The organism is Williamsia muralis NBRC 105860 (genome assembly GCF_001598915.1).
Lineage (GTDB): Bacteria > Actinomycetota > Actinomycetes > Mycobacteriales > Mycobacteriaceae > Williamsia > Williamsia muralis.
On record NZ_BDAP01000004.1, the window covers coordinates 227,752 to 558,413 of the forward strand.

The following is a 330,662-nucleotide window of genomic DNA, read 5'->3' on the forward strand; positions in this document are numbered from 1 at the left end:
CACAGCTACGGTGCCTCGGTGTCGCCGGGAGGAAAGGCGCTCGCCTACATCCTGGACGACGGCACCGGGTACCCGCGGGCAGTGCAGCGATCTCTCAGCAGGGCGGGGGCCGGACAGCTGCGGATGGTCGATCTGCCGTGCACCGGGCCGGTACGCAAACTGATCCACTCCGCGGACGGGCACTGGCTGGCGTGCGAGGTCGCGCCCGGAGGCGGCGAACACCATCAGGTGTGGGTGGTGACCACCGATCCCCACGACACCGCCGCCCACCGGGTGGCTGCCGCCGACGACTACGCGACGGTCGAGCTGATCGGTTGGGACGTGAACCGGGTGCAACTCACCGCAACCGAGGCCGACGGAACCGCCCACGCTCTCATCGCCGATCCCCTGTCGCAGTACGTCATCGACCTCGACGCCCGGGTGGGTGGGCACTTGGTCGATTCGTGGAAGGACGCCGCCCTGCTGCGGGTGGGACCACGTGGTTATCGCGACATGTTGCTGCTGCGCCGAGACAATCGGCGTTCGGCGCAGTCCGATCCGCACGCCACGACCATCACCCCGCTGCTCCCCAACGACACCGGGGCGACGACCGACCAGGGTGTGATCCTCGACCAGGGCTACCAGCACTCGTCCCTGCTCTTCCCCGGCCTCGGCCTGCCGAAACTTCACAAGGACCTCGACAGTGTGCAGGCCCTGGTGCGCAGCGACTTCGACGCCAAGTTCCCCCGACTGCTCGGTATCGAGTCCGCGCGGGAGGGTATCCGGTTCGCGGTCATCGCCGAGCGGCCGGACTGCGGGTTGGACGAGTTCGCACTCAGCTACGACCAGAGCACCCTGGCAATCCTGTGGAACAACAAGGGGCGCAGCGAGTTACAGGTGATGACATTGCCCGACCGCACGCTGCACCCACCGATCGAGTTGCCCGGTGCGGTCGTCAGTGAATTGTCGATCAGTACAACGGGTTCCCTGATCGCGATGACCGTGCAGGGTCCCGACCTCCCTCCCGAGGTGGGTCTGGTGAACTGGCGTGAGGCGCATTGGACTCCCCTTGACCACCCCGATGCCATCAACCACAGCACCACGGATCGCGGCACAAACCAGCCCGACCACGTCGAGTTCTTCGCCCGCGACGGGATGCCGTTGTCGGGCTGGCTCTATCACCCGGACGAGTCGGCGTCCCGGGCCGCTCGTGCGCGGCGGGCGGGCCAGGGTGGGGGCTCCGGCGCCCAACCGGCGCTCATCTACTTCCACGGCGGACCCGAAGCCCAGGCCCGGCCCGACTACAGCTTCCTGTTCCCCGCCCTGCTCGAGGCAGGCATCACCGTCCTCGCGGCGAACGTGCGCGGCTCGGGAGGATCCGGCCGGCTGTTCGCCCACGCCGACGACCGGTACGGCAGATACGCCGGGATCAACGATGCCGCGGACTGCGCGGCTTTCCTCGTCCGCGAAGGTTATGCCGATCCCGGCCGGATCGCTTGTGCGGGAAGGTCGTACGGCGGATACCTGACGCTGGCATGTCTGACCTTCCACGCCGAGACGTTCGCGGCCGGCGTGGCGATCTGCGGGATGAGCGACCTTCAGTCGTTCTACGAGAACACCGAACCATGGATCGCGGTGGCCGCCTACACGAAGTACGGACATCCCGACGCCGACCGGGAACTGTTGCGCGACCTGTCGCCCATCCATCGCATCTCCGAGCTACGTGCGCCGCTGCTGGTGATCCACGGCCGACACGACACCAACGTCCCGGTCAGTGAATCCGAGCAGGTCGTCGAGTCCGCTCGCGCACACGGGCAGAAGGCCGATCTGATCCTCTTCCCCGACGAAGGGCACGAAATCGTGAAACGGGACAATCAGCGTGTGCTCACCGAGGCCCTGCGAGACTGGGTGCTCGACGCATTCGCCACACCCGGCTTACCCGGCACCGGTAGCCGGTAGCCGGTAGCCACCCGTCAAAGAGGAAACCGTGTCCACACACCAGTCGCAGCCACCGTTGGTCTCGTACCTGAGCGGCGAGCGCTCGGGGTCCGCGCAGGCGAGTGTGCTGGGCGATCTGCGGCGGGTGATCCTCGACGGCAGCGCGGCGCCAGGTACCGCCATCCCGGTCGGTGAGGTGGCAGATCTCTTCGGTATCAGCGCGATCCCGGTGCGTGAGGCGCTCAAGACCTTGATCGGCGAAGGCCTGGTGGGCCATCAGACCGGCGGGGGTTACTTCGTCGCGCAGCTCACCCTCACCGAGTTGAAAGAGATTTACTTCGTCCGGGGTGTCCTCGAGCAGGCCGCCTTGAGCCGAGCATGCGAGCTGGCCACCGACGACGACCTGGACCGCGCGCGCAGAGAGCACGAGGCACTGCAGGAAGCGACCATCGCCGGCGACAGGCGCGCGTACCACGTGCATTCGCGTCTGTTCCATCGCGCACTCGCGGCGCCGTGCGGCATGCTTCGCCTGCTCAACATGTTCGACTCCACATGGGACATCACCGAACCGTTCCAGGTGATGCAGCGGGCGACCGGGCCCACCCAGCTGCAACTGCACAGCGACCACGAGAAGATGATCGACGCCATGGCCAGGCGTGACGCCGGCGACTTGATCTCGATCGCACAGGCCCACCATCGCCGGCTCGAATCGGTGATCATCGAGACCGCCGCCGAGCTGAACGTGGCTCGTGAGGATCAGCCACCGGTTCGCTGATTCGCCGCAATTCGCGCTCTACCAGAGCGTTTCTGGTCGGTGCTCGCAGAATATATCGCATTCCCTGGCGTTGTCCCGGCCGATTTGTCACGTACGTAATCAGGGTGCAACACAACGAACTTAGGTTTTTCTCAGCCGCAAAGGAACTCCGAAACGGTTCGAAACGACTCGAGGATGCCGCCCATGACAAACGTCAAGACTCCAGGTTCTGAACCCGAGATACCGACCAATCACAACAATGCAGCGGGCGAGAGCGTCATCAAGCTCGGTTACGACCAGCGCCTCACCAATGAGGATCTCGCGCCACTGCGCCACCAGACGTGGACCTGGTACAACATCTTCGCGTTCTGGATGTCCGATGTGCACAGCGTCGGCGGATATGTCTTCGCGGGCAGCCTCTTTGCGCTGGGCATCGCCGCCTGGCAGGTCTTGGTCGCCCTGGTGATCGGCATCGTGATCGTCAATCTGCTCTGCAATCTCGTCGCCAAACCATCCCAGCAGGCGGGTGTGCCCTACCCGGTGACGACCCGCGTCGCCTTCGGTGTCCGCGGCGCCAACATCCCGGCCATCATCCGCGGTCTGATCGCAGTGGCCTGGTACGGGATCCAGACCTATCTCGCCTCGGTGGCGTTCGGTCTCCTCGCTCTCAAGTTCTGGCCGTCACTCGAGAAGTACAGCGAGAGCGGCGACATGGCCTTCCTCGGTCTGTCACCGCTCGGCTGGGCCGGCTTCATGCTCATGTGGGTCCTGCAGGCGATCGTCTTCTGGAACGGCATGGAGACCATCCGTAAGTTCATCGACTTCTGCGGGCCCGCGGTCTACGTGGTCATGGTCATCCTCGCCGGCTACCTCATCTGGAAGGCCGGCTGGGACAACGTCAGTTTCGATCTGTCGGTCGGCCCCAGCAAAACCGGGTGGGCATCCATCACCGCTCTGATCAGTGCCATCGCCCTTGTGGTGTCGTACTTCTCGGGCCCGATGCTCAACTTCGGCGACTTCTCCCGCTACGGCAAGTCCTACAGCGAGGTCAAGAAGGGCAACTTCTGGGGACTGCCGGTCAACTTCTTGTTCTTCTCGATCCTGGTGGTGTGCACGGTGTCCGCGGGCGCCACGGTGATCGGTACGGACGAGGCGGGCAACATCATCACCGATCCGGTGCACATCGTCGACAAGATCGACAACACCACTGCTGCCGTCCTGGGTGTCCTGACATTCGCCATCGCGACCATCGGGATCAACATCGTCGCCAACTTCGTCTCCCCCGCATTCGACTTCTCGAATGTGGCACCGACCAAGATCACCTGGCGAGCAGGCGGAATGATCGCAGCGGTCGGTTCCATCCTCATCACCCCGTGGAACCTGTACAACAATCCCGACGCCATCCACTACACACTCGACACGCTGGGTGCGGTCATCGGGCCACTGTTCGGGATCCTGATCGCCGATTTCTACCTCATCAAGAAACAGAAGATCGAGGTCGACGACCTGTTCACGATGAACGAGAACTCCATGTACTACTTCCGCGGCGGCGTGAACCCGGTTGCGGTGGTGGCGACCATCGTCGCGGCGCTGGTCCCCATCGGCGTGGTCATCTGGGGCACCAGCTACCAGGCCAGCTTCACCTGGTTCATCGGTGCGGCAATCGGATTCGTCATCTACATGCTGGGTATGAAGTTGCTTCCCACCGAGCTGATCTATGGCACCCGGACCCGGACCGCCGAGCCGTCCGAGGCGCCGGTCATCTGACCGGATCAACCCGATCCATATCTTCGATCGCGGGTGGCCGGCTGCGTCTGCAGCCGGTCACCCGGGCGGTTCTCGTGCAGGGACAGGAATACTGGTTGTCGTGCGTATCTGCGTCATGAATCCCAATACGACCGTGTCGATGACCGAGCAGATCACGGCCGCGGCGCGGTCGGTGGCCGCGCCGGGAACCGAGATCGTCGGCGTCACCTCCTCGATGGGGCCCGCCTCGATCGAGTCGCACTACGACGAGGCCTTGTCCGTTCCCGGCGTGATCGAAGCAATTGCCCGCAGTGAGCGCAGCGAGCATCCCGCCGACGCCTACGTGCTGGCCTGCTTCGGCGACCCCGGGCTCGATGCAGCCCGCGAAGTGGCCTCGGTTCCCGTGGTCGGTATCGCCGAAGCCGCGATGCACGCCGCGTCCTTGCTCGGTCGCACCTTCTCGGTGGTCACAACGCTGGGCAGAACGATCGGTCGCGCGGAAGAGCTCGCCGAACGGTATGGACTGGCGGGCCGCTGCCGCGGCATCCACGCGTGCGAGATCCCGGTGCTCGAACTGGAGACCAATCCCGACACCGCAGGCATCCTGGTGGACGCGTGCCGTTCAGCCGCCGAGGCGGACGGTAGCGACGCGATCGTCCTGGGTTGTGCCGGCATGGCCGATCTCGCACAGGTCATCAGCGCCAAGATCGGCATTCCTGTGGTCGACGGAGTCGCCGCGGGCACCTTGCTGGTCCAGTCGTTGGTCACCATGGGTCTGCGACCCCGGAACACAGGCGAACTCGCACCGCCGGTCCCGAAGGTCTACCGCGGCCTGCTCGAGCCTTTCGGGCGAGGTGCGATCAGTTGACCGACGGCATGAGGTCCGTGTCGACGATGCGCGAGAGCAATGCGGTGACCACGCCCGCCATCTCATAGGGATCGTCGATCACGCCGAGGTCGGGAAGTGTGTGCATCACGGCCGCGTACAACGCTGCGTTGTCGTCGAGACCGAGCTCAGCGGTCAGTACGCGATAGTGCTCGATGGCCATCTGGAGGCGCCCGTAGGTGACACGGCTTGTACCGTATTGCGCGGCCACTCGATCCGGCACACTTGCCGCGGTCCTCGTGATGACGGAGAGTGCGGGAACACCCGCTTCCGCCGGACGTTCGGACGCCGAAATCGTATCGCTCACGAGGATCTCCGCTTTCGCTCTTCTCTCGCCGGTGGCGAGGTGGATTAAGGGTGCCACACGTACAGAAATGTCGGATGGGCTCTTGATTGGGAAGGCACCCTGTCTATTTATGACGTTGATCACTGCAGGTGACAGAGTTGCCGCTGAAATTCGCGACGATTGAAATAAGTGAGCGTCACGGTCAAATTCACGCTTTGCTTTTTGTTTGCATTCGCGAATGAACGGGCGCCGCTGCCTGTTTGACATGTAATACTCCTGATTCATGACCTCCCCCACCTTGTCGCTGGTCATTCCTGCGTACAACGAAGCCGATTCGATCGGTTGGTTGCTCGAGTCCCTGATGACCGAACTGGACCAGCTCGACGAGATCATCGTCGTCGACAACAACTCCACAGATGAGACGCCGCAGATCGTCGCCGGGTTCACCGATCGCATGGCCCAATTGCGTGTCATCACCGAGAAGCGACCAGGCGTCATCGCCGCGCGTAACGCAGGTTTCGACAGCGCGACCGGCGACATCATCGGGAGGATCGACGCCGACGCCAGAGCGAAACCCGGTTGGGCCCGCGCGGTCCGCGAGTTCTTCGCAACTGCAGACGAGACAATCGGTGCGGGCACCGGATTCTTCGACCAATACGACATGCCTCTGCAATGGGTGCACAGGAAGTTGCTGACGGTCGCGCTGAAATCGGCCGACAAGAAGGGCGGCGACCTTCCGTCGCTGTTCGGCGCGAACATGGCCATCCGCCGGACGACCTGGGAGCAGATCCGCCCGATCCTGCTTGACCAGAACGGCATCTTCGACGACCTCGACATCACGTTGTGTGTGACCGAGGTCGGCCAGCGAAGCGTGTTCATCCCAGGCATGGACATCAGCGCTTCGGGACGCCGCATGCTCTCGAGCGTGGAGGTATACCGCAAGTTCACCGACTACATGCCCGCCACCTATGAGGCGCGCGGCATGCACGAGCAAGCTCGCAGGTCTGTGGCCAACGTCCGGACGATGCGGGTGCTGCATCGCATCTTCTGGCTGCCGTCACGTGCGTGGGACCCGGTCAAGGGCCGGTACTCGCTGAAACAGCTGTTCTCCAAACACAAGACGCGGGTGCTTCCGTACGCCTCGTCCTGACCACGTCCCGGCGATTGGTGACACCCCGGCATCATCCCGTAAACTCTCAACGAGAGGTTTACAGTTTGTGAACGGATGAGGGGCAAGGTTTGCTGCGAACGCTGGATCGACGATGGCTCACGGGACGAACCGCCCTGGTATGCATGGCGGTGATGTGCCTGGGACTGACCGCACTCGCCGCGCCTGCGACGGCGGCACCTGCACCGACGACATCCGGTGGCGAATCACCCGAGGGTGCCAATGACTGGTCCTGCATCCCCAGCCCGGCACATCCCCGCCCGGTTGTCCTGGTCCACGGGACGTGGGCCGATATGGCCACGACGTGGAAGACGCTCTCACCGACGCTCAAGGCCGAGGGGTATTGCGTCTTCGCTCTCAACTACGGGACGAGGGCGCCCGGCACACGCCAGAACCTCCTCGATCTCGTCGGCGGCGACACCATCGAGCGGTCGGCCCGCAGTCTCGGCGACTTCGTGTCGCGCGTCCGCACCGCGACCGGGGCACGGCAGGTCGATGTGGTCGGGCACTCCCAAGGAGCGCTTGTCGCGCGGTCGTACCTGAAGTCGGGCGGTGGCTCGGATGCCGTTCGTCCTGAGCGCAACATCGTCCGCACCCTGGTCAGCCTTGCCGGCACCAATCAGGGGACAAGCTTCAACATCAACCAGCAGCTCGGTGCGATCGCCGAGATGCTCGGAATCCCGGTGGTCACGCTTGCCGCCGCAACGGTGGGGCCCTCGTACATCGAGCAGATGGCGGGCTCGCCGTTCCTTCGCGAACTGGCCGTCGGCGGGGACACCCGTCCCGGGGTCGACTACGTGGCGGTCGGTACCAAGCAGGACACCATGGTGACGCCGCCGGAGCACTCGTTCCTCAAGCCGGTTCCGGGCGCGACCGTGAAGAACGTGTGGGTGCAGGACGGCTGCGAGAGCGCTGAGGCCAACCACATGGAGGTCACCAGCAGCCCACGTTCGGTGTGGATCACCCAAGCTGCCCTCGACCCGGGATATGCGCGGACACATCCGGCACCGTGCCCCTGACGCAGACTTTTGACTCGGGCCGGGGAGACGTCAGAGCAGGGTTTTGACGATTCGCGCGGCCTCGTCGAAGTCCCCGGCGATATGGGTGCCGGGAGCAGATCCGAGATAGTCCCGGTAGATGGCCGAGATCTTCTTGTTGGCGTTGTCCACCATCACCACCGGCTTGTCGAGCAGAACCGAGAAGACCGCTGCGTGGAGCCGGTCGGTGACCACCACCTTGCCCTCGGACAGGATGTCCACCGCGTTGCGGATGATCAGGTCGCACTGGTAATCGAACGCCCACCGGGCGTACGGGTACGCCCGCACCCGGACCCGCGGCACCTTGTGAATCGCCGAGTTCGCCAGGCTGACCGGCCACCACTTGAAATTGTCCGCCACCGATGCATGCCACTCGGTCCGCGGGACGCCCGGGAACGCCCGGCCGACATCGTCTTTCTCGTGCATCGATTCTTGATCCCGGCGTTTGAGCATCACCACGTCGCGGCTCGGTTCCCTTACCGGTGGCAGTGGCCGGGCTCCGAATGCCAGGTCCGGGCAGTAGACCACCCGATTGTCGGGAAACAATTCGCGGGTCATTTCGCAGCCCGCCCTGTCGCGGATCATCAGAGTCAGATCCGGATGCCGGGAGTAAACGGCCTGCGCACGCTCGAGCGCAGTCTTGTCGAGAAAGTCGATCGTCTGCGGCATCTGGATGATTTTCCGGTCCGGATTCTCCTCGATCACCCGTTCACGAAATAGCTGGAATCGGTCATATCGATCGCCGAAATTCCCACCACCCTGCAGCAACAGCGGGCCCGTCGGCAGTCGACGCGAAAGGGCGGCGCGGTCATATGTATGGGTCGCACAGACATATGCGGGCTCGATCCCCAACCGATCGAGGTACGCCAGCTGTCCGCGATAGATGAGGAGGTCACCGGAATTGAAATGGTTGGGGTAGTCCAGAACGGCCACCCGATCACCCCGGATCTCCGCCCGCAGGATGTCTGCGGTCTCCTGTTCGATCTGGTCTACAGCTGTCGTCACGCGTACATCCTTCTGTCAGGGGCCTGCCCCATCGGGCGGCGCCCGAGTGGACGGTTCGGTATCAGGCGATCGGCCGGTCTTCTCGATCGGCGAACAGTCGCCTGATGCTGTGCTTTCGCGTCATCGGGTCGTACGTACGGGTGGGTACCCAGAACGCGAGATACATCGTCCGCGCGATCCACACATTGATCCACGACGCCCGGGCTCGTGACCGGTCCCCGTGCAGCTCCCATGTGCGGGGAACGCCCCGGGTGAACTGCCAGTACAACGTTCGGCTCGTCAGCATCCGTCGACCGGACACCTGCACCCGCATGCCCTCGATCACGGCGATCTTCCGACCGACAGCGCGCAACGCGATCGAGATGTCCAGATCCTCCCAGATCCCCGGCTCGTCATGGGTCAGCGACTCGATCTGCTCCCACACTTCGCGCCGAATCGCCATGTTGGCCCCGTAGACGCCAGGAGATTGCTTGACCTCGTCACTCTCGCCTTTTCGCGACGTGGTCGCGATCCGCATCAGAGCACGGTGCACCCCTTGAAGAGGCATGTCGTACTGGGTGAACGGGCCCACGGCCGCGCCGAACTCGGGGCCCGCGGACGAGAAGAATGTCTCGATCGCGGCGGCCCACCCCGGCGCGACGATGGTGTCCGCGTCGATCCGTGCGATGACGTCGCTCGTGGCCGACGCCAGACCGCGGTTCCGAGCGGGCACGATTCCCTGGCGGCTCTCGTCGAGCAGTCGTATCTTCTTGACCGTCGCTTGGTGGGCGGCGACTATGTCGGCCGTTTTATCGGACGAATTGTTATTGACCACAACTATCTCTGCGATGTCGTCGATTTGTTCGACGAGATTGTCGAGACACCGACCGATCGAAACTTCTTCGTTGAATGCTGGTATGACCACTGAAATGGACACAGCTCCCCCTCGCCTCGACGACCTCAATAGACAATTGGCTGCTCAATGCTCCACATGTCATGCTTCTCATGAAAAGCGGCGCGCCAAACAAATGCGCGTTGGGACTCACTTTACGAGATTAGTGGACGCAGGTGTAATTGCCCCGCATTTCGCCTGGCGCTCGTATGAACACGCGAATATCGACTCGGTCGCTGTAGATTGAGCGCGCGAGTTTCGCGGGCGGGGCGCGGGCTTCGCTCGCCGTCTCGGCACCCGCTCAGCCTGCAGATAGAGCGCGCACGAGTTTCGCGAGCGGGCCGTAAGCTTCGCTCGCCATACCGGCTAACGCTCGGTCTACGGAAAGAGCGGGAGCGAGTTCCGCGAGCGGCCATACGCTTCGCTCGCCATACCGGCCAACGCTCGGTCTACGGGTAGAGCAAGAGCGAGTTTCACGAGCGGGCCACCGGGAGCGCTCGCGGTACCGGCACAAGCGCGGCCGGCAGACCGAGCGCACACGAGTTTCGCGAGCGGCCTAAACGGTTCGCTCGCCATACCGGCCAACGCTCGGTCTACGGGTAGAGCAAGAGCGAGTTTCGCGAGCGGCGCAGGCTTCGCTCGCCGTATCGGCACCCGCTCAGCCTGCAGATAGAGCGAGAGCGAGTTTCACGAACGGGCCACCGGGAGCGCTCGCGGTACCGGCACAAGCGCGGCCGGCAGACCGAGCGCACACGAGTTTCGCGAGCGGGGCTCGAGCTTCGCTCGCCATACCGGCCCACGCTCGGACTGCAGACCGAGCGAAACCGAGCTTCACGAGCGGGCCTCGAGCTTCGCTCGCAGTACCCGCGCAAGCTCGGCCTACAGACCGAGCCAGAGCAAGTTTCGCGAGCGGGCCCCGAAGCGCCGCCGCCTGGCTCAGCGCCCGGCCAGGCTCCGCAGAGCCAACAGCCAATGCTGCATCAACTCGTCGAGGTCCTCGGGGTCGACGGCATCTGCGATATAGGTGACGAAGGCGCGCACGACCGGCCCATCCGGTGTGTCGGTAGCCATCGACTGGATGTCGATCTCGGCCTGGGCCGGCATCCTGTTCCCTCGTGCCATCACATCGCTGTCGGTGCTGCCCAACTGCGGCCCACGCACGTCCGGGAACCACGGCGCTGCCGCGATCTCGTCGGCGATGTCGCCGCCCGGGACGGTCCCGATGTAGTTGAACACGATCTGCGGCTCGGGCAGCGCGGCCAGAGTGGCAGCCGATTCCCGGTCGAGATAGCGCAGCATGCCGTAACCGATGCCCCGGTCCGGGTTCGCCGCCATCGCCTCGCTGGTCCGGTTCAACACCTCGCGGGCGATGTCGGGCCGTTCGAACAGCGCGGCCATGTCGATGCCGGACAGGTCGATCCTCGCGGGGAACATCGACGTGAACCAGCCGACCGTCCGGGACAGGTCCGCACCGGGGACCACGTCTTCCTGACGTCCGTGACCCTCGAGGGTCAGCAGCGCACTGGGCACCTCGATGCCGCGGTCCCGCCGCCAACCGACCACCGCAGCAGACAGGCCGGCAACCAGCTGGTCGGCCATTGTCGTCCCGTCGCCGGTGGCGCTCATCAGTGGCTCGACGATCTCGGCCGGGATCTCGACGGAAGTCCTGGTGAGCAGGTCGGTCCGATCGCGATCGAGGTCGAGTCGGCGACTGCCCAGATCCGGGTCGTCGCCGTCAAGGATCGACGTCCAGTACTCGAGCTCGCCTCGCCGGTCCGCGACCCGCTCATGCTGGCCGGCAGTCCAGTCCCGCCATGGGGTTCCCGCGTCGGGAAGCTCGACGGGAGCGCCTGCGGAGATCTGCGAGCCCGCGGTGGCGATGTCCGCCACCAGGATTCGCCACGACACCGCATCCACCACGAGGTGGTGCGCGACGATCAGCAGCCTGCCGGCGGCATCCGGTCCCGCATCCAGCCAGGCGAGCCGCAGCATGACGCCGTCCTCGGGAGCGAGCCTGTCCATCTCTTCGAACAGCACCTCGCGCAGGGCGTCCTGGTATTCCTGCGCACCCGGGCGGCTGTCGTCCGCCAGAGTCACGCGGCGCAGCAACGAATGCACGTCCACAGATCCGGGAGCACCGATGAGCAATGCCCCGGCGTCGCGATCGAGACGGGACCGCAGGATGTCGTGGGTGTCGATGACCGCGCCCATGGTGGCCGCGATCTGGTCTGCCGTCACGTCGGCAGGAAGGTTGACCACCATCGGCATCACGAACCTGCGGGTGTCTCCGCCGCGTTCGATCATGCGCGCTGCGGCGGGACTGAGCGGGGCCAGAGTCGGGTCACCGGGCGCGGCAACGGGTTCTGCACTCGCCGTCTCATCCGTATCAGAGGCGGCGGCTGCGCGATCCACCGCAGCAGCGAGCGCGACGATGGTGCGGTGCTCCAGCACATCCCGGGCGGTGAAGTGCACTCCGGCCGACCTAGCCCGGCTGACGAGCTGCATCGCAAGGATGCTGTCGCCCCCGAGTTCGAAGAACGAGTCGTCGGCACCCACAGACTCGGCACCCACCAGCTCGCCGACGATCCGGCAGAGCACTTCCTCGGTCGGGGTCGACGGTGCCCGGCCCACAGCCAGAGTGGCCTCGGGTAGTGGCAGTTCACGTCGTGCGATCTTGCCCGACCGGCTTCGCGGGAACTCCTCCAGCGAAACGATCACCTCGGGCACCATGTACGGCGCGAGTGTGCGTGCGGCGTGCGCACGGACCGCCTGCGGATCCGCGTCGTGTCCGGTGACGTACCCGATCAGACGCTGCCGCCCGCCGTCCTCGTGCATCACCACAGCGGCCTGGGCCACCGAGTCATGCTGTGCCAGAGCAGATTCGATCTCTTCGAGCTCGATACGCAGACCGCGGACCTTCACCTGGAAGTCGACCCGGCCGAGGTACTGGAGTGTGCCGTCCGCGAGGCGCCGTACCCGGTCTCCGGTGCGGTACATCAGCGACCCGGCAGGTCCGAACACACTGGGGACAAAACGCTCGGCAGTGAGGTCGGGACGCCCGAGGTACCCGCGTGCCAGCTGGTCACCGGCCAGGTACAGCTCACCCACCGCACCCACCGCGCAGGGCCGAAGCCACCGGTCGAGGACAAAGCTGCGGGTGTTCCAGACAGGCCGGCCGATCGGCGCCGCATCGGCACGGGTTGCGTGCCCGTTCAGTTCCGTCCCCGGTACGGCGACGACCTGCGAGGTGGCATCGACGGTGACCTCGGTGGGCCCGTAGAGGTTCACCACCTGCGCGTCGGCGATGTCGGCCACACGTTGGGCAAGCGACACCGGGAGGGCCTCGCCACCACTGAACACCGTGCGCAGCGACTTCAGCGATCCGGGTTCTGCCGACTCCGCGAACACGGCCAGCACCGACGGCACGAACTGCACCACGGTCACGTCGTGCTGCTGTACCAGCGACACCAGTTCATCGGCTTCGCGATGTGCCTGCGGACCCGCGATCACGGTGGTGGCACCGACGATGGTGGGCGCGAACATCTCCCAGACCGAGGCGTCGAAGGTGAACGGCGTCTTGAGCAGGACCACGTCCTGCGCCCCGAATCCGTGTTCGGAAGCCATCCATTGGAGCTGGTTGACCAATGCCCGCTGAGAGATCTGGACACCCTTGGGCCGGCCGGTGGATCCGGAGGTGAACAAGACGTACGCCAGCGAACGTGGACGCACCCTGCCCCTGCGTTCGCCGGGACGTATCGGGCTGTCGTCGATGGACTGCAGATCCGGCACGGTCGGGTCCAGGCAGTTGACGCCGGGCAGCGCCGAACGCAGACGTCCGAGCAGTGCCGAATCGGCCACCACGCAGGTGACGTCGGCATCCGAGACGATCGTGCGCAACCGTTCGTCGGGCGCCTCCACGTCGAGCGGCAGGTAGGCGCCGCCCGCCTTGAGGATCCCGTAGACGGTCGCGACCTGCTCCAGGCTGCGCGACATGGCCACGGCCACAACGGCATCGGGCCCGACACCGCGGGCGATCAGAGCGCGCGCCCGTTTGTTGCCGAGAGCGTCGAACTGCGCGTACGTCAGCGTCCGCTCGCCGTCGATGAACGCAACGGCGTCGGGAGTTGCCGCCACCTGCTCGGCGAACAGTTCCATGGCGGTGCGGTCGGTGATCTCTTTGCCGGTGGCGTTCCAGGTGTCCAGTTGCGCGTGCAGTTCGTCGGCGTCGAGCAGGTCGAGTTCGCGAACCGGCGTCAGACTTGCCTGCGCGAACGTGTCCAGGACCCTGACCAGTCGATCGGCCAGCACCTGCGCGCGGTCGTCCGGCACCAGGGACGGCAAGTACTTCAACTTCAGCGACAGATCTGGATCCGCTTGTGCCAGAAGCGTTGCCGGGTAGTGCGACGCGTCGTTGATCTGTGCGCCCGCGATCGACATGCCGTCGATGTCCGACTGCGCGTCGAGCTTGCCGCGGTCCACCGGGTACGACTCGAAGACGGTGAGCGTGTCGAACAGGATCGGTAGTCCCGCAGAACGCTGGATCGTGGGCAGCCCGACATGGTGGGCGTCGAGGAGGCCTGCCTGTTCGGACTGGATCCGTTCGAGGAGTCCGAGGACGGTTTCCCGCTCGTCGAGCCTGATCCGCACCGGGATGGTGTTGATGAACAGTCCGAGTATCGACTCCACTCCGGGGATCTCGGGCGGTCGGCCCGAGACCGTGGCACCGAACACCACGTCGTCACTGCCCAGGGTGCGTGCCAGCACCAGACCCCATGCGGCCTGCACCAAGGTGTTCATCGTGATGCCGCGGTCCCGCGAGAGATCCGCGAGCCCTTCAGCGGTCCGACGACCGAGGTCCAGCCCCAACTCGATGGGGATCTGATCTCCGGCGCTTTCCACGGCCGGCTCATCGACCAGCAGAGTCGCCGAGTCGAGGCCGTCGAGGGCGTGCTGCCACGATCCGACGGCCGTGGCCATGTCGCGCCGGTCCAGCCAGGCCAAGAAGTCGCGGTACGAGCGGGTGCGGGGCAGGTAGGAGTCGTCGCCGCCGGTGGCGTACAGCGTGAACAGCTGTTCCATCAGAAGCGGTCCGGACCACCCGTCCAGCAGGATGTGGTGGTTGGTGAGCGACATCCGGTAGCGAGGGGTTCCGTCGGCATCCGGGGCGATGCGCAGGAGCAGCGCCCGCATCAGCGGCGGAGCGGCCATGTCGAACCGGTCACTGCGGTGAGCCCTGAGCAGCCGGTCGACCTCGTGGTCGGCGGCAGCGCTGTCGGTCCGGTAAATGTCGGTGAGATCGACGACGCCCCAAGCGATGTCGACACCACCGGCGATCACCTGGACAACCGATCCGTCGCCGATGTGCCGGAATCCTGCGCGCAGGTTGGGGTTTCGTCGCACGAGAGTAGCCATCGCTGCACGCAGGCGCTGTTCGTCGACGGTCCCACGCAGTTCGAGGACAACCTGGGCGGTGTAGACGTCCGTGACGTACTGACCGGCCACCTCGGCGTGGAAGAGCATACCGATCTGCAGCGGCGAGAGCGGCCAGATGTCGTGCACAACAGGGTAATCGCGCTCGAGTTCCTCGATCTCGCGCTGGCTGATCTGAACCAGCGGAACATCGGACGGGGTCAGTCCGCCGGCCCGGCCACTGCGCTCGTGGGTGGCGAGCGCGGTCGCCGCAGACACCCAGAGATCGGCGAGTTCCTGCACATCGTCGTGGCCGAGGATTTCCCCCGCGTAGCCGAAGGAGGCCGACAGCCGGGCACCGTCGGCGTGGTCGGTGGTGACCGCGTTGATGCTCAGGACCGCGGGCACCACCATGCCGGGATCCTGTGCGCCCGCAACCGATCCCCCACCGTCGGTGGCTCGCTGCCACCCGTTGGCGTCTGCGACCGAGTCCGTGTCGTCGTGCCCGGCGCTGACGCGGCCGAGGTAGTTGAACCCGATCTGGGCACCCTCGTAGCCCGCGAGCGCGGGAACCGACCGCGCGCCACCGTGAGCGAGGACGCCGAATCCGATACCGTTGCCGGGCACCGCGAGCAGTTGCTCCTTGACGGCCTTGAAGGCCGAGCCCGCAGCAGGGCCACCGGCGAACGCGTCACCTTGGTCGATGCCGGCGAGGTCGATGGCCAGCGGGTACATACTGGTGAACCAGCCGACCGTGCGAGACAGATCGGCTCCACCGACGGCTTCTTCTTCGCGCCCATGGCCTTCCAGATCGATGAGCAGCGTGTCCGACTGGACCCCCCGACGCGCGCGCCATTGCCGCACGGCCAGAGCGAGTGCCGTCAGCAGCGCATCGTTGACACCGCCCCGGTAGGCGGAGGTGATGCCGGTCAGCATCGACTCGGTCACGTCGTTCGGGAACTCGACGTCCAGGCGTTCGACCGTGGACGCCGTGTCGCGGTCGGGGTCGATCCGGCGATCACCCAGCGCTGGATCGTCGGTGGCGACAACGGCAGCCCAGTGGTCGAGCTCGTCATCGCGGTGTGTGGCGGTCTCGGTGAGCGCAGTTGCCCACGCACGCAACGAGGTTCCCGCAGCAGGCAGGTCGGGGGTGCCACCGCTCTCGCTCTGCCCCCAGGCGATGGCGAGGTCGGGCAGCAGGATCCGCCACGACACGCCGTCCACCACCAGGTGGTGGACGAGCACGTACAGCCGTCCGGTGGCGGTGCGGTCGACGGGATCGAACCAGACCACCTGCATCATGACGCCTGCGGCCGGGTCGAGGCGGTCGACCGCCGCCGCGGTGGTGGCTGCGACCATCGCCTTGAACTCCGGCGTCCCGGGGGTCTCGGAGAACTCCACGCGGGTCAGCACCGTGGCCGGATCGATGGTGCCGGCCGGCGGAACGACCAGGCTGGACGATTCCGGGTTCGTGTCGTCGACGTCCAGTCGTGCGCGCAGGGCATCGTGGCGGTCCAGGACGGCACCGACAGCCGAGAGCAGTCGCTCATGCCCTGGATCGGCAGGCAGGGTCAGGAAGCTCGCCTGAGAGAACTGCTTGTAGTGGCGGCGGGTGTCGACGAGCCACCGCATGATCGGGGTCAGCGGTACGGGACCGACTGCGCCACCGGGCAGTTCGGCCAGCATGCGGACCTCGGCGTCGGCGGCGAGCTTGGCCACCTCGGCCAGCTCCGCCACGGTGCGCCGATCGAACACATCGCGCGGTGTCAGCACGATGCCCGCAGCGCGGGCCCTGGACACGAGCTGGATGGAGACGATGCTGTCACCGCCCAGGGCGAAGAAGGAGTCGTCGACACCGATCCGCTCCACACCGAGTACCTCGGTGAAGAGCTCGGCCAGCCGCTGCTCCATCGGAGTGCTCGGGGCCCGGTAGGCGCCGGAGTTGCCGTCGAACACCGGCTCTGGCAGTGCGCGTCGATCGAGCTTGCCGGCGGGGGTCAGCGGCACCGAGTCGAGCACGGTGATCGATGACGGGACCATGTGCGAGGGCAACCGCTCACCCAGCCGGGCACTGATCTCGGTCGCCTGGACACTCCGGCCGGGCCGTGGGTACACGTACGCGACCAGCACGGTCTGGCCGGTGTGGGGATGCGTGTGCCCGATGGTGATGGCGAAGTCGATGTCGGGATGCTCGCCGAGGGCGGAGTCGATCTCGCCCAATTCGATGCGGAAGCCGCGGACCTTCACCTGGTAGTCGGTCCGGCCGAGGAACTCCAGTTCCAGGCGCCCGTCAGCGGTCCGCTTCCACCGGACGACATCGCCGGTGCGGTACATCCGCGAACCGGGTTCGCCGAACGGGTCGGCCACAAAGCGTTGAGCTGTCAGATCGAACCTGCCGAGGTATCCCCGCGCGACGGCGGACCCGGACACGTAGAGCTCACCGGCGACACCCGGCGGTACGGGCTGCAGGCGTGAATCCGCCACCAGCGCACGGACACCGGTGATCGGGCCACCGATCGTGACCGGCCGGGACGGGTCCATGGCGTCCGTGGACGTCGACCAGATGGTCGCCTCCGACGGGCCGTAGAGGTTGAACATCGCACGGTCCGGAGCCCAGCGCCGCACCAGTTCAGGCGGGCACACATCGCCGGCGACAGCGATCATCTCGACACCGCCGAGACCGTCCGGGGGCACGGTGGCCAGCGCGGCGGGTGTCACGAAGGCGTGAGAAACCCGCTGCTCGGCGAGCAACCTTGCCAGGTCCTCGCCACCGAAGATCGATGCCGGCGCGATCACCTGTGTGGATGCGGCGTTGATCGCCATCATGATCTCGAAGATGGATGCGTCGAAGCTCGGGGACGCGAAGTGCAGGACCCGTGACGACGAGGTCAACGAGAACCGGGGACCCATCTCGGCCAACAGGTTGGCCAGACCCCGATGGGTGACACCGACGCCCTTGGGCCGGCCCGTCGACCCGGAGGTGAAGATCACGTACGCGAGGTCGTCGAGGACGGGCGCGTGCGCCGGGAACGAGGCAGGTGCCTCCCCGCCGGTCTCGACTGTGCGACGGCCGTATCGGTCCATCGTCTCGTCGGACACCGGTAGCCATTTGGCCAACTGAGGCAGGCGGTCGACGATCTCGTCGATGGTCAGACCGATGGTCACGTCGGCGTCGGCGACCATGTGCTCGATGCGGTCTGCCGGGTAGTTCGGATCGATCGGCAACACCGCGCCGCCCGACTTGACGATGGCCCAGAACGCGACCATCGAGTTCACCGATCGGCTGATCGCCAGCGCAACGGGCATCCCGGGACGCACACCTCGGTCGACGAGCAGCTCGGCGTACACACCCGACCGGAAGTCGAGTTCACGGTAGGTCAGCGATTCGGAGCCGCACACCAGCGCCACACCGTCGGGGTTGCTCTGCACCGCGGCGTCGAAGATCTCGATCATGGTGCGCGACGGGGCATCCGGCGGGCCGGCAACGGGCGACAACTCGGACCGCTCGGCGGGCGTCAGCAGATCGATGTCACCGATCCGTACGTCCGCGTCGGCCACGATGGCGGTCGCGATCGCGGTGAAGCGCTCGGCCAGCGCGGCGATGGTCGACTGGTCGAACAGCGCGGTCGCGTAGGTGAACAGCGCCGTCAGGCCCGTGTCGCCGTTGTCCTCGACCTCGTCGGCCAGGGTCAGCTGGAGATCGAACTTGGTTGTCGTGATCGGTGATTCGAGTCCGGACACGTGCATGCCCGGCAGCTCGAGCTCGGCCCGCTCGTTGTTCTGGAACGCCAGAGCCACCTGGAACAGCGGCGCGTAGGAGGTCTCACGCTCGGGCGCGAGGTGCTCGACCAGACGCTCGAACGGCACCTCCGTGTGTGTGAAGGCGGCGATGTCGGTGGCGCGGGTCCGGGCGAGCAATTCGCTGAACGGCTCACCGGGCCTGACCTCGGTACGCAGCACCAGTGTGTTGACGAACATGCCCACGAGGTCGTCGAGTTCGGCCTCGCCGCGCCCGGCGATCGCGGTTCCGACGGCGATGTCGTCCGTGGTGCCAGATCGTGCGAGCAGCACGGCCAGCGCCGCGTGACAGACCATGAACATCGTGGCGTGGTGGCCGGATGCCACACGCGCGAGCCCCTTGCGCAATTCGGGATCGAGCGAGAACTCGTACGACGCACCAGCGGTCGACTGCACCGGCGGCCGCGGACGGTCGATCGGCAGATCGATGACATCCGGGATGCCGTCGAGTTGACGGGTCCAGAAGTCGATCTGACGCGCGGCCAGACTCTCGGGGTCGTTCTCGTCGCCGAGTACCTCGTGCTGCCAGAGGGCGTAGTCGGCGTACTGCACCGCCAGCGGCGACCAGCCGGGCTCACTGCCCCCGGTACGCGCGGTGTAGGCCACCATGACGTCACGCGCCAACGGTGCGATCGATGCGCCGTCGCCGCTGATGTGGTGGATCACCACCACCAGGACGTGATCGGACGGCGACCGTCGTAGCAGTGCTATGCGGACCGGCACGGCGGCGGTCACGTCGAACCCCTCGCCGATCAAGGCACCGAGCTGCGCATGCAACTCGTCGTCGCCCGACACCTCACGCACATCCAGCGAGAGCCCCGCGGACGGCAATTCGTCCACGTCGAGGATCAGCTGGCGCGGTCCGTCGCCGTCATCCGGGTAGCGGGTACGCAGCACCTCGTGCCGGCTGATCACATCGGTCACGGCCTCGCGAAGTGCGTCGACGTCGAGGTCGCCGGACATCGCGATCACGGCCGGGATGTTGTAAGCCGGTGAGGTGGTGTCGAACTGGTTGATGAACCACATGCGGCTCTGTGCGGGCGACAGGGGCAGGAAGGCCGGACGCGCGGTCGCCAGCAGCGCTGGCCGCGCCCGGTCCCCGTCGGCGCGTTCGGCCAGCAGCGCCAGTCCGGCGACGGTCGGCTCGGTGAACAGGTCGCGCACGGCCAGGTTCGAGCCCACTGCAGCGTTGATCTGCGCGACCACACGGGTGGCCGACAGCGAGTTGCCGCCGAGCGAGAAGAAGCTGTCACCGGCGCCGACCATCGTGGCCCCGACCACGTCGGCGAAGATGCCGGCAACGATCTCCTCCACCGGACTGCTCGGCGGCTGGTAGTTGTCCGACGATCCGAACTCGGGCTGCGGCAACGCTTTACGGTCGAGCTTGCCGTTCACACTGAGCGGGAGCCGCTCGATCGGCACCACGAGCGCGGGCACCATGTACGCCGGTAGTTCCTCGGCAGCGGTCGCCAGCACCGAACGGGTGTCGAGGGCCGCGCCTGCGGACGGCACCAGATACGCGACCAGCTGCTCGCCGACGTGGGGGTCGCTGTGGACGGTGACCACCGCGGCATCCACCTGTGGCGACATGGTGAGGACGCGTTCGATCTCGCCGAGTTCGATACGGAAGCCGCGCACCTTCACCTGGAAGTCGCTGCGTCCCATGTACGTCAGGGTCGGCCGGGTGTCACCGGCGACAGTGATCCAGCGCGCGAGGTCGCCGGTGCGGTACATCCGGCTGCCCGGCGTGCCGAACGGGTTCGCGACGAACCGCTCGGCCGAGAGGTCGCTGCGCTGGTGGTAGCCCCGCGCCAATTGCGCACCGGCGAGGTACAGCTCACCGGTCACCCCGTCGGGTACCGGATGCAGCCGGTTGTCGAGCACGAAGACCTGGCTGTTCCATTCCGGCCGGCCGATCGGTACCGCCGAACCCAGTTCGGACGGCACCTCCTGGTGGGTGATGCTGACCGCGGCCTCGGTGGGCCCGTACAGGTTGTGGATCTCCACGCCCGAAGACCCCTGTGCGGTCAGGTCGCGGAACCGCGAGACGACGTCCGGGGTCAGTGCCTCGCCGATACACAGGACGTACCGCAGAGTGCTGAGCTGATCGGCCCGCGCCTCCTGCAGGAAGACGTTCAGCAGCGAAGGCACGAAGGTCACCGTGGTGATCGCGGTTCGCCGGATCAGTTCGGCCAGGTACGCCGGGTCACGATGTCCCTGCGGCGAGGCGATCACCAGACGGGCGCCTGCGGTCACAGCCCACCAGAACTCCCACACCGAGAGGTCGAAAGTGGCCTGCGTGCGCAGGAGCACGGCATCATCGGCGTCCAGTCGATACTGCGCGGCGATCCAGTCGAGTTGGTTGACGATCGCGGCGTGAGGCACCGCAACGCCTTTGGGTCGGCCCGTGGACCCGGACGTGTAGATGATGTAGGCCGTGTTGTGCGGCCGCAGCGGAGCCAGGCGGTCGCCCTCCTCCACCGGCGCCGAGGAGACTCCCGCCAGATCGAGGCCACAGACATCGAGCGTCTGGGTCGTCTCCGGCAGTCCCGACGGTCGCTCGCCTGCCACCAGGGTGAGCACGGGCCGGGCGTTGTCGACTATGTAGGAGATGCGGTCCAGCGGATGGTCCGGGTCGATGGGCAGGTAGGCGCCGCCGGCAACGGTGACCGCGTACATCGCCACCACCAGGTCGATCGACCGCGGCATCGCAAGTCCGACAGTGGTTTCCGGGCCGACCCCACGGTCGATCAGGATCCGGGCCAACGCGTTCACCCGGACAGCCAGGTCGCCGTACGTCAGCGCGGTGCCGTCATCGGCCTCGAGCGCGACGTCTTCTGCGTTGTCGCGCATCGACTCCGACAGTCGGGTCGCGAGCGTGCCCGGCGACAGCACCACAGCGGTGTTGTTGCGACCACGGACCAGTTCGCGCTGCTGTCGACCGGTGAGCATCGGCAGGTCACCGACGGCAACGAGCGGCTCGTCGATGATCTCGTCGATCAACGTGACGAAGCGGTCGGCGATCGCGCTCACCGTCTCCGGGTCGAACAGGTCGTCGGCGTAGGTGAACACCGCGTCGAGTCCGGCCGGCTGTCCCTCGTCGTCGTAGTTGTCCGACAGGATCAGATGCAGGTCGAATTGTGCGACGCCCTCGGGCATCTCGACGGGTTCGATGCGGAGGCCGGCGAGGTCGAGGCTGGCGCGCTCGATGTTCTGGAACGACAGCCCGACCTGGAAGATCGGATGGTGGGCGGTCGAACGCACCGGATTGAGTACCTCGACGAGGCGTTCGAACGGCACATCGGCGTGGGAGAACGCTTCGGCGTCACGATCGCGGACGGTGTCCAGGAGCGCACCGAAACCACGGCCGAGATCGATCTCGGTCCGCATGGCGAGGGTGTTGACGAACATGCCGATGACACCTTCGACCTCGCTCTCGACCCTTCCGCTCACCGGCGTACCGACGGTGATGTCGGGGTTGCCGCTCAGACGCGCGAGCAGCAGCGCGAAGGCGCCGTGGAAGGCCATGAACGCACTGGCGCCCCTCGCGCGTGCCAGGTCGGCCAGGCCCCGATGGGCCTCGGCAGAGATCGAGAACGACAACTGACGTCCGCGCAGCGACTGCACCGGAGGACGCGGCCGGTCGGTGGGCAGTTCCAGCTGGTCGGGGATGTCCGCGAGGTTCTTCTTCCAGAACTCGACCTGGGTGGCCAGCACGCTGGTCGGATCCGACTCGTCACCGAGCAACTCACGCTGCCAGATGGAGTAGTCGGCGTACTGCACCGGCAGCGGCGCCCACTCCGGAGCCCGCCCGGCCGAACGCGCGTCGTAGGCAACCGCGAGATCACCGACGAACGGCACCATCGACTGACCGTCGGCCGCCACGTGGTGCACCACCATCGACAGCACATGGCGGTGTTCATCCAGTCGCATCAACGCAATCCGCACGGGCACGGTGGTGGTGACGTCGAAGCCCCGTGCCACGAACCGGGTCAGCTCATCGAAGAGCGTGTCCTCGGTGGCGTCGACCATCTCCATCTCCGGGGCGGCCTGCTCCGCCGTCAGGATCACCTGATGCGGTCCGGTCGGCGAGTCCGGGTAGATGGTCCGGAGCGATTCGTGTCGCGCGACCACGTCGTTGATCGCGCGCCGCAGGGCCGCGACGTCGAGATCGCCGACCAGCGTCACCGCGGCAGGGATGTTGTAGGCAACCGATTCCGGGTCGAAGCGGTTGAGGAACCACATCCGGGTCTGGGCCAGCGACAACGGGATCCGGACCGGGCGTGGTCGTGCCACCAGCGGCGGGCGGTGGGCACGTACACCGGTCCCGGAGGCCAGGCGCTCGGCGAGTTCGGCGACGGTCGGCGCGGCGAACAGCTCACGCACCCCGATCTTCCCGCCGAGGGCGGCCCCTGCCCGGCCGACGACCTTGGTGGCACTCAGTGAGTTGCCACCGAGGTCGAAGAAGCTCTCGTCGATGCTCACCTCGGGGAGATCGAGCACCTCTGCGAACACCTCGGCGAGGGTGGTCTCCACCGGATTGCGCGGAGCGCGGAACACGCGGTCGCCCACGGTGAAGACGGGTTCGGGCAGCGCACGCCGGTCGAGTTTGCCGATCGGGGTGAGCGGGATGGCGTCGAGGACGGTCACCGCCGACGGCACCATGTGCTGTGGAAGATGTTCGCCGACATTACGTTTGAGCGCTTCCGGATCCACCTCGTGTCCGGGCTTGGGCAGGACGTACGACGCCAGCACGGTGTCGCCACCGGGTCCGGCGGTACCGACCGTGACCGCGAAATCGACGTCGGGGTGGGAATCGAGCAACTTGTCGATCTCGCCCAGCTCCACACGGAACCCGCGCACCTTCACCTGGAAGTCACTACGCCCCACGTATTCGAGCGAGTGCCCGTTCCTGCCGGGGTCCATGCTGTAGCGCACGAGGTCGCCGGTGCGGTAGAGCCTCGAGCCCGGCTCACCGTAGGGATCCGGCACAAAGCGTTGTGCGGTGATCTGCGGACGATCGTGGTAGCCGCGGGCGACCCCTGGGCCGGCCAGATACAGCTCACCGACGACACCACGGGGAACCACACGCAACCGCGAATCGAGGATGCGGGTGGTGACGCCACGCAGCGGCGACCCGATGGTGACCTTGGAGCCCGCGGACAACGGCGCGGTGATCGTGACGATGACCGTGGCCTCGGTGGGGCCGTATGCATTTCGCAGCGCACCGGACCAGCGTTCGGTGAGCTCTGGCGGACAGATGTCTCCGCCGACCACCACCGAATGCACCGTGTCGAGTCCGGCCGGGTCGACGGTCATCAGAGCAGTCGGGGTCATCACCACATTGGTGATGCGTTCGGTATGGATCAGCTCTGCCAGCTCGCTACCGCCGAACACGTCCTGCGGCGACACGATCAGTGTTGCGCCGGCGGTGAATGCTGCCAGCAATTCGCCGACCGATGTGTCGAAGCTCGGTGAGGCCACGTGCAGGAAGCGCGACGAGGTGGTGACGTCGTAGTGCTCGCGCACGTCGGTGGCGAGATTGGCGAGCCCGTGGTGGGTCACCACCACAGCCTTCGGCTTCCCTGTCGAACCCGACGTGTAGATGAGGTACGCGGGGTGGTCGATGCGAAGCGGCGACAGCCGATCGGAGTCGGTGACAACGGCTTTGGAGCGGTCGCCGGTCTGCGCGTCGAGTTCGTCGAGGTCATACCAGTCGACGGAGGCTGGCAGCGCCTCGTCGTCCCCGAGCACGGTCAGACCGAACGCCGTACCCGAGTCCTGGATCATCTCCACGATCCGCTCGAGCGGGTAGTCGAGGTTGATCGGCAGATACGCCGCGCCGGTCTTCGCGATCGCCCACGTGCCGACGATCGAGCTCATCGATCGGCGGACACCGAGTGCGACCACGGTTTCCGGACCGGCACCGAGTTCGATGAGTCGCCGGGCGAGGCGGTTGGTGAGCTGGTCGAGCGCCTGGTAGGTGAGCGTCTGCCCACGGTAGGACACCGCGACGCCTGACGGGTTGGCCTCGACCCCTCGAGCGAGGAGGTCGGGCAGGGTCTGGGGTGCAACACCTTCAGGGCCGCGGACGGACGTCAGATCGGCGAGTTCGGTGTCGCTCAACACGTCGACGTCACTGACGACCACGTCGGGGTCGACGGCGACGGCTTCGAGGATTCGCACGAACCGCTCGGCGAACGTGTTGATCGACGACTCGTCGAAAAGGTCCGTCGCATAGGTGAAGACGGCATTGATCGGCGCACCGGGCTCGTCGTTGTCACCGATCGACAACTGCAGGTCGAACTTGGCGACGTCGAAGTCGGCGCGGACCGGCGACACCTTCAGACCCGGCAGCGTGAGTTCTGGTGCCTCGTTGTTGTCGAACGACAGCGCGATCTGGAACAGCGGATGGTGCGCGGTGGAGCGGTGGACGTCGAGCACCTCGACGAGGCGCTCGAACGGGATGTCCCCGTGGGCCATCGCGTCGATGTCGGCGGCTCGGACCTGCGCCAGCAGATCGACAAAGCGGACCTCTGGATCAACCTCGGCCCGTAGCACGACGGTGTTGACGAACATGCCGACCAGTGGGTCGAGGGCTTCTTCGCCTCGACCGGCGATCGGGGTACCGATGGCGATGTCGGCCTCACCGGTCAACCGCTCGATGAGCACCGCCAGCGCGGCGTGCATCAGCATGAACATGCTGACGTCGTGAGACCGCGCGACGCGCTGCAGCGACTCCCTGACCGACGGCGCGACGGTGAACGGCAGTGCGGCGCCGCGGAGCGACTGCATGGCCGGGCGCTGCCTGTCGGTGGGGAGTTCCACCGATTCCGGCAAGCCCGACAGGGTCTTTCGCCAGTAGCCGATCTGTTCCGCGGCGACCGAGCCGGCGTCCTTCTCGTCTCCGAGGACTTCGCGCTGCCAGATCGAGAAGTCCGCGTACTGGACGGCCAACGGGGTGTAGTCCGGGGCCTCCCCTGCCCGCCGCGCCTCGTAGGCGAGCACCAGATCGCCGAAGAGCGGAGCCATCGACGCACCGTCTGCGGCGATGTGATGGGCGACGAGCATCAGGATGTGTTCGGTTTCGCTGATGTGCAGCAACACGATTCGCATCGGGATTTCGGTTGTCACATCGAACCCGGCGATCGCGTGGCGCCTCAGTTCATCGGCGATCGCCTCGGGATCCGACCGTACCTCCACCTCGTGGAAGATCCCGTTGACCGCCTCGTCCACAGGATGGATGAGCTGGTACGGACCGTCGGCGGTGTCGGGGAACGTGGTGCGCAGTGACTCGTGACGTTCGGCGACATCGACGATCGCGGCGCGCAGCGCATCGACATCGAGTTCGCCGGACAACCGCAGCGGGAGCGGCAGATTGTATGCGGGCGAGCTGGTGTCGAACTGGTTGATGAACCACATCCGCGACTGCGCGAGCGACAGCGGGATCCGTTCGGGCCGCGGCCTCGGGGCCAGTTCGGGCCGTGCCTGTGCTCCACCGGAACGCGAGGTGGTCAGCTCGGCCAGCTCGGCGACAGTCGGGTGGTCGAAGATGTCTCGCACGCTGATCTCGATGCCGAGTGCCGCCTGCACCCGGGCGGCCACGCGGGTGGCGCCCAGCGAGGTTCCGCCGATGTCGAAGAACGAGTCGGTGGCACTGACCTGTGGCCGCTTGGCGATGTCGCCGAAGACCTTGGCAACGGCTTCCTCGGCCGCCGTGCGCGGAGCGATGTATTCCGCTGCACTGTCCATGAATTCGGGCTCGGGCAGAGCCTTGCGGTCGAGCTTGCCGTTCGCGGTGAGCGGGAACGCATCCAATTCCATGATGGCGCTGGGCACCATGTAGGCGGGCAGCCGGTCACGCAGTAGCCGCAGCAGGTCGGTGTTGTCGACGGATTGTCCGGGTTCGGCCACCACGTAGGCGACGAGGTGTTTGTCGTCGGCCACGTCCACCACCACCACAACGGCGTCGGCGATCGACTCGTGGTCGGTCAGTGCGGCTTCGATCTCCGGCAGCTCGATTCGCAGGCCGCGCAGCTTCACCTGGAAGTCGGTACGGCCGATGTACTCGAGTTCACCGTCGGTGCGCCTACGGACGAGGTCGCCCGTCCGGTACATCCGCTCGCCGCGGGCCATCGGGTCCGCCACAAAACGGTCTGCGCTCAGATCCGGCCGCCCCACATAACCCCTGGCCAGCTGGACACCGGTGAGGTACAGCTCGCCGGAGACGTTCGGTGGCACCGGCCGCAGACGGGCGTCGAGAACGTGTACGCCCGTGTTCGCCACCGGACGCCCGATGGGGACCACGTTCACGTCGTCAGCGGTGTACTGGTGATAAGTGACGTCGACTGCTGCCTCGGTCGGTCCGTAGAGGTTGTGCAGCCCGGCGTCGGTGAGCTTGGCGAACCGCGCCGCGGTGGCCGGCGGCAGAGCTTCACCGCTGGCGAAGACCCGCGTGAGGCCCGCCAGCGAGGCGCTGTCGGCCTCGGCGAGGAACACCGAGAGCATCGACGGCACGAAATGCAGGGTGCTGACGCCACATTCGGCGATCAACCGCCGCAGGTAGTCCGGGTCGCGGTGACCATCGGGGATGGCGATGACAAGTGTGGCGCCGACCTGCAAGGGCCAGAAGAACTCCCACACCGACACGTCGAACGTCGCAGGCGTCTTCTGCATCACCACGTCGTCGGCCGTCAGGGAGTACTCGGCCTGCATCCACAGCAGCCGGTTGACGATCGAGCGATGGCTGACCGCCACGCCCTTGGGACGTCCGGTGGATCCCGAGGTGTAGATGACGTAGGCGGTGTTGTCGCCTCGCAGCGGTGCGGTCCGTTCCTCATCGGTGATGGGTCCGGTGGCGTAGTCATCGAGCTCGAGGGAATCGATCACCAGGATGTCGGGATCGGCCGCTGTCCCCTCCGGGATCTCGAACCCGGCGCCGGAGGTGGTGAGCACCATCTTCGGGTTGCTGCTGTCGAGCACGTAGGCGATCCGGTCGACGGGGTTCGCCAGGTCGATCGGCACGTACGACGCGCCGGCCTCGATGACGGCGTACATCCCGATCAAGAGCTCGAACGAACGCGGCATCGCCAGGGCGACATGCACTTCCGGTCCCACCCCGGCCGAAATCAGATGGCGCGCAAGGGCACTGACCCGTCCGGAGAATTCCGCGTAGCTCAGCGTCGCGTCCTCGAACACCAGCGCTCGAGCGTCGGGGGTGCGCTCCACCTGCGCTTCGAACAACCGCGCCAGCGTGGGCTCGCCCTGATCGGCGGCAGAGCCCGACTCGGCGATCACCGAGGCGAGCATCCCCGCGAACTGCTCGGCGAAACCTTCTGCTGCCGCGCCTTCGAGCAGCCCCGGAAGCAGTGTGGACAAAGCGACCGTGACGGCAGCTTCGGGCCCCACGCCCACGGCCGCCAGCGTTGCGACCAGTTCGGTCGACTTCGCATGCAAGGCGCCGTAGGTCACATCGGTTCCGTTGTGCGACAACGCGATGCCATCGGGGTTGATCCGCGCGGCGGTGGCGAGCAGCTCGGCGAGTGACTTGCCCTTCAGGTCGGACAGTGCCGAACCGAACCCTGCCGCCTCGTCTGCCGACGCCGATCCACCCATCGCCGAACGCTCGGCTTCGGTCAGGATCTCGATGTCGCCGACGGGGACCTCGGGGTCATCGGTGATGGCGGTCAGCACGGCGAGGAAGCGCTCGGCCATCGTCTGCACGGTCGACTCGTCGAAGATGTCGACGGCGTAGTCGAGGATCGCGTCGATCCCGCGGCCTCTGCCGTCGGCGCCGAAGTTCTCCGACACCGTCAGGCCCAGATCGGATTTGACGTACCGGATCGGTGAGTCGAGCCCACTCACCTCGAGACCCGGCAGGGTCACCGTCGGCACCTCGATGTTCTGCATGGTGAGCATCGCCTGGACCAGCGGCGCGTACTTCCGCGAACGGGTGGGGGCCACGGCCTCGACAACCTGCTCGAACGGCAGGTCGGCGTTGTTGAACGCGGCGAGGTCGGCCGACTTCGCCGCGGCGAGGGTGGACACGAAAGACGAAGACATGTCGACGTTGCTGCGCAACACCAGCGTGTTGACGAACATGCCGACCAGTCCGTCGACCGCCGAGGCGTTCCGGCCGGCCGTCGGCGTGCCGACGGCGACGTCGTCCGAGCCGCTCAACCGGGCGAGCAGGATCGAGTACGCGGCGTGCACCACCATGAACATGGTGGTGTCGTTCTCGCGAGCCAGAGCCTGCAGCTGCGCCTGGAGCTCGGCGGGGATGGTGAACGTGACCTCGCCACCGGCAACCGACCGTTTGTCGGTGCGCGGCCGGTCGGTCGGCAGGTCGAGCAGCTCGGGCATTCCCGCGAGGTGCTCACGCCAGAACGAGATCTGCCGTGACGCAAGCGAATCCGGGTCGTCCTCAGACCCCATCACACCGCGTTGCCAGATCGCGTAGTCGGCGTACTGCACACTCAGCGGCCGGAAGGCAGGAGCCGCACCGGCAACCCGCGCCGTGTACGCGGTCATCAGGTCGGTGGCCAGCGGGACCAGAGACGACCCGTCTGCTGCGATGTGGTGGATGACCAGCAGCACCACATGGTCGTCGGGGGCGATCTCGAGCAACATCGCCCGCAGCGGCGGCGCCGCGGTGACGTCGAATCCCTCGGTGGCGAGTTGGACGCACATCTCGAGTAGTTCGTCCTCGGACCCCACCGTGCGGGTGATCAGCTGCGGCACAGCCTCCGAGACGGGAAGGATCTTCTGATACGGGCCCTGCACCGAGTCGGGGTAGACCGTACGCAGGATCTCCTGGCGCTCGATCACGTCCATCAGGGCGGCGGTCAGAGAGCTCTCGTCGAGAGAGCCCCGCAGCCGCAGACCGAGCGGGATGTTGTAGTCGGCCGCATCGGGGTTGAGCCGGTTGACGAACCACATCCGTTGCTGCGCAAGCGACAGCGGGATCCGGTCCGGCCGTTTCTGCGGGGTGAGCGGTCGGATCGGCATGCCGTCGAGATCGGGCGAGGCACCGATCGCTTCGGCGAGATCCGCCACCACCGGCGAATCGAACAGGATCCTTACGCCCAGACGCACACCCAGGATCTCGTTGATCCTGGCGATGGCGCGGGTGGCGGCCAGCGAATTGCCGCCGAGTTCGAAGAAGGAGTCGTCGGCGCCGACGGTGTCTACTCCGAGGACGTCTGCGAACGCAGCCGCCACAGCGTGCTCCATCGGAGTCGAGGGTTCACGGTGTTCGCCCGTGGCGCCGCGGAACTCAGGTGCGGGAAGTGCACGTTTGTCCAGTTTCCCGACCGGCGTCAGCGGGACCTCGTCGAGGATCACGATCGACGACGGCACCATGAACTTCGGCAGGAATCCCCCGGCGTAGTCGGCCAGGTCGCGGGCATCGATGGTGCTGCCCGAGGTGGGTTTGACGTATGCCGCCAGAGCCGTGTCGCCACTCGGTCCGTCCACACCGATCGTCACCGCGAAGTCCACGGCCGGGTGTCCGGCCAGTACCGCGTCGATCTCGCCCAGTTCGATCCGGAAGCCGCGGACCTTGACCTGCTGATCGGATCGACCCATGTAGGCGATCTCGAAGACGGCCCGGCCGTCGGGCTTGGTCACTTCCACCCACCGCACCACGTCACCGGTGCGGTACATGCGGACGCCTTCGCCGGCATAGGGATTGGCCACGAATCGATGCGAGGTGAGGTCGGGTCGACCACGGTAGGCACGCGAGACACCCGGTCCACTGATGTACAGCTCCCCCGGCACGCCGGCGGGGACAGGACGTAGTCGACCGTCGAGAACAAGCGCTTCGACACCGGCGACGGGGCCGCCGATGGTGACCGGTTCACCCGGCACCATCGGATCGCTGATGTTCGTCATGATCGTGGTCTCGGTCGGACCGTAACCGTTGTAGAGGCGACGGCCGGGAGCCCAACGGTCCACCAGGTCACTCGGGACGGCTTCGCCGCCTGCGACCACGTCGGAGAAGTGCGGCAATTCGGCCGGGTCCACCGACGCCAGCGCGGACGGAGTGATGAAGGCGTGTGTCACGCGGTTGTCGGACAGCAGCTCTCGCAGTTCCTCGCCGCCGTAGACACCGGCAGGCACGATCACCATCGTGGCGCCCGCACCGGCCGCGAGCAGCAACTCGAGGATCGATGCGTCGAAGCTCGGCGAGGCGAAATGCAGTGTGCGCGAGTTGCTGTCGGTGTTGTAACGACGATGCTGCTCAGCGTTGAACGCAGCCAGGCCGCCGTGGGTCACCTCGACGCCCTTGGGCTTTCCGGTGGTACCCGAGGTGTAGATGATGTACGCGCAATTGGCCGTGAGGACCGGCGCGCGGCGCTCGTCGGCGCCGATGCGGCCGGCCGGATGGCGGTGCAGGACCGGGTCGTCGATGTCGAGCCAGGCGATGGTCTGCGGCAACCTGACGGCATCGACCCGCCTGGTGAGGCCGATCGTCGCGCCCGAATCGGTCAGCATGTGCTCGACGCGATCGGCCGGGTAATTCGGGTCGACGGGAACGAAGGTGGCACCCGAACGAGCCACCGCCCAGACCGCGAGCACCGATTCGATGCTGCGGGTGATGCCGAGCGCAACCACGTCTTCGGGGCCGAGACCACGCGAGATCAACTCGCGGGCAAGCCGATTGGAGCGATCGTCGAGGTCGCGGTAGGTCATGCTCTGCCCGCCGCACACGAGCGCGACACCGTCGGGGTTCATGTCCACCGCGGCATCGAGCAGCTCGCCGAGCGTCGCCGGCGGCACCGGATCGACACCTCGGACCGGTACCAGATCGGCCATCGCCTTGTCGTCGAGCAAACCGATCTCGCCCAGTACCGCACCGGGATCGGCGACCATTCCCTCCAGCACCCGGACGAGACGTTCGGTCAGCGACGCGGCCGTGGAGCCGTCGAAGATGTCGGTGGCGTAGCCGAGGAAGCCCGCCATGCCTGCAGGTTTCCCGTCGTCGTCCCACTGCTCGGTGAACTCGAAGGCGAGGTCGAACTTGCTGAACTCGGTGTCCACCGCACCGGGGGTCACCGTGAGGCCTTCCACGTCGAGGATCGGCCGAGCATTGTTGTTCAGCCCGAAGATGACCTGGATGAGCGGGGTGTGGGCCGTCGACCGGTGCGGTGTGAGCGCGTCGACGATCTGCTCGAAGGGCACATCGCTGTGGACGAAGGCGTCGAGATCCCGCGTGCGCACCTCGGTCAGGAAGTCGGCGACGGTCCGGTCGAGCGGTACCTGCGTCCGCAACACGAGTGTGTTGACGAACATGCCGACCAGCGCGTCGAGCTCAGGGGCTCCGCGTCCGCCGATCGGAGTACCCAGGGCGACATCGTTGTCCGCTCCGGAACGGGCGAGCATCACCGCCAGGGCGGCGTGGATGACCATGAAGTTCGAGAGGCCGTGGGCACCGGCGAGCGCCACGACGCGCTTGTGGAGGCCCGGCGGCACGAAGAACAAGTGGCTGGCCCCGACACCGCTGCGCGTGTTGGCACGCGGGCGGTCGGTGGGCAGCCCGATGACCTCGGGCAGTCCGGCGAGGTTCTCCCGCCAGAAGTCGAGCTGGGTCGTCGCCAGGCTGCCCGGCGCGGCACCGCTGCCGAAGTTCTGTTGCTGCCAGATCGCGAAGTCGGCGTACTGCACCTCCAACGGGGCCCAACCGGGCGCGCGACCTTCACGGCGAGCCTGGTAGGCGGTCAGCAGGTCGGTGGCCAGAGGACGCATCGACAGACCGTCCGAGGCGATGTGGTGCACCACGATCACCAGCAGGTGCTCTTCGGCTGCGCCCGGCTTCGGCGACTCCGGTTCGATCCGCCAGAGAGCCGCCCGGAACGGCACGGCCTTGGTGACGTCGAAACCGATACGGGCGAACGCCTGTAGTCGCTCCCACACCTCGCCCTGCGGAATCGAATCGAGACGCAACGGCGGCAGCGCGTCCATGATCGGGATGATGCGCTGTTCCGGTCCCTCGGGGCTCTCGGGGTAGATCGTCCGGATGACCTGCTGCCGTTCGACGAGGTCGACGAGGGCAGCGCCCATCGCCTCCACATCGAGATCTCCGGTGAGCAGCAAGGTCATCGGGATGTTGTAGGCGCCCGACTCCTGGTCGTAGCGGTTGATGAACCAGAGCCGCTGCTGCGCCAAGGACAACGGGATGCGTTCGGGCGTGGGGCCTTCGGGCTTCACGAATCGTGCCGGGGCTCGGCCGGTCGCGACCACACCGTCGGTGCGGCGCTGTTCGATCAACTCTGCGAGCTCGGCGGGACTCTGGTTCTCGAAGACGTCGCGCAGACCGACGGCCGTGCCGAGGGCATCGGACAGTCGGGTGGCGAGCCGGGCTGCGCTCAGCGAGTTGCCGCCCTGCTCGAAGAAGGACGCCGTTGCGCTGATCCGTTCGGCGCCGACCGCGTCGGCGAACACCCCGGCGATGATCTCCTCCAGCGGCGTGCGCGGCGCGACGAACGACTCTTCGGGGGTTTGTCCGAACTCGGGTTCGGGCAAAGCCTTTCGGTCCACCTTGCCGTTCGGGTTCAGTGGCAGGGCATCGAGGATCACGATGGCCTCGGGGACCATGTAGTCGGGCAGCACCTTGCCGAGCGCGGCCCTGATCTCGCCGGCATCGAGGTCGGCGGAGCCTGCGACGTGGGCCGCCAGCCGGCGGTCGGATGACTCGCCGTGCGCCGAGACCACGGCCTGCCGGATTCCGGGGATCGCTGTCAGTGCGGACTCGATCTCCCCCAGTTCGATACGCAGTCCGCGCACCTTCACCTGGAAGTCGCTGCGGCCGATGAACTGCGCGTCACCGTTCGGTAGCCGGCGGACCAGGTCACCGGTGCGGTACATCCGTGCGCCGGGTTTGCCGTAGGGGTCGGCGACGAAACGCGCTGCGGTGGTGTCGAACATGCCGCCGTATCCGCGGGCGGGAGCGATCCCGCCGATGTACAACTCGCCGACCACTCCGACCGGGACCGGCCGCAGCCGTCCGTCGAGAACCTTGTGGGTCACGTTCGGGATGGACCGTCCCAGCGTGATCGGGCCGATGTCGCGGGCCTCGTCGCCGACATTCGGTGCGTGGTCGGCCATCTCGACGGCCGTCGCCGAGCTGGTGGCTGCCGTCTCGGTCGGCCCGTACGTGGACAGCAGGTGCGTGTCGGTGCCCAGCAAGGTCCGGTAGGCCCGCGGCGGCAGGACCTCACCGCCGGCGGTGACGTTGGCAATGCTGGTGACGACCCGGTGCTCGTCGAGCTCCACCAGGAGCTCGAGCGCACTGGGGGCGACGTTGAACAGGTCGATCTTCTCGGACGCGATGATGCCGAGGATCTCCTCGGGATCGAATCCCTCTGTCGCCAGGCGGATGACACCACCGACCCGCAGTGCGAGCCAGATGTTCTTCTGCGTCATGTCGAATCGCGGCGATGACGCGATCAGGACGGTGTCACCGTCCCCGAACGTGACCTGGCCGCGATACCAGTTCCACATGTTGAGCAGTCCGGCCGCGGGTACGAGAGTCGGCTTGGGCCTGCCGGTCGAACCAGACGTGGTGATGACGTAACCCAGTCGACTGCCGGCACCGGGTTCGGTCCAGCGGTCCGGTAGTGCTGTGCCATCCAGCCGCCGCAGCCGCTCCTCGGTCGCGCTGTCGCCCAGTTCGATCAGGAGCGCACCGGTCGCCGCGATCCTGCTGCGGAGATCGTCCGTGATGGCGTTCTGACTGGCGACCACCACCGTGGCGCCGGTGTCCTCGATGACCGAGCCGGCCCGTTCGGCAGGCGCACCCGGGTCCAGAGGCAGGTACGCCGCGCCCGCCTTCCAGGCGGCGAGCATTCCCAACACCCAGTTCGCCGACCGTGGGGTGAGCAGGCCCACCACGTCGTCGGGACCGACGCCTCGTGACATCAGTTCGCGGGCAAGACGATTGGCACCCTGGTCGAGTTCGAGACGGGTGTATGACGCCTCGGGGCTGCGCACGGCAAGTGCACCCGGATGTTCGCGAACACGCTCGTCCCACTCGGTCAGCGGCGTGGCGACCAGACCCTGCTCCGGCCCGGCTGAGCTGTCTGCCGCGGGCGCCGTTGTCGTGCGGTAACGCTCGAGCGAGCGGCCGCCCACCAACCGCGCGGCGTCGTCGATGACGGTGTCCAAGACGGTGGCAAAACCCTCGGGCGCCAGCATGATCGTCGGAACCAGTCCACTGAGCACCACCGAGGCGATGGCATCGGAATCCATACCCCGCTCGGTCAGCGGACCAGACAGCTGCGAGAAGCGTTCGTTGAAGTCGCGGTAGGTGATCCGAGTGCCGTCGTGATCCACGGCGACCGCATCGGGGTCGATGTCTACAGCCGCGGCGAGGAGCGCTGCGAGGTCTCGGGCCGTGTACTTTGTCGGCTCGGGCTGCGGCTCGAAAGCGGGTTCGGAGTCCAGCCGCTCGGCGTCGGTGAGGATGTCCACATCGCCGATCACGGCCGCGGAGTCCTCTGCGACCGCGCGAGCGAGGATAACCAGGCGCTCGGCGATGGTCGCAACGGTATCGCGATCGAAAACGTCGCTCGCATAGGTGATCCGGCCCGTCAGGGTGCGTTCACCGGTTCCGCCCACGGTCTTGTCGTCGAGGGTGAAGGTGAGGTCGAACTTCGCACCGGTGGCCATGTCCGAGACGACACCGACGCTCAATCCGGGCAGATCCACCCGCGCTGTCTCGTTGTTCTCGAACGAGAGCAGCACCTGGAACAACGGCGAATGCGAGCTCTGCCGCTTGGGCACGAGGGCACCGACAACGTTCTCGAACGGGATGTCGTCGTTGGCGAACGCATCCAGATCGGCGGTGCGAACGCGCGACAAGAGGTCGTCGAAGCGGTCGCCGGCGTCAACCCGGGTGCGCAGGACAACAGTGTTGACAAACATTCCCACAAGCGGTTCGAGGTCGGCGTGGTCGCGGCCGCCGACAGGGGTACCGACCGTGATGTCGTCTGAATTGGACAGCCGGGCAAGCAGTGTGGCGACGAGCGAGTGCACCACCATGAACAGCGACGCCTGATTGCGTTGGGCCAGTTCGTTGAGGGATCCCACGAGGTCCGCCGGGATCTCCAGTGGCACAGCGCCACCCTGCATCTCCCGGCGCATCGGGCGCGGACGGTCCAGCGGCAGTTCGATGACCTCTGGAACACCGGCCAGCGTCGACCGCCAGAACTCGAGCTGCTTGCCTGCCGTTGTCGCCGGATCGTCAGGCGAACCGAGCACACCGCGTTGCCACGCGGCGAAGTCGGTGTACTGCAACGGCAGTGCCTCGAAGTGAGGTTCGGATCCCGAGCTGCGGGCTGCGTAGGCGATGACCAGGTCACGGGCCAGTGGCGCCATCGACGCGCCGTCGGCGACGATGTGGTGGACGATCACGATGAGCAGGTGGTCGTCGCCGGACCGCAGCAATCGGGCGCGCACAGGCGGCTCGGCGGTGACGTCGAAGCCGTTGCCCGCGAATTGGGTTGCGGCAGCGAACATCGCATCGGTGTCGGCCACGTCGACGGGCTCGAGATCGACTGTTGCTTCTGACAGTGGCAGCACTCGCTGGTACGGACCGTCCGGCGTATCCGGGAAGATCGTCCGCAGCGACTGCTGGCGTTCGAGTACATCGCCCATCGCGGCACGCAGCGCGCCGATGTCCAACGCACCCTTCAGCGTGAGGGGCAGCACGATGTTGTACGCGGGCGAGCCTGCATCCATACGGTTGAGCAACCACATGGCCTGCTGCGACAGCGACAGTGGCGGCCGTTCGCCGGCGATCCCCGGCACCAGCGCCGGCGTGGCGTCCTGGCCCACAGTGCCCGGGTCGGTCTGGTCGAGTCGTGCGGCCAGCGACTCGACGGTCGGGTTCTCGAAGATCTCGCGCACCGCAACACGCCGACCGACGAGGCTGCTGATGCGGGCGACCGCCTTGGTGGCGACGAGTGAGTTGCCACCGAGATCGAAGAAGGAGTCACCGACACCGATCGAGGGCAAACCCAGGACCTCGGCGAAGATTTCAACGAGAGCGCGCTGGGTGTCCGTGGACGGCTCGGCCCCGCCACCGATCAACGCCTCGAGGTCGGCTTCGGGCAGGGCGGCACGATCGAGCTTTCCCGAACGAGTCAACGGGATCTCGTCGAGGAACACGATTGCGCTCGGCACCATGTGCGACGGCAGACGCTGCCCGACGAACTCGCGAACCTCCCTGGCGTCCAGCGGTTGTGAGGCAAGCACATGTGAGACCAGCGCCGTCACACCGGAGGGCAGTTCGGCGCCCGAGGTCGCCGCGAAGTCGATCCCCGGATGCGCAGCCAGTGCCGCATCTATCTCACCCAGCTCGATGCGGAAGCCACGAACCTTCACCTGGAAGTCGCTGCGGCCGATGTACTCGACCTCGAGTCGGTCATCACGCCGGACCCACCGGACGACGTCGCCGGTGCGGTACATCCGCGCACCCGGCTCGCCGTGGGGGTTGGCGATGAACCGGTCAGCGGTCAGCGACGGCCTGCGGTGATACCCACGCGCCATCGCCGGCCCACTGAGGTAGAGCTCGCCGTCGACTCCGACGGGTACCGGTTGCAAGCGGTTGTCGAGGATCAGCGACGTCAGGCCGCGGACCGGCGAACCGATGGTGATGCGTTCACCCGGCTGCATGGGTCCGGCTATGTCGGCGAAACATGTTGTCTCGGTGGGGCCGTAGCCGTTGAACATGCGGCGGCCTGGTGCCCATCGATCGACCAGCTCAGGCGGGCACGCCTCGCCGCCGACGACAACCGATTCGAATGCGTCGAGTCCGGCCGGATCCACCGAGGCCAGTGCTGCCGGGGTGATGAAGCCGTGGGTGACCCCGTACTGGGCCAGGAAGTCGTGCAGTTCGTCGCCGCCGTATACCTCTGTCGGCGCGATCACCATGGTCGAGCCGTTGGCGAGCGCGAGCAGCACCTCCAGCACGGAGGCGTCGAAGCTCGGCGACGCGAAGTGCAGTGTGCGCGAGTGCTCGGTCAGGACAAAACGATCCGCTTGTTCGTGCAGCAGGTTCGAGAGACCACCATGGGTGACGGTCACACCCTTGGGCACTCCCGTGGTTCCCGAGGTGTAGATCATGTACGCCGTGTTGGCCACGCGGATCGGTGCGATGCGTTCGCCGTCGCTCAACACGGCAGTCGACTGTTCTGCGACCACCGCGATGGCCTCGTCCGAATCGAGCTCAAGCCACTCGACGGTGTCGGGACGTTCTGCACGCCACGCCGAGGTGGACAGGCCGTACACCGCCGCGGAGTCACGCAGCATGTGCTCGATGCGTTCGGCCGGGTAGCGCATGTCCACCGGCAGGTAGCCCGCCCCGGTCTTGGCGACCGCCCACAGCCCCACCATGAAGTCGATGGACCGGCCCATGCCCAGAGCGACAATCTGTTCCGGCCCGATCCCCCGCGAGATCAGAAGACGCGCAAGGGCATTCGATCGCTCGTCCAGCTCGCGGTAGGTGATCGACCCGGCCGGAGAGACCGCGGCATCGCGTTCACCCGCCGCTGCCACCGCTGCGTCGAGGAGCGCCGGCAACGTCGCGAGGCCGGTGGTTCCGACACCGCTCTGACCCAGTAGTTCGGCACGCTGGTCGGCATCGAGGATGTCGACATCGCCGACACGCACACCGGTGTCGGCAGCAACCTGTCCGAGCACCCGGACCATCATGTCCAGGATCGCTTCGGCCTGCTCGCGCTCCACGATGCCCGGGAGGTACTTCGCCGACAGTCGCAGGCCCGGATCGGACATGGCGATCAGGGTCAGCGGGTAGTGCGTGGCGTCGAGGACATCTGCGTGGTCGACCCGCATCCCGTCGATGTCCGCAGCCGCGGTCAGCGCAGTCCGGTCGAGTGGGTAGGACTCGTAGACCATCATGGTGTCGAACAACGAATCGACGTCTGTCTCGCCCAGGATCTCGGCGAGGCCGACCGTGTGATGGTCGAGCAACTCAGCCTGTTCCTGCGCAACACGTTTGATCAGCCTGCCGAGGTCGGCGGCCGCTTCGAGCTGGATCCGCACTGGCAAGGTGTTGATGAACAGGCCCAGCATCGATTCGATGCCGGCCACCTGCGGAGGCCGTCCGGACACCGTGGTCCCGAAGACGATGTCGTCGCGGCCGGTCAGGCGGGCGAGCACCAGCGCCCACGCGGTCTGGAGAACGTTGTTGACGGTCACCCCGGATTCACGGACGAACTCGGTCAACCTCGTCGACAACGCCTCGTCGAGCACGACATCCACCTGACGCGGCACCTGGCCTGCGCCGTGGGTGTCGGCGCCCGGGAAGAGCAGGGTCGGTTCGTCGATACCGTCGAGAGCGCGCGACCACGCGGCCAGCGACTCCTGAGGCGACTGCGATTGCAGCCACGCCAGGTAATTTCGGTACGGGCGCGGCGAGATCAGGGTCTGCGCACTGCCGCCGGCCTGATAGATGGCCAACAGATCGGTCATGAAGATCGGCATCGACCAGCCGTCGAGCAGGATGTGATGCAGCGTCACGACGAACCGGTGGACCGAATCGCTCTGCCGGATGAGCGTGAAGCGGATCAGCGGCGGCCGGTCCATCGCAAAAGGCATGATGCGCTCGGCGTGGGTGAGCTCGGTCAGCCGGGCTTCGCGGTCGGCCGGGTCCAGTCCGGTCAGATCGTGGTCGGTCCAGGGCGTCGGCGCTTGCGACGGGATGACCGCCACCGCGGCACCCTCGGAGTCCGTCATGAATGCACTGCGCAGGTTCGGGTGTCGCGCGATCAGCGACTCGGCACTGCGCCGCATGCGTTCGGGATCCACCCCGGTCAGATCCAGGACCATCTGTGCCGCATAGACATCCACATCACCTGCGGCCAATTCGGCGTGGAACAGCAGCCCGTTCTGCAACGGGGTGAGTGGCCAGATGTCGGCGATGTCGTCGAATCGCCGCTCTATCTCGTCGATCTGACCCTGCCGCACGTCCACCAGCTCGAGGTCCGACGGCGTCAGACCACCCGCTCCCGGCGAGACCGAGTGCAGCGCAATGGATTCCAGAGCACGGTGCCACAACTCGATGAGGCGGTCCACCGACTCGTCGTCGAGAACCGAAGCGGGATAGTCGATGGTTGCCGACAGCTGCGGTCCGGACGCCGACTCGGTCACCATGGCGTTGACGTCGAGAGCCGTGCGCACCGGCACGGCCGCACCACGGGTGCCGCGAATGGCCTTCTCGCCGTCGGGGACCCAAGGACCAGATCCGTCGGTTCCAGCCAGGCGCCCGAGATAGTTGAAGGTGATCGCAGGGTCGGGAGCGTCCGAAAGAGCTTCTGCGCCTTGGTCATTGAGATAGCGCAGCAGACCGTAGCCGACGCCGCGCCGCGGGACGGTGGCGAGCTGCTCCTTCACCGCCTTGACCAGACTTCCCGCGGATTGCCCACCCGCAAGCGCGTCGTCGACGTCGATTCCGTCGGTGGTCAGAAGCACCGGGTACAGGGTGGTGAACCAGCCGACCGTGCGCGACAAGTCGGCGCCGGGCAGCAGCTCTTCCTCGCGGCCGTGGCCCTCCAATGCGACAACGAGAGAGGTCGCCGACTCGCCGCGTCCCCGCAGCCAGTGGGTCGCGGCCAACGCGAATGCGGCCAGCAGTCCGTCGTTCACGCCACCGTGGAATGCCTGGGGCACCCGGGTCAGCAACGTGTCGGTCAACTTGGGCGAGAGCACGAGCTCCCGGTGCTTGAGGGTTCGGACCAGATCCCGATCGGGCTGAACCGTCAGACTGGGGTTGTCGATTGCCGACGCCACGGACCGCCAGTGATCGAGTTCGTGGAGAAGTGCAGGATCGCCCGCCAGCTCCTTCAGACCATGAGCCCACCGGCGCATCGATGTGCCCACCGGATCGAGCCGAACCGGCTCCCCCGAGGAGACCTGAGCCCATGCCATCGCGAGATCGGGCAGCAGGATGCGCCACGAGACGCCGTCGACCGCGAGGTGATGCAGAACGATCAGCAGTCGCCGCTCGGAGTCCGCGCCAGAGGGTGCCTCGACAACCGTGACGGACATGACGCGGCCGGATTCGGGATCGAGAGCATCGGTCGCTGCGGTTGCCGCCGTCTCCATCGCATCGTCGAACGCCGACGAACCCCGGGACGCGGCAACGGTGATCTCGTCGACAGGCACCTCAGACGAGTCTTCCGCCGGTGCGATCACATGGCGTAGTCCGTTGTCACCGAACGTCAGTCGCGACCTCAGCACATCATGGTGCCGCCGGACGCCGGCAAGGGCCTGACGGAGGACATCGACGTCGAAAGGCTCGGGCGCGGAGACCACAACGGACTGGGAGTACGGACCGACGGCCGCCGGTTCCTGCGCCATCCAGCTCATGATCGGGGTCAGGGCGACCTCGCCCACTCCGCCGCCGTCGAGTTCCTCGGCGACCACGGTCGAGCTCTCTTCCCGGGCGACCTCGGCCAGTTCACCGATCGTCTTGTGCTCGAACACCTCTCGCGACGAGAAGTGCAGGCCGATCGCCCGCGCACGCGACACCAGCTGGATCGACATGATGCTGTCGCCGCCGAGACCGAAGAACGAGTCGTCGAGTCCGACACGGGGCTGACCGAGCAGGTCGGCGACCAGGTCGGTGATCGCGCGTTCCTTGTCGGTGGTCGGCGGACGGAACGTCACGGTCTGAGCGCTGAAATCAGGTTCCGGCAGTGCTTTTCGGTCGATCTTTCCGCTGGCACCGAGCGGCATCTGCGGAAGTTCGACGATCGCGTCGGGAACCATGTACTCGGGCACCCGGGCCCGCACGGTGTTCATCAACTGCGCGGTGTCGACACCGTTGCCCACCACGTACGCAACCAGACGCTGACCATGGGTGCTGTGGTGCACCACGACCACGGTCTCGCGAACCGAATCATCAGCCAGCACAGCGGATTCGATCTCACCGAGCTCGATCCTGAGGCCACGGACCTTGACCTGGAAGTCGCTGCGGCCCACGTACTCCAGCGACCCGTCGGCCGACCAGCGCACGAGATCCCCGGTCCGGTACATGACCGAACCGTCCGGGCCGAACACGCAGGGAACAAATCGTTCGGCGGTCAGGTCCGGACGACCGAGGTACCCGCGGGCGACCTGCGCACCGGAGAGGTACAGCTCACCGACCGCACCGATCACACAGGGCCGCAACCTGCGGTCTAGGACCCATGCCCGGCAATTCCACACCGCGCGTCCGATCGGCACAGTGTGCACCGACTCGGCGTCGACCGCCGAATACGTCGCGTGCACAGTGAATTCGGTTGGGCCGTACAAATTTTCGATCTGCACACCGGGCAGGGCCTGGTGTGACTGAGCCGCGAGCTTGGCCGGGAACGCTTCGCCTGCGACCAAGAGCAACCGCAGTGAGCCAGGCTCGATCCGGCCGATCTCACCGAGGAAGAGCTGGAGCATCGAAGGAACGAAGGAGGTGGCCGTGACCCCCTCGGACGCGATCACACCGGCCAGGTACTCGGGATCGAGGTGGCCGTCCGGCTCGGCGATGACAAGTCTGGCGCCGACCGTCGGGGCGAACAGCTCCCACACCGACACATCGAAGGTGGTCGGCGTCTTCTGCAAGATGACGTCGTTCGACCCGATCTCGTAATGCCCTGCGAGCCAATCCAACTGGTTGGCAACGCTGTGATGGGGTACGGCCACGCCCTTGGGCTTGCCGGTGGACCCCGAGGTGAACAGTACGTACGCCAACGAGGAAGGGCGCAGCGGCGCGATGCGCTCGGCGTCGTCGACCCGGCCGTCGGGCAGCGAATCAAGATGCAAGTCATGCAGATTCAGCGTGGCGGTCGCGCCGAGATCGACGACGGCACGATCGGAGTCCGCGATGAAGACGCAGAGTGGTTCGGCCGTCTGCAGGACATCGGAGATACGCGAGCTGGGATGGTCGGGGTCGATCGGCACGTAGGCACCGCCGGCCTTGAGGACGGCGTAGAGCGCGGCCAACATCTCGGCGGAGCGCCGGAGCGCAACACCCACGCGGACCTCCGGGCCGACGCCGACGCCGATCAGATGACGAGCGAGCTTGTTCGTCCACGCATCGAACTCGGCGAACGTGAAGCGGCGGTCGCCGTCGACCACCGCGATCGCGTCAGGCCGTGCAGCGAGTTGCCGATTCCACATCTCGATGATGTCGTGCGACGCCACCGGATGTTCCGTGGAGTTCCACTGCACCATCGTGGCGGCGATCTCGGCCGGTGAACCGAGATTGAGCGCACCGACGGGTGTCTCAGGGGCGGCCCGCAACATCTGGGCGAGGAAGTCGGTGAACCGGCGGTGGTGCCGCTGCAGGTCCTCGTCGGCGTACGTCTGCGGGTTGGCTTCGAAATCGACCCGCAGATTCGATCCCTGGACACCGGGATAGAGGTTCATGGACAGGTCTTCGACGGGCCCGGTGGTCAGGACGTGCAGATGACCGACGACGTCGCCGAGCTGCAACACCGGGTGGAACATCATGAGATTCACCGACGGCCCGAACAGGCCGCGTTGCCCGGTGCCCTGGCCGATGTCGCGACGCATGTCTTCGTGCCGGTACAACTGCCGCCGGAGAGCACCGGTCAGCTCGGTCTGGACGGTGCGGACCAGATCGGCGATGGTGGTCGACGGGGTGACGGTCAGACGCATCGGAACGATGTTGGACACCATTCCCCCGGCCCGGCGGAGCTTGGCGGTGTTGCGAGCGGAGACCGGCAGACTCAGGACCACGTCTTCGCTGTCGGTCATCCGCGCGAGGTACGCCGCAAACGCCGCGATGACGGCGGGAGCCGAACTGCCCGACGCGTCGCGGGCCGCCTCGTCGAGAAGCGCAGCGGTGTCGTCGGGAAGCGTGGACGAGGCGAGTCGCGAGAACTCACCCGGGACCGCGCGTTGCTGCGACAACGAGAGCGCGGCAGGCAGATCCGCCGTTCGCTCCGCCCAGTATTCGCGGTCCTTGACGAATCGGTCCGATTCCCGGTAGCGCCGTTCATCGGCGATGATCTCGGGCAAGGCCGCACCCTTGGCGGGCGGGATCTCGGCACCTGATGCGAGGGCGGTGTACACCTCGGCGATGCGCGTCACCATCGCCATCGCGCCGAAGCCGTCGAGCGCGATGTGATGGGTGCGGATGTACCAGTAGTAGTGGTCGGTGCTGATGCGCAGCAGGGCGCTGACGGTCAGCCGGTCCCGGAGAAGATCGATCGGGCGGCGGTACTCGTCGCGCATCCACGTCTGCGCCGCAGTCTCGGCGTCGGGGGAATCGACCAGGTCGACGAACTCGATGGTGTCATCGATGCCGCCGTCCACACGCTGCAAGGGCAGGCCGTCGGTTTCGACAAGACCGAGGTATCCCGATCCCATCTCGCGGCCGACGAACCGCGATGCCCGGGTGAGGGTATCGAGATCTACCGGGCCGACCAGCTCCACGTACTGGGCGATGTTGATCGCGACCTCGCCCAGACTCTGCTGGGCGAACCAGATCCCACGCTGCGCCGCCGACAGCTCAAAAGGGTCGCCGGGCGCATCTGCTGGTACGTCTGAACGGCCAGCACTCAAAGTTTGCCGCTCCAATCTCGAACGCTTGCTCGCCTCGGCCTCAGTGACGATGAATACTTCTATCTGCGAATGTAATGGCGGTGTCTTCGTTGTTCACATTCAACCCGCAAGTGGTCGTTTAGACAGTAACCAAGCAGGCGAGTCGCAGATATCTGCCACTCGAATGGCATGCCTTTCTGTGACCTATCGACCAGATTGTCATAGCCGTTACACCGTCGCTTCAGCGGCCCGGATCAGCTCGACATCGCGGTTCTGGCGAGTCCATCGGGCGTCTCCGGCAGCGCAGTCAAGTATAGACCAGGCCTTGCGCACCATCGCTGACGTTCGATCGGTGGCTGTCACCAGGACCGACGAGTCCGGCCCCCTCGTACGCGGTGTGCGTGCGAGGGGGCCGGTGTCGAATATCTGGGGGCCGCTGGGGCCGGTGGTGGTGAACTACCCGCCTGCGAGCCTGCTGGCGATCACACGGAGGTCGATCTCACTCGTTCGCCCGGCGGTGACACGCTGCTGGGGCGGTGCCGTCGCGGTGTGCAGCTCGTCGAAGTCGCCGCGGATCTGAGCAAGTGCATCGTCGACGATCGCAGCGACAACCGAGCCGTCGGTTTCTGCACCGAGAGCCGGGATGCCCGCGAAGATGGCGGCAACGACAGCGGATCGGTCGTCCATGTACTGGTTCCGGGTCACCGGCATCATCAGATTGATCGCACCGGTGAGGTCGCGGTACGTCAGCGCACGCGATCTGTACCGGACGACCACCCGGTCAGGGGTCACTCGAGTGATCTCGCCCACCGCGGCAGGCAGGTCCACCCTCTGAGATGAAGGCGCCATAGCCCGCTGTTGCGGCCGAATCGTTGAAATAGCCATCTGCTCACCAACCCTGTGCATCTGCCTCGACCCTCAATGGGTCGGCGTAGCTAATATTCACAGTACCCGGGCAGTAAGGGAAGGGAAGTATTCCAGCTGTTACAAGATCCGGGTGTGATCTACGACACACCTGGAGCGTACGGCCTCTGACCTGGGCAGATGGGCGCGCAGCACGCATCGAAAATGAAACATTCGATGCGAATTCGTGTCATTGTCACCGCGTGTTTCGGACAGACACCATGACCTTTACGGTGTTGTGGCCCGCAGGCCCGCGGTCGCGCAGCTACTGCTGAGAATCGGCTTCCATGGCCTCGATCAGGCTCTTCGGGCGCAGGTCGGTCCAGTGCTCGTTCACGTAGTCGAGGCACTCGGCGCGCGATGCCTCACCGAAGACCTTGTTCCAGCCGGCCGGGATGTCGGCGAATGTCGGCCACAGCGAATGCTGGTTCTCGTCGTTGACCAGCACAAAGAATCGGCCGTCTTCGTCGTCGAATGGATTGCTCATGAGCGGACCCTTCTCCTGTTTCGGTTACGCGTGCACCACGGTCGACACACACCACCGCCGGCGGCCCGTACCCCGCATCGGGTGCACAGACTGCCGGCGGACAGCAGATCAGACCAGTTCGGCTTCCGCGAGAACCATCATTGCCTGTATGCGTATCCCGGCAAGCGTATCGGCGAGGCCGCGCGGGCCCGACACCGCCAGCCCGGGCACGGAAGTCATGAGCGCGACGGTGAGGGCGGAATCATCCACCGCGTCGCTCGCCATCGCGATTGCGGCACCCTGTGCCCGTCCCTTGAGTTCGCCGAAATTCACCGCGTAACCCTGACCCACCACTGCCGGCCGATCACGGCCGATATCAGCAGCAGCCATCACGAGCTGCGTGAGTGTGCGATCCTCTCGGTTACGAGAGCCGCGTGCGTCGGATCGGGCCGACGACCCCTTGCCATAGCGGCGGAGCTGCAGTACCACAACGCCCTCCCTCTCAAAACGTGCGCCGAATGCGTTCTTCTCGTGCAATTCGTCGGATGCCTGCAAATAGCCCCGTCCAGGTCACCGAAGCATAGCCATTGTCAGGCCATTGAATACCAATTGCCCAACATTCCATTCATACGGACGATATCGCTGCGTCGAGCCGTAGCGTTACGGCCGGTTGGGTGCGATAGGTTCGTAACGAATCATCAGGTGTGATCGCGTCGCCATGGCGACCATGACGATGACGGGACGGACATGCAGGCGAGGCGGGGCCGAGTTACGCAGAACAGCGACGACCAGGACGGCGTACGAGCCTCCTCGGGCGCCCCGTCCGCCTACCAGCAGTCGGTCGGCGGCGGCCGGATACAGCCCGTCGGCGGCGGCCGGATTCAGCACAGTGTGGTGGCAAACAACCTGGTCAAGACATTCGGTGATTTCACCGCCGTCGACGGCATCAGTTTCGAGGTGCCGACCGGGACGGTGCTCGGACTCCTGGGCCCGAACGGTGCCGGGAAGACCACAACCGTCAACATGCTGGCGACCCTGCTGACCCCCGACGGCGGCAGCGCCTCGATCGCCGGTTTCGACGTGGTCAAAGATCGCGCGTCGGTCCGCAAGTCGATCATGCTGACCGGGCAGTTCGCTGCCCTTGACGAATCTCTCACCGGACGCGAGAACCTCATCTTGTTCGGCAGGTTGATGGGTTTGCGCAAACGCGAGGCGAACGGCCGCGCCGATGAACTCCTCGAGGCGTTCAATCTTGTGGAGGCTGCGTCGAGGCGAGTGGGGAAGTTCTCCGGCGGAATGCGGCGGCGTATCGACATCGCCTGCGGTCTGGTGGTCCGGCCGGAGGTGGTCTTCCTCGACGAACCGACCACTGGCCTGGACCCGCGAAGCCGCCAGGATGTCTGGAACATCGTGACGTCGCTGCGCGATCAGGGCATCACCACGCTGCTGACCACCCAGTATCTGGAAGAGGCCGACCTCCTCAGCGACCGGATCGTTGTCATCGACAAGGGGCGCGTGATCGCCGAGGGCACGGCTTCTGCGCTGAAGGAAGAGGTCGGTGGCACCTTCTGCGAGGTGATCCCCAGCTATCCCGACGACCTCAAGAAGCTCAAGCAACTCTTGGCCGACATGGTTCCACCGGACCAGATCCGCATCGACATGTCGCGAACCTCGTTGACGATGCCCGCGATCAACGCGACGCAGACGCTCGTGGAGATCGTTCGCCGCACAGACGCCGCCCGCATCGAACTCACCGACGTCGGCCTCCGTCGTCCGTCGCTGGACGACGTGTTCCTGAAGCTGACCGAGTCGCCGACCGGCGGCTCCCCCACGGCGACGTCTCCGGCCACCAGTTCCACGGCAGCCCGGGACCGCCGATGACGACGCTGACCCCGGATCGGGTCGTGTCCTCCGGGAGCGATCGTTCGGTGCATGCCGGCCAGCAGTGGCTGGCCCTCACCAACCGGTCGCTCCGAGGGATGGCCCGCGAAGGACAGTTCCTTCTGTGCATCGTCTCCCCGGTGCTGCTGACCGTCTGCTTCTATGTCCCGCTGCGGACGATCATGGATCTGTACCCCGGGATGGACTATGCCCAGTTCCTGATGCCGGTGATCTGCTTGCAGTCCGTGGGGTTCGTGGCCACCTCCGCTGCCATGCGGGCCGCCACCGACGGCAGCCTGGGATTGAGCAACCGGCTGCGGAGCATGCCGGTGAACATCCTGGTACCGCTCATGGCCAGGCTCGCCGCGAACGTCGTACTGCTCATCATCTCGTTGTGCTGGGCCATCATCTCGGGGCTGGTGATCGGGTGGAGACCGGAGTCGGGTCTGCTCAATTTCGCGGGGTTCCTCGGCGTCGCCCTTGTTGTCGGCATAATCCTGGCGTTCGGCGCCGACACGATCGGCGCCCTGTCGCGAAACCCGCAGGCCACCAGCCAGGCCCTCGCCCTACCGCAGTTGATCCTCGGAATGCTCTCCACCGGATTTGTCCCGGAAGAACGATTCCCCGAGTGGATCAGACCATTCGCACGCAATCAGCCGATCTCTCAATTCACCGAATTGATGCGGGGATTCGACGGCGGTGAGGTGACCCTGCGGCTCGCGTTGCCCTCGATCTTGTGGGCCACGGGGGTTGTTGTCGCCGCCATCATCGGCGGGGCCTGGGTGATGATTCGGAGCAGCCGACGTTGAGCGAAGACAAACGTCCGCCGCAGGAGCCGCCGGTACCGGTGGTGCCCCGTCGCCCCCGACACCGGGGCGACGGCGATGCCGCCGGGCTCCAGCACTGGTGGCGCACCGAACAGCCCCCGTCCGGACGACGCCGAAGCCGTCCCGACGACCTCCCGACCACACGATTCGAGCGACTCGACCGCAGCGAGGCGGACCAGAGCGATTACGAAGCCCCGGTCACTGCCACCAATCGGACTTTTGTCGGCCCGTGGACACTTCTGTCCCCTGGTGCCGCAGCCGCGGACTGGACTGCCGAACAAGCAGTCCTTCGCCCGTCGGGCCGTGCGGGAGCCACCGCATACCGAGGTGAGCAGCTCACCCAGTTCACCGATCCGGGCGCTCTGGACACCAGCCACGTATCGGCCGAACTCCAGCAGGCCCAGACCGTTCGTCTGGACGTGCGGAAGATCGCCGCTGCTGCTGCGGCCGTCGACGCGGCCGAGCAGGAGTCGGCGGGCGATCACCGCAAGGACCTCGCGACAGCATTTGCCGATCACCCCGACGCCAGTGAGCGCGGAGTCAAGGCGTTCCTGCGGCACGCCCGCATCCTCACCGGTCGGCAGTTGCTCGTCGTCACGCGGGACCGACTCACCCTCATGCAGAGCATGCTGTTCCCGCTGCTGAGCATGGTCATGTTCAAGGTTGTCCTCGGGGACGCCGTCGGACAGGCCACGGGTCAGAACAGTGCCTACGGCACTGTGCCCCTGGTTGTCCTGGTCGGGGCGATGTTCGGCTCGCTCGCCGTGGGCACCCGGCTGATCAGCGAGCGGCGAACAGGACTGCTGACCCGCCTCTACGTACTACCGGTACATCGGGCTGCGGATCTGACGTCGCGTGTCAATGTCGAGCTGATCCGGATCCTGGTCAGTACAGCGATCCTGACAACCGCGGGCCTGGCCATCGGATGGCGCTTCAACCAAGGTGTCCTGCCGGCAATCGGCATCTTCGGGGTCGCCCTCCTTTACGGTGCGGCCTACTCGACGATCGTTCTGACACTGGCGGTTTCGGCATCGAACCTCCCCCTGGTGCCCATCATGTCGCTCATCACGAGCCTTTTGATGTTCTTCAATTCGGGGTTCTCTCCGATCGAGGCCTATCCGGAGATCCTGCAGCCCCTGGTCCGCAACCAGCCCATGACGTGTGCCATCGAGACCATGCGTGCGCTGGCCATCGGCGGACCGGTGGCCGACAGCTTGATCAAGACGGTCGCCTGGGCTGTGGGGGCGATCGTGATCTTCGCCTACCCGGCATTGCGCGGGTACCGACGAGCCGCGGCCTCGCGAACCTGACCGTCCCCTTGGCCGGTCTGGCCTGTTCGAAAACCGCCGAGTTGGGGTGTTGTTGCCTACGATCAACACCTATGCCACCGAAACCGACGCGATGAAGCAGATCGCGGGACGTGACGCCGCCTACTTGTATCTCGGCGACGTGAACTCGTCGACCATCGTGTCGTCGTACCTGATGCCCAATCCCGACGGGCTACCGCTGACGATCGACCACACCGCCGCCGTGGATTGGTTACGCGGACGCCTCGATGTGTCGGATCTGTTCACCAGCAAACTGATGCGTCTCCCCGGCGACGTCGGCTTGCCCTACTGGGTGCCGGATCCGGCATTCGACCCCGCCGCACATGTCCGGTTCCATGGCGTGACGGATTGGTCCGCCGCCCGAGACCTGGTGGCAGACATCGCGGCCACACCACTCGACCCGTCCCGTCCGCTGTGGCTCATGCATGTCATCACCGACATCCCCGACGCACCGGATCAAACCGGGTTGTCGACACTCGTGGCGCTCCACTACCACCACGCCGCGTTCGATGGGATGTTGTTCAGCACCCTGACGGCCACCATGTTCAGCGACCTGGAGATCACCGACGAAGTCCGTGCCGCAGGCCGGATCGTCGGGGATGCCGAAAGAACCCGGGCGGCGGTGGCGCGGAGAGAGCTCGTCCGCCTGCCCGGTCATTTCTGGCGGTTCGCCCGTGTCTGCGGAACGACAATCCGCCGGACCCGGGAAAAGGCGAAGACATCCGAGCCCGGGATAGGTCGCAGCTGGCCGGTCATCCGGTTCAACGCGCCGTTCCGGGGACCGCGAATAGCTGACGGCGTGATGCTCGATCTCCAAGAAGTGCTCGAGTTGCGGTCGCGCGTCCCCGGCGCAACCCTCAACGACCTGATGCTGTCCGTCATCGGAGAGGCGACCAACCGTTACCTGACCCAGGTGGGAGAGCGCCCCGAGTCCTCGATGTCCGCGCTGGTGCCGATGTCGACGCGGGCGATGCGTGAGTCCGCTTCGGCGAACCAGTTCGTCCCGATGGTTGTCGACCTGCAGACGGCCGAATCCGATCTCACCACGCGAGTCCGATTGATCTCGGCGGAGACGAGCCGGGAGAAGAAGCGCATCGCCGAGGAGGCGACTCGGGCAGACCTCGCGGTGGTGGACGCAATGCCCGCACCACTGCTGCGTCTCCTCGGAGTTCTCTCGCGTCGGCAGTCGAAGTCGGCCTCCACCGCCCCGGCGTTCAACGTCGTGGTGACCAACGTCAACGGTGTCCAGATGCGACGGAAGATCTTCGGACTGGAAGTGGTGGGCGGCTTCGGGGTCCAGACCGTGGCCAGTGGATCGACCCTGGCTCACGTGATGACAAACCGGGCCGACAAGCTCGCGGTGTCCATCACGGCCGATCGTGCGTCGCTCCCCGACATCACCGAGTACTGCCGGATCATCGAGCAATCGTTCAAGACCCACCAGGCCGAGGTCGGCTGAGACTGCCGGCCGACCACCCCACCGTTCGTCCCCGCCCGTCCAGATCGCGGTCCCGTAGCGCCACAGCGGATCGCGTGGGACGGCCCTGCACATCACCGGAGATCGCCGAATGAAACAGGTCACCGCGCGTGACGCCGCATACCTCTACCTCGGGGACGGGGTCGCGACGGCCACGGTGGTCAGCTGCCAGGTTGTCGTGAACCCCGCCGGCCGACCGCTCGAGCTCACCGAGGATCGCCTCCTGGAGTGGATCAGCGAACGGATCTGGATCTCAGACCTGTTCACCAGCAAGCTGATCCGGCTGCCCTCAGACATCGGTTACCCCTATTGGGTTCCTGATCCGGATTTCTCCGCAGCCGCCCACCTGCAGGTGCACCGCAACGTCGGCACGTGGGCTTCGGCGATCGAGCTCGTCGAGCGATTCGGAGACTCGCCGATGGATCTGGCCCACGCACCCTGGCTCATGCACGTCATCCCCGACGTCACCGGCGTGCCAGGCCACGCCGGCCTGTGCAGTCTCGTGGTGTTCCGGTTCCATCACATCGCCTTCGATGGCGTCACCTCGGCGACCTTGGGCGAGAAGGTGTTCGACGACGGTGTCGTGAGCGAGGCAACACGCGCGGAGGGCCGGGTCGTCGGGAAGGGCACTGCATCTCGCGCGGCGCTGACCCGTCGGGAACTCCGGCGTGGACCCGCGCTCTGGAGCCGGTTCGCACAAGAGGGTATCGGGATCGTGCGGGCATCGAGACAGCAGAGGCGAGCACAGGCGGGCGGTGGTCGGCCCCACCGGGTCTGGCCGGTCACCCGCTTCAATCACGACTTCCGCGGCCCCCGCACTGTAGGCCACATCCTCTTCGACCGCGGCGATGTGCTCGAGATGAAGTCCTCGTTGGGTGGCGCCACGGTCAACGACCTCATGTTGTCCATTGTCGGACAGGCTGTTCACGACTATCTCGGTCGCAGGAACGAGACCCCGCCATCGTCGCTGTCTGCTCTGGTACCGGTGTCCACGAGGGGAATGCGTGAAGCGGATGCGGCAAACCAGTTCGTTCCGGTGGTCGTGGATCTGGTGACCACCGAAACGGATCCCCGGGTGCGGATATCGCTGATCGCCGCGGAGACCGCACGTAAGAAGAACAGGGTCAAACAGAAGTTGGCGGAACAGACGACGGGGTTCATCGACATCGTGCCCGCCCCGGTCCTCCGGCTGCTCGGTGCCGGGCGGCCGCGCCGCAAGAAGTCAGTCGCGCCGCCCCGTTTCAACGTGGTGATCACCAACCTGCCCGGGATCGCGAGACACGGTAGTTTCTGCGGGATGAACATCGTGGACAGCTTCACCATGCAACCGGTCGGCTCGGGTGCAACTCTGGCTCACGCGATCTCCGACCGTGGCGACCACATCGCCATGTCGATCACGGTCGACTCGGCAGTGATGCCCGACATCGGCGAATACTGTCAGATCGTCCGCGAGTCATTCGAGACGCACCGAGCCACCATCATCTGAGGTCGTCGACCAATGCCCCCTCCACGATCACAGCGCCGGGGACCGTCTCGTGTCTCGGTGATCATCCCGGTCAGAAATGGCATGCCTTACCTGATCGAGCAGATGAAAGCTCTTGCCGCTCAGGACTATCAAGGCGACTGGGAGGTGGTGATCAGCGACAACGGTTCGACCGACGGATTACGCGAGTTCATCGACGGCCCAGCGATCCCCGACGGTCTCCACGTCGTCTACGTCGACAGTTCTGCGCTGCCGGGGGCGTCGCATGCGCGTAATGCGGGCGCCGAGGCCGCCCGAGGCAATTTTCTCGCGTTCGTCGACAGTGATGACCGGGTACGTCCACACTGGCTCAGCAGCATGACGGCCGCCGCAGAAGCCGCCGACCTCGTGTCGGGATCCCTCGACACCGAGGCGCTCAACACCCCTGAGGTTCGGACCTGGCGGCCGATCCCTTTGCCCGAAGACGGTTGGCCGGTACCGGGCTGGTATCCGACCGCCATCGGCGCGAACATGGGCGTGTGGCGCGATGTCCACGACCGTATCGGCGGATTCGACGAGGCCTTTGTCCACACGGCCGAGGACAACGACTACGTATGGCGCGCACAACTGGCGGGGTACGTGCTCGTACACAGCTCTGAAGCCCTGCTCGACTACCGACTGCGCAACACCTACCGGTCGCTGTGGAAACAGATCTACGTCTATGGGCGGGGGGCGGCGCAGATACATGCCCGCTACCGGGAGATGGGGTTCACCCAATACAATCGGCCGCTGCTGTTCCCGCTGGTGGTGACGTCGCTCGCTCTTCGCAATCCTCTTCTGCCGCAAGCAGTCACCCGTATGAGCACCGGTCGCTGGATTTATCACGTAGCCCACGAGGCGGGCAAGATCCACGGCGGGATCACCCACCGCATGCTGTGCTTGTGAAGCCTTCGGGCCTCGAGAGTCGACGGCCGGTCAGCGGTGGGCGCGGGGCGTGAGCCGAGTCTGCGGCGGCCGGATCAGGTTCCGAATGGTGAATCGCTGCGAGACGGGATCATATGCCCGAAAGGGCACCCAGTTGATGAGATAGAAGGGCATGGCGACAACAAGCATCTGCACCACCGCCTTCGCTCGCTCTTTGGGCAGCCCATGCACTTTGAAGGTTCGCTGATCTCGCAGGCAGTACCTGAAGTATGCCGGGGGCGGGGTGAGGTATCGCCGGCCGGAGATTGTTGCGTCGGCGCCGGGGATCAGGCCGATCCGGACACCGTTCCGCTTGAGGCACAGGGTCAGATCAAGATCCTCGAACACGTCCGAGCGCATGCAGCTGCACGAGCGCGCCTGCTCCCACGCCGTTTTTGTCATTGCCATGTTCGACCCGAACAACCGCTGAAGATCTGGCCCCTCGGACCCCGGCCGCTCTGACATCGCGGCCAGTTCGGCCCGCGCATCGTCGGTGATACCGATGTGCGATCGGCGAAAGCGATCCTGGAACGGCAGATCATATGAAGTGCACAAGCCGGTGCCCGCTTCGTAAACGTCACCGTACTGGTCGAAGAACTCGTTGATCGACTGCGCCCACCCGGGACCGACGCGCGAGTCGGCATCGATGCGAGCGATCACATCACCCCGGGCATTGTCGAAACCGACTGTGCGGGCGTGGATCACGCCCTGTTCGGTGGCCACCACCGACCGGAACTTGCCGTACTTCGAAGCGAATTCCTCAACAAGCGAAGCCGTTTCATCAGTCGAGTTGTTGTCCACCACCACGATCTCGTACAGGTGGGTCAGTTGCGGTACCAAGCTGTCGAGGCAACCCCTGAGAGTCTCGGCCTCGTTGTAGGCCGGGATCACGACGGTCAACCGAGATTCGTCCATGGCCCTACCGTAGCCACCGGCGTTGACGGAGGACAATTGGACATTCAGTTTGGTAAATCAGTAGATCAGATCCACGATGCGAGCCGCGACCATCATCACCGTCGCGTGCGGCCCGGACGAGCCGGCCGTCGGCAAGATGGAGGCATCGATCACCCTCAGACCATCGACCCCGTTCACCGCTCCGGCCCAGTCCGTGGCCACCCCCATCGGCAGCGTGCCCCAGGCGTGCTGTGAGGTCCTGAGCACCGGATCGATCTGAGCACTCCCCTTCTCCACGTACGCGGCAAAGTGATCACCTTCGAGCATCGCCCGCAGTCGCTCGGCCCACACCCCCAGGGTGAGCGTGTCAGCGTCGTCGAGCTCACCGAGGTCGACCTGCAGCCCGTGCGTCGCATCCCACGAAAGGGATCCGGCGCGGTGCGGACGCATCAGAGCGGCCCCGAAAGCCGGTCCCGTCACCGGCAGACCGTCGATGAAGTCGGCGAAGTCCCCTCCGTAACACCGTAACTCGACACCGTCGGACGTGTGCACCACAGACTGCAGCAACGCCGGGGGCTTCGCGACGGGCAGCGACGCGGGGCCGAACCGCACGAGCACTTCGCGATGCTCCCACACATCCAGGCTCTGAATCTGCACGCCTGGTGACCGAATCAACAGCTCTGCAGTCCCCAGGGTTCCGGCGCAGACAATTACTTCGTCAGCGGCGAACACATCGTCACCGACGGCGACTCCCGTGACGCGCCCTCCCCGCACCACGAGCTCGGTGGCCGCCGCACCGGTGAGCAGACGCAGGCTGGGCCGGCCGCCATCGTCAGCCATCCAGTGCGCGGCCGACCGACGTAGGGGGCCGTCCCGATTCGAACGCACCCGGTTGATCCCCAGATCGGTCCACGGCGCCTCGACACGCGCAAGACCCATTGATTCCCAATGACTCTCGAACGCCTCGGCATACGCACCGATCTCATCATCGGCAAATGCTGAGACATGCATCGAGCCGCCGCCCTGCGCGCCACCATCAAGACTGTCGTAGGTGTCGGCGATGACCGGCATCGGCCAGATCTCCTCGGACCAGCCGGTGAAATCCGAACGATGCCAACGCAGGAAATATCCGCCGTTGACCACCGACGAGCCGCCCACACCGCGCCCTCGGGGTAGGTCGAACCCCTGCCTGCTGCGATACCGCGCCACCCGGTCCGAACCCGGTCCGATCGGAAGTCGGTCCAGGCGGAGCGCGGATGGCCCCGGCGAACCGGGCCCGGCCTCGAGCCACAGGACCCGCCGATCCGGATCTCGGGAAAGGCGCTCGGCGACAACACTCCCGCTGCTGCCCGCGCCGACAACGATGACGTCCGCGCCGACATCGGCAGCTCCGCTCATCAGGTCATCGAGGGGCGACGCGGGGGCGCGCTTCGGTCGACACCGTATTACTGATCCGCGGATAGAGTGCGTCGATGCTGCGGCCCGCGAGCGCCCCCTGCCACAGACCTGCGCCATAGGCCAGATCGTCGAGCCGTTTGAGCACCATGAACCGCCACCAGCCGACGCGAGCACCGGGCTCGGGGTTCACCAGCTCCAACCGGACCCACTCGTAAGCTGCCTCCCCGACCGCAACGGTGAGCAGCAGCAGCCGAAAACGCTTGGACACCAAGGCGAGGAGAATCGACAGCGGCCAATAGTGGCGACACATCGCAGACGCCGACTGCAACACCCCGAATCCCACCGACTGCGCTGTGAGTTTGGCGGCCGTGCGGGCGGCATCGGGCATGGACGACACCCGGCGGTGCAGCCGCCCGCCGATCATTCCGAAGACAGCGAGGGCGGCCATGACCCCCCAGACCGTCCCCGTGACCAGAGCCGCCATCGCTGCCGCCATGGGAACGGTGAGGGCCAAGGGAGCACCCATGCCCGGATGACGGCCCGACAGCAGCGCCGCGCCGGTACCGTAATACCGTTTGCGGTCGAGGCTCTTGGAGAGACGATGCCGGTGGTCGTGGGCGACGGTGGCGATGGGGTCGTATCGCAGCGACCACCCATCAGCATGAAGCCGCCAGCACAGGTCCACGTCCTCGGCGACCTCCATCGACTCGTCGAAACCGCTGAAGCAGTTGCGGCGCACGATCATTGCGGCGCTGGGGACGTAAGGAATTCGCGACCGGGGCGCCACCGGACCTTCTCGGCGGCCCATGTCGAGGGAAGAACACAGGGCTTCGTACCGGGAGGTGGCGCCGCCGCCCGGCTCGAGCGCGACGATTCGTGGCGCCGCCAGGGCGACCTTCGGGTCCGAGAAGTGGCCGAGCAACTTGGTGAGCCAATCATGCTCTGGCACGACGTCGGAGTCGAGGAATGCGAGCAACTCGGTGTCCGCGTGGGCGGCTCCCCTGTTACGCGCCGCTGCGGGTCCACGACTGCGCTCGAGGCGGATCACCTGGGCGCCTGGCGCCTGGATCGGTACGGTCGACCCGTCGTCGACGACGATGACCTTGTGTCCGCCCAGACCCGGTAGCAGTCGGTCGATTCCGGACTGGTTGTCGCGCACCGGGACCACCACGGTGACGTCGGTGTCGGTCGGGCCGAACATCGGCCGTGGGTGACCGACGCCGGCATCGAGCAACTTCCTGGCCAGTTGCGAGGTGGTGCGGTCGTGCACCGTGAGCCGGCCGTCGGCGTCGAGTAGGCCGCCGGCCAACTCGGACAGGTTCAGGAGCCGGGTCGGCGACCCCCCGATGATGTGGCGACGATCGTCGGAGATCATGCAGCGTGGATCGAGCTGCACCTGGAATCCGGGCGGCGGGACCGCGACGTCGGGATCGACCGGGACGTCGACCTGCGATCCGTCCGGATCCCCACCTTCGTCTTCGCGCTCGTCCTGACGACTTCCGGCGATCACGTGAGCATCCCGTTCGAGTCAGGCTCCCACCGACCGACAGCGTCGGCCAGCCGCACGGCCATGTCGCTGAGCATTCGCCTCCCTTCGGCGGCCGAAGCCGCCATCGGATCGCCGAGTATCCCGTTGTCACTCACAGCTGCCACTCCCCCTGCACGCATCGATGCCATCAATTCGGACACCGGAGTCACGTTGCCGCTGACCATCTCTTCGACGCGCACGGCCATCGGCGAGATGTGCAGCAACAGCGACGTTTCCGTGTAACCGGCATGTGCGTCGGCGCCCGGTGAGGCGCATCCGAACCATGCCACTTCCCGACCCTCGGTGCGCAGTTGCGACACCGCCGACAGCAACGTTCTCCCGTTGCCACCGTGAGCGTTCACGAACACCAACCGGGCCGCCCATCGGCAGGCGCTGCGCCCGTACTCGACCAGCACCGAGTGCAGCACCTCGTGCCCGATGGAGATGGTCCCGGGGAATCCCTCGTGCTCCCCGGCCGCGCCGTAATTGAGCGGTGGCGCAACCATCAGGTCGACCCCCTGAGCCCTTGGCTCCAGGCCCGACCTGGTTGCGGCATCGGCAACGGCAGTCGCTATCCGCACATCGGTGTCGAGTGGCAGGTGTGGCCCATGTTGTTCGATGGAACCCAACGGGACGAGGACCGTGGCCGACCGATCATCCAACTCGGTCCAGCTTCGGAAGCCGAGCCCGCCCGAAGGTGTCATTCGGACAATGGTAGACCGTTGCCGCTTCGCCCCGAAGGGCTTTGCCGCCCGAGCATTCGCTCGGCACCTGGTTTACTTGGCACCCGACAGTATTTGGATGTGACGCGCTGCGCCCGCCGGGTGGCGTGCGTGGTGGACCACTCGACGATGAGGTGCGATACATGGCAAAGAACGGACCGCTGAGCGGAATACGCGTGATCGAGTTCGCAGGCATCGGCCCCGGGCCGCACGCAGCGATGATGCTGGGAGATCTGGGCGCAGACGTCGTGCGGATCGAGCGTCCCGGCAAGCTTCCCAAAGAGGGACAGGTCGCCGACCAGCTCTTGCGCAACCGCACGGTGGTCGAGGCGAACTTGAAAGATCCTACGGACAAAGAGGCGATCATGAATTTGATCGCAAAGGCCGATGTCGTCATCGAAGGCTTCCGTCCCGGCGTCACCGAACGCCTCGGTTTCGGTCCCGATGATGTCGCGGCCGTCAATCCCCGTGTGGTCTACGGGCGGATGACAGGGTGGGGCCAGGACGGCCCGCTGTCGCAGGTGGCCGGCCACGACATCAACTACATCTCGCTGACCGGCCTGCTGCATGCCGTCGGCCGGGCCGACGAGGTGCCCACCCCACCGCTCAACCTGTTCGGCGACTTCGGCGGCGGATCCATGTTCCTCGTGCAGGGAATCCTGGCGGCGCTCGTGGAGCGCGATAAGTCGGGCAAGGGCCAAACCATCGACGCCGCAATGGTTGACGGTGCCTCGGTGCTCGGCCAGATGATGTGGGCCTTCCGCGGGACGGGCCTGTGGGGCAATGAGCGCGGCGCCAACCTGCTCGACACCGGCGCCCCGTTCTACGACGTCTACGAGACCTCCGATGGAAAGTACTTCGCCGTGGGCGCCATCGAGCCGCAGTTCTATGCCCTCCTGCTCGACGGGATGGGACTCGCCGGTGACGAGACACTCCCCGACCAGCTCGACATGCCTCAGTGGCCGGCCATGAAGATCCGTTTCGCCGAGGTGTTCAAGTCCAAGACCCGCGACGAGTGGACCGCGATCTTCGACGGAACGGACGCGTGCGCCACGCCGGTACTCGACTGGGAAGAAGCACCGCAGAACAAGCACCTGGCCAGTCGTGGATCCCTGGTGGAGATCGACGGCGTCATGCAAGCCTCTGTGGCACCGCGCTTTTCGCGGACAGTGCCCGACACACCCGCCGCACCGGCCCGCACCGCAGCCGACCCCGCCACGCTCTGGCAGGACTGACCGACCGCACACACGAAACGACGGCCCATCCCGCGTGCGGGGTGGGCCGTTGTCGTATCCGCCGGCTGTGTGGCCGCCTAGACCTTGGTGGCGCCCATGTCCACCTCGATGGAGGAGGCGGTGATGAACTTGGCGCGTGTGGAGCACAGGTACATCACCGCGTCGGTGATGTCGCCGGACTTGGCCATACCGGGCAGGATCGGCTCGAAGTGCGCCTTGTATTCGGGCATCTCGAACACCTTGAAGGCATCGGCGTCCTCGATGCACATCGGGGTCTCGACGCCGTAGGGGTGAACGGTGTTGACCCTGATCTTGCTGCGGCCCAGCTCTTTTGCGGTTGTGTGCGCCAGCCCGACCAGGGCATGTTTGGACGCCGAGTAGGACGCCTGCATCGGCATCGACTTGATCCCGGCGACGGAGCTGATGATCACGATCGAGCCCCCGTTGCCCGCTTCGAGCATCGCCGGGATGGTCGCCTTGAGCGTCTTCCAGGATCCGTTCACGTTGACATCGATGACGTCCATGAACTGGCTCTCGGTCATCTCGTGGACGCTGCCCCAGGTGAGCACACCGGCATTGACGATGACGTAGTCGAGTCGGCCGAATTGGGCGACGCCGTCGGCAACGAGCTGCTGCTGGCCCGCCAGGTCACGGGTATCGAGTTGGCGGGCAAGAATATTGCCCCCCGCGGCCTTGACCTGGCGCACGGTCTCTTCCATGTCTTCGGCGGTGGCCACCGGATAACCGATCTTGGTGACCTCACCACATACGTCGAGCCCGATGACCGATGCGCCTTCCTCGGCGAATCGGATCGCGTGACTGCGGCCCTGCCCGCGGGCGATGCCCGTGATGTAGACGACCTTGCCGTCGAAATCTCCCATATCGGCCACTGCCTCCGTCGATCTGAACGTGGTTGAGTACCACGCCACGTTACAACAAACTGTAACGTGTTCTAGTCGAATCAACCTGCGGGAGGCGCCCCGGGATCTACGAGGTGGTTTCGCCGAATCGCTTCTCGAAGCCTTCGGGGATGATGATGTCGTCGCGGGTGAGGTCGTGAATGCTGCGGCGGCCCAGTCCCATCAGCGCCGAGTCGATTCCGCCGCGCATGATGTCGAGGACGTTCTCGACACCGGTCTGGCCATTGGCGGCCAGGCCCCAGAGGTAGGCGCGGCCGATCATCACCGCATCGGCACCGAGGGCTAGGGCCTTGACGACGTCGCTGCCGCGCCGCACCCCGCCGTCGAGGAGTACTTCGATGTCCTTGCCGACGGCGTCGGCAATCGGTCCGAGCATCCGGATGGTCGCCGGCGTGCCGTCGAGGTTGTTGCCACCGTGATTGGAGACGGAGATGGCGGTGGCCCCGATGTCCACGGCGCGTTTGGCGTCGTCGATGCGGGTGATGCCCTTGACCATGAACGGCCCGCCCCACTCCTCGCGCAGCCACTGCAGGTCTTCCCACCGCGGCGGCGCCGTCTGCATCCACTGCCCGTATGCGCCGAAGAAGGTCGGTGCCTGCTGCGCCTTGTCCACCACGTTCGGCGCGGTGAGGTCCGGGATGATGGGCTTGCCCTTGTTGAACCAGTCCCAGGCATAACGCGGTCGCATCGCGATCTCGGGAGCCAGTTTCAGCAGGGCCTTGAGGTCGACCTTCTCCGGGATCTCGGGGCTTCCCCAGTCACGTCCCATCGAGAACGACCAGTCCGTGGTGACGATGAGACCTTTTGCGCCGGCCTCGCGGGCCCGCTCGGCGCGCTTGAGGATGTCCTCGCGAGAGTTGAGCCAGTAGGCCTGGAAGAAGATCTTGTCGTTGACTGCGGTGACCTCCTCGATCGGCTTGGAGGCGAAACTCGACAGACCCATGGCGGTACCGCGGGCGGCGGCCGCCCGAGCGACGGCGACCTCGCCTTCTTTGTCGACGGCCTGGACACCGGTCGGCGAGATCATCACCGGCATCGAGATGTCTTGACCCATCACGGTTGTCGACAGTTCCCGCTCGGCGTGCGCGCCGACGACGTGGGGCGCGAACCCGAGTTCGGCAAACGCATCCACGTTGTCGTTGACCGTGATGCCCTTCTCGCTGCCGGCGATCAGTGACGAATACACCGACTTGGGAAGTCGCTTCTTCGCTCGCCGCTGGGCTTCGGCGACACTCTCGAACCAGGGATTGACCATGGGGTGTTGATTCCTTTGCTCACCGGCGACTTTGCCGGGTTGTGGTGTGGGAGTTCGCCTTCGGTATCAAAGGCGACTCCGGGTGAAGCCGCGTCGTTCAGTGGCAGGCCGAGGCGGCCGCCGGCGTGAATCCCGCCAGCGGGTTCTCGTCGCAGTCACGCGAGGGCGGACGGGTCATCAGGGTCAGCGGCACACCACGCGAGTGGTCCTTGTTGGCCGAGGGCACGCTGCGGTCGCCGGCCAGCAATTCTTCGCCATAACCCTGAACACATTCGGGGTCGGGTCCGGCCAGGGGCAGACCGGTGAAGAACTTGGCGGCCATGCATCCTCCGCGGCACGCGTCGAAGTGCTGGCACTTGGTGCAGGCGCCGGCGTTCTGGGGTTCGCGGAGTTCGAGGAACAGGTCGGACTGCTGCCAGATCGTCTTGAACCCGCCGTCGGACAAGATGTTTCCGGCGAGAAAGTTCTCGTGGATGGCGAATGGGCAGGCGTACACATCACCGACGGGGTCGATCAGGCACACCACGCGGCCGGCGCCACAGAGGTTCAGACCGGGCAGCGCACCCTGGCCGGACTCGGCGAACGCCGACAGGTGAAAGAACGAGTCGCCGGTGAGTACCCCTTCGCCGTGTGCGACGAGCCAGTTGTACAGATCGCGCTGCTGTTCGGGAAGCGGGTGCAGGTCGTCCCAGACGTCGGCACCTCGACCGGACGGCCGCATCCTGGTGATACGCAGGGTTGCGCCGTAACGGTCCGCGAGCGCCTTGAACTCATCGAGCTGGGTGACGTTCTGCCGGGTCACCACCACGCTGATCTTGGCGTCGGCGAACCCCGCCTCGTGCAGGTTCTCGAGCGCCTTGATCGCCATCGCATACGACCCCGGGCCGCGAACTGCGTCGTTCACCTCGGCGGTCGCGCCATCGAGTGAGATCTGCACGTCGACGTAGTCGCTGGCCGCGAGACGCTGGGCGACCTTCTTGTCGATCTTGAGGCCGTTGGTGGAGAACTTCACTCCCACTTGGTGATCGGTGGCGTAGTCGACCAATTCCCAGAAGTCGGGCCGCACCGTCGGCTCGCCGCCACCGATGTTGACGTAGAACACCTGCATGCGCTGCAGCTCGTCGATGATGGCCTTGCACTGCGCGGTGTCGAGCTCACGTGGGTCGCGCTTGCCCGAGGAGGACAGGCAGTGCACACACGACAGGTTGCACGCGTAGGTCAGCTCCCACGTCAGGCAGATCGGTGCATCGAGACCTTTTTCGAACTGGTCGACCAGGCGGCCGACGGGCTGAGACGACGCCGAGGGGCGATCGAGAACAGAAGTCATGGGGGTTCCTCACAGAACACGTACCGGCGGCAGGGATTTGCCGGACCGCACGCGCCGGGCTGCGACGCGTGCGGCCGTGCCGGACTTAGGAGTTGGGGACGATCATTCCCGAAACAGCCAGCGCGGAGAGCGCGCTGACATACAGGTGACGGTCGGCATCGCCGATGCCGGCAGCGGCGAGCGCGTCGTCAGCACTGGCGTGATCACCGAGCGACTGCACGACCTCGACCACCGTCAGGTTCTTGAGGAACGACAGCTTACGAGTGCCGAAGTGGTACAACAGCGCTCCGAAAGGCTCGGGGCGCAGTGCGACCGACGAGTTCAGCACCCACGCGCGCTCGGTGTCGAAGGCGGTTGCTCGACCCGACGGAGACGAAGGCGAAGCCGGAGCTCGACCCGTGACGGTGCCAGAGTCGGTGACAGTCACGTCAGTACACGCCGCACATGCCGTCGATCGACACCTCTTCGACCAGGGATTCGGTGACCAGTTCGGTCTCGGTGGTGGCGTCCGACTGCGAAGGATTCTGAACTGTCATGGGGATTACCTCCTGTTGTGGGTGTGACGACCACCATAATGGCACTCAGTGCACAAACGCCAGGGGTTGAGTCGAATCAACACGAGAATTCCGCGAAAACCGTCCGAAAGGACAGGTACTACAGCCCCATGTCGCGGCCGATGATGTCCTTCATGATCTCGGTGGTGCCACCGAAGATGGTCTGTATCCGCGAGTCGACATAAGCCTTGGCCACGGGATATTCGTTCATGTAGCCGTATCCGCCGTGCAGCTGGACACAGTGGTCGATTACTCGCTTGGCGAGTTCTGTGGTCCACCACTTGGCCTTCGCCGCGTCCACCGCCGTCAGCTCTCCCGCGACCACGGCAGCCAGGCACCGATCGATGTACTGCTCTGCGATGTCGAGCTCGGTGCTCATCTCCGCAAGGACGAACCGGTTGTGCTGGAACGTTCCGATCGGTTGCCCGAAGGCCTTGCGGTCCTTGGTGTATTGCAGCGTGTCGGTGAAGACCTGGCGCGCACCGGCGATGGCACCGATGGCTATCGACAGCCGCTCGGACGGCAGGTTGTGCATCAGGTGGTAGAAACCCTTGTTCACCTCACCCAGAACGTTCTCGACCGGCACGCGGACGTCGGTGAAGTGCAGTTCGGCGGTGTCCTGCGCGTGCTGGCCCATCTTGTCCAACTTGCGGCCGCGTTCGAATCCCGGCATTCCGCGTTCGACGACCAGCAGGGTGAACCCCTTGTGCCCACCGTTCGGATCAGTCCTGGTGACAACGATGACCAGGTCGGAGTTGATGCCTGCCGAGATGAAGGTCTTGGAGCCGTTGAGCACCCAGTGGTCGCCGTCGAGCACTGCGGACGTCTTGATGCCGGCGAGGTCGCTGCCTGCGCCGGGCTCGCTCATCGCGATTGCGCCGATCAACTCGCCGGAGGCAAAGCCCCGAAGCCAGCGTTGCTTTTGTTCGTCGTTGGTCAGTTTTGCCATATAGGGCCCGACCACATCGTTCTGCAGACTCAACGCAGGCGTTGCGGATCCGAACTTCGCCAGCTCTTCGACGATGACGGCGTTGAACCGGAAATCCTCGATCCCGCCGCCCCCGAACTCCTCCGGCAGATTGAACCCGATCAGCCCGTACTTGCCGGCGGCGAGATACGCCGACCGGTCGACCTGGCCTTCCCGTTCCCACTGCTCCGCATGAGGTGCGATCTCCCGTTCAATGAACTGGCGGGTGGTCTCCCTCAGCTGATCGTGTTCGGTCTCGAATACAGTTCTACGCATCGTGTTCCCTCTCAACGTCATTCATGCCTGATCACCGTCTGTCCGGAGCGGCATCGATGTGCCCCGACCACGCCGTCGAGGTGAGGGAACGCTCGTTCACTTCATGCCCCGGCAAGTGGGGCAATCGTAGTTGATCGGCACCAGGTGGCAGATCGTTTTCAGGCATTGGGGCCAGCCTTTTGAGGCAACAGGAACAGGCCGCTGTTCGACATCTACCATGGGCGATGTCGCACGTCGGCGACCGCGAGACGCACCGGAGGTGAAGCCGTGCCCAGTGGACGGCGATCGGCGTGACCGCTCAGATCGGGCGGCGGCCGAGCACCACCAAGGCGAAGATCACCGACGCCGCGATCGACCTGTTCACCGAGGTCGGGTTCGACGAGACCAGTGTCGACGACGTCGCCGCCGCCGCCGGGATCGCCCGGCGAACTCTGTTTCGCTACTACCCCTCCAAGAACGCGATCGCGTGGGGTGACTTCGACGAGCACCTGCAGGACATGCGCAGGTTGCTTGCCGACCTTCCCGCCGACATGCCCGTCGCCGACGCGCTGCGCACCGCACTGCTCGCCTTCAACGAGGTGCCGGACGAGCACCTCGAACATCACCGCCGGCGAATGCACCTGCTGCTGAGCGTTCCGGCCCTGCAGGCGCATTCGATGCTGATGTACACCGGATGGCGTGATGTGGTCGCCGAGTTCGTCGCGATGCGCACCGGCACAGATGCCTCCGATCACGGCCCCCAGACGGTCGCCTGGATGCTTCTCGCGGTGGCGCTCGCCGCGTACCAGCAGTGGCTGGACCGGCCCGACTCCGATCTGGGCGACCTGCTCACGCGCGGTAGCCATATCCTGAGCGTGGGCCTCACAAGCGAGTTGGGGCCGCTCGGACGCACTGGTAATCTCGACTAGAACGTGTTCCAGTTTTGTCCGTGGCGTCCGCTATGCCATCAGGCGAGGAGGTAGGCCGGTGACCGTGTCCCCGCACAGCACCCGCAGCATTGTGCTGACCGTGGCCGAGGTGATCGACGAGACCGGCGACGCCAAGTCCCTGGTCTTCGACGTACCGGAAGAGTCGGCCGAACGATTCCACTACAAGCCGGGTCAGTTCCTCACGTTGCGCATACCGAGCGATCAGACGGGATCGGTGGCTCGCTGCTACTCGCTCGCCTCGAGCCCGTTCGCCTCGGAGAAGCCCAAGGTGACCGTCAAGCGCACCGCAGATGGCTACGGATCGAACTGGGTCTGCGACAACGTGTCCGCCGGAGATCAGATCGAGGTGCTGCCGCCCTCAGGTGTCTTCACCCCGGCCGATCTCGGCGCGCCGATCCTGCTCCTCGCCGCGGGTAGCGGGATCACGCCCGTGATGTCGATCCTCAAGTCCGCCCTGCTCAAGGGCACCGGGCGCGTCTACCTCTGTTACGCCAACCGCAGCGAGAACGACGTGATCTTCGCCGCGGAACTTCGTGCGCTGCAGGAACAGTTCCCCGAACGGCTCACCGTGGTGCATTGGCTGGAGACGGTCCAGGGCCTCCCGACGATGCAGAAGCTGGCAACACTCTTGCGTCCACTGAAGGCCTACAACGCATACATGTGCGGCCCGGGTCCGTTCATGGACGTGGTGCACAAGGCCCTTGCCGAGGTCGGTATGTCGCACCACCAGGTGCATGCCGAGGTGTTCTCGTCACTCTCCGGTGACCCGTTCGAGGACTCCGAGCCCGAAGAACTCACCGAGGAACAGATCGCCGACGCCGCATCGGTGGAGGTCGAACTCGACGGCGAGGTGCACGAGTTGTCGTGGCCCCGTAGCCGGACCCTGGTGGACATCATGTTGTCGGCCGGGCTGGACGTTCCGTACTCCTGCCGTGAAGGCGAATGCGGGTCGTGCGCGTGTACGGTCACCGAGGGCACCGTGGCGATGGAGAACGTCGGGGCTCTCGACGAAGAGGACATCGAAGACGGATACATCCTCGGATGTCAGGCCCGGCCCACGTCCGACACCCTCAAGATCGAGTTCTGACCCGCGTCTTCGAAACCCGTCACCGCAGTGATCGGTATTGTGCACGCTCCTTCGCGGTGAGGTGTTCGATGGCGTAACTCAGTGCGGTGCGGCCCATCTCGGCGGCATGCTGGTCGAGGAAGTCGATCAGCAGACGGCGGTCGACGCGTTTTCCCGTCTCTCGCAACATCCAACCGACCGCTTTCTGGATCAGGTCGCGACGGTCATCGAGCAGCGTGGGGGCCAACGCGAGAAGCGTTGTGCCGTCACCGGCTCTGATGAATGCGAAGGTGGCCAGCACGGCCACCCGCCTACGCCAGAGGTCTGTGTCGGCGGCGAGCCCGAGGAGTAGCGTGTGGTCCTGCTCGCCCCTCTCCCGGTCGCAGCGCAGAAGCCATTGTCCCAGAATGTATTCCGCAGACGAGTCGACAAGATCCCAGTTGTTCACCCGGCCCCGGTCCACCGCGGACAGATAGAGGTCCACCCAGGCACGGCGGTCCTGGTCGCTCCGTGCTTTCTCGAAACCGGAGCGCAGGAGGAACAATCCGGTGAGCCGGTGTTCGTGAATGTCGCTGTCCAGCAGGACGTTCACCTGACTGCGGTCGAGGCCACGAAACCTCTTGGCGATCTTCCGTTGCTGCGGGACGGGAACGCCAGCAAAGCGGTCGCCCTCGCCGTAGTCACCCGGCCCCGTCCGGAAGAACTTCGCCGAACTCGCGGCCCGATCCGGATCCCCCCCCTCATCGATGGCAGCCATCACCGCTGCGGCCGACAGGGTTTCGGCGGTGCCGGCGGCATCCATCAGCTCAGAGTCCACTCACTCCAGGACGTCGGAGATCGGCGCGTGGGCGAGCAGCTTGTTACGCATCTTCATCACCGCTCCGGCCTTGCCAGCCCCGACCACGGCGGTGAGCAGCCCGTCCCGGCTGTAATAGACCACGAACTTGGTTCCGTCGTCGGAGATCACGTGCACGTCGTCGCCCGGCGAGGGATGGCCCAGTGCCTGGACCTTGATGTCGAACTGGTCGCTCCAGAAGTAGGGCACAAACGGCCGTGGGTTATCGGCCTCGGTGCCGAGGATCGTGTACGCCACCTTTGCCGCCTGCTCGATGACGTTGTTCCAGTGCTCGACCCGCGACGGTTTGCCCTGTGCGTCACGCCAATTGGCAACATCACCGATGGCGTACACGTCGGGAGCACTGGTTCGCCCGGTCTCGTCACACGCGATACCACCGCCGTCGCCGCCGTCGGCGAACGCGATACCCGACCCTTCGAGGTAGTCGATCACCGGCGTCGACCCGATGCCGAGAACGACGATGTCGGCGGGTAGTTCGGTGCCGTCGGCGAGGGTGACGGCGCTGACCTTCTCATCGCCGATGATGTCGGAGACGCCGATCCCGGTCTTGATCGTCACACCGCGTTCGGCGTGGATCCTGCCGACCATCGCGCCCACCTGCTCACCCAGCGCAACCGCGAGGGGCGCGAGGGCCGGTTCCACCACGGTGACGTCGAGACCTCGGGTGTGCAGACTGGCGGCGACCTCGCAGCCGATGAAGCCGGCACCGACCACCACTGCGGTGCGCGCGCCGTCGATCTCCGAACGCAGTGCCAGCGCGTCGTCGACCGTGCGCAGCACGTGCACGCCCGCCTTCCCGCGGGCGAACGGCAGAGTGCGCGGGTTCAGACCGGTCGCCAGCACGAGCGTGCCGTACGAAAGGGTCTCCGGCGCGCCGCCGCCGACCGGTTCGGTGGTGACCGTGTGCGACGCGGGATCGACTGCGATGACCCGGGTTCCGGTGCGCAGATCCACCTTCTTGTCGTCGTAGAACTCGGCCGGCTTGAGGTCGACCCGGTCCTGATCGCCGATGAGTACCGATTTCGACAGCGGCGGACGATCGTAGGGCGGGTGCTCTTCCTGGCCGATCAGTACGAGGTCCCCGTCGTATCCCTCATTACGGAGATCTTCGACCAGTCGGGCTCCCCCGAGCCCGGCTCCGACAATCACGATCGCGGCGCTCATCGCCACCTCACATCCTGGATACGGCCTGCACATTGATTTGACATCTTCAGCCCGGTCCCACCGGTTGCAGCCCGGCGAGCAGCCAATTGCCGTCGACCTTACGCATGTCGGCCCACCGCGAGACAGCCACCACCTGCTGAGCGGGGTCGGCGGTCGGCACGGTGATGTCCTGGTTGACGAACACCAGTACCCGGGCGCTGTCGGAGTCCATCCGGTTCACCGCCGTCGCCATCACCTGGGCAGACATCTGGGCACCGAGGTCCACGGCCGCCGGCAGTACCACCGCAGGCCCTCTACTACGGAAATCGAGGAGCAGCCTGCCGGTGAGCCGCGGTCCGACCATTTGTTGCTGATCGGCGAGCGTTTGCGGAGTGAACGTCATCAACGCACTGACCGCGTCCGACGTGGCGGCTTGAACCTCGCGTCGCTGCCCCTCGCGTTCGTCACCTCGCGTCTGCGGGCCGATGAACCCCACCACGGCGATGGTGACGAGCACGAGGAGGGCGATGCCCAGAATCGCCACGACCGTTTTCCGTCGCCGCCCCCGATGCTCGCGGCGAGACGCCGGCGGGGTGTGGCGGGGCCCGGTCATGTCGCGCTCAGGCGGGTCGTGCTCTGTCATTGCAGCTGTGTCCGATCAATCTTCCAGCGACCGTCGTCGGCCTTCATGGTGACCACCAGAGCCACCCGACTCTGTCCCGCACCGGCACCGAGCAGCGCCGGGTTCGTGCCCTCGGCAACCACATACACACGGGCGGTGTCGTCGTCGACGTCACCGGTGATGCCTGCGGCGAGCACCTGGCCGGTACTGGGTGCCTCGAGTTGACCGACGAGTTCGAGTACCTGGGGCCGTGCGTCCACGAGCCGCTGATGTTGTTCACCGGATGTCACGGCGAGCGCCTCATCGAGGAATCGTTGAGGTTCGGCGGGATCGATGGTCAGCAGGGTCGCGATCGCCGATCGGGTGTCGTCGAGGACTGCGGAGTCGCGGGCACGGTCCTGCTCGGCGGCACGGTGCTGCACGGCGAGAACGATTGCTGCGATCAGCAATACGACAGCGACGGCGGCCGCGCACCCGCCTGCGAGAGCGAGCCGGCCACGGCGTCGTCGGTCTCGCGCGGCGTATGCGGGCGCCGCTGCAGACCGAGCGCTGCGGGCGGTCGCCCGCGCGTCCGCGACACGCTCGCGCGCCAAACGCAGCCTATTGGAGCCCCCGCCAGTCTCCTCCCCACTGCCGGCTGTGGTCCGCGCGCTCACAGCACCTCGTCCGCCCTGGCGAGTTTCCAGTCGCCGCCGACCTTCTCCAGCCGAACGTCGAGTGCCTTGACGTACCTTGCCGGTTCCGTGCCCGTGCGTGTCTGGGCCACCTCGGCCGACACCACGAGCTCGGCATGATCGGTACCGACGTCGGAGATCCCGGTCTCGATCGGTGTCCAGCTCACCGAGTAGTCGGGCACCGCCGCCGGATCGAGTGACGTCGCATATTGCTCGGCGAACTCATCGGTCACCAGTGAGCGCGCCCGTTCACGGTCCTGCGCATAGGTGTCGGTTGCGAACGAGAACACCTGAGCCACCAGCGGTCCGGCCTGTTGCTGCGCCTGGCTGCGATTGGCGGCGAGCAGGTCGTCGTCGCCGTCGACCTGCCAGGCCCAGGTGAGAGCACCGGCGCACAGGACCATCACGAGCACCGCGGCCACCAGCCCGCCCCAGACAAGGGTGGGCGAACCGCGCTTCGCACCAACGCTCACGGGAAGAACTCCAGGTCCGAGATCTTCAGGGACCCGTCCTCGGGAACCACGTCCACCTGGATGCGGAACCGCCGATCGTCCGGTCCGCCGCCCGGCTCGGTGTTGGCGGGATCGTCGGTGACCTCGGTACGGGTGGCGATCGCAGCCGTGACCAGCAGAGTCGCCCGCTCGCCCGATCGCGACGAGATACCCACGCCGTCAACGGTTCCCGCCGCCTGGGCGCCGATCTGCTGAACAAACCTCGTATACGCATCGGCGGATTGGGCGAACTCGTCCCGGAACGTCCCCGTGGACCCGGCGAGAATCTTCCGGCTGCGTCCGGCGGCATCGTCGGCAGCCGGAGTCAGCAGCAGCTCGACGCGTTCACGCGCGGCCCGTTGGTAGTCGGCATCACTGAACCCGCTGTCGGCGGTGACGTATCCGTACCCGCCGGCGACAGCTGCCACGGCCGCCAACGCGACCGCAGCGACGAGAATCCGGAACCACACCGGCGATCGAATCGGGTCACGCTCGCCGAGTTCCACCTCCAACGCGGCCAAGGCCGACTCCGCCGCGCGTAGATCTGCCCGTGCAGCACGGTCCTTCGCGATGAGGGCACGCTCTTCCGCCGGAGTGGCGGACAGCAGTGCGCGGGCGTTGAGCACCGGTTCATCCTAGAGACCCGGCCGCCGTGCGGGTCCTGCTTCTGGCGGCAGGTCGCGTGTCGGTCGGCAAGAACGGCCCGCCCGACATTCCGACAGGGTGCGCCGGGGTCGGTTACATTCCTTGCGGGGGTGAACGTGGAGATCATCGGAAGAGGCGGACGTATGAACCCAGCACGGCCCCTGCAGTGACCGTTGTCGTCGGATATCAGCCCGGGCGCGGAGGCGATGAGGCGATCGAGCTCGGGTCCGGCCTGGCCGATGCGCTCGGCACCGGCCTGGTATTGGTGATCGCCACCCCCAAGCCGTGGAGGACGCCATCGATGGCCCGGGTCGATGCCGAGTTCGCCGAGTACGCACAGCGTTACGGCGACGACGCCGAGGCCGCCGCCCGAACTCACCTGCGGACCCGCGCACCGGGCACCGGCGTGAGCTTTCGCCGCGTCAGTGAAGGCTCGGTGTCCAAGTCACTGCATGTGGCGCTCGACGAGCTGGACGCGGACGTCCTCGTGCTCGGAACCACCCACGGCGACGACGGCGGCCGAATGTCGCTCGGTGCCACCACCAGTCGCCTCATGCACTCCAGCTCCGTACCGCTTGCGCTCGCTCCGAGGGGTTACCGTTGCACCGCGATCACCGGTGTCACCTGCGCGTACTCCGGCGACTCACGCGGCGAAGACGTGGTCGTCTCGGCACGTGATCTCGCCGGGCGACTGTCCGTCCCGCTACGCGTGGCGACGTTCGGGGTTCGGCCGGCGGACATGTTCCCGCCCGAGGTCGGATTCGATGCCGAACGCGGCGTCATGCAGGCATGGCGCGAGCAGATGGCGGCCTCAATGCAAGAGTTGGTGCACCGCAACGTGATCGACAACAGCGTCCAGACGTTGGTGAGCACCGGCGACAACTGGGACGCGGCTTTCGACGGCATCGAATGGCCGCAAGGTGAGATCCTCACCATCGGTACGACCCCTCGCGACTCCGTCAAACGCGTATTCCTCGGGTCGACGGCGGCGAAGATCATCGCTGCCGCGACCGTTCCCACCATCATCTTCCCCGGCTGAGGTACCCACCATGGATGTCAACAAGAACCCGGCCTCCGCCGGCGAAGCACCACTGACCATCTCCACCCTGTTCCGCCGAAAACCCGTTCCCACCGGTTACCTCGTGGAAGCGGACACCGGCCTCAAACGCACCATCACCACCACACAGCTGGCGTGCTTCGGTATCGGATCCACCGTCGGTACCGGCATCTTCTTCGTGATGAGCGAAGCGGTGCCCGATGCCGGGCCGTCCGTGGTGATCTCATTCCTCATCGCCGGCATCGCCGCCGGTCTCGCGGTGATCTGCTACGCCGAGATGGCGTCGGCGGTGCCGGTGTCGGGGTCGACGTATTCCTACGCGTACGCCACGCTCGGCGAGGTCGTCGCGATGGCTGTCGCGGGTTGTCTGCTGCTCGAGTACGGGGTGGCGACCGCCGCGGTCGCCGTCGGTTGGAGTCAGTACCTCAACGCACTCCTCGGGTACATCCACCTACCAGCGATCCCACATGCGCTCAGCGCGGCACCGTGGGACGAGAACCCCGGTGTGGTCAATCTGCCCGCGATCATCCTGGTGGCCCTCTGCGCGGTTCTGCTCATCCGGGGAGCCAGCGAGTCCGCCCGCGCCAACGCGATCATGGTGGCCATCAAGCTGTCGGTGCTGGCCCTGTTCGCAGCGGTCGCATTCTCCGCCTTCAACACCGACAACATGAGCCCGTTTTTCCTCAACGGCGCCAACGGCGTGACCGCCGCAGCAGGCGTCATCTTCTTCTCGTTCATCGGACTCGACGCCGTGTCCACGGCAGGCGAAGAGGTGAAGGACCCGCAGCGCACCATGCCCCGGGCACTGATGGCCGCATTGATCACCGTCATCGTTGTGTACGTGTTGGTCGCGCTCGCCGCAGTCGGCGCCCAGCAGGCAGACAAGTTCAAGGGGCAGGAAGCCGGCCTGGCCCAGATCCTCGAGGACGTGACCGGGTCGACCTGGCCGTCCATCGTGTTGTCGGCGGGTGCCGTCATCTCCATCTTCTCGGTCACCCTGGTCACCTTGTACGGACAGACCCGCATCCTGTTCGCGATGGGCCGCGACGGCATGCTGCCGAAGTTTTTCACGCGGGTGAACGCCACAACGTTGACGCCGGTGAACAACACGGTTGTGGTGGCCGTCGTCGTGGCCCTGATGGCCGGCTTCATCCCCTTGGATTACCTGATCGACATGGTGTCGATCGGCACCCTCACCGCATTCACCGTCGTCAGTCTCGGCGTGATCATCCTGCGCCGCCGCGAGCCGAATCTGGAAAGGCCGTTCAAGGTCCCGTTCTATCCCGTCACCCCTGTCCTGGCCATCGCGGCGTGCATGTACATCCTGTGGGGACTGCACTGGTACACCTTCGTCTTCTTCGGACTATGGGTGTCGGTGGTGATCTGCTACTACCTCGCCTACGGGCGTAAGCACTCCAGGCTGAACGTGACCTCTGATCCGCTGGGTGGGTGACGACTGCTGAGGCAGTCTAGGCGTGGGAGCGGGTTTGGGGCGCTCGGGAGACTCGCGAACGCTCGGTCTGCGGAGCGAGCAACGACGAGAATCGCACACAGAGCCGCGGGTCGGCTCGGGAAACTCGCAAACGCTCGGACTACAGACCGAGCAACGGCTAGGACACAGAGCGGGGCCGCTAGCCGGCTCACCAAACCCGTGAACGCTCGGTCTGCAGGACGAGCAACGACCAGGACACCGAGCGAAGTAGTTCGCCGGCTCGGGAAACCTGCGAACGCTCGGACTACAGACCGAGCAACGGCGAGAACACCGAGCGGGGCCTAACGACCTACGCCGTGTTGTGCTCCTGTGCCAGCGCGTCGAGTGTGGTTTTTGTGACCTTGCCTTGTGCGCCACGCGGCAGGTCGGGAACCACGATGACGTCGCGAGGAACTCGCGACCGCGACAGCTCGGTACCGATGTAGGTCTTCACGTCGGCGGCTGCCACGTCGGCACCGTCTCGGGGCACCACAAATGCCCGGAGTCGTTGGCCGAAGTCCTGATCGGGGACGGCAACAACAGCGGCGTCGACGATGTCGGGATGCTTGCCGAGCGCCAGTTCCACCTCTTCGGGGAAGACGTTCTCGCCGCCGGAGATGATCATCCCGTCACTGCGGCCCTCGACGAACAGCCTGCCCGCGGCATCGAGACGTCCGGTGTCCCCGGTGTTCAACATCCCGTGCAGTGTCTCTTTGCTCGTGCCGTTGGTGTACTTGCTGATCTGGCTGCCCGACCGCACGAAGATCTGTCCGGACTCCCCCGTCGGTACCCGAGCACCGTCTCGGATGATGGCCACCTCGACACCCAGCGGTGGGCGCCCGGCGGTGGTGGGTTCGGCCGCGAGATCGTCAGGGGTCGCAATGGTGACGTACGAAGCCTCGGTCGCGCCGTAGAGATTGTGCAGCACCGGTCCGAACCGCTCGGCGACGGCAAGCACCAGGGATGAATCGAGTTTGGCGCCGCCGGAAGCGATCATCCTGAGCCGGCCGTGGTCGATGCGACGGAGCTGTTCCTCGTCGAGATCCATGAACCGGCGCAGCATGGTGGGGACCACCATCATTGCGGTGCAACGGTGTTCGACCAGGAGACTCAGCGACTCCGGTGCCCGGAACCGCCGGTCCATCACCACGGTGGCGCCGGTCAGCAGGCACACCATCGTGGCAAGCAGGCCCCAGCCGTGGAAGGCCGGCGCCGACATCAGCACGGTGTCGGAGCCGCGGATCTGGATTTTGGAGACGAACCCGGCCGGCAACGACATCGACACGGCGCCGTCGCGCGGCGCGCCCTTCGGTGCTCCGGTGCTGCCGCTCGTGAGGATCACGAGCGACGACTGGTGCTGCGGCGCCCGCGGCAGTTCGGTCGAGCTCGACGAGATCAGGTGGTCGAGTGTTTCGGGTCCAGGCTCACCCTCAGCCTGGTCGGTCCAGGCGACGTACCGGCGGACACCTTGGTCGACCAATTCGAGGACGCCGGCGAACTCCGCGTCGTGCAGGATCACGTCGGCCTTCTCGCGAGCGGTCACCTCCGCCATCTGTTTGGCGCCGAGATCGGTGTTCAGCAGCACCACACGTGCACCGAGTCCGATGCCGGAGAGCAAACCGATCACCGCGAAGCGACTGTTGCGGCACATCACTCCCACGGTGGGACGGTCCTGACCTGGCAGGACCTCACCTAGGCCGTTCATCACCGCGTTGCACATCGCGGCCAGTTCGCTGTACGTCACCGGTCCCTGCGGGTCGATCAGCGCAACCCGACTGCCGTGGATGGCCGCATAGATCGCGGGTCCCGCGGCTTCCCCTGCCGCACGACGCAGCCTGGCGACCTGCGGCAGTTGACGAACACCCGGCATCGCGCCGGCGCGCCTCAGTTCCCGTACCGCTGCCAACTCGGTACGCACATGGTTCAGCTTCGACACGCGACGCCTCACCACACCATCGTCGCGAGATAGCGCTGCGCGTAGTCGCGGACCGCTTCCGGCTCCGATCTGCTCTCATCCATCGCCGGGGTATCGAGGTACGAGATCACCAGCCGGACAAGGATCTCGGTGACCGCGTGCAGATCCTCATCGGGCATCTTCGCGCCCGCCGCCCGCAACGTCTTCATGATCCGTCCGGTCACGATCTCGATGAACAGACCGGTCACCGAGTTGGTGATGCCCTTGAGTGCGTCGCGTTCGTCGACCATCATGCGGCGGATCAACGGGTCGTTGTTCACCAGCTGCGCACCGGCCAAGAACGCCTCGACGACCGCTTCCTGCGGTCCGTGGCCGACAGTGGCCTGCTCGAGCAACATCATTCCGTCGAGGTAGATGCGTTCGGCCACGCCGAGCAGCAGCGCCTCCTTGTTCGGGAACCGCCGATAGAGGGTGCTGCGGCTGACCCCCGCGCGCTTGGCGACATCGTCGACGCCGGTACGGCGAATGCCGTTGTCCTCGAACTCGCCTCGCGCCGCCTCGAGGATTGCGTCTTCTTGCTCGCGCGGCGATGCGGTGTTGCGCACCTTGCGCGACGATGATGCCCGTTCTTCGGTGGGACTCGACGACCGCGCCATCACACGCGCCGCATGGTGACTGGCAGCTTGTCCTTGGGCACCGGGAGCGAGCTGAAATCCATCGGCATCGTGTACTCCTGCGGCACCGACCATTCGAAACCGCGTAACAACTGGTGCATGATCGTCCGGACTTCCATCTGCCCAAAATACAACCCGATGCACTTGTGCACGCCACCGCCGAAGGGCATCCAGGCCATCCGGTGCTTCTTGTCCTCGGCGCGCTCCTTGGTGAACCGCTCGGGATCGAAGACGAACGGGTTGGACCAGTACTCCGCGTCGTAGTGGTTGGTCAGCGCTGGAACCGACACGATCGAACCCTTGGGCACATAGTGCCCGAGTACCTCGGTGTCCTTGATCGCCATCCGCGGCTGCCCGGGAACCGGAGCGCACATGCGCAGCGACTCCTTCATGATCAGGTCGAGATCGGTCAGCTTGGCCAGGTCGTCGTAGCCGAGCTCGGCGCCGAGTTCCATGGACTGCGCACGGGCACGGTCCTGCCACTCGGGCGACTTGGCCATGCGGTAAGCCATCTGACTCATCGTCATGGTGGAGGTGTCGTGGGCGGCCATCATCACGAAAATCATGTGGTTGACCACGTCTTCGTCGGTGAACCGATGGCCCTCCTCGCTCTCGGCGTGGCACAGCACCGAGAACAGGTCGGGCGACTCCCCCGCCCGCTTGGCGGCGATGTGGCTCATGAAGAACTCTTCGAGGACTTTGCGTGACCGCAGCCCCTTCCACCAGCGACCACCAGGGACCGGCCGACGAACCAGCGCGACACCTGCGCGGACCGTGTCGATGAACGCCTTGTTGACGCGGTCGGCTTCCTCTTTGGGCAGTTCCAGACCCATGAAGACCTCGAGTGCCACGTCCAGGGTGAGGGCCTTGAACTCGCTGAACAGTTTGACGTCGCCGACGGGGAACTGCTTGATGCGCTCGACGATCATCGGCTGCATCTCTTGCATGTATCCCTTAAGCACGGGCTGGGTGAAAGCCTGCTGGAGGATCAGCCGATGGTGGCGGTGCTCTTCGAAGTCGAGCAGCATCACACCGCGATTGAAGAACGGGCCGATGAAAAAGCTCCAGGCCGGACCGTTTGCGAACGCCTTGTCCTTGTTCATCAGGATCTGATCGGCCGCTTCGGGTCCACGGCAGGTGACCAGCTTCTGCCCGAAGGCGTTCATGAAGGAGACACGACCGAATGCCGCCTGCTGAGCGTCGCTGAAGGCGAACGGGTCCCGGCGCATCTTCAGGATCTGGATCGCCCCGTTGGTGTCCGAACCCTCGATCGACTTCAGACCGCTGCCCGATGGGGCCTCCGCCAGGATGACCGACATTGCTGAACCTCCGCTGTTGGAACGATTTCGCAAAATTGTATCTTCTGGCGACGTCCAGGCACAGCCGGTTGCGGTTTTCAGTTGTCGGCGAGTATCGCCAGGCAGCGGCGCAGACGCTCCAGCCACCAGTCCCGTCTGTCCTCACCGGCCAGGGGCAGCGCAGTGGGATCGATGTCGACCAGACGGGGACTGAGCGAACCCATCTCCGGCACAAAGGGCTCGGCGACGTCGGTGACGAACAGTCCACCGGTGCCGAGGCCGCAGGCAGGGGGTTCGGCAGGCAACGCGACCGCGGTGGCCACACCGGCGGAGATGCCGACTGCGGAATCGAGGGCGCTGGAGATGACCACCGGTACCGGAATCCGGCCGGCGAGATCGAGCACCCGCCGCATGCCGCCGAGCGGCGCCACCTTCAGGACGGCGATGTCGGCGGCCTCGGCGGCGATGACCTTGAGAGGGTCACTGGCGCGCCGAATGCTCTCATCGGCCGCGATCGGGGTGTCGACGGCGGCCCGGACGGCAGCGAGTTCGTCGATGGTGGCGCAGGGCTGCTCCGCGTACTGCAGCTCACCGAGCGCGCGGATCGCTGTGATCGCTTGCTGCACAGTCCATTTACCGTTCGCGTCCACCCGGACATAGTCGATGCGGGACCGGACGGCCTCCACGCGTGCGACGTCGTCGTCGAGCGTCTGACCCTCCTGCGCCACCTTGACCTTGGCCGTGTGCGCCCCTGGATATCGGGCCAACACTTCGTCCACCTGGTCGGCCGGGATCGCCGGAACGGTGGCGTTGACCGCAACCGAGTCCCTCACCGCGGATGGCGGTCCGAGGTAGGCGGCTTCGATACCCGCAGCAAGCCAGGCGGCCGATTCGGCGTCGTCGTATTCGACGAAGGCACCGAACTCACCCCATCCGGCCGGGCCCCGGAACAGCATCACCTCACGAGTGGTGATGTCGCGGAACCGCATGCGCATGGGCAGGGCAACCACCACGGCCGACTCCGCGATCTCCTCGTAAGGCGGGACCGGAGACGCGGAGGGGATCGTCATGAACGATTCACCGATCTGCCGCACCGGCCAGCCAGCCGAGTACCAGTTCGAGCCTCTGCTGCTCCAATTCTGGCTGCGGATTGACCGCCGCCGCAACGGCTTCCCCGTCGAAGAGATGGACGATGGTCAGCGCCACGAGTTCGACCTGCCCGTCGGGCAATCCCTGCACGGCGGGTACCGTCCGCGCGAACTGAGCTATCTGATCGTGGTACTCGGCAAGCATGGGGGCGAGCCGATCCCGGAGCCCCGCGTCGGTCCGCGCGGCGATCAGTAGTTCGTACCAGGCACCGTTGATGGGCGCCCGGCACGCTTGCCGGACGAGCACGAGGCAGTCCGCCAAGGTACCGGTTCCCAGCAGCGCCAGACTCTGCGAAAAAGCCTCGAACTGTCTGGCACGCACGGAATCGGCGGCCGCGATCACCAGGTCCAGCCGGGTCGGGAAATGGCGGAACAGCCCACCCTGGGACACTCCGCTACGCGTACAGATCTCACTGATGGTGCTGCGTTGGTATCCCAGCTCGCACAGCGACTCCACACACGCATCCACCAGCCGCGCCATCGTGGCTGTCCGGCGCTGCTCCTGGGTGCGGCGTGCCTCTCCCATCTACGCGGTCGACCTCTCGCGTACCGTCCCACGCGCGGCTCCTGCGCGCAGGAACTGGCCGGCCTGCACCGTTGTGCCGAAACCCGGTGCGAAGTTGCCGCGACCGTAGAGATACTGGCCGCCGACCACGGTCGCAGACACCGCGTCGTCATTGCGATTGACCATGCGCTTGATCCCCCCGAATTCGGTCATGGTTGCTTCAGCGTATTCCTTGGTCTGGTCGGTCAGTCCCGCCGGGTCGACGACCACGAAATCGGCGCGGTCCCCCTCACGCAGGAATCCGGCGTCGAGACCGTAGAATTCCCCGAGTTCACCGGTGAGTTTGTGCACCGCTTCTTCGATGGTGAGAAATGGTGTGCGCGAGCCGTGTTCGGCTTCTTTCACACGTTGCAGCAAACGGATCCCGTAGTTGTAGAACGCCATGTTGCGCAGATGCGCACCGGCGTCAGAGAAGCCGATGGTCACGCCGTTCTGCTTGATCAACCAGTCGGCGATCTCCGGACGGTCATTGGTGATCACGGTGCGCCAGCGGAACTTCGTGCCGTAGTCCACCACGAGGTCGAGGAACATGTCGGTGCTGTGGACCCCGCGTTCGCGGGCCACCTCTTCCACCGTCTTACCGATCATGGATTCGTCGGGGCACTCGGTGATCTCGGCATCGTCGAAGTCGCGGTGCCAGATCCGTGAGCTGAACTTCGTCTCGAAGTCCTTGCGGAACCATCGCCGATACTCGGGATCGGCCAGCAGGTCGTTACGGCCCATCTCCTCGCGCAGGTGCAGTGCCGCACGGCCCGAACCGAACTCCTCGAACACCACGAGATCGATGCCGTCGCTGTACACCTGGAAGGGCACCGGCAGGTGCTGCCAGCGCAGGGCGCCCCGACCCCAGTTGTTGGCCACTGTCGCGATCGGTCCGAAGATGCGCCGCACCCACCGGTCCGACTTCGCGTCGGCGGCCGCGAGGACCGAGGTCTTGAGGGGCTTGCGGCCGAGCCCGGTGCTCCCGGCGAGGAAGAAGAGGATGTCGTATTTGGTGTTCAGGTTGGGGATGGTCTGCAAGACCCGATCACGTTGCCGCAGCACCTTGTTGATCTTGCGGCGCTCGCTCCAGTGGGCATAGGTCGAGGGCAGTGACCGCGACCGGTAGCGGTCGCCGTCCAGCTTGTCCCAGGGGTTGGTCATCCCCGACACCCCGAGGAATCCCGCGTCGAGCGCGTCGTTGACCGCCTCGAGCATGGCGTCCATCTCGGCGCGACTCGGTGTGTGCGACCGATCGGTGGAGCGACCGAGCCCCATCACGGCGGTCCGGATGTCGGAATGACCGAGGAAGGCCGCGATGTTCGGGCCCAGCGGCAAATCGTCGATCGCCTCGACGTAGGACGCAGGATCGGTCCACGTCTTCCCGCCTTCGAGCGCCTTGATGACGTGATCGCGCGGCAGAGCCTCGACCCGACTGAACAGGTCCGCGGCGTCGACCGGGGTCGTGTACACGGTGGACAGCGAACAGTTGCCGATGATCGCGGTGGTGATGCCGTGGCGCACCGACTCACCCAGACCCGGTGCCACCAGCACCTCGGCGTCGTAATGGGTGTGCACGTCGATGAATCCTGGCATCACCCACTGACCGGCAGCGTCGATCAGCTGGGTGTCGGGCCCGGCAGGCAGAGGTGTGGCGGAGACGGAGACGACCCTGCCGTTCCGGATTCCGAGGTCGCGGCGCAGACCTGGCTGACCGGTGCCGTCGAACCAGGTGCCCCCGCGGACAACCATGTCGTACGGGGCATCGCCGCCTCCCGTATGTCCGTTGCCGTCGACCGGTGCCGTGGTGTCCGCCTGCAGACTCATGTGTGACCTCCATCACTCGCTACAGCAACGATAACATAGAGAGTGCCCACTCGCGAACTAATTCGCGGTTCTCCCTTCCCACACGGCGCCTTGCCTGCGACCGGGCCGAGACAGACCGCTCCTTCTGCTCTGAGCAGATTCGCGGTGCACCGGTCCGCCCGTCGATCTACGTTCGGTAGATGGGCCGCAGTCTCACCATCACCGACACCACGTCCGCCGATCTCCGAGCCCGTTCACGGCCTCGCGAACAACCGCAGGAACCCGAGCCGCTCTGGCGCGACGTCCTCGGGACGTACCTGCGTGATGTCCGCGGGGAGCAGGGCCGGATTCTCACCGGGGTTGCCGCCGAAGCCGGTGTCTCACCCCAATATCTGTCCGAGATCGAGCGCGGACGCAAAGAGCCGTCGTCGGAGATCCTCTCCGCTGTCGCCGGCGCCCTCGGCCTCACACTGCTCGACATCACCAAAGGCGTCGCCGCGATCATCGAGCGGGCCGCACACGATGCAGCCGGCCAGGTCATCGCGGTAGGCGGACTCCCCCGCAACTCGTCCTCGGTATCGCGACCGGCCTCATCCTCGGGCCGCGCTCACCTGCGTCTGGCATCCTGACCTGGCCGTCGGCCATCCGTAGAGGTCACCGCATCGGCCGGTACTCCAGGACCTGGTCGGCCAACCCGTATTCGACGGCGGCCGCCGCGGGCAGGATGAGCTCACGGTCGGTGTCGTGACGGAGGGCGTCGAGGTTCTTACCCGTGTGCCGCGCCAGCAGTTCCTCGAGTTCGGCACGTACGCGAACCACCTCGTCGGCGTGGATGATCAGGTCGGGAATCGACCCTTGACCCTGAATCGACGGCTGGTGCAACACCACTCGGCCGTGCCGGAGGATGGATCGTTGTCCGGCCGCACCTCCGGCGAGCAGGACCGCCGCGGGACCACCGGCCTGACCGACGCAGGTCGTCGCGACGTCGGGCCGGATGAACTGCATCGTGTCGTACACGGCGAGCATCGCGGCCGGCGATCCGCCGGGTGAGTTGATATAAAGGTTGATCGGCATCTCCGAGCTGTCGGACTCCAGATGCAGCAACTGCGCGATCAGTACGTTGGCCACCCCGTCGTCGATCTCGGTGCCCAGGTAGACGATCCGCTCGGAGAGAAGTCGGCTGTAGACGTCCATCGAACGCTCCCCCGCTGCGGTCTTCTCCACGACGTACGGCACCGTGTACGTGCTCATCGGACGCCTCCCAGTGCAACCGGGCGGGCCGACGCCGGATAGATGTCCGCGACACCGTCGGCGATGCGATCCACGAATCCGTACTCGACTGCCTGTTCCGCCGTGTACCACCGGTCCCGTAACGAGTCGTTCCAGATCTTCTCGGCGGGCTGTCCGGTGTGCTCGGCGATCAGCGCAAGCACCGTGTCGCGGGTGTGCCGCAAATCGTCGGCCTGCAACTCGACGTCGACCGCGGTTCCGCCGATGCCGGACGAACCCTGGTGCATCAAGATCCGGGAATGCGTCAGCGCATGACGTTTGCCCGGCGTCCCCGCCGACAACAGGAATTGGCCGGCGCTGGCCGCGATTCCGAGGGCAAGGGTGCTGACGTCGTTCGGAATGGCCCGCATGACGTCCATGATCGCGAGCATCGCCGGCACCGAGCCCCCAGGCGAGTTGATCCAGAAGCTGATGTCTTTGCGTGAATCTTCGGCCGACAGCAAGAGCAACTGGCTGCACAGCCTGTTGCCGAGCTTCTGGTCGAGCTGATCGCCGAGCACGATCACCCGTTGGTGGAAGAGCCGCGTCTGCAATTCGTCGTCGATGATGGCCGGAGGTGTGTAGTTGTCACTCATGACCCCACTGTGAACCCAGCCCGAGGCATGCGAAAGATGTTGCTGCCCAGGGCAGATCAGCCCTGAGCGGTTCTGCCGACGGCAGCAACGCAAACGTCAGAAGTCGTTGAGAATCCTGGTACGTACCGCGCGGTACTCCTCGAGGCTGATGGTGCCCGCCGCACGCATCGACTCGAGTTCGGCCAGCCGCTGGCCAGGTGTGCGTGGTGGACCGGGCGGCGCGGTCGGTGGGTGTGTGAACGAAGCCGCGGCCGGCTTGCTCATGTCCGGACGCTCCGATGTCGGCCGGTCCGGCGGCCCCTGCTGGGCGAACCCATCCGGACGCCCGTGACGTCGCGCGATGTCCATCACCTGCTCACGCACAACCGGATTCGACCGCAGGTCCACCCTGCCTCCGAACGGGATGTTGTTCTCGGCGAAGACCCTCATGATCTCGATCAGGGCATCACTCTTGCCGGACAGATCGAACTCCTCGCCGGTTTCGGTGTCGGTGAACCGCGCGGGCGACGTCCCGGCCAGCAGTGCTGTGCGCTGCCAGTCGATGTCGAACTCACCCGAGTAGGTGTCGACGAGCACCGCAACCCTCTGCGACCGCAACGCCGGCAAGAACATGAACGGCACCACCACGCGTTTGGTCGCCTCGAACGGGGCGATGCCGTCGCCGGAGATGGCCAGCGAGATCTTCATCATCGGCTGTCCGTTGATGCGCACGTTGGTCTGGTCCACCGAGCGCACCTCGCCGATGCCGAACCTGCCGTTCTGTTCCAGGTTGTACCGTTTGCGTCGGCGACGGTAGAGCGACTGTGCGACAAAGTATCCGATGACCACGTCTGCGACCGTGATCCCCAGACCTGCGTAGAACATCCAGCCGGTGAGCGGGTCGTCGATCAGGAAATACGCAACCAGGAAGATCGGACCGACGATTCCGCAGAGCAACGTGAACAGCAGGATCGGCACGAACGTCCGTAGGAAACTCGGTTCGCGGTTGCTATCACCCTGTCCGAAAAAGCTCATGCTGTGGCACCCTCACCCCGCCGGCCCGGGCGCGGTTCTCGGCCCAACTGTCACCGGCTGTCGAGGTGAATAGATATCACAACCGACGCAGCGTGACCGGGAAACTGTCCTTGGGGATCGGCAACGACGCATAGTTCATCGGGATCTCATAGTTGTCGGGCACCGACCACTCGAAGTTGCGCAACAGCTGATGCATGATCGTCTTGACCTCCATCTGGCCGAAGTACAACCCGATGCACTTGTGCACGCCGCCGCCGAACGGGCTCCACGCCATGCGATGGACCTTGTCCTCGGCCCGCTCCTTGCTGAAGCGTTCGGGGTCGAAGGTCCACGGGTCTTTCCAGTATTCGGGGTCGAGGTGGTTGATCATGCTGGGCACCGTCACCATGGTCCCCTTGGGAAGGTAATAGCCCTGGATCTCGGTGTCCTGCACGGTCATCCGGGGATGCGCCGGGACCGGGGTGCACATCCGCAGCGACTCCTTCATGATGAGGTCGAGGTCGGTCAGCGCGGCGAGGTCGTCGTAGCTCAGTTCCGAACCCAGCTCGCGCGACTGCTCGCGGGCGCGCACCTGCCACTGCGGCGACTTGGCCATGCGGTAGCACATCTGGGTCATCGTGATGGTGGAGGTGTCATGGGCGGCCATCAGCACGAAGATCATGTGATTGACGACGTCCTCGTCGGTGAAGCTGTGTCCCTCATCGCTTTCGGCGTGACAGAGCACGGAGAAGAGGTCGGGCGTCTCGGTCGCCCGCTTGGCGGGGATGTGCTTGTAGAAGAACTCCTCGAGGATCTTGCGTGAGCGGAGACCTTTCCACCACCGGGTACCGGGGACCGGTTTACGGATCACCGCGACGCCTGCCTGCACGGTCTCCAGGAAGGCTTTGTTCAGTCGGTCCGCCTCGGCTTTCGGCAGTTCCATCCCGAGGAACACCTCGAGGGCGACGTCGAGGGTCAATGCCTTGAACTCGTGGAACAACAGCACCTTTCCCGTGGGGAATTGGGCGACCCGGTCACGGATGATCGGCTGCATCGCGTCCATGTATCCGCGCAACACCTTGGCGTTGAACGCCTGCTGCAGGATGAGCCGATGGTGACGGTGCTCGTCGAAGTCGAGCAGCATGACGCCCCGGTTGAAGAACGGCCCGATGAGGTAGGTCCACGCCGGCCCGTTCGCGAAGGCCTTCTTCTTGTTCATCAGGATCTCGTCGCAGGCGTCGGGGCCCGAAGCGATGACGATCTTCTGCCCGAATGCGTTGATACCCGAGACCCGCCCGTACTTGGCGTGGCGTTCGTCCGACTGCTTGAACGGGTCGTGGCGCATGGCCAGGACCTCCATGACGCCGTTACGCGTCGAGAAAGGGACCTCTTTGAGGCCACTCCCGGAAGGGATCTGCGAGAACTTGGTGGGCATACGTCGACCTCCGAAGAAACGAATTTCTATAACCGTATCTTTGGCGGAGTTACTTGTAAACCACGTCACACGTATCCATCGGCCCCGGCACACAAAAACGCCCGACCCCAGATGGGGTCGGGCGCTTTTGCGTTTGTTCTGTTACTGCTTACTTGTTGATCTTCGTGACGCGACCGGCACCGACGGTGCGGCCACCTTCACGGATCGCGAAGCGCAGGCCCTCGTCCATGGCGACCGGCTGGATCAGCTTGACGGACATCTCGGTGTTGTCACCGGGCATGACCATCTCGGTGCCCTCGGGCAGGGTCACAACGCCCGTCACGTCAGTTGTACGGAAGTAGAACTGGGGACGGTAGTTGTTGAAGAACGGGGTGTGCCGTCCGCCTTCGTCCTTGGACAGGATGTAGGCCTGTCCTTCGAACTCGGTGTGCGGGGTGGTGGTGCCCGGCTTGATGACAACCTGTCCACGCTCGACGTCTTCGCGCTTCAGACCACGCAGCAGCAGACCGGCGTTGTCGCCCGCCTGTGCCGAGTCGAGGAGCTTGTGGAACATCTCGATACCGGTGACGGTGGTCTTGGTGCTCTTCTCGCGGATGCCGACGATGTCGACTTCCTCGTTCACCTTGACCTCGCCACGCTCCACACGACCGGTGACGACGGTGCCACGACCGGTGATCGTGAACACGTCCTCCACAGGCATGAGGAAGGGCTTCTCGGTCTCACGAACCGGCTCCGGGATGCTCTCGTCGACAGCGTCCATGAGCTCTTCGACGGTCTTGACCCACTCGGGGTCGCCTTCGAGTGCCTTCAGGGCCGAAACCTTGATGACCGGAGCGTCTTCGTCGAAGTCCTGTGCAGCGAGGAGCTCGCGCACCTCCATCTCGACCAGCTCGATGATCTCGTCGTCATCAACCATGTCGGCCTTGTTCAGCGCGACCAGGATGTAAGGCACGCCGACCTGACGCGCGAGCAGCACGTGCTCGCGGGTCTGCGGCATCGGGCCGTCGGTGGCGGCGACCACGAGGATGGCGCCGTCCATCTGGGCTGCACCGGTGATCATGTTCTTGATGTAGTCCGCGTGACCAGGAGCATCGACGTGGGCGTAGTGACGCTTCTCCGTCTGGTACTCAACATGCGAGATGTTGATCGTGATACCACGAGCCTTCTCTTCCGGAGCCTTGTCGATCTGATCGAACGCAAAGCTCGCGTTGAGATCCGGGAACTTGTCGTGCAACACCTTGGTGATGGCCGCCGTCAGCGTGGTCTTGCCGTGGTCGACGTGACCGATGGTGCCGATGTTCACGTGCGGCTTGGTCCGCTCGAACTTCGCCTTCGCCACTTGATTGTCCTCCTGGACTTGTTGTCGTGAACCGGAATCTTCCGGGTTTCACTGGGTGTTTAGTTCTTGCGCGGCAAGGGACTCACGTCCCCCGCCGGCAAGCGATTCTTATCTGCTGTGCGCCGGTGGCGCTATCGCCGAGGCGACGGGAGAGTAATCACTCACCCGTTGCTTTGGCAATGATCTCCTTCGACACGTTCGCCGGTACTTCAGCGTACGAGTCGAACACCATGGAGTAGTTTGCCCGGCCCTGGGTCTTCGACCGGAGGTCTCCGATGTAGCCGAACATCTCCGACAGCGGAACCAGTGCCTTGACGACACGGGCGCCACTGCGCTCTTCCATGGCCTGGATTTGACCACGGCGTGAGTTGAGGTCGCCGATCACGTCACCCATGTAGTCCTCGGGCGTCGTGACCTCTACGGCCATCAACGGTTCCAGGATCACCGGGCCCGCCATCCTGGCTGCTTCTTTCATCGCAGCCGATCCGGCGATCTTGAACGCCATCTCCGACGAGTCGACGTCATGGTAGGCGCCGTCGAGCAGAGTGAACTTCAAGTTGACCAGCGGGTAGCCCGCGAGCACGCCGTACTGCATCGCGTCCTGGGCGCCGGCATCCACAGAGGGGATGTACTCACGCGGGACGCGACCACCGGTCACGGCATTGACGAACTCGTAGGTGGCGCCGTCTTCGGCATCCACCAACGGCTCCAGCTTGACGATGACCTTTGCGAACTGGCCACTGCCACCGGTCTGCTTCTTGTGGGTGTAGTCGTGCTTCTCGACCGTCTTGCGGATGGTCTCTCGGTAGGCCACCTGGGGCTTACCGACGTTGGCCTCGACCTTGAACTCGCGCTTCATGCGGTCGACCAGGATGTCGAGGTGGAGCTCGCCCATGCCGCCGATGACGGTCTGGCCGGTCTCGTCGTCCAGCTTGACCGAGAACGTGGGGTCCTCTTCGGCCAGTTTCTGGATGGCGACACCCAGCTTTTCCTGGTCGGATTTGGTCTTCGGCTCGATCGAGACGTTGATGACCGGGTCCGGGAAGCTCATCGATTCCAGGACGATCGGTGCATTCGAGTCGCACAAGGTGTCACCGGTGGTGGTGTCCTTGAGGCCGATCATCGCGTAGATGTGGCCTGCCGTGGCATCCTCGACCGGCATTTCCTTGTTGGCGTGCATCTGGAACAGCTTGCCGATGCGCTCTTTCTTGCCCTTGGTGGCATTGAGCACGCCGGTGCCTGCCGTGATGTGCCCGGAGTACACACGCACGAACGTCAGCTTGCCGAAGAACGGGTGCGAGGCGATCTTGAATGCCAGCGCCGCGAACGGCTCGTCGGACGACGGCTTGCGCGACAGGATCTCTTCTTCGTTGCCGACCGCGTGACCTTCCACAGAGGGAACGTCGAGCGGGCTGGGCAGGTAGTCGATGACCGCGTCGAGCATGGGCTGCACGCCCTTGTTCTTGAACGCCGAGCCGCACAGCACCGGGTACAGCTCACGGGTGACGGTGAGCTTGCGGATGGCCGCCTTGACCTCGGCGATGCTGAGCTCTTCGCCACCGAAGTACTTCTCGAGCAGCGCTTCGTCGGTCTCGGCGACCGTCTCCATCAGCTTCTCGCGGTACTCCTTGGCCTTCTCCAGCAGATCGGCCGGGATCTCCTCGATGGTCGGCTCGGCACCGGTCGGCACTACGCCGCGCCAGGTGATCGCCTTCATCTCGATGAGGTCCACGACGCCGTCGAAGTCGTCCTCGGCACCGATCGGCAGCTGGAGAACCAGCGGCTTGGCACCGAGACGCTCTTCGATGGTGCGCACCGTGAAGTAGAAGTCGGCGCCCAGCTTGTCCATCTTGTTGACGAAGCAGATACGGGGGACTTCGTACTTCTCGGCCTGCCGCCAGACCTGCTCGGACTGCGGCTCCACGCCTTCTTTACCGTCGAACACCGCTACCGCACCGTCGAGCACACGCAGGCTTCGCTCCACCTCGACGGTGAAGTCGACGTGCCCGGGGGTGTCGATGATGTTGATCTGGTTCTTGTTCCAGAAACAGGTCACCGCAGCGGAGGTGATGGTGATACCCCGCTCCTTCTCCTGCTCCATCCAGTCGGTCGTCGAGGCGCCGTCGTGCGTCTCGCCGATCTTGTAGTTGACGCCGGTGTAGAAGAGGATTCGCTCGGTGGTGGTGGTCTTGCCGGCATCGATGTGAGCCATGATGCCGATGTTGCGAACCTTGTTGAGGTCGCTGAGCACTTCCTGTGCCACTTAATTCCTCACTCTGTATTGCCTGAAAGTTGTTGTAGCCGCCGGCCTGGAGGGCAGGCGGCCCGTTGTCACCAGCGGTAGTGCGCGAACGCCCGGTTGGCCTCGGCCATCTTGTGGGTGTCCTCGCGGCGCTTGACTGCTGCGCCGAGACCGTTGCTGGCGTCGAGCAGCTCGTTGGCGAGACGCTCGACCATCGTCTTCTCGCGACGCTGGCGACTGAAGGTCACCAACCAACGCAGCGCGAGCGTGTTGGCGCGGCCCGGCTTGACCTCGATGGGCACCTGGTAGGTGGCGCCACCGACGCGACGGCTCTTGACCTCGAGGGCCGGACGGACGTTGTCCAGCGCGCGCTTGAGGGTGACGACCGGATCGGTACCGGTCTTCTCACGAGCCTGTTCCAGGGCCTGGTAGACGATCCGCTCGGCGGTCGACTTCTTGCCGTCCAGCAGGATCTTGTTGACCAGCTGGGTCACGACGGGGCTGCCGTAGACCGGGTCGTTGATCAGGGGGCGCTTGGGTGCGGGTCCTTTACGTGGCATCAGCCCTTCTCCTTCTTCGCGCCGTACTTGCTGCGACCCTGCTTGCGAGCCTTGACACCCTGGGTGTCGAGCGAGCCGCGGATGACCTTGTAACGCACACCCGGGAGGTCCTTCACACGACCACCGCGGACGAGCACCATCGAGTGCTCCTGCAGGTTGTGGCCTTCACCGGGGATGTATGCGGTCACCTCGACCGAGCTGGTGAGACGAACACGAGCCACCTTCCGGAGCGCCGAGTTCGGCTTCTTCGGGGTGGTTGTGTAGACGCGAGTGCACACGCCGCGTCGCTGCGGGCTGCCCTTCAGCGCTGCCGTCTTCTGCTTGGCAGGCTTGTCATGGCGGCCCTTACGGACCAGCTGGTTGATAGTTGGCACTGAGAGTTCTTCCTTTGTTTGGCGTTCTTCGTCTCTGCTGCGGTTTCTGCTCCGGGCAAGTCCGATGTGATCGGTTCTTCCGCAGTACGCCCCACCGAGGCAAACGCCCTGGTCAGGTGTGGCCTTCCCTACCCCTTGGTCGGGCGTGTCGAAATTGCCCGACGCGACAGTTGAAGGCACGCAGATGGACCCGGCCGATCTAGAATATGGCGGAGGCCGGGCACCAGCGGTCAACTCTACCGACCGTGCGACCGCAGGTCAAAATCGTCCAGGACCGCTGCCGACCTGAGCGATCCTGCAGGTTGTCGCCTGTTCGTGCGCAGCCACTCAACGGCCCTCGCGGCCCCTGAACGCGTCCACCGCCGCCTCGATCGTGGGATGGAAACGGTCGGGGCCGAATCTGTCTCCCAGGCCGAATCGGATGAGCCTGTCTTTCATGGGCCCCTTCATCTCCGCGAAGACCAGACGGATGCCCTTGCTCGCCAGATAGGTGTCGAGATCGACGAGTTCGTCGACCGCGGTGGTGTCGATGCCGGTCACCGGTTCGGCCGCCACGATCACCCAGTCGACCCGCTCGTGGGCCGCCGCGACCACCGACCGGACGTAGTCGTCGAAGATGCCGCCGTTCGCGAAGAACAGCGGTGCATCAAAGCGGACGAGGACAAGACCCGGGATGCGGCGACCGCCCGGGTGGCGCGCGATGTCGTGGAAGCCAGGGCGGTCGGCGACCTGAACGAGCTCGGTGCGGTAGGGCTGCCAGGCCCGCGCGACCACGGCGACAAAGGACAGGCCGATCGCGACCAGGACCCCCTCGAGCACCCCGACCAGCGCGACGCCCACGAAGGCCGCGACCGCGAGAGCGAACTCGATCCTGCTCATCCGGAACATCCGGACCATGCCGCTCACGTCGACCAGAGCGGTGGCGGCCACGATCACCACGGCGGCGAGTGTGGCGTCGGGGAGGTAGGCGGTGACGCCCGGAGCTGCGAGCACGAAGACCAGGACGGCGAGGGCCCCGACGACTCCCGCGAGTTGGGTCTTGGCCCCGGCCTGCTCGGCCACGGGGGTGCGTGATCCACTCGCCGAGATCGGGAAGCCGCTGAAGAGGCCGCCGGCGATGTTGGCCACGCCGATTGCCTTCATCTCCGTGCTCCCGTTCACCTCTTCGCCGTGGCGGGCCGCGAACGTGCGGGACAGAACGCCTGTGTCGGCGAAAGCGATCAGCGCGATGCCGGCCGCGGGCCCGACGAGCTTGACCACGTCCGACCAGTCGACTCCCCCGAACGACGGCAGCGGCATGCCGTCGGGCAACGCGCCGACCATCCCGACGTCATCGGTGAGACCCAGGGCCGCGGACACGATGATCGCCGCCACGACGGCCACGAGAACCCCTGGCACGCGGGGTAACCAGAGCCGGAAGGCGACGATGATCGCCAGTGAGCCGAAACCGATTGTGGCGGTGACAAGGTCGACGCCGCCGCTGAATACAGCGTGGGCGGTCTCCCAACCCTGCTCGATCAGGTTGTCCGCATCGACGGAGAAGCCGAGCAGTTTCGGCAACTGGCCGACGACCACGATGAGCGCGATCGCGTTCAGATATCCGAGCCGGATCGGTTTCGACAGCAGGTCGGTGACGAACCCCAGCCGAAGGAACCCGGCGACGAGCAAGATGAGACCGACGAGGACTGCGAGGATTCCGGCGAGGGCGAGCGCGGTCTCCGGGTCTCCGGTCACCGCCAGCGGCACCACCGCCGCGGCGATCAGGGGCGCGAGCGACGAATCCGGTCCGAGGACAAGGATTTTCGACGGGCCCACCACCGCATACGCCAGGAGCGGGACGATGGTGGCATACAGGCCGGCATACGCGGGCAACCCTGCCGCCTCTGCGTAACCCATCCCGGCCGGGATCAGCAGCGCGGTCAACACCAGGCCCGCGGTGATGTCGGGACGCAGCCACTCCCGGCGATACTGCCGCGCGGTCGCGACCCCGGGCAAGCGGGCGAATACATCCGTCAAAGCGGTTCCCACGACTCCATCTCAGTCCGGTGCTGCAGACCAGTTCTCGGTTCCGGCGAGTCTATTCGCCTGTGCCGGCCCCTGATCGGACAATGCTGTTCGTCGCCCGCCTGCCGACGCCCGGCCCTACTGTTAGCAAATGTCACCATTTGAGCGGACGCTGTCGCCGATGACGCGCACCGCACGACGCTGCTGCGGCCCGTTCCTCGTTGCTCTCACCGTCGGTGCGGGCTTGGTCGTCGCCCCATCCGGCCCGGCGGCAGCGGCGCCCACACCGATCGTCTGCCCGGCTTCCGGTCCGTGGGTGGGGGCCTGGAGCGCGCCTGCAAGCGACGGGGCACTGTCCCCGGATGGACCTCCGAGTCCCTACTTCCCGCCCGTCGACCCCAGCCTCGTGCCCAATCCCGAGGTCGACAACTCGACGGTCCGGTCTGTCATCGTCCCGACCCGCGCCGGTGAGGTTCTCCGCGTGGACCTGTCCAACGAGTACGGCGAGGGGCCGGTGACCTTCACATCGGTGAGTGTGGGAAAACAGGCCACCGGCGCGGGCGTGTCGAATCCCGTTCCGCTCTTGTTCGGTGGACAGCCGACGGTGACGGTGCCTGCCGGCGGCGAGGTGGTCAGTGACCCCATGCCGTACGCCTTCCAGGCTTTCGAAGCACTGTCGATCAGTACCTTCACCCCTGACGACGTGGCGTCGGCAACCCGGCACTGGGTGGCGCGTCAGCGCTCGTACCTCACGGCCACCGGGGCCGGCGACAAGACACTCGACACCAGTGGCGCCGCGTTCGGCACCACCACGACGTCGCGGCTCTTCGTGACCGGGATGGACACCCTGGCCCCCGGAACGGGAGCGGTTGTCACACTTGGGGATTCTCTGACCGATGGCTATCAGACGGGCACACCAAACCCGACCGGACCGTCTCCCGAACTGCCCGCCGGCCTCGACGAGAACGTCCGATGGCCCGACCGCCTGGCCCGCCGGATCAACGAGCAGGGACTGCCGCTGACGGTTGTCAACGCCGGGATCTCGGGCAACAGGGTCGGTTTCGATGCGGCCGAGGGGCAGTCAGGGCTCATCAACACCTCTCGTGGGGATTCGGCATTGACTCGACTGGACCGAGACGTTCTGTCGGTTCCCAACGTGCGCACCGTTGTCCTGTTCGAAGGCATCAACGATCTGGGCCAGGCTCCCGGCGTCACCGTCGATCAGCTGACGCAGAACTATCAGACGATCATCGACACGCTGCACCGGCGCGGAATCCGCGTCCTGCAGGGCACCATCACCCCTGCCGGGGGCCATACCGGGCAGGGCAGTTACGGCACGACTGCGACCAACGATCTGCGCAACCAGGTCAACGAGTGGATCCGCACCAGCAGTCCCGCCGACGGTGTCGTGGACTTCGACAAGGCTGTCGCCGACCCGGCGAATCCTTCTGCTCTCCTTCCTGCCTACGACGACGGCGATCACCTCCACCTCAGCATCGCCGGCTACCAGAAGTTGGCCGACACCGTCGCTTTGGGTCAGCTGGCCGACAACTGTGGATCAGGATCGTCTGGTTCCTCCGATTCGGCCTGGGGTTCGGCGGCGTAGTCCTGCGCCACCGGCGCTCGTCCGGCGATCGACGCCCCAGGGACATCCGCCCTCGGGGCGCCCGGTTCCGCAGTGCTCCCGCCTACCGCGGGGGTAGCGTCGCGGGTGCAGATGAACAGCCGATCGCACACCCAGCCGAATCGCCCCGACATCGCCCAGTCGTGGCAGCGATCGCTGCTGGGTGGGCTGAAGCCAGGTGACTCGCCGGACGTGCGGCCTGTGGACATCTCATCGACCGAACACCCGTTGCTGCGGGCCGCCGGCCCGGTCATCGACGCCGTGGCACATCAATTGGCCGAGTCCAACACGGCCCTGCTGCTGGTGGATTCCGATGCCCGGCTCGTGTCCCGCACGTTCGGCGGGGTCCAGGTCGAGCAGGCACTGGAATCGGTGGGCGCGGTGTGCGGCGCCGAGTTCAGCGAGGACACGATGGGGACCACCGCGCTCGGTACCCCGCTCGAGATCCGGGACGGCATCGTCATCAATGCCGCCGAACACTTCCTCGAACAGTTCCGCAGCATCAGTTGTTATGGGCGGCCCATCCTCCATCCCGTCTCTCGTCGGCTGGAGGGGATCGTCTGCATGAGCAACCTCGAACCGACCGTCAATCCGCTGTTCGCGCCGTTTGTCGACCGGATCGCAGACGATATCGAGCAGCGGCTCCTCGAGGGGTCGAGGGCGCGGCAGACGGCGGTGGTGGAGGCGTTTCAGCGTGTCGCGCCCCGTCGCGATGTCGCCGTCGTCGCAGTCGGTGACGATCTGTTGCTGACCAATGCCCTTGCCGCCGACTTCCTCGCCTCCGCGGATTTCGGAACCCTCCGCGCACTGGCCGCCGATCTGGGTGCAGACGAGCGCCGAACGCAACTCGCACTGGTGTCGGGCAACATCGTGGAGATCGTCGGCCGGCGGGTGTCCGGCAGTGCCGGCGGCGCGCTCTTCCGCGTACGACCTCTGGATCTGCCCCACGTGCCGATTGCCCGTAAATCGCGCTCGCACACCGGCGTGGGCTTGCGGACAGACCGACTTCGCAGCGTGTGGGAGAACACTGCCATCACCGGCGAACCGGGTAGTGGACGGACCAGCACCGCGGCCGAACTGCTCGGCGATCGACCGGTACGCGCCGTGGACGCCGCGGCCCTGGTGACCGGATCGGGCGGTGGCGGACTGATCGGCCATCTCACCGGCACCGACGAGACCACCCTGCTCATCGAGAACGTGCATCTGCTTGATCCGCTGAGCCTGTCCGCGCTCAGGACGGCGGTTCTCGAGGGGACCCCACCCGTTGTGCTGACCGCTCCCCCGCTGCCCGAGTCACCTGGTCCGGTCGCCGCCCTCATCGCTCTGTGTCCGCGCCGGATAGATCTGGCGCCGCTGCGCCATCGCACGATCGACCTACCGGCCCTGGCGGGAAACGTGTTGTCGCGCATCGCGCCTCGTGCCGTGCTCGGTGCGGCAGCCGGTGAGGCCCTGCTCTCGTCCGACTGGCCGGGCAACCTGACCGAACTCACGATGGTTCTGCGAACCGCGGCCGACAACGCCGCCCGCCGCGCGGACCGGGTGATCACGGTTGCCGACCTGCCCGCGCACCATCAGACCACCACGCGCGCGCACCGGCTGTCCGGGCGCGACCGGGCCGAACGTCAGGCGATCGTCGAGGCCATGCAGGCCAGCGAGGGCAACAAGGTCCACGCCGCGAAAATGCTCGGCATCAGCCGCAGCACGCTGTACACCCGACTTCGCGCACTCGACATCGATCACTGAGGCTCGTTCGATCGACAGGACGAGTAGACGCTCGAGTCCTTCCGCAGCGTCCGGCGGGGTGTACAGATTCCGGACAGTTGGGCACCACCTTTCGTTGGCACTATGACCGCAGTCACATAAACGACTGTGCATGCTGACGCTAGGAGAATGTATGACCGCCATTGCCGAGCCCCAATTGACTTCGCAGGTAAGGGATTTCATTTCCACCGACCGTTCGATGCTGATCGGGGGCGAGTGGACCGGTGCCGCATCGGGCAAGACTTTCACCACCTTCGACCCGGCCACCACGGCTCCGATCACCGACGTCGCCCACGGCGACGCCACCGACGTCGACCGAGCGGTCCGGGCCGCCCGGCGAGCATTCGACGACGGGCCATGGGCCCGGATGAAGCCGAACGAGCGCGAACGTCTGCTCTGGCGGGTCGGGGATCTGCTCACCGAACGCGCGGAGGAGTTCGGCCAGCTCGAAGCCCTGGACAACGGCAAGTCAGCGGGTATCGCCGCCGCCGTCGACACGGCGTGGTCGGCCGACATCTTCCGATACAACGCGGGGCTGTGCACCAAGATCTTCGGATCCACGGTCAACGTGTCGATGCCCTTTGTCCCGGGCGGCGAGTTCCACGCCTACACCCTGCGCGACCCCGTCGGGGTATGCGGCCTCATCGTTCCTTGGAACTTCCCACTCCTGATGGCGTCGTTCAAGTTGGCCCCCGCACTGGCGGCCGGCAACACCGTGGTGCTCAAACCTGCCGAGCAAACCCCCTTGACTGCATTGCTTTTGGGCGAGATCTTCGAGGAAGCAGGATTTCCTCCCGGGGTCGTCAACATCGTCACCGGCTTCGGTGATGCCGGCGCCGCCCTGACGGCACATCCGGACGTGGACAAGATCGCGTTCACCGGGTCCACCGAGGTCGGCAAGAAAATCGTCGCGGCCGCCCAGGGCAACCTCAAGAAGGTCTCCCTCGAATTGGGTGGCAAGAGCCCGAACATCGTGTTCGCCGACGCCGACTTCGAGCAGGCCGTGGCCGGTTCGGTCGCCGCATGGATGTTCAACCACGGCCAATGCTGCGTCGCGGGCACGCGACTCTTCGTCGAGCGCCCGATCTTCGACGACTTCACCGCTGCCGTCGCAGAGGCTGCATCGAAGGCCAAGATCGGGCCTGGCCTCGATCCCACCACCGAACTCGGCCCGCTCATCTCACAGGAGCAGTTCGACAAGGTCAGTGGCTATCTCGCTCAGGGCCTTGCCGCCGGAGCACGGGCGCTGACCGGCGGAAAACGCTGGGGCACCGAAGGATACTTCATCGAACCCACCGTGTTCGTGGACGTCGAGCCGAGTTTCTCGATCGTCGAGGAAGAGATCTTCGGCCCCGTGGTGGCCGCGATGCCCTTCGACGGCGATGACGTGGTGGCTGCAGCGAACAACTCGATCTACGGACTCGCCGCGGGCATCTGGACCCGAGACCTGTCCAAGGCACACAAGACAGCCAGGCGCATCAAGGCCGGTTCGGTCTGGGTCAACCAGTACAACGGATTCGACACCGCAATGCCGTTCGGTGGCTACAAGCAGTCCGGCTGGGGCCGCGAACTCGGCAACTCGGCGATCGATCTCTACACCGAGACCAAATCGGTGAACATCGCTCTCTGACAAGACTTCTCGACATCCTCCTTCACACCACCGAAAGGACCATCATGAAAACCAAAGCCGCAGTGCTACTCGAGGCCGGCAAACCGTTCGAGATCATGGAGCTCGAACTCGACGGGCCGGGCCCCGGCGAGGTGCTCATCAAGTACACCGCTGCCGGACTCTGTCACTCCGACCTCCACCTGACCGACGGCGATCTACCGCCCCGCTATCCGATCGTCGGCGGACACGAAGGGTCAGGCATCATCGAGGAGGTGGGACCCGGCGTCACCAAGGTGAAGCCCGGCGACCACGTGGTGTGCAGCTTCATCCCCAACTGCGGTACCTGTCGCTACTGCTCGACCGGTCGGCAGAACCTCTGCGACATGGGCGCCACCATCCTGGAGGGCTCGATGCCCGACGGTTCCTTCCGATTCCACGGGGACGGAAAAGATTTCGGCGCCATGTGCATGCTCGGTACGTTCGCCGAACGCGCCACCATCTCACAGCACTCGGTTGTGAAGGTCGACGATTGGCTTCCGCTGGAGACCGCCGTCCTGGTCGGCTGCGGTGTGCCGTCCGGCTGGGGAACGGCGGTCAATGCCGGCAACCTCCGCAACGGCGACACGGCGGTGATCTACGGCATCGGCGGGCTGGGCATCAACGCCGTACAGGGTGCGGTGGGTGCCGGCTGCAAGTACGTGGTGGTGGTCGACCCCGTACCGCTCAAGCGCGAGACCGCGCTGAAGTTCGGCGCCACACACGCATTCGCCGATGCGGCCAGCGCCGCTGAAAAGGTCAATGAACTCACCTGGGGCCAAGGCGCCGACGCGGCCCTGATCCTGGTCGGCACCGTCGACCAGGACGTGGTGTCGGCCGCGACCGCGGTGATCGGCAAGGGCGGCACAGTGGTGATCACCGGCCTGGCGGACCCGACGAAGTTGACGGTGCAGGTGTCGGGCACCGATCTGACCCTGAACCAGAAGACGATCAAGGGGTCGCTCTTCGGATCGATGAATCCGCAGTACGACATCGTCAAACTCCTGCGGCTGTACGACGCCGGCCAGTTGAAACTGGATGAGCTGATCACACAGACCTACTCACTCGAACAGGTCAATCAGGGCTACCAGGATCTTCGCGACGGCAAGAACATCCGCGGGGTCATCCACCACGCGGCGTAACGAGTCCCGACGAAGGCCCGTACCCATCGCGCCAGGGGTGCGGGCTTTCGGCGTACATCGTGCGTCAGCGCCGGCGGCGTGCCATGTCCTCGGTGCGCCTACGGACGACCTCGATCTGCTCGGGTGAGCCGATCAGCTTCCGGATGGCGACCTGCTCGGCGTCGAATCCCGCGGCGAGGTCCACTCGCCCGGCCAGTTCGAGCAGAGCCTTGGCCTCGACCAGTGCGCCCCGTGAGTTGCCTGCGATCTCGGGGGCCAGCGCCGTGGCCGCCGACAGCGGTTCGTCGTCGGTGCGGGTCACCAGACCCATTGCGGCTGCGTCGCTTCCACTGAATCTGCGACCGGTGAACACCAGCTCCTTGGCGACGTCGCGGCCGACGAGCTCGGGCAGTATCTGCGTGCCGGTCATGTCCGGGATCAGTCCCCAGACGATCTCCATCACCGACAGTGTGGTGTCGGGCGCGGCGATCCGGATGTCCGCGCCGAGCGCCACCTGCAATCCCCCACCGAACGCGACGCCGTGGAGGGCGGCGATGACGGGTACGGGCACCAGCGACCACACGTGCACGGCTTGTTGGCCCAGAGCTGTTGCCGCGCCCAGACGTTCGCGGTCGGCCACGACGTCGGCAGCGCCACCTTGCATCAGTTCGAACTGTCCCATGTCGAGACCGGCACAGAACGCCCGGCCTTCACCGGCGATCACCACGGCGGAGACGTCGGTGCGGTCGATGAGCGCTGACCCGACGTCGACGAGCGCCTCGAACATCGCCGGATCGAGGGCGTTCATCTTGTCCGGCCTATTGAGCCGCACCTGCGCGACCCCATCGGCGACCTCACAGGTCACCCGCTGCCGGCCTGCTGCGTCCCCGCTCGTGTCAGTCATCACCGATTCATATCAGGTGGCCTGCCGGCAGCGGAAGAAGTTGGACCTAGGTGTTCGGATCGGCCTCGGCACGCGTCTTGATGTCGGCAAGACGACGATCCCAGCCGGCCGCGATGCCATCGAGTTCGCGGCCGATCCGGCTGAGCCGGGCGCCCACCGCGGTGAACCTCACCTCGCGGCCAGACTTCGACGACGAGACCAGACCCGTCTCCTCCAAGACCGCCAGATGCTTGGCAATGGCCTGTCGCGAGACCGGGAACTCCGCCGCGAGCGCCGACGCGGATGCCGGGGACCTGCCCAGCCTGACGAGCAGCCCCCAGCGGGTGTCGTCGGCGAGCGCGGCGAAGACTGCCGGCAGTTCGGTGTCAGCTCCGGACATCGACCTGAGCAAGTTCAAGGTGCCGCTTGGCGATACCCAGTTCCTGGGTCCATCCCTCGGTGTTGTCGTCGAACTTCTTTCGCCGTTCGGTGGCGTCCCCGGGCAGAGACGCGAACCCGCTCTCGGCAACCCTGAGAACCACTGACCCCGAGGACATCTCGTCGATCCAGAACTCGACCAACGTCGAGGCGCCCGCGGTGTCGTCCACATCGGCGATCCAGCGGAAGGCGGCGTACCTCGGCGGGTCCAGCGTGACGGTGCGAAGGGCAAAAGCACCGTGCACCGGATCATGCACGATGTCGACATCGCCGGACCGCTCGATCCGGTGGGGGGTGATCTCGGAATCGTTGATGTACCAACCGGGCTCACTGATCAGCGACCACACCCGATCCGCCGGTGCGTCGATGTCGATCTGCCGCTCGATGCGGTCGAAGTCTTCAATCATGGTGTCCTCCGTGTCTGATTGATGTGCAACCCAAGGATTGCACATTTCGGCAGGGATATGCAACCTCCTGGTTGCACACATCAGCGCAGAGACGCCTGCAGTTGCTCCGCCCACGCCCCGACGACCTGCCTGCGGCGCGCGGAGTCGTCGGACAACGTATCGGCCAATCCGAGCCCACGCGCAAAGTCCAGGGTCGCCTGCACCAGCCGATGGACCTTGGGGTCCGAATCGTCGACCCCCAGCATGTGCACCGTCATCGAATGGGCCGCGGCTCCGAACCGGCCCTCGAGCGGCAGGATCAACCGGCGCAGCGATTCGTCGGATGCTGCTGCGCACCACACCTGTAACGCCGCCTTGAACTCTTGACCGGTGTAGAACTCGACGGCCGTGGCGACGGCGACCTCGATCCGTCCGGCTCCAGGTGGGAGTCGCTCGGCCTCGTCGGTGGCACGCATCGTCAGGTTCTCGAAGACATGCTCGAGAGCAGCGGTGATGAGGTCCTCGCGGGTCGGGAAATGGTGTTGCGCCGCACCGCGGGACACGCCCGCGCGGCCGGCAACCACACCCACGCTGCACGCCGCCCAGCCATCGACGGCAAGCACGTCGATGGTCGCGTCGAGCAGGCGTTGCCGCGTCGCCCGACTGCGGTCCTGCTGGGGAGTTCGTACCGGGCCGCGCGTCATGGGTGCTCGGCCACCCACGGAGGCGGTTGCTTGTTCAGGAATGCGAGCATTCCCGCCCTGGCCTCATCCGAACCGAACAGGGCTGCCGATTCGCTCGCCAATCGTGCTGCGTCGCGGTCGAATTCACGCAGAATCGCCGTTGTGGTCAGCCGCTTGCTCGCGGCGAGACCCTGCGGGGAACCCTTGCGCAGATCGGCGCACCAGTTCGCCACGATGCCGGCCAGCGCTTCGGAGTCCGCCGCCGCGGTGGTGATCAGCCCGATCTCCTCGGCCACCTGAGCGTCGAACTTCTCACCGGTGAGGAAGTATCGGCCGGCCGCCCGCGACGTGAGTCTGGGGAGCACCGTGAGCGAGATCATCGATGGCGCAACGCCGATTCTCGCTTCGGTCAGCGCGAAGGTGCTCGCCGGGCCCGCCGCCACCAGATCGCAGGCCCCGACGAACCCGAACCCGCCTGCTCGTACGTGGCCATCGATCCGACCGATCACCGGCTTGGGCAACTCGATGATCGACCGCATGAGATCGATCATCACCTCTGGCCCGGTTCGGCCCGCCTCACTGAGATCGGCTCCTGCACAAAATGTCCCGCCGGTGTGAGTCAACACCACCGCTCGCACCGCCTGGTCGTCGCGGGCAGCGTCCAGTCGTGCGGTCAGCTGCTCGACCAGCGCGCCTGAGATCGCATTGCGGTTTCCTTGCGAATCCAGTGTGATGGTCGCGATTCCCGCCTCGGCGGCATATCCGACGATGTTGTCCATATCGGTTCTCGGGTTCCGCTCTCAGTACGACTTGGGTAGGCCGAGACTGTTCTGCGCCACGAAGTTCAGGATCATCTCGCGGCTGACGGGCGCCACGCGGGCGATCCGGCACAGGTTGAGCAGCGGCGCGAGCCCGTACTCGGTGGACAGACCGTTGCCGCCGAGCGACTGTACGGCGGAGTCGACGATCTTGACGCATGCCTCGGCCGCCGCATACTTGGCCATGTTCGCCGGTTCGGCCGCACCCCAGTCGTCCCCGGCGTCGTACAGCGTTGCGGCCTTCTGCATCATCAGTTTGGCCAGCTCCATCTCGATCTTGCCGACCGCCAGCGGATGTGCGATGGCCTGGTGTGCGCCGATGGGCGTCTTCCACACGGTCCGCTCGTTGACGTATTCCACCGCTCGGCCGAGAGCGAAGCGTCCCATCCCGACAGCTGACGCCGCTGCCATGATGCGCTCGGGGTTGAGACCGGCGAACAGTTGGCTCAGCGCCGCATCCTCGGAACCGACCAGTGCGGTCGACGGCAGGCGCACGTCGTCGAGGAACAGCAGGAACTGCTTCTCGGGATTGATCAGGTCCATCTCGATCTGATTGAACTCGAAACCCGGTGCGTCGGTGGGCAGGATGAACAGCGCGGGCTTGAGCCGGCCGGTCTTTGCGTCCTCGGTGCGGGCCACGATCAGCACGGCCTGGGCCTGGTCCACGCCGGACACGTAGATCTTGCGTCCCGAGAGCAGCCAGTCGCCACCGTCGCGCCGCGCAGTGGTGGTGATGTTGTGCGAGTTGGACCCCGCATCAGGTTCGGTGATACCGAAAGCCATGGTGATCGACCCGTCGGCGAGTCCGGGCAGCCACTGCTTCTTCTGGTCTTCGGTGCCGAAGCGCGCGATGACGTTTCCGCAGATCGCCGGGGAGACCACCATCATCAGCAGTCCGCTACCGATGGCCGCCAGTTCTTCCATCACGATCGACAGCTCGTACATTCCCGCGCCGCCGCCGCCGTACTCCTCGGGCAGGTTGACACCGATGAAGCCCAGCTTTCCTGCCTCAGACCATAATTCGTCCGTCTTGCGGCCACTGCGGGCGCAATCGAGGAAGTACTCGTGGCCGAAACGGCCGCCGAGACCGGCCACCGAACTGCGTAACGCCTTCTGCTCATCTGTTTCCACAAAGCTCATGCTGACTCTCCCTCGATCTCGTTCGGCCGATGTTCTGAGATGACGGCGAGCACTTCGCCCACGGCCACCTGTTGTCCTGCCCCGATGGGCAGTTTCTCCACGATTCCGTCTGCGGAGGCCGAGATGGTGTGCTCCATCTTCATCGCCTCGAGCCACAGCAGCGGCTCGCCCTTCGTGACGGTCTGACCTTCCACGACAGCGATCCTGATGATCGACCCCGGCATCGGGGCGAGCAGCGATCCGGGGGCACTCATCTCGGCGGGATCAACGAATCGCGGTGCCCTGCTCAGCGTCACCGACCCACCTGAGAAATCGACCCAGCGCGCGTCGTCGCGTCGACGTACCCGGAAGGTGCGGTCCACGCCGGCGACGGTGAGGGTCACTGCGTTGCTGTGCATCGTCTTCACAGTCACCGCTGGGTCGTCCGGCAGCACCACACCGTCACGTGTCACCCGGTATCGCACCGTCGTCTCGTCGGTGTTCTCACCGAACGTGTAGTTCTTCGTCTGGCTGGCCGACGGCAGGTTGCGCCAGCCCGACGGCAGTCCCCCATCCACGCCCGCACGGCTACGGTTGTCGGCGGCGTCGGCGAGTGCGGCGGCGATGATGGCCTCGCGTCGTCGCTCCTCACCGGCCAGAGGGGCCGACAGGACGTCGAGACCGATCTCGTCGATGAACTTGGTGGTGGTGTCGCCATCACGGAACTCGTTGCGGCGCAGCATCGCCACCAGCATGTCGCGGTTGGTGCGTGGACCGTGGAGTTCCGCCGACTCGAGCGCCCCTGCCAGGATGTTGATCGCGGTGCGTCGGTCCGGTGCCCAGCTGATCACCTTCGCGAGCATCGGGTCGTAGAAGACCGAGATCTCGCTTCCGTCCTCGATGCCCGAGTCCACTCGCACACCGGGTGCTCCCAGCCGGCGGAAGGCCGCATCGCCCGCGATGTGGACGTGATCGACCCTGCCGGACTGGGGTTGCCAGTCGGCGCCGGGATCCTCGGCATACAGGCGAACCTCGATCGAGTGACCCTGCGGCTTCGGAGCTTCGGGTGGCAGATGTGCGCCCTCGGCGATGTGCAGTTGCCACGCGACCAGGTCGAGCCCACTGGTCTCCTCTGTGACGGGGTGTTCGACCTGCAGCCGGGTGTTCATCTCCAAGAAGAAGAACCGTCCGTTGTCGTCGGCGAGGAACTCGACGGTCCCGGCTCCGGTGTAACCGATGGCCGATGCAGCGGCCACCGCGGCATCGAAGAGTTCGCGGCGCAATGCGGCGCCGATTCGCTCCACGAGCGGTGACGGCGCCTCCTCGATGATCTTCTGATGGCGCCGCTGTATCGAGCACTCCCGCTCGCCCACCGCCCACACGTTTCCTGCTGCGTCGCCCAGCACCTGCACCTCGATGTGGTGGCCGCGCTCGATGTACGGTTCGCAGAACACCGTCGCGTCACCGAACGCCGATTGCGCTTCACGAGCTGCAGCTGCCACCTCTGCGGCCAGGTCGGCGAGGTCGCGAACGATGCGCATACCCCGGCCACCACCGCCGGCCGATGCCTTGATCAGGACCGGGAGATCTTCGGCGGCAATGGCATCCGGATCCAGGTTGCTCAACACCGGCACACCGGCGTCGGCCATGATCGCCTTGGCGTTCACCTTCGAACCCATGGCATCGATCGCCGATGGATCGGGGCCGATCCAGGTGAGCCCGGCCTCGATCACCGCTCGGGCGAAGGCGGCGTTCTCGGACAGGAAGCCGTAGCCCGGGTGCACCGCATCGGCACCGGCGGCACGCGCGGCAGCGATCACCGCATCGATCTTGAGATAAGTATCGGCAGAGGTGTTGCCCGGCAATCGGACTGCCACATCTGCCTCACGGACGTGAGGAGCAGTGGCGTCGGGGTCCGAGTACACCGCGACGGTGCCGAATCCGAGACGGCGGCATGTGGCGAAGACCCGGCGCGCGATCTCGCCGCGGTTGGCCACCAGTACTGTTTGCATGTTTCCCATCACATCCGGAAGACGCCGAAGTTGCTGGTGCCTTGCACCGGCCCGTTGTCGATCGCCGAGAGGCAGAGCCCGAGAACCGTACGGCTGTCCCGAGGGTCGATGATGCCGTCGTCGTACAGCATTCCCGAGAGGAACGCCGGCATCGACTCCTTCTCGATCTGGGCTTCGATCATCGCGCGCATCCCGGCGTCGGCCTCTTCGTCGACCGTTCCGCCCCTGGCCTCGGTCGCGGCGCGCGACACCATCGAGATCACTCCGGCCAGTTGGGCTGCCCCCATCACCGCCGACTTCGCGCTGGGCCAGCTGAACAGGAAGCGGGGGTTGTACGCCCGTCCGCACATGCCGTAGTGGCCTGCTCCGTAGCTCGCGCCGATCAGCAGCGAGATGTGCGGGACGGTGGAGTTCGATACCGCATTGATCATCATCGAGCCGTGTTTGATGATGCCGCCCCGCTCGTATTCTTGACCCACCATGTATCCGGTGGTGTTGTGCAAGAACAGCAAAGGGGTGTCCGAGCGGTTCGCGAGTTGGATGAACTGGGTGGCCTTCTGCGCCTCGGCGCTGAACAGCACCCCCTGGGCGTTCGCCAGGATCCCGATCGGATAGCCGTGGATGCGCGCCCATCCCGTGCACAGCGACGATCCGTACTCGGGTTTGAACTCGTCGAACACGCTGTCGTCGACGATGCGGGTGATGACGTCGCGAGGATCGAACGGAATCCTCAGGTCTCCCGGCACGATCCCGAGCAGATCCGATTCGGGATGGCGCGGTTCGATACTCGCTGCGACCGGGCCGGGGCCGCGCTTACGCCAGTTGAGCCGGGCCACGATCCGGCGGCCGATCCGGATGGCGTCGCGTTCGTCGGTGGCGTAATAGTCGGCGAGCCCGGACGTACGCGCGTGCATCTGGGCACCACCGAGGGACTCGTCGTCGCTGACCTCACCGGTGGCCATCTTCACCAGCGGCGGCCCGCCGAGGAACACCTTGGACTGGCCTTCGATCATCACGGTGTGGTCGGACATGCCCGGCAGGTAGGCGCCACCGGCGGTGGAGTTGCCGAAAACCAGTGACAGCGTAGGTATCCCGGCCGCAGACAGCCTGGTGAGGTCCCGGAACATCGCGCCTCCGGGGATGAACACCTCCTTCTGCGTGGGCAGGTCCGCTCCCCCGGATTCCACGAGATTGATCAGTGGAAGACGGTTCTCCAGAGCGATCTGATTGGCGCGCAGGCCCTTACGGAGTGTCCAGGGATTGGAGGTACCGCCACGCACGGTCGGGTCGTTGGCCACGAGTACACATTCGACCCCTTCGATCACACCGATGCCGGTGACGATCGAGGCCCCCACAGGGAAGTCGGATCCGTACGCGGCGATGGGCGACAGTTCCAGGAACGGACTGTCCTCATCCACCAGCAACTCGATGCGTTCGCGGGCCAGCAGCTTGCCGCGTTCGCGGTGGCGGGCCACCTTCTTCTCGCCGCCACCGGCCGCAGCCTGAGCGAACAGTTCCTCGATCTCGGCGATCTTGCCGAGCATCGAAGTGGTGGCGTCGTCGATCTCGGGCGCGCTCACGGGTGGTACCCCAATCGTTTTCCGGCCAGGCCGGTGAGGATTTCGGTTGTTCCGCCGCCGATGCCGATGATTCGCATGTCGCGATACTGGCGTTCGACCTCGGTGCCGGTCATGTACCCCGCCCCACCGAACAGCTGAACTGCCTTGTCGGCCACCCACTCCCCGGCCTCGACCGCGCTGTTCTTCGCGAAACAGACCTCGGCGATCAGATCGGTCTCGCCGGCGGCCGCGGCGTCCACGATGGCGTGGGTGTAGGTGCGGACCACGTCGATCTTGCGGGCCATCTCGGTGACCGTTGCCTGCACCGACTGCCGGGCGATCAGCGGCTTGCCGAAGGTGTGCCGCTCGCGGATCCACTCCAGGGTGAGGTCGAGACACCGTTGGGCGCTCGCGTAGGCCTGCACGGCCAGGCCGACCCGTTCGGTGACAAAGGCTTGCGCGATCTGCACGAACCCGGAGTTCTCCGCACCGACGAGGTTGGTGACGGGTACGCGGACGTCCACGTACGACAGCTCAGCGGTATCCGATGCGCGCCAACCCATCTTGTCGAGCTTGCGGGTGACCGTGAAGCCCGGGGTGCCGCGCTCGACCACCAGCAGGGAGACGCCACCTGCACCCGGCCCGCCGGTGCGTACCGCGGTGACGACGAAGTCCGCACGTACACCTGAGGTGATGTAGGTCTTGGCGCCGTTGACAATGTAGTGATCACCGTCGCGAACCGCAGCGGTGGTCAGGTGGCCGACATCGCTGCCACCGCCGGGTTCGGTGATCGCGAGACTGCCGATCTTCTCTCCGGCCAACGTGGGCCGGACCCACTTCTCGATCTGCTCGGCATCTCGTGCCGCGATCAGATGCGGTAGCGCGATCCCGCAGGTGAGCAGCGACGAGAACACCCCACCGGACACCCCCGCATAGTGCAGTTCCTCGCCCAAAATCGTGGCGTCGATCAGGTCTCCACCCGAGCCGCCGACTTCTTCGGGAAAGCCCAATCCGAGGAGCCCCACCTCCGCGGCCTGCTTGTGCAGGTCCAGCGGCAGCTCGCCGAGGCGCTCCCACTCGTCCTGGTGCGGCAAGATGTGTCGCTGCGCGAAAGCCCTGACGGTACTGCGCAATTGCGCCCGCTCGTCAGTTCTCCACGCTGGGGTCTCGAGTGTTCTCACGTCAGCTCTCCGAATTCGATGGGGATGTCGATGTGTCGTGATCTCAGCCATTCCCCCAGGCCTTTGGCCTGAGGGTCGAACCGGACGTTGTCCGCGACACCGCGACCGAGGATGCCCTCGATCACGAAGTTGATCGCCAGCAGGTTCGGAAAGACGTGGCGATGGACCGTCAGTCCGGCGGCTTCGGGGATCAGGGCTGTGAACCGATCGGTCGTGAGGGTTGCCACCAGCCACTCGAAATGGTCCGGGTTGCGCACCCACACACCGACATTGGCGCTTCCGCCCTTGTCCCCACTGCGCGCGCCGGCGATGTCGCCGAGCGGAGCCCGTCGGGTGAGGCCCCAGCGGGCGGGATCGGCCGGCTCGTCCGGCGACAATGTGTCGGCAGCCGGAGCCGACGTCGCCACCGGGCTGGCATCGATGTCGAGCGTCGTTCCGTCCGCGAGATGCACACGGTGAGGAACGCTGTGTGCCGGTACATATCCGGGCTCGAACACCGCAAAGGGCGAGCCTGCCCCCGGCGGGGCGGTCATCGTGAAGCCCGGATAGCTGGCCAGCGCCAATTCGACCGCAGCCGAGGAGAACTGGCGCCCGACGACCTTCGGGTCAGTGTCCTTGGCGACGCACTGGAGCACTGCACTCGCCTGTTGTTGCGTCGGTGCGTCGGTTTGATCGAGGCGGGTGAGGGTCCAGGTGAGGTCGGCCGGTGCGCGATGCAAATCGGACTCGAACTGCGCCCGCACCAGTTCGGCCTTCGCCTCGATGTCCAGACCCGTGAGGATCATGGTGATCTCGTTACGGAATCCGGCCAGATGGTTCAGCGACACCTTCAGCGTGTCCGGTGGTGCCTCACCTCGCACACCGGTCACCCGCACGCGGTCGTCGCCGAGATCCTCGAGCTCGATCGTGTCGAGACGAGTGGTTGCATCAGGCCCGAGGTAGCGCGGCCCGCCTACCTCGTACAGCAACTGAGCTGTGACGGTTCCGACCGTGACCGCCCCGCCCGTTCCGGCATGTTTGGTGATCACCGACGACCCGTCGGCCTCGACCTCGGCGATCGGGAATCCCGGGTGACGCAGGTCTGCGATCTCGGTGAAGAACGCATAGTTGCCGCCGGTTGCCTGGGTGCCGCATTCGATGATGTGGCCGGCGACCATGGCACCGGCAATCTGATCGAGATGGTCGGGCTCCCAACCGAAGTGGGCGATGGCGGGACCCACGGCCAGTGACGCGTCGGTGACGCGACCGGTCACCACGATGTCGGCGCCGGCCTGCAGCGCGGCGGCGATGCCGAAGCCACCGAGGTACGCGTTTGCTGTCAGTGGCGTTCCCAGCCCGAGATCGGCGGCACTCGCGGTGAGGTCGTCGCCGTCGATGTAGGCGATGGACGGTGAGAGGCCGAGTTCGCCGGCCAGCCGGGTCAACGCCTCGGCCAGGCCCGCCGGGTTCACCCCGCCCGCGTTGCTGACGATCTTGACACCGCGATCCATCGCCGTGCCGAGATTTGTCTCCATCTGTCGCAGAAAGGTTTTCGCGTATCCGAGCGTGGAGTCCTTGAGTCGGTCACGTCCGAGGATGAGCATGGTCAGCTCGGCAAGGTAGTCGCCGGTCAGGTAGTCGAGATCACCGCCCGTCAGCATCTCCTGCATCGCGGCGAAGCGGTCGCCGTAGAAACCTGACGCGTTGCCGATGCGTACCGCGCTCATCGGCCGCCTCCAGGAGGACCCGCGAAGCACTGCGCGATGGTCACCCACTGGGCCGCATCGTCACCCTCGGTGCGGATGTCGACATCCGCCGGGTTCCGGCGTTGGGTCACCAAGAGGCAGAAGTCGAGTGCCGAACCGGACACCTTCTGCGCAGCGCCCTCTGGCCCCCACGTCCACACCGAACCGTCGGGAGCCGCGAGTTCATACCGGAATTCCTCGGCGGGAGGAATGATCTGGTTCACCTGGTACGCAAAATCACGGGTTCTGACCCCCAGATGTGCAATCGACTTCAGTCGAGCGGTCGGCTCGTTGGAGATTCCCAGCGCATCGGCGATGTCGAGGCCGTGAGCCCACACCTCCATGAGCCGGGCCGTGGCCATCGATGCCGCCGACATGGGCGGCCCGAACCACGGCAGCTTCTCGCCGGGAGGGTGGGACAAGAGCGCGTCCATCAGAGCACGTCGGCGCGTACGCCACTCGGCAAGGAGTTGTGCGGGCGGCTTCGCCGCCTCTTCACGAGCCCCGTCATCGACGAACGTGGCGGGTTTCTCCCATGCCGTCTTGAGGATGTCGTCGAACGCTGCGGCGTCGGTGGCCGCGACGCGCGCCTGCTCGTCGGTCCACGACAGGTGTGCCACCTGGTCGATGACCCTCCACCCGACAGCGGGAGTTCTTGCGAACCAACCGGATTCGGGTAGATCTGCAACCATGCTGTCGACGACGTCGATCTCGGCGGACAGGTCTGCCACCAACTCGGCCACGATGCTCACCGGGCCAGCATCACACGACCCGGGAGCTAAAGCAAGCACTGCTGCTTGTTTTAGCCCGGTGATACCACTGCGGCATCGGCCGTGGCCTCGGCGAGGACAGTTCCGTCGGCGCCCACCATGGTGGCCAGCAGCGAGACGATCCGGCGGCCTGCCTTGATCAGCTGGACCGAGATGACCAGCTCACCCCCTTCTATCGCGGGCGATCGGAAGTAGCTGAGCGTGATGTCGACGATCCGGAAACGGACTCGCGCGGCGGCCGGCAACTCGGCGCCGAGCGAGCACGCCTCCGTCATCGCGGCCACCACCACGCCGCCGTGCATGGTGCCCATCCGATTGGCCATCCCGGGGGTCGGCGTGACGGCGACGGTGATGTTCTTGTCGCCCACCGCGGCCACCCGGATGCCGAACATCCGCTGCACGGGTCCGTGCCCGATGCTTCCCTCTGCCAGACCACGAAGTATGTCGACACCGGTGAGCGCGTCGTCGAGAGGTGGGGGTGCGGGCGCCTCATGAAGACGGCGGGCAGACCCCGCGGCGTGGCCGGCCTCTCCCTCGGGTACCTCGCCGGTCGGTCTGCTGACGACGATCCCTCGCCCGATCGCCAAACAGACCACGTGGCCACCGTCGTCGACCAGTTCGGCCGACGTCACCCCGTGTCCACCCGTCATCCCGACCACTCGACCGAACCCCTGCACGGAGGTGCCGACGGTCACGGGTACCGGCATCGACAGCGCGAGCCTCGCCTGTACTGTTGCCGATCCCGGGGGCTGCGAATGATAGAACTCGGAACCGCCCACGATCTCGGCGAGTGTGGCGACCGAGGTCAGTCCGGCATCACCCCGGTGATCCAGCAATCCGGTCCCCACGTACTGGCTAAAAGAACGAACACCCGCGTCGGTTTTCGAGTACTCGATGGCGAGCGAGGTCAGCGGCCCAGACGATTCGGTCATGTCCACTGCCTATCACGACCGTTGCCCACGCAGATCAGTCGGGAACGAGTCGATGTAACTCCGGCAGTGTGTAGGGCGGTTCGTCCTGGTGTCCGCGATACGCCACGAAAGCGGGCTCGAACGCCGGGTATCGGCCGATGAATCCTCCTGCTGCACTGAATATCTGGCCGGTCACCTCGGACGCCAGATCACTCACCAGGTAGGCGTACAGCGGGGCCACGTAATCCGGCGGTGCCGGATCGAGCGCGGCGTCACGGGTGAACTCGTCGAGCAGTCCGCGCTCGAAGAGACCCTTGATGTGCGCTTCGTAGCCGGCGCCGGTCGACAATCGGGTTCTCCCACCGGGACAGATGACGTTGACCCGGACGCCGTGCGGCTTCAGGTCCGCGGCCAGCGCCAGCGCCAGACCATTGACGCCGCCTTTGGCCGCCGGATATCCGGTGCCACCGAAGTTGCCGGCCGCAGCCGCCGAGCCCGTGGCCACGATCGACCCGTGACCCTGCCGGGACAGGACCGGCGCGGCGACCCGAGCCAACTCGAAGGTGCTCAGCAGGTGGGCGTCGAGCTGCGCGCGGAAGTCGGCAGTCGACATGGTGAGGATCGACGACTGTTCGGGTTCGGCGATCCCGGCGCAGTTGATCACCGCATCCAAACGGCCGAACCCGTCGATCGATGCCGCGATCAGCGCTTCGGCGACGCCGTCGTCGGCCGCTGAACCCGCAACCGCCACAGCGACACCGCCGCGGTCCCTCATATCGGCGGCCGCGCGGGACGCCACGTCACCGTCGCGTCCGTTTATCACCACCGATGCACCCTCGGCGACGAGACGTTCGGCCACGGCGCGACCGATTCCCCGGCTCGAACCGGCGATCACCACGCACTTGCCGGAGAGATGCTGTTCGGCCACGGAGGTCAGGCGCCCGTGTTGACCGGCGTGATCGACAGCGGGATACCTCGATCGGCGAACTCGAAGGTCGATCCGCCGCTGAATCGCGCGATCGCGACCTCGCCGAGTTCCTTGATGGCTTCGGCATGTGCGATCTCGACCACAACGTCGCCACCGTCGCGGTAACCGGTCACCGCTGACCAGGTGAGATCGACACCGGTGGCCATCGCCAGGACCGGCTCGAGATGGTCTGGATCGATGTGTGCCAGCCAGCCGCCGTCGGCGACCGCACTGGAATCGGCGGGGATACGCAGCCGGACGATGGCGGACTGCCCCGTGCCGTGCACAGACACCTCGGTGCCCGCGTACTGATCAGGACCGAGGATCGGATGTACCCGCAGTACCGCGGCCAGATCCTCGGCGCCCTGTCCGAGGCCAAGGCATTTACGCAACCGATCGGCCGTCAGACCGGATATTCCCGTCAACTGCTTGCGGAAGATCTCGGCTGCCTTGTCTTCGTCGGTCTTGCCCCGCACCGACATCAGGAAGCCCAACGCCAGCAGATGGTGTTGCAGTGCAACCTCTTCGGCGATACGTACCAGGGCCGAGTGGGACCAGTCCTCGAAACGCAGGTCTTCCCAGACCGGCCCGATGTAGTCGCCGTGGCCTTCGCTTTCCGGGTCGATCGGCGACAGTTCGATCTTCGCAGCCTGTGTTTTCGACATCTCGATGGATTCGGGAGGCAGCGGCAGCTCTTCGCGGTCCGGCTCGATGGTGACCGTCCACGCGCAGTGCGGGTGCTGATCCGCCGGGCGGCGAGGTGGCCGGTGGATCGGGCGAATCCGTGCCCGCCGGTTGGTGGCGATCGCGGTAGCGTCGAAGGTGGGGTCTTCGATGTCGTGGCACATCGAGGTCACGTAGTCGTCGCCCATCGGCTCCACGTCCATCAACGCGCCGCAGTGGTTGAGGACGAACTCGCCGTGATACTTGTCGAAGATCGTGTAGCGGAAGTCCATGAACTGCGGTGGTGCGCCGATGTCGAGCTGCAGGCATTTGAACATGTCTGCCACGCCGTCACCGTCGATCTGCAGAGCAGTTCGCATCCGTCCGGTGTAGACCGGGCTCGCGGCCATCCATTCCTCGATCGCGATCTGCGCCATGGTCTCGCGGCCGAAAGCGGCTATGCAGTGCGCCATTCCGGACCGGTCGATCAATTGGCCGGACAGCAGTAGTTCTGGCACCAGCTTGGCCAGCTGGGCGCGACTCAGGTCCGCGTATGACATCTGCCGGTCACCACATCGGTACTGGAGTCTTGCCGAGGGGGTACCACCCTGGCAGCAACTCCTTGGCGTTGATGACCCGGTCGATGCGGCCCTGCATTCCCTTGCTCATCACGCCGTCGGTCATCATCTCCATGAACAGCGCGGTGACGTTGCCGTAGTCGAAGAAGTCCCGCTGCCAGCCCCACTTGAAATCGCCGGCGTACTTGAACCAGCTGCCCTGAATCCCTTCCAGCCCATAGTGCGAACCATCCGGGCGGGTGGCCTCGAAGATCTGCTTCCACAGTCCGAGCATGTCGCCGGTCTTCTCATCGATCACCCACGTCTGGTAGGGGTAGGTCCACCCGTCGAGACCGTCCATCTCGTAGCCGATCGCGTAGTCACGGATCTCATCTCGACCGACCGCCATGAAGTCATGCTTGGCGCCATAATTCCAGCCGTATGTGGCGTCTTCGGTGTAGAACTCCGCAAGGGGACGCCAGTCGCCGGCTTTCTCGCAGTCGACGTTCCCCTGCAGCCACCGCTCGACCATCTCGTCGAGCTCAGCGCGATCAAATGCCATGGAAATAACCAACTTTCATTCTTCAATGATCTTGAGGGCCTGAGTGGGACAGTAACGCACAGCGCGCTTGACGTCCTCCAAATGGCTATCATCCGGTTGCGGGTCAAGGAGATTCACCGATTCGCGTTCAGCTTCGAAGATCTCCGGCGCTTCCATCTCGCACATTGCGTGTCCCTGGCACAGATCCAGGTCGACTTCGATTCTCATCGGCTGCTCCCGTCTTCAGCGAGCGCGCTTGCGGTACTTCACCTTGCACGGCTGGGCCAGCTGCACAACCATTTTCGAGTGATCGTTCTTGTACGACTCGGACGGCTGGCTCATCTCGAACTCATAGTTCTGCAGCAGCACGGAGAAGATCGCCTTGAGCTGCATGATGGCGAACTGCGCGCCGACGCAACGGTGCCTGCCCGCACCGAAGGGAATCCACGTCCACCGGTTGGCGAGATCTTCTTGACGGGGTTCGAGGTAGCGGTCCGGGTCGAAGCTGTCCGGGTTCGGGAAGTCTTCCGGCAACCGGTTCGAGATGGCAGGCGACGCGGCGATGGTCTGGCCGGCGGTGATCTCGAAGTCCTCGACGATGAACTCGTTCTGGACCACGCGCATCAACACGATCAGCGGAGGGTGCAACCGCAGGGCTTCTTTGAGCGCCGACTCCAGCTTGGGGATCTGACGCATCGCACCGAAGCTGTATTCGGCACCACCGGAGTAGATCTCGTCGAGCTCGTCGGTGACCTGCTTCATGTAGTCGGGGTGGCGCAGCAGTTCGATCAGCGTCCAGGCGGCGGTGCCGGATGTGGTGTGGTGTCCGGCGAACATCATCGAGATGAAGATCCCGGTGATGGTGTCCGCGGTGAAACGGAGGTTACCCTCCTCGTCGCGGATGGAGACCAGGACGTCGAGCAGGTCCTTGTCGTCGCTCTCGTCCGGCTCGGCGATGCGGGTGTCCATGATCTCTTGGACCAGCGCGACCAGTCCCTCGCGGGCGGCGTCACGCTTGCGGAAACTCTCGATGTCGGCATGGGCGTCCACGTACGCGATCGGGTCGGTGCCCTTTTCCAGATCGTGGTAGAGATGCGCGAACCTGCCGTCGAGCTGTTCGCGGAACTTCTTGCCCACCAAGCAGGTCGACGACGTGTAGATGGTCAACTCCGCGAAGAACTCAAGCAGATCGATCTCACCCGAATCACCCCAATCGGCGATCATGCGCTCGACCTCGAGTGGGATGGTCACGGCGTGGTTCTTCATGTGAGCGCCCTTGAGCGCCTGGTTGTGGAGCATCTCCGAACGCCGCTCGGGGCTGGCGTCGAACACCACACCCTCACCGAAGATCGGAGTCATGAAGGGGTAGGCCGCCGCCTGGTCCAGGTCCTCTTCCGATGCACGGAAGAAGGCCTCGTTGGCCGCGGCGCCCGAGACCAGCGCGACCTCGCGGTCGGCGAGCTGGAAGATCCCGACGTCGCCGCATTCTTTACGGACCCTCTTGAACAGGCCGATGGGATCGGTGGACAACTCGTCGAGATGGCCGTGCTCACCGTCGCCACCGGATACGCGCTTGGGCTTGGTCAGTGTCATTTGCTGTCTCCTTCAGTACGAGCGACCGGGGCTTCGGCCTCGACCTCGACCAGGCGCATGTGTGCACCCCGAGGCATTGAAACGATGGTTGTGACCGCGGTGGCCAGATGGACGGGCTTGAGGAAGTTGCCGTGCCGGGCCAGGCCCCACGGAATCCAGTCGTTGAGCACCGATTCGGCGACCTCGGGCGAGAAGTTCATCCCCATGCCGGTCATCACCTGGCCAGGACGGACGAGGCTGGCGCGCACACCGGTGCCCTCGAGCTCCATCCTGGCGACCTCGGCGAGTCCTTCGACACCGCACTTCGCGGCCACGTAGGCGCCCATCTGCGGACGCGGCGACACCACCACATCGGAGCTGATGAACACAAAATCACCACGCTGGCGACCGATCATCTCGGGGATCAGCCTGCGATACAGACGTTGTGCGCCGAACAGGTGGATGTTCACCTGCGCGGCGAAGTCGTCGGTGGACACCTCGAACGAGCGTCCCGGTTCCAGGTCGCCGGCACCGGACACTGCCACCTCGATGGGACCGAGCTGGGCTTCGGCCTTGGTGACGAACTCGTCGATCGAGTCGGCATCGGTGATGTCGAGCGGCAGGGCGATCGCCTCGCCACCCGCTTCGTTGATCTGGTCGGCGAACTCCTGTGACTTCTGCACCCGCCGGGCGCCCAGTGCCACCGGATAGCCGGCCGCACCGAGCATGACGGCCGTCGCTGCGCCGATGCCGGACGAGGCACCGGCGACGACCACCGGCCTGCGTTCTGGGTGTCCGGGGAACCGTGGCATCAGCGCACCTTCACTTTCATGGGCAGGGCTGCGAACCCGCGGACGTTGACCGAGTGCACCCGGGCGGCGTTCTCGATGTCGATGTCGATCTGGTCGATCGACTTGACGATCTGTCCCAGTGCGACATTGGCTTCCAGCCGCGCGAGGTGTGCGCCGAGGCAGAAGTGCGTGCCGAGGCCGAAGCTGGTCAGAGCCTGCGAGCTGTCCCTGGTGATGTCGTAGTTGTCGGGGTTCTCGAACACGTCCTCGTCGCGGTTCGCCGAGCCCAGGAGCAAGAGCACACGCTGACCGGCGGGGATCGTGTAGCCGCCGTACTCGACGTCCTCCATGACCCGGCGGACGACGATCTGGGTGGAGTTGTCGTACCGCAGGGTCTCTTCGGTCCACTGGGGCACGGCCTCGGGATCGGCCATCGGTATCGCGAGCTGATCGGGGAACCGCCATCCCCAATACACCGCATTGGCAAGCAATTTGGTGGTCGTCTCGTTGCCTGCGACGATCATCAGGATCATGAACCCGATGATCTCGTCCTCGGTGAGCCTGGTCTTCTCACCCGTCTCGTCGTCGAGGACCTCGGCGTCGAGGAGTGCGGACACCAGGTCGGTACCCGGCTTCTTGCGGCGCTCGACGAGCAGCTCGGTGTAGTAGCGGGTCAGCTCGAAGTAGGCGAGCACCGCGGCCTCGGGAACATCGAAGACGCCCTCTTCGCGGTGGATCAGCAGGTCGGACTGGGTACGCAGATGGGCGCGGTCGGCCACCGGCACGTCGAGCAACTCCGACACCACATCCATGGGCAGCAGACCGGCGAACTCGGTGACGTAGTCGAACTCCCCCATCTCCAGGCAGCGACTCCAGTGTTGTTGGGTCAGTTCGGCGATCCGGTCACCCAGCTCCGCGACCCGCTTGGGCGTGAAGCCCTTGGAGACCAGTTTGCGGATGCGCATGTGCTTCGGGTCGTCCAGGGCAAGGAACGACATCGACTTGTGTGCATCGGGGCCGTAGGCGGCCGGGTCCATCGACACACCCCAGCTGTTGGACAACCGGACTGCGTCGCGGAATCCGTTGCGTACGTCCTCGTGCTTGGCGAACGCCCAGAAGTCCATGTCCGCATTGTGGTAGACCGGCGCCTCGGCGCGCAGGCGGGCATACGTGGGATAGGGGTCTTCGTGGAAGTTGTAGTCGTAGGGGTCGAACGGGACCCGGGTCTGCATACCTGTGGTCATCGGTTCTCCAGCAGTAGTCGTGCCGCCGCGTCGAGCCGGTCGGCGATGGCGGAATAGGTTTCGTATCCCATGCCGGCACGCACGAGCGCGCCGGAGTACAGCATTTCGAGCGCCTCGAGCAGCGCCTCGTTCTCAGGGGCCTCGGGGTCGCCGCCGAGGGCGGTGGCCAGTCGTTGCCGGATCAGTACACCGATGCGCAACCGGAGGTGCTCGACATCCGGATCCGAACCCAGAAGCGATGCGGTCACCGCACGGGCCAGATGGGTGTCGTCCTCGACAGCCAATGCCACCGAACGCAATTGGGTGACAACCCGTTCGGTTCTGGGCAACGAGGGGTCGGGGTCGGCGATTCCCTCGGCCAGCCGGCGCCAGAAGAGCTCGGCCACCACATGCCCCTTGGAACTGAAGTACGTGTAGGCCGTGGCCGGTGCGACGCCTGCGCGCTTGGCCACAGATCGCACGGTCAAGGCGTCGTATCCGACTTCCCGCAACACCTCCACCGCCGCGGCGGTCAGCCGGTTGACGGTCTCCGCCTGAGCGGTCGTCAGCCGCCGGCGAGTGGATTCGAAAGAAACCGGACTGGACATGGACGCTGACATTACACTAGGTTCATACTCGAGTCCAGACACGTGTCCAGAAGGAGGCGACCAGCAATGGCGCTGAAGCCAGAAACCAGCTCTGAGCTGCTCATCGACGGGAAGCTCGTACCCGGTTCCGGTGGCACTTTCGACATCATCAACCCGGCCACCGAGGAGGTGATCGGGCAGGCCGCCGACGGCACCGTTGCCGACATGGAGGCCGCCATCGCCGCCGCGCGCACGGCATTCGACACCACCACCTGGCGCCACGACCACGCCTTCCGGGCCAAGTGCCTGCGCCAACTCCGCGACGCCTTGCAGGGCCACATAGAAGAGCTCCGCGAGATCACCATCGCCGAGGTGGGTGCCCCCCACTTTCTGACCTCAGGCCCCCAACTCGAGGGCCCGATCAACGATCTGGGCTGGTTGGCCGACCTCGCCGAGAGCTACGAATGGGAAAGCGACCTCGGTCGGGCCAAACCGATGGGTATCAAGACCCAGCGGCGGGTGCAGCGTGAGGCCGCCGGTGTGGTCGGCGCCATCACGCCGTGGAACTTCCCGCACCAGATCAACTTCGCGAAGATCGGCCCCGCGCTGGCCGCCGGTTGCACGGTGGTCCTCAAGCCCGCCCCCGACACCCCTTGGTGCGCGGCGCTGGTCGGCAAGGTCATCGCCGAGGAAACCGACATCCCGGCCGGTGTGATCAACATTGTCACCTCGAGCGATCACTCTGTGGGAGCGGTACTTTCGAGCGATCCCCGCGTCGACATCGTCTCGTTCACCGGCTCCACGGCGACCGGCAAGAAGGTGATGGCGGCAGCTGCCGACAGCCTCAAGCGCGTCTTCCTCGAACTCGGCGGCAAGTCGGCGTTCATCGTGCTCGACGACGCCGACCTCGCATCGGCCTGCTCCATGGCCGGCTTCTCCGTGGTCACCCATGCGGGCCAGGGTTGCGCGTTGACCACGCGACTGCTGGTTCCCCGCGACAAGTACGACGAAGCCATTGCGCTGACCCGTGATTCGATGGCGGGACTACCTGCGGGAGATCCCACCGATGCCGGAACCATCTGTGGTCCGGTCATCTCCGCGACGCAGCGAGACCGCGTCGAGGGCTATTTGAAGCTGGCGCGCGAGGAGGGCGGCACCATCGAGATCGGTGGCGGCAGGCCCGCGGACAAAGAGAAGGGCTACTACATCGAGCCCACCCTGATCTCGGGGGTGGAGAACTCCGCACGTGTTGCGCAAGAAGAGATCTTCGGCCCCGTGCTCGTGATCATCCCCCACGACGGCGACGACGACGCGATCAACATCGCCAACGATTCCCCCTACGGCCTGTCCGGTGCTGTGTGGGGCACCGACCCCGAACGCATCCAGCACGTTGTCGACGCTGTCCGCACCGGGACGATGAGCATCAACGGTGGTATCTGGTACGGCGCCGACGTGCCGTTCGGCGGCTACAAGCAATCCGGCATCGGGCGCGAGATGGGCGTTGCCGGATTCGAAGAATATTTGGAACTCAAAGCCATCGCGGCACCAGCATAAGGAGCATGTATGAGCAACAACCGATTTGAAGGCAAAACCGCCATCGTCACCGGCGCCGCCGGTGGTATCGGCGAAATCTATGCACGCCGTCTGGCCGCCGAGGGCGCCAACGTTGTGGTCGCCGACCTCAACGACGAGGCCGGCAAGCAGGTCGCCACCGACCTCGGTGGGCTCTACGTCAACACCGACGTCTCCGATCCCGAGTCGGCGCAGGCCCTGGCCACCGCCACCCTCGACGCCTACGGACAGATCGACTATCTCGTGAACAACGCCGCGATCTACGGCGGGATGAAGCTCGACTTCCTCATCACCGTCCCCTGGGATTACTACAAGAAGTTCATGAGCGTGAACCTCGACGGCGCCCTCAATGTGACCCGTGCCGTCTACGGTCACATGAAGCCCGGTAGCGCGATCGTCAACCAGTCTTCCACCGCGGCATGGCTGTACAGCGGCTTCTACGGCTTGGCCAAGGTGGGAGTGAACGGCCTGACCCAGCAGCTCGCCACCGAACTCGGCGGTTCCGGCATCCGCGTCAACGCGATCGCACCGGGGCCCATCGACACCGAGGCGACCAAGTCGACGACGCCGGGCAGCATGGTCAAGGACATGGTCAGCAAGCTGCCGCTGTCTCGCATGGGCACACCCGACGATCTGGTCGGCATGCTCCTGTTCCTGCTGTCGGACGAAGCCGGCTGGATCACCGGTCAGATCTTCAATGTCGATGGCGGACAGATCATCCGGTCATGACAGATCAGAAAGCAGTCGGCTTCATCGGCCTGGGCAACATGGGTGCCCCCATGGCCGAGCGCCTACTCGCCTGGCCCGGCGGCCTGGTTGTCTGCGACACCCGGCCCGAGGCGGCCGAGAAGCTGGTCGAAGCCGGAGCCACGCTGGCTGATTCGCCTGCCGAGGTCGCCAAGACCGCAGGGGTCATCGGCATCACCGTCCTCAACGACGAGCAGGTCAAGTCGGTGGTCTCCGGCCCCGACGGCATCCTGCAGACCGCGGCGCCCGGCACGGTCATCGCGATCCACTCCACGATCGGTCCGCAGACCGCGATCGATCTCGCCGCGGTGTGCGCGAAGTCGCGCGTGGAGCTGGTGGATGCACCGGTCTCCGGGGGCGCCCCCGGAGCGCAACAAGGCAAGCTCGCCATCATGGTCGGCGGTGAGCGGTCGGCGTATCTACAGCTGAAAGAGCCGTACGCCTCGGTCTCGGACATGATGGTGCACGCCGGACCGGTGGGTGCCGGTACCCGGATGAAGTTGGCCCGCAATCTGCTTCACTTCATCGCTTTCACCGCGACCACCGAGGCGGCGCGGCTGGCGGAGGCGGCGGGCATCGACATCGCCAAGCTAGGCAAGGTGGTCCGGCACACCGATGCGATAACGGGTGGGCCGGGTGCGATCATGCTGCGGGACACCACGGCGCCCATCGATCCCGACGACTTCTGGTACGGAATCTTCACGCACGTGCGGGATCTCGGCGAGAAGGACCTCGCACTCGCCTTGCAGCTCGGCGCCGAACTCGGAGTCGATCTGCCGCTCGGGCATATCTCTTTGGATCGTTTCGCTGACGGCTTGGGTGTGGGAAAGGCAAAACAATGACTACTGAGGGCACGTCAGAGCGACGTCAACGGGGCCTGGACATGATGTCCAAGGTGTACGGATGGGACATGCAGGACGGCCCTGGCGACTTCTTCGCGCACACCGCCGATCAGCTGTTCGCCGAGGTGTGGACCCGTGAGGGGCTCACCGTGCGGGATCGGAGACTGCTGCTGCTGGGCGCGCTGGCCGCAACCGGGCAGACCGATGTCGCCGAGATCCAGGCCGGCGCCGCACTCGGGAACGGCGAACTCGATGGCGATCAGCTACTCGAAATCGCTTTGTTCCTCTGCTATTACATCGGCTGGCCGCAAGGTACCCGGCTCAACATGATGTTCGGCGAGGTCATCAAGAAGCACAAGAAGGCGACGCGGGCAGCGGACTGAGCTGTCCGGTGACATTCTTCGCGACTCGATTCGACTTCCGCGCTCCCGGCGCCACCCCCGCCGCCCGCGGCGAACTGTTCGCGCGGTCGGTGGAGCAGGCGGAGTACCTCGACACCCACGGCCAGGACGCCCTGATGTTGTCGGAGCACCACGGTTCGCCCGACGGCTACCTCCCGAGTCCGATGCTGGTGGCGTCGGCGTTCGCCGCGCGAACGTCTCGAATCGCGATCACAGTGTCCGCGCTTGTCGCGAATCTGTACGACCCGCTGCGGTTGGCCGAGGAGATCGCGGTCCTAGACCACCTCAGCGGAGGTCGGGTGTCGTACACGCTCGGTCTCGGGTACCTGCCCCACGAGTACGCCCAACTCGGTCGGCCGTGGGGCAGTCGGGGCGCCGATATCGAACGACTGATCGGCGTTCTCCGGGCCGCGTGGAGTGGAGAACCGTTCGAGTTCGAAGGACGGACAGTGCAGGTGACTCCGGCCCCGTTGTCCAAGCCCCACCCGATGCTGTTCTACGGCGGCGGCTCCAGGGCTGCTGCTCTGCGCGCCGCCCGACTCGACCTCGGCTTCCAACCCCAAGTCGCCGACACCGCGTTGCGCGACCTGTACGAGTCGGAATGCCGTGCGCACGGCCGCGAACCGGGTTTTGTGATGATGCCGCCGCCAGGGCCGTCGACGGTGTTCTGCACCGAAGACCCGGACCGGTTCTGGCACCACTACGGCTCGTACCTTCTCGCCGACGCCCAGGCGTACGAGGCATGGCACGGCGATCACGCCTCGCATGTTCGAGACAGCTCCACCACCGTGGACGAACTTCGTAGCGGCACGGGCTATCTGGTCTGCACCCCGGACGACCTGGTCGAGAAATGCCGTAGTCGCGAAGTACGCCTGGTGACAAGTCACCCCCTGTGCGGCGGGATGCCTGAGCAACCCTCCTGGGACAGCGTGCACCTCATCGGCGAGAACGTACTCCCCGCACTGAGGAACTGACGCCCCAGAGACTGGGACTGAGTCGGCCTCACACTGTGTAGTTGTCAAGGAGCTGGTCGATCGGTTACATGGTCTGCAGTTCGAGATCTCGAGTTCTAGGCGGCGGCGGGCAGGACGATCCGCGACCGTCGGTGGGCCGGTATCGGTTTCTGTCGTCGATCGACACTCTTCGGTGGCGTGAACCACGGATGCCCATCGCCTCCTATCGCGACTGCCCACCCCTGGTGGTGGATCATTCGGTGGTGGTGCCGACACAACAGGACGGTGTTGCTCAGGCTGGTCTTGCCGCCTTTGGACCAGTGCTCGAAGTGATGGGCATCGGTCCATCCCGCAGGGCGACCACATCCTGGGAACGCGCATCCACAATCGCGCGCCAACAACGCTTTCCGTATCGCCGGGGTGACCGTGCGATGTTCTCGACCGACGTCGAGAGGTACACGTTCACCGTTGAGGATCATCGACGTCAACGTGGCATCGCAGGCCAGAAACCGTGCGGCTTCACCGCTGATCGGACCCATCCACTGCAGGTGGAACGCGCTCGTATAACCCCGGTCATCAAGGAACTGCGCGTACTCATCCGTCGACGCCCCTGACCCCGGCAGTGCCGCCCCTTCCTCGGCCAGCTCACGCGCATCAACGGTCATCGTCAGATGCGGGCGCACCCCACCCACCGTCGGCCGGTCTTCGGCCTGCAAGTAGGCGTCGATCAAGCGCTCGAGGCCTTCGGCCATTCGTTGTTCGGTCGAGCGTGGGTCAGGCGTGCCATCGTCGGCCGGCATCGGCCTGGTCAGTGGATCCAGCCCGGTCAACAATTTCTCCCCGAGAATTGCGTCGACGTCGAACTTTCCGCGCACCCGCCCGTCACCACCGGGAGTGACCGTGAAGCCGTTCAGCGCAGCGTTTTCCGACACCGGCACCGCACCTGTTGTTGGCGCGAGCGCGCACGCATCACCGCGAGCCCGTTCACCGATCTCAGTGGGTGTGGCACCCGACCACGCCTGCCCCAGCAGGCGGTTCACACAGGCGTCGCGGGCTGCGTCCGGCAATTCGGGCACAGCTCGCTCGACATGCGCTATGCCCCGCACGATCGCGTCGACCTGCTCGCCGGAGAAGTCACCGTCGCGAGCATGATCCTCGACCCGCGGTAACAACGCCAAGGCACGGCCTACCCGCACCGTGCGGTGGGAACACCCCGGCGCAAGTCCCCCGCTCATCAACAGAGCAGCAGTGGACGCCGATCCGAGCCGCTTGGCCACACCACGCCGATCGAGCGCCCCCGCCCACAGCGACAACACGTGATCAACAAGATGACGAACCTTTATCAACGCCACCACCTGCTCAGCCAAGACGGCATCAGCTTCAGGTGGTGACCCCTGCGCAACCACAGCCAACGCTGTGCGGATTCCCCCGATATCCATGCCTCAACATTAGAACAAGATCACCGTTCGCACAAGTGTTCGAATCAACTTATTTCGCTGCGCCACAACCTATTTCGAGGCGGCGAACACTGGCGAACCACCCAGTCTAACCGCGGGGTCTGACAGTTTCTTCGACGAGAAAGAGCCCAACTCAGCCCGCAACGCTCTCCGAGTCATCTTTGCGCGCACCCATGTACGCCCGCTCGACCAACGATGGATCGTCCGACAGCACCGACGAGGGCTGGTCGAGGACCACTTCACCATGCACCATGATCACGGCTCGGTCCGCGATCCCGAGGGCGAGGTGGACGTGCTGTTCCACCAGTACGACCGCTGTGTCGCCCCGGTCCGCGACCGCGCGGATGATCGGCAGGATCGACTCCACCACAACGGGTGCGAGCCCCATGCTCAGCTCGTCGATGAGCAGTACCTTCGGCCGCTGGATGAGTGCGCGGCCGATGGCCAGCATCTGCTGCTCACCCCCAGACAGCTGGCCGGCGTCGACTTTGAGGCGAGCACCGAGTGCCGGGAAGTACTCGAGCACCTCGTTCAGGGCCTGCTTGCCGCGGTCACGTCCGCGGGTCGCGAGCTGGAGATTCTTGCGCACGCTCAGTCCGCGGAAGAGCGCGCGGTCGTCGGGCACCAGCACGAGGCCCGATCCCACTGCCGCGCGCGGACTTCCGCGACGAAGGGTCTGCCCACCCACCAAGACGTCCCCGCCGAAACTCGGCAACAACCCGGCCAAGGTGAGCAACAAGGTGGTCTTGCCTGCACCATTCGGCCCCAGCAGCGACACCACCTCGCCCGCGCCGATGTTCAGGTCGACGTTGCGCACACACGGGCTGCGCTTGAAGTACCCGGCCTCCAGGCCCTTGCATTCCAGCACGCTCATGAGATCACCTTCTGTTCCGTGAGCCCGGTCGCCGATGTGGCCTCGGCGGTGTCCCGACCACCCGCAGGCACACCCAGATAGGCACGGATGACATGCTCATCGGCCCGGATGGCGTCGGGTGTCCCACTGGCGATGACCTTGCCGAGATCGAGAACGATGATTCGATCACACACGGACAGAACGAGTTCCATGTCGTGGTCGACGAGGAGCATCGTCATGCCGTTGTTGCGGACGGCGCGTAGCCGTTCACCGAGCCACCGACTCTCGTTGCTGTCGAGGCCGGCGGCGGGCTCGTCGAGCAGTGCCACCGAAGGATTGCCGGCGAGCACCCGCGCCATCGACACCAATTGCCGTTGTCCTTGTGACAGTGAGGCAACGGTGACATCGGCGACCGAATGCAGATCGAGCAAGCCGAGAACATCATCGACGCTCTCGTCGCTCGTGGAAGCCTTACCGCCACGCGCGCCGACGGTGACGTTCTCCCGCACGGACAGGTCGTCGTACAGCTCGACATCCTGGAACGTGCGACCCAATCCACGTCGGCTGCGTCGGTGCGGAGCCAGATCGGTCACGTCGGTTCCGTCGAGAGTGATGTGTCCCGACGCCGCCGCGAACCCACTGATGGCGTCGATCAGAGTGGTCTTTCCGGCACCGTTCGGCCCGATCAGCCCGACAATCTCGCCGTCGAACACCTCGAACGACACCTCACTCACAGCGGTGACTGCGCCGTACTGCACCGACACGGAGTCGACCTTCAGCAGCGTCCGGTCACGATCGATCACCGGTGTACCGGCGTCGAGCCGACTGGATGTCGGCGCCGTCGAGGCATCAGGCTCCCCGGCCGGGGCTCGGGGTGTCTCAGGGCGCGAGAACCGTTGCACCAGAGGGGTGATGCGTCCGGCGATGCCGTCCGGGTTGACCATCACCGTCAGGATGAGGAGCACCCCACTGGCCAGCGCGTAGTAGTCACCGAAGTCGAAGGCCCGGTCGAGCACGATGTACAGCAACGCACCGGGAGCGAGGACACCTGCGAGCAGGGCGCCCGACACGGACGTGATCCCGGCGGTGTAGATGATGGCGAAGATCGCGATGCCGGCGAACACACTGAACGGATCAGCGGTTGCGAGAGTTTGTTGGTATGCGAGCAATGTGCCGCTGAGCCCGGCGAGGAACGAGCCGATTGCGAACGCGGCCAACTTGGTTCGCGACACGTTGATACCCGCGGCGGCCGCGGACCTCTCGTTGGCGCGGACGGCGAGCATGGCCGAGCCCAGCCGACTGCGCCGCAGCAGGCCGACGCCGACCGCAGCGATCACCACGATGATCAGGCACAGGATCCCGAACGAGACCCTCGGGTAGTTCTCCCCGGCGCCGATACCCAGATCGATCCCGAAGATGCTCGGTGCGTCGAAGTTCGAGCCCTTGAGTCCGCCGTTGAACGACGGGTTGCGGAACCAGAAGGTCTCCAGGAACACCGCGAGCGCAAGCGTGACGACCATGAACGGGAGCCCCCGGATCCGGAGGGCGGGCAACCCGACCACCACCCCGATGACCGTGGCCATCAGTGCAGCCAGGATCGGCGCGAACGGGAACGGTATCCCCAGTTCGGTGTTCACCACACTCAACCCGAAGGCACCGACACCCGCGAGGGTCAGCTGAGCGAGCGAGACCTGTCCGGCGAACCCGGTCACCACCACCTGCGAGAGTCCGAGGATGGCGAAGATGAACGTGGCGATGATCGCCCCGCGGTAGCTGCCCGACGTCGCCGACAGGGCGATGACGGCAATCACGGTGGCGGCAATCGCCGGCGTCCAGATCCGTCTCGGACGGGGAGCCCGGCCGAGGTTCTGGTGCACGATACCGCCGCGACTGGGCAACGGCCGACCTTTGACCACCAGGAACACCAGAATCAAGAGCAGCGGGATCGCCTCGGATACACCAGATTTCGGAATCCAGCTGTAGAGACTCTGCAGGTGCGTTCCCTCTGCCTGCAGTATTCCGATGCCCAGCCCCGCCGCGACGGCCAAAGCCATGGACGAGAAGTTGCCCACAAGCGCCGCAGCCAGTGCGGGCACGATGAACATCGTGTACGCGATCGGGCTCAGGGGCACGATCGGGGCGATGAGGATACCGCCGAGTCCGGCGATCACCGACGACAGAGCCCAGTTGCTCACTGCGATGCGATCGGGCGAAAGCCCGGTGACAAACGCACCTTTCTCCGATTCCGCGGCGGCTTCGGTGGCAACGCCGAACCGCGTGAAGTGATACACCAGCGCGACCACCGTCGCCAGGGCCACGATCACCACGGCGAGCCAGATGCGGTCCGTGGGCACCTGACTCTCACCGATGGAGAGGACTCCCGGTTCGAAGATCGGTGCCACCGGAACCGCTGTGGTGCCGACCCGAAGCGCGAGGAGCGCCTGGATGGCCAGCATGAGACCGATTGACGCAACGGCTTTGGCGACCACCGGCGCCGACCGCATCGGCCGGAAGACCACCAGGTACAGCAGCGCTCCCAGCGCCGCCGCGATCACCAGCGAGATCGCGACGGCGGGAACGAGATCGAGTTCGCCACCCAATTCGATCGTCGACGGGAAGCCGGGTACCGGGATGAGGAGTTCTCCCTCACGCAGTAACCCATACGTGTACGTGGTGTACAGCGCGACAGCTCCCGTCGCGAAGTTCACCACCCCCGAACTCTTGAAGGTCATCACCAACGCGAGTCCGAGGGCGGCGTAGACCGCTCCGTTGCCCAGGCCGAGAAAGAGATAGGCAAAGTGCTCGGTCATCTACTGTTCCAACTTCTTTCGATGATTCAGGTGGGTCTTCTCGCGCTGGATCTAGCCGACGCTCGTCAGGTTCGAGGGCTTGCCCTCGCTGTCGACCGGACCGACGAGCAACGTCTTGCTGCAGATCGACGGCAGCTGCGGGATCGCGGTGCCGTTGCAGGTGAACTTCAGTCCGGCCCCGATGGGGAGCGGGATGTCCTTGGCTGCTTTGAGCGCTCCGGTCACCGTTGCGGGCGAGATGTCGCCGGTCAGGTTCTCGATCACCCGGTACAGGCCGAGAACGCCCTGGTATCCGGTGTAGCCGTAGCCGCCGATGTCGGTCTCCGGTGCGTACTGCGCCATCACGGAGCGGTAGAGGACCGAGTCGGGATCGTCTGAGTATATGTCGACGGTGGTGAAGTCCTTGATGCCTTCCATGACCGATCCGCCAACGGCTTTCACCACGTCAGGGGCGACGCACGTGGGCACGACCAGTCGGTCTTTGCCTGGGGCGACGGTCTGCATGGTCTTCAGCACCGAGATGCACATGTTGGCGTCGCCGACGATGGCGACGGCATCGGGGTTGTCGGACAGCCCTGCGGTGAGCTGCGGCGTGGGGTCGGGCACCGCGGTCGGAATGGGTACGACCTTGAGTTCGATACCTGCCGCCTGGAAGATCGGGTTACCGATCGCGGAGATCGCCGCGGGGGTGCCTCCACCGTCACCCGACATGAGGGCCAGCTTCTTGATGCCGTTCTGCGCCGAGTACTGAGCCATACCGGCGAGCACGCCGGGCAGTCCGGCGGTGAACATGAAGGAGTCCGGCGAGGTCAGCTCGACGGGGGTGACGCCGACCGGGCCGACGTACGGGATACCTGCGCCGGAGAGGATCGGCAACATCGCCGGCCCTTGGGCTCCACCGGGAACCACCACTGCGACAACACCTTGCTCGACCATCTGGTTGGCGCAGTTCGTCGCCGAAGCCGGTTCTTCCTGCTGCTTGCAGATGACGAGTTCGATGGGCCGTCCATCGACCCCGCCCGCGTTGGCGTTGATGTATTCGGCTGCGGCCTGAGCGGTTTCGCGGTTGGCCGGGAAAGAAGCGAACGAGCCGCCTTCGCTGTTGATGAAGCCCACCTTGATCGGGGCGCCAGTGGCCGCGTCCGCCGGCAGGGATGTTGTGGGCAGCGACGAATCCGGGGAGTCACTGTCGGAACCGTCGCTGCACGCGCTGACGCCGAGAACTGTCAACAACACCGAGGCACCGACGCCGAAGATGACTTGGCCGCGGCTGCGACTTGTCCTGCGTGACTTCATATTTCATACCCTTCACGATCCATGGATGGGGCGATCGAGCGCCAGACGCCATCGCCCGGCCATCCACGACGGAGGACTGGTTTCTCAGTGGGCTCGCGAGGAGCGGGAGATGGGGCGGCTGGTGATGCAGATCACTTTGTTCGAAGCCAGTCAGACATTACGCACAGACATTCGTATCGTCAACCGTATAGACGGGTGTCCAGTTGTGTGATTGAGTGGAGTTCTCGACAGCGGTCACAGGCGCCGGACCCAGCGCGCATTCAGCGCCGGGAACTGGCGAAAGCTATTAGACGACTTGACTATTGAAGGCGCGAGCGTTCAGGCCAGAATCTGGCGCGCGGCAGCCTCGAGCTGGTCCGCGACCTCGCCGTAGGACAGGTGACCCATCCCCGCGCGAACCATCGCGCCGGTGTAGACCAACTCCAGCAGTCCCACATCTCTGGAGCTTCCCTCCGACCCGACGGCTGCCACCAGGAGCCGATGGATCTCGCGGCTGATCTGGAAGCGGAGCTGTTCGACGTCGGAGTCATTGCTGAGCAATGCCTGCGTCACCGCCGCGGCGAACTCGGGCTCGTCGGCGACATTGAGGGCCAGGTACCGCAGCACACTCACGACTCGCTCGATCATCTCCGGAGAGTCGTTGGCCGGAGGTGTGGCCGTGGTCAGCCGACGCCAGTACACCTCAGCGACGAGGTGTTCCTTCGAGGAGAAATAGATGTACGCGGTCGCGCGGGCCAGGCCCGCCTTGGCCGCGACGAGAGGCACCGTCAGCTCCGAGTAGCCCACTTCGCCGAGTACCTCGACGGTGGCCGCACCCAGTTTCAACACCGTGTCGGCACGTTTGCCCGTCAATCGTCGACGAGTGGCTTCAACCGGGGACTGATCAGGCACAGCTGGCAACGGTACCCCGACCGCCACGTGGGTCACCAACCTGCTCCGGCCGACCACTCGGCACAGGGCGCCTCAGGCGCGGGCCGTTCTAGGTCTGCGCCGAGGCGAAATCGGTGATCGCCGCACGCACGGCCGACGACATCACCCCGCCGATGTGTCCACCCGGGTACCAGTGCACCGGCCCCGACCAATGGGCGTGCAGACGTTCCGCGGCGGCAACCGAGGTCACCCTGTCGTTCAGGGCGGCCACCACCAGACGGCGGTCCGCCTGCGCATGAGGTACCACCCTGAGGGGATCCACCACGCTCGTCACGTCCTGGACCGGATCCGACCGCAACAGCTCTGCGATCGCACGACCCCGGTCACCGCCGCGGAGCAGATGATGGGCCATGGTTGCGTGCAGGTCCAGCATCGGAACCACTGCGATCACCGATTGCACCTGCGGTTCGAGGCCGGCCACGATTGCGGCGACCGGACCACCCAGCGAGATGCCACCGACGGTGATGGGGGTCGGATCCTGCGCATGCATCCACCGGACCAGGGCACGGACCTCCGCGATCCCACGGGCGGTGAGCGCGACGTTGGCCATCGGATCGAAGCCGGGGAAGGTCACGCCTTTGCTGCGTCGTAACCCGTGCCCGGGCAAGACCGGGAACACGACGTTGTAGCCGAGTTCCTCGTGCAGGAACGCTGCGCGCAACGACATCAGGTCGTCGATCCGGCCCTGACCGGCGCCATGGATCCAGAGCAGCCACGGGTGCCCCCGCTCGCGGTGTTCGAGGATCCGCACGGTTGCCGCCGTCTTGGTCTTGTCGCCCGAGAGCAACAAAGGGTGGGGGTCCGGACTCGCGTAGTCCAGCCGCTCGTACGCCACCGGGCCCAATTTCCGGCGGATAGACCGCTGGATTCGGAGCTCGGGGGGATCCGGGTTCGCCTCGGCCATCGGCAGCGCCCTGAGCCTGCTGCCCACCAACGCACACCTGTCCACGTTCGCTCGGATGTCGTCTTCATCGGGCACGGCGCGCAGCAGCGAAAAGCCGGCGATGAAGAACTCGTCGAGCGCTGTCTCACCCACCTGGCGGACGCCGAACGCCGACGGTGGGATGCCCGTGGCCGCGGCGCGATGGCTGGCGCTGCGCGAGCTCAGCACCGCGCGGGGCAGGACTTCGGCCAGCAGCGACATCCGTGTGAGCGACGAGTCGAATCTGTTCTGCCAGCGGCCACGATCCGGCCCGGGTGTGGCCGTCATCGGTCCAGCATCTCAGCCGTGCGCAGTGCCGAGGTCAACTCGTCCAGAGACGACTGGACCCGGCCAAGGAATGCCGCCGGGTCAGCCATGGACTCGGGTGTGGTGATCAGGCCCATCGACAGTTGCCCCGCGTAGCTGTACGCGGTCAGGTTGACATCTGCCGGGGCTATCGCCAGTGCAAAAGACGTCCATTGCTCCACTTTCACGTCGCCGATCCATCGATGTTCTTTCGGTCCTGGCATGTTCGCCGTGGTGATGTGGTTCATCACCAGCGGCGCGATGGGCGCTGCGATCGGACGCGCCCAGGGTCCCAGGCGACCGGTGTAGGTCGCGAGATGCTCGGTGAGGTCGAAACCCAGCTGCCGACGAAGGGACACGGCCGCAGCGCAACTCGATGCGGTGGCGCGCACCCGCTCGACAGGGTCGACGATCTCGGTGTGGAGGTAGACCGTCGCCGTCGCCAGCTCGTTGCCCTGGCGGCGGGGCGAAGAGAGGTCGCGGCACACCCCGAACATCCCGACGGCGGGGCGATCGGTGCGCTCTCGGCGGGCCAGACGCTCCGCGCGGATCGCGCCTGCCACGATCCCGTGAAACGCGCCGTTGACGGTGGTGCCCGTGGCAACCGCCACCCGCCGCACGTCAGCGAGCGGAATCGACGCACTGGCGCAGCGCCGCCGATGTGAACTCGGGGTGTTGAAGCTCGTGCGGTCGGCGCCCATGAAGTGGGGTACGGCTCGGCGCTGTTCGAAACGTCGGGCCGCCACCCCGGTGCGATACACATCTGCCGCCACATGCGGTAGGTCGCGCATCAGGCGAACCGATTCTCGCCGGGCCATCGCACGCATCTCGGCGCGTTCAGGAGGTGTGGCGTCTTCGACCGACCAGGGATTCGGTTCAGCCGCAGTCGCTCCCGGGCTGTCGCTGGTCACCGCGCGGAAACAGTTCAGCGCCGCCAGACCGTCCACCACCGCGTGATGCACCCGGATGACCACCGCCTGACGATCGCCGCTCAGCCCGTGTACCAGGGTCATGGCCCAGAGCGGCCGATCGCGTGAGAGCCGTTTCGTGGCGAGCGCGGCCAGCAGTTCATCGAGCTGCGATTGATCGCCAGGGGCCGGAAGGGTGTGCTCATCGATGTGGTGGGCGATCCGAAAGCTCATGTCGGGCACCCAGAAAGGACGCCCGCGATGACCACGCAGCGCTTCGATCCGCTGGGTCGCCCGGGGGAAGTGGCCGAGATAGCGGGGTACCAGCGCGCGCAGTTCGGCGAGGGTCACCGGTGTGCCACGGTTCGACGAGTCCAGAATCGCGACCTTCAGGGTGTGCATCGGGGTCGTCGATGTCTCCATGTTGAGCATCAACGCGTCCGGTCCGGTCATGCGCTCCATCGGACTACTTCACCCCGCTCTTTGTCCGCCGGCCCGTCGTGGACCGTGGCCGTTGCGTCTCATCGCCCGATCCGCCCGACTGCTCGTCGGCAGCAAACGGATCATCAACGGCAGTAGGACCTTCGAGACCGCTGGCCGCCAGCAACTCGGCAAGCGCCTCATCGAGCGCATCGATGATCTCCCACGGATCGGGAACCAGGTTCGGGTCCACGTGTAGACCGAAATCCATCCGCTCCATGTTCGACAGCACCGTGAAGTTCAGGCCCATCCCCTCCAGGATCACCGAACTTGGGTAGATACCGGTGACCTTGGCGCCGCCCATGTACAGCTGGAGCGGCGGACCGGGGACATTCGAGATGAGGGTGTTGATCCGCAGCGGCATCCGTGAGATCAGCTCGGTCGAATAGATCGCCCGGATCGCGGTACCGAGGATCAGCGGGGCGGCTACTTCACCCAGCGACTGGATCTGCCTGGCGCTCATCGCCTTCGACATCTCCTTGGCGCCCGCTGCTGTTTCACTGACCGTCTTGAGTCGTTGAATCGGGTCATCGAGATGCGTGGCCAACTCCACGAACACGGTCGTGATCTGGTTGTCCTGCGTGTCGTCGCCTTCGGCGCGGGTCGACACCGGTACGCCTGTCACCAGTGAGCGATCCGGCAGGGCGTCGTGCGCGAGCAGGTAGGTACGCAGCGCGGTGCCGCACAACGCCAGCACCACGTCGTTGACCTTGACCCCGTGCGCCTCCTTGATGCGACGGATGTCGTCGAACGCGATGCCTGCGAACGCCAGCTGCCTGCGGACTCCGATCGACGCGTTGAACGGAGTGCTCGGGCCTCTCGGGATGGCCGAGGCCAACGATCCACCGCTGCGTGCCCCATCCAGTACGGCGGCGGCCTTGGAGAGAACGTCGAATCCATAACGCGCATAGGTCGCGGGGCCTTTGACCCATCTGTTCGCCAGACCGCCGACGACGTCGAGCACACCCTGATCGCCGGCGGAGGATTCCTCACGCGACGGCTTGGCCACCATCGGCGCTGCCGCGTCTGGTTCGACATCGAGCATTGCGGTGGCGAGACCGGCGCCGGCGACACCGTCGAGCAGACAGTGGTGGTACTTCATGAGCAATGCCACCCGTCCACCGGCGAGGCCTTCGATCAGCCAGACCTCCCAGAGCGGGCGGTTGCGGTCGAGTTGGGCACTGAGAAGTAGACCGGCCACTTCGCCGACCTCTCGAGCGCCGCCGGGTGAGGGAACACCGATGCGGTGCACGTGATGTCGGACGTCGAAATCCGGATCATCCACCCACACCGGGCGATCGAGCCCGAACGGGGCCTGCTTGAGCTTCCAGCGGAACTTGGGGGCGTATTCCATCCGCTCGCGCGTGAGCCGAACGACGTCGTCGTATCCGAGTCCGGACTCCCCCGGTTCCAAGATCGTGAGACCACCGACGTGTTGATGCCACGACGGCGTCTCTGCCGCCAGGAACAGCGAGTCGGTTCCACTCAAGCGCCGCATGATGTCCTCGTCGGAGTCGATTGCGAAAACGAAAGGTATTCGTTTCTGTCGAATGCCATTCGTACAACCGCGACACTACGTTGTCAATCGAATCGACGCTGGTCTTCGGGGATATCGGGGCGTGAGCAGGCACGGACCACGGCAGCCAGATTTGTCACATCACCGCGGGCCGGCCCTCGTCAGCCGTCGGTGGCCTGCGGCAGGTTCAGCTGCCCAGGACCGCAGCGGTGACTGCGCCCTGAAGGATCTGTTCGAACACGTCGTCGGCGTTGCCCACGACATCGAAGAACCCGGACAGCTGCAGTGAGACGAACCCGTTGATCGCGGCGAACAGCGCGAGCTGGGTCTGCAGCACCCGGTCTTCGGGCACGCCGGCGGTCCGAATCATCACCGCGAGGGCCTCCCCCGCCTCCGCGCTGGCGGCACGAAATGCAGGCAGGTCGATGGGAACTCGCAACAGCGATCGGCATCGATGGGGCCAGCGCTCGCCGTAGTCGACGAACACCCTGGCCAGGACCCGCAGACCGTCCACCCCGGTACGCCCCATGGCGGCCCTGCGCGCGAGATCGCCGAGTTCACGCATCGCGTGGAGTTGTAGTTCGCTGCGCAGTTCTTCGAGGCTGTGGACGTGGTTGTAGAGCGAGGACACCCGCACCTGCAATCGGGAGGCCAGCGCCGTCATCGTCAAGGCCTCGGTACCCAGCTCGTCGACGAGCGCCTGCGCCTCGGAGATCACGCTCTCGCGTGTCATCCGACTGCGGCGCGCGGCCCGCACCTCGGACGCCGCGGCACGCGTGGACGAAGGGTGGTCAATGGACACTGAGGACTCCTAGCGACTAAAGAGATTCGTTTACAGACGCTACTCCTTCGTACTGAGACGAGGGAAGTCGCCAACCGCCAGGAGCCCGCGAGTGTTGACACCTCAGATGACCCTGTGACTGAATGAAACCGGAAAATGTGACGTACGTCTCACTTGTTTGCACTATGACACCACCACTCCTGGCCACCATCGACAGCCCATCCACGCGTCCACCACGAGAGGTGGCCGAACTGCAGGACGGAAGAGCACTCATGTCCGGACCCCCGATCACGTCAGACACGGTGTCGACGCATCCAGACCGCACGAAAGGTCCACTGCGACCGTCGAAGACGGCGCTGATCCTCGCCGCCGTCGGACTGTTCTTCGTCGCGATCCAGGTCTACGGCTACATCGCCTGGCTTCTCGCCGATCCGGCGAAACAGCCAGAAGGCAACGATCCGGTGCCGGCCTCGGTGATGGCGAATGTCGATCGCGCGGAAGCGATCCTGATCATCCTGACTGTTGTCTGGATTGCGGTTTTGGTCTTTTCCTGCTGGCGCGCAAAGGGACTCACGTGGCCGCTGCTGCTGACCTTCGCGTGGTCGGCGGTCTACTGGCAGGAACCCCTCGTCAACGCGCTGGACCACAACTTCACCTACAACGCCCATCTTCGCGATCGGGGCGACTGGGTGAGTCACCTGCCGTTTTCCCCCGTCGACGGGCCCACCCTCTCGCAGCCACTGTTCGAGGCCCTGGTGTTCTTCGCCCTGCTGCCCATCTTCGGTCTGCTCAGCTACGCCATCCTGCGAGGACTTCACCGCGTCGGTCTCCACTCACCACTTCTGCTGGTGCTGTCGGTGTGGCTCATCTTCGTCGTCCTGGACGCCGCTTTCGAGATGGCCGGGATCGCACAGGGCCTGCTCGTGTGGAACCGGGTGGCCGACAACCTCGCGATCAGCGCGGGTACGGCAGATCAGTGGCCGGTGTACGAGGGCATCATGCTCGGCTTCCTGTGGGCGCTACCGGGCATGCTCATGTTCTTTCGCGGGGGCCACCGCTTCAGTGTTCTCGATCCCGGAATCGACGTGTTGCCGGGCGCCCTGCCCGTCGTCGTGCGACTGCTCGCCCTCGCGGGTCTTCTCAACGTGGCGTTCCTCGCGTACAACATCGCTCTGATGGTGTTGTCAGGGTCGACGGTCGCACCCGCGCCGAGCTGGTTGTCGCCGTGACCGCGCCCGTGGACAAGACAACGTTCTGCCGCATCTGCGAACCGATGTGCGGCATGATCGCCACCGTTTCGGACGGCCGCCTGCTCCGCTTGAGACCTGATCCAGCACATCCGCTGAGTGAGGGATACGCCTGTCCAAAAGGCATCGCGTTCAGCGACATCGTCAACGACGACGATCGGGTTCTGCATCCGTTGCGCCGCCGGCCCGACGGTGGATTCGATCGGGTGTCGTGGGACTCGGCGATGTCGGAGATCATCGCCCGACTGCGCAAGGTGTACACCGAGCACGGTGGCGAGTCGATCGGCGGCTACCTCGGCAATCCATCGGTCTTCAACACCGGACTGATGATCTGGAGCGGACTGTTCTTCCAGATGCTCGGCAGCCCACACATCTACAGCTCCAATTCCCAGGACGCCAACAACCGTTACGCTGCAAGCCATTTCCTCTACGGCAACGCCCTCGCCGTACCCATCCCCGACATCGAGAGGGTGGAACTGCTCGTTGTGGTCGGGGCAAATCCGGTCGTGTCCCACGGCAGTTTGATGAGCACTCCTCGGGTTCGGGACAAGTTGGTCGGCATCCGCCGACGAGGCGGACGGGTGGTGGTGATCGACCCGAGGCGCACCGAGACGGCCCGTGAGTTCGACTGGATGCCCATCCGCCCGGACACCGATGCCCTGCTGATGCTCTCGCTCATCAACGTCATGTTCGCCGAGGGGCTCGTCGACCTCCGAGCAGTCGCCGCGAAGGCGACGGGCGTTGCCGCCATCGAGAAGCTCAGTGCCCCTTATCCACCCGAGGCGACCGAGGAGCGAACGGGGGTACCGGCAGCGACAGCGCGCAAGCTCGCGCGCGATCTGGCCGGCACGTCTCGCGCAGCCGTCTACGGACGCGTCGGCACGTGTCTGGGCCGCAACGGTACGTTGACCACCGCCTTGCTCGACATCGTCAATCTGCTTGCGGGCAATCTCGACTCGGTCGGCGGCTCGATGTTCGGCACGATGGGCTTTCCAGCAGAGCGCGCGATCGCGCGTGCGATGCAGCGGTCGGGCGGATTCGGCTGGGGCGCACGTACCAGCCGCATCGGCGGCTTCCCTCAGGTGGCCGGGCAGGCACCGGCGTCGTTGATGGCCAAGGAGATCACCACACCCGGGCCCGGACAGCTGCGGGCGCTCTTCCTCTGCGCGGGCAATCCCGTGCTGTCGGTTCCCAATGGCGCCGAACTCGCCAAAGCGCTCGGGCAGACGGATCTCTGCGTGTCCTTCGACCTCTACCGCAACGAGACCAATGCCAACGCCGACTTCATCCTCCCGGCTCCGAGTATGTACGAACGTCCCGATCACGTGCTGATGTTCCAGTCGCTCTACACCACACCCTTCAAACAGGCCACGGATCCGGTCATCGCGCCGATGGGTGAGAGCCGCGCCGAGTGGCAGGTGTTCAACGAACTCGCCGGCGGCCTTGCGGACCTGTCGCCCAAGATGCGTGCAATGGCGTTCGTGGACAGAGTCTCTCGGAGGCTGGGGCGGCCGGTAGATCCGCAGAGGGTGATCGACGGCCTCATCAGGATGGGTCAGGGCGGCGATCGTTTCGGCATTCGTCGGCGGGGCCTGAATCTGGCGCGGCTGCGAGCTGAGCCGAGCGGTGTCGTGGTCGCCGAGCACCTCCGTCCGGGCCGGCTGCGCACCGTGGTCACCCACCGTGGTCGCAAGGTGAAACTGGATGCACCGGAACTCGTCGAGGAGTGTGGGCGCCTCGACCTCGACGAGCCCGCGGGCCTGCCACTGCTTCTGATCGGGATGCGTGAGGTCCGCTCGGAGAACACGTGGCAGCACAATTCACCGATGCTCCTGCGCGGTGGGCGAAGCCACACCGCGCGTATGCATCCTGACGACGCCGATGCCCGCGGGGTCACGGACGGTGACATCGTGTCGGTGCGGTCGGCGCACGGCGAGATAGTCCTGCCGATCACCGTCACGGCGGACATCTCACCCGGCGTCGTCGCCATCCCGCATGGCTGGGGTCACAACGGTTCCGGCGGCTGGACACGCGCAAATGACGCCGCCCGTGCCGATTCGGGCAGCGGGGGCGCCAACGTCAATCAGCTGATCTCCAGCGACCCGGCCGATCTCGAGCGGCTCGCGGGGATGGCACGGATGAACGGGGTTCCCATCGAGGTGATCGCCCATGCCCGACCGAGCTGAGCCGAGCAACCCGAACCTCATGCTGGGTCCGGCCGATCATTCGGTGACCTGCCCACTGTGCGAGGCGATGTGCGGTCTTCGTGTCCACACCGAGGGCAACACCGTCACATCGATCCGCGGCGACCGCGACGACGTGTGGTCGCGCGGGCACCTGTGTCCCAAGGGCACCGTCCTCGGACACCTGCACGACGACCCGGACCGTCTTCGCGAGCCCATGGTCAAACGCGCGAACGGCGAGCACGTCCCGGTGTCCTGGGACGACGCGTACGAGGAGGCCGAGCGGGTGTTACGACCGGTCCTCGAGCGTCACGGAGCGCGGGCCCTGACCGTCTACGTGGGAAACCCGGTGGCGCACAATGTATCGCTGAGCTCCTACATCGGCGGTCTGATCGGGATGGGTCAGGCGGCGGGGATGCAGACCTACTACTCCCCTGGCACGGTTGATCAGTGGCCACTCAACGTGGTCGGTGCGCTGCTGTTCGGTGGTATGTGGAACGCACCGATCCCAGACCTGGACCGCACGGATCATCTGGTGGTGCTGGGCGCCAATCCCGCTGCGTCACAGGGTTCGATGCTCTCAACACCGGATGTGATGGGCAAGATCCGCGACATCTCGCGCCGGGGCGGTCGGGTCGTGGTCATCGATCCCAGACGCACCCGCACCGCGCAGGGTGCCGACGAATGGGTACCCATCCGTCCCGGCACCGACGCCCTGCTGTTGTTCGCGATCTTGCACACCCTCGCCTCGAACGGCTGGGTGAGGCGGCCGCAACACCTTCAGGGCCGGGTCACCGGACTCGACGACGCGATAGCCATGGCAGCGCCGTTCACACCCGAACGCGTGGCACCGGTATGCGGCGTCACCGCCGTCTCGATCCGTCGACTCACCGCCGGGCTCGCTCATGCCGGAAACCCTGTCCTGTACAGCCGGATCGGTTCGTGCACGCAGGAATTCGGGTCGTTGGCCACGTGGCTGGTCTTTGTTCTGAACACCGCTCTCGGCGCCATCGACCGTCTCGGGGGCGCACTCTTTCCGAAACCCGCGGTCTGGTCACCGATGTTCATGAAGCCGCCCGATCAGGATGCACCCGGATGGCAGTTCGGCCGGTATCACAGCCGCGTCCAAGGCATCCCCGAAGTGTTCGGCCAGTTCCCGATCAGTGTCCTTGCCGAGGAGATCGACACACCGGGTGACGGGCAGATCCGCGCCTTCATCAGTGTGGCAGGCAATCCGGTGATCTCGGCGCCGGGGTCGGCTCGGCTCGACGCCGCTCTCGGCACCATCGACGCCATGGTCTCGGTGGACAACTGGCTGAACGAGACCACCCGTCACGCCCATGTCATCTTGCCCGGACTGTCTCCGCTTGAACGTTTCCACGCCGACGACCTGTACTGGAACTACGCAACTGCGTCGTGTGTGAAGTGGTCCGAACCGGTGTTCGCCCCGGACTCGGGCCGGCCCGCCGAGTGGGAGATCCTGCTACGGCTGAGCGGCGCCGTGCTGGGCACCCCGGTCCCCGACGTGGACGTGGCCGCCATGGACGACCTCTATGTCGGTGGCCTGGTGGCAACCCTGTGCACCAGTCCCGACACGCCTTTGGCCGGCCGCGATGCCACCGCATCGTTTGAAGCCCTCCGGGGTGTGGGACCCGAACGACTCGTCGATCTGGGAATCAGGCTGGGGCCGTGGGGAGATGATCTCGGTCGGAGACCCGGCGGCCTCACACTCGACGATGTACGGGACCACCCGAACGGACTCAGGCTCGGCGAACTCGAGGGCGACCGTCTCGACGAGGTTCTGAGCACACCCTCGGGCACCATCGAACTGGTGCATCCGCACCTGACCGCCGACATCGACCGACTCGAACGGCGGATCGACCGAGAAGCCGACGAGTTGGTGCTCATCAGCCGGCGGCATCTGCGATCCAACAACTCGTGGCTGCACAACGTCCCCGCGCTCATGCGCGGCCGCGTCCGCTGCACCGTGTTGGTGCACCCAGCCGATGCTGCACGGCTGGACCTCATCGACGGTGCGCCCGCCGAGATCACCACGTCCGCTGGTTCACTCACAGCACCGGTGGAGGTGAGCGACGAGATGATGCCGGGGGTGGTGTGCCTTCCGCACGGTTGGGGGCACGGCGTGGCCGGCACAAGGCTCGCCACCGCCAACACCCACCCGGGCTCCAACTCGAACCTGCTCAATCCGCCAGAGCTGTTCGACGTTCCGAGCAACACGCAGGTGGTCAACGGTGTACCGTGCCGGGTCACATCCGCTGTCTCACAGGACCTTCGGTCATCAGGACGGTGAGTCGGGCGATGGGTTGCCCCACCTGGAGGCGATCGCTCCCCACGGATCGGCGAACCGGCCCGGCGTGTGGCGATACGGCGACTGAGCGCGCAGGTATCTGCGCATCGCCGGGGCGATCACCCGCAGCGGGTAACGCCTGACACCCACCCGATCGCGGGTCTCGGCGATGAGGTCTGCAAGCGTGTGCCGCTGGAATCCCAGGGCCGCCTGCGCGGAGCTGGTGTCCATCCAATCCGTGGCGAACCAGTCGCGGTCGCTGTCCGGATTTCCTGGCCTGCCGATGGGGAGTCCGCCGGTGAGACCCATCGCCTCCGAAACGGCCGGAGCGAGGAAACCCTGTGTGATGCGGTGCGACTCGTCACCGCCGATCAGGTAGATCTCCCTGCTCATCTGGCCGGTGGCGGCTGCGGCGAACGCATGGGCGACATCGCGCACGTCCACTGTCTGGATGCGGCCGTCCGTGGGCAGCAACCCTTCGAAGTACACCAGATCCTTGTCGATGTCCCAGCGCGGTTCAGCTGTCATCACCCCGCCCAACCGTAGGATCACCCATTCGAGATGCGAAGCGGTGACGATCTTTTCGGCTTCCGCCTTGTGCGCGCCGTACAGGTCCGACGGTGCCGGCGCCATGTCCGGGGTGAGGACATCGTCCACGCGGTGTGGGTTCCGCGGCCCGTACACGGCCACGCTCGATGCCTGGATGAACCGCGGCGGGGATGGTTGGGCAACAGCGGCATCGACCAGGGACTGCGTGGCCGTCACGTTGACCTTGCGGGCGAGGTCAGGGCGCGCGTAGCAAGCGGGCGGGATGACTGCGGCCAAGTGCACGATGACCGTCGGACGAACCGCGGACACAAGCGCATTCAGCTCGGCGGGATCGGTCAGGTCGGCCCATCTGACGTCGAGCCCGTTCCTGCCGGCGAGCCCGTTGCTGCCTTTGAGCCGAGCGGCCTTCTTGTGATTGGGCTCGATGTCGAGGTCGGTGGCCACCACATCGTGGCCACCGGCCAGCAGGGCGCGGACCAACTCGGCACCCACCAGGCCGAAAGCTCCTGTGACGAGTATGCGATCAGTTGACATCGACACACCTTTATCGCGGACTCGCGGGGCAGTTCCCCGCCGGACTCCGACCATTAGAACATACAGGTGTCTGGACATGAGTCCATCGAGCCGATGTCGACCACGGCCGCGCGGTCGGTAGCGTGGGCGAGGTGTGCGAGCCTTCTCCCTCGTCACCGGCCGAGGTGCACGCCGTTCGCAGGATCTGGAGCGACCTGGACCTCCCCGGAATGATCGACGTCCACACCCATTTCATGCCGAAGTCGGTGATGGACAAGGTCTGGGCCTATTTCGACGCCGCCGGCCCGCTCGTCGGAAGGCAGTGGCCGATCACCTACCGCACCGACGAACAACAGCGAGTACAGACACTGCGCGATTTCGGGGTCACGACGTTCACGTCGATGATCTACCCGCACAAACCCGACATGGCCGCCTGGCTCAACAGCTGGGCCGCGGAGTTCGCGTCACACACCCCCGACTGTCTGCGAACTGCCACGTTCTACCCGGAGCCCTCTGCGCCGGCATACGTCGCCGCAGCGATCGAATCGGGCACATCGGTGTTCAAATCGCATATCCAGGTCGGCGACTACAGTCCGCTCGACCCACTGCTCGATCGGGTGTGGGGTGCCATCGCCGATGCGGGGACACCGGTTGTCATCCATTGCGGATCAGGCCCGGCGCCGGGAACCTTCACCGGCCCGGAGCCCATCGCCGAACTGTTGCAGCGGTTTCCGACGCTGACGTTGATCATCGCGCACATGGGCATGCCGGAGTACGCGGACTTCCTCGATATCGCGAGCCGCCACGAACGGATTCATCTCGACACGACGATGGCATTCACCGACTTCGCCGAAAAGATGGCACCGTTTCCCGACGACCGCAGGGCACAGCTGGCCGATCTGGGCCACCGCGTCCTGTGGGGCAGCGACTTCCCCAACATCCCCTACGGCTACGCAACGGCACTTCGTGCGGTCACCCGACTCGACATGGGCGACGAGTGGTTACGCCGGGTGCTGCACCACAACGCGTCGGAGTTGTTCGGACTCGACTAGGCTCCGCGCGCCGCTCGCGCCGCGATCCGCGCCTGCACCTCGGGACGACGCAGGGGCGGAACGGTTTTGGGGGGCTGCCGTCGGGGCGGCAATGACTGGAGCAACTCCTGCGTCGCAGCGGTCACCCGCAGGACCGCGAGTTCGAACGCCTGCTGGTTCGCCTCCGACGGCTTCTGCACGCCGCTGACCTTGCGGACGTACTGGCGGGCCGCGGCCTCGATCTCAACGTCGGTGGCCGGAGGTTCGAGTCCACGAAGCTCAGTTATGTTGCGACACATTGTTTTCCACTCCCACTATTCCGATATCTTGACTACCGCCTTGCCGAGGACCTTGCCTGCCGCCAGGTCGTCGAGAGCTTGGGGCAGATCGGCCAGTTCATAGGTCACGTTCACCGGTGGCCGCATGCCGTCGGCGATCATGGTGGTCAGCTCCTGGTGGATCTGCGCCGGAAGTCCGGGGTGGGTGCGGACGTACTCGCCCCAGGCAGCGCCGACCACCGAGATGTTCCGGAACAGCACCCGGTTCAACTTGACCGTAGGGATACCGCCTGCCGCGAACCCGATGACCACGAACCGGCCGTCAGGGGCCACCTGACGCAGCGCCTCGTCGAACACCTCGCCCCCCACCGGGTCGATCAGGACGTCGACACCGTTGCCGGTGAGTTCCTTGATCCGCGAGCCCCAGCCTTCCTCGAGCTGAACCACCTCGTCGGCGCCCATCTCCCGCAGCATCTCTTCGGCACCGGTGCGATGCACGATGGCGATCACCCTGGCGCCCATCGCCTTTGCCACGCGAATGGTTGCCACGCCCACGCCCCCGGCGCTACCGAGAACGCCGACGGTCTCACCCGGTTCGAGATGGGCACGTGTCTTCAGCGCGAACAGCGCGGTCTGGAAGTTGATGCCCATGGCGGCACCCTCGTCGAATGTGAGGCCGTCCGGGATGGGCAGCAATTGCTCGGGCGCCGCAGCCACCTTCTCGGCAAAACCGCCGACCACCGACATGACAAGAACCCGGTCGCCCACCGACAGGTCGGATCCCTCGGGCACCCACGACACGACACCCGCCACCTCGGTGCCCGGCGTGAACGGAGTCGGCACCTTGAGCTGGTACTTGCCCTGGCTCATCAGGAGGTCGGGGAAGCAGACGCCGCAGGACTTGATGTCGACCAGCACCTGGGTGCCGGTGGGCTCCGGGTCCGGGACCTCGTTCAGGGACAATCCGCTCGGGCCGGTTTCTTCGGTGAGTATCTGCGCCTTCATAACGCACAACCCTACGCGGAGGCGCCGATAGGATCACCGGTATGACATCTGTATCCGAAACCCGAAACGACCAGCCGAGCGAACGGCACCTGCACGCCGCGGCCGAGGCTCCCGGCTTCATGCCGATCGACGAGGCCGTCGCGCTGTATCGGGTTGCGCAGCAATACCTGTCGGCTCCCGACGCGGTGGGCATCGGGGTGGAGATCGGAACCTACTGCGGCAAGTCGACCGTCTTCCTCGGAGCCGCCGCAGAACCGACCGGCGCCACCATCGTCACCATCGACCACCATCGCGGCTCCGAAGAACATCAGCCCGGCTGGGAATACCACGACACCTCGCTGGTGGACCCGCACACGGGAACACTGGACACCTCGGCCCGGTTCCGGCGCACCATGTGGGACGCCGGTCTCGAAGAGACGGTGATCGGACTGCTCGCCACCTCGACGGCGGCGGCAAAGGTCTGGGGCCGGGCCGCGGACTTCGTGTTCATCGACGGTGGCCACAGCAGCGAAGCAGCCCAGAACGATCTTGCGGGGTGGGCACCGTGGGTGCGGGTGGGCGGCGCCCTGCTCATCCACGACGTCTTCCCGAACCCCGAGGACGGTGGCCGGCCACCGTTCGAGATCTACGAGAAGGCCCTGCAGACAGGGCAGTTCACCGAGGTCGGCGCGCAGGGGTCGCTCCGGGTGCTGCGTCGCGACAGCGGAACACCGGGTCAGCCGCTACCGGCCTGACTCCTGATCGCTGACGTCCGGCCACGGGCCTGGCGTCAGCGGTTCACCTCTCGATCCGGTGCAGAACGACATCGCCGAGGTCGCCATCGACCACGCGAGCAGTCATGTACGTGCAATACGGCTGCCTGCGCCGGTCGGTGGGCGAGCCGGGATTGAGTAGACGCAGACCCGTACCCGTCGTGGTGTCCCACGGGATGTGGCTGTGACCGAACACCAGGACATCGGTGTCGGGGTACGCGACCGACATCCGTTTCTCCCGACCCACTGATGCGCCGGTCTCATGCGTGACCGTGAAACGCAGCCCGCCGAGGGTCACATCGGCGCGCTCGGGCATGCGTGACCGCAGATCAGGGCCGTCGTTGTTCCCCCAGCACGCGATCAGTCGTTTCGCCCGACGCTCGAGTGCTTCGAAGCTTGCCAGGTCGACCCAGTCACCGGCGTGGATCACCACATCGGCCCGGTCGACTTCATCCCACACGACCGCGGGAAGGTCTTTGGCGCGCTTGGGGATGTGGGTGTCGGCCAGCAGCAACAGTTTCACGACCACAGTTCTACCGCCCGCGGCCGCGGTCTCACCCGGCGATCAGTCGATCTGAACGTTCGTTCTACGCCTTCATCGGCCTGCCGACCACCCGGCAGTGGCGCGGTGGGCATCACCGAGGATCTCCGCGCGATCCTCGGCGAGGACAAAACCGCGCGCGATCGCCTCGTCGGCGGCAGCCGTGTACTGCTCGAGATAGGCCTCGGGTGTGCCGTACATCGTGGTGAGTTCAGACGGGGACAACGGGACGGTGGACCCGAACAGCTGGCAGATCCGAGACGCCGTGGCCGTGCTGAATCCGCTGAGGACCGACGTCGGGACCTCCACGCTCGGAGTGCGCACTCCCCCGACGACGTTGCCCACCGCATCGGTGACGAACCGCGGAGTGGGTCCGGTGTCGTCCACCGCCATCTGCTCGGCGGCAGGCGGCTCGCGCCCGTCGCTCACCCAGGCGTCGAGATGACGCAGGGCGGCCCGGACGACAAAACGTTGCTGGCCGTCGTTGACCGCGGTGGGACATCCGAGGAACGTCTCGAAATCACCGATCTGGAATCGGTCGGCGTGCGCACTGCCTGCGACTTCCCACAGTCGCAGTCGGGCCGAATCGTCTTGTCGGGCAGGGTGGTACCAGAGATGCCCCAAGATGTCGGTCTCGGTTTGCACGAGGATCACCGGGACGTCGAGATCGTCGCGGATTCGCACGGCTGGTGCGCCCAGAGCGGCGACGAGATCGATGGCCCGACCAGGTTCCCCCAGCGGCATGGTGGCACCTGCCCGGCTGTGGACGACAAACCCGTCGACGAGACGGTCATGCGGCTGGACACCGTTCGCATACGTGGTCATGGCGAGCGCGGACTGGGACTCACCGACCGCCAGCACCCGCTGGATGTCGAGGTGGGCCAGCGGGGTCGCAGAGCCGTTTCGCAAGGTGTCGATGATCCTGGAGAAGATCGAATAGCTGTACCCGTCGCCGGGGTGATGCAGGCCGCCGTACCGCTCCGGGTCGGCACCGACCAGGCCCTTCGGCGCGCCATCACCGACGGCCACCGTCGCCGAACCACCCTGAACGCCGGAGAACTGCGCCGACACCCCTACCCAGGCGTATCCGCCCCGGACGATCTCCTCGCTCAGATAGGTGTAGTCGGGGGCCGCGTCCTGCCCGCTGCTGACGTTCAGCCACTCCACCACCAGCGTGCCGTTGAAGCGCTCGGCGTCGGCGGGCGCTCGCGTGACCACGCGGGTGATGAACTCGGCGTCGTCGACCGGCTCGATGTCGAAACGGCCATCGGCCGGCAGGCCGGCGGCTGAGTACCTCGTCGCCACCCCCGACACCGCGTATTCACCCTCGTCATACCCGGCGCCGGCCAGGTCGGGGCCGGGCACCGCCGACATCAGCGACAGGCCGGCACCTCCGCTGAGCACCGCGAACTCGGCGCCCATCAGGCGACCTTCCTGTAGCGACCGGGAATCATCCTCATCGGTGGTGTCATGTCCGCGCATCCCCTCGTGCCGTGGTGGCCGGCGACCGGCCGATGCGCGAGAGTATCGCGTCGGCGATGGCCTCCGGATGCTCGTCGGGCAGCCAGTGCGAGGCATCTGGGATCTCGATGAAGCGATAGTCGCCGCGCACGAACTCACCGCAACGCTCGGCTCCGGCCCTCGCGATCGCGATGTCGCCCGAACTCCACACGAACGTGGTCGGTACGTCGACGACGGGAACGTCTTCGCTCGCCGGGGTCTGAGCGCGGTACCAGTTCAGAGCGGCGGTCATCGCCCCCGGCGCGCTGAGGACCCGCACATGTTGGTCGGCCACATCACCGGGAACCGCATCCCCGAAACCCATCCGCAGCGCAGCGGCATCGTCGGCCAGCAGATTGAACTCGGGCTCGTCCGGTATCTGGAAGTACTCCATGTACCCCGAACGCTCTCGCTGCTCGGGGTCTTCGCTCTTGGCCCACGCGAAAGCTGCGGGGTGCGGCACGGATACCGCGGTCAGCGACGAGATCCGTTCGGGATGCCGCGCGGCCACGGTCCATGCGACGGCAGCTCCCCAGTCGTGTCCCACGAGATGCACGGTGTCCAGCCCGAGTGCGTCACAGATCGCGATGACGTCCGCGACGAGTTCGTCGAGCTGGTAGTCGTCGACCCCCACAGGGCGGGCGCCGGCCGAGTAGCCGCGCTGATCAGGTGCGATCGTCGCGTAACCGGCGTCCCGCAGCAGGTCGGCAACAGCTCGCCAGGATGCTCGCGATTCGGGGAACCCGTGCAGCATCAGCACAGTCCCGGCCGGCGGTGACTCCGGCCGCGACACCAAGATGTCGAATGTCAGATCACCGACGGTCACCTGCTCCGGCGTGGTCCCGCCGCCGTTTGCCCCATTGGTCACCTGCGGCAGTCTACTGAGCACGCTTCGACCCACCAACGATTTGCACAGTGCAAACACTTTTCGAAAGCGGTTGCGCCACTTGACACTCAGACGCGGGGTTCTCGTTGACAGTACCGCGCTGCTGTGAATTAATGACGGAACAAATGTGACGTGGGTCGCATCGATGGACGGTGCGCGCACCGTCCGTGATCGGGGAGCGAACATGCGGGCAGCTGTGGTCGACACCGGGACGTTCTCGGTGTGCGAGGTCGACGATCCCACACCCGGCCCCGACGATCTGATCCTCGAGGTGAGCGCGTGCGGCATCTGTGGATCAGACATCAAGACCGCCCCCTTTCTGCCCGCCGGCACGGTCATGGGACACGAGTTCTCCGGCACCGTTGTCGCTGCCGGGCGCGATGTCGCCGCTCAGTGGCAAATCGGCACGCCGGCGACCGCGATGCCCGTGAGCGGTTGCGGCACATGCCTTTCCTGCGTGTGCGGGGACGTGGCCCGATGCACGCGGGTCGAGGCGTTCGGCCTGGGTGGACGCGCAGGCGGATTCGCGGAGTACATCCGGGTCAGCGCCCGCGAGACGGTTCGATTCGACGGCGCACCCACCGCGGTCGGCGCGGTCACCGAGCCTCTTGCCGTGGGGTTGCACGCCGTTGCCCGCGGGGCCATCAAGCCCGGCCATCGTGTGCTGATCGTCGGCGCGGGGCCGGTCGGTATCGCCATCCTGTTCTGGGCAGTCCGCCAAGGCGTCGACGAGATCGTGGTGTCCGATCCGGTCGCCTCCCGGCGTACCTCAGCGCTTGTCTATGGCGCGTCCTCGGTTGTCGATCCCGCCGCCGATCACCCAGGTGAGGGTTTCGACGTCGTCTTCGAATGTGTGGGGTCGCGCGGGATGATCGCCGCCTGCCTCGAATCCGTCGCACCTCGCGGCCGGATCGTGGTGGCCGGAGTGTGCCTCGAAGAGGACGGCTTCATGCCCGTCGCCGGCGTGGTGAAGGACATCGACATGAGCTTCGTCTCGTACTACACCAGGCAGGAGTTCACACTCGCCGCAAAACTGTTGCAGCAAAGCAGGATCGACGTCTCCGACTTCATCACCGGGCGCGGCGGGCTCGACGACCTCGGTCGGCTGATCGCCGAACTGGGGTCGCCGTCGAATCAGCAGAAAGTACTCATCGAACCGCAGCAGGTGCTGGTCGGCTGACCGGCACCAGCGAGAACACAGGAGCCATCATCAGCACCCATAGCAAGGTCTCGCTTGTCATCGGCGGCGCCTCCGGAATCGGACTCGCGACCTCTCGACTGCTGGCCGAAGGCGGCGACACCGTTGTCCTGGCCGACATCAACGCCGAGCAGGCCGCACAGCGGGCAACCGAGATCGGCCCATCGGTCACGTCCAAGCGGCTCGACGTGACGGACGAGGAATCCGTCGACCGCGCCTTCACCGAGATCGTGGGCGAACACGGGCAGCTCCACAGCGTCGTCAACTGCGCCGGACTCACGATCCCCGGCGCCATAACCGACCTGGCCCTGGCTGATTGGCAGACCACCATCGATGTCTGCCTCACCGGGGCGTTCCTGGTGACCAAACACTCGGCCAGACACCTCGCGGACGGCGGGAGCCTGATCACCATCGCATCGCTGAACGGCCGGCAGCCGGGAACGGGCATGGCAGCGTACTGCGCCGCGAAAGCCGGCGTGCTGATGCTGACCGAGGTCGCGGCCCTCGAGCTGGGCGAGCGGAAGATCCGGGTCAACGCGATCTCCCCCGGCCTGGTCGACACCCCACTCGTTGCGGGCCTGGCCCTGGTTCCTGGTCTCACCGAGGACTACATCGAGAACACACCCCTCGGCCGCAGTGGACAACCGGAGGAAGTGGCGGAGATGGTCGCATTCCTTGCCTCAGACCGTGCGTCGTGGGTGAGCGGAGCCGCCTTCGACCTCAACGGCGGCGCGCACACCCGCAGATATCCCGACATCCTCAAACACGTGGCAGCAATGGGTGTTTGATGGTCAGACGTTCACCCCAGACCGAGCGATTGGTCGAGATCGTCGAGTACCTGGCCGACCGCCCCACCGACGGACGCAGCCTGGCCGACATCTCGCGAACCCTGGGGGCCGACAAGGCGACACTGTTCCCGATGCTGACCGAGCTGACCCGGGTCGGCTGGGTGGTCAAACACCCGACCAAGAAGACCTACCGGCTCGGACCCCGGCTCGCCCCCGTCGGTGACTCGGCGCGGATCGCCGTCAACGCGATCGCGCCGGCCCGTAAACCCATGTCGCGGTTGGCCATCGAGTCGGGCAACGTGTGCTGCCTGATCGTGCCGTCCGGTGGCGACCTCGTGGTCGCCGAGGTCGCTCATCCCGAACCGGACGACCGCCCGCTCCTCGGTGTGCGAGCCGGGGACAAGATCACCCATCGGCCGCCGCTGGGTTCGGTCTTGGTGGCGTGGGCCGACGACTTCGCCATCACCGCGTGGCTGGACCGCAATCCCGTTGTCGCCGAGGACTCGAGCCGGTATCGGGCGGTGCTCGACCTCATCCGGAACCGGCGCTTCGCGGTGGAGCAGTATCCGCCCGAGCCCGCGGCCTTCCGCGACGTGGCGGTCTCGGCGACATCCATCGCCTACGGTTCCGAGCGCGCATCCCGGTTCACCCGAGGCCAGGAGGAACGACTCAACGTCGAGATGCTCGTCGGTGAGATAGACGACGCCCAGCTCTACCGGCCGCTCTCGGTCAATTCACCTGTGTTCGACCGCGAAGGAACGGTTGTCGGATCGCTGTGCCTGCTCGACGTGCCGGAAGCGATCACTGGTGGCGAACTCCGCGACATCGGACACCGGCTCCGGGACACCGCAGACGACATCACCGCCGAGCTGGGTGGAGTGGTACCGGGGTGAGCACTGCTCGCCATCCGCAGGCGCATAAATCGGTCGGGACTGCCGTCATCGGAGCCGGATTCTCCGGCATCGCAGTGGCTCTGAAACTGCAGGCTGCCGGTGAGGGCGGCTTCGTGGTCTACGACAAGGCTGACGCCGTCGGGGGTACATGGCAGGCCAACACGTACCCGGGTGCCGCCTGCGACGCACCGTCCCATGTCTACAGCTTTTCCTTTGCCCAGCAGGTCGATTGGTCTCGGCGCTTCGCGCCCGGTCCGGAGATCCGTGACTACCTCCAGCGCTGCGTCGACGAGGCCGGAATCACCGAACGGTTCCGTCTGGGTGTGGGCGTCACGTCGGCGACGTGGCGCGACAACCGGTGGGAACTCGAGCTGACCGACGGATCCCGGGTGGACGCGCAGGTTGTGGTCTGTGCGACGGGCCAACTCGACATCCCGGTCGTTCCCGACATCGACGGCCTGGAGATGTTCTCCGGCCCGGCCTTTCACACCGCGCGATGGCGGCACGATGTCGATCTCACCGGGAAACGTGTCGCCGTCATCGGCACGGGGGCCAGCGCCGTCCAGGTGATCCCGGCCATCGCAGAGGAGGTCGAACACCTCACCGTCTTCCAGCGCTCCGCGCCGTTCGTGTTCCCGAAACCGGACGGTTCGTACGGTCCCGGCATCAGCGCGGTGTACCGGCGCTATCCGCTGCTCAGGAGCGCCGCCCGACAACTGATGTGGCTCTACCTCGAGTTCTTCGGCATGTTCTTCTGGCGCTGGCCCCGAATGCTCACCTCTCTGGCACTGATCCACCGGATCATGTTGCGGCACACAGTGCGTGATCCAGACTTGCGTACAGCACTCACTCCGGACCACCGGATCGGATGCAAACGGATCCTCATCGCGGACGGCTACCACGAGAGCCTGCAGCGTCCGAATGTCACCGTGTCCACCGACAGGATCGTCGGTGTCCGGCCCGGTCGGGTCGAGACCGATGCCGGACCATGTCCGATCGACGTTCTGGTCTTCGCCACGGGCTTTGCCACGTCCGGTTTTGCCGGCAGCGTGTCGATCACCGGGCGTGACGGAATGACACTGCACGACAAGTGGGCCGGCGCCCCCGAGGCCTACCTGGGGCTGTCGGTGCCCGACTTCCCCAACCTGTTCTTCATGTACGGTCCCAACACCAACCTCGGCTCGGGGTCGGTGATCTACCTGATGGAGGCCCAAGCCGACCACGTCGTCGCTGCGGTCAAGCGTCTCCGAAGTGGCGCCCTGGACGTCCTCGAAGTGCGCCGAAAAGTGTTCGCCGACTTCATGACCGCCCTGCGCACGAGGCAACCGGGGACGGTGTGGGCGTCGGGATGCGACAGCTGGTACAAGCAAGCGGACGGGCTCGACACCCACAATTGGCCCTGGTCCATGTCGCGATACCGGCGGATGACCCGCAGGGTGGGCTCGGACGTGTACGGGGCCTGACTTTCTGGCCCGGCTGTTCTGGGCCCGCCGATCCCTTCTGCCCTCTAGTGCACCGCCGTGCTGGCGATGTCGTAAGAGGTGCCGCGCGCCTCCCGGATCCACAGTTCGCCGGTACCCGGGGTCGGCCCTTCGGCAACCAGGGTGCGCTTGAGCACCTTGTTCGTCGCGGTGGACGGCAGATCTTCTGCCACTCGCACGTACCGCGGCCACGCCTTGGGCGACAGGTCGGGCTGGGCAGCCAAGAACTCCTCGAACCGCTCCGGGGTGAGCGTGGCGTCGTCCTGCAACACGATCGCGGCCATCACCTGGTCGCCGACCGCGACGTCGGGAACCGCGTACACGGCAACCCGATTGAGTTCTGGTAATCGCAGCAAGATCCGCTCGATGGGTGCGGCAGCCATGTTCTCTCCGTCGACCCGCATCCAGTCAGCGGTACGGCCGGCGAGGTAGATCCACCCATCGGCATCGCGGTAGGCCAGGTCTCCCGACCAGAACATCCCGTGACGCATCCGGTCCTCCGTGGCGCCGGGGTCGTTGTAGTAGCCCGAGAAGAACCCTGCCCCTTCGAGATTGACCAGTTCACCGACCGCCTCATCGGCATTGGCCAGCGCACCCGATTCGTCGAACTGCGCCACGGCACATTCTTCGATGGTGGTGGAGTTGTAGATCGCGACCCCCGGGAATCCCTTACCGATCGACCCCAGGGGGGTGCCCTCTTCGCGGGTGATGATGACAGCACTTTCGGTGGAGCCGAAACCGTCCCAGACGGTGCAGCCGAAACGCCGGCCGAACTCGATGATGTCGCGGTCGGTGGCCTCGTTGCCAAAGGCCACCCGGAGCTGGTTGTCTGCATCGTCGGGCCGCTCTTCGGTGGCCAGCACGTACGCCAGTGGCTTGCCGACGTAGTTCATGTACGTTGCGCCGTATCGCCGGATGTCGTCGACAAACCGCGACGCCGAGAACGTGGCCGGAGCCATGGCGGCCCCGGCGTTGACGGCCACACTCCAGCCGGCGAGCACCGCGTTGGAATGGAACAGCGGCATGGAGAGGTAACACGTGTCGGCCGGACCCAGTTCGTACTTCTCCGTCAGCATCTGACCGGCGAACAGCACCATCATGTGAGCCACCTGAACCGCTTTGGGATCGCCGCTGGTTCCCGAGGTGAAGATCATCATGAAGGTGTCGGTGACCTGCGCCTCGTGGTGCGGGACAAGAGGTCCCGCGTCGCGCTTGAGCTGGGTCCACTCCGCCGAGTCCGTGGTGAAGATCCGCACACCCGGCAGTGACAGACCGTCCAGGAGTGGCAGGTGTTCGGCGTCGGTGATCAGGATCTGGCAGTCCGCACGCACGATGTCGGCAACCAGCCCCGGACCCCGCCGGGTGTTGTTGATACCGCACAGGACGTAGCCGCCCAGACCTGCAGCCGCCATGGCGCTGAGCATGTCCGGGGTGTTGGCCAGCAGCACACCCACGTGCAGGGGGCGCTCCTTGTCGGCGACGCCGATCAGCGCCGATGCCTGCGCTTCGGCGTCGGCGATGTGTTCGCTCCAGGTCCACGTCTGGTCGCCGTGCTTCACCGCAACATTCGTGTCGTCAGCGCGTTGGCGGAGAAGTTGCTGAATCGTGTCGGCCATCGTTACCTCGATCTGGTCGGAACTGGACGTTTATCGGACTCGGCTGCGGCGTCAGCCGGCGGCCACGGGTTCGGCGGCAGCGGACGACTTTTGCCGGGGTTCGTCGTTCGCCGGTGTCGCAAGGTGTCGGCGGAGAAACGAGATCTGATGGGCCACGGCCGATTCGAAGCAGTCCTGACCGGGCCACACACCGAAGTGGTCGCACGGATAGTGGCGCACCTCGGCCCGCGCCGTGAACGCCGCCTTGCCCGCGGCGTACGGGGGTGCACTGCGGTCGAAGTCCGCCACCTGCACCAGCACCGGGCACCGCACATCCTTGGCCGACTTATCGGCCCGGAGGCGACCCAGCTCAAGCCCGATGCTCGCGTCGATCTCGTTGCGCCAACTGGGCCCCGCGATGGCCATGTAGTCCGCGTAAGAACCGTCCAGTGTCAGAGCTGCGACCTCGCCCGGGCTGCCCACGATCGGCATCATGACCCCGTCGCCGCCTCGTAACCCTGACAGCCGGCTGCGCACGCCTGCCGCAGTGGATTTCGCGATGGCCGACACGGGGTGGTGCGCGAAGGCGAGCCGGCCGGCGGCAGCGCCGTTCACCAGCGGTGTGAGCGAGACGACCGCACAGACGTCGTCGCGGCCCGCGGCCGCGGTCAACACGTGTCCCCCGGACAGCGAGACCCCCCACAGCACAATCCGGTTCGGATCCACACCCGGTAGGGCGGCCGCGGTTGTCATCGCGGCGCGGTAGTCGTCGATCTGGCCGCTGATCGACACCGTCTGCCTCGGTGAGCCGTCGGAGTCGCCGAAGCCGCGGTAGTCGAACGCCAGCACGTCCATGCCTGCCGCGGCGATCTTCGCGGCGAAAGGCGCCAGCCCGGAATCCTTCGTGCCGCCCAGCCCGTGCGCCATCACCACCACCGGCCGGCCGGCCGGGCCATCGAGCGCATCAGTGGTTGCGGTGAAGTGCCACGCAGCGCAACGGGTTCCACTCGAATCGAAGCTGACGTCGCTGAAGGTGTTCTCGGCTGAACTCATCTCAGGACACCCCCGCCCATGCCGGTGCACCCAATTCTTTGGCGCGGCGCAGCCCCGTCGGCAATTCCTTCACCCTCATGTCGTGCTCGTAGATGAAGAAATCGACCTGCTGCGTGTGCCGCGGACGATCGAGCATGTGCCCGGTGTACTTCTGCTGGTCGCTGATGATGACCTCTTCCATTTCGGCCACCGGCGGCAGCCGGTAGCGACCAGCTGCGTACGCCGCGACGAGGCGGGACTGGCACTCGACAAACGGGAACAGCGTGGGTGTCGACTGGGCGAATCCGACAAACGCCAGATCGTCGATGCCGGGCTTGAACATCCGCTTGTACAGCGGGATGTGGTTGTCGGGAGCGCTCACGAAGTCCTCGTCGAAGAACGGGAAGGTGATGTTGTACCCCGTGGCGTAGATGATGATGTCGAAGTCGGACTGTGTGTTGTCGTCGAAATGCACTGTGGCCCCGTCGAGGCGACTGACATTGGGCTTGGGGATGACATCGCCCGACCCGAGCCGCAGCGGCAGTTCCACCGACTGCGTCGGATGCGCCTCGAAGAACTTGTGATTGGGAGTGGGCAGCCCGAAGTTCTCCGGTCGCCCCGCACTCAGCGGCTGGCCGAGCTGCACCAGCTTTCGCTGCCATGACAGCGGGATGTGGGGACTGGTCTTGAAGTACTTGTCCGCAGGTCGGCCCGCGATGTACTTGGGGACGATCCAGGCACCGGACCGGGTGGAGAGTGTCACATGGTTGCTCAATGCCTTTGACGACAGTTCCACCGCGATGTCGGCCGCGCTGTTGCCGATACCCACCACCAGGATCCGCTTGCCGGTGAACGAGAGCGGGGTCTGCGGATCGACGTAGTGGTGGGCGTGGATCGACTCACCGGTGAACTCGCCGGGGAAATCCGCCATGCGCGGGTCCCAGTGGTGCCCATTGGCAACCACCAGGAAGTCGAACAGCCGCGTCTGCCCGTCCTGCGTCTGCAGTTCCCAGCCCCCGGAATCCAGACGCCGGGCATGCTTGACGCCGTTCTCGAACTCGATGTTGTCCTTGAGGTCGAACGCCTCGGCGTAGTCCTCGAGATACGACTTGATCTGCGTGTGGTGCGGAAAGTCCGGGTAGTGCTCCGGCATCGGGAAGTCACGGAAAGACAGCCGGTGTTTCGAAGTGTCGATGTGCAGCGAGCGGTAAGCGCTACTGTGCCCGTTGGGGTTTCCGAACGCCCAATTGCCGCCGACCCGGTCGGACATCTCGAAGCACGTGTACGGCACGCCGTAGTCGGCCAGCATCTTGCCGGCGGTCAGACCGCTGATTCCGGCGCCGATGATGGCGGTGGTGGGTCCTGGCATAGCGGCTCCTAGCGAGCGAAGTAGACAGAAACTAGAACCTGTTCACACGGAGAGTACACAGAATCGAGAATCTGTCTACGCGTTTTGGTACGTTTGCCCCTGCCCGGCCGACAACAGCGAGGACCCATCGCCCGTGACCGACACCGCCGATACCCGCAGTGTGCACGACCGGCTTCTCGATGCCGCCGAACAGTGCCTGGCTGCCAAAGGCATTCGCGCGACCACCGTGCTCGAGGTCGCCGAGGTGGCCGGCGTGTCGCGGGCATGGCTCTATCGCCACTTCCCGGACAAATCGGCGTTGCTGGGCGGCGCAATCGTCCGATTGAACGAGACCTTCTGGGCGGATTCGCACTCCACACTGGCCGAGGTGGAGGGTTTCGACCAGCGGGTGGCCGCCGGCGTGCGCATCGGCCGCAGCGCATACGACGCTCCCGGAGCCTTGTTGATGAAGCTGCGGGTCAATGAGCCCGAGGAGTTCGCGGCCTGTGCGGGCGCGGGCGTGCAGGGCCTGGTTCCCGACCTCGCCGCGTTCTGGCGGCCCTACCTCGAGATCGCCCAGGAGAACAACGAACTCCATCCCGACATCGACATCGTCGAGGCCTCGGAATGGGTGGCGCGTTCGCTCATCAGCATCGCGACCGTTCCCGGCGACACACTCGACCCCGACGACGACGCGGCCGTGCTGAGGTACATCCGCCGATACGTGCTGCCCGGCTTGCAGTCCGGCCCGACCTGAGACAATCCCGGCGCCTCCGCGGCGACCGGGCAAAACGAGGAGTTCTTCATGTCGAAATCTGTCCTGGTTGTCATCGGTGTGGGCGGCATGGGTGAAGCGATAGCGAGGCGCTTGGGCACCGGCCGTCCGGTTGTCCTGGCCGACTTCGACGTCGACAGACTCGGGTCACTCGCAGAATCGCTGCGACACAGTGGGTACGACGTTCACACGCAACAGGTCGATGTCAGCGACCGCGAGTCACTGAGCCGCCTGGCCGACTTCTCCCTCGGCCTCGGCTCGATCACCGCGCTCGTGCACACCGCCGGCCTTTCCCCCGCCCAGGCCCCCGCCGCGCGGATCATCGAGGTGGATCTCGTCGGAACGGCGCTGTCGCTGGATGTCTTCGGCAGTGTGATCGAACAGGGTGGCGCCGGCGTCTACATCGCCAGCGTCGCCGGCCATATCCTCGGTGCCGCGGTCGACGAAGAGGCAGCAAAGATACTTGCGACAGCGCCCGTCGACGAATTGTCCGCAGCCCAAATCCTCGACATCACGGGTCTGCCGGACGATCTGACCCGGGCCCTGACCTACGGCTACTGCAAACGCGGCAATCAACTACGGGTCCAGTACGCCGCGCCAGCATGGGCTCGTCGCGGCGCCAGGGTGAACTGCATCAGCCCCGGCGTCATCGCCACCGCCATGGGCTGGGCCGAGTTCAACGCCTCGTTTGCGCATCAGGCGTACGAGGCGATGGTGAACCAATCTGCGGCCGGCCGTTTCGGCACCGCCGAAGACGTGGCTGCCGCTGCCGAGTTCCTGCTCGACCCTGTGAAGGCCGGCTTCATCACCGGTACCGACCTCCTCGTCGACGGAGGCGTTGTAGCCGGGGTCAAGAGCGGCGAGTTGTTGTTGGGGTAGGCACTCCGGCCGCCGATGCTGAACTGACAAACGTTGCGAGGCAACCTCGTTCGCCCGAAAAGATGTCAGACTCCGTCTCTATACTGGGGTCATGATGCTGGTCGAGGGGGGAACTCGGATCACACAGTTGGCCGAGGATTTGCTACTGGTTCCACGCGAGGAGAACCGGCGGTTCGCACGAAAGACTGCAGACGTTGTCGAACTCGCAGACCTGCGGGTGCAGGAAGAACTCGCCATCTCGGGGAACCTGGACAAAGCGGCCCGTATTCCGGTGGCCGAGGTGTCGATGCTGCTCGACATCTCGCGCACGATGGCCGGGATCTACATCGACAACGGACTGCAACTACGCGACCGTTTCCACAACACGAGGGCGGCGTTCGAGGCAGGAGACATCGGCTTCACTCATGTCCGCGAGATCGTCACCGCGCTACAAGGCCTGGACAACAACCTGCTGTCCGAACTCGAATCCGAGGCGATTGTCATTGCCCGACAACGACTTCCTCGAACCACCTTGCGCGACGAACTCGACCGGCTGGTCATCGCCGCCGACCCCCACGGTGCTGCTGAGCGACGCAGATCAGTAGAGCCGCATCGCGACTATCGGTCGTCTCGAGATCTGAACGGGCTGGCACACGTCTCGGCTACGATCGGCGCCGCCGAAGCTGCCGAACTCGACAGCCGGATAAGGGCAGTGATGGACTCCGTCTGTGCCCGCGACCGACGTGAACCTCACCAGCGACGAGCTGACGCATTCGTTGCAGTCATGCGGGGCCGGGGCCACCTCGATTGCGTCTGCGAGCGCGATGACTGCCCCGAAAAAGACCGCCACCCGGCGCCCGCATCACCCAGACCGTTGATCAAGATCCACACCGACGCCCAAACGTTGGCCGGACTGGTCGGACGAGTTCCGATTCTCGAGGGTTACGGTGTCATCGATCCCGCTCTGGCCCAACAACTCGCCGCCGACGCCACCTGGCAAGGGCTGTTCCAAGAAGCGAACAACTTCGCTCAGGGTCGCCATCGTAAGCCCGGCGCGATGTCGCCACCACCCGGGCTGCTCCCAGCCGACGGCCACGGCGGACTTACCGAACCACCACCTGGAGCTCTCACTTACCAGCCCTCACAGGCATTGCGAGAGTTCATCGTCGCGCGCGACGGCACCTGTCGCGCACCCGAATGCACGACACCAGCCGCCGATTGCGAAATCGACCACATCATCCCGTTCAACCACGCTGATCCCGAATCAGGCGGATGGACGATCGAGGAAAACCTCGAAGCTGCCTGCCGCCCGGACCACAAACGCAAAACACTCGGCTACTGGGCATCGCGTATGCACACCGACCGATCGATTACCTGGACAACCCAGTACGGACAAACGTTTACAACACGTCCGCACGGGTTCACGGCCCGAACGCGAACCACAGCTCAGCTCGCTCTGGCCACCGCGTGACGGTTCCGGATCAGGGGCAGATCCGCGATGGTGACAAAACCCGGTGGTGCGGCGACCACTGCAGCCACCGAGTTGACGGCCTGGCTGGCCGTGGCGACGCTGGCCGCGTTCACGTGTTCTGCCAGAGAGACATCACGAACGAAACTGGCCAGTGTGACGATCTGGGCCTGAGCCGATGGGGTGCCCTCGAGTGTGATCGTCCAACCATGCTGAGGCGCCGGCCAATTCGAAGGCGGGCGCTCCCCCACCGTCCACACGGCCTCCACCTCGACGCGGATGTGCCCCGCTGAGCGACCGATCCACCGCAACCACTGACCTGCCACCGTGCCGGCCTTGAGCGTGCGACCGAAGACCTCGTGGTCGACGGACGCCGGGATCACCTGCAGGTCGGTCACCACCTCGTCCAGGTCGAGGCCCAGTGCGTCCCCCACGAGCCACACCTGTTCCCGGAACAGATCACTGGTGAACTTCAGGCTCTTGCACTCCGGTGTCACCTCGCCGACCGGACTTCCGAACTTCATCTGGTCGAACGTTATGTCCAGACTTTCGTACACCGACCAATCCGCCCGCTCCTGAACTTTCACGTCCGTGATGTCGCGCGTCAGCCCGGACAATGCCAAAGGCAACACCACTCCGAGGTTGCCGGGGTTGAGGCCCGTGCCGTGCAATGACGTTCCGCCCGCCTCACAGGCCTCGCGTAGACGATCCTTGTCAGGACCGTCAGCACGCGCGGTGTGAAAGCCGAATGATGTTGTCACGACGTTCTTCCCGGACGCCAAAAGGGCGCACACGTCATCGATCGACGGGCTGCGGGGTGTGTACAGGACACAATCGGCGTCCGACTGCAACACTTCGTCGATGCTGGTGGTAGCGGTGACGCCCACGGCCGATCGACCGGCCAACACACCGGCATCGACACCATGCTTGTCGCTCGAGTACACCCTGACACCGGCCAGTTCGAGATCGGGATGGTCGAGGATGCCGCGCAAGGCCTCGATACCCACTGCCCCGGTGGCCCATTGGATCACGCGCGTCTTTCCCTCAGCAGCGCCTGGCATCAGCCGACCTTCAGCTCGACGGTGATCCGGCTGCCAACGCGATGGTGCCGAGATCGCGGATAGCCGCGCACGATCGAGCCACCATCGCCGCGAACATCCGGTCGCCTCGATCGGTGCGACTTCCGTATGCGCACCCGAACACCGACACCAGAGGGCCCTGGACCATCGCGAACCGATAGTCGTCCCAGCACGCATCGAGGTCGTAGTCGGCGACCCCGTATGACACAAGTGCTTGGTGGTAGTCCGCGACCAGAGCCGATTCGTGGGCGCGCCGCTGCTGCGGTGAGAGGCTGGTGCCCAAAAAGTATGCGAGATCGCGTGCCGGCAGCGCCAAACTCAGTGTCTGCCAATCGATGGCCGACACTCCCGGCCCGCCGTCCGGAGGAAAGAGCAGATTGTCGAGCCGATAGTCGCCGTGTACCAGACCGAAGCGTTCGGCTCGTCCCAGCGTCCAGGCCTCGCAGACGTCCACGCATTCCCACAACGTCCGGCGATCCTCCTCGGCGATCAGGTCACCGAGCGCCTCGACGAAGATCTCCGTCGCCGGACCGTAGAGTTCGGCCATCATCTTGGCATCATCTGGGCCGTTGATGGACATCCCGTCAATGTCGAGCAGAGTCGGGTCGCACCACCGGGGGCCGTGGAGGCCGGCGAGATTGATCACGGCGTCGCGGGCCTGATCCACAGTGCAGCCTGCCAGCTGGTCGCCCTGTTCGGCGGGACTCATGTCTTCGAGCAGCAGCGTGAAGTCCGCACCGGTCTCCGATGACGCCGAGTAGAAGCAACGCGGTACCCGGATCGCGACGGTGTCGGCGATCAGAGTGTAGAACCGGACCTCAGAACGGTAGACGCCCGCGAGCATCTCTCGGGTCGCCGGGTCTGACGCAGGCAACTTCGCGAGAAGCCTTTCCGGCACATCATTTCCGGTGAGGTTCAACCGGAAACACGTACCGATCTGGCCCGTCCCGACCGCAGCGGCGTCCACCGACTCGACCTCCCGGTCCAGTGCTGCCGACACCCAGCCTGCGGTCAGATCTTCGGCGGAGGTCACGATCTCGGTGATCACGGCAAGGCCCTTCCGGGGTTGGCGGGCAGGCGGTCGAATCGATCACCCGGGCGGATGGAGCGCCAGGCATCGAGTACCGGCGCGAGCTCGGTCGGGGTGGCCCCGTGCAGGATCACACTGTCGGCGCCGGCGTTGAACTGGTCAGCGATTCGGTTGGCGCACTGGGCCGCATCGCCGGTGGCCGAGGCCGCAAGCCAATGATCGGGAAGCAGGGCGCTGATCCTGGTCAAGTCGTCGACTGTGCCCACGGCGTCGAAAGCGCCCGAAAAGCCCTGCACAAAAGGATCATTCCTGAATCGCTCGAGGTCGGCCAGATCCCAGCCGTTCGACCGGACCAGCACCTCCCCGTAGCCCTGCAGATAGGTCGCCAGCCGACCGACGAGTTTGCGAAGACGCAACTCCTCGGGGATCGATTCCTCGACGGTCGCAAGCACGGACCAGATTCGGATCGTCGCCGGATCCCGGCCGCTCTCGGCCGCCGACTCGCGGATGATCGCGACCGAACGTTCGAGTGTCTCGTCGCTGAAGAAAGTATGCAGCACAACGCCGTCCGCGATCCGACCCGCCAGCTTGAGGGTCTGATCACCGATCGCCATCAACATCAACGGGATGTCTTCGTCGAACGACGCATCCTGCATCAGGAACGGATACTTCCCCGCCGGGCCATCGTGTCCGACAACCGCCTCGCCCTTCCACAGGGTGCGGTAGATGCCGGCCGCGTCTTCCATCTGTGCGGAGGTCACCCGGGGAACACCCATCACATCGAACAGGAGATTGAAACCCCGCCCGAGTCCGAGCGCATAGCGGCCGCCGGTGAGCCTGTGCATCGACGTTGCCATCGTCGCCGTCACCAGCGGATGCCTGGTGTTGTGATTTGTTGCCGCGGTGGCGATCCCGATGTGTCGGCTCACCGCGCCCGCGGCGCCGGCCAGCACCGCAGCATCTTTGACGTTGAACCGTTCGGACAAGAAGACCGAGCCGAGACCCAGCTTCTCCGCCTGCTGAACCTCGTCGACGAGATCGTGCGGGCTCGCAGAATGTCCGGCCAGCCCGTAACAACCGAGTTCGGGAAACTCCGAGGCCTCGACGACCCGCTCGGTGGTCATACCGTCGCCGGGCTCAGTCCCAGTTTCCCGGCCAGTTTGGTCAGGTAGGCGCCGGCACGTTCTTCGCTGTCGTCGGGCACTCCGTACAGAACAGTCGTGACGCCCAGTTCGCGCCACTTGTCAAGCTTCTCGGCCACCGGCTTGAAGTCGAGCACCACGATCTGCGGATCACCCTCGCGACCGGCGTCGGCCCAGATCTGCTTGAGCAACACCACCGACGCCTCGATGTCCTGCTCGCCCGGCGTGGTGATCCAGCCACCCGCGCTCTTGGCGATCCACTTGAAGTTCTTCTCGTTGCCCGCGGCTCCGACGAGGACGGGCGGCGACGGCTGCTGGACGGTTTTCGGCCATGCCCAGCTGGGACCGAAGTTCACGAACTCCCCGGCGAACTCGGCTTCGTCCTGCGACCACAACGCGGTCATGGCTTCGATGTACTCGCGCAGCATCGTGCGACGGCGCTTCGGCGGCACGTGGTGGTCCGAGAGTTCGTCGAGGTTCCATCCGAACCCGACGCCGAGGGTGACCCGGCCACCCGACAGATGGTCCAGCGTCGCGATGATCTTGGCCAGGGTGATCGGGTCGGACTGCACGGGCAGCGCCACCGCGGTACCGAGCCGGATCCGGCTGGTCACCGCCGCCGCCCCACTGAGCGACACCCACGGGTCGAGGGTGCGCATGTAGCGGTCGTCGGGCAGCGACGAGTCGCCGGTCTGTGGGTGGGCGGCATCCCGCTTGGTGGGGATGTGACTGTGCTCCGGTACGAAGTACGCGTCGAAACCGGCGTTTTCCACCAAAGGTGCCAACGTGGCCGGAGCCAAGCCCCGGTCGCTGGTGAACTGGACGATCCCGAAGTCCATCGTGCCTCCTGCTGCAGCTCCAAACCGGTCATGGACCGGTGCCTGGACACCAGTCTAGGCAGACAGACAGTAACACGTTCTATATTTGGCCAACTTGTGCAGACCTGGGCCGTCCGCAAGCGGATCGGCGTCGCGGAAGATGCCGTTGGCAGGCGTCGTACGGCTCAGCGCGTCCACCGCCAGCACCACCGCCGCCGAGGTCCAGCAGCTTTTCTCCACCGGCCACCGCTTGCCGTCGGCGAACACCAGACCGGTCCAGTACGAGCCGTCCGGATCTCGCAGATGCTGCATGTCCGAGAGCAAAGCGGTCGCGTCCGCGACGTCACCGAGTGCATCTAGAGCCAAGACCAGCTCACAGGTCTCGGCGCCGGTCACCCACGGGCGATGATCGACACAACGGATGCCCAGGTCGGTGACAACGAAGTCGTCCCACCGCTGTGCGATCAGTTCCTGCCCGGCACGGCCGCGGACGGCACCGCCGAGCACCGGGTAGTACCAGTCCATCGAGTACTCGGACTTCGGGGCGAACAGTTCGGGGTGGCTCTGCAGCGCGTGTCCGAGCCTGGTCTGCGCGGCCTCCCACGCCTCGGCCGGCTGGCCCAGCTCCTCGGCGATCGATACCGCGCATCCGAGTGCCTGGTGGATGCTCGAGTTCCCCGTGATGAGAGCCTCGTGATAGATCCCCGGGTAGGTACCGGACGACTGATCGGGCAGTGGATATGTTGCGCCCCAGTAGATCTGGCCATCGGGCGCCTGGAACTTGATCACCAGGTCGATGGCGGAGCACACCATCGGCCACATCTTCTGCAGGAACCGGTCATCACCGGTGATCAGGTAGTGATGCCACACCCCGACCGCCACGTAGGCGCAAAAGTTGCTGTCGGTGTTGTGGTCGGTCACCGTGCCCAGCACGGTGCGGATCGCCCACGACCCGTCCGCGCGCTGGGTACGCCGCGACCATTCGTACGCCGCCTCTGCCTCGGCGATCAAGCCGGTGGCGCTGAGCGCCATCGCCGACTCGATGTGGTCCCAGGGGTCGGTCTGACCGCCCGGGAACCAGGGCATCGCGCCGGTGCTTTCCTGCATCGCCGCGATCGCCCGCCCGGTGGCCAGGCATTCTTCGGCGCTGATCAGGTCCGCGAGTTCAGGGATCGGCGTCATGCTCAGTCGGAGACGGAGCCGGAGCCGGACGCGGAGGTCGGAAGATCAGCCGGTTTGCGCAGGTAGATGATCACACTCTTGCCGAAGACCGGGTTGAGCACCTGCTCGCCGACGCGGGTGAGCTTGGGCGCCGACATCATGTCCCACACCAGGAGCTTGTGGTAGGCCTTGACCAGTGGATTGTCGTTGTTCTCCACTCCGACAGCACATTTGAGCCACCAGTAAGGCGCGTGCAGCGCGTGGGCGTGACCGGTGCCGGTCACCTCCAGACCCGCGGCACTGAGCTTTCCGGCCAGTTCCGACGCCTTGTAGATGCGCACGTGCCCACCCTCGTTGGCGTGGTACTCGTCAGAAAACGTCCAGCACACTTTTTCCGGCCAGTACCGCGGCACGGTCACGGCGGCCAGACCGCCGGGCGCCAGGATCCGGGCCATCTCGGAGATGGCGTCGGTGTCGTCGGGGATGTGTTCGAGGATCTCCGACATGAGCACCACGTCGAACTCCCCGTCACCGAAGGGGAGCCGCAGCGCGTCACCGACCTCGGCGCGGGCCTTGGCCGAAGCCGGTACCTGCCCCTCGGCGATCATCGCGTCGAACATCTCGGCCACTTCGGACATGTCGCTCTCGGACTGATCGAATGCGATCACATCGGCACCGCGCCGGAACATCTCGAACGAGTGCCGCCCCTGCCCCGCACCGATATCGATGGCCTTGGTGTTCGGTCCTACGCCCAGTCGATCAAAATCAACGGTTAGCAACGCTGCCTCCTCGAGCAAACTGATCGATCGCTTTTTGATAGTTCTCAGCCGTTTTCGCGGCGACCGCCGCCCAGCTGTAACGCTCTTCCACCCTTGCCCGGCCACCTTCGCCGAGGCGGGTGCGCAGCTCGGAGTCGTCGAGCAGTCTGCCCAGCGCCTCGGCCAGGGCACCTGAATCCATCGGCGGTACCAGCAGCGCCGCTTCTTCCTGCTCGCCCACCACTTCCGGGATCGCCCCGGCGCGCGTGGCGACCAGCGGCGTACCGCAGCTCATCGCCTCCACCGCCGGCAACGAGAAGCCTTCGTAAAGCGAAGGCACACAAGCCACTTCGGCCGATGCCAGGAGTTCGGCGAGCTCGTCGTCGTCCAGGCCGGACACCACCTGCACGCTGTCGCGGATGGACAGCTGATCGATCCGGGTGTCCGACGGACCGCCCTCGACCAACTTGGACACCAGGACCAGTTCGACCTGCCGTTCCGCCCGCACCTTCGCGACCGCCTCGAGAAGGTACGAGACCCCCTTGAGCGGGGCATCAGCACTGGCAACACAGACGATGCGCCCGGCGACCCGCTCCGGCGACGGCCGGAACTGTTCGGTGTTCACGCCCAGCGGGATGGTGGTGAGCCGGCCCTCCGGAATGGCGAAGGCCTTGCGGATGTCGACCTCGCTGCTGCGAGATACCGTGAGCAGCCGGGGAATTCGCCGGGCGACGCGGCCCTGCATCCGCAGGAATGCGTGCCAGCGGCGGGCCGTCAGCTTGCGCCACCCCTTGGCGGCTTTCACGGCGAGTTCTCGATCACGGGTGATCGGGTGGTGGATGGTCGCGACCACGGGCAGACCACTGCGTTCGATCTGCAGCAGGCCGTACCCCAGGCACTGGTTGTCGTGCACCACGTCGAAATCGTCGGTGCGGCGGCGCAGGAGACGAGCCGCACGAAGACTGAACGTCAGCGGCTCAGGGAATCCTGCCGTCCACATCGTGAGCACCTCGAGCGCATCGATCCAGCTCTTGATCTCCCACGGCCATGGCGTCCGGAACGGATTCACGTCGTTGTAGAGGTCGAGGCTCGGCACCTTGGTCAGGGTGACGCCGGCAGCGACCGCCTCATCGTCGAGATCGGGGTAGGGCTGCCCGGAGAAGACCTCGACCTGATGGCCCAGCAACGCGAGTTCCCGCGAAAGGTGGCGCACGTAGACGCCCTGTCCTCCGCAGTGTGGCTTACTCCGGTAAGACAGCAGTGCTATGCGCATTGGGACCTTTCATACCGGGCCATTCTTGGCCGTAACGTTAGCTGCCCGGTACCTGCCTCGCTCATCGGCGAAAAAGGGGGCACACCGATGACGTCGGTCCTCGGACCGCGCCGCATGACCGCGACCACTAGGCCCTTGCCGCCGATTCCATCGCCTCGATGGTGACGAACTTGATCCGGCGCCTTCCTGCTTCCTTGCCCGCGGTCCGTTCGGCGAGGTCGATCTTCTTCCACCCCGACCCGTCCACCCGGCCCGCGCCACGTTCGGCGATGAGATCCGGGATCTGCTCGCGCGACTTGGCAGGTTCGGAAAGTCTGCCCTCGGTGAAGTCGGCTATCACGGCCAACGCCGTCTCCTGACCGCAGATCCGGTTCATGCCGATGCCACCGGTGGCGCCTCGCTTGATCCAGCCCGCTACGTACACACCTTCCACGGGACTGCCGCCACGGGCGTCGAGCACGCGGCCCGACTCGTTGGGGACAACACCCTGGGCTCCGTCGAACGGCAGGCCGTCCAGCGGCAGACCGGTGTAGCCGATGGCGCGCAACACCATGCCGGCCTTCAGGTCGAACTCTTCACCGGTCGGCGTGATCGCGACACGTCCCGATGCAGGCCTGGGCGATTGGCCGGCGTGATCGGCACTTTCGTCTGGCGAGTTCACGAACTCATTGCGCACGCAGCGGACGGTTTCGACGCCGTCCGACCCTTCGATGGCCACCGGTGAGACGAGGTATCGGAACACCACGCGCTTGTTGCCGTCGGTCGGGGTGCGCTGTGCGAACTCCTCGGCAATGCGCACCTTTGTTGCGATGGTCGAGTCGAGGGTGCCGGCGTCGCGGGCTTCCTGGCTCGCGGCATCCAGCACGAGCTCATCGGGGTCGATGATGACGTCCACCCCGGGCATGTCCCCCATCGCGAGGAACTCGGAGTTCGTGTACGCGCCCTGTGCGATACCGCGCCTGCCCAACAGCACGACCTCTCGGACGTTGCTGGAGCGCAGCTTGTCCAGCGCGTGATCTGCGATGTCGGTCTTGGCAAGCCGGTCGGGGTCGTCGAGGAGGATCCGGGCGACGTCGAGCGCCACGTTGCCGTTGCCGACGATCACCGCGCGCTCGGCCGACAGGTCGAAGTCGCGGTCCGCGTGATCGGGGTGACCGTTGTACCAGGCCACGAAGTCGGTGGCGGCGATGGAGCCGGGCAGGTCTTCACCGTCGATACCGAGGTGCTTGTCCGTGGAGGCGCCGTGGGCGTAGATGACCGCACCGTAGTGGTCCAGCAACTCATCGTGATCGAGGTGCTTGCCCACCTCCACGTTGAGGTAGTACTCAAACGTGCGCTTGGCGGCAGTGGCCGCGAACGTCTTCTCCACGCCCTTGGTAGACGGATGGTCCGGCGCCACACCCGCGCGCACGAGCCCGTACGGCGTCGGCAGACGATCGAACATGTCCACCTTGATGGCGGAGTGCTTCACGAGTTCTTCGGCGGCGTAGAACGCAGCGGGCCCAGCACCCACGATCGCGACGTGGAGTTCCTTGCCTGCCGGCAGTGGGGGCTTCTTGCGGGGTGCGACCAGACCACCCGACACGTCGTGGTCGGTGTAATAGTCGGCATTGATCTGCAGGTAACGCTCTTGGCCCTCGTCGAGCGAGTCGTCGGGGAAGATCGCCTCCACCGGGCACTCATCGATGCAGGCACCGCAGTCGATGCAGGTGTCGGGATCGATGTACAACATTTCCGCGCTGGCGAACTCGGGTTCATCCGGTGTCGGATGAATACAGTTCACCGGGCAGACACTGATGCAACTGGCATCGTTGCAGCAAGGCTGCGTGATCACGTGCGCCATACGCCTTCAACCTCAGTACTCTCGGCGTTCCCCGAAAATGGAACGTGTTCCAATTTTTACTTGAATTTACCTCAGCCGCCAATACCCGCCGAAGGCAAGCGTAGTTCTCTGCTCACAGGCGGCAACAATTCAGACCGCCGACTGAGACACTTTAGGACGTCAGTCCCATTGGCGGTAGTGCCAACCCCGCTTCAGATGAAGCAACCTATGCTGCCCATTTGGGATCGAGTCCTGCCCGAGGCTCATCCCGCAGCGGACATCGTCCCAACCGAAGGGAACCCGGTGAGCCCAGACAAATCGACCATCGATCCGACCGACGTCGCGATGAATCCGGCAGATCTACCGGAACTCAAGGAAGGCGCGAGCTACTTCGAGTCGAACTACCGGGTGCGAACCGGTGATGTCGACCAGGAGATGCGTCTGCGCCTCGACGGCCTGAGCCGCTACCTGCAGGACATCGCGAACGACAACATCGAGGCCACGGCCTTTCACACCAGCGACCCCTACTGGATCGTGCGGCGCACCGTCATCGACGTGATCCGCCCGGTGTCGTGGCCGGGCAACGTGACCCTGCAGCGGTGGTGCGGCGCCCTGTCGACCCGGTGGACGAACATGCGCGTGCGGGTGACATCGGTCCACGAGACCAACCGCTTCAACCCCGAGCCCCGCGAGGACGGTCTGATCGAGACCGAGGCGTTCTGGATCAACGTCAACGACCAGGGCATGCCGACACGGCTGACCGACGAGGCCTTCGAGATGCTCAGTCAGTCCACCGACGAGCACCGCCTGCGGTGGAAGTCGATGAACACTGCGCCGGTGCCCGAGGCATCGGACAGCGACCGTGTTCATGTCTTGCGCGCCACCGACTTCGACCCGTTCAAGCACCTGAACAACGCCGCCTACTGGGCTGCGGTCGAAGACGAGCTCCTCGACCACCCTGATCTGGTGGACGCCCCGCACCGGGCCGTCATCGAATATCTACGGGCGATCACCCCGGCGGCCACGGTCACCATCCGGCGAGAGCGTGTCGGCGATCAGCTGCGCATGTGGCTGATCGTCGAGGATCAGGTGGCCGCGACGGTCACCGTCACCAAACGACCCTGACGTGCGTTCAGGGCCTACTGTCCGCCGCCGAGAAGCAGCTCCATGAGCTTGGTCGGGGCGGCGCAGGGGTCGCCGCTCGGCGTGGAACTGCGGGGCTCGACCCACCATGTGTAGACGCCGCGGTCGGGTGAACGGGCGGTGACGCCACACGCAGCCGGACGGGCCGGATTGCGCTGCGTGAATGCCGTGACGCTGGCGACCTTGATGTTCTCGGTGGTGTAACCGAGCTCTTTTGCGGTCGACTTCTCGACTTCGATGTCGCCCCACTCGAACCAGTTGAAGGTGACGTCGGTGATGACCGGACCGGCCACCACCCAACGGCAGATCGCGCCGAAGAATCCGGGTTCGGCGATCGACCCGCCGACGGCCTTGCCGATCGCCTCCGGCGTCAGCATCTCGCACTCGTACATCAGTCCGTCGAACCGGTCGGTGTCGACGTTGCCGTCGGACGTACCGTCGCCGCCACCGATCGAGGTGGCGTCGCCGTCGACCGCGCGGGTGCACCCGGCCGACAACGCGACCACTGCGAGCAGAGCCAGGATCAGGGGGACAACCCTGCGCCGGGTCATGACGCGTTCTCGATCGACTGGGCGGACAGCGTCTTCGCGGCGGCGCAGATGTCGTCGTCGGCCGGGTTGCTCTGACCGTCCGCGGGCAGGCCGTAGGAGATCGACCATTCGAAGAAGTCGGCCCCGAAGGCGATGCCGATCTCGCAGATGCCGCTACTCGATCCCATGAAGCCACTGTGACCGTCGATGGTGATGTCCTCGACCGAATCGCGGGACAACTGGATGGTGGCGCGTTCGCGCCCGATGGGGCTGCCGCGGTACCAGTTGAAGGAGAACTGGGGTCCGAGTTGGTCTTGCGAGGTGACCCACTCGCACACCGACGGGTTGTTCACCGTGTTGGTGAGGCCGGCGACCTTGGTCACCCGCGCGACGTCCTCGGTGGTGACTCCCCCGCATTCACCGAAGAACGGCCCCTCGCCGGCCTTGCCGGGTGCGCTCTCGGTCTTCGTGGTGGGGCTGTCGTCGTTCGAACCGCCGTCGGAGCAACCGGTCAGCACGAGCATCGCGGCCGCGAGCAGGATCACCACGTAGCGCAGCGGAGCTCGTCCTCGTCTCAGACCGGTTCCGGTCGGCTTGCCACCCCTTGAGTCCACAGGTTGCAGTGTAGAGATGCCGCCACCGATGTCGGCGTGTGTCTGCATGCCCCTTGTACCCATGCGACGTCAACGTCCGCGCAGTCGGTCGGTCTCTCGCCGTTCCCGCTTGGTCGGTCTGCCGGCTCCGCGGTCACGTAACGGCAGCGCCGACAACAATTCCTTGGGCGGTGGCGGGGGGCTGCGGTCGATCAGGCACTCGGCGGCCACCGACGGTCCGACACGTTTGGACACCACCCTGGTGACCTCGACGATGCGCTCACGCCCCGCTGCCCGAACCCGGACCTCGTCCCCGACGGCGACGTGTTGCGCGGGTTTGGCGGTGGTTCCGTTCACCCGGACATGCCCCGCCCGGCATGCGGATGCTGCCGCCGATCGTGTCTTGGTCAGCCGGACCGACCAGATCCAGCTGTCGACGCGGGTACTGGGCTCAGCCATGACGCCGGCCCTACTTGCGCAGCAGCGTCCAGGCCGCGCCGCCTCCCACGACAAGCCCCACGATGAGTGCGAGCCAGAAGTTCGTCAGCAACCACAGGACGCCGAACACCACGATCGCCGGACTGAGTGCGAACACCACCAGTCCGGGATGGGCGGCGACCGTCTGCCTCACGGCGTTGCGTCTGGCTGGGTCAATCTCTCTGCCCATGGTTCCTCCTCGACCTCACACCCCGGCTTGACGCCCGTGCGTCCGAGTCTACGAGCCCACGCGGTGTTGCTCCGGCGCAGAGCGCAGGACCTCGACGTCGTCGAGTGCGTAGGGAGGCTGCCCGACACCGACGATGCGCACAGAGCCCCAAGGCGTGATCTCCGTGAGACGGGCCGGGACCCCGTCCCGTGTGTCGACGGCGACGAGGACGTCGCGGGCGCGGGCGTCTTTGAGCTCTCGGACTGATTCGCCGAATGCGATTCCGGCCCAGTGGTAATGGCCGTCGAGGGGGTCGAAATAGCCGCCTACCCGGATGCGACAGGCGACCGACTCGAGGTCGTGCTCGATGACGGCAGCGCCGTCGTAGATGTCCTCGTCGTCGTGCGCCGACCGGTAGTCGTAGTCCGCGGGGTCGAAGCGCTTCAGCTTTCGGATCAGCTTGCGTCCGCCGCCGTTATTGGCCGCGGCGTATCCGGCCCACGACCGGGCGATGGGTGCCCGAACTCGCATCTCGACGGCCCCCGCAACGAACATCTCCTCGATCGCCGAGACGATGTAACCGGCCACCAGCCGCGCGGGTGCGCTTGCGTCGCCCGTGTAGAACACGTTGGGCCGCCGGGGATCTGCCACCCCCAGGAAGGTGCCTGCCGGGGCCGGCGTCGACGTCACCACCACGTCGGCAGGGTGATCACCGCCGGAGTCCGCGGCCACCTCGATCTCCAACGGCGACGCCCGCAGCAGATCACCGACGGCGACGAGTATGGGTCCGGCGCCCTCGAACCCCACCGTCAGCGCACTCATTCGAGAAATCCGGCCCGGCGCCACAGCCTGCGCGAGAACCTCGTCATGAGCCCGTTCTCCTCGAGGAACGCGGCCAGGCTCGAGAACCCGACGATCTGCATCTGCTGGAAGTTCGGATTGCTTCGGGCCGCGGCCGTCGCCTCCTGCCGGTCGAGGCCGGCTCGCGCGTACATCGCCGAGTTGGTGAACAGATATTTGAAACGCAGTGCGGCGAGACCATGCAGGTTGGCCGCCACGAATGTCTCCCAGCGGCTTCGTACGGCGCGACGACGGACCACCGCGTCACGGGCGAATCCGATGTGTCGGGATTCCTCGGTGACATGGATGCGCATCAGGCGCGACACCAGTGGCTGCAACTCGGGATCGTCGAGCATCTCGCGCTGCAAGGCGTCGAAGATCTCCTCTCCCACCAACGCCGCGACCCACAACAGCGACCCCCGCATCGCGAAGGGCAGCATCGTCATGATCAACCGCTCCCACCACAGCAATCCGTAGGGCCGGGCGCCGCTTCGTTCGATGGCGCGCCCGAACATCACCATGTGCCGGCATTCATCACCCATCTCGGTCAGCGCGTAGTGGGTTTGCGCCGATGCGGGATCTTCGGACAGGAGACGTTGCAGCAGAGCCCGATTCAGAAGATTCTCGAACCAGATCCCGACCGAGAGGATGTTGGCCATCTCCTGCCGCGAGACCTCGATCCGCTGCTCCTCGGTGAGTCCGTTCCACTGTTCGGTGCCGTAGAGACTGCACACCCGCGGTGGGAGGAAGTACTTCGCCGGGTCGAGTGGGGCATCCCAATCCAGGTCGACGACCGGCGAATACGAGCGTTTGACCGAACCCGCCAGCAATCTGTTCGCGATGGCTTCTCGTGCTGGTGCTGACATCGAGCCTCCTAGCTCTCAGGTGTTTCCGACGCTAGGCCCCTGTCCCAAATGTGTCAATGATCACTGTGCCATGCACGGGCGGCAACGGCGCCACGGATGCGGAGACGCGAAAACGCCCGCTCGACTGCTGTTGAATGGGGGCATGTCCAGCGACGTCAGACCCGACCCGATCGCCGAGGCCCGAAAGAACTGGGAGAACGCCGGCTGGGGTGATGTGGCCGGCGGTATGCAGGCGGTGACCTCGGTGATGCGGGTGCACCAGATCTTGCTGGCGAGGGTGGAATCGGTACTCAAGCCCTGGGAATTGAGCTTCTCGCGGTTCGAGCTCCTCCGGCTGCTGGCCTTCAGCCGGCGCGGTGCACTGCCCATCACCAAGGCGAGCGACCGGCTCCAGGTACACGTCACCTCGGTGACCCACGCGATCCGTCGCCTCGAGGAATCCGGTCTCGTCAGGCGGGTTCCGCACCCCACCGACGGCCGCACCACTCTGGTCGAGATCACCGAATCAGGCCGCACGACAGTCGAAGAGGCGACCCTTGCCCTCAACCGAGAGGTCTTCGGCGACGTGGGGATGACCGAGGCGCAATCGGCGGCATTGGTCAAATCGATCAATGCCGTCCGAAAGCACTCGGGCGACATCTGAGCGCTAGATCATCGAGCGCATCATGCCCTGGGGCTCACCGCCGAGCTGAGTGAGCGCCGACGCGTGGAAGATCGAACCCGGCACGTGGATGGCATGTGCGAGTCCGGCGTGCGCATCACGAAAGAACCTCTGCATGGGGAACTTCCGGTGCAGAGCGCCGCCGCCCGACCGCGCGAAGATCTCGTCGACCGCCCGCACCGCCCGCCAGGCAGCAGCGGTCTGGGTGCGCCGTCCGATGGCCCGCTCGTCGAACGAGATCTCTTTGCCCGCCTCGGTTTTGTCGTAGAAACGATCCACCGTCTCGAGCAGAGCCGCCCGCGACGCCGCGATCTCGGCGGCCGACTCGCCGATGGCATAGAGGACGTACGGATCCTCTTTGATCTTCTGGCCCGTGATGGCCACCCGATCCCGTTGCGCCGCAATGTGACACGCCAGCGCACCCTCGGCGATACCGATCACCGCCGACGTGATGCCAAGGGGGAACATACAACTGAACGGCATCAGGTAGGTCGACTCGGTGCGACCGGCCGCCCGCGGCGCACTGCCGTCCATCACGTCTGCCGAGTCGAGGGTCCGGTAGGTGGGGATGAAGGCGCCGTCGACCACCACGTCCTTCGAGCCGGTACCACGCAGGCCCACCACATCCCACGAGTCGTCGATGATGGTGTAGTCGGCGCGGGGCAGGAAGACGTGCAGGATGGTCGGCGGCATCACCGGCTTGCCGTCTGCGTCGCCCACGATCGCCCCGAGGACGATCCAATCGCAGTGGTCGGTGCCGGACGAGAACGACCAACGGCCTTTGAGTACATACCCGCCGTCGACCGGCTTGGCCACACCCATCGGCGCATAGGGCGAGGCCACCCAGGTGTCGGGATCGTCGCCCCAGATCTCCTCCTGCACCTTGGGGTCGGCGAACGCCAACTCCCACGGGTGCACTCCGACGATTCCGGACACCCAGCCCGCGGCCCCGTCCATGGCCGCGACGCCCATGACCGTCTCGGCGAACTCGCGGGGGTGGACAGCGAGCCCGCCGTGCTCGACCGGTTGCAGGAGCCGGATCACTCCCGACTCCCGCAACCGCTGCGCGGAGGAATCCGGCAGGCGCATCAACTCGTCGCCTTCGACACCCGCAGCGCGGATCTCCTCGGCATGTTCTTCGATCCGGTCGAGCACCTGACCCATGACCACTCCATTCGCAAGAAAACTAGAACACGTTCTACTCTAGCGAACTCGAGTGGCCGGACGAGGCGAAACGCTTTCCCGGGCTAGGCGTTGTCTCCGAAGATCGACTTGACCTCCAAGAACTCCTCCATACCGAACTTGCCGAACTCGCGGCCGTTGCCCGACTGCTTGTAACCACCGAACGGTGAATCCATGGCCAACGGGGCACCGTTGATGTGCACGGTTCCGGTACGCATCTTGCGGGCGACCTTGCGCGCGCGATCGGTGTCCGCAGACGAGACCATGCCGCCGAGCCCGTAGCTCGAGTCATTGGCGATGCGGACTGCGTCGTCTTCGTCCTGATACCCGATGAGGACCATCACCGGACCGAAGATCTCTTCGCGGGCGATGGTCATGTCGTTGGTGACGTTCGCGAACACCGTCGGTTTCACGAAGTAGCCGACGTCGACGCCGTCCGGGCGGCCCGGACCACCGACGACCACGTCGGCTCCCTCGTCGACACCGGTTTCGATGAGCCGCTGGATCTTGTCGAACTGAGCTTGCGAGACCACCGGTCCGATCTGCGTGTTCTCGTCCGCGGGCGATCCGACAACGATCTTGGCCGCCGTCTCCTTGGCGATCCCAGCTGCCTCGTCCATCCGGCCGGCCGGAACGAGGATGCGTGATCCCGCGTTGCACGACTGGCCCGAGTTGACCACCATCGCCGCGACATCACGCGCCACGGAGTCGGCGAGCGCATCGTCGTCGAGGATGATGTTGGCGGACTTGCCACCGAGTTCCTGCGCCACACGCTTGACCGTGGGAGCCGCATTCCTGGCCACCTCGATGCCCGCGCGAGTGGACCCGGTGAACGAGACCATGTCGACCTCCGGATGCGAGGACAACGCCACACCCACGGTCGGGCCATCACCGTTCACCAGGTTGAACACGCCCGGCGGCACGCCCGCCTCATCGAGGATCTCGGCGAACACCAGTCCGCTGAGCGGGGCGATCTCGGACGGCTTGAGCACCACGGTGCAACCGGCGGCCAGAGCCGGGGCCACCTTGGCTCCGATCTGGTTCAGCGGCCAGTTCCAGGGGGTGATCAGTGCGCAGACGCCGACCGGTTCGCGGACCACCGTGGTGGAGTTGACCTTCTCCTCGAACTCGAAGTTCTTCAGTGCTTCCAGGCCGAACATGAGATGCCCCAGGCCCGCCGGCGCCTGCGCTCCCTGCGCGAGACTCACCGGAGCACCCATCTCGATGCTCACCGCTTCGGCGAGGTCGCCGAGGCGCCGCGAGTACACCTCGATGATCTTCTCCAACAACGAGATACGCTCTTCGCGGGTGGTCTCGGAGAACGTCTCGAACGCCTTGCGCGCCGCCGCGACAGCGTGTTCGACATCCTTCTCGTCACCGAGGGCGATCGTGGCGACGACCTCTTCGGTTGCCGGGTTGATGACGTCGAGGGTCGAGGTGGACACCGGGTCCACCCACTGTCCGTCGATGTAGAACTTCTGCGTGTGGGTTGGTGCCATGGGGGTGCTCCTCGGGATCGTCGGCGGGCGTCCCTCCCATCATTCACGCATCGACCGATTCCGCGGGCAAAACGGCCGTACTAGCGTTCGGTCGGTCGACTTTCCGCACCCGAAGGCAGCGTTTCAGCGCAACGCCCTACGTCTCAGCGCAGCGTCTCAGCGCAGCGTCTCGATGATCGCGCTGAAGTCCTTACCCGCGTTGTCCTGCGCGAAGTCCGCGTACAGGGTGGCCGCATGCTCTCCGAGCGGGGCGGTCGCGCCGGTGGACTCCACCGCCGCCATCGCCAACCCCAGGTCTTTGTTCATCAGTGCGGTGGCGAATCCCGGCTTGAAGTCGTTGTTGGCCGGCGAGGTCGGCACCGGACCCGGAACCGGGCAGTTGGTGTGCACGGCCCAGCAGTTACCGGTGGCGCCGGTGATCACGTCGTACAACGCCTGCGCCTGCAGCCCGAGCTTCTCAGCGAGCACAAAAGCCTCACCGATCGCGATCTGCTGCACGGCGAGCACCATGTTGTTGCAGACCTTTGCAGCCTGGCCGCTGCCGGGGTCACCGCAGTGGATGACCTTTCCGGCCATCGGCTCCAAAATGGTCTGTGCGGCGACGAACGCCTCTTCGGTGCCTCCGACCATGAAGGCGAGCGTCCCGGCGTCGGCACCCTTCACACCACCGGAGACCGGGGCGTCGATCTGCGCGAACCCGTGGTCGTCCGCGTGCTGGTGGATCTTGCGGGCGTCGTCGACCGAGATGGTGGAGCTGTCGATCAACAGCGCACCGGTCTTGGCGCCGGGCAGGATCTGCTCGTAGCACTCGATGACGGCCTTGCCGTGCGGGAGCATGGTGATCACCACGTCGGCATCGGCAACCGCCTCGATGCCCCCCGCGAACACCTCCACACCATTTTCCTTGGCAGCCACTGCAGCCTCGGGCGACGGATCGTATCCGTGCACGGTGTGCCCGGCCTTGACCAGGTTCTTTGCCATGGGTCCGCCCATGTGGCCCAGACCGAGGAACGCGATGGTGCTCATAGGTATTGCCCCTTTGTCGACTTGTCCGCCTCTGCGCGGCCGATCACAACCCGCATGATCTCGTTGGTGCCCTCCAGTATTCGGTTCACCCGGAGGTCTCGGACGATTTTCTCCAGACCGTACTCACGCAGGTATCCGTATCCACCGTGCAACTGCAGCGCCTGATCGGCGACGTCGAAGCAGGTGTCGGTCACATACCGCTTGGCCATCGCGCACAACTCGACCTTGTCGGGATGACCGGCGTCGAGCGCATCGGCGGCCCGCCACAGGATGAGGCGCGAGGTCTCCAACGACGTGGCCATGTCGGCAAGTGTGAACCGAATCGTCGGTTCGTCGATCAGCTTGCCGCCGAACGCTTCTCGGTCGGACACGTAGGTGATGGCCTTGTTGTACGCCGCCTGGGCACCACCCAGCGAACATGCGGCGATGTTGATGCGGCCACCGTTGAGTCCGTTCATCGCGATGCCGAAGCCCGTACCCTCCACGCCACCGAGGAGATTGGCCGCCGGTACCCGCGCGTCCTCCATGATGACCTGAGCGGTGGGCTGTGCGTTCCAGCCCATCTTCTGCTCGTTGGCGCCGAACGAGAGTCCAGGCGTGTCGGCCGGCACGATGAACGTCGAGATCCCCTTGGGACCGTCGGCACCCGTACGGGCCATCACGATGTACACGTCAGAGACGCCGCCGCCGGAGATGAACTGCTTGACCCCGTTCAGCAGGTAGTCATCGCCGTCGCGAACTGCCTTGGTACGCAACGCCGCAGCGTCGCTTCCGGCCGCGGGTTCGGTCAGGCAGTAGCTGGCGATGGCCTCCATCGAGGCCATCTTGACCGCCCATGTGGTGCGCTGATCGTCCGTGCCGTACGAGTCGACCATCCACGTACACATGTTGTGGATCGACAGAAAGGCCGCCGTGGTGGGATCGGCCTTCGCCAATTCCTCGAAGATCCGTACGCCGTCGATCCGCCGCAGACCGCTTCCGCCCACGTCTTCGCTCGTGTAGATGCCCGCCATACCGAGTTCGGCGGCCTCGCGAAGCTCCTCGACCGGGAAGTGCTTGCGCTCATCCCAGTCGAGGGCGTGTGGCTCGAGCCTCTTGCGCGCGAACGCCGAGGCAGTGTCGACGATGACCTTGTCATCGTCATCCATGTCGAAAGACACCGGCCGGTCTCTCAGTCCATGGTCGGGATGACGAACTCGGCGCCATCCTTGATGCCGGACGGCCACCGAGTCGTGATGGTCTTGACCTTGGTGTAGAACTGGATCGCCGCCGGCCCGTGCTGGTTCAGATCGCCGAATCCGGAGCGCTTCCAGCCACCGAAGGTGTGGTAGGCCACCGGCACGGGGATGGGCACGTTCACGCCCACCATGCCGCACTGGACGCGGGCGGTGAAGTCGCGGGCGGCGTCGCCGTCCTGGGTGAAGATCGCGACACCGTTGCCGTACTCGTGCTCGGACGGAAGGGCCAGGGCCTCTTCGTAATCCGCGGCGCGGACGATGCAGACCACCGGTCCGAAGATCTCGTCGGTGTAGATCGTCTGGTCTTTCTTGACGTGGTCGAAGAGGGTCGGCCCGATGAAGTAACCCTCTTCCAGGCTCTGACCGTCGTAGGTCAGGTCGTCGGTGGCGCGCTCGCGACCGTCGATGACGAGTTCGGCACCGGCGTCCACACCCTGCTGGATGTAGTCCTTGACGCGCTCGAGAGCAGCCTTGCTGACGAGGGGGCCGTAGTCGGCCTTGATGTCGAGGCTGTGACCGACGCGCAGCGCGTTGACCTTGTCGACCAGTTTCTCGCGCAGGCGGTTGGCGGTCGCCTCGCCCACGGGCACGGCCACCGAGATCGCCATGCAGCGCTCGCCGGCGCTGCCGTAACCGGCACCGATGAGGGCGTCGGCGACCTGGTCGAGGTCGGCGTCCGGAAGGATGATCATGTGGTTCTTGGCGCCACCGAAGCACTGTGCGCGCTTGCCGTTCGCGGCCGCGCTGGAGTAGATGTACTGCGCGATGTCGGAGCTGCCGACAAAGCCGTACGCCTGGACGTCGTCGTTGTTGAGCAGAGCGTCGACGGCTTCCTTGTCACCGTGGATGACCTGGAACACACCTGCGGGAAGTCCGGCCTCGAGGAACAGTTCGGCCAGGCGCACGGGCACCGACGGGTCGCGCTCGGACGGCTTGAGGATGAACGCGTTTCCGGTCGCCAGCGCGGGGCCGGCCTTCCACAGCGGGATCATCGCCGGGAAGTTGAAGGGGGTGATGCCTGCGACCACACCGAGCGGCTGGCGTACCGAGTGCACGTCGATGCCGGTTCCGGCGCCTTCGGTGAACTCACCCTTGAGCAGATGCGGGATACCGATCGAGAACTCGATGACCTCGACGCCGCGCTGGATGTCGCCCTTGGCGTCGGGAACGGTCTTGCCGTGCTCCTTGGAGAGCAACTCGGCGAGTTCGTCCATGTGCTCGCCGACGAGTGCGACGAACTTCATCATCACGCGAGCGCGGCGCTGCGGGTTCCATGCAGCCCAGATCTTCTGCGCTTCGACGGCGCCGGCGACAGCGGCGTCGACCTCGGCTGTACTGGCCAGCGGAACGGTCGCCTGCACCTTGCCGGTGCTGGGATCCATCACATCTGCGGTGCGCCCGCTGGTACCGGCGAGCGGTGCGCCGTCCACGAAATGGTCGATTTGCCTGGTCATGGGGTCCTCACAAGTCATCTACTGCCGTGTTGTCCCCGTCACTATATACTAGGACTTCCTAGTAATGCGAGCCCCGGCAGCAGATGACCTGTTCGGAACTACCCGGTTTTGCGCCGGAACTGATGCGGGCCACCTTCAGGCCCGTGCTGGCCGGACGCCTTGGATGCCGAATCCTTGTGATCACCGGTGGGCAGATCGCGATTCTTCTTGCGCTCCAATGCTTCTCGGAACTTACGTTTGGTCTCTGAATCTTCGGCCATCGACTGCTCCTTTGCTTGAACATCGTCCCCCGGAGCGTATCGAGCCGAGTCGGCGATGTCAGGTGATTATCCCTGCGCAGACGCGGTCCCCGCGCCGTACCGACACGTAGGCCACCAGACGGCTCGATCCCCAGGCGGCACGGACTGTGAAGTTGACCCGTGGATCGCTAAAATCGCTGATCGGGCACCCGGCACCTGCCGCAACATAGGGTACCCTCAGTTGCCGACGAGACCGGATGGAGAGAGAAAAAGATGTCTGTTGTGATCCTGTACGGCAGCGAGACCGGAACCGCTGAAGTGGTGTCTGATTCCATCTCCGACGTGCTGGCCGAGAACCATGACGTGTCGATGTACGACATGTCCGAGTTCGCCGTCGAAGACCTTTCCGCCGAGGACTTCTACGTGGTGGTCTGCTCGACCTATGGAGAGGGCGAACTGCCCACCGGAGCCGAGCCGTTCGCCGAGGCCCTCGACGACGAGAAGCCCGCCCTCGACGGTCTCCGCTTTGCCATGTTCGGCCTCGGCGACAGCGTCTACGACGACACCTACAACCGCGGCGGCGAGATCATGGCCGAAAAGCTCACCGAACTCGGCGCCACCCAGGTGGGCGAGCACGGGCGCCACGATGCGTCGTCGAAGGTGAGCGCCAAGGTGCAGGCGGCCGAATGGGCGCAGCAGATTTCCCCGCTCATCTCTCCGGCGCTGCGCTGACGCGGCCCGGGCGCCGGCACTGATCGGCGACTTCGCGGCACCTCCCGACAGCGACGATTACGCTGCGAAACATGTCGACGAAGACGGTGTTGGACGACCTGGTAACGGCCCTGCCCGCGGGGACGGTGATCACCGATCCGGACATCGTCGCGGGCTACCGACAGGACCGGGCGTTCGATCCCGACGCGGGTACCGCGATGGCGGTGGTCCGCGCGACGAGCACCGAGGACGTCGTCGCGACCGTGAGGTGGTGCGCCGCCAACTCCGTACCGGTGATCCCCCGCGGAGCCGGCACCGGTCTGTCCGGCGGAGCCACGGCCATCGACGGCGGCATCGTCCTGACCACCGAGAAGATGCGCGACATCACCGTCGATCCGGTGACCCGTACGGCGATCTGCCAGCCCGGACTGCTCAACGCCGAGGTCAAGGCCGCGGTCAAGGAACACGGACTCTGGTATCCGCCGGATCCGTCGTCGTTCGAGATCTGCTCAATCGGCGGGAACGCTGCAACCAACGCGGGCGGCCTGTGTTGTGTGAAGTACGGCGTCACGAGCGACTACGTCCTCGGCCTCGAAGTGGTGCTCGCCGATGGGCGCGCAGTGCGCCTCGGCGGACCGCGGCTCAAGGACAGCGCCGGACTGTCGCTGACCAAACTGTTCGTCGGCAGCGAGGGCACTCTGGGCATCATCACCGAGGTGACCTTGCGATTGTTGCCGCCACAGCCGCCGGCGTCGACCGTGGTGGGTACGTTCTCGTCGGTGCATGCCGCCTCCGAGGCCGTCCTCGCGATCACGTCGACCATCCGGCCCGCGATGCTCGAGTTCATGGACAAGGTCGCGATCAACGCCGTCGAGGACCAGCTGAAGATGGGCCTCGACCGCACCGCCGGTGCCCTGCTCGTCGCCCAGTCCGATGCGCCAGGCGCTGCCGGAGCCGCCGAGGTCGAGGTCATCGAGCAGGCATTCACCACCTGCGGCGCCACCGAGGTGTTCGCCACTACCGATTCCGACGAGGGCGAGGCGTTCACCGCTGCGCGGCGGTACGCCATCCCCGCCGTCGAGAAGATCGGTCCCCTGCTACTCGAGGATGTCGGGGTTCCGCTGCACAAGTTGCCGGATCTGATCGATGGCATCGAGGCCATCGCCGCCGACCGGCGGGTGCTGATCTCCGTCATCGCGCACGCCGGCGACGGCAACACGCACCCGCTGATCGTGCACGACCCCAACGATCCCGATGAGACCGAACGAGCCAATCTCGCGTTCGGGGAAATCATGGACCTGGCGATCAGACTCGGCGGCACGATCACCGGCGAGCACGGTGTCGGACGGTTGAAGAAGGGGTGGCTGCCCGATCAGCTGGGCCCCGACGTCATCGAGCTGACGCAGCGGATCAAGAACGCGCTCGATCCCCAGGACATCCTCAATCCCGGGACGATGCTGTAAACCTTGGCCCAGAGAATCTGCAGGCAAACTTGCAGGCTTTGTGTCTGTCTGCATGCGTTGCAGTGCCGGTATCTGGACGAAAAGCCTGCGCCTGCCTCACATTCCGCGCGCGGGGCCCGGCCTACGACTCAGGCAAGGACTCCAGCAGGCGTAGCCACACTTCGCTGACCGTCGGGTACGACGGCACCGCGTGCCACAACGTGTCGACCGGAACCCGGCCCACGATGGCGATCGTCGCCGCATGGACGAGTTCGTCCACTTCGGGACCGACAAAGGTGGCGCCGACGATGACACCGGCGGCTTTGTCGATCACCAGCCTCGCCTTGCCGTGGGCGTCGTCGCGGAGCAGCCCGAATCCGGCCACCGACTCGAAGGCGATCTCGGCAACCGTCACGTCGATCCCGCTGTCGGTCGCTTCACGCTCGGTGAGACCCACGCTCGCGACCTGCGGGTCGGTGAAGATGACCTGCGGCACCGGAACCCCCTCGGGCACAACCGGGTCGGGGCGCCCCTCGGCACGGGCGGCGATCAGCCGACCCACGTTGCGGGCCTGATACTTGCCCCAGTGGGTGAGCGCCGGGCCCTTGGACGCGTCGCCCACGAAGAAGAGCCACGACGCCTCGGCATCGACGTCGTCCAGCCCGATGCCGCTGCGGGCAGGGCGGCGCCCGGTCGCCACCAGGACTTCATCGGCGGTGATCTCGTCACCACCGGCGACCACCGTCGCCGGGTCACCGTGGATGCGGCCGATGCCGGTGTCCGCGGAGACCGGTCGGCGCACCTCGGTGATGTCGACGTGCTGACGCACATCGATGCCCGCGGCGGTCAGCGCCTCGGCCACCATCTCACCGGCGAAGGGTTCGGTCTTACCCAGTAGCGATCCGCGCGAGAGCAAGGTGACCTTGCTGCCCAGCGCCGCCATCCATGTAGCGGCCTCGCAGGCCACCACACCGCCGCCGACCACGATCAACGAGCCCGGGATCTCCCTGACCCCGGTGGCATCGCGGGACGTCCACGGCTGTGCGTCGGCGAAGAGTTCGGGGATCACGGCGGTGCTGCCGGTGGCCACGATCACCGCCAGGCGCGCACGCACGGTCTGACATTGGCCCCCGTTGTCGACGGTCACGGTGCGCTCACCGGAGATGACCCCGTGGCCCCGGAGGACGGCGATGTCGAGGCCGGTCGCCCACTTCTCCTGTCCCCCGTCCTCGTACTGGCTCACCCAGGTGTCGCGGCGACGCAGCAGTTCCTCGGGGTTGAGTTTCTCGCCGACCTTGATTCCTTCGAGGTTGGATGCCGCGGCATGTACTTCGATCGGACGAAGCAGTGCCTTGCTCGGCATGCAGGCCCAGTAGGAGCACTCCCCGCCGAGCAGTTCGTGTTCGACGATGGCGGCGGTTCGGTCAGAACCGGCGGTCGCGTACTGCGCGGCGACCTCTCCTGCGGGGCCGCCTCCGATGACGATGACGTCGTACTCGGTGATCGAACTGTCTGTCTCCGCGGTCGATTCAGTCATCACCCCACCCTGCCATCGCCGGCGGGCCGGTTCCAGTCCTCAGGTGCCCCGGATGGCGGAGTGCCGGGCCAGTTCGACCACCGCGACCACCATCACCACAAGCGCCAGCCCCACCACGCCGGCCTCCCACACGCTGACCGAGATCCGCTCGGATAGAAGCGCCATGCCCAGCGCCATGGCCACCGCCGGTTCCATCACCGTCATCGCCGGGAACGACGTCTGGAGATCGCCCGAGCCGAAGCCTCGCTGCTGGGCGTAGATGCCGGCGGCTATGACGATGAGCAGCAGGTAGATCTCGAGATGAAATCCGACCCGGGGCAGATCGTCGGTGGCCTGTCCGATGACGGCTTTGATGAGCAGCGCCGAGATCCCGAAGAGAGCTCCGGCGGTGAGCCCATAGAACAGCGACCGCATGTGGTTGTTGCAACTCTCGGCCGCGATCACCAAACCGGCGAGGCATGCGAGCACGGCCACCACCGTGAGTACAAAGAACATGGGGTCGGGGCGGCTGTCGGAGGATCTCGGTGAGGCCAGGCAGAGGAACACGGCCACACAGCAGGTCAGCGCGCCGCCCCACGCCCATTCGGTGCGTGTGGGCGTTCGATGGTCGAACCACGCTTCGAGCGGCAGTGCGAACAACACGGCCAGGACGAGCAGGGGTTGGACCAGCAGGATGGAGCCGAGACCCAGGGCTGCTGCCTGCAGGGAGAATCCGCACACCGCCAGACCCGCACCGAGCCACCAACCCGGTGTGATGGCGCCACTGGCCGCCGATGCACGTTGCCGGAAGACCGTCCCGGTGGCGATGAGGCAGGCGGCAGCGACCGCCAGTACCGCCGACATGATGTTCTCCACAGGCGACTAGTGGTCGGTCGGGCCCATTGCCGACCCTCCGGGAGCAGGGGCGGGCGCTTTGGGGAACGCCACTTCGAACTCGGTCTCACGCTCGGCCGCATGTCTGGCGAGCACGAACACCGCACGCAGCATGATGACCAGCGACAGCCCGGCGATGATGCCGTCGAAGATGTTCACGTCGACGCTTTCACCGAGCAGCACCACGCCGAGTGCCATGGCCACGGCGGGCTCCATCACCGTCATCGCCGGGAACGACGTCTGCAGATCATGGGCCGCGAAGGCGAGCTGCTGGGTGATCACCGAGGCGGTGGCGACGAGCAGGATCAGGTAGATCTCCGGGTGGGTCAGGACCTCCACGACGCTTTCCCCGAGCTGGGTCACCACCGCTTTGAGGAGAAACGCCTGCACTCCGGTGAGCAGCCCCGACGCCGATCCGAACAGCAGCGCGCGGTGATGCGGTGACACGAGTCGGGCAGCGACCACCAGACCGATGAGCACCGCGACCACCACGACGATGGTTCCCGCGAGGGTTCCGGCCGACACGTTGTGTCCCCCGGCCTCAGGTCTGGCGATCACCACGAACGCGGCGATGCAGACGGTGAGGATGATGCCCCACTTCCACTCGTGGAAGTTCAGGCGGCGGTGGTCGAGATAGGCCTCCATCGGCAGTGCGAACAGAACCGACAGCACGATCAACGGCTGCACCAGAAGCAACGACCCGAGGCCGAGCGCCACCGCCTGCAACGCGAACCCGGCGGCCGCGATCAGTACTCCGAGCCACCACCGTTTGGTGATCCCACCCGACGCCGTCGAGGAGCGCTGACGCACGAGTGTCCCTGTTGCGACGAGGAGCGCCGACAGAGTCGCCAGCAGCGCCGGGAGGAACAAGTGCACTGTGCCGACAATACTTGCCGGACCTGGGGGCGAGCGTGCTCTCGCGGTGGGAGTGTGAGCGAGTCGATCTGGTTGGACAACAAATCCTTGGTGACGGCGGCGCGAACTCTCGACATTTGGGTACTCGAGCCGTGGCGGGCCACCCGAGCCCACCCGATAATCAAGTTGCCCTGTCCGCAAACACCCAGAAGGTGCGCATATGACGTTGGCCGGATACACCGATTCCGAACTCGAACTCGATCTGCGGTGGTGGTCCGCGACCAACTACCTGACGGTTGCGCAGATCTATCTGCAGGACAACGTCTTGCTGCGCGAGCCGCTCGGCGTCGAGCACATCAAACCTCGCCTGCTCGGGCACTGGGGTACGAGTCCTGGGCTCTCGATGATCTACACCCTCCTCAACCGGCGTATCCGCGAGACCGACTCGAAGTGGCTCTACATCACCGGGCCCGGGCACGGCGGCCCGGCGCTGGTGGCAGCGACCTATCTCGAGGGCACCTACAGCGAGATCTATCCGCACGTGTCCCCGGATGCGGATGGGCTCCGAGCGCTGTGCAGGCAGTTCTCCACGCCGGGTGGCATCCCGAGTCACGTGAGCGTGCAGACACCGGGTTCGATCCACGAGGGCGGCGAACTCGGGTACGCACTCATCCATGCCGCGGGCGCCGCCTTCGACAGCCCCGATCTGGTGGTCGCGTGTGTGGTCGGCGACGGTGAGGCCGAGACCGGTCCCCTGGCCGGCTCATGGAAGATCCCGGCGTTCCTCAATCCGGCTCGCGATGGTGCGGTGCTGCCGATCCTGCACCTCAACGGCGCCAAGATCGCCGGCCCCACGGTCTTCGGCCGGAGCAGTGACGACGACATCGCGGCGTTCCTGTCGGGTCAGGGCTGGGAGCCCGTCTTCGTCGGCGGCGACGACCCGCACGAGGTGTTCCCGGCCATGGCTCAGGCGATTGCGAACGCGCACGACAAGATCGTCGAGATCCAGACCCGGGCCCGGGAAGGCAACCCGACCGGCGACAAGTGGCCGGCCATCGTGATGCGCACCCCCAAGGGCTGGACGGGACCCCACGAGGTGGACGGCAAACTGATCGAGGGCACCCACTGGAGTCATCAGGTCCCGTTGTCGGGGGTCCGCGAGAACCCCGAGCACCTCGCGCTCCTCGAGGAGTGGCTGCGCTCGTACAAGCCGGACGACCTGTTCGACAAGTCGGGTGCACTCATCGACGACCTCGCGGACCTGGCACCCAGGGGTGAACTGCGGATGGGTGCGACGCCGTATGCCAACGGCGGCCGAGCACTGGTTCCCCTCAAGATCCCGCCGCTCGAGTCGTACGCCCTCGACATCGAGGCGCCCGGCGCGCTCGCCTACGAGACCACCAAGGTGCTCGGTGAGCTGATGCGCGACATCTACCGCGACAACTCGGACGAGAACCACGGCGGATCGTTCCGGCTGTTCAGCCCGGATGAGACCTCCTCGAACCGGCTCCAGGCGGTGTTCGAGCAGACCGACCGCTGCTGGCAGTTGCCGACCAACGAGAACGACGACAACCTGTCGCCCGAGGGTCGCGTCATGGAGGTTCTCAGTGAGCACCTGTGCCAGGGCTGGCTCGAGGGCTATCTACTGACCGGCCGCCACGGTCTTTTCGCCACCTACGAGGCGTTCGCGATGGTGAGCGTCTCCATGCTGGTGCAGCACACCAAGTGGTTGCAGCACGCCGCCGAATTGCCATGGCGCGAACCGGTGGCATCGCTCAACGTGTTGCTCACCAGCACCTGCTGGCGTAACGACCACAACGGTTTCAGCCATCAGGGACCCGGCCTGATCGATGCCGTCATCCCATTGGCCCCCGGCGTGGTGCGCGTCTGGCTGCCACCGGATTCCAACACCCTGCTCTCGGTGGCCGACCACTGCTTCCGCAGCCGCGACCACGTCAACGTCCTGGTGGTCGACAAGCAGAAGCACCCTCAGTACCTGACCCTCGAACAGGCACACAAACATGCCGAGGCCGGGGCATCGATCTGGGAGTGGGCCGGTACCGAGGGCGAGACCAACGACGCGGACCCCGAACAACCCGACATCGTGCTGGCCGCCGCGGGCGACGTGCCGACCGAAGAGATCCTGGCCGCTGCACATCTGCTGCGCGAGTGGGTTCCCTGGTTGCGCGTCCGCGTGGTCAATGTCGTCGACCTGATGGTGCTGCTGCCCCAGGACGAACATCCCCACGGGCTGCCCGAATCGAAGTTCATCGATCTGTTCACCGCTGAAACCGATGTGGTGTTCGCTTTCCACGGCTACCCGAGGGCCATCCACCAGCAGCTGCACGGCCGCACTCGCGCCGACCGGTTCCACGTTCGCGGCTTCATCGAACAGGGCACCACCACAACTGCTTTCGACATGGTGGTGCAGAACAAGATGAGCCGGTACCACCTGGTTCTGGAAGCCCTGCGCAGAACCCGTCGGGTACCAGAACGCAGCCAGGAGCTCGCCGAGTTCTGCCGATCGCAGCTGCAGCGCCACACCGAGTACGTCACCACCCACTTCGAGGACATGCCGGAGATCCGCGAGTGGAAGTGGTCCTAGATGATCGGCGCCGCTGTCGGCGCGTCAACTAGTACTCGCAGGGCAGGTGGGGCACCCTGGGACAGGTGAGTGGTCTATCCCTATCGGCGCAGGCGGCCCTGCGTGATGACCTGGAGCGTCTGATGACGCTGCAGCGTGATCAGATCGACTGGGCCTGCTCAAACATCGACTCGATCAAAGAGCTCGTAGCCTTCGGGCTCGACGAGGTCGTCGAGCTGCGTGAACTGGCCGAGCTGGAGTGGGACCGGGGAAACGAAGAGATCGCCCAGCACCTCGAGCAGGAAGCGTCCGCCTGGAACCACACGGTGCGACTGCTGCGTTCCGCTCTGGCCCGGTGCGGGGCGGATGAGTCGACCGGTCGGCATCGCAAGGTCTCCTGACAGGCGAACGCGGTGACGCTACCGTCGACCTCGTGGCACGAACACTGATCTTGATGCGGCACGGCAAGTCGGCCTATCCCAGCGGTACACCCGACCAGGAACGTCCGCTCGCCGAGCGCGGTCAGCGCGAAGCAGCGCTGGCGGGCCGGTGGATGGCCGACGACGGACTCACGGTCGACGCCGTATTGTGCTCGACCGCAGTCCGTACGCGTCAGACGTTGCAGCACACCGGTATCGACGCACCGGCCACATTTGTCGAAGACATCTACGGCGGAGACGCCGACGACGTGTGCGAGGCGATCAGGCTCCACGCGCCCGCGGACGCCGCCACGATATTGGTGATCGGGCACGAGCCCGGGATGCCGGACACGGCGATGACGCTGGACCCGGCGGCACACATTCCGCGTTTCCCCACGTCCGCGTACGCGGTCGTGGAAACCGAGACCGCGTGGGACCAGCTGGGTCTGACGCCGGACTCGACGGCGCACATGACCCGGCTGGCCATCCCGCGGGAATGAGTCTGCCGGCTTCTATTTGACCAGTGCCCGTTCGAGCACGGGCGCGAGATCGAGACCGGTGGGCAACGTGCCGTATGCGCCGGCCCAGTCGCCTGCGAGTCGGGTGGCCGCGAAGGCTTCCGCCACGGCCGGATGTCCGTGCCGCAGCATCAGCGAGCCCTGTAAGGCGATGCAGATCGACTCGGCGATCCTGCGTGCGGTCGGTTGGCCTGCCTCTCCCAGCTGGCTCTTCAAGGTGTCCAGGTAGTTGTCGTACCGGGTGTCCATGCCGGTCGCCGACTCCAGTTCGTCGAACAGCGCATCCACCGACTTGGGTGCCGTGGCCATCGCACGCAGTGTGTCGAGGGCGCTGACGTTCCCGCTGCCCTCCCAGATCCCGTAGAGCGGGGCTTCGCGGTAGAGCCGCGGCATCCCGGAGTCCTCGACATAACCGTTGCCGCCCAGGCACTCCATCGACTCGGCGACGTGCGCGGTGGCCCGCTTGCACAACCAGTATTTGGTTGCGGGCAGCCCGATACGTCGCAGCAGGGCCTCGGTGTCGTCGCCGCGTTCGGCTGCGTCGGTGGCCCCCGCCATCCGCATCGACACCATGGTGGCGGCTTCCGCTTCGATCGCGAGATCCGCGAGGACGTTCCGCATCAACGGTTGATCGATCAGGTAGTCGCCGAACACCTTCCGGTGCTGGCTGTGGTGCATGGCCTGGGTGAGCCCGACACGCATGTTGCCCGCACTGGCCAGCGCGCAGTCGAGCCGGGTGAGGTTGACCATCTCGATGATGGTGCGGACACCGCGTCCCTCCTCGCCCACCAACCATGCCGTCGCACCGTCGTATTCGACTTCCGACGACGCGTTGGCGTGGTTGCCGAGCTTGTTCTTCAGTCGTTGCAAGCGCATCCGGTTGCGGGTGCCGTCGGGCAGCACCCGGGGTAGGAAGAAGCACGAGAGTCCACCGGGAGCTTGGGCGAGCACAAGGAAGAGGTCGGACATCGGGGCGGACGTGAACCACTTGTGTCCGGTGAGCGTGTAGGAGCCGTCCGAATTGGGTTGAGCTGCCGTCTGGTTCGCGCGGACATCGGAGCCGCCCTGCTTCTCGGTCATCGACATCCCGGCAATCAGACCGGACTTGCCCGCCGGGACCGACAGGTTCGGGTCGTAGGTTCGGGAGGTCAGCAACGGCTCGTAGGTGGCGGCCAGGTCGGGATTGTGGCGCAGGGCCGGCACCACGGCGTAGGTCATCGAGATCGGGCAGACGTGACCCGCCTCGACCGTCCAGACCCCGAGTTTGGCGGCCCGCACCACGTGCGCGCCGGCTCGACCGTCGGCCCAGGGTGCTCCGTGCAGACCGTGTGTCACAGCGACATCCATCAACCGGTGATAGGCCGGGTCGTATTCGACCTCGTCGACACGGTGACCGTACCGATCGTGCGTGCGCAATATCGGCTGGTTCCGGTCGGCGAGTTCACCCCACCGTTGAGCTTCCTCACCGGCAGCGATGGCACCCAGTTCGAAGATCTCATCGGCGCCCCAGCCACCACCTTCGCGGGCCAGCGACTCCGACAGCGCCGGGTTGGTCGCCGGGTTGTATCCACTCAGGAGCGGAACTTGATTGGTCACCTCATGCGTATCGGCCATGGATCAATGATGCGCCTCGGAGAACCCGATGGCCGCAGGAATCCCCACCTGCGCCGATACGCGCACCGCCGGCCCAGAGCGCCGCCGGAGCCGGGCCTCGGATGAGCGGCGGTCCCGTGTTCTGGCCATACTGAACAAAACCCCGCCACTGTCGGACATGCCGGCGTGTACCAGGAGTATCCAGTGCAATTTTCAGCACAAGACGTCGCTGTCGCGCCATCGACGGTCTGTATCGCCTCGACCCAGCTCCGCGACCGGTTGTGATGGCCGGGCCAGACCTCGTCGAGCCAGGTCCCGGGGCGTCTCGGAACCGCGCTCTGTTCCTGGTGCATGATCACGACCGGGACCGCGGCGTCGCCGACACGGGCACCCTGCGCGACCACGTCATCGACCGGGGCTACGACGTCGACATCGTGCACCCTTCCGGAGATCTACCGGAGGTGGCAGGGTTCGATTTTGTTGTCGTGATGGGTTCTTCGGAAGCGGCATACAACGACTCGGTCCCATGGCTGGCGGCCGAGATCAGCTATCTGCGGGCTGCGCTCGCCGCAAACGTACCGATTCTCGGGGTGTGCTTCGGTGGCCAGCTGCTCAGCCGGGTTCTCGGCGGCAAGGTCAAGCGGTCGGACCAGCCCGAACACGGTTACGTCACCGTCGACACCGTCGCGCGCGAACTGGTCGCACGCGGACCGTGGATGCAGATGCACTACGACCGATTCACCCTCCCGCCCGGTGCTCGCGAGATCGCCCGCAACGGAGCAGCGTTGCAGGCCTTCACCTTTGGCCGGAATCTGGGCGTTCAGTTCCATCCGGAGATCTCACCCGCGGTGTGGGCCACCTGGCAGGCGAGCTGGGCCGCCAACCGTCAGGGTCAACTGGTCGTCGAACGCGGTATCGACCTGGACAAGATCACGGCCGAGATCACCGCTCGCGCGGCTGAATCGAGAGAGAACTGCGCGACCTTGCTCGACGCCTTCCTGAAACTGGCTCACGCACCGGTGTAGGGCGGCACGGCCAGGCAGGGAACGGTTCGGGGATGCGCGGGATCGAGGGCGTTGAGCACAAACGCCGAACTGCGCTGGTTGGACACGATCGACAGATGATCTGAGCGGTCCTGTGAGCACGTGTCCTGCACAACGATGTTGGTGACCTCGATGCCGGGCGGCCCGGCCAGGATGCCGCTGGTGTACGGGGTCACGAGCTGGTCGTAGCGGGTGACGATGTTCGTGTAGTCGATGCCCGCGACGTAGGGGCCATCGGGGGCATCGATGGCCGCCGCGAAGTCACCGTCGCCGGGTGCGGCGGTGCAGTCCGGGCATTCGGTCTCGGGTACCGCAGCGGGCGGCAATCCTAATCGGTCGGCAAACATCTTCACCAACTCCGACCGGCCCTCGCCGTCGCCGTCCGACCCCTGCCAGTACGGCGCGAGGGACACATACTTGTCGATCTTTCCCGCGCCCCCGTAGTACTTCGCCCAATAGGTCGGGATCTGTGTGCCCTGCGAATGACCCACGATGTCGACCTGTGCGGCGCCCGTCTTCGCCAGCACGTCGTCGACGAACACCTTGAGCTCCCAGGCGCTGACGTCCTTGGCGCCCAGCCCGCCGATCCGCGACAACGGCCACTGCTGCGACAACTCGCCATAGGTGAGCGCGAACACGCAGTAACCCTCGTTCTTGAGCACCGGCACCAGCGAGATCCAGTTGGTCTGCTGACTGCCCGCGGTGCCGTGGACCAGTACCACCGGATCGGGGTGCTGAGCAGACGGCTTGCATGCGTAATCGTTGGACCCGGGCAGCGAGCCATCCGGGTTGGCGAGTTCGGCGGGTATGCCGGCCAGGAAGTTGTACTGCACCGGCAGCGGAGCCGCCTGCGCGCTCGGCGCCGGCCCGACGGTTGCCAGACCGACCAGGACCGCTGTCACCAACGCCTGCTTGAACCACCGCATGTGATGCCCTCCCGCTCGCCGATCTCTGCCCGGAAGTTAGCACCGAAGCGGTGCGGCCACCTACGGGTCGGGCGGAATGTCTTCCGTGGGCATCACCAGATCAAGACGCACCCCCAACAACCGGATCGGGCGGTCGAGCTCGAACTTGTGCAGCACCTCGAGCATCGCCACCTCGATCACGGTGGCGTCGGTGGTCGGGGCGGGCAGCTTCTTCGACTTCGTCCGGGTGTAGAACGTCATGGTCCGTACGGTCACGGCCACCCGGAAAGCCACCCGCCCCTCAGACATGACCTGCGCCAACAGTTCCCGGGTCAGCTTCCGAATCGCCTCGTCGATGTCGGCGCGGGCGGTGAGGTCGGTCGGGAAGGTCTCGACCTTGCTGTGCGACCGCGGAATGTACGGCTCGGCGCTCACCTCGATGTCACCGCCACCACGCGAGAGCAGGTACAGCCAATTGCCGAGGTGGGGTCCGAACTCGGCCACCAGCCGCCCGACATCCTCTGCCGCAAGCTGGGCAACGGTATCGATCCCCAGCTTCTCCAGTTTTGCTGTCGTCTTGGGTCCGACGCTCCAGAGGTCGCCGACACCGCGCTCCCCCATGATGGGCATCCAGTTCTGGTTGTCCAGGGTGAAGACGTGCTCGGGTGAGCGTTTGGCGAATCCGGTCGCCATCTTGGCGCGCTGTTTGTTGTCGCTGATGCCGACCGCCGACGACAGCCCGCGCTCATCGAGAATCCGCTGTCGCACGGACTGGGCCAGCTCGGTGATGTCGAGACCGGTCTCCGACGCCGGAACGCCCAGGAACGCCTCATCCCACCCGATCACCTCGACGGGATATCCGAAGTCTCGAAGCGTCTGCATCACCTCCGCCGATGCCTCGTCGTACGACGTGTGGTCCAGGGGCAGATAGATCGCCTCGGGCATCTTGCGATATGCCGACCGCAACGGCATACCGGCGCGTACCCCCTGATCACGGGCCTCGTACGACGCGCACGTGACGACCTTGCGCGGTTCGGTCGGGTCACCGGTCCCGCCGACGATGACCGGTGTGCCGATCAGGTCCGGGTTCCGGCGACGCTCCACCGACACCTGGAACTGGTCCAGGTCGACGTGCAGGATCGCGCGGAAGCGCCGGATCGGTGGTGTGGTCATCGTGCCCGACGATATGCGACGACGCCGTCCGCCGTGGCGGGATGTCGCGGTTTTGACATCTTGCCCGACGCCACCGATGGAGGCTGCTGACGCCTTTAATCCGTCCCGATTTAATCGGGCCACTATTTCCGCATTGTGAAATAGGTTGTTGATGTCCAGGGGGAACCGCACCGACCAACGGGCCAAATCCGATTGGTTCTGCTGTGCAGCAATGTATTTCGTCGCACATACGAAATGGTGCCGGTCTTCGGCCCGAAACGGCGGCCCTTTTCCCGGGCCCGAGTCGATCGCGCCTCGACACCGAACAGATGAAAGGAAAAGCAGTGAGTCACAAACACCCATGGCGGGTCCGCATCGCGGCAGCGCTGGCACTTCTCGTGGGGGTGACGACTGCCGCCTGCGGCTCCGCCGACGAGGCCACCGTCACCGCCGACGGCAAGACCGAGCTGCGGTACCTCAGCTTCCCCGCCACTGTTCAATTCCCGGAATTGGCAGCCGATCTCGGGTACTTCACCAAGGTCAGCATCAAGGCGGTCGGCGAGACCACCAGCGGCCCGCAGTCGATCCAGGCCGCCGCGACTGGCGACACCGATTTCGGGCACGCGTTCAACGGAGCCATCGTCAAGCTGGCGTCAGCGGGTTCACCGATCACCGCCGTCGTCGATTCCTACGGCGCCGATGAGAAGACATTCAACGGGTTCTATGTCCTGGAGGACTCCCCGATCCGCACCGCGCGGGACCTGATCGGCAAGAAGATCGGGATCAACACGCTGGGGGCGCACTCGGAGTTCGTCATTCGCGAATGGCTTGCCCGTGAGGGACTTTCGAAGGACGAAATCGCGTCGGTCCAGCTGCTGGTGGTGCCGCCGATCAACAACGAGTCCTCGCTGCGTCAAGGTCAGATCGATGTCGGCGCGTTCAACAGCATCTTCCAGCAGCGCGCGCTGGAGAACGGCGGGATCCGGGAGCTGTTCACCGACAGGATCTTCGGCGACTTCAGCTATGGCAGCTACGTGTTCCGTGACGACTTCAAGAAGAAGAACCCGGAGGCCGTGAAGGACTTCGTCCAGGGCACCGCCCGGGCGATCCGATGGACGCAGGTGACTCCACAGGCAGAGGTTGTCGCACGTTTCAAGGACATCATCACCAAGCGTGGTCGAGGCGAGGATCCCGCTCTGGCCGAGTACTGGAAGAGCTCGTCCATCCCCACGCCGGGCGGGGTTATCAAGCCCGAGGAGTTCCAGCTGTGGATCGATTGGCTCGTGCGCAACAACGAGCTCGACAAGGGCAAGCTGACACCGCAGGACATCTTCACCAACGACGACAACCCGTACGCCGACGGCACCTACCAGCCGGACTCGGGGCCTGACGGCGCACCGGTGGTGGCAGCGAAATGACGACTCCCAAACTGGAATTGCGCGGGGTGCGCAAGTCGTTCACCGCGCCGGGCAAGCCCGAGTTCGTGGCCATCGACGACATCAGCATCTCTGCGGCCGAAGGCGAGTTCCTTGTCCTCGTCGGCCCCAGCGGCAGCGGGAAGTCCACCCTGCTCGACCTGGTCGGTGGCCTCACCAAGCCCACTGCGGGTGAGATCCTGCTGGACGGAAAGCCCATCACCGGACCAGGACTGGACCGGGGCGTGGTGTTCCAGCAGTACGCGCTGCTGCCATGGCGCACGGCCCGCGCGAACGTGGAGTTCGGCCTCGAGGCCAAGGGCATCTCGCGTCGCCGGCGCAAGGCCATCGCCGATGAATACCTCGGACTCGTCGGTCTCGGCAACTTCGGCGACCACTACCCCCACGAGTTGTCGGGTGGCATGAAACAGCGTGTGGCGATTGCGCGCAGCCTCTCGTACGACCCCGAAGTGCTGCTGATGGACGAACCATTTGCCGCACTCGACGCCCAGACCCGCGAGGGGTTGCAGGGCGAGCTCCTGCGGATCTGGAAGGCCACGGGCAAGACCATCCTGTTCATCACCCACGGCATCGACGAGGCCATCTATCTCGGCAACCGGGTTGCCATCCTCACCGAACGCCCCGGTCGGATCAAGGAGATCCTGCCGATTGACATCGACCGGGATGCTGTCGACGACATCCGTTCATCTGAGCAGTTCCGCGACTACCGGCACCGGATCTGGCTCTCGTTGCGTCCCGAGGTGGCCGGTGCCGCCGCCGAAACGATCGGAGTGGGTAGCCATGTCTAGTGTCACGTTGGAAAAGGTCTCGAGCCCGGCGCCGGTCAAGGACATCGCATCCCCGGCTCCGGCACCCGTCGCCTCACCCACCCGTCGGGTCGGAGGGAGACTGCGCAAGTCCGGCTCCTGGGTCTTCCGGAGTTCGATCGCCCTGGTGCTCCTGGTCGCATTCTGGGAGGTCGCGCCGCGGATCGGTCTGGTCGACCGAACATTCCTCCCTGAGTTCTCGGTGGTCGCGAAGGCTCTGGTGGACCTGGCCGAGAGTGGCCAACTCTGGGAGCACATCTCCGCGAGTCTGGGTCGAGCTCTGCGCGGCTTCGCCATCGCAGTGGTGTTCGCCGTGCCGCTGGGCATCCTGATCGGCTGGTACCGGCCTCTTGCGCAGTACCTCAGCCCGGTTCTCGAATTGTTCCGCAACACAGCTGCACTGGCCTTGCTCCCCGTCTTCGTGCTCATCCTCGGCATCGGCGAGACCTCCAAGGTCGCGCTCGTGACCTATGCCTGCATCTTCCCCATCCTGCTCAACACGATCTCGGGTGTGCGGACAGTTGACCCCTTGTTGATCAAATCTGCTCGCTCACTGGGTCTTCCCGCGTACCGGCTGTTCCAGAAGGTGATCCTGCCCGCGGCCCTGCCGACGATCTTCACCGGCATCCGACTCTCGGCCGCATCGTCGATCCTGGTTCTCATCGCGGCCGAAATGGTCGGTGCGCGTTCGGGACTCGGCTACCTGATCATGGCGAGCCAGCTCAACTTCCAGATCCCGCAGATGTATGCCGGCATCCTCACCATCGCGCTCGTCGGTCTCGTCTTCAACTACGTACTCGTTCTGCTCGAACGTCGATTCTCTCGCTGGCGAACACCTGCCGCCAACTGAATCACCCGACATCACACTAGGACTGATCACATGACACGCACCCTGCACCTGAACGCCTTCTTGATGGGCGTCGGCCATCACGAGGCCGCCTGGCGTCATCCACGCACCTCCGAACACGAAGTGCTCGACGTCGCCCACTTCGTGCGGCTGGGCCAGATCGCCGAACGCGGGAAACTCGACTCGGTGTTCTTCGCCGACGGCCTGGCCGTGGGACCCAACATCCGCCGCAACACCCAGGCCATCTTCGAGCCGATCACACTGCTGTCCGCCATCGCGGGCGGGACCAGCAAGGTCGGCCTGATCGCCACTGCCTCAACGGGTTACAACCACCCGTACACGTTGGCGCGTGCCTTCGCCTCGCTCGAACACATCAGCGGGGGCCGTGCCGGATGGAACATCGTCACGTCCGGTCAGGAACAAGAGGCTCTCAACTTCGGTTATGACTCCATTCCCGACCACGCCGGCCGGTACCGCCGCGCCCAGGAGTTCGTCGACGTCGTGAACCGGCTGTGGGGCAGCTGGGAGGACGACGCCGTGGTGCTCGACGTCGACAACGCGATCTTCGCCGACCCCGAGCGGGTTCATCCCATCAACCATGTCGGAGAGGCGTTCAGGGTCCGTGGCCCGCTCAACTCGCCACGATCACCGCAAGGTCGGCCGGTTCTGGTGCAAGCCGGATCATCCGAGGACGGCAAAGACCTCGCAGCCCGCTACGCGGAGGTGGTCTTCACCGCCCAGCGCACCATAGCGGAGGGCCAGGACTTCTATCGCGACCTCAAGCGCCGTCTCCCGCGTTACGGTCGCGGCGCCGAAGAGCTCCAGATCCTCCCGGGCATCGTGCCGTTCATCGGCAGCACCGAGCAGGAAGCGCGTGACCTCGAACGTGAGTTCACCGATCTGATCTCACCCGACTATGCGCTGGGCCAGCTGTCGAACTTCTTCAACGTCGACCTCACCGGCCTCCCACTCGATTCCCGGCTGCCACCCCTACCTCCGGAATCGGAGATCCAGGGCCACAAGAGTCGATCGACGCTGGTACGTCAACTCGCCGCCTCCGAAGATCTCACGATCCGTGAGTTGATCGGCCGCCTCGGGGGCGGTCGCGGCCATCGCACCATCACCGGGACACCGGAGCAGATCGCCGACGACCTCATCGCCTGGGTGGACGCGGGTGCGGCCGACGGCTTCAACGTCATGCCTCCCTACCTGCCCGGCGGCCTCGAGGACTTCGTCGACCACGTCGTCCCGATCCTGCAGGCCCGCGGCCGCTTCCGCGACGACTACACCGCCTCCACCCTCCGCGGCCACTACGGCATCGAACTGCCGGCCGGATCCGTCGAGAAGGAGCCGGCGGCAGCCAGCGCATGACATCGATCGACGATCCGGCGACAGCGGCCGGACGCGTCGAACGACCTCTGAGATCGCTCGCCGGCACCGTCTACCTGCCGGCGACGGCCTACGGGATCGGGCAGGGGGCGGCCGCGCCGGTGATGGTGCTGTCCGCCCTCGAGCTCGGCGCATCCGCAGCTCTGGCCGGCCTCACCGTGGCGATCATCGGACTCGGCCAGGTCGTCGGTGACACGTGTTCCGGGCAGATCGTCGCCAAGATCGGTGAGCGGCGCTCGATCATCGTGGCCAGTCTGCTTGCGGCGTCGGGTGCGCTGGCGTGCCTTCTCGCACCAGCGGTATGGACGTTGTGCCTGGGCATCTTTGCGGTCGGACTGGCCAATGCGGTGTGGGGCCTCGCGCGGCAGAACTACCTGTCACTGGCCGTTCCGTTCGCCTGGCGGGCGCGGGCGATGTCGCTGTTCGGCGGCGCGATGCGGCTCGGCTTCTTTGTCGGACCGCTCCTCGGTGCCGGCGCCATCGTCGTGTTCGGTACCCGCGGCGGATTCCTGGTGCAGCTGACAGCGATTGTGGTCGCCGGGTCGATGATGGCCCGGCTCCCCGACCCGCCGGGCGCCGGGCCGATGGTGAAGTCGCACAACATCTCCCAGGTCTTCGCGGAGCACGGTCGGCTGTTGGCGACCCTCGGCGCGGGGTCGCTGTTGCTCGGCGTGGCACGCAGTGCTCGTGACGCGATCTTGCCGTTGTGGGCCAGCCACATCGGGTTGTCGCCGGCTGTGGCCAGCCTCCTCTTCGGTGTGGGAGCCGCTGCCGACGTACTGTTCGCCTACCCCGCAGGCCATCTGATGGACCGTTTCGGGCGCACGTTGGTGGCGGTGCCGTCGATTGTGGTGCTGTCGGTGTCGTACCTGCTGTTGCCCTTCACCACAACACTTTTCACGTTCACTGCGGTCGCGGTGGTGATGGGTGTCGGGAACGGCCTCGGCAACGGGGTCATCATGACCATCGGTGCAGACGTCGCACCGAGCACCGGCCGGGCCGAGTTCCTCGCCGCATGGCGTCTGACCCACGACAGCGGCTTTCTCGTCGGCCCGTTGTCGATCGCGTTGTCCGCGGCCGTGTTCCCATTGTCGGCGGCAGTTTTCGCCGTGGCCGCGCTGTCGGCCGGGGGCGCAGTGCTGTTGAGCAAGTATGTTCCCGAGTACACGAGCATGAGTTCACCGACCACGAGGAGTACATAGATGGATCTGGGTCTGACCGGAAAACGGGCACTGGTGACGGGCGGCAGCAAGGGCATCGGCCTGGCGATCGCTCATGCCCTGGCCGCAGAGGGTGCCGACGTCGTGATCGCCGCCCGCGGGGTCGAGGCGCTGGAGACCGCCGCCGCCGACATCGCCCAGCAGTCCGGCCGGCGAGCCATCGCGATATCCGTCGATACCGGTGACGACGCGTCGGTGCAGAACCTCGTGGCCCGTACGGTCGCGGAGCTGGGCGGCATCGACATCCTGGTCAACTCGGCGGCCACACCGTGGAGCGCCGGCAAGCCGACCGACTTCGCGGCAACCACCGATGACGTCGTCCGGCGAGAGGTCGAGATCAAGGTGCTCGGGTACCTGCGCACCGCTCGAGCGGTGGCGCCGTATCTGATCGAGCAGGGCTGGGGCCGGATCATCAACATCAGCGGTCTCGGTGCGAGACAGGCGAACTCCATCGCCCAGACCATCCGCAACGTGAGCGTCGCGGCGTTGACCAAGAACCTCGCCGACGAGCTGGGTCCGCACGGCATCAATGTCATGGTTGTCCACCCGGGCCGTACCCGGACACAGCGACTCACCGATCAACTCGCGGAGCGGTCGGCGGAGTCCGGCGTGGCCGTCGCGGACCTGGAGAACGAACTGGCCACCAACTCGATCCGGCGGATCGTCGACGCATCCGAGGTGGCCGACGTGGTCGCATTCTTGGCCTCACCGCGCAGTGTCGCGATCACCGGGGACGCCATCGCAGCAGGTGGCGGCGTTCCCGGACCGGTGTACTACTGAGACGTCAGAGCTCTGGGCCACACTATCGAGGTGATCATCACGTTCGACGCCGAGATCTGGACTGCTCCGGAGATGGGAGCGTGGCACTTCGTCTCGCTGCCCGCGGACTCCGCCGACGAGATTCGGGCAACCGTGGAACCGGGTCCCGGGTTCGGATCGATCCGGGTCTCCGTCTCGATCGATGAGACCGAGTGGCAGACATCGATCTTTCCGGACTCCAAGCGTGGCACCTATGTGCTGCCGGTGAAGAAGGCGGTCCGGCGAGCGGTCGGAGCCACCGAAGGTGACGTGGTCATGGTGAAGGTGGAGATCATTCGCTGAAAGTTCACAATTAGGACCGGATGTGTCCGCGATTGCTGAGAACCTTGTTTCAGCAGCAACCGACAGCCACAACCGGAGGAGCACACCATGGACTGGACACTCGAACTCGTCATCCTGCCCGTCACCGACGTCGACCGCACCCGCGACTTCTACGAGAAGATCGGATTCAACGTTGACCACGATCACGTCGTGTCGGACGACGTCCGGTTCGTGCAGATGACGCCTCCCGGTTCAGCGTGCTCCATCGCCTTCGGCAAAGGCCTCACCGAGGCCGAACCAGGTTCTGTCAAAGGCCTGCAGGTCTGTGTTTCCGACATCAACGAGGCCCAGACCCACCTCCGGTCCGTCGGCATCGAACCCGGTGAGGTCGACGTCCAGGCCTGGGGCCACTTCCTTTCGTTCGACGATCCCGACGGCAATCACTGGGCCGTCCAGTACCTCCCGTACCGCTACGCCTGACCGGCTCCCCGCCGCTGGCTCCGCTCGCCCCAACCGACAAAAATCGCGCCGCTTGCCTGCGCGTGCGCCGCTTGCAACAGGCGCACATGCCGGTAGGCGGCGCGAATTCACGGTCAGGCGGACGGCATCAGCCCGTGTGCGGTCAGCGCATCCACCAGGATGCGATGCAGACGCTCCGGGTTCTGAAGATCGCTCCAGTTCCAGCGCACCACAACGACTCCGATGCGATGCAGCCTCTGCTCGCGCCATTTCTCACGCTCGTAGGCCTGCTCGGTGGTTTCGCCTGGCCGAAGGTAGCGGATGTACTTGGCGTAGCCATCGAACTCTCCCGCGACCAGCCCGCCCCAGTCGAAGTCGGTGCGGGCCACAAAGGTTCCGTCGCCGGTCAGGAAGGTGTGCTGCAAACGAGGCAGCGGGATGTCGCCGAAACTCAGTATCAGAGCGCGCGACAGTGACTCCCCGATGCTCTCGGACTTCCCGTCTGCCACTGCGAGCGCCGCGCGAGCGACAGAGATGCCGGTACGGCCGACGCTTCGCCGCAACACCGATTCGAGTTCACCACGGGGCACGCCGGCGTGCAGCGCTCCGTCGAGCACACAGACGGCTTGGAAGAATGTCCCGGACCGCGCGACGTCCACTGCCGTTCTGGCCCGCGAGGTCACGAGGAACTCGCCGATCGTCGCGACCTCGTCGGTCTCCCATGTCGAGCCGTGCACAACGCATGCCCGACCTCTACGGCGGCCTCCCCCGATTCGGTTCGCGGTGAAATGCACACGGGAAGAGTCACCATCGAGAACCGGCAATCCGTGCAGGACCGCCGCCGACCAGTGACTGATGGCTTTGTTCGGTTCACCGTTGTCTGCGGCCGCAAGCACTGTGCGCCGATAGACCTCCGTGTCGCGGACATGGCGATCGAGTTGGTCGAGGTCAGACGTGAACGTATAGAACCCCCGATACAGCCGACGTAGCTCCCCCGTTTTGACCCGAGCGGCCAGATGCCGGTCGAGTTCGCCGATCTGCAGTGCATCCCGGCGTCGGACGAGATTAGGGTCTTCGATCTTCGATTCGCTCATGCACCGAGATTCGAGTTCGCCACCGACGGCGACCGGACCCGTCCGACCGGTAAACCGGCGCCCTGTGGATACCAATCGCCCTGTGTACAAAACGAATTCGCTCCACCTGCCGTCGAACGCGCCGAGTGCACCTGGAGCAGACGCAAGCAGATGGAGCGAATTCGGGGGCGGGGCGGGGTGACAACACAAAGCGGGCGCCCTCCGAAGAGGACGCCCGCCTTTGTTGCGTTTACCTACCGGTAGTCGCTGCTGAAGCCGTAATCGTCCAGCGGGACAGCCGCACCCGACGGGGCACCGAAGGTGCCGTCCGGGCTGTAGTAGGTGTCGTCGTACGACGGCACCGCGTACGCGGCCGCACGTGCTTCTTCGGTCGGCTGCACCTGGATGTTCCGGTACCGGTTGATACCGGTTCCGGCCGGGATGAGCTTACCGATGATCACGTTCTCCTTGAGACCGATGAGCTTGTCGCTACGGCTGTTGATGGCCGCGTCGGTGAGCACACGAGTGGTCTCCTGGAACGACGCCGCCGACAACCACGACTCGGTCGCGAGCGATGCCTTGGTGATACCCATCAGCACCGGACGTCCGGCAGCGGGCTCGCCGCCTTCGGCCACGACACGACGGTTGGCCGCCTCGAACTCGGCGCGCTCGGTGAGCGAACCGGGCAGGAACTCGGTGGCACCGGAGTCGATGATCGTCACACGACGCAGCATCTGACGAACGATCGTCTCGATGTGCTTGTCGTGGATCGACACACCCTGGCTCCGGTAGACCTCCTGGACCTCGTTGACGAGGTGCACCTGCACCTGACGCGGACCCATCACACGCAGCACCTCGTGCGGATCGGCAGCACCTTCCATGAGCTGCTGTCCCACCTCCACGTGGTCGCCGTCGGCGAGCAGACGCTCGCTGCCGTCGTCGTGCTTGAAGACGCGCAGACGCTGACGCTTCGAGATCTTGTCGTAGACAACCTCTTCGGAGCCGTCGTCGGGCGTGATCGTCATCTTGTAGAAGCGATCATCGTCCTCGAGCCGGATACGTCCGGAGACCTCGGCGATCGGGGCCTTGCCCTTGGGGACACGGGCCTCGAACAGCTCCTGCACACGCGGCAGACCACCGGTGATGTCGTCGCCGACGCCACCCTGGTGGAAGGTACGCATGGTCAGCTGGGTACCGGGCTCACCGATCGACTGGGCCGCGACGATACCGACGGCCTCGCCGATGTCGACGAGCTTGCCGGTGGCCATCGACCGTCCGTAGCAGGTGGCGCAGACGCCGGTGCCGGTGCTGCAGGTGAGGACCGAACGGACCTTCACCTGCGAGATGCCGGCCTCGAGCAGGGCTTCGATCGCGGGATCACCGAGATCGTGGCCGCGCTCGATGATCACGTTGCCGTTCTCATCGACAGCGTCGGTGGCCAACGTACGAGCGAACGTCGACGTCTCGACATGGGCGTCACGGATGAGCGAACCGTCGGACTGCTTCTCGGCGATGATCGTGTTGATGCCGCGCTCGGTGCCACAGTCGGTTTCGCGCACGATGACGTCCTGCGACACGTCCACCAGACGACGGGTCAGGTAACCCGAGTCGGCGGTACGAAGCGCGGTGTCGGCCAGACCCTTACGAGCACCGTGGGTGTTGATGAAGTACTCGGCCACGGTCAGGCCCTCGCGGAACGAGGACTTGATCGGGCGCGGGATGAACTCACCCTTCGGGTTGGTCACAAGACCCTTCATGCCCGCGAGCGAGCGAATCTGGGTCATGTTGCCCGCGGCACCGGACTTCACGATCATCGGGATCGGGTTGTCGTCGGGGTAGTGCGCCTCCATGGCGGCACCGACCTCTTCGGTCGCCTGCTTCCAGATCTCCACCAGAGCGTCACGACGCTCTGCGCCGGTGAGCGCACCACGCTGGAACTTGCGCTCCAGGCCGTCGGCCCGCTCCTCGTACTTGTCGAGGATCTGCTTCTTGTCCGGCGAGACCAGCACGTCGGACATGGCGATGGTGACACCCGAGCGGGTCGCCCAGTAGAAACCGGCGTCCTTGAGCTTGTCGACGGTCTGCGCGACAACGATCATCGGGTAGCGCTCGGCCATGTCGTTGATGATCGTGGCCTGACGCTTCTTCGGCATCTGCTCGTTGACGAACGGATAGTCGTTGGGCAGCAGCTCGTTGAACAGCACCCGGCCCAGCGTGGTGTGGATCTCCCACGGGGTGCCGAACTTCCAGCCCTCGGGGAAACGCTCACGCTCGATGGTGGCCGGCGGACGCTGATGCGTGAGCCGGACCTTGATCGGTGCCTGCACACTGAGCAGCCCACGATCGACAGCCATCTGAGCCTCGGCCGGTGTGGAGTACACGCCACGCTCGATGTCGCCATCGGTCGATGCGGTGTACGCGCCGACCGCTTCTTCCTTGAGCGTGGTCAGGTGGAACAGACCGGTCACCATGTCCAGACGCGGCATGGCCAGCGGACGACCCGACGCGGGCGACAGGATGTTGTTCGAGGACAGCATCAGGATGCGGGCCTCGGCCTGTGCCTCGGCGCTCAGCGGCAGGTGCACTGCCATCTGGTCACCGTCGAAGTCGGCGTTGAACGCCTCACACACCAGCGGGTGCAGCTGGATGGCCTTGCCCTCCACGAGCTGCGGCTCGAACGCCTGGATGCCCAGACGGTGCAGGGTGGGTGCACGGTTGAGCAGCACCGGGTGTTCGGCGATGACCTCTTCGAGCACGTCCCACACGGCGGGGCGCTGACGCTCCACCATCCGCTTGGCGGACTTGATGTTCTGTGCCTGATTCAGGTCGACGAGACGCTTCATCACGAACGGCTTGAACAGCTCGAGTGCCATCAGCTTGGGCAGACCACACTGATGCAGCTTGAGCTGCGGGCCGACGACGATGACCGAACGGCCCGAGTAGTCGACGCGCTTGCCGAGCAGGTTCTGACGGAAACGACCCTGCTTGCCCTTGAGCAGATCGCTCAACGACTTCAGCGGGCGGTTACCCGGTCCGGTGACCGGACGGCCACGACGACCGTTGTCGAACAGTGCGTCGACGGACTCCTGCAGCATCCGCTTCTCGTTGTTGACGATGATCTCGGGGGCACCGAGGTCGATCAGTCGCTTGAGGCGGTTGTTGCGGTTGATCACGCGGCGGTACAGGTCGTTCAGGTCGGACGTCGCGAAACGGCCACCGTCGAGCTGGACCATCGGACGGAGCTCCGGCGGGATCACCGGCACGGCGTCGAGAACCATGCCCAGCGGGGAGTTGCCCGACTGGTGGAACGCCGCGACCACCTTGAGCCGCTTGAGTGCACGGAGCTTCTTCTGCCCCTTGCCATTACGGATCGTGTCGCGCAGGATCTCGGCCTCGGCCGCGATGTCGAAGTCCTCGAGCAGACGCTTGATGGCCTCGGCACCCATGGCTCCGGTGAAGTACTCGCCGTAGCGATCCTGGAGCTCGCGGTAGAGCTTCTCGTCGATGATCATCTGCTTGGGAGCGAGCTTGACGAACTTGTCCCAGATCTCTTCGAGATCGTCGAGAGCGCGCTGCGCGGTGTCGCGGATACGGCGCATCTCGCGCTCGCCGGCATCCTTCACCTTGCGGCGGGCATCGGCCTTGGCGCCTTCGCGCTCCAGCTCTGCCAGGTCCTCTTCGAGCTTCTTGGCGCGCTCTTCGAGATCGGCGTCGCGCTGATCGGCAACGCCTTTCTTCTCGACCTCCATCTCGGCCTCGAGAGTGGACTTCTCGTTGTGACGCAGTTCGTCGTCCACCGCGGTGATGACGTAGGCGGCGAAGTAGATGATCTTCTCGAGATCCTTCGGCGCCAGGTCGAGCAGGTAACCCAACCGGCTCGGCACACCCTTGAAGTACCAGATGTGGGTGACCGGCGCGGCCAGCTCGATGTGACCCATCCGCTCACGACGCACCTTGGCGCGAGTGACCTCTACGCCGCAGCGCTCACAGATGATGCCCTTGAAGCGGACGCGCTTGTACTTACCGCAGTAGCACTCCCAGTCCCGGGTGGGACCGAAGATCTTCTCGCAGAACAGGCCGTCCTTCTCTGGCTTGAGCGTGCGGTAGTTGATGGTCTCCGGCTTCTTCACCTCACCGAAGGACCAGTTGTGGATGTCGTCGGCGGTGGCCAGACCGATCTTGAGTTCATCGAAAAAGTTGACGTCGAGCACTATTTACCTTTCAGTTGCTCAGTCAGTAAATCTGGACGATCAGTTGGCGAGCCGCCTGACCGCTTGCGGGTCAGGTCAGTTCGCCAAGTCGTCGACAGTGGCGGACTCGTTGCGCGAGAGGTTGATCCCCAGGTTGGCCGCAGCCCGCTCGAGGTCCTCGTCGTCACCGTCACGCATCTCGATGGCAGCACCGTCGGAGCTGAGCACCTCGACGTTCAGGCACAGCGACTGAAGTTCCTTCAGCAGCACCTTGAACGATTCGGGGATACCCGGTTCCGGGATGTTCTCGCCCTTGACGATCGCCTCGTACACCTTCACGCGGCCGACGACGTCGTCCGACTTGATGGTGAGAAGCTCCTGCAGCGTGTATGCCGCACCGTAGGCCTGCATGGCCCAGCACTCCATCTCGCCGAAACGCTGACCACCGAACTGCGCCTTACCACCCAGCGGCTGCTGCGTGATCATCGAGTACGGACCGGTCGAACGCGCGTGGATCTTGTCGTCGACCAAGTGGTGCAGCTTGATGATGTACATGTAACCGACCGAGACCGGGTACGGGAACGGCTCACCACTACGACCGTCGAACAAGGTCGCCTTGCCGTCCGCGTTCACCATGACCTCGCCATCGCGGTTCGGCAGCGTCGAGGCCAGCAGACCTGTCAGCTCCTCTTCGCGAGCGCCGTCGAACACCGGGGTCGCGGTGTTGGTGTCGGGCTCCACCGAGAGCATGTCCTCGGGCAGCTTCGACGCCCACTCCGGCACGCCCTGGGCAACGTCGATGTTCCAGCCGGTCTTGGCGATCCACCCGAGGTGGGTCTCCAAGATCTGGCCGATGTTCATACGACGCGGCACACCGTGGGTGTTCAGGATGATGTCGACCGGGGTGCCGTCGGGCAGGAACGGCATGTCCTCTTGCGGGAGGATCTTGCCGATGACGCCCTTGTTGCCGTGGCGGCCGGCGAGCTTGTCGCCATCCTGGATCTTGCGCTTCTGGGCCACGTACACCCGGACCAGCTCGTTGACACCGGGAGGCAGATCGTCGTCGTCATCACGCGAGAAGACGCGGATGCCGATGACCTTGCCGGTCTCACCGTGCGGAACCTTCAGCGAGGTGTCGCGCACCTCGCGCGCCTTCTCACCGAAGATGGCGCGCAGCAGACGCTCTTCCGGGGTGAGCTCGGTCTCGCCCTTGGGCGTGACCTTGCCGACCAGGATGTCGCCGTCGCGGACCTCGGCACCGATGCGGATGATGCCGCGCTCGTCGAGATCGGCGAGCACCTCATCGGAGACGTTCGGGATGTCCCGGGTGATCTCCTCGGCACCGAGCTTGGTGTCGCGGGCGTCGATTTCGTGCTCTTCGATGTGAATCGAGGTGAGCACGTCCTCTTCGACCAGACGCTGGCTCAGGATGATCGCGTCCTCGTAGTTGTGGCCTTCCCACGGCATGATCGCCACGAGCAGGTTCTTCCCGAGGGCCATCTCACCCTGATCGGTGCAAGGACCGTCGGCCAGTACCTGGCCGACCTCGACACGCTGTCCTTCGTCCACGATCGGACGCTGGTTGGCGCAGGTGCCCTGGTTGGAGCGGGCGAACTTGCGCATCCGGAAGGTGTCGCGAGTGCCGTCGTCGGCCATCACGGTGATGTAGTCGGCCGAAACCTCTTCCACCACACCGGCCTTCGACGAGATGATCACGTCACCGGCGTCGATGGCGGCACGCAGTTCCATGCCGGTACCGACCAGCGGCGACTCGCTGCGAACCAGCGGCACCGCCTGACGCTGCATGTTCGCGCCCATCAGGGCACGGTTGGCGTCGTCGTGCTCGAGGAACGGGATCATGGCCGTGGCGACCGACACCATCTGGCGCGGGCTGACGTCCATGTACTCGACCTGGCTGGTCGGGACGAACTCGACCTCCGAGCCCTTCTTGCGGACCAGCACGCGGTCGTCGGAGAGCCGGTTGTCGGTGTCGATGCCCGAGTTCGCCTGGGCGATCAGGTAGCGATCCTCTTCGTCAGCGGTGAGGTAGTGCACCTCGTCGGTGACGTATCCGTCGACGACCTTGCGGTACGGCGTCTCGATGAATCCGAACGGGTTGACCCGCGCGTACACCGACAGCGAACCGATCAGGCCGATGTTCGGGCCCTCAGGGGTCTCGATCGGGCACATACGGCCGTAGTGCGACGGGTGGACGTCACGGACCTCGAGGCCGGCACGTTCACGGGACAGACCACCGGGGCCCAGCGCCGACAGGCGGCGCTTGTGGGTCAGGCCCGACAGCGGGTTGTTCTGGTCCATGAACTGCGACAGCTGCGAGGTTCCGAAGAACTCCTTGATCGCCGCGACGACCGGGCGGATGTTGATCAGGGTCTGCGGCGTGATCGCCTCGACGTCCTGAGTGGTCATCCGCTCACGGACCACGCGCTCCATGCGGGACAGGCCCACGCGGATCTGGTTCTGGATGAGCTCGCCGACGGTACGCAGGCGACGGTTGCCGAAGTGGTCGATGTCGTCGACCTCGACGGGCACCTCGACGCCACCGGGCACGGTCATCGTGCTGGTGACGTTGGGGTCGGCCTCGTGCAGACGCACCAGGTACTCGACGGTGGCGACGATGTCCTCTTCGGTCAGCACGGGTGCGCCGGCCATCGGGTTCTCGACCAGACCGAGCTTCTTGTTGACCTTGTAACGACCGACCTTGGCGAGGTCGTAGCGCTTCTCCTTGAAGAACAGGTTCTCCAGCAGGGTCTGCGCGGACTCCTTGGTGGGGGGCTCGCCCGGACGCAGCTTGCGATACACCTCGAGCAGGGCCTCGTCGGTGCCTGCGGTGTTGTCCTTCTCCAGCGTCGACATCATGATCTCGGAGAAACCGAAGCGCTCTTCGATCTGCTCCTTGGTCCAGCCGAGTGCCTTGAGCAGAACGGTGACCGACTGGCGACGCTTGCGGTCGATGCGGACGCCGACGGTGTCGCGCTTGTCGATGTCGAACTCGAGCCATGCGCCGCGGCCCGGGATGACCTTGACACTGTGCAGGGTCTTCTCGGTGGCCTTGTCGATGGTCGCGTCGAAGTACACACCGGGGCTACGCACCAGCTGGCTCACCACGACACGCTCGGTGCCGTTGATGATGAAGCTGCCCTTGTCGGTCATGATCGGGAAGTCGCCCATGAAGACGGTCTGCGACTTGATCTCGCCGGTGTTGTTGTTGATGAACTCCGCGGTGACGAACAGCGGGGCCGCGTACGTCATGTCCTTGTCTTTGCACTCCTCAACCGAGGCCTTGACCTCATCGAAGCGTGGGTCGGAGAAAGACAGCGACATGGAGCCGGAGAAGTCCTCGATCGGGGACAGTTCGGCGAGGATGTCCTCCAGGCCGCCGGTAGGGTTTCCGTCGCCGCGGGAAGCAGCGCGCTCACGCCATTCCGCTGAACCGACCAGCCACTCGAACGACTCGAGCTGCACATCAAGCAGTCCGGGTACTTCGAGGGGCTCGCTGATCTTTGCGAAAGAGGCGCGCCGAGGCGCACCTGGAATGGTTGAGGTGGACTGGCGGGAGACTGCCAAGATATGTCCTTCCAACACGAATTACTCGTAGTGCCTTAGTGGTGTTCGCTGCGCCTGCGACCTGGTCAACGGCGAATCACCTGAGACGACACACGGTCGTGGCGAGAAGGTGAAATCGAGAGATGGACAGGAGGCAGCCAGCGCAACGTCCTACTGTACCAGAAAATGGGCGCACGTAAACAACCCCTTTTGGTTACTGCGGACAGACTGCTACCAACGGGGCCCTGCGTCAAGAGGAACGCGCGGAAAGACGCTTAAAAGTCAGATATGCGGTTGATGCGCCACTGTCCGTCAACCTTTTGCATACCGAGTTCGGTACGCGCCTGGCCTGGACCGCTCAGGACTGCCACACCCTGCTGGGTGGTACTGATCAGCACCGTTGCGATCACGGTGGCACTCGAGCCGTCCATGTTGCTGACCGCGACCAGGTCCACCTTGCACTCGGCTCCCTGGCCGCTCTGGGCCGCCAGGTCCCTGCTGGTGCTCTGGTACTCGTTGAACTCGGTGAGGGCTTCGCCGGTCAGACCTGTCTTCGCCTTGTCGGCCCAGTCATCGAACTTGGTGGGGTCGATCGAGAGCACGGCGCAGATGCGGTCGCCGGCCTGCGCCTTGAGGGCACTGGTCTCCGACGAGTTGATGAACGCCATGTTCGACTGCGTCGAAGCGCCCGGTTTGAATGCCGCGACCACGGCGAACACCGCGAACACGACGGCCAGGAGCGCGACGATCGCAACCTTGCGCCAGGTCAGGAAGCCCGATGCGGCTTTCGCCGTCTTCGGTTCGGCGGCCTTGGCCGACTTGTCGTCGGACGAACGCTCGGTTGCGGGCTTCTTGAGCGAGGCGCCCTTGACCTTCGGCTTGCTCTTCGCGGCCGGCTTGCCGAGTGTCACCGTTTTGTCGGTGGTCGCAGTCTCGGCTGTGGAGGCGGTCTCGCCTGTCGAGGCGTTCTCGGCCGTTGCCGTGGCTTCGCCGGTCGACGCCTCGTCGCTGGTTTCCGCGGTGACGTCGGGTGTGGACTCCCCCGCCTCGACGGTGCCGGACTCGGTGGTGCCGGACTCAGCGGACTCGACCGCTTCAGGTGCCGACGGCTCCGGTGCTGCTGTCTCGGGCGTCACATTGTCCGTGGTCGCCGATTCGTCGGCGTTCTCGGCGGGGTTGACCTTGCGGGCCGACGGGCTGCTGCCTGCGACGCGGATCTTGCCGCGTGGCCCGGCCGGGCGGATCGGCTTACGTGGTGCGCCTGCCATCAGTTGCCCCCTGTGGTGGGAGCGGGTTCAACCGGCGCCGGGGTGGCAGCCGGATCCCCTGCCGGTGCCTGGGTGCTGCCTGCCGGGTCCTGGAGTCCGATCGCATCGATCGACTGGATGTCCGACGCCTTCCAGCCCCCGTCGATATCGACGACGTCGACGGAGAACCCCATGTTCGACGTGGTCGGCGGCGTGCCCTGGACCGTACTTGTGACATCGACATACACGAGCACCTTTGCGGTCTTGTCTTCCTTGTTGAATTCGACGACGCCGCTGCGCTTGACCACCGACGACAACGTCGCGGTCTTGTCGCCGTTGGCGTCCACCTGCTTGGTGAGGTTCTCGAAGTCCTCCGCGGTGATCTGCGTCTTGGCGTTACCGGTGAGCGATGCGTCCACCTGCTCGCGGAATGCCGTCAGATTCTTCGGGTCGATGTTGGTGACGTTGAGGATCACCTGTTCGGCACCGTCTTGCGCACTGTCGCGAGTCTGCTGGGCGTTGTGCTCGGCGTAGGCGTCCTTCCACCCGATCGCGAAGAACGCTGCGCACACCACTGCGGCCACGAGGCCGGCCACTGCCAGGGCAGCACCGATCCGCAACCACAGCGTCTGCGATCCGTGCTGCCGCTTACCGCCGGGCTTTGAAGTCTCAGTCATCGCCCGCCAAAGGTACACGTCGCCCATGAGTCGAGCTCCGGCTCCGGCGTCATCCCGGCCAACCGGTCGGACCACATCCTCGACATCACTTGTCCCGCACTCCCAGAAGCGCCGCGATCTGTTCCGCGATCGGGTTCAGATTCAACGTGTCAGGCATCTTCTTGGGGTTGTCATCCCACGGCTGCGGGATGTTCGGATTGGCGAACACCGACCGGGCAGCACCACGAACGTCGGTCGGATTACCTTGCGCGACCGTACATCTCGCCTCCGTGTTGAACGGGAAGTCGTCGTAGTTGATGTCGAAGTCCGGGTTGCGGGCTTCTTCGGCGGCGATGATGTCCTGAGTGCTCTCGTATCCGAGCGTGCACGCAGGTGGGTTGTTGACCTCCAGGACGATGCCGAAGTGGATCGTGCCGTCGCCGGGCGCCGGGCTGTAGCTGCCGCTCGAGAGCGCCGACAGAAGCGCCAGCGACGGGCCCGCCGCGAAGAAGGTCGGCGAGACGGTACGGACGTCCTCGGCGAGGTTGCGGACAACGGTGGTGATGTCGCCGCCACTGTCCTGCAGCAGCCTGGAAATCTGTGTGGCGCTGGTGGTTCCGGTGGTCAGCAACCGCCGGATGGCCGGATCGGATGCCTGCAGGGTCTGCGTCACCAGTTCCAGATTGCGCGACCAGCTCAGGATTTCATCGGACTGCTCGGCCTGGGTGCTCAGAACGGTGTCGCTGTTCTGGATGAGCGAGATCGTCTGGGGCAGGTTGTCGAGACCGGCCTGGGACAGGTTGGTCAGCGAATCCACGAGTGACCGCAGATTTTCCGCATTGCCGTTGAAGGCCTTGCCCAACTCTGTGACAACCGTGCGTAGATCGTCCACCGGGATCGACCCGGTGAAGTCGACGGCCGACTTCAGCACGTCCTGCAACGGCGGCGGAGTCTTGGTGTCGGTGATGACCGAGCCGTTCTTGAGGTACGGACCGTCGTTGTTCTTCGGTCGCAGGTCCACGTACTGCTCGCCGATCGCCGATCGGTTGGCGACGACGGCCACAGCCGAATCCGGGATGTCGGCGCCATCGGAGTCGAGGACCAACTCGACCTGGACGCCCTCGGGCTGCAAGGTCAGCGCGCCGACCCGGCCGACGGGAACACCCTGGTACGTCACCTCGGCATTGGTGAAAATACCCCCGGAATCTGGGAATTCGGCCTTCACGGAGTACGACCCGACCCCGACCAACCGGTCGAGCTTGGCGTAGGTGGCACCCACGTAGACGATGGCAACCACACCGATCACCACGAAGATGATCAGCTGCCATCGGACGATCTTGGTCATCATGATCCAGCTCCGACATTAGCGTTGGCCAGCATGTTCATCGGGCCCTGCAGGAAGCTCTGCTGCCCGCGTTCTTCCGGCATCAGCGCATACTGCCCACCCGACGGCGGCGTGTTCGGCCCCGGCCGGGCGTTCGGCAGCGGGAGCAACGTGATCGTCGGCCAGCCGAGCCGCGGGCCGTTGCCGTTGTAGTACGGGTTCGCAGGATCGATGATCGGCTGCGGTCCGGTCCGTGGCGGGCTGTACACCGGCTCACCCTGTCCCACCCCGAGAGCCTCGAGCTGGTTGAGCAGCCGCAGGTCCAGGTTGGCGAACAGGTTGGTCGAGTCACCCTTCACACCCGGGAGCAGTGCGTCCGGGAACGGGTAGGTGAACAGCAGCGGTGACGCGGTGATCAGGTCCGGAGCCGCACCGGCCAGTGCCTGCAGCGTCGGCCGCAGCGCCTTGAGGTCGGTGATGATCTCCTCGCGAGCGGTGCCGAGCACCTGCACCCCGACAACACCCAGGCGGTCGACCTGTTCGAGCATCGCCACCAGCTGAGGCCGCTGCTCTTCGAGTACCGCTATGCCCTTGGGCAGTTCATCGAGAACCCGGTTGATCTGATCGGTCTGTGCCCGAGCCCGATTCGACAGTTTGTCCAGGCCGTCGAGCGCGGTCACGATGTTGTTCTTCTGCTCTTCGAGTCCGCTGATCAGGGTGGCGGTCTCGTTGAGGAGGCTCTTCACCTGGGTTTCGCGGCCGTCGAGTGCTGTGTTCAATTCGTCGACGATCGGCTTGATCTGCGAGATACCACCACCGTTGAGGAGCAAGGACAACGCACCGAGAACCTGCTCGATGTCCGTCGCCGTGCGCGTCCGGCAATCCGGTGCACCCACCGCGGGGCAACCGATGGTCTCGGCCGGGTTCTGCCGGGGCAGGCCCGCGTTCTCCTGCGGATCTTCGAGCGCCACGTACTTCTCACCCAGCAGGTTCGTCTGCTGGATCTCCGCGGTGGACGCGTCGGACAGATCGACGTTGTTCTGCACCTCGATCTTCACCTCCGCAGTCCACTGGTCGGGAGAGACCTGGATCGAATCCACGCGGCCGACCTCGATGCCGTTGAACTTGACCGTCGACTGCGGGACCAGGTCGAGCACATCGAGGAACTGCAACTTGTACGTACGCGGCGACTCGCCGAGGTTGGCGCCACCGGGCAGCGGAACCGACTGCAGCCCTTGCGTGCCACAGCCACTCACCGCGATCAGCGCGGCACCGGCCAGTGCCGCAGCACCCACCTGCACCAGTCGCTGACGACCGACAACGTTCTTACGAAGGGGTGACCTCATCAGTTCCCACCCTCCAGTGCCGGATCCGGGTTGCCCGGAACCGTGCCCGGCACGGGTCCGCGATTCTGCAGGTTGTCGTTGCTCAGGATGCCGAACGGCAGGTTGAGCGTCGGCGTCTTGATACCTGCGGTGATCTGGTCGGCAACATTTGTACATTGATCGATCAGCGGTTTGAGTGTCTTGCTGAACTGTTCAAACGCCGGGTCACCTGGCTTGAGCCTGCCCAGATCGAGCAGCCCACACTGAGCGCCGAGCAGGTCTTGCAGCTCGGGGATGGTCAGGTGCAGATCGAGAGTTCCCGACTCCGCGTTGTAGGCGTTGACCAGGTTGGACAGCGCCAGCGGCAGAGCCGTCAGGATCTCTTTCTGGTAGCTCTTGGTGTCCACGAGCATCTGTGTGGTGGGGATCAACTCCGAGACCCGGTCGCCCAGTGCCTCGCGGTTGTCTTCGACGAATCCGGCCACGTCACCGAGCGCCACCGACAGCTTGTCGAGTGCGGTTCCGAGCTGTTCGCGCTCGCCGGCGAGGAAGTTGTTGAAGTCGGCCATCTGGGTGTTGAACTGTCGCACCTGTTGGTCATTGGCCGCGAGCATCCCGATGAAGCTGTCGAGGTTCTTGACCGTGTCGACGATGTTGCCCCGCGACTCGTTGAGGGTGTTGGCCGCTTTGGAAAGCTGCGTGATCGTCGACTGCAGGGCCTCACCGTTGCCCGCGAGGTTCTGCGCACCGGTGGTGACCAGTTCGGACACCGCGCCGTTCTTGTTCGCGCCGTCGGGACCGAGCGCGGTCGAGAGCTTCTGCACCGATGAGTACAGCTCGTCGACCTCGACGGGCACCATCGTCTTGGAGACCGGCAGGTTGATGTCCTTCGGCGCCTTCGGGCCACCGGTGTAGACGGGCGTCAACTGCACGTAGCGGTCGGCCACCACGGAAGGGGTGATCTGCACGGCGCCAACATCTTTCGGAAGATCGACGTTGCCGTCGACGCGCATCTTCACGCGCACCTGATCGCCTTCGGGCTTGACGTTCTCCACCGTGCCCACCGCGACGCCGAGCACACGCACGTCACTGCCGTCGTAGATACCGACGCTGCTCTTGAAGTACGCGGTGACCTGAGTGCTGTTGACACGCTTGAACACCCACCACAACGACCCCGCCACCAACAGCGCCAGGATCAGCGCGATGACGATGAAGACGATGTGCTTCGGGGTGAACCAGCGGCCGGGACCGCGAGTGTCCTGGGTGTTGCTCGCCGAGGTCATCATTGTCCGGCCACCGTTCCGCCGCCATTGTTGAGCTGCTTCTGCTGCACCGGGAGCCTTGTCGTGTTCTGCTGCGGCAGCGCCGGCGGCAGGATGTTGGTGACCACCGAGTCGAACCAGCGACCACTACCGAGCACGTTGGCGTAGAGCCGGTAGAACGGCGCCATGTACGTGAGTGATTGACGCAGGTTCTCGTTCTGGTCGTTGAGGATCTCGATCACCTGACGCAGCGTCTCCAGCGTCGGTCCGATCTGCTCCTGGTTGTCCTTGACGATTCCGCTGAGGGCATCGGAGAGCGTGATCGTGCTCGAGAGCAGCCGTGAGATCGACTGCTGACGATTGTTCAGTTCCTCGAGCAACTGTCCCGCACCGTTGATCAACCGCTCGAACTCCTGGTTGCGGTCGGCGAGGATCTTGGAGGTGTCCTTGGTCGCCTCCAACAGTTCCTGGACCTTCTGGTCGCGGCTCGCGATGGTCTCCGACAGCCGGGTGAGCCCGTCGAGCGAGGCACGCAGGTCGGCCGGGGTGCCCGAGAAGGCATCCGACAACGTGCGCATGCTGGTCGCCAGCTGGTTGGTGTCGACTTCCTCGATCTGATCGGCGGCGTCGGAGAACGCCTCGATCACGTCATACGGCGAGGTGGTGCGACTCAGCGGGATGACGTCCTTGGGATCGGCGAGTTCACTGCCCTGCGGATCGAGCGCAATGTACTTCTGGCCCAGGACGGTCTTGATCTGGATCGACGCCGTGGTCTGGTTTCCGATCCAGGCCTTGCTGACCTGCATGTCGACCCGGACCTTCTCGCCGTCGAGTTCGACGGCGCGCACGTTGCCGACCTTGACCCCGGCCACTCGCACCTCGGCGTCCGGTTTGAGACCGGCTGCTTCGGAGAAGTCGGCGGAGTAGATGACACCGGCACCGATCATCGGCAGCGAGTTGAGGAAGAACGCAGAGGTCGACAGCATCAGCAGCACGAGGATGCCGATGAAACCCACGGTGACCGGACTACGTCCGGAACTGGAACGGTCGCTCACTTGCTCACCTCCCCTTCTCGCCTTGCATGGTGGGTCATCTCGTTCACGGTGGATCCTCGTTTGCCCAGCAGCGGGTAGCTGCGCTGGTGTACAGGACGTGGTTGATGTCGGGTAGCGGGATCAGCGGCTGCGTCAGCAAGCTGCTGGTGCCGTTCCCCGCGGTGACATCCAGTCCACAGAGGTAGAACTGGAACCACGAACCGAATGTGGCTGCCCGCCCGATCTTCTGGAGCTTCACCGGCAGGGTGGTCAGTGTTTGCTTGATCTCGTCCTGGCGCTGCACCACGGTCTGTCCGAGATCGTTGAGCGCAGCGATCGAGCCCTGGATGGACGGGCGCGTCGGCTGCAGGATCGATGCCGTCACCGCCGTCAGGTTCGACAGCGACGTGATCGCAGATCCGACCGAACCACGCTGTGCCGCAAGGCCGGTGACGAACTTCTCGGTGTTCGTCAGCAACGCGGTGAACTGGTCATCGTGGTCGTTCAGGTTCTTGAGCACCACGGTCAGGTTGTCGATCAGCGTGCCGATCACCTGGTCGCGGTCGGCGATCGTGTTGGTGAGGCTCGCGGTGTCGCGGACCAGCTCTGAGATCGTGCCGCTCTCACCCTGGAACACCTGGATGATCTCTGCCGACAGCTTGTTGACATCGTCGGCGGTGAGCTGCTGGAACAACGGCCGGAAACCGTTGAACAGCTCGGTGAGGTTGATGGCCTCGGTGGTGTTCGGCAGACCGATGGTGCTGCCGCCGCCGATGGTGTCGTCGGGGTCGCCCGGCCCCTTCTCGAGGGACAGGTACCGCTGGCCGGTGAGGTTGCGGAGCTTGATCGCGACCCGCACGCCGGCAGGCAGCCGGCCACGGTCGACGGAGAAGCTGACCTGGGCCTCGTCGCGGTTGACGATCTCCACTCCGCTGACCTGTCCCACCCGGACGCCGGCGATGCGGACGTCGTCGCCCTTGGCGACCTGGGTGGCGTCGGTGAAGATCGCCTTGAAATCGGTGCCGCCACCGCCACCACCGTTGGCCACCGCAAAGGCGAGGACCGAGGTGGCGAGAACCGTGATGACAGAGAAGACGATCAGCTTGACGAGGGGTCCGACAAGACTCTTCATCGAATGCTCACCTGCTGTCCCTGCATCGTCGGTGCCGCGACCATCGTGATCCATCCCGGTATCTCGGCCGGGTCCTTCCCGGATGACGCCGCAACGATGGCGCGCACCTGGAGTTTGTTCCGCGGATCGCTGTAGTTGGTCGGCGGGTCCTGCTGCTGCTCGGCCTCACCGATCGTCCCCGAGGGGATACCGGAGAACTGCGGCTCGGGCAGGACGGGCAGGTCTCGAGGACCGGCATTCCGCGACGGAACCTGGTACGAACCGTCATTGACCGATCCGTAGGGGTACTGCGGGAACGGTCGGCCGTTGCGGGCCTGCGGGTAGCAGATCGGTCCGCGCTGGTCGAACAGTCGTGGTTCGTCCTGGTTCGGAAGGTAGCGACCACGCGGGTTGACGAACTGGAGGTTCACGCGCACACCGGGATTCTCGGTGTCCTTACCCGTGATGATGTTCGCCTCGGGGACCAATCCCGCGAAGTTCTTGAACGTGCAGCCGAAGGTCGGCGAATACCTCGCCAGCGCCGTCAGCAGCGGCTCAGACTGAATTGCCAAGTCCACGAGGTCTTTCCGGTTTGTGGTCAGGAAGTTCGTGCCGTCCACCGCAACCTGGGTCACCGAGGCGATCAGTGTGCGGAGGTCGCCCTGGCGCTCATAGAGCGTGTTGGTGGTCGTGCGCAGATTGTCCAGCGAGTCCACCAGATCGGGCAGTGCCTCGGAATAGGTCTCCGAGAAGCTGGCCAGGCCACGCAACGTGCCCTGGAGTTCAGGCATGTTCGCGTTGATGTCCTTGAAGATCGTGTTGAGCTGCTCGAAGCTCGTACCCAGGCGTTCGCCGTTGCCCGACAACGCCTTCGACAGCGCCGACAGGGTGATGTTCAGGTCGGCCGGCGGGATCGCGTCGAGGACCGGCAGCAACTGGTCGAACAGCTGTTGCAGTTCCACCGCGTTACCCGACACGTCCTCGTCGATGGTGTCGCCGTTGGTCAGGTGATCGCTCGGCGATCCCTCTTGACCGTCGGGCACCTGCAGCGCGACATAGCGTTCACCGAAGAGGGTCTTCGGCAAGATCCTGGCCGTGGTGTCGGTGGGCAGCATCTTGACCTTGTCCGGCTGCAGCCCGAGGGTCACCACAACCGAGCCGTCCTTGATGTCCGGTTCGACACTGCGTACCTGCCCGACGATCAGGCCACGAGCCTTGACGTCGGCGTTGGCCGGCAACGCATTTCCGGCCGAACTGGTCGCCAACTTGATGTCGACGAACTTCGTGAACGACTTGTTGTACTGCATGATCGTCAACGTCAGGAACAAGATGACAACGATGAAGAACACCAGGCCCAGAGCCCGGCGGCGAAGAGCTTTCATCGGTTTATCCCCCTACTCGCACGGAGGTGGTGGTCCCCCAGATTGCGAGGCCCAGGAAGAAGTCGAGCACCGCGATGATCACCAGAGCCGCACGCACCGCGTGACCCACCGCCACGCCGACGCCGGCCGGACCACCGGTGGCGTAGTAGCCGTAGTAGCAGTGCACCAGGATGATCACGAACGCGAAGATCATGACCTTGCCGAACGACCAGAGGACGTCCGCAGGTGGCAAGAACAGATTGAAGTAGTGGTCGTACGAGCCCGACGACTGCCCGGTGAACTGCGTGGCTATCAGCCGGGAGGCGAAGTAGGCCGACAGCAGGCCCAGCACGTACAGCGGGATGACGGCGATGAAGCCGGCCAGCACGCGTGTGGTGACAAGGAACGGAATGGACGGCACGGCCATGGTCTCCAGTGCGTCGATCTCCTCGGAGATGCGCATGGCGCCGAGCTGAGCGGTGAAACCACAACCGACAGTTGCGGAGAGGGCCAGTCCGGCGACGAGCGGGGCGACCTCACGGGTGTTGGCGTAGGCCGCCAGGAACCCGGTGAGGGCCTGGGACCCGAGCTGATCGAGCGCGTTGGCGCCCTGCAGACCGACGACGACACCGGTGAATCCCGACATCAGCACCATCACACCGATGGTGCCGCCGATGACCGCGAGTCCACCGGACCCGAACGCCACCTCGGCGAGAAGCCGGAGCAGTTCTTTGGGGTAACGGCGAATGGTGCGCGGCGACCAGCCGATCGCGCGGCCATAGAACGACATCTGGTCGCCCGCGCCGTCGAGGACGCGCAAAGGAACACGCGCGACTTTGGCCGCCCGATATCCCAGGTCTCCCCGACCTTTGGCGATGGTCACTTCCGAAGTCCTCCTATGAACCCTTGGCGGGAACGATCTGCAAGTAGACCGCGGTGATGATCAAGTTCGCGAAGAACAACAACAAAAATGTGATGACAACACTCTGATTGACCGCATCACCAACGCCTTTGGGGCCACCCTTGGGGTGCAAGCCCTTGTAGGCAGCGACCACGCCGGCGATCACACCGAAGACGGCAGCCTTCACCTCGGCGACGTAGATGTCGGGCAACTGCGCCAGCGCACTGAACGAGGCCAGATACGCACCGGGCGTTCCGTCTTGGATGATCACGTTGAAGAAGTAACCGCCGCCGATACCGACCACCGAGACCAGCCCGCACAGCAGCACGGCCACCAGGACCATGGCGAGCACTCGCGGAACCACAAGTCGCTGGACCGGATTGATGCCGAGCACTTCCATCGCGTCGATCTCTTCGCGAATGGTGCGGGCACCGAGGTCGGCAGCCACCGCTGATCCCGCCGCGCCCGCGACCAACAGCGATGTCACGAGTGGCGCACCCTGCTGGATCACCACCAGGACGCTGGCCGCACCGGTGAAGGATTCGGCACCGAGCTGGCGGATCAGCGACCCGGTTTGCAGCGAGACGATCGCACCGAACGGGATGGCGACGAGCGCCGTCGGCAGAATCGTGACGCTGGCGATGAACCAGGCCTGCTGGATGAACTCACGCCACTGAAAAGGGCGCACAAAAGTCTGGCGTGCGACGTCGATGAACAACTGGACGATGTTGCCGGTCTGAGAAAGTGCCCCAGAGCCGGCTTTCGCCACCCTGTCGACGCCACGTGTAGTGGCACTGGTCATCTAGAGAGCCTTGTCACCGGCGCGGTATGCGGGGAACTGCTCTGTCTGAGCGTCCGAACCCTGGTAACTGGAGTCGTCGTAGGAAGAGTATGTGGAGGCGGTGCCGGAACCGGCGCCCACCTTCTGTGTCTTACGCGCAGCTTCGCGCCCGTTCTCCTGAGCTCGCTCTTCTTCGAGGAAGCTTTCCTCGATCGCGCGCTGGGCGGGCTCGGGCAGCGTGTGCAGGATCTCGCGGACACGGGCCTGGCGGCGTCCGACCGCCTTGCGCTCGGGCAGTCCGGGTGTGGCCTGCAGCTGCGGGACGATACCGCGGACGTCTTCGGCGGTGCCACCGTCGGAGTGGCCGGCATCGACCATCTCCTGCTCGCGGCGCTGCTGAGCGTCGTCCTTCTCCTCGGACATACCGATGGGTCCGATACGGCGACCGTTGAGGAACTGATCCACCACCGGCTCGTCCGAGGTCAGCAGCACCTCACGCGGACCGAACATGACAAGTTCCTTGCGGAACAGCATGCCGATGTTGTCCGGGACGGTACGGGCGACCTGGATGTTGTGGGTCACGATCAGGATCGTGGCATCGATCTGCGCGTTGATGTCGATCAACAGCTGCGACAGATACGCGGTACGGACCGGGTCCAGACCGGAGTCCGGCTCGTCGCACAGGATGATCTGCGGGTCCAGGACCAGGGCACGGGCCAGGCCGGCACGCTTGCGCATACCACCGGAGATCTCGCCGGGAAGCTTGTTCTCCGCGCCAGTCAGACCCACGAGCTCGATCTTGTCCATGACGATCTGGCGGATCTCGTCTTCCTTCTTCTTGGTGTGCTCACGCAAGGGGAAGGCGATGTTGTCGAACAGGCTCATCGAACCGAAGAGGGCGCCGTCCTGGAACAGGACACCGAACAGCTTGCGGATCTCGTACAGCTCACGGCTGGAGCATTTGGTGATGTCGGTGCCGTCGATGATGACCGAGCCCTGCTCCGGATGGAGCAGACCGATCAACGACTTCAGGAACACCGACTTGCCCGTACCCGACGGGCCGAGCAGCACGCTGACCTCACCCTGGGGCAGGGTCAGCGACACATCACGCCAAATATTCTGCGAGCCGAACGACTTCGTCAGATTCTCGACACTGACCTCAACGCCCACTGATTTAGTCCCTCCAAAACGAAGTCCGCCCCCGCGCGGAGCCTGTGGTTCGGCTCACTCTAACGCACACAGCGTGACGAATATACGAGCTGTCGATCTTTCTCAGTTTCGTCGCACCCTCGCCGACCCACCTGCCCGACGGCTTCTTCCCGATCGCCGCAGGTAGATCAAACGAACAGTTACTCGCGAGTAACTTGGATCACCGTAAAAAGTTTTTCCGCGCGACGCAAATCCAGGTCGGAGCGGGTTCTACTCGTCAGTAGCCAGGGCCGCCGACACCCGATCTGTGGCACCACACCCCCACCCGAGACGCAACGATGGCCCGTAGCTGTCGCTACGGGCCATCGTTGTGGAGCGATCGACCCCTACACGGGGATCAACAATCGCTTTTGACGTGCTTGTCTTACTTGACCGAGACCTTGGCGCCGGCTTCTTCGAGCTTGGTCTTGGCAGCCTCGGCAGCGTCCTTGTCGATCTTCTCGAGGATGGCCTTGGGAGCCGACTCGACGAGATCCTTGGCTTCCTTCAGACCCAGTCCGGAGACGACCTCGCGGACGACCTTGATGACCTGGATCTTCTTGTCGCCGGCCGATTCGAGGACGACGTCGAACTCGTCCTGCTCGACAGCGGCTTCGGCGGCAGCGGGTGCACCGGCGGCGGCAACGGCGACCGGAGCAGCAGCGGTGACCTCGAAGACCTCTTCGAACTTCTTCACGAAGTCGCTGAGTTCCAGCAGGGTGAGTTCTTTGAACTGATCGATGAGCTCGTCAGCGGAGAGCTTTGCCATGGTGGCAATCCTTTCTGTCTTTCCTGCGGGCGCGCGATGATGCGGCCACAGGAGGGTTTTGGGGGTTTATTCGGCCGCTTCTGCGGGTGCGCCCGCGGCTTGCTTTTCCTGCAGTGCGGCCGCAAGACGTGCGACCTGCGAAGCGGGCTGACTGAACAGACCCGCGGCCTTTGCCAAGTTGCCCTTCATGGCACCGGCGAGCTTTGCAAGGAGAATCTCGCGTGTTTCAAGGTCGGCGATCTGATTGACCTCGTCCACGGACAGCGCACGGCCGTCCATGTACCCGCCCTTGATGATGAGAGCCTTGTTGTCCTTGGCGAAATTCTTGATCGCCTTGGCAGCCACCACGGGTTCGCCCTCGATGAAGGCAATTGCGGTGGGACCAGTGAACAGCTCGTCCAGACCGGCCACGCCCGCATCAGCAGCAGCGCGCTTGACCAGGGTGTTCTTGGCGACGGAGTAAACAGCGCCTTCGCCCAGTGAACGACGCAGCTCGGAGATCTGCTTGACGGTCAGGCCACGGTATTCCGTGACGACTGCCGCAGTGGCTCCCTTGAACTGCTCGGTGATCTCCGCAACCGCGGTGACCTTTTCACTATTTGCCATACTTCGCCTCCTCTCATGACGTGTCGGTTGGCACCTCGTCCGACTCGTACGATCGGCCGCGGGCCCCACCAACGACAAACGCCCCGGCACAGGGCACGGGGCGCACACGAGCAAAGCGACTTTGACGCCGCTTCGAAAGCGAATCCTCGTTCTCCCTGCGTGGGCCGCCGACGTGTGTCGGGCCTTCGGCCGGTCGCGCGATGCGTACCGGTGACCAACGGTCTCTGGTTGAACTGACGCTCGCAGGCCGATGACCTGCGAACACCAAGGTCCAACAGTACCGGCACGACGGACCGGATCACAAATCAGGCACATCGGGGTCAAGGACCGGCAGCTGTTCTGGCCCAGGGTCGCGACCGAGCACCCGCTCGGCTACATTGACATCAAACCATCCGGTGTGAGGTCGGTCACGAATACCTCCTGACCCACCCGGTACCGCAGCACGACGGAGTGTTGCCACAGTTTTCGGGATATGCCCTGCTCAGACGGGACATTACCGGAAGGCGTGGCCCGCTCGACGCAGAGAGGGGAACGCCGTGGTCTACCAGATCAACCCGTTCGAGAACACCGAGCCGCGGATGAGCGCGGTTCCACACTCTGCACCGACCCTTCCGTTCGGCGACCCGACCGGCGGCGCCAACGCCCGTTGGTGGCGCGAACAGGTCGACGGCCGTCCCGCGTTTCCCAAGGTGACGATCGACCGTTCTCTCCAGCTGACCATGTCCGACGGCGTCCGCCTGCGGGCCACCCTCGTACGGCCGGTGAAGATGTCAGGGGAACCCGTGCAGACTCCGCTGCCGACGGTGGTGACCATCAACCCGTACAACCGCGCCCTGCTCGACGCGATCGACCAGGCCACCCATCGCCTTCCCCTCCCCCCTCTGTCCGGTGGCGCCCTCGACGTATTCGGCATCAACCGCAAGCTCGTGCAGAGCGGATACACCCAGCTCGTGGTCGATGTCCGCGGCACCGGTGCCTCGCACGGACGCTGGCAGATCCTGGGTGAACGCGAACAACGCGACTCGATCGAGGTCATCGACTGGGCCGCCGCCCAGAGCTGGAGCAACGGCAACATCGGGATGGCCGGCTGGTCGTACTCGGCGATCAACTCTTTGCAAGCCGCCGGCAACGGCTCACCGCACCTCAAGGCAGTGTTCGCCATCGAGGGATGTGAGGACATCGTCCGCGACATCTACATCACCGGCGGCGCGCCGTCGGCGTTCATCCCGATCTGGCTCTCCGCGGTGAATCTGCTCAAGTGGCTGCCCAACCCGTCCACAGCGGTGGGTGATGCCCTCAGCACCAACGGCGTCCGATGGCTGAAGGACCGGGTCGGCTCCCCCGCCACCGAGATCGGCTCGCTGGCCTGGGGCTTCCTCACCGGGCGCGATCCACGGATCTACGACGATCCCTATTTCGACGAGCGCGACCCCAAGATCGACGAGATCACCGCCCCGACATTCGTCTTCGGTGGGTGGCACGACCTCTTCGGCCGCAGCGCGACCCGCATCTACAACCAGCTCAATCTGCCGCCCGGGCAGAAGCAGCTGATCATGGCCGACGGCTACCACCTCGATGCCGGGCTCGGCTTCGGCGGCCGGGTCAGCCCGCCGCGCGTCGACGTGCTCGAACGCGCGTGGTTCGACAAGTGGCTCAAGGGCCTCGACAACGGCGTGGACGAATACGGCCCGGTGACCCTGCAGCAACAGGGCGGTATGTGGACCTCGGGCCAGAGCTTCCCCCGCCCCGAGGCGCGGGTTCGGCGGCTGTACCTGTCGCCCGACGGCTCGGACACCGCTGGGCACTGTGTGCACGACGGCAGTCTGGGGGCGGAGGCGAACACCTCGCGCGCCGAACTGAAGGTGAAGCCGGGCGTGCGCGGCTTCATCTCCCGGGACATGACCCAGGTGACCGCCGGCGCCACCATGGTTCTCGGCAAGGCCTTCACCACCGATGCCCGGTTCCAGGAACGGGGCGCCCTCTCGTTCACGACGGCACCGGTCACCGAACAGGTACAGATCTCCGGCGCGCTCAATCTGCACCTGCACGCAACCTGCGCCGGTAGCGACGCCCTGTGGGCGGTGACCCTCAATGATGTTGCGCCGGACGGAACCTCGACCGTGCTCACCAACGGCTCACTGACCGCGTCCAACCGATCTCTGGACCCAGAACTCAGCGATTACGCCGAGGACGGCTCGCTGCTCGTCGCCCACCACCCGCTCAGCCGCAAACGCAAACTGAAGGTGATCCCGAACGTACCCATCGACCTCGACATCGACCTGGTGTCCACAGATGCGCTACTGGACGTCGGGCATCGGCTGCGGGTAGACGTCTACGCGGCGAGCATGCCCCGTTTCCTTGCCGTGGTCCCCGATCTGGTGAAGTCCGGATTCCGTTCGCAGAGAATCGTTCTCGACCCGTTCCACCAGAGCCACCTCACGTTCCTGGCGGTGGGCGAGCCAGGCTGGTAGCCGGGCACCGGACTCTCAACCGACCGCGATACCGCTGTCGCCGAAGGTCACCCGGTAGATCAGTGCGGCTTCAGGTCCGAGCACCAGCCCCACCAGGTCGATGAGGGTGCCCGCGAATCGTGGGCCGTGCTTGTCCTGCGCCGACCCCGGACTCAGGTGGTGGGCTATCTCGTGGAGCACCACCAGCTCGCGCATCGCCCAGCGCCCTTCGGCTGCATCGGGTACCGCGATCACGCCGTCGTCGTCGGCTGACCGGTACTCGTAGTGGGCTTCGCGCTGCCCCCGGCGGGAGCGAACCCTCACAGGAACCGCGGCCCGCGGGAACCTGTTGATCACGCTGTCCAGCGACAGCACCCGGTCCACGTAGTCGCGGACCGAGTCCACCGAGCCGAACCGAGCCTCCGGAGGCAGTGTCACCGAGGTGCCGGCGATCTCCAGAGTGGAGCCACCGCGGGCGGCACGCTCGAAAACGTTGTGCACCAGCGCTTCTGCGGAGTACAAGGCCGAGCGCTGGCTGTCACGCTGCGTCAACGCGCCCACTCACGGTTCAGCACGCCCACTCTCACGCCTCCAGCGCCCCACGTGCAGCACCCAACTGGTTGTCCTCGCCGATACGTGCCCGGCGTCCGGCCCGGTCCCCTGCCCGCCGCGCGCCCTCCGAATAGCCGGCCGACGCGCTCTGGGACCGCCAGGTGCCCCGCGCGGTGGACGTCTCCTTGTGGAAGTCCCGGACCTCTACTTCTTTGTTCCGCAGGACCAGCGCCGTTCCCGAGTCGGAACGGCCCCCGTCGGCGGCGACCGCAGCCGCACGCGCTTCATTGCGGGCTTGCGTCAAGCGCTTGCCGATCCGTTCGGCGAACGCCGACTGGAAGTTCAGCCGGGCCGTGATCGGTGACAGCGGCTTCTCCTCGACCACCCTGCGCTGTACCCAACCGCGGCGTTCGGTGACCACACGAGCAAAGGTCTCGCCTTTGTACGCACCCGACTTCAGGTAATTGTCGCTGGCTGCGACCATCTGGACCACGAGCGAGCTGTACAACGCCTCACAGGTGTCGATGTCGCCAGGGAAACCGTAGGCGTACACAAACGTCGAGTTGCTCGCAACGTCACAGGTGATGTCGTTGGCGTGGGCGATGGCCACGAACAGCTGGACATATGTGCGCAGCCCTCGCTTGCCGGCCGTTCCGATCGCGATGTTGCGTTGCACCGGGGACGTGCGCTGTTCGGGCTTCCCATGGGCCCGCGCCACGGCCAGATCGATGGACGCTGCGGTGGCCAGCCGTTGCGCCGCCTGCATGAAGGCTTGCGCCTCGTGCTCGTTGTCGGTGCCTTCTGCCTGCCTGAGCAAACCGGAGATGCGGGTCAGGAGTTTGTCGTCTTGCACGCTCACAACCCTAAGGCGTCGGTGTGACTGCTCCCCCGCCTGCGGCAACGTCATCTGCACAACGCGGCTTCTGTGGACAGACCACTCGTTGGCAGAATTAGGAAATGATGATTTACTAACTGCGTGGCGCGTCCTCGAGTGAACTCCGATGATCACCTGCTCGATGCAGCCGATGCCGTCCTGTCGCAGACCGGCTCGGCCCGGTTCACCCTCGAGATGGCAGCCCGGGAGGCCGGCGTCTCGGCGGCGACCTTCGTCAAGCGTTTCGGTTCCAAACGCGGGTTGCTCATCGCGTCGTCGCAGCGTTGGGTCGACGCGATCGATCTCGACGACGTCGGACGCCCGGGCGAACCGATCCTGGCGGCGCTTCGCCGGTTGTCGGTCGAGTCCTACACCGACAGCGACGACCCCGACCAGGCCGGAAACCACGTGTCCTCACTGGCGATGGATCTCGGCGATCCGGAACTGACTTCGCTGCTCGCTGCCGGCTGGGACAAGAAGCGCCGACAACTGCAAGCCGTCATAGCCCGGGCGGTCGATAGCGGTGAACTACCCGGCGCGCCACTTCCGCCGGCCGCAGCCCGAACATTGTTCGCACTTCTGGAGGGCACGTTCCTCGGCTGGACCGTGCAACCGCACGGCTCCCTCATCGATGCCCTCGGAGACGAGTTCGACCGACTCATCACCACCTGGATATGAAAGGACAACAATGACCACATCCCCTTCCCCCGCACCGAGCCCTGTCACCGGGGCGGTGTTCATCGCCACCAGCGTCGACGGTTACATCGCCCGCACCGACGGCGGCATCGATTGGCTGTTGAGTCGCGACGAGAACCTCGGCGAAACCGGTTACGACGCCTTCATCGCGACCACGGACGCGATTGTCATGGGCCGCAACACATATGAGGTCGGATGCAGTTTCGACACGTGGCCGTACGAGGGAATGCGCGTGTTCGTGGTCAGTACCACCCTCGAGCCCGGAGCCGACGACCGGATCTCGGTGCACCGCGGTCTCGACGAACTCTTCGAGGCTGCCCACGACGAGGGTGTGCGCCATGTCTATGCCGACGGCGGCCGTCTGATCACCAGCTTTCTCCAGCGCGGCCTGATCACCGAGATCACGATCACCACTGCACCGGTGATCATCGGATCCGGTCTGCCGTTGTTCGGTGCCATCGATCACGACATCCCGCTCGATCACGTGCGCACCACAACTCTCGGCAACGGGATGACCCAGAGCGTCTACCGGGTGTCGGCCGGATGAGCCGCGTCTGAGCGCAGGACACCAGCCACACGACGCCGTCGTGCGGCTGGTGGAATGCTGGACGGGTGAATCGAGATCTCGACGAAACCCTGGCCGGTCGAACGCTGTTCGACCACTCCAACACCTCCACGCGTGACTTCTACAAGCTGATCACCGCCGCGATCGTCCCGCGGCCGATCGCCTGGGTGTCCTCGCGCAGCGCCGAAGGCGTGGACAACCTCGCACCCTTCAGCTTCTTCTCCGTCAGCTCCACCGATCCGATGGTTGTGCAATTCACGGCGGTCGGCGGCAAACACAGCGCGGACAACGCGGCGGCCACTGGTCAGTTTGTTGTCAACATCGCCACGGAGTCGATGATGGACCAGGTCAATGCCACATCGGCCGGTTTCGCCGAGGACGTCAACGAGTTCACGGCTGTGGGCGTCGCCTCGGCACCGGCCACGGTCGTCGACTGCCTGAGGGTCCGCGACAGCCCGGTGGCCATCGAATGCGAACTCCACCAGATCATCGAGGTCGGCAACTCGCAGGTGGTGATGGGGCGGGTGGTCGCGGTGACGGTCGACCCCGCTGTCGCGGCCGCCGATGGCCATCCGGACTTCACGAGGCTCGCACCGGTCAGTCGCCTGGGCCGGACCGAATGGGGTCTGCCGGGCCGGGTGGTCGAACGCGAACGACCCTGACGCTGCTCTGGCTGCGCAGCCGGAAGGGTTTTGATCGGTTTCGGGAAGGTAGTGGCGCGCTCAGGCGTTGTTGCACACGTACAACTATTTCGCGTGATGACTACTTTCCAGCAGTGAAGAAGGCCCGTCTATGTCCTTGAACCTGTCGATTCTCGATCTTGCTCCGATTGCGCCCGGCGAGTCCGCCGGCGCGAGCTTCGAGGCGAGCGTTGCGCTGGCCCAGGCCGCGGAACGCAACGGCTACAAGCGAGTCTGGTACGCCGAGCACCACAACATGGAGTCGATCGCGTCATCGGCCACCAGTGTGCTGATCGCTCACATCGCCGCGCACACCGAGACCATCCGTCTGGGCGCCGGCGGCATCATGCTCCCCAACCATGCTCCGCTGACGATCGCCGAGCAGTTCGGAACCCTGGAGACGCTGCACCCCGGTCGGATCGATCTGGGTCTGGGTCGCGCACCCGGTAGCGACCAGGCGACGATGCGCGCGCTGCGCCGAGACCACAGCTCGGCCGAGAGCTTCCCGCAGGATGTCCTCGAACTGCAGGCCTACCTGCGCGGACAGTCCCGGATCCCCGGCGTTCAAGCCGTTCCCGGCGCGGGCACGGACGTTCCGCTGTACATCCTTGGTTCGTCACTGTTCGGCGCTCAACTGGCCGCTGCGCTCGGGCTCCCCTACGCCTTCGCGTCGCACTTCTCGCCTGATGCCCTGGAGCAGGCGGTGACGCTCTATCGCCGCGAGTTCAAGCCCTCGGCTCAGCTGTCGGAGCCCTACGTGATCGCGGGCGCGAACGTTGTCGCGGCCGAGGATGCCGACGAGGCGGCGCGGGACTTCGAGGCGTTGCGGCGGATCCGGGTGCGGATGTTCATCTCCCGCGGGCCGTCGACCCCCGAATACAGCGATGAGGAGATCGATGCGTTCCTCACCACCCGCGAGGGCCGCGGTATCGCCCACATGATGAAGTACACCGGCGTCGGCACGGGTGCGGACGTCCGCGGCTTCTTGGAGGACTTCGCCGAGTTGGCCCAGGCCGATGAGGTCATCGTGGCCCACCAGTCGGTGACCAGTGCGGGACGTATCCGTTCTCTCGAACTCACCGCCGAAGCGATGAAGGCCGCGAAAGTCTGATCGCCGCCGGCCACCATCCTCCACAGAACACAAAACCGGGACCCCCATAGGGAGTCCCGGTTTTTTGTGCCTGGCCTAGAGGAAGACTTCAGTCCTCTTCGAGGTAGTTGCGGTTCACCGCAGGATCCACCGGGATGCCCGGTCCGGTGGTGGTCGAAACGGTGACCTTCTTCAGGTACCGGCCTTTTGCTGCTGACGGCTTCACACGCAGGATCTCGTCGACGGCTGCTCCGTAGTTCTCGACCAGCTTCTTCTGGTCGAAGGAAGCCTTGCCGATGACGAAGTGCAGGTTGGCTGCCTTGTCGACGCGGAAGTTGATCTTTCCGCCCTTGATCTCGTTGACGGCCTTGGTCACGTCGGTGGTGACCGTGCCCGTCTTCGGGTTCGGCATCAGGCCACGCGGTCCGAGGACACGCGCGATCCGGCCGACCTTGGCCATCTGGTCAGGGGTGGCGATCGCGGCGTCGAAGTCGAGCCAGCCGCCCTGGATCCGCTCGATCAGATCCTCGGCGCCCACTTCGTCGGCTCCGGCGGCGACGGCCTCGTTGGCCTTGTCGCCGGCGGCGAACACGATGACGCGGGCGGTCTTGCCGGTGCCGTGGGGCAGGTTGACGGTGCCGCGCACCATCTGGTCTGCCTTACGGGGATCGACGCCGAGACGGACGGCGACCTCGACGGTTGCGTCGGTCTTGGTGGAAGCGGTCTCCTTGGCAAGCTTGGCAGCCTCCAGCGGGCTGTAGAGCTTGGACTTGTCGACCTTTTCCGCAGCGGCTTTGTAGGCCTTACTGGTTTTACTCATGTTTGCTCTGTCTTTCTCCGCAACTCATGCGGGTTGGTGGTGCGGACCGAGCCGGCCCTCCCACGTGATGTCTGTTCGAGGAAGAGACTCAGGCCTCGACCGTGATGCCCATGGAGCGGGCGGTTCCGGCGATGATCTTGGCGGCCTGTTCAACGTCGTTGGCGTTGAGGTCTTCCTGCTTGGTCTTGGCGATCTCGCGGACCTGGTCCATCGTGACCTTGCCGACCTTGGTCTTGTGCGGCTCTCCCGAACCCTTCTGCAGACCGGCGGCCTTCAGCAGCAGTTTGGCGGCCGGCGGGGTCTTCAACTTGAAGTCGAAGGAGCGATCTTCGTAAACGTAGATCTCCACGGGCACGACATTGCCGCGCTGGCTTTCTGTCGCGGCGTTGTACGCCTTGCAGAACTCCATGATGTTCACGCCATGCTGGCCGAGTGCCGGACCCACGGGGGGTGCGGGGTTGGCTGCGCCGGCCTGGATCTGAAGCTTGATGATCCCGGACAGCTTCTTTTTCTTCTTGGGGGGCATCCTTTTCCCTGTTTCTGATTGATTGCGTTTGGGCTGACAACACTCCGTCAGCCCGGTTTCGCGCCCGCTGGAGACGCGAAAGTCTTAGATCTTCTCGACCTGGTTGAAGGCGAGTTCGACCGGGGTCTCGCGACCGAAGATCGAGACGAGCACCTTCACCTTGCGCTGCTCGGCGTTGACCTCGCTGATCGATGCGGGCAACGTCGCGAACGGGCCGTCCATGACGGTGACCGACTCGCCGACCGCGAAGTCGACCTCGACCACCGGTGCGGAGGCGGCGGCCAGATCGGAACCGGCGTCGCTGCCGGACTTCGCCGACGACTTCTTCGGCTCGGCACGGGGCAGCAGGAACTTGAGCACGTCATCCATGGACAACGGCGAAGGACGCGAAGTCAATCCCACGAAGCCCGTGACGCCCGGGGTGTTACGCACCGCGCCCCACGATTCGTCGTTGAGGTCCATGCGCACCAGGATGTAACCCGGCAGCACCTTGCGGTTGACCTTCTTGGGCTGGCCGTTCTTGATCTCGGTGACTTCTTCGGTGGGTACCTCGACCTGGAAGATGTAGTCGCCCACATCCAGGTTCTGCACGCGGGTCTCGAGGTTGGCCTTCACCTTGTTCTCGTAGCCGGCGTAGGAGTGGATCACGTACCAGTCGCCTGCCGCGCGCTTGAGAGACTTCTTGAGGGCCTCGACCGGGTCCTCTTCTTCCTCGGGTTCGACGACCTCGGGGGCCGCGTCCTCATCGGAGGCGTCCTGGTCGGTCTCGTCGGAGGCGTCCTGGTCGCTGCTGTCGGAATCAGCCGGCGCTTCGGGGTCGGAGATGCCACTGTCAACAGCCTCCGAATCACCGACCGTCTGATCGGTGACGTCGGTTTCGGTCTCGCTGATCTCAGCGTCGTTCTCGGGGGTGCTCACTGCAGCCCACGCTCCCTTTCCTCGAAGCGGCCGTGCGGGTGATTACCCGAACAGCCACAAAACGGCCTTTGCAAAGCCCAGATCCAGCCCGGAGATGAACGCGACCATGATGATCACGAAGATCAGCACGACGATCGTGTACTGAATCAGCTGCTTGCGAGTAGGCCAGATGACCTTCTTGAGCTCGCTGACAACCTGCTTGAGGAAGATCCACAACCGGATGAAGGGATTGTGGCTGTCCTCGGGCCGGACTCGCTTGCGTTTGCCGTCTTTCTTTTTGTCTTTGGTCTTTTCCTTGGTGGCGACGGCCGATCCCGCTGAATCGTCGTCGTCGCTCTTCGTCAGGTTCGTCCGTTTGCCACGCGGCGAACGCTTACCCGTCGGGCGAGCCGCCGTCTGAGTGTCCCCGTCGGAGACGTTCTCAGCATCGGACTCGTCCACCGAACCGGCTTCGCCGTCGACTGAGGTGTCGACCTCGACCTCGTCGTTCGACTCGGCCGCGCTCTTGGCGCGTTCGGCACGGTCGCGCTTGCTCAACTTGATCCTCTCGTGGCTGAAGTCGGATGTTCGGCGGCAGGCGATGTGCCTGGGCACCGAACAGCTGACATCGGGTGCCCTGAGGTGCCGACGTGCACACCGTCAAGGGCAGGGGCGACAGGACTTGAACCTGCAACCTGCGGTTTTGGAGACCGCTGCTCTGCCAGTTGAGCTACGCCCCTTTGGGACGGCGAGTTACTCGGTGACCACCTTGCGATGGTCTCGAGGCCACGTCGACCCGGTGTCTGCACTACACAAAACCAACGCGCCACCCTCAGGGCAGCGCGCAAGTGTGAGTAGAACTCAGACTATTGAAGTGTACGTCACCGGGCGGGTTGAACTCCAACTCGGTGTTGACCCGCGGAAACCGCAGGTCATCCGTACCGACGATCAATTGAACTGCACGCTGACGAGTGCTCGTCCGAAAATCTTGCGGTCGCCCTGCTTCGCGACGATCGAGATCTGGCCGCGGCGGGTGTCGGGATCAAGCGACTTCACCTTGCCGGTGAAGTCGACGGCCGCGAAATCATCAGCCGGTACGTATACCGGGCTGGTGAACCGCACGTTGTATTCGTAGATGGCCGCCGGGTCGCCGATGAACTCGCCGATGAAACTGGCTCCGAGACCCATGGTCTGCATGCCGTGGGCCACCACGTCTTGCAGGCCGGCCACCTTGGCGACCTCGTCGCTGTAGTGGATCGGGTTCGGATCGCCTGCCACACCCGCGTAGTTGATCAGGTTTCCGCGGGTCAGCTTGAATGTCCGCGCGGGGAGTTCTTGTCCGACCGTCAGCGTGTCGAAATCGATTGCGGCATAAGGCTTTGGATCAACAGCCGGGTCCGGGTCGGTGTAGCGGGCGAACGGGCCGTTGACGGTCTTGCCCGGGTCGATGCCGGGGGGCTCGCTCATCATCACGTGTTCGATCTTGTCGACCAGCGCGGGGTCGACCTCGATGGCTGCCCTCGCGGCAAGGCTCGTCCACGTGGTCATCACGGGCTCGTTGTGCTGATTCCAGACGACGTTCTTGGTGACCATCAGGTCTGTGCCCGACATCTGTCGGAACGAGTCGAGGGACACGTCGCAGATCAGGTGGTCACCGACCTTGATGGGCCGGTGGAACACCAGCCGCTGATCGCTCTGCATGATCTGCCAGAGGTCGTAGCCGGTGATGACGTCTTCGAAGAGGCGCCGCTGGGCGATGATCCCGAGGACGGATACGAACGTCGGCGCGGCGACGAGGGTGTCGTGGCCCATCTCACGGGCCTTGGCCTCGTTCCAGTGGACGGGGTTGGTGTCCTGGACGGCGCGGGCATGCTCACGCACCTTTTCGCGGCCGACCTCGTAGTAGTCGTCGACGGTGTACTTGTACCCCACCAGCGCCTGCGTGTGTTCGGCGATTTCTTCGGGGGTCAGCTTGACGCCGTCCCGGATCGCCTGGATGCGCTCGGCAGCTTGGGCTTCGCTCACATTCGTCACTAAACCGACCTCTGACTTTCGACTTTTCGTCGACTCCGGCGGCTTGTCGATGTGGGCCGCGCCGCGGGTGCCGTGGCTACTCCCGGACAAATCGTCGGCTGGGAAGGGCCGACTTCGCTGGGGCGCCGCAGTGGCCCCCGCTGCGCAGGCGGCCTCGAACGGCCGCCCGGCGTGGGAGTTAGCGCGATTCCTTGTGGTTCTGGTGCTTGCCGCAGTTCGGGCAGAACTTCTTGATCTCGAGGCGATCGGGATCGTTGCGACGGTTCTTCTTGGTGATGTAGTTGCGGTGTTTGCAAACCTCGCAGGCCAAGGTGATCTTGGGGCGCACGTCTGTTGAGGAGGCCACGGGATTGCCTTTCAGGTGGATCGTGTGGTGTACCACCGTGAGGCGGTACTTGTGGCGCATCGTCGCAAGACGACACTTCGTAGCGGCGTCGTCGGGGACGACACTTCGTAGCGCGTCGTCGGAGACGACACTTCATAGCGCGTCGTCGGAGACGACACTTCGTAGCGATGGCCGGACTCGAACCGGCGACCTAACGATTATGAGTCGTTCGCTCTAACCAACTGAGCTACACCGCCATGGCCCCGATTCCAGGTCCGACAGCGCGTCTGGCATCAGCTGCGCCGCTGCCCAGGATCTGAGTCCAGCGAGCCCCCTGACGGAATCGAACCGTCGACCTTTTCCTTACCATGGAAACGCTCTACCGACTGAGCTAAGGGGGCGTTCGCTTTCCATGTGCTGCCTACCTGGCAACGCACGAAGAGCCTTAACGAGATTACACAGCGGCGCTGGTGCACGCCAAATCGCCTGTGTAGTTGTCTCGCCGCACCAAACGACCTCGGGCCGGTTCACCCAGCTCGAGGCCGTTTTATGGTGCTGTGGCAGGTATAGGATTCGAACCTATGTAGCTTGCGCGACGGATTTACAGTCCGCTCCCTTTGGCCGCTCGGGCAACCTGCCGGGCTACTTTCCGTAGTCTTTTGGACCGGCGGAAAGCAACGCCGCAAAGAATACAACGGGCATGGCCCCTGAGCACAAATGCCCTGCGTATGGGCGCCTGTTTCGGCCCCGGAGACCATCGGGCCCATCACTGCCGAGGGCGGCGACTAGGCTTGTCGGTTATGGCAGATTCATCGTTCGACGTGGTCAGCAAGCTCGATCGGCAGGAAGTCGACAATGCCCTCAATCAGGCGGCGAAAGAGTTGTCGCAGCGGTACGACTTCCGGGGCACCAACACCAAAATCGAGTGGTCGGGTGAGGAGAACATCGTGATCACCTCCGACGCCGAGGAGCGCGCCCAGGCGGGCCTGGAGGTCTTCAAGGAGAAGCTCATCCGGCGCGACATCTCTTTGAAGGCTTTCGACGCCGGCGAGGTCGTCGCTTCGGGCAAGACCTACAAGATCACCGGGACCCTGGTGCAGGGCATCGACTCGGAGAAGGCCAAGAAGATCACCAAGGCGATCCGCGACGAGGGACCCAAGGGTGTCAAGGCGCAGATCCAGGGTGAGGAGCTGCGCGTCTCCAGCAAGAAGCGCGACGACCTGCAGGCCGTGATCACGCTCCTGAAGAACAAGGATTTCGAGATCGCCCTGCAGTTCGTGAATTACCGCTAGTCCCACGCACCGACATCGTCCCGCTTGCAGGGCGCAGAGGGTACATACCCCTTGCGTTCCCACTGGCGGGACGATTGTGGTGGCTTTTGACGTCGTCAGCGGTGTGGGCCGGCCATCTCTTCCAGACGCCTGATGCGGTCTTGCATCGGAGGGTGCGTGGAGAACAGCTTGCCCACCCGCTCGCCGGCCCGGAACGGGTTGGCGATCATCAGGTGGGACTGCGCGGCGAGGTCGGGATTCGGCGGGAGCGGGGCGACCTGCACCCCACCGGAGATCTTGCGCAGCGCCGACGCAAGTGCCAGCGGGTCTCCGGTGAGCTCTGCACCCGAGGCATCGGCCTGGTATTCGCGTGAGCGCGACACCGCGAGTTTGATCACCGTCGCTGCGATCGGGCCCAGAAATGTGATGAGCAACAACATGATCGGGTTGGCGCCGCCCTCACGGTTGCTACCGAAGAAGAACGCGAAGTTGGCGATGCCGCTGATCACCGCAGCCATCGCACCTGCCACCGACGAGATGAGGATGTCCCGGTTGTAGACGTGCGACAGTTCGTGGCCGAGGACGGCACGGAGCTCGCGCTCGTCGAGGATCTGCAGGATTCCTGCGGTGCAGCAGACTGCGGCGTTCTTCGGATTACGTCCGGTGGCAAAGGCGTTCGGCGCCTCGGTGGGACTCACGTACAACGCGGGCATGGGCTGACGCGCCACCGTCGCCAGCTCGCGGACGATCCGGTACAGCGCCGGCGCCTGCACCTCGGTGACGGGCTGTGCGTGCATGGCTTTGAGCGCCATCTTGGCGCTGTTGAAGTAGATGTAGGCGTTGAATCCGACCGCAGCCACCACGGCGACGAACAGGATGGCGGGACTGCGAAACGCTGCCCCGATCCCGACGATGATCGCCGACATGAAACCGAGCAGCAGGACGGTCTTCAGGCCGTTGGCATGACCACCACTCATCCATCACTCCCGTCTGTACACACGGCAGCACAACGATCGGGCCCGACCTCACGGTTCCCGACCCCGGGCCGGTTAGAGCCGGACCACAGAGCAGATCAGCCGATTCGGTCGATGGTGTAGCGAACCAGCGAGCTCATCGCATCGTGTGCGGGCCCCTCGGGGAGTTGGGCCAGTTCGGCATCGGCCGCGTCGGCATACCCCTGGAGAGTGGCTCGGGCCTTGGCCAGGCCCGCCGATTTGTTCAGGAGTTCGAGTGCTTCGGCGACCTCGGCGTCGTCGGTGAGCGGCCGGGGCGTGCCGTCGGCGGCGAGGACCAACTCGCGCAACCGGGTTTCGTCGGGGTCTGCGATGGCGTAGAGCACCGGCAGGGTATGCACGCCTTCGCGCAGATCGGTTCCCGGGTTCTTACCGGAGTCGCCGGCCACCGAACTGATGTCGATGATGTCGTCGCTGACCTGGAAAGCGGTCCCGATCGAGTCTCCGAGCCGGGACAGGCGTTCGATCTGCTCTTCGTCCGCACCCGAGGACATCGCCCCGAACCGGCCACTGGCCGCGATCAGCGAACCGGTCTTCTCCCAGACCACTTTCAGGTAGTGGTCGACGGGGTCGAGCTTGCCCTGCGAGCCCACGGTTTCACGCATCTGTCCGGTGACCAGCTCGGCGAAGGTGTCGGCAATGATGCGGACGGCGTGCGGCCCGAGGGTGGAGACGAGGCGCGAAGCCCGCGCGAACAAGAAGTCCCCGGACAGGATGGCAACACTGTTGCCCCACCGGCTGTTGGCGCTGACGGCACCGCGCCGCAGCTCGGCCTCGTCCATCACGTCGTCGTGGTACAGCGTCGCCAGGTGGATCATCTCCACGACGGTCGCCGAGATGATGACCTCGTGCGCGTGTGGGTTGGGGCCGAAATGGGCCGACAGGATCGAGAAGATCGGCCGGAACCGTTTGCCACCGGCCTTGGCCAGATGCGTGGCCGCCTCGGTCAGGAAGTCCTCACCAGAGGACAACTCCTCGAGCAGCAGCTTCTCGACGCTCTCCAGCGACCTGCCCACATCTGCGGCGAAGTCTTCCGAACCCATATCCAGACCCGCGAACGTCGTCTTCACGCCTGACCAGCTCCTGTCATAGGACGAGCCTAATGGTGCGCGATACTTGCCGGGTGAGTGCACCCATCCCATGTCCGTCACGCACCCAGGTGCTTGTGGTCGGCGCAGGTCCCGGCGGCTCGGCCGCGGCGTATGCGGCAGTCCGGGCGGGATACGAGGTGACTCTGCTCGACTCGGCGGTGTTCCCGCGAGACAAGACGTGCGGCGACGGACTGACGCCTCGCGCCATCGCCGAACTCGATGCCCTCGGCCTCGGTGACGCGTTCTCGGGTCCGCGGATTCTCGGACTGGACATGCAGGGCTGGGGAGGCCGTCAACTCGTCCGCTGGCCGTCGAAGTCGGACCATTTCCCCGATTACGGCAGCGCTGTCGCCCGCACCGAACTCGACGACCGGATCCGCGTTCATGCCGTGGAGGCGGGAGCGACGATGGTGTCGGGCACCAAAGCGGTCGGTGCCACCGTCGTCGACGGCAAAGTGACTGCCGTGCAGGTCAATACAGCCGACGGTCCCGCGGAGATCAAGGTCGACAAGCTCATCGTCGCCGATGGGGTGCGCTCGGCGTTGGGCAATGCGCTGGGACGGTCGTGGCACCGCACCACCGCTTACGGTGTGGCCGCGCGGGCCTACGTGCAGTCCGAACGCTGCAACGACCCCTGGATGGGGTCGCACCTGGAATTGCGCGGCACCGATTCCGAACTGCTGCCCGGATACGGCTGGGTCTTCCCACTGGGTTCGGAGACCGGGCTGGTCAACATCGGGGTGGGTGCCCTTGCGACGGACAAACGCCCGGCGAGCATGGCGCTGCGCCCGATCATCGAGCACTACACCAACTCTCAGCGTGAGGACTGGCGGCTCAGCGGCGAGCCGATGCGCATCGCCTCGGCGCTGTTGCCGATGGGCGGAGCGGTCAGCAACGTCGCAGGAGCGAACTGGGTGTTGATCGGCGATGCGGCCGCCTGCGTCAACCCACTCAACGGCGAGGGCATCGACTACGCGCTGGAGACCGCCCGACTGGCCGTCGAAGTACTTGACCAGCAAGACCTTTCGGCTCTCTGGCCGGACCTGCTCCGGTCGCGGTACGCGTTGGCATTCTCCGCCGCCCGCCGACTCGCTGCCGTCCTGACCGTGCCGCGGGTGGTGCCCGTCCTGGGCCGCCCGGGCATCCGTTCGGCAGCGTTGATGTCGATGGTGGTGCGGGTGATGGGAAATCTGATCACCGAGGACGACAGAGACCTGATCGCCCGGGCCTGGCGCGTTGCCGGCATGACCAGCAGCGCACTCGACTCCCGCCCGCCTTTCACCTGACCCTTCCCCCGACCCCCGACCCCGATGATGTGCCCTTCTGGCGAGCAAAACCCCAGGTCGCGACCGCCACAACCGCACATCATCGGGGGGTCGGGGACGGGACGGACGGGCTAGCGGGGCTTGATGCCTCGGTGTAGGGCGGTGATGCCGAAGGTGAGGTTGCGCCAGCGGACGTGCTCGAAACCTGCGGACTTCATCCGCTGCGCAAGAGCGGCCTGGTCGGGCCATTCGCGGATCGACTCCGCAAGGTACACATAGGCATCCGGATTGCTGGACACCTTCCTGGCGACCGAGGGCAGCGCCTTCATCAGGTATTCCATGTAGACCACGCGCATCGGCGCGAACACCGGTGTGGAGAACTCGCAGATCACCACTCGCCCACCGGGTTTGAGGACCCGGAACAGTTCTGCGAACGCCTGGTCGACGTCGTTCACGTTGCGCAGACCGAAGGAGATGGTCGCGGCATCGAAGGACTCGTCTCCGAACGGCAGATGCAACGCATCGGCCCCGACCTTCGGTACCGACCGCCGGGCGCCTGCCTTGAGCATGCCCATGGAGAAATCGGCGGCCACACAGTTCGCGCCCGAGCGGGCGAGCTCTTCGGTGGACACCGCGGTACCGGCGGCGAGATCGAGCACCACATCGCCGGGTCCGAGGGCAAGCGCCTTGCGGGTGGCGACCCGCCATCCCCTGTCCTGACCGAACGAGAGCACCGTGTTCGTCAGGTCGTAGCGGCCGGCCACTCCGTCGAACATGGCCGCGACGTCGGCGGGATCCTTGGCCAGCGATGCACGAGACATAACGGCCACCGTACCGGCTGGAGAAGAGTCCCCGTGAACCTCTATGCCGACCGCCGACGCAACAGGTCGTCGCGGCCGAGGACGTCGTCGTAATGCCAGATCAGCTGGTCAGCAATGGCCGACCAGGTGCGTCCGCGCACGCTGCGCCGGGCCGCGGCGCCGAACTCGTCACGGGTCCTCTTGTCCTGCAAGGTCGCGATCGCGTCGACGAGCCGGGGCGAGAAGTCTTCGACGCCGAGCAGGTACCCGGTCCGGCAGTGGGTGATCAGGTCACGCGGACCGCCGGCGTCGGGGCCGATCGCGGGAACACCACTGGCCAGGGCCTCCTGGACCGCCTGACAAAACGTTTCGTGTTCGCCCGCGTGCACGAAGACGTCGAGGCTGGCATAGGCGCGGGCGAGGTCGAGACCGCCCAGTTCCCCGGTGAACACCGCGTCGGGCATCAGCTTGCCGAGCCGATCGCGCTCGGGTCCCCCGCCCACGATCACCAGCTGCACGTCCGAACGCCCGGACAGCACGGCGAGGCGTTCGACGTGCTTTTCGGGCGCCAATCTGCCGACGAACCCGACGATCAGCTTGCCCTGCGGGCTCCACTTCGACCGCAATGATTCGTCACTTCGGTCGGGATGGAACCTCTCGGCATCCACACCTCTGCCCCATTGGAACACCCGTGGAATGCCGTGATCTCGAAGGGCTTTCACCGACACGGTGGACGGCGCAAGAGTGCGGTCGCAGGCGGTGTGGAGTTTGCGGGTCCAAGCCCAGGCAGCGCGGGTGCCCAGTTTCATCCCGTAGCTCGCCGCGAAGCCCGCGACATCGGTCTGGAACACGGCCACCGACGGCACGTCGAGGCGCCGTGCTGCGGCAGCCCCCGCGGCCCCGACCACAAACGGTGATGCCAGGTGCACCACGTCCGGCTCGAAATCGGCGAGTGCGCGGAACATCGACGGCGCGGGCACACCGACGGGCAGTGAACTGACCTTCGGGACCATCACCGAGGGGATGTAGTGGACAGGAGCGCCAGAGACCTCGTCCGGCCCACGCGACTGCTCGTCGCCCTTGCTCGCCGACCGAGGAAGGGCCGGCGCGATGATCATGGCTTCGTGCCCGGTGTGCTCAAAATGCTCGGCCACCCGCAGCACGGAGTTCACCACGCCGTTCATGTTCGGGAGAAAGCTCTCCGCGACGATTGCGACTCGCACGGTGCCAGTGTGGGCACCGGACCTGTCAGGAGGTCTGCGACGCCGTGACCGGAGGCCGAACCGTAGGTGAACGTCCATTGGCGCGGCGACGGTGTGTTTCGGCCAACAGCACCATGATCGCCGCGATGGCGAGCCATGAATACACCAGTACCGACAGTGCGGGCAGAATGGACAGGCTTGCGTCGCGTCCGGCCACCCGGACCAGCTCGGGGTTGGTCGAGGAGTATTCGATGCTGATCCGCTGCCCCTCGGTCAGTCGTCCGGGGTAGAACACCCCGAGCCTGGGACTGCGGAAGATGCCGTCCGGCGTCGAAAAGCTGACGGTGGCCTTGGTGGGGCTGGCGCTGACCACATCGGCCACGGCGGTGGCCTTGTCGTCGTCGATCAGCGCATCGTCGCGATACGACCCTGCGACCATCACGGCCATCATGATGGTCACCAGGACCCCGACCGTGAGTAGTCCGATCTGTACTCGGCGCAGCACGGTAGCGGACATGCAGGCCACAATAGCGACCCCGGCCGCCTCCCCACCGAACCGTGTGACCGCCGACTCATCAGGGCAACAATGTTGTTCATCCAACATTGAGCCCGAGTTACCCGTAATATCCCGGGACCAGTGGCCGCTGCGCTGAAACCCTCGGGCGTTGGTTGCGGTCGCTCAGTCTCGTTGATTGGACCTTTCATGGCCGACCTCAAACCCTATTTCGACGACGTCCAAGCTCATTACGATCTGTCGGACGACTTCTTCGCACTGTTCCTCGATCCGACGCGGACGTACAGCTGCGCCTACTTCGAGCAGGACGACTACACGCTGGAGCAGGCTCAGCGAGCGAAAGTCGATCTGGCACTGGGCAAATGCGACCTCCAGCCGGGCATGCGCCTGCTCGACATCGGTTGCGGATGGGGCGCCACGGTGATGCGGGCAGTGGAGGGGTACGGCGTCGACGCGGTGGGACTCACGTTGTCGCAGAATCAATTCGAGTATGTCGAAGGGCTCATCGACAACCGCGGTTGGCCCTCGGAACGGGCTTCGGTGCGTTTGCAGGGATGGGAAGAGTTCGACGAACCGGTCGACCGCATCGTCAGCATCGGCGCGTTCGAACACTTCCGCAAGGAACGGTACGACGCGTTCTTCGAGAAGTCGTTCTCACTCCTGCCCTCGGGCGGTCGAATGTTGTTGCACACCATCGTCGGTCACAATCGGCACGACATCCGAGACAAGGGTCTGCCGATCGACCGCAAGCTCCTCGAGTTCACGCGGTTCATCACCCGGGAGATCTTCCCGGGTGGGCAACTGCCGGAACCGAAGTGGGTCGTCGAGGGCGCCGAGCGTGTCGGGTACACGGTCGACCGGGTGCACCCACTCCAGCTCCACTACGCACGAACACTCGACCTTTGGTCGGCTGCATTGGAGCGCCGACATGACGAAGCGGTCGAGATCGCCTCGCAGGAAACGTTCGACACGTACATGAAGTACCTCACCGGGTGCGCAGAGCTGTTCCGGCAGGGCTACGTCGACGTCATGCAGTTCACCCTGCTCAAACCGTGATCCACCACCCGCGAACCGAAAGGGTCCGATCGGTCTAGAGGCGCGCCTTGATGGCGGCATGCACCGACCGCAGCGACGCGCGGTCGGTGCGTACCTCCACCACGTCGATGCCCTCGCCGGCAGCGCTCAGTGCCGCGGGTAGCTCGGCCGGCGTCACCAGCGAATGCCTCGTACCGAAGCCCGCGCACACCGACGCCAGGTCGGTGCGGTGTGGAGTACCGAACACCCGCTCGTGCGCGCCGAGGTAGTCGGGCCCGTCGAAGCGGGGGTCGCCCTGCTCGAGCAACCCGAAGATCCCGCCGCCGTCGTCGTTGGCCACCACGATGGTCAGCCGGCCCGGTCGCGGCTCGGCCGGGCCGATCAACAGACCCGTCGCGTCGTGCACGAACGTCAGATCACCCATCAACGCCACGGTGCGCACATCACGGGCCAACGCGGCCCCGATCGCCGTGGAGACGTTGCCGTCGATACCTGCCACACCCCGGTTGGACAGCACCCGCACGTCTGGTCCCACCCGGCCGGCCAGGGCGACGTCGCGGATCGGGTTCGATGCCCCGACCACGAGCTGCTCACCCGGCGACATCGCGGCACTGACAACCCGGGCCACGTGTAACCCGGTGGGCAGGTCGGTGGCATCGAGGACGGCGTCCACCGCCCCGACCGCTCGTTGATGTGCGGCGGCGCAGTCCTTCAGCCAGTCCTCGTCGGGCTCACCGGTGGTGATGGCTCGCGAACCCGTCGCCAGGACGTTGCCGGAGACGTCCGGCCACCGCGGCCCGGTGGTCAGCGCATACACCCTGATCGACGGGTCGGCGAGCAGCGTCGACACCTGGCGGTGCAGTGTGGGCCGGCCGCAGATGATGGCCTGGGTGGGTCGTACCGCGGTGAGAGCCAGCGGATGCAGCGGGTTCTCGGGGGCGGGTGCCGTCGGTTCGGCGACCGTGGGCAACGCTGCGAGTTCGGGACGGTGTCCGGCGCCGTGCCCGGAGATCACCACGGTCGGCTCGGTGAGGTCGATCTCCACCGGTACGTCCAACTTTCCGACGGCTGTCGCGGTCCACGGCGCGTTGCCGGGCCGTCCGCTGTAGGTGCCGAGGTCGTCGTGCGGTCCGACGCCGGGTTCGGGCACGAGCGGTTCGCGCAACGGGATGTCGAACTGGACGGGGCCCGCGTTGCCGGTGCGGGCTCCGCGCGCCGCGGCCAGCACGCGTCCGACGGCCGAGCGCCACTGACTGTTGGTGTCGAGGTTCTGTTCGGCGAGACCCAGGCTGATGGCGGCACGCACCTGCGTGCCGAAGATCCCGAACTGTTCGATGGTCTGGTTGGCACCCGAGCCGAGGAGTTCATACGGCCTGTTGGCGCTGACCACCACCAGCGGCACACGCGCATAGTTGGCCTCGAAGACCGCCGGGCTCATGTTGGCGACTGCGGTGCCACTGGTCATCACGATGGGCACCGGCTGCCCGGAGGCGACCGCCAGGCCCAGTGCCAGGTAGCCGGCCGTGCGCTCGTCCACCCGGACGTGGAGCCGCAGTCGGCCCGCTGCGTCGGCGGCGTGCAGAGCAAAGGCGAACGGCGCATTACGTGAACCGGGGCACAGCACCGCCTCGCGTACGCCGCCGCGGATCATCTCGTCGACGATCACTCGGGCCTGCAGAGTCGAGGGATTCATTACTTCAGGCTAACCGCGGTCGGGGCGGCGGTCCCGGCCCGATCGGATGCGCCACACGGCCGGTGCTGTCGGGAGAGCACGGGTAGCGTCGGGGCGGTGATTGGATTACCGAGCTCGGTCACTGCGCTGCTGTTCGATCTCGACGGGGTGCTCACCAGTACCGCAGTCATCCACAGCCAGGCGTGGAAGCAGGCATTCGACACCTTCCTCCAGACCTATCCGGCCGGTGACGCCACCCAGAAGCGGCCGTTCGACCAGAACGATTACCTGCAATACGTGGACGGCCGCTCCAGGGACGACGGCATCACCACGTTCTTGCGGTCACGGAACATCACGTTGCCACCGGGCAGCCCGAACGACGGCCCGCACGACGCCACCGTCGCCGGCATCGGCAACACCAAGAACGCCCTGTTCCTCGACATACTCAAAACCAAAGGCGCACAGGCGTATCCCGATGCCGTCGCCTATCTGAAAGCAGCCCAGGAGGCACAGTTGGCCATCGCCGTCGTGACGTCGTCGAAGAACGGCGCGGAGATCCTGCGTGCGACGGGGCTCGAGTCCTACGTCCAGGCCCGCGTGGACGGATTGGTGATCGCCGAACAGGGGCTGGCGGGCAAGCCGGCGCCGGACTCGTTTCTCGCCGGGGCGAAGGCGCTCGGCGTGGCCCCCGCTCAGGCGGCCGTCTTCGAGGACGCCGTCTCCGGCGTGCAGGCCGGCCATGCTGGAGATTTCGGTCATGTGGTGGGCGTCGACCGCACCGAGGGCGACACACACCGCCGCGAGCTGAAACAGTCGGGTGCCGACGTGGTTGTCGAGACCCTCACCGAATTGCTGGATCCCCGATGAGCCAGGGCGGCGGCCTGCAGGTCGCGCCGTGGCAGCTGATCTGGCGCGGAACGAAGGCCGACGAGCTCGCGCACATCGAGTCGATCTTCGCGCTCTCCAACGGCCACATCGGTTTACGAGCCTGCCTCGAAGAGGCCGAGCCGGTGTTCAATCCCGGCAGCTACCTCAACGGATATTACGAGCGGCGCGAACTGCCCTATGCCGAAGCCGGTTACGGTTATCCGGAGGACGGTCAGACCGTGGTCAACGTGACCAACGGGAAGATCATCCGCCTGCTGGTCGAGGACGAGCCGATGGATCTGCGCTACGGCAGTACCCAGGAGCACGAGTGGACCCTCGACTTCCGTGCCGGAACCCTGCAACGGGTCACCGAATGGACCTCTCCCACCGGCCGACGGGTTCGGGTGCGTACCGAACGACTCGTGTCGTTCACCGAGCGCGCGGTCGCGGCCATCCGCTACGAGGTCGAGCCCCTCGACGACGACATGGAGTTGGTGCTGCAGTCGGATCTGCTCGCCAATGAGTCGACGCCACAACAGGGTAAGGATCCCCGGGTGGCTGCAGCACTGGATCGTCCGCTGGTGGCCGACTTCGCCGAAGCACACGGGCACCGCGCCGTACTCGGGCACCACACCAGGGAATCCGGCCTGCGTATGGCAGCCGCCATGGACCACGAACTCGATGCACCGAACTCGGTGAGCTGCGAGGTCCTCAGCGGCGACCTGGCTCGTCTGACCGTCACCGCGAAGGTCGAGGTCGGTCACAAGATCACACTGACCAAGTACCTGGCCTACGGCTGGTCCAGTCAACGGTCGCCGTCGGCGTTGCGGGCCCAGGTCGACGCGGCCCTGGCCACCGCCCTCGACAACGGCTGGGACGAACTGCTCGCCCGCCAGCGCCAATATCTCGACGATTTCTGGGCCGCCGCCGACGTCACGATCGACGGTGATGCCGAACTCCAGCAGGCGATCCGGTTTGCTCTTTTCCACGTGCTGCAGGCCGGGGCGCGCGGCGAAACCCGGGCAATCCCGGGTAAGGGGCTCACCGGACCGGGCTACGACGGTCACGCGTTCTGGGACACCGAGACGTACGTGCTGCCGGTCCTGACCTACACGATGCCCGCAGCAGCGGCCGACGCGCTGCGTTGGCGGCACTCCACGCTGGACAAGGCCAAGAGCCGGGCCCTTGAGCTCGGCCAGGTCGGTGCGATGTTCCCGTGGCGTTCGATCAACGGTGAAGAGTGTTCGAGCTATTGGCCCGCAGGCAGTGCCGCAGTGCACGTCAACGCCGACATCGCCTACGCCGTGGCGCAGTACGTCGCCGCGACGGGTGACGTGCAGTTCGAGGTCGACCACGGACTCGAACTACTCGTGGAGACCGCACGTTCGTGGGTGTCGCTCGGACATCACGACCTGCACGGCCACTTCCGGATCGACGGGGTGACCGGCCCCGACGAATACTCGGCAGTCGCCAACAACAATCTGTACACGAACCTGATGGCGCAGAAGAACTTTCGCGACGCCGCAGAGGCTTGCACGCGCCATCCTTCGGATGCGCGACGACTCGGGGTGAACGACGAGGAGACCGCACACTGGAAGGACTGCGCTGCGCGGATGTCCGTTCCATACGATTCGTCACTCGAGGTCCATCAGCAGAGTGAGTCCTTCACCAGGCAGGCGCTCTGGGACTTCGACAACACCCCGGCAGACAAGTATCCGCTGCTGTTGAACTACCCATACCAGGATCTGTATCGCAAACAGGTTGTGAAACAGGCGGATCTGGTGCTCGCCATGTACCTGCGCGGGGATGCGTTCACCCCCGAACAGAAGAAGCGGAACTTCGACTACTACGAGTCGCTCACCGTGCGCGATTCGTCGCTGTCAGCCTGCGCACAATCGGTGATCGCGGCCGAGGTGGGCTATCTCGACCTGGCCTTCGACTACCTGGTGGAGGCTGCGCTCACCGATCTGCATGACCTCCACCAGAACTCGTCGAGTGGGCTTCACATCGCCTCACTCGCGGGCACCTGGCTCTGCTGCGTCGCCGGGTTCGGCGGCATGCGCGACCACCACGGGACAATCTCGTTCGCGCCGCGATTGCCCTCACGCCTGAACCGGATGGTGTTCCGGTTGGCGATGGGTACCGGGTGCATCGAAGTGGAGATCGATGCGGACGAGGTCACGTATCGGCTGGTGCACGGCGACAAACTCGAGCTGGTACATCACGGTGAGATCTTCGTCTTGAACGACGAGCCGGTGACGCTGGCCATTCCGCCGAATCGGGCTGGCGATCCCCCGGTCCAACCCGTGGGACGCGAACCGTATCGGCGGTCCTCGCCGGTCTGACGCGAGGGTCGCACGGTCGTCACTCTGCCGACATCGCGACCTTTTCGAGAACCGGCACGCAGAGCATCAGCAGCCCACGTTCGGTGTCGGACAAGTGGTTCACGGCCTCGGCCAGCCATTCGTCGCGTTGCCTGCGGTCGGCTTCGAGCAGTGGCACCGCGGCCTCGGTCAGTTCGACCAACTGCCTGCGGCGGTCCACGGTGTCGGTGCGCCGGGTGATGAGCCCGAGGTCCTCGAGACGGTTCATGCTCAACGTCAGTGACTGCACCTTCACCTGCGCTCGTTCCGCCAACTCGGCGACCGTGCTCACCCCGTTGCGGTCGAGGTCGCCGAGGAGGGCCACCTGCGTCATCGTGAGTCCGTGGGCGGGCCGATGTCTGCGCGCCTGCCGGGTGACCGCCATCATCGCCTCCCGAAGACGCGTCGCATCCTCGGTATTCAGTACCCTTGCCGCCGTGTCAGCTCTGGACATACCAAGATCATACTTGGTTTTCACACTGTTCTTCCCGGGTGGAGATACGAAAATCGCAAGCGTAAACTTGCAAACTTGACGCGGTGGATCGGATTGATGATGTTCACCGCCGTGGCGAGTGTCGGCCTGTCCGTGGCCGGGGTCCCCTCGGCGGCGTTGTTCGCCGGCCTCGTGGTGGCAGCAATCCTGGCCGTCGTCGGGTGGGCACCGCGGGCCCGTGGCGACAAACCTCCCATGCCCCGGCCGATCGGGCTGGCGGCCCAGGGAGTGCTCGGTGTGTACATCGGCACGTTGATCTCCACAGACACTCTCTCGGGCATCGGCTCGGATTGGCCTGCCGTGCTCTCCATGGCCCTTGCGACACTTGTGCTCTCGGTGGTCGGCGGGGCACTGCTCGGACTGCATCGCAATGTCGATTCGCTGACCGGGTCACTTGCCCTGGTGGCAGGCGGGGCTTCGGGCCTGGTGGCCCTGGCCAGAGAATTGGGTGGGGATGAGCGCATCGTTGCCGTTGTCCAATATCTCCGCGTCGCGATCATCACAATGTCGATGCCGCTCGTGGCGATCTTCGTCTACGGGAAGTCGGTATCGGGTGGCGGAGGCGAGTTCTCGGAGAATCACGGCAGTCCATGGTGGGGACTACTCGTCCTCGCGGTCTGCATGGTCGTCGGCTATGGGGCCGGCCGAGTCATCCGACTGCCTGCGGCGGGTCTGCTTGGTCCGCTCATCTTGTCGGTCGCCGGAGAATTGCTCGGGATCACCACCGCCGCCGCGATTCCGGTTGTCCTGGTGCAGGTCGCGTATGCGGTGATCGGTTGGCAGGCCGGGCTCGGATTCACCAAGTCGGCCCTCGTGGCCATCGCCAGAATCCTGCCGTTCGCCACCGTGCTCATCGTCGCGATCGCCGCGGCGTCGGCCGGGCTCGGCGCGTTGCTGAGTCTGTGGACGGGCGAGTCGATGTTCGACAGCTACCTCGCCACCACTCCCGGCGGCATCTATGCAGTGCTCGCGACGGCATCGGCCACCGGTGGAAACCTGGCCTTCATCGTCGCGGCCCAGATGCTCCGGGTGCTCATCATGTTGTTCGTCGCGCCGTTTGCTGCTCGCGCGTACCAATGGTGGCTCCGGCGGCGCCATCCTGCCGCCGCATCAGAGGTCGTGTCGGTGTAGTCACACCTGGCCGTCCTCACAGCCCAGGTCACAGCCTATTTGTTTAGCGTTTTGCAACAAGGGTATTCGATCTCACGCGGCTCCCTGGCGCACGGACGGCCAAAACAGCGGGAGACGTGAGTTCGGCCGATCGTCGAAGACATCGATGGGGCATGCCGGGCTGGTACGGGGGCGTAATGGAGCCAAAATGATCATTCTGGGATTGCTTCTGCTGATTCTCGGTCTTGTGTTCAGCATCAACATTCTTTACATCGTCGGAGCCATCTTGATCGTGGTCGGGGCTGTGCTCTGGATTCTCGGCGCGACCGGTCGCAAGGTCGGTGGACGAGCGCACTACTACTGACGTCTGCAGCGGCTCTGCCGCCAGACACCACAATCAACGAGACGCGGTTGGCGAGATTTTTCGCCGGCCGCGTCTCGCGTCAGTAAGGTCGGGGTCATGAGTGATCGGGAGTTCGACGTCATCGTTTTCGGGGCCACGGGATTTGTCGGCAAGCTGACCGCCGCGTACCTGGCCGAGCTCGCACCAGAGGGCACCAAGATCGCCCTTGCCGGCCGCAGTGAACACAAGTTGGCCCAGGTGCGCTTCGACCTGCCGGCACCGGCAGACACTTGGCCCCTCGTGGTCGCCGACATCAACTCCCCCGCCTCCCTCGATGCGATGGCCGCACGCACGCGCGTCATCTGCACCACCGTCGGCCCCTACCTCAAGTTCGGCGAGAGCGTGCTGGCCGCTGCCGCCAACGCGGGTACCGATTACGTCGACCTCACCGGCGAGGTGCCCTTCGTACGCCTGTCGATCGACAAGTACGGCGAGCAGGCCGAGGCGAGCGGTGCACGAATCGTTCACTCCTGTGGGTTCGATTCCGTGCCATCGGATCTCGGTGTCTATCTCCTGCACAAGCGCATCACCGCAGACGAGGCGGGCTCGATGGGTGACACCACCATGGTCGTCCGCAGCTTCCGCGGCGGTGTCAGCGGCGGCACGGTGGACTCCATGCGCGTGATCGCCAAAGAAGCCGCAGATCCCGAGACCCGGCGAACGTTGCTCGACCCTCACGCCCTCTCGACGGCCCCCGGTGAGAGAGCAGGCATCAAACGCAGCGCAGAGCCCAGCGACATGGCGATGATCAGCGGTTCCAAGGTTGATCCATCGCTCAAGGGAACGCTCGCGCCGTTTTTCATGGCGAGCTACAACACCCGCATCGTCCGTCGATCCAACGCTCTGCTCGACGGCGCCTACGGCGACGACTTCCACTACGGCGAAGCGATGTACGTGGGCGGCCTCCCTGGCGTCTCGACGGCTGTTGCCGGTGCCGTCGGCGCCGGGACGGTGGCCTTCCTCGGCGCCATGTCCGTGGGACCGGTACGCAGCGTACTCGACCGAATCCTTCCCAAACCAGGCGAGGGACCGAGCGAAAAGGTCCGCGAGACAGGTCATTTCACCACCGAGACCTACACCACCACCAGCACCGGCAGGCGTTACCGGTCGCGGATGCGAGCCAAAGGCGACCCCGGGTACAAGGCCACCGCTGTCATGCTCGCCGAGAGTGCACTCTCCCTTGCACTGCACCGGGACGTGCTGCCGAATCGGACCGGCGTGCTGACCCCCGCCGCGGCGATCGGCGACGTTCTCATCGAGCGCCTCGAGTCGGCCGGTTTCGTCTTGGAGACCGAAGAACTCACCTGACAGCGCAGCTCGTCACCCCCGGCGAAACGTCAGTCCCAACGGGGGCTTGCTCGGCGGACGAGGTCGAGGATGCTGGTGCTGCGCTCGCTGGTGAACTCACCCTCCGGTTCGCTGGGCCCTCCGGGCACCCACGCGATCTGCGGCACCTCGCACGACATGACGCGGTCGCGACCGCCGGTCTTTGCCGAGTACACGCATTTGTCCGCGGAACGGGTGAGACCGTCGATGACCAGGTCGATGTTCGGCAATCCCTGAGCTGACCGCGTCACAGGGGCGAAGACCGCCCCGACGCTGATGGTCACCAGGCAGTCGCGCGCAACACCTTCGCGCATCCGGTCGGCCGAGCGCACCAGGTCGTCGATGCCGGACACGGCACACATCACCACGAACTCCTCGCCCCCGAACCGGCTGGTCAGAGCCGACGGTCCCGCCTGGCGATCGATGGCGGCCGCAGTGTCACGTAACACCGAGTCACCGAATGCATGTCCATGGGTGTCGTTGACGGTCTTGAAATTGTCGACGTCGATCATCATGAAGCCGACGGCATTTCCGCCCTTGGTCACCGTGTCGAGCAGTCCACCGCTGCGTGAGAGCAGCCCGCGCCGATTCAAAAGGTCTGTCAACGGGTCTGTTTCGCTGAGTCGGGCCACCTTGTCCATCGCCAACCTCAGCGACGCACGCAGCGCCGCCACCATGGACACCGGCACGATGACCGTGATGATCGCCGCGGTGGCCGCTACCAACAGTGCGGTGGACGACGTCACCTCGACGATTGACGACGTGACCGCAAATGCCACCGCGATCAAGGTGAACGCTGCCGTCACCCACCTCGACGACCCCATGGCGGCAATCGCCGGGATCACCGCAAGCAACGACACGATGGCGCGGGCGGCCGCCGGATCGGTCACCACCAGCGACGCCCCGAAGATACACAGCAGGGCGCCCAGACCGATGACCATGAACTCCCGGTCACCCAAACGACCCTGGCGAAGGGTGACCGCGAGGCTCCCGACGGTGAACACCCAGATGACGGCGACGTAGACCATCTGGCCGTCGTTGATGAACGACGGCGCGAAAAAAGCGAACAGGGGCAACGGGGACACGCCGGCAGTACTCACCAGAACAGCTGTGGATCGAGCGTCAAAACGCCCCCAGAAATGCCTCACGACAAGCGACTACCAGCCTAACGAAACAACGGCGCCCGGTGAGGGCCGCAACTCCAGGAGTGGACAGCGATGCATCCAGAACGCGCTCCCCGCACGGCCCCCGATGCACAGCTGGATGAACCGTTTGCAACCAGCTCCGATCACTGTAGTCAAAGTTCGCCACACTCGGCGACGGTGATGAGAATCCCGTTGGGGTCGCTGTACAGTGAGGCCATCTGACGCATGGGTGAGACCCGTGTGTTCACGTCCAAACCGGGCTGGCAGGGAGGTTCTCGGGTGCCGCGTCCTCCAGTGGTGTCGGGTCGCTCGCTCGACACGGACCCTGACTTCCGGAACGCGGTCGACAGCGTCGGAATGGAGCGCCTCGCCGTTGTTGTCATCGGTCTCGATCCCACCGGCCTGCTCGCCGCAGCCGAAGGCTGGGAGCTGACCGAGCGTCTGCGGCCGGCGATGGGCACTGCCATTCGAGAGTTGCTCAGCCCCAGGGCAGACGTGTTCCTGGGTCCGTACGACCACAAATTGCTTGTCGTCTTCGACGCTGTCGCGAACGCCCCGGACAAGGTCGTCACCGAACTCACCGAGCGGATGAGCAGGCCCACCAAGGTCGACGACGACGAGTACTTCGTGCAGGCCCGTCTCGGCGTGGCGTCGGCAGCCGACGTCCCGACCGCGACCAGTCCCAGCCAGCTCGTACAGGCGGCCCTTGCTGCTGTTCACAGTGCCCTGGTGACCGATGTCGCGGTGAGTTACGCGGATTCGGAATCGATCGGGCGGCTGCATCGTGAGGTCGCACGCACCACCGAGCTGTCCAAGTCCGTGGGTAGCGATTTCGAACTCTTCTACCAGCCGATCGTCGACATCAACTCGCTCAAGGCCGTGGGCTACGAATCGCTCCTCCGGTGGCGGGTCGGTGGCGAGATCAGGCCGCCTGCCGACTTCTTGGACGCGGCCGAGGAGACGTCGCTGATCGTGCCCATCGGACGCCTCGGGGTGATTGCCGCGCTCCATCAGCTGGCGAAATGGCATGCCGAGTCGGGTGACCTCGATCTCTTCATGTCGGTGAACTTCTCGGTTCGTCAGTTGAGTGACCCCGGCCTTGCGAAGCTCATCCAGGCAGGTCTCGATGCCACCGGCGTTCCACCGTCCACCCTGTGGATCGAGATCACCGAACGCGATCTGATCCGGATCGGATCCCCGGCAACCCAGACGCTCGTCGAGCTGGACGAATTGGGCTGCATCGTGTGTGTCGATGACCTCGGAACCGGTTATGCCGCATTGCGTTACATGGTGGAGCAGCCGGTGAAGGTGGTCAAGGTCGACAGATCGCTGATCAACAAGGTCGGTACGGACAACACCATCAGAACCATCGTCCGGGCAGTGTGCTCGTTGTCCGACTCACTCGGGATCACCACTGTCGCCGAAGGAGTGGAGCACGACTCCGAGCTGCAGGGATTACGCGAGCTGGGGTTCACCACGGTTCAGGGGTACCTCTTCGGCAAACCCGCACCTGCCGAGAGCTTCGACAACGCTCACCGCTGAACGGCGGCCCGATCGCCGCCGGGCTCGGCGAGGGCCGACAGACAACGATCGATCACCGCGGCACGGACCGCCCAATGCAACCCCGGATGATCACCGGTCGGTGTGACGGTGACCTGTGGCCGGCGGTCGGGTTTCAACTTGCTGACCGCCTTCGGCCCCCGATTCACGGTGAATCTCTCGTGGTCCCACGGCGAGAACAACACATCAGGACGCAGACCTCTGCCTGCCAGCTCTCTGAGCAACAGTTGCGGCGCTTGCACAACGCCGGCCGCTCCGAGTAAACCGACCAGCGGGTACGGCATGTGCTTGCGAAGGGACGGGCCCAGCGTGCCCCGCAGCCGCGCCTGCGCCCTGGTCGACCAGGGCGCACCGGCCCCGGGGCTGTCCACGGGTTGCGAGGCGGCTCCACTGGCGATCGCCATGGCGGTGTCGAACGTTCGAGCGCGCAGACGCCACATCAGCGGGTTCACCATCACCACGTGGGACTCCTCCGGCCAGCATCCGCCGTGAGCGGCAAGCCAGGAACCAGAACACAAGCCCGCGTGGACAATTCGGGACGGACGTTCGGCCGCGAAGTCGAACACCGCACGTGCCTGCTCGACGGACTCCGGGGTGTAGAGCGGTGCAAAATCGTCATCGGCGTCGACATTTCCGGATTCACCGACCCCCGGACGGTCGAAGCGAATGGTCCGACCGTTGAGGCCCGCCACCAGATCACCGGCCTCCACCCACAGGCGCGCCGGACCGGTACGGATGTCGTTTGCGGTGGAGTACGCCATCAGCAGGTTGTCGACTCCACGGGAACTGTCGGCGGGTGCGGTCTCCCACACCACCGTGCCGCCGGGCAACACTGTGATGCTCTTGTCGATGTCGGGACCACCGGCACCGGCCCCGACGGTGATCCGCATCTGTTGCCGAACAGTCACCGGTGCAACGGTTTTCGGCAGGACCGCATCGACCCACCGGGCGATGACCTCGACCGCATGGGTGGGCAACTCGAAGTAGACGGTCTCGGACGCGATGAAACGGGTCGGGTCACCGATCGGGGCAACCCGGGCCCCACGCTGACCGAGTGCCTTGACCACAGGCAGTTCGAGATCGGTGTCCCTGATCGCACAGAGCACAGGCAGCCGCTGGTCGTCGGCGAGGACGTCGGCGGTCACCCGCATCCGGGACAGCTGCGCGGCGGTGGTCGAATGCAGCGAGGCGCCCACCAGGTGCACGCGTTCGTCAGCCGGGTCCACCGGCCCCACCGACATGTTGTGCAGTGCCGACTGACCACGAACGTGGTGCCGTCCGTTCACAACCGGATCCCACAGCACCAGTGCGGCGAGTGATCCCAGGCGGTCGACCTGCTGGCACGCCAGAAGCGCTCCGACCCGAAGTCCTACCAGCGCAACGGTTTCCGTACCGGCATCGCGCACGAACTGCACTGCCGACGCAATGCTGGCCAGCCATCCGTCGGCGGCGCCCGGTGAGTCCTGCGCCCCCGCGGACTCACCGGTGCAGAGGTAGTCGAACCGCAGCACAAGAAATCCTTGGGCGGCCAGCCTTTCGGCGAGCAACTTCATCCCCCGCGTGCTGTCGGCCTGCTCTTTCCCCAGCGGCGGGCACATCACCACACCACCGCGGACCTGACCGTCGCGAGGAGTGCACACCACACCGAACAAAGGGGTGTCCGCGGGCCCGAAGTACGTCAATTGGGTTGTGACGTCTGGCCTCGCGTGCATCACGCCTCGAATCGGGTGCGCAAGTCCGTCGGCCAGCGGGTGACGTCGAGGCCATGGGTGCGCAGCATCGCCAGGGCGATCCGTTCCATGCCGAAACCGACGCACGCGCTGTGGGCGGGCGCGCCGTCAGACGTCTTGATGTCGAAGCTGTGACCGAAGTGCTCGCGATGGCAATTGCACGACACCAGAGCGGTTCCGTCGTCCAGGTCGCCGTAAAGGCGTACCACCAGTTCGGTTTTGAGGCTCTCCTGCAGCTGGTTGGCCGCCAGCATCTTGCCGACGCGGCCGAAGAACGGGTCGTTGGCGGCCACTGCCGTTGCTTCGAGGCCCAGATCGGACAGCACCTGCAGACCTCTGGGTACCCATGAATCACGGTGCTGCTGCGCTGCTTCAGGCGTCCCGACGACAACGAACTCGTGCATCCGGAACGCCTGCATCCGCGCGGGGTCGATGGCGGGTTCATGCCGGAAGCAGTACCCGTACACGTCCAACGTGACGCCGCCGTCCGGTAGCACGCCGCTCAGGCTCGAGTAGCAAGGATGACAGGCAGCAGAGACCAGCATGGTGCCCGCCGGGGAGAGGTGGTGGTCCCAGCTCGCGCCGGCATCCCGATCGCCGAGAAGCTTCCGATGGTCCTTGTTGTCTCCCACAAACGTGGAGATCGAACCCGTCAGGTTGGGAAATGAAGCGATGTAGTCGGTTTTCTCGAAAGACTCCCGCGGAAACACCGGAGGAAAGCGCAGACGGCGAATATCGGAGCCGTGCGCCTCGAGGCCGGCCGACCGGACATACCGGTCGATTCCATCAACGATGTCTTCGAATACAGCGCCTCTGCCGAACAGACCGTCTATGCCGGATGGCACGAGCAGATCAGCGGCGATCAATTCATCTCGAAAGGCGCGACGTGAAACTTCGAGTTCGGTCTCCGCGTGGTCGGTGGTTGTCATGGTTTCCCCCGGTATGCAAGAACAAGTCGCGCATTGTTTGCGCGAATACGGTCATTGGAGACCATCAGTTGTGGCCCGTAGGCATCGCGCAGCAGACGCCCCATCGAGGCCGCGTGATCTTCACGGTAAGCATTGATCCCCACCAGGCCGAGTGCGCCGGCGACCACCTCGACCACTGCTTTGGATGCGTTCAATTTGAGATTGTTCATCGCGATCGCGAATCCCACTGTGGTCTCGAGCTCTCCCGACGCCAGGAAGGTCTCGTAACGTCGGATCTCCTCGGACACCGAGGACGCGAACCGTTGATGGATCACCAGCAGATCTGCGAATGCTGCGGTGCGGTCGGTGGGCGCCCCTGAGTTGCGTTTGGCGTCGGCGCGGATTTGTACCCGCGCCTTGTTCACCGCGGCGTCGGCGATCCCCAGCCACACCGAGGCCCAGAGGGTGTGAGAGGCAGGCAACATCGTGTGCGCGGAAATGGTGGCGTAGTCGACCGGTAGGACGTTGCGGGCGTCGGTGTCGGCTTTGAGCTCGAACCCGGGACTGCACGTACCCCGGAAACCCAGGACGTCCCACGTCCCGGTCTTCTCCAGCACGGTGTCGGCGGCGGGACAGATCACCAGGACCTGGTCGCTGGGCGGACTGTCGGGGCCGCGCCGGGCAGTGGCACAGATGTGATCGGCGTACTCGCCGTAGGAGATCACCGGGGCGTTCTTGGACAGCGTCACGCGGTCGCCCTCGACAACCACCGCGCAGGTCGATGACCGGACGTCGCCGCCTGTGGTGATCTCCGTTGTCGCCGAGGCGAGCAGCGACTCGTTCTGCGCGATCGATCGGGTCAGCTCGGCGATGTCGCCTTGCGCACCGTGCCAGCGGAGCGTCAGGGCTTGCGTGTGATGCATCGCGAAGACCATGGCCGCCGAACTACACGCGGCTCCCAGGGCACGGGCGTACGACGCCAGTTCGGTCATGCCTGCCGACCTACCTCCCAACTCGGTGGGCAGCGAACACGACAGGAGTCCGGCATCTTTCATGGCGGTGACGGCCTCGACCGGGAATCGCGCGTCGCGGTCGACGATGTGCGCGTTGGCAGCTGCCGCTTTCACCGCGCCCGTGACATCGATCGGTGAGGCGCCGTCGCGCGTGGAGTCGACAGTCATGGAGGACCTCTGTACGGGTAGGGCGCGTGGTGCGCGATGACGCCCAGCCGAACTGTATGACGGGCAATGGCTCCTGGTCGTACTGTAATCTACATCGCTATATGCGGAAAACGTGGACGGCAGAATGGATTCCACTGTCATACGTTTGAAGGCTCTTCTCGCACGGGCGACTTGCTACTGAAAGGATCGTGTCGGTGAAAGATCAGATTCGCGACATCCTCGCGGCACACGGGAGACTCGCCGTGGACGCACAGTCGGTTGAGGACGACGCAGACCTGTACGAGCTGGGCCTGACCTCGCACGCGAGTGTGAACGTGATGCTGGCGCTCGAGGACGAGTTCGATGTCGAGTTCCCCGACGAAGATCTGAAGAAGGCCACATTCGCGACGGTCAGCAACCTCGAAGCGGTGGTGAGCAAGCTTCTCGCCGGTGTCGCGTGAGCTTGCCGGCGGCGCTGACGATCAGCAACACCGCTCAGCCCCACTTCTCCCACAGCGGAGACCGGATCTGGCCTGAGACGAACTGCTATGTCGACCTGTGGATCGAATTGCTCCATGCGCTCGGCCACGATCCGGTACCGGCCTTCGCCTGCGCGCTCTCAGCCGACCACGACGGTCAGCAATGGAGCTTCCTCAAGGTCGCCCCAGAAGACATCCGGCGACTCTACGGCCTCGAAGTCACCGAAGAGAACGTGTGGCTGCCACTGCTGGAGACCATCGAAAGCGGTCCTGGCCGCGGCATTCTCCATACGGTCGAGGTCGACAGTTGGTGGCTCCCCGACACCGCCGGCACCGATTACCACCGGAATCATGTGAAGACCACGATCATTCCGACATCCGTTGATCGATCCACGCAAACCATGAGCTATATCCACAATTCCGGGATTCATTCCCTTTCCGGAGCTGATTTCACGGGAGTATTCGGTCTCGCCGGGACAGAAGAGGGTTCGCTACTGCCCTACGTGGAACAGATTCGTTCTTTTCCTGAACGAGCCCACGAGGATTCGCTCGTGCCCATCGTTCGCGAGCATCTGGCGCGCCGGGCACCGGGTAATCCGGTAGAGCGCCTCGGCCACGGTGTCCGGGAGGCCGTCGCGTGGCTTCCTGGTGCCGGGATGGAGACCTTTCACCTGTGGGCCTTCGCCACATTGCGTCAATGCGGCGCCACCGCCGAGTTGGCAGCAGACCTCAGTCGCCACCTCGCTGCCGGTCCGGCACCAGGGGCCGCTGAAGCGGTCGAGCCATTTCTCGACGTGGCCGCCGGAGCGAAGGCGGTTCAGTTCAAGATGGCTCGGGCCGCGCGCGGACGCCAGGTGGACGTCGGCGAGGGTCTCGACAACATGGCTCGATCATGGGCCACGGCCATGCAGACCGTCGCCGACGCCGTAGCGCGATGAGTCCGATCACCGGGTGGAAGCTCTTGGGCACCACACCCGGTGCGGCCATGACTTCCGAAGACGTGCAAGACCTTTGGCCCGACGCCGTCGACGTGGAGGATGCCACCGTCGTCGGGGCCGTGGACCAGGCACTGTCGCGATGGGGCGACAACGTCGATGCATCCGACTGGTGGTTCACGACCACGATCGAGACGGCGCAGGACTCGTGGGTCGACTTCGCGGGTGTGACCGCGCCGGCAACGGTTTATCTCGATGACCGCCCGGTGGCCGAGGTCGAATCGATGTTCCTACCGGTATCGGTGGCCGTTCCCGCCGGCGACAACCGGCTGGTGGTGCACTTCCCCGCCCTGGACGCCGTGCTTCGCAAGCGTCGACCCCGCGGTCGGTGGCGATCAAGTCTGGTTGCAGCGCAGGGCTTTCGGTGGTTGCGGACAACGTTGATCGGTCGCGCCCCGGTGTACTCCGGGGTGTCCCCTGCAGTGGGATTCTGGCGTCCGGTGGCCCTACGGGATCTCGGCCGTGCCCGCGACGTGGTGGTGCAGGCCGATCCGCGCTCCGGTCGGGTGACTGTGCGTGGTGTCGCACCGAGCCCAGGCGACGTCTTGATGTCCGTGCACCACAAGGGCACCGAGCTCACGGTCGGCGCGGCCACCGCCGACTCGGATGGGCAGTTCACGGTCTCGGCAACGGTGCCCGAACCGGCGCTGTGGTGGCCCCGCGGTTACGGGGATCAGAGCCTTTATACCGCCATCGTGACCATGGCGGGACAACCTCTGTGCGAGAAGGACTTCGGATTCAGAACCGTCGAGATGACCAGCGCCCATGAACACTCCGGGAGCCAAGGCTTTTCCATCGCTGTCAACGGCATCGACATCTTCTGCCGGGGTGCGGTGTGGATGCCACCCGACCCACTTCGACTGACCAGTCCGGCCGCGACCACACAGAAACACCTCCAGCTGCTCGCGGACGCCGGTACCACCATGCTCCGTGTACCCGGTGGCACGGTATTCCCCGACGCGGAGTTCTGGTCGTACTGCGCTGATCTCGGAATCTTGGTGTGGCAGGACACGATGCAGGCGACCTTCGACCCACCCGAGGACGTCCAGGACTTGCTGTGCGCCGAGATGCGTGAGCTTCTGCGGACGGTGTCGGGCAACCCTGCGTTGGCTGTGGTCAGCGGCGGAAACGAACTCATCCAGCAGCCGGAGATGCTGGGTTTGGCGCCCGAGCAACGCGATGTGTCGGCTCTGTCGAGAGCGTTGTCACTCGTGGTCGCGGCAGAGTCCGACGCGGTGTTTGTCGTCGCCAGCCCATCGCCGCCCCCCGGTAGCACCGACCTCGCGATCCGTCCGGATTCCGGTGTGGCGCACTGGTTCGGCGTCGGTGGATACCTGCGCCCTCTGGCCGACGTCAAGACAGCGGGTGTCCGATTCGCAGCCGAGAGCTTGGCGTTTGCCATCCCGCCGTCTGCGGACGCAGTGGACCGCCACTTTTCCGGCGCGGCGGTGGCCGGCCACGATCCACGCTGGAAATCGGGGGTTCCGCGGGACCGAGGAGCGTCATGGGACTTCGAGGACGTGCGCGACCACTATGTGGCCGAGGTCTTCGACGTCGATCCATTGATGGTGCGCAGGACTGATCCCGAACTCTATTTGCAGCTGGGGCGGTTGGCCGTCGCCGAGGCGATGCTCGAGTGTTATGCGTTCTGGCGCCGGCACGACTCCGGATGTGATGGCGCGCTGGTGCTGTCGTCCAAAGATCTGTGCGCGGGCGCGGGATGGGGACTCATCGACATCGATGGGCAACCGAAGGCGCCTCTCCAAGCGCTCGCGCGACTGTGGTCGCCTGTTGCGCTCCGCCTCGCATCCGCGGGTCTTTCCGGAGTTCGTATCGACGTCTACAACGACGGACCGGGTCCCCTCGAGGGGACCCTCGAACTGATCGCCACCAACTCGTCCGGCCACCCGGTGACCGAGGCCCGCAGGCCGATGTCCGTCGATGCGCATTCGTCGACGACGCTGCACGACTCCGATCTGACTGGCAGGTTCACCGACTTGTCCCACGCCTACGGGTTCGGCGAACCGGTGGCAGACGCGGTGCAGGCGACCTTGGTTGTGAAAGACGTTGTCGTGGCGCGTGATGTCCACGTCATCCGTTCGACGGCACACCAGGGGATCATCGAACTGGATGCGAAAGCCGTCCTGGCGGATGGTCGGTGGTGGCTGGAACTGTTGTCGCGCACCACTCTGCGGTACGTGGAGGTCGACGCGCCGGGATGGCGGCCCGCGGACAACTACTTCCACCTGGCTGCGGGCCTGCCATACCGGGTACCGCTCACCGCTTTCCGAGACCACGCCGGCAGGCCTCCCAAGGGTTCGGTCACCTCGATCGACGCTCTGACCGTCACTCGTTTTGCCGCCGACGATCGCTGAATGCGCCGCACATGCACATGGATCTCCCGCCGGGCACCCGCATCGGATGCGATCTCGTGGCCCTCGACGAGGTGCGGAACTCACTGTCCCACTTCGGCGGAAGGTTTCTCGATCGGGTGTTCACCGCAGCCGAGGTAGCGTACTGCGCCGGCCGTGTCGATCGGCTTGCCGCGAGATTCGCCGCCAAGGAAGCCGTGATCAAAGCCCTTGCCGACACCGACATCCCGACACCGATGCAGGAGATCGAGGTGGTGATGATCGACGGGAAGCCTCGGGTCGAATTGCACGGGTCGATGGCCGATCGTGCCGTGGAAGCCGGGTGGACAACAGCACAGTTGTCGTTGTCGCACACCGACTGTCACGCGATGGCTGTGGTTGTGGTCAGTCTCGCCGGTTCGTGAAGACCGGTTCGAGCAGATCGGCCAGCTTCTCGACGGTGGTCCGGAGCTCGAAGTCGTGTTCGACGAGTGCCCGTCCCGCTGCGGCGAACCCGGCGACGTCTTCCCCACCGGACACCACCGACTCGAGCGCGTCGCGAAGGTCCTGCGCGTCACCGGGCCGGGCAAGACGTCCGGTCACCCCATCGACGATGATCTCCGGAATTCCCGACAGCGACGTCGACACACACGGCAGGCCCGAGGCCAGTGCCTCCATCAACGCGACCGGGAGACCTTCCATCTGCCCATCTGCGGCCACGACGCTGGGCAGCACGAACAGTTCGGCGGCCGCCAGCTTCCCGGCCACAACGGTTTCCGTCTGAGCGCCCAGGAATCGGACGCGGTCGGCCAGACCGAGCTCGAGGCTGAGCTGTTCGAGTTCGGCTCGTAGTGGCCCGTCTCCGATGAGGTCCAGCTGGATGCGATCGACGCCGGGGCCGCCCGTGGCCAAGGCACGCAGGAGCACCTCGTGACCCTTGTATTCCTGTAACGACGCCACACACACGGCACGTATCGGGCCTTGTGCGGGAATCACCCGCGGCTCGAATCGGTAGCCGGAAGTGTTGATGCCGCAATGCACCACGTGTACATCTGTCCGGGTGTGCAGCCCGGTCAGGATCGCCCGATTGAAGTCCGAGATGGTGACCACCAGCGCGGCATCGGACACCTTGCGGGAGAGCATCACCTGGTCGACGTACAGATCGTGGGCGTGTGCGGTGAAGCTGTACGAGATGCCGGTGAGACGGTGGCACACCCAGGCCGCCAACGCCGGATACGTCGCGTAATGCGCGTGAATGTGCGCGCGGCGGGATCTCGGGGCGAGGTCGCTCGCGTGTGCACATCCGATCGCGGTGGTCACCAGGGCCCGGGCACCGAGCCGCGGCGCCCGCAGGTGCTCACCGATCACGGTCGCGAGGACACCGAGGAACGCCAGCGGGTGCCGCCCCAGGGCCCAGAACACTCCACGCGCGATCGCCGCAGCTCCGGGCCGCACCAGCACCGCCGCCCATCGCTCGGCCACCGAATGTACTGCGGTGTCCGGCGACAAGAACAGCGACCGCACCGAGACGTCAAATCGACCAAGACCGGCCAGCCCATCGAGCTCGCGAACGATGAACGTCTCCGATGTCCGCGGGAACCGCGACACCATGTAGACGATCTCGGGCTTGCTCACCTTCTGCGTTCTGCCGCTTCGGAATACAGTTCGTGCAACCGCTGTGCCCAGGACGTGGCCGAGAACTCGCTACGAGCGCGCAGGACCGCGGCATCGCCGAGCTGTTGACGCCGACCGGGATCGGCGATGAGTTCGCCCAGGGTGTCGGCAAGGGCCTGAGGATCGTTGGGCTCGAACAGAAGTCCGGTGGATCCGTCCGCGACGATGTCGGGGATCCCACCGATCCTCGAGGCGGCCAGTGCGCGGCCCGAAGCCATGGCCTCGATCAGCACCGTCGGCAGATTCTCGCCATGCGTCGAGGGCAGCAGCACGATGTCCGCGGCCCGGTAGACATTCGGCATGTCCGACCGCACCCCGGCGAAGACAACCGAGTCTTGTAGACCGAGCTGCGAGACCTGGTCACGGAGCTCTTTTTCCAGCTCTCCCCCGCCGACCAGCGACAGCACAGCCGTCGGGAAGCGCTCGAGAACCTTCGGCCACGCCTCGACGGCAACGGGAATTCCCTTGAAGTCCCGGAACGCGGCAGGCAGTACCACCAGCGGCCCGTCGGCGCCTCCGAGTTCCTGCCTGACAGTCGGGTCGGGTTGTCCGGGAGTGAAGTTGGCAATGTTGATCCCGTTGTGCATCACATCCCAGTTCCCCGGGAGTCCCCGGGGACGGTATTGCTGCTGAAACGATTCCCGCGACGCCTCGGAGACGAACAGTGCGCGGTACGACCTGTCCGCGGCTGCCACCGCCAGTCGTTCCCGGGCACCCTGGCGACCCGACAGTGGGCGTGCCACATGGTGAAACGTGCAGATCGCCGGTCGTCGGGCGATGGCCGCGGCGGGCACCGCAAGCGTGATCGCCATCTCGAGGTGGGCATGGACCACGTCGAAGTCCGACTGTTTGATCTCGCGCACGAGCTTGGGCAGCGCGCCGGGATCGAGCAGACGCTTGATGCCCAGGGCCCGGGTCTTGATTCCCGCTTCGGTCAGGATCTCGGTGGTCTTGTCGGCATCGGCGGCCGACGACAGGACGCTGACGAACTCCATCTCCACCGGACTGTCGCGGAAAGCGACGGCCAGTGGCGCGAGCAACGTCTCGGCCCCTCCCATCCGGAATGCATCGATGAGCAACAGCACACGCAGTGGACGGGTCACCTCAGGACCTGCAGGCGTTTCCAGGGTATCGACTCCATCCCGTCATAATCCCATCGCAAGCCGGCATTGGTGTACACCTGCCCGATGGAACCGGCGGGCGCCTGCGTATCCAGCTCGAAAGCGACGCTGAGCGACGTGCCGCCGACATCCATCGCGTATGCGCCGTACTGCTGCATGGCCTTTGCCACCGCACGCACGCCTGGGGCGAGGTTGAGCGTGCTCAGATTGAGCGTGGGGTCGAGCCGTAGCCTCGCACCCTCGGGGATGCAGTCCGAACGCGTCGACGGACCGTCGGTCTTGATTGCCGGGCTACGGAAGATCCCGGCACAGATGTTGTCGGTTTGAACCGCGAGTGCGTGCGGGATCACCCCGTTGCGGATCTCGGCCAGCCGGATCACCCCGGCAAGGCGCGAGGCGCCCGAACCCGTGCTCGCTCCGCCCCATCCGGAGCCGTCGAGGCGGTTGATCGCGCCCCACTGGGTTGTCCACTGACTCCCGGACTGGTTTGCGCGCCAGAACTCGTAGATCCGATTGGCGCCCTGGTCCACGACCACCATTGCGCCGTCGCTGCCGGTGTGCGGTTTGGCGCCATTGGGGATCGGCACCTGGTATCCACTGAAAGGGCATGTGCCCCAACCCTGCTGGGTACATTGCACCGTATATTTCGGCGTCTGCGCATCGGCCGCGTAGATGGGTATCCCGAACTCCCTCATCGAGGCGTACATCCGCCCGTTCCGGGATGCGTAGGCGCTCATTGCCGAACTGTTCGGATCGAGTGCCGCATTCCACGAGATCGCGGTGTTCCAGGGACTGTTGGTGGCGAACGGTTTGCCCAGCGACGCACCGTTCGACGGATTCTCAGATCTGAACACCAGCACGGCCGTGGACGCGACGATCATCGCGACAAGCGAACAGATGAGCGCAACTCGCCACGTCATGTGGATGTTGAGGTGCCTTGCGATGGGGTGACGGCTCATTTACCTCTCCCTGTTCGGACCATTGCTTCATCCAGCGATTCGATGACGGTGCCGGCGGCCACATCCCATGCCTGCGACAACCGCTGCAGGCCGGCGTCGCCGAGTTCACGTGAGCGGACCGGATCGGTCAGCAACGCGATCATGGCCCCGGCGAGGGCCACCGCGTCACCGGGCGGCACCAGCAACCCGGTCACCCCGTCGCGGACCACCTCGGGCAGATCTCCGACGGTGGTCGCGATCACTGGGCGCCCGAAGGTGTAGGCGAGGTGGGCGACACCGCTCTGGCTCGCCCGGATGTACGGCGTGATGACAACGCGGGCGGACTCGACGATGGCCGGGACCTCTTCTACCGCAATGTATCCGGCGTGTGTGCTGATGTTCCCGATCTCATCGGCCCGCCGCAGCAGGCTGTCGAGGTCGATGTCGGCGCCGACCGCCCCGGCGAGAACCAGCCGGGCGTCGGGTAGATCGGCTCGGACGATGGCAAAAGCGTCGAGGAGGACATCGATGCCTTTGTAGGCCGTCCACGTACCGAAGAAGAGCGCCACCTGACCGGACTCCGAAACAGGCGCGAGGACATGCGATGTCCGTAGGGCACGTTCATCGCCATGCGGGATGACGACCACCGGGCCGGCGGGGTCGAAGTGTTCGAGCACCAGGTCCCGTGTGCGCGGCCCCAGTACAAACGCGACGTCCATCTGCCGCCACGCGGCCGAAAAGGCGTTGTCGACCAGGATTCCCGACTTCGGCGTGCTCGTGTCCTTCGCGTCCGACCTCGGCAACGGCTCATGCGCCACGATCCCGAAGACGGCATTTCTCACGATCTTGGTGATCATCACCACGAACATCGGCTCGAAAGAGAAGCGCCAGTGCGACCACAGCACGGCGCCGGGACGGATACGGACGAGTGCAACTGCCAGTACCGACCACGCCAGCACGAGCTGCCCGGCACGCAGCACACGGCGGGCCGCCGAGAACCACGCCGGCCGGACGGTGTCGTCTGCCGGATGCCACGTCGGCAGCAGCGGGCGAATGGTCAAACCGCGTGACGGTGCCAGCTCCGGCCTGGGCCCGGTGATGAGCACAACCGGCCGTCCCGCCTCGGACATCGCATCACCCAATTGCACTGCGAATTGGAACAATCCACCTGATGGGGAGAACTCCACCAGCACAATCGGGCGCGTAGTCATCGCTGCGCCCCGACCAGATCCTGCTCGCCCGGCCGCATGTCCCCGGCGGGCCGCCGACGGACTCGGCGCAGCACCGCCGCTGTTGCGCCGGCCGCACCTGTGCCCAGAACCAACGCCAGCAATACCGAAGTCACCGAATGTTCCGTGTGAGACGTCTCGTACGGATTCCCGACGTTGACGATGGAGTATTCGTCATCGGCACCCACCGCACGAACCCGCTCGCGTGCCTCTTCCACAGCGGACCTCAGCCGGGTCTCGGCTGTCGCGGCGTCCGCGTCCGTGAGGCTGATGGTGATCACTCCTCGAACTGGGTCAGCGGCCACGGTGGCCGGCGAGTCGGCAGACCTCATGATCGCCGAGTAGGTCGGGAGAACTGGGGTGCGAGAACGTATGTCGAGCGCGTATCCGAAGTAAGTATCACCCGAATCGCCTCGAGGTAACAGCATCAGCTGCTGATTGGCCGTCGTGTCGTGAGAAGCCGTCGACCACAACACCGTTCCGGCGACCACGACTCCGACGCCCAGTGAACCGCAGACGACCACCGCAGTTCGTCGACCGCGGACAAGAGCCCGCGCCTTCACCGGACCTCCCGTCGACGCCAAGAACGCCGCCAGCGCGATGACAAGAGCGAAGGACCGGAAGTAGGCCAGGTGGAGGAAGATGCTCGCGGCAGACCAGGCGATCACTGCCGCCAGCGCAGCAGCGAGCAGGGTGCGGCGGTTGCCGGAGGTGACCGAACCCATCCGCAGGATCACCACGGCGACCACTCCACCGACCATGATCAGCCAACCGAGCAGGCCGACGATGCCGGTCTCGGCGGCAAGCTGTGCGTACAGGTTGTGCGGGGCGTCGGTGGGATGCACCACCGCTGTTTCCACCGTCCCCGCATATTCGGGCACCCGCGTGTAATAGGTGCCGGGTCCGAAGCCGTACATCGGGCGATCATCGAACATCGCCCACGCGATCTCCTGAGCAGCCTTGCGTCCCAGGATCGACGGGTCGATCCCGTAATCGACGTCGGCGGCGAACACGTCGTTGACCAACGCCGACAACCTGTTGCCCACACCGGGGATCACCAGCACGAGCGCGAGGAACGGTACCGCGACCAGGCTCCAGCGCCGGACGGCCGGGCCGCTCGCCACGATCCAGACCAGCACGCCGACGGCCGCGGCGAGGAAGGTGCCTCGCGACTGCGTCAGGTACACGCCGATCAGGAGAGCGACTGCCGAACCACCCCACAGTGCCGTCGCGATGCGATCGTTGCGGCGGATCGACCGGGTCAGCAGCGCGCACGCAAGAGGCATGCCCATCACGAGGTTTCGGCCCCAGAAGTTCGAGTCGGGAAGTGGCCCGCCGTACCGCAACGTGGTGGTGAGTTCACCGGAGGCCTCGGTGACCGTGGAGAAGCCGCCGAAGGACATGGTTCCGCTGAACACGACCTGATTGACCAAGGCGAGCAACGACAACACTGCGAGCGGAAGAACGATGGCCGCGACCGTCACCCAGGGTCGTTCGCTCAGCTGCGCCAGCATCAGGACGATCAACAGGAACACGCAGTCGAGGAGGATGCGCCGGAAGGTCCACATCGACTCCTGGTTGTCGACGCTGCCGAGGATCGCAATGGCCTGCGTCCCAAGGTAGATACACACCAGGCCGGCGAAATAGGCAGTCCAGCGGTTGATCTTCGCCCTGCACTCGGGCGAACGCAATGCAATACCGATGGTCAGTGCGCCGAGTGCAAGCGACGCAGGGAACACCGGCAATTGAGCGTGCAGTGCCACGATCCCGGCGAGGTTGAGGACCTCGGACACCACGAGTATCAGCAGTGTCACGAGCGGCCGTCGCATCGCATAGACGGCGACGGCAACCGCGAACGGCGCCGCGGCGACCAGTAGTGGTTTAGGTCCGAGCAGCGCGATGGATCCCGCGATGGCCAGGCCGGTTCCGATCAGGAAGATGATGGGGTCGTTCTTGTCCATCACCGGCCGGAGAGTGGTCATCCAGCCTGTCCCGGCGTGGGTCGATAGGCCGCGTACTCGTTGCCTGGTTCATCGCGGCGGTCCACAGGCGGCGTGCTGCCGTCCGTGCGGGACTGCACTTCCGACGGCTCGGGACGCTGGTCAGAACGTCCATCGATGTCGCCACCGGATCCGGGCCGGCCGGAGCCATGCCGAGCACGCGGGTCGCGCCTGGTCCGCGCGATCAGCAGTCCTACCCCGAGGCCAAGCACGAGTCCGGCGATCGACGCCGCCGGGATCAGTTGCGCCTTCGAGATACCGGTCGACGTCGCAGTACCGCCGGGTGCAGAGATTTCTTTCAGGACAAAGGGACCGGAAATGCTGGCCGCGTCCGCGGAAGCCACCTCGAGAACCTTCTCCAGCCCCTTCTCGGCGGCCTCACCGGATTTCGCGGTCATGGTGGCCTCGATCAAGGTGGTGTCCGCGACCGCACCCGCGGTGAGGGTCAGTTCGGACGCGGGCACACCGGCGGACTGCGCGGCCTGTTCGAGCCATCGCCGATCGGCCAACACGATCGCGGCGGTACGGGTGACCTGTCCACGGCTGAGAATTTCCCAGTAGTACGACGACTCGGCGGGCGGGACTCCCGGCGCCGGCATCATCACAACGGTCGCCTTTGCTTCGTACGAGGGTGTCGCGGCTGCCGAATACACCAGCGCTGCAGCGAGTCCGAGTATCAATCCGACCACGGCGCACAGGGCCGCGATTCCACGGCCGGGCGCTCGCAGGAATGCAATCATCTTCATCCTTAATTCCTCGACACGACGCGGTGCCGACCTTGAGAGCCGGACACACCACGGTGCGGCTCATTTGCATTAGACACGACCAGCGCGCGCGCTGTGGCGGGTCCGGTACGGCGATGCCGGCCCGGGGCCACGTTGTTTTCGCTACGCCGCGGTCGTGTACCCGCCGGGGCACGGTGTCGGCCCGGCGTTGTCATGGTGGGATTCTTGCCCATCGTCTTCATCACGATGCCGTACCCCGACGCGAACAGCAGCGGCGCCGTGAATCGCAACGCCACCACATAGATCAGCAGACCGGCCAAGGCGAGCAGCACCAACACCAGCGGCGCCGGCAGTGTGCGGATCATCCGGTGCAGACCGATAAGGGCCACGCCCATCACCACCGCGGCGGCCACCGGCCGGATGATCGAAGGCACGAGCTGGTTCCAGGACAGGGACAGAACCCGGCGGACCACGATCATCCGAACAACGAAGTGGCCCAACTCGACACTGAGCAACGCCACCGCGACCAGTACCGCGCTGTGGCCGGCAGCCCACCAGATCGGGACGATCAGCGCCGCGAACTTGCCGGCATTGATAGAGGTGAGAATGCCCGGTCGGCCGATCGCCTTGTAGACATCACCCGAATGGAACGACGCCGAGTACACCACCGCGTAGATCGCCAGCACCGACAACATCGGATCCGCGGCCTCGTACTGCGAGCCGTACATGGTCGCGATGAGGGCGTCCGAACTGACCGCGAGGCCGATTCCGATCGGCGCCGTCAAAGCCACCACCACACCGAGGGTCTGGACATAGTGGCTGCCCAGCGACTTGAGGTCGTGTTGCAGCCGCGACAACGAACTGAACAGGACATCGCTGATGACGCCACAGAGACTGAGCACCACCAGTTCGGGTATCCGGTACGCCAGCGTGTAGAGGCCCAGTTCGGCGTCACCCTGACGGCTGCCGATGGCGAGGTAGTCGACGTTGTAGATGCCGAAGGCGAGGAGGGTGACCGCGGTGACCGGTAGCCCGAACTTCAACAGCGACTTGGCCTCGGGTCCGTCGAAGCCGAAACGCAGGGTCGATCCGGCCACCTTCCAATACAGCAACATGGTCACCGTGACGCCGGCCAGCTGTCCCCAGATGAGGCTCCACACGCCGTATCCCGCAACCGCGAGCCCGATGGTCAAGATCGTCTTGAGCAGCGCTCCGATGAACTCGGGGAAGATGCGGCCGCGAAAATCTATGTTGCGGCGCAGATATGCGGTCGGCACCACGCTCAACGCCGAGATCGTGAGACCGATGGCCAGCACCTGGATGAGGGGTTCGAGGTCCGGATGGCCGACCAATTCGGAGGTCAGCCCCGCGGTACCGGCCAGAACGGCGCCGATCAGCACACCGAAGACAACCGACAGTGTCAGGCCGGTCGGGGCGATCTGGTCCCACCTGCGACGGCTCTGCACCAGGGAAGCGCCGACCCCGAGATCTTTGACGAAGTCGAACAGATTCACCACGAGGAGAGCGAAAGCGAAGAGGCCGAACTCGGCGGGATCGAGCAGACGCGCGAGCACGATTGTCATCACGAGCGTGGAACTCTTGCTCAGCGCGAAAACGAGGTAGTTCCAGGCGGCTTGACGACCGGTGGCCGGCACGGACGTGTCCACACGCTCGAGGACGTCGGTCTGGGCATCCCACATCGCCGTCGGGAGGGGCGGGAAAACAGGCAGGGTTATCGCGTTGGCGTTCTCATGATCGAGTTGATCAATCGGGCGAGGTGAGCCATGCATGATGCGGCTGTCTCAATCCTCTCCCCACCACCGATTCCTACAATCGCGGGAGTCGCACCTGCCTGCCCCGGAATGCCGGGCTGACTCGATGGTAGTCGCTGCCGGCCGCAATCGGCGGGAGCACCGTGCACGACTCAGCCGATTTCAACCACCTCAAAACCGGCCGCTGAGCGGGATTTTCGCCCGGCCGGGCAACGTCCACACCGTGACGCGTTGTCCGCACCAGACCGCTACGCTCGCATACAGGCCAGGCTCGGACACTTCATCGGCGACTCGGCAAACGCCGCCCGATCGTCCGAGTACCCGGTTGTTTCCCTGCGACGGAGGTCAGATGCCGAAAACGGTTGCACTTGTCAGCGCGGTGCATCCCTATCCGGTCGATGCAGGTAAGAAGGTGGTTCTGGCCGGGATCATCGACTATTACCGCGATCGTCTAGGTGCAGAGAACGTCCACTACGTCTTGATCGGCGACGGCGTCGGACCCCAGGACTTCCCGGTGCGGCTGCATCCACTTTCCAAACCGGCAACTGCCGCGGCACTGGGAAATGTTCTGACCCGTGTTACCACCGGCCGTTCGAGCCTGCAGGAAGCACTGCTCCGATCAGCTTCGGTCGCAGTCGAAATCGATCGCACATTGCAAAAACTAGATGCCGAAGTAGAGATCTTTGACACAGTCCGCCTGGCCCAATATGCAGGCAGCGAGCGCACGCGACGACAGATCTGCTACCTCGACGACCTCTTCTCCGAGCGGTACCGGGCGATGCTCGACGCCGCGAGACGGTATCCGGATGTCCGGATCAGTCCGCTCGGTAACTTCGCCGCCCACGTACCGCGCGCGTTGCGTCCACTTGCCGACGAGAGGCACACGCAGCGCGGTTTGATGCGTGCCGAACGCAGACTGGTGCGAAAGAGCGAGGACCGAGCGGCACGCTTGTTCCCGCGCAGCCTCCTGGTCAATCAGCGCGAGGCAGAACACCTCATCCGGCGAGCCGGTGTCGACGAGATGAAGGTGCAATCCATTCCGCCGTTGATCGCCGAGCCGGGAACACACCGTCGCGAATACGGTGGCGCACCGGAGTTCATCTTTCTCGGGCTGCTCTCGCTCCCACACAACGACGACGGGCTGCGTTCTTTTCTGACGTCCGTATGGCCGTTGGTGCTCGCACGGGTCCCCGGGGCGAGGCTGCGGGTACTGGGTCGAGAGCCGTCCAGGGAACTGCGTGAAGCGGCGGAACGATTCTCGCAAAGCGTCTCGCTAGAAGGCTTTGTCCCCGATCTCGGCGAACTCTTCGGACGGGCTGCCGCCACCGTCAATCCGCTGAGGTTCGGTTCGGGTATCAAGCTGAAGGTGATCGAGGCGCTCGGGCGGGGGGTACCTGTTGTTTCGACCGAACTTGGGGCCGAGGGAATTACGAGTGGAGCTTCCCACGGTGTCCTCCTCGCCGACGAGCCCGCGGAATTCGCCGACGTGATGGTGGGCCTCACCTCCACCCGATACAACAACGAGGTGTCCCAGGCCGCCCGAGCCCATTTCGAATCGACCTATTCGCGTGACGCCGTATTTCGGCGCTATGACGCGGCATTCGATCTGAGCTGAATCAGCAACTGTGCTGGTCGGCGTATAGCATCCTGGAAGAGGGACGCGGTCCGCCGCTATCGATCGTCAAACGTGCAGTGCAACGAGACCAAGTGAGGCCATGTCGCCGCAGAAGACGCCGCGTCCGCAGATCCAGAGGGGTGAATTGACAGCCGAGTTGCCACGACGCCGCTATCGGTTCAAACCTCGGCAGCGGATCGACGTCAGTCTGGTCATGCTCGACGTGGTCGCAATCGTGATCACGGATCTTCTGTTGGTGCGCCCCATCTCGTCCACACTCATAGATGCCGCCATCTTTGTGGTGGTTCTCGAATTGGCAGGCAAGTATCGCCCCCGCTTCAACCTGTCCTCGCTGAGTGAGGCGCCCGGGCTCGTGGCCGCCTGCATCATCGCGGCTTTCAGTTCGGCGGTCGTGTTCGAGCGCGACACGCATGTCGGCGAATTGTTCGTCCACGCCGTTGCAATGGTCGGCGTACTTCTCGTCGTCCGGCTGTTCTACTTCGCGGTTCAGCGCAGACGACGGCGGCGCAACGCCCATGCGCGCAGTCGCACCGTCATCATCGGCGGGGGCATCGTCGCGTCCAAGATCTTGGAAAGTGTGGTCGACTACCCCGAGCTCGGTGTCGAACCGATCGCGATCATCGGCAGTGACCCGATGGCGGGACCGACAACCTTTGGGGTTCCCGTTGTCTCGGACATCCCCATTCGCACATTTGTCGAGCAGCACCAGATCGAGACGGTCATCGTCGCATTTCGCAACGCCCCCGATTCCTCGCTGGTGTCCCCGCTTCGTGAATGCGACGGGTTGGATTGCGAGATCTTCATCGTTCCGCGACTGTTCGAGTTCGTGCATCTCAGTACGGATATGGACCGAATTCACACGATTCCGCTGACCTGCGTTCGCCGCAACATGGCGCGCACATGGTACTGGCCTCTCAAGCGGGTCTTCGATGTGGCGGTGTCCGCATCGGCCCTGTTGCTGCTGAGCCCGTTGCTCGTTGTCACCGCGCTGGCCGTGAAGGCCTCCGACCGGCACGCGCCCATCGTGTTTCGCCAGCACCGCATCGGCCGCAACGGCGCTCAGTTCACGCTGTACAAGTTCCGGTCGATGCGGCCGGCGCCACCGGCCGACTCGGACACCAGCTGGAACGCTCAGCGTTCGTCACGGGTGAGCACAGTCGGAAAGATCATCCGCAAGACGTCGATCGACGAGCTCCCGCAGCTGTGGAACGTCGTCAAGGGAGACATGTCCCTGGTCGGTCCACGACCCGAGCGGCCACACTTCGTGCAACAGTTCGAGGACTCGGTGCCGTCGTACCGGGACCGCCATCGCATGAAGGCCGGGTTGACCGGCTGGGCCGCCATCCACGGCCTGCGTGGCGATACGAGCATCGACGACAGGGCGATGTACGACAACTTCTACATCGAGAACTGGTCGGTGTGGCTGGACATCCGGATACTCATCCTGACTGTTGGGGCGGTGATCCGTGGAACCGGATCGTGAACGGGGGCAATGGGCATGACCACTTTTCAGAGCGTCGATCTCGACGGAGTTGTCCTCGCGGACGCACCGATCGATCCCGATTGGATCATCGACGGTGCGCCCGTAGCGCAATCGAGCGAATGGGTGACATCGTCTGACGGCCTCACCACCATGGCGGTATGGAGTTGCACCGCAGGCACGTTTCGGTGGACGTTCGGGTGCGATGAACTGGTGCACATCATCGAGGGCGAGGTGATCGTGACCGGCGCGGACGGTGACCGGGTCCGACTCGGCCCCAACAGCGCCGCCCTGTTCCCCGCCGGTTCTCAGACCACGTGGGAAGTGCCGGTTTTCGTCCGCAAGCACGCAATTCTGCGAACACCGGTGCCGGCGCCGGTCCGAACGGTCTGGCGGGCACTCTCGGCGACGAAGCGCCTCGTGACCGGTAAAGGTATCCGCGAACGCCCCGCGGGGAACGAATTACTGTCGCGCTGAACCGATCAGCTCAGGCCTTCGAAAGCTGCAAGCGCTGAGAAGAGTCGCGCCCGTGGACAACGCTGTGGCCGCCACCCGCCGACTTCGCTTCGTACATCGCGGTGTCTGCTGCGCGAATCACTTCTTCGGCACTGCGCATGTCACTCGGGGTGACCTCCACGATGCCGACGCTCGCGCGGATACGAAGGAGGCGACCCTGGATGATCACAGGTTCCACAAGCGAGTCGTGAACACGCTTCGACAGCACAGCGATTCTGTCCGCTCCGGAGATACCTGACAGGACGGCAACAAACTCGTCACCGCCGAATCGTCCGACTATGCCGTATTCGTTCAGGATCCCGCGCAGGCGGTTTGCCGCAGTCACCAGTGCAACGTCGCCGCCGCCGTGACCCAGCGAATCGTTCACCTGTTTGAGGCTGTCGAGATCGATGAACATCACGACTGTCGACTCGGCCGGTTCGCACCGCTGGGAGTTCGCGACCACTTCGTTCAGTCGGCGCATCACGCATGCACGGTTCGGCAGCTCGGTCATCATGTCGTGGTCGGCCGCGTATTGGAGCATCGCGCGGCCCACGTGCTGTGCGGTGACGTCTGTGAACGACGCAGCGATCGCCGAGTTGGCCGGGTCGGCCGGGTTCACCAGGCCCACATTGCACGTCACCCACACCCGCTGACCGTCGGTGCGGTCGAAGCCGACGACCATGCCGGCTACCGCACGCCCGGTGCGCGCAACGATTTTGTCCGGGTGATCTTCGGGCGCGAGCTCGCGGCCATCGGCGTCGATGAGAGGGAAATGATCGTTTGCGTTTCCAGGGCTTCCGTCGCTGCGGATATCGAGTTCGAATATGCGCCTCGCGCTCGCATTCGCGGCCTGCAATTCTCCCTGTGCGGAGATGACAAGCACTCCGGTGCCCAGAGAGTCCACAACCGATGTGAAATCAACGGTGAGTGAATCACCGTCATTTCTCTTGGCCTCGAACATCCCGCCTCCACGCTGTAGTGAGCGCCTGTTATGCAACAGAAGCGAGCATGCGGTTCATTGGACCGCGGCGCAAGGCGACGACCTGGGACATTGCACATATCAAAGATGATCTTAACGTTCAGATTGGAGCGGGAAGTGCCCGGTTTGAGCTCCATTCCTACCCCGCAGTAACCTGCTTCACTCATTTCCCGAGCCAGATGGGGAATACCTCACTGCCGAGACAAGGGCCTTGTGATCAAACTCACATTGGCAAGGGTGAGCAATCCGCGATAGCAAAGGTCGCCGTCCCACATACCGGGAAATTATGGACTCTCTGAGGCCGCGAGATTTCTTTGACACCTGCCCAATGTTGGTGCCACAGCATTGGTCTCGCCAAACTTGCGAGAACCGGGGACGGGCGGAATTCTGGGCGCGAGCCAGACGATCGTCACGGCGCCCGGTGTGCAGACGGCACGCCCGAAACGACCGGCCGTCAGGACGCCCAGGGGTGCGAGTAGGTGCTGTGTGATCGGGAAGCGTGGATGTCCGCCCGCTGTTCACGGAGTCGGACGGCGCCGCCGAATATGAACGCAAGCACCACTGCGACGATCAGCCACACCAGCACGGCGAGGGTTATCCAGAATGCGATCATTCAGCCAGTGTGAAGACAAAGGCTGAGAAAACGCGTAAATAAAGGTCAACCTTGCGGCTCAGACACGTCTCAATACGGTAGCGGCGAGTGGGACGGCGACCAGCAAGATCACCGCGGAAGCGAGGATCGAATACCACTGCGGATTCTCGGACGCCCAGGTCACCGGCTCGGGCAACAGCGGATTGACCGACACCGGATTGCCGAAGCACTCGCGCAGACTTCCCGCCACCGACGTCACAGGATTCCAGTTGGCGATCACCCGCAGAGGCCCGGGCAGCGTGGTCGACGGGATGAACGCCGACGAGATGAACGTCAGCGGGAACAGGATGGTGAGCAACAGGCTCTGGGCGGCTTCTGCCGACCCGGCGACCAAACCGCCCACCGCCCCCATCCAGGACATGGCGAATCCGAACAGCAGCGCGATCGCGTAGCCGGCGAGGGCATCGAGAAAACCGGTGTCGATTCGCCATCCGATGGCCAGCCCCGCCAACGACATGACGATGAGACCGACGATGTTGACCGTGAGGTCGGAGACAGTGCGGCCGACCACGATGGCCACGCGTGACATCGGCAATGCCCGGAATCGGTCGATCATCCCGGTCTTGATGTCGGTGGCCAGTCCGAGCGCGGTGAAGCCGGCATTGAAAGCAACCGTCTGCGTCATGATTCCGCCGATGAGGAACTCGCGATAACGGTCACCGCCGAGGGCCTCACCGAACACATACGAGAACAGCAGGACAAACATCAGCGGCTGCAGGACAACACCCAGCAGCATCTGCCAGTTGCGCGAGATGGTGCGCAGGTTGCGGATTGCGAGTACCTCGCAATCCACCAGGAACGTGGCGATGGTGCGACCGCGAGGTGCGGTGACGGGACGGCTCACTTCGAGCTCCGCGCCAGAGCGAGGAAGACATCGTCGAGGGTCGGTGCGCTTGTTGTCGCGTCGACGATCTCGACGCCGGCCTGAGCGAGGTCCGCCACCGCGCGTGCCAGGTGCCTGCTGGGTTCCACCGTGGAGAACGTCACGGCGGGCCCATCGGCACCGACCTCGGACATACCCGGGATCTGGGCGACGATGCCGACCGCCCGGACAGCATCAGCGGGATCGGCCAACTGCAGTCGGACCTGCGCCGTTCCCACGGTCGCCTTGAGTTCTCCGGGAGTACCGCGGGCCACCACTTCCCCACCGACGATGACGGTGACCGCGTCCGCGAGTTGGTCGGCCTCCTCGAGGTACTGGGTGGTCAGGAGCACCGTTGTCCCCTCACTGACCAGAGTCCGCACCTCCGACCACAATTCGGCACGGCTGATCGGATCCAGGCTCGCCGTCGGCTCGTCCAGCAACAACAAAGGCGGTCGGATGATGATGGCGCCGGCCAGGTCGATTCGTCGACGCATCCCACCGGAATACGTTCCCACTCGACGTTTTCCGGCCTCGGCGATTCCGAACTGCTCGAGCAACTCGTGTGTTCTGGCCTTCGATGCCCGTCGGCCCAGCCCGGACAGGCGGGCCACCATCGTCAGATTCTCGATACCCGTGAGGTTGTCGTCGACCGCGGCGAACTGTCCTGAGAGCCCGATCAGACTCCGTACCTCGTGTGGATTCGCCAGCGCGTCGATGCCGTTAATGCGCACGCTGCCTGCCGTCGGACGCAGCAGTGTTCCGATGATCCGGACGGTGGTTGTCTTACCGGCACCGTTGGGTCCGAGAACACCCATCACGGTCCCTGCGGGAACGTCGAGGTCGATCGACTTCAACGCGTGCACACCCCGGTAACGCATCTGCAGATCGCGGATCTCGATCGCGTTGTCGCCATGCGCACCTGATCGATCGGGCGAAGCGGCGATGTTGTTGTCCTTCACTCCTTGCACGCCGGTACGTCGACCGTGATCTGGGGCTCGTCGACGAGTGGCTGTACCGGTACCTGCGGTGTACCCGAGGAGGCAGGCTCATCGAGCTCGTACTTGAGGACCACCGTCTTGCCTGCGGGGATCTTCACCTGGCCCGTGACAAAGGGGTGGCCCCGCTCGGTTCCCGACGAGTACAGCATCGGATCTCCGTCCACCGTCACCGATTCGAGGTTCGCACCGGACGTGGCATAAAGGGTGACCGACGCGAAGTTCGTTCCGTTGGGCAGCTGCAGCTGCGGATTGCCGAGGCTGCCGATCACGTAGGGCGGCAGACTCATGTCTTCGACGGTGTTGGTCAGTTCAACCTCCACCACGGCCTTGCGCCGATCCCCCTCGCACTTGTCCGCGCGATAGGTGATCGACCGCTGCAGGAAGTAGTCGATCTTGTTGCCCGCAAGGTTGCCGACCACCACCTCGGCATAGGGTGCCTCGGTTTCGGCGACTTCATGCGTCAACCCTGCTGCGGCCAAGAGCTTCTGCTCGCCTTCATCGGCGCTGTACACCATGATCCGTCGTTCGTGCACCCCACGACCCAGCGCCTCGAGCACCTTTCCGGTGTTGCCGCGCAGCGCAGTCAGCGACGACACGGCCTTTCGGGCGATCTCTTGCAGGTACGCCTTGCGCGCAGGGTTGTCGCCACCGAATTGCTTGTACGACGTCGACAACGTGATCTCGGTGACGTTGTCGCCGGTGATGGTTTCACCGCCGGCCAGCTTGATCGGGCCGGTGGCCTTGAGCAGGTAGCTCAACGCAACCGGATCCATTGCGACCGCCCCGTCGAGTCGGGTACCGGACTGCTGCTCCCACATCGACATCCAGATCTGAGCCGCAAACGGGAAGTGCGCACTGATGTTGCTGTTGCGGACGTCGGTGTACGGGCGGTTGTAGCCGTAGTTGAAGTCGAACTCCTCGCCGAGATCGACGGGGTCTGCCGGCGGCCGAATGGTGTTGTTGGCGCCCAGATTGTCCACGTTCACCCGGCCGTTCTCGGCGCTCACCACTCCGTACGCGCCGAGAAGCCCGCCCGTCGCCCGCGACTCCGCAGGTGTCTGGAAACCGAAGAAGTAATTGCGTTGGCCGCCCGCGCCGAGCATGGGTGGCAGCAGCTGCGCCGCGGTGTCGGTGCCGCGGATGAAGCGGGCCGATTCGGTGAGCTGATCGTGTAGTTCGGTTTGCGCATCGGAGACGACGCCCAGCCAGCTACCGTCGGTTGCGGCGACGTCCGCCTCGAGTTCCTCGGCGCGCGTGGCGATCGTGCCGAGTTCTGGCTGCACCTGGGCGAGCGCGACGGTGTTGATGGTGTTGTCCTCGGTGCGCAGATTGTTCGGGTTGATGACATCGGCCAGTTCGGCCGTGGGCACCAGGACGTCCTTGGACAGACCCTCGACGGACTCGGTCAGGTCCCGTACCGACTGCAACGGATCACCCAGCCACGGCACCACCGCGACCGCAGACCAGACCGGGTTGTGGGTGTCCCCGTTGGCGGCCGCGGCCTGGACAACTGCGGCGTTGGCCTCACGCACCGCCTTGTCGGTGTCACCGGCGAGGAACGCCCGCTGCGCCGACGACGCGTGACCACGGGCTGATTCGAGCGAGCCCTTGGCACTGAACGCCAGGTATGCGAGATACAGGCCCACCACGACGAGCACCACCAGCACGCCCAGCACCGCCAGGATCCACCACCGCAGCCGGCGCGGCCGGCGTCTCGGTTCTGGCTGGTCGGTCACCGCGTGGGTCAAGGTGTGCTCCTGATGTTCTCGTGGTTGTCGTCGAGGTCGCTGATTGCTGCATTCGTCAGCTGCGCGACGACGGACATGGCGTCTTCGGCGCCCATTGCGTGGTGGGCGACCGCGATGTTCTCCACGGTCACCCGCCCGTCGATCAACGACCGCCAGTGATCGGGATGCGGATTGTCCTGCGCTGCAACGATGATCGCCGATCGCGGCGCCGCGACATCCGGTTCGTAGGCGGCCGCTGCGGCAATCGCCTCTTCGCACCGAATGCGGTACTGCTCGAATCGGGCTGCGTCGATGGCCCGCAACGACCGCTCCAGGGTCTCGTCCATTCCCGCCGCGGGCTGCATATCGGGCTCCATGCGCGGATCGAGCAGTACTAGCAGATCCACCGAATCACCTGCCGCGGTGAGCTGTTTGGTCATCTCGTGTGCGAGAACGGCTCCGAGTGACCAGCCGAGCAATCGGTAGGGTCCGTTGGGCTGCCTACGCTTGAGGGTGTCCACGTGAGCAGCCGCCATCGCTTCGATGGTGGTGAGATGCGGCGCCGAGACGTCGTCCAAACCGGGCATCTGCAGTCCGAAGACCGGAGTGGGCAGGTCACGGCCGAGTGGACGGTAGTCGTTCACCAGCCCGCTGACAGGATGAATACACCAGAGCGGGGTGCCCGCCCGGTGCGCGGGGGACAACTGAACCACCGACCCGAGTTCTGCCGCGAGATCCTCGTACTTGTCGAGGGCGCCGGAGAGTGCCACCGGCGTGGTGTGTGCAAAGAGAACTGCGACGGGGACGGGACGCTCGAGTCGCCGGGTCAGTGCGGCGGCAGCGGCGGTGAGCAGCAGCGAGTTGCCTCCGACCGTGAAGAAGTCGTCGTATACCCCGATGTCGTTGTTGCCCAGTACTTCGCGGAACACCTCGACCACCGCGGTCTCGGTGGGCGTACGCGGCGCGCCACCCGACACCGTCCAGGTCGGCTCCGGCAACGCGGCGGTGTCCAGCTTCCCGACAGGGGTACGGGGCAATTCGGCAACGGGAACGATGGCGGCGGGGACCAGATGGTGCGGCAGACGCTCCATCAGGAGATTGAGGAGGCCGGATGTCGACGACGCATCATCCGGGCTGCCCACCACATACGACACCAGCACCGGACCTGTAGGACCGTTCCGGAGCACCGTCATCGCCGTACGCACGCCGGCCGCGGTCAACGCTGCGTCCACTTCGGCCGGCTCGATCCGCTGGCCACGTATCTTGACCTGTCGGTCGGCACGGCCCAGATATTCCAAGTCACCACTTTGATGGCGGCGGACGAGGTCGCCGGTGCGATACATCCGCCCACCGTCGGCTGTTGCCACGAAACGGGATGCCGTCAAGGGCGTGTTGCCCTGGTAGCCCATTGCCAGGGCCGGCCCGGTGAAGTACAGCTCGCCCACTGCCCCGTCGGGTGTCGGTCGCAGGTGCCCGTCGAGCACCTTGGCCTGCAACCCCGGCACCGCGGCGCCGATGGTGGCGGCACTTTCCGGACGCATCGGTGAATGTGATGTACCCAAAACCGTTGTCTCGGTGGGACCGTAGAGGTTCACCATCATCCGGCCGCGACTCCAACGGCGGACGAGTTCGGGCGGGCACGTTTCGCCGCCGACGAACACCGTGCGCAGATCCGGCAACGCGGACTCGTCGACGGTCGACAGAACCGATGGCGTGAGGAAGGTCTGGGTCACTGCGAGCGACCGGAGGTGGTCGGTGAGTGTCCGGCCGGTGACGTCGTCAGCGGGTACCACTGCCAGTGTGTTTCCCGATCCAAACGCCCACACCATCTCCAAAATGGATGCGTCGAAGCTCGGGCTGGCGACGTGCGCCACGCGCGCACCGGGCTGGGAGACGAAGACCTTGGGTTCCAACAAGTTCCGTAGGCCGAGATGTGAGACGACAACTCCGTTGGGAAGCCCTGTGGTGCCCGACGTGAACAGTAGATAGGCAGCAGCCTCGGGCGCCGCATGAATCCACCCCGGTGTCGGCCGGCCGAGTTCTGGTTCAGCCGTCGGTGGCTCGGGTACCGACAGCTGCACAGCCTCGGGTACCGACAGTTGTACAGCACAGTGGCGCGGCGCCGACGGATGGGCAACGGCGACCTGAGCCCCACTCGTCGCGATCATCCGATCGATCCGTTCGGCCGGGTACCGGGGGTCGATGGGTACGTACACGGCGGCGATACGGGCGATGGCCCAGAACGCGGCGACCGATTCCAGGCTGCGCGGCAACATCATTGCCACCCGATCACCCGGTAGGACTCCTGCTGAGACGAGTTCGGATGCCAGTACCGACGACCATTGGTCCAGTTGTGTGTACGTCAGCGCCGTCTCGCCGTCGTCCGCGGCGACCGCCGTCGGACGTTCCCGAACCGATCGCTCGAGCATCTGGGTGAGGGTCATCGGCGCCCCGACCGAGGTGAGGGATGACCTCTCCGATCGCTCTTCCTCGGTGCGCAGGTCGGCCGTCTCCAGCGAGACCGAGTACTCGGAGACCACGAGCCTCAAGGCGAGCTGCCAACGCAAGGCGAGGGTTTCGATGGCGCGTTTGTCGTACAGCGAGTTGGCGTGGGTGAACAGCGCTGTTCCCCGCCCGACCGTGAGCTGCAGGTCGAACTCCGAGTCGGGGCTCAGTTCGTCGGCCACATGCCCGCCCGGCTCGTCGTTCACCGAGAGGGTCACCTGCACGACGGGGTGCCGGCCCATCTCGCGGATCGGATCCTGTTGGGCCACCACCTCATCGAACGGGAGCAGCGCGTTGTCCATGGCGGCCAGGTCGGTGTCGCGGACGAGATGGATGAGGTCATCGGTGGTCAGCCCCGGCCGCAGCACGGTTCGCAAGGCGACGGTGGACACGAACATTCCCACCATGTCGGTCGTCTCGGCGTGGCGCCGCAGCGACACCGGGGTTCCGACGGCGACATCGTCGGTGCCGCACGCGATCGACAACGTCAGCGCGAGGGCCGCGTGATACACGTGGAAGTCACTGACACCGAGTCGTTGTGCCGTGCGGGTCACCGCATCCACGGTGCTCGACGGCACCGGGACTGCCACGGTCGACGTGCTCAGTGATCGCTGCGCGTCGCGCGGTCCGCAGTCGGGGAGTTCGAGGACTCCCGGGTACCCGCGCAGCGCTTGGGCCCAGAAGTCGAGCATCTCGCTGCGCATGAGATTGTTCGCCACGTGCTGCCAGCGCGCCACCTGGGGGTATGACACCGGCAGCGGCGGCAATTCGGTACCGGCCAGCGCACTCTCGAGATCGCGGCGCAGCACCTGTACCGACTGCCCGTCCATCGCGATGTGGTGGGCAACCACCACCACGAACCGGTGCCCGTTGGTTCCGACGAGTGCGCTGCGAACCGGAACGGCACGTTCGAGGTCAAACGGCTCGGCGAGAAGGTCCCCGATGACCTCCGCGAGGTCGCGCTCCCCCAGATCGACGACATCGGCCGGTTGATCGACAACACGCTGTTCGGGGGCGCCGCCGTTGTCGGGATAAATCGTTCGCAGGGGAGCATGCCGACCGACAACCTGCTGCCAGGCGTCGACCACATCGTCGTGGGTAGCTCCCGCGGGGACCGCGACGACAACGGGGACGGCATACAGCGGTCGCTCGGGAATCATGCGCTGTACCAGCCACAGTCGCTGCTGCGCCGGCGACAACGGCACCGGCCCGAGATCCGGTGGTGCACCGGGACCCGTCAGTGGAGGCAGTGCTGCGGCGGCACGTTCGCCTGAGCTACTGAGCAGCGCGGCCAGCGCGGCCACCGACGGGGCGGTGAACAGGTGCCGCACCGGAACCGCCGTCCCGGTCTCGTCGGCGATGATGGCCACCACCTGAGTGGCCGACAGTGAACTGCCGCCGAGGTCGAAGAAGCTGTTGTCGCGGCCCACGTCGTTGATGCCGAGGCCCAGGACTTGGGAAAAGGCTGCAGCCACGACGGGTTCGAGCTCCGATGGCCCCGACGGTTGTTCGATGAAGGTGGTGGGCGCAAGTGGCGTCGGCTCCGAGGTCAGCGCTGCCACAGCGGGTTCAAAGCGACGACTCAGCGACGGGAACGGATCGTCCGGAGCCGAGACCATGGCGCGCAACAGTTCCAGATAGTCCTCGAGCAATGCCTCGGCGACGCGTTCGGGAACGGCGGCACCGTGCACCAACGTCAGCGCGAGCCCGCCGCCGGGTGCCGAGGCGAGCACCATCTCGAGGTCGAACTTCGCCGCGACGTATTCGGATGCGTCCGAGACGATCTCGATGTCGACGCCCGGCAGGTCGACGTGGCCGGACGACACCTCACCGAGTGCCTCCTGGTGCACGAGCAGTACCGAGATAAGTGGATCCCTGCCGGCGTCGCGCACCGAAGTCACCGCCCGCACCACGGCGTCGTACGGCACATCGGCATTCGACTGGGCGGCCAGGTCTGCGTCGCGCACGGTTCGCAACTCGGCCCGGATCGGGCGGCTCACGTCGACCGGCGTGCGAAGCGCGATGGTGTTCACGAACATTCCCACCACCCGCTCCCAGGCAGGGTCATCTCGGCCCAGTACAGGTGTGCCGATCACGAGATCGCGGGTGGCTCCGTGCTGCGCCAGCAAAGCGGTCAAGGCGACGTGCGCAAGGTGGAAGAGCGTGGCGGACTCGGCATGCCCGAGGTCGTTCAGCGCTTCGAGAGTGTCTGGCCCGAGCGTGGCGTTGACGGCGCCGCCGGTGGCCGATGCGTTGTCGACGAGACCTGGAACGCGGTAGGGCGCATCGACACCCGCGAGGGTTTGCCGCCAGAATGCGAGCTGCTGGGCATACCGGCTGCCGAGGTCGGACGGGTCTCCCAGGCGTTGCGCCTGCCACTGGGTGAAGTCGGAGTATGTCAGTTCTGCTGCCGGAGCGGGGCTTCCGGCATAGGAACCGACCAGATCGGCGAGGATGGTCCGCATCGACCACCCATCGGTGGCCACGTGATGCATCGCGAGCACCAGCCAGGTGTCGGTTCCGGCGACCACCACTGCGCTGCGGAAGCCGGGTTCGGAGTTCAGATCAAACGGGGCGGTGAGCAGTTCGGCGATCGGGCCGCTGACGTCGTTGTCATCCACCCGGGTGACGGAGGGGGCCTTCGCAGAGTCGAGCCCACCGATCTGTTGCCGTGGTCCACGCGGGGTCTGCGGGTACACCGTGCGGAGGGTGGCGTGTCGGCGTTGCACCTCGACGATGGCATCCGACAGTCGATCGACGTCGACTCCTCCGCGCAGTCGCAGTACCAAGGGCACCAGATACGCCGTCGACTGCGGATCGATCCGGTTGAGAACCCACAACCGCTGCTGCGGATACGCCAACTCCAGCTCGGCCGGCAGCGGTAGGGATCGCGGCGCCACGTCACCCAGCACAGAGGAAGGTAGTCCATCGATGACGGCAGCGAGGGCGGCCACTGTGCGTGCGTCGAGTATGTGGCGGACGGTGACGTCGCGATGGGTCTGTTGCCGTAACCGGCCGGCGATTCGGCTGGCGGACAGGGACGTGCCTCCGCTGTCGAAGAATTCGCTGTGCCGCCCGACTTCTGCCGGCGGCAGCCCGAGAACGTCTGCCCAACCCTCCGCCACCACTATCTCGGTGTCGGTGCGCGGAGCTTCGAGCTGGTGGTGTGTCGGCGCCGGCGCGGGAAGCGCCCGCCGGTCCAGTTTCCCACTCGGAGTGACCGGGAAATGGTCGACAACGGTGATGTGGGTGGGTATGTGGGTCGGCGGCAGAATGCTCCGCAGCTGATCTCGAATCCGGTCCGGATCGCATGGCTGATCGGGGTCGGCGATGATCCAGGACGCCAGAACAGCCTCTGGCCCTTGGTTGTACACACCGGTCGCGGCCCGCTCGACACCCCGCAGCGACATCAGTGCCGCGTCGATCTCGGCGGGTTCTAGCCGGATGCCGCGCACCTTGATCTGCTCGTCGGCGCGACCGTGGACCACCAGATCGCCCGATGCCGTGCGGTGCACCAGGTCACCGGTGCGATACATGCGCGTGCCGGGGTCTCCGAACGGGTCTGCCACGAACCGTCCTGCGGTCATTCCGGCGGCTCGGGTGTAACCGCGGGCCAACCCGGTTCCGGCCAGGTACAACTCGCCTATCACGCCCTGCGGCACCGGACGAAGTCTGCGGTCGAGTACGTAGGTGGCTGCCGGCCCCGTGGCTCTGCCGATGGGAATCGGTCCCCGCGGTTCCACTGCCCGGTTGGCCGTCGCCACGATCGTGGCCTCGGTGGGACCGTAGAAGTTTACGACTCTGCGCCCCGACACCCATTGCTGCGCAACTGCATTCGGCAGCGATTCCCCGCCGGTGGCAACCACCTGCACCGTGTCGACCATCGCAGGTTCAACCGTTGCCATCACGGCGGGTGTGGAGAAGAAGTGGGTGATCGCGGCGTCGTTGAGCAACGCCGTCAGCTCGCGTCCGCCGATCACGGCCGGTGGGCACACGACCACCGTGGCGCCGACGGCGAACGCAGGCAGCAACTCGACGAGGTGGGCATCGAACGATGTGGAGTAGTTGTGCAGCACTCGGCCGGCCGCGGTCAGACCCACGTGCTCGATGACGGCGTTCACCAGCGGAGCGATCCCCTGCTGGGTGACGCTGACGCCCTTGGGTTCGCCGGTCGATCCCGACGTGAAGATCACGTAGGCAACATCATTGGTGCGGATGGGTCGAGTCCGCTCATCGGCGGTGAAGGCAGATGTGACGCGGGCATGCTCGGCAGGCTGGCCCGCGACGAGGTCGGCGAGTGACAGCCAGTCGACCCCGGGGACGTCGGGACCATCGCCGGGTGCGTAAAGACCTGCCACTGCTCCGGTTTGGTCCACCATGCGACGTCGACGGGTATCCGGGTCATCGACACCGAGGGTGACGAACGCGGCGCCGGTCTTGGCTGTTGCCCATGTCGCGATGATCGACCACGCGGATCTGTGAGCACAGATCGCCACCACGTCTCCCGGACCGATGCCTCTGCCGATCAGCGTTCGTGCGACCTGGGTGCTCACCACGTCGAGGTCGCGGTAGGTCAGCATCCACGAGCCGTCCTCGACCGCCATCGCCGCCGGGCTCGAGACCGTCCCTCGGCGTAGCAGATCCGGCAATGGTTCCCACACGTCGAACTCGGGTACGACATCGAGGTCGCCGGGCGCTGCGCCGAGGTGGTCTGCAGGCGGCCGCGCCGGGTCGGTGACCACGTCTTGCAGCAAGGCGATCAGTCGGGTGAGGAACAATTCGGCGTCGGGCTGGTCGATGCGCGCCGAGTCGAAGGCGAGCCGCACGACGAGGGCACCGCCACGTTCCTCCATCATCAGGTCGAGGCCGAACCGCGACGGCAGTCGCAGGGCTCGGTCTCCGCGGGGGTCTCGGTGGGGCCCGTCCGTGAGTGCCCCGTCGGTCACCGCGCGCCCCAGGTCGGCGAGGAACACGTCGACCACCGGTCGCGTGCCCCGTCGATGATCCGGATCGGCGAGCCCGGCGACCAGGTTGGCAGGGTACGCAGAGTGCGCGAAGCTGTCCAGATCTGCCCGAGTGACCTCGCGCAGGGTTGCCGAGAACGGTCTGTTGATGTCGATGTTGTTGCGCAGCAGCACGGTTCGGGCCAGCATCCCGACGGTACCCGCGAACTCTGTCGCGTCGCGTCCGGAGACAACGGTTCCGATGATCACATCGGGGTCATCGCCCAGGCGTGCCAGCAAGACGGCCAAGGCAGCATGCACGGTCATGAATGTCGAAGTGTTGTGTGCCGCCGCCTGCTCACGAAGCCGCTGGTGCTGCTCGGGGTCGAGCTGGACTTCGATCGTCGGGCCCGGTCGGGATTCGCGGGCTGGCGGGCGCAGGCCGGGTAGTGTCGGCGCGGCCACTGGTTCGGCGAACACCCGCTCCCAGAACCGTTGCAGTATCTCGCCGTTGTGGCTCAGAACGTCGGAAGACCAGGCCGTGTAGTCCCCGTAGTCGAGCGCCCCACTCGGTAGGGACTCGCCGCCTGTCAACGCTGCGAGCTCCTTGTGCAGGATTCGGACCGACTCCCCGTCCACCGCGATGTGGTGGACAACCACCGCGAGTTGCCTACCGTGCGTCGGCGATTCGAACAGCGCTACTCGCCACGGGAGTTCGCTGGTCAGATCGAACGGGCCGTTGAGCATCTCGAGCGCAGATTCGGGATCGGCGACCACATGAGCGGTCACGTCGATGTCGACCGTGCCGCTGTCGCGGAGTTCTTGATACGGGCCGCCGGCATCGGCGGGAAAGCTCGTGCGCAAGCTCTCGTGTCGGTCGACGAGTGTTGCGATGAGCGCGGACAACTCGTTGACGGGCATGTCTCCGACAGGGATGAGCGCGCTCAGGTTGTAATCGGTACGTGCCGGGTCCACCTGCCAGTGGAGCCACAGTGCCTGCTGCTGCGGCGTGAGCTCCAGTCGCGATGGACGTGGATGAGCGGCCGGTGCGGTCATCGGGAGTCGATTGCTGCCGGAAACGTCGACGCCGCTGTCGATGTACGCCGCGAGCAAACCGACGGTGGGGAAATCGAACACCGACCGCACGGCCAGGTCAGCGCCTGTGAGCGCTGCGACGTGCGAGGCGAGTCGCGCCGCCGACAGCGAATTGCCGCCCTGTTCGAAGAAGTTGGTGTCGGGACCCAGTTCGTCGGCTGACAACCCGAGCACATCGGCGACCGCCGCGGCGACCACGATCTCGGATCCCTCGAGTGCCCGCGATGCGACCGGCGCGGAGATTGCCGGGAGTCTTGCGGCGTCGAGTTTCCCGGTGGATGTGAGCGGCCAGTCGGCGACGACCTGGATTTGGGCGGGAACCAGATGTGCCGGCAACGCGGCGGCGCAGGCTGAGCGCAGCGACGTGGGGTCCGGACTCGGCATCGACTCGTCGGCGATGACGTATCCGATCAACATCTCGTCGCCCTGGCGATCGGTGTCGCGCAGCAGCACTTTGGCGTCGCTGACTCCGGGCTGGGCCCGTAGCACTGCCGCGATCTCGCCCGGTTCGATGCGGTGACCGCGAATCTTCAGTTGCTGGTCGCCGCGACCGAGGTATTCGAGTCGACCGCCGTCGACCCACCGGGCCAGATCGCCGGTTCGGTACATCCGGCTTCCGGGCGGCCCCCACGGTGAGGGAACAAATCGGGTGGCGGTGAGGTCTGGCCGGCCGAGGTAGCCGGCGGTCACCTGGGGCCCGGTGGCATACAACTCTCCGGTGGCACCGATCGGCTGAGGCCGGAGGTATCGGTCGAGTACCACGAGGCCCGCGCTCGGCAGCGCCACTCCGATGAGACTGCGCGAATCGGAGGTATCGACGTCCGTGACGGAGAGGTGCACCGTGGTCTCGGTGATGCCGTACATGTTGACCAAGCGCACCCCGGGACGCCGGGAATGCCAGTGCGACAACGCCTTGGGGTCAAGCGCTTCGCCACCGAAGAGCACCAGGCGCAATGACTCAGGCAGGTCGTCGCCCGGTAGCTGCACCAGTCGCGAGAAGGCCGTCGGTGTCTGATTCAGGATGGTGACTTCGTGGCGTGTCAGCAAACCCACCAGGTCGTGGGGATCCCGAGCGGTGTCGTGATCCACCACCACCACTCTGCCGCCAGAAGTCAACGCTCCGAAGATCTCCCATACAGAGAAGTCGAAGGCGGCCGAGTGGAACCAGGTCCAGACGTCGTCGGCACTCGCCCCGATCTCTGATTGGGCGGTGCTCAGGAGTGTGGCCATGTTCGACCGGGTGACCATCACGCCTTTGGGTTTCCCAGTGGATCCAGATGTGTAGATCACGTATGCGATATCACCGGATGCGGCTGTGACGCGGTCTATCTCATCAGCACTTCGACGCGCCGCCAAGTCCAGCGTTGCAGGGTCGAGAACGGCCGGCATCTCGGTGTCGATCCGGCCCAGTACCCCGCCGGCACCGATGATTGCGGTCGGCCTGGCATCGGCGATGATGGTTTTGATCCGCTCGGCCGGGTACGTCGGATCGACGGGGACGTAGCCCCCGCCGACAAACAGGATGCCGAGCATGGCTGACACCGTGTCGGCCCGCCGGTCGGCGATCACGGCGACGAGGTCGCCGCGCTGCACACCACGCGACCTCAGTTCATCCGCTATGGCGGCCGCCTGGTTGATGAGACCGGAATAGGTGAGGTTGCCTGTGACATCGACCAGCGCAATCGATTCGGGCGTCTCGCGTGCTCGATCGATGATGCGTTCCACCACATCGGTGTACTCGTGTGCACCATCGACCCGTGGCCTCGGTGACGCGACGGGCATGTGCTGGTCGTCGGGGCGGGTCAGCGCATGCATCGTGGTGACGCCTGGATCCACCGTCTCGGAAAGGGCCTGCACGGTCTGGACAAAAGTGTCAGCGAACTGCGCTGCCATCGCGGGCCGCACATGCCACAGTCCGTAACTCAGCGTGAGATGCATCGGGTTGCCATCACCGTGGTCGGTGATGGTGAACTCGAGTGGAACTCGCGCCTGGCCGACGCGTATCGGCGTCAACGAGATGTCGCTGTCGGAGACCGGCGCCGGCTGGTAGGCGACCATGACGTCGAGATAGGCATCCGAATCGAGGGTCCGCGGTGGCGCCAGGCGTTCTTTGACCTCTTCGAACGAGACCTCCGAGTGCGCGAGAGCTTGTGTGACCACGTCGCGGCTCTGTGAAATGGACTCGCGGACAGTCATTCCCGGGTCCGCTCGACTTCGGAGCACCACGGTCTGGACGAACATGCCGACCGCGGTCATCATCTCCCGGGTGCGCCCGGCTGTGGGGGTCCCGATCACGATGTCGTCGGTCCCGGTGAACAGACCGATCGTCGCGGCCAGGGCGGCGTGCAACACGTGGAAGACGCTTGCACTCTCCGCGGCAGCAATGCGTTGCAACGCGTCCCGAATCTCCGCCGGCACCGGGACGTCCAGGTAGTCGGCGGGTTCTGGACCGGGAGGCACGGTTGCGGTCTTCGACTCGAACGGTAGTTGCAGATGGATCGGGGCACCGTCGAGCACGTACGACCAGTGCTCGAGAAGCCGACTCCGATGCTCGGTGGAGCGTGGGGGTGTACCCAACTCCTTGGCCATGCGCCAGGCGTGATCACGGTACTGGGCCGCCGGTGCCTGCCATTCCGGCGCAACCCCTGCCAGGCGAGCCCGCACAGCCGTCGCGAAGTCCTCGGCGAGCACGGTCATCGACCATCCGTCGACGGCCACGTGATGTCCCACCAGCAGCAGCCGAAGACCTCCGCCACCGCCTGCCGCGAACAGTTCCGCGCGCCAGGGCAATTCGGTTGCAAGGTCGAACGGCCGTAGCGCCTCGGCATGAATGTTGGCAGCCGCGTGCGATTCTGGCAGTGGGCGAGGTTGGGCCAGGGCAGCAAGTCGAGTGCGAACCTGATCCAGCGGCACCAGACCAGGCTGCGGTAACCCGTCGTTGTCGGCCAGCACCGTGCGCAGGACTTCGTGTCGCGCAACCACATCGGTCAACGCGTCGATGACGGTGCGTGGCGATGCCTCGGATGGTAGATCGAGGACGGCGGGCAGGTGGTAGACAGCGCTACCTTCATCGATCCGACTCAGTGCCCACAGCGCCCGTTGCTGAGCGGTGGCGGGCGGTGCGGCAGACCCGATCGTCACCTCGGCGGCGGGTGTAGCGCGCGGACGTGCTGCGTCGACGGACACTTGCAGGTCTGCGATGGACGGCGCCTCGGCCACCATCCGCACACTGACGTCGCGGCCGGTGCGTTCGGTCAGCAGGAGCGCGATATGCATGGCCGACAACGAGTTCGCACCGACGTCGAAGAGGCCGGCCTCCGGACTCAAACTGGTCGGCGGCACTCCCAGGACCTCGGCGATCACCTCTGCCACGGGCAGCACCGCGTTGCCTTCGGCGGCGACCGCACCTCGCGCCTCGAGGGTTGGCAGTGCGCGGAGATCTCTCTTCCCCGAGGCGTTCAGCGGCCAGGTGTCGACCACGACAATCCGCGAGGGGACGAGGTATCCGGGTAGGACGGTGCGCGCCGCGTCACGCAGTTCACCCTCGTTCGGCACCTGGCCGGCGAGGTCAGTTCGAAGGCGAACATACGCGAGGATTTCGCTGCCGACCGCGGTGTCACTGTTGCGGATGACCACTTCCGCTTCGGCCACGGCGGGCAAGGTCTGGAGCGCGTCGACGACATCGCCTGGCTCGACGCGGAATCCGCGCACCTGCACCTGGCGGTCCGACCGACCCCGGTATTCGAGCTTGCCGTCCACGGTGCGTCGCACGATGTCACCGCTGCGGTACATCCTTCCGCCACCCGACTGTGCCGGGCAGGCGACGAACCGTTCGGCAGTCAGACCGGGCCGCCCCACGTATCCGCGAGTGACCTGGGGTCCGCACGCGTACAACTCGCCCCATACTCCGTTCGGAACCGGCTGCAGCCAGCGGTCGAGAATCTGAAGTGTGGTGTCACGAAGCGGGTCGCCGATCAATGACCGATGGTCTGTGGGGTCGGTCTCTTCGATTGTCAGGTGCACCGTGGTCTCGGTGATGCCGTACATGTTGGACAGCAGCACGTCCCGGCCAAATGCGCTGTGCCAGCTCATCAGACGGGACGGGTGCAACGCCTCACCGGCGAAGACGACAGCTCGAAGGGCACCTGGGTCGGTGTCTCGAACTGCCACTGCAGCAAGCGGATAGAACGCCGAAGGCGTCTGCGACAGGATGGTCACCCCGTGTGTGCGCAGGAAGGGCCACAGCGCCTGGGGGTCGCGCACGGTTTCCTGGTCGGCCAGCACAACGCGGGCGCCGGTTGTCCATGCAGCGAAGATCTCGAATACGGAGACGTCGAACGCAGTGGAGTGGGTGCAGCTGAACACGTCGCCGGGGCCGAAGTCGTAGCTGGTTCGGGCGGCGTCGAGCAAGGCAGCCACGTTCGCGTGGGTGACGGCCACGCCCTTGGGACGGCCGGTAGATCCTGAGGTGAAGATGACGTAGGCGAGGTCGTCACCGTCGACGTCCGGTGTGTGAGCAATGGGGTTGTGGTCATTGGCTTCCCGGCTTTGGTCTACATCGAAGATGTTCACGTCGCCGGGGATACTGCGCCGAGTTCGCGAATCAACTAGTACGGTGGCCGGTTTGGCGTCTTCGATGATCGCCGCGACGCGCTGCTGCGGATACTCCGGATCGATCGGCACATAGGCAGCGCCGGCAAACATGGCAGCCAATTGGGCGATCAGCGCGTCCGGATGGCGGGGTAGCGCGACGCCGACCAGGTCGCCGCGACGGACGCCGGCCGTTCGGAGCCCGCCTGCCACCTGCTCGGCTCGTCCGATCAGCTGGTTGTAGGTCAGGACCTGATCGCCGAAAACCAATGCCGGAGCTTGCGGATCTCGATCCGCTGCGGCGAGTACCTGCTGGACGAGCGACGCGCGGGTACGCGAAGTTGGCGCTTCGAGCGAGTGATGCTCCCCTGGAACCAGTTCCCCACTGGTCGACTGAGGGCGCACGAGTGATTGGGCAAGCGCTGTGACGTACGAGTGACACATCGCAGCCGCGATGTCGCCACTGAAGAGATCACTGCGGTAGGTCAACTCCACCCGGAGGCCATCCGCGGTGTCGTCGACGATCCACTGCAGCGGAATACGGGCGTGTCGAGGGTCTTTGGGATGGAACTCGATCTGGAGGCCGTCGACGTCCCATCTGCCGACCGGCTGGTTCTGATAGGTGAGCAACACGTCGGACAGCGGCGCCGTGGTGATGTCGCGCTGCGGTCCGACCGCGGCGGCCACATCGGCGAACGGGACATCGGCGTTACCCAGCGCGAACGCCAAACCGTCTGCGGATTGCTCGAGAATCTGCTCGAACGATGTTGTGGGGCCGAGGGTGGAACGTATCGCCACGGGGTTCACGTACATCCCGACGGCGGTGTCGAGTTCCGGTCGACTCCGACCTGCCTGCGGCACCACCACCACCAAGTCGTTCGAACCGGTGAACCGCGCCAACGTCACCGCAAGCGTGGCGTGGAGCCAGGCGAAGGTGCTGATCCCTCGCTCGGTGGCCGCATCGTGCAGCGCTGCGGTGATCTGCGTGCCGAGCGTTCGTCTCTCCACCGCAGCAGGCGCCGGAACATGCCGATCGCCCACGGCCGGCCGGTCGATCGGTAATTCAGGACGAGCCGGCAGGTCGGCCAGTCGGCGGGTCCATCGTTCCAATTGCTCTGCCGAACGCCTGGTTTCGTCACCACTCGTCGCGACAGTGGCATCGATGTACTGCGTAGCCGGGGCCCACGACGGAGCGTGGCCGTCGACACGCGATTGATAGGCCGTCGCCAGATCATCGACCAGGACGCCCAGTGACCACCCGTCCACCGCAGCGTGGTGGGAGCGGACAGCCAAGCGGTGGTGGTCAACACCGATGCGCGAGAGCTCCAGCAGCAGTGGCGGCCGTGATGTGGGGTCGATCAGTTGCTCGGAGACGCTCACATCGCTCGTGGCGTCGTCGGTCTCGAAACCGTTGTCGGCGAGAACTTCTCGAACGGTGACGACGTCCTGCCAGGCAGTGCCGTCGGGCTCGAGACGGATGATGGTGCGCAGCGCTTCGTGACGATCTATGACGTCTGCGATGGCCGCCATCAGCGCATCGCGATGCAGCGCACCTTTCAGCTCGACATCGGCTTCGAGGTGGTTCGCGGTGGACCCCGGGTCGAGGCGGTCGGCCAGGATCATCGACATCTGTCCCGATGACGCGGGTGGCCGTGGCGGACGGGGGCGATGTGCGTCTGTGGGCGCAGCCGTCTTCACGAATTGCTCCACCAACAACGCCAATTCGGCCAGGTCACCGGCTTCGAGGACTTCGCGAACGCCGATCGCGTTTCCTGTCGCCGCACCGATGCGGGCTGAGATCCGGGTGGCGTCGAGCGACGAGCCGCCCAGTGCGAGCAGGTCGTCGTACATGGACGGTTCGTCGATGCCGACCGTTTGCGAAATCACTTGTGCAACAAGTTGCTCGGCCGGGGTCAGTGCAGCCCGGTGGGGGCGCTGGTTGACAGTTGACGGGTGAGGCAACGCTTCCCGGTCGAGTTTGCCAGAGGGAGTCACCGGCAGCGCTCTCATCACGACAACGTGGGCCGGCCACATCGCCGTCGGCAGACGCCTACTCAGGTGCTTGCGGATGCGGGTGGCGAGACGACGATCGTCTACGTGCGAGGAGACGTACAACGCCAGCGCCTCGGTGTCACCCGAGCCGACGACAACGGCTACCGCCTGGTGCACGTCGGGATGCGTCTCGGCAGCCATCGCGATCTCACCCGGTTCGATCCTGACGCCCCGGATCTGCACCTGGTCGTCGCTGCGTCCCGCGTAGTGCAGCCGGCCTGAGGTCGAGTCCCGCCGAACGCGGTCGCCGGTGCGGTACATCCGCTGTCCGGCAGTTCCCCAGGGGTTGGCGACGAAAGCGATTGCGGTGAGGTCAGATTGGCCCGCGTACCCTGATGCGAGTCCTGGACCTGCCAAGTAGAGGTCGCCGATCACGTCGGACGGGACGGGCCTCAGCTGGTCGTCGAGGACGTAGCAGGTCGCGTCGGTGATCGCGGTCCCGATTGCCGGCGGTTCGTCGAGGGGCCGCAACGGTGCGCTCGCCGTCGCCATGATGGTTGCTTCTGCGGGACCGTAGAGGTTCAGGACCGTCCGGTCGCTCCCCCATCGCCGGACGAGGTCTGGTGGGCACGCCTCTCCGGCGAGCATGAGGGTGGAGCAGACGTCGGCAGGGAGCCCCGCCGGGTCGACCGTGGCAAGAACGCTCGGGGTGATCACCGAATGTGTGATCGATGCGCCGGTGAGGAACTCGGCCAGTTCCTGGCCCCCGACCACGTTCGGGGGTGCTGGGCAAAGCGCTGCGCCACCCGATGCGGCCAGCAGCATCTCGAAGATCGACGCGTCGAATGCCGGAGACGCGAGCCCGGAGACCCGCGCGTTCTCGTCAATTCCGAGCGCTCGCTGGTGCGCCATCAGAGCAGCGAGCCCCCGGTGGGTGACCTCGACGCCCTTCGGTGCGCCGGTGGAACCAGATGTGTAGACGACGTAGGCGATGTCGTCGAGCGTCAGTGGGCGCGGGAGCTCGATCGGAGTGTCTGGGGTGTCGGTGAGGTCGACGTCGCTCAGGTCCCACCACTGGGTTGTGTCGCCTGGCGTTACTCCCCCGCGCGACGTCAGGATCTTCACCGGGTTCGATTGGGCGAGTTGCCCATTGATACGGGAGGCCGGGTGCGCCGGGTCGATCTGCAGCACGGTGGCGCCGGTGCGGGCCGCCGCCCAGAAGGCCAGCACCTGGTCGAGCCCCCGGCCGGTTGCGATCGCAACGGTTGTACCCGGGGCAGCGCCACCATCTTTGAGACGGTTGGCGAGTCGGCGTGATCGTTCGGCAAGCACCCGGTAGGTCCAGTGCGCCCAACCCGCGTGGAGCGCGGGGCGCTCGCCGTACTGAGCCGCTGCAGCATCGAGCAGTTCAGGGAGCGGCTGGCCGGCAACAGTCGGCGTTGAAGTGATTGTCAGGCGCGATAACTCGTCATCTGAGTCCAGCGCGATGTCCGCGAAAGATCTTGCGGGGTCGTCGATGGCAGTGATCGCGACCTCGCGGATGAACCGGAGGAGCCGACGGTGGTGGCCTTCCAGTTCTTCTGAGGAGTAGCGATTCGGGTTGGCCTCCAGGTCGAACCGCAGTTCGTCCGATGCAGAGGGATTGCCGGTGCGGTAGAGGTTGACGGCGAGGTCATCGACCGCGCTGGTGGACAGCACGTGTAGCGACCCGGCCACATCGCCGAAATTGATCTTGTCGACGGTGAGCATGAGGTTCAGCAGCGGCCCGGTGAACTGCCGGTTGGGCAGCACCGCGGAGTCGCGAGGCATGGCCTCGGCCATGTCCTCGAACCGGAAGCGTTGGTGCCGCAGCGCACCCATCATCGCTGCCTGGGTGGAGGTGATCGCCGCCCGTACGGTGCAGCGGCTTCCGATACCCGTGCGAACGGGGACGACGTTGGACACCGTGCTGAAGGTCTTGCGCAGCAACGCAGTTGTCCGCGCGGCGACGGGCAGGCTCAGACTCACATCTTCCTGGCCGGAGATCCGGGCGAGGTACCCCGACACCGCCACCGCGATGATCACCGGCATCGTTGTGCGAAGTTCGGTCTCGGCTTGGGCGAGCAATGCTGCGGTGTCGGGTGGAAGTACTGCGGAGTGACGACGTGGTGATGGATCGGGTTGTCCGGTGCGGTGCGCAAGACTGATCGGCGGACCGATGCCGTCAAGTTGCTCGGCCCAGTACGCCCGGTCTTTCTCGAACCGCGGCGATTCGCGGTAGTCGACATCGGTTTGCGCCAACCCGGACAGGTCCGATTCCGGTGGGAGGTTGAGGGAACCGTCCTCCGAACGTTCGTTGTAGGCGGCGACGATGAGTTGCAGCGAACGGAATGCGCCTGCCCCGTCGAACGTCAGGTGGTGGCCGCGCATGTAGTACAGCCACCGGTCGTCTGCCACGCGCAGTATTGCGGACGCCATGAGTCTGTCGTGGAAGACGTCGAGTGGGCGCGTGTAGTCGTCGCGCATCCACTGGTGGCCGGCCGCGTCCGGATCGGGTTCGGAACGCAGGTCTTTCATCATGATGTGGTCGCTGAGGCCACGGTCGATGACCTGCTCGATGCCACGCTCGGTCTGTTCGAAGCGGGTGAACGCTATCCCGGTTTGCCGTGCCACTCCGAGCGTGACCGCCCGCAGCAGCTCTGCATCCAGGTTGCCTGTGAGTTCGATACACAGTGCAATGTTGATGGGACACAGAGGAGTTGCCTGCTGGGCAGCCCACAGGGCGCGCTGTGCGCGCGTCAGTGGCTGCCGCAGCACCTGCCCCACAGAAGGCCCCTCCTCACGGTCATCGAGGCGTCGAATCACCTATGTGAAGGCGCTGACTCGAGAACCGCCTCGATGTCCTGATGCTTCGGAGCCTTCTTGCCGAATCGACTGAAGAACCCTGGCTTCTTCATCACGTCGGTGGAGCTGTAGTAGTAGCCGTACTTGTACGCGCCACCGCGCGTGGGGACATCGGTGAGAACGACACCGATGAGCTTGGCTTGCACAGCTTCAAGCTGTTCGATGCTCGCCGCGATATCGGGGATGCGGGACTGATTGGCCCGCGCGACCAGGACAACTCCGTCGGCCCACTGAGCCAAGACCGCCGCATCAGTAACGGGAAGAAGCGGTGGCGAGTCGATGATCACGTAGTCGAACATTGCCGAAAGGTTCTCGATGCCCTGGCCGGCCTTCTTTGAACCCAGCAGTTCCGCCGGGTTGGGGGGCTGGGGACCGCTGGCCAGGATCTGAAGGCCTTTCACCTCACTCGGCTGCAACAGGTCGGCCATCGAACCGTCGCCCTTGAGGTAGTTCGTCAAGCCGATGTCGCCCATGCCGCCTGTGCGGTGGTACACCTGCGGCCTCCGGAGGTCCGCGTCAACGAGAACGACACGCTTACCAGTCTCGGCCAATGCGGCGGCCAAGTTCATAGCAGTTGTCGTCTTGCCCTCTGCTGCCAGCGCGCTCGTCACAATGATTCGTCGTGACGGGTTGTCGACGCTCACAAACGAGAGATTGGTACGCAACTTTCGGTAAGCCTCTGCGGCCAAAGTGGCGCCGGAGCTGAAGTCGATCAGCCCTTGCTTCTTCAAAAGCTCATCAGACGGCACCGAGGCAAGCACTGGGGCTGTGGTGATTGAAGAAACTTCGTCCTCAGTGCGAATCTTGTTGTTGTACTTGTCGCGTAAAAAAACCGCGGCAACACCAAGCAACAGACCGATTACCAAGCCTAGAGCCGTGTTTCTCTCGGTACGGGGTGTAACGGGATCGTCACTTATGCTCGCAGGCGTTACGATCGTCAAATTAGCCAACGGCGTCTTACTGCCAGTCGGCGTCTCGAGACGGGTGACATACTCCGTCATTGATTTCGCAGCAGCGTTGGCAAGGTCAGCGGCAGTGTCCCGGTTGTGACTCTCGGCCGATATATTTAATAGCACGGTCTCCGGCGTAGTCGACGCACTCAACGCGGATCTCGCTTCGGCCATTGAAAGACCCAGGTCATCCGGGTCGAGAGCATCCGCCACGACTGCGTCAGAATCCACCAACTGCGTGTACGAAGTGACGCGCTGCTGCGAAGCCAGGGAACCCTGGTACGCCGTTTGCGCGTTGTTCTCGTTACCCGACGTTACATACAAAGTGGCAGTCGACCTATACGTTGGTTCCTGTAGCGCACTAAAAATCAGACCAGCTAGGCCACATAACAAGGTGATCACTAGAATCGACAGCCACCCACGCTTCAACACTCCTATAGATGTGCGAAACGCGTCCCTTGCCGGCTCCTCGAAGCGTTCTTGTGCATCTGCCATTGCAGCGAATCCAATCATCGACTTTGGTGCCATTTGGCACGTCTTGTAAGTTCGTCAATCCAGGCACCGGCCATTGCACTTGACCGTGGCCGACCGACCCAAGAAAACATCCCAACGATGCGGTGCCACCTACAGGACAATCGGCAGCTCGCAATCTCTCACCCATCGACCGGACGAGAGTCGAATGACCCACGGTCATATTATGCATCAACCGGCCCCGACGCGCGCATCGCTTGCACGTACTAGCTGGGGTGACAACATACGATCGTCCACCGCGGGGATACGAAATCTGCGACACACCAATATCACGGCCCTACAACCTGAGGGACGAAAGGTTGTCGCGGTACCAGGCAACGGTTGATCGAATGCCTTCCTCCAGCGAAATGCGCGGTGACCAGCCACTCTTCATCAATGTGCTGACGTCGAGCAGCTTCTGCGGCGTCCCATCAGGCTTCGATGTGTCCCACTCGGTGTCACCATCGAAGCCGACCGCTTCGGCGACCAGAGCAGCTATATCCGCAATCGTCTGGTCGACGCCAACACCTACGTTTACCTGCGAATCACCATCATAGTTCTCGAGAAGGTGCAAACAGGCCGACGCCATATCGGACACGTGCAAGAATTCACGTCGCGGATTACCGCTTCCCCAGTTGGTCACTGTGCCCTCGCCGTGCTGCTTCGCTTCGTCGTATCTGCGAATCAGAGAGGGCAGCACATGTGAACCCGTACGCGAAAAGTTGTCACCCGGGCCATACAAGTTAGTCGGCATAGCGGAGATCCACGGTAGTCCATACTGCCGCCTCACCGATTGAACGTGCAGTATTCCGGCGATTTTGGCAATGGCATATGCGTCGTTAGTTGGTTCCAGATGACCAGTAAGTAGGGAGTCCTCTTGAATCGGCTGGGCCGCGAACTTCGGGTAGATGCAAGAAGAACCGAGAAATAAGAGCCGTTCGACCTGATGCTCGAGAGCGGCATCAATAACATTGAGCTGGATCTGCAAGTTTTCAGAAAGAAAGTCTACGGGAAACTTACTATTAGCTTCTATTCCACCGACCTTGGCCGCAGCGAGGATAACCACCGGAGGCTTGACCTTCTCAAAGAACTCGAAGACATCCCGCCGGCGTCGGAGGTCGAGTTCGGAACTAGTGCGGCCGATCAGATTAGTGAAGCCCTCACTCGCGAGGTGATGCCATAACGCGGAACCCACCAGCCCCCGATGTCCCGCGACATACACCGGAGCATCTCGGTCAATTTCGAACGAACGGCCAAATAAGGAACTCATCACTTTACCTTCAATTCCACGAAGACACTTTCGGCTCATCGATCCAAGTAGACCCAGAACACTCCAGCGCAGATATGTCTGCGTCAACCATGATCCTCGCGAGTTCCGGAGTATGCACCGCGGGCTTCCAGCCCAAATCTCTTTCCGCTTTGCTCGCATCTCCAACAAGCGCGTCTACCTCAGTAGGACGCAAATAGCGCTCGTCGAACCGGACATGTTTCTCCCAATCGAGACCAGCATGGTCGAAAGCAGTAATCAAAAAATCACGCACGCAGTAATTTCCGCCAGTTGCGAGCACATAATCATCAGGCGAATCGGCCTGAAGCATACGCCACATTCCTTCGACATACTCCGGTGCATATCCCCAATCGCGAATCGCATCCAGGTTTCCCATATACACCACGTCTTCTACACCTGCCTTGATACGCGCAACGGCACGGGTGATTTTTCGGGTGACAAACGTTTCGCCACGACGCGGAGATTCATGGTTGAAGAGAATGCCGTTAACAGCAAAAATGTCGTAAGCCTCACGATAGTTCCGGGTGACCCAGTAGGCATACACTTTTGCCGCTCCATACGGAGAACGAGGATAGAATAGGGTGTCCTCGTTTTGGGGAGGAGGCGACGCTCCGAACATCTCAGAGCTCGAGGCTTGGTAGAAACGGCACTGCAAGCCTGCTAACCGGACCGCCTCGAGTAGTCGTATCGAACCGATCCCAGTTGTATCGCCCGTGTGCTCTGGCTCGTCGAAGCTAACCCTGACATGGGACTGAGCCGCTAAGTTGTAGACCTCATCTGGCTCGATAGTAGCCAGCAGCGTGACAAGACGTGCGCCGTCGCTCAAGTCACCGTAGTGAAGAAACAGTTTTGCGCCGGGTTCATGCGGATCCACATAGAGATGGTCTATTCGAGCCGTGTTGAATGAAGACGATCTTCGAATCAGACCGTGGACTTCATACCCCTTCTTCAGCAGAAGTTCAGCCAGATACGACCCGTCTTGGCCGGTGATGCCCGTAATTAGAGCTCGCTTCATTTTAATCTCCGCATCATTTCGGTTCAGGACACTTCCTCCAGACCAGTGAACGTTCACACTGGCTGAGCTCTTCGCAAATCAAAGAACGACTCCGCCTCGAACGACGTCTTTGTGAACAACAACGCCGGCCCCAACCACCGCTCCAGCCCCGACCACTACCCCGCGAAGAACTACGGCCCGTGTAGCTATCCACGCACCGTCACCAATCTCAATCGGGCCGTTATCGAACTCAAAGGACGGTGACCGCCGGTCATGGCTCCCCGTACACAGCATCGCCTGTTGTGAAACACAAACATCGCTTCCGATAGCAACCGGCTCAAGGTTCAAAATGTAGACACCTTCGCCCAGCCAACTATTCTTTCCGACAGAGAGCTTCCACGGCCAGTGAATTCGACAGTTCTGTCTAATGACAACTCGCTCGCCGATCTCGGCGCCAAACAAACGCAATATCCAGACGCGGACACCATTTGGGCACCACCAGCGGCTAAACAGCACACCAGATACAAATAGCCAAAGCACCTGGACAAACCATGGTCGCCCCTTGTCATATCCGAACCCAGTAAAGCTCGATAGGTCTCGGGGATATACAGTACCGGGCTTGTTATTGGTCATCTACGGACTCCCAGCCTCTAGGTCTCATGTCCCGCTCAATTCTTCTAAGACACACATGAAGTCAGCCGCGCTCTGACTGGCTGAAAGCTGGCCGGCGCAGTAGTCAAGACCCCAGCTGGCGAGGTCAGCCATTCTATTTGGATCGTCCCTGAGTTGACGCACAGCGCCGACAAGGATTTCGGGCGAACCCGCACCTACAACCACGCCCCCACCGGACTCGGCAACAACGTCTGCCGTAGTGCTCGCGGAGTTCGTACACGCTAGTACAGGCCGACCTGCAGCGAAATATGTGGTCAGCTTGCTCGGAACCGCCATTTCTACAACACCCGCCTTTTCATTTACTAACAAAATGTCGGAGGCTTTTAGGGCGTCGGTAAACTGGCCGTCGGGCAGGGGACTCACGAATCGCAATGATTCAATGCCGGTGGCCTGTGATTCTAGATCCTCGCGCTGATTACCATCGCCAAGTAACACAAACTCGATGTCCATATCCCCGCGATCCACCAAACGAGCTGCCTCAATCACATTCTCAAGCCCCTGCTTTACCCCCATGTTCCCAGCGTGCAAAACGATTGTCTTCTGAGCGTCCCAACCCAATCGCCGCCTCGCTTCAACCTTCCGACCCGTGCCGTCAGTGGCTACTTTGAAATGATTCCAATTTCGAATAACTCTTACGTTGCACGGGGGTACGCCCATCAATTCGACCGTTCTTGCAAATCGCTCGTGAATAACGCAGACCCGGTCGGCGCTCCTGAAAACGAAAGCCTCGACGAGGCCGAGCACACGAGCGATCTTGCTTCCCCCACTACCGGTTTCCGTCAAACCAAGAGAATAGATATCCTGGACCCAGACGATGATCTTTCTTTCACGATGGAATAGACGAGCGCGAAGGATCGCCAGAGCAGAAGCAAAAAGCGACGGTGAAACTAAGACCAACGTGTCTGCCGCGCCCCACCGCGACGCGATGGCTCGAAAACCGAAATGGAGTTCCATGAGGGACCTGTTGAGGAGTTTTGGTCGCCGCGGCACATAGTGCCGGATCCTCCTCAATCGAACACCGGCACTGACGCTAACCGAGGGAAGCATTTTCGATTCCGGGGTTACAAACCAAGACGGGTAGTGCGGATAGCTCGTAATCACGTCAACGCTGTGTCCGCTGCGGATTAGGGACTCCGCCATGCCGGTTGTGTACGGAGCAATGCCTGTTTGCTCCGGCGCGTAGTTCAGCCCAATTATTAGAACCGACTTACTTATCATGGCGATCCCTTCTAGCGACGACCAGCGACGGCGCGTCTGCGAGCACAGAAGTACGTGTGCGGGCGGTGCAAATCCATAGCAGCAGAACCACAACTACAAAACGTGACATCGATTGAAGCAAGGAACCTCTGAGTATTAGAACAAGATAGACAGCAACCGGAATCATGAAGAAAGTGGAGACAGTTAACTGCGTAGTGAGGCCAGTCAGCCCGAAGCCCTGATTCCACGATGTCGAGAACCGCCCGTAGATACGCCCCAAAACCCAGAAACCCACCGCGACGCCCACGACGCCAAACGAAAGGTAGAGTTCACCCCAAAGCGGTGCAGATAGGTTCGCGTTTCCATACCGTATGTATTCGGCCAATACCGACCCGGTATCGATCGGCTTCGATGGCCACACTGATCTGGGCACCATAAAGAACACAGATCCAAGTAAATTGTCGCCGAATGAGAACCCGTTGCTGTGCACGTAGCTAATTAAATTTCCGACTTGAGGCATCGAGTCGTAATCAGTCTTGTTTAGCATCGTCCCTACCACCCCTGACTCCGCCGGCGTACTGGCCGCATTCGTGTACCTAAAAGCGTCGAGATAAGGGAAGACAAAGATACTGCCTATTACAAATCCGCCGGTGATAGATCGGACCCCCGCTTGCGAGCGACTCCAAGGAAACAGGAACAACAGGCTCAGCACTATTACTAAAAACCAGAAGCGCGAGGAGGATATTGGATTGTTTAATAGAATGTTGGAACATATCACCAACAGCAGAAGCGCGATCCATCCTCCACTTTGGCGCACCCGACTCTGAGAGATGAAGAGGAAGGCTATCGAGTAGAGGGCAACAAAGGGTAGGACGGAAGTGACGCTGGTCAGTATCGCGCCTGTGGCCTTCGAGTCGCTCGAGTAGTACCCGCCCGAGAACAGGAACTCGTTACGGGCTTGCCGGCTTGTAAAGAGTACCTCTAACCCACCGAGATACTGAACAAAAATGGGAGTAAGAATCACAGTCGCGATACCCAGCACCGCGACACGTCGCCTGCTCAAGTACCTTCGGGCAGTCGCCTGTCGAAGCCTTGTTCGGAAGCGCGCATCGGATTTGGGCCGCCTACGGACCGTGGTTCCCAGCCCGAGATCGTATGCAATCAGCCCTAACAGCACGAGAAGCGACTGAATTACGACGATGCTGTGATCGACGGAAGTCCCTAGGGGGTTCTTCGCGGCGAGGTACTGCAGTGTTGGCGCTACACCCAGCCACGTGTATGAGTACCCGAACAGAATCAGTGACACCCAATCGGGTCGACCGCGGGATGCAATAGTAGATAACCGTAGCGCGCTGTAGCCAACGACACTGTATTGCGCCACTAAAGCGGCGGGGTCCCTTCCGGGTTCGAGCGGCACCAAAGACGTTAACCACAGCGGAAGCAGCAAAGCGAGAGACAGGAAGAACAACAGCCCCCACACTAGCGATGGCGCGGGGGAATGGCGCTTACCAGTTGTAACGAGGTGACTAGTGGCGAGGCTTGTCATGCACTATTCTCACTGCGCGACAGGCACCAATCATACTGTCTGGCTAGTCCCTCCTCGAGACCAACCGTCGGTTTCCATCCCAGTTCTGCTTTGATTTTCGCGCTGTCCCCGTCCGTTCTTCTCACGTCCCCGGCCTGCGAACCAATCCGATTGACTCCTATCGGCGCGCCGTGAATATCCCCGAGGACCCGAATGACGTCATTGACGGTTGCGTGCGTTGCGCCCGAGAGGTTGTAGACCTGGCCCGAGGGTCGCGACGTTGCTGCAAGGATATTAGCTTCGACTATATCGTCAACATATGTGAAGTCTCGCACCTGAGTACCGTCGCCATACAGTGTCAGCTCTTCACCGGACTGCGCGGACTCGATAAATTTGGTGAAAGCCATATCAGGTCGCTGCCTGGGGCCATACACGGTGAAGTACCGGAGAGATGTGGAGTGCAACCCGAAATTCTCTGCGTATAGGCTCACGAGGTGCTCAGCGGAAAGCTTCGTCACTCCATACGGAGAAAATGGCCTAGGCACGCTCTGTTCTGTGCATGGCCACGATGCGGCATTGCCGTACACGCTTGAACTAGATGCGTACACAAAGGTAAGGTCTGTCCGCCCTCGCACCGACTCTAGGAGGCGTTGCGTGGCGAGCACATTCCGGTCGACGTATTCCGCGAATCCATCACTCCAAGAGCTTCGAACGCCAGGCTGTCCAGCTTGGTGATAGATTACGTCGCATTCGGCAACTACTGCGTCAACCAGCGACACATCGGTCCTCAGATCAGCCTCTACGAACGTGAAGTTGTCGTAGTTGCGCAGCAACTTCAGATTCTGTCGTTTACGTTCGGGGTCGTAATAGTCGGTTATGCAATCGATCCCAACAACGTCACAGCCGTCGTCTAACAAACGTTGGGCCAAAGTAGAGCCGATAAAGCCAGCGCTGCCAGTAACAACTTTGCTACTCATATCTTCGCTTCTCCGTATACTGTCTCGAGGGATTTCGCTACAGAGTCCATTGTGAATTCTGCGGTGACGAGGATCCTGCCATTCTCAGTCAGAGTGTCGTTCAACTCAGGCTCATTCATCAATCGCGTCAAGGCGGCCACAATGCCATCCACGGTGGTATCCACAACTAGCCCAGCGGCATATCGCTCTACATAGGGCGCGAGCCCACAACTAGTTGTTATTACTACCGCTGTGCCCGTCGCGAGGCTCTCAAGAACTATGTTCGGGAAGGGCTCATCTATCGAGGGAAGAACCATCACATCGTACTGTTCGAGCACTTTCCTTACTTCCGAATAGTGCAGCGCGCCAAAGTACGTTACTTCTGTTTCGATCCCTTTCTCTTTCACCATGTTGAGCGCATCACTAAGGGCACCTTCGTCGGGTCCATATATGTCAAGACGAACCCGCAGCCCTCGACCTACTAACCGATCGACCGCTTCGATCAAGTTGTTAAGCCGTTTGCGGGGGTGGATACGCGACACGAACACCACCCTTAGTTCCTCGCTGTACTGCCGCGGCTCTTTTTCCGATGCGCCGTCCACGCCATTGACTATGTGATAGCTCGCGTTCGGAATCCCTACTGATTCGATATCCCGCTTCTCGTACGGTGTGAGGTACAACATCGCGGCTGACGCCTTTATAGCTGGCCTAGTGAGCGCGCCGTCGTACAGTTTGTAAACGCGTCCGACTCGGTTCGCTAGCATCCCGTGCGTTTGCCAAACCACTGGCACACCAGATCTTGCGATCAACTTGATCGCGATCAAGATCCAGAGATCACGGCCAGAGTGGACGTGTACGCAATCGTAATTCCGGGCGTTCGACCTGATCCACTTTATCGCCGCAAAACTCAGTGCGGTTGCGAATCTATGGCCTGGCAAACGGCGGAACTTAAAAAGAGTCGCCTGGACGCCAAGCACTTGACGTGGAATTGGTCCGTCGCCTCTCCACAGACCTAGGATATGGCATTCGTTACCGCGCTCCGCCAAGGTGGTGCACTGCCGTCCGGTCCCACGCACGGGTCCCCCGTACTCCGCGCTGTCGCTCACCAGCGGTACTATATGCAGAACTTTCATGCCATTGCTCCGTTCGAGATTGTTTTCTTGCCGCGGGTTAGCTGCCCTTGCGAGCTGGAAGCGCTGTGCCGTCGGTGCTTCCCACTACGTTGTGTTGAGTCTGACCCGTCATTTCGAAAGATCAGAGATCCGCATCCTGCGACGCACCCAGATATAGTCAATTCCATCAAGAAACCGATCTCCGGGGACATTCCTATAACTGCGCACACAACTAGAACAGAAAATCCGACCGTGCCAGCCAGATATACCCAATTGCTACCCCCGTGGATGTGAACCAGGGCCGCCTGGACCGCGACCACCACGCCCATAGGCAGAATAATCGCAAGAACAATTATCAGGCCGACGCGATCCGGTAAAATGAAGTAGATGGCAAAGCCAGCGGAAGCGAGAATAACAAGCACGGCCAGCACCGCTGCGCGTATATACAGAGTGGCCCGCTCCCGTATCAGCTCACGGCGAGAGTACAACTCGTTGATTATCAAGAATCCCAGCATAGCTTGGACAAGAATGTAACCGATTAAGTAATAGTGCCACAGTCGGAAGTCTTGTGTCGATGCCATTCCGCGCACCACATTAACGTCGTTTCTGTATAGCATCGCCGACAGCGAGCCAGCTGCCAGAGTAGCCCAGGTTGTTTGCGAGACCGCACGTCGCGTGGGTATTAGCAGGAATATGACCCATGCAACCGGCGCCGATATCATCATCCATTTCGGATCTACGACCCCAAACGCTATGATCGCCGCGAGCCAGCCTAAATTTCGCGCGAGAATGAACGCCTGGTAGCTAGCTCTCTTTCCCCCGCTCAGGAGTTCGGAAGCATGTCCCCCGGTCGCGATTCCTGTAACGACCCCGCCTAGCCCAATCAGCGAAAGAGCGACGAACTCGGGCGCACTCAACGCTTCGGGGAATGTAAGAAGAATGGCTCCGGTCGCAGATGATGCGGCGACTAAGGCCGCTGAAAAGAGTCTTTTCGTGCTGTTTCTGTGGTCTGTCTGTACCGCCGCCGCTTGGCCGGCTTGAAGGGATGCGAGTCCCACGGCCATCGCGATGGTGACCGTTCGGTCAACTCCGAAAATTTCGGGTAGCGCCAGAATCACAGCGCTCACGAGCAGATTCCCGAGAGCCAGAGCCGCAGGCGCGACGCGCGAGTTTTCGATGGCCGGTCTCATCGCTACAAAACTTCAACTTTGCCCGGCGAGTCCGGTTTCACAAGAGAATTGGCGGAGACACGAGAGTGCGCCGCCAGATGGACGCCGCCCGCGACTACCGCCCCTGCGTAGATTTTGCTACCTGTACCCACTACCGGGTACTCGTTCCGTCCGTCCCGCCCGAGTGTGACGTTCTGGTACAGGACTACTTCTGGCTGTACTACAACCCCAGTTCCGATAACGATGCCTACCGGGTGCGGTAGACAGATTGCGCCCTCAAATCTGACGCCCGCGCCCACGTCACAACCAAATTGCGATATCAAACGGTTTCTGTAGAATGCGTGCGCTATCCCTGAAGAAGTCGACGCCAGACGAAACAATAGAGCCGCCCGAAGGGAGGGCGAAAGCGCCCAACGAATTGGCCAGAAGCGTCTCGGTTGCGAGCCGCTTACTTTGGCCATAAAGATGTAATCCTCTTTGGCCCAAAGAATTCGGTCTACTCCCAACACCACGCATCGCCTCTCTTGAACGACCGTCCTCGATAGCTCACCGTCGGCCGGTGCCCGTGTATTGCCAACCCGCGGATCGCCAGTGAACGGGATCGAGGCAATTCCTCCCGTCAATCACGTTCTTCGAACGAACGATATCGGCAATTTCGAATGGATTTGCCTCGCGAAACTCTTGCCACTCGGTTAGTACCAAGACCACGTCCGCACCGGCGCATGCGTCGGCTAAGCTCGTTGAATAGTTGAGGGTAGGAAAAAGAATCCGTGAGTTCTCCATTGCTTTCGGGTCGTAGACGTTCACCGACGCTCCCTGCAGCTGGATCTGCCCAGCAATGTTCAGGGCTGGAGAATCTCTAACGTCATCAGAGTCAGGCTTGAAGGCAGCTCCCAGCACCGCGACGCGCTTCCCGAGCAGTGACCCACCCAACGTCCTTTTTGTAGTTTCAACTAGGTTGGTGCGCCGCCGCATATTGATATTATCGACTTCTCTAAGAAAGGTCAGAGCCTCGTCGGCTCCAAGCTCGCCTGCTCGTGCCATGAATGCGCGTATATCCTTGGGTAGGCAGCCTCCGCCGAATCCGATCCCGGCATTCAGGAACTTTCTCCCGATCCGTTCGTCGTAGCCGATCGCATCTGCTAGCTCGGTCACATCACCGCCTGCCGCTTCGCAAACTTCAGCAATGGCGTTGATAAATGAGATTTTTGTCGCGAGGAAAGCGTTCGCAGATACCTTCACTAGCTCGGCAGTAGCAAGATTCGTGACGACAACCGGAACTCCATTCGATATGGGTGTCGCATAGATCTCCCGCGCGATTGCCTCGGCTCTACCCGCGTCGGCCGATCCCACTCCAAGAACCAGCCGGTCGGGACGGAGCGTGTCTTCAACTGCGTGCCCTTCTCGAAGAAACTCTGGATTCCACGCGACATCTACGGGCGCATTTGCGAGGTCCTGCATCTTCGCGGCCAGTCTCTCTGCGGTTCCCACCGGTACAGTCGATTTGCCGAAGACAATCGTCGGTCGATCGATCAAGGGCGCGAGACTTTCGACTACCGAATCAACGTAGGCGAGGTCGGCGGCGTATTCGCCTCTCTTCTGAGGTGTGCCGACCGCGAGAAAGTGAACGTCCGCGAATTGCGCGGCCTCTTCGTAGGAGGATGTGAACTCAAGCCGTCCTGCGGCTATGTTCCTCTTGAGAACATCTTCGAGCCCGGGCTCGTAAAAGGGGACCTCCCCGGACTGCAATTTTGCCAACTTCGACGGGTCGATATCTACGCCGAGTACTTCGTGTCCGAGTTCCGCCATACATGCAGCGTGCGTGGCGCCAAGGTAGCCGGTACCGAGAACAGTGATCTTCATGGCCCTGCCTTTACGTTGAGGATGTCTACTACTCGTGCTATTCACGATGGCCCAGTTCGTGGTTCCAACTTTGATTTGAGCCGGAAGTGGGTGTCTGCGGCGTTGCAGGAGGTCTGCCGCTACTGCGTGGCAAACTGACCCGACCTCCTACCTGGTTAAGTGGTGTTTGCCAGTGGGATAGGCCTCTTGCTTCTCAAGCCACTTCACGAGTGAATCAATTGATGATGCGATGTCGCTGGCCACTTCGTCGAAGACGTGCGCAGGTCTTCCGATTGGATCACGGATGTCCAGTTTCGGATCAGTTGGATCGATTGCAGGGCGTATAGATTGAGCGTCACGCATAGGTTCGATGGGTAGTTCTCTTAGCGCAAACATCCGCTTCCAGCGTGCGGGGGCCAGCTGTCTGGCAACGGCGCGGTGCTCGCGTGTCATACCTAGCAGGAGGTCGCAGTCGGCAGCGATATCTGGCGTCAACATTCGTGACTCGAAGTCACCCGTCTCAATGCCTAGGCCGTCGAGAACCCGCTCGCTTTCTGGATGCATCGGTTGGCCGTTCAACGCCCTTGTCCCCGCACTCGAAACATGCAAACCCAGTCCGAGTTCCATGTTGTAACGCTCGAGCAGTTTTTCGGCGACCGGCGAGCGACAGATATTTCCCGTGCAAACAAACAGAATCTTCATGTCAATACGCGCCGTCGCTTCGTACCACTGCGCGCACCGTCCGCCACAAGATCATCGCGTCCTGCATGATCGACCAGTTCTCGACGTACGAGAGGTCAAGGCGCACAGACTCTTCCCACGACAGGTCAGATCGGCCCGAGACTTGCCACAACCCTGTGATGCCCGGCCGAACGAGCATTCGTCGCGTGACCAGACCGCTGTACTGCTCCACCTCGTCGCGCAACGGTGGCCGTGGCCCTACAAGGCTCATCGAGCCACCCACCACGTTGAACAGCTGGGGAAGCTCATCAAGGCTGTAGCGACGCAGCTTCTTCCCCACTGTTGTCACCCGGGGGTCGTCGCGGAGTTTGAAGAGTACGCCGGCGCCCTCGTTCTTCTGGGCAAGCGCCGCCTTCTGCTTGTCTGCCCCGTCGACCATGGTGCGGAACTTCCACATATCGAAGGGCACGTTGCCCACGCCGATGCGTTCAGCGCGGTAGAAGATTGGCCCACTGGAGTTGATCTTCACTGCTATGGCGCAAGCGACCAGCACTGGAGCAAGCATCAACAGAAGGACTACGGCACCCAGGCGGTCGAACGCTGCCTTGAGGAACCGGTTGGCGCCGTCATACCTCGGTTTGTCGATGTGCAGAAGCGGCAAGCCGGCCACCGGCCGCACCATCATGCGGGGCCCGGCTACGTCGGTCACCCCCGGAGACACCAACATGTCGACGTTCATTCCCTCTAGATCCCAGGAGAGCTCTCGCATCGCGGAATGCCCGAGGGCCTCCGCCGACGTCACCGCCACGGTGGTCGCCCCGCACAAGGCGACGGCGTCACGGGCTTCGCCGAATGACCCATAGACCGGTATGTCGTGACCGTTGACCACGACCGGTCGGTGTTCGCTGCCCGGCGGCACGCAGAGCCCGACAACCTCGAAGCCGAGGCCGGGGTTCTTGTCCAGATGCTCAATCAAGGGAACCGCCGAGCTGGGCCCACCGACGACCAGCACCTGGCTCAGGTTTCGCCGGCGGAGACGGCTGTGGTGCAGAGCCTTGCGCCACGCCCATCGAGAGAGGAGGAGCCCTAGGGTTCCTAATGGCAGTGCGATCGCTATGAAACCGCGGGCGAGATTCAGTCGAAACGCGAGGTCCACAATCGCCAACAGTCCGAAGACTATGAAGCACGCGTTCAAGACGCGACTGTATTCATTCGGCCCATCGCCCACGATGCGTCGGTCGCTACTTTGGGTTGCTCGAAGGGTCAATACCCAGGCAACTATTAGACATGGTGTCACAATAAATGTGGTCATTGAAGCCGCCCGAGATATATCCTCGGGGACCCCGAATCGAATGTGCTGCGCAAGGAGGACCGCCGCCGTCACGATTAGGGCGTCCGTCCACCTGACCCGCGTGACGTAACGACTTGCCCAGCTGTCAGTACGGGGTTTGACCTGGGGTGATCGAGGTAGATCACGCGCGTCGCCAGGCCAGACGACGGCCGAAACTGACCCCTGACGTCTGGACACTATCCCTCCCTGTGCATCGCCAAAAACACCGCTGATCTCAGCAGTGAGTGTGTTAACGGCTTCTTAATAACGGACGACGCCGCAGTGTTTTCGCGTCAATTACATCCGTCGCGCCTGCATTGCGTACTACGGACGTTACTGCACATAGTCGCTACTCGCGCGGCGATGACAGCGCCAGGGCCACTTGGCTGAGTCCCGTTTTCTTCTACCCAAAACCGAGGAATGACCGATCGTTCGAAAATTGCGATAAACGGACCCGTCGTCCAAATTACTCGGTCCCATCCGGCTAGCTCCCCTGGCCATCCGCCGAGAGCCACGAAACACGATGTCAGCCACCACATAACGGCCGCTTCAAGCGGATCAGCCGGAACTGCGCCCGGCATCGCAACGTGTCCCGTGGGCCCGGGCGTCTTAGGGGTAGCAAATTGCCGGAAGGGCTTTGTGACAGTGGTCTCAGGCAAATACGCGTGATCGTAAAGGTCAAGAATTAACATGCCCGTAACATTCAGTAACTGCAGACGGGCGCTAGTTATGCCAGAACGGCCTCCCAGGCTGCCAGCCCGGCCAAGTTAGCCCCAGCTCGCGTGAAGGAGGGCTGCCGAGTATCGGCCCGGGCGAAACCTGGGCGTTGGGTCCCGTGTGACGACGTGCGTCCTCACCCCCAGCGGCGGGTGAAGAGTTGAAAAGGCCTGACTAGGTTTCCGACTGCGATGCAACGGCGCCGACCGGCTTTGAACTATCCCTTACGCACTTGAAGAGTGAACCAGATTGACGGCGCGTAGTGCGGCCGAAATGCTACTTGTTTGTGAACCGCGCCTCGCGCTTCTCCACGAACGCAGCCATACCTTCTGACTGATCTTCGGTCGCGAACGTGGAGTGGAAGACGCGCCGCTCGAACAGCACGCCCTCGGTCAGCCCGACTTCCTGCGACCGGTTCACTGCCTGCTTGGCCAATATGGTGATCGGCAGCGACAGCTCTGCGATAGTGTCCGCCACCTCGATCGCATCCTCCAGGTACGACTCAGTGGGCACCACCCTCGAGACCAGGCCGGCACGCTCGGCCTCGTCGACCTTCATGCGCCGGCCGGTCAGCACCATGTCCATGGCCTTGGCTTTGCCAATCGCCCGCGTAAGTCGTTGTGACCCACCGATTCCCGGGATCACGCCCAAGTTGATCTCGGGCTGACCGAATACGGCGTTCTCGGCGGCGATGATGATGTCGCACATCATGGCCAGTTCACATCCACCACCGAGGGCGAATCCTGCCACCGCCGCAACCACCGGAGTGCGGACCTCGGTGAGGTGCCCCCAAGCGCTGAAGAAGTCCTGGGAGAGCATGTCGACGTACGACTTGTCGGCCATCTCTTTGATGTCAGCGCCCGCAGCAAAGGCACGTTCGGAGCCCGCGATCACGATGGCACCCACAGACGCGTCGGCGTCGTACGCCTGTGCGGCTCCAACCACCTCGGTCATCAACTGAGAGTTCAACGCATTGAGTGCTTTTGGCCTGTTCAGCGTGATGATGCCGACCCGGCCCCGCTGCTCGGTGGTGATGGTCTCAAAGCTGCTCATCAGAACGCTCCATTCGTCAGTACAAGATCGTTGGGCACGGGGGCGAAGAAGTCGGCAACCACGGCGGGATCCACCTCGGTCAGTCCCCGAGGCGACCACTTCGGCGAGCGGTCCTTGTCGATCACCTGGGCCCGAATGCCCTCCGCAAGGTCGGGGTGGGTCAGGAAGTGGATCGACACCCGGAACTCACTCTCCAGGGCTTCTTCGAGGGTCGTATCGGCCGATATCTGACGCAGCGACCGCATGGTCACCTCCACCGACGTGGGCGATTTGGCTCCCACCACGTTCGCAGTGTCGTGGGCATCGGTTTCGTCGTGTCCGCGCAGGCGTTCGACGATGCCGACGCCGGTGTCGGCCGCGAAGGCATCGTCGATCCAGTGACGCTTGGTGAGCAGATCGGATTCGGGGGGAGCAACACAGAACTCGGCGATGGCGTCGTCAACGGGCTTCGTCGTGAGAGCAGAGACAAACTCCTCGATGCTCTCCGACGGCAGGAAATGGTCGGCGAATCCGATGGCGATGGCATCGGCGCCCCCGATCTGTGCCGCAGTCAGGGCCAGGTAGGTGCCCAGCTCGCCCGGCGCGCGCGCAAGCAGGTAGGTGCCACCCACGTCCGGGGAAAATCCGATCCCCACCTCGGGCATCGCCATCCTCGTGCGGTCAGTGACGATACGAGTGTTGGCGTGAGCGGACACTCCTACTCCCCCGCCCATCACGATCCCGTCCATCAGGGCTACGTACGGCTTCGGATAGTGGGAGATGTACGCGTTGAGGATGTACTCGTCTCGCCAGAAGTGCCCCGAGGGGGTGTTGACTGCATCATCCAAAGTGGTTGCAGCCGAGGCGTCTCGGTGGATGGCGACGATATCTCCGCCGGCACACAGCCCACGTTCGCCGGCGCCATCGAGCAACACGGCCTCGACCGCGTCGTCATCGGCCCATTCTCGCAGCGCCGCGTGGATGGCGGTCACCATCTCGTGCGTCAGCGCATTGATCGCCTTCGGCCGGTTCAGGGTGATGCGGCCGATCCGCCCCTCGGTACGAACAAGGACGCTGCTCTCGTCTGACATGACTCTCCATTGATCGACTGCCGGGCGCCTCACATAGTTGCATATCCTAGTATTGGCAGTCCAGGGCACCTGCGAAGCCGCACATCACGTTGCTGGCCGCCGCGCACCCGACAGGCGCGACGAGCGATCAGGGTTGGCCCGGTTTGAGCTTGATGAACAGCCCATCGGCTTCGGCACACAGCACATCCCCGTTGTGCAGAGTGGCCTTGATGAACACCTTGCGCCCTTCGATCCGGTCTACCCACGACCGGATCGCGAGCTCGGTGTTGAGCGGGGTGATCGCGCGGTAGTTGACAGTCAGATATGCCGTCCTGGTGACACCGCCCGACCCGAGTGCACCGGCCATACCCATCAAGTCGTCGAACGCTACCGCCACCTGACCACCGTGGGCAGCGTTGTTGCCGCCGAGATGGTAGCGACGGAATGTCATACGTGCGCTGACGTTTTCGGCACTCGCCTCGTCCAGTTCATACGGAGGCAGTGTGATGTTGCCTCGCGCCGGCAGATCGATCCGCCCGCCGGACGGTGCACGCCACTCATCGATCGCGACCTCATCGAGCTTCTTGTTCAAAACCTGCAGTGCGTCGATCACCTCGGTGGTGAGCTCTTCGCTGGGACAGGCCGCCTTCACCCGGTCCATGAAGGTGCGGACCTCTTCGATGAACTCGCCGTACCGCGGACCTCCGCGCGTCAGGTCTATGTCGAACGTCGGCCGGAATCCACCCTCATGGTGCACTTCGTCCGCCTGAGCGCTTTCGAACTTTGCGGCAGATTGTTCGAGCGGGCTGTCCTGAGTCATGACTCCGACACTATAGACCTGGGTAGAACATGTTTCCTTCGAGTGCCGGAGCTTGCAGGCGGACGCTGCCCAGGTGTTGAACCCACAGGCTCTGTCGCCCGTTCGTCGCCCTTCCGGCCTACTCGGTCTGACGGGTGCGAACTACAGCGATGGCAGAGATTAGCAGCGTTATGGGTAGTGCACTTCGGCCCACTCGAGTGGTTCGTACATTCGACCGCGCGATTTCCTGCCCGACGTAGCCACGCACCGTACGCTCGTTGGCCGACCACCGAGAACTATATGAATCAGGATTTCGTCGCCGCGGGCCTGGCGGGTCCCGTCCACTCTTCATAAGCACACTCGCTCGTGGAAGTAATGATGGTTGTGGCCTAGGTCGCCACCCGGAGGCGTTGTCCTTCATAAGCGGGGGCTCAGTGAGCCGCAGAGCCGCTATTGGTGTCTCATCTAAGGCCCAGGGGCGGGAAATGCGTAGCGCGTTCCACGTCGACCGAATCGCAATGCGGCAGCTGGCCGGGGGCGATCCTCATTGCCATCGTTAGATTGTTCGGGGTAGCGGCTGCCTGTGATGGATCGCGAGTCGTCGCCACATCAGACCCGGGCGGCAACCACATAATCATTTCCGCGACCAGCCGCGCCAGTAGGCACAGTCATCAACCCTGGCTGTCATCGGAGACTCGGTTCTCGTGTCGGCTTGACTCTTATCGACGCGATCGGGGAGAACTGGCTATTGACGCCAAACCTAGTACAGGAGAATGCACCCATCCGACCGGCGCCGGTCAGAGGGTAAAGCTGACTGAATTAATGCCATCCTGTCCCCGCTCAAGCCGGAAACTCCGCCCACCTCCGCTCAGTACGCGAGGGGCTCTAGCTCGCAAAGCAGAGCCGCGTCAGCGCCGAGGCGACCGGCAGAAAAGAAGTGGTGTCAGCCGAGGTGGCGGCGAACTCACTGGTCACGGCGAACCCGCCGACGATTCGCCTGACAGAACTGCGCCGCGGAGCATCCTGAGTGCTCCACCTCGTCGCATGACACACGGTGATCGCCGTCGTCTGATGATCGGCTCACTCAGCGTCTACATTGCGGTCATCGGATTCATCACGCTGACTCCTCGCGACGACTCACAAAGCAGTCCCGTGGTCGACGCGGTTCTCGGCTTCTTTCACCGCCACGAGGCAACTGCGTGGATGACGTTCTCCGTGCTCGAACGCTCCGCCAACGTTGTTCTGTTCATGCCTCTCGGACTCCTTCTTCTTGCCACACTCGGCCATCGTCGGTGGGCTGCGGCATTCGCGATCGGAGTCACCTACTCGGTATTCATCGAGGCCTGTCAGGCACTGTTCTTGTCGGGGCGGGTCGCGGATCCGATCGACGTGGTGATGAACGGTCTCGGGACCGCAATGGGCATCACTTTAGGCAGGCAAACCTTAGTTACCGCTAGGTCCTGGGGAAATCGCGAACCGCGGCCTGGTAGTGCGCCAGGCAGGCAGGGCGACCAGTAAAAAGTCTCTTTAACGCAGCTGTAACGTCCGGCATTCGCGCGACGACATCCAGTCTGAGATGCATCGAAGTCCAATTGACTTTCACTTGGTCAAACACAGGACATAACGCACTTCTGGTGAAACCATCGCGGCAGAGGTCCAGCATCTCGGTGACCTGATCACCGAACCAACGCGGCCCGGGGGGCCCAGATTTTCGAGGTGAAGAATGAACCGTAATGCCAAAGGCGCTCTCGCTGCCGGTGCCGCTGTTGTTGTCCTGCTGGGAGGTGCGGGGTCATATGCACTGTGGAGCGATTCCGCTTCGAACACTCCGGGCAACGTGACCACCGGTGAGCTGAAGCTGACGGCGTCGGGAACGCCCGCGTGGAAAGACATCTCCACTGACGGGGTTGTCGGCGGAACTACGGTTAACCCCCTGACGGACTTTCTGGTCCCCAAAGACACTTGGGAGTACACCTCCACCTACACAGCGGTGGCGACGGGCAAGAACATGAACGCCCAGGTCACGGTCAACCCGGGTACCGGCGGCACGCCGCCCACTGGCGTCACCATCACTCCCGCCGCCTCGGTCGACGGTACGGCGCCCACAGGCAGCGTTGTGACGATCACTCCCGGTACGCCCCACACCGTGGTGGTCAAAGTGACTGTGGCCTTCTCTGACGTGACCGGCACCACCAGCCAGAATTCAGCGGTGAACGTGTCGAACATGTCCGTCAGCCTGAATCAGGTTCGTCCCTGACGATGACGCGGTCGGGTCTCGCCCGGCTCCTGGTACTCGGGATATTGGCCGTGGTGGTCGCACTGTCGGTGGCGGCAGTGCGATCCACAGGCGCCCTCTGGTCTGACCGCGCCACCACTGGCGCCGCCACGCTCAACACCGGGCAACTAAAATTGGTGGCAGGCACCGGTTCGGGAACGACGTACCAGTTTCAGGCGCTGAACGGGTCCGGGATCCTGACGGGCCAGCCAATCCAGGCGCCGTTGGCCATCACCAACAGCGGCAGCACACCGCTGCGCTACAAGCTCAATGCTGCAGGGCCGCAGGTAACCACGACCGGCCATTCCGTCAGCGTGTCGTTGTCGGGAACAGTGCTGCCCACGGGCGGTAGCTGCGGGGCGGGCACAATGCCCGGCGCCGCCGCGTTCACAGCGTTCACCGCCGGCAGCTCCAGCCAGGCCGCTACGAGTTCGTGGCGTTCACTGGCGAAGGGGGCGACCGAGACCTGGTGCATCAGAAGCACTTTGCTGACGGTCAATGGAACGGGGTCGCCTAACTTCTCCACCTCATTCACAGTGCTTTTCACCTTTGGATCCGAGCAGACACGATCATGACCGCACAGCGTTACCTCACTCCACCGACGACGGGGGGTGACGACCGCCGGCACGGACCGATGTGGTGGTTGCTGCAAACCGCCACATGGGTTGTTCTGTTGGGTTTGATCGCAATTCTCATGGCAGCCATCGTGATTCCCAAGCTCGCCGATGGGCAGCCGTACACGGTGCTGACCAGTTCGATGAAACCGGATTACCCACCGGGAACACTGATCGTAGTCCGCAAAATCGACCCGTCGAGCCTGGCGATCGGAGACGTTGTCACCTACCAGATCCGGTCGAATGAACCCGATGTGATCACCCACAGAGTTGTTGGCTTCACCTTCGACCAGCAAGGCAACCGACTACTCACCACACAAGGCGATGCAGTCCCTGTGCCCGATGAACGCTCAGTTCAGCCGGCACAAGTGCGTGGCAAACTCTGGTACTCGATTCCGTACCTGGGTTACGTCAACAGTTGGATCACGGGTGCGACTCGGATGATCATCGTCTACGCCATCGCCGGAATACTTGTTCTCTACGCCGCAACACAATTCGTGGGCTCATTTCGTGAGCGTCGCGCGGCGAAGGACGCAAGACGATGAAGATGATGCGAGCTGCTGGATCAGTTCTGATCAGTCGGAAGTTCCGAGCGCTTCTCTCGGTCGGGATGCTCGTCGGTGTCACCGTGGTGGGAACCCTTGCGCTGTGGTCGTCTACCGTGGCGACCCAGTCGGGCGTCTTCACCACCGCCACCATCAACATCCAGGCGAATACCTCCAAGAACGCATCCCTGACGTTTGCCCCCAGCGGAATCCTGCCAGGCCAATCGACTGCCACGCTCGTGACTGTCACGAACACCGGGTCAACTGCATTCCAATACGCGGCGTCGGCGGGAAGCAGTACCGCTCTCGGTCAGGCGATGACAGTGACGGCTGCTGCCGGAGCCACGGCCACGAGCGGCAAGTGCACCGGCGGAACCACTCTCGCCACCAACTCGGCCATCACCTCTACCACCCCGACTACGTTCATCAGCAGCCGCGGCCCAGTCGCAGCCACAACCGGAACCGACACCATCTGCCTTCAGCTCAACCTGCCGCTCACCGCGCTCGCCACCCTGGCCGGAACCACCGGGTCCGTTGTGTTCACCTTCACCGCCAGTGCAGGTTCATGAGATGAACACTCGGGCACGGAAGATCATCACCGAGGTTGCGCTCACTGTCGGCGCGATCGCCGGAGTGCTGTGCGTGGTTGCTGCAGTTGTCAGTGCTTCATTCGGACTGTCGCCGCTGGTATTTCGTTCAAACTCGATGGCACCGGCGATCGATGTCGGCGACGTAGCGATCTCCCGTTCCGTTCCCGCTGCTGATGTCCGTCCCGGCGACATCGTCAGCGTGTCGCGGGCCGACGGCACACGCATCACCCACCGCGTGGTGTCGATCGACGCACGTGTCGGCAACTCCACCACCATGACCCTGCGCGGCGACGCGAACAACGTTGCCGACCCTGAGCCTTACACCGTCACCTCCGCCGAACGAGTTGTCTTCAGAGTCCCAGGATTGGGCGTTGTGTTGACGTTGTTCGCCAACCCGTATTCCTGGATGATCGCGGCGCTGCTGACACTCGGCCTGCTGTTTGTGGCGTTCCGTCCTGACAAGAAGCCCCGGGAGATGAGTTCGGGGCGCCACTCCGCCATACCGTCCACTCAGAAGCGCGGCGTGACGATCGCGATGCAGGGCGTTGTCGTGGCGGTCGTTGTCGCCACCGCAGTGACCGGCTATGCCAGAACACACAGCACCCTTGCAGCACTGACCGATTCAGCAACCGCGACGGGATCGGTGTCAACTTCCCGTCCGCTGGTCCCAGCGTCTTTGTCCTGTGCCAACGTGTTTCCAGGAACGGTGAACCTTTCGTGGCCCAACCTCGTCAGTGCACACGGATATAGCTACGAGCTTGTTTTCGTGCCAGTGATCGGAACACCCAGAACTGTTGTTCTAGCTGCCTCGACCGCCAATCCGACCATTCTCAACGTGTCGAACACCTCCCCGCTTTTTCCGCTGGTCGGCATTTACAACGTCGAGCTGCGCAGTAAAGTGGGCAACTTCCTGTCCATAGGTAAGCTGACCATCCGCATTCAGGAAGGCTTCGGCGCCGTGACGTGTGGGCAGACCAGCGGCACGCCGTCGCAGACCGCGGCGGCCGCCCGCGTCGCGCCGGCTCCCACCACAACGACATCGTCGACAGCGCCGACGACACCCACTTCGAATGCCCCCACCACAAGCGCATCCGCGGAGGCGACACCGACCACAGCCACGCCGCCCACTACATCGAGCGACGCTCCGGCACCCAGTTCCGTACTACCGCCCACCACCACCTCAGCATCGACCCTCGACAGCGACTCTCCAGGAGGAACCTTCACTGCGAAGTCGACCGACGGGTCGGTGATCATTCGCGACAAAGCGAGCGGTGCGGAGGAGTTCCGAACCGAAATACAAGCGACCAAGCTCGACTGGGCGGACGACACGACGCTCCGCGTCACAGCACTCGATGGCACCGTAACTACGGTGACCCGCACAGACGGGCTATGGGTCTCGGGCGGAAGCGCCTTGGCGACCGCGCCTACTGCCGGCTGACTACCCGCCTCCAGTCAACACAGCGTTCCACGGCTGTGGAACGGCCAATGACGGTGCCGAGGTTAGCGCTCAAGTAATCGATAGTTAGGGAAATGCATTCTCTAACAGGAACACTCAGTCTTTTTGTTGACCGTCTACGCTTGCGCGATGGGATCTCGGGGAATTTACAAACGCCGGCAGCGTATCCAACTAGCCGTCGGAATTGTTCTAGTTGCACTGATTGGATTGGTAGTTGTCGCGGCCAGTCTTTACCAGCCAGGTTAGGACGACGGATCTTCGTGCGAACAAAGGGCCTGATCAAAGGACTAATAATCCTGGGTCATCACACGATGAAGTTGACCAGCGTGACCGTCTAGATCATCTCGTTGGGACGCTGGCGCCGCGAGATGAGATGATCCCAGACATGGGTGTTACACGGCGGCAATTACCCGCCATTAGAGGCAAGGCCATCGTGGGTATCGCAATAGCGGTCGCCGCCCTGCTACTGATTGTCGGCGGGCTAATCTATGACCAGAATCGGTCAAGTACTGACAGCGCCGCTCCGCAGGTCACGCTTTCTACAACCGAGGCGCCAGGCCCAATGCCGCCACTACTTGCGGTCGTGGGCGACAGCTACACCGGCGGCTCCGACATGGGCGGTCGGGGCGCTCAGAATTGGCTCCCCCTACTTGCCGAAAAACTCGACTATCTGCCGTGTGGATTTCCAGTTGGCGGAAGCGGATGGACTTCCGGTCGTAGCGGTTTCACCTTTGGAGCCCGGGTTGACTGGGCAGTCGAACTGGATCCAGACCTGATCATCTTTTTCAACGGCGTCAACGATCTAAAAAGTCCGACAACCCAAGCTGGGAGGGATGCCGATGCGGCGTTGTCCGACTTGCGTGCGAAAGATCCAGACGTACCAGTCGTCGTCATCGGGCCCGTCTTAGTGCAAGATGCGTCGGCGGGCAAGACGAAAGAGATGGCAAACGGCATCCGGGCCGCGACGTTGAAACACGACGCGTTCTGGGTGGATCCTGTGGCCGAGGGCTGGTTCGCTGGACCGGATCGGGAACTGATCGGTTCCGACCAGTTCCACCCGACCAACGAGGGCATGGCGTACCTGTCGCGGAAGATCGAAGAAAGTCTGACCGCTTTGAATTTGGCTAAACTACCGGAGCGGAAGCGAGACTACTGGGCCTGCAACGTGCCGACGGTGCCGGACCCGACGACTCCGACGACTCCGCCCCAGTAAGGTCCATCGCGCCCGTCAACAGCCTTCGTCGATGATTCAGATCGGCCGTGACCGCACGGCGGCATACCTTTGAGAATCTGAACATAAGGTTGTTTCGGCGGCCGTTGGGCGAATCGTCGATCGCGACGTCGACGTTAATGTGCTCCGTCACAGGCCATATCGAATGGCATACTTCCGGGCACCTCCCCGTCCATCAATCGCACATATCACCACGACGTAGGCTCGATCACCATGAGCACACCATCTGATCAGCCTTTCGATCCCACGCAGTGGCGCGTTGTCGACGGTTTCGACGATCTGACCGACATCACCTATCACCGACATGCCGGTGAAGGCCGGGTTCACGGCATTGTCCGGATCGGCTTTGATCGCCCTGAGGTGCGCAACGCTTTTCGCCCACACACGGTGGACGAGCTCTACCGTGCCCTCGATCACGCCCGGCGTAGCCCAGATGTGGGAGTCATCCTGCTGACGGGCAACGGACCCAGCGAAAAGGACGGCGGCTGGGCCTTCTGCAGCGGCGGCGATCAGCGAATCCGCGGGCGTTCCGGCTACCAGTACGCCGGTGGGGACACCGCGGACACTGTCGATTCCGCCCGGGTGAAGGCTGAGGGCGGTCGCCTGCACATCCTGGAAGTGCAGCGACTGATCCGCACCATGCCCAAGGTGGTGATCGCCGTTGTCAACGGGTGGGCAGCCGGCGGTGGCCACTCGCTGCACGTGGTGTGCGACCTCACCCTGGCGTCGCGCGAACACGCCCGCTTCAAACAGACCGACGCCGATGTGGGTTCGTTCGACGCCGGGTACGGCAGCGCATACCTCGCGAAACAGGTCGGTCAGAAGAACGCTCGAGAAATCTTCTTCCTTGGCCGCGCCTACGACGCAGAAGCCATGCAGCGCATGGGGGCGGTCAACGAGGTCGCCGATCACGCCGAGTTGGAAACCACCGCGATCGAATGGGCCAAGACCATCAACGGGAAATCGCCTACGGCTCAACGGATGCTCAAGTTCGCGTTCAATCTGACCGACGATGGCCTGACGGGCCAGCAGGTGTTCGCCGGCGAAGCAACCCGGCTGGCCTATATGACCGACGAAGCCGTCGAGGGCCGAGATGCGTTCTTGGAGAAACGTTCACCGGAGTGGGAAGAGTTCCCGTTCTACTACTGAAACGGGCGTGGTGATTGTCACCCGCTCTGGGGCGAACCCGAGCGCGGTGACGACCACATACTGGTCTGATGATTCCACCAGCTCTGTTCTACGGCCTGGTGCTGCTGAACCTGCTTTTCGTCACCGGCGCGTGGTGCTTGGCTCGCCCCAGCCGTGCGGCGGCAGTCGTCCTGATATTTGTTTCGGTCCTCTGGGTGTTGTTCAACGGACCGATCGAAGGTCATGTGTTGCTGTCGTACACATACCAAAATGGGCTGACCGAGTCGGATCTGTTGTCGTTGGCAGGCCTCATCATCGCGCTCAGAGCTTTGTGGATACGACGGCGTTGGTGACAAATCAGTCCTTTTTATCTCTGACGATTTGGCCGATCGGGCCCCCAGTTCGGTGACCTCCGAACAGATGACTTTTGTATCGATTCCCCAATTCGATACGCGAGGCCGACTCGACAATGCAACAGTTCATTCGGGTTGACGAAACAAAAGCTTCGAGTACCGGGGTGGCTTCACGGCACTGGTCAGCCCAGCCGTATCGACGAAAGGGACTTACATGACCTCCACAATGGACATCGACTTCTTGGAAATCATCGCCTTCTTCATCGGCTTGATGGGCTAGACACACCGTCATAAAAAACACGCCCCCAGCAATGCTGGGGGCGTGTTTTTGTGGTTATAAGGCCCGCTCAGGCGCCGATCGCTCCGCCGAGCTGCGGCCACGAACGATGCAGCTGGTCCTGCCAGTAACCCCATGAATGGGTGCCCACCGGCGGAACATCAAACGTCGCGGGAATCCGGAGCGTATTGAGGCGGTCGGCAAGCAAAGCCGTGCAGATACCGGTTGCGGCTTCGATTCCGCCACCGACAACCACCTGATCGGCAAGCTTTGTCGGATCGTTCACATATGCCAGGCTCTCGTACGGACCCGGAAGACCCGTCGCATTCGAGATGTACAGCGAATGACCACGCAGGCCCTCAGCATTGATGATCGGGTCGTTGGCGCGCCATCCTGGGCCGTCGTAAGGGCCCCACATGTTCACCGGGTCACCGCCGCCACGAGCCTCAACAGTGATGCGGATGTATATCTGACCCAATCGGCTCGCCGTGGTGGCACAGCCGCTGTACGAGCCCACGGCCTCATAAAGCTCGGGATGTTCGATGGCGAGGTTCAGCACTGAGGTGCCGGACGACGAAATGCCCGCGATCGCGTTACGACCCGACGTGTTCAGCGCTGAGTCGATGATGGGCGGCAACTCCTTGCCGAGGAACGTCGACCACTTGTTGCGGCCGAGCTCCGGGTCATCTTGTTGCCAGTCGGTGTAGTAGCTGAACGCGCCGGCGTTGGGGATGACCACGTTGGCGTTCTTGTTCGCGAAAAAGTCCACGACGTCGGTCCTGGCGAGCCATGTGGCCGCATCCTCGCCGCCACCGGCACCGTTGAGCAGGTACAACGTGGGCCTCGGCGCCGATTGGTCCTTCGGCAGGATCACTGACAACGGGATGTCCCGGTTCATGGAGGCGGAGTACACCACCAGGTCGAGCCGTTTCGGTCCGACCTTGTTCACCGCTTTGAGAGTCGAGCCGCCCGGGGACGATATGCCCGGCGTCGGGATCATCTCGGCAGAGGCGGGGGCCGCAGTCAGCATCGATGCACAAGCCGCGGTAACCACAGCTGCAGACAGCAGGCCACGCCAGGATCGGGCAGAGAAGTTCAGTCGTCGCACAGTTCGCGTCACGGGGGAACAATATCCTGGTCATCAGTCTCGTGTGCGCCCAGTAGCCGATTCGATATTCGCCTGTCCAAAACACCAGGTCAGGGGCTCGAGTCACAAGCTGCCCCCGGCGGCCAACCGCCTGCCCGACGGATCGAAATGCCATTCGCGCCCGGCTGATTCCGGTCCACCGGGAGTTCACCGGACGTTTCAGGAATGTGCACCCTGGACACCCATTCAATAAAATAATTCGCGAGTTGAAAGACTTAATGTTCGCTGGTCAAACGCACTTTCGCGCTTGAAGTCGTCTCCATTTCCCATTCTTTTTCCGCGAATGGGGTGACAAAGATAACCGGAGATGCCATGGTGGATATCGGCTCGGTTAGTCGGGGGATTCAAAAACACGAGCATGCGCCTCGGCAAACTCCGGCCTGTTCATGTAGTCAACACAAAGGAGATTTCAATGGGTTCGCTGGAAGATGTTGATTTCGGTGCTTTGCTGCAAATTCTGCTCGGCCTCCTGGCCGGCGGCGAAGATGGCGGCACCGCTACCTAGAGCTTCGTTTCGTCCCCGGGATGACCCGTCATCCCGGGGACGTTTTCGGTTGCCCCCTCAAAAAAAGACAACTCGTCGCTTGACCGATTCAGCGACCCGTTGTGGCGCAGCACTTTTGGCCTGACCTGCATGATCGCTTCCTTGGCGAACTATTCACGTCGAAGATGCTGACAAGTCGCCGCGAAGGTGACATTGTGAGACCGGTTCGCCGCGAACACGGCGAACAGCTCAGCGTCGACGACCTGGGCCGCACTTGGGAAGCACGTCGAAAGGACTCGAAAATGACCTCATCAGAAACAGGCTTGCTCGCTTTCATCCAGCTGCTCGGCGGACTCCTCGCCGGACTCGCCTCGGGAAGCGCAAACTAGTAGCCCTGAGTCCTAGTTCTCTATTGATTACACGTCCCCGCGGCGCGCTTCTGCGCTTCGGGGACGTGTGATGCATATGGCCACCAATATCAAGCGACCACTCCGAGCTGTATTGCTGCCGCACTTGCGGCCATTCCGCTGGACCCTCGTCCTGCTCTTCGTGCTCCAACTCACGGCGGCGGCCACCACCCTGCTGCTGCCGAACCTGAACGGCCGCCTTGTCGACGACGGAATTGCCCGCGCCGACATGGACGCGATCGTCACCATTGGCGCGATCATGCTCGCGCTCGCCCTCACCAACCTGTGCGCCTCGGTCTTGGCCACCGTGATCGGTTCCCATATCTCGACCAGCGCCGGCCGGTCCATCCGTAACGCGACGTACTCCCGAGTGCAGTCGTTCTCCGACACCGATCTTCAAAGGTTCGGTATCCCCACTCTGATCACCCGCAGCGCCAGCGACATCAACCAACTTCAGCTTGCTGTGTTTGTCGTGATGACCGTGCTCGCTTCCGCGCCGGTGCTTGTCATCGGCGGAACGGTGATGGCCTTGAGCGAGAACTACAAACTGGCTCCCCTGGTGGTTCTAGTCGCCGCCGCGCTGACTGCAGTCGTCATTGTCATCGTCCGCAAACTCATCCCCTCGTACGAGAAGCTTCAGATGCGCATCGATCGCGTCGGACGAGTTCTCCGAGAACAACTCACCGGCATTCGCGTCATCCGGTCGTTCGGCCGCGAGGAACTCGAGATGTCGCGCTTCGACGCTGCGAATACAGACCTCACCGCAACGGCGCGACGTATCGGAGCCCTGCAGGCTATGTTGCTGCCGAGCATCATCTTCATCGCGAATCTCGGGGCCGCCGCAGTGATCGGTGTCGGGGCCGTTCTCGTCGACAATCAGACGATGGAGGTCGGCGGCATCATCGCGTTTGTCGGATACCTGACCCAGATCCTGATCGGACTGTCCATCGGCGCCGCGATGATCGCACTCATCCCCCGCGCACAGGTGAGCGCCCGTCGCATCAAGGAAGTGCTCGACACGGAACCGTCGGTGCAGGATCCCCCGGCCGACCGGACACCGTCGTCGCGGACGGGTTCGCTGCAGCTCGACGGCGTCGGCTTCCGCTATCCCGGCGCGCAGCACGCGGTGCTCATCGACATCGACCTGGTGTGCCGCCCTGGAACAGTCACCGCCGTGCTTGGCGGAACCGGCGACGGCAAGAGCACGCTGCTCAAACTGATCCCCCGATTCAGCGACGTCACATCCGGGCGGGTGCTGATCGACGGAGTGGACGTGCGGGAGCGGCGACGAGACGTGTTGCACAAGGACATCTCCTACGTCTCGCAGGCACCGTCGTTGATGTCGGGGACGCTCGAAGCCAATCTGCGGCTCGGATGCCCCGAAGCCACCGACGACGACCTCCGCGCCGCCCTCACCACGGCGTGCGCGGCCGACTTCGTCTTCTCCCACGAGATGGGACTTGCTCAACCGGTGCGACACGGCGGGAGAAACTTCTCCGGCGGCCAACGGCAACGCCTCGCCCTTGCCCAGGCCATCGCCGCCAAACCACGTCTGTTGCTGCTCGACGACCCGTTCTCAGCCCTCGATGCCGAGATCGAAAGTGTCATCAAACACCGACTGCGGCAGTCCCTTCCGGATGCCGTCATCCTCCTGACTGCCCAGCGGGTGTCGTCGGCTCGCGGAGCAGACACCATAGTGATCCTGACTGACGGCCGCATCGATGCCCGAGGTTCGCACGACGAACTGTTGGACTCCAGTGCCACGTACCGCGAGATCCTCGATTCCCAGGCTGCCCTCGCATGAATCTGAAGTGGCTGCTGGCCAGGCTGACTCATGAACGCCGCAAACTCGTCACCGTCGGGTTGCTGGCATCGACCAACGTCGCGGCACTGATCGCCGGTCCGCTGATCTTGGCCGGAATCATCAACGCTCTGTTCACCGGTGCCATCGGCATGACACTCCCCCAGGGGTTGTCAGCCGCCGAGGCGGAGGCCCAACTACGCGCCGAGGGCCGTGGCAGTTATGCAGACGTGGTGGCAGGCGCCGATGCGGTGCCCGGGGTCGGCATCGACTTCCGTACGGTCGGCACGCTTCTCGCCGTGCTGGTCGTCGTGTATGCCATTGGAGCGCTGGGTACGTGGACGCAAGCCGCAGCGGTCAACAACCTCACCCAACGGGCGATGAACCGTTTGCGGGCCGATATCGAGTCGCACATTCACCGTCTTCCTGTTGCCTACTTCGACACCGCGGCGCGGGGCCAGATGCTCACCAAGGTGACCGCCGACATCGACAACGTGTCATCCGTGTTCTCACCTCTATTCGTGAAACTTCCCGGTGCAGTGCTGACCGTTGTCGCGCTTCTGGTCGTGATGCCGATCATCTCCTGGAAGCTGACTCTTGTTGTGCTCGCTTCCATTCCGCTGATCATCGTCGCGGGTGTATTGATCGCCAAGCGATCACGACCCCACTTCCAGGATCAGATGGAGGCAACCGCCAAACTCACCTCACAGATCGACGAGGGCTACGCCCAACTCCACACCCTGCGGGTGTACGGGGCGCAGAACCGGGCCCGTGACGAGTTCGAGGCCACCACCGAACGGCTCGCGCGATCATCACGCACCGCGCAGTCGTACGCGGGCTCCATTTCGCCCGTCCTACAGGCGATCACCGCATTCGGATATCTGACAGTCGCCATCGTCGGCGCAATCCAGGTGGTCGGTGGATCGCTGACCGTCGGGCAGGTCCAGGCCTTCGTGTCGTTCTCGAGGATGTTCAGTCAGCCCGTCAACGAACTCACCTCCATGATGGCCCAACTCCAGGCCGGGCTCGTATCACTCGGCCGCATCAAGTCTTTGTTGGCCGAGCCCATCGAAGACGCCCCGGCGGTCGAGGACTCGGCAAAGCAGGCCATCGGACGTCACAGTGCACCACCGGCCATCGCTTTCGACAAGGTGCGATTCGGATATCGCCGGTCCACCGAAGACGACACCAAGACCATCGACGTCATCAAGGACCTCTCGTTGGAGGTCGAGGCGGGATCAACGGTCGCGGTGGTCGGGCCCACGGGTGCCGGCAAGACCACACTCACCAATCTGCTTCTGCGGCTCTACGACCCGTCCTCGGGATCAATCCTCGTGGACGGCGAGCCGATCAACACCGCACCCCGGTCGTACGTACGCGGCCAGGCAGCCATGGTCACCCAGGATCGCTGGTTGTTCACCGGCACCATCGCCGAGAACATCGCGTTCGGCAACCCATTCGCCACCCGCGTCGACATCGAGGGAGCAGCTCGCGAGAGTCATGCGCTGCAGATCGTCGAGGCCCTGCCCGAGGGCTTCGACACCGTCATCGGCGACGGCGGAACCACGCTGAGCGAGGGGCAGATGCAGCTCCTCACCATCGCCCGGGCCATGATCGCCCGCCCGCGCATACTCGTGCTCGACGAGGCGACCAGTGCCGTCGACTCACGCACCGAGCTGCTCATCGCCCGAGCGCTCGAGGCACTCACCACTCGCACCACCACCATCGTTGTGGCACATCGACTTTCCACCATCCGCGAGGCCGACAGCATCGCGGTCATCGAAGACGGCGTGGTGGCAGAGCAAGGAACCCACGACGAGCTCTTGGCCCGGCAGGGACGTTACTCGGTGATGTACAAGTCCCAGTTCGAGTGATCGGATCAGACCAGCGGTCGGCCCAGTCGGCTACGAATCCGCGCATCCCAGAGCAGTAGTCGAAAACCCAACTGCGAGAGCCATAGTGGCGTCTTGCGTTCCTTCTCGACGAGCTTCCCGACATAGTCGTCGAACCATTCCTGGTCCGCCTGCGTCCACGGAACGCGCAGCGCCTCCCGAAAGGGTTGGGGCAGATACCCGATGGTGCGGCGATACTTGACCGGCCCGTACCGCTTCTTGATGGCGGGGTGCGCGTAGTCGAAGTTCGCGATCCCGAGGAGGAACTCACGCACCTCGTCGCTGATCGAGATCGTCGCGGTCTGCTCGTCCCAGTATTCGGTGAACGCGTCGCGGTTGGCGGGCCAGGCCTCGGCCGGCATCTGCAGGGTGGTTCCGCACACTTTGCCCTGCTGATAGAACTGCTCACGCAGCTCACCGGTCAGTGGACCGTGCACGCGTTCATAGATGTCTTCCCAGCCGAAATACAGACAAGCGGCGACCCACAACTGCAGGTCGATGTTCATGGCGTTGTACGGCACCGGACTGTCGTCGTCCGACCTGACCTGCACATGCTGACGGTTCACGGCCTGGCGAAACCGGCTGCGGTCGTCGGCATTGCCGAACACCGCCACCGCCAAATACGACCCCGTGGTGCGGGCCCGCTTGATCGGGTGCAGATCAAGACGCCCGTTCTCCACCTTGCTCCTGGCTACGCCATAACCCACCGCCGGATTGGCCAGCTGCATGATGACGTTCGACGTGCTCATCGTGCGCCCCATCGACAACAACGACCTGGCGAACACACTGCTGTCGAGGCTGTCCATCTCCTCCCGGGACATCCTCTGACTGTTCTGGCTCATCCATCCACCCTTCAATCTGATAACAGGTGTTTCCAGATTAGCGGGTGGTGGAGTTTGGTGGGCGGGTGGTGTTGGTGTTTGGCCGTGTGTGGGGGCCGGGCGGGGGTTGGGCCCCGTGAGCCAAACTCGTGTTAGCTCGGTCTGCAGACCGAGCGAATCCCGGCAACGCGAGCGCACCTGAGCCCCAGCGCACCAAACCCGCAAACGCTCGCCCTACAGACCGAGCAAACCCCAGCACCCCGAGCGGGCCCGAGCCCCAGCCCACCAAACCCGCAAACGCTCGCCCTACAGACCGAGCAAACCCCAGCACCCCGAGCGCGCCAGAACCCCAGCCCAACAAACTCACAAACGCTCGCCCCGCAGACCCAGCAAACCCCAGCACCCGAGCGCACCGGCGTCGCAAACCCGCCGGCAACTCATCGATAAACGGCGAGC

The 330,662-nt window shown here is 64.8% G+C and carries 254 protein-coding genes and 4 tRNA genes; 88 read left to right on the plus strand and 170 right to left on the minus strand.

Going from position 1 to position 330,662, the window contains the following annotated elements:
- The first annotated feature begins 18 nt into the window (after nucleotides 1-18).
- From WIMU1_RS16725 to WIMU1_RS16740, 4 genes are all read left to right on the plus strand, one after another.
- Complete coding sequence (locus WIMU1_RS16725; RefSeq protein WP_062799214.1) at nucleotides 19-1,938, plus strand: alpha/beta hydrolase family protein; 1,920 nt, start codon at nucleotides 19-21, stop codon at nucleotides 1,936-1,938.
- 28 nt (nucleotides 1,939-1,966) lie between these two features.
- The gene (locus WIMU1_RS16730) at nucleotides 1,967-2,692 is read left to right on the plus strand and encodes a GntR family transcriptional regulator (RefSeq protein ID WP_062798895.1); all 726 of its coding nucleotides are present in this window, start codon (nucleotides 1,967-1,969) and stop codon (nucleotides 2,690-2,692) included.
- Nucleotides 2,693-2,875: 183 nt separating this feature from the next.
- Nucleotides 2,876-4,438 carry an NCS1 family nucleobase:cation symporter-1 gene (locus WIMU1_RS16735; RefSeq protein WP_023956056.1) on the plus strand — a complete coding sequence of 521 codons (1,563 nt, stop codon included), beginning with the start codon at nucleotides 2,876-2,878 and terminating at the stop codon, nucleotides 4,436-4,438.
- A gap of 100 nt (nucleotides 4,439-4,538) precedes the next feature.
- Nucleotides 4,539-5,285 (plus strand): aspartate/glutamate racemase family protein, encoded by a 747-nt coding sequence (locus WIMU1_RS16740; protein WP_062799216.1) that lies wholly within the window; start codon nucleotides 4,539-4,541, stop codon nucleotides 5,283-5,285.
- Here WIMU1_RS16740 and WIMU1_RS16745 read toward each other — a convergent pair.
- Nucleotides 5,278-5,610 carry a hypothetical protein gene (locus WIMU1_RS16745; RefSeq protein ID WP_062798897.1) on the minus strand — a complete coding sequence of 111 codons (333 nt, stop codon included), beginning with the start codon at nucleotides 5,608-5,610 and terminating at the stop codon, nucleotides 5,278-5,280. The two genes, WIMU1_RS16740 and WIMU1_RS16745, sit on opposite strands and share 8 nt — an antisense overlap.
- A gap of 262 nt (nucleotides 5,611-5,872) precedes the next feature.
- On the opposite strand from WIMU1_RS16745, the gene WIMU1_RS16750 reads away from it, so the two are divergent.
- Both WIMU1_RS16750 and WIMU1_RS16755 read left to right on the plus strand, forming a co-directional pair.
- Nucleotides 5,873-6,739, plus strand: a complete 867-nt coding sequence (locus WIMU1_RS16750) for a glycosyltransferase family 2 protein (protein ID WP_062798899.1) — start codon at nucleotides 5,873-5,875, stop codon at nucleotides 6,737-6,739.
- 143 nt (nucleotides 6,740-6,882) lie between these two features.
- Nucleotides 6,883-7,776 (plus strand): esterase/lipase family protein, encoded by an 894-nt coding sequence (locus tag WIMU1_RS16755; RefSeq protein ID WP_062798902.1) that lies wholly within the window; start codon nucleotides 6,883-6,885, stop codon nucleotides 7,774-7,776.
- Nucleotides 7,777-7,806: 30 nt separating this feature from the next.
- Here WIMU1_RS16755 and WIMU1_RS16760 read toward each other — a convergent pair whose 3' ends face one another.
- The 6 genes from WIMU1_RS16760 to WIMU1_RS16785 form a co-directional block, all read right to left on the minus strand.
- Nucleotides 7,807-8,799 (minus strand): polysaccharide pyruvyl transferase family protein, encoded by a 993-nt coding sequence (locus tag WIMU1_RS16760; RefSeq protein WP_062798904.1) that lies wholly within the window; start codon nucleotides 8,797-8,799, stop codon nucleotides 7,807-7,809.
- Between the two features lie 61 nt (nucleotides 8,800-8,860).
- Nucleotides 8,861-9,715: a glycosyltransferase family 2 protein gene (locus WIMU1_RS16765; RefSeq protein ID WP_245968945.1), complete on the minus strand. Its 855-nt coding sequence runs from the start codon at nucleotides 9,713-9,715 to the stop codon at nucleotides 8,861-8,863.
- A gap of 891 nt (nucleotides 9,716-10,606) precedes the next feature.
- A complete protein-coding gene (locus WIMU1_RS16770; RefSeq protein WP_084248329.1) occupies nucleotides 10,607-44,464 on the minus strand; it encodes a non-ribosomal peptide synthetase in 33,858 nt (11,285 codons plus the stop codon).
- Between the two features lie 435 nt (nucleotides 44,465-44,899).
- Entirely contained in the window at nucleotides 44,900-45,271 is a 372-nt protein-coding gene (locus tag WIMU1_RS16775; protein ID WP_023956068.1) for a hypothetical protein, read from the minus strand.
- Nucleotides 45,272-45,611: 340 nt separating this feature from the next.
- A complete protein-coding gene (locus WIMU1_RS16780) occupies nucleotides 45,612-45,833 on the minus strand; it encodes an MbtH family protein (RefSeq protein WP_023956070.1) in 222 nt (73 codons plus the stop codon).
- Between the two features lie 108 nt (nucleotides 45,834-45,941).
- Entirely contained in the window at nucleotides 45,942-46,367 is a 426-nt protein-coding gene (locus WIMU1_RS16785) for a hypothetical protein (protein ID WP_062798909.1), read from the minus strand.
- 192 nt (nucleotides 46,368-46,559) lie between these two features.
- Between WIMU1_RS16785 and WIMU1_RS16790 the strand changes: the two genes are divergently transcribed.
- The 6 genes from WIMU1_RS16790 to WIMU1_RS16815 all read left to right on the plus strand — a co-directional run bounded on the left by WIMU1_RS16790 (nucleotide 46,560) and on the right by WIMU1_RS16815 (nucleotide 53,732).
- Nucleotides 46,560-47,693, plus strand: coding sequence for an ATP-binding cassette domain-containing protein (locus tag WIMU1_RS16790; RefSeq protein WP_084248330.1), 1,134 nt, complete (start codon nucleotides 46,560-46,562; stop codon nucleotides 47,691-47,693).
- Nucleotides 47,690-48,502, plus strand: a complete 813-nt coding sequence (locus WIMU1_RS16795; RefSeq protein ID WP_023956078.1) for an ABC transporter permease — start codon at nucleotides 47,690-47,692, stop codon at nucleotides 48,500-48,502. The genes WIMU1_RS16790 and WIMU1_RS16795 overlap by 4 nt, the downstream gene beginning before the upstream one ends.
- Before the next feature lie 446 nt (nucleotides 48,503-48,948).
- Nucleotides 48,949-49,830, plus strand: coding sequence for an ABC transporter permease (locus tag WIMU1_RS16800; RefSeq protein WP_033335781.1), 882 nt, complete (start codon nucleotides 48,949-48,951; stop codon nucleotides 49,828-49,830).
- A 52-nt stretch (nucleotides 49,831-49,882) separates the two neighbouring features.
- Nucleotides 49,883-51,307: a wax ester/triacylglycerol synthase domain-containing protein gene (locus tag WIMU1_RS16805; RefSeq protein ID WP_147431371.1), complete on the plus strand. Its 1,425-nt coding sequence runs from the start codon at nucleotides 49,883-49,885 to the stop codon at nucleotides 51,305-51,307.
- Nucleotides 51,308-51,416: 109 nt separating this feature from the next.
- Nucleotides 51,417-52,811, plus strand: a complete 1,395-nt coding sequence (locus tag WIMU1_RS16810; protein WP_062798912.1) for a WS/DGAT domain-containing protein — start codon at nucleotides 51,417-51,419, stop codon at nucleotides 52,809-52,811.
- Between the two features lie 57 nt (nucleotides 52,812-52,868).
- On the plus strand, nucleotides 52,869-53,732 hold the full coding sequence (locus tag WIMU1_RS16815) for a glycosyltransferase family 2 protein (RefSeq protein ID WP_169805150.1): 864 nt from the start codon (nucleotides 52,869-52,871) through the stop codon (nucleotides 53,730-53,732).
- 30 nt (nucleotides 53,733-53,762) lie between these two features.
- Here the strand turns inward: WIMU1_RS16815 and WIMU1_RS16820 are convergent, their stop codons facing one another.
- From WIMU1_RS16820 to mftE, 4 genes are all read right to left on the minus strand, one after another.
- A complete protein-coding gene (locus WIMU1_RS16820; protein WP_062798917.1) occupies nucleotides 53,763-54,665 on the minus strand; it encodes a glycosyltransferase family 2 protein in 903 nt (300 codons plus the stop codon).
- Between the two features lie 57 nt (nucleotides 54,666-54,722).
- The gene (gene mftG / locus WIMU1_RS16825; RefSeq protein ID WP_062798919.1) at nucleotides 54,723-56,042 is read right to left on the minus strand and encodes a mycofactocin system GMC family oxidoreductase MftG; all 1,320 of its coding nucleotides are present in this window, start codon (nucleotides 56,040-56,042) and stop codon (nucleotides 54,723-54,725) included.
- A 4-nt stretch (nucleotides 56,043-56,046) separates the two neighbouring features.
- Nucleotides 56,047-57,438 (minus strand): mycofactocin biosynthesis glycosyltransferase MftF, encoded by a 1,392-nt coding sequence (gene mftF / locus WIMU1_RS16830; RefSeq protein ID WP_062799221.1) that lies wholly within the window; start codon nucleotides 57,436-57,438, stop codon nucleotides 56,047-56,049.
- A 110-nt stretch (nucleotides 57,439-57,548) separates the two neighbouring features.
- The gene (gene mftE / locus WIMU1_RS16835) at nucleotides 57,549-58,274 is read right to left on the minus strand and encodes a mycofactocin biosynthesis peptidyl-dipeptidase MftE (RefSeq protein WP_062798921.1); all 726 of its coding nucleotides are present in this window, start codon (nucleotides 58,272-58,274) and stop codon (nucleotides 57,549-57,551) included.
- Nucleotides 58,275-58,435: 161 nt separating this feature from the next.
- On the opposite strand from mftE, the gene WIMU1_RS16840 reads away from it, so the two are divergent.
- Nucleotides 58,436-59,527, plus strand: coding sequence for a CaiB/BaiF CoA transferase family protein (locus WIMU1_RS16840; RefSeq protein ID WP_062798923.1), 1,092 nt, complete (start codon nucleotides 58,436-58,438; stop codon nucleotides 59,525-59,527).
- Between the two features lie 77 nt (nucleotides 59,528-59,604).
- On the opposite strand, the gene WIMU1_RS16845 is transcribed toward WIMU1_RS16840, so the two are convergent.
- The 6 genes from WIMU1_RS16845 to WIMU1_RS16865 all read right to left on the minus strand — a co-directional run bounded on the left by WIMU1_RS16845 (nucleotide 59,605) and on the right by WIMU1_RS16865 (nucleotide 64,826).
- Nucleotides 59,605-60,408 carry a mycofactocin-coupled SDR family oxidoreductase gene (locus WIMU1_RS16845; protein ID WP_023956246.1) on the minus strand — a complete coding sequence of 268 codons (804 nt, stop codon included), beginning with the start codon at nucleotides 60,406-60,408 and terminating at the stop codon, nucleotides 59,605-59,607.
- A 106-nt stretch (nucleotides 60,409-60,514) separates the two neighbouring features.
- Nucleotides 60,515-61,702 (minus strand): pre-mycofactocin synthase MftD, encoded by a 1,188-nt coding sequence (gene mftD, locus WIMU1_RS16850; RefSeq protein ID WP_030164868.1) that lies wholly within the window; start codon nucleotides 61,700-61,702, stop codon nucleotides 60,515-60,517.
- A gap of 97 nt (nucleotides 61,703-61,799) precedes the next feature.
- Nucleotides 61,800-63,029, minus strand: a complete 1,230-nt coding sequence (mftC, locus tag WIMU1_RS16855) for a mycofactocin radical SAM maturase (protein WP_030164873.1) — start codon at nucleotides 63,027-63,029, stop codon at nucleotides 61,800-61,802.
- Nucleotides 63,030-63,114: 85 nt separating this feature from the next.
- The gene (gene mftB / locus WIMU1_RS16860; RefSeq protein WP_062798924.1) at nucleotides 63,115-63,456 is read right to left on the minus strand and encodes a mycofactocin biosynthesis chaperone MftB; all 342 of its coding nucleotides are present in this window, start codon (nucleotides 63,454-63,456) and stop codon (nucleotides 63,115-63,117) included.
- Nucleotide 63,457: 1 nt separating this feature from the next.
- Nucleotides 63,458-63,565, minus strand: a complete 108-nt coding sequence (gene mftA / locus WIMU1_RS25825; protein ID WP_084248332.1) for a mycofactocin precursor MftA — start codon at nucleotides 63,563-63,565, stop codon at nucleotides 63,458-63,460.
- 118 nt (nucleotides 63,566-63,683) lie between these two features.
- On the minus strand, nucleotides 63,684-64,826 hold the full coding sequence (locus WIMU1_RS16865) for an acyl-CoA dehydrogenase family protein (protein WP_062798926.1): 1,143 nt from the start codon (nucleotides 64,824-64,826) through the stop codon (nucleotides 63,684-63,686).
- Nucleotides 64,827-65,116: 290 nt separating this feature from the next.
- Between WIMU1_RS16865 and mftR the strand changes: the two genes are divergently transcribed.
- Nucleotides 65,117-65,734 carry a mycofactocin system transcriptional regulator MftR gene (gene mftR / locus WIMU1_RS16870; RefSeq protein WP_030164881.1) on the plus strand — a complete coding sequence of 206 codons (618 nt, stop codon included), beginning with the start codon at nucleotides 65,117-65,119 and terminating at the stop codon, nucleotides 65,732-65,734.
- A 58-nt stretch (nucleotides 65,735-65,792) separates the two neighbouring features.
- Nucleotides 65,793-66,842 (plus strand): ferredoxin--NADP reductase, encoded by a 1,050-nt coding sequence (locus WIMU1_RS16875; protein WP_023956104.1) that lies wholly within the window; start codon nucleotides 65,793-65,795, stop codon nucleotides 66,840-66,842.
- Nucleotides 66,843-66,861: 19 nt separating this feature from the next.
- Here the strand turns inward: WIMU1_RS16875 and WIMU1_RS16880 are convergent, their stop codons facing one another.
- From WIMU1_RS16880 to WIMU1_RS16905, 6 genes are read right to left on the minus strand one after another with little or no spacing between them, the layout of a single operon-like run.
- The gene (locus WIMU1_RS16880) at nucleotides 66,862-67,578 is read right to left on the minus strand and encodes a DNA alkylation repair protein (protein ID WP_062799222.1); all 717 of its coding nucleotides are present in this window, start codon (nucleotides 67,576-67,578) and stop codon (nucleotides 66,862-66,864) included.
- A gap of 60 nt (nucleotides 67,579-67,638) precedes the next feature.
- A complete protein-coding gene (locus WIMU1_RS16885; RefSeq protein ID WP_062798928.1) occupies nucleotides 67,639-68,841 on the minus strand; it encodes an NAD(P)/FAD-dependent oxidoreductase in 1,203 nt (400 codons plus the stop codon).
- A 46-nt stretch (nucleotides 68,842-68,887) separates the two neighbouring features.
- Entirely contained in the window at nucleotides 68,888-69,463 is a 576-nt protein-coding gene (locus tag WIMU1_RS16890; RefSeq protein ID WP_062798930.1) for a hypothetical protein, read from the minus strand.
- Nucleotides 69,460-70,035 (minus strand): hypothetical protein, encoded by a 576-nt coding sequence (locus tag WIMU1_RS16895; RefSeq protein WP_147431370.1) that lies wholly within the window; start codon nucleotides 70,033-70,035, stop codon nucleotides 69,460-69,462. The genes WIMU1_RS16890 and WIMU1_RS16895 overlap by 4 nt, the downstream gene beginning before the upstream one ends.
- Before the next feature lie 59 nt (nucleotides 70,036-70,094).
- Nucleotides 70,095-70,589 (minus strand): hypothetical protein, encoded by a 495-nt coding sequence (locus tag WIMU1_RS16900; RefSeq protein WP_062798933.1) that lies wholly within the window; start codon nucleotides 70,587-70,589, stop codon nucleotides 70,095-70,097.
- Nucleotides 70,586-71,233, minus strand: a complete 648-nt coding sequence (locus tag WIMU1_RS16905) for an Rv1363c family protein (RefSeq protein WP_062798934.1) — start codon at nucleotides 71,231-71,233, stop codon at nucleotides 70,586-70,588. Before WIMU1_RS16905 ends, WIMU1_RS16900 begins: the two co-directional genes overlap by 4 nt.
- 185 nt (nucleotides 71,234-71,418) lie before the next feature.
- Between WIMU1_RS16905 and WIMU1_RS16910 the strand changes: the two genes are divergently transcribed.
- The gene (locus WIMU1_RS16910) at nucleotides 71,419-72,291 is read left to right on the plus strand and encodes a universal stress protein (RefSeq protein WP_062798935.1); all 873 of its coding nucleotides are present in this window, start codon (nucleotides 71,419-71,421) and stop codon (nucleotides 72,289-72,291) included.
- 10 nt (nucleotides 72,292-72,301) lie between these two features.
- Nucleotides 72,302-73,762 carry an amino acid permease gene (locus tag WIMU1_RS16915; protein ID WP_084248334.1) on the plus strand — a complete coding sequence of 487 codons (1,461 nt, stop codon included), beginning with the start codon at nucleotides 72,302-72,304 and terminating at the stop codon, nucleotides 73,760-73,762.
- 328 nt (nucleotides 73,763-74,090) lie between these two features.
- Here the strand turns inward: WIMU1_RS16915 and WIMU1_RS16920 are convergent, their stop codons facing one another.
- From WIMU1_RS16920 to WIMU1_RS16945, 6 genes are all read right to left on the minus strand, one after another.
- On the minus strand, nucleotides 74,091-75,716 hold the full coding sequence (locus WIMU1_RS16920; protein WP_062798936.1) for an AMP-binding protein: 1,626 nt from the start codon (nucleotides 75,714-75,716) through the stop codon (nucleotides 74,091-74,093).
- An 8-nt stretch (nucleotides 75,717-75,724) separates the two neighbouring features.
- Nucleotides 75,725-76,351 carry a TetR/AcrR family transcriptional regulator gene (locus WIMU1_RS16925; protein WP_023956124.1) on the minus strand — a complete coding sequence of 209 codons (627 nt, stop codon included), beginning with the start codon at nucleotides 76,349-76,351 and terminating at the stop codon, nucleotides 75,725-75,727.
- Complete coding sequence (locus WIMU1_RS16930; RefSeq protein WP_062798937.1) at nucleotides 76,351-77,688, minus strand: cytochrome P450; 1,338 nt, start codon at nucleotides 77,686-77,688, stop codon at nucleotides 76,351-76,353. The genes WIMU1_RS16925 and WIMU1_RS16930 overlap by 1 nt, the downstream gene beginning before the upstream one ends.
- Nucleotides 77,689-77,765: 77 nt before the next feature.
- Nucleotides 77,766-78,737: an o-succinylbenzoate synthase gene (locus WIMU1_RS16935; protein ID WP_062799226.1), complete on the minus strand. Its 972-nt coding sequence runs from the start codon at nucleotides 78,735-78,737 to the stop codon at nucleotides 77,766-77,768.
- A gap of 7 nt (nucleotides 78,738-78,744) precedes the next feature.
- Entirely contained in the window at nucleotides 78,745-79,341 is a 597-nt protein-coding gene (locus tag WIMU1_RS16940) for a TetR/AcrR family transcriptional regulator (protein ID WP_023956130.1), read from the minus strand.
- Nucleotides 79,342-81,111: an N-acyl-D-amino-acid deacylase family protein gene (locus WIMU1_RS16945; protein ID WP_062799227.1), complete on the minus strand. Its 1,770-nt coding sequence runs from the start codon at nucleotides 81,109-81,111 to the stop codon at nucleotides 79,342-79,344. It lies immediately after the preceding gene.
- A gap of 254 nt (nucleotides 81,112-81,365) precedes the next feature.
- Here WIMU1_RS16945 and WIMU1_RS16950 point away from each other — a divergent pair, with 254 nt between their 5' ends.
- Nucleotides 81,366-81,794, plus strand: coding sequence for a helix-turn-helix domain-containing protein (locus tag WIMU1_RS16950; RefSeq protein ID WP_084248336.1), 429 nt, complete (start codon nucleotides 81,366-81,368; stop codon nucleotides 81,792-81,794).
- Between the two features lie 25 nt (nucleotides 81,795-81,819).
- Here the strand turns inward: WIMU1_RS16950 and WIMU1_RS16955 are convergent, their stop codons facing one another.
- The 9 genes from WIMU1_RS16955 to WIMU1_RS16995 form a co-directional block, all read right to left on the minus strand.
- Complete coding sequence (locus WIMU1_RS16955) at nucleotides 81,820-82,416, minus strand: ClpP family protease (protein WP_062798938.1); 597 nt, start codon at nucleotides 82,414-82,416, stop codon at nucleotides 81,820-81,822.
- Nucleotides 82,413-83,030 (minus strand): ClpP family protease, encoded by a 618-nt coding sequence (locus WIMU1_RS16960; protein WP_062798940.1) that lies wholly within the window; start codon nucleotides 83,028-83,030, stop codon nucleotides 82,413-82,415. Before WIMU1_RS16960 ends, WIMU1_RS16955 begins: the two co-directional genes overlap by 4 nt.
- A gap of 96 nt (nucleotides 83,031-83,126) precedes the next feature.
- Complete coding sequence (locus WIMU1_RS16965) at nucleotides 83,127-84,044, minus strand: SHOCT domain-containing protein (RefSeq protein WP_147431369.1); 918 nt, start codon at nucleotides 84,042-84,044, stop codon at nucleotides 83,127-83,129.
- A gap of 76 nt (nucleotides 84,045-84,120) precedes the next feature.
- Nucleotides 84,121-85,458 carry a cytochrome P450 gene (locus tag WIMU1_RS16970; protein ID WP_062798944.1) on the minus strand — a complete coding sequence of 446 codons (1,338 nt, stop codon included), beginning with the start codon at nucleotides 85,456-85,458 and terminating at the stop codon, nucleotides 84,121-84,123.
- A 148-nt stretch (nucleotides 85,459-85,606) separates the two neighbouring features.
- Nucleotides 85,607-86,797: an elongation factor Tu gene (gene tuf, locus WIMU1_RS16975; RefSeq protein ID WP_023956142.1), complete on the minus strand. Its 1,191-nt coding sequence runs from the start codon at nucleotides 86,795-86,797 to the stop codon at nucleotides 85,607-85,609.
- 157 nt (nucleotides 86,798-86,954) lie between these two features.
- A complete protein-coding gene (gene fusA / locus WIMU1_RS16980) occupies nucleotides 86,955-89,060 on the minus strand; it encodes an elongation factor G (RefSeq protein WP_023956144.1) in 2,106 nt (701 codons plus the stop codon).
- Between the two features lie 68 nt (nucleotides 89,061-89,128).
- The gene (gene rpsG, locus WIMU1_RS16985) at nucleotides 89,129-89,599 is read right to left on the minus strand and encodes a 30S ribosomal protein S7 (RefSeq protein ID WP_023956146.1); all 471 of its coding nucleotides are present in this window, start codon (nucleotides 89,597-89,599) and stop codon (nucleotides 89,129-89,131) included.
- Nucleotides 89,599-89,973 (minus strand): 30S ribosomal protein S12, encoded by a 375-nt coding sequence (rpsL, locus tag WIMU1_RS16990; protein ID WP_023956148.1) that lies wholly within the window; start codon nucleotides 89,971-89,973, stop codon nucleotides 89,599-89,601. The genes rpsG and rpsL overlap by 1 nt, the downstream gene beginning before the upstream one ends.
- Before the next feature lie 327 nt (nucleotides 89,974-90,300).
- Nucleotides 90,301-91,989 carry a SulP family inorganic anion transporter gene (locus WIMU1_RS16995; RefSeq protein ID WP_084248371.1) on the minus strand — a complete coding sequence of 563 codons (1,689 nt, stop codon included), beginning with the start codon at nucleotides 91,987-91,989 and terminating at the stop codon, nucleotides 90,301-90,303.
- Between the two features lie 139 nt (nucleotides 91,990-92,128).
- On the opposite strand from WIMU1_RS16995, the gene WIMU1_RS17000 reads away from it, so the two are divergent.
- From WIMU1_RS17000 to WIMU1_RS17015, 4 genes are all read left to right on the plus strand, one after another.
- On the plus strand, nucleotides 92,129-93,583 hold the full coding sequence (locus WIMU1_RS17000; protein ID WP_084248337.1) for an SGNH/GDSL hydrolase family protein: 1,455 nt from the start codon (nucleotides 92,129-92,131) through the stop codon (nucleotides 93,581-93,583).
- Between the two features lie 72 nt (nucleotides 93,584-93,655).
- Nucleotides 93,656-95,344, plus strand: coding sequence for a sigma-54-dependent Fis family transcriptional regulator (locus WIMU1_RS17005; RefSeq protein WP_503827255.1), 1,689 nt, complete (start codon nucleotides 93,656-93,658; stop codon nucleotides 95,342-95,344).
- 151 nt (nucleotides 95,345-95,495) lie between these two features.
- Nucleotides 95,496-96,992 (plus strand): aldehyde dehydrogenase family protein, encoded by a 1,497-nt coding sequence (locus WIMU1_RS17010; protein WP_062798950.1) that lies wholly within the window; start codon nucleotides 95,496-95,498, stop codon nucleotides 96,990-96,992.
- A gap of 44 nt (nucleotides 96,993-97,036) precedes the next feature.
- Complete coding sequence (locus tag WIMU1_RS17015; RefSeq protein ID WP_062798952.1) at nucleotides 97,037-98,149, plus strand: NDMA-dependent alcohol dehydrogenase; 1,113 nt, start codon at nucleotides 97,037-97,039, stop codon at nucleotides 98,147-98,149.
- A 64-nt stretch (nucleotides 98,150-98,213) separates the two neighbouring features.
- Here WIMU1_RS17015 and WIMU1_RS17020 read toward each other — a convergent pair whose 3' ends face one another.
- From WIMU1_RS17020 to WIMU1_RS17115, 20 genes are all read right to left on the minus strand, one after another.
- Nucleotides 98,214-99,032 carry a crotonase/enoyl-CoA hydratase family protein gene (locus WIMU1_RS17020; protein ID WP_062798953.1) on the minus strand — a complete coding sequence of 273 codons (819 nt, stop codon included), beginning with the start codon at nucleotides 99,030-99,032 and terminating at the stop codon, nucleotides 98,214-98,216.
- Nucleotides 99,033-99,078: 46 nt separating this feature from the next.
- Nucleotides 99,079-99,411 carry an ArsR/SmtB family transcription factor gene (locus WIMU1_RS17025; protein ID WP_062798955.1) on the minus strand — a complete coding sequence of 111 codons (333 nt, stop codon included), beginning with the start codon at nucleotides 99,409-99,411 and terminating at the stop codon, nucleotides 99,079-99,081.
- On the minus strand, nucleotides 99,398-99,856 hold the full coding sequence (locus WIMU1_RS17030) for an SRPBCC family protein (protein WP_031331740.1): 459 nt from the start codon (nucleotides 99,854-99,856) through the stop codon (nucleotides 99,398-99,400). Before WIMU1_RS17030 ends, WIMU1_RS17025 begins: the two co-directional genes overlap by 14 nt.
- 80 nt (nucleotides 99,857-99,936) lie before the next feature.
- Nucleotides 99,937-100,539 carry a TetR/AcrR family transcriptional regulator gene (locus tag WIMU1_RS17035; RefSeq protein WP_023956161.1) on the minus strand — a complete coding sequence of 201 codons (603 nt, stop codon included), beginning with the start codon at nucleotides 100,537-100,539 and terminating at the stop codon, nucleotides 99,937-99,939.
- On the minus strand, nucleotides 100,536-101,297 hold the full coding sequence (locus WIMU1_RS17040) for an enoyl-CoA hydratase family protein (RefSeq protein ID WP_062798956.1): 762 nt from the start codon (nucleotides 101,295-101,297) through the stop codon (nucleotides 100,536-100,538). Before WIMU1_RS17040 ends, WIMU1_RS17035 begins: the two co-directional genes overlap by 4 nt.
- A 21-nt stretch (nucleotides 101,298-101,318) precedes the next feature.
- Nucleotides 101,319-102,476 carry an acyl-CoA dehydrogenase family protein gene (locus WIMU1_RS17045; RefSeq protein ID WP_023956165.1) on the minus strand — a complete coding sequence of 386 codons (1,158 nt, stop codon included), beginning with the start codon at nucleotides 102,474-102,476 and terminating at the stop codon, nucleotides 101,319-101,321.
- The gene (locus WIMU1_RS17050; RefSeq protein WP_245968943.1) at nucleotides 102,473-104,467 is read right to left on the minus strand and encodes an ATP-binding protein; all 1,995 of its coding nucleotides are present in this window, start codon (nucleotides 104,465-104,467) and stop codon (nucleotides 102,473-102,475) included. Before WIMU1_RS17050 ends, WIMU1_RS17045 begins: the two co-directional genes overlap by 4 nt.
- A gap of 8 nt (nucleotides 104,468-104,475) precedes the next feature.
- Nucleotides 104,476-106,011 (minus strand): acyl-CoA carboxylase subunit beta, encoded by a 1,536-nt coding sequence (locus tag WIMU1_RS17055; protein WP_243404681.1) that lies wholly within the window; start codon nucleotides 106,009-106,011, stop codon nucleotides 104,476-104,478.
- 32 nt (nucleotides 106,012-106,043) lie between these two features.
- Complete coding sequence (locus WIMU1_RS17060) at nucleotides 106,044-107,207, minus strand: acyl-CoA dehydrogenase family protein (RefSeq protein WP_245968941.1); 1,164 nt, start codon at nucleotides 107,205-107,207, stop codon at nucleotides 106,044-106,046.
- Nucleotides 107,204-108,913 (minus strand): acyclic terpene utilization AtuA family protein, encoded by a 1,710-nt coding sequence (locus tag WIMU1_RS17065; protein ID WP_062798961.1) that lies wholly within the window; start codon nucleotides 108,911-108,913, stop codon nucleotides 107,204-107,206. The genes WIMU1_RS17060 and WIMU1_RS17065 overlap by 4 nt, the downstream gene beginning before the upstream one ends.
- On the minus strand, nucleotides 108,910-109,674 hold the full coding sequence (locus WIMU1_RS17070) for a TIGR03084 family metal-binding protein (protein WP_062798962.1): 765 nt from the start codon (nucleotides 109,672-109,674) through the stop codon (nucleotides 108,910-108,912). The genes WIMU1_RS17065 and WIMU1_RS17070 overlap by 4 nt, the downstream gene beginning before the upstream one ends.
- Nucleotides 109,675-109,733: 59 nt before the next feature.
- Nucleotides 109,734-110,633: a PaaI family thioesterase gene (locus WIMU1_RS17075; protein ID WP_147431368.1), complete on the minus strand. Its 900-nt coding sequence runs from the start codon at nucleotides 110,631-110,633 to the stop codon at nucleotides 109,734-109,736.
- A gap of 34 nt (nucleotides 110,634-110,667) precedes the next feature.
- The gene (locus tag WIMU1_RS17080; RefSeq protein WP_084248338.1) at nucleotides 110,668-111,540 is read right to left on the minus strand and encodes an SDR family NAD(P)-dependent oxidoreductase; all 873 of its coding nucleotides are present in this window, start codon (nucleotides 111,538-111,540) and stop codon (nucleotides 110,668-110,670) included.
- Nucleotides 111,541-111,545: 5 nt separating this feature from the next.
- On the minus strand, nucleotides 111,546-112,802 hold the full coding sequence (locus WIMU1_RS17085) for a hypothetical protein (protein ID WP_062798969.1): 1,257 nt from the start codon (nucleotides 112,800-112,802) through the stop codon (nucleotides 111,546-111,548).
- A 7-nt stretch (nucleotides 112,803-112,809) separates the two neighbouring features.
- Entirely contained in the window at nucleotides 112,810-113,361 is a 552-nt protein-coding gene (locus WIMU1_RS17090) for a hypothetical protein (protein WP_062798971.1), read from the minus strand.
- A 15-nt stretch (nucleotides 113,362-113,376) separates the two neighbouring features.
- Nucleotides 113,377-113,568 (minus strand): ferredoxin, encoded by a 192-nt coding sequence (locus WIMU1_RS17095; RefSeq protein ID WP_023956183.1) that lies wholly within the window; start codon nucleotides 113,566-113,568, stop codon nucleotides 113,377-113,379.
- Between the two features lie 15 nt (nucleotides 113,569-113,583).
- Nucleotides 113,584-114,933, minus strand: a complete 1,350-nt coding sequence (gene cyp51, locus WIMU1_RS17100; protein WP_062798973.1) for a lanosterol 14-alpha demethylase — start codon at nucleotides 114,931-114,933, stop codon at nucleotides 113,584-113,586.
- Entirely contained in the window at nucleotides 114,930-115,724 is a 795-nt protein-coding gene (locus WIMU1_RS17105; RefSeq protein ID WP_062798975.1) for an SDR family oxidoreductase, read from the minus strand. Before WIMU1_RS17105 ends, cyp51 begins: the two co-directional genes overlap by 4 nt.
- Nucleotides 115,724-116,947 carry a cytochrome P450 gene (locus tag WIMU1_RS17110; protein ID WP_023956189.1) on the minus strand — a complete coding sequence of 408 codons (1,224 nt, stop codon included), beginning with the start codon at nucleotides 116,945-116,947 and terminating at the stop codon, nucleotides 115,724-115,726. Before WIMU1_RS17110 ends, WIMU1_RS17105 begins: the two co-directional genes overlap by 1 nt.
- Entirely contained in the window at nucleotides 116,944-117,534 is a 591-nt protein-coding gene (locus WIMU1_RS17115; protein ID WP_030165000.1) for a TetR/AcrR family transcriptional regulator, read from the minus strand. The genes WIMU1_RS17110 and WIMU1_RS17115 overlap by 4 nt, the downstream gene beginning before the upstream one ends.
- A gap of 66 nt (nucleotides 117,535-117,600) precedes the next feature.
- On the opposite strand from WIMU1_RS17115, the gene WIMU1_RS17120 reads away from it, so the two are divergent.
- From WIMU1_RS17120 to WIMU1_RS17140, 5 genes are read left to right on the plus strand one after another with little or no spacing between them, the layout of a single operon-like run.
- A complete protein-coding gene (locus tag WIMU1_RS17120) occupies nucleotides 117,601-119,067 on the plus strand; it encodes an aldehyde dehydrogenase (protein ID WP_062798977.1) in 1,467 nt (488 codons plus the stop codon).
- Nucleotides 119,068-119,076: 9 nt separating this feature from the next.
- The gene (locus WIMU1_RS17125; protein WP_030165005.1) at nucleotides 119,077-119,814 is read left to right on the plus strand and encodes an SDR family oxidoreductase; all 738 of its coding nucleotides are present in this window, start codon (nucleotides 119,077-119,079) and stop codon (nucleotides 119,812-119,814) included.
- Entirely contained in the window at nucleotides 119,811-120,674 is an 864-nt protein-coding gene (locus WIMU1_RS17130) for an NAD(P)-dependent oxidoreductase (RefSeq protein WP_030165008.1), read from the plus strand. Before WIMU1_RS17125 ends, WIMU1_RS17130 begins: the two co-directional genes overlap by 4 nt.
- Nucleotides 120,671-121,057: a carboxymuconolactone decarboxylase family protein gene (locus WIMU1_RS17135; protein ID WP_030165011.1), complete on the plus strand. Its 387-nt coding sequence runs from the start codon at nucleotides 120,671-120,673 to the stop codon at nucleotides 121,055-121,057. The genes WIMU1_RS17130 and WIMU1_RS17135 overlap by 4 nt, the downstream gene beginning before the upstream one ends.
- 8 nt (nucleotides 121,058-121,065) lie before the next feature.
- Complete coding sequence (locus WIMU1_RS17140; RefSeq protein ID WP_062798978.1) at nucleotides 121,066-122,049, plus strand: LLM class flavin-dependent oxidoreductase; 984 nt, start codon at nucleotides 121,066-121,068, stop codon at nucleotides 122,047-122,049.
- 95 nt (nucleotides 122,050-122,144) lie between these two features.
- On the opposite strand, the gene WIMU1_RS17145 is transcribed toward WIMU1_RS17140, so the two are convergent.
- The 9 genes from WIMU1_RS17145 to WIMU1_RS17185 form a co-directional block, all read right to left on the minus strand.
- The gene (locus tag WIMU1_RS17145; protein WP_062798980.1) at nucleotides 122,145-123,467 is read right to left on the minus strand and encodes an HNH endonuclease signature motif containing protein; all 1,323 of its coding nucleotides are present in this window, start codon (nucleotides 123,465-123,467) and stop codon (nucleotides 122,145-122,147) included.
- Nucleotides 123,468-123,618: 151 nt separating this feature from the next.
- Nucleotides 123,619-124,359: an ABC transporter ATP-binding protein gene (locus WIMU1_RS17150; RefSeq protein WP_062798982.1), complete on the minus strand. Its 741-nt coding sequence runs from the start codon at nucleotides 124,357-124,359 to the stop codon at nucleotides 123,619-123,621.
- The gene (locus tag WIMU1_RS17155; RefSeq protein WP_062798984.1) at nucleotides 124,356-127,148 is read right to left on the minus strand and encodes a branched-chain amino acid ABC transporter permease/ATP-binding protein; all 2,793 of its coding nucleotides are present in this window, start codon (nucleotides 127,146-127,148) and stop codon (nucleotides 124,356-124,358) included. The genes WIMU1_RS17150 and WIMU1_RS17155 overlap by 4 nt, the downstream gene beginning before the upstream one ends.
- A 51-nt stretch (nucleotides 127,149-127,199) precedes the next feature.
- Nucleotides 127,200-128,444: an ABC transporter substrate-binding protein gene (locus WIMU1_RS17160; RefSeq protein WP_062798986.1), complete on the minus strand. Its 1,245-nt coding sequence runs from the start codon at nucleotides 128,442-128,444 to the stop codon at nucleotides 127,200-127,202.
- A 318-nt stretch (nucleotides 128,445-128,762) separates the two neighbouring features.
- Nucleotides 128,763-129,335: a TetR/AcrR family transcriptional regulator gene (locus WIMU1_RS17165; RefSeq protein ID WP_038252633.1), complete on the minus strand. Its 573-nt coding sequence runs from the start codon at nucleotides 129,333-129,335 to the stop codon at nucleotides 128,763-128,765.
- 88 nt (nucleotides 129,336-129,423) lie between these two features.
- Nucleotides 129,424-130,584 carry an alpha/beta hydrolase gene (locus tag WIMU1_RS17170; protein ID WP_062798988.1) on the minus strand — a complete coding sequence of 387 codons (1,161 nt, stop codon included), beginning with the start codon at nucleotides 130,582-130,584 and terminating at the stop codon, nucleotides 129,424-129,426.
- Complete coding sequence (locus tag WIMU1_RS17175) at nucleotides 130,581-131,963, minus strand: wax ester/triacylglycerol synthase domain-containing protein (protein WP_062799236.1); 1,383 nt, start codon at nucleotides 131,961-131,963, stop codon at nucleotides 130,581-130,583. The genes WIMU1_RS17170 and WIMU1_RS17175 overlap by 4 nt, the downstream gene beginning before the upstream one ends.
- 13 nt (nucleotides 131,964-131,976) lie before the next feature.
- Nucleotides 131,977-133,479, minus strand: a complete 1,503-nt coding sequence (locus tag WIMU1_RS17180) for a WS/DGAT/MGAT family O-acyltransferase (protein WP_158599255.1) — start codon at nucleotides 133,477-133,479, stop codon at nucleotides 131,977-131,979.
- A gap of 214 nt (nucleotides 133,480-133,693) precedes the next feature.
- Nucleotides 133,694-134,308 (minus strand): TetR/AcrR family transcriptional regulator, encoded by a 615-nt coding sequence (locus WIMU1_RS17185; protein WP_133248694.1) that lies wholly within the window; start codon nucleotides 134,306-134,308, stop codon nucleotides 133,694-133,696.
- A gap of 164 nt (nucleotides 134,309-134,472) precedes the next feature.
- Between WIMU1_RS17185 and WIMU1_RS17190 the strand changes: the two genes are divergently transcribed.
- From WIMU1_RS17190 to WIMU1_RS17200, 3 genes are read left to right on the plus strand one after another with little or no spacing between them, the layout of a single operon-like run.
- A complete protein-coding gene (locus WIMU1_RS17190) occupies nucleotides 134,473-135,516 on the plus strand; it encodes a spirocyclase AveC family protein (RefSeq protein ID WP_158599254.1) in 1,044 nt (347 codons plus the stop codon).
- Nucleotides 135,513-137,720 carry a molybdopterin-containing oxidoreductase family protein gene (locus tag WIMU1_RS17195; protein ID WP_211339017.1) on the plus strand — a complete coding sequence of 736 codons (2,208 nt, stop codon included), beginning with the start codon at nucleotides 135,513-135,515 and terminating at the stop codon, nucleotides 137,718-137,720. The genes WIMU1_RS17190 and WIMU1_RS17195 overlap by 4 nt, the downstream gene beginning before the upstream one ends.
- Nucleotides 137,704-140,028 carry a molybdopterin-dependent oxidoreductase gene (locus tag WIMU1_RS17200; protein ID WP_371850302.1) on the plus strand — a complete coding sequence of 775 codons (2,325 nt, stop codon included), beginning with the start codon at nucleotides 137,704-137,706 and terminating at the stop codon, nucleotides 140,026-140,028. The genes WIMU1_RS17195 and WIMU1_RS17200 overlap by 17 nt, the downstream gene beginning before the upstream one ends.
- Here WIMU1_RS17200 and WIMU1_RS17205 read toward each other — a convergent pair.
- Nucleotides 140,017-141,108, minus strand: a complete 1,092-nt coding sequence (locus tag WIMU1_RS17205; protein WP_062799243.1) for an NAD-dependent epimerase/dehydratase family protein — start codon at nucleotides 141,106-141,108, stop codon at nucleotides 140,017-140,019. The genes WIMU1_RS17200 and WIMU1_RS17205 overlap by 12 nt on opposite strands.
- 131 nt (nucleotides 141,109-141,239) lie before the next feature.
- Between WIMU1_RS17205 and WIMU1_RS17210 the strand changes: the two genes are divergently transcribed.
- Entirely contained in the window at nucleotides 141,240-142,139 is a 900-nt protein-coding gene (locus WIMU1_RS17210) for an amidohydrolase family protein (protein WP_062799244.1), read from the plus strand.
- Here the strand turns inward: WIMU1_RS17210 and WIMU1_RS17215 are convergent.
- Together WIMU1_RS17215 and WIMU1_RS17220 are read right to left on the minus strand one after the other, a co-directional pair.
- The gene (locus WIMU1_RS17215; RefSeq protein ID WP_062798993.1) at nucleotides 142,136-142,417 is read right to left on the minus strand and encodes a DUF2277 domain-containing protein; all 282 of its coding nucleotides are present in this window, start codon (nucleotides 142,415-142,417) and stop codon (nucleotides 142,136-142,138) included. The two genes, WIMU1_RS17210 and WIMU1_RS17215, sit on opposite strands and share 4 nt — an antisense overlap.
- A gap of 15 nt (nucleotides 142,418-142,432) precedes the next feature.
- The gene (locus tag WIMU1_RS17220) at nucleotides 142,433-143,401 is read right to left on the minus strand and encodes an NADPH:quinone oxidoreductase family protein (RefSeq protein ID WP_062798995.1); all 969 of its coding nucleotides are present in this window, start codon (nucleotides 143,399-143,401) and stop codon (nucleotides 142,433-142,435) included.
- A 41-nt stretch (nucleotides 143,402-143,442) separates the two neighbouring features.
- Here WIMU1_RS17220 and WIMU1_RS17225 point away from each other — a divergent pair, with 41 nt between their 5' ends.
- The gene (locus WIMU1_RS17225; RefSeq protein WP_030165055.1) at nucleotides 143,443-144,135 is read left to right on the plus strand and encodes a class I SAM-dependent methyltransferase; all 693 of its coding nucleotides are present in this window, start codon (nucleotides 143,443-143,445) and stop codon (nucleotides 144,133-144,135) included.
- 43 nt (nucleotides 144,136-144,178) lie between these two features.
- On the opposite strand, the gene WIMU1_RS17230 is transcribed toward WIMU1_RS17225, so the two are convergent.
- The 3 genes from WIMU1_RS17230 to WIMU1_RS17240 form a co-directional block, all read right to left on the minus strand.
- Nucleotides 144,179-144,676, minus strand: a complete 498-nt coding sequence (locus tag WIMU1_RS17230; protein ID WP_062799246.1) for a metallophosphoesterase family protein — start codon at nucleotides 144,674-144,676, stop codon at nucleotides 144,179-144,181.
- A gap of 72 nt (nucleotides 144,677-144,748) precedes the next feature.
- Nucleotides 144,749-146,176: an alpha/beta hydrolase domain-containing protein gene (locus WIMU1_RS17235; RefSeq protein ID WP_245968939.1), complete on the minus strand. Its 1,428-nt coding sequence runs from the start codon at nucleotides 146,174-146,176 to the stop codon at nucleotides 144,749-144,751.
- Complete coding sequence (locus tag WIMU1_RS17240; RefSeq protein ID WP_062799249.1) at nucleotides 146,163-147,062, minus strand: alpha/beta fold hydrolase; 900 nt, start codon at nucleotides 147,060-147,062, stop codon at nucleotides 146,163-146,165. Before WIMU1_RS17240 ends, WIMU1_RS17235 begins: the two co-directional genes overlap by 14 nt.
- 145 nt (nucleotides 147,063-147,207) lie before the next feature.
- Between WIMU1_RS17240 and WIMU1_RS17245 the strand changes: the two genes are divergently transcribed.
- Genes WIMU1_RS17245 through WIMU1_RS17260 form a run of 4 tightly spaced genes read left to right on the plus strand, consistent with a single transcriptional unit; the run spans nucleotide 147,208 to nucleotide 151,422 of the window.
- Nucleotides 147,208-148,260: an alcohol dehydrogenase catalytic domain-containing protein gene (locus WIMU1_RS17245; RefSeq protein WP_307715142.1), complete on the plus strand. Its 1,053-nt coding sequence runs from the start codon at nucleotides 147,208-147,210 to the stop codon at nucleotides 148,258-148,260.
- Nucleotides 148,261-148,289: 29 nt separating this feature from the next.
- A complete protein-coding gene (locus WIMU1_RS17250; RefSeq protein WP_062799253.1) occupies nucleotides 148,290-149,066 on the plus strand; it encodes an SDR family NAD(P)-dependent oxidoreductase in 777 nt (258 codons plus the stop codon).
- On the plus strand, nucleotides 149,066-149,959 hold the full coding sequence (locus tag WIMU1_RS17255; RefSeq protein ID WP_062798997.1) for an IclR family transcriptional regulator: 894 nt from the start codon (nucleotides 149,066-149,068) through the stop codon (nucleotides 149,957-149,959). Before WIMU1_RS17250 ends, WIMU1_RS17255 begins: the two co-directional genes overlap by 1 nt.
- Entirely contained in the window at nucleotides 149,956-151,422 is a 1,467-nt protein-coding gene (locus WIMU1_RS17260; protein WP_062798999.1) for a flavin-containing monooxygenase, read from the plus strand. The genes WIMU1_RS17255 and WIMU1_RS17260 overlap by 4 nt, the downstream gene beginning before the upstream one ends.
- Nucleotides 151,423-151,466: 44 nt before the next feature.
- Here the strand turns inward: WIMU1_RS17260 and fadD1 are convergent, their stop codons facing one another.
- Genes fadD1 through WIMU1_RS17275 form a run of 3 tightly spaced genes read right to left on the minus strand, consistent with a single transcriptional unit; the run spans nucleotide 151,467 to nucleotide 155,436 of the window.
- Nucleotides 151,467-153,056, minus strand: coding sequence for a fatty-acid--CoA ligase FadD1 (gene fadD1 / locus WIMU1_RS17265; protein ID WP_062799001.1), 1,590 nt, complete (start codon nucleotides 153,054-153,056; stop codon nucleotides 151,467-151,469).
- Between the two features lie 51 nt (nucleotides 153,057-153,107).
- A complete protein-coding gene (locus WIMU1_RS17270; RefSeq protein WP_062799003.1) occupies nucleotides 153,108-154,088 on the minus strand; it encodes an alpha/beta hydrolase in 981 nt (326 codons plus the stop codon).
- A gap of 1 nt (nucleotide 154,089) precedes the next feature.
- Nucleotides 154,090-155,436, minus strand: a complete 1,347-nt coding sequence (locus tag WIMU1_RS17275) for a flavin-containing monooxygenase (RefSeq protein ID WP_062799007.1) — start codon at nucleotides 155,434-155,436, stop codon at nucleotides 154,090-154,092.
- Between the two features lie 133 nt (nucleotides 155,437-155,569).
- Here WIMU1_RS17275 and WIMU1_RS17280 point away from each other — a divergent pair, with 133 nt between their 5' ends.
- The 3 genes from WIMU1_RS17280 to WIMU1_RS17290 all read left to right on the plus strand — a co-directional run bounded on the left by WIMU1_RS17280 (nucleotide 155,570) and on the right by WIMU1_RS17290 (nucleotide 158,519).
- Nucleotides 155,570-156,172 carry a TetR/AcrR family transcriptional regulator gene (locus tag WIMU1_RS17280; RefSeq protein ID WP_062799009.1) on the plus strand — a complete coding sequence of 201 codons (603 nt, stop codon included), beginning with the start codon at nucleotides 155,570-155,572 and terminating at the stop codon, nucleotides 156,170-156,172.
- A gap of 48 nt (nucleotides 156,173-156,220) precedes the next feature.
- Nucleotides 156,221-157,069 (plus strand): SDR family oxidoreductase, encoded by an 849-nt coding sequence (locus WIMU1_RS17285; protein WP_062799011.1) that lies wholly within the window; start codon nucleotides 156,221-156,223, stop codon nucleotides 157,067-157,069.
- Between the two features lie 91 nt (nucleotides 157,070-157,160).
- Nucleotides 157,161-158,519, plus strand: coding sequence for an HNH endonuclease signature motif containing protein (locus tag WIMU1_RS17290; protein WP_062799013.1), 1,359 nt, complete (start codon nucleotides 157,161-157,163; stop codon nucleotides 158,517-158,519).
- On the opposite strand, the gene WIMU1_RS17295 is transcribed toward WIMU1_RS17290, so the two are convergent.
- The 8 genes from WIMU1_RS17295 to WIMU1_RS17330 form a co-directional block, all read right to left on the minus strand.
- The gene (locus WIMU1_RS17295; protein WP_062799015.1) at nucleotides 158,495-159,577 is read right to left on the minus strand and encodes an NAD(P)H-dependent amine dehydrogenase family protein; all 1,083 of its coding nucleotides are present in this window, start codon (nucleotides 159,575-159,577) and stop codon (nucleotides 158,495-158,497) included. The genes WIMU1_RS17290 and WIMU1_RS17295 overlap by 25 nt on opposite strands.
- 10 nt (nucleotides 159,578-159,587) lie before the next feature.
- Entirely contained in the window at nucleotides 159,588-160,643 is a 1,056-nt protein-coding gene (locus WIMU1_RS17300; protein WP_245968938.1) for a phosphotransferase, read from the minus strand.
- Nucleotides 160,640-161,749, minus strand: a complete 1,110-nt coding sequence (locus WIMU1_RS17305; protein ID WP_062799017.1) for a TIGR03857 family LLM class F420-dependent oxidoreductase — start codon at nucleotides 161,747-161,749, stop codon at nucleotides 160,640-160,642. Before WIMU1_RS17305 ends, WIMU1_RS17300 begins: the two co-directional genes overlap by 4 nt.
- Nucleotides 161,746-162,606, minus strand: coding sequence for an LLM class F420-dependent oxidoreductase (locus WIMU1_RS17310; RefSeq protein ID WP_023954162.1), 861 nt, complete (start codon nucleotides 162,604-162,606; stop codon nucleotides 161,746-161,748). The genes WIMU1_RS17305 and WIMU1_RS17310 overlap by 4 nt, the downstream gene beginning before the upstream one ends.
- Before the next feature lie 54 nt (nucleotides 162,607-162,660).
- A complete protein-coding gene (locus WIMU1_RS17315; protein WP_023954164.1) occupies nucleotides 162,661-163,767 on the minus strand; it encodes a prenyltransferase-like family protein in 1,107 nt (368 codons plus the stop codon).
- A gap of 2 nt (nucleotides 163,768-163,769) precedes the next feature.
- The gene (locus tag WIMU1_RS17320) at nucleotides 163,770-164,525 is read right to left on the minus strand and encodes a class I SAM-dependent methyltransferase (protein WP_062799256.1); all 756 of its coding nucleotides are present in this window, start codon (nucleotides 164,523-164,525) and stop codon (nucleotides 163,770-163,772) included.
- Nucleotides 164,512-165,777 (minus strand): glycosyltransferase family 4 protein, encoded by a 1,266-nt coding sequence (locus WIMU1_RS17325; RefSeq protein ID WP_062799019.1) that lies wholly within the window; start codon nucleotides 165,775-165,777, stop codon nucleotides 164,512-164,514. Before WIMU1_RS17325 ends, WIMU1_RS17320 begins: the two co-directional genes overlap by 14 nt.
- A gap of 127 nt (nucleotides 165,778-165,904) precedes the next feature.
- Complete coding sequence (locus WIMU1_RS17330; RefSeq protein ID WP_062799021.1) at nucleotides 165,905-167,620, minus strand: FAD-dependent oxidoreductase; 1,716 nt, start codon at nucleotides 167,618-167,620, stop codon at nucleotides 165,905-165,907.
- 324 nt (nucleotides 167,621-167,944) lie between these two features.
- On the opposite strand from WIMU1_RS17330, the gene WIMU1_RS17335 reads away from it, so the two are divergent.
- Nucleotides 167,945-168,724 (plus strand): acyl-[acyl-carrier-protein] thioesterase, encoded by a 780-nt coding sequence (locus WIMU1_RS17335; protein WP_062799258.1) that lies wholly within the window; start codon nucleotides 167,945-167,947, stop codon nucleotides 168,722-168,724.
- 14 nt (nucleotides 168,725-168,738) lie between these two features.
- Here WIMU1_RS17335 and WIMU1_RS17340 read toward each other — a convergent pair whose 3' ends face one another.
- The 6 genes from WIMU1_RS17340 to WIMU1_RS17365 all read right to left on the minus strand — a co-directional run bounded on the left by WIMU1_RS17340 (nucleotide 168,739) and on the right by WIMU1_RS17365 (nucleotide 172,217).
- Nucleotides 168,739-169,293, minus strand: coding sequence for a DUF3558 domain-containing protein (locus WIMU1_RS17340; RefSeq protein WP_062799022.1), 555 nt, complete (start codon nucleotides 169,291-169,293; stop codon nucleotides 168,739-168,741).
- Nucleotides 169,290-169,886, minus strand: a complete 597-nt coding sequence (locus tag WIMU1_RS17345; protein WP_245968936.1) for a DUF3558 domain-containing protein — start codon at nucleotides 169,884-169,886, stop codon at nucleotides 169,290-169,292. Before WIMU1_RS17345 ends, WIMU1_RS17340 begins: the two co-directional genes overlap by 4 nt.
- Nucleotides 169,887-169,955: 69 nt before the next feature.
- Entirely contained in the window at nucleotides 169,956-170,324 is a 369-nt protein-coding gene (locus tag WIMU1_RS17350; protein ID WP_031331119.1) for an RNA-binding S4 domain-containing protein, read from the minus strand.
- A 10-nt stretch (nucleotides 170,325-170,334) separates the two neighbouring features.
- The gene (locus WIMU1_RS17355) at nucleotides 170,335-170,532 is read right to left on the minus strand and encodes a hypothetical protein (RefSeq protein ID WP_023954174.1); all 198 of its coding nucleotides are present in this window, start codon (nucleotides 170,530-170,532) and stop codon (nucleotides 170,335-170,337) included.
- Nucleotides 170,533-170,580: 48 nt separating this feature from the next.
- Nucleotides 170,581-171,333 (minus strand): DUF4873 domain-containing protein, encoded by a 753-nt coding sequence (locus WIMU1_RS17360; protein WP_120802651.1) that lies wholly within the window; start codon nucleotides 171,331-171,333, stop codon nucleotides 170,581-170,583.
- The gene (locus WIMU1_RS17365; protein WP_062799025.1) at nucleotides 171,330-172,217 is read right to left on the minus strand and encodes an AurF N-oxygenase family protein; all 888 of its coding nucleotides are present in this window, start codon (nucleotides 172,215-172,217) and stop codon (nucleotides 171,330-171,332) included. The genes WIMU1_RS17360 and WIMU1_RS17365 overlap by 4 nt, the downstream gene beginning before the upstream one ends.
- A 142-nt stretch (nucleotides 172,218-172,359) precedes the next feature.
- Here WIMU1_RS17365 and WIMU1_RS17370 point away from each other — a divergent pair, with 142 nt between their 5' ends.
- Complete coding sequence (locus WIMU1_RS17370; RefSeq protein WP_023954180.1) at nucleotides 172,360-172,860, plus strand: MarR family winged helix-turn-helix transcriptional regulator; 501 nt, start codon at nucleotides 172,360-172,362, stop codon at nucleotides 172,858-172,860.
- Nucleotides 172,861-172,863: 3 nt separating this feature from the next.
- Here the strand turns inward: WIMU1_RS17370 and WIMU1_RS17375 are convergent, their stop codons facing one another.
- The 6 genes from WIMU1_RS17375 to WIMU1_RS26420 form a co-directional block, all read right to left on the minus strand.
- The gene (locus WIMU1_RS17375; protein WP_062799027.1) at nucleotides 172,864-174,042 is read right to left on the minus strand and encodes an acyl-CoA dehydrogenase family protein; all 1,179 of its coding nucleotides are present in this window, start codon (nucleotides 174,040-174,042) and stop codon (nucleotides 172,864-172,866) included.
- Between the two features lie 83 nt (nucleotides 174,043-174,125).
- Entirely contained in the window at nucleotides 174,126-175,559 is a 1,434-nt protein-coding gene (locus tag WIMU1_RS17380; protein ID WP_023954184.1) for an aldehyde dehydrogenase family protein, read from the minus strand.
- 156 nt (nucleotides 175,560-175,715) lie between these two features.
- Nucleotides 175,716-176,585 (minus strand): 3-hydroxyisobutyrate dehydrogenase, encoded by an 870-nt coding sequence (gene mmsB, locus WIMU1_RS17385; protein WP_062799029.1) that lies wholly within the window; start codon nucleotides 176,583-176,585, stop codon nucleotides 175,716-175,718.
- A complete protein-coding gene (locus tag WIMU1_RS17390) occupies nucleotides 176,582-177,733 on the minus strand; it encodes an acyl-CoA dehydrogenase family protein (protein WP_062799031.1) in 1,152 nt (383 codons plus the stop codon). Before WIMU1_RS17390 ends, mmsB begins: the two co-directional genes overlap by 4 nt.
- A gap of 23 nt (nucleotides 177,734-177,756) precedes the next feature.
- Nucleotides 177,757-179,277 (minus strand): CoA-acylating methylmalonate-semialdehyde dehydrogenase, encoded by a 1,521-nt coding sequence (locus WIMU1_RS17395; protein WP_062799033.1) that lies wholly within the window; start codon nucleotides 179,275-179,277, stop codon nucleotides 177,757-177,759.
- 98 nt (nucleotides 179,278-179,375) lie between these two features.
- On the minus strand, nucleotides 179,376-179,537 hold the full coding sequence (locus WIMU1_RS26420; RefSeq protein WP_023954190.1) for a DUF5302 domain-containing protein: 162 nt from the start codon (nucleotides 179,535-179,537) through the stop codon (nucleotides 179,376-179,378).
- A gap of 252 nt (nucleotides 179,538-179,789) precedes the next feature.
- Here WIMU1_RS26420 and WIMU1_RS17400 point away from each other — a divergent pair, with 252 nt between their 5' ends.
- Complete coding sequence (locus tag WIMU1_RS17400) at nucleotides 179,790-180,248, plus strand: flavodoxin domain-containing protein (RefSeq protein WP_030165145.1); 459 nt, start codon at nucleotides 179,790-179,792, stop codon at nucleotides 180,246-180,248.
- A 71-nt stretch (nucleotides 180,249-180,319) separates the two neighbouring features.
- Entirely contained in the window at nucleotides 180,320-181,690 is a 1,371-nt protein-coding gene (locus WIMU1_RS17405; protein ID WP_062799035.1) for an FAD-binding oxidoreductase, read from the plus strand.
- A gap of 121 nt (nucleotides 181,691-181,811) precedes the next feature.
- Here the strand turns inward: WIMU1_RS17405 and WIMU1_RS17410 are convergent, their stop codons facing one another.
- Genes WIMU1_RS17410 through WIMU1_RS17420 form a run of 3 tightly spaced genes read right to left on the minus strand, consistent with a single transcriptional unit; the run spans nucleotide 181,812 to nucleotide 184,955 of the window.
- Nucleotides 181,812-183,206, minus strand: a complete 1,395-nt coding sequence (locus tag WIMU1_RS17410) for a dihydrolipoyl dehydrogenase family protein (RefSeq protein ID WP_062799036.1) — start codon at nucleotides 183,204-183,206, stop codon at nucleotides 181,812-181,814.
- 39 nt (nucleotides 183,207-183,245) lie between these two features.
- Entirely contained in the window at nucleotides 183,246-184,049 is an 804-nt protein-coding gene (locus WIMU1_RS17415) for a DMT family transporter (protein WP_174548751.1), read from the minus strand.
- An 18-nt stretch (nucleotides 184,050-184,067) separates the two neighbouring features.
- The gene (locus WIMU1_RS17420; protein WP_030165156.1) at nucleotides 184,068-184,955 is read right to left on the minus strand and encodes a DMT family transporter; all 888 of its coding nucleotides are present in this window, start codon (nucleotides 184,953-184,955) and stop codon (nucleotides 184,068-184,070) included.
- 199 nt (nucleotides 184,956-185,154) lie between these two features.
- On the opposite strand from WIMU1_RS17420, the gene WIMU1_RS17425 reads away from it, so the two are divergent.
- From WIMU1_RS17425 to WIMU1_RS17435, 3 genes are all read left to right on the plus strand, one after another.
- Nucleotides 185,155-187,539: a phosphoketolase family protein gene (locus WIMU1_RS17425; protein ID WP_062799040.1), complete on the plus strand. Its 2,385-nt coding sequence runs from the start codon at nucleotides 185,155-185,157 to the stop codon at nucleotides 187,537-187,539.
- 65 nt (nucleotides 187,540-187,604) lie between these two features.
- Nucleotides 187,605-187,919 carry a hypothetical protein gene (locus WIMU1_RS17430; protein ID WP_133248696.1) on the plus strand — a complete coding sequence of 105 codons (315 nt, stop codon included), beginning with the start codon at nucleotides 187,605-187,607 and terminating at the stop codon, nucleotides 187,917-187,919.
- A gap of 53 nt (nucleotides 187,920-187,972) precedes the next feature.
- Entirely contained in the window at nucleotides 187,973-188,437 is a 465-nt protein-coding gene (locus tag WIMU1_RS17435) for a SixA phosphatase family protein (RefSeq protein WP_062799262.1), read from the plus strand.
- Between the two features lie 12 nt (nucleotides 188,438-188,449).
- On the opposite strand, the gene WIMU1_RS17440 is transcribed toward WIMU1_RS17435, so the two are convergent.
- Nucleotides 188,450-190,069 (minus strand): acyl-CoA dehydrogenase family protein, encoded by a 1,620-nt coding sequence (locus WIMU1_RS17440; RefSeq protein ID WP_062799042.1) that lies wholly within the window; start codon nucleotides 190,067-190,069, stop codon nucleotides 188,450-188,452.
- Between the two features lie 263 nt (nucleotides 190,070-190,332).
- On the opposite strand from WIMU1_RS17440, the gene WIMU1_RS17445 reads away from it, so the two are divergent.
- A complete protein-coding gene (locus tag WIMU1_RS17445; RefSeq protein ID WP_062799044.1) occupies nucleotides 190,333-191,073 on the plus strand; it encodes a type 1 glutamine amidotransferase in 741 nt (246 codons plus the stop codon).
- Here WIMU1_RS17445 and WIMU1_RS17450 read toward each other — a convergent pair.
- Both WIMU1_RS17450 and WIMU1_RS17455 read right to left on the minus strand, forming a co-directional pair.
- Nucleotides 191,058-192,017 (minus strand): esterase/lipase family protein, encoded by a 960-nt coding sequence (locus WIMU1_RS17450; protein ID WP_062799046.1) that lies wholly within the window; start codon nucleotides 192,015-192,017, stop codon nucleotides 191,058-191,060. The genes WIMU1_RS17445 and WIMU1_RS17450 overlap by 16 nt on opposite strands.
- A 60-nt stretch (nucleotides 192,018-192,077) precedes the next feature.
- Nucleotides 192,078-193,169 carry a DNA polymerase IV gene (locus WIMU1_RS17455; protein WP_062799048.1) on the minus strand — a complete coding sequence of 364 codons (1,092 nt, stop codon included), beginning with the start codon at nucleotides 193,167-193,169 and terminating at the stop codon, nucleotides 192,078-192,080.
- A 308-nt stretch (nucleotides 193,170-193,477) separates the two neighbouring features.
- Here WIMU1_RS17455 and WIMU1_RS17460 point away from each other — a divergent pair, with 308 nt between their 5' ends.
- From WIMU1_RS17460 to WIMU1_RS17495, 8 genes are all read left to right on the plus strand, one after another.
- Nucleotides 193,478-194,566, plus strand: coding sequence for an ABC transporter substrate-binding protein (locus tag WIMU1_RS17460; protein WP_051721711.1), 1,089 nt, complete (start codon nucleotides 193,478-193,480; stop codon nucleotides 194,564-194,566).
- Nucleotides 194,563-195,372: an ABC transporter ATP-binding protein gene (locus tag WIMU1_RS17465; protein ID WP_023954228.1), complete on the plus strand. Its 810-nt coding sequence runs from the start codon at nucleotides 194,563-194,565 to the stop codon at nucleotides 195,370-195,372. The genes WIMU1_RS17460 and WIMU1_RS17465 overlap by 4 nt, the downstream gene beginning before the upstream one ends.
- Nucleotides 195,365-196,240: an ABC transporter permease gene (locus WIMU1_RS17470; RefSeq protein WP_062799050.1), complete on the plus strand. Its 876-nt coding sequence runs from the start codon at nucleotides 195,365-195,367 to the stop codon at nucleotides 196,238-196,240. Before WIMU1_RS17465 ends, WIMU1_RS17470 begins: the two co-directional genes overlap by 8 nt.
- 30 nt (nucleotides 196,241-196,270) lie before the next feature.
- Entirely contained in the window at nucleotides 196,271-197,608 is a 1,338-nt protein-coding gene (locus WIMU1_RS17475) for an LLM class flavin-dependent oxidoreductase (RefSeq protein WP_062799052.1), read from the plus strand.
- Nucleotides 197,605-198,828: an MFS transporter gene (locus WIMU1_RS17480; protein ID WP_062799054.1), complete on the plus strand. Its 1,224-nt coding sequence runs from the start codon at nucleotides 197,605-197,607 to the stop codon at nucleotides 198,826-198,828. Before WIMU1_RS17475 ends, WIMU1_RS17480 begins: the two co-directional genes overlap by 4 nt.
- Nucleotides 198,829-199,626 carry an SDR family NAD(P)-dependent oxidoreductase gene (locus tag WIMU1_RS17485; RefSeq protein ID WP_062799056.1) on the plus strand — a complete coding sequence of 266 codons (798 nt, stop codon included), beginning with the start codon at nucleotides 198,829-198,831 and terminating at the stop codon, nucleotides 199,624-199,626.
- A gap of 30 nt (nucleotides 199,627-199,656) precedes the next feature.
- The gene (locus WIMU1_RS17490; RefSeq protein WP_062799058.1) at nucleotides 199,657-199,947 is read left to right on the plus strand and encodes a DUF1905 domain-containing protein; all 291 of its coding nucleotides are present in this window, start codon (nucleotides 199,657-199,659) and stop codon (nucleotides 199,945-199,947) included.
- 87 nt (nucleotides 199,948-200,034) lie between these two features.
- On the plus strand, nucleotides 200,035-200,406 hold the full coding sequence (locus tag WIMU1_RS17495) for a VOC family protein (protein ID WP_023954240.1): 372 nt from the start codon (nucleotides 200,035-200,037) through the stop codon (nucleotides 200,404-200,406).
- 113 nt (nucleotides 200,407-200,519) lie between these two features.
- On the opposite strand, the gene WIMU1_RS17500 is transcribed toward WIMU1_RS17495, so the two are convergent.
- From WIMU1_RS17500 to rplJ, 16 genes are all read right to left on the minus strand, one after another.
- Complete coding sequence (locus WIMU1_RS17500; RefSeq protein ID WP_062799060.1) at nucleotides 200,520-201,479, minus strand: hypothetical protein; 960 nt, start codon at nucleotides 201,477-201,479, stop codon at nucleotides 200,520-200,522.
- Nucleotides 201,480-201,712: 233 nt separating this feature from the next.
- Nucleotides 201,713-205,669, minus strand: coding sequence for a DNA-directed RNA polymerase subunit beta' (locus WIMU1_RS17505; RefSeq protein ID WP_023954255.1), 3,957 nt, complete (start codon nucleotides 205,667-205,669; stop codon nucleotides 201,713-201,715).
- A gap of 75 nt (nucleotides 205,670-205,744) precedes the next feature.
- The gene (gene rpoB / locus WIMU1_RS17510; protein WP_062799264.1) at nucleotides 205,745-209,233 is read right to left on the minus strand and encodes a DNA-directed RNA polymerase subunit beta; all 3,489 of its coding nucleotides are present in this window, start codon (nucleotides 209,231-209,233) and stop codon (nucleotides 205,745-205,747) included.
- A 254-nt stretch (nucleotides 209,234-209,487) separates the two neighbouring features.
- A complete protein-coding gene (locus WIMU1_RS17515; RefSeq protein WP_062799062.1) occupies nucleotides 209,488-210,480 on the minus strand; it encodes a hypothetical protein in 993 nt (330 codons plus the stop codon).
- Nucleotides 210,480-211,136: a hypothetical protein gene (locus tag WIMU1_RS17520; RefSeq protein WP_051721704.1), complete on the minus strand. Its 657-nt coding sequence runs from the start codon at nucleotides 211,134-211,136 to the stop codon at nucleotides 210,480-210,482. Before WIMU1_RS17520 ends, WIMU1_RS17515 begins: the two co-directional genes overlap by 1 nt.
- 85 nt (nucleotides 211,137-211,221) lie before the next feature.
- On the minus strand, nucleotides 211,222-212,463 hold the full coding sequence (locus tag WIMU1_RS17525; protein WP_030165214.1) for an MCE family protein: 1,242 nt from the start codon (nucleotides 212,461-212,463) through the stop codon (nucleotides 211,222-211,224).
- Nucleotides 212,460-213,785 carry an MCE family protein gene (locus tag WIMU1_RS17530; protein WP_062799064.1) on the minus strand — a complete coding sequence of 442 codons (1,326 nt, stop codon included), beginning with the start codon at nucleotides 213,783-213,785 and terminating at the stop codon, nucleotides 212,460-212,462. The genes WIMU1_RS17525 and WIMU1_RS17530 overlap by 4 nt, the downstream gene beginning before the upstream one ends.
- A complete protein-coding gene (locus tag WIMU1_RS17535) occupies nucleotides 213,785-215,047 on the minus strand; it encodes an MCE family protein (RefSeq protein ID WP_033335753.1) in 1,263 nt (420 codons plus the stop codon). The genes WIMU1_RS17530 and WIMU1_RS17535 overlap by 1 nt, the downstream gene beginning before the upstream one ends.
- Nucleotides 215,047-216,081 (minus strand): MCE family protein, encoded by a 1,035-nt coding sequence (locus WIMU1_RS17540; protein WP_030165224.1) that lies wholly within the window; start codon nucleotides 216,079-216,081, stop codon nucleotides 215,047-215,049. The genes WIMU1_RS17535 and WIMU1_RS17540 overlap by 1 nt, the downstream gene beginning before the upstream one ends.
- 43 nt (nucleotides 216,082-216,124) lie before the next feature.
- The gene (locus WIMU1_RS17545) at nucleotides 216,125-217,192 is read right to left on the minus strand and encodes an MCE family protein (protein ID WP_030165226.1); all 1,068 of its coding nucleotides are present in this window, start codon (nucleotides 217,190-217,192) and stop codon (nucleotides 216,125-216,127) included.
- Nucleotides 217,189-218,553, minus strand: coding sequence for an MCE family protein (locus tag WIMU1_RS17550; RefSeq protein ID WP_030165228.1), 1,365 nt, complete (start codon nucleotides 218,551-218,553; stop codon nucleotides 217,189-217,191). The genes WIMU1_RS17545 and WIMU1_RS17550 overlap by 4 nt, the downstream gene beginning before the upstream one ends.
- A 4-nt stretch (nucleotides 218,554-218,557) precedes the next feature.
- The gene (locus WIMU1_RS17555; protein WP_023962325.1) at nucleotides 218,558-219,415 is read right to left on the minus strand and encodes an MlaE family ABC transporter permease; all 858 of its coding nucleotides are present in this window, start codon (nucleotides 219,413-219,415) and stop codon (nucleotides 218,558-218,560) included.
- 13 nt (nucleotides 219,416-219,428) lie between these two features.
- Complete coding sequence (locus tag WIMU1_RS17560; RefSeq protein ID WP_023962323.1) at nucleotides 219,429-220,235, minus strand: MlaE family ABC transporter permease; 807 nt, start codon at nucleotides 220,233-220,235, stop codon at nucleotides 219,429-219,431.
- Nucleotides 220,236-221,384, minus strand: coding sequence for an ABC transporter ATP-binding protein (locus WIMU1_RS17565; protein WP_062799066.1), 1,149 nt, complete (start codon nucleotides 221,382-221,384; stop codon nucleotides 220,236-220,238).
- Between the two features lie 403 nt (nucleotides 221,385-221,787).
- On the minus strand, nucleotides 221,788-222,171 hold the full coding sequence (gene rplL / locus WIMU1_RS17570) for a 50S ribosomal protein L7/L12 (protein WP_030165235.1): 384 nt from the start codon (nucleotides 222,169-222,171) through the stop codon (nucleotides 221,788-221,790).
- Nucleotides 222,172-222,237: 66 nt separating this feature from the next.
- Nucleotides 222,238-222,777, minus strand: a complete 540-nt coding sequence (gene rplJ, locus WIMU1_RS17575) for a 50S ribosomal protein L10 (RefSeq protein ID WP_030165238.1) — start codon at nucleotides 222,775-222,777, stop codon at nucleotides 222,238-222,240.
- Nucleotides 222,778-223,313: 536 nt separating this feature from the next.
- On the opposite strand from rplJ, the gene WIMU1_RS17580 reads away from it, so the two are divergent.
- Complete coding sequence (locus WIMU1_RS17580; RefSeq protein ID WP_062799068.1) at nucleotides 223,314-225,248, plus strand: CocE/NonD family hydrolase; 1,935 nt, start codon at nucleotides 223,314-223,316, stop codon at nucleotides 225,246-225,248.
- Between the two features lie 15 nt (nucleotides 225,249-225,263).
- On the opposite strand, the gene WIMU1_RS17585 is transcribed toward WIMU1_RS17580, so the two are convergent.
- On the minus strand, nucleotides 225,264-225,779 hold the full coding sequence (locus WIMU1_RS17585; RefSeq protein ID WP_062799266.1) for a TIGR04338 family metallohydrolase: 516 nt from the start codon (nucleotides 225,777-225,779) through the stop codon (nucleotides 225,264-225,266).
- 31 nt (nucleotides 225,780-225,810) lie between these two features.
- Nucleotides 225,811-226,632, minus strand: a complete 822-nt coding sequence (locus WIMU1_RS17590) for a DUF2786 domain-containing protein (protein WP_030165246.1) — start codon at nucleotides 226,630-226,632, stop codon at nucleotides 225,811-225,813.
- 123 nt (nucleotides 226,633-226,755) lie between these two features.
- Here WIMU1_RS17590 and WIMU1_RS17595 point away from each other — a divergent pair, with 123 nt between their 5' ends.
- From WIMU1_RS17595 to WIMU1_RS17610, 4 genes are all read left to right on the plus strand, one after another.
- Nucleotides 226,756-227,331 carry a TetR/AcrR family transcriptional regulator gene (locus WIMU1_RS17595; protein WP_084248346.1) on the plus strand — a complete coding sequence of 192 codons (576 nt, stop codon included), beginning with the start codon at nucleotides 226,756-226,758 and terminating at the stop codon, nucleotides 227,329-227,331.
- A 10-nt stretch (nucleotides 227,332-227,341) separates the two neighbouring features.
- A complete protein-coding gene (locus tag WIMU1_RS17600; protein WP_051406687.1) occupies nucleotides 227,342-227,896 on the plus strand; it encodes a dihydrofolate reductase family protein in 555 nt (184 codons plus the stop codon).
- A 65-nt stretch (nucleotides 227,897-227,961) separates the two neighbouring features.
- On the plus strand, nucleotides 227,962-228,576 hold the full coding sequence (locus WIMU1_RS17605) for a flavin reductase family protein (RefSeq protein WP_030165255.1): 615 nt from the start codon (nucleotides 227,962-227,964) through the stop codon (nucleotides 228,574-228,576).
- A 130-nt stretch (nucleotides 228,577-228,706) separates the two neighbouring features.
- Entirely contained in the window at nucleotides 228,707-229,705 is a 999-nt protein-coding gene (locus WIMU1_RS17610; RefSeq protein WP_062799072.1) for an LLM class flavin-dependent oxidoreductase, read from the plus strand.
- Nucleotides 229,706-229,793: 88 nt separating this feature from the next.
- Here WIMU1_RS17610 and rplA read toward each other — a convergent pair whose 3' ends face one another.
- The 10 genes from rplA to WIMU1_RS17660 all read right to left on the minus strand — a co-directional run bounded on the left by rplA (nucleotide 229,794) and on the right by WIMU1_RS17660 (nucleotide 234,925).
- Complete coding sequence (gene rplA, locus WIMU1_RS17615) at nucleotides 229,794-230,504, minus strand: 50S ribosomal protein L1 (RefSeq protein WP_030165261.1); 711 nt, start codon at nucleotides 230,502-230,504, stop codon at nucleotides 229,794-229,796.
- Nucleotides 230,505-230,592: 88 nt separating this feature from the next.
- Entirely contained in the window at nucleotides 230,593-231,030 is a 438-nt protein-coding gene (gene rplK, locus WIMU1_RS17620; RefSeq protein ID WP_023962301.1) for a 50S ribosomal protein L11, read from the minus strand.
- Between the two features lie 84 nt (nucleotides 231,031-231,114).
- Entirely contained in the window at nucleotides 231,115-231,948 is an 834-nt protein-coding gene (gene nusG, locus WIMU1_RS17625) for a transcription termination/antitermination protein NusG (RefSeq protein WP_062799074.1), read from the minus strand.
- A gap of 42 nt (nucleotides 231,949-231,990) precedes the next feature.
- Nucleotides 231,991-232,485: a preprotein translocase subunit SecE gene (gene secE / locus WIMU1_RS17630; protein ID WP_030165268.1), complete on the minus strand. Its 495-nt coding sequence runs from the start codon at nucleotides 232,483-232,485 to the stop codon at nucleotides 231,991-231,993.
- 109 nt (nucleotides 232,486-232,594) lie between these two features.
- Nucleotides 232,595-232,667 (minus strand) — tRNA-Trp (locus tag WIMU1_RS17635).
- Between the two features lie 208 nt (nucleotides 232,668-232,875).
- Complete coding sequence (locus WIMU1_RS17640) at nucleotides 232,876-233,961, minus strand: fused (3R)-hydroxyacyl-ACP dehydratase subunits HadA/HadB (protein ID WP_030165270.1); 1,086 nt, start codon at nucleotides 233,959-233,961, stop codon at nucleotides 232,876-232,878.
- 178 nt (nucleotides 233,962-234,139) lie between these two features.
- The gene (gene rpmG, locus WIMU1_RS17645) at nucleotides 234,140-234,307 is read right to left on the minus strand and encodes a 50S ribosomal protein L33 (RefSeq protein WP_030165273.1); all 168 of its coding nucleotides are present in this window, start codon (nucleotides 234,305-234,307) and stop codon (nucleotides 234,140-234,142) included.
- Between the two features lie 162 nt (nucleotides 234,308-234,469).
- Nucleotides 234,470-234,543 (minus strand) — tRNA-Met (locus WIMU1_RS17650).
- Between the two features lie 71 nt (nucleotides 234,544-234,614).
- Nucleotides 234,615-234,687: transfer RNA gene (locus tag WIMU1_RS17655), tRNA-Thr, on the minus strand.
- 157 nt (nucleotides 234,688-234,844) lie between these two features.
- Nucleotides 234,845-234,925, minus strand: a tRNA-Tyr gene (locus WIMU1_RS17660).
- Between the two features lie 161 nt (nucleotides 234,926-235,086).
- On the opposite strand from WIMU1_RS17660, the gene WIMU1_RS17665 reads away from it, so the two are divergent.
- Nucleotides 235,087-235,578 carry a YajQ family cyclic di-GMP-binding protein gene (locus tag WIMU1_RS17665; RefSeq protein WP_023962292.1) on the plus strand — a complete coding sequence of 164 codons (492 nt, stop codon included), beginning with the start codon at nucleotides 235,087-235,089 and terminating at the stop codon, nucleotides 235,576-235,578.
- 95 nt (nucleotides 235,579-235,673) lie between these two features.
- Here WIMU1_RS17665 and htpX read toward each other — a convergent pair whose 3' ends face one another.
- A complete protein-coding gene (htpX, locus tag WIMU1_RS17670; RefSeq protein ID WP_062799076.1) occupies nucleotides 235,674-236,534 on the minus strand; it encodes a zinc metalloprotease HtpX in 861 nt (286 codons plus the stop codon).
- 95 nt (nucleotides 236,535-236,629) lie between these two features.
- Entirely contained in the window at nucleotides 236,630-237,640 is a 1,011-nt protein-coding gene (locus WIMU1_RS17675) for a polyprenyl synthetase family protein (RefSeq protein WP_030165278.1), read from the minus strand.
- A 32-nt stretch (nucleotides 237,641-237,672) separates the two neighbouring features.
- On the opposite strand from WIMU1_RS17675, the gene WIMU1_RS17680 reads away from it, so the two are divergent.
- A complete protein-coding gene (locus WIMU1_RS17680) occupies nucleotides 237,673-238,947 on the plus strand; it encodes a geranylgeranyl reductase family protein (protein WP_062799078.1) in 1,275 nt (424 codons plus the stop codon).
- Nucleotides 238,948-239,057: 110 nt separating this feature from the next.
- Here WIMU1_RS17680 and WIMU1_RS17685 read toward each other — a convergent pair whose 3' ends face one another.
- The 3 genes from WIMU1_RS17685 to WIMU1_RS17695 are packed head-to-tail and all read right to left on the minus strand — an operon-like array spanning nucleotide 239,058 to nucleotide 241,445.
- Nucleotides 239,058-239,747 (minus strand): demethylmenaquinone methyltransferase, encoded by a 690-nt coding sequence (locus WIMU1_RS17685; RefSeq protein ID WP_062799080.1) that lies wholly within the window; start codon nucleotides 239,745-239,747, stop codon nucleotides 239,058-239,060.
- Between the two features lie 41 nt (nucleotides 239,748-239,788).
- Nucleotides 239,789-240,949, minus strand: coding sequence for a glycosyltransferase family 4 protein (locus tag WIMU1_RS17690; protein WP_084248347.1), 1,161 nt, complete (start codon nucleotides 240,947-240,949; stop codon nucleotides 239,789-239,791).
- Between the two features lie 25 nt (nucleotides 240,950-240,974).
- Complete coding sequence (locus WIMU1_RS17695; protein ID WP_023962281.1) at nucleotides 240,975-241,445, minus strand: DUF3592 domain-containing protein; 471 nt, start codon at nucleotides 241,443-241,445, stop codon at nucleotides 240,975-240,977.
- Nucleotides 241,446-241,631: 186 nt separating this feature from the next.
- On the opposite strand from WIMU1_RS17695, the gene WIMU1_RS17700 reads away from it, so the two are divergent.
- Complete coding sequence (locus tag WIMU1_RS17700; protein WP_062799084.1) at nucleotides 241,632-242,498, plus strand: cyclopropane mycolic acid synthase family methyltransferase; 867 nt, start codon at nucleotides 241,632-241,634, stop codon at nucleotides 242,496-242,498.
- A gap of 34 nt (nucleotides 242,499-242,532) precedes the next feature.
- Here WIMU1_RS17700 and menD read toward each other — a convergent pair whose 3' ends face one another.
- Nucleotides 242,533-244,170, minus strand: a complete 1,638-nt coding sequence (gene menD, locus WIMU1_RS17705) for a 2-succinyl-5-enolpyruvyl-6-hydroxy-3-cyclohexene-1-carboxylic-acid synthase (protein ID WP_062799086.1) — start codon at nucleotides 244,168-244,170, stop codon at nucleotides 242,533-242,535.
- 96 nt (nucleotides 244,171-244,266) lie between these two features.
- Here menD and WIMU1_RS17710 point away from each other — a divergent pair, with 96 nt between their 5' ends.
- Together WIMU1_RS17710 and WIMU1_RS17715 are read left to right on the plus strand one after the other, a co-directional pair.
- On the plus strand, nucleotides 244,267-245,016 hold the full coding sequence (locus WIMU1_RS17710) for an HAD family hydrolase (RefSeq protein ID WP_062799088.1): 750 nt from the start codon (nucleotides 244,267-244,269) through the stop codon (nucleotides 245,014-245,016).
- Nucleotides 245,013-247,361: a glycoside hydrolase family 65 protein gene (locus tag WIMU1_RS17715; protein ID WP_062799090.1), complete on the plus strand. Its 2,349-nt coding sequence runs from the start codon at nucleotides 245,013-245,015 to the stop codon at nucleotides 247,359-247,361. Before WIMU1_RS17710 ends, WIMU1_RS17715 begins: the two co-directional genes overlap by 4 nt.
- A gap of 19 nt (nucleotides 247,362-247,380) precedes the next feature.
- Here WIMU1_RS17715 and WIMU1_RS17720 read toward each other — a convergent pair whose 3' ends face one another.
- Nucleotides 247,381-247,833 (minus strand): MarR family winged helix-turn-helix transcriptional regulator, encoded by a 453-nt coding sequence (locus tag WIMU1_RS17720; protein WP_062799092.1) that lies wholly within the window; start codon nucleotides 247,831-247,833, stop codon nucleotides 247,381-247,383.
- Between the two features lie 75 nt (nucleotides 247,834-247,908).
- Between WIMU1_RS17720 and WIMU1_RS17725 the strand changes: the two genes are divergently transcribed.
- The 3 genes from WIMU1_RS17725 (at nucleotide 247,909) to WIMU1_RS17735 (ending at nucleotide 250,693) form a co-directional block, all read left to right on the plus strand.
- A complete protein-coding gene (locus WIMU1_RS17725; RefSeq protein WP_062799094.1) occupies nucleotides 247,909-249,003 on the plus strand; it encodes an AbrB family transcriptional regulator in 1,095 nt (364 codons plus the stop codon).
- A gap of 187 nt (nucleotides 249,004-249,190) precedes the next feature.
- Nucleotides 249,191-249,346, plus strand: coding sequence for a DUF6131 family protein (locus tag WIMU1_RS26425; protein ID WP_023962269.1), 156 nt, complete (start codon nucleotides 249,191-249,193; stop codon nucleotides 249,344-249,346).
- A 96-nt stretch (nucleotides 249,347-249,442) separates the two neighbouring features.
- Entirely contained in the window at nucleotides 249,443-250,693 is a 1,251-nt protein-coding gene (locus WIMU1_RS17735) for a saccharopine dehydrogenase family protein (protein ID WP_062799097.1), read from the plus strand.
- Between the two features lie 29 nt (nucleotides 250,694-250,722).
- Here the strand turns inward: WIMU1_RS17735 and WIMU1_RS17740 are convergent, their stop codons facing one another.
- Entirely contained in the window at nucleotides 250,723-251,811 is a 1,089-nt protein-coding gene (locus tag WIMU1_RS17740; RefSeq protein WP_245968932.1) for a GGDEF domain-containing protein, read from the minus strand.
- Nucleotides 251,812-252,135: 324 nt separating this feature from the next.
- Here WIMU1_RS17740 and WIMU1_RS17745 point away from each other — a divergent pair, with 324 nt between their 5' ends.
- Nucleotides 252,136-253,398, plus strand: a complete 1,263-nt coding sequence (locus WIMU1_RS17745) for an EAL domain-containing protein (RefSeq protein ID WP_158599252.1) — start codon at nucleotides 252,136-252,138, stop codon at nucleotides 253,396-253,398.
- Here the strand turns inward: WIMU1_RS17745 and WIMU1_RS17750 are convergent.
- Genes WIMU1_RS17750 through WIMU1_RS17760 form a run of 3 tightly spaced genes read right to left on the minus strand, consistent with a single transcriptional unit; the run spans nucleotide 253,389 to nucleotide 257,235 of the window.
- Nucleotides 253,389-255,128, minus strand: coding sequence for an alpha/beta hydrolase family protein (locus WIMU1_RS17750; protein ID WP_062799103.1), 1,740 nt, complete (start codon nucleotides 255,126-255,128; stop codon nucleotides 253,389-253,391). The genes WIMU1_RS17745 and WIMU1_RS17750 overlap by 10 nt on opposite strands.
- Nucleotides 255,128-256,075, minus strand: coding sequence for an amino acid--[acyl-carrier-protein] ligase (locus tag WIMU1_RS17755; protein WP_062799105.1), 948 nt, complete (start codon nucleotides 256,073-256,075; stop codon nucleotides 255,128-255,130). Before WIMU1_RS17755 ends, WIMU1_RS17750 begins: the two co-directional genes overlap by 1 nt.
- Nucleotides 256,072-257,235 carry an acyl-CoA dehydrogenase family protein gene (locus WIMU1_RS17760; RefSeq protein WP_062799107.1) on the minus strand — a complete coding sequence of 388 codons (1,164 nt, stop codon included), beginning with the start codon at nucleotides 257,233-257,235 and terminating at the stop codon, nucleotides 256,072-256,074. The genes WIMU1_RS17755 and WIMU1_RS17760 overlap by 4 nt, the downstream gene beginning before the upstream one ends.
- Nucleotides 257,236-257,429: 194 nt before the next feature.
- Between WIMU1_RS17760 and WIMU1_RS17765 the strand changes: the two genes are divergently transcribed.
- Genes WIMU1_RS17765 through WIMU1_RS17780 form a run of 4 tightly spaced genes read left to right on the plus strand, consistent with a single transcriptional unit; the run spans nucleotide 257,430 to nucleotide 261,464 of the window.
- Nucleotides 257,430-257,675: an acyl carrier protein gene (locus tag WIMU1_RS17765; protein ID WP_030165326.1), complete on the plus strand. Its 246-nt coding sequence runs from the start codon at nucleotides 257,430-257,432 to the stop codon at nucleotides 257,673-257,675.
- The gene (locus tag WIMU1_RS17770) at nucleotides 257,672-258,631 is read left to right on the plus strand and encodes a DUF1839 family protein (RefSeq protein ID WP_371850303.1); all 960 of its coding nucleotides are present in this window, start codon (nucleotides 257,672-257,674) and stop codon (nucleotides 258,629-258,631) included. Before WIMU1_RS17765 ends, WIMU1_RS17770 begins: the two co-directional genes overlap by 4 nt.
- Complete coding sequence (locus tag WIMU1_RS17775; RefSeq protein ID WP_062799109.1) at nucleotides 258,628-261,063, plus strand: glycoside hydrolase family 2 protein; 2,436 nt, start codon at nucleotides 258,628-258,630, stop codon at nucleotides 261,061-261,063. Before WIMU1_RS17770 ends, WIMU1_RS17775 begins: the two co-directional genes overlap by 4 nt.
- An 11-nt stretch (nucleotides 261,064-261,074) precedes the next feature.
- On the plus strand, nucleotides 261,075-261,464 hold the full coding sequence (locus tag WIMU1_RS17780; protein WP_245968931.1) for a holo-ACP synthase: 390 nt from the start codon (nucleotides 261,075-261,077) through the stop codon (nucleotides 261,462-261,464).
- On the opposite strand, the gene WIMU1_RS17785 is transcribed toward WIMU1_RS17780, so the two are convergent.
- From WIMU1_RS17785 to WIMU1_RS17815, 7 genes are read right to left on the minus strand one after another with little or no spacing between them, the layout of a single operon-like run.
- The gene (locus WIMU1_RS17785) at nucleotides 261,445-262,674 is read right to left on the minus strand and encodes a glycosyltransferase (RefSeq protein ID WP_062799112.1); all 1,230 of its coding nucleotides are present in this window, start codon (nucleotides 262,672-262,674) and stop codon (nucleotides 261,445-261,447) included. The genes WIMU1_RS17780 and WIMU1_RS17785 overlap by 20 nt on opposite strands.
- The gene (locus WIMU1_RS17790) at nucleotides 262,671-263,816 is read right to left on the minus strand and encodes a glycosyltransferase family 4 protein (protein WP_062799114.1); all 1,146 of its coding nucleotides are present in this window, start codon (nucleotides 263,814-263,816) and stop codon (nucleotides 262,671-262,673) included. Before WIMU1_RS17790 ends, WIMU1_RS17785 begins: the two co-directional genes overlap by 4 nt.
- Nucleotides 263,813-264,793, minus strand: a complete 981-nt coding sequence (locus WIMU1_RS17795) for a hypothetical protein (protein ID WP_245968930.1) — start codon at nucleotides 264,791-264,793, stop codon at nucleotides 263,813-263,815. Before WIMU1_RS17795 ends, WIMU1_RS17790 begins: the two co-directional genes overlap by 4 nt.
- On the minus strand, nucleotides 264,790-265,983 hold the full coding sequence (locus WIMU1_RS17800) for a glycosyltransferase family 4 protein (protein WP_062799116.1): 1,194 nt from the start codon (nucleotides 265,981-265,983) through the stop codon (nucleotides 264,790-264,792). Before WIMU1_RS17800 ends, WIMU1_RS17795 begins: the two co-directional genes overlap by 4 nt.
- Entirely contained in the window at nucleotides 265,980-267,983 is a 2,004-nt protein-coding gene (locus tag WIMU1_RS17805) for an O-antigen ligase family protein (RefSeq protein WP_084248348.1), read from the minus strand. The genes WIMU1_RS17800 and WIMU1_RS17805 overlap by 4 nt, the downstream gene beginning before the upstream one ends.
- Nucleotides 267,980-268,747 (minus strand): hypothetical protein, encoded by a 768-nt coding sequence (locus WIMU1_RS17810; RefSeq protein ID WP_062799120.1) that lies wholly within the window; start codon nucleotides 268,745-268,747, stop codon nucleotides 267,980-267,982. The genes WIMU1_RS17805 and WIMU1_RS17810 overlap by 4 nt, the downstream gene beginning before the upstream one ends.
- Before the next feature lie 2 nt (nucleotides 268,748-268,749).
- Complete coding sequence (locus tag WIMU1_RS17815) at nucleotides 268,750-270,516, minus strand: lipopolysaccharide biosynthesis protein (RefSeq protein ID WP_245968928.1); 1,767 nt, start codon at nucleotides 270,514-270,516, stop codon at nucleotides 268,750-268,752.
- Nucleotides 270,517-270,847: 331 nt separating this feature from the next.
- Between WIMU1_RS17815 and WIMU1_RS17820 the strand changes: the two genes are divergently transcribed.
- From WIMU1_RS17820 to WIMU1_RS17830, 3 genes are all read left to right on the plus strand, one after another.
- Nucleotides 270,848-272,113 carry a glycosyltransferase gene (locus tag WIMU1_RS17820; protein ID WP_062799122.1) on the plus strand — a complete coding sequence of 422 codons (1,266 nt, stop codon included), beginning with the start codon at nucleotides 270,848-270,850 and terminating at the stop codon, nucleotides 272,111-272,113.
- Between the two features lie 100 nt (nucleotides 272,114-272,213).
- The gene (locus WIMU1_RS17825) at nucleotides 272,214-273,617 is read left to right on the plus strand and encodes a sugar transferase (RefSeq protein ID WP_084248350.1); all 1,404 of its coding nucleotides are present in this window, start codon (nucleotides 272,214-272,216) and stop codon (nucleotides 273,615-273,617) included.
- Nucleotides 273,618-273,632: 15 nt separating this feature from the next.
- Nucleotides 273,633-274,091 (plus strand): cupin domain-containing protein, encoded by a 459-nt coding sequence (locus WIMU1_RS17830; protein ID WP_211339016.1) that lies wholly within the window; start codon nucleotides 273,633-273,635, stop codon nucleotides 274,089-274,091.
- Between the two features lie 10 nt (nucleotides 274,092-274,101).
- Here the strand turns inward: WIMU1_RS17830 and WIMU1_RS17835 are convergent, their stop codons facing one another.
- The 20 genes from WIMU1_RS17835 to WIMU1_RS17925 all read right to left on the minus strand — a co-directional run bounded on the left by WIMU1_RS17835 (nucleotide 274,102) and on the right by WIMU1_RS17925 (nucleotide 315,206).
- On the minus strand, nucleotides 274,102-275,073 hold the full coding sequence (locus WIMU1_RS17835; protein WP_062799124.1) for a GGDEF domain-containing protein: 972 nt from the start codon (nucleotides 275,071-275,073) through the stop codon (nucleotides 274,102-274,104).
- Between the two features lie 472 nt (nucleotides 275,074-275,545).
- The gene (locus WIMU1_RS26430; protein WP_169805152.1) at nucleotides 275,546-275,704 is read right to left on the minus strand and encodes a hypothetical protein; all 159 of its coding nucleotides are present in this window, start codon (nucleotides 275,702-275,704) and stop codon (nucleotides 275,546-275,548) included.
- A gap of 58 nt (nucleotides 275,705-275,762) precedes the next feature.
- Nucleotides 275,763-276,587 (minus strand): ABC transporter permease, encoded by an 825-nt coding sequence (locus tag WIMU1_RS17840; protein WP_062799126.1) that lies wholly within the window; start codon nucleotides 276,585-276,587, stop codon nucleotides 275,763-275,765.
- The gene (locus tag WIMU1_RS17845; RefSeq protein ID WP_245968927.1) at nucleotides 276,584-277,576 is read right to left on the minus strand and encodes an ATP-binding cassette domain-containing protein; all 993 of its coding nucleotides are present in this window, start codon (nucleotides 277,574-277,576) and stop codon (nucleotides 276,584-276,586) included. Before WIMU1_RS17845 ends, WIMU1_RS17840 begins: the two co-directional genes overlap by 4 nt.
- On the minus strand, nucleotides 277,564-279,354 hold the full coding sequence (locus WIMU1_RS17850; RefSeq protein ID WP_245968925.1) for a DUF4012 domain-containing protein: 1,791 nt from the start codon (nucleotides 279,352-279,354) through the stop codon (nucleotides 277,564-277,566). The genes WIMU1_RS17845 and WIMU1_RS17850 overlap by 13 nt, the downstream gene beginning before the upstream one ends.
- Entirely contained in the window at nucleotides 279,351-297,263 is a 17,913-nt protein-coding gene (locus WIMU1_RS17855; protein ID WP_062799128.1) for a non-ribosomal peptide synthetase, read from the minus strand. The genes WIMU1_RS17850 and WIMU1_RS17855 overlap by 4 nt, the downstream gene beginning before the upstream one ends.
- Nucleotides 297,264-297,298: 35 nt before the next feature.
- Complete coding sequence (locus WIMU1_RS17860) at nucleotides 297,299-298,819, minus strand: tyrosine-protein kinase domain-containing protein (protein ID WP_371850304.1); 1,521 nt, start codon at nucleotides 298,817-298,819, stop codon at nucleotides 297,299-297,301.
- Nucleotides 298,820-299,099: 280 nt separating this feature from the next.
- The gene (locus WIMU1_RS17865; protein WP_062799277.1) at nucleotides 299,100-300,071 is read right to left on the minus strand and encodes a GDP-L-fucose synthase family protein; all 972 of its coding nucleotides are present in this window, start codon (nucleotides 300,069-300,071) and stop codon (nucleotides 299,100-299,102) included.
- Nucleotides 300,072-300,081: 10 nt separating this feature from the next.
- On the minus strand, nucleotides 300,082-301,104 hold the full coding sequence (gmd, locus tag WIMU1_RS17870; RefSeq protein WP_062799130.1) for a GDP-mannose 4,6-dehydratase: 1,023 nt from the start codon (nucleotides 301,102-301,104) through the stop codon (nucleotides 300,082-300,084).
- Between the two features lie 78 nt (nucleotides 301,105-301,182).
- The gene (locus tag WIMU1_RS25830) at nucleotides 301,183-301,716 is read right to left on the minus strand and encodes a DapH/DapD/GlmU-related protein (RefSeq protein WP_084248354.1); all 534 of its coding nucleotides are present in this window, start codon (nucleotides 301,714-301,716) and stop codon (nucleotides 301,183-301,185) included.
- 24 nt (nucleotides 301,717-301,740) lie between these two features.
- Nucleotides 301,741-302,973: a glycosyltransferase family 4 protein gene (locus tag WIMU1_RS17875; RefSeq protein ID WP_084248355.1), complete on the minus strand. Its 1,233-nt coding sequence runs from the start codon at nucleotides 302,971-302,973 to the stop codon at nucleotides 301,741-301,743.
- A gap of 1,521 nt (nucleotides 302,974-304,494) precedes the next feature.
- Nucleotides 304,495-305,454: a GDP-mannose 4,6-dehydratase gene (locus WIMU1_RS17885; RefSeq protein ID WP_062799136.1), complete on the minus strand. Its 960-nt coding sequence runs from the start codon at nucleotides 305,452-305,454 to the stop codon at nucleotides 304,495-304,497.
- Nucleotides 305,451-306,566: a glycosyltransferase gene (locus WIMU1_RS17890; RefSeq protein WP_084248356.1), complete on the minus strand. Its 1,116-nt coding sequence runs from the start codon at nucleotides 306,564-306,566 to the stop codon at nucleotides 305,451-305,453. Before WIMU1_RS17890 ends, WIMU1_RS17885 begins: the two co-directional genes overlap by 4 nt.
- Nucleotides 306,563-307,672 (minus strand): hypothetical protein, encoded by a 1,110-nt coding sequence (locus WIMU1_RS17895; protein WP_147431367.1) that lies wholly within the window; start codon nucleotides 307,670-307,672, stop codon nucleotides 306,563-306,565. The genes WIMU1_RS17890 and WIMU1_RS17895 overlap by 4 nt, the downstream gene beginning before the upstream one ends.
- Nucleotides 307,673-308,260: 588 nt before the next feature.
- Nucleotides 308,261-309,577 carry a UDP-glucose dehydrogenase family protein gene (locus WIMU1_RS17900; RefSeq protein WP_062799141.1) on the minus strand — a complete coding sequence of 439 codons (1,317 nt, stop codon included), beginning with the start codon at nucleotides 309,575-309,577 and terminating at the stop codon, nucleotides 308,261-308,263.
- Between the two features lie 147 nt (nucleotides 309,578-309,724).
- Nucleotides 309,725-310,258: an arsenate reductase/protein-tyrosine-phosphatase family protein gene (locus tag WIMU1_RS17905; RefSeq protein WP_062799142.1), complete on the minus strand. Its 534-nt coding sequence runs from the start codon at nucleotides 310,256-310,258 to the stop codon at nucleotides 309,725-309,727.
- 1 nt (nucleotide 310,259) lies between these two features.
- A complete protein-coding gene (locus tag WIMU1_RS17910) occupies nucleotides 310,260-311,624 on the minus strand; it encodes a sugar transferase (protein WP_062799278.1) in 1,365 nt (454 codons plus the stop codon).
- A 936-nt stretch (nucleotides 311,625-312,560) separates the two neighbouring features.
- Nucleotides 312,561-313,337 (minus strand): enoyl-CoA hydratase, encoded by a 777-nt coding sequence (locus tag WIMU1_RS17915; protein WP_062799144.1) that lies wholly within the window; start codon nucleotides 313,335-313,337, stop codon nucleotides 312,561-312,563.
- Entirely contained in the window at nucleotides 313,337-314,407 is a 1,071-nt protein-coding gene (locus WIMU1_RS17920; protein WP_062799146.1) for an enoyl-CoA hydratase/isomerase family protein, read from the minus strand. The genes WIMU1_RS17915 and WIMU1_RS17920 overlap by 1 nt, the downstream gene beginning before the upstream one ends.
- A 127-nt stretch (nucleotides 314,408-314,534) precedes the next feature.
- Nucleotides 314,535-315,206, minus strand: a complete 672-nt coding sequence (locus WIMU1_RS17925) for a PaaI family thioesterase (RefSeq protein WP_062799148.1) — start codon at nucleotides 315,204-315,206, stop codon at nucleotides 314,535-314,537.
- Between the two features lie 1,023 nt (nucleotides 315,207-316,229).
- On the opposite strand from WIMU1_RS17925, the gene WIMU1_RS25835 reads away from it, so the two are divergent.
- The 9 genes from WIMU1_RS25835 (at nucleotide 316,230) to WIMU1_RS17970 (ending at nucleotide 323,377) form a co-directional block, all read left to right on the plus strand.
- Nucleotides 316,230-316,703, plus strand: coding sequence for a VanZ family protein (locus WIMU1_RS25835; RefSeq protein WP_158599248.1), 474 nt, complete (start codon nucleotides 316,230-316,232; stop codon nucleotides 316,701-316,703).
- A 205-nt stretch (nucleotides 316,704-316,908) separates the two neighbouring features.
- The gene (locus WIMU1_RS17935) at nucleotides 316,909-317,442 is read left to right on the plus strand and encodes an alternate-type signal peptide domain-containing protein (RefSeq protein WP_062799152.1); all 534 of its coding nucleotides are present in this window, start codon (nucleotides 316,909-316,911) and stop codon (nucleotides 317,440-317,442) included.
- A gap of 2 nt (nucleotides 317,443-317,444) precedes the next feature.
- Nucleotides 317,445-318,035 carry a hypothetical protein gene (locus tag WIMU1_RS17940; protein ID WP_062799154.1) on the plus strand — a complete coding sequence of 197 codons (591 nt, stop codon included), beginning with the start codon at nucleotides 317,445-317,447 and terminating at the stop codon, nucleotides 318,033-318,035.
- Nucleotides 318,032-318,619, plus strand: a complete 588-nt coding sequence (locus tag WIMU1_RS17945; RefSeq protein ID WP_062799156.1) for a signal peptidase I — start codon at nucleotides 318,032-318,034, stop codon at nucleotides 318,617-318,619. Before WIMU1_RS17940 ends, WIMU1_RS17945 begins: the two co-directional genes overlap by 4 nt.
- Nucleotides 318,616-319,188 carry a hypothetical protein gene (locus tag WIMU1_RS17950; RefSeq protein WP_062799158.1) on the plus strand — a complete coding sequence of 191 codons (573 nt, stop codon included), beginning with the start codon at nucleotides 318,616-318,618 and terminating at the stop codon, nucleotides 319,186-319,188. Before WIMU1_RS17945 ends, WIMU1_RS17950 begins: the two co-directional genes overlap by 4 nt.
- 1 nt (nucleotide 319,189) lies before the next feature.
- Entirely contained in the window at nucleotides 319,190-320,647 is a 1,458-nt protein-coding gene (locus WIMU1_RS17955) for a signal peptidase I (protein ID WP_062799160.1), read from the plus strand.
- A gap of 451 nt (nucleotides 320,648-321,098) precedes the next feature.
- Nucleotides 321,099-321,878 (plus strand): SGNH/GDSL hydrolase family protein, encoded by a 780-nt coding sequence (locus WIMU1_RS17960; RefSeq protein WP_158599247.1) that lies wholly within the window; start codon nucleotides 321,099-321,101, stop codon nucleotides 321,876-321,878.
- Between the two features lie 231 nt (nucleotides 321,879-322,109).
- Nucleotides 322,110-323,045: a 1,4-dihydroxy-2-naphthoyl-CoA synthase gene (locus WIMU1_RS17965; protein ID WP_062799163.1), complete on the plus strand. Its 936-nt coding sequence runs from the start codon at nucleotides 322,110-322,112 to the stop codon at nucleotides 323,043-323,045.
- 68 nt (nucleotides 323,046-323,113) lie between these two features.
- Nucleotides 323,114-323,377: a hypothetical protein gene (locus tag WIMU1_RS17970; protein WP_062799165.1), complete on the plus strand. Its 264-nt coding sequence runs from the start codon at nucleotides 323,114-323,116 to the stop codon at nucleotides 323,375-323,377.
- A gap of 347 nt (nucleotides 323,378-323,724) precedes the next feature.
- Here the strand turns inward: WIMU1_RS17970 and WIMU1_RS17975 are convergent, their stop codons facing one another.
- Nucleotides 323,725-324,774 (minus strand): alpha/beta hydrolase, encoded by a 1,050-nt coding sequence (locus WIMU1_RS17975; RefSeq protein WP_371850305.1) that lies wholly within the window; start codon nucleotides 324,772-324,774, stop codon nucleotides 323,725-323,727.
- Nucleotides 324,775-325,500: 726 nt separating this feature from the next.
- Between WIMU1_RS17975 and WIMU1_RS17980 the strand changes: the two genes are divergently transcribed.
- From WIMU1_RS17980 to WIMU1_RS17990, 3 genes are all read left to right on the plus strand, one after another.
- Entirely contained in the window at nucleotides 325,501-325,674 is a 174-nt protein-coding gene (locus WIMU1_RS17980; RefSeq protein ID WP_157366797.1) for a hypothetical protein, read from the plus strand.
- 76 nt (nucleotides 325,675-325,750) lie between these two features.
- Nucleotides 325,751-327,496, plus strand: a complete 1,746-nt coding sequence (locus tag WIMU1_RS17985) for an ABC transporter ATP-binding protein (RefSeq protein ID WP_158599246.1) — start codon at nucleotides 325,751-325,753, stop codon at nucleotides 327,494-327,496.
- Nucleotides 327,493-329,367 (plus strand): ABC transporter ATP-binding protein, encoded by a 1,875-nt coding sequence (locus WIMU1_RS17990; RefSeq protein ID WP_062799170.1) that lies wholly within the window; start codon nucleotides 327,493-327,495, stop codon nucleotides 329,365-329,367. The genes WIMU1_RS17985 and WIMU1_RS17990 overlap by 4 nt, the downstream gene beginning before the upstream one ends.
- A gap of 5 nt (nucleotides 329,368-329,372) precedes the next feature.
- Here WIMU1_RS17990 and WIMU1_RS17995 read toward each other — a convergent pair whose 3' ends face one another.
- Complete coding sequence (locus tag WIMU1_RS17995; RefSeq protein ID WP_062799172.1) at nucleotides 329,373-330,227, minus strand: oxygenase MpaB family protein; 855 nt, start codon at nucleotides 330,225-330,227, stop codon at nucleotides 329,373-329,375.
- Between the last annotated feature and the right edge of the window lie 435 nt (nucleotides 330,228-330,662).

What these genes read in the sequence shown, in the direction of transcription:
- WIMU1_RS16735 (WP_023956056.1), top strand. Translation starts at nt 2,876, where the DNA reads ATGACAAACGTCAAGACTCCAGGTTCTGAACCCGAGATACCGACCAAT.
- WIMU1_RS16750 (WP_062798899.1), top strand. Translation starts at nt 5,873, where the DNA reads ATGACCTCCCCCACCTTGTCGCTGGTCATTCCTGCGTACAACGAAGCC.
- WIMU1_RS16755 (WP_062798902.1), top strand. Translation starts at nt 6,883, where the DNA reads ATGGCGGTGATGTGCCTGGGACTGACCGCACTCGCCGCGCCTGCGACG.
- WIMU1_RS16780 (WP_023956070.1), bottom strand. Translation starts at nt 45,833, where the DNA reads ATGAGCAATCCATTCGACGACGAAGACGGCCGATTCTTTGTGCTGGTC.
- WIMU1_RS16790 (WP_084248330.1), top strand. Translation starts at nt 46,560, where the DNA reads ATGCAGGCGAGGCGGGGCCGAGTTACGCAGAACAGCGACGACCAGGAC.
- WIMU1_RS16795 (WP_023956078.1), top strand. Translation starts at nt 47,690, where the DNA reads ATGACGACGCTGACCCCGGATCGGGTCGTGTCCTCCGGGAGCGATCGT.
- WIMU1_RS16810 (WP_062798912.1), top strand. Translation starts at nt 51,417, where the DNA reads ATGAAACAGGTCACCGCGCGTGACGCCGCATACCTCTACCTCGGGGAC.
- WIMU1_RS16820 (WP_062798917.1), bottom strand. Translation starts at nt 54,665, where the DNA reads ATGGACGAATCTCGGTTGACCGTCGTGATCCCGGCCTACAACGAGGCC.
- mftG (WP_062798919.1), bottom strand. Translation starts at nt 56,042, where the DNA reads ATGAGCGGAGCTGCCGATGTCGGCGCGGACGTCATCGTTGTCGGCGCG.
- mftE (WP_062798921.1), bottom strand. Translation starts at nt 58,274, where the DNA reads ATGACACCTTCGGGCGGGCTCGGCTTCCGAAGCTGGACCGAGTTGGAT.
- WIMU1_RS16840 (WP_062798923.1), top strand. Translation starts at nt 58,436, where the DNA reads ATGGCAAAGAACGGACCGCTGAGCGGAATACGCGTGATCGAGTTCGCA.
- WIMU1_RS16845 (WP_023956246.1), bottom strand. Translation starts at nt 60,408, where the DNA reads ATGGGAGATTTCGACGGCAAGGTCGTCTACATCACGGGCATCGCCCGC.
- mftD (WP_030164868.1), bottom strand. Translation starts at nt 61,702, where the DNA reads ATGGTCAATCCCTGGTTCGAGAGTGTCGCCGAAGCCCAGCGGCGAGCG.
- mftC (WP_030164873.1), bottom strand. Translation starts at nt 63,029, where the DNA reads ATGACTTCTGTTCTCGATCGCCCCTCGGCGTCGTCTCAGCCCGTCGGC.
- mftA (WP_084248332.1), bottom strand. Translation starts at nt 63,565, where the DNA reads ATGACAGTTCAGAATCCTTCGCAGTCGGACGCCACCACCGAGACCGAA.
- WIMU1_RS16865 (WP_062798926.1), bottom strand. Translation starts at nt 64,826, where the DNA reads ATGCGTAGAACTGTATTCGAGACCGAACACGATCAGCTGAGGGAGACC.
- WIMU1_RS16880 (WP_062799222.1), bottom strand. Translation starts at nt 67,578, where the DNA reads ATGGCTGCCATCGATGAGGGGGGGGATCCGGATCGGGCCGCGAGTTCG.
- WIMU1_RS16885 (WP_062798928.1), bottom strand. Translation starts at nt 68,841, where the DNA reads ATGAGCGCCGCGATCGTGATTGTCGGAGCCGGGCTCGGGGGAGCCCGA.
- WIMU1_RS16890 (WP_062798930.1), bottom strand. Translation starts at nt 69,463, where the DNA reads ATGACAGAGCACGACCCGCCTGAGCGCGACATGACCGGGCCCCGCCAC.
- WIMU1_RS16915 (WP_084248334.1), top strand. Translation starts at nt 72,302, where the DNA reads ATGGATGTCAACAAGAACCCGGCCTCCGCCGGCGAAGCACCACTGACC.
- WIMU1_RS16925 (WP_023956124.1), bottom strand. Translation starts at nt 76,351, where the DNA reads ATGGCGCGGTCGTCGAGTCCCACCGAAGAACGGGCATCATCGTCGCGC.
- WIMU1_RS16930 (WP_062798937.1), bottom strand. Translation starts at nt 77,688, where the DNA reads ATGTCGGTCATCCTGGCGGAGGCCCCATCGGGCAGCGGTCTGAAGTCG.
- WIMU1_RS16935 (WP_062799226.1), bottom strand. Translation starts at nt 78,737, where the DNA reads ATGACGATCCCCTCCGCGTCTCCGGTCCCGCCTTACGAGGAGATCGCG.
- WIMU1_RS16940 (WP_023956130.1), bottom strand. Translation starts at nt 79,341, where the DNA reads ATGGGAGAGGCACGCCGCACCCAGGAGCAGCGCCGGACAGCCACGATG.
- WIMU1_RS16945 (WP_062799227.1), bottom strand. Translation starts at nt 81,111, where the DNA reads ATGGTTGTCCGCGGGGGCACCTGGTTCGACGGCACCGGTCAGCCAGGT.
- WIMU1_RS16950 (WP_084248336.1), top strand. Translation starts at nt 81,366, where the DNA reads ATGGGCCGCAGTCTCACCATCACCGACACCACGTCCGCCGATCTCCGA.
- WIMU1_RS16955 (WP_062798938.1), bottom strand. Translation starts at nt 82,416, where the DNA reads ATGAGCACGTACACGGTGCCGTACGTCGTGGAGAAGACCGCAGCGGGG.
- WIMU1_RS16960 (WP_062798940.1), bottom strand. Translation starts at nt 83,030, where the DNA reads ATGAGTGACAACTACACACCTCCGGCCATCATCGACGACGAATTGCAG.
- WIMU1_RS16965 (WP_147431369.1), bottom strand. Translation starts at nt 84,044, where the DNA reads ATGAGCTTTTTCGGACAGGGTGATAGCAACCGCGAACCGAGTTTCCTA.
- WIMU1_RS16970 (WP_062798944.1), bottom strand. Translation starts at nt 85,458, where the DNA reads ATGCCCACCAAGTTCTCGCAGATCCCTTCCGGGAGTGGCCTCAAAGAG.
- rpsG (WP_023956146.1), bottom strand. Translation starts at nt 89,599, where the DNA reads ATGCCACGTAAAGGACCCGCACCCAAGCGCCCCCTGATCAACGACCCG.
- WIMU1_RS17000 (WP_084248337.1), top strand. Translation starts at nt 92,129, where the DNA reads ATGTCACCATTTGAGCGGACGCTGTCGCCGATGACGCGCACCGCACGA.
- WIMU1_RS17010 (WP_062798950.1), top strand. Translation starts at nt 95,496, where the DNA reads ATGACCGCCATTGCCGAGCCCCAATTGACTTCGCAGGTAAGGGATTTC.
- WIMU1_RS17015 (WP_062798952.1), top strand. Translation starts at nt 97,037, where the DNA reads ATGAAAACCAAAGCCGCAGTGCTACTCGAGGCCGGCAAACCGTTCGAG.
- WIMU1_RS17020 (WP_062798953.1), bottom strand. Translation starts at nt 99,032, where the DNA reads ATGACTGACACGAGCGGGGACGCAGCAGGCCGGCAGCGGGTGACCTGT.
- WIMU1_RS17025 (WP_062798955.1), bottom strand. Translation starts at nt 99,411, where the DNA reads ATGTCCGGAGCTGACACCGAACTGCCGGCAGTCTTCGCCGCGCTCGCC.
- WIMU1_RS17030 (WP_031331740.1), bottom strand. Translation starts at nt 99,856, where the DNA reads ATGATTGAAGACTTCGACCGCATCGAGCGGCAGATCGACATCGACGCA.
- WIMU1_RS17035 (WP_023956161.1), bottom strand. Translation starts at nt 100,539, where the DNA reads ATGACGCGCGGCCCGGTACGAACTCCCCAGCAGGACCGCAGTCGGGCG.
- WIMU1_RS17040 (WP_062798956.1), bottom strand. Translation starts at nt 101,297, where the DNA reads ATGGACAACATCGTCGGATATGCCGCCGAGGCGGGAATCGCGACCATC.
- WIMU1_RS17045 (WP_023956165.1), bottom strand. Translation starts at nt 102,476, where the DNA reads ATGAGCTTTGTGGAAACAGATGAGCAGAAGGCGTTACGCAGTTCGGTG.
- WIMU1_RS17050 (WP_245968943.1), bottom strand. Translation starts at nt 104,467, where the DNA reads ATGCAAACAGTACTGGTGGCCAACCGCGGCGAGATCGCGCGCCGGGTC.
- WIMU1_RS17055 (WP_243404681.1), bottom strand. Translation starts at nt 106,011, where the DNA reads ATGCTCGGCAAGATCGCCGAGATCGAGGAACTGTTCGCTCAGGCTGCG.
- WIMU1_RS17065 (WP_062798961.1), bottom strand. Translation starts at nt 108,913, where the DNA reads ATGAGCGCGGTACGCATCGGCAACGCGTCAGGTTTCTACGGCGACCGC.
- WIMU1_RS17075 (WP_147431368.1), bottom strand. Translation starts at nt 110,633, where the DNA reads ATGACCGAATCGTCTGGGCCGCTGACCTCGCTCGCCATCGAGTACTCG.
- WIMU1_RS17085 (WP_062798969.1), bottom strand. Translation starts at nt 112,802, where the DNA reads ATGTCATACGCGGACCTGAGTCGCGCCCAGCTGGCCAAGCTGGTGCCA.
- WIMU1_RS17090 (WP_062798971.1), bottom strand. Translation starts at nt 113,361, where the DNA reads ATGGCATTTGATCGCGCTGAGCTCGACGAGATGGTCGAGCGGTGGCTG.
- WIMU1_RS17095 (WP_023956183.1), bottom strand. Translation starts at nt 113,568, where the DNA reads ATGAGAATCGAAGTCGACCTGGATCTGTGCCAGGGACACGCAATGTGC.
- cyp51 (WP_062798973.1), bottom strand. Translation starts at nt 114,933, where the DNA reads ATGACACTGACCAAGCCCAAGCGCGTATCCGGTGGCGACGGTGAGCAC.
- WIMU1_RS17105 (WP_062798975.1), bottom strand. Translation starts at nt 115,724, where the DNA reads ATGCCACGGTTCCCCGGACACCCAGAACGCAGGCCGGTGGTCGTCGCC.
- WIMU1_RS17110 (WP_023956189.1), bottom strand. Translation starts at nt 116,947, where the DNA reads ATGACCACAGGTATGCAGACCCGGGTCCCGTTCGACCCCTACGACTAC.
- WIMU1_RS17115 (WP_030165000.1), bottom strand. Translation starts at nt 117,534, where the DNA reads ATGTCCAGTCCGGTTTCTTTCGAATCCACTCGCCGGCGGCTGACGACC.
- WIMU1_RS17120 (WP_062798977.1), top strand. Translation starts at nt 117,601, where the DNA reads ATGGCGCTGAAGCCAGAAACCAGCTCTGAGCTGCTCATCGACGGGAAG.
- WIMU1_RS17125 (WP_030165005.1), top strand. Translation starts at nt 119,077, where the DNA reads ATGAGCAACAACCGATTTGAAGGCAAAACCGCCATCGTCACCGGCGCC.
- WIMU1_RS17130 (WP_030165008.1), top strand. Translation starts at nt 119,811, where the DNA reads ATGACAGATCAGAAAGCAGTCGGCTTCATCGGCCTGGGCAACATGGGT.
- WIMU1_RS17135 (WP_030165011.1), top strand. Translation starts at nt 120,671, where the DNA reads ATGACTACTGAGGGCACGTCAGAGCGACGTCAACGGGGCCTGGACATG.
- WIMU1_RS17145 (WP_062798980.1), bottom strand. Translation starts at nt 123,467, where the DNA reads ATGGATATCGGGGGAATCCGCACAGCGTTGGCTGTGGTTGCGCAGGGG.
- WIMU1_RS17150 (WP_062798982.1), bottom strand. Translation starts at nt 124,359, where the DNA reads ATGAGCGTGCTGGAATGCAAGGGCCTGGAGGCCGGGTACTTCAAGCGC.
- WIMU1_RS17155 (WP_062798984.1), bottom strand. Translation starts at nt 127,148, where the DNA reads ATGACCGAGCACTTTGCCTATCTCTTTCTCGGCCTGGGCAACGGAGCG.
- WIMU1_RS17160 (WP_062798986.1), bottom strand. Translation starts at nt 128,444, where the DNA reads ATGAAGTCACGCAGGACAAGTCGCAGCCGCGGCCAAGTCATCTTCGGC.
- WIMU1_RS17170 (WP_062798988.1), bottom strand. Translation starts at nt 130,584, where the DNA reads ATGACGGCCACACCCGGGCCGGATCGTGGCCGCTGGCAGAACAGATTC.
- WIMU1_RS17175 (WP_062799236.1), bottom strand. Translation starts at nt 131,963, where the DNA reads ATGACCGGACCGGACGCGTTGATGCTCAACATGGAGACATCGACGACC.
- WIMU1_RS17190 (WP_158599254.1), top strand. Translation starts at nt 134,473, where the DNA reads ATGACACCACCACTCCTGGCCACCATCGACAGCCCATCCACGCGTCCA.
- WIMU1_RS17200 (WP_371850302.1), top strand. Translation starts at nt 137,704, where the DNA reads ATGCCCGACCGAGCTGAGCCGAGCAACCCGAACCTCATGCTGGGTCCG.
- WIMU1_RS17205 (WP_062799243.1), bottom strand. Translation starts at nt 141,108, where the DNA reads ATGTCAACTGATCGCATACTCGTCACAGGAGCTTTCGGCCTGGTGGGT.
- WIMU1_RS17215 (WP_062798993.1), bottom strand. Translation starts at nt 142,417, where the DNA reads ATGTGTCGCAACATAACTGAGCTTCGTGGACTCGAACCTCCGGCCACC.
- WIMU1_RS17220 (WP_062798995.1), bottom strand. Translation starts at nt 143,401, where the DNA reads ATGAAGGCGCAGATACTCACCGAAGAAACCGGCCCGAGCGGATTGTCC.
- WIMU1_RS17225 (WP_030165055.1), top strand. Translation starts at nt 143,443, where the DNA reads ATGACATCTGTATCCGAAACCCGAAACGACCAGCCGAGCGAACGGCAC.
- WIMU1_RS17235 (WP_245968939.1), bottom strand. Translation starts at nt 146,176, where the DNA reads ATGCGCGGACATGACACCACCGATGAGGATGATTCCCGGTCGCTACAG.
- WIMU1_RS17255 (WP_062798997.1), top strand. Translation starts at nt 149,066, where the DNA reads ATGGTCAGACGTTCACCCCAGACCGAGCGATTGGTCGAGATCGTCGAG.
- fadD1 (WP_062799001.1), bottom strand. Translation starts at nt 153,056, where the DNA reads ATGGCCGACACGATTCAGCAACTTCTCCGCCAACGCGCTGACGACACG.
- WIMU1_RS17270 (WP_062799003.1), bottom strand. Translation starts at nt 154,088, where the DNA reads ATGAGTTCAGCCGAGAACACCTTCAGCGACGTCAGCTTCGATTCGAGT.
- WIMU1_RS17275 (WP_062799007.1), bottom strand. Translation starts at nt 155,436, where the DNA reads ATGCCAGGACCCACCACCGCCATCATCGGCGCCGGAATCAGCGGTCTG.
- WIMU1_RS17285 (WP_062799011.1), top strand. Translation starts at nt 156,221, where the DNA reads ATGTCGAAATCTGTCCTGGTTGTCATCGGTGTGGGCGGCATGGGTGAA.
- WIMU1_RS17290 (WP_062799013.1), top strand. Translation starts at nt 157,161, where the DNA reads ATGATGCTGGTCGAGGGGGGAACTCGGATCACACAGTTGGCCGAGGAT.
- WIMU1_RS17295 (WP_062799015.1), bottom strand. Translation starts at nt 159,577, where the DNA reads ATGCCAGGCGCTGCTGAGGGAAAGACGCGCGTGATCCAATGGGCCACC.
- WIMU1_RS17305 (WP_062799017.1), bottom strand. Translation starts at nt 161,749, where the DNA reads ATGACCACCGAGCGGGTCGTCGAGGCCTCGGAGTTTCCCGAACTCGGT.
- WIMU1_RS17310 (WP_023954162.1), bottom strand. Translation starts at nt 162,606, where the DNA reads ATGGACTTCGGGATCGTCCAGTTCACCAGCGACCGGGGCTTGGCTCCG.
- WIMU1_RS17315 (WP_023954164.1), bottom strand. Translation starts at nt 163,767, where the DNA reads ATGACGCCGATCCCTGAACTCGCGGACCTGATCAGCGCCGAAGAATGC.
- WIMU1_RS17325 (WP_062799019.1), bottom strand. Translation starts at nt 165,777, where the DNA reads ATGCGCATAGCACTGCTGTCTTACCGGAGTAAGCCACACTGCGGAGGA.
- WIMU1_RS17330 (WP_062799021.1), bottom strand. Translation starts at nt 167,620, where the DNA reads ATGGCGCACGTGATCACGCAGCCTTGCTGCAACGATGCCAGTTGCATC.
- WIMU1_RS17335 (WP_062799258.1), top strand. Translation starts at nt 167,945, where the DNA reads ATGAATCCGGCAGATCTACCGGAACTCAAGGAAGGCGCGAGCTACTTC.
- WIMU1_RS17340 (WP_062799022.1), bottom strand. Translation starts at nt 169,293, where the DNA reads ATGACCCGGCGCAGGGTTGTCCCCCTGATCCTGGCTCTGCTCGCAGTG.
- WIMU1_RS17350 (WP_031331119.1), bottom strand. Translation starts at nt 170,324, where the DNA reads ATGGCTGAGCCCAGTACCCGCGTCGACAGCTGGATCTGGTCGGTCCGG.
- WIMU1_RS17355 (WP_023954174.1), bottom strand. Translation starts at nt 170,532, where the DNA reads ATGGGCAGAGAGATTGACCCAGCCAGACGCAACGCCGTGAGGCAGACG.
- WIMU1_RS17360 (WP_120802651.1), bottom strand. Translation starts at nt 171,333, where the DNA reads ATGAGTGCGCTGACGGTGGGGTTCGAGGGCGCCGGACCCATACTCGTC.
- WIMU1_RS17365 (WP_062799025.1), bottom strand. Translation starts at nt 172,217, where the DNA reads ATGTCAGCACCAGCACGAGAAGCCATCGCGAACAGATTGCTGGCGGGT.
- WIMU1_RS17370 (WP_023954180.1), top strand. Translation starts at nt 172,360, where the DNA reads ATGTCCAGCGACGTCAGACCCGACCCGATCGCCGAGGCCCGAAAGAAC.
- WIMU1_RS17375 (WP_062799027.1), bottom strand. Translation starts at nt 174,042, where the DNA reads ATGGGTCAGGTGCTCGACCGGATCGAAGAACATGCCGAGGAGATCCGC.
- WIMU1_RS17380 (WP_023954184.1), bottom strand. Translation starts at nt 175,559, where the DNA reads ATGGCACCAACCCACACGCAGAAGTTCTACATCGACGGACAGTGGGTG.
- mmsB (WP_062799029.1), bottom strand. Translation starts at nt 176,585, where the DNA reads ATGAGCACCATCGCGTTCCTCGGTCTGGGCCACATGGGCGGACCCATG.
- WIMU1_RS17390 (WP_062799031.1), bottom strand. Translation starts at nt 177,733, where the DNA reads ATGGATGACGATGACAAGGTCATCGTCGACACTGCCTCGGCGTTCGCG.
- WIMU1_RS17395 (WP_062799033.1), bottom strand. Translation starts at nt 179,277, where the DNA reads ATGACCAGGCAAATCGACCATTTCGTGGACGGCGCACCGCTCGCCGGT.
- WIMU1_RS26420 (WP_023954190.1), bottom strand. Translation starts at nt 179,537, where the DNA reads ATGGCCGAAGATTCAGAGACCAAACGTAAGTTCCGAGAAGCATTGGAG.
- WIMU1_RS17400 (WP_030165145.1), top strand. Translation starts at nt 179,790, where the DNA reads ATGTCTGTTGTGATCCTGTACGGCAGCGAGACCGGAACCGCTGAAGTG.
- WIMU1_RS17405 (WP_062799035.1), top strand. Translation starts at nt 180,320, where the DNA reads ATGTCGACGAAGACGGTGTTGGACGACCTGGTAACGGCCCTGCCCGCG.
- WIMU1_RS17410 (WP_062799036.1), bottom strand. Translation starts at nt 183,206, where the DNA reads ATGACTGAATCGACCGCGGAGACAGACAGTTCGATCACCGAGTACGAC.
- WIMU1_RS17415 (WP_174548751.1), bottom strand. Translation starts at nt 184,049, where the DNA reads ATGTCGGCGGTACTGGCGGTCGCTGCCGCCTGCCTCATCGCCACCGGG.
- WIMU1_RS17425 (WP_062799040.1), top strand. Translation starts at nt 185,155, where the DNA reads ATGACGTTGGCCGGATACACCGATTCCGAACTCGAACTCGATCTGCGG.
- WIMU1_RS17435 (WP_062799262.1), top strand. Translation starts at nt 187,973, where the DNA reads ATGCGGCACGGCAAGTCGGCCTATCCCAGCGGTACACCCGACCAGGAA.
- WIMU1_RS17440 (WP_062799042.1), bottom strand. Translation starts at nt 190,069, where the DNA reads ATGGCCGATACGCATGAGGTGACCAATCAAGTTCCGCTCCTGAGTGGA.
- WIMU1_RS17445 (WP_062799044.1), top strand. Translation starts at nt 190,333, where the DNA reads ATGGCCGGGCCAGACCTCGTCGAGCCAGGTCCCGGGGCGTCTCGGAAC.
- WIMU1_RS17450 (WP_062799046.1), bottom strand. Translation starts at nt 192,017, where the DNA reads ATGCGGTGGTTCAAGCAGGCGTTGGTGACAGCGGTCCTGGTCGGTCTG.
- WIMU1_RS17455 (WP_062799048.1), bottom strand. Translation starts at nt 193,169, where the DNA reads ATGACCACACCACCGATCCGGCGCTTCCGCGCGATCCTGCACGTCGAC.
- WIMU1_RS17460 (WP_051721711.1), top strand. Translation starts at nt 193,478, where the DNA reads ATGAAAGGAAAAGCAGTGAGTCACAAACACCCATGGCGGGTCCGCATC.
- WIMU1_RS17465 (WP_023954228.1), top strand. Translation starts at nt 194,563, where the DNA reads ATGACGACTCCCAAACTGGAATTGCGCGGGGTGCGCAAGTCGTTCACC.
- WIMU1_RS17470 (WP_062799050.1), top strand. Translation starts at nt 195,365, where the DNA reads ATGTCTAGTGTCACGTTGGAAAAGGTCTCGAGCCCGGCGCCGGTCAAG.
- WIMU1_RS17475 (WP_062799052.1), top strand. Translation starts at nt 196,271, where the DNA reads ATGACACGCACCCTGCACCTGAACGCCTTCTTGATGGGCGTCGGCCAT.
- WIMU1_RS17480 (WP_062799054.1), top strand. Translation starts at nt 197,605, where the DNA reads ATGACATCGATCGACGATCCGGCGACAGCGGCCGGACGCGTCGAACGA.
- WIMU1_RS17485 (WP_062799056.1), top strand. Translation starts at nt 198,829, where the DNA reads ATGGATCTGGGTCTGACCGGAAAACGGGCACTGGTGACGGGCGGCAGC.
- WIMU1_RS17495 (WP_023954240.1), top strand. Translation starts at nt 200,035, where the DNA reads ATGGACTGGACACTCGAACTCGTCATCCTGCCCGTCACCGACGTCGAC.
- WIMU1_RS17500 (WP_062799060.1), bottom strand. Translation starts at nt 201,479, where the DNA reads ATGAGCGAATCGAAGATCGAAGACCCTAATCTCGTCCGACGCCGGGAT.
- WIMU1_RS17515 (WP_062799062.1), bottom strand. Translation starts at nt 210,480, where the DNA reads ATGGCAGGCGCACCACGTAAGCCGATCCGCCCGGCCGGGCCACGCGGC.
- WIMU1_RS17520 (WP_051721704.1), bottom strand. Translation starts at nt 211,136, where the DNA reads ATGACTGAGACTTCAAAGCCCGGCGGTAAGCGGCAGCACGGATCGCAG.
- WIMU1_RS17525 (WP_030165214.1), bottom strand. Translation starts at nt 212,463, where the DNA reads ATGATGACCAAGATCGTCCGATGGCAGCTGATCATCTTCGTGGTGATC.
- WIMU1_RS17530 (WP_062799064.1), bottom strand. Translation starts at nt 213,785, where the DNA reads ATGAGGTCACCCCTTCGTAAGAACGTTGTCGGTCGTCAGCGACTGGTG.
- WIMU1_RS17535 (WP_033335753.1), bottom strand. Translation starts at nt 215,047, where the DNA reads ATGACCTCGGCGAGCAACACCCAGGACACTCGCGGTCCCGGCCGCTGG.
- WIMU1_RS17545 (WP_030165226.1), bottom strand. Translation starts at nt 217,192, where the DNA reads ATGAAGAGTCTTGTCGGACCCCTCGTCAAGCTGATCGTCTTCTCTGTC.
- WIMU1_RS17550 (WP_030165228.1), bottom strand. Translation starts at nt 218,553, where the DNA reads ATGAAAGCTCTTCGCCGCCGGGCTCTGGGCCTGGTGTTCTTCATCGTT.
- WIMU1_RS17560 (WP_023962323.1), bottom strand. Translation starts at nt 220,235, where the DNA reads ATGACCAGTGCCACTACACGTGGCGTCGACAGGGTGGCGAAAGCCGGC.
- rplL (WP_030165235.1), bottom strand. Translation starts at nt 222,171, where the DNA reads ATGGCAAAGCTCTCCGCTGACGAGCTCATCGATCAGTTCAAAGAACTC.
- rplJ (WP_030165238.1), bottom strand. Translation starts at nt 222,777, where the DNA reads ATGGCAAATAGTGAAAAGGTCACCGCGGTTGCGGAGATCACCGAGCAG.
- WIMU1_RS17600 (WP_051406687.1), top strand. Translation starts at nt 227,342, where the DNA reads ATGACCACATCCCCTTCCCCCGCACCGAGCCCTGTCACCGGGGCGGTG.
- WIMU1_RS17610 (WP_062799072.1), top strand. Translation starts at nt 228,707, where the DNA reads ATGTCCTTGAACCTGTCGATTCTCGATCTTGCTCCGATTGCGCCCGGC.
- rplA (WP_030165261.1), bottom strand. Translation starts at nt 230,504, where the DNA reads ATGAGTAAAACCAGTAAGGCCTACAAAGCCGCTGCGGAAAAGGTCGAC.
- rplK (WP_023962301.1), bottom strand. Translation starts at nt 231,030, where the DNA reads ATGCCCCCCAAGAAGAAAAAGAAGCTGTCCGGGATCATCAAGCTTCAG.
- WIMU1_RS17665 (WP_023962292.1), top strand. Translation starts at nt 235,087, where the DNA reads ATGGCAGATTCATCGTTCGACGTGGTCAGCAAGCTCGATCGGCAGGAA.
- htpX (WP_062799076.1), bottom strand. Translation starts at nt 236,534, where the DNA reads ATGAGTGGTGGTCATGCCAACGGCCTGAAGACCGTCCTGCTGCTCGGT.
- WIMU1_RS17680 (WP_062799078.1), top strand. Translation starts at nt 237,673, where the DNA reads ATGGTGCGCGATACTTGCCGGGTGAGTGCACCCATCCCATGTCCGTCA.
- WIMU1_RS17685 (WP_062799080.1), bottom strand. Translation starts at nt 239,747, where the DNA reads ATGTCTCGTGCATCGCTGGCCAAGGATCCCGCCGACGTCGCGGCCATG.
- WIMU1_RS17695 (WP_023962281.1), bottom strand. Translation starts at nt 241,445, where the DNA reads ATGTCCGCTACCGTGCTGCGCCGAGTACAGATCGGACTACTCACGGTC.
- WIMU1_RS17700 (WP_062799084.1), top strand. Translation starts at nt 241,632, where the DNA reads ATGGCCGACCTCAAACCCTATTTCGACGACGTCCAAGCTCATTACGAT.
- menD (WP_062799086.1), bottom strand. Translation starts at nt 244,170, where the DNA reads ATGAATCCCTCGACTCTGCAGGCCCGAGTGATCGTCGACGAGATGATC.
- WIMU1_RS17715 (WP_062799090.1), top strand. Translation starts at nt 245,013, where the DNA reads ATGAGCCAGGGCGGCGGCCTGCAGGTCGCGCCGTGGCAGCTGATCTGG.
- WIMU1_RS17720 (WP_062799092.1), bottom strand. Translation starts at nt 247,833, where the DNA reads ATGTCCAGAGCTGACACGGCGGCAAGGGTACTGAATACCGAGGATGCG.
- WIMU1_RS26425 (WP_023962269.1), top strand. Translation starts at nt 249,191, where the DNA reads ATGATCATTCTGGGATTGCTTCTGCTGATTCTCGGTCTTGTGTTCAGC.
- WIMU1_RS17735 (WP_062799097.1), top strand. Translation starts at nt 249,443, where the DNA reads ATGAGTGATCGGGAGTTCGACGTCATCGTTTTCGGGGCCACGGGATTT.
- WIMU1_RS17750 (WP_062799103.1), bottom strand. Translation starts at nt 255,128, where the DNA reads ATGCACGCGAGGCCAGACGTCACAACCCAATTGACGTACTTCGGGCCC.
- WIMU1_RS17755 (WP_062799105.1), bottom strand. Translation starts at nt 256,075, where the DNA reads ATGACAACCACCGACCACGCGGAGACCGAACTCGAAGTTTCACGTCGC.
- WIMU1_RS17760 (WP_062799107.1), bottom strand. Translation starts at nt 257,235, where the DNA reads ATGACTGTCGACTCCACGCGCGACGGCGCCTCACCGATCGATGTCACG.
- WIMU1_RS17775 (WP_062799109.1), top strand. Translation starts at nt 258,628, where the DNA reads ATGAGTCCGATCACCGGGTGGAAGCTCTTGGGCACCACACCCGGTGCG.
- WIMU1_RS17780 (WP_245968931.1), top strand. Translation starts at nt 261,075, where the DNA reads ATGCACATGGATCTCCCGCCGGGCACCCGCATCGGATGCGATCTCGTG.
- WIMU1_RS17795 (WP_245968930.1), bottom strand. Translation starts at nt 264,793, where the DNA reads ATGAGCCGTCACCCCATCGCAAGGCACCTCAACATCCACATGACGTGG.
- WIMU1_RS17800 (WP_062799116.1), bottom strand. Translation starts at nt 265,983, where the DNA reads ATGACTACGCGCCCGATTGTGCTGGTGGAGTTCTCCCCATCAGGTGGA.
- WIMU1_RS17805 (WP_084248348.1), bottom strand. Translation starts at nt 267,983, where the DNA reads ATGACCACTCTCCGGCCGGTGATGGACAAGAACGACCCCATCATCTTC.
- WIMU1_RS17810 (WP_062799120.1), bottom strand. Translation starts at nt 268,747, where the DNA reads ATGAAGATGATTGCATTCCTGCGAGCGCCCGGCCGTGGAATCGCGGCC.
- WIMU1_RS17815 (WP_245968928.1), bottom strand. Translation starts at nt 270,516, where the DNA reads ATGCATGGCTCACCTCGCCCGATTGATCAACTCGATCATGAGAACGCC.
- WIMU1_RS17820 (WP_062799122.1), top strand. Translation starts at nt 270,848, where the DNA reads ATGCCGAAAACGGTTGCACTTGTCAGCGCGGTGCATCCCTATCCGGTC.
- WIMU1_RS17825 (WP_084248350.1), top strand. Translation starts at nt 272,214, where the DNA reads ATGTCGCCGCAGAAGACGCCGCGTCCGCAGATCCAGAGGGGTGAATTG.
- WIMU1_RS17830 (WP_211339016.1), top strand. Translation starts at nt 273,633, where the DNA reads ATGACCACTTTTCAGAGCGTCGATCTCGACGGAGTTGTCCTCGCGGAC.
- WIMU1_RS17835 (WP_062799124.1), bottom strand. Translation starts at nt 275,073, where the DNA reads ATGTTCGAGGCCAAGAGAAATGACGGTGATTCACTCACCGTTGATTTC.
- WIMU1_RS26430 (WP_169805152.1), bottom strand. Translation starts at nt 275,704, where the DNA reads ATGATCGCATTCTGGATAACCCTCGCCGTGCTGGTGTGGCTGATCGTC.
- WIMU1_RS17860 (WP_371850304.1), bottom strand. Translation starts at nt 298,819, where the DNA reads ATGGCACCAAAGTCGATGATTGGATTCGCTGCAATGGCAGATGCACAA.
- WIMU1_RS17865 (WP_062799277.1), bottom strand. Translation starts at nt 300,071, where the DNA reads ATGAGTTCCTTATTTGGCCGTTCGTTCGAAATTGACCGAGATGCTCCG.
- gmd (WP_062799130.1), bottom strand. Translation starts at nt 301,104, where the DNA reads ATGAAGCGAGCTCTAATTACGGGCATCACCGGCCAAGACGGGTCGTAT.
- WIMU1_RS25830 (WP_084248354.1), bottom strand. Translation starts at nt 301,716, where the DNA reads ATGACCAATAACAAGCCCGGTACTGTATATCCCCGAGACCTATCGAGC.
- WIMU1_RS17875 (WP_084248355.1), bottom strand. Translation starts at nt 302,973, where the DNA reads ATGATAAGTAAGTCGGTTCTAATAATTGGGCTGAACTACGCGCCGGAG.
- WIMU1_RS17885 (WP_062799136.1), bottom strand. Translation starts at nt 305,454, where the DNA reads ATGAGTAGCAAAGTTGTTACTGGCAGCGCTGGCTTTATCGGCTCTACT.
- WIMU1_RS17890 (WP_084248356.1), bottom strand. Translation starts at nt 306,566, where the DNA reads ATGAAAGTTCTGCATATAGTACCGCTGGTGAGCGACAGCGCGGAGTAC.
- WIMU1_RS17900 (WP_062799141.1), bottom strand. Translation starts at nt 309,577, where the DNA reads ATGAAGATCACTGTTCTCGGTACCGGCTACCTTGGCGCCACGCACGCT.
- WIMU1_RS17905 (WP_062799142.1), bottom strand. Translation starts at nt 310,258, where the DNA reads ATGAAGATTCTGTTTGTTTGCACGGGAAATATCTGTCGCTCGCCGGTC.
- WIMU1_RS17915 (WP_062799144.1), bottom strand. Translation starts at nt 313,337, where the DNA reads ATGAGCAGCTTTGAGACCATCACCACCGAGCAGCGGGGCCGGGTCGGC.
- WIMU1_RS17920 (WP_062799146.1), bottom strand. Translation starts at nt 314,407, where the DNA reads ATGTCAGACGAGAGCAGCGTCCTTGTTCGTACCGAGGGGCGGATCGGC.
- WIMU1_RS17925 (WP_062799148.1), bottom strand. Translation starts at nt 315,206, where the DNA reads ATGACTCAGGACAGCCCGCTCGAACAATCTGCCGCAAAGTTCGAAAGC.
- WIMU1_RS25835 (WP_158599248.1), top strand. Translation starts at nt 316,230, where the DNA reads ATGACACACGGTGATCGCCGTCGTCTGATGATCGGCTCACTCAGCGTC.
- WIMU1_RS17935 (WP_062799152.1), top strand. Translation starts at nt 316,909, where the DNA reads ATGAACCGTAATGCCAAAGGCGCTCTCGCTGCCGGTGCCGCTGTTGTT.
- WIMU1_RS17940 (WP_062799154.1), top strand. Translation starts at nt 317,445, where the DNA reads ATGACGCGGTCGGGTCTCGCCCGGCTCCTGGTACTCGGGATATTGGCC.
- WIMU1_RS17945 (WP_062799156.1), top strand. Translation starts at nt 318,032, where the DNA reads ATGACCGCACAGCGTTACCTCACTCCACCGACGACGGGGGGTGACGAC.
- WIMU1_RS17950 (WP_062799158.1), top strand. Translation starts at nt 318,616, where the DNA reads ATGAAGATGATGCGAGCTGCTGGATCAGTTCTGATCAGTCGGAAGTTC.
- WIMU1_RS17955 (WP_062799160.1), top strand. Translation starts at nt 319,190, where the DNA reads ATGAACACTCGGGCACGGAAGATCATCACCGAGGTTGCGCTCACTGTC.
- WIMU1_RS17965 (WP_062799163.1), top strand. Translation starts at nt 322,110, where the DNA reads ATGAGCACACCATCTGATCAGCCTTTCGATCCCACGCAGTGGCGCGTT.
- WIMU1_RS17970 (WP_062799165.1), top strand. Translation starts at nt 323,114, where the DNA reads ATGATTCCACCAGCTCTGTTCTACGGCCTGGTGCTGCTGAACCTGCTT.
- WIMU1_RS17985 (WP_158599246.1), top strand. Translation starts at nt 325,751, where the DNA reads ATGGCCACCAATATCAAGCGACCACTCCGAGCTGTATTGCTGCCGCAC.
- WIMU1_RS17990 (WP_062799170.1), top strand. Translation starts at nt 327,493, where the DNA reads ATGAATCTGAAGTGGCTGCTGGCCAGGCTGACTCATGAACGCCGCAAA.
- WIMU1_RS17995 (WP_062799172.1), bottom strand. Translation starts at nt 330,227, where the DNA reads ATGAGCCAGAACAGTCAGAGGATGTCCCGGGAGGAGATGGACAGCCTC.